Origin of the sequence: Bacillus sp. FSL M8-0071 (genome assembly GCF_037975455.1) — a bacterium.
Classification (GTDB): Bacteria; Bacillota; Bacilli; order Bacillales; family Bacillaceae; genus Bacillus; species Bacillus subtilis.
Genome location: NZ_CP150256.1, coordinates 3,116,762 through 3,578,134, shown reverse-complemented (window position 1 = coordinate 3,578,134; position 461,373 = coordinate 3,116,762). Strand labels below are relative to the sequence as shown.

442 protein-coding genes, 1 tRNA gene, 1 other RNA gene, 2 pseudogenes, 3 riboswitches and 1 other annotated feature (2 of these 450 only partly in view) are annotated in these 461,373 nt (G+C 44.3%); of the genes and pseudogenes, 325 read left to right on the top strand and 121 right to left on the bottom strand.

From position 1 onward, the window contains the following. Positions 1-669: the 3' portion of a gamma-DL-glutamyl hydrolase gene (pgdS, locus tag MKX71_RS18445; protein ID WP_326131690.1), read on the top strand. Its footprint begins 573 nt before the window's first position; the window shows 669 of its 1,242 coding nt (coding positions 574-1,242); its start codon lies off the left edge, out of view; the stop codon is at positions 667-669. A 33-nt stretch (positions 670-702) separates the two neighbouring features. Here pgdS and ywtE read toward each other — a convergent pair whose 3' ends face one another. Together ywtE and tagT are read right to left on the bottom strand one after the other, a co-directional pair. Further along, the gene (ywtE, locus tag MKX71_RS18440) at positions 703-1,563 is read right to left on the bottom strand and encodes a 5-amino-6-(5-phospho-D-ribitylamino)uracil phosphatase YwtE (protein ID WP_038429744.1); all 861 of its coding nucleotides are present in this window, start codon (positions 1,561-1,563) and stop codon (positions 703-705) included. A gap of 155 nt (positions 1,564-1,718) precedes the next feature. Further along, positions 1,719-2,687, bottom strand: coding sequence for a polyisoprenyl-teichoic acid--peptidoglycan teichoic acid transferase TagT (tagT, locus tag MKX71_RS18435; protein ID WP_014478157.1), 969 nt, complete (start codon positions 2,685-2,687; stop codon positions 1,719-1,721). Positions 2,688-3,019: 332 nt separating this feature from the next. Between tagT and MKX71_RS18430 the strand changes: the two genes are divergently transcribed. Next, a complete protein-coding gene (locus MKX71_RS18430) occupies positions 3,020-4,393 on the top strand; it encodes a sugar porter family MFS transporter (protein ID WP_003227903.1) in 1,374 nt (457 codons plus the stop codon). Between the two features lie 36 nt (positions 4,394-4,429). Here MKX71_RS18430 and gerBC read toward each other — a convergent pair whose 3' ends face one another. The 3 genes and pseudogenes from gerBC to gerBA form a co-directional block, all read right to left on the bottom strand. Next, the gene (gene gerBC / locus MKX71_RS18425) at positions 4,430-5,554 is read right to left on the bottom strand and encodes a spore germination protein GerBC (RefSeq protein WP_144482877.1); all 1,125 of its coding nucleotides are present in this window, start codon (positions 5,552-5,554) and stop codon (positions 4,430-4,432) included. Further along, complete coding sequence (gerBB, locus tag MKX71_RS18420; RefSeq protein ID WP_003244581.1) at positions 5,551-6,657, bottom strand: spore germination protein GerBB; 1,107 nt, start codon at positions 6,655-6,657, stop codon at positions 5,551-5,553. The genes gerBC and gerBB overlap by 4 nt, the downstream gene beginning before the upstream one ends. 5 nt (positions 6,658-6,662) lie before the next feature. Further along, positions 6,663-8,115 (bottom strand): annotated as a pseudogene (gene gerBA, locus MKX71_RS18415) (spore germination protein GerBA). 264 nt (positions 8,116-8,379) lie between these two features. Between gerBA and manA the strand changes: the two are divergent. Continuing rightward, complete coding sequence (gene manA, locus MKX71_RS18410; RefSeq protein ID WP_032722626.1) at positions 8,380-9,330, top strand: mannose-6-phosphate isomerase, class I; 951 nt, start codon at positions 8,380-8,382, stop codon at positions 9,328-9,330. A gap of 128 nt (positions 9,331-9,458) precedes the next feature. Then, positions 9,459-12,101, top strand: a complete 2,643-nt coding sequence (gene lytD, locus MKX71_RS18405) for a beta-N-acetylglucosaminidase LytD (RefSeq protein ID WP_339231468.1) — start codon at positions 9,459-9,461, stop codon at positions 12,099-12,101. A 37-nt stretch (positions 12,102-12,138) separates the two neighbouring features. Here lytD and MKX71_RS18400 read toward each other — a convergent pair whose 3' ends face one another. From MKX71_RS18400 to MKX71_RS18375, 6 genes are all read right to left on the bottom strand, one after another. Then, a complete protein-coding gene (locus tag MKX71_RS18400) occupies positions 12,139-13,998 on the bottom strand; it encodes a CDP-glycerol glycerophosphotransferase family protein (RefSeq protein WP_339232055.1) in 1,860 nt (619 codons plus the stop codon). Positions 13,999-14,016: 18 nt separating this feature from the next. Beyond that, positions 14,017-15,186: a CDP-glycerol glycerophosphotransferase family protein gene (locus MKX71_RS18395; protein WP_024571914.1), complete on the bottom strand. Its 1,170-nt coding sequence runs from the start codon at positions 15,184-15,186 to the stop codon at positions 14,017-14,019. A 3-nt stretch (positions 15,187-15,189) separates the two neighbouring features. After that, positions 15,190-16,215: a ribitol-5-phosphate dehydrogenase gene (locus MKX71_RS18390; protein WP_003235523.1), complete on the bottom strand. Its 1,026-nt coding sequence runs from the start codon at positions 16,213-16,215 to the stop codon at positions 15,190-15,192. After that, entirely contained in the window at positions 16,212-16,925 is a 714-nt protein-coding gene (locus MKX71_RS18385; protein ID WP_003235520.1) for a 2-C-methyl-D-erythritol 4-phosphate cytidylyltransferase, read from the bottom strand. Before MKX71_RS18385 ends, MKX71_RS18390 begins: the two co-directional genes overlap by 4 nt. Before the next feature lie 88 nt (positions 16,926-17,013). Beyond that, a complete protein-coding gene (locus MKX71_RS18380) occupies positions 17,014-18,165 on the bottom strand; it encodes a CDP-glycerol glycerophosphotransferase family protein (protein WP_339231467.1) in 1,152 nt (383 codons plus the stop codon). A 95-nt stretch (positions 18,166-18,260) separates the two neighbouring features. Next, a complete protein-coding gene (locus MKX71_RS18375) occupies positions 18,261-19,034 on the bottom strand; it encodes a WecB/TagA/CpsF family glycosyltransferase (RefSeq protein ID WP_015251089.1) in 774 nt (257 codons plus the stop codon). A gap of 507 nt (positions 19,035-19,541) precedes the next feature. Here MKX71_RS18375 and tagD point away from each other — a divergent pair. The 6 genes from tagD (at position 19,542) to tagH (ending at position 28,005) form a co-directional block, all read left to right on the top strand. Beyond that, positions 19,542-19,931, top strand: coding sequence for a glycerol-3-phosphate cytidylyltransferase (tagD, locus tag MKX71_RS18370; RefSeq protein ID WP_029318766.1), 390 nt, complete (start codon positions 19,542-19,544; stop codon positions 19,929-19,931). A 93-nt stretch (positions 19,932-20,024) separates the two neighbouring features. Beyond that, on the top strand, positions 20,025-21,209 hold the full coding sequence (locus MKX71_RS18365) for a CDP-glycerol glycerophosphotransferase family protein (RefSeq protein ID WP_015251091.1): 1,185 nt from the start codon (positions 20,025-20,027) through the stop codon (positions 21,207-21,209). A gap of 23 nt (positions 21,210-21,232) precedes the next feature. After that, complete coding sequence (locus MKX71_RS18360; RefSeq protein WP_192858051.1) at positions 21,233-22,573, top strand: glycosyltransferase family 2 protein; 1,341 nt, start codon at positions 21,233-21,235, stop codon at positions 22,571-22,573. Between the two features lie 125 nt (positions 22,574-22,698). Further along, complete coding sequence (gene ggaB / locus MKX71_RS18355; protein ID WP_339231466.1) at positions 22,699-25,401, top strand: poly(glucosyl N-acetylgalactosamine 1-phosphate) glucosyltransferase; 2,703 nt, start codon at positions 22,699-22,701, stop codon at positions 25,399-25,401. A gap of 173 nt (positions 25,402-25,574) precedes the next feature. Beyond that, the gene (gene tagG / locus MKX71_RS18350) at positions 25,575-26,402 is read left to right on the top strand and encodes a teichoic acids export ABC transporter permease subunit TagG (RefSeq protein WP_014665585.1); all 828 of its coding nucleotides are present in this window, start codon (positions 25,575-25,577) and stop codon (positions 26,400-26,402) included. A 19-nt stretch (positions 26,403-26,421) separates the two neighbouring features. After that, positions 26,422-28,005: a teichoic acids export ABC transporter ATP-binding subunit TagH gene (tagH, locus tag MKX71_RS18345; protein ID WP_029726003.1), complete on the top strand. Its 1,584-nt coding sequence runs from the start codon at positions 26,422-26,424 to the stop codon at positions 28,003-28,005. Positions 28,006-28,043: 38 nt separating this feature from the next. Here the strand turns inward: tagH and galU are convergent, their stop codons facing one another. Further along, a complete protein-coding gene (gene galU / locus MKX71_RS18340; RefSeq protein WP_017695322.1) occupies positions 28,044-28,922 on the bottom strand; it encodes a UTP--glucose-1-phosphate uridylyltransferase GalU in 879 nt (292 codons plus the stop codon). Between the two features lie 340 nt (positions 28,923-29,262). Here galU and MKX71_RS18335 point away from each other — a divergent pair, with 340 nt between their 5' ends. The 4 genes from MKX71_RS18335 (at position 29,263) to wecB (ending at position 35,336) form a co-directional block, all read left to right on the top strand. Further along, on the top strand, positions 29,263-30,630 hold the full coding sequence (locus tag MKX71_RS18335; RefSeq protein WP_029726002.1) for an alpha-glucosyltransferase N-terminal domain-containing protein: 1,368 nt from the start codon (positions 29,263-29,265) through the stop codon (positions 30,628-30,630). Between the two features lie 34 nt (positions 30,631-30,664). Beyond that, positions 30,665-32,185: a glycosyltransferase gene (locus MKX71_RS18330; RefSeq protein ID WP_339231465.1), complete on the top strand. Its 1,521-nt coding sequence runs from the start codon at positions 30,665-30,667 to the stop codon at positions 32,183-32,185. Positions 32,186-32,260: 75 nt separating this feature from the next. After that, positions 32,261-34,171 carry a glycosyltransferase gene (locus tag MKX71_RS18325; protein ID WP_038427954.1) on the top strand — a complete coding sequence of 637 codons (1,911 nt, stop codon included), beginning with the start codon at positions 32,261-32,263 and terminating at the stop codon, positions 34,169-34,171. Positions 34,172-34,193: 22 nt separating this feature from the next. Continuing rightward, on the top strand, positions 34,194-35,336 hold the full coding sequence (wecB, locus tag MKX71_RS18320) for a UDP-N-acetylglucosamine 2-epimerase (non-hydrolyzing) (RefSeq protein ID WP_101172235.1): 1,143 nt from the start codon (positions 34,194-34,196) through the stop codon (positions 35,334-35,336). Between the two features lie 40 nt (positions 35,337-35,376). On the opposite strand, the gene lytR is transcribed toward wecB, so the two are convergent. After that, positions 35,377-36,297 (bottom strand): transcription antiterminator LytR, encoded by a 921-nt coding sequence (lytR, locus tag MKX71_RS18315; RefSeq protein WP_015251104.1) that lies wholly within the window; start codon positions 36,295-36,297, stop codon positions 35,377-35,379. A gap of 212 nt (positions 36,298-36,509) precedes the next feature. Here lytR and MKX71_RS18310 point away from each other — a divergent pair, with 212 nt between their 5' ends. The 13 genes from MKX71_RS18310 (at position 36,510) to MKX71_RS18250 (ending at position 53,212) form a co-directional block, all read left to right on the top strand. After that, positions 36,510-36,833 (top strand): hypothetical protein, encoded by a 324-nt coding sequence (locus MKX71_RS18310; protein WP_038427952.1) that lies wholly within the window; start codon positions 36,510-36,512, stop codon positions 36,831-36,833. A gap of 27 nt (positions 36,834-36,860) precedes the next feature. Next, a complete protein-coding gene (locus MKX71_RS18305) occupies positions 36,861-39,014 on the top strand; it encodes a SpoIID/LytB domain-containing protein (RefSeq protein WP_144482871.1) in 2,154 nt (717 codons plus the stop codon). Between the two features lie 87 nt (positions 39,015-39,101). After that, a complete protein-coding gene (locus MKX71_RS18300) occupies positions 39,102-40,589 on the top strand; it encodes an N-acetylmuramoyl-L-alanine amidase (protein WP_029318779.1) in 1,488 nt (495 codons plus the stop codon). Positions 40,590-40,808: 219 nt separating this feature from the next. Further along, positions 40,809-42,713 carry a (poly)ribitol-phosphate teichoic acid beta-D-glucosyltransferase TarQ gene (tarQ, locus tag MKX71_RS18295; RefSeq protein WP_339231464.1) on the top strand — a complete coding sequence of 635 codons (1,905 nt, stop codon included), beginning with the start codon at positions 40,809-40,811 and terminating at the stop codon, positions 42,711-42,713. Between the two features lie 234 nt (positions 42,714-42,947). After that, entirely contained in the window at positions 42,948-43,607 is a 660-nt protein-coding gene (locus MKX71_RS18290) for a sugar transferase (RefSeq protein WP_046381365.1), read from the top strand. Positions 43,608-43,662: 55 nt separating this feature from the next. Then, entirely contained in the window at positions 43,663-45,114 is a 1,452-nt protein-coding gene (locus MKX71_RS18285) for an MOP flippase family protein (protein WP_151262540.1), read from the top strand. Then, positions 45,111-46,280: a glycosyltransferase family 4 protein gene (locus tag MKX71_RS18280; protein WP_038427949.1), complete on the top strand. Its 1,170-nt coding sequence runs from the start codon at positions 45,111-45,113 to the stop codon at positions 46,278-46,280. The genes MKX71_RS18285 and MKX71_RS18280 overlap by 4 nt, the downstream gene beginning before the upstream one ends. Positions 46,281-46,341: 61 nt before the next feature. Next, positions 46,342-47,727, top strand: coding sequence for a UDP-glucose 6-dehydrogenase TuaD (gene tuaD, locus MKX71_RS18275; protein WP_074794403.1), 1,386 nt, complete (start codon positions 46,342-46,344; stop codon positions 47,725-47,727). Positions 47,728-47,811: 84 nt separating this feature from the next. Continuing rightward, the gene (tuaE, locus tag MKX71_RS18270) at positions 47,812-49,278 is read left to right on the top strand and encodes a teichuronic acid biosynthesis protein TuaE (RefSeq protein WP_339231462.1); all 1,467 of its coding nucleotides are present in this window, start codon (positions 47,812-47,814) and stop codon (positions 49,276-49,278) included. Between the two features lie 28 nt (positions 49,279-49,306). Then, the gene (locus MKX71_RS18265; protein WP_029318784.1) at positions 49,307-49,987 is read left to right on the top strand and encodes a Wzz/FepE/Etk N-terminal domain-containing protein; all 681 of its coding nucleotides are present in this window, start codon (positions 49,307-49,309) and stop codon (positions 49,985-49,987) included. Between the two features lie 23 nt (positions 49,988-50,010). Beyond that, positions 50,011-50,769 carry a glycosyltransferase family 2 protein gene (locus MKX71_RS18260; protein WP_003242619.1) on the top strand — a complete coding sequence of 253 codons (759 nt, stop codon included), beginning with the start codon at positions 50,011-50,013 and terminating at the stop codon, positions 50,767-50,769. Between the two features lie 28 nt (positions 50,770-50,797). Continuing rightward, positions 50,798-51,991, top strand: a complete 1,194-nt coding sequence (locus tag MKX71_RS18255; RefSeq protein WP_144482990.1) for a glycosyltransferase family 1 protein — start codon at positions 50,798-50,800, stop codon at positions 51,989-51,991. 144 nt (positions 51,992-52,135) lie between these two features. Continuing rightward, on the top strand, positions 52,136-53,212 hold the full coding sequence (locus MKX71_RS18250) for an MraY family glycosyltransferase (RefSeq protein WP_003227975.1): 1,077 nt from the start codon (positions 52,136-52,138) through the stop codon (positions 53,210-53,212). A gap of 71 nt (positions 53,213-53,283) precedes the next feature. On the opposite strand, the gene tagV is transcribed toward MKX71_RS18250, so the two are convergent. Then, positions 53,284-54,459, bottom strand: coding sequence for a polyisoprenyl-teichoic acid--peptidoglycan teichoic acid transferase TagV (gene tagV, locus MKX71_RS18245; RefSeq protein ID WP_161476660.1), 1,176 nt, complete (start codon positions 54,457-54,459; stop codon positions 53,284-53,286). Further along, complete coding sequence (locus MKX71_RS18240; RefSeq protein ID WP_003227979.1) at positions 54,459-55,112, bottom strand: YigZ family protein; 654 nt, start codon at positions 55,110-55,112, stop codon at positions 54,459-54,461. Before MKX71_RS18240 ends, tagV begins: the two co-directional genes overlap by 1 nt. Positions 55,113-55,328: 216 nt before the next feature. On the opposite strand from MKX71_RS18240, the gene degS reads away from it, so the two are divergent. The 30 genes from degS (at position 55,329) to minJ (ending at position 81,427) form a co-directional block, all read left to right on the top strand. Next, positions 55,329-56,486 carry a two-component sensor histidine kinase DegS gene (degS, locus tag MKX71_RS18235; RefSeq protein WP_003227983.1) on the top strand — a complete coding sequence of 386 codons (1,158 nt, stop codon included), beginning with the start codon at positions 55,329-55,331 and terminating at the stop codon, positions 56,484-56,486. A gap of 82 nt (positions 56,487-56,568) precedes the next feature. Then, positions 56,569-57,258: a two-component system response regulator DegU gene (degU, locus tag MKX71_RS18230; RefSeq protein WP_003219701.1), complete on the top strand. Its 690-nt coding sequence runs from the start codon at positions 56,569-56,571 to the stop codon at positions 57,256-57,258. 97 nt (positions 57,259-57,355) lie between these two features. Continuing rightward, on the top strand, positions 57,356-58,201 hold the full coding sequence (locus MKX71_RS18225; RefSeq protein ID WP_128738295.1) for a DegV family protein: 846 nt from the start codon (positions 57,356-57,358) through the stop codon (positions 58,199-58,201). A gap of 106 nt (positions 58,202-58,307) precedes the next feature. After that, positions 58,308-59,699, top strand: a complete 1,392-nt coding sequence (gene comFA, locus MKX71_RS18220) for an ATP-dependent helicase ComFA (RefSeq protein ID WP_339231460.1) — start codon at positions 58,308-58,310, stop codon at positions 59,697-59,699. Between the two features lie 59 nt (positions 59,700-59,758). Then, positions 59,759-60,055: a late competence protein ComFB gene (gene comFB / locus MKX71_RS18215; protein WP_339231459.1), complete on the top strand. Its 297-nt coding sequence runs from the start codon at positions 59,759-59,761 to the stop codon at positions 60,053-60,055. After that, complete coding sequence (comFC, locus tag MKX71_RS18210; RefSeq protein WP_029725992.1) at positions 60,019-60,741, top strand: comF operon protein ComFC; 723 nt, start codon at positions 60,019-60,021, stop codon at positions 60,739-60,741. The genes comFB and comFC overlap by 37 nt, the downstream gene beginning before the upstream one ends. Positions 60,742-60,814: 73 nt before the next feature. Next, positions 60,815-61,234: a TIGR03826 family flagellar region protein gene (locus MKX71_RS18205; RefSeq protein WP_003227995.1), complete on the top strand. Its 420-nt coding sequence runs from the start codon at positions 60,815-60,817 to the stop codon at positions 61,232-61,234. A gap of 80 nt (positions 61,235-61,314) precedes the next feature. After that, positions 61,315-61,581, top strand: coding sequence for a flagellar biosynthesis anti-sigma factor FlgM (gene flgM / locus MKX71_RS18200; protein ID WP_014478128.1), 267 nt, complete (start codon positions 61,315-61,317; stop codon positions 61,579-61,581). A gap of 15 nt (positions 61,582-61,596) precedes the next feature. Continuing rightward, the gene (flgN, locus tag MKX71_RS18195; protein WP_339231458.1) at positions 61,597-62,079 is read left to right on the top strand and encodes a flagellar protein FlgN; all 483 of its coding nucleotides are present in this window, start codon (positions 61,597-61,599) and stop codon (positions 62,077-62,079) included. Positions 62,080-62,097: 18 nt separating this feature from the next. Next, complete coding sequence (gene flgK, locus MKX71_RS18190) at positions 62,098-63,621, top strand: flagellar hook-associated protein FlgK (protein ID WP_003228001.1); 1,524 nt, start codon at positions 62,098-62,100, stop codon at positions 63,619-63,621. A gap of 10 nt (positions 63,622-63,631) precedes the next feature. Further along, on the top strand, positions 63,632-64,528 hold the full coding sequence (flgL, locus tag MKX71_RS18185) for a flagellar hook-associated protein FlgL (protein ID WP_015714797.1): 897 nt from the start codon (positions 63,632-63,634) through the stop codon (positions 64,526-64,528). Positions 64,529-64,574: 46 nt separating this feature from the next. After that, positions 64,575-65,150 (top strand): DUF6470 family protein, encoded by a 576-nt coding sequence (locus MKX71_RS18180; protein ID WP_015384781.1) that lies wholly within the window; start codon positions 64,575-64,577, stop codon positions 65,148-65,150. Between the two features lie 20 nt (positions 65,151-65,170). Then, entirely contained in the window at positions 65,171-65,602 is a 432-nt protein-coding gene (gene fliW / locus MKX71_RS18175) for a flagellar assembly protein FliW (protein ID WP_003228007.1), read from the top strand. After that, on the top strand, positions 65,596-65,820 hold the full coding sequence (gene csrA, locus MKX71_RS18170; RefSeq protein ID WP_033884178.1) for a carbon storage regulator CsrA: 225 nt from the start codon (positions 65,596-65,598) through the stop codon (positions 65,818-65,820). Before fliW ends, csrA begins: the two co-directional genes overlap by 7 nt. A gap of 143 nt (positions 65,821-65,963) precedes the next feature. Beyond that, complete coding sequence (gene hag / locus MKX71_RS18165) at positions 65,964-66,785, top strand: flagellin Hag (protein WP_029725988.1); 822 nt, start codon at positions 65,964-65,966, stop codon at positions 66,783-66,785. 233 nt (positions 66,786-67,018) lie between these two features. Further along, positions 67,019-67,348 (top strand): flagellar protein FlaG, encoded by a 330-nt coding sequence (flaG, locus tag MKX71_RS18160; RefSeq protein WP_029318316.1) that lies wholly within the window; start codon positions 67,019-67,021, stop codon positions 67,346-67,348. Between the two features lie 17 nt (positions 67,349-67,365). Further along, on the top strand, positions 67,366-68,862 hold the full coding sequence (locus MKX71_RS18155; protein ID WP_029318317.1) for a flagellar hook-associated protein 2: 1,497 nt from the start codon (positions 67,366-67,368) through the stop codon (positions 68,860-68,862). 21 nt (positions 68,863-68,883) lie between these two features. Then, positions 68,884-69,285, top strand: a complete 402-nt coding sequence (fliS, locus tag MKX71_RS18150; protein ID WP_003243747.1) for a flagellar export chaperone FliS — start codon at positions 68,884-68,886, stop codon at positions 69,283-69,285. After that, on the top strand, positions 69,282-69,623 hold the full coding sequence (fliT, locus tag MKX71_RS18145) for a flagella biosynthesis regulatory protein FliT (protein WP_106073353.1): 342 nt from the start codon (positions 69,282-69,284) through the stop codon (positions 69,621-69,623). The genes fliS and fliT overlap by 4 nt, the downstream gene beginning before the upstream one ends. A 9-nt stretch (positions 69,624-69,632) precedes the next feature. Further along, a complete protein-coding gene (locus tag MKX71_RS18140; RefSeq protein ID WP_101172230.1) occupies positions 69,633-70,010 on the top strand; it encodes a hypothetical protein in 378 nt (125 codons plus the stop codon). A gap of 190 nt (positions 70,011-70,200) precedes the next feature. Next, positions 70,201-70,770, top strand: a complete 570-nt coding sequence (gene hpf / locus MKX71_RS18135) for a ribosome hibernation promotion factor (protein ID WP_003228031.1) — start codon at positions 70,201-70,203, stop codon at positions 70,768-70,770. A 167-nt stretch (positions 70,771-70,937) separates the two neighbouring features. Further along, the gene (gene secA / locus MKX71_RS18130) at positions 70,938-73,463 is read left to right on the top strand and encodes a preprotein translocase subunit SecA (RefSeq protein ID WP_003228033.1); all 2,526 of its coding nucleotides are present in this window, start codon (positions 70,938-70,940) and stop codon (positions 73,461-73,463) included. Between the two features lie 69 nt (positions 73,464-73,532). After that, positions 73,533-74,634 (top strand): peptide chain release factor 2 gene (prfB, locus tag MKX71_RS18125; RefSeq protein ID WP_010886623.1). Its coding sequence is split into 2 segments (ribosomal slippage): positions 73,533-73,604 and positions 73,606-74,634, totalling 1,101 coding nucleotides; the frame shifts between segments, so codons are not numbered across the junction. A gap of 165 nt (positions 74,635-74,799) precedes the next feature. Beyond that, on the top strand, positions 74,800-75,645 hold the full coding sequence (locus tag MKX71_RS18120; RefSeq protein ID WP_003242677.1) for a YitT family protein: 846 nt from the start codon (positions 74,800-74,802) through the stop codon (positions 75,643-75,645). Positions 75,646-75,693: 48 nt separating this feature from the next. Further along, positions 75,694-76,032, top strand: a complete 339-nt coding sequence (cccB, locus tag MKX71_RS18115; RefSeq protein ID WP_048655013.1) for a cytochrome c551 — start codon at positions 75,694-75,696, stop codon at positions 76,030-76,032. A gap of 234 nt (positions 76,033-76,266) precedes the next feature. After that, positions 76,267-76,953, top strand: coding sequence for a cell division ATP-binding protein FtsE (ftsE, locus tag MKX71_RS18110; protein WP_003228039.1), 687 nt, complete (start codon positions 76,267-76,269; stop codon positions 76,951-76,953). Beyond that, entirely contained in the window at positions 76,946-77,836 is an 891-nt protein-coding gene (ftsX, locus tag MKX71_RS18105; RefSeq protein ID WP_015251119.1) for a permease-like cell division protein FtsX, read from the top strand. Before ftsE ends, ftsX begins: the two co-directional genes overlap by 8 nt. Before the next feature lie 139 nt (positions 77,837-77,975). Beyond that, positions 77,976-79,418: a carboxy-terminal processing protease CtpB gene (gene ctpB, locus MKX71_RS18100; RefSeq protein ID WP_086344377.1), complete on the top strand. Its 1,443-nt coding sequence runs from the start codon at positions 77,976-77,978 to the stop codon at positions 79,416-79,418. Between the two features lie 383 nt (positions 79,419-79,801). Further along, the gene (swrA, locus tag MKX71_RS18095; RefSeq protein WP_015251121.1) at positions 79,802-80,155 is read left to right on the top strand and encodes a swarming motility protein SwrAA; all 354 of its coding nucleotides are present in this window, start codon (positions 79,802-79,804) and stop codon (positions 80,153-80,155) included. Positions 80,156-80,233: 78 nt separating this feature from the next. Beyond that, positions 80,234-81,427, top strand: a complete 1,194-nt coding sequence (gene minJ, locus MKX71_RS18090; protein WP_003242631.1) for a cell division topological determinant MinJ — start codon at positions 80,234-80,236, stop codon at positions 81,425-81,427. 47 nt (positions 81,428-81,474) lie between these two features. Here the strand turns inward: minJ and MKX71_RS18085 are convergent, their stop codons facing one another. The 3 genes from MKX71_RS18085 to MKX71_RS18075 all read right to left on the bottom strand — a co-directional run bounded on the left by MKX71_RS18085 (position 81,475) and on the right by MKX71_RS18075 (position 85,981). Next, a complete protein-coding gene (locus tag MKX71_RS18085; RefSeq protein WP_167408472.1) occupies positions 81,475-82,809 on the bottom strand; it encodes an MFS transporter in 1,335 nt (444 codons plus the stop codon). Between the two features lie 30 nt (positions 82,810-82,839). Next, complete coding sequence (locus MKX71_RS18080; protein ID WP_080529853.1) at positions 82,840-83,409, bottom strand: TetR/AcrR family transcriptional regulator; 570 nt, start codon at positions 83,407-83,409, stop codon at positions 82,840-82,842. 76 nt (positions 83,410-83,485) lie between these two features. After that, complete coding sequence (locus MKX71_RS18075; RefSeq protein WP_221776945.1) at positions 83,486-85,981, bottom strand: PEP/pyruvate-binding domain-containing protein; 2,496 nt, start codon at positions 85,979-85,981, stop codon at positions 83,486-83,488. A 444-nt stretch (positions 85,982-86,425) separates the two neighbouring features. Between MKX71_RS18075 and MKX71_RS18070 the strand changes: the two genes are divergently transcribed. The 4 genes from MKX71_RS18070 to hag (MKX71_RS18055) all read left to right on the top strand — a co-directional run bounded on the left by MKX71_RS18070 (position 86,426) and on the right by hag (MKX71_RS18055) (position 92,868). Beyond that, positions 86,426-86,656: a CsbA family protein gene (locus MKX71_RS18070; RefSeq protein WP_003228053.1), complete on the top strand. Its 231-nt coding sequence runs from the start codon at positions 86,426-86,428 to the stop codon at positions 86,654-86,656. Positions 86,657-86,841: 185 nt separating this feature from the next. Continuing rightward, a complete protein-coding gene (gene uvrB, locus MKX71_RS18065) occupies positions 86,842-88,827 on the top strand; it encodes an excinuclease ABC subunit UvrB (RefSeq protein ID WP_029318327.1) in 1,986 nt (661 codons plus the stop codon). Positions 88,828-88,834: 7 nt separating this feature from the next. Continuing rightward, on the top strand, positions 88,835-91,708 hold the full coding sequence (gene uvrA / locus MKX71_RS18060; RefSeq protein ID WP_003228057.1) for an excinuclease ABC subunit UvrA: 2,874 nt from the start codon (positions 88,835-88,837) through the stop codon (positions 91,706-91,708). Positions 91,709-92,046: 338 nt separating this feature from the next. Continuing rightward, positions 92,047-92,868 (top strand): flagellin Hag, encoded by an 822-nt coding sequence (gene hag, locus MKX71_RS18055; protein ID WP_029318328.1) that lies wholly within the window; start codon positions 92,047-92,049, stop codon positions 92,866-92,868. Positions 92,869-93,066: 198 nt separating this feature from the next. Here the strand turns inward: hag (MKX71_RS18055) and MKX71_RS18050 are convergent, their stop codons facing one another. Next, a complete protein-coding gene (locus MKX71_RS18050) occupies positions 93,067-93,297 on the bottom strand; it encodes a hypothetical protein (protein WP_003235419.1) in 231 nt (76 codons plus the stop codon). 217 nt (positions 93,298-93,514) lie between these two features. On the opposite strand from MKX71_RS18050, the gene yvlA reads away from it, so the two are divergent. The 4 genes from yvlA to MKX71_RS18030 are packed head-to-tail and all read left to right on the top strand — an operon-like array spanning position 93,515 to position 95,526. Beyond that, the gene (gene yvlA / locus MKX71_RS18045; protein WP_003244375.1) at positions 93,515-93,841 is read left to right on the top strand and encodes a protein YvlA; all 327 of its coding nucleotides are present in this window, start codon (positions 93,515-93,517) and stop codon (positions 93,839-93,841) included. A gap of 24 nt (positions 93,842-93,865) precedes the next feature. Continuing rightward, complete coding sequence (locus tag MKX71_RS18040; RefSeq protein WP_003228061.1) at positions 93,866-94,963, top strand: DUF4097 family beta strand repeat-containing protein; 1,098 nt, start codon at positions 93,866-93,868, stop codon at positions 94,961-94,963. Positions 94,964-94,967: 4 nt separating this feature from the next. Beyond that, on the top strand, positions 94,968-95,165 hold the full coding sequence (locus MKX71_RS18035) for a PspC domain-containing protein (RefSeq protein ID WP_003228065.1): 198 nt from the start codon (positions 94,968-94,970) through the stop codon (positions 95,163-95,165). A gap of 1 nt (position 95,166) precedes the next feature. Continuing rightward, positions 95,167-95,526, top strand: a complete 360-nt coding sequence (locus tag MKX71_RS18030; RefSeq protein WP_003228066.1) for a phage holin family protein — start codon at positions 95,167-95,169, stop codon at positions 95,524-95,526. 27 nt (positions 95,527-95,553) lie between these two features. Here the strand turns inward: MKX71_RS18030 and MKX71_RS18025 are convergent, their stop codons facing one another. After that, the gene (locus MKX71_RS18025) at positions 95,554-96,765 is read right to left on the bottom strand and encodes an MFS transporter (RefSeq protein WP_003228068.1); all 1,212 of its coding nucleotides are present in this window, start codon (positions 96,763-96,765) and stop codon (positions 95,554-95,556) included. Between the two features lie 20 nt (positions 96,766-96,785). Then, positions 96,786-97,295, bottom strand: coding sequence for a pulcherriminic acid biosynthesis transcriptional regulator PchR (gene pchR, locus MKX71_RS18020; protein WP_003228073.1), 510 nt, complete (start codon positions 97,293-97,295; stop codon positions 96,786-96,788). Between the two features lie 425 nt (positions 97,296-97,720). Between pchR and pchC the strand changes: the two genes are divergently transcribed. Together pchC and cypX are read left to right on the top strand one after the other, a co-directional pair. Next, positions 97,721-98,467, top strand: coding sequence for a cyclo(L-leucyl-L-leucyl) synthase (pchC, locus tag MKX71_RS18015; RefSeq protein WP_033884614.1), 747 nt, complete (start codon positions 97,721-97,723; stop codon positions 98,465-98,467). Positions 98,468-98,482: 15 nt separating this feature from the next. Further along, positions 98,483-99,700, top strand: a complete 1,218-nt coding sequence (gene cypX / locus MKX71_RS18010) for a pulcherriminic acid synthase (protein WP_017695292.1) — start codon at positions 98,483-98,485, stop codon at positions 99,698-99,700. Between the two features lie 40 nt (positions 99,701-99,740). On the opposite strand, the gene MKX71_RS18005 is transcribed toward cypX, so the two are convergent. Next, positions 99,741-100,214: a MarR family transcriptional regulator gene (locus MKX71_RS18005; protein ID WP_003228083.1), complete on the bottom strand. Its 474-nt coding sequence runs from the start codon at positions 100,212-100,214 to the stop codon at positions 99,741-99,743. 164 nt (positions 100,215-100,378) lie between these two features. On the opposite strand from MKX71_RS18005, the gene MKX71_RS18000 reads away from it, so the two are divergent. After that, entirely contained in the window at positions 100,379-104,248 is a 3,870-nt protein-coding gene (locus MKX71_RS18000) for a metallophosphoesterase (RefSeq protein ID WP_339231456.1), read from the top strand. Positions 104,249-104,267: 19 nt separating this feature from the next. Here MKX71_RS18000 and nagR read toward each other — a convergent pair whose 3' ends face one another. From nagR to nagA, 3 genes are read right to left on the bottom strand one after another with little or no spacing between them, the layout of a single operon-like run. Continuing rightward, positions 104,268-104,999, bottom strand: a complete 732-nt coding sequence (gene nagR, locus MKX71_RS17995; RefSeq protein WP_003228089.1) for an N-acetylglucosamine utilization transcriptional regulator NagR — start codon at positions 104,997-104,999, stop codon at positions 104,268-104,270. A 17-nt stretch (positions 105,000-105,016) separates the two neighbouring features. Continuing rightward, the gene (gene nagB, locus MKX71_RS17990) at positions 105,017-105,745 is read right to left on the bottom strand and encodes a glucosamine-6-phosphate deaminase (RefSeq protein WP_167408468.1); all 729 of its coding nucleotides are present in this window, start codon (positions 105,743-105,745) and stop codon (positions 105,017-105,019) included. Further along, on the bottom strand, positions 105,742-106,932 hold the full coding sequence (nagA, locus tag MKX71_RS17985; protein WP_339231454.1) for an N-acetylglucosamine-6-phosphate deacetylase: 1,191 nt from the start codon (positions 106,930-106,932) through the stop codon (positions 105,742-105,744). Before nagA ends, nagB begins: the two co-directional genes overlap by 4 nt. Positions 106,933-107,113: 181 nt before the next feature. On the opposite strand from nagA, the gene hprK reads away from it, so the two are divergent. From hprK to hprF, 5 genes are read left to right on the top strand one after another with little or no spacing between them, the layout of a single operon-like run. Then, on the top strand, positions 107,114-108,046 hold the full coding sequence (gene hprK, locus MKX71_RS17980; RefSeq protein WP_003228097.1) for an HPr(Ser) kinase/phosphatase: 933 nt from the start codon (positions 107,114-107,116) through the stop codon (positions 108,044-108,046). Between the two features lie 13 nt (positions 108,047-108,059). Further along, complete coding sequence (lgt, locus tag MKX71_RS17975) at positions 108,060-108,869, top strand: prolipoprotein diacylglyceryl transferase (protein ID WP_003242661.1); 810 nt, start codon at positions 108,060-108,062, stop codon at positions 108,867-108,869. Positions 108,870-108,892: 23 nt separating this feature from the next. After that, a complete protein-coding gene (locus tag MKX71_RS17970) occupies positions 108,893-109,831 on the top strand; it encodes a nucleoside recognition domain-containing protein (protein WP_015251132.1) in 939 nt (312 codons plus the stop codon). Then, the gene (gene ppaX / locus MKX71_RS17965) at positions 109,828-110,478 is read left to right on the top strand and encodes a pyrophosphatase PpaX (protein ID WP_015251133.1); all 651 of its coding nucleotides are present in this window, start codon (positions 109,828-109,830) and stop codon (positions 110,476-110,478) included. The genes MKX71_RS17970 and ppaX overlap by 4 nt, the downstream gene beginning before the upstream one ends. Before the next feature lie 3 nt (positions 110,479-110,481). Next, positions 110,482-111,000: a heptaprenylglyceryl phosphate O-acetyltransferase gene (gene hprF, locus MKX71_RS17960; protein WP_015251134.1), complete on the top strand. Its 519-nt coding sequence runs from the start codon at positions 110,482-110,484 to the stop codon at positions 110,998-111,000. Positions 111,001-111,019: 19 nt separating this feature from the next. Here the strand turns inward: hprF and pelC are convergent, their stop codons facing one another. Both pelC and MKX71_RS17950 read right to left on the bottom strand, forming a co-directional pair. Then, complete coding sequence (pelC, locus tag MKX71_RS17955; protein WP_339231452.1) at positions 111,020-111,685, bottom strand: pectate/pectin lyase PelC; 666 nt, start codon at positions 111,683-111,685, stop codon at positions 111,020-111,022. Positions 111,686-111,924: 239 nt separating this feature from the next. After that, positions 111,925-112,677: a C39 family peptidase gene (locus MKX71_RS17950; protein ID WP_120027534.1), complete on the bottom strand. Its 753-nt coding sequence runs from the start codon at positions 112,675-112,677 to the stop codon at positions 111,925-111,927. Positions 112,678-112,927: 250 nt separating this feature from the next. On the opposite strand from MKX71_RS17950, the gene MKX71_RS17945 reads away from it, so the two are divergent. From MKX71_RS17945 to MKX71_RS17840, 22 genes are all read left to right on the top strand, one after another. Next, a complete protein-coding gene (locus MKX71_RS17945; RefSeq protein ID WP_015251137.1) occupies positions 112,928-114,103 on the top strand; it encodes an ATP phosphoribosyltransferase regulatory subunit in 1,176 nt (391 codons plus the stop codon). After that, a complete protein-coding gene (hisG, locus tag MKX71_RS17940) occupies positions 114,096-114,737 on the top strand; it encodes an ATP phosphoribosyltransferase (RefSeq protein ID WP_015251138.1) in 642 nt (213 codons plus the stop codon). The genes MKX71_RS17945 and hisG overlap by 8 nt, the downstream gene beginning before the upstream one ends. Continuing rightward, the gene (gene hisD, locus MKX71_RS17935) at positions 114,734-116,017 is read left to right on the top strand and encodes a histidinol dehydrogenase (protein WP_339231451.1); all 1,284 of its coding nucleotides are present in this window, start codon (positions 114,734-114,736) and stop codon (positions 116,015-116,017) included. The genes hisG and hisD overlap by 4 nt, the downstream gene beginning before the upstream one ends. Continuing rightward, positions 116,014-116,598: an imidazoleglycerol-phosphate dehydratase HisB gene (gene hisB / locus MKX71_RS17930; protein ID WP_015714780.1), complete on the top strand. Its 585-nt coding sequence runs from the start codon at positions 116,014-116,016 to the stop codon at positions 116,596-116,598. Before hisD ends, hisB begins: the two co-directional genes overlap by 4 nt. Further along, positions 116,599-117,237, top strand: coding sequence for an imidazole glycerol phosphate synthase subunit HisH (gene hisH, locus MKX71_RS17925; RefSeq protein WP_015251140.1), 639 nt, complete (start codon positions 116,599-116,601; stop codon positions 117,235-117,237). Then, positions 117,234-117,971: a 1-(5-phosphoribosyl)-5-[(5-phosphoribosylamino)methylideneamino]imidazole-4-carboxamide isomerase gene (hisA, locus tag MKX71_RS17920; RefSeq protein ID WP_339231449.1), complete on the top strand. Its 738-nt coding sequence runs from the start codon at positions 117,234-117,236 to the stop codon at positions 117,969-117,971. The genes hisH and hisA overlap by 4 nt, the downstream gene beginning before the upstream one ends. After that, positions 117,968-118,726: an imidazole glycerol phosphate synthase subunit HisF gene (gene hisF, locus MKX71_RS17915; RefSeq protein ID WP_003244585.1), complete on the top strand. Its 759-nt coding sequence runs from the start codon at positions 117,968-117,970 to the stop codon at positions 118,724-118,726. The genes hisA and hisF overlap by 4 nt, the downstream gene beginning before the upstream one ends. Beyond that, complete coding sequence (hisIE, locus tag MKX71_RS17910; RefSeq protein WP_086344367.1) at positions 118,723-119,352, top strand: bifunctional phosphoribosyl-AMP cyclohydrolase/phosphoribosyl-ATP diphosphatase HisIE; 630 nt, start codon at positions 118,723-118,725, stop codon at positions 119,350-119,352. Before hisF ends, hisIE begins: the two co-directional genes overlap by 4 nt. Before the next feature lie 210 nt (positions 119,353-119,562). Continuing rightward, positions 119,563-120,258, top strand: coding sequence for a lipoprotein YvcA (locus MKX71_RS17905; RefSeq protein WP_339231447.1), 696 nt, complete (start codon positions 119,563-119,565; stop codon positions 120,256-120,258). A 384-nt stretch (positions 120,259-120,642) separates the two neighbouring features. Beyond that, entirely contained in the window at positions 120,643-121,365 is a 723-nt protein-coding gene (locus MKX71_RS17900; protein WP_015251145.1) for a hypothetical protein, read from the top strand. A 5-nt stretch (positions 121,366-121,370) separates the two neighbouring features. Continuing rightward, a complete protein-coding gene (locus tag MKX71_RS17895) occupies positions 121,371-123,278 on the top strand; it encodes a DUF6792 domain-containing protein (RefSeq protein WP_273796509.1) in 1,908 nt (635 codons plus the stop codon). A 14-nt stretch (positions 123,279-123,292) separates the two neighbouring features. After that, positions 123,293-123,652, top strand: coding sequence for a hypothetical protein (locus MKX71_RS17890; protein ID WP_017695277.1), 360 nt, complete (start codon positions 123,293-123,295; stop codon positions 123,650-123,652). Between the two features lie 164 nt (positions 123,653-123,816). After that, positions 123,817-125,586, top strand: coding sequence for a multidrug resistance ABC transporter ATP-binding protein/permease BmrA (gene bmrA, locus MKX71_RS17885; RefSeq protein ID WP_339231445.1), 1,770 nt, complete (start codon positions 123,817-123,819; stop codon positions 125,584-125,586). 125 nt (positions 125,587-125,711) lie between these two features. After that, positions 125,712-127,166 (top strand): tetratricopeptide repeat protein, encoded by a 1,455-nt coding sequence (locus MKX71_RS17880; protein ID WP_339231444.1) that lies wholly within the window; start codon positions 125,712-125,714, stop codon positions 127,164-127,166. A 380-nt stretch (positions 127,167-127,546) separates the two neighbouring features. Next, positions 127,547-128,956, top strand: coding sequence for a peptidoglycan DL-endopeptidase CwlO (gene cwlO / locus MKX71_RS17875; protein ID WP_339231443.1), 1,410 nt, complete (start codon positions 127,547-127,549; stop codon positions 128,954-128,956). 205 nt (positions 128,957-129,161) lie between these two features. Continuing rightward, positions 129,162-130,112 carry a thioredoxin-disulfide reductase gene (trxB, locus tag MKX71_RS17870; protein ID WP_003228139.1) on the top strand — a complete coding sequence of 317 codons (951 nt, stop codon included), beginning with the start codon at positions 129,162-129,164 and terminating at the stop codon, positions 130,110-130,112. Between the two features lie 318 nt (positions 130,113-130,430). Continuing rightward, complete coding sequence (locus MKX71_RS17865; RefSeq protein WP_010886622.1) at positions 130,431-130,907, top strand: 8-oxo-dGTP diphosphatase; 477 nt, start codon at positions 130,431-130,433, stop codon at positions 130,905-130,907. Positions 130,908-130,931: 24 nt separating this feature from the next. Then, a complete protein-coding gene (rapZ, locus tag MKX71_RS17860) occupies positions 130,932-131,819 on the top strand; it encodes an RNase adapter RapZ (RefSeq protein ID WP_003243903.1) in 888 nt (295 codons plus the stop codon). 1 nt (position 131,820) lies between these two features. Further along, positions 131,821-132,774, top strand: a complete 954-nt coding sequence (gene mgfK / locus MKX71_RS17855) for a gluconeogenesis morphogenetic factor (RefSeq protein WP_003244450.1) — start codon at positions 131,821-131,823, stop codon at positions 132,772-132,774. Between the two features lie 22 nt (positions 132,775-132,796). Then, positions 132,797-133,747, top strand: a complete 951-nt coding sequence (whiA, locus tag MKX71_RS17850) for a DNA-binding protein WhiA (protein ID WP_003243775.1) — start codon at positions 132,797-132,799, stop codon at positions 133,745-133,747. A 23-nt stretch (positions 133,748-133,770) separates the two neighbouring features. Next, positions 133,771-134,028, top strand: coding sequence for an HPr family phosphocarrier protein (locus MKX71_RS17845; protein ID WP_003219835.1), 258 nt, complete (start codon positions 133,771-133,773; stop codon positions 134,026-134,028). Further along, positions 134,029-134,793 carry an arylamine N-acetyltransferase gene (locus MKX71_RS17840; RefSeq protein ID WP_015251150.1) on the top strand — a complete coding sequence of 255 codons (765 nt, stop codon included), beginning with the start codon at positions 134,029-134,031 and terminating at the stop codon, positions 134,791-134,793. A gap of 35 nt (positions 134,794-134,828) precedes the next feature. On the opposite strand, the gene MKX71_RS17835 is transcribed toward MKX71_RS17840, so the two are convergent. Next, on the bottom strand, positions 134,829-135,038 hold the full coding sequence (locus MKX71_RS17835; protein ID WP_029318346.1) for a hypothetical protein: 210 nt from the start codon (positions 135,036-135,038) through the stop codon (positions 134,829-134,831). Between the two features lie 146 nt (positions 135,039-135,184). Here MKX71_RS17835 and psdR point away from each other — a divergent pair, with 146 nt between their 5' ends. From psdR to psdB, 4 genes are all read left to right on the top strand, one after another. Next, the gene (psdR, locus tag MKX71_RS17830) at positions 135,185-135,898 is read left to right on the top strand and encodes a two-component system response regulator PsdR (protein WP_003244535.1); all 714 of its coding nucleotides are present in this window, start codon (positions 135,185-135,187) and stop codon (positions 135,896-135,898) included. Then, positions 135,892-136,962, top strand: coding sequence for a two-component sensor histidine kinase PsdS (psdS, locus tag MKX71_RS17825; protein ID WP_339231441.1), 1,071 nt, complete (start codon positions 135,892-135,894; stop codon positions 136,960-136,962). The genes psdR and psdS overlap by 7 nt, the downstream gene beginning before the upstream one ends. An 82-nt stretch (positions 136,963-137,044) precedes the next feature. Further along, the gene (gene psdA, locus MKX71_RS17820) at positions 137,045-137,824 is read left to right on the top strand and encodes a lantibiotic ABC transporter ATP-binding protein PsdA (RefSeq protein WP_339231439.1); all 780 of its coding nucleotides are present in this window, start codon (positions 137,045-137,047) and stop codon (positions 137,822-137,824) included. Further along, complete coding sequence (gene psdB / locus MKX71_RS17815; RefSeq protein ID WP_339231438.1) at positions 137,799-139,739, top strand: lantibiotic ABC transporter permease PsdB; 1,941 nt, start codon at positions 137,799-137,801, stop codon at positions 139,737-139,739. Before psdA ends, psdB begins: the two co-directional genes overlap by 26 nt. 37 nt (positions 139,740-139,776) lie before the next feature. Here psdB and MKX71_RS17810 read toward each other — a convergent pair whose 3' ends face one another. After that, on the bottom strand, positions 139,777-140,754 hold the full coding sequence (locus tag MKX71_RS17810) for a D-glycerate dehydrogenase (RefSeq protein WP_015251153.1): 978 nt from the start codon (positions 140,752-140,754) through the stop codon (positions 139,777-139,779). Between the two features lie 382 nt (positions 140,755-141,136). On the opposite strand from MKX71_RS17810, the gene MKX71_RS17805 reads away from it, so the two are divergent. Together MKX71_RS17805 and MKX71_RS17800 are read left to right on the top strand one after the other, a co-directional pair. Continuing rightward, positions 141,137-141,730, top strand: coding sequence for a carbonic anhydrase (locus MKX71_RS17805; RefSeq protein WP_010886620.1), 594 nt, complete (start codon positions 141,137-141,139; stop codon positions 141,728-141,730). An 18-nt stretch (positions 141,731-141,748) separates the two neighbouring features. Next, positions 141,749-143,341: a SulP family inorganic anion transporter gene (locus tag MKX71_RS17800; protein WP_014480994.1), complete on the top strand. Its 1,593-nt coding sequence runs from the start codon at positions 141,749-141,751 to the stop codon at positions 143,339-143,341. 26 nt (positions 143,342-143,367) lie between these two features. Here MKX71_RS17800 and MKX71_RS17795 read toward each other — a convergent pair whose 3' ends face one another. After that, positions 143,368-143,688: a MazG-like family protein gene (locus tag MKX71_RS17795; RefSeq protein ID WP_015714766.1), complete on the bottom strand. Its 321-nt coding sequence runs from the start codon at positions 143,686-143,688 to the stop codon at positions 143,368-143,370. A 116-nt stretch (positions 143,689-143,804) separates the two neighbouring features. Here MKX71_RS17795 and MKX71_RS17790 point away from each other — a divergent pair, with 116 nt between their 5' ends. From MKX71_RS17790 to pgmB, 10 genes are all read left to right on the top strand, one after another. Beyond that, positions 143,805-144,380, top strand: a complete 576-nt coding sequence (locus tag MKX71_RS17790; RefSeq protein WP_003228180.1) for a TIGR00730 family Rossman fold protein — start codon at positions 143,805-143,807, stop codon at positions 144,378-144,380. A gap of 205 nt (positions 144,381-144,585) precedes the next feature. After that, entirely contained in the window at positions 144,586-145,536 is a 951-nt protein-coding gene (locus MKX71_RS17785) for a LacI family DNA-binding transcriptional regulator (RefSeq protein WP_029318349.1), read from the top strand. 112 nt (positions 145,537-145,648) lie between these two features. Further along, on the top strand, positions 145,649-147,418 hold the full coding sequence (gene mdxD / locus MKX71_RS17780) for a maltogenic alpha-amylase (protein ID WP_339203295.1): 1,770 nt from the start codon (positions 145,649-145,651) through the stop codon (positions 147,416-147,418). A 95-nt stretch (positions 147,419-147,513) separates the two neighbouring features. Continuing rightward, a complete protein-coding gene (mdxE, locus tag MKX71_RS17775; RefSeq protein WP_339231436.1) occupies positions 147,514-148,767 on the top strand; it encodes a maltodextrin ABC transporter substrate-binding protein MdxE in 1,254 nt (417 codons plus the stop codon). 40 nt (positions 148,768-148,807) lie between these two features. Further along, the gene (gene mdxF / locus MKX71_RS17770) at positions 148,808-150,115 is read left to right on the top strand and encodes a maltodextrin ABC transporter permease MdxF (protein WP_339231435.1); all 1,308 of its coding nucleotides are present in this window, start codon (positions 148,808-148,810) and stop codon (positions 150,113-150,115) included. Then, positions 150,116-150,952 carry a maltodextrin ABC transporter permease MdxG gene (mdxG, locus tag MKX71_RS17765; RefSeq protein WP_339231434.1) on the top strand — a complete coding sequence of 279 codons (837 nt, stop codon included), beginning with the start codon at positions 150,116-150,118 and terminating at the stop codon, positions 150,950-150,952. A gap of 4 nt (positions 150,953-150,956) precedes the next feature. Beyond that, positions 150,957-151,841: a DUF1189 domain-containing protein gene (locus MKX71_RS17760; protein WP_339231433.1), complete on the top strand. Its 885-nt coding sequence runs from the start codon at positions 150,957-150,959 to the stop codon at positions 151,839-151,841. Further along, positions 151,819-154,092 carry a maltose phosphorylase gene (gene mdxK / locus MKX71_RS17755; RefSeq protein ID WP_339232053.1) on the top strand — a complete coding sequence of 758 codons (2,274 nt, stop codon included), beginning with the start codon at positions 151,819-151,821 and terminating at the stop codon, positions 154,090-154,092. The genes MKX71_RS17760 and mdxK overlap by 23 nt, the downstream gene beginning before the upstream one ends. Continuing rightward, positions 154,085-155,770, top strand: coding sequence for an oligo-1,6-glucosidase (malL, locus tag MKX71_RS17750; protein ID WP_339231431.1), 1,686 nt, complete (start codon positions 154,085-154,087; stop codon positions 155,768-155,770). Before mdxK ends, malL begins: the two co-directional genes overlap by 8 nt. Beyond that, positions 155,767-156,441, top strand: coding sequence for a beta-phosphoglucomutase (pgmB, locus tag MKX71_RS17745; RefSeq protein ID WP_339231430.1), 675 nt, complete (start codon positions 155,767-155,769; stop codon positions 156,439-156,441). The genes malL and pgmB overlap by 4 nt, the downstream gene beginning before the upstream one ends. 62 nt (positions 156,442-156,503) lie before the next feature. On the opposite strand, the gene clpP is transcribed toward pgmB, so the two are convergent. Continuing rightward, on the bottom strand, positions 156,504-157,097 hold the full coding sequence (clpP, locus tag MKX71_RS17740) for an ATP-dependent Clp endopeptidase proteolytic subunit ClpP (protein ID WP_003228214.1): 594 nt from the start codon (positions 157,095-157,097) through the stop codon (positions 156,504-156,506). Positions 157,098-157,366: 269 nt separating this feature from the next. Here clpP and MKX71_RS17735 point away from each other — a divergent pair. Further along, positions 157,367-157,442, top strand: a tRNA-Arg gene (locus MKX71_RS17735). Positions 157,443-157,725: 283 nt separating this feature from the next. Here MKX71_RS17735 and cotR read toward each other — a convergent pair. Further along, entirely contained in the window at positions 157,726-158,688 is a 963-nt protein-coding gene (gene cotR / locus MKX71_RS17730; protein ID WP_015251166.1) for a sporulation hydrolase CotR, read from the bottom strand. 356 nt (positions 158,689-159,044) lie between these two features. Here cotR and MKX71_RS17725 point away from each other — a divergent pair, with 356 nt between their 5' ends. Together MKX71_RS17725 and MKX71_RS17720 are read left to right on the top strand one after the other, a co-directional pair. Beyond that, a complete protein-coding gene (locus tag MKX71_RS17725; protein ID WP_003228217.1) occupies positions 159,045-160,388 on the top strand; it encodes an FAD-binding oxidoreductase in 1,344 nt (447 codons plus the stop codon). 251 nt (positions 160,389-160,639) lie between these two features. Beyond that, positions 160,640-161,152 (top strand): DUF3231 family protein, encoded by a 513-nt coding sequence (locus MKX71_RS17720; RefSeq protein ID WP_003243249.1) that lies wholly within the window; start codon positions 160,640-160,642, stop codon positions 161,150-161,152. A gap of 35 nt (positions 161,153-161,187) precedes the next feature. Here MKX71_RS17720 and MKX71_RS17715 read toward each other — a convergent pair whose 3' ends face one another. The 6 genes from MKX71_RS17715 to sacB all read right to left on the bottom strand — a co-directional run bounded on the left by MKX71_RS17715 (position 161,188) and on the right by sacB (position 167,319). Next, entirely contained in the window at positions 161,188-161,508 is a 321-nt protein-coding gene (locus MKX71_RS17715; protein ID WP_003228222.1) for a QacE family quaternary ammonium compound efflux SMR transporter, read from the bottom strand. Continuing rightward, positions 161,508-161,843, bottom strand: a complete 336-nt coding sequence (locus MKX71_RS17710; protein ID WP_003242480.1) for an SMR family transporter — start codon at positions 161,841-161,843, stop codon at positions 161,508-161,510. Before MKX71_RS17710 ends, MKX71_RS17715 begins: the two co-directional genes overlap by 1 nt. 81 nt (positions 161,844-161,924) lie before the next feature. After that, positions 161,925-162,509 carry a TetR family transcriptional regulator gene (locus MKX71_RS17705; RefSeq protein ID WP_003244443.1) on the bottom strand — a complete coding sequence of 195 codons (585 nt, stop codon included), beginning with the start codon at positions 162,507-162,509 and terminating at the stop codon, positions 161,925-161,927. Positions 162,510-162,603: 94 nt separating this feature from the next. Next, positions 162,604-164,166, bottom strand: a complete 1,563-nt coding sequence (aspP, locus tag MKX71_RS17700) for an aspartate/proton symporter AspP (protein ID WP_015384716.1) — start codon at positions 164,164-164,166, stop codon at positions 162,604-162,606. A gap of 107 nt (positions 164,167-164,273) precedes the next feature. Continuing rightward, on the bottom strand, positions 164,274-165,824 hold the full coding sequence (gene levB, locus MKX71_RS17695) for a 2,6-beta-fructan 6-levanbiohydrolase (protein WP_339231429.1): 1,551 nt from the start codon (positions 165,822-165,824) through the stop codon (positions 164,274-164,276). Between the two features lie 73 nt (positions 165,825-165,897). Continuing rightward, a complete protein-coding gene (gene sacB, locus MKX71_RS17690) occupies positions 165,898-167,319 on the bottom strand; it encodes a levansucrase (RefSeq protein WP_001022105.1) in 1,422 nt (473 codons plus the stop codon). Between the two features lie 538 nt (positions 167,320-167,857). Here sacB and MKX71_RS17685 point away from each other — a divergent pair. From MKX71_RS17685 to padC, 4 genes are all read left to right on the top strand, one after another. Next, positions 167,858-169,213 (top strand): serine hydrolase, encoded by a 1,356-nt coding sequence (locus MKX71_RS17685; RefSeq protein WP_339231427.1) that lies wholly within the window; start codon positions 167,858-167,860, stop codon positions 169,211-169,213. A 15-nt stretch (positions 169,214-169,228) separates the two neighbouring features. Then, positions 169,229-169,912, top strand: a complete 684-nt coding sequence (gene racX, locus MKX71_RS17680; protein ID WP_339231426.1) for a broad specificity amino-acid racemase RacX — start codon at positions 169,229-169,231, stop codon at positions 169,910-169,912. Positions 169,913-170,039: 127 nt separating this feature from the next. Then, a complete protein-coding gene (locus tag MKX71_RS17675) occupies positions 170,040-170,495 on the top strand; it encodes a DUF3237 domain-containing protein (RefSeq protein WP_339231424.1) in 456 nt (151 codons plus the stop codon). 22 nt (positions 170,496-170,517) lie between these two features. After that, positions 170,518-171,003, top strand: coding sequence for a phenolic acid decarboxylase (padC, locus tag MKX71_RS17670; RefSeq protein ID WP_003219868.1), 486 nt, complete (start codon positions 170,518-170,520; stop codon positions 171,001-171,003). A gap of 26 nt (positions 171,004-171,029) precedes the next feature. Here padC and MKX71_RS17665 read toward each other — a convergent pair whose 3' ends face one another. From MKX71_RS17665 to slrR, 3 genes are all read right to left on the bottom strand, one after another. Continuing rightward, positions 171,030-171,221: a hypothetical protein gene (locus tag MKX71_RS17665; RefSeq protein ID WP_003228241.1), complete on the bottom strand. Its 192-nt coding sequence runs from the start codon at positions 171,219-171,221 to the stop codon at positions 171,030-171,032. A 2-nt stretch (positions 171,222-171,223) separates the two neighbouring features. Next, the gene (gene pnbA, locus MKX71_RS17660; protein WP_339231421.1) at positions 171,224-172,693 is read right to left on the bottom strand and encodes a para-nitrobenzyl esterase; all 1,470 of its coding nucleotides are present in this window, start codon (positions 172,691-172,693) and stop codon (positions 171,224-171,226) included. A gap of 74 nt (positions 172,694-172,767) precedes the next feature. Beyond that, positions 172,768-173,226, bottom strand: a complete 459-nt coding sequence (gene slrR, locus MKX71_RS17655) for a transcriptional regulator SlrR (RefSeq protein WP_003228245.1) — start codon at positions 173,224-173,226, stop codon at positions 172,768-172,770. A gap of 245 nt (positions 173,227-173,471) precedes the next feature. On the opposite strand from slrR, the gene MKX71_RS17650 reads away from it, so the two are divergent. From MKX71_RS17650 to MKX71_RS17580, 15 genes are all read left to right on the top strand, one after another. After that, entirely contained in the window at positions 173,472-174,176 is a 705-nt protein-coding gene (locus MKX71_RS17650) for a YveK family protein (RefSeq protein WP_003228247.1), read from the top strand. A gap of 5 nt (positions 174,177-174,181) precedes the next feature. Then, positions 174,182-174,865, top strand: a complete 684-nt coding sequence (epsB, locus tag MKX71_RS17645) for a protein tyrosine kinase EpsB (protein WP_003228249.1) — start codon at positions 174,182-174,184, stop codon at positions 174,863-174,865. Positions 174,866-175,099: 234 nt separating this feature from the next. After that, positions 175,100-176,920, top strand: a complete 1,821-nt coding sequence (locus MKX71_RS17640) for a nucleoside-diphosphate sugar epimerase/dehydratase (protein WP_171518537.1) — start codon at positions 175,100-175,102, stop codon at positions 176,918-176,920. An 11-nt stretch (positions 176,921-176,931) separates the two neighbouring features. Continuing rightward, entirely contained in the window at positions 176,932-178,077 is a 1,146-nt protein-coding gene (locus MKX71_RS17635) for a glycosyltransferase family 4 protein (protein WP_339231419.1), read from the top strand. After that, positions 178,074-178,910: a glycosyltransferase EpsE gene (gene epsE, locus MKX71_RS17630; RefSeq protein ID WP_003228255.1), complete on the top strand. Its 837-nt coding sequence runs from the start codon at positions 178,074-178,076 to the stop codon at positions 178,908-178,910. Before MKX71_RS17635 ends, epsE begins: the two co-directional genes overlap by 4 nt. Next, complete coding sequence (locus tag MKX71_RS17625) at positions 178,903-180,057, top strand: glycosyltransferase family 1 protein (RefSeq protein ID WP_339231417.1); 1,155 nt, start codon at positions 178,903-178,905, stop codon at positions 180,055-180,057. The genes epsE and MKX71_RS17625 overlap by 8 nt, the downstream gene beginning before the upstream one ends. Beyond that, on the top strand, positions 180,054-181,157 hold the full coding sequence (epsG, locus tag MKX71_RS17620; protein WP_339231415.1) for a biofilm exopolysaccharide biosynthesis protein EpsG: 1,104 nt from the start codon (positions 180,054-180,056) through the stop codon (positions 181,155-181,157). The genes MKX71_RS17625 and epsG overlap by 4 nt, the downstream gene beginning before the upstream one ends. A gap of 24 nt (positions 181,158-181,181) precedes the next feature. Beyond that, positions 181,182-182,216: a glycosyltransferase family 2 protein gene (locus MKX71_RS17615; protein ID WP_032726900.1), complete on the top strand. Its 1,035-nt coding sequence runs from the start codon at positions 181,182-181,184 to the stop codon at positions 182,214-182,216. A 4-nt stretch (positions 182,217-182,220) separates the two neighbouring features. Then, positions 182,221-183,297 (top strand): polysaccharide pyruvyl transferase family protein, encoded by a 1,077-nt coding sequence (locus MKX71_RS17610; protein WP_069322920.1) that lies wholly within the window; start codon positions 182,221-182,223, stop codon positions 183,295-183,297. Continuing rightward, positions 183,294-184,328, top strand: a complete 1,035-nt coding sequence (locus tag MKX71_RS17605; protein ID WP_339231412.1) for a glycosyltransferase — start codon at positions 183,294-183,296, stop codon at positions 184,326-184,328. The genes MKX71_RS17610 and MKX71_RS17605 overlap by 4 nt, the downstream gene beginning before the upstream one ends. Then, positions 184,325-185,842, top strand: coding sequence for an MATE family efflux transporter (locus tag MKX71_RS17600; protein ID WP_167560432.1), 1,518 nt, complete (start codon positions 184,325-184,327; stop codon positions 185,840-185,842). The genes MKX71_RS17605 and MKX71_RS17600 overlap by 4 nt, the downstream gene beginning before the upstream one ends. Further along, positions 185,839-186,447 (top strand): sugar transferase, encoded by a 609-nt coding sequence (locus MKX71_RS17595; protein WP_015251185.1) that lies wholly within the window; start codon positions 185,839-185,841, stop codon positions 186,445-186,447. The genes MKX71_RS17600 and MKX71_RS17595 overlap by 4 nt, the downstream gene beginning before the upstream one ends. Further along, positions 186,444-187,094, top strand: coding sequence for an acetyltransferase (locus MKX71_RS17590; RefSeq protein WP_339231410.1), 651 nt, complete (start codon positions 186,444-186,446; stop codon positions 187,092-187,094). The genes MKX71_RS17595 and MKX71_RS17590 overlap by 4 nt, the downstream gene beginning before the upstream one ends. 4 nt (positions 187,095-187,098) lie before the next feature. After that, positions 187,099-188,265 carry an aminotransferase class I/II-fold pyridoxal phosphate-dependent enzyme gene (locus MKX71_RS17585; protein ID WP_185183975.1) on the top strand — a complete coding sequence of 389 codons (1,167 nt, stop codon included), beginning with the start codon at positions 187,099-187,101 and terminating at the stop codon, positions 188,263-188,265. Next, positions 188,244-189,212: a polysaccharide pyruvyl transferase family protein gene (locus MKX71_RS17580; protein ID WP_192858019.1), complete on the top strand. Its 969-nt coding sequence runs from the start codon at positions 188,244-188,246 to the stop codon at positions 189,210-189,212. Before MKX71_RS17585 ends, MKX71_RS17580 begins: the two co-directional genes overlap by 22 nt. A 9-nt stretch (positions 189,213-189,221) precedes the next feature. Here the strand turns inward: MKX71_RS17580 and yvfG are convergent, their stop codons facing one another. Continuing rightward, positions 189,222-189,440, bottom strand: a complete 219-nt coding sequence (gene yvfG, locus MKX71_RS17575) for a protein YvfG (protein WP_003219905.1) — start codon at positions 189,438-189,440, stop codon at positions 189,222-189,224. Between the two features lie 78 nt (positions 189,441-189,518). Here yvfG and rpoN point away from each other — a divergent pair, with 78 nt between their 5' ends. Further along, complete coding sequence (rpoN, locus tag MKX71_RS17570) at positions 189,519-190,829, top strand: RNA polymerase factor sigma-54 (RefSeq protein WP_024573107.1); 1,311 nt, start codon at positions 189,519-189,521, stop codon at positions 190,827-190,829. A gap of 26 nt (positions 190,830-190,855) precedes the next feature. Here the strand turns inward: rpoN and lutP are convergent, their stop codons facing one another. Next, positions 190,856-192,547, bottom strand: a complete 1,692-nt coding sequence (gene lutP, locus MKX71_RS17565) for an L-lactate permease LutP (protein WP_069322915.1) — start codon at positions 192,545-192,547, stop codon at positions 190,856-190,858. A gap of 227 nt (positions 192,548-192,774) precedes the next feature. Between lutP and lutR the strand changes: the two genes are divergently transcribed. The 7 genes from lutR (at position 192,775) to ganB (ending at position 201,683) form a co-directional block, all read left to right on the top strand. Further along, positions 192,775-193,497 carry an L-lactate utilization/bacilysin biosynthesis transcriptional regulator LutR gene (lutR, locus tag MKX71_RS17560; RefSeq protein WP_029318374.1) on the top strand — a complete coding sequence of 241 codons (723 nt, stop codon included), beginning with the start codon at positions 192,775-192,777 and terminating at the stop codon, positions 193,495-193,497. Between the two features lie 179 nt (positions 193,498-193,676). Beyond that, the gene (gene ganR / locus MKX71_RS17555) at positions 193,677-194,669 is read left to right on the top strand and encodes a galactan degradation operon transcriptional regulator GanR (RefSeq protein ID WP_003244199.1); all 993 of its coding nucleotides are present in this window, start codon (positions 193,677-193,679) and stop codon (positions 194,667-194,669) included. Between the two features lie 140 nt (positions 194,670-194,809). After that, positions 194,810-196,075, top strand: coding sequence for an arabinogalactan oligomer ABC transporter substrate-binding protein GanS (gene ganS, locus MKX71_RS17550; protein ID WP_095843958.1), 1,266 nt, complete (start codon positions 194,810-194,812; stop codon positions 196,073-196,075). A gap of 39 nt (positions 196,076-196,114) precedes the next feature. After that, complete coding sequence (ganP, locus tag MKX71_RS17545; protein WP_015714738.1) at positions 196,115-197,371, top strand: arabinogalactan oligomer ABC transporter permease GanP; 1,257 nt, start codon at positions 196,115-196,117, stop codon at positions 197,369-197,371. A 3-nt stretch (positions 197,372-197,374) separates the two neighbouring features. After that, on the top strand, positions 197,375-198,226 hold the full coding sequence (ganQ, locus tag MKX71_RS17540) for an arabinogalactan oligomer ABC transporter permease GanQ (protein WP_015714737.1): 852 nt from the start codon (positions 197,375-197,377) through the stop codon (positions 198,224-198,226). Positions 198,227-198,244: 18 nt separating this feature from the next. Further along, on the top strand, positions 198,245-200,308 hold the full coding sequence (ganA, locus tag MKX71_RS17535; protein ID WP_339231406.1) for a beta-galactosidase GanA: 2,064 nt from the start codon (positions 198,245-198,247) through the stop codon (positions 200,306-200,308). 79 nt (positions 200,309-200,387) lie between these two features. Next, entirely contained in the window at positions 200,388-201,683 is a 1,296-nt protein-coding gene (gene ganB, locus MKX71_RS17530) for an arabinogalactan endo-beta-1,4-galactanase (RefSeq protein WP_339231404.1), read from the top strand. 53 nt (positions 201,684-201,736) lie between these two features. On the opposite strand, the gene rsbP is transcribed toward ganB, so the two are convergent. Beyond that, complete coding sequence (rsbP, locus tag MKX71_RS17525; protein WP_213385614.1) at positions 201,737-202,948, bottom strand: SpoIIE family protein phosphatase; 1,212 nt, start codon at positions 202,946-202,948, stop codon at positions 201,737-201,739. A gap of 35 nt (positions 202,949-202,983) precedes the next feature. Further along, positions 202,984-203,793 carry a sigma factor SigB/phosphatase RsbP regulator RsbQ gene (gene rsbQ, locus MKX71_RS17520; protein WP_339231401.1) on the bottom strand — a complete coding sequence of 270 codons (810 nt, stop codon included), beginning with the start codon at positions 203,791-203,793 and terminating at the stop codon, positions 202,984-202,986. Positions 203,794-204,076: 283 nt separating this feature from the next. On the opposite strand from rsbQ, the gene MKX71_RS17515 reads away from it, so the two are divergent. From MKX71_RS17515 to MKX71_RS17475, 9 genes are all read left to right on the top strand, one after another. After that, positions 204,077-204,982 carry an ABC transporter ATP-binding protein gene (locus MKX71_RS17515; protein ID WP_072692770.1) on the top strand — a complete coding sequence of 302 codons (906 nt, stop codon included), beginning with the start codon at positions 204,077-204,079 and terminating at the stop codon, positions 204,980-204,982. Then, positions 204,983-205,720, top strand: coding sequence for an ABC transporter permease (locus tag MKX71_RS17510; protein WP_003228297.1), 738 nt, complete (start codon positions 204,983-204,985; stop codon positions 205,718-205,720). It abuts the gene before it with no gap. 3 nt (positions 205,721-205,723) lie between these two features. Continuing rightward, on the top strand, positions 205,724-206,839 hold the full coding sequence (gene yvfT / locus MKX71_RS17505) for a two-component system sensor histidine kinase YvfT (protein WP_038429658.1): 1,116 nt from the start codon (positions 205,724-205,726) through the stop codon (positions 206,837-206,839). 16 nt (positions 206,840-206,855) lie between these two features. Further along, a complete protein-coding gene (gene yvfU, locus MKX71_RS17500; RefSeq protein WP_015251201.1) occupies positions 206,856-207,458 on the top strand; it encodes a two-component system response regulator YvfU in 603 nt (200 codons plus the stop codon). Between the two features lie 174 nt (positions 207,459-207,632). Then, on the top strand, positions 207,633-208,349 hold the full coding sequence (gene lutA, locus MKX71_RS17495) for a lactate utilization iron-sulfur protein LutA (RefSeq protein ID WP_014478017.1): 717 nt from the start codon (positions 207,633-207,635) through the stop codon (positions 208,347-208,349). Positions 208,350-208,375: 26 nt separating this feature from the next. Then, positions 208,376-209,815 (top strand): lactate utilization iron-sulfur protein LutB, encoded by a 1,440-nt coding sequence (gene lutB, locus MKX71_RS17490; RefSeq protein ID WP_014480926.1) that lies wholly within the window; start codon positions 208,376-208,378, stop codon positions 209,813-209,815. After that, positions 209,815-210,537 carry a lactate utilization protein LutC gene (lutC, locus tag MKX71_RS17485; RefSeq protein WP_003228309.1) on the top strand — a complete coding sequence of 241 codons (723 nt, stop codon included), beginning with the start codon at positions 209,815-209,817 and terminating at the stop codon, positions 210,535-210,537. The genes lutB and lutC overlap by 1 nt, the downstream gene beginning before the upstream one ends. Positions 210,538-210,644: 107 nt before the next feature. Next, entirely contained in the window at positions 210,645-211,679 is a 1,035-nt protein-coding gene (locus MKX71_RS17480) for a glycoside hydrolase family 18 protein (RefSeq protein ID WP_167408446.1), read from the top strand. 97 nt (positions 211,680-211,776) lie between these two features. After that, positions 211,777-212,012, top strand: a binding site (T-box leader). 68 nt (positions 212,013-212,080) lie between these two features. Next, on the top strand, positions 212,081-213,424 hold the full coding sequence (locus tag MKX71_RS17475) for an amino acid permease (RefSeq protein WP_339231399.1): 1,344 nt from the start codon (positions 212,081-212,083) through the stop codon (positions 213,422-213,424). A 40-nt stretch (positions 213,425-213,464) separates the two neighbouring features. Here the strand turns inward: MKX71_RS17475 and MKX71_RS17470 are convergent, their stop codons facing one another. Next, positions 213,465-214,382, bottom strand: coding sequence for a DMT family transporter (locus tag MKX71_RS17470; RefSeq protein ID WP_015251205.1), 918 nt, complete (start codon positions 214,380-214,382; stop codon positions 213,465-213,467). Between the two features lie 99 nt (positions 214,383-214,481). Between MKX71_RS17470 and MKX71_RS17465 the strand changes: the two genes are divergently transcribed. Both MKX71_RS17465 and MKX71_RS17460 read left to right on the top strand, forming a co-directional pair. After that, a complete protein-coding gene (locus MKX71_RS17465; protein ID WP_003228316.1) occupies positions 214,482-215,360 on the top strand; it encodes a LysR family transcriptional regulator in 879 nt (292 codons plus the stop codon). 156 nt (positions 215,361-215,516) lie between these two features. Then, positions 215,517-216,527: an MsnO8 family LLM class oxidoreductase gene (locus MKX71_RS17460; protein WP_003228318.1), complete on the top strand. Its 1,011-nt coding sequence runs from the start codon at positions 215,517-215,519 to the stop codon at positions 216,525-216,527. A 48-nt stretch (positions 216,528-216,575) separates the two neighbouring features. Here the strand turns inward: MKX71_RS17460 and araR are convergent, their stop codons facing one another. Beyond that, on the bottom strand, positions 216,576-217,664 hold the full coding sequence (araR, locus tag MKX71_RS17455) for an arabinose utilization transcriptional regulator AraR (protein WP_003243070.1): 1,089 nt from the start codon (positions 217,662-217,664) through the stop codon (positions 216,576-216,578). Positions 217,665-217,867: 203 nt separating this feature from the next. Between araR and araE the strand changes: the two genes are divergently transcribed. From araE to eno, 7 genes are all read left to right on the top strand, one after another. Then, the gene (gene araE, locus MKX71_RS17450) at positions 217,868-219,262 is read left to right on the top strand and encodes an arabinose-proton symporter AraE (protein ID WP_003243899.1); all 1,395 of its coding nucleotides are present in this window, start codon (positions 217,868-217,870) and stop codon (positions 219,260-219,262) included. 297 nt (positions 219,263-219,559) lie between these two features. After that, complete coding sequence (cggR, locus tag MKX71_RS17445) at positions 219,560-220,582, top strand: gapA transcriptional regulator CggR (RefSeq protein ID WP_009968188.1); 1,023 nt, start codon at positions 219,560-219,562, stop codon at positions 220,580-220,582. 46 nt (positions 220,583-220,628) lie between these two features. Further along, complete coding sequence (gene gap, locus MKX71_RS17440; protein ID WP_003219957.1) at positions 220,629-221,636, top strand: type I glyceraldehyde-3-phosphate dehydrogenase; 1,008 nt, start codon at positions 220,629-220,631, stop codon at positions 221,634-221,636. 316 nt (positions 221,637-221,952) lie between these two features. Next, complete coding sequence (locus tag MKX71_RS17435; protein WP_319620211.1) at positions 221,953-223,137, top strand: phosphoglycerate kinase; 1,185 nt, start codon at positions 221,953-221,955, stop codon at positions 223,135-223,137. A gap of 30 nt (positions 223,138-223,167) precedes the next feature. Further along, complete coding sequence (tpiA, locus tag MKX71_RS17430; RefSeq protein WP_003243394.1) at positions 223,168-223,929, top strand: triose-phosphate isomerase; 762 nt, start codon at positions 223,168-223,170, stop codon at positions 223,927-223,929. Further along, on the top strand, positions 223,922-225,457 hold the full coding sequence (gene gpmI, locus MKX71_RS17425; protein ID WP_339231397.1) for a 2,3-bisphosphoglycerate-independent phosphoglycerate mutase: 1,536 nt from the start codon (positions 223,922-223,924) through the stop codon (positions 225,455-225,457). Before tpiA ends, gpmI begins: the two co-directional genes overlap by 8 nt. Before the next feature lie 29 nt (positions 225,458-225,486). After that, positions 225,487-226,779, top strand: coding sequence for a phosphopyruvate hydratase (gene eno, locus MKX71_RS17420; protein ID WP_003228333.1), 1,293 nt, complete (start codon positions 225,487-225,489; stop codon positions 226,777-226,779). Positions 226,780-226,823: 44 nt separating this feature from the next. Here the strand turns inward: eno and MKX71_RS17415 are convergent, their stop codons facing one another. Then, positions 226,824-227,285, bottom strand: a complete 462-nt coding sequence (locus tag MKX71_RS17415; RefSeq protein ID WP_003244063.1) for a GNAT family N-acetyltransferase — start codon at positions 227,283-227,285, stop codon at positions 226,824-226,826. A 125-nt stretch (positions 227,286-227,410) separates the two neighbouring features. Between MKX71_RS17415 and MKX71_RS17410 the strand changes: the two genes are divergently transcribed. Next, positions 227,411-229,228 carry a zinc ribbon domain-containing protein gene (locus tag MKX71_RS17410; RefSeq protein ID WP_256682977.1) on the top strand — a complete coding sequence of 606 codons (1,818 nt, stop codon included), beginning with the start codon at positions 227,411-227,413 and terminating at the stop codon, positions 229,226-229,228. Positions 229,229-229,263: 35 nt separating this feature from the next. Here the strand turns inward: MKX71_RS17410 and MKX71_RS17405 are convergent, their stop codons facing one another. After that, complete coding sequence (locus MKX71_RS17405) at positions 229,264-229,962, bottom strand: zinc ribbon domain-containing protein (RefSeq protein ID WP_029318392.1); 699 nt, start codon at positions 229,960-229,962, stop codon at positions 229,264-229,266. A gap of 131 nt (positions 229,963-230,093) precedes the next feature. Then, positions 230,094-230,708 carry a PH domain-containing protein gene (locus tag MKX71_RS17400; protein WP_003243118.1) on the bottom strand — a complete coding sequence of 205 codons (615 nt, stop codon included), beginning with the start codon at positions 230,706-230,708 and terminating at the stop codon, positions 230,094-230,096. Between the two features lie 149 nt (positions 230,709-230,857). On the opposite strand from MKX71_RS17400, the gene MKX71_RS17395 reads away from it, so the two are divergent. After that, positions 230,858-231,493, top strand: coding sequence for an NAAT family transporter (locus tag MKX71_RS17395; protein WP_010886614.1), 636 nt, complete (start codon positions 230,858-230,860; stop codon positions 231,491-231,493). A 17-nt stretch (positions 231,494-231,510) separates the two neighbouring features. Here the strand turns inward: MKX71_RS17395 and opcR are convergent, their stop codons facing one another. After that, positions 231,511-232,068: an opuC operon transcriptional regulator OpcR gene (opcR, locus tag MKX71_RS17390; RefSeq protein ID WP_069322908.1), complete on the bottom strand. Its 558-nt coding sequence runs from the start codon at positions 232,066-232,068 to the stop codon at positions 231,511-231,513. 263 nt (positions 232,069-232,331) lie between these two features. Here opcR and opuCA point away from each other — a divergent pair, with 263 nt between their 5' ends. From opuCA to opuCD, 4 genes are read left to right on the top strand one after another with little or no spacing between them, the layout of a single operon-like run. Next, positions 232,332-233,474, top strand: coding sequence for an osmoprotectant ABC transporter ATP-binding protein OpuCA (gene opuCA, locus MKX71_RS17385; protein WP_003243370.1), 1,143 nt, complete (start codon positions 232,332-232,334; stop codon positions 233,472-233,474). A 22-nt stretch (positions 233,475-233,496) separates the two neighbouring features. Next, positions 233,497-234,150: a glycine betaine/carnitine/choline/choline sulfate ABC transporter permease OpuCB gene (opuCB, locus tag MKX71_RS17380; protein ID WP_003228349.1), complete on the top strand. Its 654-nt coding sequence runs from the start codon at positions 233,497-233,499 to the stop codon at positions 234,148-234,150. Between the two features lie 19 nt (positions 234,151-234,169). Beyond that, complete coding sequence (gene opuCC, locus MKX71_RS17375) at positions 234,170-235,081, top strand: osmoprotectant ABC transporter substrate-binding lipoprotein OpuCC (RefSeq protein WP_003228350.1); 912 nt, start codon at positions 234,170-234,172, stop codon at positions 235,079-235,081. A 17-nt stretch (positions 235,082-235,098) separates the two neighbouring features. After that, entirely contained in the window at positions 235,099-235,773 is a 675-nt protein-coding gene (gene opuCD, locus MKX71_RS17370; protein WP_014478003.1) for a glycine betaine/carnitine/choline/choline sulfate ABC transporter permease OpuCD, read from the top strand. A gap of 31 nt (positions 235,774-235,804) precedes the next feature. Here opuCD and MKX71_RS17365 read toward each other — a convergent pair whose 3' ends face one another. After that, a complete protein-coding gene (locus MKX71_RS17365) occupies positions 235,805-236,338 on the bottom strand; it encodes a GbsR/MarR family transcriptional regulator (RefSeq protein ID WP_014478002.1) in 534 nt (177 codons plus the stop codon). Positions 236,339-236,621: 283 nt separating this feature from the next. Here MKX71_RS17365 and opuBA point away from each other — a divergent pair, with 283 nt between their 5' ends. Genes opuBA through opuBD form a run of 4 tightly spaced genes read left to right on the top strand, consistent with a single transcriptional unit; the run spans position 236,622 to position 240,066 of the window. Next, positions 236,622-237,767 carry a choline ABC transporter ATP-binding protein OpuBA gene (gene opuBA / locus MKX71_RS17360; RefSeq protein ID WP_003228368.1) on the top strand — a complete coding sequence of 382 codons (1,146 nt, stop codon included), beginning with the start codon at positions 236,622-236,624 and terminating at the stop codon, positions 237,765-237,767. 16 nt (positions 237,768-237,783) lie between these two features. Further along, positions 237,784-238,437 (top strand): choline ABC transporter permease OpuBB, encoded by a 654-nt coding sequence (gene opuBB / locus MKX71_RS17355; protein WP_116315862.1) that lies wholly within the window; start codon positions 237,784-237,786, stop codon positions 238,435-238,437. An 11-nt stretch (positions 238,438-238,448) separates the two neighbouring features. After that, a complete protein-coding gene (gene opuBC, locus MKX71_RS17350; protein WP_339231394.1) occupies positions 238,449-239,369 on the top strand; it encodes a choline ABC transporter substrate-binding lipoprotein OpuBC in 921 nt (306 codons plus the stop codon). A gap of 16 nt (positions 239,370-239,385) precedes the next feature. Next, complete coding sequence (gene opuBD / locus MKX71_RS17345) at positions 239,386-240,066, top strand: choline ABC transporter permease OpuBD (RefSeq protein ID WP_003228374.1); 681 nt, start codon at positions 239,386-239,388, stop codon at positions 240,064-240,066. Positions 240,067-240,105: 39 nt separating this feature from the next. Here opuBD and MKX71_RS17340 read toward each other — a convergent pair whose 3' ends face one another. From MKX71_RS17340 to rghR, 4 genes are all read right to left on the bottom strand, one after another. Further along, positions 240,106-241,806: a methyl-accepting chemotaxis protein gene (locus MKX71_RS17340; RefSeq protein WP_339231392.1), complete on the bottom strand. Its 1,701-nt coding sequence runs from the start codon at positions 241,804-241,806 to the stop codon at positions 240,106-240,108. A 127-nt stretch (positions 241,807-241,933) separates the two neighbouring features. Next, a complete protein-coding gene (gene catR / locus MKX71_RS17335; RefSeq protein WP_003242888.1) occupies positions 241,934-242,260 on the bottom strand; it encodes a catDE operon transcriptional regulator CatR in 327 nt (108 codons plus the stop codon). A 91-nt stretch (positions 242,261-242,351) separates the two neighbouring features. Continuing rightward, on the bottom strand, positions 242,352-242,771 hold the full coding sequence (locus MKX71_RS17330; RefSeq protein ID WP_070547762.1) for a helix-turn-helix transcriptional regulator: 420 nt from the start codon (positions 242,769-242,771) through the stop codon (positions 242,352-242,354). A gap of 29 nt (positions 242,772-242,800) precedes the next feature. Next, complete coding sequence (gene rghR / locus MKX71_RS17325) at positions 242,801-243,208, bottom strand: transcriptional repressor RghR (RefSeq protein ID WP_003220034.1); 408 nt, start codon at positions 243,206-243,208, stop codon at positions 242,801-242,803. Positions 243,209-243,359: 151 nt separating this feature from the next. Between rghR and MKX71_RS17320 the strand changes: the two genes are divergently transcribed. Beyond that, positions 243,360-243,593, top strand: a complete 234-nt coding sequence (locus tag MKX71_RS17320) for a helix-turn-helix transcriptional regulator (protein ID WP_009968172.1) — start codon at positions 243,360-243,362, stop codon at positions 243,591-243,593. Between the two features lie 50 nt (positions 243,594-243,643). Here MKX71_RS17320 and MKX71_RS17315 read toward each other — a convergent pair whose 3' ends face one another. Further along, positions 243,644-244,405 (bottom strand): alpha/beta hydrolase, encoded by a 762-nt coding sequence (locus tag MKX71_RS17315; RefSeq protein WP_213385620.1) that lies wholly within the window; start codon positions 244,403-244,405, stop codon positions 243,644-243,646. A 148-nt stretch (positions 244,406-244,553) separates the two neighbouring features. Here MKX71_RS17315 and secG point away from each other — a divergent pair, with 148 nt between their 5' ends. The 11 genes from secG to azoRB all read left to right on the top strand — a co-directional run bounded on the left by secG (position 244,554) and on the right by azoRB (position 254,437). Next, positions 244,554-244,784, top strand: coding sequence for a preprotein translocase subunit SecG (gene secG / locus MKX71_RS17310; protein WP_003220028.1), 231 nt, complete (start codon positions 244,554-244,556; stop codon positions 244,782-244,784). Between the two features lie 131 nt (positions 244,785-244,915). Further along, positions 244,916-245,656: a carboxylesterase gene (locus MKX71_RS17305; protein ID WP_003242610.1), complete on the top strand. Its 741-nt coding sequence runs from the start codon at positions 244,916-244,918 to the stop codon at positions 245,654-245,656. 18 nt (positions 245,657-245,674) lie between these two features. Further along, complete coding sequence (rnr, locus tag MKX71_RS17300; RefSeq protein ID WP_003228386.1) at positions 245,675-248,014, top strand: ribonuclease R; 2,340 nt, start codon at positions 245,675-245,677, stop codon at positions 248,012-248,014. Between the two features lie 144 nt (positions 248,015-248,158). Next, complete coding sequence (smpB, locus tag MKX71_RS17295) at positions 248,159-248,629, top strand: SsrA-binding protein (protein WP_003220025.1); 471 nt, start codon at positions 248,159-248,161, stop codon at positions 248,627-248,629. Between the two features lie 176 nt (positions 248,630-248,805). Continuing rightward, positions 248,806-249,168, top strand: a transfer-messenger RNA (tmRNA) gene (gene ssrA, locus MKX71_RS17290). 182 nt (positions 249,169-249,350) lie between these two features. Further along, positions 249,351-250,145: an SDR family oxidoreductase gene (locus tag MKX71_RS17285; protein WP_339231390.1), complete on the top strand. Its 795-nt coding sequence runs from the start codon at positions 249,351-249,353 to the stop codon at positions 250,143-250,145. A gap of 109 nt (positions 250,146-250,254) precedes the next feature. Continuing rightward, positions 250,255-250,827, top strand: a complete 573-nt coding sequence (locus MKX71_RS17280) for a TetR/AcrR family transcriptional regulator (RefSeq protein ID WP_339231389.1) — start codon at positions 250,255-250,257, stop codon at positions 250,825-250,827. Next, the gene (locus MKX71_RS17275) at positions 250,824-251,183 is read left to right on the top strand and encodes a multidrug efflux SMR transporter (RefSeq protein ID WP_339231388.1); all 360 of its coding nucleotides are present in this window, start codon (positions 250,824-250,826) and stop codon (positions 251,181-251,183) included. The genes MKX71_RS17280 and MKX71_RS17275 overlap by 4 nt, the downstream gene beginning before the upstream one ends. Then, positions 251,180-251,581: a YvaD family protein gene (locus MKX71_RS17270; RefSeq protein WP_003242541.1), complete on the top strand. Its 402-nt coding sequence runs from the start codon at positions 251,180-251,182 to the stop codon at positions 251,579-251,581. The genes MKX71_RS17275 and MKX71_RS17270 overlap by 4 nt, the downstream gene beginning before the upstream one ends. 165 nt (positions 251,582-251,746) lie before the next feature. Continuing rightward, positions 251,747-253,642, top strand: a complete 1,896-nt coding sequence (locus MKX71_RS17265) for an FUSC family protein (protein WP_339231387.1) — start codon at positions 251,747-251,749, stop codon at positions 253,640-253,642. A 159-nt stretch (positions 253,643-253,801) separates the two neighbouring features. Further along, positions 253,802-254,437, top strand: coding sequence for an FMN-dependent NADH-azoreductase AzoRB (azoRB, locus tag MKX71_RS17260; protein WP_003243587.1), 636 nt, complete (start codon positions 253,802-253,804; stop codon positions 254,435-254,437). Positions 254,438-254,473: 36 nt separating this feature from the next. Here azoRB and iolW read toward each other — a convergent pair whose 3' ends face one another. Further along, on the bottom strand, positions 254,474-255,550 hold the full coding sequence (gene iolW / locus MKX71_RS17255) for a scyllo-inositol 2-dehydrogenase (protein ID WP_326253784.1): 1,077 nt from the start codon (positions 255,548-255,550) through the stop codon (positions 254,474-254,476). 127 nt (positions 255,551-255,677) lie between these two features. Between iolW and csoR the strand changes: the two genes are divergently transcribed. The 7 genes from csoR to MKX71_RS17220 all read left to right on the top strand — a co-directional run bounded on the left by csoR (position 255,678) and on the right by MKX71_RS17220 (position 263,039). Further along, positions 255,678-255,983: a copper-sensing transcriptional repressor CsoR gene (csoR, locus tag MKX71_RS17250; protein ID WP_003228404.1), complete on the top strand. Its 306-nt coding sequence runs from the start codon at positions 255,678-255,680 to the stop codon at positions 255,981-255,983. 75 nt (positions 255,984-256,058) lie between these two features. Further along, the gene (gene copZ, locus MKX71_RS17245) at positions 256,059-256,268 is read left to right on the top strand and encodes a copper chaperone CopZ (protein WP_003244260.1); all 210 of its coding nucleotides are present in this window, start codon (positions 256,059-256,061) and stop codon (positions 256,266-256,268) included. An 83-nt stretch (positions 256,269-256,351) separates the two neighbouring features. Beyond that, positions 256,352-258,763 (top strand): heavy metal translocating P-type ATPase, encoded by a 2,412-nt coding sequence (gene copA, locus MKX71_RS17240; RefSeq protein ID WP_212129213.1) that lies wholly within the window; start codon positions 256,352-256,354, stop codon positions 258,761-258,763. A 160-nt stretch (positions 258,764-258,923) separates the two neighbouring features. After that, positions 258,924-261,032 carry a heavy metal translocating P-type ATPase gene (locus MKX71_RS17235; protein ID WP_339231384.1) on the top strand — a complete coding sequence of 703 codons (2,109 nt, stop codon included), beginning with the start codon at positions 258,924-258,926 and terminating at the stop codon, positions 261,030-261,032. A gap of 119 nt (positions 261,033-261,151) precedes the next feature. After that, a complete protein-coding gene (gene bdbD, locus MKX71_RS17230) occupies positions 261,152-261,820 on the top strand; it encodes a disulfide bond formation protein BdbD (protein WP_339231383.1) in 669 nt (222 codons plus the stop codon). A gap of 4 nt (positions 261,821-261,824) precedes the next feature. Continuing rightward, a complete protein-coding gene (locus MKX71_RS17225; protein ID WP_326352651.1) occupies positions 261,825-262,241 on the top strand; it encodes a disulfide oxidoreductase in 417 nt (138 codons plus the stop codon). Positions 262,242-262,427: 186 nt separating this feature from the next. Next, positions 262,428-263,039 (top strand): trimeric intracellular cation channel family protein, encoded by a 612-nt coding sequence (locus MKX71_RS17220; RefSeq protein ID WP_077671086.1) that lies wholly within the window; start codon positions 262,428-262,430, stop codon positions 263,037-263,039. A gap of 109 nt (positions 263,040-263,148) precedes the next feature. Here MKX71_RS17220 and MKX71_RS17215 read toward each other — a convergent pair whose 3' ends face one another. Next, positions 263,149-263,583: a hypothetical protein gene (locus MKX71_RS17215; RefSeq protein WP_014477979.1), complete on the bottom strand. Its 435-nt coding sequence runs from the start codon at positions 263,581-263,583 to the stop codon at positions 263,149-263,151. 577 nt (positions 263,584-264,160) lie between these two features. Here MKX71_RS17215 and helD point away from each other — a divergent pair. The 4 genes from helD (at position 264,161) to MKX71_RS17195 (ending at position 272,482) form a co-directional block, all read left to right on the top strand. After that, on the top strand, positions 264,161-266,485 hold the full coding sequence (helD, locus tag MKX71_RS17210) for a DNA helicase IV (RefSeq protein WP_264099257.1): 2,325 nt from the start codon (positions 264,161-264,163) through the stop codon (positions 266,483-266,485). A gap of 170 nt (positions 266,486-266,655) precedes the next feature. Beyond that, positions 266,656-268,473, top strand: coding sequence for an assimilatory sulfite reductase (NADPH) flavoprotein subunit (locus tag MKX71_RS17205; protein WP_339231380.1), 1,818 nt, complete (start codon positions 266,656-266,658; stop codon positions 268,471-268,473). A 25-nt stretch (positions 268,474-268,498) separates the two neighbouring features. Next, positions 268,499-270,214, top strand: a complete 1,716-nt coding sequence (cysI, locus tag MKX71_RS17200) for an assimilatory sulfite reductase (NADPH) hemoprotein subunit (RefSeq protein WP_003243849.1) — start codon at positions 268,499-268,501, stop codon at positions 270,212-270,214. A 255-nt stretch (positions 270,215-270,469) separates the two neighbouring features. Beyond that, the gene (locus MKX71_RS17195; protein ID WP_015714699.1) at positions 270,470-272,482 is read left to right on the top strand and encodes a Na+/H+ antiporter; all 2,013 of its coding nucleotides are present in this window, start codon (positions 270,470-270,472) and stop codon (positions 272,480-272,482) included. Between the two features lie 43 nt (positions 272,483-272,525). On the opposite strand, the gene yvgO is transcribed toward MKX71_RS17195, so the two are convergent. After that, positions 272,526-273,011 (bottom strand): stress response protein YvgO, encoded by a 486-nt coding sequence (yvgO, locus tag MKX71_RS17190; RefSeq protein ID WP_014480858.1) that lies wholly within the window; start codon positions 273,009-273,011, stop codon positions 272,526-272,528. A gap of 222 nt (positions 273,012-273,233) precedes the next feature. Between yvgO and pgoN the strand changes: the two genes are divergently transcribed. After that, positions 273,234-274,064 carry a glyoxal/methylglyoxal reductase gene (gene pgoN / locus MKX71_RS17185; RefSeq protein ID WP_029318405.1) on the top strand — a complete coding sequence of 277 codons (831 nt, stop codon included), beginning with the start codon at positions 273,234-273,236 and terminating at the stop codon, positions 274,062-274,064. Between the two features lie 30 nt (positions 274,065-274,094). Here the strand turns inward: pgoN and modB are convergent, their stop codons facing one another. After that, a complete protein-coding gene (gene modB, locus MKX71_RS17180) occupies positions 274,095-274,787 on the bottom strand; it encodes a molybdate ABC transporter permease subunit (protein ID WP_014906541.1) in 693 nt (230 codons plus the stop codon). Then, entirely contained in the window at positions 274,759-275,541 is a 783-nt protein-coding gene (gene modA / locus MKX71_RS17175) for a molybdate ABC transporter substrate-binding protein (protein WP_015251237.1), read from the bottom strand. The genes modB and modA overlap by 29 nt, the downstream gene beginning before the upstream one ends. A gap of 110 nt (positions 275,542-275,651) precedes the next feature. Here modA and MKX71_RS17170 point away from each other — a divergent pair, with 110 nt between their 5' ends. Then, the gene (locus MKX71_RS17170; protein ID WP_043858963.1) at positions 275,652-276,578 is read left to right on the top strand and encodes a substrate-binding domain-containing protein; all 927 of its coding nucleotides are present in this window, start codon (positions 275,652-275,654) and stop codon (positions 276,576-276,578) included. Between the two features lie 28 nt (positions 276,579-276,606). On the opposite strand, the gene MKX71_RS17165 is transcribed toward MKX71_RS17170, so the two are convergent. Beyond that, the gene (locus tag MKX71_RS17165) at positions 276,607-278,460 is read right to left on the bottom strand and encodes an LTA synthase family protein (protein ID WP_038429615.1); all 1,854 of its coding nucleotides are present in this window, start codon (positions 278,458-278,460) and stop codon (positions 276,607-276,609) included. Between the two features lie 99 nt (positions 278,461-278,559). Then, a complete protein-coding gene (locus tag MKX71_RS17160; protein ID WP_003228444.1) occupies positions 278,560-279,042 on the bottom strand; it encodes a metal-dependent hydrolase in 483 nt (160 codons plus the stop codon). A gap of 166 nt (positions 279,043-279,208) precedes the next feature. Here MKX71_RS17160 and sspJ point away from each other — a divergent pair, with 166 nt between their 5' ends. Both sspJ and MKX71_RS17150 read left to right on the top strand, forming a co-directional pair. Then, positions 279,209-279,349: a small acid-soluble spore protein SspJ gene (gene sspJ / locus MKX71_RS17155; RefSeq protein ID WP_003221612.1), complete on the top strand. Its 141-nt coding sequence runs from the start codon at positions 279,209-279,211 to the stop codon at positions 279,347-279,349. Positions 279,350-279,465: 116 nt separating this feature from the next. Beyond that, positions 279,466-279,645: riboswitch (Lysine riboswitch) on the top strand. A 103-nt stretch (positions 279,646-279,748) separates the two neighbouring features. Further along, positions 279,749-281,158: an amino acid permease gene (locus MKX71_RS17150; RefSeq protein ID WP_003228445.1), complete on the top strand. Its 1,410-nt coding sequence runs from the start codon at positions 279,749-279,751 to the stop codon at positions 281,156-281,158. Between the two features lie 234 nt (positions 281,159-281,392). Here the strand turns inward: MKX71_RS17150 and MKX71_RS17145 are convergent, their stop codons facing one another. Beyond that, positions 281,393-282,340 carry an iron-hydroxamate ABC transporter substrate-binding protein gene (locus MKX71_RS17145; protein ID WP_339231378.1) on the bottom strand — a complete coding sequence of 316 codons (948 nt, stop codon included), beginning with the start codon at positions 282,338-282,340 and terminating at the stop codon, positions 281,393-281,395. Positions 282,341-282,544: 204 nt separating this feature from the next. On the opposite strand from MKX71_RS17145, the gene MKX71_RS17140 reads away from it, so the two are divergent. The 6 genes from MKX71_RS17140 (at position 282,545) to MKX71_RS17115 (ending at position 288,685) form a co-directional block, all read left to right on the top strand. Next, positions 282,545-283,591: an iron ABC transporter permease gene (locus MKX71_RS17140; RefSeq protein ID WP_169072850.1), complete on the top strand. Its 1,047-nt coding sequence runs from the start codon at positions 282,545-282,547 to the stop codon at positions 283,589-283,591. Beyond that, positions 283,591-284,601 (top strand): iron ABC transporter permease, encoded by a 1,011-nt coding sequence (locus MKX71_RS17135; protein WP_181217437.1) that lies wholly within the window; start codon positions 283,591-283,593, stop codon positions 284,599-284,601. The genes MKX71_RS17140 and MKX71_RS17135 overlap by 1 nt, the downstream gene beginning before the upstream one ends. Before the next feature lie 15 nt (positions 284,602-284,616). Next, positions 284,617-285,426 (top strand): ABC transporter ATP-binding protein, encoded by an 810-nt coding sequence (locus tag MKX71_RS17130; protein WP_038429611.1) that lies wholly within the window; start codon positions 284,617-284,619, stop codon positions 285,424-285,426. A 170-nt stretch (positions 285,427-285,596) separates the two neighbouring features. Then, positions 285,597-286,790: an efflux RND transporter periplasmic adaptor subunit gene (locus MKX71_RS17125; protein WP_015251242.1), complete on the top strand. Its 1,194-nt coding sequence runs from the start codon at positions 285,597-285,599 to the stop codon at positions 286,788-286,790. Then, positions 286,774-287,463 (top strand): ABC transporter ATP-binding protein, encoded by a 690-nt coding sequence (locus MKX71_RS17120; RefSeq protein WP_014480848.1) that lies wholly within the window; start codon positions 286,774-286,776, stop codon positions 287,461-287,463. Before MKX71_RS17125 ends, MKX71_RS17120 begins: the two co-directional genes overlap by 17 nt. Beyond that, positions 287,456-288,685 (top strand): ABC transporter permease, encoded by a 1,230-nt coding sequence (locus MKX71_RS17115; protein ID WP_213377084.1) that lies wholly within the window; start codon positions 287,456-287,458, stop codon positions 288,683-288,685. Before MKX71_RS17120 ends, MKX71_RS17115 begins: the two co-directional genes overlap by 8 nt. 33 nt (positions 288,686-288,718) lie before the next feature. Here MKX71_RS17115 and rsiO read toward each other — a convergent pair whose 3' ends face one another. The 3 genes from rsiO to MKX71_RS17100 form a co-directional block, all read right to left on the bottom strand. Next, the gene (gene rsiO, locus MKX71_RS17110) at positions 288,719-289,129 is read right to left on the bottom strand and encodes an acid stress-sensitive anti sigma factor RsiO (RefSeq protein ID WP_046381322.1); all 411 of its coding nucleotides are present in this window, start codon (positions 289,127-289,129) and stop codon (positions 288,719-288,721) included. Between the two features lie 60 nt (positions 289,130-289,189). Further along, a complete protein-coding gene (gene oxdC, locus MKX71_RS17105) occupies positions 289,190-290,347 on the bottom strand; it encodes an oxalate decarboxylase (protein WP_339231374.1) in 1,158 nt (385 codons plus the stop codon). A 119-nt stretch (positions 290,348-290,466) separates the two neighbouring features. After that, on the bottom strand, positions 290,467-290,619 hold the full coding sequence (locus MKX71_RS17100; protein ID WP_003244090.1) for a YvrJ family protein: 153 nt from the start codon (positions 290,617-290,619) through the stop codon (positions 290,467-290,469). Positions 290,620-290,820: 201 nt separating this feature from the next. On the opposite strand from MKX71_RS17100, the gene sigO reads away from it, so the two are divergent. The 5 genes from sigO (at position 290,821) to MKX71_RS17075 (ending at position 295,149) form a co-directional block, all read left to right on the top strand. Then, the gene (gene sigO / locus MKX71_RS17095; protein WP_339231372.1) at positions 290,821-291,351 is read left to right on the top strand and encodes an RNA polymerase sigma factor SigO; all 531 of its coding nucleotides are present in this window, start codon (positions 290,821-290,823) and stop codon (positions 291,349-291,351) included. Between the two features lie 3 nt (positions 291,352-291,354). Beyond that, positions 291,355-291,594: a sigma-O factor regulator RsoA gene (gene rsoA / locus MKX71_RS17090; RefSeq protein WP_003228484.1), complete on the top strand. Its 240-nt coding sequence runs from the start codon at positions 291,355-291,357 to the stop codon at positions 291,592-291,594. Positions 291,595-291,746: 152 nt separating this feature from the next. Beyond that, positions 291,747-292,460, top strand: coding sequence for a two-component system response regulator YvrH (yvrH, locus tag MKX71_RS17085; RefSeq protein WP_003243545.1), 714 nt, complete (start codon positions 291,747-291,749; stop codon positions 292,458-292,460). Beyond that, positions 292,457-294,199 carry a two-component system sensor histidine kinase YvrG gene (gene yvrG / locus MKX71_RS17080; protein ID WP_032726840.1) on the top strand — a complete coding sequence of 581 codons (1,743 nt, stop codon included), beginning with the start codon at positions 292,457-292,459 and terminating at the stop codon, positions 294,197-294,199. The genes yvrH and yvrG overlap by 4 nt, the downstream gene beginning before the upstream one ends. A 71-nt stretch (positions 294,200-294,270) precedes the next feature. Next, positions 294,271-295,149 (top strand): SMP-30/gluconolactonase/LRE family protein, encoded by an 879-nt coding sequence (locus MKX71_RS17075; RefSeq protein WP_003228493.1) that lies wholly within the window; start codon positions 294,271-294,273, stop codon positions 295,147-295,149. Positions 295,150-295,186: 37 nt separating this feature from the next. On the opposite strand, the gene MKX71_RS17070 is transcribed toward MKX71_RS17075, so the two are convergent. Then, positions 295,187-295,978 (bottom strand): SDR family oxidoreductase, encoded by a 792-nt coding sequence (locus MKX71_RS17070; protein ID WP_015384617.1) that lies wholly within the window; start codon positions 295,976-295,978, stop codon positions 295,187-295,189. Between the two features lie 152 nt (positions 295,979-296,130). Then, positions 296,131-296,270: riboswitch (cobalamin riboswitch) on the top strand. 104 nt (positions 296,271-296,374) lie between these two features. On the opposite strand from MKX71_RS17070, the gene MKX71_RS17065 reads away from it, so the two are divergent. From MKX71_RS17065 to liaR, 11 genes are all read left to right on the top strand, one after another. After that, positions 296,375-297,319, top strand: coding sequence for an ABC transporter substrate-binding protein (locus MKX71_RS17065; protein WP_192858010.1), 945 nt, complete (start codon positions 296,375-296,377; stop codon positions 297,317-297,319). Next, positions 297,282-298,343 (top strand): iron ABC transporter permease, encoded by a 1,062-nt coding sequence (locus MKX71_RS17060; RefSeq protein WP_042974729.1) that lies wholly within the window; start codon positions 297,282-297,284, stop codon positions 298,341-298,343. The genes MKX71_RS17065 and MKX71_RS17060 overlap by 38 nt, the downstream gene beginning before the upstream one ends. Beyond that, complete coding sequence (locus tag MKX71_RS17055; protein WP_339232051.1) at positions 298,343-299,671, top strand: ATP-binding cassette domain-containing protein; 1,329 nt, start codon at positions 298,343-298,345, stop codon at positions 299,669-299,671. The genes MKX71_RS17060 and MKX71_RS17055 overlap by 1 nt, the downstream gene beginning before the upstream one ends. A 22-nt stretch (positions 299,672-299,693) precedes the next feature. Continuing rightward, positions 299,694-300,275: a cob(I)yrinic acid a,c-diamide adenosyltransferase gene (locus MKX71_RS17050; protein ID WP_017696410.1), complete on the top strand. Its 582-nt coding sequence runs from the start codon at positions 299,694-299,696 to the stop codon at positions 300,273-300,275. A 176-nt stretch (positions 300,276-300,451) separates the two neighbouring features. Then, entirely contained in the window at positions 300,452-301,720 is a 1,269-nt protein-coding gene (locus MKX71_RS17045; protein WP_019712956.1) for an MFS transporter, read from the top strand. 161 nt (positions 301,721-301,881) lie between these two features. After that, positions 301,882-302,262: a cell envelope stress-induced membrane anchor protein LiaI gene (gene liaI, locus MKX71_RS17040; RefSeq protein WP_003243447.1), complete on the top strand. Its 381-nt coding sequence runs from the start codon at positions 301,882-301,884 to the stop codon at positions 302,260-302,262. Positions 302,263-302,288: 26 nt separating this feature from the next. Next, a complete protein-coding gene (locus tag MKX71_RS17035) occupies positions 302,289-302,966 on the top strand; it encodes a PspA/IM30 family protein (RefSeq protein WP_015714684.1) in 678 nt (225 codons plus the stop codon). Positions 302,967-303,066: 100 nt separating this feature from the next. Continuing rightward, on the top strand, positions 303,067-303,939 hold the full coding sequence (locus MKX71_RS17030; protein ID WP_192858007.1) for a DUF4097 domain-containing protein: 873 nt from the start codon (positions 303,067-303,069) through the stop codon (positions 303,937-303,939). Positions 303,940-303,972: 33 nt separating this feature from the next. Continuing rightward, positions 303,973-304,698: a LiaRS two-component regulatory system accessory protein LiaF gene (liaF, locus tag MKX71_RS17025; RefSeq protein ID WP_014480832.1), complete on the top strand. Its 726-nt coding sequence runs from the start codon at positions 303,973-303,975 to the stop codon at positions 304,696-304,698. After that, on the top strand, positions 304,695-305,777 hold the full coding sequence (liaS, locus tag MKX71_RS17020) for a two-component system sensor histidine kinase LiaS (RefSeq protein ID WP_014480831.1): 1,083 nt from the start codon (positions 304,695-304,697) through the stop codon (positions 305,775-305,777). Before liaF ends, liaS begins: the two co-directional genes overlap by 4 nt. Then, positions 305,755-306,390, top strand: a complete 636-nt coding sequence (liaR, locus tag MKX71_RS17015; RefSeq protein ID WP_327847200.1) for a two-component system response regulator LiaR — start codon at positions 305,755-305,757, stop codon at positions 306,388-306,390. The genes liaS and liaR overlap by 23 nt, the downstream gene beginning before the upstream one ends. 6 nt (positions 306,391-306,396) lie before the next feature. On the opposite strand, the gene gerAC is transcribed toward liaR, so the two are convergent. Genes gerAC through gerAA form a run of 3 tightly spaced genes read right to left on the bottom strand, consistent with a single transcriptional unit; the run spans position 306,397 to position 310,029 of the window. Then, positions 306,397-307,518, bottom strand: coding sequence for a spore germination receptor protein GerAC (gerAC, locus tag MKX71_RS17010; protein WP_327847201.1), 1,122 nt, complete (start codon positions 307,516-307,518; stop codon positions 306,397-306,399). Next, positions 307,515-308,612: a spore germination receptor protein GerAB gene (gene gerAB / locus MKX71_RS17005; protein WP_144482812.1), complete on the bottom strand. Its 1,098-nt coding sequence runs from the start codon at positions 308,610-308,612 to the stop codon at positions 307,515-307,517. Before gerAB ends, gerAC begins: the two co-directional genes overlap by 4 nt. After that, positions 308,581-310,029: a spore germination receptor protein GerAA gene (gerAA, locus tag MKX71_RS17000; RefSeq protein WP_033884692.1), complete on the bottom strand. Its 1,449-nt coding sequence runs from the start codon at positions 310,027-310,029 to the stop codon at positions 308,581-308,583. Before gerAA ends, gerAB begins: the two co-directional genes overlap by 32 nt. A 117-nt stretch (positions 310,030-310,146) precedes the next feature. Here gerAA and MKX71_RS16995 point away from each other — a divergent pair, with 117 nt between their 5' ends. Both MKX71_RS16995 and fumC read left to right on the top strand, forming a co-directional pair. Next, positions 310,147-310,332 (top strand): YvzF family protein, encoded by a 186-nt coding sequence (locus MKX71_RS16995; protein ID WP_003244599.1) that lies wholly within the window; start codon positions 310,147-310,149, stop codon positions 310,330-310,332. Between the two features lie 66 nt (positions 310,333-310,398). Continuing rightward, positions 310,399-311,787: a class II fumarate hydratase gene (gene fumC, locus MKX71_RS16990; RefSeq protein ID WP_003228523.1), complete on the top strand. Its 1,389-nt coding sequence runs from the start codon at positions 310,399-310,401 to the stop codon at positions 311,785-311,787. A gap of 35 nt (positions 311,788-311,822) precedes the next feature. On the opposite strand, the gene MKX71_RS16985 is transcribed toward fumC, so the two are convergent. After that, the gene (locus tag MKX71_RS16985) at positions 311,823-312,698 is read right to left on the bottom strand and encodes a TetR/AcrR family transcriptional regulator (protein ID WP_003243192.1); all 876 of its coding nucleotides are present in this window, start codon (positions 312,696-312,698) and stop codon (positions 311,823-311,825) included. 167 nt (positions 312,699-312,865) lie between these two features. On the opposite strand from MKX71_RS16985, the gene spxO reads away from it, so the two are divergent. After that, on the top strand, positions 312,866-313,030 hold the full coding sequence (gene spxO, locus MKX71_RS16980) for an anti-adapter protein SpxO (protein ID WP_003221681.1): 165 nt from the start codon (positions 312,866-312,868) through the stop codon (positions 313,028-313,030). 27 nt (positions 313,031-313,057) lie between these two features. Here the strand turns inward: spxO and cssS are convergent, their stop codons facing one another. Together cssS and cssR are read right to left on the bottom strand one after the other, a co-directional pair. Continuing rightward, the gene (gene cssS / locus MKX71_RS16975) at positions 313,058-314,413 is read right to left on the bottom strand and encodes a secretion stress-responsive two-component system sensor histidine kinase CssS (protein WP_339231368.1); all 1,356 of its coding nucleotides are present in this window, start codon (positions 314,411-314,413) and stop codon (positions 313,058-313,060) included. Next, positions 314,410-315,087, bottom strand: a complete 678-nt coding sequence (gene cssR / locus MKX71_RS16970) for a secretion stress-responsive two-component system response regulator CssR (RefSeq protein ID WP_339231366.1) — start codon at positions 315,085-315,087, stop codon at positions 314,410-314,412. The genes cssS and cssR overlap by 4 nt, the downstream gene beginning before the upstream one ends. A 277-nt stretch (positions 315,088-315,364) precedes the next feature. On the opposite strand from cssR, the gene htrB reads away from it, so the two are divergent. Next, entirely contained in the window at positions 315,365-316,741 is a 1,377-nt protein-coding gene (htrB, locus tag MKX71_RS16965) for a serine protease Do-like protein HtrB (RefSeq protein ID WP_015251256.1), read from the top strand. 42 nt (positions 316,742-316,783) lie between these two features. Here the strand turns inward: htrB and mrgA are convergent, their stop codons facing one another. Both mrgA and MKX71_RS16955 read right to left on the bottom strand, forming a co-directional pair. Further along, a complete protein-coding gene (gene mrgA, locus MKX71_RS16960; protein ID WP_003228537.1) occupies positions 316,784-317,245 on the bottom strand; it encodes a metalloregulation DNA-binding stress protein MgrA in 462 nt (153 codons plus the stop codon). Positions 317,246-317,334: 89 nt separating this feature from the next. Continuing rightward, on the bottom strand, positions 317,335-318,177 hold the full coding sequence (locus tag MKX71_RS16955) for an oxidoreductase (RefSeq protein WP_072173519.1): 843 nt from the start codon (positions 318,175-318,177) through the stop codon (positions 317,335-317,337). Positions 318,178-318,311: 134 nt separating this feature from the next. Here MKX71_RS16955 and MKX71_RS16950 point away from each other — a divergent pair, with 134 nt between their 5' ends. The 4 genes from MKX71_RS16950 to MKX71_RS16935 all read left to right on the top strand — a co-directional run bounded on the left by MKX71_RS16950 (position 318,312) and on the right by MKX71_RS16935 (position 322,012). Beyond that, positions 318,312-320,108 carry a M3 family oligoendopeptidase gene (locus MKX71_RS16950; RefSeq protein ID WP_144528830.1) on the top strand — a complete coding sequence of 599 codons (1,797 nt, stop codon included), beginning with the start codon at positions 318,312-318,314 and terminating at the stop codon, positions 320,106-320,108. Between the two features lie 109 nt (positions 320,109-320,217). Continuing rightward, positions 320,218-320,655, top strand: coding sequence for a YusW family protein (locus tag MKX71_RS16945; RefSeq protein ID WP_014477935.1), 438 nt, complete (start codon positions 320,218-320,220; stop codon positions 320,653-320,655). Between the two features lie 217 nt (positions 320,656-320,872). Next, complete coding sequence (locus MKX71_RS16940) at positions 320,873-321,700, top strand: ABC transporter ATP-binding protein (protein WP_080265401.1); 828 nt, start codon at positions 320,873-320,875, stop codon at positions 321,698-321,700. A gap of 24 nt (positions 321,701-321,724) precedes the next feature. Next, positions 321,725-322,012, top strand: a complete 288-nt coding sequence (locus MKX71_RS16935) for a YusU family protein (RefSeq protein ID WP_003228549.1) — start codon at positions 321,725-321,727, stop codon at positions 322,010-322,012. Positions 322,013-322,031: 19 nt separating this feature from the next. Here the strand turns inward: MKX71_RS16935 and MKX71_RS16930 are convergent, their stop codons facing one another. Beyond that, positions 322,032-322,919 (bottom strand): LysR family transcriptional regulator, encoded by an 888-nt coding sequence (locus MKX71_RS16930; RefSeq protein WP_015714676.1) that lies wholly within the window; start codon positions 322,917-322,919, stop codon positions 322,032-322,034. Between the two features lie 133 nt (positions 322,920-323,052). Between MKX71_RS16930 and MKX71_RS16925 the strand changes: the two genes are divergently transcribed. Both MKX71_RS16925 and MKX71_RS16920 read left to right on the top strand, forming a co-directional pair. Next, on the top strand, positions 323,053-323,793 hold the full coding sequence (locus tag MKX71_RS16925; RefSeq protein ID WP_339231363.1) for an SDR family NAD(P)-dependent oxidoreductase: 741 nt from the start codon (positions 323,053-323,055) through the stop codon (positions 323,791-323,793). A gap of 18 nt (positions 323,794-323,811) precedes the next feature. Next, complete coding sequence (locus MKX71_RS16920) at positions 323,812-324,195, top strand: tautomerase family protein (protein WP_139451201.1); 384 nt, start codon at positions 323,812-323,814, stop codon at positions 324,193-324,195. Positions 324,196-324,230: 35 nt separating this feature from the next. Here MKX71_RS16920 and mdtP read toward each other — a convergent pair whose 3' ends face one another. From mdtP to MKX71_RS16900, 4 genes are all read right to left on the bottom strand, one after another. Beyond that, complete coding sequence (gene mdtP, locus MKX71_RS16915; protein WP_220396428.1) at positions 324,231-325,856, bottom strand: multidrug efflux MFS transporter MdtP; 1,626 nt, start codon at positions 325,854-325,856, stop codon at positions 324,231-324,233. Next, positions 325,853-326,320 (bottom strand): MarR family transcriptional regulator MdtR, encoded by a 468-nt coding sequence (gene mdtR, locus MKX71_RS16910; RefSeq protein WP_014480800.1) that lies wholly within the window; start codon positions 326,318-326,320, stop codon positions 325,853-325,855. The genes mdtP and mdtR overlap by 4 nt, the downstream gene beginning before the upstream one ends. Positions 326,321-326,478: 158 nt before the next feature. Next, positions 326,479-326,811, bottom strand: coding sequence for a spore coat protein (locus tag MKX71_RS16905; protein WP_003222766.1), 333 nt, complete (start codon positions 326,809-326,811; stop codon positions 326,479-326,481). 12 nt (positions 326,812-326,823) lie between these two features. Continuing rightward, positions 326,824-327,069: a hypothetical protein gene (locus MKX71_RS16900; RefSeq protein WP_003228567.1), complete on the bottom strand. Its 246-nt coding sequence runs from the start codon at positions 327,067-327,069 to the stop codon at positions 326,824-326,826. A 93-nt stretch (positions 327,070-327,162) separates the two neighbouring features. On the opposite strand from MKX71_RS16900, the gene MKX71_RS16895 reads away from it, so the two are divergent. Continuing rightward, positions 327,163-328,071, top strand: a complete 909-nt coding sequence (locus MKX71_RS16895) for a proline dehydrogenase (protein ID WP_046381311.1) — start codon at positions 327,163-327,165, stop codon at positions 328,069-328,071. 24 nt (positions 328,072-328,095) lie between these two features. On the opposite strand, the gene MKX71_RS16890 is transcribed toward MKX71_RS16895, so the two are convergent. Then, positions 328,096-328,242 carry a YuzL family protein gene (locus MKX71_RS16890; protein WP_003240817.1) on the bottom strand — a complete coding sequence of 49 codons (147 nt, stop codon included), beginning with the start codon at positions 328,240-328,242 and terminating at the stop codon, positions 328,096-328,098. A gap of 174 nt (positions 328,243-328,416) precedes the next feature. On the opposite strand from MKX71_RS16890, the gene MKX71_RS16885 reads away from it, so the two are divergent. The 20 genes from MKX71_RS16885 (at position 328,417) to MKX71_RS16790 (ending at position 347,242) form a co-directional block, all read left to right on the top strand. After that, complete coding sequence (locus MKX71_RS16885) at positions 328,417-330,786, top strand: 3-hydroxyacyl-CoA dehydrogenase NAD-binding domain-containing protein (protein WP_339231359.1); 2,370 nt, start codon at positions 328,417-328,419, stop codon at positions 330,784-330,786. Positions 330,787-330,796: 10 nt separating this feature from the next. Beyond that, positions 330,797-331,972, top strand: coding sequence for an acetyl-CoA C-acetyltransferase (locus MKX71_RS16880; RefSeq protein ID WP_339231357.1), 1,176 nt, complete (start codon positions 330,797-330,799; stop codon positions 331,970-331,972). Positions 331,973-331,986: 14 nt separating this feature from the next. Next, positions 331,987-333,771: an acyl-CoA dehydrogenase FadE gene (fadE, locus tag MKX71_RS16875; protein WP_015714672.1), complete on the top strand. Its 1,785-nt coding sequence runs from the start codon at positions 331,987-331,989 to the stop codon at positions 333,769-333,771. Between the two features lie 110 nt (positions 333,772-333,881). Continuing rightward, a complete protein-coding gene (locus tag MKX71_RS16870; protein WP_003222779.1) occupies positions 333,882-334,238 on the top strand; it encodes an arsenate reductase family protein in 357 nt (118 codons plus the stop codon). A gap of 66 nt (positions 334,239-334,304) precedes the next feature. Next, positions 334,305-334,688: a glycine cleavage system protein GcvH gene (gcvH, locus tag MKX71_RS16865; RefSeq protein WP_003222781.1), complete on the top strand. Its 384-nt coding sequence runs from the start codon at positions 334,305-334,307 to the stop codon at positions 334,686-334,688. Between the two features lie 55 nt (positions 334,689-334,743). Beyond that, entirely contained in the window at positions 334,744-334,980 is a 237-nt protein-coding gene (locus MKX71_RS16860) for a YusG family protein (RefSeq protein ID WP_003228581.1), read from the top strand. A 77-nt stretch (positions 334,981-335,057) separates the two neighbouring features. After that, positions 335,058-335,420: a toprim domain-containing protein gene (locus MKX71_RS16855; protein ID WP_015483668.1), complete on the top strand. Its 363-nt coding sequence runs from the start codon at positions 335,058-335,060 to the stop codon at positions 335,418-335,420. A gap of 1 nt (position 335,421) precedes the next feature. Next, positions 335,422-335,742 (top strand): thioredoxin family protein, encoded by a 321-nt coding sequence (locus MKX71_RS16850; RefSeq protein ID WP_014480792.1) that lies wholly within the window; start codon positions 335,422-335,424, stop codon positions 335,740-335,742. Between the two features lie 106 nt (positions 335,743-335,848). After that, positions 335,849-336,193 carry an SCP2 sterol-binding domain-containing protein gene (locus tag MKX71_RS16845; RefSeq protein WP_003228587.1) on the top strand — a complete coding sequence of 115 codons (345 nt, stop codon included), beginning with the start codon at positions 335,849-335,851 and terminating at the stop codon, positions 336,191-336,193. Between the two features lie 114 nt (positions 336,194-336,307). Continuing rightward, positions 336,308-336,414, top strand: a riboswitch (SAM riboswitch). A 105-nt stretch (positions 336,415-336,519) separates the two neighbouring features. Further along, positions 336,520-337,545, top strand: coding sequence for a methionine ABC transporter ATP-binding protein MetN (metN, locus tag MKX71_RS16840; RefSeq protein WP_339231355.1), 1,026 nt, complete (start codon positions 336,520-336,522; stop codon positions 337,543-337,545). Further along, entirely contained in the window at positions 337,538-338,206 is a 669-nt protein-coding gene (metP, locus tag MKX71_RS16835) for a methionine ABC transporter permease MetP (protein WP_015251270.1), read from the top strand. The genes metN and metP overlap by 8 nt, the downstream gene beginning before the upstream one ends. Before the next feature lie 13 nt (positions 338,207-338,219). After that, positions 338,220-339,044 carry a methionine ABC transporter substrate-binding lipoprotein MetQ gene (gene metQ / locus MKX71_RS16830; RefSeq protein WP_339231353.1) on the top strand — a complete coding sequence of 275 codons (825 nt, stop codon included), beginning with the start codon at positions 338,220-338,222 and terminating at the stop codon, positions 339,042-339,044. Positions 339,045-339,128: 84 nt separating this feature from the next. After that, the gene (locus tag MKX71_RS16825; protein ID WP_339231352.1) at positions 339,129-339,506 is read left to right on the top strand and encodes a carboxymuconolactone decarboxylase family protein; all 378 of its coding nucleotides are present in this window, start codon (positions 339,129-339,131) and stop codon (positions 339,504-339,506) included. Positions 339,507-339,699: 193 nt separating this feature from the next. Then, positions 339,700-339,837 carry a hypothetical protein gene (locus tag MKX71_RS16820; RefSeq protein ID WP_003228600.1) on the top strand — a complete coding sequence of 46 codons (138 nt, stop codon included), beginning with the start codon at positions 339,700-339,702 and terminating at the stop codon, positions 339,835-339,837. Between the two features lie 193 nt (positions 339,838-340,030). Then, complete coding sequence (gene sufC, locus MKX71_RS16815; protein ID WP_003151872.1) at positions 340,031-340,816, top strand: Fe-S cluster assembly ATPase SufC; 786 nt, start codon at positions 340,031-340,033, stop codon at positions 340,814-340,816. 17 nt (positions 340,817-340,833) lie between these two features. Next, positions 340,834-342,147: a Fe-S cluster assembly protein SufD gene (gene sufD, locus MKX71_RS16810; RefSeq protein ID WP_192857999.1), complete on the top strand. Its 1,314-nt coding sequence runs from the start codon at positions 340,834-340,836 to the stop codon at positions 342,145-342,147. Then, positions 342,147-343,367 carry a cysteine desulfurase SufS gene (gene sufS, locus MKX71_RS16805; RefSeq protein WP_003228604.1) on the top strand — a complete coding sequence of 407 codons (1,221 nt, stop codon included), beginning with the start codon at positions 342,147-342,149 and terminating at the stop codon, positions 343,365-343,367. The genes sufD and sufS overlap by 1 nt, the downstream gene beginning before the upstream one ends. Then, positions 343,357-343,800, top strand: coding sequence for a Fe-S cluster assembly sulfur transfer protein SufU (gene sufU / locus MKX71_RS16800; protein ID WP_003222809.1), 444 nt, complete (start codon positions 343,357-343,359; stop codon positions 343,798-343,800). Before sufS ends, sufU begins: the two co-directional genes overlap by 11 nt. Positions 343,801-343,820: 20 nt before the next feature. After that, positions 343,821-345,218 (top strand): Fe-S cluster assembly protein SufB, encoded by a 1,398-nt coding sequence (gene sufB / locus MKX71_RS16795; protein ID WP_003228608.1) that lies wholly within the window; start codon positions 343,821-343,823, stop codon positions 345,216-345,218. A 581-nt stretch (positions 345,219-345,799) separates the two neighbouring features. Continuing rightward, positions 345,800-347,242: a hypothetical protein gene (locus MKX71_RS16790; RefSeq protein ID WP_206647960.1), complete on the top strand. Its 1,443-nt coding sequence runs from the start codon at positions 345,800-345,802 to the stop codon at positions 347,240-347,242. A 214-nt stretch (positions 347,243-347,456) separates the two neighbouring features. Here the strand turns inward: MKX71_RS16790 and MKX71_RS16785 are convergent, their stop codons facing one another. Beyond that, positions 347,457-347,732, bottom strand: a complete 276-nt coding sequence (locus MKX71_RS16785) for a hypothetical protein (protein ID WP_015251276.1) — start codon at positions 347,730-347,732, stop codon at positions 347,457-347,459. Beyond that, positions 347,732-347,878, bottom strand: a complete 147-nt coding sequence (gene sspG / locus MKX71_RS16780; RefSeq protein ID WP_040081894.1) for an acid-soluble spore protein SspG — start codon at positions 347,876-347,878, stop codon at positions 347,732-347,734. The genes MKX71_RS16785 and sspG overlap by 1 nt, the downstream gene beginning before the upstream one ends. Before the next feature lie 158 nt (positions 347,879-348,036). On the opposite strand from sspG, the gene MKX71_RS16775 reads away from it, so the two are divergent. From MKX71_RS16775 to frlD, 7 genes are all read left to right on the top strand, one after another. Beyond that, positions 348,037-349,155, top strand: coding sequence for an FAD-binding oxidoreductase (locus MKX71_RS16775; RefSeq protein ID WP_339231348.1), 1,119 nt, complete (start codon positions 348,037-348,039; stop codon positions 349,153-349,155). Positions 349,156-349,257: 102 nt separating this feature from the next. Then, a complete protein-coding gene (locus MKX71_RS16770; RefSeq protein ID WP_003228617.1) occupies positions 349,258-349,632 on the top strand; it encodes a nucleotide excision repair endonuclease in 375 nt (124 codons plus the stop codon). Positions 349,633-349,847: 215 nt separating this feature from the next. Further along, entirely contained in the window at positions 349,848-350,834 is a 987-nt protein-coding gene (gene frlB, locus MKX71_RS16765; RefSeq protein ID WP_326228179.1) for a fructosamine deglycase FrlB, read from the top strand. Positions 350,835-350,914: 80 nt separating this feature from the next. After that, positions 350,915-352,183, top strand: a complete 1,269-nt coding sequence (locus MKX71_RS16760) for an ABC transporter substrate-binding protein (protein WP_015251279.1) — start codon at positions 350,915-350,917, stop codon at positions 352,181-352,183. A 57-nt stretch (positions 352,184-352,240) separates the two neighbouring features. Beyond that, on the top strand, positions 352,241-353,119 hold the full coding sequence (locus tag MKX71_RS16755; RefSeq protein WP_014477910.1) for a sugar ABC transporter permease: 879 nt from the start codon (positions 352,241-352,243) through the stop codon (positions 353,117-353,119). A gap of 3 nt (positions 353,120-353,122) precedes the next feature. Next, entirely contained in the window at positions 353,123-354,025 is a 903-nt protein-coding gene (locus tag MKX71_RS16750) for a carbohydrate ABC transporter permease (RefSeq protein WP_014477909.1), read from the top strand. Between the two features lie 13 nt (positions 354,026-354,038). After that, positions 354,039-354,893 carry a fructosamine kinase FrlD gene (gene frlD / locus MKX71_RS16745; RefSeq protein WP_003228626.1) on the top strand — a complete coding sequence of 285 codons (855 nt, stop codon included), beginning with the start codon at positions 354,039-354,041 and terminating at the stop codon, positions 354,891-354,893. Between the two features lie 24 nt (positions 354,894-354,917). Here the strand turns inward: frlD and frlR are convergent, their stop codons facing one another. After that, complete coding sequence (frlR, locus tag MKX71_RS16740) at positions 354,918-355,646, bottom strand: transcriptional regulator FrlR (RefSeq protein WP_003228628.1); 729 nt, start codon at positions 355,644-355,646, stop codon at positions 354,918-354,920. Positions 355,647-355,827: 181 nt separating this feature from the next. On the opposite strand from frlR, the gene ugpC reads away from it, so the two are divergent. Then, the gene (ugpC, locus tag MKX71_RS16735) at positions 355,828-356,931 is read left to right on the top strand and encodes a sn-glycerol-3-phosphate ABC transporter ATP-binding protein UgpC (protein WP_339231345.1); all 1,104 of its coding nucleotides are present in this window, start codon (positions 355,828-355,830) and stop codon (positions 356,929-356,931) included. Between the two features lie 33 nt (positions 356,932-356,964). Here the strand turns inward: ugpC and MKX71_RS16730 are convergent, their stop codons facing one another. Together MKX71_RS16730 and MKX71_RS16725 are read right to left on the bottom strand one after the other, a co-directional pair. After that, the gene (locus tag MKX71_RS16730) at positions 356,965-357,831 is read right to left on the bottom strand and encodes an endonuclease I family protein (protein ID WP_009968119.1); all 867 of its coding nucleotides are present in this window, start codon (positions 357,829-357,831) and stop codon (positions 356,965-356,967) included. Positions 357,832-357,912: 81 nt separating this feature from the next. Further along, entirely contained in the window at positions 357,913-358,050 is a 138-nt protein-coding gene (locus MKX71_RS16725) for a hypothetical protein (protein WP_003228634.1), read from the bottom strand. Between the two features lie 222 nt (positions 358,051-358,272). On the opposite strand from MKX71_RS16725, the gene allC reads away from it, so the two are divergent. The 7 genes from allC (at position 358,273) to pucE (ending at position 366,193) form a co-directional block, all read left to right on the top strand. Next, the gene (gene allC, locus MKX71_RS16720; protein WP_032722471.1) at positions 358,273-359,511 is read left to right on the top strand and encodes an allantoate deiminase; all 1,239 of its coding nucleotides are present in this window, start codon (positions 358,273-358,275) and stop codon (positions 359,509-359,511) included. 16 nt (positions 359,512-359,527) lie between these two features. Further along, entirely contained in the window at positions 359,528-360,778 is a 1,251-nt protein-coding gene (gene pucG, locus MKX71_RS16715; protein WP_003244520.1) for a (S)-ureidoglycine--glyoxylate transaminase, read from the top strand. 228 nt (positions 360,779-361,006) lie between these two features. Next, positions 361,007-361,999, top strand: coding sequence for an XdhC family protein (locus MKX71_RS16710; protein ID WP_339231343.1), 993 nt, complete (start codon positions 361,007-361,009; stop codon positions 361,997-361,999). Next, positions 361,996-362,613, top strand: coding sequence for a xanthine dehydrogenase accessory protein PucB (gene pucB, locus MKX71_RS16705; protein WP_015251286.1), 618 nt, complete (start codon positions 361,996-361,998; stop codon positions 362,611-362,613). The genes MKX71_RS16710 and pucB overlap by 4 nt, the downstream gene beginning before the upstream one ends. Next, on the top strand, positions 362,610-363,443 hold the full coding sequence (gene pucC / locus MKX71_RS16700) for a xanthine dehydrogenase subunit C (RefSeq protein ID WP_021480547.1): 834 nt from the start codon (positions 362,610-362,612) through the stop codon (positions 363,441-363,443). Before pucB ends, pucC begins: the two co-directional genes overlap by 4 nt. Continuing rightward, positions 363,444-365,681, top strand: a complete 2,238-nt coding sequence (gene pucD, locus MKX71_RS16695; protein ID WP_339231341.1) for a xanthine dehydrogenase subunit D — start codon at positions 363,444-363,446, stop codon at positions 365,679-365,681. Then, positions 365,672-366,193, top strand: coding sequence for a xanthine dehydrogenase subunit E (gene pucE / locus MKX71_RS16690; RefSeq protein WP_339231339.1), 522 nt, complete (start codon positions 365,672-365,674; stop codon positions 366,191-366,193). The genes pucD and pucE overlap by 10 nt, the downstream gene beginning before the upstream one ends. 205 nt (positions 366,194-366,398) lie before the next feature. Here pucE and yuzJ read toward each other — a convergent pair whose 3' ends face one another. The 6 genes from yuzJ to pucR all read right to left on the bottom strand — a co-directional run bounded on the left by yuzJ (position 366,399) and on the right by pucR (position 373,180). Further along, entirely contained in the window at positions 366,399-366,530 is a 132-nt protein-coding gene (gene yuzJ / locus MKX71_RS16685; RefSeq protein ID WP_009968115.1) for a YhzE/YjcZ family sporulation protein YuzJ, read from the bottom strand. Positions 366,531-366,951: 421 nt separating this feature from the next. Continuing rightward, the gene (uraH, locus tag MKX71_RS16680) at positions 366,952-367,296 is read right to left on the bottom strand and encodes a hydroxyisourate hydrolase (protein ID WP_339231337.1); all 345 of its coding nucleotides are present in this window, start codon (positions 367,294-367,296) and stop codon (positions 366,952-366,954) included. Beyond that, positions 367,296-368,780, bottom strand: coding sequence for a factor-independent urate hydroxylase (gene pucL / locus MKX71_RS16675; RefSeq protein ID WP_144482798.1), 1,485 nt, complete (start codon positions 368,778-368,780; stop codon positions 367,296-367,298). Before pucL ends, uraH begins: the two co-directional genes overlap by 1 nt. A gap of 12 nt (positions 368,781-368,792) precedes the next feature. Continuing rightward, positions 368,793-370,085: a uric acid permease PucK gene (pucK, locus tag MKX71_RS16670; protein WP_046160815.1), complete on the bottom strand. Its 1,293-nt coding sequence runs from the start codon at positions 370,083-370,085 to the stop codon at positions 368,793-368,795. Between the two features lie 5 nt (positions 370,086-370,090). After that, positions 370,091-371,440: a uric acid permease PucJ gene (gene pucJ / locus MKX71_RS16665; RefSeq protein WP_339231334.1), complete on the bottom strand. Its 1,350-nt coding sequence runs from the start codon at positions 371,438-371,440 to the stop codon at positions 370,091-370,093. Between the two features lie 144 nt (positions 371,441-371,584). After that, positions 371,585-373,180 carry a purine catabolism transcriptional regulator PucR gene (gene pucR, locus MKX71_RS16660; protein ID WP_014477890.1) on the bottom strand — a complete coding sequence of 532 codons (1,596 nt, stop codon included), beginning with the start codon at positions 373,178-373,180 and terminating at the stop codon, positions 371,585-371,587. A gap of 174 nt (positions 373,181-373,354) precedes the next feature. Between pucR and MKX71_RS16655 the strand changes: the two genes are divergently transcribed. The 7 genes from MKX71_RS16655 to yunB all read left to right on the top strand — a co-directional run bounded on the left by MKX71_RS16655 (position 373,355) and on the right by yunB (position 379,479). Further along, positions 373,355-374,695 (top strand): allantoinase, encoded by a 1,341-nt coding sequence (locus MKX71_RS16655; RefSeq protein WP_339231332.1) that lies wholly within the window; start codon positions 373,355-373,357, stop codon positions 374,693-374,695. Positions 374,696-374,791: 96 nt separating this feature from the next. Next, the gene (locus MKX71_RS16650) at positions 374,792-375,139 is read left to right on the top strand and encodes a hypothetical protein (RefSeq protein WP_015714653.1); all 348 of its coding nucleotides are present in this window, start codon (positions 374,792-374,794) and stop codon (positions 375,137-375,139) included. A 37-nt stretch (positions 375,140-375,176) separates the two neighbouring features. Then, positions 375,177-376,025 carry a DUF72 domain-containing protein gene (locus tag MKX71_RS16645; protein WP_003243895.1) on the top strand — a complete coding sequence of 283 codons (849 nt, stop codon included), beginning with the start codon at positions 375,177-375,179 and terminating at the stop codon, positions 376,023-376,025. Positions 376,026-376,042: 17 nt separating this feature from the next. After that, the gene (locus MKX71_RS16640; protein ID WP_017696724.1) at positions 376,043-376,864 is read left to right on the top strand and encodes a sulfite exporter TauE/SafE family protein; all 822 of its coding nucleotides are present in this window, start codon (positions 376,043-376,045) and stop codon (positions 376,862-376,864) included. A gap of 19 nt (positions 376,865-376,883) precedes the next feature. Continuing rightward, positions 376,884-378,272 carry a bifunctional UDP-sugar hydrolase/5'-nucleotidase gene (locus MKX71_RS16635; protein ID WP_038829795.1) on the top strand — a complete coding sequence of 463 codons (1,389 nt, stop codon included), beginning with the start codon at positions 376,884-376,886 and terminating at the stop codon, positions 378,270-378,272. Between the two features lie 64 nt (positions 378,273-378,336). Then, a complete protein-coding gene (locus MKX71_RS16630) occupies positions 378,337-378,642 on the top strand; it encodes a YunC family protein (protein WP_019712942.1) in 306 nt (101 codons plus the stop codon). A 72-nt stretch (positions 378,643-378,714) separates the two neighbouring features. Then, positions 378,715-379,479 carry a sporulation protein YunB gene (gene yunB / locus MKX71_RS16625; protein WP_024573524.1) on the top strand — a complete coding sequence of 255 codons (765 nt, stop codon included), beginning with the start codon at positions 378,715-378,717 and terminating at the stop codon, positions 379,477-379,479. A gap of 27 nt (positions 379,480-379,506) precedes the next feature. On the opposite strand, the gene lytH is transcribed toward yunB, so the two are convergent. Then, on the bottom strand, positions 379,507-380,487 hold the full coding sequence (lytH, locus tag MKX71_RS16620; RefSeq protein ID WP_003243462.1) for an L-Ala--D-Glu endopeptidase: 981 nt from the start codon (positions 380,485-380,487) through the stop codon (positions 379,507-379,509). A 234-nt stretch (positions 380,488-380,721) separates the two neighbouring features. On the opposite strand from lytH, the gene lipA reads away from it, so the two are divergent. Then, the gene (gene lipA / locus MKX71_RS16615; protein ID WP_003222888.1) at positions 380,722-381,618 is read left to right on the top strand and encodes a lipoyl synthase; all 897 of its coding nucleotides are present in this window, start codon (positions 380,722-380,724) and stop codon (positions 381,616-381,618) included. 15 nt (positions 381,619-381,633) lie between these two features. On the opposite strand, the gene MKX71_RS16610 is transcribed toward lipA, so the two are convergent. Further along, on the bottom strand, positions 381,634-382,266 hold the full coding sequence (locus MKX71_RS16610) for a YhcN/YlaJ family sporulation lipoprotein (RefSeq protein WP_015251302.1): 633 nt from the start codon (positions 382,264-382,266) through the stop codon (positions 381,634-381,636). 113 nt (positions 382,267-382,379) lie between these two features. On the opposite strand from MKX71_RS16610, the gene MKX71_RS16605 reads away from it, so the two are divergent. Genes MKX71_RS16605 through nucF form a run of 3 tightly spaced genes read left to right on the top strand, consistent with a single transcriptional unit; the run spans position 382,380 to position 383,912 of the window. Further along, complete coding sequence (locus MKX71_RS16605; protein WP_003228682.1) at positions 382,380-382,655, top strand: YutD family protein; 276 nt, start codon at positions 382,380-382,382, stop codon at positions 382,653-382,655. A gap of 23 nt (positions 382,656-382,678) precedes the next feature. Continuing rightward, positions 382,679-383,113: a DUF86 domain-containing protein gene (locus MKX71_RS16600; RefSeq protein ID WP_003228684.1), complete on the top strand. Its 435-nt coding sequence runs from the start codon at positions 382,679-382,681 to the stop codon at positions 383,111-383,113. A gap of 28 nt (positions 383,114-383,141) precedes the next feature. Continuing rightward, positions 383,142-383,912: a 5' nucleotidase NucF gene (nucF, locus tag MKX71_RS16595; protein WP_003243196.1), complete on the top strand. Its 771-nt coding sequence runs from the start codon at positions 383,142-383,144 to the stop codon at positions 383,910-383,912. A 26-nt stretch (positions 383,913-383,938) separates the two neighbouring features. Here nucF and MKX71_RS16590 read toward each other — a convergent pair whose 3' ends face one another. Next, on the bottom strand, positions 383,939-384,439 hold the full coding sequence (locus MKX71_RS16590; RefSeq protein WP_003243814.1) for a phosphatidylglycerophosphatase A: 501 nt from the start codon (positions 384,437-384,439) through the stop codon (positions 383,939-383,941). Positions 384,440-384,591: 152 nt separating this feature from the next. Here MKX71_RS16590 and cotNH point away from each other — a divergent pair, with 152 nt between their 5' ends. The 5 genes from cotNH (at position 384,592) to MKX71_RS16565 (ending at position 391,178) form a co-directional block, all read left to right on the top strand. After that, on the top strand, positions 384,592-385,611 hold the full coding sequence (gene cotNH, locus MKX71_RS16585; protein WP_003242649.1) for a spore coat-associated protein CotNH: 1,020 nt from the start codon (positions 384,592-384,594) through the stop codon (positions 385,609-385,611). A gap of 200 nt (positions 385,612-385,811) precedes the next feature. Then, positions 385,812-387,113, top strand: a complete 1,302-nt coding sequence (locus MKX71_RS16580; protein ID WP_003228694.1) for a homoserine dehydrogenase — start codon at positions 385,812-385,814, stop codon at positions 387,111-387,113. Beyond that, a complete protein-coding gene (thrC, locus tag MKX71_RS16575) occupies positions 387,113-388,171 on the top strand; it encodes a threonine synthase (RefSeq protein WP_003228697.1) in 1,059 nt (352 codons plus the stop codon). Before MKX71_RS16580 ends, thrC begins: the two co-directional genes overlap by 1 nt. Continuing rightward, positions 388,168-389,097 (top strand): homoserine kinase, encoded by a 930-nt coding sequence (gene thrB / locus MKX71_RS16570; RefSeq protein WP_017696732.1) that lies wholly within the window; start codon positions 388,168-388,170, stop codon positions 389,095-389,097. The genes thrC and thrB overlap by 4 nt, the downstream gene beginning before the upstream one ends. 107 nt (positions 389,098-389,204) lie before the next feature. After that, a complete protein-coding gene (locus MKX71_RS16565; RefSeq protein ID WP_029318470.1) occupies positions 389,205-391,178 on the top strand; it encodes a S9 family peptidase in 1,974 nt (657 codons plus the stop codon). A gap of 43 nt (positions 391,179-391,221) precedes the next feature. On the opposite strand, the gene MKX71_RS16560 is transcribed toward MKX71_RS16565, so the two are convergent. Then, positions 391,222-391,557 carry a NifU family protein gene (locus tag MKX71_RS16560; RefSeq protein ID WP_010886606.1) on the bottom strand — a complete coding sequence of 112 codons (336 nt, stop codon included), beginning with the start codon at positions 391,555-391,557 and terminating at the stop codon, positions 391,222-391,224. Positions 391,558-391,656: 99 nt separating this feature from the next. On the opposite strand from MKX71_RS16560, the gene MKX71_RS16555 reads away from it, so the two are divergent. Then, positions 391,657-391,983 carry a YuzD family protein gene (locus tag MKX71_RS16555; protein WP_015714646.1) on the top strand — a complete coding sequence of 109 codons (327 nt, stop codon included), beginning with the start codon at positions 391,657-391,659 and terminating at the stop codon, positions 391,981-391,983. Between the two features lie 25 nt (positions 391,984-392,008). Here the strand turns inward: MKX71_RS16555 and MKX71_RS16550 are convergent, their stop codons facing one another. Continuing rightward, positions 392,009-393,076 carry an NAD(P)/FAD-dependent oxidoreductase gene (locus tag MKX71_RS16550; protein WP_003228707.1) on the bottom strand — a complete coding sequence of 356 codons (1,068 nt, stop codon included), beginning with the start codon at positions 393,074-393,076 and terminating at the stop codon, positions 392,009-392,011. Positions 393,077-393,338: 262 nt separating this feature from the next. Here MKX71_RS16550 and MKX71_RS16545 point away from each other — a divergent pair, with 262 nt between their 5' ends. The 6 genes from MKX71_RS16545 to paiB all read left to right on the top strand — a co-directional run bounded on the left by MKX71_RS16545 (position 393,339) and on the right by paiB (position 397,847). After that, positions 393,339-393,575: a YuzB family protein gene (locus tag MKX71_RS16545; RefSeq protein ID WP_003222913.1), complete on the top strand. Its 237-nt coding sequence runs from the start codon at positions 393,339-393,341 to the stop codon at positions 393,573-393,575. Between the two features lie 136 nt (positions 393,576-393,711). Continuing rightward, positions 393,712-394,926, top strand: coding sequence for a NupC/NupG family nucleoside CNT transporter (locus MKX71_RS16540; protein ID WP_003228710.1), 1,215 nt, complete (start codon positions 393,712-393,714; stop codon positions 394,924-394,926). A 122-nt stretch (positions 394,927-395,048) separates the two neighbouring features. Next, positions 395,049-395,903: a diaminopimelate epimerase gene (dapF, locus tag MKX71_RS16535; RefSeq protein ID WP_003243745.1), complete on the top strand. Its 855-nt coding sequence runs from the start codon at positions 395,049-395,051 to the stop codon at positions 395,901-395,903. A 78-nt stretch (positions 395,904-395,981) separates the two neighbouring features. Next, complete coding sequence (locus MKX71_RS16530) at positions 395,982-396,344, top strand: iron-sulfur cluster assembly accessory protein (RefSeq protein WP_003244166.1); 363 nt, start codon at positions 395,982-395,984, stop codon at positions 396,342-396,344. A 337-nt stretch (positions 396,345-396,681) separates the two neighbouring features. Next, entirely contained in the window at positions 396,682-397,200 is a 519-nt protein-coding gene (paiA, locus tag MKX71_RS16525; protein ID WP_003244000.1) for a spermidine/spermine N(1)-acetyltransferase, read from the top strand. A gap of 23 nt (positions 397,201-397,223) precedes the next feature. Continuing rightward, a complete protein-coding gene (gene paiB / locus MKX71_RS16520; protein ID WP_339175230.1) occupies positions 397,224-397,847 on the top strand; it encodes a protease synthase/sporulation negative transcriptional regulator PaiB in 624 nt (207 codons plus the stop codon). Positions 397,848-397,920: 73 nt separating this feature from the next. Here paiB and guaC read toward each other — a convergent pair whose 3' ends face one another. Further along, a complete protein-coding gene (gene guaC / locus MKX71_RS16515) occupies positions 397,921-398,901 on the bottom strand; it encodes a GMP reductase (RefSeq protein ID WP_015714642.1) in 981 nt (326 codons plus the stop codon). Between the two features lie 278 nt (positions 398,902-399,179). On the opposite strand from guaC, the gene MKX71_RS16510 reads away from it, so the two are divergent. Then, positions 399,180-399,320 (top strand): hypothetical protein, encoded by a 141-nt coding sequence (locus MKX71_RS16510; RefSeq protein WP_003228723.1) that lies wholly within the window; start codon positions 399,180-399,182, stop codon positions 399,318-399,320. A gap of 39 nt (positions 399,321-399,359) precedes the next feature. Here the strand turns inward: MKX71_RS16510 and yumC are convergent, their stop codons facing one another. Next, positions 399,360-400,358 (bottom strand): ferredoxin--NADP reductase 2, encoded by a 999-nt coding sequence (yumC, locus tag MKX71_RS16505; RefSeq protein WP_003220618.1) that lies wholly within the window; start codon positions 400,356-400,358, stop codon positions 399,360-399,362. A 331-nt stretch (positions 400,359-400,689) separates the two neighbouring features. On the opposite strand from yumC, the gene MKX71_RS16500 reads away from it, so the two are divergent. From MKX71_RS16500 to spsC, 4 genes are all read left to right on the top strand, one after another. Continuing rightward, positions 400,690-401,910, top strand: coding sequence for an NAD(P)/FAD-dependent oxidoreductase (locus MKX71_RS16500; protein ID WP_010886605.1), 1,221 nt, complete (start codon positions 400,690-400,692; stop codon positions 401,908-401,910). A gap of 172 nt (positions 401,911-402,082) precedes the next feature. Beyond that, positions 402,083-402,226, top strand: coding sequence for a YuiA family protein (locus MKX71_RS16495; RefSeq protein WP_003243733.1), 144 nt, complete (start codon positions 402,083-402,085; stop codon positions 402,224-402,226). A gap of 53 nt (positions 402,227-402,279) precedes the next feature. Beyond that, positions 402,280-402,600, top strand: a complete 321-nt coding sequence (locus MKX71_RS16490) for a YuiB family protein (RefSeq protein ID WP_003243877.1) — start codon at positions 402,280-402,282, stop codon at positions 402,598-402,600. A gap of 103 nt (positions 402,601-402,703) precedes the next feature. Next, entirely contained in the window at positions 402,704-403,360 is a 657-nt protein-coding gene (gene spsC, locus MKX71_RS16485; RefSeq protein WP_072175151.1) for a stationary phase survival protein SpsC, read from the top strand. A 29-nt stretch (positions 403,361-403,389) separates the two neighbouring features. Here the strand turns inward: spsC and MKX71_RS16480 are convergent, their stop codons facing one another. Then, positions 403,390-403,866, bottom strand: coding sequence for a divergent PAP2 family protein (locus tag MKX71_RS16480; RefSeq protein WP_003244337.1), 477 nt, complete (start codon positions 403,864-403,866; stop codon positions 403,390-403,392). 157 nt (positions 403,867-404,023) lie between these two features. Here MKX71_RS16480 and MKX71_RS16475 point away from each other — a divergent pair, with 157 nt between their 5' ends. Both MKX71_RS16475 and MKX71_RS16470 read left to right on the top strand, forming a co-directional pair. Next, positions 404,024-405,526, top strand: coding sequence for a leucyl aminopeptidase (locus MKX71_RS16475; RefSeq protein ID WP_339231329.1), 1,503 nt, complete (start codon positions 404,024-404,026; stop codon positions 405,524-405,526). A gap of 146 nt (positions 405,527-405,672) precedes the next feature. Beyond that, entirely contained in the window at positions 405,673-407,001 is a 1,329-nt protein-coding gene (locus tag MKX71_RS16470) for a Na+/H+ antiporter family protein (protein ID WP_003228736.1), read from the top strand. Positions 407,002-407,070: 69 nt separating this feature from the next. Here MKX71_RS16470 and MKX71_RS16465 read toward each other — a convergent pair whose 3' ends face one another. Beyond that, positions 407,071-407,673 carry a BioY family transporter gene (locus MKX71_RS16465; RefSeq protein ID WP_003228737.1) on the bottom strand — a complete coding sequence of 201 codons (603 nt, stop codon included), beginning with the start codon at positions 407,671-407,673 and terminating at the stop codon, positions 407,071-407,073. 100 nt (positions 407,674-407,773) lie between these two features. Here MKX71_RS16465 and MKX71_RS16460 point away from each other — a divergent pair, with 100 nt between their 5' ends. The 8 genes from MKX71_RS16460 (at position 407,774) to MKX71_RS16425 (ending at position 421,649) form a co-directional block, all read left to right on the top strand. After that, complete coding sequence (locus MKX71_RS16460; RefSeq protein ID WP_003228739.1) at positions 407,774-408,370, top strand: sulfite oxidase-like oxidoreductase; 597 nt, start codon at positions 407,774-407,776, stop codon at positions 408,368-408,370. 213 nt (positions 408,371-408,583) lie between these two features. After that, positions 408,584-409,453: a ferri-bacillibactin esterase BesA gene (gene besA / locus MKX71_RS16455; RefSeq protein WP_024572558.1), complete on the top strand. Its 870-nt coding sequence runs from the start codon at positions 408,584-408,586 to the stop codon at positions 409,451-409,453. Positions 409,454-409,646: 193 nt separating this feature from the next. Beyond that, a complete protein-coding gene (locus tag MKX71_RS16450) occupies positions 409,647-410,432 on the top strand; it encodes a 2,3-dihydro-2,3-dihydroxybenzoate dehydrogenase (RefSeq protein ID WP_339231326.1) in 786 nt (261 codons plus the stop codon). Positions 410,433-410,457: 25 nt separating this feature from the next. Further along, positions 410,458-411,654 carry an isochorismate synthase DhbC gene (gene dhbC, locus MKX71_RS16445; protein WP_339231324.1) on the top strand — a complete coding sequence of 399 codons (1,197 nt, stop codon included), beginning with the start codon at positions 410,458-410,460 and terminating at the stop codon, positions 411,652-411,654. Between the two features lie 28 nt (positions 411,655-411,682). After that, positions 411,683-413,302 (top strand): (2,3-dihydroxybenzoyl)adenylate synthase, encoded by a 1,620-nt coding sequence (locus MKX71_RS16440; protein WP_003243083.1) that lies wholly within the window; start codon positions 411,683-411,685, stop codon positions 413,300-413,302. Between the two features lie 27 nt (positions 413,303-413,329). Next, positions 413,330-414,268 carry an isochorismatase gene (locus MKX71_RS16435; RefSeq protein ID WP_003228749.1) on the top strand — a complete coding sequence of 313 codons (939 nt, stop codon included), beginning with the start codon at positions 413,330-413,332 and terminating at the stop codon, positions 414,266-414,268. A 19-nt stretch (positions 414,269-414,287) separates the two neighbouring features. Further along, positions 414,288-421,424: a non-ribosomal peptide synthetase DhbF gene (gene dhbF / locus MKX71_RS16430; RefSeq protein WP_339231322.1), complete on the top strand. Its 7,137-nt coding sequence runs from the start codon at positions 414,288-414,290 to the stop codon at positions 421,422-421,424. A 15-nt stretch (positions 421,425-421,439) separates the two neighbouring features. Next, complete coding sequence (locus MKX71_RS16425; protein WP_029725880.1) at positions 421,440-421,649, top strand: MbtH family protein; 210 nt, start codon at positions 421,440-421,442, stop codon at positions 421,647-421,649. A gap of 43 nt (positions 421,650-421,692) precedes the next feature. Here MKX71_RS16425 and MKX71_RS16420 read toward each other — a convergent pair whose 3' ends face one another. From MKX71_RS16420 to adeR, 3 genes are all read right to left on the bottom strand, one after another. Beyond that, the gene (locus MKX71_RS16420; protein ID WP_021480511.1) at positions 421,693-422,370 is read right to left on the bottom strand and encodes a YukJ family protein; all 678 of its coding nucleotides are present in this window, start codon (positions 422,368-422,370) and stop codon (positions 421,693-421,695) included. 111 nt (positions 422,371-422,481) lie between these two features. Then, positions 422,482-423,618 carry an alanine dehydrogenase gene (gene ald, locus MKX71_RS16415; RefSeq protein WP_014480718.1) on the bottom strand — a complete coding sequence of 379 codons (1,137 nt, stop codon included), beginning with the start codon at positions 423,616-423,618 and terminating at the stop codon, positions 422,482-422,484. A gap of 101 nt (positions 423,619-423,719) precedes the next feature. Further along, on the bottom strand, positions 423,720-424,988 hold the full coding sequence (gene adeR / locus MKX71_RS16410) for a sporulation transcriptional activator AdeR (protein ID WP_080263037.1): 1,269 nt from the start codon (positions 424,986-424,988) through the stop codon (positions 423,720-423,722). 518 nt (positions 424,989-425,506) lie between these two features. Between adeR and MKX71_RS16405 the strand changes: the two genes are divergently transcribed. The 9 genes from MKX71_RS16405 to MKX71_RS16365 all read left to right on the top strand — a co-directional run bounded on the left by MKX71_RS16405 (position 425,507) and on the right by MKX71_RS16365 (position 437,669). After that, positions 425,507-425,800 carry a WXG100 family type VII secretion target gene (locus MKX71_RS16405; protein WP_003220661.1) on the top strand — a complete coding sequence of 98 codons (294 nt, stop codon included), beginning with the start codon at positions 425,507-425,509 and terminating at the stop codon, positions 425,798-425,800. A gap of 69 nt (positions 425,801-425,869) precedes the next feature. Continuing rightward, positions 425,870-426,109: an ESX secretion system protein YukD gene (gene yukD / locus MKX71_RS16400; RefSeq protein ID WP_003228763.1), complete on the top strand. Its 240-nt coding sequence runs from the start codon at positions 425,870-425,872 to the stop codon at positions 426,107-426,109. 14 nt (positions 426,110-426,123) lie between these two features. Next, positions 426,124-427,479, top strand: a complete 1,356-nt coding sequence (gene essB / locus MKX71_RS16395; protein ID WP_128471909.1) for a type VII secretion protein EssB — start codon at positions 426,124-426,126, stop codon at positions 427,477-427,479. A gap of 60 nt (positions 427,480-427,539) precedes the next feature. Continuing rightward, positions 427,540-432,027: a type VII secretion protein EssC gene (gene essC, locus MKX71_RS16390; RefSeq protein ID WP_277736672.1), complete on the top strand. Its 4,488-nt coding sequence runs from the start codon at positions 427,540-427,542 to the stop codon at positions 432,025-432,027. Continuing rightward, entirely contained in the window at positions 432,024-435,248 is a 3,225-nt protein-coding gene (gene esaA, locus MKX71_RS16385; RefSeq protein ID WP_181217406.1) for a type VII secretion protein EsaA, read from the top strand. Before essC ends, esaA begins: the two co-directional genes overlap by 4 nt. Positions 435,249-435,279: 31 nt before the next feature. After that, positions 435,280-435,735: a type VII secretion protein EssA gene (gene essA / locus MKX71_RS16380; RefSeq protein ID WP_167408510.1), complete on the top strand. Its 456-nt coding sequence runs from the start codon at positions 435,280-435,282 to the stop codon at positions 435,733-435,735. 62 nt (positions 435,736-435,797) lie between these two features. Beyond that, positions 435,798-436,529, top strand: a complete 732-nt coding sequence (locus MKX71_RS16375) for a (S)-benzoin forming benzil reductase (protein WP_167408412.1) — start codon at positions 435,798-435,800, stop codon at positions 436,527-436,529. A 196-nt stretch (positions 436,530-436,725) separates the two neighbouring features. Beyond that, positions 436,726-437,256 carry an HD domain-containing protein gene (locus tag MKX71_RS16370; protein ID WP_003244444.1) on the top strand — a complete coding sequence of 177 codons (531 nt, stop codon included), beginning with the start codon at positions 436,726-436,728 and terminating at the stop codon, positions 437,254-437,256. Positions 437,257-437,432: 176 nt separating this feature from the next. Next, positions 437,433-437,669: a YuzF family protein gene (locus tag MKX71_RS16365; protein ID WP_003220677.1), complete on the top strand. Its 237-nt coding sequence runs from the start codon at positions 437,433-437,435 to the stop codon at positions 437,667-437,669. A gap of 40 nt (positions 437,670-437,709) precedes the next feature. Here the strand turns inward: MKX71_RS16365 and MKX71_RS16360 are convergent, their stop codons facing one another. Next, the gene (locus MKX71_RS16360) at positions 437,710-438,099 is read right to left on the bottom strand and encodes a DUF2283 domain-containing protein (protein WP_317680364.1); all 390 of its coding nucleotides are present in this window, start codon (positions 438,097-438,099) and stop codon (positions 437,710-437,712) included. Positions 438,100-438,213: 114 nt separating this feature from the next. Between MKX71_RS16360 and MKX71_RS16355 the strand changes: the two genes are divergently transcribed. The 7 genes from MKX71_RS16355 (at position 438,214) to pdeH (ending at position 443,897) form a co-directional block, all read left to right on the top strand. Continuing rightward, positions 438,214-439,323, top strand: coding sequence for an AI-2E family transporter (locus MKX71_RS16355; RefSeq protein ID WP_339231318.1), 1,110 nt, complete (start codon positions 438,214-438,216; stop codon positions 439,321-439,323). A gap of 59 nt (positions 439,324-439,382) precedes the next feature. Beyond that, positions 439,383-439,604 carry a spore germination protein gene (locus MKX71_RS16350; RefSeq protein ID WP_014477839.1) on the top strand — a complete coding sequence of 74 codons (222 nt, stop codon included), beginning with the start codon at positions 439,383-439,385 and terminating at the stop codon, positions 439,602-439,604. 72 nt (positions 439,605-439,676) lie between these two features. Continuing rightward, complete coding sequence (locus MKX71_RS16345) at positions 439,677-439,925, top strand: YueH family protein (RefSeq protein WP_003228783.1); 249 nt, start codon at positions 439,677-439,679, stop codon at positions 439,923-439,925. Between the two features lie 71 nt (positions 439,926-439,996). After that, positions 439,997-440,395 carry a YueI family protein gene (locus tag MKX71_RS16340; RefSeq protein WP_015251331.1) on the top strand — a complete coding sequence of 133 codons (399 nt, stop codon included), beginning with the start codon at positions 439,997-439,999 and terminating at the stop codon, positions 440,393-440,395. A gap of 96 nt (positions 440,396-440,491) precedes the next feature. After that, positions 440,492-441,043 (top strand): isochorismatase family cysteine hydrolase, encoded by a 552-nt coding sequence (locus tag MKX71_RS16335; protein ID WP_014477836.1) that lies wholly within the window; start codon positions 440,492-440,494, stop codon positions 441,041-441,043. A 15-nt stretch (positions 441,044-441,058) separates the two neighbouring features. Then, the gene (locus MKX71_RS16330) at positions 441,059-442,531 is read left to right on the top strand and encodes a nicotinate phosphoribosyltransferase (RefSeq protein WP_003228788.1); all 1,473 of its coding nucleotides are present in this window, start codon (positions 441,059-441,061) and stop codon (positions 442,529-442,531) included. Between the two features lie 136 nt (positions 442,532-442,667). Beyond that, a complete protein-coding gene (gene pdeH / locus MKX71_RS16325) occupies positions 442,668-443,897 on the top strand; it encodes an EAL and HDOD domain-containing protein (RefSeq protein ID WP_212129295.1) in 1,230 nt (409 codons plus the stop codon). On the opposite strand, the gene MKX71_RS16320 is transcribed toward pdeH, so the two are convergent. Continuing rightward, entirely contained in the window at positions 443,873-444,241 is a 369-nt protein-coding gene (locus MKX71_RS16320) for a hypothetical protein (protein ID WP_212129296.1), read from the bottom strand. The genes pdeH and MKX71_RS16320 overlap by 25 nt on opposite strands. A gap of 177 nt (positions 444,242-444,418) precedes the next feature. Further along, positions 444,419-444,481: pseudogene (locus tag MKX71_RS16315) on the bottom strand (hypothetical protein); the annotation flags it as partial. A gap of 221 nt (positions 444,482-444,702) precedes the next feature. Here MKX71_RS16315 and degQ point away from each other — a divergent pair. From degQ to MKX71_RS16285, 6 genes are all read left to right on the top strand, one after another. Then, positions 444,703-444,843, top strand: coding sequence for a degradation enzyme regulation protein DegQ (gene degQ, locus MKX71_RS16310; protein WP_003220708.1), 141 nt, complete (start codon positions 444,703-444,705; stop codon positions 444,841-444,843). Between the two features lie 184 nt (positions 444,844-445,027). Further along, positions 445,028-445,888, top strand: a complete 861-nt coding sequence (locus tag MKX71_RS16305; protein WP_174222604.1) for a polyprenyl synthetase family protein — start codon at positions 445,028-445,030, stop codon at positions 445,886-445,888. A gap of 14 nt (positions 445,889-445,902) precedes the next feature. Next, positions 445,903-446,064, top strand: a complete 162-nt coding sequence (gene comX / locus MKX71_RS16300; RefSeq protein WP_003241045.1) for a competence pheromone ComX — start codon at positions 445,903-445,905, stop codon at positions 446,062-446,064. Positions 446,065-446,071: 7 nt separating this feature from the next. Continuing rightward, the gene (locus MKX71_RS16295; RefSeq protein WP_130572792.1) at positions 446,072-448,369 is read left to right on the top strand and encodes a histidine kinase; all 2,298 of its coding nucleotides are present in this window, start codon (positions 446,072-446,074) and stop codon (positions 448,367-448,369) included. 80 nt (positions 448,370-448,449) lie between these two features. Beyond that, positions 448,450-449,094: a two-component system response regulator ComA gene (comA, locus tag MKX71_RS16290; protein ID WP_003220716.1), complete on the top strand. Its 645-nt coding sequence runs from the start codon at positions 448,450-448,452 to the stop codon at positions 449,092-449,094. Positions 449,095-449,112: 18 nt separating this feature from the next. Further along, complete coding sequence (locus MKX71_RS16285) at positions 449,113-449,493, top strand: hotdog fold thioesterase (protein ID WP_014477831.1); 381 nt, start codon at positions 449,113-449,115, stop codon at positions 449,491-449,493. A 38-nt stretch (positions 449,494-449,531) separates the two neighbouring features. Here MKX71_RS16285 and mnhG read toward each other — a convergent pair whose 3' ends face one another. The 7 genes from mnhG to MKX71_RS16250 are packed head-to-tail and all read right to left on the bottom strand — an operon-like array spanning position 449,532 to position 455,300. Further along, positions 449,532-449,906: a monovalent cation/H(+) antiporter subunit G gene (mnhG, locus tag MKX71_RS16280; protein WP_003244302.1), complete on the bottom strand. Its 375-nt coding sequence runs from the start codon at positions 449,904-449,906 to the stop codon at positions 449,532-449,534. Then, on the bottom strand, positions 449,890-450,174 hold the full coding sequence (locus MKX71_RS16275; protein WP_003228814.1) for a Na(+)/H(+) antiporter subunit F1: 285 nt from the start codon (positions 450,172-450,174) through the stop codon (positions 449,890-449,892). Before MKX71_RS16275 ends, mnhG begins: the two co-directional genes overlap by 17 nt. Then, positions 450,174-450,650 (bottom strand): Na+/H+ antiporter subunit E, encoded by a 477-nt coding sequence (locus MKX71_RS16270; protein ID WP_003228815.1) that lies wholly within the window; start codon positions 450,648-450,650, stop codon positions 450,174-450,176. Before MKX71_RS16270 ends, MKX71_RS16275 begins: the two co-directional genes overlap by 1 nt. 5 nt (positions 450,651-450,655) lie before the next feature. Continuing rightward, positions 450,656-452,137: a Na+/H+ antiporter subunit D gene (locus MKX71_RS16265; RefSeq protein WP_003228817.1), complete on the bottom strand. Its 1,482-nt coding sequence runs from the start codon at positions 452,135-452,137 to the stop codon at positions 450,656-450,658. Continuing rightward, positions 452,130-452,471 (bottom strand): Na(+)/H(+) antiporter subunit C, encoded by a 342-nt coding sequence (locus MKX71_RS16260; protein ID WP_003220730.1) that lies wholly within the window; start codon positions 452,469-452,471, stop codon positions 452,130-452,132. The genes MKX71_RS16265 and MKX71_RS16260 overlap by 8 nt, the downstream gene beginning before the upstream one ends. Then, positions 452,471-452,902, bottom strand: coding sequence for a Na(+)/H(+) antiporter subunit B (locus tag MKX71_RS16255; RefSeq protein WP_003228819.1), 432 nt, complete (start codon positions 452,900-452,902; stop codon positions 452,471-452,473). Before MKX71_RS16255 ends, MKX71_RS16260 begins: the two co-directional genes overlap by 1 nt. Next, on the bottom strand, positions 452,895-455,300 hold the full coding sequence (locus MKX71_RS16250; protein ID WP_212129305.1) for a Na+/H+ antiporter subunit A: 2,406 nt from the start codon (positions 455,298-455,300) through the stop codon (positions 452,895-452,897). The genes MKX71_RS16255 and MKX71_RS16250 overlap by 8 nt, the downstream gene beginning before the upstream one ends. A 230-nt stretch (positions 455,301-455,530) precedes the next feature. On the opposite strand from MKX71_RS16250, the gene MKX71_RS16245 reads away from it, so the two are divergent. Continuing rightward, the gene (locus tag MKX71_RS16245; protein ID WP_015483630.1) at positions 455,531-455,746 is read left to right on the top strand and encodes a hypothetical protein; all 216 of its coding nucleotides are present in this window, start codon (positions 455,531-455,533) and stop codon (positions 455,744-455,746) included. 35 nt (positions 455,747-455,781) lie between these two features. On the opposite strand, the gene maeN is transcribed toward MKX71_RS16245, so the two are convergent. The 5 genes from maeN to nupN form a co-directional block, all read right to left on the bottom strand. Beyond that, a complete protein-coding gene (gene maeN / locus MKX71_RS16240) occupies positions 455,782-457,128 on the bottom strand; it encodes a sodium/malate symporter MaeN (RefSeq protein WP_021480493.1) in 1,347 nt (448 codons plus the stop codon). Between the two features lie 153 nt (positions 457,129-457,281). Next, positions 457,282-458,241, bottom strand: a complete 960-nt coding sequence (gene nupQ, locus MKX71_RS16235) for a guanosine ABC transporter permease NupQ (RefSeq protein ID WP_339231317.1) — start codon at positions 458,239-458,241, stop codon at positions 457,282-457,284. Beyond that, positions 458,242-459,288 (bottom strand): guanosine ABC transporter permease NupP, encoded by a 1,047-nt coding sequence (nupP, locus tag MKX71_RS16230; RefSeq protein WP_029318495.1) that lies wholly within the window; start codon positions 459,286-459,288, stop codon positions 458,242-458,244. Next, entirely contained in the window at positions 459,281-460,813 is a 1,533-nt protein-coding gene (gene nupO / locus MKX71_RS16225) for a guanosine ABC transporter ATP-binding protein NupO (RefSeq protein ID WP_339231316.1), read from the bottom strand. The genes nupP and nupO overlap by 8 nt, the downstream gene beginning before the upstream one ends. A 75-nt stretch (positions 460,814-460,888) precedes the next feature. Beyond that, positions 460,889-461,373, bottom strand: the end of a protein-coding gene (gene nupN / locus MKX71_RS16220) for a guanosine ABC transporter substrate-binding protein NupN (protein ID WP_339231314.1). Its footprint extends 595 nt past the window's final position; the window shows 485 of its 1,080 coding nt (coding positions 596-1,080); its start codon lies beyond the right edge, outside the window — the gene reads right to left on this strand; its stop codon occupies positions 460,889-460,891.

Sequence of the window (461,373 nt, the reverse complement as noted above, 5' to 3'; positions counted from 1 at the left end):
TTTGATTGCTCGGGGCTTGTGCAATATGTGTTTCAACAGGCACTCGGCATTTATCTGCCGCGATCAGCAGAACAGCAGTGGGCAGTGGGCGAGAAGGTAGCCCCTCAGAACATAAAGCCTGGTGATGTCGTCTATTTCAGCAATACGTATAAAACGGGAATTTCACATGCAGGCATTTATGCGGGCGCAGGCAGGTTCATCCAGGCGAGCCGGTCAGAAAAAGTAACCATTTCCTATTTGTCAGAGGATTACTGGAAATCGAAGATGACGGGTATTCGCCGATTTGACAACCTGACAATCCCGAAAGAAAATCCGATTGTTTCCGAAGCGACGCTTTATGTCGGAGAAGTGCCTTACAAACAGGGCGGAGTAACACCTGAGACAGGATTTGATACAGCTGGATTTGTCCAATATGTCTACCAGAAAGCAGCCGGTATTTCCCTGCCTCGATACGCAACAAGCCAGTACAATGCCGGAACTAAGATTGAGAAGGCGGACCTGAAGCCGGGAGACATTGTGTTCTTTCAATCAACAAGCTTAAATCCCTCCATCTATATCGGAAACGGACAAGTTGTTCACGTTACATTATCAAACGGCGTGACCATCACCAATATGAACACGAGCACATATTGGAAGGATAAATACGCAGGAAGTATACGGGTGCAATAAAAGAAAAAGACTCCAATCTCTGGAGTCTTTTCTTTATGCATATTGGCCTGAAAGAAGCTGGTCTATAAAGAAGGCCACACCATTTTCGTCATTGCTTTTTGTGACAAAGGTGCTTTTTTCTTTTAATTCATCAATCGCATTTTCCATGGCGATACGGTGTCCGGCGACTTCAAACATGGACAAATCGTTTGGACTATCGCCGATCGCATAGATATCCTGTGTTTCAATTCCGTATATGTCCGCCAGCTTTGTTAACGCGCGTCCTTTTCCTGACGAGGCCGGCAGGATTTCGATAATATGTTTTCCTGAAGAGGTTTGCGCCAGTTTTTTATGATGCTTCAGTTCTTCCTTCGCTTGTTTCAGCTTGTCCATATCAAAGGAGAAGCAAAGAAGCTTATAAATGTTTTCACCGCCGTCAAAAACCGATTCGATATGAGGGATTGGTTTAATGCCAAACTGTTTGAATTGAGTCATGGCTCCTTGCCACAAGTCATCCGTCTGCTCGTTTGGGTTTGCGCTCTTTAGAATGTCAAGCTCCGCGTGCAGCTTAGCTTCGCCGTCAAAAGGAGAAAGCAGATGGTCATCTGTATATACCTCAAAGTAAATGTTTTTTGAAAGTAAGTAATCAGCAATCGCTTTACCGGCTTCCTGATCCATTAATGTCCGGCTGATCAAACGGTAACCCGTGTCGTGGATCGTGCCGCCATTAGCTGCAATGATAGGGATGTCCAAGTCATCCAGCAGCGCTTTTACATCAAATGTCGCTCTTCCCGTGCAAATGGTGACGAGGATGCCGGCATCAACGGCCCGCTTGATCGCCTCTCTGTTTTCCGCAGAAATGACGCTTTCTTTATTGAGTAATGTTCCGTCTAGATCAATCGCAATACATTTCATATGTAGGGGAACCTCCTTAAAAATGAAGCTGCTTCGTGTAGTATGTTCAGCTTGCCTGTGAAACATAATCCATATAAATTAAGGCTAAACGTTACTTTGATAATTTTCAACAAGGAAATATGTAAAACGGGATGGCGTAATCGCCATCCCGTTCATTATACACCTAAATCGTTTTGTAGCTCTTCTTTAACTTCCTGCAGCTTTTGCTGATTCAATTTGAAATAATAAACTCCGGCAGGTTCATAATCATAACCCGTCAGCTGAATAGACTCAACTGATTTCAATGAAGTGATGAACGGGAACAGGCCGATGGCATCTTTAAGGGATAAGTTCATTTTTAAATTTTGCCCCATCGTATCCACAATATCATCATAAGCCGGAATTGAGCTTAATGATTTTGATTTATCTATAATGGCGCTCAGCACTTCCATTTGTCTTTGCCCGCGTAAAAGGTCACTGTCGGCTTTACGTGTTCTTACGTAAGCGAGCGCTTCTTCCCCATCAAGCGTATGTGTTCCTTTTTGAAGAACGACTTTACCTTTTGTATCTTTTTTGATTTGCTGAATGACTTTATCGCTTTTTACAGTTACTTTGACGCCATTTAACTCGTTTACGACGTCTTCAAAAGCCGTGAAATTGCTTTCTACGACATAATCGACGGGAATATCCAGCATTTCTTCAACTGTTTTCACAGTCAAGTCAACGCCGCCGTAAGCGTGAGCATGTGTGAATTTATCATACCCGTGGCCTGGGATGTTTACATAGGCGTCACGCGGAATGCTCAGCATTTTAGCTGTTTTTTCTTTTCGATTAAATGTAACCAGCACATTCGCGTCACTTCTTGCCTGATCGACGGTCTCGCCGTTTTTCTCCCTGGCATCAATTCCTAAGAGCAATACAGAAAAAGAATCTTTTCCAGGATCAAATTCTTTGATCCGTTTTACAGATTGTTCTCCGCGTGCAAGGCTGACATGAGCTTCCTTAGAAGCATTGTTCAGCTTTACAAAAGCATAGGCGCCGACAGAGCCTGCCGCAATGACTAAAAAAGCCATTAATCCGGCAACAACTTTCACCCATTTTTTTAGTTTTCTCTTTTTCTTTCTGCGTTGTGATCGTTCTTCCATATATCAATACCTCACGTTTCTTTAATATTTGAAGCGTACCATTCTATTTGCCATGGGGCAACTCTTCGAAAGACATTTTTCGATAAATATTCCTATATTTATAAGTTCTTGTTTTTGAAAATTGATAACGATGATGTGCTGAATCACCTTATATTGGACGCCGCAGCAGGTAAAATGTTTCGGCGACATTGAAAAAAATACAAGTAAATGATTGGAAAACTTATGATCAGCAAAATAAAAAGGTTTAATGGCCGGAAAAAGAGGCTAAAAGATTTCTAAAAAAATCCCACAGACAATGTCATTGCAGCTGATGGAGAAAGGGAGTCATTTTTATGAAAAAGCAGTCAAATATATGGCTTTATTTTTTCGGAGCTCTTGGAGGCGCGTTATATGGCTATGATACCGGAGTGATTTCCGGAGCTATTTTATTTATGAAAAAGGAGTTAGGCTTAAACGCGTTTACAGAAGGTCTTGTTGTCAGCTCCTTGCTGGTTGGGGCGATATTGGGCTCAGGAGCGGCCGGCAAGCTGACTGACCGTTTCGGAAGAAAAAAAGCAATTATGGCAGCCGCGCTGCTGTTTTGTATAGGCGGTCTTGGTGTGGCACTGGCCCCAAATACAGGAGTCATGGTGCTGTTTCGCATCATTTTGGGACTTGCAGTCGGAACATCGACGACAATCGTGCCCCTTTATTTATCTGAACTGGCGCCAAAACATAAACGCGGGGCGCTGTCATCACTGAATCAGCTGATGATCACGGTCGGCATCCTTCTTTCTTACATTGTCAATTACATATTTGCCGATGCCGAAGCGTGGCGCTGGATGCTTGGATTGGCTGCTGTGCCGTCATTGCTCTTGCTTATTGGCATTTTGTTTATGCCGGAGAGCCCGCGCTGGCTGTTCACGAATGGCGAAGAAAGCAAAGCGAAGAAAATTCTTGAAAAATTGCGTGGTACAAAAGATATTGATCAGGAAATACATGATATAAAAGAAGCGGAAAAGCAGGATGAAGGCGGCCTGAAGGAGCTGTTCGATCCATGGGTGCGCCCAGCGCTTATTGCAGGTTTGGGACTCGCTTTTTTGCAGCAATTTATCGGAACGAATACGATCATCTACTATGCGCCAAAGACCTTTACAAACGTCGGATTCGGAAACTCCGCTTCGATTTTAGGCACGGTCGGAATCGGCACAGTCAATGTTGTCATGACATTAGTAGCGATTAAAATCATCGACAAGATTGGAAGAAAGCCGTTACTGCTATTCGGGAATGCGGGCATGGTGATCAGCTTGATCGTTCTCGCTTTAGTAAATCTCTTTTTTGATAACACTCCGGCTGCCTCATGGACGACCGTCATTTGTTTAGGCGTGTTTATCGTTGTCTTTGCGGTCAGCTGGGGACCGGTTGTGTGGGTGATGCTTCCTGAATTGTTCCCGCTTCACGTCAGAGGAATCGGGACCGGTGTTTCGACCTTAATGTTGCACGTTGGGACACTGATTGTTTCATTAACCTATCCAATATTAATGGAAGCGATCGGAATCAGTTATTTATTCCTGATTTATGCCGCGATCGGTATCATGGCGTTCTTATTTGTCCGATTTAAAGTGACAGAGACAAAGGGAAGAAGCCTTGAAGAAATTGAGCAGGATTTACGGGACAAAAACGGACAGGGAGGAGCGGCCGGAAAACAGCAGACTGTCGGAACATAAAAAAGGGTGCGCGATCATGCGCACCCTTTTGATTGCTTACTTTCCCACCGTGCCAAAGTTAATGATTTTAAAAGAAATATCGTACTTAAAATCAATCTCAGAAAATATTTCATCCCAATGCCCTTTTACTTTATTCCAGTAGTCAGGGTGTTGAATCCTTATGTGGTCTGATAAAAAGACCGGATCGGTTTTATACTCGTGCTGCAGTTTATCCATCACCTGCTTTACATCTCGTTCAAGCTTTTTTTCAAAAATGTTTTCCAGCCTGTGCAAATAACTTTTGCTAAAGGAGTTTTCATTCGGGTTTTGGTCTTCTGTCAGGATGCCCTTCGTTTTAACAGAAATATGAAAGACAGGCTTTCCGTTTTCAATGATAGGCTTAATTTTGGTTTTCGACTTTTTGATTTCAAACGTAATCGGATGTCCTTTATCTGTCGTCGGCATGACACCGCCTTGGATCGTCCCCATGACCCATGACAGTGTTTGGGTTTCATCAGCTGAAAGAAACCCAACGAGTTTATTGCTGCCCCTTTTGATAATGCCTGCTCCGTCATACTTGGCTTTTCCCTTTTCGTTTTTCACGGCTTGAATAAGATAACTGTACCCGTTCTGAGAGTAGACAGAAGCTCTTCCGATGCGCAGCGGTATCATAATCTTACCGTTATATCCGCTGTGAGTTGTCAAATCAATCAGTTTTTCGGAGGGCATCGGCTGCTGCTGATTGGGGTTTCCTTTTGTGAAAACATCAGCTGCATTCCCTCTGGCTGCCATCAAATAGCTGCTTCGCCGCAGCTCATCATCCCGGATAAAGTGGTTGAGGACTTGGTCTACATTTTGATTCCTCATCAGTTTTTCTCCCAGAAGGATCACTTTTAAATGATCGCTATAAACAGGAGGGTCCTTGATGGATACATCACTGACTGCTTCCAGAATCGTTTTCCCGTGGGACGTTACATTAACAAATTCGGGTTTTCCGGATGCTTGGCTGTCTTCGCTTTGGGGAAGAAGGTTTTGATACGTCAGTTTGTACTGGTGATCATTTGTCTCATCGATCGCCAGCCCTCTGGCGAAGGATAGTTGCTCGATATCTTTGACATCCCAGCAGCCGCAGAGGGCCAGCAGCATAAAAAACATGGCGGAGAATTTTGATGCTGTTTTCATTGCAGCTGCCCCCTCCCTATTTTTTTCTGTATCCAGCTTAAAAACCAGACGAAGAATGGAATTGTAATCACAATTAAGAAAGCATATCCAAGAAGCGTCCCGTAATAAAACACGTCATTCAAGTCCTTGGGATACATCGTTATGAAAAACGTCGCAGCCAGCATTGCAGTCAGCAGCCATGCATTGTTTTTATTTTTTAGATGAAAGATTTCCGTTAACCCGATATGGGCGCCTTTAAAGGATCCGAGCATACAGGCAAATTGCTGGGCTGTCCAGGTCAGCTGTAAGAACAAATCAAATCGTTCAATAAAAATACCCGGAACCTCTAATGCGTGAATAAGGGAAATGGTCGGCCATGTCACCGTTTTTGCCTCAGCCACAGTCATACAGCCAATCACAATGAGCAAAGTAATGCTGTAGAACAATGTGGAAGTCGCGATGCCCAGAGCAACAGCCTTTTTCACTTGCTTTGGATCTCTCATAAAGGGGACCAGGTAAAAAATGATTTCAAATCCGGAGAAATATAATAATGTTTTTGGGAATAAAGAGAAAAAGCTTTGATAGCCTCCTTCAAATACCGGCCGGATAAAATCAAGCTGGAACAAGCGAAAGCTGAACATCAGAAGCATCATAAAAATAATAAGGGTTATAGGAAAAATATAAGCGTATACTTTTGCAATTGAATAAACGCCTCCGCCTACATGATAGATGGCAACTGCAAGAAATATAAACACCACAACTGCCATTGGCGTATTTTTCAACAAAAAGAATCCGACAACCTCTCCCAAAATCCGAGCTTGAAAGCAAACAATCCCAATGAAATATAGACAGATATATAAATTCAATAGAAAGCCGATGAATTTTCCAGCTACAATGCTGTTGAGCTTAAAAAGAGTTTTTCCGCTGTTTTTTTGAAGAAAAGGCAAAAAAAGCAGAACGATGATAATAAAAATAACGCCCTGGAGCAGTATCATTAGCCATCCGCTCGGACTGCCGGTTTCGGCGGCTGAGCGGGGAAGGGTCAGCACCCCGGCACCAATCAATGTGCTGCTGATCATAATGAGCGTCTGCATAAATGTCAGTTTATGCTCTGATTTCCTCATAGCCATCACCTTTGTCTGATGTTATCTTCGGGATCGTTTCGTGTCGGTCTTCTTTTTAAAAACATCGTGGGAATACGGATGACTGTGTCTTTCAAATCCTGTCCAGGCTGCGCCATGATCGGGATAATGTAATCCTGGCCAAAGCTTTTCAGGCGCATGAGATGGCCGATCACAAACAGATAAACCATTATAACGCCATACATGCCAAGCGCTGTTGCACTTATCATAACCCCGATCCGAATGATCCGCAGCGGAAAGTTATAGGCGTATGAAGGAACGGTAAAGGATGCCAGTGCTGTGACAGAAACGACAATGACCATAAGCGCACTGACAATTTGCGCCTGAACAGCTGCCTGTCCGATGACAACGCCGCCGATAAGGCCAATTGTCTGTCCAATCGGCTTAGGCAGCCTTAATCCGGCTTCTCGAATCAATTCGATCGTAAAGATCATGATAAAGGCCTCTACAAAAGGCGGGAATGGTACGTTAAGCCTGCTGCCTGCAATGGAAATGGCCATTCTAGTCGGCAATAGCCCGGTGTGAAAAGAAACGAGAGAAATATACAGACCGGGCAAATAAATGGTGATCAGGATGCTGGAATAACGAAGAAGGCGTACAAGTGACATTGGGATCCAGCGCTGGCTGTAATCATCGGGCGAATGAATAAATTCGTCAACCGTAGCCGGTACAATCAAAGCAAACGGCGTACCATCCACTAATATGGACACTCGCCCTTCTAATAGAGAACTTTCGACCCGGTCCGGTCGTTCTGTGCTTAATATTGTGGGGAAAATTGAAAATGGTTCATCTTCAATCAGCTGTTCAAGCGTCCCCGATTCCGGCAAATTATCTATATTGACTGATTTCAGCCTTTTAAACACTTCTTTGACGACATAATCTGGGGCGATATCCTGAATATAAGCGACAGCGATTTTCTTTTTGGTCCTTTTTCCGAGTGTCATTTCTTTGATGACGAGATTAGGATCACTCGTCCGTTCACGCAAAAGCGCCGTGTTTGTCCGCAGTTTTTCAATAAATCCTATTTTAGGGCCGCGTTCCACGACTTCGGAGGAGGGTTCATCAAGACTGCGTGTTGCGACTGACTTTGTGTCGAAAGCTAATCCTCCGCGATAGCCATCAGCGAGCAAAATGGCTTGCCCTGAAAAAACGAGCTGCTCTATTTCTTTCATTGTAGAAACAACGCTGTGGTGAAAGCCGAAAAAAAAGGCGGATAAGTCTTCAATCGAGCATTCCTTATGGGCCAACGCCTCTTTTTGTAAAGGAGAAATGACGTATTGCGCCAGCATTTTATTCTCTGTCAGACCGTCAATATACAGTAAACACGCCTTTTGTCTGCTATCTCCGAAAGCAAATGTATAAAACATCATATCGTCGTTTTGTCCCAATGTTTTTTTTCAGTGTGTCTAAATTGTTCTGGAGATCAGAGTCGATTTGCATAGTTTCTCTCCTTCGTAAACAGATTGACGGTTTTTATTAATTTGTATCAAAAAAGGAGAATTATTCTTATCGAGGAAAAGGCTGAAACAAAGCTTCTTTTCGACGTGATATAATAGATAGGAAGCGTTTTCTTTGAAGGGGTAATGAAAAGATGATGCTTTGTACATATGTTGTCATCGGAAAAAGGCAGCTTATACGGGCGTTTGTAAGAGGGGCGCACCGGGAAAATGATGATCAGTTATTTACAGGGGAGGGGTACGGATCATGACGCAATCACCGATTTTTCTAACGCCTGTGTTTAAAGAAAAAATCTGGGGCGGAACCGCTTTACGAGATAGATTTGGATACAGTATTCCTTCAGAATCAACGGGGGAATGCTGGGCCATTTCCGCTCATCCAAAAGGACCGAGCACTGTTGCTAATGGCCCGTATAAAGGAAAGACATTGATCGAGCTTTGGGAAGAGCACCGTGAAGTATTCGGCGGCGTAGAGGGGGATCGGTTTCCGCTTCTGACAAAGCTGCTGGATGTGAAGGAAGATACGTCAATTAAAGTTCACCCTGATGATTACTATGCCGGAGAAAACGAAGAGGGAGAACTCGGCAAGACGGAATGCTGGTACATTATCGACTGTAAGGAAAACGCAGAAATCATTTACGGGCATACGGCCCGCTCAAAAACCGAACTTGTCACAATGATCAACAGCGGTGACTGGGAGGGCCTGCTGCGAAGAATCAAAATTAAACCGGGTGATTTCTATTATGTGCCGAGCGGAACGCTGCACGCATTGTGCAAGGGGGCCCTTGTTTTAGAGACTCAGCAAAATTCAGATGCCACATACCGGGTGTACGATTATGACCGTCTTGATAGCAACGGAAGTCCGAGAGAGCTTCATTTTGCCAAAGCGGTCAATGCCGCCACGGTTCCCCATGTGGACGGGTATATAGATGAATCGACCGAATCAAGAAAAGGCATAACCATTAAAACGTTTGTTCAAGGGGAATATTTTTCGGTGTATAAATGGGACATCAATGGCGAAGCTGAAATGACTCAGGATGAATCCTTTCTGATTTGCAGCGTGATAGAAGGAAGCGGTTTGCTCAAGTATGAGGACAAAACATGTCCGCTCAAAAAAGGTGATCACTTTATTTTGCCGGCTCAAATGCCCGATTTTACGATAAAAGGAACTTGTACCCTTATCGTGTCTCATATTTAAACTTAATCTCACTTCGAGGTTAAGTTTTTTTATTAGAAAATGGAAGTGATTCACCTATAAATGAAGCATGCGCGTGCCGATAAATAAACTAGTTTTATATACTCATAGAATAAGAAAGAGGAGAAGGAATGAAAAAGAGACTAATCGCACCTATGCTTCTATCCGCCGCGTCCCTTGCCTTTTTTGCCATGTCTGGTTCTGCCCAGGCAGCCGCGTATACCGACTACTCACTATATCAAGTAGAGCCGTCGAATACATTCAGTACAGAAAGCCAAGCCTCACAAGCTGTCGCCAAACTGGAAAAAGATACTGGCTGGGATGCATCCTATCAGGCTTCAGGCACAACAACGACCTACCAAATTTCCGCCTCAGGCATTCATAGCGAATCAGAAGCGAAAGCAATACTGAGCGGACTCGCCAAACAGACATCGATTACAGGAACGTCAAGTCCTGTTGGAAGCAAACAGCCATATGTCACCATCTCGTCAGGTGCCATCTCCGGAGAAAAACAGGCCAACACTATCCTAGCAAAGCTGAAACAGGAGACGGGAGTGGCTGGCGCTGTAAAAGCTTACGGAGCAGCTCAGCCCTATATGAACGTCATGACATCAGACATTGCTGATGAGACAAAAGTCAAGGCGCTTATCCAGAACCTGGCCAAGCAAACGGGGATTAAAAGCTCGTATCAGCCCATCACACACACGGTGTCTGTCACAACCATTCAGTCTGGCACAATCGTGGGAGACAGCAGAGCTGCGCAGATCAAAAATGCCTTCCAAAAGGAATCCGGGCTGCATGCATCATTAAAGGAAACGGTGAAAGGACAAGCCTATTATACGTTCACAACTGCCGCCATTTCAGGTGAAGCGAATGCCAAGACTCTATTGCAGCAGCTGAAACAGAGCACTGGCATCACAGGCAGCTACAAGTCCATCAATCAAAAAACAACCGTTGAGTCATACAATGTCCAATCAGCTTATTTCAAAGGGCTGAATACAGTAAAGGACGCCATCAGCCAGATCAAGAAAAACACCGGTGTATCCGGCAGTTATCAACAGGTTGGAAAAAGCACATCATATACCGTGAATATGAAGGGTATAACAAAACAGCAGCTCCAAAAAATAGACACTTTCTTTAAAAAGAAAAAATGGCATTACACGTCATCCAGCGTCAAAAAAACGACAACGTCTGCAGCTTATCAAATCACGACGGCAAAGATTTTAGGCGAGCAGCAAGCAAACAAAGCAGCAGCCTTCTTTGCTCAGAAAAAAGTAAAAGCTGCAAAAACAGCAGCTGGATCAACAGCAGAAAATCAATATCAGCTCATCTCAGAAGAAACATCAGATCAAGCAAAAGTCACAAAGGGCTTGAACATATTAAAGAAAAATCAGCTGAGTGCTTCTGCGAAATCCGTCAAAAAACAAATAGCTGACACGTTTAAAATCACAACCGAATCTCTGCTTGATCAAATGAAAGTCAATCAGGCACTCACGTTTTTCAAATCGAATCATATATCAGCAGCAAGCCAGAAAACCGGTCAGACAGCTGCGAGCAGCTATCAAATCACAACTGAAGCTATCATCAGCCAAGAAGAGATTGACCGCGTTTTAACATTTTTCAAACAAAATCATATCGCAGTCACAACATCAAAAACAGGCCAGACTGCATATACACAATACAAAATCGTGACAACACAGCTTAGCAGCAAAACAGCATTGAACAATGGGTTAACCTATCTTAAATCGAAAAGTGTAACCCCCAGCTACACAACGAAAAGCAATACGCTTTATAAAATCAGCGTAAATGAGCAGTTCACAGGCAATGATACAGCTGCTGCGGCATCAACGAAGCTAAAACAATTATACGGATGGACATCATCTATCGTGAAGATCAAAAACGGTCCGCAAATCATGAAAACAAATTACAATCTCTCACTTCGTGATATGGTCCAAAAACAAATGACAGTAAGTCCGCAAACAGACGGAGCGGCTTACGTATCGCTCACGTACATTAATACAGCAACATCAACCGTTACGGCTGATGTACTAAATATCCGGTCAACGCCGGAAGTCAGCCCGACAAACGTGATCGGCCAGTTTAAAAAAGGCGATAAAGTGAAAGTCATCGGACAGATAAACGGCTGGGCTAAGATCAATTTGGGCTGGCGAAACGCAAGCAGTGATGAAGTAGTTCAATACGTGGATCCGAATAACTTTTCCAGAGACAGCAAATACTACTTCCAATTTCTCAAGCTGTCACAGACAGCGGGTCTCAGCGTTACTGAGGTCAATCAGAAAGTGCTTGCGGGTAAAGGCATCCTGACAGGGAGAGCAAAGGCATTTATCGATGCCGCCAATCAATATAGCATCAACGAACTGTATTTAATCTCACACGCTCTTCTGGAAACAGGAAACGGGACATCCGCTTTAGCCAATGGATTAACCTATAACGGAAAAACCGTATACAACATGTATGGAATTGGAGCATACGACAGCAATCCGAATTACTACGGAGCCAAATATGCGTACGAGCAGGGCTGGTTCACACCAGAAGCGGCCATTATCGGCGGAGCTAAATTCATAGGCTCATCGTATATCCACAACACAGCTTACAATCAGGACACACTGTACAAAATGAGATGGTCAGCTACAGCGACACATCAATACGCAACAGACATCGGCTGGGCGTACAAACAAGTAAACCGCATGTACAGCCTGTATTCATTGCTGGACGGCTATACACTTTACTTTGATGTTCCGGAATATCGATAAAAAAACACCTTTTGCGGCTGCAAAAGGTGTTTTTGATTTATCTTTTAAGAACTTTATCCTCTGATGGCTCTTCTTCCTGAGGGAAAACAATTTGATCGACGACTCGCTCACTTGCTTTTCCATCAAGATCATCGAAGAAATAATGAACAAATGAATCAATTTGCTCAAAGTTATACTTCTCTTCTTTAATGATCGAAATCATTTGCTCAGACGTTTTCGCAAGAGGACCAGGAATAAAGTCAAAGTAATCGTAATAGAAATCACGTTTGCGAATATAATCATCTACATCATAGCTGAAGAAGATCATTGGTTTATTTAATAAAGCATACTCAAAGCAAACAGAAGAGTAATCCGTTATCAGAATATCTGTTACGAGCAATAGCTCATTAATTTCTCTGAACGAAGAGAAATCATAAAAGAAATCGCTGTACTGATAAGGTATATTGGCATCGTTTCGTACGAATGGATGAATTTTGAATAAGAAGATATATTCATCCTTTAACTCTCGATACAGACGGTCAAAATCAAGCACTTCAAAAGGATAATGAGCTGATTGCTGACCGTTTCCGCGGAAGGTTGGAGCAAAAAGAATGACCTTTTTGTCCTTTAGAAACGGATATTCCGTGTAAAGGCGTTCTTTTACAAATGCCTTCTTCGCTTCATCAAAGAAAAAGTCTGTTCGCGGTACGCCCGTAGCAATGACGTTCTCAATGTCTACCCCAAAGCCCTCTGCGTAGTGCTTCCGTATATTTTCAGAGCTGACAATAACCTTCGTGTAGTTTCTATGGTTTTTCGAATGCGGTGACGGTCCTCCTGGCAGACCGATTCGGCTGTAGCCGAATGTCTTAAAGGCGCCGACAGCATGCCACAGCTGGACAAGGTCCGCATTTTTACGGATTTTTAACGGATAAATAATCGGATAAAAATCATCTATAAAAATGATTTTGCTTGTCGCAAAATGATAAGCCATCGACATCAGTTCAGACAGGCTTTTTCTATCTCGAATGCTGCTCTTTAAGAAAAATTTGAAATCAAAATTTTCTTCACGTTTCAGCAGCTCTTCATAAACAAATTCGAAGTTTCCTGTCATATCAAGTCGGCTGTCAGAAGCAAAGACAATTTTATTAGACTTAATTGGAAGCAGGCGGAATACATCATAAGCAAAATGGAATAAGCTTGTATTCAGCTTGCGCAAAAAGCGGTTTGCCTCTTTTCCAGTATCCAGCTCCAAAAGGCTCGGATCAATTTCCTGCAGTTTGTTGCAAGACAAATTAATCGTCTTTTCGCCCTCATCATAATTAACGATCAAATTGAACTTCATCAGCTTTTTAGCAGAATGAAATTCCATTTTTGTGGCATACACATCATTAGAGAGGAAATTACTTACATTTCCGACTGTATGCACTTCCTGATGTTTTACATTTTGGTCATCTACAGCTTCAATCTCGAGAAACAGCTTATATTCGCCCTGCGGAAGAGGCTTGTCATTCATCAGCTTAGAAAAGTTAATCTGCTGTGAAAATCCTGCCCACTTATAGGCTCCAGGCACATTTGAAGTGTCAATTGACAGCTTATCTACCGGAACATCCCGCAGTGAAACAGCTGTAAATAAAACACCGTTGTTCACCAATAATAAACGTTTTCGAACCTGATCCTCTTTTTGAAGCGGCAGGCCCTTGATATACATATAACCCGCAATTTTTAGAATTGACCCATTCCAAGAAAACTCAGAAATCTTTCTGACAGGGACTTGCTGGTTTTCTTCAATTCGCTTCGTTTTATCAAATAGAGAAAAAACCCTGTTATCAGCTGGATGGACAATGACAGCTGCATTTTCTTTTTGCGTTTTCTTTTTTGATCTGAAAAGTATGTTCTTAATCTTTCTTGCCAGCTTCACTTTGTACCTCACTTTCTCCTAATCGGCACCAGATGTTAAAAATGATGAAATAAAATCGGCCACCCGCTCTGAAGATTTGCCGTCCTGATGGGTGATAAATGCCTGTGAAAAATCTTCAATACGTTTCGTATCAGCCTCGTGATCACTCTCGATATCGTGTACAAGCGATGGAACGTCTTTCGAAATCGGCCCGGGTACAAACGATTCAAACGGGTAGTAGAAATCACGTTCTTCCAAGTAGTCTTCTAAATCCGGGCAGTAAAAATACATCGGACGTTTCAGCAGGCTGTACTCGAAAATAACTGAAGAATAATCGGTTATCAGCCCATCAGAGATTGCCATCAAATCGTACAAAGAGTACGAATCAGTTAAATCCAGCACAAAATCATCCTCTTCCGTGTGCGCATGTTTGCGCATATACGGATGAAGATGGAGGATCACGACATAATCTTTATGGTTTAGCGCCGATTTTAATTGTAGCAGATCAAGCGGTATAGCGTCACCCTCTTGATGATGTCCGCTGCCTCGAAAAGTAGGAGCATACAAAAGCTTTTTTTTATGCTTCAGTTCAGGATAAACCCGATGAAACTCATCCAGTACAGTGCGAATATGTTCCTTATGATAAAAATAATCCGTTCTTGGAATGCCGAGCGGCAAAATCTGCTTTTGCTCCATTTGAAAGGCTTCGGCGAAATGCGGAACGGCAGCGGGTGCACTGACAATGGCATAATCATAGTTTGAATGCACGGGAACAATCTTCAAATAATCAGAAGAAGGGCCGAACGGCTTGTTCACAATGCTATAGCCAAATTTTTTAAACGCGCCGCAAGCATGCCAAAGCTGGATGGCAACAGTTTCCTTTCGTTTTGGCACAACATACAAAGGAAAATAATAATCATCCAACAAAAGCACGCGGCATGTTGCAAGGTGATATAACGAGCTGAAAAGATGAAGCAAATATGCAGCTCGTCCGATCAGCCCCTTATCCATCTTGCGGAACAGCAGGGTGATGCGAAGAGACGGGTCTTGCTTCAGCTTTTCATAGACACCTTTAAAATTATCACTTAAATGATCCTCACGATAGGAAGCTATGACAATTTTGTTGTGCTGTACTGGTAATAAAGCGCTCAATAGTTTATAAGCAGTGCCGAATACTCCTTTTACAATTCGCGTAAGGAATGTTTTCACTGTTTAAATTTCCCATTCAATAACAGTTTTTCCCCAAGATGAAGTCAAATCTGCTTCAAACGCGTTTGTAATTTCCTCAATACTGCGTACCGGGAAGCGTCCGCCAACTAATGTTTCTAAATAATCAACGACTTCAGGGTATTGAGCTAAAAAGTCTACAGTACGGGCAAAATCCTCGCGTCCGCTCCGGCTACTGCCGATCAGCGTAATCCCTTTTTCAAGCACCATTCTTGTTTCAATTTCAACAGGGTATTCAGACACGCCTAGGAGCGCTACACACGCTTCAGGATGGACATGGGCAATGATTTGCTCAATTGCGCTTTCACTGCCGCGTCCGCCCACGCATTCAAAGGCATGATCGATTCTGACATCTTCAGGAATGTCGTTAATTTGATAAGCTGCATCAACAAAAGAAAAATGATCAAGCTTGTAAGGTGTTTTTCCGAAAATAAACACCTTGCTGTCTGGATATTTTTTCTTCAGTAGAAGCGTCATGATAAATCCGAGATTTCCGTCCCCCCAGACACCGAATGTGTCACGCTTCTTATGCGCCATACGCTCAAAGCGGGAAAGCGCGTGAACTGCAATTGTAATAAGCTCAGTGAAGGCTGCGACATGCGGATTAATGCTGTCTGGAAGCTCAACAAGCCGATCAGGCGCCATGAACATATAATCCTGCATAAATCCATCATAACCGCTTGAACGGAATCTGCTGGACCGCAGGTAATTCTCCGCGATGACTTCATGCTCTTCAACCGGTGTATTTGGCACCATAACCACCCGGGTTCCGACTTTAAATGTGCCTGTCGGATCAAACATGACTTTTCCGATTCCTTCATGGATCAGAGCCATTGGCAGTTTTTTGTCCATCGCTTCTTTGCCGCGTGAGCCAGTATAATAACGCTGGTCTGCAGCACAGATGGATAAATGGGTAGGACGGACGACGACCTTATCTGAATGGACAACTTTATCTTTATATGTCACTTCAAATTGTCGGGCAGAAACTAAACGATATGTTTGATTAATCATTGTGAAATTCGCTCCTGTAAAATGGCATTAGCCACTTTTAAGTCATATGGTGTCGTTACTTTAATGTTAAAGACTTCACCGCGGACCAGCTTCACTTTTTCACCTGCTAACGAGCAGATCTTGCAAGCGTCAGTAAGGACAGCTTTTTGCTCATCGGACAGTTTATTATAAAGCTCGACCAATTTGCTGATCCGGAAGCTTTGCGGTGTTTGCCCCTGATACATGTTATCGCGGACAGGGATATCAGAAATAAATTCCTGGTCTTCTGAAGCAATAATTGTATCAATGGCTGAGATAACAGTATCAACTGCGCCGTATTGAAGAACAGCATCAATGTTTTCATCGATAATGCGATGAGTGAGAAACGGACGCACAGAATCGTGAGTGATGATCACGTCATCATCCTGAATACCGAATTCTTTTTCAATATAGCGGATGCCGCTCATAATAGATTCATTACGGTCGCTGCCGCCTTCAACGACAATCAGGCGATCATCCTGCCCGATAAATTTCTTTAAAATGTCTTTTGTATGGTTAATCCACTCTTTAGGGGAGACGATTAAAATCTTATCGAAACGGTCATTTAATAAAAACTTTTCAACCGTATGAATGATAATTGGGCGTTTATTTAACGGCAAAAACTGTTTTGGCATATTGACGTTCCCCATGCGGGAACCTTTTCCACCGGCTAGAATCTCAGCATAAATCATAAAATGACTCCTTCCTTACTACAACTCATAATGTTTTATAAAAGGTTTTCATATTATTTGCAATACCGATCTCTATTATATATAAAGATCAGCTTGATTTCTCATTTACATAGCTTAAAAGCAGCTTGCTGGCATTCCCTCTCGAGTACAGATTCCATTCACGTGAAAAGCGCTCCACTTCAGCTTGAAGCCTGTTCATATCTTTCAGCTGGTCCAAGAGCATTCCTGAATCACGGCAAGGAACTCCGGGGATTACCTCTGTATAATGACGGATTAAACCGCGGGTTCTGTTGTAAGCCTCCATATCATACGTATAAAACAAAATGGGTTTGTCCAGCAAAGCAAATTCAAAAGGGACAGAAGAATAATCTGATATTAACAGATCACTCATTTTTAAAAGGTCTGCAAGAGGGAGGTCTGATACGTCTTTTATCCACGCACTATCCCCATGCAATTGAGCATATTGCTTCATAACAGGATGAAGTTTTACTGCAAGTAAATATTCTCCTTTTAAATCATGCTGCAGCTGTTTTTCTGAAAATGGCAGCGAAAAGCTTTCAAACTGATGATCCCTAAAGGTTGGCGCATACAGGATGATTTTTTTCTCTGCCGGCAGGTGATATTTGCTTTTAAGGTCACTGCTGTTTTCCTTCACCTCATAGTAAGCATCGGTTAAAGGCACGCCAAACCGAAGAAATTTATCACCTTTTATATCGAAGAATTCCTTGAATATGTCAGCCATATGTTCAGAACCGACGACAATCCGGTCAAATGAAGCATACACTTTGCGAAAGCGTCTCACGTCAGCCCGCGAACGATTCTGTGTGTTGATATCCTTTAACCCAAATCGTTTAAACGCTCCATTCGCATGCCAAACTTGGATACACTCGATATCAGGTCTGCAGGTCAAAACGGTTGTCAAAACAAAATAGTTATCAACAATCACAGCTTTACTGCTCAGCATAGAAAAGACCGCTTTATATATATGAAGCGGGTGTTTTTCGTTAATAATTGAAACAGTAAGCTCAGGAAATTCTGTTTCCAGCGATTTGGCATGCTGGGTCAGAAGTACATGAATGGGAAATGAGTAGTGTCCCATCTGATATTCCTTTAATATTGCCCGGGCATTATCAGGAAAGGAAACAAGAAGGGTCACTTGACTTCCCGGTTTGACCCAAAACAGCAATGTGCCGATGACTTTGATGAACAAATAGTAAAAAAACGCAAACCAGGATTTCAATCTGTCATCAGCTCAAATCGGCTGCCGCGGATTGTCGGCAGGCACAGCGAAAGATTCATGCATTTCATTACATACCATAGCTCCTTTAAGGCCCATTACAGATGGCGTGATTGATCTTTGACTTGTCCCGTATATTGCGGCTTTGCTGAAGTTCGTTCATGTTTCAGCACGGCTGTAACATACTTAGGAATGCTAAGCATTCTTCTCCAGCGCGCAGGGTTTGTGATCAGCCTGTACATCCATTCAAGGTGAAAACGGATAAAAAATGAGGGCGCTCTTTTGACATTGCCGCTGAACACATCAAAGCTTCCGCCCAGCCCTACAGAAACAGCCTGAGGGAATAGATGTCGGTATTTATGGATAAAGAACTCCTGATTAGGATAACCTAAAGCAACAAATACCATGTCAGGATTTGAGGCTGCGATCTTGTCTGCTACCTCACGTTGATTCTTCACATAACCGTCAGAATATCCGGCAATTTCAATCCCAGGATAATCACGTTCGACTCGCTCGATTGTCTGAGCAATCACATGCTTAGCTGCACCGTAAAAGAAAACCCGTTTTTTCTTTTGATCAGCCTTCTCAAGCAAAGACGTAAACAAATCATAACCGGCGATTCTGGATTGAAGCGGCTTACCAATTAGCTTGGAAACCAACACAACACCAATGCCATCCGGCAAAATAAAATCAGCAGATGAAAGAACCGCTTCATAACGCGGATTTTGCATCGCTTCAAATCCGATTTCAGGATTCGCTGTTACGATGAACGCACCTTTATTCTGGTCCAAAAATGACGTTTCTAAATGTGATACAAATGAAGTCAGTTCACCGTCTACAAAATCTAATTGATTAATGGGTTTCGTTTGCATCGTATCAACCCTCCTTTTCATCTATATGTCTATAAAAAACACGTGTCATTCGTATAGTTTGATTAAAGACTCTTTGTCTGAAAACATTTTACTCTATCTTACCACAAAAATCTTTAGGAACTTTTAACATTCACATTACAATTCCTTCACGTTTTGACGATGAATTAATATGAGGAGGGCGTACAAAATAAATGACGCAGCAGAAAGAAAATCGTTTCACTTAAAAACGCGACAAAAGATTCGATTTTTTCGAAAAAGAAAACTTGTTATAATGGGTATGGATAAGACATTGGACCTGTAAAAATTATACATCAACACAACGATGATACCAAAAAATGCTGGTGATTGACATTTTTAAAGAGCCTTAACTTTTATAGGAACTTATGCTATTATTGTTCAATATTAATGGTACGTAAAAAATGTGTCGAAATTATAAACAATCTGTTAAGGTTTGTGGTTTTTTTCTGGTACTCTCAGTTGAAAACGGTTGGAAGGTGATGTTATCTGATGAAGAAAGTGATAACGTACGGAACATTTGATTTATTTCACTATGGACACATGAAGCTGCTGCAAAGAGCAAAAAATCTGGGTGATTACTTAATCGTGGGATTATCTACAGATGAATTTAATCTTCAAAAACAAAAAAAATCGCATCATTCCTATGAACATCGAAAATTCATTTTAGAAACAATTGATTTTGTGGATGAAGTGATTCCCGAAAAAAACTGGGAACAAAAAATCTCAGATATTCAAAAGTACGATATAGATACATTTGTGATCGGCGATGATTGGAAAGGGAAATTTGACTTCTTAAAGGAATATTGTGAGGTCATTTACCTTCCGAGAACAGAAGGCATTTCAACTACCCAAATCAAAAAAGACATGGCTAGTTTATAGAAGCACTAACTTAAAGAGGCTTGAAGTAATTCAGTTGCTTCTTTTTTTCTTGTTTGCGCAAATATAAATTTTTCACTCTTTAAGGAGTTCATTATGAAATCTTTTATTTTACAAAAATGCAGAAGTTTATTAGTCAGGGCCTATTCAGTTCTTTTTAAGATTTTTGCTCTTCTGCCAAGAAACAATAAATTAATTTTATTTGAAAGCTACTCAGGAAAACAGTTTAGCTGCAATCCCCGAGCAATCTATGAATATTTACAGGAAAATAAAGATCAATATGATTATAAAATGATATGGAGCATTGATAAACGATATTTGTCGGCATTAGACGGCGTAGATGCAGCATATATAAAAAGGTTTTCTTTTAAGTGGATTTGGTACATGGCTACAGCGAAATATTGGATTACAAACAGCCGGCTCCCTTTATGGATTCCAAAACCAAAAAACACATTGTATGTACAGACGTGGCACGGCACTCCGCTAAAAAAACTTGCTAATGATATGGATGAAGTGCATATGCCCGGAACCACAACTGAAAAATATAAACAGAATTTTCTGCAGGAAGCAAGCAAATGGGATTATTTGATTTCTCCTAATGCTTATTCGACTGAAATTTTTAAACGGGCATTTCAATTTAAAAAACAAATTTTAGAAACAGGTTATCCGCGAAATGACATTCTATATTCACCAAATAAAGAATCATTAATAAATAGGGTAAAACAAGAGTTAGAAATTAGCGAAGATAAAAAAATAATTTTATATGCACCAACTTGGAGAGACAATGAGTTTAAGAAAGTTGGTCAGTATAAATTTAAACTTCAATTTGATTTAGAGGAAATGAAGAGGAAGCTTGGGGACTCTGTGGTTATTCTTTTAAGAATGCATTATCTAGTTTCAGAACAATTTAATTTAGGGAAATATAAAGATTTTGTGAAAGATGTTTCCTTATATAAAGATATTCGAGATTTATATTTAATTAGTGATTTATTGATTACGGATTATTCTTCTGTCTTTTTTGATTATATGAATTTAAAAAAACCCATCGTATTTTTTGTGTATGATCTCCCGGCTTATCGAGACTCTATCAGAGGTTTTTACTTTAATTTTCAGCAAAAAACGCCAGGAAACTTGGTTCAAACAAGTGAAGAACTTATAGATACGGTAATAGAGTTGTTACATAATCCTTATATAGATCATAACTATGAGGATTTTTATAATGAATTTTGTAATTTAGAAGATGGCAAGGCTTCTAAAAGAGTAATTGAAACGATCCTTTAACTTCTAAATAAAGAGGTACAAACATGTTTTCTATAATTATGCCAATATATAATTCTGAGAATTATTTAAGGTACTCAATAGAGAGTGTCATTAACCAGTCAATAGGATTTAAGGAAAATATAGAACTGATATTAATAGATGATGGCAGTGTTGATAGCAGTCCTCAAATTTGTGAGTCCTTTAAAAATCTATATCCTAATAATATTAAAATCATGAAAATTGAAAACTCTGGACCCTCTGCTGCAAGAAATTGTGGATTATCAAATGTAAGCGAAAAATCTAAATTTATTGGTTTTCTTGATTCTGACGATGCATTGTCTCATAATGCACTGCAAAGTGTTTATGATTTTTTTTGTGATTCCGAAGATGTAAATATCGCGGTATTACCTGTTTATTACACAGGTGAAAAAGAAGGCGAACATAAATTAAATAATAGATTTGAAAAAGGAACAAGAGTTATAAATATTCTCAACGATTATAAAGCTATTCACTTTTATATTGGCGGCACTTTTTACAGAAGACATACACTAAATCGTACCGTCCAGTTTGATGAATCTATAAAGTTTTGGGAAGACGCTATCTTTTTTAATCAGTTATTACTGAAAGAAAAAAGATACGGAGCAGTTGCAGAAGGAAAGTATTTTTATAGAAAACGGAAAGAACAGAACTCGTTAGTTGATCGTTCGTGGTTTAACAAAAAAAGGTACACATATTTGTTGAATGAATGTTACATGACTTTGTTGATGGATTCAATAAAAAAATATGATATAGTTTTGCCTTATCTGCAATTTTTAATTGTATATCATATGAAACTGTTTTTATATCCGAACTATAGAGATGTTTATAAGTCTGTTTTAGATCAACAAGAACAAAAAGTTTTTGTTGATAATTTTATAAAAGTTTTAAAATTTATTGATCCGCAATTTATAAAAGAACAAGATATGCCGATGTACTATAAAGAATTTATGTTTCACTTATTAAAAGAAAATACAGAAGCTCTTGAAAATATAAAAAAAGAAAGAGTACTGCTTAGTTCATGTACTGTTACTTCGACAAAAATAAAAGGGTTTAGACTTGAATTAACAGGGCACTTTATTAACCAGTATTATGAGATGAAAGAAAATGACAGATTATATATAAAATATTTTAATAGGTTAAAAGAGTGTAAACGAAAAGAACTGAAAAAAACAATTGAAGTATGGGGATATAAATTAAGAGATTTTAGACATGCTGGTTTTGTTGTAGAAATACCGATTTGGGCCCTTGCATTTGACTTTGTCCTAAAAACACCAAATGATGCTTTAGAACTTAACCATGTAAACGTATTTAAAAGTTTTCTTACAAAGACTTTAAAAAACAGGTAAGGAATCCTTTTCATACATTTTACTAAATTAATTATGTGTTTTCAAAAATTTAGCACTCTAATTGTTTTTACTTTTATTTACCCGGATTCTTATTCATATAAACATTTTGTTAGGAGTAATCTTTTATGAACGAAAAGAGTTTTAACTATGATTTCAGTGTTATAATGCCGATTTATAATGTCGAGTTATATCTAACTGATGCAATAGAAAGCGTTATTAACCAGACTTTAGGATTCGAGAATATTCAGTTAATACTTGTGAATGATGAAAGCCCTGATAAAAGTGAAATGATTTGTAAAGAATATGCTCAAAAATATCCAAAAAATATTGTATATGTAAAGAAACAGAATGGCGGAGTGAGCAGTGCCCGAAATTATGGTTTAAAGTATGCTGAAGGCAGATATATTCAATTTTTGGATCCGGATGATTTAGTTTCAGAAGAAACATTCGAAAATGTTTTAAACTTCTTTAACCAACATAAAAATGAAATTGATATTGTAGCAATCCCAATATTTTTTGAGGAAGGAAGAACTGGAGAACATAATCTAAATAATAAGTTTTCTTCAACGAGAATATTGGATGTGGAAAAAGAACCACATCATATATTAACTCATTGCTGTTCTACATTTATAAAAAATGATGCCTTGAAAAATATCAGGTTTGATGAAAATTGTAAAATAGGTGAAGATGCTAAGCTAGTTAATTTAATTATATCGCAAAAGAAAAAGTATGGTCTTGTTAAGGAGGCAAAATATCATTATAGAGTTAGAGAAGATGGATCGTCTGCCATGCAGACTGCTAAAGCAAATAAGAATTGGTTTAACCATTCACTTATCACTTTCTCCAAGAATTTAATCGATATCACCAAAAATAATGAACAAAAAATACCTTTGTTTCTTCAATACATGGTTATGCATGATTTGAAGTGGAAATTATTGATTAAGGATATTAGTGAAACACCTTTAGACGAAAATGAATACCGCGAATTTTTAACATTGATACGAGAAGTATTATCGTATATTGACGACGATGTCATTATTAATACAAAAAGTGTCAGCCATTTCTATCTATATCATGCTTTAAAAATAAAACACGGTGAAAATTATAGTAAGTATGTATATGAAAAAGAAACTGAACAAGATTATTATTTATTCAGAGAAGATAAAATTGTTTCGAAGTTATCGAATCAAACTCTAACTATTGAGATTTTAGAAGAAAATGAGGATTCTATTCATATTGAAGGGTTTTGGAGCTCTCTTTTTAATTCTAAAGGCTTTAATTTTTATGCTAAAATTGGAGAAATTAAAATAAAAGCTAAGAAAATAAAAAGAAGTCATAATGATTATATAAGTTTAGGAGAGGTAATAAAAAAATATCCTGGTTTTTCTATAGATATTCCCAAAAGCTATCTTGCTGGCAATCACCATATTGAATTTTTTATAGCAAAAGGTAAAAAAAGAAAAATGGCAAAGCTTCGGTTCTTTAAGTATTCAGGTTTGTCAAATGACCTATTTAATGCTTATGCAGCTAAAAAGGATTATATCTTTTATTATAATTATAAAAAATTAATGTTCGAAAAAAACAATGTTAAAAATAGATTTATAAAAGAGTTTCGTTTCTTGAAATCCCTTCATAAATCAGGGGGGAAATCAAAAAAAAGAAAATCAGCGATTAAGAAGGCACTTGTGGCAAGAATAGCACACCATGTTTTCACTATTTTTAATAGAAAACCAGTATGGTTATTCATAGACAGACAAGACAAAGCTGATGATAATGCCGAGCACCTCTTTAAATATGCAATCAACCAGAATGATGGGGCAAAAAAATACTTTATAATAAAAAAAGATAGCAAGGATTACGACAGGATTAAAAAATATGGAAAGGTTATACCATACAGATCTTTTAGACATAAAATTTTAACCTTATCCTCTTCCAAAGTAATATCGACACATGCAGATATATGGGTTGTAAATCCATTTTTTAATATGGAGGTTTATTTTAGAGATTTATTTAATTTTGAGTTTGTCTTTTTGCAGCATGGAATAACAATGGCAGATCATTCTGAATGGTTAAATAAATACAGTAAGAATATCAAATTATTAGTCACTTCTGCCAAACCTGAATATCGGTCTATTTTGAAAGGGAATTACAACTATAAAAAAGAGAATATTTTGTTGGGTGGATTTCCGAGATACGATAATCTTAAGAAGAGTGAAGGAGAAAAGCAGCTTCTAATAATGCCGACTTGGAGAAAAGATATTGTATTACCGAAAGATCAGGCAAAAGGAGTAAGACCGTACAACCCGAAATTTAAAGATAGTGAATACTTTTCTAGGTATAATGCTTTGATTAATGATGAACGGCTAATCGAATTTGCTAAGAAAAATAATTATAAAATAACTTTTTTTCCGCACCCAGATATTCAGCAACAGATTGTAGACTTTGAAAAGCATGAGTATGTGGAGTTTGCCGACTATAACAGCAGCTATCAAATGCTATTTAATTCTTCTAATATAATGATTACTGATTTTTCATCTGTAGCGTTTGATTTTGCATATGAGAAAAAACCTGTTATCTATTATCAATACGAAAAATCATACCATTTTAAACTTGATTATTATGATTATAAAAAAATGGGGTTTGGTGATGTAATAGAAGATCATAATAGCTTAGTTGATAAAGTTATCTATTATATGAAAAACAATAGTCGTATGGAAGATAAGTATAGAAAAAGAGTAGATAACTTTTTTGCATATACTGATAAAAATAATAGGAATCGTATTTATAAAGCTATTTTGGAATTAGATAATAATAAAGTTGCTAAATGAGGTTGGTTTGTTTTATATTGACACTTCAAAATGTTAGGAGAAGTTCTGAGGGACTTCTCTTTACTTTTTAAAAGTGAAAAAAACCTCAACATCTGTTACAATATTCACCGGTGCTTTCAAATTTCTTTAACCGAAAGATCCAAAAAATCATTTAAGTCTAAGGAAGATAAACAATGAATGCATTAGTAAGAATCGTAAAAGAGCAAGTGACATCGTTTCCTTTAATTTTGCGCTTAGCTTCGTATGAGACAAAGTCTCAGTATCAGATGAATTATCTTGGCGTATTATGGCAGTTTCTCAATCCTCTCATTCAAATGCTGGCGTATTGGTTTGTATTTGGTATGGGGATTCGTAACAGCAAGCCAGTCATAACAGGTATTGGAGAAGTTCCTTTTATTGTTTGGATGTTGGCTGGTTTGATCCCGTGGTTTTTTATTAGCCCGACGATTTTGGATGGATCAAACAGTGTATTTAAACGGATCAATATGGTTGCGAAAATGAATTTTCCGATTAGTTCACTGCCTTCTGTAGTGATTGCTTCAAATTTATTTAGTTATTTTGTAATGATGGGTGTTTATGTCATTGTCCTTTTAGCAAGCGGTGTTTACCCTAGCTTGCATTGGATACAATATATTTACTATTTAATCTGCATGATTGTGTTTATGTTTTCATTTAGCTTGTTTAACTCTACAATCAGTGTGCTTGTCAGAGATTATCAATTTCTGCTGCAGGCCGTAACCAGATTATTGTTCTTTTTACTTCCGATTTTTTGGAATATCTCAGAGCAGCTCGGGAAAAATCACCCGAATCTTCTGCCTGTGCTTAAGCTGAATCCGATTTTTTATCTGATAGAAGGATTTAGGAACAGCTTCTTAGACGGAAAATGGTTTTTCCAAGACATGAAGTACACGCTGTATTTCTGGCTGTTCACATTCCTTTTATTGTTAGTGGGTTCTATTCTGCATATGAAATTCAGAGACAAGTTTGTTGACTTTCTTTAATACGTAAGGAGATTGTACGATGAAACTAAAAGTTTCGTTTCGAAATGTTTCAAAGCAATATCATTTGTATAAAAAACAATCGGACAAGATAAAAGGATTGTTTTTTCCGGCTAAGGATAATGGTTTTTTTGCTGTGCGGAATGTCTCCTTTGACGTGTATGAGGGAGAGACAATCGGCTTTGTAGGGATAAATGGATCAGGGAAATCAACCATGTCTAACCTGCTGGCTAAAATTATTCCACCGACCAGCGGTGAAATTGAAATGAACGGCCAGCCGTCGCTGATTGCGATTGCTGCCGGTTTAAATAACCAATTAACGGGCCGGGACAATGTCCGGCTCAAGTGTTTGATGATGGGGTTAACCAATAAAGAAATTGATGATATGTATGACAGCATCGTTGAATTTGCTGAGATTGGCGATTTTATTAATCAGCCGGTTAAAAACTATTCCAGCGGGATGAAATCGCGTCTCGGTTTTGCGATTTCCGTGCATATTGACCCTGACATTTTAATTATTGACGAAGCGCTTTCTGTAGGGGACCAAACGTTTTATCAGAAGTGTGTAGACAGAATAAATGATTTTAAAAAGCAAGGGAAAACGATTTTCTTTGTCAGCCACTCGATCGGCCAGATTGAAAAGATGTGTGACCGCGTCGCTTGGATGCACTATGGTGAGCTTCGTATGTTTGATGAAACAAAAACGGTTGTCAAAGAGTATAAAGCGTTTATTGACTGGTTTAATAAGCTGTCTAAAAAAGAAAAAGAGACATATAAAAAAGAGCAGACGGAAGAGAGGAAGAAAGAAGATCCTGAAGCGTTTGCCCGTTTCCGCCAAAAGAAGAAAAAGCCGAAATCATTGGCTAATGCGGTTCAAATTGCTATTTTGTCTATCCTGACTGTATTCATGGCAGGAACGATGTTCTTTAATGCTCCGCTTCGTACAATTGCTTCGTTTGGTGCTATCCCGCAAAATGAAGTGAAGAATCATCATGGCAATGCAAAGGGCAAGTCAGATGAACGCTTAACCGCAGTCAATAAGCAAGGGTTTATAGCAAATGAAAAAGCGGCTGCTTATAAAGATCAGGGTTTGAAACAGAAGGCTGACGTTACACTGCCATTCGGTACAGAGGTGTCGGTAGCTGCAAAAGGCAAACAGGCAGCGAAAATAAAGTTTAACGGACAGTCTTATTTTGTGAAAAAGAGCGCTGTTGCAGCTAACATGAAACATGCTGAATTGCATGCCGCTGCATTTACGTCTTATGTCTCGCAAAACGCAGCTTCTTCCTATGAATACTTTCTGAAATTCCTGGGAGACAGCAGAACCAGCATTCAATCCAAATTGAATGGATATACTGAAGGGGATACGGCTGACGGCAGAAAAACGTTAGATTTTGATTATGAAAAAATCAGCTATGTGCTGGAGAATGATAAAGCAACAGAGCTTATTTTTCATAACATTTCTCCTATCAACCCGGCGTCACTATCCTTAAGTGATAGCGATGTATTGTATGACAGCAGCAAGGATCGTTTTCTTGTGAATACAGCTGATCTTGTCTTCACAGTTGATAATGAAGAGCATACACTGACTTTGATGTTGAAATAAAAAAAGGCTATTGGATGAATGTCCAATAGCCTTTTTGTTTAGATTTCTTCTTTGTTTAGTAAACCTTCCATAAATGGAACGAGCTGATCGCGAAGCTCTTTATCCTGCATCGCAAATTCTAGAGTTGTTGTGATAAAGCCGAGCTTTTCACCAACATCATAACGCTTGCCTTCAAAATCGTAAGCAAACACTCTTTGAATTTCATTCAGCTTTTGAATGGCGTCTGTGAGCTGAATTTCTCCGCCGGCGCCAACCTGCTGCTCTTCTAAATACATGAAGATCTCAGGAGTGAATACGTAACGGCCTAAGATGGCAAGATTAGAAGGTGCTGTGCCTTTAGGCGGTTTTTCAACGAAGTTTTTCACCTGATAACGGCGGCCTTCACTTGTCAGCGGGTCAATAATGCCGTAGCGGTGTGTTTCTTCTTCAGGCACCTGCTGAACACCGATAATAGAAGAAAGTGTTTTTTCATATTCATCCATTAATTGGCGCAACCCTGGTGTGTCAGCCTGAACAATATCGTCTCCAAGCAGTACCGCAAACGGCTCATCGCCGATAAAGTTGCGCGCGCACCAGACAGCATGTCCGAGACCTTTAGGTTCTTTTTGGCGGATATAGTGAATGTCAGCCAGGTTAGAAGCCTTTTTCACTTTTTCAAGCAGCTCAGTTTTTCCTTTTTCTTCTAGGTTTCTTTCAAGCTCAGGAGAGTAATCAAAATGATCCTCAATCGCACGCTTGCTTTTTCCTGTTACGATAATAATATCTTCAATACCGGCTTCAACAGCTTCTTCAATTATGTATTGAATGGTAGGTTTATCAACGATAGGAAGCATTTCTTTCGGCATTGCTTTCGTAGCCGGCAAGAATCTCGTTCCGAGACCTGCGGCAGGGATTATGGCTTTACGTACTTTTTTCAATTTCAAAGCACCTTCCTTAAGAACAGATTTAGGGTCACTCTTTTGAATGCAGAGTATTTAAAATGTTTGAGTTTCTTTTCTCATCAATACCCTATTTTCATTCTGTTAAACACATTTAATCATATAAGAAAAACCAATATTAAACAAGAGTCAATTCAGTGACTTTGGGGTTGAAGAAATACAAAAAAATATCATTAATTGATAGATAAAACAGTTTCACCTGATCCGGTATTTCAAGAAATATAACAGCTTCTTCATCTCTAGAGCCTGCTCAGCAAAAGTGATATAATGTAGTTCTGAAAATGTGACTGTACGAATTTATTCGAAAGGTAATAAATAGATGATGACGATTAAGGTTTCTACTCCAAAATTAGCATTTGTTTGTCAAGAGCTGAATGCTGCAAAAAAGTTTAGTATCAATACGATCGATTGGAATTATCCAATGGAAATTGTCACTTTACATCATGAGCCCAATGGGCCTTCTTCTTTTAAAGATACTGCTGTTATTAATATGTACAGCTACTTTAAAGGTTCTGAACCTCAGAAAGATAAAATCAAGCATCCGATTGAACAAGAAGGTTTAACATATATTCAAGAACCAAATAAGCCAATTTATCGTTATTACAATAATGGACGTTATATCAAATATCAAAGGTTTACAGCATCAGGAGAACTTGCTGTTATTGATTACTTTAATGAAAGCAGGCAAAGATTTAAAAGGGAAGAATATGATTTGTCTGGATATGTACACAGCTTAATGTACATGGATCTGGACACTAACAAACCGAAGCAGCATCTTTATTTAAGGGCAGATGGCACTTGTTATATGACAAAATGGTATAAGAATGATGGAACAACTGAAAAAATTGTCATTTTTGACGAAAAAGAGAATATAGTCAGTGTATTGTATTCAGAAAATGAACTTGCCCGTTATTTTCTGAGCCGCTTGATAAAGGAAGCGGATTATTTATTTATGACTTCTGAAGTTGAGTTATATACTACATTAAAATCTCTTTCAGTTGAATATTCTTCCATGTATCTAGGTTTTATAGAGACGAATGAGATGTTGGAAAACCCTGAAAAGGAAATAGGCCACCTTGATGCTTTTGTGGTTCCTTCCTTGAAGAGATATCATGACATAATTAAAAATACGGGGCCTCGCACAAATATTTATTACGTTTCTGAAGAGCCGTTTACCCGCAAGCGTTTTGTGGACAAACTAATAGATCAGGTGCCATTTAATAATCAATTGAAGGATATGAATGTTGAGCTGTTAATGGCAGAATGGCAATCAAAATCCGATTTATATCTGTCAGCCAAGGTTGAATTTAAAGGCTGCATTCCTCCCCATTCTGTTGGCCGTCATAAAATGTATTGGAAATTAAAAAATAAAAAGAGCGGCACTGAAAGCACGTTTAACGCAAAAGTAAACAGCGAGGAAGAACTAATATTTACCGTAAGCGGTACACTTCGTGTTCACTCTGTATTAGATCAGTTGTCCACCATTGAATTGTATCTCTGTTCCGAGTGGGATAATAGCTTCTTTGCATCAGGTGTGCGAATAACCGATTCAAAGGAAATTCCATTATCAGAACAAAGTATTTCAGGCTGGCAAGTTACTTTAGAAAAAGAAAATAATTATTTGCGTGTTCAGACTGCCGAGGGATTTCGGAGAAAATTAATGAAACGGCTGTTTGTAAAAAAATAGCAGACAAGGTTTTACCAGAAGAAGGAGCTTGAAGATGAGAAGGATCTTTTCACTTATATATGAAATAGACATTGAAAAAGGCGGCATTACAAGCTCTATGATGTCAAGATCTTTTACATTTGCGGAGCGCGGCCATAAAATCGATTTGGTTACACTTGATTATAAGGACAATTATGATCAAATTGAGCAAGTGCTGAAGAGCGCTGGAAGGCTGCATGCTGATGTAAATATCCTCAATATTTATGATGACTATAAAAATCAGCATAAGCATATAAAAATTGGGGAAGTGCAACAAAGTTACTATGATCAAAATCGTAATCGCTTTGAAGAACCATATGCTGCGTATCATAATGAGGAAAAATTAGAAACGGAATACTTCAAGAATGGCTTATATATTAAAAAGAAAAAATGGGATGAGTCGGATAATCTTTTATATGTAGATCATTTCAATGAAAATATGCAAATGACAAAGCGAGAATTCTTTCATGGCGGTTATGTAAATAAAACTGTGATATTCGATACAAGAAGCGGAAAAATCAATCAAATTCACTACACAGCACCCGACGGTTTCTGTTATTTAACAGAATGGTACCATTTTAAAACAGGAGCCAGTCAAGGAGTTATGCTGTTTGGCCGTGATGAAAAGGAAGCTGTATTTTTCAAAAACAAGCACCAGTTTCATACACATTGGCTTGAAACGTTATGTGAGAAAGAAAAGGACCCTATTTTCATCTGTGATGGAGTCGGAAGTGCTTCAAAAGTAAATGAAATGCGTGCAGGATTGGCAAAACGATTTTACTGTGTTCACTCAAATCATTTAGATTATCCTTATACGTTAGGCAGCAAAGTTCGAACCAATCATCAATATGCGATGGAGCATATTAAGGATTATGACGGGCTGATCGTATTAACGAATGAACAAAAAGAAGATATCATGAAGGATTTTGAGTCGAACAATAATATTTTTGTTATTCCTCATGCACCAAGAAGGCTTGAAAAATTACAAACGTATGAAAAGAAGAAAAACGAATTTGTCATGGTGGCCAGATATCATGAGGAAAAAGGGATCGATAAGGTCATAAAAGCAATGGGAATCGTAAAAAAATCCCGGCCGGATATTGTCCTGAATATATATGGCAGCGGTCCCGGCCATGAGGAATACCAGCAATTGATCGATGATCTTAAGTTAGATAATGTACATTTAAAAGGATATGTCGCAAATCCCGCTCCATTTTATCAGCAGGCGCTTGCCACATTATTAACATCAAAATTTGAGGGGTTTAGTCTCGCGATTTGTGAATCGTTTTCGTGCGCAACCCCTGTTATCAGTTTTGATGTGAAATACAGCCCGAGGGAGCTCATAAAAGAACACGAAACGGGAATGCTTGTAGAACCTGATAATATTGACATGCTTGCTGAAAGTATCATTTATTTGTACGACAACCCTGAGAGAGCCATTCAATATGGAAAAAACGCAAAGAACTTAATGGATACTGAATATAGTGAAGCCCGATTATTTGAAAGATGGGTAGAAGTATTTGAAATAACGAAATAGTACGTTTTTGCACCATTTTTGTTCATTATATGAGCTTTTGCGAATGAAATAGAAGCGGATAAGGATAGAGGTGTCATGGTGAAAATCACTGCAGCAGTACCCACATACAACTCAGAACATTTTATCTCCCGCTGTCTGGATAGTCTGGTTCAACAAACCATGCCGAATAATGAGTACGAAATTATTTGTGTAGATGATTGTTCACAGGATGGCACGGTTTCAATATTAAAAAAGTACAGTGAACAGTATTCTAATATAACGGTTATAGAACGAGAAAAAAATTCGGGAGGGCCGGGGGAGCCGCGAAACCAAGCGATACGTGCTGCGAACGGTGAATACATTTTTTTTATTGATTCCGATGATTATGTAGGAATCGAAGCGTTCGAGAGAATGTATCAATTTGCAAAACAGCATGATTCAGATATTGTGCTTGGGAAAATGGTCGGTGTAAACGGCAGATCGGTCCCGCAAGCTATTTTTAAGGAAACGAAACCTGAGGCGGATCTTGTAAAATCTCCGCTTGTTTACTCAATAGGACCGACAAAACTTTTTAAAGTCTCACTGCTTAGAATGCATGACATATATTTCCCCTCTAATATACAGGCTACAGAGGATCAGGTATTTGTCATGCAGGCTTATTTAGAAGCGGACAAAATTTCTGTCTTGGCCGATTATGATTATTACTATGCTGTACAGCATGATGGCGAGCATATGACGTTTGCATACGTTGCGCCTCAAAGCTACTATGGCGCAATGAAGGTAATCATAGATATGATTCGTAATAGCCGTCTTTCACATAATCGCAAAATGAAGTTTATGGCGAAATTTTTGAATCGTCATTTTGATTTTTCCAGAACAACGGACTTTACCGTAACAATCGAGGACGAACGGGAGCAGCAAACATGGATGACAGAGCTGCATCATTTTGTTGAACAAAATATACCACGGGAAATTGATAAACTTGTTCATTCTCATACGCGGTTAAAATTACACTTTGTACGCCATAATGACCTAAAGGGCTTAAAGCAGTTTGAAGCTGATAAAGAAAATATGGCCCAATATACGTCAGTTAAAAATGGTCATATCATAGCAAACTATCCCAGCCTTATCTCATATCATTTGGCAGAGAATGAACGGATTGTTGATGACAGAAACAAAATCAGTCATTACGTGAGCGAATTTCAAATGAAGGACAACACTTTCACATTAAGAGGGTCGGTTACCCACACGGCTTTACAACCAGAGCATCAAGCTATGCAAACTTTATACGGCATTTGGGTGCACCGTGATAGAAAAACTGAAAAAATCATTTCTCCAGTGTATTCCAAGGACGGAGAATTTGAATTTCTCACTAAGTTTACTGATTTGGCTATTCATGAAGAAGATATTGGTGTGTGGGATTTCTTTATTGAATCGGGGATAGACGGCTATAAAAAACGCGTCCGAATTGGCAGCAGCAGAGAACCGTATCCTTATTCAAAACATGCTAAATATATTGGGAATAACGGGGAATATGCTTTCAGCGCACGGCCGTACTTTACTAAAACCTATGATAATTTGTCGGTGGATATCAGAAAGCAGGAAGTTCTGAAAGTCGAATTCAGAGATAATGATTCGGACCAGCATTTAACGTTCGTATTTCCTGGAAGCCAATTGTTTTTTCCGAAGCAATCTTTATTATTGCTCGAATGCAATAACCAAGAGTTTTTAATACCAATAAAAAATCAAATCAGTTCAGTTGATGGGACAGTGATACAGGTTGATCGGAATCTCGTTCAGCAAAAGTTTGCTCCGGCTTATTTACAAAACACCAATATTGTTTTATCCATTAATTCTTATAAAACCACATTGGTTCCGAAAAAGGATGTCAGTGTGTACTTTTGCAGTAAAAATATTGAAAAAAAGCTATGGTGCTTTAAAATAAAGAAGAAAGTAGATCTATTTATACAATCGGACCAATCGAAATTCTATCTAACAGCCCGTTAAACAAAGAAACCAGGTGACAAATATGAAAAAACTAAAAGTTATGACCGTTTTCGGGACGAGGCCTGAAGCGATCAAGATGGCACCGCTTGTGCTTGAATTGAAAAAATATCCTGAAATAGATTCCTATGTAACGGTAACTGCACAGCACAGACAGATGCTCGATCAGGTGTTAGATGCGTTTCATATCAAGCCTGACTTCGATTTGAACATTATGAAGGAGCGGCAGACACTGGCAGAGATTACGTCTAACGCACTTGTAAAATTGGATGAGTTGTTTAAAGATATCAAACCCGATATTGTGCTTGTCCATGGTGATACAACGACGACGTTTGCCGGAAGCCTAGCCGCTTTTTACCATCAAATTGCTGTCGGTCATGTGGAGGCGGGGCTCCGTACAAGGAATAAGTATTCCCCGTTTCCGGAAGAGCTCAATCGACAGATGACAGGGGCGATTGCTGATTTGCATTTTGCTCCGACAAGCCAGGCGAAAGACAATTTATTAAAAGAAAACAAAAAGGCCGACTCTATTTTTGTAACGGGCAATACAGCGATTGACGCACTCAACACAACGGTTAGGGATGGTTACTCACATCCTGTTCTCGAGCAGGTGGGTGAGGATAAAATGATTCTCTTGACCGCTCACCGCCGGGAAAATTTGGGCGAGCCAATGGAAAATATGTTCAAGGCCATCCGCAGAATTGTAGGGGAATTTGAAGATGTACAAGTCGTTTACCCTGTGCACCTGAATCCAGTTGTCCGGGAAGCGGCTCAGAAGCATTTTGGTGATTCTGACAGAGTGCATCTGATTGAACCTTTAGAGGTGATTGATTTCCATAACTTTGCAGCGAAATCGCATTTTATATTGACAGATTCGGGCGGCGTGCAGGAGGAAGCCCCATCTCTCGGGAAACCAGTGCTTGTTCTGCGTGATACGACGGAACGGCCTGAAGGAGTGGAAGCGGGAACGCTGAAACTTGCAGGTACGGATGAGGAAAACATTTATCAGTTGGCAAAACAGCTGTTAACTGATCATGATGAGTACAAGAAAATGTCCCAGGCTTCTAATCCGTATGGAGATGGAGAGGCTTCCCGCCGGATTGTGGAAGAATTGCTGTTTCATTACGGGTATCGGAAAGAACAACCGGATTCATTTACAGGCAAATAAAAAAGAAGCTTTGCACATTGTGCGAAGCTTCTTTTTTGTTTTACTTTTCGAGGCTTTCCTTCAGCTCTTTTGTAATATCGGAAAGGGCGCTTTCATCAGCTTGGTAGTAGTAAATTCCATTGATTTTCGTGCCTGTACCTTTTAGTTCGTGCTGTTTAATATGTTTCCGCGCACCTTTGTAATCGGACTGGATATCCCACATGTTATCGAAGGTCAAGTTCGTTTTCACATTATCTTCAACAACTTTAAACATATCTCCGAATTTCGTGATGGAAGAAATATTAGCGCCTTTATTAATAATACCTTGGATAACTTGGCGCTGGCGGTCCTGGCGTCCGAAGTCGCCTCTCGGATCTTCTTTTCTCATCCGGGTATAAGCGAGCGCTTCTTTTCCGTTCAGCGTGATTTCTCCTTTGCCGAACGAATAACCGTCATAACTAAACGCGAATGTGCTGTTAACTGTAATGCCGCCAAGTGTATCAACAACGTCTCTAAAGCTTTCCATGTTCACTTTCACAAAATAATCAACCGGAACATCAAGGAAGTTCTCAACAGTGTCTACCGTCATCTGCGTGCCGCCGAAAGCGTATGAATGGTTGATTTTATCCATTGTGCCTTTTCCGATAATTTTTGTATACGTGTCACGCGGAATACTGACCATGTCGGTTGTATTCGTTTTTGGGTTAACGGTCATATAAATGAGCGTATCGGCACGGCCCTTATCGCCGTCGCGTTCATCCACACCCATGATTAAGACGGAAAAAGGATCTTTTTTATTGATACTGACCTCTTTATCCCTCTTTTTCGATTTATCAATGCTTTCATGAATACTTGCCACGGTTGATGCTGCTTTATGCCATAAGTAGTATGCATAGCCGCCAGTTCCGAGTACAAATACGGCCACAATGGCTAAAATGACAAGTAATGCCTTTCTTTTTTTCTTTCTTTTTTCAGCTCTCATAATAAAGTCCTCGCTTTTTTGTAATCTAGTACGATTATAAGTTTCTTAATATTTGAAAACAACTAAAATTTGTCTGATTCTTTACAATAGACGGCTCCTTGTAACAAATGTTTCGGTATTTTAAGAAAATCCGCAAAAATTTTTCGTTGTTTTGAAAGAAATCTTAAAATAAGCTTAAAATTGTCGATAAAAAGTGGAGAGGTGATATAGGAATGAAAAAAATTGCTATTTTAATGTTCTCAATGCTGCTTCTTTTGTCTGCGTGCGGCACAGCTCAGAACACATCAGGAGCAGAAACAAATTCAGACAGCCAGGATGCAGCTGCAGAAGAGACAGTAACGAAGGAAGGCACTTTTGCCGGTTTGGCGGACAGCCATACAATTGCAGTCACTATTGATGATAAAGAGACGTCGATTCAGGTTGGTTCAGACCTTCAGGACAAAATGAACAGCATTTCAGAAGGGCAAAAAGTTGTTGTCAAATATACAAAAGATTCAAATGGCGCTTTAATGCTTAAGGATCTTGAGACAAAGTAATAAAAAACTCTTAGGGGGTTCCATGTTTTGAAAAAAATGAAGCTCTTGCTTCTATCGTCAGTCACTGCGGCGGCTGTAGCATGTCCGGCGTTTATGCAGACTGCGAAAGCCGCTGATAAAACCATTTCGGTTAAGCTGAGTAATTATGTAGGCAGCAAATCAAGTTTGGATGTCGATATCACAGGCGGATATGAAATTCCCGGCTCAAGAATTGCGGATACGGAGCGATATGGAGGAGCAACCCGTTTTGATGTTGCCAATAATGTCGCCTCTGCCGGATGGACAAATCCAACGACTGTGCTCATTGTAAATCGGGACGCTTTTGCTGATGCGCTCTCAGCAACCCCGCTTGCCAAAAAGTACGATGCACCGATTTTATTAACAGACGCAGATTCGCTAACACCAAAAACAGAAAGCGAAATTGCAAAATTAAATCCTGACAATATTCTCATCATTGGCGGGACAATCAGTGTTTCTAAAAATGTAGAAAATACATTAAAAAAATATGGTTCTATCGATCGGATTGGCGGAGCAACCCGTTACGAGGTTTCTAAAAACATAGCCGATCGGATGGGGAATTACAGCCAGGCAGTAGTGGCCACAGGCATGGTCTTTACGGATGCCCTGTCAATCGCGCCATATGCTGCAATGAACGGTTATCCGATTTTACTTGCGGGAGACAATAACATCCGCAGTGATTACAAAATTCCAAGCAAGGTTACAATTGTCGGCGGTCCGTTGAGTGTCAGCACTGGTGTGGAAGCTGCATTAAAAAAGAAGGCAACTGTGAAACGGATTGGCGGCGTTTCACGATATGAGGTATCTGCCAATATCGTTAAAGAATTAAATATGAAAGCAACAAAGGTATTTATGTCAAACGGCCAAACATTCGCGGATGCATTAACGGGATCTGTGCTTGCAGCAAAGCAGGGAAGCCCTTTACTGCTGGTTGAATCAGGCAGCCTGCCGTCACCAGTCGCTGATGTAGTAGCGTCAAAAGGAACTCAGTCATTTGCGCTGCTTGGAGGAAGCATTTCCATCAGTGATACGCTAAAGAACAAACTGGCAGATACTTTTGCAGGAACTGGATATACAGTCAAGTTAACCGGCGGAAACCTAGTGCTTTATAAAAACAGTACTGCAATCAAGACGCTTGGAACGTCTTTTACAGCACAGCCTAAAAAATATGCAACTACAAATTCTATCAGTCTGAACGGAACGCCATATCTCGGAAACATGAAATTTACAATAGAGTCAGGCAAATATGTTCGGCCAATCAATGTGAATATCCCCTTTGAAGATTATTTAAAGGGTGTTGTTCCTCATGAAATGCCGGCCAGCTGGCAGAAAGAAGCGCTTAAAGCCCAAGCTGTCGCAGCGAGAACTTATTCCATCAGTTCGGCCGGAAAAGAAGTACAAGACACCACCGCTTTTCAGGTATATGGCGGATATGACTGGAATTCAAAAACTTCAGAAGTGGTCGAAGCTACAAAAGGAAAAGTTTTGAAATACAATGGGAATTTGATTTCTGCTACGTATTCCTCAAGCAACGGCGGCTACACAGAAGCGAGCGGTGAGGTGTGGAGCAGCCAGCTTCCTTATTTAATCGCCAAAAAAGATACGTACGACCCGCAAATCAGCTGGTCTCTGTCTTTAAATAAAACCCAGCTTGATAAGAGCAGTCTGAATCTGAAAAGCCCGGGTTCATGGTGGAGCTCTAAAAATGAAACAAACTCATCATATTTGAGCGGTTTGAAAAGCTGGTTTATTAAAAATAAATACAGCAATGCCGAGTCTATCAAAATCACGAAAATATCCAGTGTGAAATTCAGCACGGAGAAAACTGCCGGTCAGCGGCCGGAAACAGCAAGCGTCACATTCTCATATTTCGTGAAAGAAAAATCAAATGGCTATATCCTGTCAAATGGAAGCCTCAGTGAAAAAACAGCAACAATTACTGTACCTGCAACAGAGCTGAGAACGATGCTTGGCGCTTCCAATATGAAGAGTACATATGCTTCTGTCTCAAGCAATACAAACGCCTTTCTCATTAGCGGTAAAGGATACGGACACGGCATAGGCATGAGTCAGTACGGAGCCAATGCCAGAGCAGCTGCCGGACAATCTTATACAACAATTTTAAGTTTTTACTATCCGGGAACAACTCTATCAAGCTATTAAAAGATTGTTAGAGTCAAAGGAGGCGAGATGCCTCCTTTGTTCGTTATTTGATTTATGAATCATTATGAATCTTTGGAGGGACTATCTTTGCGGATCTTTCTTAAAAGCATACCTATGCTGATACTAGGAGTCGTGTTATTTGTACCAAATGCGTTTGCGGCAAACTCTGTTACAAGGCTGGATGGAGCAAGCAGATATGAGGTTGCTGTGAATGTTTCAAAACAAGGGTGGAGCAGTGCGAGCACGGTTGTTGTGGCAAACGGAACAGCGTATGCAGATGTATTAACTGCTGCTCCTTTGGCTTATAAATACAATGCCCCGATTTTATTGACGGAATCATCTAAACTGACTGCACCGACTAAAGACAGAATCAGCCAGCTTAAACCGAGCAAGGTCATCGTCATTGGCGGAACGATCAGTGTTTCTAACAACGTTGTAAGTGACATTAAAAAATTGGGTATTTCCAATGTGGAACGGATCGGCGGAAGAAGCCGCTATGAAGTTGCTCAAAATATTTCTAAAAAATTGTCTTCAAATTCAAAAGCAGTAATCGCAAATGGAACGGCATATGCTGACAGTCTGGCAATCGGTTCTTATGCTGCCCGTAACGGTATTCCAATTCTTCTGACGACTGCAAGCTCTATTCCCGAACCAACGAAAAATGCGATGAACAGCAAAGGAACAACATCGACTATTGTGGTCGGGGGAGAAATCAGTGTCTCAAAAAGCGTTTACAGCCAGTTGCCATCACCAACAAGAATCGGCGGGAACAGCCGTTTTGAAGTGGCTGCCAACATAGCGAAAAAGTATTATTCTTCATCAAAAGCTGCATTTGTCAGCAATGGCTATCAATATGCAGATGCTTTAGCGGGTTCTGTGCTGGCGGCGAAGCAAAATCGCCCAATGCTATTTACTGACGCCGGTTCATTGCCGACTGCGACAAGAACAGTCATCGGATCAAATAGCAAGAATACCTTCACAGTTCTTGGGGGAACTATTTCAGTGACAACAAATGTCGTGAACCAGCTTAAAAATGTAATTGTAGGCAAAAAGGTATTTGTGGATGCAGGACACGGTGGTTATGACAGCGGCGCGGTAGGTAATGGTTTAAAAGAGAAAGATGTTAACCTTGCCGTTGCTAAGCTTGTAAACAGCAAACTTTCCAATGGTGGAGCCATTCCGATTATGGCCAGATCTACAGATGTTTTCTTAGAGCTTTCAGAGCGGGTTGCAAAAGCAAAAAGCAATAATGCAAACCTGTTTGTGAGTATTCACGCCAATTCAGCAACTCCTGCTGCAACAGGTACTGAAACCTACTATTATACAAAGTATGAGTCAGCGAATAGCAAACGGCTTGCGACAGAAATACAAAACAGACTCTATAAAGCACTCAATACTCAAAACCGCGGCGTGAAAATCGGGAATTTCCATGTCATCAGAGAATCAACGATGCCGAGCAGTTTAGCGGAGCTGGCGTTCATTTCGAATGCGAACGACGCAAGTAAGTTAAAGAGTGCTTTGTATCAAGAAAAAGCAGCTCAAGCAATATATGAAGGAATCATTGGATATTATTAGGGGATTAAATTAGTAGACATCAACAGCGGCTTGCCGGCAGAACCCATCAGGAATTGCCGGCAAGCTTTTTTATACGATAAAATGAGAAAAATTTTAAACCACATATGCTATGTAAAAGTTTAACAAAATTTAAGGTTAGGCCTATTCTTATTGACAGATGTTTTTGATATAATTATCAGGCAAAAATATAACCGATCCATTAGGGTAGTGAGGTAATCGATGAAAATAAGCATTGTTATCCCTGTATATAATTCAGAAGATCTTATTTCCGAATGTCTTGATAGCTTAGTTAACCAAACGATGCCAAAAGAGGATTATGAGATTATATGTGTCGATGATAAATCTACGGATTCATCTTTAGACATTTTGAATCGATATAAAAAGAAATATGACAATATTGTTGTTGTTGAAAGAACCGTAAATTCAGGCGGTCCAGGTGCACCGCGGAATGATGCAATAAAAATTGCCAAAGGTGAATACATCCTGTTTGTTGACTCCGATGACTATCTAGGCAATGAAGCATTGTTAAGATGGTACAATTTCTCAAAAGAGAATGATTCAGATATTACTTTAGGTAAGTTAAAAGGGATAAACGGCCGAGGTGTTCCCAAATCAATGTTTAAGGAAACAAACCCAGATGTTGATTTGGTTGATTCCAAAATTGTTTTCACATTGGGACCCCAAAAACTGTTTAAAGCCTCACTTTTAAAAGAAAATCAAATCATCTTCCCTACTCACATAAAAGCAGCGGAAGATCAAGTCTTCACAATGAACGCTTATTTAAAAGCAAAGAAGATTTCTGTTTCAGCTGACTATGATTATTACTATCTGGTCAAAAGAGACGGTGAGCATATGAGTGTCGCTTATGTTCCCCCAGAGAACTTTTATGGAGCAATGGAAGATATTATCTCTGCTATCAAGGCTAGTGATCTGGAAGAAGCAAGAAAAACGAAACTGATGGCAGTATTTTTAAACAGGCATTTCGATTTTTCGCGGACAAAAAATGTCACAATAAAAATGAAGACAGATGAAGAAAGAGCTGAATGGTTTAAATATTTGTCCTCATTTATTCATGCAGTACCTGAAGAGGCTGACCAATTTGTCCTTCCGCATATCAAATTGCGGCTGCTGTTTATTCGGAATAATGATTTGCAGGGGTTAACCCAGTATGAGCGTGAAGAACAAGACATTAAAAAGTTCTGTGTTGTAAATAACGGGGATTTAATTGCACGTTATCCGAGCTTAGAACGCTATCCAATTTCTGAAGAGTTATTAAAAGTAAATTATAAAAATAAGCTTGAACATTATCTGCAGAATATTGAATTTAGCGATCACAGCCTCAGCATTCAAGGAACCATTAAACACAAATTGTTGGATGATGAAACGAATCAAAATCAATCTCTGACAGGAATATTTGTTCATCGCGATACAAAGGCGGAAAAATACATCGCGCCGGCTAAGTATGAAAATTCAACATTTACATTTGAGTGCAAGTTTGATGAACTGGCATCTGCAGAAGAAGACTTAGGCGTTTGGGATTTCTTTATTGAATCGTCGATAGACGACTACAAATTAAGGGCGAGAATCGGAAACAAGCGTGCTGCGTATAAGTATTCAACAAACACGATGTATTTAGGGCATAATGCGTTGTTTGTCTTCAGTGCAAGACCATATTTCACAATGAACTACGATAATCTTTCGATTGATATAAAGAAACATGCCTATACAGAAGCAGAACTTTCATATGAAACTGAATCAAAAGATTTATCATTTATTTTTAAAGATAAGCAAATCTGTTTGCCAAATCATTCAAAAATGATTGTGAATACCGGACAGTCTGAAATCTCATTACCGGTAAAACGTATAGAGTTAGAGCCTAATTGTACAAAATTGACGGTAAACGTGCAGAGTTTGCTTGAACAGCTAGCTCATGTAAAGAAAGAGCGATTAATTGAATTTGCGATAAATACTTCCCAAAATAAAATCAGTGCAAAAGTGGATAACCAAACAATTGTCCTGGACACAAGGAATGTGGAACGAAAATCCATGTTATTCTTTAGTAAAATGGTTGAGGTTCAATACAAGCTGTTAACCTCTAAATCAAAGTTTTATTTTCAATATTAAATGCTTCACAACGAAAAGAGACAAATCAGTAAAATGATTTGTCTCTTTTTTTAAACAATATGCTTAATTTTTAAAAAAAGTGTCTAAAACAATAAAAAGTTTACGGATAAATGTCAGAAAAAATAACAAATTCACACTTCTTAACATACCATTTACATCCAATTAACATCCGTCTGCTAAACTGACTGGCATAGGTCATCATAACATCCCAAACAAATCGTGAGGTGTGTGTCAGTGAGTGCAGAGAAAAGCATGAATGTGAGTCGTGAATTCTCAGTTCAGCAAATACATTCTTTTACATTATCTGAAAAGACGGCTCGTTATTTGGCAATAAAGCGCGTAATGGATATTTGGTTTGCGCTCATTGGGTTGGCGATTGCGATGCCAATGATTGCGGTATTTTCAATTTTGATTTGTTTGGAGACGCCGGGACCTGCCATTTATACGCAGGAACGCGTAGGGAAAGGCGGGAAACCATTTAAGCTTTATAAGCTTCGTTCCATGAAAATAGATGCCGAGAAGTCTGGAGCGGTTTGGGCACAGAAGCAAGATCCGCGGGTGACAAGGATCGGAGCTTTTATCAGAAGAACGAGAATTGACGAGCTTCCTCAGCTGTTTAATGTGCTGAAAGGCGATATGAGTATGATTGGCCCTCGTCCGGAACGGCCCGTATTTACGGAAAAATTCCAGAATGAGATTCCAGGCTTTACACAGCGTCTGGCTGTTAAACCAGGATTGAGCGGCTGGGCTCAGGTGAACGGCGGTTACGATATGACGCCGAAGGAAAAGCTGATATTTGATTTATATTACATTCGCAATCTGACTTTCACTTTAGAATTAAAAATTATGTTAAAAACTTGTAAAGTAGTTTGGACGGGTGATGGTGCAAGATAAAACGGAATGCCATTATTCACCATCAATCTGAGCTTAAAAAGAAGTAGGGAATATGATGTCAAGTATTACAAAACAAATCATGAGCGGTGCAAAGTGGACAAGTATTTCAACCATGTGTATTACAATCATACAAATTGTTCAGTTTGCCCTGCTTGGAAATATGATGACCTTAACAGAATTTGGGCTTGTCGGCATGATCACAACGGTTACAGTTTTCGCCCAGATTGTGCTCGATATGGGTTTTGGCGCAGCATTAATTCAGAGAGACGACGCGACGGAGCGCCAGCTGTCAACATTGTATTGGCTTAACATTATGACGGGCGTTTTGCTGTTTGTTCTTTTATATGTGAGCAGTCCTGTCATTGCGGGATTTTATCAAAGAGAAGAGCTGGTGTTTCTGGTTCGGATTCTGGCGATTATGTTTTTGATCGCGCCAATTGGACAGCAATATCAGTATATGCTGCAAAAGCAGCTGCATTTTAATACGTTAAGCAAAATAGAGATTTTTTCAAATGTATTGTCATTCGGATATTTAGCGATAGCGGTTTTTATGATGGATGCGATTTTGGCGTACGTGATTTCTCAAGTCCTGCTGCAGTCCAGTAAAGGGATTTTATATTGGGCTGTATACCGAAAAAAGTGGCATCCTGCTTTTGTTTTTGATTTGAGAGGCATGAAGGATTTCTTTTCTTTTGGAGCCTTTCAGCTTTCATCCCGTCTTGTGAACAGGCTGGGAGCAAATATCGACATGATTTTGATCGGCCGGTTTATTGGTGCTGAAGCATTGGGGATTTATAACCTCGCTTATCAGATTGTCACTATTCCGGTTTTGAAGATCAATCCGATTGTCACACGGGTGGCATTCCCTGTTTTCGCAAAAAACAAATATGAAAACAGCGCGATCAGAGAAGGCTTTCTGAATATGACAAAAATGCTGGCGCTTGTTTCGTTTCCGCTGTTAATCGGGCTCGTGTCTGTGTCAGACGCCTTTATCACAGCGGTTTTCGGAGAAAAGTGGCTTGCTGCTGTTCCGATCCTAAATGTTCTGGCGATTGTCGGAATACTAAGAGTGCTTATGAATCCAAATGGATCTGTGTTGCTGGCTAAAGGAAGAGCTGACTTAGCGTTTTATTGGGATTCCGGCGTGCTGCTGCTGTACGGATTATCACTGTTTGCAGCTGTACAGACGGGAAACCTGCTGACAGTCGCATGGGTGTATGCCATTATCAGCGTTGTTAATTTCCTGATCGGGCGCTGGCTTTTGGCATATGTCATCAAGCTTAACCTTTCAGCTTATTTCCAGTCGATTATGAAGCCATTTCTGATTACTGCGGCGATGGGCATCATCGCGTTTGGTGTAAGCCTCAGTACCGAACACTTCAGTATGCAGGCAGAAATGCGGCTGGCCATTTCAGTTGCGGCTGGGGCGCTGTGCTATCTCTTTCTTTTGGTAAAAGCGTACCCTCAAACGAAAAGCAAACTACTAAGAAAAGGACGTTTGTCATGAAGATTTTGTGGATCACAAGCGTATATCCGAGCAGTATGAAACCCGGTGAGGGTGTGTTTCATGAGACACAGGTGCAAGAGCTGCAAAAACTCGGGCTTGATATCACTGTGATATGCCCACGGCCTTTTCATTCAGCGCCTGTCCGCATGCTGAAAAAGACATATCGAAAAAAGGATGCCAGACCGGAGTATGAGATTAGAAAGGGAATACCGGTTTACCGGCCTTTCTATCGGGCAGTTCCCGGACAGCTGAAGTGGGCGCAGCCTCATCGGAGAATCGCATCAGCCGTTTTAAAAACCATGAAACAATGTGACCTATATCCGGATCTGATCCATGCGCATTTTGCCATGCCATCGGGCGGGGCTGCGGCAGTCGTGTCAGAGTCCGCGCAAATTCCTTATGTCCTGACCTTGCATGGCAGTGATGTGAATGTCTATCCGCATTATAGCAAAGGAGCGTTTAAAGCCTTCAAGCGTGCCGTAGGTTCTGCATCAGTTGTTTTAGCAGTCAGCCACAAGCTTCAGGAAGAAGCCAAAAAGCTTTCGGGCTTTGACAGCTCGGTTTTGCCAATCGGCATACAGCTCAGCCGTTTTCAGGAGAATGAGGAGACGAAAGAGGAAATCAGAAAAAGACTCGGACTCCCGCTCGATCAGCGTCTGGCTGTCTATGTCGGCCGGCTGGTCAGAGAGAAAGGCATTTTTGAACTGTCTGAAGCGATCGAATCGCTGCAGGACTCTCCTAAGGCAGTCTTTGTCGGGGATGGTCCCGCAAAATCGATGCTGACACAGAAGGGGCATATTGTCACAGGCCAAGTCCCGAATCATCAGGTAAGAGACTATTTACTTGCGGCAGATCTATTCGTACTTCCTTCTTACAGTGAGGGGATGCCGACTGTTGTGATTGAGGCCCTGGCGCTAAGGGTTCCTGTTATTTGTACGGATGTTGGCGGAGTGTCGTCTTTATTCGGAAAGCACCAACATCTGCTGATTAAACCGAAATCCGCTCAAGCCTTGGCAGAAGCGATCACTCGGTACGAACATGAGCAAATATGGAAGCCGGAAGTAGCAGATGACTTGTATGAAACCGTGCAGGCTCAATTTGACGCAGGAAAAAACGCCAAGGCCTTGCATCATCAGTATCAGACGGTCACGAAAACGTCCGTTTAATCGTAAGAAACTGCGACCAATATAAATAGGAAGATCATTTTACAGGAGAGGGATGAGCGCTGTGAAAAAAATAGCTGTCATTGGAACAGGTTATGTAGGACTCGTATCAGGCACTTGCTTTGCGGAGATCGGCAATAAAGTTGTTTGCTGTGATATCGATGAATCAAAAATCAGAAGTCTGAAAAATGGGGTAATCCCAATCTATGAACCAGGGCTTGCAGACTTAGTTGAAAAAAATGTGCTGGATCAGCGCCTGACCTTTACGAACGATATCCCGTCCGCCATTCGGGCCTCAGATATTATTTATATTGCAGTCGGAACGCCTATGTCCAAAACAGGTGAAGCTGATTTAACGTACGTCAAAGCGGCGGCGAAAACAATCGGTGAGCATCTTAACGGCTACAAAGTGATCGTAAATAAAAGCACAGTCCCGGTTGGAACAGGGAAACTGGTGCAATCTATCGTTCAAAAAGCCTCAAAGGGGAGATACTCATTTGATGTTGTATCTAACCCTGAATTCCTTCGGGAAGGGTCAGCGATTCATGACACGATGAATATGGAGCGTGCCGTGATTGGTTCAACAAGTCATAAAGCGGCTGCCATCATTGAGGAACTTCATCAGCCATTCCATGCTCCTGTCATTAAAACAAACCTAGAAAGTGCAGAAATGATTAAATACGCCGCGAATGCATTTCTGGCGACAAAGATTTCCTTTATCAACGATATCGCAAACATTTGTGAGCGAGTCGGCGCAGACGTTTCAAAAGTTGCTGATGGTGTTGGTCTTGACAGCCGTATCGGCAGAAAGTTCCTTAAAGCGGGTATTGGATTCGGCGGTTCATGTTTTCCAAAGGATACAACCGCGTTGCTTCAAATCGCAAAATCGGCAGGCTATCCATTCAAGCTCATCGAAGCTGTCATTGAAACGAACGAAAAGCAGCGTGTTCATATTGTAGATAAACTTTTGACTGTTATGGGAAGCGTCAAAGGGAGAACCATTTCAGTCCTGGGATTAGCCTTCAAACCGAATACGAACGATGTGAGATCCGCTCCAGCGCTTGATATTATCCCAATGCTGCAGCAGCTGGGCGCCCATGTAAAAGCATACGATCCGATTGCTATTCCTGAAGCTTCAGCGATCCTTGGCGAACAGGTCGAGTATTACACAGATGTGTATGCTGCGATTGAAGACACTGATGCATGCCTGATTTTAACGGATTGGCCGGAAGTAAAAGAAATGGAGCTTGTAAAAGTAAAAAACCTCTTAAAACAGCCAGTCATCATCGACGGCAGAAATTTATTTTCACTTGAAGAGATGCAGGCAGCTGGATACATTTATCACTCTATCGGCCGTCCCGCTGTTCGGGGAACGGAACCCTCTGACAAGTATTTTCCGGGCTTGCCGCTTGAAGAATTGGCTAAAGACTTGGGAAGCGTCAATTTATAAAAAGAAAAAGTGTTACTTGGTTGAAGCTGCCGGCTGCTAGGCTCGGCCGCCGGCTCCTGAAACATCAGGAAAGGGGTTAAACATGTGAGTATCAAACGATCAGCGGTCCATACGCTAGCGTTACTGGCCGTTGCTATATTTGGAGTCGTCCTATTGCTGGGAGCCATCCATAAAGATATAGGTTTCATGCAGATGGCTGTTGTGCTTGCGGTGTTGGCAATTGGCATGTTTTTACTGACGCTTGCAACCGCATTTACAACAAAAGAACGGCTCTTTATGGCTGTAATCTATATTTTGATCGCCTGCACTTTTTTAAATAATGCATTTTTCGCTATTCATCTTGGATTTTTCAGTTTGTTCCTTTACCGGCTTCTGCTCATTGCAGCGGGTTGCCTTCATATTTTCGGCATGGTTCGGAATCGAACCCATATTGAAAGATGGCATGGGCTGCAAGTAAAAGGGATATTGCTCTTTTTCGCCTTTTGGTTTATATATGGCCTTGTTTCTCTGCTGTGGGCCAAGTCGGTAACAGTTGGCCTCAAGTATTTAGCCTTATTGGCAATGGGAATCTTCTTCATTTATCTTATTGTCATGTACGTGCAAAAAATGGAGCGGCTGATGATTGTTTATGCCATTTGGCTGGTGATGACGGTATTTCTGATGATCATTGGTTTTTACAATCATATCACCCACCATCATCTTGCGAGTTCCACATTGTACAGCGGACCGGAGTATAAGCAGCATTATCCGACATCGGTCTTTTTTAATCAAAATGACTTTGCGACCTTTTTATCCATCAGCTTCTTTTTTTACATCACGATGATGAAAAACATTAAGAATGGATACATCAAGGCAATTGGCCTTGTGCTCTCGCTCTGTGCGTTGTATTTAATTTTTGCCACTGGTTCAAGAGCCAGCCTTCTGGGGATTTTTGCAGGTATTGCTGTCTACATCTTCATTGTATTGCCGCCTGTTTTAAAGAAAATGGCTATATGGCTGTCGGCGGCGGGAATTGCTCTTTTCGCAGTTCTTTTCGCCAGCAAAATCTATTCAAAGTTTTGGGAGCTGTTTCTGGCCCCGCAGACGCTGCATTCATTTCATGACAGGCTTCCATCAAATGTGGCTCGGGCAAATCTGCTGAAAAACGCTTGGCATTTTTTCCTTGATTCATACGGATTCGGAGTCGGAGCAGGAAATGTATCCTATTATCTTGAGCATTATGCTGTATATGATACTGACAATGTGGCAGAGGTGCATAACTGGCTTGTTGAAATTCTTGCTAATTTTGGCTTGTTCATCATGCTGGGATATCTGTCCGTTTATGCCTACCTCATATGGGTGCTTTACAAGTTTTATGAAAGAAAATTAGAAAATCAGTCAAAACTGATCACAGAAGGACTTATTACCGCTATGGTCAGTTTCCTGGTATCAAGTATCAGCCCAAGCTCTGTTTCAAATTTATTTTTCCATTGGGTGTTTATGGCGCTCGTCATCGCCGCCGTGAATGTGTTAAGGCGATCCAGACAAATGCCTGAGCCGATGTACAGATAAACAGACTACAAAAAGCAGGGAGACTTATATGAACGATATATTGATAAGAATAGCCCGTCGCATAAAAAAAAATATCATTTGGATCATAGCGGTGCCAATTATATTAGGTGCGGCGGGGTATATCCTGCCGTCACAGATCGCTGATCAAAAGAGCTATACAGCTGAAGATACTTTGGCTGTGGGGAGCTATGATCATCCGGTTTATAACAGCACAGAAGAGATTCCGCTTCTATTAAAGAGCGACTCCTTTTTGAAGGAGGCGCTTCCTGATGAAAAGGATGAAGATGTAGCAGAGATCAAAGAGAAGCTTACAATCAAAACGGAATCCAAATCGTTACTGACTTTAAGCTATAGCGACGAGGATAAGGATAAAACGGAATCTGTCTTAAAAGCCATTTCCTCCACCTTCCTCAAAAACGATCAAAAGCTGTATGCAGAAAGAGAAGCCGTCATCCGCAGCAGCATAGACGCGCTTGAAGGCGAGTCGGTGAGCGAGGATTCCAAAGTGGATAAAGAGAGATTTTTGTATGAGCTCAAAAACACACAGCTTAACCTGAAAGCGGCCAGTATTACTGATTCCGAAACCGTAAGTGAGACAGCAGGCGGGGGAATGTCTCCGAAAAAGAAAGCAGTTCTCGGCGTTATGATTGGCCTTACGATTGCCTTTATGTTCGTTGTCATTCCTGAATTTTTCAGGGAATCCTTTTAAAATCATACGATGGAGATGTGATCATGACCAATTGGAAACCTCTCGTATCTGTCATTACACCTTCCTATAATGCGCGTGATTATATTGAAGACACGGTTCATTCGGTATTAGATCAGAGCCATCCTCATTGGGAAATGATTATCGTGGATGATTGCTCAACGGATGGGACCCGCGACATTTTACAGCAGTATGAAAAAATAGACGAAAGAATTCATGTGGTGTATCTGGAAGAGAACTCCGGAGCTGCGGTTGCTCGCAACAAAGCGTTGGAACGCGCTCAAGGGCGCTACGTAGCATTTTTGGACAGTGATGACAAATGGAAAAAAGACAAACTGGAAAAGCAGCTTGAGTTTATGATGGAGCGCTCCTGTGCGTTTTCTTTCACGGGCTACAGCTTAATGGCGCAGGACGGGACCCCACTCGATAAATTTATTCATGCGCCGGAAAGCCTGACGTACGATGACGCCCTGAAAAATACAATTATCGGCTGCTTGACGGTGATGATTGACAGGGAGCAAACGGGACAGATCCAAATGCCGAATATCAGAACGAGACAGGACTTAGCCACATGGCTGTCTCTTTTAAAAAAAGGATTTACTGCCTATGGAATGAATGAATGCCTGGCTGAATATCGGCTTGTCAATAACTCAATTTCCAGCAACAAATGGAAGGCTGCGAAAAAAACGTGGTTTGTCTACAGGGAGATCGAACGGCTTCATTTTATGAAAGCAACATGGTGTTTTGTTCAATATGCAAAAAACGCGGTGAAAAAAAGATTATAGCCGCAAACAGAGAGAAAAGGTGATGAAGGTGGAAACAAAAGAAGCAATCATTCATGTCATCGTTGCCACTGCTGAATGGGGAAAAGACCAATTGAGATACAGAAGGCACCGGCTGGCAGAGTTTTTAGCTGCTCAGGAGGAAACGAAGGAAGTTATTTGGGTATGTCCGGCTCCGCGTGCCCAAGGGAAAGAATTTCAAGAAGTCCATTCTGGCATCAGGCAATTCGCTGTCAAAGACCTGCTGCAGAAAAAAATGTTTCGTTTCGGACGATATACAGATGTCTTTTACAGACATAAGCTCTCCCCATTACTCGATGAGCTTACACCTGCTTCTGCAAACGGTGAACGCTGCTGTTTATGGTACACGTTTCCGGGATTCCCGCTGCTGTCTTCGCTGTATCCTTGGGATCAGGTTATTTATGACTGCAGTGACTTATGGGCGGCGCCGATCAGCGGCCGATCAAATCTGCTGTCTGAATTCCGGCGAAAACTGATTAAATCGGCAGAGCTGAGAATTATACAACGAGCAGATTCAATAACCTGTTCATCAGATTATCTTCACAAGGAAGTAGACAAAAAACTGACTGCAGGACGAGAAAAGGTTCATACTGTGGAAAACGGTGTGGAGTATGAGCTATTTTCTGCAAATAAACAAGCTCCCGATCGCAGTATACTGCAGGGGAGAGAAGGAACAGTGTTAGGTTTTATCGGCGGAATTAAACCGAAGCTCGATTTTAAAATGATTGAAGAAGCCGCCCTGCAAAAGCCTGATTGGACATTTTTATGGGTTGGCCCGGATGCCACCAATGGTGACGTTTCGTTTCAAGAGCTGCTGAGGCTTCCAAATGTCATATGGACCGGCCCGGCAGATCCGAAAGAAGTTCCGCATTTTATGGAGCTTATCGACATTGGCATCATGCCTTATAAAAAATCATCGTATAATCAAGCTGTGTTTCCGCTGAAACTATTTGAATTTTTAGCGGCAGGAAAACCTGTCGTCGGCTCTAATCTTCCGTCAACCTTAAAAATGCAAAAGCCGTATGTATACGAATATGTAGAAGGTGATCATCCAATTGATTTTATAGCAGCTTGTGAAAAAGTTCTCGGACAAAACGGAGACGAAACCTATAAAGAAATGCGCCGAAACATCGCTCGCACACAAGATTGGAATTGCTTATTTAGACAAATTATGAAATATACAGGGATTCAAAAACATGCGTAGTCCTATAAATTGGGATGCGCGTTTTTTGATTATACGTGTTTCTTTTTGATGAAGCTTGTTATAATAACTAAGGAGAAGGTATAATGGAAGGAACGGTTCTCTATATAAATAAAGACTTCATTTAATTCCAAAGGAGACTTCTTTATGCTTGACGAACGCATGATTCGCATTGTTGTTGCGTTTATTGTCTCGCTGCTGACAGTTTTAATCATAACCCCAATCGTAAAAAGGATTGCGATTAAAATAGGTGCAGTTGACCAGCCCAGCAATCGAAAAGTACATGACAAAATCATGCCCCGCATGGGCGGGCTGGCCATATTTATCGGGGTGGTTGCAGGCGTGCTTGCATCCGGTATTTACACAGAAACAAGGATGACGGCAATTACAGTCGGAGCATTCATCATTATTGTGTTAGGTATTCTTGACGATAAATATCAATTAAGTGCAAAAGTTAAGTTTTTGATTCAATTAGGTGTAGCCATTATGATTGTAAGCACTGGCTTAAAAATGGACTTTTTCTCAGTACCTTTTTTAACAGAACGGTTTGAGTTAGGATGGATGGCTTATCCGCTGACGGTATTATGGATTGTCGGCATCACGAACGCAATTAACCTGATTGATGGATTGGATGGCCTTGCTGCCGGTCTTTCTGTTATCGGCCTGTCAACGATCGCTGTCATGGCGCTATCCGGCGGAAAAGTGCTCATTCTGTCACTCTCATTAGTCGTTATTGCCAGCACGCTGGGGTTTTTGTTTTACAACTTCCATCCGGCAAAAATCTTTATGGGAGATACGGGATCACTGTTTTTAGGGTATAGTATTTCGATTCTTTCATTATTAGGCCTGTATAAAAGTGTCACATTGTTCAGTATCGTTATCCCGATTATTATATTAGGCGTACCGATTTTTGATACAACTTTTGCTATCATCAGGAGAATATTAAACAAACAGCCGATTTCAGCGCCTGATAAGTCGCATATTCACCATAGACTGATGGCCTTTGGCCTTTCACATCGGATGTCGGTCTTAGTTATTTATTTAATTGGATTTATTTTCAGTATCAGTGCGATTGTACTTAAAAGTGCCACAATTTGGCTTTCTTTGTTTATTATCTTCATTTTGATTATTTTTATGCAAATCATAGCAGAAGTGACAGGACTCGTGAATGAAAAATTTAAGCCGTTTACAAAGTTTTATAAACGGCTGGTGAAAAGGAATTAAAAACTCCGGCTTATGTGCCGGAGTTTTTTTCTGCGCAAAAATGCCCGATCTTTAAAAGGACCGGGCATTTTTTAATAGGATGAATCAGTTGTTGAATTCGTTGTACTGTTGTTTGAGCTTGTGCTGCTGTCATTCGAATAGCTGCTTCCGCTCGTCGTCCCGTCAGTTGTTGTGCCAGTGCTGCCAGAACTGCTTGAGCTGTCAGTCCCGTCTGTTGAACTTTCGGTACCGAAAGTGCCAGTGCTTGTATCAGGAGTATAATCTAAATGCTCTTGAAGCGTTTTTCTTACTTTCTCAAGATTTGTAGCATCAGGTTCAAAGTAATATGTGTTGTTAGGCCCTAAATACAAATCAGAACCTGTAATGCTCAATGTGTCGATTTTTTTGCTGGTAAAGCCGCTGTAAATCTGCTGAAGCGCTAAACCTTCAGTAATGCGAATATTGGTTTCAACGTTTTCGCTGGCTTTTTCTGCGATTTTATCAATTTTAGCAATGTTGCTTGCACTTGACATTCGGTCAATCAGCGCGTTTAAGATTTGTTTTTGTCTGTCATTACGGCCAAAGTCTCCACGTTTATCCTGTTTTCTCATCCGGGCATATGCTAAGGCTTCTTCGCCGTTCAAATGCATCTCGCCTTTTTTGAAGTAAATCCGTTTGCTTTCGTCTACATCACTTTTTTCATCGAAATCGAAAGGCACGTCAACATCAATACCGCCGACTTCATTAATCACATCTTTAAATCCGTCAAAATCAACTGTGACATATTTATCAATCGGGATTTGCAAGAAGTTTTCAACAGTTTCAACTGTCTCATCTTTACCGCCTTTGCTGTAAGCGGCATTAATCTTCGTCTTGCTTCCCGTTGTGTCACCAGCTAATTGCACACGTGTGTCACGCGGAATGCTCAGCATTTTCATGGTTTTATTTTTGGGATCCAGGGTAACAACAATAAGAGAGTCTGATCTCCCTTTTTGTCCTTTAGTCGCGTAATCCTCTATTCCCATAAATAAAATAGAAAACGGTTTTTTCTTCATGTCGACAACTTCGTTGCGAAGATTTGATTTATTCCCGCGGGATAGGGCATCGTACGATTCATCCGCAGCGTTAATGGTTTTATAAAGTTTATACCCGCCAAGCCCCACAACTACTAATAATGCGAGGACGAACAATAACATTATTCTTTTTATAATTTTCCTGCGTTTGCTCTTTTTCTTTTTTCGCACACGCACTCTAACGCGTTCAGCCATTATTCAGTCTCCTTTATGTGATTGACGGCTTTTTCAAGATACGTCAACTCTCCCTCTTTAATATCACTCTTTCCATTTGTCAGTTCTGTCATCCATTCAGAAAAAGCGTTGGTTTCTTTTTCTTCCACGTATGTTTCGAATTCAACATTTTCTGAATAATGGATTTCCTTTAACAGAAATTGTGACTCCCTTAATTCATTTTCAATCTTGCCAAGCCATGTGTAATCTGCAGAAGTATGCATGATTCGCATAAGCTTCCGTTCTACAACACCTATATGATTTAATCCTTCAGACACTGATTTCCCATAAGCGCGAATTAATCCGCCAGCACCAAGCTTAATGCCTCCGAAGTAGCGTGTAACGACGGCGCAAGTATCCTTCAGCCTGCGTTTTTTTAAAACCTCGAGCATCGGCACTCCCGCTGTACCGCTTGGTTCCCCGTCATCATTGGCTTTTTGGATATGATCATTCTCGCCAATAACATAAGCCGAGCAATTATGAGTCGCATTCCAGTGCTGTTTCTTTATTTTCTGTATAAATTCCTGTGCCTCTTGTTCGGTAGAAACACGGCTTAAATGACAGATAAAACGCGATTTTTCTATAACAATCTCGTGTTCTCCTGCTTCTTTCACAGTAAAATAGCTGTGCAGCATGCTAGCTGACCCTCCTGCTAAGCATAAAAGACTGCCTATACAAATTCGTACAGTCTTTAGAATTTTTGTGCGTATTTTGGTATCATAAAGAGTAGATAGTATATAAAAATGTTTTTTTCTAGAATATACGCATTCTTTCATTATAATTCGACATAATTTGCAGATCAATTACATTTATAATAAAAATATATGACAACGCCGTGACGGAGGGAAATTATGAATAAAACAAAGATGGATTCCAAAGTGCTGGATTCTATTTTGATGAAGATGCTGAAAACCGTTGACGGGAGCAAGGACGAGGTTTTTCAAATCGGGGAGCAGTCACGCCAGCAGTATGAACAGCTGGTTGAAGAACTGAAACAAATTAAACAGCAGGTGTATGAAGTGATCGAGCTTGGCGATAAACTTGAAGTGCAAACCCGCCATGCGAGAAACCGTTTATCCGAGGTCAGCCGTAATTTTCATAGATTCAGTGAAGAGGAAATCCGCAATGCTTATGAAAAAGCCCATAAGCTGCAGGTAGAATTGACGATGATCCAGCAGCGTGAGAAGCAATTGCGCGAACGGCGGGACGATTTGGAGCGCAGATTGCTAGGGCTTCAGGAAATCATTGAGCGGTCAGAATCATTAGTAAGCCAAATTACAGTTGTGCTCAACTACTTGAATCAGGATTTGCGCGAAGTTGGACTGCTTCTTGCTGATGCTCAGGCAAAACAGGATTTCGGCTTAAGAATTATTGAGGCGCAGGAAGAAGAGCGAAAAAGAGTCTCAAGAGAAATCCATGACGGACCCGCTCAAATGCTGGCGAATGTTATGATGAGATCGGAATTAATCGAGCGGATTTTCCGTGACCGGGGCGCAGAGGACGGATTCCAAGAAATTAAAAATCTACGCCAAAATGTTCGGAATGCCCTTTACGAAGTGAGAAGGATTATATATGATTTAAGACCGATGGCCCTTGATGACCTAGGCCTGATTCCAACTTTAAGAAAATATCTATATACAACCGAGGAATATAACGGGAAGGTCAAAATACATTTTCAGTGCATTGGAGAAACAGAGGATCAGAGGCTAGCGCCTCAGTTTGAGGTTGCGCTCTTCAGGCTCGCACAGGAAGCTGTGTCTAATGCGCTAAAGCATTCTGAATCTGAAGAAATTACAGTCAAAGTTGAGATCACAAAGGATTTTGTGATTTTAATGATAAAAGATAACGGTAAAGGGTTCGACCTGAAGGAAGCGAAAGAGAAGAAAAACAAATCATTCGGCTTGCTGGGCATGAAAGAAAGAGTAGATTTATTGGAAGGAACGATGACAATAGATTCGAAAATAGGTCTTGGGACATTTATTATGATTAAGGTTCCGTTATCTCTTTGACTATGATTTGTAAAATAGAGCCAAAAGGCATATTGACCGAATGCTAGAGTATATAGAACAATAATACAAGGAGGCGTGGCTTGTGACTAAAGTAAACATTGTTATTATCGACGACCATCAGTTATTTCGTGAAGGTGTTAAACGGATATTGGATTTTGAACCTACCTTTGAAGTGGTAGCCGAAGGTGATGACGGGGACGAAGCGGCTCGTATTGTTGAGCACTATCATCCTGATGTTGTGATCATGGATATCAATATGCCAAACGTAAATGGTGTGGAAGCTACAAAACAGCTTGTAGAGCTGTATCCTGAATCTAAAGTAATTATTCTATCAATTCACGATGACGAAAATTATGTAACACATGCCCTGAAAACAGGTGCAAGAGGTTATCTGCTGAAAGAGATGGATGCTGATACATTAATTGAAGCGGTTAAAGTAGTGGCTGAGGGCGGATCTTACCTCCATCCGAAGGTTACTCACAACCTCGTTAACGAATTCCGCCGCCTTGCAACAAGCGGAGTTTCTGCACACCCTCAACATGAGGTTTACCCTGAAATCCGCAGACCATTACATATTTTAACTAGGCGGGAATGTGAAGTGCTGCAGATGCTTGCAGACGGAAAAAGCAACCGCGGTATTGGTGAATCATTGTTTATCAGTGAGAAAACCGTTAAAAACCATGTCAGCAATATTTTACAAAAAATGAATGTAAACGACCGGACGCAAGCCGTTGTGGTCGCCATTAAAAATGGCTGGGTAGAAATGAGATAGTATAATAGGAGACTTGCCTTTTACTAGGCAGGTCTTTTTTTAGGCTGCCGTTTCCCTTACAATAGAGTTATAAAGCAATAAGGCAGGTATCGAAGCTATGAATATTGCAGTCGTAACAGACAGCACGGCATATATTCCGAAAGAAATGCGTGAACAACATCAGATACATATGATCCCTCTCCAGGTTGTTTTTGGGGAGGAGACTTACCGTGAAGAAATTGAGTTGGGCTGGAAAAGCTTTTACGAAGAAGTGAAAAAACATAATGAGCTCCCGACGACTTCTCAGCCGCCCATCGGCGAGCTGGTTGCGTTGTATGAAGAGCTTGGCAAGTCTTATGATGCGGTTATCAGTATCCATCTTTCCAGCGGGATCAGCGGAACATTCAGCAGTGCAGCAGCGGCTGATTCGATGGTCGACAATATTGATGTGTATCCATTTGACTCAGAGATCAGCTGCTTGGCTCAAGGCTTTTATGCCCTTAAAGCTGCTGAATTAATCAAAAACGGAGCATCATCGCCGGAAGATATTATAAAAGAACTGGAAGAAATGAAAAAAACAGTTCGAGCTTATTTTATGGTAGATGACTTAGCTCATCTTCAGCGCGGCGGGCGATTAAGCAGCGCCCAAGCCTTCATTGGTAGTCTTCTAAAGGTAAAGCCTATCCTTCATTTTGACAATAAGGTAATTGTGCCTTTTGAGAAGATTCGCACACGTAAAAAAGCAATTTCGCGAATTTATGAGCTTTTAGACGAAGATGCGAGTAAGGGGTTGCCTATGCGAGCTGCTGTTATCCACGCTAATCGAGAGGAAGAAGCAGCGAAAATCATTGAAGAGCTTTCTGCAAAATATCCTCATGTTGAATTTTATAACAGCTATTTTGGCGCGGTAATCGGCACTCATTTGGGTGAAGGTGCCTTAGGAATTTGCTGGTGTTTTAAATAATGTAAAATCTCCGTTTTTAGAGCGGAGATTTTTTTATATTCTTATTTTAATAGTTGGACAGAAAATATTCATTCAGGCATACTGTCTCGAAAGGAGGCGGTGCTATGTGAATGTGCCAGTTGAAAAAAACAGTTCCTTTTCAAAAGAATTGCAGCAGACGCTTCGAAGCCGTCATTTGCTCAGGACTGAGCTCTCATTTTCCGATGAGATGATTGAATGGCATATCAAGAATGGATATATCACTGCTGAAAATTCTATATCCATAAATAAACGGAGATATAGATGTAATAGGTGCGGACAAACTGATCAGCGGTATTTTTCTTTTTATCACTCATCTGGAAAGAATAAGCTGTATTGCCGTTCCTGTGTCATGATGGGCAGAGTGAGTGAGGAGGTTCCTTTATATTCATGGGAAGAGGAAAATGAACCAAACTGGCAGTCAATTAAACTGACATGGGACGGCAAGCTTTCAAGCGGACAACAAAAAGCCGCCAATGTTTTAATTGAAGCAATATCAAAAAAAGAAGAGCTCCTCATCTGGGCGGTTTGCGGCGCTGGCAAAACAGAAATGCTGTTTCCTGGTATAGAATCAGCGTTAAATCAAGGACTGCGTGTATGTATTGCAACACCTCGCACCGATGTTGTATTAGAGCTTGTTCCAAGGCTCAAGGCTGCCTTTCAGGGTGCTGACATTTCAGCGCTTTACGGAGGAAGCGATGACAAAGGGCGGCTATCGCCGCTTATGATTTCCACTACGCATCAGCTTTTGCGATATAAAGATGCAATCGATGTTATGATCATTGATGAAGTTGACGCTTTTCCATATCCTGCTGATCAAACCCTTCAATTCGCTGTTCAAAAAGCAAGAAAGAAAAACAGCACCCTCGTTTATTTAAGTGCAACACCTCCTAAAGAATTAAAAAGAAAAGCACTGAACGGACAGTTACATTCAGTTCGCATCCCCGCAAGACACCACCGGAAACCTTTACCCGAACCGCGCTTTGTATGGTGTGGAAACTGGAAGAAGAAATTAAACCGAAATAAAATTCCGCCAGCGGTGAAAAGATGGATAGAGTTTCATATAAAAGAAGGGAGGCCTGTTTTTTTATTCGTTCCTTCCGTTTCTATTCTGGAAAAGGCTGCTGCGTGCTTTAGAGGTGTTCATTGCCGAACCGCATCTGTGCACGCGGAAGACAAGCATAGAAAGGAGAAAGTGCAGCAATTCAGAGATGGTCAGCTCGATTTATTAATCACAACAACAATACTGGAAAGAGGCGTCACAGTCCCCAAGGTGCAAACGGGTGTACTAGGAGCGGAATCGTCTATCTTTACGGAAAGCGCACTTGTTCAAATTGCAGGAAGAACCGGCCGGCATAAAGAATATGCGGACGGCGATGTCATTTACTTTCACTTCGGCAAAACAAAGAGTATGCTCGATGCAAGAAAGCATATAAAAGAAATGAATGAATTGGCAGCAAAAGTTGAATGTACAGACTAGCCATTATTTGAAAACGTGGTACAGTATACTCATATAACCGATGATGAGGAGCTGTAAAAATGCTTGTCAATTCAAAAGAAATCGTAATGAAAGAACTGCTCGACCGATATATGGACCAGCTTCATATGGCCTGTACTTGCCAAGTATGCCAAAACGATGTATTGGCACTTTCTTTAAACAAAGTGAGTCCATCCTACGTTACTGATCTTAAAAAGATCGCATATACGAAAGCTGAGCTGGTAGATAAACAAAAAAACACAGCAATGCTTGTCATTTTGGCTGAATCTGTTGCAGTAGTTTCAGAGAGTCCAAGCGATTTATGTCAAACGAAGCAGGAGGAGGCATTCATAAACTGATCTGTTTATTATGTGATTCGCAATTTTCTCAAGATGTTACATGGAGAGCCCTTTTTTTACTAAAGCCTGATGAAAAGGTTTGTTATTCTTGCAGAAGCAAATTAAAGAAAATCACAGGACATATCTGCCCCCTGTGCGGCAGACCTCAATCTGTTCATGCCGTATGCAGGGATTGCGAGGTGTGGAGAACAAGGATCAGAGACAGTTTGCTATTGCGTCAAAACCGTTCAGTTTACACATATAATGATATGATGAAAGAAGCGCTCTCCCGTTTTAAATTTAGAGGAGATGCAGAAATCATAAATGCATTTAAAAGTGATTTTTCTTCAACCTTTTCTAAGGTTTACCCCGATAAGCATTTTGTTCTTGTACCTATTCCGCTGAGCAAGGAACGGGAAGAAGAGCGCGGTTTTAACCAGGCACAGCTCTTGGCAGAATGTTTAGACCGGCCTTCCCACCATCCCCTCATTCGCCTGAATAATGAGAAACAGTCAAAGAAAAAGAAAACAGAACGCCTGCTATCAGAGCGCATTTTTGATACAAAAAATAATTCAGCAGCAGGTATGAATATCATTTTAATAGACGATCTTTATACAACAGGCGCCACCTTGCACTTCGCAGCCCGCTGCTTATTAGAAAAAGGAAAAGCCGCTTCAGTGTCATCTTTTACCTTGATCAGAAGCTAAATGATTCTGTTTTTATGCCGATATAATCACTAGAAATTGACACAGGCATATTATCTAATAAGGAGAAAAAAAGATGGGAGAACTGGCTAATTGTCCGAAATGCAATGCTTTATTTTTAAAAACAAAGCTGCAAACTGTATGTCAGGCGTGTATTAAGGAAGAAGAAAAATCATTTGAGACTGTCTATAAATTTTTAAGAAAACAGGAAAACCGGCAATCAACTTTGAGCCGGATAACTGAGGAAACAGGTGTGGAAGAAGAGCTGATATTGAAATTCATCAGGCAGAAGCGAATTCAGATCACTCATCTTCCTAATTTGGCATACCCTTGTGAAAGGTGCGGGACATCGATTAGAGAAGGCAAGTTCTGCAAGGCTTGCCAGTCCGATATTAAGGATCAAATGGATCATTTGAACCACGAGGATGCTCTGAAAATCGAGAAAGAAAATAGTAAAAAAGACACATACTATGCCTATAATACCAAAAACAGCTGATTCCCTAAACTAACTGAAAACGCAGTCGATAAAAGGGTTAAGATTGTTTAAAGACTGCAACGGAAAGCGAGAGGAATCCTATGAAAATCAATCAATTTGGAACACAATCCGTTAATCCATATCAAAAAAATTATGATAAGCAAGCGGTGCAAAAAACTGCTGCACAGCCTCAAGATAAAATTGAAATTTCATCACAGGCTAAAGAAATGCAACATGCATCCGACGCAGTCACTGGTTCACGACAGGAAAAAATTGCGCAGCTTAAAGCGCAAATTGAAAATGGGTCATACAAAGTAGACGCAAATCATATCGCGAAAAATATGATTAATTTTTATAAAAAGCAATAAAAAAGGAGAAAGCCCATGTCAGCGAAGGCAATTATTGAACATTTGAAGCGACTTTGCGTTCTGCATGAGCACCTGCTCACGCTGTCTGAAGAAAAGACGGAAGCGCTCAAAGCCGGCAAAACAAAAGAGCTTTCTAACATTTTGACAAAAGAGCAAAAATATATTCAAGCAATCACGCAGACAGAAGATGACCGGATCAAAACAACTTCGGCCTTTCTCGGATATAGCGAAAATAATACTATTTCCGTATGTATCGCCAAAACCTCAGGCAGTGAAAAGGAAGAGCTGGAACAACTATACGAATCTCTTTCTCAAGTTCTCGGACGTCTGAAAAAGGTAAATGAGATGAATAGGCAGCTGACAAGAGACGCGCTGCAATTCATCTCTATTTCGTACGATATGCTGGTTCCTAAGGAAAATAACTTCAATTACAGCAAATCAATTAAAGCTGAGCTGCCGAAAAGCAGCCAAATGAAATTGTTTGATTCAAAAGCTTAGCAGAAAGGAATTCAGAAAATGACATCTACCTTTATGGGGCTTGAAACTGCAAGGCGGGCGTTAAGCGCTCAGCAGGCAGCTTTAAGCACTACTGCAAATAACGTGGCAAATGCCAATACTGATGGTTATACAAGGCAGCGGGTCTCATTGGAGGCAACGGACTATTTCCCTGCTGTATCTAAAAACGCAGAAAAAACAGCGGGACAAATGGGTACGGGCGTTCAAGGAAAATCAGTTGAGAGAATAAGAGATATCTTTCTTGACTACCAATACCGTCTTCAAAACAACAGTGCCGGATACTATGACACGAAGGCCAAAGCGCTGTCCCAAATGGAAGGCGTTTTAAATGAAACGGATGACAGCGGCTTGAACAGTGTGCTCAATTCGTTTTGGAATTCCCTGCAGGAATTATCGAATAATACAAATGAAGAAAGTGCACGTTCTGTTGTTGCTCGAAAAGGACAAGCTGTAGCTGAAACGTTTAATTATATTTCTGAATCACTTACAAATGTCCAATCGAATTTAAAAGCAGAGCTAAATACAACTGTGTTGGATGTCAATTCTCTGCTTTCTCAGTTAAACAGTTTAAATAAGCAAATTGCACAAGTAGAGCCGGTCGGGCTTCTTCCGAATGGCTTATATGACCAGCGAGATTTGCTGATCGATAAATTATCCTCAATGGTTGATATCAAAGTCAGCTACAACAAATCAGGCGGGAATGCACTTGCATCTGCTGAAGGAACTGTATCAATTGAAATCCTTGATAAAAATAAACAGTCGCTAGGAACTGTTTTGGACGGTAAAAATTACGAGGTTTCAGAACTTGCAGCCAACTATGATAATGAAACTGGGTTAGTATCAAGTATTTCAATCGGGGATACAGCTGTGCAGGCGGAGTCCTTTAGCAGCAAGGGATCCCTTTTAGGATTTATAGAGTCTTATGGGTATATAACAGCAGATGGCCAAGAAAAGGGAGTATACCCGGAAATGCTTTCTGATCTTGACAATATGGCGCTTGAATTCGCGAAAGCTTTCAATGAAGTGCACAGAAATGGTGTGACCAAGAGCGGTGAACAAGGCGGAGACTTTTTTGATTTTACTGGCGGTGAAACTGAACCTGCCAAGGGCGCGGCGGGCAAGATCAAAGTGGCTGACAGCATAATAGATTCAAAAGGCGCAAACATTGCTTTCTCACTGACTGGTGCAGCCAACGATAACGCAAATGCTACAAAATTAGCAAATGTTTTAACCGGTAAAATAACCATTAACGGTAAAGAAACTAGTGTTTTAGATTATTATGCGGGTCTGATTGGCGAGCTAGGGATCGAAGCTCAAGAGGCTAATCGACTGGCGTCTAATACAGAAACACAGCTAAATGATGCTGACATAAACCGTCAGCAAATGAGCGCAGTTTCTTTAGACGAAGAAATGACGAATATGATTCAATTTCAACACGCATACAATGCAGCTGCAAGAATGGTGACTTTACAAGATGAATTACTTGATAAAGTGATCAACGGCATGGGTGTTGGAGGAAGGTAGGTAGAGTCACATGAGAGTAACACAAGGCATGATACAGCAAAACTCACTGAGATATATCGGTTCGAGCTACTCGAAGCTGGATAAACTCCAGTCGCAGATTTCTTCAGGGAAAAAAATCTCAAAAGCTTCCGACGATCCTGTAGTAGCAATGAAAAGCTTAAAGTATAATACGCAACTGTCTCAAGTGCAGCAGTACAAAAGCAATGCTTCTCAAGCCTTTACCTGGCTCGAAAACACAGAAACAAACATTACAGAAGGAATTGACATCCTGTCAAAGGTCAGAGAATTAGCGGTTGAAGCTCAAAATGATACAAACGGCGAGTCGGAGCGGCAAGCGATTGGCGTAGAGGTAAAGCAGTTAAAGGAACAGCTTTTAAATATTGCGAATACACAAGTGAACGGCAGATATATCTTTAATGGCACAAATTCAGATAAGCCTCCGGTTACAGATAACGGAGACGGAACTTATACAATTTCTGATACAGCTGATGTCGTAGTCAATATATCAAATAATATGTCATTGAAAGTGAATTCAGATCCAAAGTCAGCTTTTGGAGGCACTTCTGAAAGCGGGCAGAATGTATTTGAAATGCTTGATTCTTTTGAGAAAGCACTAAATTCTGGTTCGCTAGATGGCATGGACAGTGTTTTAGATGATATTGATCATTTTTCTGACGGCATGAGCGCTGAACGATCTGATCTTGGAGCGAGATATAATCGTCTTGAACTGGTTAATACAAGACTGTCAGCGCAAGAAGAAACAGCTACCAAAGTGTTATCAGACAATGAAGATGTAGAACTGGAAGAAGTAATAACTGAATTTATTGCGCAGCAAAGTGTGCACAGGGCTACTCTGGCCGTTAATGCGCAAATTGTTCAGCCTACATTGATTGACTTTTTAAAGTAAGCGGCTCTTAGGAGTTCGCTTTTTTTATAGTTCAGGAGGTAGAGTGATGCAGATTCCCAGATTGATTATGCATAGTGTTCAAGGAAAAATTGGTTTAACAACGACGCCTGCCAGCTTAAAAATGGAGCAGCCTCAAGCTGATCTAGAGATCGAACAGCCGAGTGCGGAAATGGAAATATCGGTGACACCTGGAAAACTCACGATTGACCAGACACAAGCATGGGAAGAATTAGACAGAAAGCATGTTTTCAAGAGAATTGAAGAAGCCGCACAACAAGGGCATGAGGATGTAATGGAGGGAATAGCGCGTACTGCAGAAGAAGGCGACGAGCTTATGAGGATTGAAAATAAGGGGAACCCAATCGCTTCACAAGCAAGGAGGAACTCTGAAATGCACCAAATTCAATTAGGCGAAAATTATGCTCCTTCTCTATCTAGGGTGAAAATACAATATACTCCGTCACAGCTTGATGTTCAGATTACGCCGCGAAAGCCTGTTATTCAGGCTGAGCCGCATAAGCCAATTGTTGAATATACGCCAGGAAATGTTAAGGTTGACATGCTCCAATACCCTGATTTAAATATAGATGTAGAATACCCGAAAGAATCACCCGAAAAGTAAAAAGAAAAGGATCGTGAACAATGATCATTCATACGAAGTACCATGGCCAAATGAACATAAAAGAAGAACAAATCATTCTTTTTGAAAGCGGGATTCCAGGCTTTTTAGAAGAAAAACAATTTGTCATACTTCCGCTTTCAGAAGACTCTCCATTCGTGGCACTGCAGTCCGTCACTTCAGAAAATCTTGCGTTTATCGTCGTAAGTCCGTTTATCTTTTTTAAGAATTATGAATTTGATCTTGATGAATCAACTGCTGAACTTTTGGATATCGATAATATTCAAGACGTAGAAGTCATGACAATATTGACTATGGCAGAGCCATTTGAAAAGTCTACTGCGAATTTATTGGCTCCCATTATTGTGAATCGCAAGAACATGATGGCTAAGCAAGTCGTTTTACACGACTCCTCATATACGACAAAGCATCCGATTGGAGGAGAATCATGCTAGTTTTATCGCGGAAAATAAGCGAAGCGATTCAAATAGGTGCTGATATTGAAGTAAAAGTGATTGCGGTTGAGGGGGATCAAGTGAAGCTTGGAATTGACGCCCCAAAGCATATTGATATTCACAGGAAAGAAATTTATTTGACCATTCAGGAAGAAAATAACCGTGCAGCAGCGTTATCCAGCGATGTGATCTCCGCATTATCCTCACAAAAAAAGTGAGGATTTTTTTATTTTTGTATTAACAAAATCAGAGACAATCCGATATTAATGATGTAGCCGGGAGAGGGCAAAAATGGCTCCGCCGATTACAAAATTGAGGCACAAGGACGTGCCTAAACAACATATTCAGGGAGGAAATAAAAATGAGAATTAACCACAATATTGCAGCGCTTAACACACTGAACCGTTTGTCTTCAAACAACGGTGCAGCACAAAAGAATATGGAGAAACTTTCTTCAGGTCTTCGTATCAACCGTGCGGGAGATGACGCAGCAGGTCTTGCGATCTCTGAAAAAATGAGAGGACAAATCAGAGGTCTTGATATGGCTTCTAAAAACTCTCAAGACGGAATCTCTCTTATCCAAACAGCTGAGGGTGCATTGACTGAAACTCATGCCATCCTTCAACGTATGCGTGAACTTACTGTTCAAGCTGGTAACACAGGTACACAGCAACCTGAAGATTTAACTGCAATTAAAGATGAAATGGATGCTTTAACTGAAGAGATCGATGGTATCTCTCAACGTACTGAATTTAACGGAAAAAAACTTTTAGACGGTAGTGTAACAGCAGGATTTACATTCCAAATTGGTGCAAATGCTACCCAAAATATTAATGTTACAATTGGCAACATGGATGCAACAACTTTAGGAGTAAAAGGGATCGATGTTTCATCAGCTACTTTTAGTTTTGACACTGAGATCGCGAAAATCGATACTGCAATTACTAGCGTTTCAAGCCAACGTTCAAAACTTGGTGCGGTACAAAACCGCTTAGAGCACACAATTAACAACCTTAGTGCTTCTTCTGAAAATTTAACAGCTGCTGAGTCTCGTATCCGTGACGTTGACATGGCGAAAGAAATGAGCGAGTTCACAAAGAACAACATTCTTTCTCAAGCTTCTCAAGCAATGCTTGCTCAAGCGAACCAACAGCCGCAAAACGTGCTTCAATTGTTACGTTAATTTTAGAGAGGACCTTGGCGTTGCCAAGGTCTTTTATTTATATTTCTAACTCCGAATCATTCCACTTGCTGTTATTAAATCATGATATAATAACCGGATTCTCCACTTACTTTTTATAAACGTATTTCCAAACTAAGAAATCTAAAACGGATGAGATTTTTTCCAAAAATATGTGTAATCTTATCTCGATTTAGTCGATATAAACGATAGATTGGGGCATAGGGGATGATCAATTGAACATTGAAAGGCTCACTACGTTACAACCTGTTTGGGATCGTTATGATACTCAAATACATAATCAGAAGGATCATGAGAGTGAGGTTCCTGTTCATCAAGTTTCATATACCGACCTTGCTGAAATGGTAGAGGGAATGAACAAGTTTTTGGAACCTTCGCAAGTTCATCTGAAGTTTGAGCTCCATGAGAAGTTAAATGAATACTATGTAAAAGTAATAGAGGACTCTACAAATGAAGTGATCCGTGAAATTCCGCCAAGGCGGTGGCTAGATTTTTATGCAGCTATGACTGAATTTCTTGGGTTATTTGTAGATGAAAAAAAGTAGATTAGGAGTGGTTTGAAATGGTCACGAGAATAACAGGTCTGGCGTCAGGAATGGATATAGATGATATTGTATCAAAGCTGATGCAGACAGAAAGAGCACCGCTTAATAAGCTAACACAAAAAAAGCAGACTCTTGAATGGCAGCGTGATAGCTATCGTGAAGTAAACTCGAAAATAAAAGAATTCCAAGATTATATGTCTAATAATAAGCTGACATATCCGAGTACGTTTCAGAGTAAAACCGTATCAAGCTCAAACGAATCTGTGTTAACTGCTACAGGAACTGCAAGTGCAGCAAACTCTTCATCTACTATTGAAGTAGCAAGTTTGGCAACTGCTGCGACATATAAGGCAAACAATTATACAGGATACACACAGGGCGATTATAATTTGGCATTTAACGTTGTTGCGCCTGGTGAGACAGCCGCAAAAACAGTGAACATTAGTGTGACGAGCGCTGATACGATTGATAATGTGATTTCTAAACTTAACAGCTCAGATCTAGGAGTATCAGCTTTTAAAGATAAAATTTGGAATGGTACAGAGTATGTGGAAACCATTGCGTTTTCTTCTAAAGCAACAGGTGCAGGAGGCAGTATACAAGCAGCAGACTCTGCTACAGCAGATTTTATGTCTGGCCAGCTAGGTTTTTCTTTGGACACTGATAATAAGATTACTGCTTACAAAGAAGGAACGAATGCAAAAGTCACCATCAACGGCTTTGAAATGGAGAAGCTGTCAAACAACTTCACAGTGAATGGCGTTACTTATTCGATCAAAAATACAACTGCAGCCACAGGCCCTGTTACCACATCTGTATCTACTGATGTTGACGGGATTTACAACCAAATTAAAGAGTTTGTGAATAAATACAATGAACTGGTAGACAGCCTGAATGAAAAGTTGAAAGAAGAAAAATACAGAGACTATGCGCCGCTGACGAGTGAACAAAAAGAAGCCATGTCCGATAAAGAGATAGAACTCTGGGAAGAGAAGGCAAAAAGCGGTTTGCTGAAAAATGATACCAGCATAAGCACTGGTACGAATCAAATGCGGACTGATTTTTATTCTCAAGTTAGTGCGGATGGAAAAACCTATCAATTAACTGAATTTGGCATCACAACGTCTGGTGCTTACCAAATGCGAGGACATCTAGAAATTAATGAAGACAAACTGAAAGCTAAAATACAAGAAGATCCGCAAAGTGTTGCCGCCTTATTTACAAGCGGGTCGAACAGCAGTGCTTATAGTGATAAAGGGATTATGAAACGTATCGGTGACACACTGAAAAGTACGGTGAAAAGCATTGAAGCAAAAGCCGGTAACTCGACAATGGGAACCAATGACTACTCAATCGGTAAAAATTTAAACACGATCAGCACTGATATCACCAAAATGCAGGACCGGTTGACCACAATAGAAAACCGCTATTATACAAAATTCAGTGCAATGGATTCTGCGATTCAAAAAATGAACGAACAATCGTCCTATTTATCACAGCTTCTAGCACAATAAATGTAATTTGGAGGATGACACATGGCGATCCAAAATCCTTATACAGCCTATCAGCAAAATTCAGTGAATACGGCTACACCCGGTGAGCTGACGCTTATGCTGTATAATGGCTGTTTGAAATTTATAAGACTTGCCGCTCAGGCCATTGAGAATGATGATATGGAACGTAAAAATGAAAATCTGATTAAAGCGCAAAATATTATTCAGGAATTAAATTTTACACTTAACCGTAACATAGAGCTTTCCGCTTCTATGGGTGCGATGTACGATTATATGTATCGCAGATTGGTACAGGCAAATATCAAAAATGATACGGGCATGCTGGCTGAGGTTGAAGGTTATGTAACAGATTTTCGCGATGCTTGGAAACAAGCCATTCAAAGTGAGCGGAAGGACCGGCACGGATCAGGCGGGATCGCATGAATAATATAGATCAACTATACACTGAGACGAAGAGTATGCTGTCACACATACAAAATACGCCGGAAAGCGATGAACTTTTAAAGCAAATTGAAGACTTTGTGGCTACACGGTCTGAACGGATTCAGGAGATATCTCTGCCGCTTTCAGAAGAAGAGCGAAAGCAGATGAAACTTATTTTGACATGGGATCAGCTGATTGTGAAGGAAATGGAAAGACTGAAGCAGTCAATCGCAACAGAACTTCAGCAGATGAAAAGAAAACGTGTGATGCATACGACGTATTTAAACCCTTATAACAACATTACGATTGACGGCACATATTATGACAAGCGTAAATAGGTGAGTGCCTTGAAGAGCATTGAAGATTATACGCTTTTATCAGCTTATTATCATCTTCTTTTTACCATCGAAGAGGGGTTGTGTTATTTGATAGAGGCTGAAGAGAATTTATCAAAAACAGAAGGGGATCGGATCTACCAAGATCTGATCCAAGCCTTTTTTTATTTGGATTCAACACATTCAACACTTCTCTTCATTATGGATTCGCGGTGTGCTGAAATTTGTGTGAAAGCATTTGACCAAATTTTTGCGGAGTTTGATCAATTGGTCTCTTACTCTTTTCCCTCTCATGAGTTCTGTGAGTATTTAAAGGAACATTTTCTGATTCATTATAGAAAATGGATGCTGTCTATTCATCAATGTATGGAACCCTTTTTAATCAATTAGGCGTGTGTGAGGTATTTGTTTCGTTCAATCAGCATATACATATACCTCCGAACCGCCAATAACAGAGCAAATACAAACAAAATTCGACAAAGTTCACTGAATTTTCACAAAAGATTTATGTTTCAGCAGGAATTGTAAAGGGTAAAAGAGAAATAGATACATATCCTTAATAAAAGGGAGGCGTTCTTTGATGAACTATAACATCAGAGGAGAAAATATTGAAGTGACACCCGCGTTAAAGGATCATGTCGAGAGGAAGATCGGCAAGCTGGAGCGCTATTTTGACCATAGCGTGGATGCTGATGTGAACGTCAACTTGAAGTTTTACAATGACAAGGAGTCTAAGGTTGAGGTTACGATTCCGATGACAGATCTGGCGCTTCGGTCCGAGGTGCATAACGAGGATATGTACAACGCAATTGATCTCGCAACAAACAAACTGGAACGTCAAATCCGTAAGCATAAAACGAAAGTAAACCGTAAATTCCGTGAGCAGGGCTCTCCAAAATATTTATTGGCAAACGGTCTTGGCTCTGATACAGATATTGCGGTTCAGGATGACATAGAAGAGGAGGAGAGCTTGGACATCGTCCGTCAGAAACGCTTTAATTTAAAGCCGATGGATAGTGAAGAAGCGATCTTGCAAATGAATATGCTCGGCCATAATTTCTTTGTTTTCACAAATGCGGAAACAAACCTTACAAATGTCGTGTACCGCAGAAATGACGGGAAGTATGGCTTAATTGAACCGACTGAATAATGAAGAGAAGCCTTCCGTGATGTCCGCGGAAGGTTTTTGTTTTTCTTATTTGCAAATTCTTTGGAAATAACAAAAGGTATGATATGATAATGAGAGGTATACATGGACTAGTAAATTATTTATACATGCCTCTAAAATAGGCATGTGATGATAGAGGAGCGTTATAAATGCTTGGAATTTTAAATAAAATGTTTGATCCAACAAAACGTACGCTGAATAGATACGAAAAAATAGCTAACGATATTGATGCGATTCGCGGAGACTATGAAAATCTCTCTGACGACGCATTGAAACATAAAACAATTGAATTTAAAGAGCGTCTTGAAAAAGGGGCGACAACGGATGATCTTCTTGTTGAAGCTTTCGCTGTTGTTCGAGAAGCTTCACGCCGCGTAACAGGCATGTTTCCGTTTAAAGTCCAGCTCATGGGGGGCGTGGCGCTTCATGACGGAAATATAGCGGAAATGAAAACGGGGGAAGGGAAAACATTAACGTCTACCCTGCCTGTTTATTTAAATGCGTTAACCGGTAAAGGCGTACACGTCGTGACTGTCAACGAATACTTGGCAAGCCGTGACGCTGAGCAAATGGGGAAAATTTTCGAGTTTCTCGGTTTGACTGTCGGTTTGAATTTAAACTCAATGTCAAAAGACGAAAAACGGGAAGCTTATGCCGCTGATATTACTTACTCCACAAACAACGAGCTTGGCTTCGACTATTTGCGTGACAATATGGTTCTTTATAAAGAGCAGATGGTTCAGCGCCCGCTTCATTTTGCGGTAATAGATGAAGTTGACTCTATTTTAATTGATGAAGCAAGAACACCGCTTATCATTTCTGGACAAGCTGCAAAATCCACTAAGCTGTACGTACAGGCAAATGCTTTTGTCCGCACGTTAAAAGCGGAGAAGGATTACACGTACGATATCAAAACAAAAGCTGTACAGCTTACTGAAGAAGGAATGACGAAGGCGGAAAAAGCGTTCGGCATCGATAACCTCTTTGATGTGAAGCATGTCGCGCTCAACCACCATATCAACCAGGCCTTAAAAGCTCACGTTGCGATGCAAAAGGACGTTGACTATGTAGTGGAAGACGGACAGGTTGTTATTGTTGATTCCTTCACGGGACGTTTGATGAAAGGCCGCCGCTACAGTGAGGGGCTTCACCAAGCGATTGAAGCGAAGGAAGGGCTTGAGATTCAAAACGAAAGCATGACCTTGGCGACGATTACGTTCCAAAATTACTTCCGGATGTACGAAAAACTTGCCGGTATGACGGGTACAGCTAAGACAGAGGAAGAAGAATTCCGCAACATCTACAATATGCAGGTTGTCACGATCCCTACCAACAGGCCTGTTGTCCGTGATGACCGACCGGATTTAATTTACCGCACGATGGAAGGAAAGTTTAAGGCAGTTGCGGAGGATGTCGCACAGCGTTACATGACGGGACAGCCTGTTCTCGTCGGTACGGTTGCCGTTGAAACATCTGAATTGATTTCTAAGCTGCTTAAAAACAAAGGAATTCCGCATCAAGTGTTAAATGCCAAAAACCATGAACGTGAAGCGCAGATCATTGAAGAGGCCGGCCAAAAAGGCGCAGTTACGATTGCGACTAACATGGCGGGGCGCGGAACGGACATTAAGCTTGGCGAAGGTGTAAAAGAGCTTGGCGGGCTCGCTGTAGTCGGAACAGAACGACATGAATCACGCCGGATTGACAATCAGCTTCGAGGTCGTTCCGGACGTCAGGGAGACCCGGGGATTACTCAATTTTATCTTTCTATGGAAGATGAATTGATGCGCAGATTCGGAGCTGAGCGGACAATGGCGATGCTGGACCGCTTCGGCATGGACGACTCTACTCCAATCCAAAGCAAAATGGTATCTCGCGCGGTTGAATCGTCTCAAAAACGCGTCGAAGGCAATAACTTCGATTCACGTAAACAGCTTCTGCAATATGATGATGTTCTCCGCCAGCAGCGTGAGGTCATTTATAAGCAGCGCTTTGAAGTCATTGACTCTGAAAACCTGCGTGAAATCGTTGAAAATATGATCAAGTCTTCTCTCGAACGCGCAATTGCAGCCTATACGCCAAGAGAAGAGCTTCCTGAGGAGTGGAAGCTTGACGGTCTAGTTGATCTTATCAACACAACTTATCTTGATGAAGGTGCGCTTGAGAAGAGCGATATCTTCGGCAAAGAACCGGATGAAATGCTTGAGCTCATTATGGATCGCATCATCACAAAATATAATGAGAAGGAAGAGCAATTCGGCAAAGAGCAAATGCGCGAATTCGAAAAAGTTATCGTTCTTCGTGCCGTTGATTCTAAATGGATGGATCATATTGATGCGATGGATCAGCTCCGCCAAGGGATTCACCTTCGTGCTTACGCGCAGACGAACCCGCTTCGTGAGTATCAAATGGAAGGTTTTGCGATGTTTGAGCATATGATTGAATCAATTGAGGACGAAGTCGCAAAATTTGTGATGAAAGCTGAGATTGAAAACAATCTGGAGCGTGAAGAGGTTGTACAAGGCCAAACAACAGCTCATCAGCCGCAAGAAGGCGACGATAACAAAAAAGCAAAGAAAGCACCGGTTCGCAAAGTGGTTGATATCGGACGAAATGCCCCATGCCACTGCGGAAGCGGGAAAAAATATAAAAATTGCTGCGGCCGTACTGAATAGTTCGCCCCGGCAAGTTTACCGACCGCGGCGCCTGCAGGCGCCTGCGGATCTTTTAATGAGGTGAATGAAATGGAATTATCAGAAATTAGAGCAGAGCTCGAAAATATGGCTTCTCGTTTAGCGGACTTTAGGGGGTCTCTTTGACCTCGAATCAAAGGAGGCCCGCATTGCTGAGCTAGATGAACAAATGGCTGATCCGGAATTCTGGAATGATCAGCAAAAAGCTCAAACGGTTATAAATGAAGCAAACGGTTTAAAGGATTATGTCAATTCGTATAAAAAATTGAATGAATCCCACGAAGAATTACAAATGACTCATGATCTTTTGAAAGAAGAGCCGGACACTGATCTCCAGCTTGAGCTTGAAAAAGAACTAAAATCATTAACAAAAGAGTTCAATGAGTTTGAGCTTCAGCTTCTTCTCAGCGAGCCGTATGATAAAAATAACGCGATTTTAGAACTGCACCCTGGTGCTGGCGGTACAGAGTCACAGGACTGGGGCTCTATGCTTCTTAGAATGTATACAAGATGGGGAGAGCGCCGCGGCTTTAAAGTAGAAACTCTCGATTACCTTCCAGGTGACGAGGCGGGAATCAAATCAGTGACATTGCTCATCAAAGGACACAACGCTTACGGGTATCTCAAAGCAGAGAAAGGTGTTCATCGTCTTGTGCGGATCTCACCATTTGATTCATCAGGCCGCCGCCACACATCTTTCGTTTCATGTGAAGTCATGCCTGAATTTAACGATGAAATTGATATTGATATTCGTACGGAGGATATTAAAGTTGACACGTACCGTGCAAGCGGTGCGGGCGGACAGCACGTCAATACGACGGATTCAGCCGTTCGGATTACTCACTTGCCGACGAATGTAGTTGTGACATGCCAAACGGAGCGCTCACAAATTAAAAACCGTGAAAGAGCCATGAAAATGCTGAAGGCCAAGCTGTATCAGCGCAGAATTGAAGAGCAGCAGGCAGAGCTGGATGAAATTCGCGGTGAACAAAAAGAAATCGGCTGGGGCAGCCAAATCCGTTCTTATGTATTCCATCCGTATTCCATGGTAAAAGATCATCGGACCAATACAGAAATGGGGAACGTTCAAGCTGTAATGGATGGTGACATTGATACGTTTATTGATGCCTACCTGCGTTCTAAGCTTTCATAAGCTGAAAAACACACCTGATGCAACGGGTGTGTTTTTTTAATTCCTTATATCCTTGATTTCACTGCTGCTTTAGCATATTACCACTGTATTTGGGTGTTATTTACATCTAATCAGGGAAGGATTAAAATGCTATCGGAGAGCATTGGAAGAAACGGAGGATATATGATGGACGTACGGAATAAAACATTGTGGATTTTGCGGGATTATGTATACATATTGATAGGAGCAGCGATTACGGCCGTGTCCTTTAATGTATTTTTGCTTCCGAACAAGATTGCCGCCGGCGGTGTCAGCGGGATCAGTACGATTTTACAATCATATGGTTTTGAAGCAGCGTATGTACAGTGGATTATTAATATCCCTTTATTTATTGCTGGCGTCATTTTGCTCGGTGGGAAATTTGGGCTAAAGACGCTTGCAGGTTCTGTGTTTTTGCCGCTAGTAGTGTTTCTGACAAGGGATATTCAGCCTGCCACTCATCATGAACTCCTGGCGGCGATTTTTGGCGGTGTCGGGATAGGTATCGGAATTGGTATTGTGTACTTAGGGAAAGGGTCGACGGGAGGAACAGCCTTGGCTGCACAGATCATTCATAAGTACTCCGGTCTGTCATTGGGGAAGTGTCTCGCCATCATTGACGGAATGATCGTTGTTACGGCTATGATTGTATTTAATATTGAGCAAGGCTTATATGCCATGCTTGGCGTCTATGTGTCCAGCAAAACCATTGATGTTGTGCAAGTCGGCTTTAATCGTTCAAAAATGGCGCTCATCATTACAAAGCAGGAGCAGGCTGTCAAGGAGGCTGTCTTACAGAAGATTGACAGAGGGGTGACAAAAATTTCTGCAGTCGGCGGATATACTGACGATGACCGTCCGATTTTAATGTGCGTGGTTGGGCAAACTGAATTCACCAAATTGAAACAAATCGTCAAACAGATTGATGAGTCAGCTTTTGTAATTGTAGCAGACGCGAGCGAGGTGCTGGGCGAGGGTTTCAAGCGAGCTTAAACGAGGTTATAATATGGAAGAGATCGTAAAGGAGTTGTGCTTCTCAACATGAAATCAAAGTTATTGATACTAATGGTTGGATTTGCGCTTTCTGTTCTGTTGGCTGCCTGCGGATCAAACGATGCAAAAGAAGAGAAGGCAGACACCGGCAGCAAGACGGAAGCCACTGCATCTGAAGGGGAAGAATTATATCAGCAAAGCTGCGTAGGCTGCCACGGCAAGGATTTAGAAGGTGTGTCAGGGCCTAATCTCCAAGAGGTCGGAGGCAAATACGATGAACACAAAATTGAAAGCATTATTAAAAACGGCCGCGGCAATATGCCAAAGGGGCTTGTAGAGGATAACGAAGCCGCTGTTATTGCCAAATGGCTGTCAGAAAAAAAGTAAGATAAAAACATCCTTGCCGAGTGCCGGCAAGGATGTTTTTATGCCTTGACAATATGAATGAAAAGAAACTGTAATAGTATTATGTCTAAATTTGACGTATAATGAAGTGTATTGAAAAAGGGAACTTTCAGATTTTTCATCTTTTTACAAATGAATGGGTCATAAATTGTCGAATGCATTCGAAGAGTATGACCGTGTGATAGATAAAATGATATAAAAAGATTAGGTGATTTCATGATAGAGATGAAGGAAGTATATAAAGCCTATCCGAACGGCGTAAAAGCGCTCAATGGGATTTCTGTTACCATTCATCCCGGCGAGTTTGTGTATGTTGTTGGTCCGAGCGGAGCAGGTAAATCTACTTTTATTAAAATGATTTACAGAGAAGAAAAACCGACAAAAGGACAAATTTTAATCAATCATAAAGATCTCGCGACAATTAAAGAAAAAGAGATTCCTTTCGTGCGCCGAAAAATAGGCGTTGTCTTTCAGGATTTCAAGCTTCTTCCGAAACTTACTGTTTTTGAAAATGTGGCATTTGCCCTTGAAGTGATTGGAGAACAGCCGTCTGTCATTAAGAAACGGGTGCTTGAAGTGCTTGATCTCGTGCAGCTGAAGCATAAAGCGCGACAATTTCCTGACCAACTTTCAGGCGGGGAGCAGCAGCGTGTATCTATTGCAAGATCAATTGTGAACAACCCTGATGTTGTCATTGCTGATGAACCGACAGGAAACCTTGATCCGGATACGTCTTGGGAAGTCATGAAGACGCTGGAGGAAATTAACAACCGCGGGACAACAGTCGTGATGGCGACACATAATAAAGAAATCGTAAACACCATGAAGAAACGTGTCATTGCAATCGAAGATGGTATCATTGTGCGTGATGAGTCAAGAGGGGAGTATGGTTCATATGATTAAAATTCTCGGGCGCCACTTGCGTGAGAGTTTTAAATCTCTCGGGAGAAACACATGGATGACATTTGCATCCATTAGTGCTGTAACCGTTACGCTGATTTTAGTCGGCGTGTTTTTAGTGATTATGCTGAATTTGAATAACATGGCCACGAATGCAGAAAAACAAGTCGAAATCAAAGTACTGGTTGATCTGACTGCAGATCAGAAGGCACAGGACAAGCTTCAGAACGATATTAAGGAACTGAAGGGCATTCAGAGTGTCACTTTTTCATCTAAAGAAAAAGAGCTTGACCAGCTGGTTGACAGTTTTGGTGACAGCGGAAAATCCCTGACAATGAAGGATCAGGAAAACCCGCTTAATGATGCGTTTGTCGTCAAAACGACAGATCCGCATGATACGCCGAACGTGGCGAAAAAGATCGAAAAAATGGATCATGTTTATAAAGTCACTTATGGAAAAGAAGAGGTCAGCCGTTTGTTTAAAGTGGTCGGCGTTTCCCGCAACATCGGAATCGCGTTAATTATCGGCCTGGTATTTACGGCGATGTTCTTAATTTCCAACACCATTAAAATTACAATTTTCGCAAGAAGAAAAGAAATTGAAATCATGAAGCTTGTCGGTGCGACAAACTGGTTTATCCGCTGGCCGTTTTTCCTTGAAGGATTGCTGCTAGGCGTATTCGGTTCTGTGATTCCGATTGCACTGGTGCTGAGCACTTACCAATACGTCATCGGATGGGTCGTTCCAAAGGTTCAAGGATCATTTGTCTCTCTTCTTCCTTATAATCCATTTGTATTCCAAGTTTCGCTAGTGCTGATTGCAATCGGCGCAGTAATTGGAGTATGGGGAAGTCTGACTTCCATCCGCAAGTTTTTGCGAGTATAAAGTGAAAAAGCCGTTCCGTTTTCGGGACGGCTTTTCATTTGCCTTCTTTTTCTTCTATGATTACATGAAATCTCCATCCTTTACATATACTATCTCTAGGTTTTGGTAAAGACAGTCTGGCATACAGGAGGAGTAAAGGATGAATCAAAAAATAATGGCTGTGATAGCAGCAGGGAGCATGCTGTTCGGAGGCGCCGGTGTATATGCGGGAATCAACCTGCTTGAGATGGATAAGCCCCAGACTGCAGCAGTTCCCGCGACGGCACAAGCTGACTCTGAACGGGATAAAGCTATGGACAAAATCGAAAAAGCGTATGAGTTAATTTCGAATGAGTACGTAGAAAAAGTAGATAGAGAAAAGCTGCTCGAGGGAGCCATCCAGGGAATGCTGTCTACGCTAAATGATCCTTATTCTGTTTACATGGACAAGCAGACAGCTAAGCAATTTTCTGATTCTCTTGATTCCTCATTTGAAGGCATCGGGGCTGAGGTTGGCATGGAAAACGGCAAAATTATTATTGTTTCCCCATTCAAGAAATCGCCAGCGGAAAAAGCCGGGTTGAAGCCTAATGATGAAATTATCAGCATCAATGGAGAATCGATGGCCGGCAAGGATTTAAACCACGCTGTGTTAAAAATAAGAGGAAAAAAAGGGTCCAGCGTTTCAATGAAGATTCAGCGGCCTGGAACGAAGAAGCAGCTGTCATTCCGGATCAAGAGAGCTGAGATTCCGCTCGAAACGGTTTTTGCATCAGAGAAAAAAGTACAGGGGCATTCTGTCGGATATATCGCCATCTCTACTTTTTCTGAGCACACCGCAGAGGATTTTGCAAAAGCGCTGAGGGAGCTTGAGAAAAAAGAAATAGAAGGACTTGTCATTGATGTACGCGGCAACCCGGGCGGATATCTTCAAAGTGTGGAAGAAATTCTTAAGCATTTCGTTACAAAGGACCAGCCGTATATTCAGATTGCTGAACGCAATGGGGATAAAAAACGTTATTTTTCAACATTGACCCATAAAAAAGCGTACCCTGTCAATGTGATTACGGATAAAGGAAGTGCCTCTGCATCAGAAATTCTTGCCGGCGCATTAAAGGAAGCTGGCCATTATGATGTTGTAGGCGATACGTCTTTTGGAAAGGGAACGGTTCAACAGGCTGTGCCAATGGGGGATGGCAGCAACATCAAATTAACGCTTTACAAGTGGCTGACGCCAAATGGAAACTGGATTCATAAGAAAGGAATTGAACCGACCATTGCGATTAAGCAGCCCGATTATTTTTCCGCCGGGCCTTTACAGCTGAAAGAGCCGCTTAAAGTGGACATGAACAATGAAGACGTCAAGCATGCGCAGGTATTGTTAAAAGGTCTCAGCTTTGATCCGGGACGTGAGGATGGCTATTTCAGCAAAGACATGAAAAAAGCGGTTATGGCTTTTCAGGATCAAAACAAGCTGAATAAAACCGGTGTGATCGACACTCGCACTGCAGAGACATTAAATCAGCAGATAGAAAAGAAAAAATCAGATGAAAAAAATGATTTGCAGCTTCAAACAGCATTGAAATCATTATTTGTCAATTAAAGGAGATGGTATCCCATCTCCTGTTTCTTTGTGCTTAAAGAGATTATGGATCATAAGTCACATAAAAAATGAGTTTTTGACAAGAAATTAAAAAAATTTTCACAAATAAACATTTATAAAGGACTGTTATTACCCGATATCAATATATGAGAGAGACTTTCTAACGAGTTAATATGCATTTAAAATGAAACTTTTGCAAGTTGCCTAGTCTTTGTTTACTTCATACAATATAAGAAGGTTCTAAAAAGAACAGTAATCAGGTTAATGGCAGCTGAACGACAGGTATTTAAAGAGTAACGTTAGCGAGAATGCTTGTTAGCACTCCAGTACTGCTGCTTATACTGGCCCGTGCTTATCTGTATAAAGAAAATGGGGGTTCACAATTGAAGAGGGCAAGTATTGTGCGTGAAAAAAAATATTATGAATTAGTGGAACAATTAAAAGACAGAACACAAGACGTAACATTTTCAGCTACAAAAGCACTAAGTCTTCTTATGCTGTTCAGCAGATATTTGGTCAATTACACCAATGTCGAATCAGTAAATGACATTAATGAGGAATGCGCCAAACATTATTTTAACTACTTAATGAAAAACCATAAGCGATTAGGAATTAATCTGACAGATATAAAAAGGTCGATGCATCTAATCAGCGGGTTATTGGATGTGGATGTAAACCACTATTTAAAGGATTTTTCACTATCGAATGTCACGCTGTGGATGACGCAAGAGAGATAAACTCTCCTGAGGATATCCAAGCCATTTAATATTTGATAGAATATGAGTAACATGTTTGGCTTGAGGCGGTGAGAGATAGTGTCTGTTCAATGGGGAATTGAACTGTTAAAAAGCGCGGGCTTGTTCTTCTTACACCCGCTTTTCTGGTTTTTTATCATCATAACCTTGGCTTTCGGCTATGTAAGAATCAAACGGGAACGAAAAACCTTTCATACAAGAATAGCAGATATTTATGATGATCTGAAATTTACATATACAAAGGGACTGATTCCAGGTCTTCTTTTGTCAGTTATTTTAGGTGGACTCGGAATATCGATTCCTCTCGGTTTACTTGCGATTATTGCCGTTATCACTGCAGCGGCAGCGTTCACTCTTCGCGCAAACTGGATGTCTGCTGCATATATCGTCAGTGTGAGTATGCTGATAGGTTTTGGACTGCAAATATATCAGGCGGAGCCCTTTCTGGAGAGATTTCCGCAAGGATTTGCAGTTGTTTGGCCGGCTGTGGCTGTGTTTCTAGGTTTGCTGATTATCACTGAAGGAGCGGTTGCTTATCGTTCTGCGCATGTGAGAACATCACCGGCACTTGTCGTAAGCAGCCGCGGTTTGCCGATCGGACAGCAGCTGGCAAACCGGGTTTGGCTTTTGCCGCTGTTCCTTCTCGTGCCCGGTAATGGTTTAGAATCGCACCTTAGCTGGTGGCCCGTGTTTACGGTTCCCGGCGGCTCATTCCATTTTCTATGGATTCCTTACTTTGTCGGATTTGGACAAAGGGTACAGGGATCGCTGCCTGAAACGAGTATAAGGATCACAGCGAAACGCGTTTGTATTCTCGGTCTTGCCGTCGCAGTTCTCGGTGCAGCGAGCTTACTGTGGACGCCGCTTGCGGGTGCAGCGGTCTGTACCGCTTTGTTAGGGCGTATTTTTCTGTCCATAAAGCAAAGAGTGAATGATAACGCGGCTCCGTTTTATTTCTCGAAAAGAGATCAGGGCTTAATGGTGCTTGGGATTATCCCCAATACGCCGGCTGAGGATCTGGAATTGAAAATCGGGGAAATCATAACGAAAGTCAATGGCATACCGGTTAAGAACGTTTCTGATTTCTATGAAGCGCTTCAGCATAACCGTGCATATGTAAAGCTTGAAATTATCGGTTTGAATGGAGAAATTCGTTTTGACCAGCGAGCTTCTTATGAAGGAGAACATCATGAATTGGGCATCCTCTTCGTAAAGGATGACCGTGAAGACGAAGCAGTCGCTTCGGGATCATAAAAGGCAGCCCGGCACCGCAGGATGATGCGATGCCGGGCTGTTTTGTGTTACGCTGAGTTTTTTTCTATCCGTGCCGTTTCATCAGATTTGATGCCCAATGAAACAAAAACGCCGATGATGGATACAGCAAAGAGAATCATAAATAGGGTGTGATATCCCGAAATCAGGCCAATTAAGGCTGATGAAATGATGCTTCCGAAATAACGGAAGGTCGAGAAAATCCCGGATGCCACTCCTGACATTCCGGGGTCTACTGTGGCAAGGGATGAAACCTGCATGCTGGTCAGACCGACTCCGGAAGCGAGCCCGCCAAGGATAAGAGAGAGCATGAGGAACAAGACAGAATGCGAGCTGCTTAACAGCAAAAATAATAGATTCGCACCAGCCATCATGGCAAATGAAAGAAAAATGATTTTTTTGGCTCCCCATTTGTGATGGAGCTGCGCGCCCACCCAGTTGCTGGCTGACATGAAGATCGAAAATACAGAAAGCGCCATCCCGCTGTTAGACGTATTAAGCCCAAATTGGTTTGTCATAAATAACGGCATAATCAATAAGACGGCATACATCATCAAATTGCTTAACAAGACTGATAGATTCGCATTTGTAAAGGTTGAGCTTTTAAACAGTGCAAAGTCAATGATGGGGTGCTGGGTACGTTTTTCTCTTCTGAAAAAAAGCGGAACAAAAAGAAGTATCAATACACTGTATACCGCATATCCCCATGGAGCCTCATTTTTCGTCAGCAGGATAATTGAAACGATGCTGCCTGCAAGCAAGAGAGAGCCGATGATATCCAGCGGCGCGTCAGATTTATTTTCTTTATATTGAGGAAACATCGTTAATGCCGTAAATAAAGCAATGGCGAGGAACGGGATGTTGACCCAAAAAATCGAATGCCAGCTGAAGCTGTCAATCAGTATAGAGCCGATAAAAGGCCCGAGTGCTGCACCCAGTCCCGCACCCAGTCCGAAAAATCCAAACACTTTCGGTAGGCGTTTTTCAGAAACAACATGCCGGATAATGGCAATGCTGTTTGGCGTAAGCAATGCCCCGCCGACAGCCTGCAATGCCCGAAAGACAATTAACAGGAGCAGACTCGGTGAAAGGGCGCAGCCTAGAGATGCGATTAGAAAAAGGCCGACTCCCCATAAGTACATTGTTTTATTGCCGTACATGTCACCGAGCTTTCCTGCAATCGGCTGTGTGACTGCCATCACGATTAAATAAACGGTAACCACCCAAGTGATGCTTGCGATGGACTCGTTATACGTATGGGAAATAGATGAGAGCGCGACCGCGATCATCGTTGAGTTAATGGGAACCAGAATGGCCCCCAATAATAGCGAGACGATCAGCGCCCATTCTTTTCTTGAGCTCATTGGGATCCTCCTTTTTATTATGCCAAGGAGTTAATCAGCAGAAATTCCTTTGACAAATAGAGCTGTGCTGTGCTCCAGCATTTTTTCCTGGGGCATTGATATGACCCGGTCTCCTAAGTGGAGACAGTGAATGAAATAACCGAAGATAATCGACATGAACACGTCGGCATGCTCCGCTTCATTTCCTGTCTGAATAACCCCTTTCTCACCCATTGTTTTGAGATAATCAACCAATAGCTGTTTCATAGATTGGGGATATTCAGTGACGTGGTTAATGACATCCTGAAACATGGCCGGTTCACGAAAGCTGATTTTAATGATATCTTTTCTATGTTCGAGCTCCTCCAAGAGACAGGTTCCGATATGAAGCAGGTCTTTGTACAAATCCCCTTCTGTTTGTTCCAAAATGCTGCCTCTGTTTGAAGAATGCTGAGAAAGCAAAGCCTCAACTAGTCCTTGTTTGTTTTTAAAGTTCCTGAAAATCGTCGCTTCACTTACATTTGCTTTTTCTGCAATTTCTTTTGTAGTTGTTGCGCGATATCCTTTTTTGACGAGCAGCTGCATGGCAGCGTCAAGGATTCTCTTGTTTGTCGGTCTCAATACGTTTCACCTCACGAATATACTGGCAGGACAAGTATACACCCGCCCCGCTTGTATAAGAAAGAGGGGGGACGCATCAGGACCGGCTGACAACTGTGATTTTGCCGCTGCTTCCGTCAACAGTGATGATGTCACCGTCTCGCAGTCTTTCGGTTGCCGTGCGTGTGCCGAGAACGGCTGGAATGCCGTATTCACGGGCAATAATCGCAGCGTGAGACAAAATGCCGCCTGTGTCTGTAATAATCGCTTTGGCGTCTTGAAACAGGCTGGTCCATAGCGGTGTGGTCATCTTGCAAACGAGTACGTCCCCAGGCGCGAATTGAGAAAATTCATTGGCGTCCCGAATGATTTTCACCGGACCTGTCGCAATGCCGCTTGATGCCGCAATGCCAAAAATATGATTCTCTGTGTTTTTTTCATCCTCTATCACAGCGCCGACAATTTCTTCAGCTGCTTTGAGCTGTTCTTTTGTCGGGGTGCCGAGGTAGGCCGGGGCTTGGGCCAGCTCATACTCATGAAAAATCTGTCTGCGTTTTTCAGCCTTTTCTTGCAGGGATACAGGGTGAAGAAGCGCTTGTTCCACTTCGTCGTCATATAAGAACCAAAGGTCCTCACGATCTTGAATGACACCGTTTTCCGCCAGCAATTCACCTATCTTCAGCAGAAAGATTCTCGCCTTGGCATCCAGCATGGCGTCAATATAAAAGTGGTGATCATCTTTTATATTTGCAGAGTTCAGTGTCCATTGATAATACCGGTCAAATTCGGTGCGCAAACCGGGATCTTCTATGTTTTCCAAGAATTCATTGTATAATTTCTCTCGTTTTTCTTTCGTTTTCTGAAATTCATTGTCAAAATGATAGCCATTACGGACATAATTTTGAATATTGGCCAGAGCGAAATACGGATTTTCCACCCAGATTTGTTCAATCAGATCATGACTTTTAACAGATCTCCATCCGTATTCTTGCAAGAATTCATGGACGTTCTTCAGGAAGTGTCTTCCCTCATCTGTTTGTTCCAATTTCTCCTGGAGTTGTTCAGGCTTGTTGTTTTCAAAAATGGCCAGAAGGTTCGGGTTCTCCTGAACTTCCACAGAAAATAGCCATAAGCAACGTTCCGTTTCCAGTGATTTGTTCATTTTTCCTGTCAGCATCTCGTAAAAATGAGCGTTTTCGGACTCTCCTTGAATGTCCTGATACATCGCTTGCAGTTTGTTTGTTAAAAGGATTTGCGGGAAAACGATATTGAAGTGCTCTTCATAAGCCGTGAGATAAAAGGCCTTTAGTTTTTGAAAAGCATCCAGTGCGCTTTCTGCGGTATGCTCAGTTTGTGCGAGCTGGTCCAGTGTCCGGTAAAATGGGAGGTATGTGTGATTGATGATGTCATACATATGCTCCGATAAAATCGGGAAAAGCTCTTTGCCACAGTCTTCAGAAGGAGGCTGTTGTCCGCCTTGGTTTTTGGAATAAATATGTCCGCGATAAAGTTTTACTTCATCAACAACTACACCAATCGGAAACTTTTGCATGCTCTTCTTCAAGCCATATTCCAATGCCGGCACGATGAAGGATGAAAATAACGGACTCACCGGACCTTCAATATTAGACTCCATGTTAAGCCAGAAATCATTCATATCAGTGTCGGTAATCATGAAGCTGCGTTTTTCTTCTGCCGCCTTTTTGTCCTGATCAATGGTTGTAATCGGACGAGCTTGCAGAAGATATATTTGATGATCAGCAATTCCAAATTCTATATCGACAGGATATCCGTACAGGTCTTCGGTTTTTTTTGTGATTTCAGCCAATTCAATCACTTGTTCATCTGTAAGGCAAAAACGGCTGCGCATGTCTTCACTCGTTTCTTTTTCAGCAATTCCTTCTGCCGCAGACTCCATGTAGATTTCCTTTGCACCTATTTCTTTCTGAATCTCAAACGAAGATTTATTAACAATGAACGTGTCTGGGGTAACACTTCCTGAAACAACAGCTTCACCCAACCCGTAGCTGGCGCTGATTAAAAGCTCTCTATCATCATGGGTAACAGGGTTGCGGCTGAAGATAACACCTGACATTTCTGAATCGATCAGCCCCTGAACGACTATTCCCATTAACGGCTCTGCGATTTGATTGTTCATTTTTTTCTTATAGCTGCTGACCCGCCCAGAAAAAAATGAGGCCCAGCATTCTTTCACTTTAGCCAGAAATTCTTCCTCTGTTTTGATATTTAAGTAGGTTTCATATTGACCCGCGAATGAGGCGCCTTCTAAATCTTCCGAGGCAGACGAAGAACGCACGGCTACGGATCGATATGATTCTCTAAGCTTATAAAAGGAACTAGTCAGCTCATCTTTCAGCTCATCCGAAAATGTTCCGGAAATGATCCTGCTTTCGACGTTTTCACTAGTCTCTTGAAGCTGGTTGTCCTCCATAAAACGTGCGAGCGCATTCGTTTGAATAATAAACCCGTCCGGAACAGGAAGACCGTGTTTGGTCAATTTAATCAAATTCATTCCTTTTGCTCCAGCCAGCTGGCTGGACTCTTCTGCCTGGCGAAATAAAACAGAATACATATTTGAAACCCCTCTTTTCTTCATTCATTTTGTTTTTCTCTCTAGTCTTTTTATTGCGGAGCCTGTGTTTAAAAAAATGATAGTAAACACTATCATTCAATTGTAGGTTTTCAGGAAAATGCTGTCAAACGCAAAAAGTCCTAAATAAAATGAATAGTTAAGTTGGTTATATTATCCTGAAAAATTCGGCCGTACTGTTACTCTATGCCTATTTTCTTTTATTCTCGGAATCTGGCGGCGGACTTGATGGTAATAAAAAAAGTGCCGCTGATTAGAACAGCGGCACCATGGAATAAGTTTTGACCGGCACCAAAATGCAAATATAGTGATTGATTTTGGCTGAAAAGGGGTATGGTGTAGTAGAGGGAGCGAATGCACGATTGTCCGATTCTTCATTTTTTACTATAATCAGATCAGATGAAGAATCCCTGAGGAGGGTTTTTGTTGATTACAAAAGCCGTTTTTGCATTGTTTTTCCCTTTTATGCTTGTTGTTCTATTTACTAGAGTCACCTTTAATCATTATGTGGCGATCGCTTTAACAGCTGCATTGCTGTTTGCCTCTTATTTAAAAGGCTATACAGAAACGTATTTTATTGTAGGATTGGATGTTGTGTCTCTTGTGGCTGGCGGACTGTATATGGCCAAAAAAGCTGCAGAGAAAAAAGAAGAATAAATCGGACATAATGAATATAAAGACTGAATACCTGCTTTTACGTTTTAAAAGCAGGTTTTTTATACACAAAAACAGCTGGAAATAAAAAACCACCGAACTTTAGTTCGTATTTTTAGTGATTTTGCTTTCCATTGTGTTACTATATCTATAGGAAGATTTCGTTAAAGAAACGGAGGCTTATTTTTGTGAAAGATCGCTTTGAGTTAGTCTCGAAATATCAGCCCCAAGGAGATCAGCCGAAAGCCATTGAAAAGCTTGTAAAAGGAATTCAGGAGGGCAAGAAGCATCAGACTCTGCTGGGTGCGACAGGAACTGGGAAAACATTTACGGTGTCTAATTTGATTAAAGAAGTCAATAAGCCGACTCTCGTGATTGCCCATAACAAAACCCTTGCTGGACAGCTTTACAGTGAGTTCAAGGAATTTTTTCCGAACAATGCTGTCGAGTATTTTGTCAGCTACTATGATTATTATCAGCCGGAGGCGTATGTGCCTCAAACGGATACATTTATAGAGAAAGACGCTAGTATTAATGATGAAATTGATAAACTGAGACACTCCGCCACATCAGCTTTGTTTGAGCGTAGAGATGTCATTATTATTGCGAGTGTGTCTTGTATATACGGCCTCGGTTCGCCTGAGGAATACCGGGAAATGGTCGTGTCACTGCGGACTGAAATGGAAATTGAGCGCAACGAGCTGCTCAGAAAACTTGTAGACATCCAATATGCCCGCAACGATATCGACTTTCAGCGCGGTACATTTCGTGTGCGCGGGGATGTAGTGGAAATCTTTCCGGCATCCCGTGATGAGCATTGTATCAGAGTTGAATTTTTCGGTGACGAAATCGAACGGATTCGGGAAGTGGATGCGCTGACAGGAGAAATTCTCGGCGACCGAGATCATGTTGCGATTTTCCCGGCATCCCACTTCGTAACGCGAGCCGAGAAAATGGAGAAGGCGATTCAAAATATCGAGAAGGAGCTTGAGGAGCAGCTGAAGGTCATGCATGAAAACGGAAAGCTCCTTGAAGCGCAGCGTTTAGAGCAGCGGACAAGATATGATCTTGAAATGATGCGTGAAATGGGTTTCTGCTCCGGCATCGAGAACTATTCAAGACATTTGACGCTGCGGCCTCCAGGTTCAACGCCGTATACGCTTCTTGATTATTTCCCAGACGATTTTATGATCGTGGTGGATGAGTCGCATGTGACAATTCCTCAGGTGCGCGGCATGTTTAACGGAGACCAGGCGCGGAAACAGGTGCTCGTGGATCACGGCTTCCGGCTTCCATCAGCGCTTGATAACCGTCCGCTTCGTTTTGAGGAATTTGAAAAGCATATGCACAATATCGTGTATGTATCAGCAACACCAGGGCCGTACGAGATTGAACATACAGATGAAATGGTCGAACAGATCATTCGTCCGACGGGGCTTCTTGACCCGCTTATTGACGTCCGTCCAATCGAAGGTCAGATTGACGACTTGATCGGCGAAATTCAAGCTAGAATAGAGCGGAATGAACGGGTGCTTGTGACAACTTTGACGAAGAAGATGTCAGAGGATCTGACCGATTATTTAAAAGAAATCGGCATTAAAGTAAACTATCTGCATTCTGAGATCAAGACGCTTGAACGGATTGAAATTATCCGCGACCTGCGCCTTGGCAAGTACGATGTGCTTGTCGGCATCAACCTGCTGAGGGAAGGTTTGGACATTCCCGAAGTATCCCTTGTTGCGATTTTGGATGCGGATAAGGAAGGTTTCCTTCGTTCGGAGCGGTCGCTGATCCAGACCATCGGACGGGCAGCGAGAAATGCGGAAGGCCGCGTCATTATGTACGCCGATAAAATAACGAAGTCTATGGAAATTGCGATTAATGAAACAAAACGCCGCCGCGAGCAGCAGGAGCGGTTTAATGAAGAGCACGGCATTACGCCGAAAACGATAAATAAAGAAATTCGCGATGTCATTCGTGCCACAGTAGCAGCTGAGGATAAAGCGGAATACAAAACAAAAGCCGCGCCGAAGCTGTCGAAACTGACGAAGAAAGAACGCCAGAAAGTCGTTGAACAGATGGAGCATGAAATGAAGGAAGCCGCCAAGGCGCTTGACTTTGAAAGAGCCGCGGAGCTTCGCGATTTACTTTTAGAGCTAAAAGCGGAAGGATGATGAACAAATGGCTATGGATCGGATAGAGGTGAAGGGAGCCAGGGCGCATAACCTGAAAAATATTGATGTAACGATTCCGAGAGATCAGCTTGTCGTTGTCACGGGTTTGTCCGGATCAGGTAAATCCTCCCTTGCCTTTGACACGATATATGCTGAAGGACAGAGACGGTATGTCGAGTCGCTGTCTGCTTATGCCCGCCAGTTTTTAGGGCAAATGGATAAGCCTGATGTGGATGCAATTGAGGGGCTCTCTCCCGCCATCAGCATTGATCAGAAAACAACAAGCCGCAATCCGAGGTCTACTGTCGGTACGGTAACTGAGATTTATGATTATCTGCGTCTTTTATATGCGAGAGTAGGGAAGCCTCATTGTCCGGAGCACGGAATTGAGATTACATCCCAGACTATCGAGCAAATGGTGGACAGAATTCTGGAATACCCGGAACGGACGAAGCTTCAGGTGCTGGCGCCGATTGTCTCGGGCCGAAAAGGCGCTCATGTCAAAGTGCTTGAACAGATTAGAAAACAAGGCTATGTCAGAGTCAGAATTGACGGCGAGATGGCTGAGCTTTCTGACGATATCGAATTAGAAAAGAACAAGAAGCATTCCATTGAGGTAGTCATTGACCGGATTGTCGTGAAAGAAGGCGTGGCAGCCCGGCTGTCAGATTCATTGGAAACGGCGCTCCGTTTAGGTGAAGGACGGGTTATGATCGATGTCATCGGTGAGGAAGAGCTGATGTTCAGCGAGCATCATGCCTGTCCGCACTGCGGATTTTCAATTGGTGAGCTTGAGCCGCGTCTGTTTTCGTTTAACAGTCCGTTCGGGGCGTGTCCGACGTGTGACGGTCTCGGAATGAAGCTTGAAGTGGATGCCGATCTTGTCATCCCCAATCAAGATTTGTCATTGAAGGAGAATGCGGTCGCCCCTTGGACACCGATCAGCTCACAATATTATCCTCAGCTGCTTGAGGCAGTCTGCACCCACTACGGGATTGATATGGATGTGCCGGTCAAAGATTTGCCGAAGCATCAACTGGATAAAGTGCTGTACGGCAGCGGAGATGACCTGATTTATTTCCGATATGAAAATGATTTTGGACAAATCCGCGAAGGTGAAATTCAATTTGAAGGCGTATTGCGCAACATTGAAAGACGCTATAAGGAGACAGGCTCCGATTTCATACGTGAGCAAATGGAGCAGTATATGTCTCAGAAGTCTTGTCCGACGTGCAAAGGCTATCGGTTAAAGAAAGAGGCGCTTGCCGTACTGATTGACGGTCGCCACATTGGAAAAATTACCGAGCTGTCTGTCGCCGACGCACTTGCCTTCTTTAAAGATCTCACCCTTTCTGAGAAGGATATGCAGATCGCCAATTTGATTTTGCGCGAAATTGTGGAGCGCTTAAGCTTTCTGGACAAAGTCGGCCTCGATTACCTGACATTGAGCAGGGCAGCGGGTACATTGTCCGGAGGAGAGGCGCAGCGCATCAGGCTGGCGACTCAAATTGGCTCGCGTTTATCCGGTGTGCTTTATATTTTAGATGAGCCGTCTATCGGTCTGCATCAGCGTGATAACGACCGCTTGATCAGCGCTCTGAAAAATATGAGAGACCTCGGGAACACGCTGATTGTTGTCGAACATGATGAGGACACGATGATGGCAGCAGATTATTTAATAGATATTGGACCGGGAGCCGGCATTCACGGCGGACAGGTGATATCTGCGGGTACGCCGGAAGAAGTGATGGAAGATCCAAACTCATTAACGGGCAGCTATTTATCAGGGAAAAAGTTTATCCCATTGCCTCCTGAAAGAAGAAAGCCGGACGGACGTTACATTGAAATTAAAGGTGCATCAGAAAACAACCTGAAAAAAGTGAATGCCAAGTTCCCGCTTGGGACGTTTACAGCAGTTACAGGTGTTTCCGGTTCAGGAAAGAGTACACTCGTTAATGAAATTTTGCATAAGGCGCTGGCGCAAAAGCTTCATAAAGCGAAAGCGAAGCCCGGCAGCCATAAAGAGATTAAAGGTTTGGATCATTTAGATAAAGTCATTGACATTGACCAGGCGCCAATCGGAAGAACGCCGAGATCCAACCCTGCGACATACACCGGTGTATTTGATGACATTCGTGATGTATTCGCGCAGACAAATGAAGCGAAGGTCCGCGGCTATAAAAAAGGCCGTTTCAGCTTCAACGTGAAGGGCGGACGATGTGAAGCCTGCCGCGGCGACGGGATTATTAAAATTGAAATGCACTTCCTTCCTGACGTATACGTTCCATGCGAGGTGTGTCACGGCAAACGCTATAACCGTGAAACGCTTGAAGTGACGTACAAAGGAAAAAGCATCTCTGATGTGCTTGATATGACGGTTGAAGATGCTCTTTCTTTCTTTGAAAATATCCCGAAAATCAAACGCAAGCTCCAAACCCTTTATGATGTTGGTTTAGGTTATATTACGCTCGGCCAGCCGGCGACGACCTTGTCAGGCGGAGAAGCGCAGCGCGTGAAGCTCGCATCAGAGCTGCACAAACGCTCGACCGGACGCACGCTCTACATTTTAGATGAGCCGACGACAGGTTTGCATGTCGACGATATCGCCAGGCTTCTTGTCGTGCTGCAACGGTTGGTAGACAACGGAGACACTGTACTGGTTATTGAGCATAATCTTGATATCATTAAGACGGCCGATTACATTGTGGATTTGGGCCCGGAAGGCGGAGCCGGGGGCGGAACCATTGTCGCGTCAGGAACGCCTGAGGAAATCACTGAAGTGGAAGAATCGTATACAGGCCGTTATTTGAAGCCTGTTATCGAACGTGACAAAACACGCATGAAATCGCTCTTAAAAGCGAAAGAAACAGCTACATCTTAAAACCCTCTGTTAAGAGGGGACAGCTTGTCAGCAAGTCCATCCTTGGGCTTAGCAGGCAAGCTTTTTCTTTACGGCATAATAGGTTTAGAATCGTCTTTGGGTAAAATTTCTTTGGGAAAACGCCTAAACATTTACAAATTGCTGTCGATATATGAATTGAAAGGCGGATGATGATTTCCAAATTAAGCAGACAAACCCTATTAAGGAGCTTAAAGGCATCCTTAAGCAATAACTGAATCTACATAGGTTAGAAGCTTTATTGGAATCTGATACGCCAGAAATCAAAGAAAAGGAAGTCTTTGATTTCAAAAACATATACACATGGAGGTATTTTTCACATGAGAATCAACCACAATATTGCAGCGCTTAACACACTAAACCGTTTGTCTTCAAACAACAGTGCGAGCTCAAAAAACATGGAGAAACTTTCTTCTGGTCTTCGCATCAACCGTGCGGGAGATGACGCAGCGGGTCTTGCGATTTCTGAAAAAATGAGAGGACAAATCAGAGGTCTTGAAATGGCTTCTAAAAACTCTCAAGATGGAATTTCTCTTATCCAAACAGCTGAGGGTGCATTGACTGAAACCCATGCAATCCTTCAACGTATGCGTGAACTTACTGTTCAAGCAGGAAACACAGGTACACAGCAAACTGAAGATTTAACTGCAATTAAAGATGAAATGGATGCTTTAACTGAAGAGATCGATGGAATTTCTCAACGTACTGAATTTAACGGAAAAAAACTTTTAGACGGTAGTGAAACAGCAGGATTTACATTCCAAATTGGTGCAAATGCTGGCCAAAATATTAATGTTACAATTGGTAACATGGATGCAACAACTTTAGGAGTAAAAGGTATCGATGTTTCAGCAGATGATTTTAGTTTTGACACTGAGATTGTTAAAATCGATAGTGCAATTACAAGTGTTTCAAACCAACGTGCTAAACTTGGTGCGGTACAAAACCGTCTAGAGCACACAATCAACAACCTTGGTGCTTCTTCTGAAAACTTAACAGCTGCTGAGTCTCGCATCCGTGACGTTGACATGGCGAAAGAAATGAGCGATTTCACAAAGAACAACATTCTTTCTCAAGCTTCTCAAGCGATGCTTGCTCAAGCAAACCAACAGCCGCAAAACGTGCTTCAATTGTTACGTTAATTTTGAACGGCTATCTCTTTCTGATAGTTACAGCTTGCCGACAGAGTCCATTAACTGGATGTGCCGGCAGGCTTTTTTTGTTACAATCATTTTGTGACAGCCAGGGAATCACTTGTTTTTTCAAAACAAAAAAGGCAAGATATTGTCATCTAACCTTTAGCTTTGTTTCAGTTATAATGAATGATATGTTTTCCGCAATTACAAAGTCTTCTTATACAGCTGCTTACTTACACTCATTAAATCTTGAACAATATGCGTGTTGCTGCTGTCGAGCAGCACTTTTATATATTGGATATCGTGAGAGATCGGGAAGGGTCCGTGAATCTGCTCAAGCTCGGCGATCATTTCACGATTCATTCTTTTTTGTTCATGAATCAGCTTTAACACTGATTCTTGTGTTACTGTATAGTCACTGGGATCTTTCTCCATTGCTTGTCCAGCCTCCTTGGTTGCCGTAAGCTTTTTACATATTGTAATCGGTATAGCCGGAAGATTCTACTTCTAAAACTTTTTAAAATCCAATTTCCGTAAATCGGAGCATGTCTAAAGAATGAATTTGAAACCTGAAGAGATTTTAAACGTATAAATAAGTAAAACGTCCCTGATCTTTTGTCATGGACAATTCACAATAGGAGTGTGGAATGAATTGAACCGTAATCAAGCTATTATTGCATCACTTTGTTATTTCAGTGTGTTCATTGCGCCAATCATTGTGCCGATTGTCGCATATTTTGTTGTAAATGAGAAAGAAACAAAACGCCATGCGATACGCTCTCTTATTTCTCACATTGTTCCGTTTGTCGGCTGGCTGTTCCTTTTTATTGCTTTACTTGGCGGAGCCGTTGCGATTGATGGAGACAGCTTGCTTCCTGTATTTGTAATCATCGGGGGAGCGGTTATTTATTTCTTAGTTGTCATTGGCATTATCATTTGGAATGTGATTCAGGGCATTAAGGTCCTGCGTGCAGCATAAGTAGACAATGGGGAGGAGATCGTAATGAAGCAAGAAAAGGAACGAATCCTTAAGCTTGTTGAGGAAGGAAAGCTTACAGCACAAGAAGCTTTGACACTGATTGAAAAGCTTGACAGCGACTACAAGGAAAAAGAAGAGAAAATCACAGCGCTCTCAGTTCACGTTCATGACGAGGAAGAGCCATTTACAACGGCAAAAAAAGAAAGCGGCAAACCGTCTTTAGGAGCCAAGCTGTTTGACTGGATTGATTCTGCTGTGAAAAAGGTCAAGGAAGTTGACCTTGATTTAAACTTTGGCCATGCGTATGATGTTCAGCACATTTTTCAATTTAAAGATACTGACTTTTCCAGTGTTGAGCTGCAAATTGCCAATGGCAGCGTAAATATCGTCCCTTGGGAAGATGACGATATCAGAGCGGAATGCCAGGCGAAGGTATATCGCGCTGACAGCCAGGATGCGGCGAGACACGCATTTCTTCAGCATATTGAATGTGAAATCAAAGGTAATAAGTTTTTTATCCGTACTGAGAAAAAGACGATGAAAACGAATGTCACTTTGTATATTCCTCAGAAGGAGTATGATAAGATTCGGGTGAAGCTGTTTAACGGTCCAGTCAGAGGGGAACATTTACATGTAAAAGAGTTCTCAGCGAAAACGACAAACGGCGTGCTGTCGTTCTCGTATTTAACAGCCGAAAAAGCCATAGCTGAAACGGCCAACGGGCAAATTAAGCTCGCAAGCCACAGCTGCGGTACGATAGAAGCGGAAACCATTAACGGATTGATCGATCTCCGAGGGAAAAGCGAATCCATTGACGTTCAAAGCTTTAACGGAAATATTGCGATTAACGTAACAGAATCAGACTGCCGCTCCATTTATGCAAAAACAACGACTGGAAATGTAGAGCTTGCAATTCCGGACGATCTCGCAGTGAAGGCAGAGCTGAAAAGCAATCTTGGTACGCTGTCCCATGAATTAATGGATGTAGAGATGCTGAAGGAAAAAAATGATACGATTCAAAAAGAAATGATGTTCACTTCAAATCAGGCACATGATCAAAACATCACCGTCTTCTCAGAATCACTAACAGGCGCCATCAAACTAAAGTACTCACAGAGGTGATCGAATGAATAAGCTTTATCGCTCAGAAAAAAATAAGAAAATCGCCGGTGTTATCGGAGGTCTCGCGGAATATTTCAATTGGGACGCATCACTCCTCAGAGTCATAACTGTCATCTTAGCCATTATGACAAGTGTCTTGCCGGTTTTGCTCATTTATATCATTTGGATTTTTATCGTCCCGTCAGAAAGGGATATGAAATGACATGGTAAAATGGGCAGTCAGCATTTTAGTCAATGCATTGTTATTAATCGTCATTGATGGATATATTGACTCCATCCATATCAGCAGCATTGGGGCAGCGATTATCGCCAGCCTCATTTTATCGATCTTAAACGTGCTGATTAAACCGCTTTTAATTATATTTACACTGCCGGTCACCATGGTGACGCTTGGACTCTTCTTGTTTGTGATTAACGCCATCACGCTTATGATGACCGCGTCCATTATGGGTGACAGCTTTCAAATCGACGGCTTCGGCACAGCGATATGGGCATCCGTTATCCTGTCGGTCTTCCATTTGCTGATTCAAAAAGGCATTTTAGAGCCGCTTAGAAAAAAATAAAAAAAGCTGCCCGCAAAGGCAGCTTTTTTACATGTGGTGCTTTTTTTGTTTCGTGCGCTTCTGCGGCGAAAACATTGGCGGAAGAAGGCAAAAGCTCAATGCGGCAAATCCAAGGCCTAGGAGGCTAAAGGACATGGCAGACGGCATCATTGTGAGCAAGTAGGCAGATACCATCGGACCTGCTGCCATGCCTGTATATCGGATAAAGTTAAACATTCCGATTGCACTCCCTCTGTTGTGCTCAAATTCATTAGTAATCATTGTAGAGTACAAGGGAGGAATAACCCCCATCGAGATGCCAAACAGTGCCAGCGTCAGAGCCATGAGAACGAGAGAAACGGAATGTGTAACAGCAAATAAAATGATGCTGCAGGCGGCAATCACATTGCTTCCGATAAACAAGGTGTGCAGCCCGATTTTTGCCTGTATTCTTTTAAACAGAAACGTACCTGCAATCGTGCTCAGCGCCAGCGGCAAATATAACAGTCCTGCTATACCCACATCTATATGGTAATGCTCTGTCAGCAATATTGGGAGGTAGACAATTACTGCAAAATAAATGAAAAAGAGAACAAAACTTAAAGTCAAAATGACGTTCCCTGTTCGATTTGTAAATATTGATTTATAATGAGCGAACACATTGCCTTTGGCTTGCTGCATAGATTCAGTTGGAGAATCTTTAGGAAAGGTGATGCTGTTTGTCACCAGCAAAACGATAGAGATGGCCGCAAGTATCCAAAAAATCCCTTCGTATCCGGCTGCTCCGCCTATGAATCCTCCTAGAACTGGAGCAATAGCCGGTGCGACAGACAGGAGCATTTGATACGTTCCCATTGCACTCCCGCGTTCATTTCCTGTAAACAGCTGTCCGATCGTTGTGGCAGCAATAAGAGGCAGTGCTGCGGAACCGGCTGCCTGTATCATTCTGAATATCAGAAACAAGGTAAAGTCAGTAGTCACCGCACAGCCGATGCTGGCTGCTGCCGTTGCCAGAATACCGGTAATCAAGACGATCCGAGCGCCTTTAAAATCAATGATCGCTCCTAATATAATTTGCATTATTGCTGTCACAATCATAAAAACAGAGACTGACAGGTTCACCATAGCTGTGGAAACATGGAATGATTCTTTAATGATCGGAAGAATAGGTGAATAAATGTTCTGGCTTAAAGATGCAAAAAATGCACTGAAGCAAACAGTGTATAAGATCAATACTGCCTTTGATTTTGTATGAGCCAAAGTGTACACCGCCTTTTTGTTTACTTTACAGGTTTGTCTGGAGTCCCATCGGTTTGTTCTGCTTCAAGTGTTGACGTCAACTGCTCTAGAAACTTCAATACAGCCTTTTGTTCTTCTTGTGAAAATGAATCGAGGAATTGGTAAAAAGCCAGCTCCTTTTTTTTATGCAGTTTCTCATGTAAGTCGAAAATCCGTCTGCCTTTACGGGTTAATTTAAAATAAACTTCTTTTTTGTTATCTGTCAGCTGATAGCTGTTAATGAATTCTTCCTTGATCAGTTTTGTGCTGATTTTCGTTACATTCGCTTTCGATAAGTTCATTTTTCTGGCAATCCCCGCATTGTTAATGGGTTCATGCTGGCCGATGCAGTCAATGACGTGAATGCTTGTCATATTTTTGGGAATTTCAGCTACATCCTCTTCTGCGGCCTCCTTAAAAAATTGCTGAAGTGAAGTGTTCGCTTTTTGTTCATTAAGGTGCAGCAGTCTCACGTATATGTCGTATATCATCTGTTTTGTCAAATCAGACATAGGCTACCTTCTTTCTTAGGAATAATAGTTTACGATGAAACAATAAAACAAATAGTTTACTGGTGAACAATTTTATTTTATCTTTTCTTGTTTTCATTGTCAATTGTTGGTGTTTAGACTATTTGTTGATATGTCATGCTGAATATGCGTGTAAAAAGTGTGTGGAAAATGTGATGTTTACATTTATTTTCAAATATTTGGGCACAGATCATATTGACGTTTGGAAGGAAAAGGGATAAAATGACTAATGTTTACTAGTAAACATTTATCATGATATGGGTATTGAAAATGATTATTAAAATCTTAAAAAACATTTGGAAACTTTAAGTGATGCCTGCCATTCGTCTTGTTCAGTTGATCTAGCTATTCCATCTTGTATTTGAGGGTGATGACTTAAAGCGGGATAAGTTTTAGGGGTGAATGAGATGACCGGAATGGTAACGGAAAGAAGGTCTGTGCATTTTATTGCTGAGGCATTAACAGAAAACTGCAGAGAAATATTTGAACGGCGCAGGCATGTTTTGGTGGGGATCAGCCCATTTAACAGCAGGTTTTCAGAGGATTATATTTACAGATTAATTGGATGGGCGAAAGCTCAATTTAAAAGCGTTTCAGTTTTACTTGCAGGGCATGAGGCGGCTAATCTTCTAGAAGCGCTTGGAACTCCGAGAGGAAAGGCTGAACGAAAAGTAAGGAAAGAGGTATCACGAAACAGGAGATTTGCAGAAAGAGCCCTTGTGGCTCATGGCGGGGATCCGAAGGCGATTCATACATTTTCTGATTTTATGGATAACAAAGCCTACCAGCTGTTGAGACAAGAAGTTGAACATGCTTTTTTTGAGCAGCCTCATTTTCGACATGCTTGTTTGGACATGTCTCGTGAAGCGATAATCGGGCGTGCACGGGGCGTCAGTTTGATGATGGAAGAAGTCAGTGAGGATATGCTGAATTTGGCTGTGGAATATGTCATAGCTGAGCTGCCGTTTTTTATCGGAGCTCCGGATATTTTAGAGGTGGAAGAGACGCTCCTTGCTTATCATCGTCCGTGGAAGCTCGGTGAGAAGATCAGTAACCATGAATTTTCTATTTGTATGCGGCCGAATCAAGGGTATCTCATTGTACAGGAAATGGCGCAGATGCTTTCTGAGAAACGGATCACATCTGAAGGATGATAGGGGGAGTAAAACATGAGCCAATCGATTAAATTGTTTAGTGTGCTTTCTGATCAATTTCAAAACAATCCATATGCTTATTTTTCACAACTGCGGGAGGAAGATCCGGTTCATTATGAAGAGTCGATAGACAGTTATTTTATCAGCCGCTATCATGATGTCCGCTATATCCTTCAGCATCCGGATATTTTCACGACGAAATCACTTGTTGAGCGTGCCGAACCAGTAATGCGAGGCCCTGTGCTGGCCCAAATGCATGGAAAAGAACACTCTGCCAAAAGAAGAATTGTAGTGAGAAGCTTTATCGGTGACGCACTGGATCATCTGTCTCCATTGATTAAACAAAATGCAGAAAACTTGTTAGCGCCTTATCTTGAAAGAGGGAAAATTGATCTCGTCAATGATTTTGGAAAGACGTTTGCGGTGTGCGTCACGATGGACATGCTCGGGCTGGATAAAAGAGACCATGAAAAAATCTCTGAGTGGCACAGCGGAGTTGCCGATTTTATCACGAGTATCTCTCAATCTCCTGAAGCGCGGGCACATTCGTTATGGTGCAGCGAACAGCTTTCCCAATACTTGATGCCGGTCATTAAAGAACGTCGCGTCAATCCGGGATCAGATTTAATTTCGATCCTATGTACTTCTGAATATGAAGGCATGGCGCTGTCGGACAAGGATATACTCGCACTGATTCTTAATGTGCTGTTAGCCGCAACGGAACCGGCTGATAAGACGCTGGCACTGATGATCTACCATTTGCTCAACAATCCTGAGCAGATGAATGATGTTTTGGCTGACCGTTCGTTAGTTCCGAGAGCCATTGCGGAGACATTGCGTTATAAACCGCCGGTTCAGCTGATTCCGCGGCAGCTGTCCCAAGATACAGTGGTCGGCGGTATGGAAATCAAAAAAGATACGATTGTTTTTTGTATGATCGGTGCGGCTAACCGGGACCCTGAAGCATTTGAACAGCCTGACGTGTTTAATATTCATCGGGAAGATCTTGGTATCAAGAGCGCTTTTAGCGGCGCCGCCCGGCATCTCGCTTTCGGATCCGGCATTCATAACTGTGTAGGAGCAGCTTTTGCCAAAAACGAAATCGAAATTGTAGCTAATATTGTGCTGGATAAGATGCGGAATATCAGATTAGAGGAAGATTTTTGTTATGCTGAGTCCGGTCTGTATACACGCGGACCTGTTTCACTTCTCGTTGCGTTTGACGGGGCATAATAGAATTCCAAAGGTCTCTCCCATGCGGGTGAGACTCTTTTTACATATATTTGATCCACAAGTTGAAAAACGCAGTCACTGTTTTTAAATCATCAATTGAAAATTCATTGAAAAGCTGTTTATATTGCTCCTTTGCTTTCTCATGAAGCTGTTCATGTAATGCCGCCAATTTTCTGCCGCTATCAGTTAGCGTATAAAAAATTTCTTTTTTGTTGCCAGGCTTTTTTGTCACTGTAATGATATTGTGTTTCAACAAAGCATGAACCGCTTTTGAAACAGCGGCTTTTGAGATGTGTAAACGGGATGCTAAGAAGCTGTTGTTCACATTTTGGCTGGTATGTATGCAGGAAACAATGTGAAGCTGGGTCAAAGTCCAGTCTTTTTTGAGGTGATCGTGATGTTGTGAGGATATGCCAATGGATGGTATCTGCACCTTTTGCCAGACGCGTTTATCCCTTTTTAATGCGAATTGTTGTATAGCTTGAAATAATTCATCATGAATGCTGTTGTCCATCAATTTGCCTCTCTGATTTAATTGTTAACTGGTTAACTATTCTTAGTTTACTGGGTAATAGTGGAATTTTCAAGAGACAGACGTTTTTTTGTTCTTTATGCACAAAAATGAACTCATAAGCTTCCCTGTTCAGACGCAAAATACATGAAAAGGGAGGTGCTTTGATGAGGAAATACACGGTTATTGCTTCTATATTACTGTCTTTTCTTTCCGTTTTGTCTGGCGGCCATCATGAATCGAAAGCTTTTCCTGTTGTACAGCAGGAACTATTTCAAACGCCTCATTACATACCCTTGCTTGAAAATCCTCCTCAAATTGATGTGAAAGCTGAAATGAGAAGCAATCTAATGATTGAGGCTCAAGTTCGCGATAATTCGTATCAAGCATTTTCCGCCTTTCTTTTTTATAAACAAAGTAATGAGCTGGGCTACAAAATGGTGCCGATGGACCCGACCCCCGGAGCGGTCCGCAAGTTTTTGGCACAAATTCCGAAACGTTTGATTTGGAACAGCGAGCTTGAGTATTACATTGTGATGTCGAATGGGAAGCAGCGGGTTGAGTCGGAGACGAAGAAACTGAAGCTTGAAGGATACCAGGCTGACCTTGCCCATATTCCGGAGCTTCTGATCACAGAGCTGGCGGTTGATACGAAGAATATAGGACGCGCAGACGGTTATGAATTTATTGAGATTTTTAATACGACTGACAGAACGATTGATTTTAAAGACTACCATATCCGTTACCGCTACCCAAAAGAAGGGCCTGACTCCGATCTGATTTGGAGACCTGATGAAAGGATCTTGATACCATCCGGCGAAACGTTTGTCGTCTGGCTGAAGCCTGCCGGGCATCCAGAATTGACGTCAGCGGATTTCAATCGTTATTATCAGACACAACTAAAAGAAGGAAAAAATCTTGCGGTGATAGACGAGACAGAGGGTATGGCCAATACGAGGCCGCGGGCCGTTGTGATATCAACGAATACAGGAAAGGACATTTCGGTTGCGCATTATCGGAAACATGCGCTGCGCCGGCTGTCATCAGTGCTTTATAAGTATCCACTGAACGGAACAGCAGAACTTCTGAACATTTCAATCGGGGAAAAGAATCCGTCTCCCGGAACCGTATTACAGGCACAGGTGCCCGACCAGAAACGGAAAATCAAGCTCGATAAAGAAAAGCCGGTTATTGAGGATTTGACTGACCGCAAGCCTGTCCGCCCTGCTGAAAGCATTGAGCTGCGGGCTGACATACGGGACCGAAGTCTAGTGAAAACAGCTGCCTTTTACTACCGGACGGATGAGAACAAACCGTTTAAGCGAATTCTTGCTGAAAAAGACCGTAACGATAATCTCTACCATTATATTGTGTATTCGCCTGAATTGATCGGGAAGGATCAACTAGAGTATTATGTGGCGGCCGGGGACGGGATCAATGAAGCGAGAACGCCGGTCAAAATGATTGATATTAAACAAACAAGCAAGGCGCACGGTCTGCGGTTGAATATTGAAAACAGAGACACGCTGTCGGGAACTCAATTTCTCAAAGCCACGACAGAAGGGCGAGCTGACCGCATTAAGCTATGGATTGACGGGAGAAAACAAGTGACAGAGCCCGCGATGGAAAAAGAAGTATATTTTGCATTCGATACGAGGAAAACGAACCTTTATTTTAAAAACGCGGTAACGATGGAAGGCAAAGTGCTGAAGGTGTTCGATGATACAACAAATAAATACCGCACCTATTCTGTTCCATTGCCAGAGACACTGCTTCGGAAAGGGAAGCAGCTGCAGCGTATTACGATACGTTCAGGTTCGAAGGTGTCTCCGTTTGATACTGCTGAAAACCGTGATGACTTCTTAGTCAAAAACGCCCGATTGGTGTTATCAGATGGAACGGTGATCAGGGATCAGAGGGTGTCCCCTGAGAAGGAACTCTTTATTGGCGATAATCAGCGCTCAAATAAAAGCTGGCAATTTCAGTTCAATCTGCCTGACGGACTATTTACATCACAGCTGCTGGAGTGGGATACATCAAAGCTTTCTGAAGGCGCTCACCATATTCAAGCAAGCGACGGGAAGGAAAATGTCAGCCTGGTTGTACGGGTAGATAATTCAGGACCTCACATTGAGCCGAATATCACCGAGGGGCAAACGTATAAAGGAAACCTTATCCTGCAGGCGGATATGTATGATAAATGGAGCAGAATTGAGGAAGCGGAGGCGTCGTTAGATGGAGAAAGCATTACACTCCCATATCATACGTCATCTTCTGACCTTTTGCCGGGAAAACATTCTCTAAAAGTGACAGCAACGGATCTCGCGGGCAATAAAACAGTGATTGAGAGGACGTTTAAAACCGAACGAGAGCATCCGGACCAGCCGGAGGTTATAGACAGCGAAGCCGACACGCATAAGGCTAAGCTTTCTGTACGGGTGAAAGATCCGACGAATGACGCCATGGATGTTGGTTTTTATAGGGGATTTCAATATACAGCGCGAAATCATGTAAAAATATTTAAGCACGCGTCACTGACTGAACCGCCGAAAAGCTTTGTGCCGGAAAGGGAGACCCCATTTACGAATAAAGAATTGGAGCGGGTATCAGCTGCTGATGGAAAAACAGTATCGACAGAAAACAAAGAGCTTTTCCCTTATCATCGCTTTGAAGTGACGGTTGATCCATCAATTGATGAGAATGATCTGGCAGAAGCGGTCTGGAAGGGCAGTTCTTTGCCGGGGAGAAAGGTGACGATGTATGCTTGGAATTATCGGACAAACGAATGGCAGCCTGTTGACAGCTTCGTCGCGAAGGATGACAAACCGTTTACGCTGAAAGCGTCTGTGATTGCCGCCGATTTTGTACGGGAGTCGAAAATGAATGTGATTGTACAGGATGAAATTCCTCCTGCGAAGGATATGTACACATTTGTCTGGATGTCTGATACACAGTATTACGCCGAAAGCTATCCGCATATTTTTGATAAACAGACCGAATGGATAAAAGATAACCAAAAGCAGCTCAATATCAAATATGTGTTCCACACGGGTGATATTGTAGATGATTCCGCCGATATCAGACAGTGGAAAAACGCTGATCGGTCAATGTCCGTTCTGGATAAGAGCGGAATTCCTTACGGCGTGCTGGCCGGCAACCACGATGTCGGGCATAAGGACGGCTCCTACAGGGCGTTTGGCAAATATTTTGGCAGCGATCGTTTTGATAAAAAATTGCATTATGGCGGTTCCTATAAAAACAACCGCGGACATTATGACCTGATTTCTAGCAACGGCAATGATTATATCATGCTGTACATGGGATGGGGCATTACGGATGAAGACATCGCGTGGATGAATCAGGTGCTGAAGAAGCATCCTGACCGGATGGCCATTTTAGCTTTTCATGAGTATTTGCTGGTCAGCGGAAACAGAAGCCCGATCGGAGAGAAAATATTCAAAGAAATCGTAAAGCCGAACCCGAATGTCGTGATGGTGTTGAGCGGGCATTATCATAGTGCGATGAGAAAAACAGATGAGCTGGATGATGATGGTGATGGGAAACCGGATCGTCTTGTGCATCAAATGCTGGCCGATTATCAGGGCGGGCCAGAAGGCGGCCAAGGGTATTTGCGTTTGCTTCAATTTGACCAGGCCAATGACATGGTGCACGTATTGACGTACTCTCCGTATGTAAAGGATAAGAACTACTATGATACGGATACCTATGGCAACAAGGATGAATTTTCCCTTTCGCTTGATTTGAAGCCAAGAATCAAAAAGGTGGAAACCGATTATTTTGAATGTAACGTATATACCAATGAAGAGCTCGGAAAACGGGAGCAAGTGAAGAGCGGGGACACAGCTGAATTCCGCTGGGATCATCTTGAACCGCAGTCTGTTTATTATTGGTACATTATAGTGGAAGACAGTTTTAACGGCAAAACGAAATCACCGATCTGGAAGTTCAAGACGAAAAAAGAGACATATCGTCCAGCACCAGACCAGTTTGATTTTCGCCATGTCTCCAATCCTTAAAAAGGGTTGGAGGCTTTTTTTATGAAAGACGATCCATATAGTGGACAAATGTATAACGGTCGCCTCTGTATACGGATTTTGCATGCTCAAAAGCAGTTCCGTTCTGCAGATATGTTGTTCGTTTGATTAATAGGACCGGCGCTCCCTTTTGAATACCAAGAATGTTCGCTTCTTCCGTGGTGGCAGCGCTTGGCTCAAGCTCCTGTTTTGCACGGGAAATCGGTATGCTGTTGTACCTTTCAATATGATCATAGATCGACGACTGAAAATGCGATTCGTTTAATTCACCCGCAAGCTCAAACGGAATATGTGAGGACTCAATCGCCATCGGAATATCATTTGCCAGCCGCACCCGAGTGATTTTATGGATAGAGGAGGGGTGCCCGCAGCCTAATATAGCCGCGAGTTCCTCAGTCGAATCAATAAGCTGATAATCAATGAGCCTGCTGCCCGGTGTCATCCCGCGGCTTTTCATATCCTCGGTAAAGCTTGTCAGCCCTTGAAGTGCTTGTTCCATTTTTGGCTTGCTGACAAAGGTGCCCCGCCCCTTCAGGCGATAGAGCAAGCCTTCATTAACTAAATTAGAAAGCGCCTGGCGAACTGTCATCCGGCTGATCCCGAATTGTTCGGCATATTCGCGCTCAGAAGGAAGAGGCATATCCGGTTGCAGCTCTCCGTTCTTAATTTGGGTTTTTAATTGCTCCATAATCTGATAGTAAATCGGAATAGGCGATTGTTTATTGATATTCATAAGTCAGCATGTTCCTTTCAAGGTCTTAATGACGCGGCTTCACGATCAATCAAAACCGTAACATCGGAATGCAGGTGCAAAGCAGATGCGGGAAAATCTTCGCTTATGTTTCCTTCTAACAGCTTACGAACAGCTTCCGCTTTGCTTTTTCCAGAAATAAGCAGCAGAATGCGCTTGCTTGAGAGTATCGTTTGAATTCCCATTGTCAGTGCTTTTTTCGGCACGCTGTCTATGGAGGGAAAATATCTGGCATTCGCTTGGCGGGTTTGCTCATTTAATGTCACAACATGAGTTCGCGACTTGAAAGACGTTCCCGGTTCGTTAAAGCCGATGTGTCCGTTTCGGCCGATGCCGAGAAGCTGAATGTCAGTGCCGCCGAGGGAATCGACTAGCTGTTCATACCGTCTGCATTCGGCCTCCAAATCGTCTGCATTTCCATTCGGAATAAAATGCCGGCTAGGCTTGCTGTCGATATGCTGAAAAAAACGGTCGTTCATATAGAAGTGATAGCTGTTCGGGTCATCGCTTGAAAGTCCGGCGTACTCATCCAAATTAACTGTAGTGATGTTTTGAAATGAGAGATTCTCAGTTTGGTGCAGGCGGATCAGCTGGCGATACGTGCCTTCCGGTGTGCCGCCCGTCGCTAAACCGAGAATGGCATCAGGTTTTTCTTTGATTGTATCTGCCGTTATTCTGGCTGCTATTTGGCTTAGCTCTTCATACGTTTGACATTCCATTACTTTCATATCTGGTCAGCCTCCTTGGATATAAATGCAATGTTTCCGCGGCAAATGGTGAGAATCACCTCGCAATCACTGCCGACAATCACCAAATCTGCATCTTTTCCCACAGTCACACTGCCTTTTCGGTCAAAGATGCCCAGCTGTTTGGCCGCGTTTGCAGAAGTTATATTAGCTATATCCGTCCAAGAGCAATTTGTAAACTCACGCATATGCCGTGCGCCCTCGTTCATTTTGAGGATCGAACCGGCAAGGGTTCCGTCTGAAAGAAGAGCTGTTCGTCCTCTTACCGTCACACTTTGGCCGCCGAACTCATAAACGCCGTCTTTCAGGCCTTTTGCCCTCATGGAATCGGTAATTAAAATGAGCTTGCTGCTGCCTTTCGCCAAAAAAGCAAGCTTTGCAGCTAAAGGGTGGGAGTGAATGCCATCGGCGATAAGCTCTGTCACAAACCCATCATGGGCCAGCGCCGTTCCGATCACTCCGGGCTCTCGGTGATGAAACGGGCTCATCGCGTTGTACAGATGGGTCATATGGCTCGCCCCTGCTTTTGCGGCATCCGACAGCAATGCGGAATCGGCATCCGTGTGCCCCATGGACGCGATAATCGATTCGTCTTTCAAATGGCGGATCAGTTCAAAATGCTGATCCTCCTCCGGCGCAAGTGTAACAATTTTGATCAGTCCGCCCGCCTCCTGCTGCCACTTTTTGAAAAGCGCAACATCCGAAGGCCTAATCCACTCCTTTGGCTGCGCTCCGGCTCTTTTAGGCGAAACAAAGGGGCCCTCTAAATGAATGCCGAGCAGTTCTGCACCTAATAAAGAGGACTCTTCAGCCGCTTTCCACTCTCTTGCGTTCACCAAAGATTGAGAAATGTTCCCATGCTCTTGGGTAATCGTTGTGGCTAAAAAGCTCGTCGTGCCTTCTTCGGGAAGTCTGGACGACATGATGTCGAGCGCAGAAAAGCTTGCATCCATCGTATCTGCGCCATAGCCGCCGTGGATATGAATGTCAATCATGCCGGGAAGCAAAACGGAATTCGCAGGTGCTTGAATCTCTTTTGAATATGACTCCTTGGGCCGTTCTGTTGAGACTGTGCTGATTTTTCCGTCATTGATTCCGACATAGCCGTTTTTGATTACTTCATTTTCTGTCACGATCGCAATGTCTTTGATAAGAAGACTCTCTGCCATAGATGATCCGCCTTTCTGGAATTTGAATACCTTTATTTTACTCTTTTTCAGACTAGTGATCTAGACCAGCTGAGGTGTTTTCCCGCCTTTTATAAAATCTGTTTTAGGTTCAAGCCTGAAAGTGATAAAATGAAAGTATTGTGAGCAAGCTCGGGGCAGCCCGGAACAGGAGGAACATATCGTGGCAAAGGTTCGCACAAAAGACGTAATGGAACAGTTCAATTTGGAATTAATCAGCGGAGAAGAAGGAATTAACCGCCCGATTACAATGAGTGACCTATCAAGACCAGGCATTGAAATTGCCGGATATTTTACATATTACCCGAGAGAGCGCGTGCAGCTTCTCGGAAAAACAGAGCTTTCTTTCTTTGAACAGCTTCCTGAAGAGGAGAAAAAACAGCGAATGGATTCTCTGTGCACTGATGTAACACCAGCTATTATTCTTTCTAGAGATATGCCCATCCCGCAGGAGCTGATTGACGCCTCCGAGAAAAATGGGGTGCCTGTCCTCAGATCGCCGCTGAAAACGACAAGACTGTCAAGCCGTTTAACCAACTTCCTTGAGAGCAGGCTGGCGCCTACCACAGCAATTCATGGCGTTCTTGTCGATATATATGGTGTCGGCGTGCTGATCACAGGAAAGAGCGGCGTCGGAAAAAGCGAAACAGCGCTGGAGCTTGTGAAAAGAGGGCATCGCCTTGTTGCCGATGATTGCGTTGAAATACGGCAGGAGGATCAGGATACTCTTGTGGGAAACGCTCCGGAATTAATTGAGCACCTTCTTGAGATCAGGGGCCTTGGCATTATCAATGTGATGACGCTATTTGGCGCTGGCGCGGTCAGAAGCAATAAACGAATCACGATTGTCATGAATCTTGAACTCTGGGAGCAGGGCAAGCAATACGACCGGCTCGGACTTGAGGAAGAGACCATGAAAATCATTGATACAGAAATTACAAAACTGACGATTCCCGTCCGCCCAGGCCGAAATCTTGCAGTCATCATCGAAGTCGCAGCAATGAACTTCAGATTGAAGCGGATGGGGCTGAATGCCGCTGAACAATTTACCAACAAGCTGGCGGACGTCATTGAAGACGGTGAACAAGAAGAATAGGAGTTGGCGTTAAATGAATGAAGCGATAGAACCACTCAATCCGATAGCATTTCAGCTGGGGCCGTTAGCTGTCCATTGGTACGGAATCATTATCGGTCTCGGCGCTTTGCTCGGGCTGTGGATTGCGATGAGGGAAAGTGAAAAACGGGGGCTGCAGAAAGATACGTTTATTGATCTTGTCCTGTTTGCCATTCCGATTGCGATTATTTGCGCGCGAATTTATTACGTTGCCTTTGAATGGGATTATTATGCGGCACATCCGGGAGAAATCATTAAGATTTGGAAGGGCGGCATTGCCATTCATGGCGGATTAATCGGCGCCATTTTAACGGGATATGTGTTTTCGAGAGTGAAAAACCTTTCGTTCTGGAAGCTTGCAGATATTGCCGCGCCCAGCATTTTGCTCGGCCAGGCGATCGGCCGCTGGGGGAACTTCATGAATCAGGAAGCGCACGGCGAGGCTGTCAGCAGAGCCTTTTTAGAAAACCTGCACCTGCCTGAATTTATCATCAATCAAATGTATATCAATGGGCAATATTATCATCCTACTTTTTTATATGAATCACTATGGAGCTTTGTCGGCGTCATTGTTTTACTGCTGCTGCGCAGAGCGAATTTGCGTAGAGGCGAGATGTTCTTGATCTATATCATTTGGTATTCAATCGGAAGATACTTTATTGAAGGAATGCGGACTGACAGCTTAATGCTGACTGATTCACTTCGCATCGCTCAGGTGATTTCAATCGTATTGATTGTTTTGGCTGTGGCAGCCATCATCTTCAGACGCGTCAAGGGATACTCGAAGGAGCGGTACGCGGAGTAGACGTCAACAAAGGGGGATGAGGGATGAAGAAGATCTTTCTGGCCGGTCTTGCAGCAGGTTTTCAAACAACATGGACGCTGGGTAAAGTGATTTTCCCGGTAACGCTATTGGTCACTTTGCTTCAGCATACCCCTGTCATGGATTGGCTTGTACGGCTGATCACACCGGTAATGAGTCTCTTCGGGCTTTCTGGTGAAGCGGCCATTCCGCTTGTACTGGGAAATATGCTGAATCTGTATGCGGGAATTGCCGGGATTTTAACATTGGATTTATCTGTGAAAGAAGTCTTTATTTTAGCTGTTATGCTTTCATTCTGTCATAACTTAATTATCGAATCGACAGTTGCCGCAAAGGTTGGTATCAGAATTGGCGTCATATTGGCGGTGCGCATCGGTTTGGCCGCTGTGTCAGCCATCGTCATCAACCTCATTTGGCATGGCGGACAGGAAACGGCGCAGTACGGTTTTATCGCTGCGAAGAGCGCCGCGCCAGACAGCTGGCTAGGAATGTTGGCAGAAGCATTAACGAAAGCCGGACTTGGTGTTTTGCAGCTGGCGGCAATAGTCATACCGCTGATGATTATCATCCAGTTTTTAAGAGATTTAGGCTGGCTTTATCGGTTTTCCAGGTGGCTGTCGCCGTTTACGCAGCTGCTTGGCATGAATAAAAATACGTCTATGACGATGGTGGCGGGACTGACGATTGGTCTGGCCTACGGAGCGGGTGTCATGATCAAAGCTGTCGAGGATGACGGCGTGAGCAAGCGGGACATGACATTGGCATTTATATTTCTCGTTGCCTGCCACGCGGTCGTGGAAGATACACTTGTCTTTATTCCGCTTGGCATACCGGTCTGGCCGCTTCTTTTGATTCGTGTCACCACAGCAGTTCTGCTGACAATGGCTATTGCGCACACGTGGAAAAAATGGAAACCCTCAGCGGTTGGAAAGGAAGCAATATGAGTGACAAACAAGTAACGACGATTCTGTTTGATTTAGACGGAACGCTTATTAATACGAATGAATTAATTATCGCGTCCTTTTTGCATACACTGGAGCATTATTATCCGAGCAAGTATAAACGAGAAGATGTCCTTGCATTTATCGGGCCGTCTCTTTTTGATACGTTCTCTTCGATGGACCCTGATAAATGCGAGGATATGATCGCTATGTACAGAGCGTACAATCATGACATGCATGATTCACTCGTGACTGAATATGAAACGGTATATGAGACCCTGGATGCATTAAAAAAAGCCGGCTTTACATTAGGAATTGTGACAACAAAATTAAGAGATACTGTCAATATGGGCCTCAAGCTCACGGGAATCGGCGAATTCTTTGAAACAGTTGTCACCCTTGATGATGTGACGAATGCAAAGCCTGATCCCGAGCCTGTGCTGTTAGCGCTGAAACAGTTAGGAAGCAAGTCCGAGGAAGCCATTATGGTCGGAGATAATTACCACGATGTGCTGGCAGGCAAAAACGCCGGTACAAAAACGGCAGGAGTCGCATGGACGATTAAAGGGCCGGAAATGCTGGCGAAGCATGAGCCGGATTTTATGCTTGAGAAAATGAGTGATCTATTACAAATCGTTGGAGTGAAGTAATCTGTGAGAAAAACAGATCGTCATCCGGTCTCGGGGGCCAACTCACTGTGGCATGTCTATCAAACGGTACCTTTTTTAAAGGTCGTCAAAAATTTCATTGTCATTCAAATTGCGAGATATACGCCGTTTATAGGGATGAAAAACTGGCTGTACCGTACATTTCTGCGGATGAAGGTTGGAAAACAGACATCCTTTGCCCTCATGGTGATGCCAGATATCATGTTTCCGGAAAAGATCTTAGTCGGAACAAATACAATCATCGGGTACAATACGACCATTCTGGCCCATGAGTATTTGATTCACGAATACCGGATCGGCAAAGTTCTGATCGGGGACGAAGTGATGATTGGTGCCAACACGACCATTCTGCCCGGGGTGAAAATAGGAGATGGCGCAGTTGTGTCCGCCGGAACGCTTGTCCATAAGGATGTGCCTGACGGGGCATTTGTCGGCGGAAATCCGATGAGGATCATCTATACGAAGGAAGAAATGCAAGAAAGATTGAAAAAGTCCGCTGAATAACATCAGCGGACTTTTTTTGTTAAAATTGAGTGTTGTTGTTTTCGTAAATATGCTGAACACCAATCCATTTTTGACCGACATTAGAGTAGCGTGTATTTGTCATTCTGACCGTGCTTGTTTTGCTGTCCGTCCGGAATATCGCTTCCTTCATGTTTGTGATGGTGCACTTATCGATGATTACATCAACGTGGAAGGTTGAACCGCCAAGCTGTCTTATGAACTTTCCGCCATTGTCTGCCGTGAAGTTTTTCACTGTGAATGTACTGGCTTTATTGATTTGGAATATCTTATCTGACGCTTTTTGAGCAGAACCGCCGTCGATCGGCACTTTTCCTTCCTTCTTCACCGTTAACGCATCCTCACCAACATCTTCCCATTTCACATTCTGAATGTTAACGTTTCCATAAGTGTGCACGCCATCAGCAGCAGGGGCGCCAAGCACCACATTTTTCAGGGTTGCTCCATCTTCCACACGAAAAACAGGGTCTTGGTTTTCTGACTGGCTTCCGTCGCCTAATTCTTTCCCTGCCACAAACCGCTGTCCTTTCCCGTCATATGTTGTATTTTTTGGTACGATAATTGTTTCGTGCACCACTTTGTCTGCTGCAAAAGCGGTTGATGACTGAAACTGGCTGAACACCATAACCAAACCGAACATAAATAGGATAGACACGAATTTTTTCAATGATAAATCCTCCCCGGATATCTTTCATTTTTTGCAAGAGAAGCGTCAGCGACTTGCACCGGCTTCTCTCACATAGATCGGGGCAAGGCTGAATCTGCTTTAATCATAAAAACAGATAGCCTGAAAGTAAAGACAATTCTGGATGATAAATGGAAAATGAATCGATCTTACCGATTGAAACAAAAAGCATGAATATTGTCGTATTTGCTCAGGATAGAGCATAGTGAGGCTTCAGGTGTTTACTTTTGAATAACTACGGCCTGGCTGCCCATTTGTTTCCACGCTTTTTCAAAGCTTGTTCTATCGGTTTTTCTGTTTTTATAGCCATACGGATCATTGAGATACACATATTTATCATCATATCCCGTAACGGCGACGCTGTGTTCGCTGTACGTAATCTCTATCGTTCCGTTTGGCGTTTTCCATGTCTGCATGTTGTCAACTGGCGTAAAGTTGGCTGTCGTGATAACCCAAACTGGATTGCCTTTTTCAAGCTGTTCATAAACAGCAGAAATGCTTTTTCCAGTCAGATCGGACACTTTGTCTCCCGCATAGGTTTTCGCCAGCTGATAGATCGGTCGATGGTAGACACCGAGACCAGGGCCATTCGCCATATCCCCGACAAATCCGTCATTCGGATCACCCTTTAATCCGCTGCTGTATGTCAAAGGCACTGTGGCAACCTGATTTGCCAGGGTGTTTTTTGTCACGTCGTATCCTGCGTAATTCAGCACCATCGCAAGGCTTGTTACTTCACAGCCGTTATAGAGCCGGGGTGCGTCCATTTGATTGTAAAGGATGACATCCAGCGGTTTTGCGCTTCCCTTCAGCTCCTTTTTGCTATTCGCAGCTGAGTTTGTATCGCTATCAGAAACCACTTTTTTAAGGCTGTTCAAAAAAGGAATATCTATATCTTTTGCATCTATTTTAAGTCCGAAAAAAATAACGCCTGAAAGAATCATCAGGACACATAGAGTTCGCAGTGTTTTCATCTTTATCTCCTTGTTCTCTATTTGATTTGTATTATAGCATGCCAAACATAAAGAATTTGAGATATTACGTACCTTTAATACATTATTCATGATTTTTTCATAATGAGGAGAAGGATATTTGAACTAAAAATATCCTTACTGAAGTTAAGCGTTGATTTTCATTCTTTCATCTGCTAACATATTATCATATTAGCGAACTAAAGGATTCGGAATTTTCCTTCATAAGATAACAGCGGAGGTGCTCGGGTTGATGTTTATGTTTGAAAAACCGCACGGCATGAGAGATACACTGCCCGGTTTATACGAAACGAAAAAAAAGGTGAGACGATCGTTAACCGATTTGATTGATAAATGGGGATATCAATTTATGGAAACGCCGACACTGGAGTTTTACGATACCGTTGGCGTCCAGTCAGCAATTGAAGAGCAGCAGCTGTTTAAGCTACTTGATCAGGACGGCAAGACATTGGTGCTTCGCCCGGATATGACGGGGCCGATTGCAAGGGTAGCGGCATCGAAGCTTCTGAAACACGGTCATCCGCTAAGAGTCGGCTATGCGGCAAATGTATTCAGGGCTCAGGAGCGTGAAGGCGGACGTCCGGCTGAGTTCGAGCAGGTCGGAGTGGAGTTAATCGGTGACGGCACGACGAGCGCGGATGCGGAGGTCATTGCTTTAGTCGTCGGGGCATTAAAAAACGCTGGGCTGGCATCCTTTAAAATTGCCATCGGCCATGCCGGCATTGCGGATGCTTTGTTTGTTGAGGTGCTCGGAAACGTTGAACGAGCTGATGTGCTGCGGAGGTTCTTATATGAAAAGAACTACGTCGGCTACAGAGAGCATGTCAAGTCTCTCCCGCTTTCCTCCATTGATAAAAGCAGACTGCTTGAGCTCCTCGAATTGCGGGGCGGCATAGAAGTATGCGGACGTGCCGAGGAAATCGTCGATTCTGCGCAAGGAAAAAGCGTGGTTGATGAGCTGAAGGCGCTGTGGGGCATTCTTGAGGATTACGGATGTACGGAAAATGTCCGCCTGGATCTGAATATGGTCAGCCACATGAGCTATTACACAGGGATTTTATTTGAAGTGTACGCCGAGAATGTCGGTTTTGTCATTGGAAGCGGTGGCCGTTACAACAAGCTGCTGGGCCATTTTGATTCACCTGCACCGGCAACAGGCTTCGGGCTTCGGATCGACCGGCTGATTGAAGCCCTTCATATGAAAGAAGAACCTTGTGATATAGACGCTGTTATTTTCAGCAAAGAGCAGCGGGCGCAAGCCATCGCTTATGCGAATGAAGAACGCATGAAAGGGAACAAAGTGGTTCTTCAAGATTTATCGGGAATAGAAAATATCGACCAGATGACAAAATCTTTTGCAAACGTCACTTATTTTATCGGTGCCAGAAAGGAAGAGCAAAATGGGTAAGTTACTCACAATGGCGATGCCAAAGGGCCGGATATTTGAAGAAGCGGCAGGGCTGCTGAGGCAGGCAGGCTACAGGCTCCCTGAGGAGTTTGAAGATTCGAGAAAACTGATCATCGATGTGCCGGAGGAAAATCTTCGTTTCATATTAGCGAAGCCGATGGACGTAACTACGTATGTGGAGCATGGCGTGGCAGACGTCGGAATTGCGGGCAAGGATGTCATGCTGGAGGAGGAACGCGACGTGTATGAGGTACTGGATTTAAAAATCAGCAAGTGCCACTTAGCTGTCGCCGGACTTCCGAATACAGACTGGAGCGGAGTAGCGCCAAGAATCGCGACAAAGTATCCGAATGTGGCTTCCAGTTATTTCAGAGAGCAGGGAGAACAAGTCGAGATTATTAAGCTCAACGGTTCAATTGAACTGGCTCCGCTCATTGGGCTTGCAGATCGGATAGTGGACATTGTTTCCACAGGACAGACGCTGAAAGAAAATGGGCTTGTTGAAACGGAGCACATTTGTGACATTACCTCTCGCTTTATTGTCAACCCGGTAAGCTATCGCATGAAAGACGATGTGATTGACGAAATGGCATCCCGCCTATCTCTCGTTGTGGAAGGAGAGACGGCAAAATGAAGATCAAAACCATCAGCGGAGCGGAACGGCTTTCTCTCAAGCGTTCCATCGATGCCGGAACGGAAGAGCAAAGAAAGACGGTCCGGTCCATTATAGAAGATGTTAAAGCAAACGGTGATCAGGCGGTTCGCAGCTACACGGCGAAATTTGACGGCATCGAAATAGACAGTCCGCTGGTCACAAAAGAAGAATTTGAGGAGGCATACACCTCACTGGATTCACGTCTTCTTCAGGTGATTAGGCAGGCAATCGAAAATATTAGGGAATATCACGAAAGACAGCTGCAATCCTCCTGGTTTTATCACAGAAAGGACGGCACAATGCTGGGGCAGAAAGTGACGGCGCTGGATTCCGCCGGTGTATATGTGCCGGGGGGAACGGCCGCATATCCTTCATCTGTTTTGATGAATGTGATTCCGGCGCTCGTAGCGGGCGTTGAAAGAATCGTTCTCGTCACGCCTCCGGGAAAAGACGGTCTGCTGTCTCCTGGAGTTTTGGTTGCAGCAGCCGAGCTGGGCATAAAAGATATTTACAAAATGGGCGGCGCTCAGGCGATTGCGTCGTTAGCATACGGAACAGAAACCATTGAGCCGGTGGATAAAATCACGGGTCCGGGCAACATTTATGTCGCGCTTGCCAAACGAGAAGTGTTCGGCGATGTTGATATCGATATGATTGCCGGACCGAGTGAAATCGTCGTGCTGGCTGATGAAACAGCGATTCCGAGCGAAATTGCAGCCGATCTGCTGTCACAGGCGGAACACGATAAGCTCAGCTCATGTGTGTTTGTCACAGATTCCATGGCGCTGGCCGAGGCGGTTTCAGCCGAGGTGAGTAAGCAGCTGAAAACCTTGCCGCGAAGAGAAATAGCGGAAGCTTCAGTGAGAGATTACGGTTGTATATATGTGGCGGAAACAATGGTGGAAGCGATTAATACTGTCAATACACTCGCGCCAGAGCATTTAGAAATCATAACACAGTCTCCGGAAGCTTTGCTTGGCAGTATCAAACATGCGGGTGCAATTTTCTTAGGCAGATACAGCCCTGAGCCTGTCGGTGATTATTTTGCCGGACCGAACCATGTGCTTCCGACAAACGGAACAGCCAGATTTTCAAGTCCATTAAACGTAACTGATTTTCAAAAGAAATCGAGCATTATTTCTTACAGTCAATCAGCCTTTGAAGAACATGCCGAAAGCATCGCGGCTTTTGCCAGACTGGAAGGGTTAGAAGCCCATGCCAGATCAATTGAAGCGAGAGAACGGAGGATTTCTAAATGAGAAAAGCGGAACGCGTCAGGAAAACAAACGAAACAGATATTGAACTGGCATTTACAATAGACGGCGGGGGACAAGCGGATATCAAAACAGATGTGCCGTTTATGACACATATGTTGGATTTATTCACGAAACACGGCCAATTCGATCTTTCCATTAACGCAAAAGGCGATGTTGATATAGATGATCACCACACGACTGAAGATATCGGCATCTGCTTAGGGCAGGCGCTGCTCAAAGCGTTGGGCGATAAAAAAGGAATCAAACGCTACGGATCGGCGTTTGTGCCGATGGATGAGGCACTTGCTCAAGTTGTGATTGATTTAAGCAACCGGCCGCACTTAGAAATGCGCGCTGATTTCCCGGCTGCTAAAGTCGGAACTTTCGATACGGAGCTTGTACATGAATTTTTGTGGAAGCTGGCGCTCGAAGCTCGAATGAACCTGCACGTCATCGTTCATTATGGCACAAACACCCACCACATGATTGAAGCCGTTTTTAAAGCACTGGGACGTGCGCTTGATGAAGCGACAACGATCGATCCGCGAGTTAAAGGAATACCGTCAACGAAAGGGATGCTGTAAATGATCGGCGTGATAGATTACGGAATGGGGAATTTATACAGTGTCTCAAAGGCGCTTGAACGTGTCGGCGTGCCGTATTTTGTTTCTGAAAAGCCGGAGGAGCTGAAAGAAGCTGATGCCTTCATTTTGCCGGGAGTTGGTTCATTTGGAGACGCGATGGACAATTTGCGCTACACGAAGCTTGATCAATTGATTCACGATATGGTCTCAGAGGGAAGACTGCTTCTAGGGATCTGCCTCGGCATGCAGCTTTTATTTGAAGAAAGCGAAGAAAACGGCACCGCTTCAGGACTCGGGCTGTTAAAAGGAAAAGCAGTCAGGCTGAAAGCAGAAGATGAAAAAGGAAACAAGCTGAAGGTTCCGCATATGGGCTGGAATCGTCTTTCTTTTCATAATGAATCTCCGCTGCTGACTAAAACAGAACAAGGCTACGCTTACTTCGTTCATTCCTATTACATTGACGGGATGGAGGAGAACGCGCTTCTGGCAAGCGCCGATTATGGTGTACGAGTGCCTGCTGTAGTCGGAAAAAGAAACGTCTTCGGCGCCCAATTTCATCCGGAAAAAAGCAGCACGGTCGGAATGTCTATTTTAACTCAATTTACGAAAATGGCAGCAGAACAGAAGGTGAAAAAATGAGTGTTTTTACATTATATCCGGCAATTGATATGAGAAACGGCAAATGTGTCCGCCTTGTTCAAGGGGATTACAATAAGGAAACGATATATGGCGATTCACCGTACGACATGGCTGAGTTATTTGCGAAAGAGGGTGCCGAATGGATCCATCTCGTTGATCTCGACGGGGCCAAAGAAGGGAAAAGAGTGAATGACCGCCATGTGATTGAGATTACGCAAAAGCTGAACCTGAAAGTCGAAATCGGCGGCGGGATCCGTTCCGAAAATGACGTCTATGAATATTTATCAGCAGGAGTCGATCGGGTGATCCTGGGAAGCTCAGCAGTTTCTAACCCTCCGTTTGTCAAAAAAATGCTGAAACAATATGGCGAGAAAATTGCAATCGGACTGGATGCGAGAAACGGTTTTGTTTCAACAGAGGGATGGCTTGAAACATCAACCCTTAAGGCAACTGAACTGGGCAAAGAGCTAGCCAATGAAGGTGCGGAAGTCTTTATTTTTACTGACATCGCGACAGACGGAATGCTGTCAGGCCCCAATGTTAAAAGCACGGTCGAGCTTGCTAAGGAAACGGGGAAATCGGTGATCGCTTCCGGCGGAGTCAGCTCCGTCGCGGATCTCGAAGCTCTCGCCCGCTATGAGGCGGACGGCGTCTCTGGAGCGATCATCGGAAAAGCGCTGTATACCAATCAGTTTACGCTGAGTGAGGCGCTTGAAAGGGTGAAGCGCAAATGATCACAAAACGGATTATTCCATGCCTTGATGTCAAAGAAGGACGCGTTGTCAAAGGAATTCAATTTCTCGAATTGAAGGATGCAGGTGACCCAGTTGAACTCGCTGAAGTGTACGACCGGGAAGGTGCGGATGAACTTGTTTTTCTTGATATCTCCGCCTCGCACGAAGGACGAAAGACGATGGTTGACGTTGTGGAGCAGGTTGCCGCGAAGCTCGCGATTCCGTTTACAGTCGGCGGCGGCATCAATCAGCTCAGCGATATGAAAACGATTCTGCGTGCCGGAGCGGACAAAGTGTCGGTGAACACGGCAGCTGTTCTCCGCCCTGAGCTGATTACAGAAGGAGCCGAGTTTTTCGGTTCTCAATGCATCGTACTTGCCATTGATGCCAAGTACGACAAAGAATCTGACACATATAAGGTCTATACGCACGGCGGCAGAAAGAAAACAGATTGGGAGGTCACCGCGTGGGCAAAAGAAGGCGTCAAACGCGGGGCAGGAGAAATATTGCTGACAAGCATGGACTCCGACGGTGAGAAAAAAGGCTTCGACCACACGCTGACAAAGCTTGTTTCCGAAGCTGTCCCCGTCCCTGTTATCGCTTCGGGAGGCGCGGGAAACGCACAGCATATGCTTGAGGCTTTTACAAAAGGAGAAGCCGACGCCGCGCTGGCCGCCTCAATTTTTCATTATAAAGAAACATCGATTAAAGAAGTGAAATCATACTTGAAAGAGTACGGGGTGAATGTGAGATGAAACAGGCAGATGAGCTGCGTTTTAACGAGGACGGATTAATTCCTGCTATCGTGCAGGATGCGGCAAGCAAAGAAGTGCTGACACTTGCGTATATGAACAAGGAATCGTACGAAAAAACGCTGGAAACGAAGGAAACATGGTTTTACAGCCGCTCACGCCAAGCGTTATGGCATAAAGGAGAAACCTCAGGGAACACGCAAGCCGTCAAAGGTATCCGGTATGACTGCGACCAGGACGCATTGATCGTACTTGTAGAGCCGTCCGGCCCGGCATGCCACACTGGCAGCTACAGCTGTTTTACGAAGGAACAAACAGAAGAACAGGCCGCAGGCCGATTCGGCATCATGAACGAACTGGAGCGCGTGATCGCGGAACGCCAAGCGGAGATGCCTGAAGGAGCTTACACCACTTACCTTTTCCGTGAAGGCGTCGATAAGATTTTGAAAAAAGTCGGAGAAGAAGCATCCGAAGTCATCATAGCCGCGAAAAACCGGGACCACGAGGAACTCAAATGGGAAGCGGCAGACCTGCTGTATCACCTGCTTGTCCTGCTCAGAGAACAAGCCTTGCCGCTGGATGATGTGCTTGACGTATTGAAAAAACGCCATTCTGAGAAAGAAGAGTAAAGAGCCGTATGATACGGCTCTTTTTGTTTTATGAAATTTTGAGATGATTAAAGCAAATTAAAATAAAGTTCGTTTTCCTACTTAATCAAATTCCTCCATAATGTAACATGGAAAAGAATAATATAATCACCCTTTGAACAGGGACTGATCGCATTATTTATAGAGAAAAAATAGAATATAATTCTCGAAAAAAATCCGTGGAGGTTCGTCATGAAAAAGATCATCTTTATTTGCTTCAACTTATTACTCGCCCTGATAGAAGGATGCAGTATGAATGACAATGATAAGAACAACTCAAACGAACATAAAACAGAAGCCGTAAAACCAAAAGACATGGATCCAAAAGACCTGCCGCAGGTTCCGGCGTTTCAGGACGAGAAAACGAGAGAGTACATGGTGTCAACGAAAGAAGAGCAGCCGGGGTATTATTTGCTTGAATCTAAGCTGCAAGGGTTTAGGATGTTGTTTCCGGAGGATGCGGAGTATTCCGACTCAGAAACTTCAAAGACAAACGAGTCACTATTTTTTGATAGTTTTAATAAAAAAACGAATATAGTAATGAATGCTTCAGTTAAGTTTTATCAAAATGAATCGTTTATAAACGAACCGGAGAATATGTTGGATATTATTAGCGGTAAAAATGAATACAAAGGTGATTTTGAGAAATTAGAAACGAAGGATAAAGATATTTACTTTGCCTCAAGACAAGAAAACTTTGACAAAGAAGAGACACCATCTTATATCTTCCTTGGTTATATAAAATCGAAAAAACAAGATTATTTAGGGATGGAATATTCTTTTATGTTTAGCTGCTCCGCCAATGCAAATACATGTAAACAAAACCCGAAAGACAATGAAGAAAAAGTTAAAAAAATAATAAACTCTACTACCTTTGGCGAAATGTAAAGGAAAATACGAAGAAAGAGAGATATCTGCTCAAAGAAAAAGGCTTTTGATGATATAGAGGGAAAGAATAGTTTTTCTTATAGAGAATTAAGGGAAATAGAGTATTCGTTTCGATTCACCTACTATAAAGATGAAGAGGTTAAGTAAGAGCCGTATGATAAACGATTTTATAAAAAAAGAAATAGGTATTATGATGTGTTTGTGGTGTTTTGCTTGATTTGTTAGTGAAAGGAGATCAAAACCAAGTCGGATTTCCTATTTATCCAAATTCCACCATGATGTAACATAGAAAAGGATAAAATAATCACGTATTAACCAGGTCAATAGGATTATTTTCGGTATGAAAATAGAATTCTATTCTCACAAAACCCGTGGAGGTTCGTAATGAAAAAGATCATATGTATTTGCTTTAGCTTATTACTTGCCCTGACAGGAGGATGCAGTATGCAAGACAATGATAAAAACACCACAAATGACAATAAAACAGAAGCCGTAAAACCAAAAGAAATGGATCCAAAAGACCTGCCGCAAGTTCCGGCGTTTCAAGATGAAAAAACGAGAGAGTACATGGTGTCAACGAAAGAAGAGGAGCCAGGGTATTATTTGCTTGAATCTAAGCTGAAAGGGTTTAGGATGTTGTTTCCGGAGGATGGGGAGTATGTACCTGATCTTTCAAGTAAAGGTGAAAATGAGGAAACAATAGTATTTGATAGTTTCAATAAAAAAACTAACATTCAATATGACGGGCAATTAGATTATCATCAAGAAAAAAGTTTTGCGAATGACAAGGATACAATGCTTGACATTGTAAGCGGCAGAAATAGCTATAAAGGAAAATACGAAGAAAGAGAGCTATCTGATAAAATTGTATATTCTGCTCAAAAGAAAAGCAGTTTTGATGATGTGGATGAAAAGAATAATTTTTCTTATAGATTTTTTGGTTATGTTAAATCTAAAAAAGAGGAATATTTAGGAATAGAGTATTCTTTTCGTTTTTCTTGCTATAAGGGTAAAGAGGTTTGTTCATTAAAGAAAGAAGAAGCAGAAAAAAAAGTTCGAAAAATAATTGATTCTATTACCTTTTTAAAAGTTAAAAAGGAGAAATAGAGAAAATGGAAAATAAGAATATATTTGAAAATGAAAATGTAAAGCTGCGTTTAATTGACTTGGAGTACGATTATAAAGAAAAATTTGCTTCTAATATTGAAAGTGAAATAAAGAGAGCTAAAACAGATTTTGAAGTCGAGGTGCGTCGAATATACAAAGAAGAAACACATCGAGATCTTCCAAAAAATCTGGAAATATACACATCTAATGAACTTATTAAAAAAAATTCGAAAATAGATACATCAATAAGAGAGTCCGGATATGATGGTACAGCTATTTATATTAAGGATGATAAACAACACGTTAATCAACTTCATATTATTTCAGAGGGGAGTGCTGATAACGAAGACTGGTCATACAATTTCTTTGGTCTCTTTTTAGGGATAGATGACAGCCAGTACCAAGCGACAAAAGAGTTTGTAAGAAATGCCAAAAGAGAAACAGAGAATTCTCATGATTTAAAGACCTTTGCTATGGGCCACTCACTGGCAAATAATAATCAGGTGATGGTTCAATTAATTGACGGAGAATTTGATGAGGTTTATGGGGTTAACGGAGCTCAAATAAGCGTTGACCACCTGCTAGCAACTGATTTGAATTTGAGAGATAGGCTAATGCATAAATTTCATATTAGACGCTTAAAAGATATAAATGATATCCCACCAGATAAGCTAAAAAAAGAAATCCAAAAATATTATGAAGACAAAGGCGTAACAGCAAACATCACCCAACGCATCTCAAAAGATGACCCGCTGTATGGAGTCAGCGGCAAGGCCGATTTCATTACATTCGGTGATGTGAAGATGGCAGATACAAATACAAGTGTAAAAGGCATCCGAAATATTATGGATGGGGTTCCTGACGAAGATGTGAGGTCAATTCAAAAATTCCTTCAAAAATATAAGGATGACTATGAAAAAGACGGCTTGAACGGTTTTATAAAGGCAGCCAGCGGGATAGACATAGACCTGATTGAAAAAGTGAAAAACACAGACGGCGCTTTAAAGAAAGTAAGTGTCCTATATGAGCATTTTGATGATGTTAAGCAAATGTATGGCCGAATAAAAGAGGAACTGCCGTCGTTTTTAGGTTTTCTTCATACCTTGTTGAGAAACAGCGGACCGGTCGTAGATCAGTTAGCTGAAAACGGTTATATTGATGAAACGCAAAAGAAAGTCATCAAAAAAGAATTAACGAATATTAATGCGAGTATGCGAGGCATAGAATTACGGTACGAACAATTCATTGACCATTTAAAGCATGGCCAATTTATGCAAGCTTTAAAAGACGTTGGTGAAATAGTGGACTATGTAAAATCAATTCTATCCTCATTGAAAACACTCGACACAGAAACAAAAGACGCACTAAAACTTATCGTCGACGGCCACAGCATCGTTCAAATGCTCAACGCCTTGTCAAAGGAAAAAGGCTTCAGCTATAAAGGCTCCGATATTTATTTTACAGGGAAGAGCGGCTCGGGAGAAACGATTCAAGTCAATCTCTCATCCGCTGTCAGAATCTATCAAAACGGTATGAAAATCGTTGAAGATATGGAAGATGCGATTTCTAAGTACCAGAAGGTTTACAGTCAGGAAATCGATGAAGATTTCATAGACAAAAAGCAGGCGATCATCACGGCTATTCATCATATGGAAGAAAACCCTTCGCATTATGCCTTCGATCTTCAATTCCGGCTTGCAGCTGGTTTCAGCCACACATTCGATAAATTGGAGAAAATCTCTGTTCATGAATCATTCCACACAGGTGCGCTTCCTGCAAATGATGGAATTGTTGCTGAATTAAAAAAACAGACAACAGAAAAAAGAGATTTTATCAAAAATATCCGCGAGAGTATTGAAAAGCTGTTTGAAAAAGAAGAAATGATTTCTCAGTTATTTGATTTTCAGCCTTAGGAGGAATATGAAGAGTGACTTCCTTATTTTCAGAAAGTGAAACAGAAATTGTATCAACGACCTATATGTTTCTTACCCAAGATGAAATGAAGGGGAAAGCGGGCACCCTCAATCAACCGATCAACGACTTTCTCAGCCTGACAAAGAAATTTGAGTCTTCATTAAAAGAGGAAATCAAAGGGCAAAAAGGGTTGATTGTAAAAAAAATAAAAAAAGAGCTTGAGTCTAATAGCGAAAAACGAAAAGCTGCCCTTGAGATGATAAAAGAAGAACATACCGCAAAAGTTGATCGGTACAAAATGATAATAGAAGACCTGCGACAGCAGGATGTAACATTGACTTACAGAAAAAAGAAGCCTGTGAAAGATGTCTAACATAAAAATCTCCTATTCAAACAATGAGTGGGAGATTTTTATTTTGATCACGGCAAAAATATACTGAAAAAGTCTTTCTCCATTGATATGATTGAGAAAGAGTAAAAATCATCCTTTTGCTATGACTTTTCACCTTTCTGAACGCTGAAACAGGAGGAAAATATATGCCAACCAAGAAACAAAAATCTAAAAGTAAATTGAAACCCTTTTTTGCCTTAGTAAGACGGACCAATCCTTCTTATGGAAAGCTCGCCTTTGCGCTTGCCCTCAGTGTAGTAACCACGCTGGTCAGCCTGCTCATTCCATTATTAACGAAGCAGCTTGTCGATGGTTTTTCTATGTCAAATCTGTCAGGCACGCAAATCGGTTTGATCGCGCTTGTGTTTTTCGTTCAGGCGGGTTTAAGCGCTTATGCCACCTATGCGCTTAACTATAATGGACAAAAAATCATTTCCGGGCTGCGGGAGTTATTATGGAAGAAATTAATTAAGCTTCCTGTCTCTTATTTCGATACAAATGCTTCCGGAGAAACAGTCAGCCGTGTAACGAACGATACGATGGTGGTCAAAGAATTGATTACAACCCATATCAGCGGATTTATTACAGGCATCATTTCTGTCATTGGATCATTGACAATCTTGTTTATTATGAACTGGAAGCTGACACTGCTTGTGTTAGTGGTCGTTCCGCTGGCCGCTCTTATTTTGGTGCCGATTGGACGGAAAATGTTCTCCATTTCACGGGAAACGCAAGATGAAACGGCTCGTTTTACAGGACTGCTGAATCAAATTCTCCCGGAAATCAGACTTGTTAAGGCTTCAAATGCGGAGGATGTCGAATATGGGCGCGGGAAGATGGGGATTTCCTCATTATTTAAGCTTGGCGTTCGTGAAGCCAAGGTTCAATCGCTTGTCGGCCCGCTTATTTCACTCGTGTTAATGGCAGCGCTTGTCGCAGTGATCGGATATGGCGGCATGCAGGTCTCATCAGGCGAGCTCACAGCCGGAGCGCTAGTGGCTTTTATTTTATATTTGTTTCAAATTATTATGCCGATGGGCCAGATTACAACGTTTTTCACACAGCTGCAAAAATCAATCGGTGCAACAGAACGAATGATTGAGATTTTAGCAGAGGAAGAGGAAGATACAGTGACAGGAAAACAAATTGAAAATGCGCATCTCCCTATCCAGCTGGATTGCGTGTCTTTTGGATATAAGCCTGATCAGCTGATCTTAAAAGAGGTCAGCGCTGTCATTGAAGCAGGTAAAGTCACAGCGATTGTCGGTCCGAGCGGCGGGGGGAAAACGACGCTGTTTAAGCTGCTTGAACGTTTTTATTCTCCGACTGCAGGGTCCATTCGGCTGGGGGACGAGCCGATTGATACTTATTCGCTTGAATCGTGGCGGGAGCACATCGGGTATGTATCGCAGGAAAGCCCGTTAATGTCCGGGACAATCAGAGAAAATATTTGCTACGGGTTAGAACGAGATGTGACGGATGCTGAGATCGAAAAAGCCGCGGAGATGGCATATGCGCTCAATTTTATAAAGGAGCTGCCGAATCAGTTTGATACAGAAGTGGGCGAACGCGGCATTATGCTGTCAGGCGGACAAAGGCAAAGAATTGCGATTGCGAGAGCGCTTCTCCGTAACCCAAGCATTCTTATGCTCGATGAAGCTACCTCAAGTCTCGACAGCCAATCTGAAAAATCAGTTCAGCAGGCGCTGGAGGTGCTGATGGAGGGCCGCACAACGATTGTGATCGCTCACCGCCTATCTACCGTTGTAGATGCGGACCAGCTTTTGTTTGTTGAAAAAGGGGAAATTACCGGTCGTGGAACACACCATGAGTTAATGGCTTCCCATGGCCTTTATCGGGATTTTGCTGAACAGCAGCTGAAAATGAATGCAGACTTAGAAAACAAAGCCGGGTAAATTTTGGTCGAATCAGCCAATAAAAAAGAGGAGGGATTTTCCCAATCCTTCCTTTTGAACTATTGAGGGGCTTACGATTTATGGTATACTACTGACGGTAATATTGTATAAAACGGAGGGTAGTTGTGGGAAAACACACTTCTGAACATAAAAATCACGCACAAATTGTCCAGCTGCTTCAAGATGGACAATATTTTTTTCATAAAGGCTTGAAAGCGTATAAAGAGCGCAATCTAAAACGGGCAAGCAAACTGATTCAGCGCGCGGTTCATTTGGAGCCGGAGGATTCAGAGATGCTTTCACAGCTTGCGGTCATTTATTCGGAAATGGGCCAGTATCAAGAGTCGAACGATCTTCTTGACTATATCATGGCAAATCTGGAGGCCGAAATGCCGGAGTGCCATTACTTTAAAGCGAATAACTTTGCCCATCTGGGGCTCTTCCAGGAAGCTTATAAAGAAGCGGCCGCTTATTCTGATGCGGACCCGGATGGTGAATTCGCCGAAGAAAACGATAGTCTGCTTGATTTGCTCGATTTAGGAGACGACGGCATTGAGGATTCGTTGTATGATCAGGATGAACTGCTGGTGAAACAGGATCGGGCAAAGTCATTGCTGGAAAGCGGCCAGCTTGCTGAAGCGGTTGCGGCGCTTGAGGAAATCACAGCTGAATATCCGGAGCTTTGGTCAGCATACAACAATCTCGCGCTTGCCTATTTCTATTCAGGAAACGTTGTAAAAGCGAAGCAAACCGCTTATGAAGTGCTTTCTCATAATGAAGGAAATCTTCACGCCTTATGCAATCTTCTCGTTTTCTACTATTATGAAAGAGAAGACGAAAAAGTGGCGGAATTGAGTGATCAGCTCTCCAATGTCTATCCGATGCTAATGGAGCAGCGTTATAAATTGGGTGCTACTTTGGCGCTTGTCGGCCGCTACGAGATCGGATATAAATGGCTCAAATTATTATATAAAACCGGCTTTGAAGGGGACGACACCTTCTTTTACTGGCTTTCATGCTCTGCTTATTTTACGGGACATACCGAATTTGCCGAGACAATCTGGAGAAAAGTCGAGTCGCAATATCCCGGCGAAGACCGCCCGGCGCCTTGGATAGAGCGGAGGGAAGCTCTTCCTTCATCTGTGGAGCAGCGTCTCGCAGCCTATTATATCAGCAGCACAAAGGGAGAAACAGAGCATCTTGAAGCGGTGATACGCTCAAAGAGAATTACCGCTCCTTTTGAAAATCATTTTGTAAAGCTGCTTCTGAATGGAGATTCTGCTGCTGCTGACGTTTCAGAGGATGCACTTTTCGCTTATCAAACGGTCAAATTATTAGAGCAAGCTGAAAAAGAAGAGATGAAAACAGAAGTCATGAGCTGCTGGGTTTTCCATGTCATCCAGCAAATTCGTGCAGCTGCTCCGCTGAAGAATGAGAAAGGCTGGGCAGCAGCCATCTGTTATATTTGGAAAGAAGCCCATGGCAAGCAAGACACGAAAAAAGACACAGCGGCCCGATTCGGCATCTCTCCGGCAACGTTGACGAAATATATGAAATATATTGATGATATTCTAGAATAGTAAATTTTAAAGAGTCGATTTATTTAATCGACTCTTTTTTTGTTAGATAGATTATATTGAGAAAATAATATCGACAGTTTTTTTGCACGCTTAAGAAAAATGACAAATGATGTGTGACTTGACATCTGTTTGAAACATAAATGTAATAAAATTTATCGCTAATTTGTCGAAACTTGATGGTATAATGATTCTCGTACATAAGGAATTAGTGTTTTTTACATATGATGTGAAATAAACGCTATACAACCAGAATAAGAGATGCACAGAATAATTAACCATAAACAACCATCATTCCTCGTAGAGTATGAGGAACGAAACTTGATGTTCAAAATACGATTCCAAATGAGGACAGGTTCACAGTAAAAGGGAGGATATAAAAAGTGAGAAAGAGTTTAATTACACTTGGTTTGGCTTCCGTCATCGGGACAAGCAGTTTTTTGATCCCATTTACAAGTAAAACTGCATCGGCGGAAACATTAGATGAAAAGAAACAAAAAATCGAAAGCAAGCAATCTGAGGTTGCTTCCAGCATTGAAGCGAAGGAAAAAGAATTAACTGAGCTTCAGGAAAATCAATCAAAGATTGAAAAAGAACTGAAAGACATTAACGCTAAGGCGCTTGATACAAGCAACAAGATCGAAGATAAAAAAGAAGAAAATGATAAAACAAAAGAAGAAATCAAAAAACTGAAAAAAGAGATTAAAGAAACTGAAGCACGCATCGAAAAACGCAATGAAATCCTGAAAAAACGCGTTCGTTCTTTACAGGAAAGCGGCGGATCTCAAGGATACATAGATGTTCTTTTAGGATCAACAAGCTTTGGTGACTTTATCTCTCGTGCGACTGCGGTTTCATCTATTGTGGACGCAGACAAAGATTTAATCAAACAGCAAGAGCAGGATAAAGCGAAGCTCGAAGCTTCTGAAGCGGATTTGAATGACAAGCTGAAAGAAGTTCAAGCTGCATTGGCTAAATTAGAAACAATGCAAAAAGACCTTGATAAACAGCTTAATGAAAAAGACAAGCTTTTCGACGAAGCAAAAGCAAGCCAAAAGAAAACGGCTAAAGCGATTTCTGAATTAAAATCAGAGGCGTCTGAACTTGCAAATCAAAAAGCAAATACTGAAGCTGAACAAGCACGCATCAAAAAAGAACAAGAAGCAGCGGCTGCTTTGATCAAAAAGCAGGAAGAAGCACAAAAAGCATCTGATGAAACACAAACAGATGACAGTCAAACGGCGACAACTGAATCAGCAAAAGCAAGCTCATCTGATGATTCTTCAGACAATTCTTCTAACAGTTCATCAAACAGTTCGTCAAACGGCTCATCTTCTAAGAAGAGCAGCGGCTCAAACAGCAATTCAGGCGGAACTGTTATCAGCAACTCTGGCGGAATTGAAGGCGCGATCAGCGTTGGTTCAAGCATTGTAGGACAATCTCCGTACAAGTTTGGCGGCGGACGCAGCCAATCTGATATCAACAACCGTATTTTTGACTGCTCATCATTCGTACGCTGGGCATACGCTTCTGCAGGTGTTAACCTTGGGCCTGTAGGCGGAACAACTACTGATACGTTAGTTGGCAGAGGACAAGCTGTCAGCGCGTCTGAAATGAAACGCGGAGACCTTGTGTTCTTTGACACTTACAAAACAAATGGACACGTAGGAATCTACTTAGGAAACGGTACTTTCCTAAACGACAATACATCTCATGGCGTATCTGTTGACTCTATGAGCAATCCTTACTGGAAAAAAGCATTTAAAGGCGTTGTAAGACGTGTTGTTCAATAATAAATATGACAAGGGCCTTCTATAAACAGAAGGCTCTTTCTTTATTAACATATACCCTTTTCGAATACATTTAATCGTGTTGAGCAAAAAAATAGCGTATCACCATGAGATTTTATAGGATATGGGTAAGGAATACGTTTGATGGGGATTCTTATCTTATAAGAAAGAGCCCAAACTTGAAAAGATGGTTTAAGGAGTGAATAGTGTGTCAGAAGAAAAAATTTATGACGTGATTATAATCGGCGCGGGCCCTGCTGGGATGACGGCCGCTGTATACACATCAAGAGCGAATTTATCGACATTAATGATTGAAAGAGGAATTCCTGGCGGACAAATGGCCAATACGGAAGATGTAGAAAACTATCCTGGATTCGAAAGTATCCTTGGGCCTGAGCTTTCTAACAAAATGTTTGAACATGCGAAAAAGTTCGGCGCTGAATACGCTTATGGCGATATTAAAGAAGTCGTTGACGGCAAAGAGTATAAAGTAGTCAAAGCCGGTTCAAAGGAATATAAAGCCCGTGCTGTCATCATTGCTGCTGGTGCGGAATATAAAAAAATCGGCGTGCCTGGCGAAAAAGAATTGGGCGGCCGCGGTGTATCTTATTGTGCAGTATGTGACGGCGCTTTCTTTAAAGGCAAAGAACTAGTCGTTGTTGGCGGCGGAGATTCCGCGGTTGAAGAAGGCGTATATCTGACTCGTTTCGCTTCAAAAGTAACGATTGTTCACAGACGTGATAAACTCCGTGCTCAAAGTATTCTTCAAGCGAGAGCATTTGATAATGAAAAAGTTGACTTCCTATGGAACAAAACCGTGAAGGAAATTCATGAGGAAAACGGCAAAGTCGGTAACGTAACGCTTGTCGATACGGTAACCGGTGAAGAAAGTGAATTCAAAACAGACGGCGTATTCATTTACATCGGCATGCTTCCTCTGTCTAAACCGTTTGAGAATCTGGGCATTACGAATGAAGAAGGCTACATCGAAACAAATGACCGCATGGAGACAAAGGTTGAAGGAATTTTCGCTGCCGGAGACATTCGCGAAAAATCACTGCGCCAAATCGTAACGGCTACAGGAGACGGAAGTATTGCGGCGCAAAGCGTACAGCATTATGTTGAAGAGCTTCAAGAAACGCTGAAAACCTTAAAATAAAAAGGGCTGTCATACGAGTTTCACATTACGTTACTGGGTTTTAATTCCGCTGTAACACATGTGTAATGCTTTTCGGTTATGATTAATAAAGTAATTGACCCCCTTTTTATAATGAATACACTTTTTTGGCACGGATTCTCCAGTTATCCGTGTCCTTTTTTTGTCCATAAATAAAAGATGAATGCCAGTTACAGCAAAATCATCTGAATTAAGGAATGAATATGCTGTAAAATAGAAGAAAAGATTGTCAATGTCTCTTCATTGTGGGAGGCATCTTGAAGCGGTATAATAAAGAGACGATGACAGGACGAAGGTTAGGTGACGTACTTGCAAAGAGTGACAAATTGTGTGCTTCAGACGGATGACAAAGTTCTTCTGCTTCAAAAGCCGAGACGCGGATGGTGGGTCGCGCCGGGAGGCAAGATGGAAAGCGGAGAATCAGTCAGAGACTCCGTCATCAGAGAGTACAGAGAAGAGACTGGTATCTATATCATAAATCCTCAATTAAAAGGCGTTTTTACCTTTATTATTAAAGACGGTGACCACATTGTCTCCGAGTGGATGATGTTTACGTTTGTCGCGGATTCTTATACAGGACAAAATGTATCAGAATCAGAGGAAGGCAAACTGCAGTGGCACGATGTCAATGACATTCAGAACCTGCCTATGGCCCCTGGAGACGGCCATATCCTTGATTTTATGATGAAGGGACAAGGGCTGCTGCACGGCACATTTACGTATACACCGGAATTTGAGCTGCTCAGTTATCGTTTAGACCCGCAGCACATCAAATAGAAAGACAAGTCAGGGGGGAGAAAGATGAGTGTTAGTGAATCACATGATATTCAGCTTGTCATTATAACCGGAATGTCGGGAGCGGGGAAAACTGTCGCGATCCAAAGCTTTGAAGATCTCGGCTATTTCTGCGTCGATAATCTTCCGCCTTCATTGCTTCCGAAGTTTTTAGAGCTGATGAAGGAATCAAATTCTAAAATGAGCAAAGTTGCGCTTGTGATGGATTTGCGCGGCCGCGAATTTTTTGACCGGCTGATTGAAGCGCTGGATGAAATGGCCGAAAATCCGTGGATCACACCGCGAATTTTATTCCTGGACGCGAAGGATTCCATTCTCGTCACAAGATATAAAGAAACGAGACGCTCGCATCCGCTGGCAGCGACTGGCCTGCCGCTTGAAGGCATCGCGCTGGAACGAGAGCTGCTTGAGGAATTAAAAGGCCGCTCTCAAATCATTTACGATACGTCTGACATGAAGCCGCGTGATTTGCGTGAAAAAATCGTGAAGCACTTTGCGACAAACCAAGGAGAGACATTTACCGTAAATGTCATGTCATTTGGTTTTAAATACGGTATTCCAATTGATGCAGATCTCGTCTTTGATGTCAGATTTTTGCCGAATCCGTACTATATCGAAAGCATGCGGCCGCTGACTGGCAAGGATAAAGAGGTTTCCTCTTACGTCATGAAGTGGAATGAAACACAAAAGTTCAATGAGAAATTAATTGATCTGCTGAGCTTTATGCTTCCATCTTATAAAAGAGAAGGAAAAAGCCAGGTTGTCATTGCGATCGGCTGCACAGGGGGCCAGCACCGCTCTGTGACATTAGCCGAGAATTTAGCTGATTATTTCAAAAAGGATTACTATACTCATGTTACTCACCGGGACATTGAAAAGAGAAGCCGGAAATAAGATGGGACAAAAGCCGAAAATTGCAATCTTTGGCGGCGGTACAGGTCTTTCTGTATTGCTTCGGGGCCTAAAGCATAAACCTGTTGACATCACGGCCATTGTAACAGTTGCCGATGATGGGGGAAGCTCTGGCCGTCTGCGGAATGAACTGAAAATTCCGCCTCCCGGAGACATCAGAAATGTGCTTGCCGCTTTATCCGATGTGGAGCCGCTTGTTGAAGATCTTTTTCAGCACCGCTTCAATAAAGGGAATGACTTAACAGGCCATTCTCTCGGGAATTTGATTTTGGCAGCGATGACAAATATAACCGGTGATTTTTTTCACGCTGTCACTGAAATGAGCAAGGTGCTGAATGTAAGAGGAAAGGTTTTGCCGGCTGCCAATGCCAGTGTCGTTTTGCATGCTGAGATGGAAGACGGCCGCGTGGTCTCAGGCGAGTCAACGATTCCAGAATACGGACAGCGCATTAAGCGTGTTTTTCTCACGCCTGAACAGATTGATCCGCTGCCGGAAACAATAGACGTGATCAGGGAAGCGGATTTGATTATTATCGGCCCGGGAAGTCTCTATACAAGCATTCTGCCCAATTTGCTCGTCCCAAAAATCGGGGAAGAAGTGATAAAGGCGCCGGCGAAAAAAGTATACATTTGCAACGTGATGACTCAGCCCGGCGAAACGCTCCATTACACCGCTGCTGATCATGTGAAAGCGCTCAATCAGCATATGGGCTGTGGTTTTATTGATACGATATTAGTAAACAGTGAAGACATTCCCGACGAAATAAAGCGTAAGTACGAAATGGAATCGGCGCGTCCTGTTGATTTTGATATTGAAGAGCTGAAAGCGATGGGGCTTGAAGTCATCAGAGATCAAATTGTAACGTATAAAAATGACGTAATACGTCACGATACACATAAAGTGGCCTCTCTTCTTGTTGATTTACTGAAAGAATGAAGCCTTGAAATGAGGTGGCTATATGTCATTTGCATCAGAAACAAAAAAAGAATTAACGAATCTGGAAGTGAAGGACTGCTGCATTAATGCCGAGTTGTCTGCACTCATTCGGATGAATGGAGCTTTATCATTTACAAACCGCCATCTCGTACTCGATGTTCAAACTGAAAACGCGGCGATTGCCCGCCGCATCTATACATTGCTGAAAAAACAATATGATGTGTCGGTCGAGCTGCTGGTCAGAAAGAAAATGCGGCTGAAAAAGAATAACGTCTATATTGTGCGTTTTTCAGAAAATGCAAAAGCGATCTTAGAGGATTTAAAAATACTCGGGGAGAATTTTGTGTTTGAACGAAGTATTTCGAAAGAGCTGGTCAAAAAGAGATGCTGCAAGCGTTCTTATATGAGAGGAGCATTTTTGGCAGGAGGTTCGGTCAATAACCCGGAAACCTCCTCGTATCATTTAGAAATCTTCTCTCTTTATAAGGAGCATAACGATTCATTATGTGACCTGTTAAATGAGTTTCAGTTAAACAGCAAAACGCTCGAACGGAAAAAAGGCTATATTACCTATTTAAAAGAGGCTGAAAAGATTACAGAGTTTCTTAACGTAATTGGCGCTCACAATTCGCTTCTGCGATTTGAGGATGTCAGAATCGTTCGGGACATGAGAAATTCGGTCAACCGCCTCGTCAATTGTGAAACAGCCAACTTAAACAAAACGATCGGCGCATCGCTGAGACAGGTGGAAAATATTAAATACATCGATGAAAGAATCGGCCTGGAGGCGCTGCCTGAAAAACTTCGGGAAATTGCGCAGCTGCGGATTGATTATCAGGAAGTGACGCTGAAAGAGCTAGGGGAAATGGTAGCAAGCGGGAAAATCAGCAAATCAGGGATCAATCACAGGCTGAGAAAACTTGACGAAATCGCAGAACAGCTGCGGACAGGGCAAACCGTCACTTTAAAATAACCGTAAAGAAAAGGGGAGATCTTATGGTTCAACAGAAAGTGGAAGTTCGATTAAAGACAGGACTGCAAGCACGTCCTGCTGCTTTGTTTGTACAAGAAGCAAACCGGTTTACGTCAGATGTGTTTCTTGAGAAGGATGGGAAAAAAGTAAACGCCAAAAGCATCATGGGGCTGATGAGCCTTGCGGTAAGCACAGGCACTGAGGTTACCTTGATTGCCCAGGGAGAAGATGAACAAGAGGCGCTGGAGAAGCTGGCTGCTTACGTTCAAGAAGAAGTTTAGGTGATAAAAATGAGTGACTTTCTAAAAGACTGCTTTCAGAAAATCGGCTGGGAGAAAGACCATGTCAGCTTCGGCGATCTTCCCCTTTTTCTTAAAGCAATGGCATACCGTTTTCCATTCGAAAACCGTGCCGTACTTGCAAAAGAGAATTATAAGATCACAAAAGAAGAGCTATGGCGACGTCTGCTCAAAGATCAGCACGGCGGCCTATGCTACGATTTAAATGGTTTTCTTTATTTTGTCTTGCGTGAGGCTGGGTTTCATGTGAAGCTCATTCGAGGAACGGTTTATGCAGGCGATCAAGAGGGATGGGCACTAGAAGGGACGCATGCTGCTGTATGGCTGTCTGCGGAAAACGGCGATTACCTCGTTGATATCGGCTTCGGCATCAACCTGGCGCTCCAGCCGATACCGCTTTCCGGAGAAACGGTACAGTCACCAGTCGGGTCATTCCGAATCAAAAGAGAAGAGACAGAAAAGGGCAGCCATGTTCTGCTGATGGACAAGGGAGAAGGCTGGCAAATCGGGTACGCCTTTACTCTTGAAGAGAGTGATCTCGGTGATTTAGATAACATGAAGGACATCATTCACTCTCATGAAAAATCTCCTTTTAACAAATCCCCGCTTGCCTCAAAGCTGACGCCGAGCGGAAGGATGGTCATGTCAGAGCGCCATTTTACGATTCATGAAAACGGCAGTGACATTCAAAAAAGTGACATTGGCCCTTCAGAATTTGAAGAGAAATTAAATACTCATTTTTTGTAACGTGAAAAGCTTGCAGGTTATCTGCAAGCTTTTTCTTATGAACAAGTGTAGATTGCTGTATCAAATGCATCTTCTGGGATATACAGTTTTCCCTTTTCGTATTTATAAGGAATTTCATTCTCTTTAAAACACTCTTTTTCATATTCAGTTAGTGTATCCCCAATTTCTATGTATTTCCCGGTATAGTTGGGCTGACATGCTGAAAGAATTGACGTCATTGCCAGAAACAGCATGATTTTCTTCATCACGACACCTGCCTATTATGAAAATTTTACCTTTGTCATTCTATTATAACAAAAAGAAAAAGTCCGATTTACTATTCCGCACATGCTATAATAATTTTGGAATCTTCTAGAAAAATCATCGTGATGTACATATAAGGGGGATCAACGTGTATCGGATTTTGCTTGTGGAAGATGATGAGCGGATTGCTTCTTTGCTGGGCGGTCATCTTCAAAAATACGGATATGAAGTGAAAATTGCTGAACAGCTGAATGATATAAAATTGGAATTTGCAGAAATGAAGCCTGATCTTGTGCTGCTTGATATCAACCTGCCTTTTTTTGACGGGTTTTATTGGTGCAGGCAAATCCGTACCATTTCCAATGCGCCGATTATCTTTATATCGGCACGGACCGATGAGCTGAATCAGGTAATGGCGATTGAAAATGGCGGCGATGATTATATCACAAAGCCGTTCCATCTAGAGGTAGTGATGGCCAAAATCAAAAGCGTCCTGCGCCGCACATATGGTGAATATTCGCCCTCTTTGCCGCAGGAATCTAGAATAGTGGAGCTTGGCGGGCTGACGATTTATCCTGATCAGAATGAGGCCGAATGGAACAGCGTCCGGATTTTGTTTTCCCAAAAAGAATTCCAGCTTCTCTCGATTTTTGTGAGGGAGCATAAAAAAATTGTCTCTCGTGATGAACTATTGGAGGCGTTATGGGATGACGTTGATTTTGTCGATGACAATACGTTAACGGTCAATGTCAATCGGCTGCGGAGAAAACTGGAGAATGCAGGACTGACAGATTGCATTTCCACAATCAGAGGACAAGGTTATCAATTTCAAGTCAATCGGAAGGATGAAGCGGAATGTTAAAGACTTATCTCATCGACCGCTTAGCCATTATTCTATTTTCATTATTAGGGATAGGGTCCGCCATGCTGATTGCGTATTTAAGCATTGTAGAGAGCGGCGCAGAACCTTCCAAAGAAAATATGATGTACATATGGATTTTGCCCGGTACTCTTTTAGCCGCAGGTTTTGCTGCTGATTATGTTCGGCAATTTTCCTTTCTCACATATGTTAAAAAGCTTGCAGAACAAGCCTCTTCTTCGAATGACATCGGACAGTCTTTGAAAGCCAGAAAGCCAAGAACAGGAGAGCAAGCGCTTTGGACGAAGATGATCAACGCACTCGGGCAGCAATACGAAAGCAGGCTCTCACAATATATCAATCAGCAAAAACAGCATTACACCTTCACCAACCAATGGGTCCACCATATGAAAACACCGGTATCTGTCATATCCTTAATGATTCAGGAAGGAAAAAACGGAACCTCATCCTCTTTTCCGACGTTTTTAGAGGAGCTGGAGGATGAGAATGAGAGATTTCGCCACGGTCTTGATATGATGCTGCAAACGGCCCGGCTGGAGGAATTTGCATTTGATGTAAAGCCGCAAACCTTTGATTTGGCAGAAATGGTTCGTTCACTGATCAATCAGGAAAAACGTCAGTTTATTAAACGGCGCCTTTTTCCAACATTACATGTGCCGCCAAATGCCATTCAGATTTCCAGTGATCAAAAGTGGCTTTCCTTTGTTGTTGAGCAAATCTTTTTCAACGCCTTAAAATATTCCAAGCAAGGTGTGGGAGACCCTATTACAATCCGTATTGAAACGCAGGGACATGAGACGCGATTGTCGGTTGCCGACGAAGGAATCGGCATACCGCCGCAGGATCTGCCGCGGATTTTTGACGCGTTTTTTACCGGAGAAAACGGACGAACCATGAAAGAGGCAACTGGAATGGGCCTTTATTTAGCAAAACAGGTGTGCAGTCGTCTCGGCCATAAGCTATATGCGGAATCAAAAGAAGGGGCTGGCACTGTGATGACCATCGTGTTTTCAAGTGACACCCTCGTGAATGTGACAGCATTGTAAGGTTGGGGAGCGGAATTGCAAGAAAGTTCGATGGGAGGATGCTGACTTCCTTTTTATAATAAAGAAAAAGGAGGAGCAGAACATGAACGTGTTGCAAACAACGAACCTATCGAAAACGTACTATTCAAATAAAGGAACAATATCATACCAAGCGCTCAGCGCCTTTGATCTTAGTGTGTCAAAAGGGGAATTTGTCGGGATTATGGGGCCGTCGGGAAGCGGAAAAACCACGCTTTTGAATTTGCTGGCTACCATTGATAAGCCGACCCAGGGCGAGATGATGATCAACGGCATTCAGCCGAAAACGTTAAAGGACCAAGAGCTGGCTTTGTTTCGCAGAAGAGAACTCGGCTTCGTCTTTCAGGATTTTAATCTGCTTGATACGCTGACGATTCGTGAAAATATTCTCTTGCCGCTCGCATTGGATAAGGTAAAGCTGAGAGAAATGGAAGCCCGATTGGATGAACTGGCGGATACGCTGCAAATCAAGCAAATTCTCGATCATCGCACATATGAGGTTTCGGGCGGACAGCAGCAGCGGGCAGCCTGTGCCAGAGCGATTATTCACAATCCGGCGCTCATCCTTGCCGATGAACCGACAGGAAACCTCGACTCAAAATCGGCAAAGCAAGTGATGAACACACTGGCTCAGTTGAATGAGGAAAAGGAAGCGACGATTCTGTTGGTTACGCATGATGCCACAGCAGCAAGTTTCTGTAAACGAATTGTTTTTATTAAAGACGGACGTTTCTTTTCAGAGATTCACAGAGGAACAAACAGGCAGGTGTTTTATCAAAGTATATTGGATACCTTGAGTGTGTTGGGAGGCGATTTTCATGAATTTGAGAACTATCGCCCGTAAAAACATTCTTGGGAATCTGCAACGGTATGTGGCCTACTTTTTAAGCTGTGTGTTTGCCGTTTCGGTGTTTTTTGTCTTCACATCATTTATTTTTCATCCTGATGTCAATGAAGACAATATATATGGAGGAAGCCTTGTCAAAACATGCTTGAGCGCAGCTCTTGTCGTCATCATTGTGTTTTGTATATTTTTCATCACATATTCCAATTCAGCGTTTTTGCAGGCAAGAAAGAAAGAGTTTGGGCTGCTGACACTGTTTGGCACATCAAAGCAGCAGCTTCGCAAGATGATTTATTATGAGCAGTCACTTATTTCTCTTGCGGCGATTGCGGCCGGCATTGGAGCAGGCCTGTTATTTTCAAAACTGTTTTTTATGATCATGACATGGATGCTCAGCGTGAAGGTGCCGATTTCGTTTGCCATTGTGCCGAAAGCGTTTGTGATGACAATTGCCGGCTTTCTCATCCTGTTTCAGACGCTGCTCATTTTATCACTGGGACGGATTCGGAAGCTGGAAATCATTGAACTGATTAAATCAGCCAAAAAGCCGAAAAGTTTGCCAGTTTATTCGAAATGGCTCACTGTATTGTCTTTGCTATGTCTTGGCAGCGGTTATTATCTATCTGCAACAGCCAATGCAATTGACATGATGTTTCGGGTTTTTCCAATTTTGATTTTAGTGTTAATTGGCACGTATTTCTTTTTTACCCAAAGCAGTGTGGCATTTTTCCGCATGCTGTACCGAAAGAAACACAGCTTCTACAAAGGCACAAATATCATTGTGCGTTCCAACATGATATTCAGGCTGAAGGATCATGCACGCATGCTGTTTTTAACCTCTGTCATTACAGCGGTCATACTAACAGCTACAGGTGTCATCTATATGTTTTATTCCGGTTTACAAAGGCAGGAGGAGCAAAGCATTCCTCAGTCTGTTTCCTGGGTGGAAAAGGATGCTTCCCGCTTTCAGGTCATGAAGCCTGAGACGGCTGAGAATACATTGAAAAAAGCTCATGCTGTTATCAAGTATAAGGTGGATGCCACAGGGATTCCTGTCACTTTTCAATCAGACTTGCCGTATGGAAATAAGAAGATGGAAGCGGAAGCTCTGCTGATTTCAGAAAAAGTCTATAATCAAGTCGCAAAGGAAAAAGGGTTCCCAGTTATTCATTTACAAGAAAATGAAGCATTTATTAATGTTTCTTTTCAAATGATGGTGAAAGACACATTTGGAGAAGGGGAAACAGCAGCATTTCATATGAAGTCAGGAAAAACCCTTTCCTACGTCATGAAAAAGCAGCAAAACAAAGGGATATTGATGTCTGTCGATGGAGTCAGCCGTTTATTGGTTGTCAGCGAAAAGAGCTTTGACAGTCTGTTACAGGATGTGCCGCTGAAGGAACAGATGAGAATGGTAGGTTATGAGCTTGAGCATTGGCAGGAGACGGTGGATGTCTCTGAAAAGCTTGAAAACATGGTGCCGAAAGAACATACATCTGATTTTCAAACACGTGCTCCCAGTTATCAAATTGTAAAGCAGGGAGTTGCATTAATGCTGTTTATTGGTCTGTTTGTCAGCGTGCTGTTTTTTATCGTGCAAGGAAGCATGCTGTATTTGCGGATGTTTACGGAAATAGAAGATACGAGAGTGCAGGTGTTAGCGTTAAAGAGGATAGGGGTTACGGACAAAGAGATTCACTCGATCCTTGGAAAGCAAATAGGATTTTTATTCTTCATCCCATTTATCGCAGGTACGATTCACGCGGGCTTTGCGTATGCAGCGTTAAGTAATATGCTGAATTCCAATTTATTTCTTGAGGCCGTAATTGTCATCTTCATTTATTTTGTATTCCAGGCTCTTTATTATATCGTTACCCGTCATATTTATAAGCGTGCTGTTCTTCAGCGTATGTAATATGAAATCCGGTCTGTTATCAGACCGGATTTTTGATTTATTGAAATTCTCTTGTGAGATTTTTCGGTGTTTGCCCTTGGATCGCTGCGAGCATATTTTCGGCGGCCTGTTTGCACATGTTGAAGCGCACTTTAGCTGTTGCTGAACCGATATGAGGAAGCAGCGTGACATTATCCAGCTGCAGGAGCGGATTATCTTGGGTGACAGGCTCTTTTTCGTATACATCTAAGCCGGCTCCCCTGATCCAGCCTTCCTGAAGAGCGCGAATCAGTGCTTTTTCATCAACTGTCTTTCCCCGGGAAATATTGACGAAAATTGCTGAATCCTTCATCAACTTAAATTCGCGTTCTCCTATCATGTGATAGGTTTCATCAGTCAGCGGCGTAATGAGAAGAATAAAATCAGATTGCTCCAGCAATGTATCAAGCTCTGCATACTTAACGCCGATGCTGTCTTCTGTTTCTTGTTTGCGATGTCGGTTATGATAAAGCACTTCCATATCAAAACCAAATTTGGCGCGTCTCGCTGCTTGTTCTCCAATTCTGCCCATGCCGATAATGCCTAACGTTTGATGATGAACATCAATTCCGAAAAGCGCTTCCTCTTCCACGGTTCCCCATTTTCCTGCTCTGACAAAACGGTCCAGTTCGGCAACACGTCTGGCGGAAGACAGAATCAGTGAAAAAGCCAGATCTGCAACTGTGTCATCCAGTGTATAAGGTGTATGAGTCCCGACGACTCCTCTTTCTTTCATTGCTTCTATATCGAAGTTATCGTAGCCTACTGATTGGTTGCTGACCACTTTGAGCTTAGGCGCGTGTTCCAGCAACTCACGATTGATTGACGGTCCGGACGTCCCTGATGTTAAAAGCCCCTCCGCTTCTTTTAATTTTTCAAATAGCACGTCACTCGGAAGCGTATCCTCCTGCCATACTTCATAACGGCAATGTTCACCGATGAATGCTTCAATCTCTTCAGGAATCGGTTTTGTGATAAATACAAATGGTTTCAACAAGGCTCCCCCTTTATGGCTGTTGTCTAATTCATTATATCGAAAATAAATAGATGTTAAAAATATAGCTGCGTTTTTTTAATTTCTGGTTCTTTTGAACTTAAAATGAAGATCGAACAGCTAAATCTGCTTAAAAAAGTTTTTTAATTATCAGAATTCACCCATATTTTTTGTCAGACAAATCATCGATATACGAACTGCAGCCGGATTATAGGATGCATTAAATATAAATTTTATTATCTTTGAAAGATATAAATGTTTATGTTTTGATTCTACAGTCCAATTATAGTGTCTTTTTTTGAAAACCTTTTCTTGGCTTATTCCTATGCTATAATTCCTTACTGTAAGCTGGGTAAGAAGGCTTGCAAAATCATATGGATGGGAGATGAATCAAATGGTTTCTTTAACATCAATTTTGGAACACAATCAGCGGTTTGTCAGTGAGAAGAAGTATGAACCGTACAAAACGACAAAGTTTCCTTCGAAAAAGCTCGTCATTGTCACCTGTATGGATACAAGGCTTACAGAACTTCTTCCGCAAGCAATGGGGCTTAAAAACGGTGATGCTAAAATTGTAAAAAACGCGGGAGCCATCGTTTCTCACCCATTTGGAAGCGTGATGCGAAGCATACTGGTCGCGATTTATGAATTGCAGGCTGAAGAGGTATGCATTGTCGGCCATCATGAATGCGGAATGTCTGGGCTGAATGCGTCCTCGATTCTTGAGAAAGCAAAGGAACGCGGGGTGGAGGATAGCTGCCTGAATTTGCTGACGAGTGCCGGACTCGATTTGAAAACGTGGCTGACTGGTTTTCACAGCGTGGAAGAAAGCGTTTCCCACAGTGTGAACATGATTAAGAATCATCCGCTGCTTCCGAAAAAAGTGCCGGTTCACGGACTTGTCATTCATCCTGAAACAGGAAAACTTGATGTGGTCATTAACGGTTATGAAACTGAGCTTATAAACAATCACTCATAAGGGAGGTTATAATAAAATATGCGATTCTCAGGGAGATTCAAGGGATACAATTTGCAGAAATTTCAGAAAGACTTGATTGCAGGTATCGTAGTAGGTGTCGTGGCAATTCCTTTAGGAATGGCGTTTGCCATTGCCTCGGGAGTCGAGCCTGAATATGGGCTGTACACTGTTGTTATAGCAGGGATTTGTATTTCTTTGTTTGGAGGATCAAAATATCAGATTGGCGGTCCGACGGGCGCCTTTGTCCCGATTTTATTCGGCATTGTCATGCAGTACGGCTTGGAAAATCTGCTGATTGCGGGGTTTATGGCAGGAGTGATGCTGGTGCTGTTTGGGCTGTTTAAGCTCGGAAAAATAATGAAATTCGTGCCCAAACCCGTTATCGTCGGTTTTACAGCCGGAATTGCCGTGCTGATCTTTACGGAACAAATCGCTAATTTTCTCGGATTGAGAAATGTTGAAAAACATGAGAACTTTCATCACAACATGTTTGAAATTGTGCAGCAGCTCGGCACCTTTAACGTTTATGCCATTTTGACAGCTGTGATCGGGCTCGTCATTTTGCTTGTATCCGCCAAGGTGATGCCTAAAGTGCCGGGCGCTTTGTTGGCGCTTCTTATTTCCACAGTGGTCGCGGTTGTCTTTTTCCCTGACCGCATGGCAACGATTGGGTCAACTTATGGAGAAATCCCCCGCCATTTGCCGGAATTTCAGTTTCCTGAGCTTACTTTGGATAAAATGGTTATGCTGTTTCCGGCTGCGCTTGTCATCGCGCTTCTTGGAGGACTTGAGTCGATTTTGTCCGCAATGGTCGCTGATAACATGAAGGGCTCAAAGCATGACAGCAACAAGGAGCTTGTCGGCCAGGGGATTGCGAATATGGCAGCGCCCCTGTTTGGCGGAATCCCGGCTACAGGAGCGATTGCGAGAACGGCGACCAATATAAAAAACGGAGCGGTTTCCCCAGTTTCCGGCGTCGTTCACGGCGTAGTCGTTCTCCTTGTCCTGCTTGTATTTGCGCCTTATGCGTCCCATGTGCCGCTCGCCAGTATGGCACCGATTCTCATGGTGGTCGCATGGAATATGAGTGAGCGCAAGGAAGTCGCAAACATGCTGAGACTGAAAAATGCTGATTCCTTTATTTTGGCGGCGACCTTCGCCCTTACGGTTCTGTTTGACTTAATCATCGGTGTGGCAACCGGATTGCTGCTTGCATTCGTGTTCTTTATCAGAAGAATGAGCGAAGCGACCCGCATCCACAATCAGGAAACGCATCCTGTTCTGGCGAAGAGAGAAGATCCATCTGTCAGCATGTATGCCATAGAAGGGCCGCTGTTTTTCGGATCAATTGATTCCCTTGAATCGTCATTGCTGGAGCATGTACAGAAAAAACCGAAAACCCTTATTCTGCTCATGAATAAGGTGCACTATATGGATACGTCAGCTGAAGCGGTGCTTGGGAACATTATGAATCGAATTAAGCGCCACAATGGAAAGCTGATGATTGTAGGATTGCAATCGCAGCCAAAGGAGCTGCTGCATAAAACAGGCCTTTTTCACAAAATAGGAAAGCAGCATTTCTTTGATCATCATGATGAAATCACAGGTTAAAAAAAGCGGCCATCGCGGCCGCTTTTTTATGCATGTTCAAATCGTTTTGTCAGTTTTTCTTGGTGTGCCTTCATGATGTCTTCTAAAGAGACACCATACATATCAGCAAGAATGGCGATATTTCCGATGACATCTCCCATTTCTTCAATCAATTCTTGTTTTTGCTCAGCGCGTGACGATTCTTTCTCATCCGGCCGGTCTCTGCCGATTTCATACGCCCTGACAGCCCGGGCCAGTTCTCCGGCTTCCTCCATTAAAAAGCCGACGCGAATAAAAGGTCCGTATTCTGTCCAGCCTCTTTTTTCGTAAAACTCTTTCATCCATTTTTCTGCATCAGCCAGCTCCAACCTCATCACTCCTGCATTCTTTATGTATTTCATATTGATATTATCACATGAAGATGGGACAATATATAGTGTGTTTTTGAATGTTTAACACGATATATAGATGCGGAGATGACAAGATGAAAACCATTTGTGTATTTGCGGGATCAAACCCTGGGGGAAATGAAGCGTATAAAAGAAAAGCGGCAGAGCTTGGCGTGTATATGGCTGAGCAGGGAATCGGCCTTGTCTATGGGGGCTCCCGCGTAGGCTTGATGGGCACGATTGCCGACGCGATTATGGAAAACGGCGGAACTGCAATCGGGGTCATGCCGAGCGGTTTGTTCAGCGGGGAGGTTGTCCATCAGAATCTGACTGAGCTGATTGAAGTAAACGGGATGCATGAACGAAAGGCTAAAATGAGCGAGCTGGCGGACGGCTTTATCTCGATGCCGGGCGGCTTCGGTACATATGAAGAATTATTTGAAGTGCTGTGCTGGGCACAGATCGGCATCCACCAAAAGCCAATCGGACTGTACAATGTAAACGGATATTTTGAACCAATGATGAAAATGGTGAAATACAGCATTCAAGAAGGGTTTTCTAACGAATCGCACTTAAAACTGATTCACAGCTCGTCACGGCCGGATGAGTTAATTGAGCAAATGCAAAATTATTCTTATCCGATTTTAGAAAAAAAGTGGACAGAAATTTAAAAAAGAGATTTTCTCATGGAAGCGGAGAGAATGAGTCAGCAACCTAGCGTATGAATCCATGAAAAATCGAGTGTTTTTAACAAAGTGAGGTTTCCTTAAGGGAAATCTCTTTTTTATTTCTCTTTTGCCTGCATCGTATATTTAACAGTAATAGAGGACTTTATCACTAGTTTGGATAATAAGCACAGATAAGGAGGGGATGAAAATGGCAACATTGTCAGATGTGGCAAAAAAAGCAAATGTTTCGAAGATGACGGTATCACGAGTGATCAATCACCCTGAGACGGTGACAGATGAATTGAAAAAGCTTGTTCATTCTGCGATGAAAGAGCTGAATTACATCCCTAATTATGCGGCGAGAGCGCTCGTGCAAAACAGAACACAGGTTGTGAAACTATTGATACTTGAGGAAATGGATACGACAGAACCATATTACATGAACCTGCTGACAGGAATCAGCAGGGAGCTGGATCGCAATCACTATGCTCTCCAGCTTGTAACAAGAAATTCTCTTAATATTGGCCAATGTGACGGCATTATTGCCACCGGCTTGAGAAAGAACGATTTTGAAGGTGTAATAAAAGCGTTTGAGAAGCCGCTCGTCGTATTTGGGCAAAATGAAATGGGCTATGACTTTATCGATGTGAATAACGAGAAAGGCACTTTTATGGCAACCCGCCATGTTATGGGGCTTGGGGAGCGGGAAGTTGTCTTTTTTGGCATTGATTTAGATGAGCCTTTCGAACGTGCAAGAGAACAGGGGTATATACGGGCGATGAATAAAAGCTTTAAAAAATCGAATATGTTTCGGATCGACAACAGTTCTAAGAAAAGTGAAGGCCTTGCAAGAGAACTGCTGAAATCCATGGACAATCAAGCCGCATTTGTCTGCGCATCTGATCGAATCGCGCTCGGCGTCATTCGTGCGGCGCAATCCCTTGGAAAGAGAATTCCAGAAGACGTTGCGGTTACCGGGAATGACGGTGTGTTTCTTGATCGCATCTCCTCGCCGCGCTTGACTACGGTCAGACAGCCTGTTGTTGAAATGGGGGAAGCCTGTGCGAAAATGTTGCTGAAAAAAATGAATGAAGACGGTGCTGCACAAGGAAGTCTATTTTTTGAACCAGAGTTAATTGTACGAGAATCAACGCTGTAAGCGCCTTATTCTGTTATCGGTAACAGGGTGAAAAGGATTGTTCCCACAATTTCATCATGATACTTTCAAACTATGAGCCGGCTTCAATAAAACGGAAATCAAAGGGGGAAACATGATGGAATATGCAGCGATTCACCACCAGCCATTCAGCACAGATGCTTATTCTTATGATGGGCGGACTGTGCATATCAAGATTCGGACGAAAAAAGGTAATGCAGATCACATTCGATTCATTTGGGGTGATCCCTATGAGTACAACGACGGCAAATGGTCGGCAAACGAGCAGCCGATGAGGAAAATTGCTGCTACAGAAATGCATGACTATTGGTTTGCTGAAGTGGTGCCGCCATTTAGGCGTTTACAATATGCGTTTGTTGTAACAGACGATCATGAAGACATCTTTTTCGGAAGTTCGGGTGTATGCCCTTATAACAAAAAAACACTGGAAACGATTCATTATTACTTTAAATTTCCGTTTGTTCACGAGGCTGATACATTTCAAGCGCCTGAATGGGTCAAGTCAACGGTTTGGTATCAAATTTTTCCGGAGCGTTTTGCAAATGGAAGAGAAGACTTGTCACCGAAGAATGCATTGCCGTGGGGGAGCAAGGACCCGGACGTCAATGATTTTTTTGGAGGAGATTTACAAGGAATTGTTGACAAGCTTGATTATTTAGAGGATTTGGGGGTGAACGGCATTTATCTGACGCCGATCTTTTCCGCGCCTTCTAATCATAAATATGACACGCTGGATTACTTTTCTATTGATCCGCATTTCGGGGATCCTGAGCTTTTTCGTACATTGGTCAGCCAGCTGCATCAGCGGGGGATGAGAATTATGCTTGATGCGGTTTTTAACCATATAGGAAGCGCGTCTCCGCAATGGCAGGATGTCGTCAAAAACGGAGATCAATCCCGCTATAAGGACTGGTTCCATATTCACTCTTTTCCCGTCACAGACGACAATTATGACAGATTTGCTTTTACAGCTGATATGCCGAAGCTAAACACGGCTAATCCCGAGGTGCAGAAATATTTGCTTGATATTGCTTTGTACTGGATTCGGGAATTTGACATTGACGGCTGGCGTTTGGATGTCGCAAATGAAGTGGATCACGTGTTTTGGAAGACATTCAGGCAGGCTGTATCAGCAGAAAAGCCTGATGTTTATATTTTAGGTGAGATCTGGCATTCTGCCGAACCCTGGCTTAGAGGGGATGAATTTCATGCGGCGATGAATTACCCTTTTACAGAGCCTATGATTGAATACTTTGCTGACCAGACGATCTCAGCTTCACGTATGGCTCACCGTGTCAATGCACATTTGATGAATGGGATGAAGCAGGCCAATGAGGTGATGTTTAATTTACTGGATAGCCATGATACAAAGCGCCTTTTGACCAGATGCCGCAATGATGAGAAGAAAGCACGCGCATTGCTGGCCTTTATGTTTGCTCAGGCAGGTTCTCCCTGCATTTATTACGGAACAGAAATCGGGCTGGACGGCGAAAATGATCCATTATGCCGGAAATGTATGGTTTGGGAAAAGGAGAAGCAAAACCAAGACATGCTGCAATTTATGAAACGGTTAATTGCTTTACGCAAGCAGGAAAACACTTTATTGACTGAAGGACATCTTGAGTGGAATCGGCTGGACGACAAAAATGATTTCATTAGCTTTTCGCGGACTCTTGATGAAAAAATACTGATTTATTTCTTTAATCAAGGGAATGTGGTTCAACACGTCAGTTTACGAGAGTTGAATATTGATAGGAATAAGAAAATCTGTGATGCATGGACAGAGCAGCCGCTTCATCATCACGATGTCATTACCGTTCAGTCGGGAGAATTTTTGATTTTGAGTGCTGCCGCCCCTGTATAACATTCTGTTATCGGTAACAAATCGAAAGTTGTTGTAACCGCTTTCTACAGGACAATACAATTGTTATAGTTTCGTAAATAGAAGGGGGAAAAGAGATGGTTCTTTTTAAAAAGGGGTTCGCCATATTGGCGGCATCATTTCTGGCAATCGGCCTTGCCGCCTGCTCAAGTTCAAAAAATCCAGCAAGCGCTGATGGCAAAAAGGTGCTGACTGTGTCTGTCGAAGAAACGTATAAAGAATACATTGAAAGCATAAAAACAAAGTTCGAAAAAGAGAATGATGTCACAGTAAAAATTGTTGAAAAGCAAATGTTCGAACAGTTGGAGGCGCTTCCTCTTGATGGCCCGGCGGGTAATGCGCCTGATGTTATGCTTGCTGCATATGACCGGATCGGCGGTTTGGGACAGCAAGGACATTTGCTTGACATTAAGCCATCTCATACAAAAAGCTTTGGTGATAAAGAAATGCAGCAGGTGACAGTTGACGGCAAAGTGTACGGAATGCCGCTAGTCATTGAGACACTTATTTTGTATTACAACAAAGATCTTTTAAAAACAGCGCCAAAAACATTTAAAGACCTTGAAAAGTTAACGGAAGATCCTCGATTCGCGTTTGTTTCGGAAAAAGGAAAATCAACCGGATTTTTAGCAAAATGGACTGACTTTTATATGTCGTACGGCTTATTGGCTGGATACGGCGGATATGTGTTTGGAAAAAACGGCACAGATTCCGGGGACATCGGCCTGAACAATAAAGGAGCTGTAGAAGCGGTGAAATATGCGGAGAAATGGTTTGAAACATATTGGCCGAAAGGAATGCAAGACAATTCAAGCGCAGACGACTTTATTCAGCAGATGTTTTTAGAAGGCAAAGCGGCTGCGATCATTGGCGGTCCTTGGTCAGCTGCCAATTATAAAGAGGCTAAATTGAACTACGGAGCGGCTCCCATTCCGACATTGCCCAATGGAGAAGAATATGCCCCTTTTGCGGGCGGGAAGGGCTGGGTAGCTTCAAAATATACAAAAGAGCCCGGGCTGGCTGAAAAATGGCTTGAGTATGCTGCAAATGATGCCAATGCTTACGCTTTTTATGAGGATACAAACGAAGTTCCGGCCAACACGGCTGCAAGGAAGAAAGCCGATGAGCAAAAGAATGAACTGACGTCAGCTGTGATTAAACAATATGAAACAGCAACGCCAACTCCAAATATTCCGGAAATGGCTGAAGTATGGACAGGAGCGGAAAGTTTAATTTTTGATGCAGCTTCAGGAAAAAAATCGACACAAACATCAGCGAATGATGCTGTAAACGTCATAAAGGAAAATATTAAAGAAAAGTATGTGAAATAAAACGGCGGGATAGCGTCCGGAAGAATAGAGGGCGGAAAAAATGAATAAACATCACACACTTGCAAAGCAAAAACGAAAGGCAGGGCTTTTATCGATCATTCCAGGACTTGGGCAGATTGCGAATCAGCAATTGTCAAAGGGGCTCTTATTTCTTGCCATCACAGGCTTGTTTGCTTTTGAATTATGCGTTTTCGGTATACAGGCGCTAACCGGATTAATGACATTGGGAAGTGTTCCCGGTGAAGATCACTCGCTGTTTATGCTGATTGAAGGCACGCTGCAATTAATCGTGACAATGATTTTCCTCATGTTCTATATCTTTAATATTCATGATTCACGTAAGACCGCCGCTATGAAAGCGGCGGGTTTGGAAGTCAATACAACAGCCAAGGATATGATCTGTCATGCGGGCGATAAAGGGTTTCCATATCTATTTACACTGCCGGCATATATCATGATGGTGTTTGTGATTATCTTTCCGGTTTTGGTGACTCTGTTTGTTGCATTAACAAACTATGATTTTTATCATATTCCGCCTAATCGTCTGATTGACTGGGTCGGGTTTAAAAATTTCTTGAATATTTTTTTCCTTGGCTCCTATCGTGAAACATTTGTGAATGTACTGGGCTGGACGGTTATCTGGACAATCTGCGCAACAACGCTGCAAATCATTTTAGGTATTGTGACGGCCCTTTTCGTCAATCAGGATTTTATAAGAGGCAAGCGGATATTTCGAATGATTTTCTTATTTCCATGGGCTGTTCCGGCGTTTATTACAATCATGAGTTTTTCCAACATGTTTAACGACAGCATAGGAGCGGTGAATGCACAGGTGATTCCACTATTCAATCACCTGCCGTTTGTAGAGCTGCCTGCGATCGCGTGGAAGACCGATCCTTTCTGGACAAAGACAGCCCTCATTATAATTCAGACGTGGCTTGGCTTTCCATATATTTATGTCATGGTAACGGGAGTGCTTCAGGCGATTCCAGGTGAATTGTATGAAGCGGCAAAGATTGACGGGGCCACTTTTATTCAGCGTTTTCGGCATATTACATTTCCGATGATTTTATTTGCGACAGCACCCGTGATGATTACTCAGTATACGTTTAATTTCAATAATTTCTCGATCATCTACTTATTTAATGAGGGAGGGCCAGGCAGTGCGGGAGCCGGGGCCGGGTCGACCGATATCTTAATTTCGTGGATTTATAAACTGACAACAGGCACATCACCCCAATATTCCGTTGCGGCGGCTGTGACACTGTTAATTTCTTTCATTGTCATTGGAATTTCACTAATTGCTTTCAAAAAATCGAATGCTTTTGGCAATGAGGAGGTTATGTAGGTGAACGCGAGAACTGCCAGATTACTTAATAGAATCTTTACGTATTTCTTTTTGACGCTTTTAAGTATTGTCATTATATATCCGTTGCTGATTACGGCATCATCAGCATTCCGGGTGGGGAATTCGGCGGCTTTTCAGCTCGATTTTTCGGGTGCTTGGACATTGGATCATTTTAAGCGGCTATTTGACGAAACGCTTTATCTCAATTGGTACAGCAATACACTTGTCATCGCGCTATCGGTCATGGTTTTGCAGGTTACGATTGTGACGCTTGCCGGGTACTCGTACAGCCGCTATCGGTTTGCAGGCAGAAAAAAGAGCCTGATATTCTTTTTAATCATTCAAATGGTGCCGACAATGGCGGCGCTGACTGCTTTTTATGTCTTGGCGATGCTAATAGGCGCACTCGATCAATACTGGTTTTTAACAGCGATCTATATCGGCGGCGGAATTCCGATGAACACGTGGCTGATGAAAGGTTATTTTGATACTGTGCCGAGAGAAATTGATGAAGCCGCGCGAATTGACGGAGCGGGACATCTGAGGATTTTCGCTTCAATTGTTCTGCCGCTTGTTAAGCCAATGCTCGCGGTGCAAGCGCTTTGGGCATTTATGGCACCGTTTGGCGATTATTTGCTGGCAAAGTTTTTGCTTCGCTCACCGGAAAGGCTGACCATCGCTGTAGGATTACAATCCTTTATTTCTAATCCGCAGCAGCAAAAAGTAGCTCTATTTGCGGCTGGTGCCATCCTTGCCGCACTGCCGATATGCGTTCTATTCTTTTTTCTCCAAAAGAACTTTGTGTCCGGTTTGACAGCCGGCGGAACAAAGGGGTAATTCAATGAAGAATCTGGAGAATAAAAGCTTTATCATCCGCTGCCTGAAAGCGGCTGCATCTCCATCAGGTGTTTGCAGCTATGGGAATACCTTCAGCTGGCTGCAGCTCTCTTTTCTCTTTATGTTTTTAACGGCCTGCTTAATGGCGCCGTTAGCGGTTTCGTTTGTGAAAATGGATCGCTTCAGCGTTGCATCTTTTATGCCGTCAGCGATTCAAGGGGTTAATGATCAATTTGCTGATCAATTACAGGGTTTTCAAATCAGGAACGGAAAACTAACAGGCGGGAAGAGCTCTGAGAGGATTGAAGATGGGCAGAATGTGATGGCAGTCGATATGAAGCATGAATATGAGACAAGCGGTGAAAATGGGCGATTGAAAGTAACTGGATTTGAAAACGCCGTCATATTTCAACCTGATCAACTGGTGATCACCGATCAAAACGAAACGGGGTTTTCTGTTGGCTATGCGAAAATGGACGTTAAGCTCGAGAAACCAAACGCCCATGATGTAGAGGTTTTGATCGATACATTATGGTTGGCACAGTATAAGCCGATGATCATGATGCTGGCATATGCGGTAATCTTTATGATCCAGCTTTTGTTAACGTTTGTTCTTGCAGGTGGCCTCTGGATCACAAAAATATCAAACATGATCTCTATTGCGTCATTCAAGGAAGCAGTATCTACGGCGATTTGCGCCTCGGCACTGCCGGCATTTGCGGCAGCTGCTATCGGCATGGTTCATTTTGATTTGATTACTGTATTGATGATCCATTCGTGTGGCGTTACTTTGATGATTTCTTTTGCATTTAGATATTTGACCAAAACCCGCCATGATAATGGAAACTTACATTCGGGAGGAAATGATGATAAATCAGCGGTTATTTGAGATTGATGAATGGAAAATCAAAACAAATACATTTAATAAGGAGCATACACGGCTGCTGGAAAGCCTGACGTCTCTTGCCAATGGCTATATGGGGGTCAGAGGGAATTTTGAAGAAGGCTATTCAGGCGACAGTCACCAAGGCACATATATTGCAGGCGTGTGGTTCCCCGACAAAACGCGAGTAGGCTGGTGGAAAAACGGGTATCCAGAATATTTCGGAAAAGTGATCAATGCGATGAACTTTATGGGCATAGGCCTATATGTTGACGGTGAAAAAATCGATCTCCATCAAAAACCAATCGAATCATTTGAGGTAGAACTCAATATGAAAGAGGGGATTCTGCGGCGAAGCGCTGTTGTCAGCATTCAGGATAAATCCGTCAGAATCAGGTCAGAGCGGTTTCTTAGCCTTGCTGTAAAAGAACTCTGTGCGATTCATTATGAAGCGGAATGCCTGACGGGAGATGCTGTCATTACGCTTGTTCCTTACCTGGATGGAAATGTGGCAAATGAAGATTCTAACTACCAAGAACAGTTTTGGCAGGAGGAAGCGAAAGGTGCTGATTCTTACAGCGGCCATTTAGCGGCAAAAACGATCGAAAATCCATTTGGAACACCGCGCTTCACGGTTTTAGCCGCGATGGCAAACGAAACGGAGGGTTTTGTCAATGAAAGCTTTAAAACGAATGAAATGTATGTCGAGAATCGCTACAGTTATCAAACGAAAGCATCATTGAAAAAGTTTGTGATTGTCACGACTTCACGTGATTTTCGTGAGGAAGAGCTTTTATCAAAAGCCAAGGAGCTTTTGGCGGATGTGGTTGAGTACGGCTATGAAAAAGCAAAACGGAGGCACACTGATCGATGGAAGGAAAGATGGGCAAAAGCGGACATTGAGATTAAAGGAGATGAGGAGCTTCAACAAGGAATACGCTACAACATCTTTCAGTTATTCTCGACATATTACGGGGGCGATGCCCGTTTGAATATCGGGCCGAAAGGATTTACTGGCGAGAAATATGGAGGTGCCGCATATTGGGATACTGAGGCGTACGCCGTTCCGATGTATTTGGCGACAGCCGAGCCGGAGGTGACGAAAAACCTGCTTTTGTATCGCTTTCATCAGTTGGAGGCTGCCAAACGAAACGCTGCAAAATTGGGGATGAAGGGGGCACTTTATCCGATGGTGACGTTCACCGGTGATGAATGCCACAACGAATGGGAAATCACCTTTGAAGAAATTCACCGCAATGGCGCGATCTGTTATGCGATCTACAATTATATCAATTATACAGGCGACTGTGACTATATGGAAGAATACGGGATAGACGTACTTGTGGCAGTCAGCAGATTTTGGGCCGACCGTGTTCACTTCTCGAAACGAAAAAATAAGTATATGATCCATGGCGTCACAGGGCCGAATGAATACGAAAACAACGTTAACAACAATTGGTATACGAATGTTATTGCGGCTTGGACGTTGGAGTATACTCTACAAAGTCTCGAAAGTATCTCAGCGGAGAAACGCCGCCTTCTGGATGTGCAGGATGAAGAATTGAAAGTCTGGAGAGAAATCATCCAGCACATGTACTATCCGTATAGTGAAGAACTGCAAATTTTCGTTCAGCATGACACGTTCTTGGACAAAGATCTGCAAGCAGTTGCCGAATTAGATCCAGCGGAGCGGCCTCTTTATCAGAAATGGTCATGGGACAAGATTCTCCGCTCCAATTTTATAAAGCAGGCAGATGTTCTCCAAGGCATTTATCTTTTTAATGACCGTTTTACAATGGAAGAAAAACGGAGAAACTTTGAATTTTATGAGCCAATGACTGTTCATGAATCAAGCCTATCGCCCTCTGTCCATGCGATTCTCGCAGCCGAACTCAAGCTGGAAAAGAAAGCGCTCGAATTATATAAGCGCACAGCAAGGCTTGATCTTGATAATTACAATCATGATACGGAAGAAGGCTTGCATATTACTTCAATGACGGGTAGCTGGCTGGCAATCGTTCATGGCTTTGCAGGCATGCGCACCGCGAATGAGACGCTGTCATTTGCTCCGTTTTTGCCAAAAGAATGGGACGAATATTCATTCAACATCAATTATCGAAACCGATTAATCAATGTGACGGTTGACGAAAAGCGCGTTATTTTTGAGCTTGTAAAAGGCGAGCCGCTGCACATGAACGTTTATGAGGAACCGGTTGTCCTACAGGGACGATGTGAAAGGAGAACGCCTAATGAGTGAATGGTGGAAAGAAGCTGTCGTTTATCAAATTTACCCGCGCAGTTTTTATGATGCCAATGGAGATGGATTCGGAGATTTGCAAGGTGTGATTCAAAAGCTGGATTACATCAAAAATCTCGGGGCGGATGTCATCTGGCTCTCCCCGGTATTTGATTCCCCGCAGGATGACAACGGATATGATATCAGCGATTACAAAAACATGTACGAAAAGTTTGGGACAAATGAAGATATGTTTCAGCTGATTGATGAAGTCCATAAACGCGGAATGAAAATCGTCATGGATTTGGTCGTGAACCACACATCAGATGAGCATGCTTGGTTTGTTGAAAGCCGCAAGTCGAAGGACAATCCTTACCGGGATTATTATTTTTGGAAAGATCCTAAACCGGACGGCTCAGAGCCGAATAATTGGGGATCGATCTTTTCAGGCTCAGCGTGGACATACGATGAAGGAACAGGGCAGTATTATTTGCACTACTTTTCAAAAAAACAGCCTGATTTAAATTGGGAAAACGAAGCCGTTCGCCGGGAAGTTTATGATGTAATGAGATTCTGGATGGATAGAGGCGTTGACGGCTGGCGGATGGATGTGATCGGCTCTATTTCTAAATACACCGATTTTCCGGACTACGAAACGGATCACAGCCGCAGCTATATTGTCGGCCGTTATCACTCTAACGGCCCCCGTCTTCATGAGTTTATTCAAGAGATGAACAGGGAAGTGCTTTCTCATTACGACTGCATGACAGTCGGAGAGGCAAACGGCTCTGATATTGAAGAGGCGAAAAAGTACACAGATGCAAGCAGGCAAGAGCTGAATATGATCTTTACATTTGAACATATGGATATTGATACAGAACAAAACTCGCCAAATGGGAAATGGCAGATCAAGCCATTTGATTTGATTGCTTTAAAAAAGACGATGACAAGGTGGCAGACCGGGTTAATGAATGTCGGCTGGAATACCCTGTATTTTGAGAACCATGACCAGCCGAGGGTTATTTCCCGCTGGGGCAATGATGGGAAGCTGCGTAAGGAATGTGCGAAGGCATTTGCAACGGTTCTGCACGGCATGAAAGGAACGCCGTTTATTTACCAGGGAGAAGAAATCGGCATGGTCAACAGCGATATGCGGCTGGAGATGTATGATGATCTTGAAATAAAGAATGCATATCGTGAACTAGTCGTCGAAAACAAAACGATGTCAGAAAAAGAGTTTGTCAAAGCCGTGATGATAAAAGGAAGGGATCATGCGAGAACACCGATGCAGTGGGATGCCGGAAAACATGCGGGATTCACAACCGGAGACCCGTGGATACCGGTAAATTCCCGCTATCAAGATATCAATGTGAAAGAGTCCTTGGAAGATCAAGATTCGATTTTCTTTTACTATCAGAAGCTCATTCAATTACGAAAGCAATATAAGATTATGATATATGGCGATTATCAGCTGCTGCAGGAGAATGATCCGCAGGTCTTTTCTTACCTTCGAGAATATCAAGGGGAAAAGCTTCTTGTCGTTGTGAATTTATCGGAAGAAAAGGCTCTGTTCGTAGCGCCTCCAGAACTGATTCATGAGCGTTGGAAAGTGCTGATTTCAAACTATCCGCAGGAGCGGGCTGACTTAAAGAGTATTAGCCTCAAACCTTATGAAGCTGTGATGGGCATTAGTATATGAAAGCGGTCATTTTTGATTTAGACGGAGTGATAACAGATACTGCTGAATATCATTTTCTCGCTTGGAAGCACATCGCAGAACAAATCAATATTCCCTTTGACAGAGACATGAATGAAAGGCTAAAAGGAATCAGCAGAGAAGAGTCACTTGAAAGCATATTGATCTTTGGCGGTGCGGAAACAAAGTATACAAATGCGGAGAAACAAGAGCTTATGCATCGGAAAAATCACAATTATCAAACGCTGATCAGCAAATTGACGCCGGAAGATCTTTTACCGGGGATTGGCAGGCTCCTATGTCAATTGAAAAACGAAAATATAAAAATCGGGTTAGCATCTTCAAGTCGCAATGCTCCTAAGATTTTAAGACGTTTGGCAATTATCGATGATTTTCATGCCATTGTTGATCCGACGACTCTTGCGAAGGGGAAGCCTGATCCTGACATCTTTTTAACAGCTGCAGCGATGCTCGATGTTTCCCCTGCTGATTGCGCGGCAATAGAAGACGCAGAAGCAGGTATTTCTGCAATCAAATCTGCCGGGATGTTTGCGGTTGGTGTCGGTCAAGGACAGCCGATGCTTGGTGCTGATCTGGTTGTGAGGCAGACGAATGATTTGACACTTGAGCTGTTACATGAGGAATGGGAGCAGTATAGAATAAAAAGTGTTTAAGGGAGTCAATTCCTTGAAATGAAAAAACCTGCAAGAGACGCAGCTCTTGCAGGTTTTGTTGATTATTTTTTGTCTTCTGTGTGAGTCAAAATTTTGTCAATCAGGCCGTATTCAAGCGCTTCTTCAGCAGACTTGAAGTTATCACGGTCTGTGTCGCGTTCGATCACTTCAAGCGGCTGGCCAGTACGTTCAGCAAGGACTTTGTTTAATTTGTCGCGAAGCAAGAGAATGCGTTTCGCGGCAATTTCAATTTCTGTCGCCTGACCTTGCGCACCGCCAAGAGGCTGGTGAATCATGACTTCACTGTTTGGAAGCGCATAGCGTTTGCCTTTTTCGCCGGCTGCAAGCAGGAACGCGCCCATTGACGCAGCCATACCGATACAAATTGTAGATACCTTCGGCTTAATAAACTGCATGGTATCATAGATCGCCATACCGGCTGTAATAGAGCCGCCCGGGCTGTTGATGTAAAGAGAAATTTCTTTTTCAGGGTCTTCTGCTGCTAAGAATAAAAGCTGTGACACGATGGAGTTCGCAACGTTGTCATCAATCGCAGATCCAAGCATGATGATTCGATCCTTTAATAGACGAGAATAAATGTCATACGCTCTTTCCCCGCGGTTCGTTTGTTCAATGACTGTAGGTATTAAATTCATAATGCTCCTCCTTCACCTTTTAGGTAAGTATGTAGTTACATGATACATTTTTGGTCAATAAAGGTCAAACAAAAAGCTGGCCTGATATGCAAAGTCGTCTCTTTTTCCCATTTTCCCCAAAAATACAGGGGTTCAAACCATCGTATGTCAGATTGCCAATTAAGATGCTTTGTCTATTTAAAAAACGGCCTCTCGAAATAGAGGGTTGTTATTTGAATGGAATTATCGTATAATTAGTTGTGCTGACGTTCTCATAACGCAGTCATTCTGCGCTCGTAGCTCAGTTGGATAGAGCGGTGGTTTCCGGTACCACGTCTGTCGGGGGTTCGAATCCCTCCGAGCGCGTCCAATAGAACAACAGGAAAGACAAGGGTTTGGCGATTTGCCGCTCTTGTCTTTTTTGTGTGAAAAAGGGAATTGCATACCTTAGAGTAACATTTCAATTATATTCTTTAGTTTGAACCCTCACTTTCAAAAGAAGAAGTATGAATTGAGTTTTTCATTCATCTTATTAGCTTGTGATTAACAAACCTTTAAAAAAATCCGGTTCTACCCATTGCCTGTATTTATTTTGAGAATCTTCTCTCGGACAAAATTGGATAAGCGAGAATAGTTTTAAAATAAAAATTTATTTGCTTCCCCAGTTCTTCTCTATAAATTGAATTGCAGGCTGTAAGTTGGTTTTGTTCGCAATTTCAATGACAGCGGGAACGACGGCAGGGTCCGTTTTGGAGAAGTTCGGAATCCGCGGATCTAACCGGAAAAAACGATCTCCCAGAAGATTCGCACTGACCATGGATTCATAGTACCCATTACCGCCAGCAATCATCTGAAGAAATGGCAGTAAAGGTTCATTAGGCGACCTGTCCAAAAGGACTCCCCAATTTGGAGGAAGGTTCTTCAGATTTTCGGGACGTATGTTATCTGCACTTACCATTCCCCATCCCCTCGTATCTCTTCTTAACCGAGTCGGGGCTTCACCTGTTCCGATGGACAATACCGCAATTTGATCCAATGGCACGTTGGCTTTACCAACTGCAAACGCGATACTGGCTGTACTGGGATTCGTTGCTACTACATATCCGTCCACATAGTTTTGATAGGCGCGTTGCGTCGCGGGAGCACCGCTGCTCCGCAGTATGACATCACTCACTTTTTCATTTAAATAGGGAGAGCCGGGAAAATTGTGAAATAAGACAGGAGTCCAACGGTCCAGTTTTTGAGAGTATAATTTGAATGATGGGACAACAATTCGTTTTCTTAAATCTATAAGTTGAAGATCTGCTGGGAAAAAATTTCTTACCGCTTTAATAAAACCGGAATAGGGTAATTGTTGGTTGAAAACAGGTCCGCCTGGCCGGGAAATGCTGAATGCGGGCAGGATTTCATCCTCAAAATACTGAAGTGTTTCCCTCGGAGATCTTCCGCTTGCTAATGCAAGGGCAGTAAATGAACCGATTGAATTTCCCGAAAATACATGGGTTCGACTAATTAACTTCGGGTTTTGCCTAGCCAATCTGTTTAACAGTTGCAAACTTAAAGCACCTAAGGTACCGCCGCCGTCAAAGGTCATAATCCGATATTTTGCCAAAGCTGATGTCTCCTTTCTACATACATTCAGTATATGATGATCTAGAGTCTGTTGTATGGATGTATACCTCTGGTACTAAACACTTCTTCATCTCTCTTTTCTTTTGGCCTAAACGAATATTCACTCCGAAAAAAAACTGGACACTGCTCCTAAAAACGATAAGAAAAAACGCTTGTTGGAGGATTGGACAGGAAGTTTGCTCAAAATTGTTTGAAAAATGTTTCTCAGCAGACCTTACCGACGAAAAAGGCCTTAGCGTATTATATTTATAGTTCGTAGATCATTTGTCTATGCGATTATCCAGCTCCTGCATATTTTAGTATCTGAATCGAATTTCTTTGGGAGTGAAATAATATATGGGATCAACACAGTTGACAGGGCGTGTAATCTTCAAAGGAGACCCCGGCTATACAGAGGCTATTAAGAATTGGAACCCTTATGTGGATGTCTATCCTCTTGTCTTTGTTTTTGCGCAAAATTCATACGATGTAAGTAATGCCATTAAATGGGCTCGTGAGAATAAAGTGCCCTTACGTGTCAGAAGCGGTCGCCATGCTTTAGATAAAAACCTTTCAGTAGTAAGTGGAGGAATTGTTATTGATGTGAGTGACATGAATAAAGTTTTCTTAGATGAAGAAAACGCGATTGCAACCGTTCAAACTGGTATTCCCGTTGGCCCGCTTGTAAAGGGATTAGCTCGAGACGGTTTTATGGCTCCGTTTGGAGATAGCCCAACAGTTGGAATCGGGGGAATTACGATGGGCGGCGGATTTGGTGTACTCTCACGATCGATTGGCCTTATAAGTGATAACCTTCTCGCGCTGAAAACGGTAGATGCAAAAGGAAGGATTATTCATGCAGATCAATCTCACAATGAGGATTTGCTATGGGCTTCTAGAGGCGGAGGAGGAGGTAACTTTGGATATAATACCCAATATACATTCAAAGTTCATCGTGCCCCTAAAACTGCAACCGTCTTCAATATTATCTGGCCGTGGGAACAATTAGAAACGGTATTTAAAGCTTGGCAGAAATGGGCTCCGTTTGTAGATGAACGATTAGGATGCTACCTTGAAATTTACAGCAAAATAAATGGTTTGTGTCATGCAGAAGGAATTTTCCTCGGTTCGAAAACTGAATTGATTCGATTATTAAAACCTTTATTACATGCGGGAACTCCAACAGAAGCAGATATCAAAACATTATACTATCCAGATGCTATAGATTTCTTAGACCCTGACGAACCCATCCCTGGCAGAAATGATCAGAGTGTTAAATTCTCCTCGGCTTGGGGTCATGATTTTTGGTCTGACGAACCCATTTCAATCATGAGAAAATTTTTGGAAGATGCTACTGGAACAGAAGCCAATTTCTTTTTTATCAATTGGGGTGGTGCTATAAGCAGAGTCCCTAAAGACGAAACTGCCTTTTTTTGGCGCCATCCATTATTTTATACGGAATGGACGGCTAGTTGGAAAAATAAATCACAAGAAGATTCAAATCTTGCATCAGTTGAAAGAGTGCGTCAGCTGATGCAACCATATGTAGCAGGTTCATATGTTAATGTTCCAGATCAAAACATTGAAAACTTCGGAAAAGAATATTATGGCGCAAACTTTGCGCGGCTTCGAGAAATAAAGGCGAAATATGACCCCGAAAATGTATTTCGTTTTCCGCAAAGCATCCCGCCATCTCGTTAAAGTTTATTAAAGACAGAATCAATGACTCATATTAAAAAGCACTTGAATGGTTTCCGGTATCTTGTCTGTCGGGGTGCGAATCCCTTCAGTGCGTCCAATCAAACAACAGGAAAGACAATGGTTTGGCAACTTGCCACTCTTGTCTTTTTTGTTTTGTTTCATTTCATAAATCTTTTCCGCTGAAACATAAATGTTCCTCCGCTTGGGCACGTTATGAAATGTGCAATATTGAATATGGGAGGAGGATGAACATGGGTATTTTAAGCGGAAATCCGCAGGATGAACCGATGCATTACGGTGAGGTATTCGGCTTGTGGAGTTATGTGATGGCGGGCAATAAAATGGTCGGCAATTACCAAATGCTATTGAATCATGTCGGTGATGACGACCTGAAGAAGCTGCTTCGTGAGTCTATTGAGAAATGCCAAGATGAAATCAAACAGGTCAGCACGATCCTGAAAGAAAACGGGGTGGCGCTGCCGCCGGCTTCTCCTGAACCGCCGACAGCAGATCTTAACGATATTCCGCCTGGCGCACGGTTTCTCGATCCGGATGTGGCGGCTTCCGCGGCAGCAGAAAATGCTGCAGGTCTTGTGACATGCAGCAAAATGATGGGGCAATCGATTCGTGAGGATATTGCCATGATGTTTGGGCAATTTCATATGTCGAAAGCGGCAACCGGCGCAAAATACTTAAGGCTGCTAAAAAACAAAGGCTGGCTCATCCCGCCGCCGCTTCATCTTCAAAAACATCACGAAGCTTAATGGCAAAGGCATATACAGCTGTATATGCCTTGATTTTATGAAGATGACGTAAGACGCAGGCCGATGACGCCGGCTAGGATAAGGCAAAGTGAAATCACCTGTGAAAGCTGAAACCGCTCCTTAAACCAAATGAGCCCGACCGCCGAAACACCAATGCTTCCAATGCCAGTCCAAACGGCATATGCGACTCCGGCAGGCAGGACGATCATCGCTTGGGACAGGCAGTAAAAGGATAAGCCGAATCCAACAGTCATCACAATGATCGGCCATTTTTTTCTTGTTCCGTCTATATATTTCATGGCAATGGCAGCTATAATTTCTTCTATGCCGGCAATCACTAATAAAAACCATGCCATTATTTTTCACCTCCCGGCTGAGATTTGCTTTCTTTCGTAAATAATTTCATTCCTAAAATGCCAGCCAGCAATAAAGCTAAAAAGAACATTTGGGCTGCTGAGAAGGATTCGCCCAGAACAATTCCAGTCAGATATGTTCCGACGGTTCCGATTCCCACAAACACAGTGTACGCCGCGGCCATCGGGATTTTTTGATAAGAGCGGATCAACAGGATAAAGCTGACCGCGATTAAGATAAAAATGATGATCCAATCCAAAAGCGAATCGGCATGTTTGAGGGAAGAGGCCCAAACAACCTCTAAAAGCCCTGCAATAAAAACAAGAACCCAATTCAAATGAAACACCTCTCTATTTTATGAATGAACGTCAGTCATTTTTAGGGCATTAAAAAATGAGCGGTGTTACCCAGTCATTTTTTAAGCAGTACCTAAGCTCCGTTTTAAGAAAGTGAAAATTTCCTTTTTATACACTTCAACATTTTCATCTTGTTCAAATCCGATATAGAATCGTTCCGCAGTATTCTCGACCAAGTTGATAATCGTTCTGGCCGTCCATTTTGAATTGATTCCTTCCGTTACCTCGTGGTTTGCAATGGCCTTGTTGATGATTTTTTCAAGCCAGGAATAATAAGGCTGATAGATCGTCTCCCATTTTTCCATGGAGTGGTCGATCGCAAGCCCGGAATAACAGAGGACAATAATATCCTTATGGCGTTCTGTAATGAGAAATGTCTCATCAATTAATATATCTAAAACGGTCCAAAAATCCTCGTCCCCATGCAGCCTACCTTTGATTTGATCAAGTGTATGGGTGAGGAGATTTTCTGCAATGGCCGGTATGAGGGCATTTTTAGATGAAAAATACAAATAGAATGTTCCTTGGGCAGTGCCGGCCTTTTTGACAATATCAGAAATAGAAGCTTTGTCGAGGCCTTTTTCAGAAATGACTTCTATGGCCGCCTGCAAAATTTTTTCGTATTTACCCGATGTTTGTTTTGGCATGAGGAACACCTCCAGTAATGACTGACTCTCATTCATTTTATCGCGTGTATGTATGTTTGTAAAGAATAAAGAAGCAAGAAAACCTCTTGCTTCTTTATTTATCGTAATCAATGGCGGCTTTTGGGAGCCCGGTATACTTTGCCCAGTAATAAATCGCAAGTGAGCCGATCGCGACTAAAATGAGGTCGACGGGATTGCTGATAATCCCTAAACCATGTCCGAAAGAACCGATGTAGGAAAAGATCAGCATCATAATATAAAACCCGATAAGCCACCAGGCTGATTTCAGCTGCTGAGCGAGGCTGACATCTTCTTTAGGCGTATATTTGCTGAAACAGAGATAGATCAAAAACATCACGAGCTGTGAACCAAGCAGCCAGGAGACTGTTTTCCATCCTGACCAGTACACGATAAACGCTGTAAATATAAAGGAAAGCGGCCCGATAATGCTCATTCCCTTTAAATAAAACGGCCTGTTTAAGTCCTTCGCGTTGACCCTCAGCGCAGCTGAAGAAATGGGTGCAATCGCATATGAAAGAATGAGCGCGACTGAACAGACATTGACGAGCGCGTTCCACGAAGGAAAGGGAAGTGTCCAGAAAATGGACAGGGCAAACGAAAGCCAAAGCGAAGCGCGGGGTGTCCCCGTATCTTTATTGACCTTTGAGAATATGCCAAATAATGTGCCGTTACGCGCCCAGGCGTAAACAAGGCGGGATGTCGTATTCATAAAGATATTCCCGTTTCCTCCGGGAGACAGAATGGCGTCTAAAATGACAAGCGTTGCAAGCCAGCCTAACCCGAGCATGACCGCAATATCCTTAAACGGCAATGAGAACTCCCGGCCAATTGCCGGCCAGCCATGTTTCAGTGTTTCTGTCGGGATTGCACCAATAAAGGTGACCTGCAAAACAGTATAAATGATGGTTGAAACGATGATGCAAATGATTAAAGCGATCGGGATATTGCGTTTTGGATTTTGGACTTCACCTGCTACAGATACAATCGGATGCAGGCCGAGATACGCAAACATCACGCCGCCTGTCGAGATGGCAGCCTGAATACCTGTAAATCCAAACGGTGCAAATCCTTCAACAGATAAATTCTCCGGCTGAAAATGAAAGATCAGCACAATAATGATGGTAATCGGCACAATATATTTAAAAATCGATATGATGAAATTCGCCTTAGCGAAGGTTTTGACGCTCCAATAATTCAGCAGGAAAAACAAGCATAATAGGGCAAACTGCAAGATCCAGCCGGAAATGGTCGGCGAATCAGACCCTTTAATGGTCAGGCCGGGAAACCAATAGGCCACATACTGGCGCACAGCTGTCACTTCAATTGAAATCAAGCTTGTATAAGCGACAATCGTGACAAACGAAATTAAGTAGCCGACAAGGTGGCCATGTGAATAAACGGGGTATCGAATGATGCCTCCGGTACGGGGCAGAGCGGCTCCGAGCTCCGCATATACAAGCCCTATTAACAAAATAATGGCTCCTCCGAGGATCCAGGAAAAAGCGCCGGAGGGCCCTGCTTTTGAAGCGACATTACTGACAGCGAACAGCCACGCTGATCCAAAGATGGCTCCCATCCCAATCAAAATCAGATCAAACAGCGACATTGATTTTTGAAAATTTCCTTGTTTAGACATTCGCTTCCTCCTTTGAAACCAGCCTTATATTCCTTACAATGCCCAATATGTAACAGAGAATACCGCTCCTAATAAAAAAACAGGGGCAGCCTGCGCCGCCCCTGTTTTTATTCATGAATCGAATCAAAGTGTTTCACTGTTATATTTTTGAAGGAGGCTGTGCCGCCGTCAGAATAAAGGGTAATTCCTTTATCTTCAGGCTTTGGGAAGACTTCATTTGAAAAAACGGTTTTCCCGTCGCCAACAAATACTTCTATCGTTGTTTTATCGACAAGTATTTTCAAATGCACCTTACGTTTGTTTACATCATAAGGAGCTTTGCTTTCGACATAGGTATTGCTTTTGTCAGGCTGATTTGTGGCTGCTCTATTGACATAAGCATAGCCGCCTTCAGCGAAAATGCCGACATCAATATGGCTTTTTTGGTCTTCTGATTCTCTGAGCCTGACGCCTGCATTCTTTAGCTCTGACCAAGAAAGATCCGTATCAAGCTGGTACGTATCACCTGTTATCGACAATGTTTTTGATCCGTTCACATCCTGATCCTCTATTTCGTCAGTTGAAACAGTCAGCTGCTCCAAAGCTTCAATCGGCTGTGAGACGAGGCTGTATGTTCCATCCTGCTCCTTCAGCCGGAGTTCGCGTATGACAGAATCTGTGCCGTTAAAGCCGTTCTTCATTGTCGGGGTGTTGTTGGCATAATCCCAATTGTTCATCCAGGCAAGCGCATACCGCTTTTCTAATGGATCTGTGCTTTTGCTGTCTTCGAATGTCACACCGCCATACCAGTCGAAGCCATAGTCAAGCCATTGGGCTTCAGTCTGATCCGCTTTGAATTCTTTTCCGTCGAAGCTTCCGGTCCAGTAGGCGTACGTATTTGGTTTGCCCCACGGTTTGCCATTCGCGCTGGCACCGAGAACCCACTTATTCGTTCCGTCGCTTGCCCGCATCATGTAGAGGTCGGGACATTCCACCATTCCCGTCTGTTCTGGGAAGAATCCGCTTGTGTAATGCCAGTCCTTAAGATTATCGGATTCATAAAAGCCGATTTTTGATCCTTCAGCCATGACCATGACCCATTTGTTATCCTGGTCATCCCATATGACTTTCGGATCTCTGAAATCGTCTGTACCCGGATTAGGCATAACGGGGTTGCCACTGTAGAATTTGAATGATTTTCCCTTATCTGTGCTGTACCACAAATATTGTTCCTGTTTTTTGTCTTTGGCTGAGGGCTGTGTCACAATCGCGACAAGGGCATTTTTCCCAAAGCCGGCTGTGTTCTCTTTATCAACCACGACGGAACCGGTCCAAATGTCACCGTCCGGGTTTGTATATTTCGGAATCGCCACGCCTTCATCGGTCCAGTGCACCAAATCCTCTGAGACGGCATGGCGCCATTCTGTGCCGTTGCCTTTTGGGTAATCCCGGTTATATAGATAGAAATAATGATACTTGCCATCAAAATAGATCGGTTTTTGAGGGTCATTTTTCCATTTATCCGGCGTCGTAAAATGATATGCCGCCCGGTAGTCCGGCTTCTGTTTTGATTTTGTTTTTTGGTCATGTTCTTCTTTTGGAAATAAGTCGATAAACAGCAATATTCCTAAAAAGGTTAGGAATACGGTTAGCCATTTGCCTGCTTTTATATAGTTCATATGGGATTCACCTTTATGTTGATAAGAAATAAAAGAAAATGCCAATAGGATATCGGCATTTTCTTTTGCGTTTTTATTTGTTAACTGTTAATTGTCCTTGTTCAAGGATGCTGTCTTTGACAACAGATGTTTTCTTGCCTTTGATGTTCAGCAGGAAGCTTGGTGCAAACGTTGATTGTTTGTCTGCGTAGAATCCTCTGTTTGTCATATAGCTTGTAATCACGACATTGTTTCCTTTCGCTTGAGGTACAGCGAAGTGTGAGTAAGTAAAGGTTACATCGTTAGGATCAAGATCCATTTTTAACACAAGGCCAGTTTTGTTCAGCGGCTTGTATGGGCCAGTTAAAGAATTAGAAACATAGCCAAGCATGTAAATATCGTTAGACGTGATGCCGTCAATCGTCATTTTTGACCCGCGAGAGTCAGTGAACAGGTACCATTTGCCGTTCATTTTAAAGACGTTCGCGCGTTCAATTTCATCTGTTACTGTGTTAGATGCAATCAGCGGTTTCATCACTTTTTTCAGTGTGTAATCATCGTTTAGCTCAATCATGCCGAGAGCGCCGTTAGCTAATTCAGCAGTGCGTTTTTTATCACTTTGCAGAAGCTTTTGACTTTCTTGACGGAAGAATGATGTGCTTTTGCCATAGTATGCTTTGTTAAATAAAGATTCTTCGCCTTGGTAGCCATCTTCAGTTCCAGTGTTTGCTTCAAATACTAAGTATTTGTGGCCTTTATCTTCTACGTAGTGAGGATCTCTCAGCGTATGGTTGTCGCCTGAGCTGTAGTTGCCTTCATCGATGAACTGCTGTACATTTTGATACGTTTTTCCGTCACCGTCAAAGATTGATTTATAATCCTCTACACCGTTGATGTTCAAAGAGCTGTCTGATGCTGATACGTTAACTTGTGCAGTTGTCAGTGTTTGTTTGCCGTAATGTTTACCGGAGAAATCAGTGTAGAATAAACGGATTTTTCCGTCAGATGTAAATGTGGCTGAACCTGACCATTCTTGTGTTTGGTCTTTTAGGATAGAATCATTTGCATCGAATTTGTCGCTGTCTTTAAAGACGCGGCCAGCGTTTTTCCAGCTGTCAATAGAAGTTTCGCCGACTTTTTGATAGAACATGTAAATCGATGTGTCATCCGCATTTTTAGGATCTCCGGCTAATGCAAAGACGATGTGGTAGCCGTGATAGTTTGCGACAGTGCCGTCAGCGTTTTGTAATGGCCAGCTGTCCCAAACGTCCAGGCCTTTTGCAGAAGAGATATTTTTAATTGTGGACGAATCGAATTCAGGAACTTGATATTTTTCATTTTTTTGCTGTTCAGGGATTTGCAGCATATCATGGCGTGTAATATGGGAAATGCCGTATGTTTCCTTATATGGCTTTTGGTTCGTTTCTTTCGCAAACGCTTGAGTTGCGCCTCCTGCCAGCAGTGCGGTAGTAAAGGTTAATACTGTTGCTTGTTTTGCAAACTTTTTGATGTTCATCGTTCATGTCTCCTTTTTTATGTACTGTGTTAGCGGTCTGCTTCTTCCAGCCCTCCTGTTTGAAGATGGCAAGTTAGTTACGCACAATAAAAAAAGACCTAAAATATGTAAGGGGTGACGCCAAAGTATACACTTTGCCCTTTACACATTTTAGGTCTTGCCTGCTTTATCAGTAACAAACCCGCTCGATTTACTTTTCGACCTCATTCTATTAGACTCTCGTTTGGATTGCAACTGGTCTATTTTCCTCTTTTGTTTGATAGAAAATCATAAAAGTATTTACGGTCTACGGGCCTAAAGAACTAAAAAATCTATCTGTTTCTTTTCATTCTCTGTATTTTTTATAGCTTCTGTTGCATGGGCATAAAGTTGCCTTTTTAATCATAATTCAGAAAATATCATAATATCTCATTTCACTAAATAGTAGTGAACGACAGGTATACGTGATGGGTTAAAAAGGATCTCTAACTGAAGGGTTTTTCAAAATATTTGAAACGTTAGTAGGTTAGTAACGTACAGAGATATGGGAGGTGGAGGAATGAAGCAGAATAAAAGAAAGCATCTTCAGACGTTATTTGAGACATTAGGCGAAAAACATCAGTTTAACGGGACGGTTCTGGCTGCGGAGGGTGGCGATATTTTATATCACCACTCTTTTGGCTATGCGGAAATGACGGAAAAACGCCCGTTGAAAACCAACTCTTTGTTTGAGTTAGCGTCTTTGTCAAAGCCTTTTACAGCATTGGGAATCATCTTGCTGGAGGAGAAGGGGATTCTTGGCTATGAGGATAAAGTGGATCGCTGGCTGCCCGGTTTTCCGTATCAGGGCGTAACGATTCGGCATTTATTGAACCATACGTCAGGGCTTCCTGATTATATGGGATGGTTTTTTGCCAATTGGGATTCACACAAGATTGCAGTGAATCAGGATATTGTCGATATGCTGATGAATGAGGGGCTATCTGGTTATTTTGAACCGAATGAAGGCTGGATGTACAGCAATACGGGGTATGTGCTGCTGGCGGTTATCATTGAAAAAGCATCTGGCATGAGCTATGCGGATTTTATGAAAACAAGTATTTTTTCACCGATCGGCATGAATGAAACAAGAGTGTATAACAGGAGGCTTTCGCCTGAGCGAATTGATCATTATGCATATGGATATGTGTATGATGTACATTCCGAAACATACGTCCTCCCTGATGAGCTGGAGGAAACGAACTATGTTGTGTATCTCGATGGCATACAGGGAGATGGGACGGTGAACTCTGTCACAAGCGATTTGTTTCGATTTGATCAGGCTTTATATCAGGACGATTTCATCAGCAAGGCTTCTAAGGAATCTGCGTTTTCTCCAGTGCGCCTCAACAATGGAGAAACAATTGATTATGGCTTTGGCTGGGTGCTGCAAAATAGTCCTGAAAAAGGGCGGATTGTCAGCCACAGCGGAGGATGGCCCGGCTATTCGACGTTGATGATCCGATATATCGATCATCGTAAAACGCTGATCTATTTGAGTAATAAGGAAGAGGATACTGAATATGAACAAGCGATTCTGAAGGCGGCGGAACATATTCTATTTGGCCAGCCATATGAGGTCCCGGAACGTCCTGCTGATAAAAAGAAAAAAGCAATTGATACGGCGATATACAGCCGCTATGTTGGCAGCTACCTGTTGCAGGATGGGACGGCTGTACAGGTGACAGCCGAGAATGAACGGCTTTATTTGGAGATCGCCGGACAGCTGAGACTGGAGTTATTTCCTTCCTCGGAAACCCGTTTCTTTCTGCGAGCATTGTCTGTTGAAGTCGAGTTTACATTAGGTGAGGATGCTGCGAAAAGCTTTTTCCTCTATGAGGATGGCTCAGAGGAAGAAGCGGTCCGTACGAATTAGAAAGGAATGAATTTGATGATCGGAATATTAGCTGGAATGGGGCCGAAATCGACCTCGCCGTTTATTGATAAGGTGATTGATTACTGTCAGAAGCTGTATGGGGCTTCAAACGATATTGACTACCCGCACATGATGATCTATTCATGCCCGACGCCCTTCTATGCAGATCGTCCAATTGACCATGACGAGATGAAAAAAGCGATTATCGACGGAGCGGTAAAGCTCGAGAAAACAGGCGTGGATTTCATTGCGCTACCTTGTAATACGGCGCATATCTACTATGAAGAGATTCAGCAGGCATTGTCGGTTCCTATGTTGCATATCGTTGAGGAAACGATAAAAGAGATTCCGCATCCTGCAAAAAAAGCGGTGGTTTTAGGAACAGAGCCAACCATCCAATCCGCCATCTACCAAAAAGTTCTGAAGGCAAATGGACAAGAAGTTGTTCACAAGGACCATTGGCAGCAGGTTGTGAACCAGCTTATCGCCGCAATCAAACAGCCTAATCATATGGAGCATACACAAGCATTGTGGCAGACGCTATATGAAGAAATCAGTCAGCATGCAGACATCATCATTTCAGCCTGCACGGATTTAAATGCGGTGTTAGATCATACTCAAAGTGAGATTCCGATTATAGATTCCTCTGCCTGTCTTGCCAAAAGCACTGTCAGCACATATCTTGCTTATCAAAGCTAGCTTCAGACAAGGACTGTCTTCAAACCCTTGTTTTTTTATGTTCCTATTGTTTGACAGTTAACTGCAATAGTGTTAAATTAAACATGTAAATAGTTACATGATTTTTTCTGAAGGTGAGGTGGTTCTCGTGAAGAAGCCGGTTTTAAAACCATTCGCCTCGTTAGAAATCAAGGTTGATCCGCCTATCACGATTGGTGAGACAGGCCTGGGACTGAGACGATTCATTCCGATTTGTTCGGGAACAATAACCGGGGAAGTAAAGGGACGTATTTTGCCGAGCGGTGCCGATTCGCAAATGATTCGCGCTGACGGCAGAACCGATTTATCTGCCAGGTATGTGATCGTAACAGCAGATCATGAACTGATTTACATTGAAAACAATGGAATACGGCAAGTCAGCGAGCCGTTTCGAAAACAAGCGGCAGCCGGGGAAATCATTGATCCGGAGCATGTTTATTTTCGTACGGTACCGACGTTTGAAACAGGCAGTAAAGTCTATCAATGGCTCCATGACCGCTTGTTTATCGGTTCCGCAGAAAGAACCCCTGATTACGTTCGACTAGACATTTATGAAGTGCAGTAAAAGACTAAGGAGAGTGTGAAAAATGGAAAACTTTATCGGAAGCCACATGATTTATACGTATGAAAACGGCTGGGAATACGAGATTTATATTAAAAACGACCATACAATTGATTATAGAATTCATAGCGGAATGGTTGCCGGACGCTGGGTTCGGGATCAGGAAGTGAATATTGTCAAACTGACAGAAGGCGTATATAAAGTGTCTTGGACAGAGCCGACTGGCACGGATGTTTCATTAAACTTTATGCCAAATGAAAAACGCATGCACGGCATTATTTTCTTCCCGAAATGGGTGCATGAACATCCTGAAATTACGGTTTGCTACCAAAATGACCACATTGATTTGATGAAAGAATCCCGCGAAAAATATGAAACGTATCCAAAATACGTTGTACCTGAATTTGCGGAAATTACATTTCTGAAAAATGAAGGAGTCGACAACGAAGAAGTGATTTCGAAGGCTCCTTATGAGGGAATGACAGACGATATTCGCGCGGGAAAATTATAATAAACATAAAAACCCGGAAAAGAGAATTACTTCTCTTTTCCGGGTTTTCTTTTTGCTGAGTATGCGGGAACCATCACAATTCCCGCGAAAAACAGTATGATGCCAGTCCAGCGCATAGGCTGGTAATAGACTGTGTCCCGTAAACATACCACGGCCGACAAAATAATGATACAAGCTGCCACAACAATGGCAGCACCAATGTATCCTGTTTTCCCCATATTTATTCTCCTTTTGAAGGGAATAGCTTCTGCCTTTTTTCAGATTCGGGATCGTTTTCGATCGTAATCTCTGAGTCTAAAATCAGCGTCTCTCTCGTTTCTTCATGATACGCAGGCCAATTCACAGCTTCGGTGCTTGGGTTTCCTGTTTTAGCGAACGTGATCCACGCTGATTGTATCGTGTGAGAAAGCTGTTTCACCTCATCCGTAATCTCCGCTTTTGCCATTCGTTCTAATCCGTCCAGATTTCCAAAGACAAAAGGAAGCTCTAATGCGTGAAACGCTTTATTGTACGGCGGCTTCTTCGGGTGCCAATCGAACCTGTACATCCAGACAGGGGCGTAATGAGACTGTGCGGATGCATAGGCGACGGCAGGGCGCCAAAATAATAAATCAGTCATCATATGAATTTGGCTTTCCAGAGAACGCGGATACAAATCGGCGGCTTTCTTGGCCAGCGGCTTCCCTAGTAAATACTCGAGCGCTGCATCAAGCGTTTCCTGAGAATGAACGTCTGAATCCGGGGTGAAAAATAAATATCCTTCATCACGGGTTGTTCCAATCAATAGCGGAATACCGGAAGCAGCCCCTTCTGCGATCGCTTTTTCTGGTTCAGCAGGCAGCGTTTTTGGATCAAGGGCGGGCTGGAAGAACAGCTGAAAGATATTTTCTTTTTCTGCAATCCGAAGCTGATCAGCCGCTTTTAGCAAATCTTCCGCAGAAACCGTATGCAATTTATCCAATTGGCCCTCGTTAATCCCAAGGACCTGTAAAAAGGCTGCCGAGGTGCTCGCCGCTTGTTCTTTCGTCATCGTTCGAGAAGCGCCGCTTTCCATGATTGCTTTCTGGAACAGGCCTTTTGCCGCAGGCATAGCGAGCAGCGCGGCAATGCTCATGCCGCCGGCGGATTCTCCAAATACTGTTACGTTATCGGGATCACCGCCAAACGCTGAGATATTCTCTCGCACCCATTTCAGTGCGGCGGCTTGGTCTAAAAGCCCAAGGTTATCGGAATACGCCTCATCAAACGAAGACAAGTGCAAAAAGCCAAACGGCCCCAGCCGATAGTTCAATGTAACGACAATGACTTCTCCCTGCGCCGCAAGTTTTGATCCGTCATACAATGGCTCACTGCCCGCTCCAAGATAAAAAGCGCCTCCGTGAATCCACACCATGACAGGAAGATTTTGACTTGGAGTGTCAGGCGCAAATACATTGACATACAAGCAATCCTCGGACTGGCGGGGCAGCTCTGTATACGACAGTGAGAGCAAATCAGACGGCTGCGGGCAAATAGGGCCGTACGCTGTGGCATCAAGGACATCTTCCCACACTTCAGGCGGCTCAGGTGCTTTAAAACGCCATTGTCCGACAGGCGGCTTGGCATAGGGGATGCCTTTCCACTTATGTACGCCGTTTTCCGTTGTGCCTTTTACTTTGCCGTATTGAGTCGTTACTATTTGATGAGTCATTGTGTTCTCTCCCTTTTTCCCCCATTATAAACAGATTTACCCTATAGATGCGAACGTTAGCCCTTAACCGATCATCATCTTCCCATTGTTTTTAAAAAGGATTTGACTTCATGGACAGTCAGACCGATTTCTCTTGCTTCCGCCATCAGCGCTTTCCATTCTTCTATATTGGATTCCGTCAGTTTGCGGTTGCGGTAAGAGGCAGTTTCAGGCTGTTCTTTCTTTAGCCTGTTCGTAAAAGTGAACAATTCTTCCTTTTCCATCCCGGCTTGTACGGCTTGCACTAAATGTACGCGCCATTCTTCTTCACCGCCGCTGATTTTTTCATACATCATTGTTTCTGCGTCAAATAATTCTGTTAATTCAACTTCCAGTGTGGCAGAAACTTTTTTTAAAAATTGAACGGACGGATTCGTGTGAACGCCTCTTTCAATCTTGCTTAAATAGGATTTGGATACGCCTGACTCAACAGCCAGCTGATTAATAGAATAGCCTTTTCTTTTACGGTACAAACGGATAATTCTTCCAATCATAATATGAAATTCTCCTCTATTCCTGTCGTTATTTTGTTCATTATAAGGAATTTTTCGTTCTTTATAAAATTTAAAATAATAAGGGAAGTGCAGTAAATTAGAGGAAAATCATGATTTTGTTCTCTAAAGAGAACTTGTTGGCTTATTTTGCAATTTTTAAATAATAACGTTTTCTTTTATAATCCAATCATTAACAGAAAGGGGCGCGGGAAGCCAGACGCGGGAAGGCTGAAGGCTATGAATACATGAATGAGAATATGAGTTTCAAAGAATTATATGCGATTGTCAGACACAGATTCGTGCTGATTCTGCTCATCACAATCGGCGTCACCCTTATTATGGGTTTTGTGCAATTTAAGGTCATTTCACCGACCTACCAGGCGTCGACACAGGTGCTGGTTCATGAATCAGACGGTGAAGAAAACTCGAATCTCAGTGACATCCAGCGAAATCTTCAGTATAGCAGCACGTTCCAATCGATTATGAAAAGCACTGCCTTGATGGAAGAAGTTAAGGCGGAATTGCACCTATCTGAATCGGCTTCCTCGCTGAAAGGAAAAGTGGTTACCAGCAGTGAAAATGAATCAGAAATTATCAACGTTGCCGTCCAGGATCACGACCCGGCGAAAGCAGCTGAGATTGCGAACACGTTAGTGAACAAGTTTGAAAAAGAAGTAGATGAAAGAATGAATGTACAAGGCGTACATATATTATCAGAGGCGAAGGCTTCTGAAAGCCCGATGATCAAGCCAGCCAGGCTGCGAAATATGGTCATGGCTTTTGGCGCTGCTGTCATGGGCGGCATTACACTGGCATTTTTTCTGCATTTTCTCGATGATACTTGCAAAAGCGCACGGCAGCTCAGCGAGAGAACCGGATTGCCATGCTTAGGCTCCGTTCCTGATGTCCACAAAGGGCGGAATCGCGGGATAAAACATTTCGGGGAGTGAAGCGAGTGATCTTTAGAAAAAAGAAAGCAAGGCGAGGTTTGGCTCAAATATCTGTTTTACACAATAAATCAGTTGTTGCGGAACAATATCGCACCATTCGGACAAACATTGAGTTCTCATCTGTCCAGACCAACTTGCGATCTATCCTCGTCACCTCCTCTGTGCCTGGTGAAGGTAAATCGTTCAGTGCAGCGAATCTTGCGGCTGTCTTTGCGCAGCAGCAGGAAAAGAAAGTACTGCTGGTGGATGCCGATTTAAGAAAGCCGACCATCAATCAGACGTTTCAGGTTGATAATGTAACCGGGCTGACAAATGTGCTGGTCGGCAATGCTTCACTCAGTGAGACGGTGCAAAAGACGCCGATCGATAACTTATATGTACTGACAAGCGGGCCGACCCCGCCAAACCCGGCAGAACTGCTGTCTTCAAAAGCAATGGGAGATTTAATATCTGAGATCTATGAACAATTCAGCCTCGTCATCTTTGATTCCCCTCCTCTTTTGGCTGTTGCAGATGCTCAGATTCTAGCAAATCAGACAGACGGCAGCGTGCTCGTCGTTTTAAGCGGAAAAACAAAAACCGATACCGTTCTGAAAGCAAAAGATGCACTGGAACAATCCAATGCGAAGCTGTTAGGCGCTCTTTTAAACAAAAAGAAAATGAAAAAATCGGAACACTATTCCTACTAGTTTTTGTAAAGGTGATGTCTCCTGACCTGTATCAATGGAGGCACTCGGCTCTGCTGTGGGCAGCTGAAGTTGCTGCCTTAGATGCTGGTCGTCGCTGGCGGGGCGTGAGGATGGGTTAAATGCCCACTTATCTGATATATACATAGGACGTGTTGTCGGTTTAGCTGCTGCCGATTTTTTGGAGAGACGAAAACCGCCGCAGCTAAACCGATAAAAGAATTAGGGGGGAAAAGGTTGAGTTACCGGAGAAGACTGTCAATGATTATTGCGCTGGATACTTACCTCGTTTTAAATTCAGTTATTGCAGGATATCAATTTTTAAAAGATTCCTATCAATTTTATGACTCCGGAGCATTACTGCTTACCGCTGTCAGCTTGCTCCTCAGCTATCATGTGTGTGCTTTCCTGTTCAATCAGTATAAACAGGTGTGGACATACACCGGACTTGGCGAGCTGATTGTCCTGCTTAAGGGCATTACGCTTTCCGCCGCTGTGACCGGTATCATTCAGTATGCTGTGTATCACACGATGTTCTTCCGTCTGTTAACCGCGTGCTGGGTGCTTCAGCTTTTGTCTATTGGAGGGACCCGTATTTTATCCAGAGTATTAAACGAAAGCATCAGGAAAAAACGCTGCGCCTCGTCCCGCGCGCTGATTATCGGGGCGGGCTCAGGTGGGACTCTGATGGTCAGGCAGCTGCTTTCGAAAGATGAACCTGATATCATACCTGTCGCTTTTATTGATGACGACCAAACGAAGCATAAATTAGAAATTATGGGACTGCCCGTAATCGGCGGTAAAGAAAGTATCATGCCTGCGGTGCAAAAGCTCAAAATTAATTATATTATTATTGCCATTCCTTCACTCCGCACCCATGAGCTTCAGGTGTTATATAAAGAATGTGTGCGAACCGGAGTAAGCATTAAAATTATGCCTCATTTTGATGAAATGCTGCTTGGCACACGAACTGCAGGACAAATCAGAGATGTAAAAGCTGAGGACTTGCTCGGCAGAAAGCCGGTAACCCTCGACACTAGCGAAATTTCGAACCGCATCAAAGGAAAAACAGTTCTCGTCACGGGAGCGGGCGGATCAATCGGCTCGGAAATCTGCCGTCAGATCAGCGCGTTTCAGCCTAAGGAAATTATTCTGCTCGGCCATGGGGAAAACAGCATTCATTCGATTTATACAGAGCTGAATGGACGATTCGGCAAACACATTGTGTTCCATACGGAAATCGCTGATGTGCAGGACCGCGATAAAATGTTTACCTTGATGAAAAAATACGAGCCGCATGTTGTCTATCATGCAGCTGCCCATAAGCATGTGCCTTTAATGGAACACAATCCAGAAGAGGCGGTCAAAAACAATATTATCGGAACAAAAAATGTCGCGGAAGCAGCCGATATGTCGGGAACTGAGACATTCGTGCTGATTTCATCGGACAAAGCGGTGAACCCAGCCAACGTAATGGGGGCGACAAAACGATTCGCAGAGATGATTATTATGAATCTTGGGAAAGTCAGCAGAACCAAATTTGTTGCTGTTCGCTTCGGCAATGTACTCGGGAGCCGCGGCAGCGTCATTCCAATTTTCAAAAAACAGATTGAAAAAGGCGGCCCGGTGACAGTAACACATCCGGCAATGACCCGCTATTTCATGACGATTCCCGAGGCATCAAGGCTTGTGATTCAGGCTGGGGCACTGGCGAAAGGGCGTCAAATTTTCGTTCTCGATATGGGAGAGCCCGTAAAGATTGTGGATCTTGCCAAAAACCTCATTCATTTGTCCGGCTACACGACTGAGCAGGTTCCAATCGAATTCACTGGCATTCGTCCGGGCGAAAAAATGTATGAAGAATTGCTGAACAAAAATGAAGTCCATGCTGAACAAATCTTTCCAAAAATTCACATCGGTAAAGCGGTGGACGGCGATTGGCCGGTGCTGATGCGCTTTATCGAGGATTTTCATGAGCTGCCGGAAGCCGACCTGAGAGCGAGGCTGTTTGCTGCAATCAATACATCAGAAGAAATGACGGCTGCCAGCGTTCATTAGGGGGAGTGAAAATGACGAAAAAGATATTGTTTTGCGCGACTGTTGATTATCATTTTAAGGCCTTTCACCTCCCTTATTTTAAATGGTTCAAGCAAATGGGCTGGGAGGTTCATGTCGCCGCGAACGGACAAACCAAGCTGCCGTATGTGGATGAGAAATTCTCCATCCCGATTCGCAGGTCACCTTTTGACCCTCAGAACCTGGCCGTTTATAGGCAGCTGAAGAAAGTGATTGACACCTATGAATACGACATTGTCCATTGCCATACACCGGTCGGCGGCGTTCTCGCCAGACTGGCGGCGAGGCAGGCACGGCGGCACGGAACAAAGGTGCTGTACACAGCGCACGGATTTCACTTCTGCAAAGGGGCACCGATGAAAAATTGGCTTCTTTACTATCCGGTTGAGAAATGGCTTTCAGCATATACAGACTGCCTGATTACGATTAATGAAGAGGATTACATACGGGCGAAAGGACTTCAAAGGCCGGGCGGAAGGACGCAGAAAATTCACGGCATTGGCGTCAACACCGAGCGTTTCCGGCCTGTCAGTCCGATAGAGCAGCAAAGACTCAGAGAAAAGCACGGGTTCCGTGAAGATGATTTTATATTGGTTTATCCGGCTGAGCTCAATCTGAACAAAAACCAGAAGCAGTTAATTGAAGCCGCAGCCTTGCTAAAAGAAAAAATTCCCTCACTCCGCCTTGTGTTTGCCGGGGAAGGGGCAATGGAACATACGTATCAAACGTTAGCTGAAAAGCTTGGTGCCTCCGCCAATGTCTGTTTTTACGGCTTTTGCAGCGACATACATGAGTTGATTCAGCTTGCGGATGTATCTGTCGCATCCAGCATTAGAGAAGGCCTCGGTATGAATGTGCTTGAGGGAATGGCGGCAGAAAAACCGGCGATCGCCACAGATAATCGCGGGCATCGGGAAATCATTCGCGACGGAGAAAACGGTTTTCTGATCAAAATCGGTGACAGTGCTGCTTTTGCCCGCCGGATTGAACAGCTTTACCATAAGCCGGGGCTCTGCCGAAAGCTGGGACAGGAAGGCCGAAAAACAGCCTTGCGCTTCTCGGAGGCGCGAACGGTGGAAGAAATGGCAGATATTTATTCCGCGTACATGGATATGGATACAAAGGAGAAAAGCGTATGAACTCAGGACCGAAAGTTTCTGTCATTATGGGCATTTATAATTGCGAACGCACTTTGGCAGAAAGCATAGAATCTATTCTCAGCCAATCCTATAAAAATTGGGAGCTGATTTTGTGCGATGATGCGTCAACAGACGGCACGCTCCGTATCGCGAAGCAGTATGCCGCTCATTACAGCGACCGCATCAAACTGATTCAAAACAAAACAAATAAGCGGCTTGCCGCATCATTAAATCATTGTCTTTCGCATGCGACAGGCGATTATATCGCACGTCAGGACGGAGATGACCTTTCGTTTCCGCGCCGTCTGGAAAAGCAGGTCGCGTTTTTAGAAAAGCACCGACACTATCAGGTGGTTGGCACCGGCATGCTTGTGTTTGATGAATTTGGCGTAAGAGGCACCCGCATTCTGCCTTCTGTTCCGGAGCCGGGCATCATGGCAAAAGGGACTCCATTTTGCCACGGCACGATTATGATGAGAGCGAGTGCCTACCGCACGCTGAAAGGCTACCGGTCGGTGCGGCGGACGAGACGAATGGAAGATATTGATTTGTGGCTTCGCTTTTTTGAAGAGGGCTTCAGGGGCTATAATCTTCAGGAAGCCTTGTATAAAGTGAGGGAAGACAGCGATGCATTCAAACGGCGGTCATTTACGTATTCAATCGACAATGCCATTCTTGTCTATCAGGCGTGCAGACGCTTGAAGCTTCCTTTATCTGATTACATATATATCGCAAAACCGTTAATTCGCGCCTTTATGCCTGCAGCTGTGATGAATCGCTACCATAAAAAAAGAGTGATGAACCAAAAGGAAGGGCTTGTCAAGCATGAATAGCAGCCAAAAGCGCGTGCTCCATGTTCTCAGCGGCATGAACAGGGGCGGCGCGGAAACCATGGTAATGAATTTATATCGGAAGATGGACAAAAGCAAAGTGCAATTTGATTTTTTAACGTATCGAAATGATCCGTGCGCTTATGATGAAGAGATTTTATCTTTAGGCGGGCGGCTTTTTTATGTCCCGAGCATTGGGCAAAGCAATCCCCTTACATTTGTGAGGAATGTGAGAAACGCGATAAAAGAAAACGGGCCGTTCAGCGCCGTTCATGCACACACGGATTTCCAAACGGGCTTTATCGCCCTTGCGGCAAGGCTCGCCGGAGTGCCGGTCAGGGTATGCCACTCCCACAATACGTCTTGGAAGACCTGCTTCAATTGGAAGGATCGCTTGCAGCTGCTGGTGTTCAGGCGGCTCATCTTGGCGAATGCGACAGCGCTATGTGCCTGCGGAGAGGATGCGGGCAGGTTTTTATTTGGACAGTCTAACATGGAGCGGGAGCGTGTTCACCTTCTTCCTAACGGGATTGACCTTGAGTTGTTCGCCCCAAATGGGCAGGCGGCTGATGAAGAAAAAGCAGCACGCGGCATTGCAGCCGACCGGCTCATCATTGGCCATGTGGCCCGGTTTCATGAAGTGAAAAACCACGCGTTCCTGCTGAAACTTGCCGCACATCTCAAAGAAAGGGGCGTTCGCTTTCAGCTCGTTCTGGCGGGAGACGGGCCGTTGCGCGGGGAGATAGAGGAGGAGGCGCGGCAGCAGAATTTGCTAACAGACGTCCTCTTTTTAGGCACGGAGGAACGGATCCATGAACTGATGCGCACATTCGATGTATTTGTCATGCCGTCTCTGTACGAAGGCTTGCCGGTTGTGCTTGTGGAAGCACAGGCGTCGGGGCTTCCATGCATCATTTCAGACAGCATTACAGAAAAAGTCGACGCCGGTCTCGGGCTTGTCACAAGATTAAGTCTTTCTGAGCCGATCAGCGTCTGGGCTGAAACCATTGCAAGGGCGGCCGCCGCAGGCAGGCCGAAGCGTGAGTTCATCAAAGAAACACTCGCTCAACTTGGCTACGATGCACAGCAAAATGTAGGAGCGCTGCTGAATGTATACAACATCAGCACGGAAAAGGACCATGACCGATGATTGTATATGCCGTCAATATGGGGATTGTATTTATTTGGTCTTGGTTCGCTAAAATGTGCGGCGGCCGTGACGATTCGCTTGCCACGGGGTATCGGCCGAATAAGCTTTTGATCTGGATTCCGCTCGCTTCACTTGTGCTCGTGTCAGGTCTCCGCTATCGAGTCGGCACGGATTTTCAGACGTACACGCTCCTGTACGAATTGGCGGGCGATTATCAAAATGTGTGGCAGATATTCGGTTTCGGCACAGCGAAAACAGCGACAGATCCGGGGTTTACCGCACTCCTTTGGCTTATGAATTTCATCACGGAAGATCCTCAAATCATGTATTTTACGGTGGCGGTCGTGACCTACAGCTTTATTATGAAGACACTCGCCGACTATGGCAGGCCGTTTGAGCTGAGTGTCTTTTTGTTTTTGGGAACCTTTCATTACTACGCGTCTTTTAACGGCATCAGGCAATACATGGTCGCAGCTGCTTTGTTTTGGGCGATCCGTTATATCATCAGCGGGAACTGGAAGCGGTATTTTCTGATTGTGCTGGTCAGCTCGCTCTTTCATTCGTCGGCGCTGATTATGATTCCAGTGTACTTTATTGTCAGAAGAAAAGCCTGGTCTCCGGCGATAATCGGCCTATCCGCTTTATTTCTCGGCATGACATTTTTATATCAAAAATTTATTTCTGTGTTTGTCGTTGTACTTGAAAACAGCTCATACAGCCATTATGAAAAATGGCTCATGACGAACACAAATGGAATGAATGTGATCAAAATCGCTGTGTTGGTTCTGCCGCTGTTCCTTGCATTTTGCTATAAAGAACGATTGCGGAGTCTGTGGCCGCAAATCGATATTGTCGTTAATTTGTGCCTGCTTGGTTTTTTGTTCGGCCTTTTGGCCACAAAGGACGTGATTTTTGCCAGATTCAATATTTATTTCGGTCTGTATCAAATGATCTTAGTCCCTTATTTCGTCAGGATATTTGATGAAAAATCGAACGCCCTTATCTATATCGCTATCGTTGTTTGTTATTTTCTTTACAGTTATTTGCTTATGCCGGTTGATTCATCCGTTCTGCCTTACAGAACGATTTTTTCCCGGTAATTTATGCAAGAGGAGCCGGTCATTATGGAAACACCTGCGGTTAGTCTGTTAGTCGCTGTTTATAACACAGAAACATATATCAGAACGTGTCTCGAATCACTGCGGAACCAGACAGTGGACAATATTGAAATCATCATTGTCAATGACGGTTCAGCTGACGCCAGCCCGGATATCGCAGAAGAATACGCCAAAATGGACAACAGGTTCAAGGTGATTCATCAGGAAAACCAGGGACTCGGTGCGGTTCGGAATAAAGGCATTGAAGCTGCACGCGGCGAATTTATCGCGTTTATCGATTCAGACGATTGGATTGAGCCTGATTATTGCGAGCAGATGCTCCGGGCAGCAGGCGATGAAACTGATCTGGTCATTTGCAATTACGCCGCAGAGTTTGAGGACACTGGCAAAACCATGGACTCAGACATTGCCCAAACCTATCAGGATCAGCCGAAGGAGCACTATATCAAGGCGTTATTCGAAGGGAAGGTCAGAGGGTTTTCATGGAACAAACTGTACAGAAGAAGCATGATTGAAGCCCATCGGCTGTCGTTTCCGCTCCGAGGCGAGCTGGAGCATGTCGAGGATCAGTTTTTCAGCTTCAGGGCTCACTTTTTCGCCCGCTCAGTATCCTACGTAAAAACGCCGCTCTATCATTATCGAATTCACCTTTCCTCCATTGTGCAGCGCTATCAGAAAAAATTGTTTGAATCAGGACTTGCGCTGTATGAGGCGAATGCGGCGTTTTTACAGGAGAACAACAAACTGGAGGAGTATCGCAAGGAGCTTGATACCTTTATCGTTCTTCACAGCAGCATCTGTATGCTGAATGAATGGAAAACGAGCGGCAGCCGCCGGCTGTTTGAAAAGCTTAGAAATGTTGGCGTGATATGCGCGGACCCGGTGTTTCAAGAAAGTCTTTCAAAAACGGGTACCGCTCCTTTTGACGCAAAACGGTCATGCCTGCTTCTGATGGCGAAATACAGAATGATTCCGTTCGTCGCTATGGCATCGGCTGTGTATCAGCGGGTGATCGAGTACAAAATGAGAAACAGAGGGTGAGGACATGTCGTTACAATCGTTGAAAATCAATTTTGCAGAATGGCTGCTGCTAAAGGTCAAATACCCGTCCCAATATTGGCTGGGAGCGGCAGATCAACCGGTAAAGGCCGCAGCACATCAGAAAAAAATCATACTGACCCTGCTGCCGTCCCATGACAATTTGGGAGATCACGCAATTGCTTATGCCAGCAAGGCATTTCTTGAGCAAGAATACCCGGACTTTGACATCGTCGAGGTTGATATGAAGGACATTTACAAATCAGCAAAAAGCCTGATCCGCTCGCGCCATCCGGAGGATATGGTTTTTATCATCGGCGGCGGAAATATGGGGGATTTATACCGTTATGAGGAGTGGACGCGCCGCTTCATCATTAAAACATTCCGTGACTATCGGGTTATCCAGCTTCCGGCAACGGCTCATTTTTCTGACACGAAAAAGGGGCGCAAAGAGCTGAAACGGGCACAGAAAATTTATAATGCGCACCCCGGCCTGTTGCTGATGGCACGGGATGAAACAACGTATCAATTTATGAAACAGCACTTTCAAGAAAAAATAATTTTGAAACAGCCGGACATGGTGCTGTATTTAGACAGAAGCAAGACCCCCGCAGAACGCGAAGGGGTTTATATGTGTTTGCGCGAGGATCAGGAAAGCGTGCTTCAGGAGGAGCAGAGGAACCGGGTCAAGGCTGCGCTATGTGAGGAATTCGGCGAGATCAAATCCTTTACGACAACGATCGGCCGCCGGGTCAGCCGCGATACACGCGAACATGAACTTGAAGCACTGTGGTCTAAGCTGCAAAGCGCAGAAGCCGTCGTCACTGACAGGCTTCATGGCATGATTTTTTGCGCGCTGACAGGAACGCCGTGTGTTGTCATTCGCTCCTTTGACCATAAGGTAATGGAGGGCTATCAATGGCTTAAAGACATCCCGTTCATGAAGCTGATAGAACATCCGGAGCCAGAGCGCGTAACAGCCGCAGTCAATGAGCTTTTAACAAAAGAAACACCCCGTGCAGGCTTTCCGAGAGATGTGTATTTTAAAGGTCTGCGTGACAAAATCAGCGGTGAAGCGCAATGATCCCGCTCGTCAGCATTATTGTCCCGATGTATAATGTTGAACCATTTATAGAAGAGTGCATTGATTCTTTGCTTCGTCAAACGCTTTCTGATATTGAAATCATCCTCGTGAATGACGGAACACCGGATCGTTCAGGCGAAATTGCAGAGGACTATGCAAAACGGGATGCGAGAATCCGGGTCATTCATCAGGCAAACGGCGGGCTTAGTTCAGCGCGAAATACGGGAATACAGGCCGCGTGGGGCACTTACATCGGCTTTGTAGACGGAGACGATTATGTATCATCCGCCATGTTCCAGAGGCTGGCTGAAGAAGCGGAGGAAAATCGGCTCGACATCGTCGGATGCGGTTTTTACAAGCAGTCATCGGACAGGCGGACATATGTGCCACCGCAGCTTGAGGCAAACCGCGTGCTGACGAAACCAGAAATTACTGAACAGCTTAAACATGCTCACGAAACGAGATTTATCTGGTATGTATGGCGTTATCTTTACCGTCGTGAGCTTTTTGAAAGGGCGAATCTGTTGTTTGATGAAGACATCCGTTTTGCTGAAGACTCTCCCTTCAATTTGTCCGCTTTTTGCGAAGCGGAGCGGGTGAAAATGCTTGATGAGGGATTGTACATTTATCGTGAAAACCCGAACAGCCTGACAGAAATCCCTTATAAGCCGGCAATGGATGAACATCTTCAAAAACAATATCAAGCTAAAATCGCATTCTACAATCACTATGGCTTAGCAGGCGCATGCCAAGAAGATTTGAATGTGTACATTTGCAGGCACCAGCTTCCGATGCTTTTGGCAAATGCCTGTGCTTCTCCGAATTCGCCGAAAGACATCAAAAAGAAGATCAGACAGATTTTATCCTATGACATGGTGCGGCAGGCTGTCAGACATACACCGTTTCAGCATGAGAAATTATTAAGAGGAGAGCGTTTGGTATTAGCACTGTGTAAATGGCGGCTCACTTTTCTCATCAAGCTGTTTTTCGAGCAGCGGGGGAAAATGAAAGGCAGTGCGAAGCAGGCATGAAATTCACGATAAATTTCAGCGCTAATCTCACGGCTTTTCTGTTGTCTGTTTTCCTATCGGTTTGGATGACGCCTTTTATTGTCAGTACGCTTGGTGTGGAAGCGTTTGGCTTTGTTCACTTGACACAAAATGTGATTAATTACTTTTCGGTTATCACCGTGGCGCTCAGCTCGGTTGTCGTTCGATTCTTTTCTGTTGCTGCCCACAGGGGAGAGCGGGAGAAAGCAAATGCGTATATCAGCAATTATTTAGCGGCCTCTGTTTTGATTTCATTGCTGCTCTTGCTGCCGCTTGCGGGTTCGGCTTTTTTTATTGACCGCGTCATGAATGTGCCGCAAGCGCTTTTGGCAGATGTGCGCTTGTCGATTTTGATCGGCAGTGTGCTGTTTATTTTAACGTTTCTGATGGCGGGTTTCGGCGCTGCACCATTTTATGCCAACCGCCTTTATATCACCAGTTCCATTCAGGCGGTGCAAATGCTTATACGGGTGCTGTCTGTGCTGCTCCTGTTTGCATGCTTTGCGCCGAAAATCTGGCAGATCCAGCTTGCAGCTTTAGCTGGTGCTGTCATTGCGTCTGTGCTGTCTTTCTATTTCTTCAAAAAGCTGATTCCGTGGTTTTCGTTTCGTATGAAGGATCTTTCATTCCGCACTAGCAAGGAGCTGTTTCAAGCGGGCGCATGGAGCTCCGTCAATCAAATCGGCGTCCTGCTTTTTTTGCAGATTGATCTGTTAACCGCCAATTTGATGCTGGGGGCGTCCGCATCCGGGAAATACGCGGCGATTATCCAGTTTCCGCTGCTTTTGCGCAGCTTGGCCGGAACGGTCGCATCCCTGTTTGCGCCTATCATGACTTCATATTATTCAAAAGGCGATATGGAAGGATTGATGAATTACGCCAATAAGGCAGTAAGGCTCAATGGTCTTTTGCTTGCACTTCCTGCTGCCTTATTGGGCGGATTGGCGGGACCTTTTTTGACAATCTGGCTCGGACCCTCCTTTTCAACGATAGCACCGCTTTTATTTATTCATGCCGGATACTTGGTTGTCAGCCTCGCCTTTATGCCGCTGTTTTATATATGGACCGCTTTTAATCAACAAAAAACACCGGCGATTGTTACCCTGCTGTTAGGTGCGGTGAATGTGGTGCTGGCGGTCACGCTGAGCGGGCCGGCTCATCTCGGTCTGTACGGCATAACGTTGGCAGGGGCCATTTCTCTTATTTTAAAAAATGCCATCTTTACGCCGCTTTATGTATCCCGCATTACAGGCTACAAAAAGCACGTGTTCTTTAAAGGCATAATCGGGCCTCTTTCAGCCGCTGTATTTGCCTGGACGGTCTGTAAGGCAATTCAGTTCATTGTGAAGATTGACAGCTGGCCGTCATTGATAGCGACGGGAGTGACAGTCAGCTTTTTCTACGCTGTTTTCGCTTTTATGCTCGTTTGTACAAAAGAGGAAAGACAGCTGGTATTAAAACGGTTTCGAAAAACGAAAGGAGCTGTGAATCTTTGATCCTGAAACGACTTTTTGATCTGACGGCCGCCATTTTTTTGTTGTGCTGTACAAGTGTGATCATTCTGTTCACCATCGCCGTTGTCAGGCTGAAAATAGGATCACCTGTCTTCTTTAAGCAAGTAAGGCCGGGCCTGCACGGCAAACCGTTCACCCTATATAAGTTCCGAACAATGACGGATGAACGGGACGGTGAGGGAAATCTGCTGCCCGATGAAGTCCGGCTGACGAAAACGGGCAGGCTGATCAGAAAGCTGAGCATTGATGAGCTTCCGCAGCTCCTGAATGTCCTGAAGGGCGATCTGAGCCTTGTCGGGCCGCGGCCGCTTTTGATGGACTATCTGCCTCTTTATACAGAAAAACAGGCACGGCGCCATGAGGTGAAGCCGGGTATCACAGGCTGGGCGCAAATCAATGGCAGAAACGCGATTTCCTGGGAAAAGAAATTTGAATTAGATGTTTGGTACGTTGACAACCGGTCATTTTTTCTCGATTTGAAAATTTTATGTTTGACGGTGCGAAAGGTCCTTGTTTCAGAAGGGATTCAGCAAACCAATCATGTGACCGCAGAACGGTTTACCGGAAGCGGAGATGTGTCCTCATGAAAAACGTGGCCATTGTGGGTGACGGCGGACACGGAAAGGTGATCAGGGAGCTGATAAACGCCCGCTCAGATACGCGCTTAGCCGCGGTGCTGGATGATAAATTCAAAACGTTCGAAGGCGGAAAGGAATGGTACACAGGACCGCCGGAAGCCGTTACTGAACTGCGCAGGCTCATTCCTGATGTGCTGTTTCTGATTGCTGTTGGGAATAACAGTGTCAGAAAACAGCTGGCGGAGCGACTGGGACTGAGGAAAGATGATTTTATTACATTGATTCACCCGTCAGCCATCGTCAGCAGGTCGGCTGTCATTGGGGAAGGGACAGTGATTATGGCGGGCGCGATCATTCAGGCGGATGCGCGCATCGGCACCCACTGCATCATCAATACGGGTGCAGTGGCAGAGCACGATAATCAAATCAGCGATTACGTTCATCTGTCCCCGCGTGTCACGCTGTCAGGAGCGGTTTCCGTTCAGGAAGGCGCTCACGTCGGAACCGGTGCATCCGTCATACCGCAGATCACAATCGGGGCTTGGAGCATTGTCGGCGCCGGCTCCGCGGTGATCCGTCCCATACCGGACAGGGTAACGGCGGCTGGTGCTCCGGCACGCATCATTTCTTCCATTCAAACATCAAACAAAGGATGATTCTATGCATAAAAAAATCTACTTATCTCCCCCTCATATGAGCGGCAGGGAGCAGCACTATATTTCAGAAGCCTTTCGCTCAAACTGGATCGCGCCGCTTGGGCCGCTCGTGAATTCATTTGAAGAACAGCTGGCAGAACGAGTCGGTGTAAAAGCAGCAGCTGCGGTCAGCTCAGGAACGGCGGCGATTCATCTGGCCCTGCGTTTGCTTGAGGTAAAAGAAGGTGACAGCGTGTTTTGCCAGTCCTTCACATTTGTAGCAACCGCCAATCCGATTTTATATGAAAAAGCGGTGCCCGTTTTTATTGATTCTGAGCCTGATACGTGGAATATGTCGCCGACAGCCCTTGAAAGAGCATTGGAGGAAGCGAAAAGAAATGGAACACTGCCAAAAGCGGTTATTGCCGTCAATCTATATGGGCAGAGCGCGAAAATGGATGAAATCGTAAGCCTGTGTGATGCATACGGAGTTCCTGTCATTGAGGACGCAGCCGAATCTCTCGGCACAGTCTATAAAGGGAAGCAAAGCGGAACATTCGGGCGCTTCGGCATTTTTTCATTTAACGGGAACAAAATCATTACCACATCAGGCGGAGGGATGCTCGTTTCAAATGATGAAGCCGCAATTGAAAAAGCAAGATTTCTCGCTTCGCAGGCACGAGAGCCGGCTGTTCATTATCAGCACAGTGAAATTGGACACAATTACAGGCTGAGCAATATCTTAGCCGGCGTCGGCATTGCCCAGCTTGAGGTGCTGGATGAGCGAGTGGAAAAAAGAAGGACCATTTTCACGAGATACAAAAATGCGCTCGGTCACATAGCCGGCGTCCGCTTTATGCCGGAGTACGCAGCCGGCGTATCCAATCGCTGGCTCACCACGCTCACACTTGATAACGGGCTCAGCCCATATGACGTAGTTCAACGTCTTGCTGAAGAAAACATTGAAGCCCGTCCGCTGTGGAAGCCGCTCCATACCCAGCCGCTGTTTGATCCGGCTTTATTTTATTCTCATGAAGATACAGGAAGCGTATGCGAAGATTTGTTCAAGCGAGGAATCTGTCTCCCATCGGGGTCCAATATGACAGAAGATGAGCAAGGCCGGGTCATTGAAGTGCTACTGCACTTATTCCAAACTGCCGAGGTGAAGAAATGGACAGCAAGCATTCGATGATCAGCCTGAAACAGAAACTGTCCGGGCTGCTCGACGTCATTCCGAAACAATCAGAGATTATATATGCTGACTATCCTCTATATGGGAATGTAGGGGATTTATTTATTATGAAAGGAACAGAAGCCTTCTTTAAAGAACACGGGATTCGGGTCAGAAAACGCTGGAATCCAGACAATTTCCCAATCGGGCGAAAGCTTGATCCGAATCTCATCATCGTCTGCCAGGGAGGCGGAAACTTCGGGGATCTGTATCCGTATTATCAAGGCTTTAGAGAGAAAATCGTCCAAACCTATCCGAACCACAAAATTGTGATCCTGCCGCAATCGATTTATTTTCAAAACAAAGACAACCTCAAGCGGACGGCAGAGATATTTTCTAAGCATGCGAACCTTCACATCATGACAAGGGAAAAAGCCTCCTATGCTACGGCACAGGCCTATTTTACAACAAATCACATTCAGCTTCTGCCTGATATGGCTCATCAGCTGTTTCCCGTCATTCCCACGCAGCAGCCGTCCAATCAAAAGCTGAGATTTATCCGAACAGATCATGAAGCAAACCAGGCGCTTCAGGAACACGCAGAAGCGGAAAGCTACGACTGGCGCACGGTGCTGTCAGCTTCAGACCGCCGGACGATTGCTTTTCTCCAAACGCTGAACGTCTTGAATAAAAAAGCAGGCAACCCTTTGCCCATTGCGTATATATGGGAAAAATACTCGGATTATATCGTCCGAAAAGCCATTCGGTTTTTCAGCCGTTACGAATCGGTGGAAACATCAAGGCTGCACGGCCACATCCTGTCTTCTCTTCTTCAAAAAGAAAACACGGTCATTGATAATTCCTACGGGAAAAACGCCAATTACTTTCATACCTGGATGGAAGGCGTGCCAAGCACCCGTCTCATCCAGCACGCCTCAAAGAAGGAAAACCTTCCTGCTCACATGTGAGCGGAAGGTTTATTTTGATTCTCCACGTTTGACTTTGTTGTATGCTTCATCTAAATGCTGAATCCGTTTCAGGACAACTGCGTTTTTCGTCAGCTGGTCCTGCACTAGTGTTGAGACGACGGAACGGTAGTAGCTGTTCATCGCGTGGATTTTATCCTCAGACTGATTCATTTCAATATGCTGTTTTAAATTCTCAATAAAATAAGGGACGGAAAAAAGTTCAGACATTTCTTTGGCAGCTCCTTTTTCATAAATGTATACGGTGTGATCTCAATCATGTACAATGAAGAAAGGGGAGTGAGCAAGATGGATATGAAACTTCAGCAAGTACAAGTATTAAAGCCTCAACTGACACAGGAGCTCAGGCAGGCCATCACGCTGCTTGGCTATCATTCGGCAGAACTCGCCGAGTACATTGATGAGCTCTCACTGGAAAACCCTCTTATTGAACGAAAGGAAACAGACACACCGCCACTATCTTACCATAAAACAAACAAAAACAGGATGAATGCACAGGAAGCGGGCCTTCAATTAAGTAATCCGCAAAAAACATTGCAGGATGCGTTAAAACAGCAGTCACTCGATATGAATCTGACCAACACTGAAAAAAAGATTTTTAATTATCTGATTCATTCGCTTGATTCAAACGGGTACTTGGAAGAAGATATAGAGGAGGCAGCACGGCGATTATCTGTATCGGCCAAGGAAGCGGAGGCTGTTTTGGCAAAACTCCAGTCGTTAGAACCGGCTGGAATCGGCGCGAGATCTTTGCAGGAATGCATCCTTCTTCAATTACAGCGGCTGCCGAACAGAAATGAACAAGCGGAAATGCTGGTTTCAGCTCATTTTGATGCTTTTGCACAAAAAAAATGGAAAGCGCTTTCAGTGGAGACAGGAATTCCGCTTCATACTATTCAAGATATCTCAGATGATATCGCGGCTCTTCATCCTAGACCTGGCCTTCTGTTTGCCCGGCCAGAGCAAGATGTGTATATTGAGCCTGACATTTTTATCACCGTAAAAAATGGGCACATCGCAGCGGAACTGAATACCCGCTCGTTTCCCGAGATCGATCTGCATCCGCAGTACAGAACGCTTTTATCATCCGGCTCCTGTCAGGATACTGTCTCCTATTTATCTGCGAAATATCAGGAGTGGCGCTGGCTGAGCCGCGCGCTGAGGCAGCGAAAACAGACAATCACGAGAATTATCAATGAACTGATCACACGCCAAAAGGATTTCTTTCTGAAAGGGCGAAGCGCAATGAAGCCGCTGACTCTGAGAGAGGTGGCGGACTGTCTAAGCCTTCATGAATCAACTGTGAGCCGGGCCATTAAAGGGAAAACAATACAAACGCCTTACGGGCTGTTTGAGATGAAACTCTTTTTCTCAGCAAAAGCCGAGGCTTCAGGAGAGGGAGATGCGTCGAATTATGCAGTCAAAATGCATCTGGAAGACCTGATCAATCAAGAGGACAAAACAAAACCGCTTTCAGATCAAAAGCTTGTCGATTTGCTGTATGAACAACACGGCATCCAAATCTCGAGACGCACCGTGGCAAAATATCGCGATCAAATGAATATTCCGTCATCGGCAGCGAGAAAGCGATATAAATAAAATCCTCCCTAGACGGGAGGATTTTTTTAAGGAATCATCCAGCTGAATACGTGATGCTGCAAAAAGGTGATGATACAGACGAGCAGCAGCAAAAACAGACTGTGTTTAATGGTAAAGCGGAAAAGATCTGACTCCTTTCCGGCGAGTCCTACCGCGGCGCACGCTACCGCTATCGACTGCGGTGAAATCATTTTTCCTGTGACACCGCCTGAAGAGTTGGCGGCCACAGACAGAACGGGGTCCATGCCGACTGATAATGCGGTGACTTTCTGCAGGTTGCCGAACAGCAGGTTGGCGGAAGTATCCGAGCCGGTAATGAAGACGCCGAGCCAGCCGAGAACGGGCGCAAAGAAGGTAAACATCGAACCTGTCAGCGCGAGTGTCATCCCGAGTGTCGTGCTCATTCCCGAGGAGTTGGTGACATAGGCAAAACCAACGACAGAAGCAATGGTCAAAATCGGAAGCTTCAATTCTTGGACTGTTTCTTTAAAAACGGTTCCCCAGTCTTTCCATGAAATCGCCGTGATGAACTTTGACAGCACTGCGGCAATCAAAATCGCGGTGCCGGCCGAACCAAGCACCTCCAGCTTGTAAACCGCTTCAATCGGTGTACCGTCAGCATTGACAATCTGATTGTTCAAAAAAGGCACACCTGGGGAAAAAGTCAGTTTTTCTCCAACAGCATTCAGCCACTTCAAGAACACCGCAGAGCCTTCATAATGCCCGGTCAGCGCGGATTTGACAGATGGAATGCCCCATACGGAAATCATCGCCGTCAGCAGCAGAAATGGCGACCAAGCCTTAAAAATCTGTCCGCCGCTGTACGCAGGCGCCGCCGGATTTGTGCGCGCCGTTTCAATTGAGGCGGCCGACTCTTGTTCACCGGCAAACCGGAATGTTGTTTTCGGCGTCCACCATCTCAAAAACACAGCAAGCGCAGCCATTGAAACAAGAGCTGACAAAACATCGGGCAGCTCAGGCCCTAAAAAATTGGAACTGAGATATTGAACAACGGCAAAGGAAACACCAGATACGAGAATCGCCGGCCAGATCTCCAAGGCTTTCCTGAACCCGCTCATGATGATGATTAAATAAAGAGGAATAAATACGGATAAAAACGGCAGCTGCCGCCCGACCATTTGCGAAATCTCCATCGCCGGAATCCCTGTCGGCCCTTCTACGGCTGTAATTGGAATCCCAATTGCCCCAAAGGCAACCGGCGCCGTATTGGCGATCAAACAGATCCCCGCAGCATAAAGAGGATTAAAGCCGAGACCGACCAGCAGCGCGGCAGAAATGGCGACCGGCGCTCCGAAGCCTGCTGCCCCTTCTAAAAAAGCCCCGAATGAAAAAGCGATCAAGAGAGCTTGAAGCCGTCGGTCATCAGTAATCGAGAGAACAGAGCTGCGAATGATATCAAACTGTCCCGTTTTCACAGTGATTTTATACAAAAAAACAGACGTCACAATGATCCAGCCGATCGGCAACAATCCGTATACGGCTCCTTGTGTCGCGGACATCAGCGCTTTTTCCGCCGGCATACGATAAACCAATACAGCAATAATAAGGGCGATCCCCAATGTGGCCAAGCCTGCTGTATACCCCTTCATCCGTTTAATCGCGAGTGCCCAAAAAAAGAAAATAATCGGTACAAGTGCGGCAAGCGCTGATAATAGCAAATTTCCCCCTATAGGCGTATATGCCTGTGTCCATTGCATCCCAAACCCCTCCTTGAAACATAAACTGGCGCCATATGTAAGCGGTTTCTATAGATGATATGATCATCTGATGACTGGGTAATAAGACCAGTTACCTAGCATTATATTTTGAAAAAAATCAAAGTACAAGACTTTTTGACAAAATAGTCAAAATCTTTTGGCGGCCCACAAAACAGAGTATAATAGATCGTAAACAGCCAGACCTACAAGTTACGGGGTGAATTGCATTGAAATACAAACAGATTAAAACAAAAAAAATATATGAAGAAGTAGCGGATGCCCTATTAGATATGATCAAAAACGGCGAATTGAAGCCGGGGGATAAACTGGACTCTGTTCAGGCGCTTGCTGAGAGCTTTCAAGTCAGCCGTTCAGCGGTTCGCGAAGCACTTTCTGCGCTAAAGGCGATGGGGCTTGTCGAAATGAAACAGGGAGAAGGCACGTATCTGAAGGAATTTGAGCTCAATCAAATCTCTCAGCCGCTCTCAGCGGCCCTTCTGATGAAAAAAGAGGACGTCAAGCAGCTGCTCGAGGTCAGAAAACTGCTTGAAATCGGCGTGGCTTCACTAGCGGCTGAAAAAAGGACAGAAGCAGATCTTGAAAGAATTCAGGATGCACTAAAGGAAATGGGCAGCATTGAAGCGGACGGGGAGCTGGGAGAGAAAGCAGACTTTGCATTTCATCTTGCGCTTGCGGACGCTTCTCAAAATGAACTTCTTAAACACTTGATGAATCACGTGTCATCATTGCTGCTGGAAACAATGAGGGAAACGAGGAAAATCTGGCTGTTTTCCAAGAAGACCTCCGTTCAGCGGCTGTATGAGGAGCACGAACGGATTTACAATGCTGTGGCTGCCGGGAACGGTGCAGAGGCGGAAGCCGCCATGCTGGCGCATTTGACGAATGTGGAAGATGTGCTTTCGGGATATTTCGAGGAAAATGTGCAATAACCAACTCATTTCCCGGGCAATTCCGCCGGTTCCGAATGATACGAACAACTGAGACTGAGCCGCAAATGGTTCAGTCTTTTTACATGGCAGCCAGAGGGCTTTGTGCACTTGACATTTGTGAAAAAGAAAGTAAAATATTTTACTAAAACAATGCGAGCTGAATAATGGAGGCAGATACAATGGCGACAATTAAAGATATCGCGCAGGAAGCGGGATTTTCAATCTCAACCGTTTCCCGCGTTTTAAATAACGATGAAAGCCTTTCTGTTCCTGATGAGACACGGGAGAAAATCTATGAAGCGGCGGAAAAGCTCAATTACCGCAAAAAAACAGTAAGGCCGCTGGTGAAACATATTGCGTTTTTATATTGGCTGACAGATAAAGAAGAATTAGAAGATGTCTATTTTAAAACGATGAGATTAGAAGTAGAGAAACTGGCGAAAGCATTCAATGTCGATATGACCACTTATAAAATAGCGGATGGAATCGAGAGCATTCCTGAACATACGGAAGGGTTTATTGCCGTCGGCACATTTTCAGATGAAGAGCTGGCTTTCCTCAGAAATCTCACTGAAAACGGCGTGTTCATCGATTCAACTCCTGATCCCGATCATTTTGACTCGGTAAGGCCCGATTTGGCACAAATGACAAGGAAGACGGTAAACATCCTGACTGAGAAGGGGCATAAGAGCATCGGTTTTATCGGCGGCACATACAAAAATCCGAATACCAATCAGGATGAAATGGACATCCGTGAACAAACCTTCAGATCCTATATGAGGGAAAAAGCCATGCTGGACGAGCGCTATATTTTCTGTCATCGCGGATTCTCTGTAGAAAACGGCTACCGCCTGATGTCAGCAGCGATCGACACATTAGGCGATCAGCTTCCGACTGCTTTTATGATTGCAGCGGACCCGATTGCAGTGGGCTGTCTGCAAGCCCTGAACGAAAAAGGAATTGCCATACCAAACAGGGTAAGCATTGTGAGTATCAACAACATCAGCTTCGCGAAGTATGTCTCGCCTCCTCTGACGACGTTTCATATTGATATACATGAATTATGTAAAAATGCTGTTCAATTACTGCTTGAACAAGTGCAGGACAAGAGAAGAACGGTAAAAACATTATATGTGGGCGCAGAATTAATCGTCAGGAAGAGTATGAATTAAGGATGACTTAGGACACTAAGTCATTTTTTATTTAGGTAAAAAAATTTACTCTATGAAGTAAATAGTTTGTTTACACATTTTCTCAGGCATGCTATATTATCTTTAAAGCGCTTTCATTCCTACCGAAAGGGTGACAATCAATGAAAATGGCAAAAAAGTGTTCCGTATTCATGCTCTGCGCAGCTGTCAGTTTATCCTTGGCGGCTTGCGGCCCAAAGGAAAGCAGCAGCGCCAAATCGAGTTCAAAAGGGTCAGAGCTTGTTGTATGGGAGGATAAAGAAAAGAGCATCGGCATTAAAGACGCCGTTGCTGCGTTTGAAAAAGAGCATGATGTGAAGGTCAAAGTCGTTGAAAAACCGTATGCCAAGCAGATTGAAGATTTGCGAATGGACGGACCGGCCGGCACAGGCCCTGACGTGTTAACAATGCCAGGTGACCAAATCGGAACCGCTGTCACGGAAGGATTACTCAAGGAATTACATGTCAAAAAAGACGTTCAATCACTTTATACTGACGCTTCCATTCAGTCTCAAATGGTAGATCAAAAGCTTTATGGACTGCCAAAAGCGGTCGAAACGACTGTGCTTTTTTACAACAAAGATCTCATCACAGAAAAGGAATTGCCCAAAACGCTGGAAGAGTGGTACGACTATTCCAAAAAGACTGCTGACGGCAGCAAATTTGGCTTTTTAGCCCTATTCGATCAAATTTATTATGCAGAAAGTGTGATGAGCGGATATGGCGGATACATTTTTGGAAAGGCCAAAGATGGGAGCTATAACCCGTCAGACATTGGAATCAATAATGAAGGAGCTGTCAAAGGTGCGGCGCTGATTCAGAAGTTTTACAAAGATGGCCTGTTCCCAGCTGGCATTATTGGAGAACAAGGGATTAACGTATTGGAATCGCTGTTCACAGAAGGAAAAGCCGCCGCAATTATTTCTGGTCCATGGAATGTAGAAGCTTTTTCGAAAGCAGGAATCAATTATGGCATTACGAAACTGCCGAAGCTGGAAAATGGGAAAAACATGAGCTCCTTTATCGGCGTCAAAAGCTACAATGTCAGTGCATTTTCAAAGAATGCAGAGCTGGCGCAAGAATTAGCCGTTTTCCTGGCAAATGAAAAAAATTCTAAAACACGATATGAAGAAACGAAAGAAGTTCCTGCCGTGAAATCCCTAGCCAATGACCCGGCTATTATGAAAAGCGAGGCGGCACGGGCTGTTACTGAACAATCCCGTTTCTCAGAGCCAACACCAAATATTCCGGAAATGAATGAAATATGGACGCCGGCTGATTCAGCATTACAGACGGTTGCAACAGGGAAGGCAGATCCGAAACAAGCATTGGATCAAGCAGCTGAAACGGCCAAAGGACAAATTAAGGCAAAGCACAGCGGAAAATAAAGAGAAAGCTAGATTTGTATTGTAAGAGAGGTGAAAACGGTGCAGCATCGTCAAGTCGCTTTGTTGCTTTCTATCATTCCGGGACTCGGGCAATTTTATAACAAGCAATGGATAAAAGGTATTGTCTTTCTTTTCTTAGGCGCATCGTTTTTTGCGGTCTTTGGAGATCTGCTCAATATGGGGTTTTGGGGAATCTTTACACTGGGAACAGAAGTGCCGCGGGATAATTCCGTTTTTCTGCTGGCGGAAGGAATTATCGCTGTCATCGTGACCTGCTTTGGCCTTGCGGTGTATTATGTGAATCTTCGCGATGCGTTCCAAAGCGGAAAACAGCGTGATGAAAATAAGCCATTAAGTTCCTTAAAGGAACAATACCAACATATCATTTCTGAGGGCTATCCTTATGTCGTCAGCGGCCCATCTTTGTTTATTTTAATTTTCGCCGTGATCTTTCCTATCTTATTCAGCTTTGCATTAGCGTTTACAAACTATGATTTGTATCATTCTCCTCCTGCAAAATTAATTGATTGGGTCGGTTTTCAAACGTTCGCAAATATTTTCACAGTTGATATTTGGAGGTCGACTTTTTTTGATGTACTGGCTTGGACGGTGGTTTGGACACTTGCTGCATCCACACTGCAAGTCAGCTTGGGGATTTTTCTCGCGATCATTGTTAACCAGAAAGACCTTCGGTTTAAACGTTTTTTTCGGACGATTCTGATTTTGCCATGGGCCGTTCCCGGTTTTGTGACGATTTTAATTTTTGCGGGACTGTTTAATGATAGCTTCGGTGCGATGAATCACGACATCTTGGCTTTCTTCGGGATAGATCCGCTTCCGTGGATGACAGATGCCAATTGGTCGAGGCTTGCGTTGATTCTCATGCAGGGCTGGCTCGGATTTCCGTACATCTTTCTCGTCTCAACAGGCGTATTGCAATCCATCCCGGACGATCTGTATGAAGCAGCTACGATTGATGGCGCTTCTGTCTTTTCAAAGCTGAGATACATCACGCTTCCGATGGTGTTCATTGCAATGGCTCCGATTATCATTACTCAGTTTACGTTTAACTTTAATAACTTTAATATTATCTATCTATTCAATGGCGGAGGTCCGGCTGTAACCGGATCAACAGCCGGCGGGACAGATATCCTCGTTTCATGGATTTATAAATTGACAATGCAGTCCAGCCAATATTCTCTTGCTGCGGCTTTAACCATTTTATTATCTGTATTTGTTATCTCCATCGCATTGTGGCAATTCAGACAGACAAAGTCTTTTAAAGAGGGGGCATAAGGTATGCTGGCAGATATGAAAGTCAGAAAATATATCCGTCTCCTTTTCTCTTACTTGTTGCTAGCCTTTATGGCGGTCATCATTGTGTATCCTCTCCTTTGGACGGCAGGCGCAAGCTTTAACCCTGGCAACAGCTTAATCAGTACATCCATCATTCCGAAGCATCCGACATTCGACCATTACAAGGAATTATTTGCGGGCAAAGAAAGCCTTCAATATGTGCAGTGGTATGTCAACTCAATGAAGATCAGCCTGTTTACAATGGCAGGGTCTTTGCTCTGTGTGACATTTACAGCCTATGCGTTTTCGCGCTTTCGCTTCAAAGGCAGGAAATACGCTTTAACGCTCTTTTTATTGCTGCAGATGATTCCTCAGTTTTCAGCTTTAATTGCCTTGTTTGTGCTGGCGCAAATCTTGGGAATGATCAATAGCCATTGGCTGCTAATCTTGCTTTATATCGGCGGCCTGATCCCGATGAATACGTATTTGATGAAAGGGTACATGGATTCCATTCCGATGGATTTAGACGAAAGCGCCAAGATTGACGGAGCCAGCAGCACCAGAATTTTCTTCCAGATCATTCTGCCATTATCAAAACCGATGGCGGCAGTCGTGGCCATGAACGGCTTTACCGGTCCGCTCGGAGATTTTGTGCTGTCCTCAACCATATTGAGAACGCCTGAATCATATACATTGCCCGTCGGTCTATTCAATTTAGTGAATGATGTCATGGGGGCCAGCTATACGACATTTGCGGCCGGAGCCCTGCTTATCAGCATACCGGTGGCCATCATCTTTATCATGCTGCAAAAGAATTTTGTGTCCGGACTAACCGCAGGCGGAACGAAGGGCTAAGAGAAAAAGGAGGAGAATGTGATGTCAAAGCTTGAAAAAACGCACGTAACAAAAGCGAAATTTATGCTCCATGGGGGAGACTACAACCCCGATCAGTGGCTGGATCGGCCCGATATTTTAGCTGACGATATCAAACTGATGAAGCTTTCTCATACGAATACGTTTTCTGTCGGTATTTTTGCATGGAGCGCACTTGAGCCGGAGGAGGGCGTATATCAATTTGAATGGCTGGATGATATTTTTGAGCGGATTCACAGTATAGGCGGCCGGGTCATATTAGCAACGCCGAGCGGAGCCCGTCCGGCCTGGCTGTCGCAAACCTATCCGGAAGTTTTGCGCGTCAATGCCTCCCGCGTCAAACAGCTGCACGGCGGAAGGCACAACCACTGCCTCACATCTAAAGTCTACCGAGAAAAGACACGGCACATCAACCGCTTATTAGCAGAACGATACGGGCATCACCCGGCGCTGTTAATGTGGCACATTTCAAACGAATACGGGGGAGATTGCCACTGTGATTTATGCCAGCATGCTTTCCGGGAGTGGCTGAAATCGAAATATGACAACAGCCTCAAGACATTGAACCATGCGTGGTGGACCCCTTTTTGGAGCCATACGTTCAATGACTGGTCACAAATTGAAAGCCCTTCGCCGATCGGTGAAAATGGCTTGCATGGCCTGAATTTAGATTGGCGCCGGTTCGTCACCGATCAAACGATTTCGTTTTATAAAAATGAAATCATTCCGCTGAAAGAATTGACGCCTGATATCCCTATCACAACGAATTTTATGGCTGACACACCGGATTTGATCCCGTATCAGGGCCTCAACTACAGCAAATTTGCAAAGCATGTCGATGTCATCAGCTGGGACGCTTATCCTGTCTGGCACAATGACTGGGAAAGCACAGCTGATTTGGCGATGAAGGTCGGCTTTATCAATGATCTGTACCGAAGCTTGAAGCAGCAGCCCTTCTTATTAATGGAGTGTACGCCAAGCGCGGTCAATTGGCATAACGTCAACAAGGCAAAGCGCCCGGGCATGAATCTGCTGTCATCCATGCAAATGATTGCCCACGGCTCGGACAGCGTACTCTATTTCCAATACCGCAAATCACGGGGGTCATCAGAAAAATTACACGGAGCGGTTGTGGATCATGACAATAGCCCAAAGAACCGCGTCTTTCAAGAAGTGGCCAAGGTAGGCGAGACATTGGAACGGCTGTCCGAAGTTGTCGGAACGAAGAGGCCGGCACAAACCGCTATTTTATATGACTGGGAAAATCATTGGGCGCTCGAGGATGCTCAGGGGTTTGCGAAGGCGACAAAACGTTATCCGCAAACGCTTCAGCAGCATTACCGCACATTCTGGGAACACGATATCCCTGTCGACGTCATCACGAAAGAACAAGACTTTTCACCATATAAACTGCTGATCGTCCCGATGCTGTATTTAATCAGCGAGGACACCATTTCCCGTTTAAAAGCGTTTACGGCTGACGGCGGCACCTTAGTCATGACGTATATCAGCGGGGTTGTGAATGAGCATGACTTAACATACACAGGCGGATGGCATCCGGACCTTCAAGCTATATTTGGAGTTGAGCCTCTTGAAACGGACACCCTGTATCCGAAGGATCGAAACGCTGTCAGCTATCGCAGCCAAATATATGAAATGAAGGATTATGCAACCGTGATTGATGTAAAGACAGCTTCAGTGGAAGCAGTGTATCAAGAAGATTTTTATGCGCGCACGCCAGCGGTCACAAGCCATGAGTATCAGCAGGGCAAGGCGTATTTTATCGGCGCGCGTTTGGAGGATCAATTTCAGCGTGATTTCTATGAGGGTCTGATCACAGACCTGTCTCTTTCTCCAGTTTTTCCGGTTCGGCACGGAAAAGGCGTCTCCGTACAAGCGAGGCAGGATCAGGACAATGATTATATTTTTGTGATGAACTTTACGGAAGAAAAACAACTGGTCACGTTTGATCAGAGTGTGAAGGACATAATGACAGGAGACATATTGTCAGGCGACCTGACGATGGAAAAGTATGAAGTGAGAATTATCGTAAACACACATTAGGCTGATGCTCCGCTCGATATGGGCGGATTCTTTTTTCTATAGAATGAAACCGCTTACTAAGTCTTGGGGGGATGAAATCATGAAAAGCAAAGTGAAAATGTTCTTTGCGGCTGCCATCGTGTGGAGTGCATGTAGTTCAACAGGATATGCCGCTGCCATTGAGAAGGAGAAGCACGTGTCAGAGCTTCGGACAGAGGATGAGGATCTTTTTGTTAAAAAAGTAGAGGGGATGAACAAGGGTTTTATCAAAGGGGCAGATGTGTCCAGCGTTATTGCTTTGGAAAACAGCGGTGTCACCTTTTATAATACAAGCGGAAAACGTCAGGACATCTTTACAACCTTAAAACAGGCTGGGGTCAACTATGTTCGCGTCCGCATCTGGAATCACCCGTATGATTCAAATGGCAACGGGTATGGCGGGGGAAACAATGATGTTCAAAAAGCAATCGAAATCGGAAAAAGAGCGACAGCGAACGGAATGAAGGTGCTGGCCGACTTTCACTACTCTGATTTCTGGGCCGATCCAGCGAAACAAAAGGTGCCCAAAGCCTGGGCGAATCTCAGCTTTGAAGCAAAAAAAGCAAAGCTCTATGAGTATACGAAACAAAGCCTGCAAAAGATGATCAAGGAAGGCGTTGACATCGGCATGGTTCAGGTCGGAAATGAAACAACAGGAGGATTTGCCGGTGAGACTGATTGGACGAAGATGTGCCAATTATTTAATGAAGGAAGCCGAGCGGTCAGGGAGACAAATTCAAATATTTTGGTCGCCCTGCATTTTACCAATCCTGAAACGGCTGGAAGGTATTCATTTATTGCGGAAACACTCAGCAAAAACAAAGTGGATTATGATGTGTTTGCGAGCTCCTATTATCCTTTCTGGCATGGGACATTACAAAATTTGACCTCCGTGCTGAAGGCTGTTGCCAATACGTACGGCAAAAAAGTCATGGTGGCGGAAACATCGTACACCTATACCGCTGAGGATGGCGATGGGCATGGAAATACAGCGCCAAAAAGCGGGCAGACGCTGCCATATCCAATTTCTGTTCAAGGCCAGGCAACTGCAGTAAGAGATGTAATGGAGGCAGTGGCGAATACGGGCAAAGCAGGACTCGGTGTTTTCTACTGGGAGCCGGCGTGGATTCCAGTCGGGCCGAAGACACAGATAGAGAAAAACAAAGTGTTATGGGAAACATACGGGTCAGGGTGGGCGTCCAGCTATGCTGCTGAATACGACCCTGAAGACGCCGGGAAGTGGTATGGGGGAAGTGCTGTAGATAATCAAGCTTTATTTGATTTTAATGGACACCCGCTGCCTTCCTTGCAGGTGTTTCAATATGCGGAGTCAGGACATATTCCAAAGAAACGCTGAAACAAAAAAATCCATGAGATGTAACAAATCATTGTTATGTCTCATGGATCATGTTATTTTACATCAACTAATATAAAACATTCGTCATCACTCTTATGATGAGCTTCCTTTTGATGCTGCAGTGATGTAAGGATTTTCTCCTTCTGGTCAGCGATCGGCGAATCAGGATGATCCTTTAGTAAATCATATAAATAACATGAAGCCGTAGGATCCATCACGCCATCCGTATACAGAAGCAATCTTCCGCCCTCCGTGTATGAAAGGCTGCTTGACTGAAACACTAAGTCTTCAAACATCCCGATCGGAGGCGAAGTCGCGTGAAGCAGATGTTGAGTTCCGCTATCATCCTGCCAAAGTGCCGGCGGATGCCCTGCGTTGACATAATCAATTCTTTGCCGTGCTATGTCAATCTCGAGATAAATAGCAGTGCAATAATGTCTTGCTTCCTCATCATTTTGAAACAAGCTGTGAAGGTGCCGGTCCAATTCCTTCATAACTTTAACAGGGCTGAGACCTTGCGTGATCTGGCGCTGGAACAAAGGATGAAGAGACATCGTAATCAATGCAGATGAAATTCCGTGCCCCATCACATCAAGGATAATAATGCCGTAACGGTGTTCATCGATTTGATAATATCCGTAAAGATCACCTGACAATTCACTCGATGCGTTGTAATAAGAGTCAATCTGAACCTGATCGTTTACAATCGGTTCAGTCAACGAGTTTTTCTGGATCTTTCTGGCGAGTTCAAGCTCTCTTTTGGTGTTTAATTTAAATTGTTGATTTTGTTTGTTGATCTCAAGAAGTTCTTCTTGTTTTGCTTTCAGCGTTTCCAAGGCAATTTCTAACTCCGCATTGGCTTTCTGTTTGGCAAGCAAAGCTTCCTGAGCCTCATTTCTGGCTAGCAGCAGCTCATTTTCATATTCATTTCGCTTTCGCATTGGAATAAGAACACAATCAAAGACAGAAGCCCCGCTACCGTGTCTCGCAACCGCATTGATAAGGACGGGAATTTCTTCTCCATCTCTTGCTTTCAGGGAAATGTATATTTCTTCGATGTGATGCTCCAATTTCAAAAGCGGAAAAAAATAAAGCTGGCAGAAAAGCTGTGCGGGAATGGTCAACATCATATTCATGTGCTGGCCGATAACCTGCTCCGGTTCATAATCCAGAATCTTGATAAGGGTGCGGTTGGCAGCTATGATCGACCCCTCTTCTGACAAAGCGAGGAAACCGCATGGTGCATCATTCAATTGTTTGTCCATCTAAGAGGGTCACCTCTATCCCTTTCGTTCCTATATCACACGTGTGCTTTTAAATAATCGCCGATCAGCTGTATCGTCTCATCTGGATGGCTCATATGAGGGCAATGTCCGCGAGCCTCCATTTGTTTCAGACTGCTATAAGGCAGATGCTGATGCATATACTTACCTACTGTTGCAGGTGCGATGATATCATCTGCACATTGGAGAATAAGAGAGGGAACCGTTACCTTCGAAAGATCCTCTCGGTGATCAGAAAAAAACGCCGCTTTCGCGAATTGGCGGGCAATGACAGGATCAGTAGAACAAAAACGGCTTTCAAGCTCTTCCTTAATTTCAGGCCGATCTGGCTGATTCAGAACGGTTGCCGCAAATACAGTCGCCCAGCCGATATAATTTTTCTCCATCATCTCCAGCAAGCCAAGGAGCTGCTCCTCTTCAAATCCTCCGTAATACTCAGGCGGATCATTCAAATAGCAAGGAGAAGGCCCCACCATCACCAGATGGGAAAAAAGCTCCGGGCGGCGGATGGATGCAAGCATCCCAATCAAGGCCCCGACGGAGTGACCCACAAACACGGTTTCCTTCAGATCTAAAGCTTCACAAACATCAAGAATATCCTGGGCATAGCCGTCAAGTGTCTGGTAACGATTCAGGTCATATGCGCGCAAATCTGAATGTCCCGAACCGACGTAATCAAATAAAATCACCCGATGATCTTCTTCAAAGGCAGGTGCCACGGCATTCCACACGCTTTGATCGCATCCAAAACCAGGTGCGAACATGATAGATGCTTTGCCGCTGCCTTTCACCTTCACATGATTTCTAGACAAAATCGCTTCGTTCATGATTGGCTCCTTTCAGCCGGAAAGTAATATAAAGTTCAATATTTCTATCATAACACTCGGATGGTTTGAAGAGTGTATCTTTCTATGAATGTCACAGCAGTTTAAAAGAAAGAGGACATGGGAGATAGAAAAGATGGATGAATTGGAAGATGCAGGAGGAGGATTGCCTAGACACCGGGGTGAGAAAAAAATGACATTTGTCACTCCATCATCATGACACCCCATACTAACATCGTCTTCTCCGTCATTTTACAATCAATGTAAACGATCAGGAGGTGCTCATGTGATGAAAGAAGCAGTAACAGTAAGCAACGTGACAAAACATTTCCAGCGAAAAACCGCTGTAAACCACATCAGCTTCAGTATTGAAAAAGGAGAAATTGCAGCCATTCTCGGGCCAAATGGGGCAGGGAAGACGACCGTCGTCTCGATGATATTAGGATTGCTGAAACCGAGTGAGGGAGAAATCAAACTATTTAACCGGGTTCCCGATGATCAACAGGTTCGTGAAAAAATAGGTGTAATGCTTCAGGAAGTAAGTGTCATGCCGGGCCTTAAGGTGGATGAAATCCTTGAACTCTTCCGGAGCTATTATCCGAATCCATTGTCCATGAAAGAACTCGTTTCGTTAACAGCACTCACCAAAGAAGATTTGAAAACAAGAGCAGAAAAATTATCCGGCGGACAAAAACGCCGTTTGAGCTTTGCTTTGGCTCTTGCCGGGAACCCGGAGCTGCTTATACTTGATGAACCGACAGTCGGCATGGACACTTCATCAAGACACCGATTCTGGCAGACCATTCACGGACTGTCGGACCAAGGAAAAACGATTATTTTTTCAACTCATTATTTACAGGAAGCAGATGATGCCGCACAGCGAATCCTATTTTTTACTGAAGGACAGCTTGTTGCAGACGGCTCACCAATGCAAATCCGCTCAAGAATTCAAAAACAGTCTGTTTCCTTTACGCTTCATTCAAGTGAATCATTGGAAAGGCTGTCTTGTCACCCGGAAGTCGAGAGAGTGATCCACGAGCATGAGAGAACCATCATCCAGACATCAAATACAGACAAAGTGTTGGCGCTGATCTTTCAAGAAAACATACATGCACGGGATATTCGAATTGAGCAAGCAACGCTCGATGAGGCATTTCGCCAGCTGGCTGACGGCAACAGGGAGGCGATGTGAGTGAACGTGCTGCAAAAGCAAAGCATCGCTGAAATGAAAAGGGTGCTTAGGAACAAGTACTTTGTGCTTTGGTCTCTGATCATGCCGATTGCCTTTTATTATTTCTTTACAAATGTAGTGAATACCAACGTCCCTGATCAACGTGCATGGGAAGCCCATTACCTGATGTCGATGACAGTCTTCAGCGTGATGGGTTCCTCTATCATGACGCTTGGCATCCGAATGGTACAAGAACGGTCACAAGGCTGGGCCGCCTTTATCCGCCTTACGCCTCTTCCGGATCATATCTATTTATCAGCTCAGATGATCGGCCAAAGTGTCATTCACGTTTTATCAATTACCGTCATATTTCTGTTCGGCGCAATCATCAATGATATTGCCTTGTCACCGTTTGAATGGATGATGAGCGGACTGTGGATTTTGTTTGGCGCATTGCCTTTTTTAGCATTAGGCACACTAATCGGCCTCATGAGAAAAGTAGAAACAGCGGCCGGAATCAGTAATGTGCTTTATATGCTGCTGGCTTTAGGCGGAGGGATGTGGATGCCGTTTGAGGTCATGCCTGACATGATGCAGAGCATTGGCCAGTGGCTTCCGTCTTATCATTTCGGGAGCGGAGCGTGGGAACTTGTCCGGGGTGGGAGTCCGACTTGGAAAAATATTCTGATATTAATCGCTTATATGATGCTCTTCATGCTACTATCTAAATATATAAGAAGAAAACAAGAAGCGGTGTAATACATGAAAAAGGCAATATCTATTTTCCCGAAGGAATTCGGGTTTTTCCCTTATATCTTTCTGGTGTATACGATTATGCCGTTCCTCTCTTTATTAAAAGAATCAGGGGTCAAACAGGGGATCGGATATGGTATGCTGCTCCTTTTTGTAGCGGCATATCGCCAGTTATTCTGCAGCGTGGGCAAAGCTTCGTTTACATATTGGCTTATCGTGCAAATGGCGGTTATTTTGATGTATAGTGTGTTTTACAATATCACCTATATATACTTAGGTTTTTTTCCGGCAAACTTTGTTGGTTATTACAAAGAGAAAACGAATTTTAACCGTGCGTTCTGCGCTTTAATCTTTATACTGCTTTTTCCATGCCTATACCAATTTATCGCGAATTCGGTCTCGCTTCGGGAGCTTTTTTCTGTTCTCCCGTTTCTCGTCATTATGCTCATTTCTCCATTCGGAATTCGTTCTATGTTTCGGAGGATTGAGCTTGAAAATAAGCTTGCACAAGCCAACGAACAGATAAAAGAACTCTCTAAAAGAGAGGAGCGTGTTCGAATCGCCCGTGATCTTCACGATACTCTTGGCCACACCCTGTCGCTGCTTACATTAAAAAGCCAGCTCATTCAGCGGCTGGCTGCATCTGATCCAGAACGGACCAAGCTTGAGGCAAAAGAAATGGAAACCAGCTCACGATCCGCACTCAAGCAAGTTCGAGAGCTGGTTTCTGATATGAGGACGGTCACGATAACAGAGGAGCTCGTAAACATTCAGCACATATTAAGAGCGGGGAACATTACCTTTCAATACGAAGGAGCCGACGACTTTTCAGCGATATCTCCCGTCACTCAAAATATTATCAGTATGTGTATGCGGGAAGCCGTGACTAACATTATCAAGCACAGCAAAGCAACCCACTGTGCCATCACCATTTCTCAATTTGCTGACAAAATGAGGATCGTAATACGGGATGACGGAAAGGGAGCGCCGAAGGAGAAAATGTTTGGGAATGGCCTGTGGGGAATGGAAGAACGGCTCATGCTCATTGAAGGGGGATTAACGGTTTCAGATCATAACGGAACGGTTGTGGCACTGACGATTCCGCTTATTAAAAAAGCAGAATGATTGGAGGACGAAAAGAATGATTCGTCTGTTTATTGCTGAGGACCAGCGCATGCTTTTAGGCGCTTTGGGATCCTTGCTTGATTTAGAAGAGGATATGACAGTCATCGGACAAGCATTGAACGGGGAAGAGGCGCTACATGCTATTTTGAAGCTGGAGCCGGATGTATGCATTATGGACATTGAAATGCCGGTTCGAAGCGGGCTGGATGTGGCAGAGGAATTAATGAAAAAAGGCTGCGTCAGCAAGGTCATTATTTTAACCACCTTTGCCCGCCCCGGATATTTTGAACGCGCCGTAAAGGCCGGTGCACATGGCTATCTGCTGAAAGACGGCGAAATTGACGATCTGGCCGATGCCATTCGAAAATGTGTAAAGGGAAAACGTGTCTTCAGCCCTGAGCTGACGTTTAATATGATGCGAGACGAAAATCCGCTAACCGTTAGAGAGCAAGAAATTCTGAGGCTTGCGGCTTTAGGCAAGACAACAAAAGACATTACGCTGGAGCTCTATTTATCTCAAGGCACAGTTCGAAACTATATCTCAGAAATCATCCAAAAGCTTAATGCGAAAAATCGGACAGAAGCCGCCAGCATTGCTGAGGAAAAGGGCTGGATTTAACCATATACTGCACTCCTGGGAGATCGGGAGTGTTTTTGATATGCCACAAATGAAAATATCCCTAGAAAACCCTTCCCTTCCATTGTCAGAATAGTGTACGATATTCATATAGTTATTTTAACTCAGGTCATCAGATGACCTGATCATATATTGGGGATGAGAGAGGGGTTCATCATGAAAGTCTCACTTTTTGTCACTTGTCTTGTTGATATGTTTCAAACAAATGTCGGAAAAGCAACGGTTGAGCTGCTGGAGCGGCTTGGGTGCGAGGTTGATTTTCCAGAAGGGCAGATTTGCTGCGGACAGCCGGCTTACAACAGCGGCTATGTACATGACGCCAAAAAAGCAATGAAACGGATGATCGAAACGTTTCAGGATTCCGAATATGTTGTCAGTCCTTCGGGTTCCTGCACAACGATGTTCCGGGAGTATCCGCACCTGTTTCAGGATGATCCGAAATGGGCCGATAAAGCGCAAAAGCTGGCGGATAAAACGTATGAACTGACAGATTTTATTGTGAACGTCCTTGGGGTAGAGGATGTCGGCGCGACCCTTCATACAAAAGCGACCTTACATACGTCGTGCCATATGACTAGGCTGCTGGGTGTTCGGGAGGAGCCGATGAAGCTGTTGAGCCATGTGAAGGGCCTGCAGTTTACAGAGCTTCCGGGCAAACATAACTGCTGCGGATTCGGAGGAACGTTCTCCGTCAAGATGGCGCAGATTTCTGAGCAGATGGTTGATGAAAAAGTCGAATGTGTGGAGGAAACGGGAGCAGAGGTGCTGATCGGTGCTGACTGCGGCTGTTTGATGAATATCGGGGGACGGCTTGGCCGAAAAGATAAGAATGTCAAAGTGATGCACATCGCCGAAGTGCTCAACAGCAGATAAAACTGGATTCAGAGGGGGAAAGGATCATGGCGATGAAAATCGGTACTGACGCTTTTAAAGAGCGGGTATCACAGGGGATTGATAATGAATTTATGAGAGGCGCTGTTTCGGGTGCACAGGAGCGTCTGCGGACGCGGCGCCTAGAGGCAGCAGAAGAACTGGGAAACTGGGAGGAGTGGCGCTCATTATCAGAGGAAATCAGGCAGCATGTCCTTGAAAACCTTGATTTCTATCTCGGACAGCTTGCCGAAAATGTGGCGAAAAGAGGCGGACATGTCTATTTCGCGGAAACAGCGGAAGAGGCGTCTTCCTATATTCGGGATGTCATTCAAAAGAAGAACGGGAAGAAAATTGTGAAATCTAAATCAATGGTCACAGAGGAAATCAATCTGAATGAGGTGCTGGAGAAGGAAGGCTGTGAAGTCGTAGAAACCGATCTCGGCGAGTATATTTTGCAGATTGATGATCACGATCCGCCGTCACATATCGTAGCGCCCGCCCTTCATAAAAATAAAGAGCAGATACGCGATGTGTTTAAAGAAAGGCTAGACTATCAACATACAGAAAAACCGGAAGAGCTGGTGATGCATGCGCGCGCCATTCTCCGTAAAAAGTTTCTGGAAGCGGATATCGGCATTACCGGCTGTAACTTCGCCATCGCTGACACGGGTTCCGTCAGCCTTGTGACCAATGAAGGAAATGGACGGCTTGTGAGCACCTTGCCGAAAACACAAATTACCGTCATGGGAATGGAGCGGATTGTCCCGTCATTTTCTGAATTTGAAGTGCTAGTCAGCATGCTGACAAGAAGTGCTGTCGGACAGCGGCTGACAAGTTATATTACAGCTTTGACGGGTCCGAAGCTGGAAGGTGAAGTGGACGGTCCGGAAGAATTCCATCTTGTCATCGTTGATAATGGACGATCCAATATCCTTGGAACGGAATTCCAGTCTGTGCTGCAATGTATCCGCTGTGCCGCCTGTATCAATGTCTGTCCTGTGTACCGCCATGTCGGCGGACATTCATACGGCTCAATCTACTCGGGGCCGATCGGAGCTGTTTTATCACCGTTGCTCGGCGGTTATGACGATTATAAGGAGCTGCCGTACGCATCTTCACTGTGCGCTGCTTGTTCAGAAGCCTGCCCGGTCAAAATCCCGCTTCATGAGCTGCTGCTCAAGCATCGTCAGAATATCGTCGAAAAAGAAGGCAGGGCGCCGATCAGTGAAAAGCTTGCAATGAAAGCATTCGGACTTGGCGCATCCTCCTTATCGCTTTACAAAATGGGCTCAAAATGGGCGCCGGCCGCCATGACGCCTTTTACAGAGGACGAAAAAATTTCGAAAGGGCCCGGCCCGCTTAAAAATTGGACCCAGATTCGCGACTTCCCGGCACCGCATAAATCGAGATTCAGAGACTGGTTTGCGGACAGAGAAACAAGTGAACGCACGAAGGAGGAGCAGTGATGACGAAGGGAACCATTCAGAATCAAGAGAGCTTTTTAAACCGAATCGCATCCAGCCTGGGCCGTGAACGAAGAACAGGAGGCGTGGCAGTCCCTGAATGGGCGCATCAGCCGCAATATAAAACACTTGAAGGTTATTCAGCGGATGACTTAGTCACAGTGCTCAAAAACCATTGTGTCAAAATCCATACAGAGCTGATTGAAACGGATTCAACCGGCCTTTACGATGCCCTGCGCGAGCAAGTCAGCCGCTTTTCTGGAGGCCCTGTCATCATTCCGAAGGACCCCCGCTTTGAAGAATACGGACTGAAAAGCCTGCTCACCAAGGACTGGCCGAGTGAAGGAACGCCGGTCTGGGAGTGGGATGCTGACAAAGGCGAGGAAAATATTAAAAAAGCGGAGCAAGCCAATGTAGGGATTACATTCAGCGAAATTACATTGGCTGAGTCGGGGACGGTTGTCCTCTTCTCCTCAAAAGACATCGGCCGCTCTGTCAGCCTTTTGCCAACGACTTATATTGCGATCGTGCCGAAATCAAGCATTGTACCGAGAATGACACAAGCCAGTGATATCATCCGCCAAAACATTGCGAACGGTGTCACTGTTCCTTCATGTATCAACTACATTACCGGACCGAGTAACTCAGCCGACATTGAAATGGATTTAGTTGTGGGGGTGCATGGACCAGTAAAGGCAGCATATATTCTCGTCTCTGACCGCTGAACTCAGGAAGCCCGGCAGGCATATGCCGGGCTTTTTGCTTGAAAAAACTTCAACTTCCAATTTTTTGGCCGATGAGAAGAGTATGACTTGATACAGGAGGAAATGCGATGAAAAAATGGCTGATCATAGCGGTTTCACTGGCGATTGCGATTGTTCTGTTTATGTATACAAAAGGAGAAGCGAAGGCAGCCGGTATGACAGTAGGCTACACGACTGGGGATACGGCTTCATACAATGCTCTTACGAAATATCATACATACATGAATGCCATCGCAACCGATACATTTGCGTTTGAAAAAAACGGACAAATCATTGGCGATGCCCCAACTAAGCAGCTGACATATGCGAAAAAGAAAAAAATCAAGACATGGGCTGTCATTTCAAACTATAATGATGCCATTTATGATTTTGACGGAGATTTAGCGAGTCGGGTCATGAGCAATAAAACAGCGAAAAAACGATTCACAGATCAGTTAATTACACTGGCCAAAAAGCACTCATATTACGGAATCAATATCGATTTTGAAGCAGTAAATCCAGAAGACCGCGCTGCATACTCGAACTTCATTCAATATGTCTCACAGGCTTTGAATAAGAAACATATTAAAACAATGGTATCCGTTCCGGCCAAAAGCGCCGATGATAAAAATGATGACTGGAGCTGGCCGTATGATTATGCGAAAATCGGCAAATATGCCGACTTCGTACAAGTCATGACCTACGATGAACACGGCATTTGGGGTGAGCCGGGGTCAGTGGCAAGCACAAACTGGATCAAAAGCTCTCTGCAGTTTTCAGTCAAAAAGATCAAAGCCAATAAAGTCATCATGGGAATCCCTGCGTACGGCTATGACTGGGATGTAAAAGACGGAAGTACCAGCACAATAAGGGAATGGAATGAGCTCAAATCCCTCATCAAAAAACAAAAAGCAAAGCCGGCATTCAACAAAAAATCAGGCTCGATGACGTTTTCTTATGTTGACAAAAAGAAGCATAAACATGTCGTGTGGTATGAAAACGAAAAAACCGTTCAAACGAAAAGCCATCTGGCAAAGCAATATAAAATAGCAGGTGTTTCAGTTTACGCATTAGGAAACGAGTCAGAATCCTTTTGGAAAGCCATTCGAAAAGGGACAAAATAACAGTTTCTTTTTTCTCTGAAGTTATTGACAGTTAAAAGAGAAGCACGTATATTATGTTAATATATTCAGATCATAAAATTTGAGTTTTTCAGAAAACTAAAACACATAGATTGGGAGCAGTAAAAGAAAGTGATCAGAACAGAGAGCTGCGGGGTGGTGCGACGCAGCCTGATTCTTCTTTGAACTCGCCCGGGAGTGGTAAGACGGAACGGAATAGATTGAATATTCCCTATGTTTTAACGGCTAACCTTCGTTACAGGTCAAAAGCAGGATTCTTCATGAAGGATCAACAAGAGTGGTACCGCGGTCAGCCGAAGGCTCGTCGTCTCTTTATCTATTAGATTAGGTAGGAGACGGCGGGCTTTTTTGTTTTTGAAAACGAGAAGGAGAGGTAGAAGAGGATGAAAAACGACAATCGAACGTTAAAACGCACGATGACGTCCCGCCATATTATGATGATGGCGCTGGGCGGAGCAATCGGCGCAGGTTTATTTAAGGGGAGCAGCTCAGCGATCGATGTGGCAGGGCCATCTGTCATTATCGCATACCTGCTCGGCGGGATTATTTTGCTGTTTATTATGCAGGGGCTGGCGGAAATGGCTGTTCGAAACCGTAACGCCAGAACCTTCCGTGATCTTGTCCAGCAGGTATTGGGAAATTACGCTGCTTACTTTTTGGACTGGATCTACTGGAAAATGTGGGTGCTTAACATTGCGGCTGAAGCTGTTGTAGCTGCGATTTTCATTCAATATTGGCTGCCGGGCTGCCCGATCTGGGTGTTGGCATTAGGAATTTCTCTTATCGTCACGATTGTAAACTTGCTTTCTGTTAAAATCTTCGCCGAAACTGAATATTGGCTGGCAATGATCAAGATTACCGTTATTATTATCTTTATTATTCTGGGATTGCTGCTCTTATTTGTATCATTCGGTGATCATACAGCATCCGGATTTTCCAACCTGACAGACCACGGCGGATTTTTCCCGCACGGCGGCACAGGGCTGATCACGGCGATGCTTGTCGTCATCTACTCTTACGGCGGTACAGAAATTATCGGTGTAACGCTTGCAGAGACAAAAAATCCGGAAAAGGTTGTCCCGAAAGCTGTCCGCAGCACACTGACACGGATTGTCGCGTTTTACCTGCTGCCGTTTTTCATCATCGTCAGCCTGATTCCATGGAACCAAGTCAATTCGGTTCCGGAAAGTCCTTTCGTGATGGTCTTTAAAATGGTAGGCATTCCGGGCGCGGATCATATCATGAATGCAGTCATCCTGCTGGCGATCATTTCTTCTATGAATTCAGGTTTATACGGATCATCACGCATTTTGTATACACAGGCAAGTGACGGAAGGCTTCCAAAGGTCTTCTCGAAGCTTTCATCGAAAAACGTACCGATGTTTGCGATTCTGATGTGCACTTCTTCTCTCTATATTGGCGTATTGATTTCTCTGTTCGCAGGAAGCCAAACATTTAATTATTTAATGGGATCATTGGGATATACCGTTTTATTCATTTGGCTGATCATCGGATTCGCTCATTTAAAATCGAGAAAACAGCAAACGGAAACACCGGCCTATTATGTAAAATGGTTCCCGTACACGACATGGTTTGCGATTGTGGCATTACTCGCCATTCTGATCGGGGTCATCATGACAACATCAATTGTCATTACCGGCATTACTACGGCGATCTACCTTTTGATTACAGTTGCATATTTGGTCAAAGGACGCAAGCATCAGTAAATAAGAAACCCTCTTGCCGCATCCGGCAAGAGGGTTTTTATTATTGTGCAGCTTTCTCGTTTATACCAATCGCCGCAGCTTTCTGCGCTTTTGATTTTGTATTCACGAGACAGATGCTCGTGACAATCAGCAGCAGCCCTGCGAAGAGGCTAAGGGTGAGCGGTTCATGCAGGAAAATGGAGCTGGCCACGATTGATATGAGCGGAATCAAAAAAGTATAAGATGCGACCTTGCTTGCTTCGCCTGAACCGACAAGCGTAAAAAAGACAAGCCAGCCGAGCGCGATAACGAATACGGAGATGAACAGCAGGCTCGTGATAAACGGAGCTGTCCATTGGATCGCCGAAAAGCTTTCTGTCCAAAAGCCGGATATAAGCAGAAACACGCTTCCGATCGTCAGCTGCAGAGCGACCATCCAGATGGAATCGACGCGGCTGCCTGTTTTTTTCATATATACCGTCCCGAGCGCCCAGCTGACTGCGGAGCCGAGAGCCAGCAGAACCCCAATGACAGAAATATGCCCGCCAAAGCCCGCAGCACTAATGACGGCTACTCCCGCAAAACCGAGGATGAGGCCAATCACTTTCATTACAAACATGGATTCGCCGAGCCACAGCCAAGAAAATACACCCATCAGAACAGGCTGAAAGAAGACGATTGCAGAAAACAGGCCGGCCGGAAGATAATTCAGCCCGATCGTTTGCAGGCCGTAGAATAATGTAATATTTAAAAGAGCAGAAACAAGATAAATCGGCCACGTTTCTTTTAAGCGTAATTTATGAATACGCGGCAGTGCGACAATGACTAATAAAAGCCCGCCGATCAGCGTTCGGATGCCCGCGAACAATAATGGCGGAGAATAGGCGAGCGCGGCTTTGGACAGCGGCCAATTGACGCCCCACATGATGACGAGAAATGCGAGCAGGAGAGCTGTCCGCGTTTTTGAGAGCTGCTTCATTGTTCATTCACTCCTTGTAGAACTTTTCCATCATATGATACGGTAGAACATAAGATAAATAAAATGAATCTTTTTTATAAGGAGCATAAGTAAATTGTTATGACTATTACACAATTAAAGGTTTTTGTGAAAATAGCTGAAACGGGAAGCTTTACAAAAGCGGGTCAGGCGCTGAACATGACACAGCCGGCTGTCAGCCATGCGATTTCTGCGATCGAAGCTGAGCTTGATGTAAAGCTGATCATTCGTGACCGCCGCAATGGCCTGATGCTGACGGATACGGGAAAACAGATCTTAGTACACATTAGAGAAGTCTTAAAAGGCATTGAAAAAGTTGAGCAGGTAGCAGCAGCGGAAAAAGGGCTTGAACTGGGAACGATCCATATCGGCACATTCTCAACTGCCTCGGCTTATTTTATGCCGAAGCTGATCAGTGAATTTAAACAAAAATATCCAAAACTTGAGCTCGTGCTGCACGAGGGAACTGTAAATGAAGTCAAGGAGTGGCTTCATACGCGGATGATAGATGTCGGCATTCTTCTGTATCCAACAGAGGAGATGGAGTACATCCATTTGAAAAAAGACAAAATGGCTGTCGTGCTCAGGGACGATCACCCGCTTGCCAGTCATTCGGCCATTACGCTGAAAGATCTTGACCATGAACCGATGATCGTCTGTGACGGAGGCTATGAATCACCATTTGTCGATATGTTCAGGCAGGCGGGCGCTACGCTGCACCCAGCTTTCACGGTCTATAACATCAACACCTCGATCAGTATGATCAGAGAAGGCCTGGGTCTCGCGATTTTATCAGAAATGTCCATGTCGGGGATGCCGCTTCCGGAGCATGTGGTGACCCGGGAATTGGACCCGCAGGTATACCGTGATGTGCAGCTTGCTGTTCCGTCGCTAAAGGAGGCTTCTCTGGCGGCTAAGCTCTTTATTGAGATGGCTAAGGAGCTGTTTGGAGCAGAATAGCGGGCCAAACCGTTCGTTTTACATTGTTCGAATTTCATCGAATCAAATTCTTTTATTCCTGAATGCAGTTGTGTTATGGTGTGATAGAAGTTCTTTCAATCATGACCTGACAGCTTTGGGCTGTTTACTGATAACACATTTGCAAAGGAGAACAATATGTCTAACAACCAACGCAAAGATACCTTGCTTTCTGTCTTGAATTTATCTCCGGTTGTTCAGGGAGGAACGATTGCAGAATCATTCCGAAACAGCATGGACTTGGCGCGCCGGGCAGAGGAATGGGGCTATCACCGTTACTGGCTTGCTGAACATCATAATATAGAAGGTGTTGCAAGCTCCGCCACTGCAGTTTTGATTGGCCATATTGCCGGAGGCACGAAGAAAATCCGCGTCGGTTCCGGCGGCATTATGCTCCCGAACCACTCTTCATTAGTCATTGCTGAACAATTCGGCACACTGGAAACACTGTATCCCGGGCGGATAGATCTGGGGCTTGGACGTGCGCCGGGAACAGACCAATTGACAGCCAGAGCGCTCCGCAGAAACATCAACAGCGGGGAGGATTTTCCAGAACAATTAGAGGAACTGCGCAATTATTTTAAACCGTCAGGAAATGTGCGCAATCAAGTTCGCGCCATTCCCGGAGAGGGCATAGATGTGCCGATTTGGCTGCTGGGCTCAAGCGGCTTCAGCGCCCGTCTGGCTGGTGAACTAGGTCTTCCGTTTGCCTTTGCCGCTCATTTCTCACCGGCGAATACGGTTCCTGCATTGGAGCTTTACCGCAATTCCTTCACGCCGTCAGACGTGCTCGACGAACCGTATGCGATGGTCGGTGTCACCATTATCGCGGCAGATACAAACGAGAAAGCGCAGCACCTTGCGACTTCGCATTATCAAAGGTTTCTTGATCTTGTCCGCGGTACGCCGAACCAGCTTAAACCGCCTGTTGAGGATATGGATCAAATCTGGAGCCCGTATGAAAAAGCGATGGTCAATGAGCAGCTGAGCTCCACGATTGTCGGAGGTCCGGAAGAAGTGAAGGCGAAGCTTGAAGATTTCGTCAAAACGACACAGGCTGACGAAATTATGGTTAACTCAGAAACCTTTGAACACGCAGACAGAATGCGTTCGTTTGAAATCATCGCTGACGTTTGGAAAAACAGATAACAGCTATAAAAAAAGCAATGTAGCGGGGAGACCCATACATTGCTTTTTTTATTCATTCAGTTTTCGTGCGGACTGGCGAATGATCAACTCAGGCTCAAATATGACATCCTCTTGCTTCGGCTTTTTATGCTCTAAGCAGTCAATGACATATTTGGCGGCTGCTTTTCCAAGCACTGATTTCGGATGTTTGACAGAGGTTAGTTTCACTTCTGAGATTTGGGCGAAATGTGAATCATCGTACCCGACAATAGACATATCCTCCGGCACTTTAAGATCCATCTCCCTCAGCATATCAATCACCTTCAGCGCAATTTCATCGTTATAACAAAGAATGGCTGTCGGCATGTGCTTGCTGTTTTTCTCCAGTGTGGCTTTTACTTTCTCCAGAAGTTTTGATTCTTTTTCTTCCGTTGTAAATGTCACGATCATATCCGGAGAAGGAAACAACTCACGCTCCCGGTGCGCCTGTATAAATCCGTTCATCCGTTTCACGCCTTGTGTGTCATCAGCTTTAAAAATACCCATCATATGCGTGTGGCCGAGAGAAAGCAAATGCTCCGCCGCCATCATCCCGCCTTTCACATCATCCAAGGTAAAACTTGGCGCGGCAAGCTCGGCATATGACGCGTTAATCATCGCAAAAGGAATGCCGTTTTTCTCCAAGTTCAGATAATAGCCGATGTTTGGGGTTTGAAGGGCGCTTTTTGTCGGTTCTACGATGAGTCCGTCAATATGCTGGGACAGCAGGTTTTCTAAGCCTCTTCTTTCGTTGTCCGGGTTGTTGTTTGTGCTTGTCAAAAGCATAGAATACCCCTGCTCGCTTAAATAGGACTCGATTCCTCTGATGATGCTCGGGAAAATATAGTCTGATATGTAGGTTGTCAAAACACCGATCGTTTTATTGGAATGCAGCGCTGACTTAGCAGAGCGTGAAGCGACAAAGGTGCCTCCGCCTTGCACGCTGTACAGCAGACCTTGTGATACGAGGTCTCCGATCGCTTTACGGATGGTATGCCGGCTGACGCCGAATTGCTGCATTAATTCGTTTTCGGTAGGGATTTTTTGATCGGGCAGTATTTTGCCTTGATTAATCCAAGAACTGATTTCTTCTTTTACTTGCGCGTATTTTGGTAACATATCCATTCCTCCAAAATGTATACGGACAAATTTCAGTATATCACAGCGTTCTTTGTAAGAAAACATTGACAGAAAATGCAAACAAGATTATTCTATATTTGTACGTACTAATTAAATGTAATTTTCGTTAAATTTTAATATAAGTACGTACAATTGAAAAGTGGAATGTAAACGCTTTATTCAACATTCGGGAGGGCAGGGAAATGAAGAATACTCCAACTCAATTAGAACCAAATGTTCCTGTAACAAGAAGCCATTCAATGGGATTTGTCATTTTGATCTCATGTGCGGCGGGGCTTGGCGGCTTATTGTATGGCTATGACACGGCAGTGATTTCTGGCGCCATCGGTTTTCTGAAAGATTTATACAGCCTGAGTCCGTTTATGGAGGGACTTGTCATTTCAAGCATTATGATTGGAGGAGTTGTGGGCGTCGGGATATCCGGATTTTTAAGTGACAGATTCGGCCGGAGAAAAATTTTAATGACAGCCGCTTTGTTATTTGCGATATCAGCAATCGTTTCAGCACTTTCTCAAGACGTGTCCACCTTAATCATTGCAAGGATTATCGGGGGGCTGGGAATCGGGATGGGCTCATCGCTCTCTGTTACGTATATTACAGAAGCGGCACCGCCCGCCATACGCGGAAGTTTATCTTCGTTATATCAGCTCTTTACGATACTGGGTATTTCCGCAACATACTTTATTAATCTAGCTGTGCAGCGGTCCGGAACATACGAATGGGGCGTGCACACCGGCTGGAGATGGATGCTTGCTTACGGAATGGTGCCGTCCGTCATCTTTTTCCTTGTCCTGCTCGTCGTCCCGGAAAGTCCGAGATGGCTGGCGAAAGCGGGCAAAACAAATGAAGCTTTAAAGATCCTGACACGTATTAATGGAGAAACTGTTGCAAAAGAAGAATTAAAGAACATTGAGAACTCTTTAAAAATAGAACAAATGGGGTCGCTCTCCCAGCTGTTTAAGCCGGGTCTCAGAAAGGCGCTTGTCATTGGAATCCTGCTGGCGCTGTTTAACCAAGTCATCGGCATGAACGCCATTACTTACTACGGGCCGGAAATCTTTAAAATGATGGGATTCGGGCAAAACGCCGGATTTGTGACAACTTGTATCGTCGGTGTTGTAGAAGTCATCTTTACCGTTATTGCGGTGTTGCTGATTGATAAAGTCGGACGAAAAAAACTGATGTCCATCGGTTCTGCTTTTATGGCTATTTTTATGATTTTAATCGGGACGTCGTTTTATTTTGAGTTAACAAGCGGGATCATGATGATCGTCCTTATATTAGGTTTTGTCGCTGCTTTCTGTGTCTCGGTCGGACCGATCACATGGATTATGATTTCTGAAATCTTCCCGAACCATCTGCGTGCGCGGGCCGCGGGCATTGCGACCATCTTTTTATGGGGAGCAAACTGGGCGATCGGACAGTTTGTGCCAATGATGATCGATTCTTTCGGGCTCGCCTATACATTTTGGATCTTTGCGGTGATTAACATCCTTTGTTTCCTGTTTGTCGTTACGATCTGTCCGGAAACGAAGAACAAATCGCTCGAGGAAATTGAAAAGCTTTGGATAAAATGAAAACGCTTTAATGAAACAGCCCTTTCTACGGGAAGGGCTGTTTATATTGGGATGCACCATTTGGCGCTTTCTGTATAAGATAAAGATATATAGGATAAAATATTGCTGGATAAAACGACGCGGCATGAAAACTCTGCGAATATTGTCGATGAATTGGCTCTTAACAGTTGAATAAACAATTCCACCCTGTTAAAATAATTAAAGAAAGCAGAAATGATTTTTTTTGGCTATGACGGGACGTTTTTTGTCATAGCGGGACATATAATGTCCAGCGAAAAAGGAAGGAACGTTTGAGTCATGAACCAGTTAATACAAGCTCAAAAAAAATTATTGCCTGATCTTCTGCTCGTTATGCAAAAGAGGTTTGAAATCTTGCAGTATATCAGGCTGACAGAACCCATCGGGCGAAGAAGCCTGTCTGCCAGTCTCGGAATCAGCGAGCGTGTGCTGAGGGGCGAGGTTCAGTTTTTAAAGGAACAGAACCTGGTCGATATTAAGACAAACGGCATGACATTGACAGAAGAGGGCTATGAACTGCTTTCTGTTTTGGAAGATACGATGAAAGATGTTTTAGGTTTGACTCTTTTGGAAAAGACATTAAAAGAACGTTTAAATCTAAAGGATGCCATTATCGTATCCGGAGACAGCGATCAATCCCCATGGGTCAAAAAAGAAATGGGAAGAGCGGCTGTCGCATGTATGAAAAAAAGATTTTCAGGCAAAAATATCGTCGCTGTAACTGGCGGTACGACAATTGAAGCTGTCGCCGAAATGATGACGCCGGATTCTAAAAACCGCGAGCTTTTGTTTGTGCCTGCAAGAGGCGGTTTAGGCGAAGATGTGAAAAACCAGGCGAACACCATATGCGCGCATATGGCGGAGAAGGCTTCAGGCACTTACCGGCTTTTGTTTGTTCCGGGACAGCTGTCACAAGGCGCCTATTCATCTATTATTGAAGAGCCTTCTGTCAAAGAGGTGCTGAACACCATTAAATCAGCGAGTATGCTGGTTCATGGAATCGGCGAAGCTAAAACTATGGCTCAGCGCAGAAACACGCCTTTAGAAGACTTAAAGAAAATAGATGATAACGACGCAGTGACAGAAGCGTTCGGCTACTATTTTAACGCGGACGGCGAAGTGGTTCACAAAGTGCATTCTGTCGGAATGCAGCTGGATGACATAGACGCCATCCCCGATATTATTGCGGTAGCGGGCGGATCATCAAAAGCCGAGGCGATCGAGGCTTACTTTAAAAAGCCACGCAACACGGTTCTCGTCACAGACGAAGGAGCCGCAAAGAAGTTATTAAGGGATGAATAATCCCTCAATATAAATATCTCTCACTTATTTAAAGGAGGAAACAATCATGGCAGTAAAAGTCGGTATTAACGGTTTTGGTCGTATTGGACGTAACGTATTCCGCGCAGCATTAAACAATCCTGAAGTTGAGGTAGTAGCGGTTAACGATTTAACAGATGCTAACATGCTAGCTCACCTTTTACAATATGATTCTGTACACGGAAAATTAGACGCTGAAGTTTCAGTTGACGGTAACAACCTTGTTGTTAACGGCAAAACAATTGAAGTTTCTGCAGAACGCGATCCTGCTAAACTTAGCTGGGGCAAACAAGGCGTTGAAATCGTAGTTGAATCTACTGGTTTCTTCACAAAACGCGCAGACGCTGCGAAACACTTAGAAGCTGGCGCGAAAAAAGTAATCATCTCTGCTCCTGCTAACGAAGAAGATATCACAATCGTTATGGGTGTTAACGAAGATAAATACGATGCGGCTAACCACGATGTTATCTCTAACGCATCTTGCACAACAAACTGCCTTGCGCCGTTTGCAAAAGTACTTAACGATAAATTCGGCATCAAACGCGGTATGATGACAACTGTTCACTCTTACACAAACGATCAGCAAATCCTTGATCTTCCGCACAAAGACTACCGTCGTGCGCGTGCAGCAGCTGAAAACATCATCCCAACATCAACTGGTGCTGCTAAAGCAGTTTCTCTAGTTCTTCCTGAACTAAAAGGCAAACTGAACGGTGGAGCAATGCGTGTTCCAACTCCAAACGTTTCTCTAGTTGACTTGGTTGCTGAACTGAACCAAGAAGTAACAGCTGAAGAAGTAAACGCAGCTCTTAAAGAAGCGGCTGAAGGCGACCTTAAAGGAATCCTTGGCTACAGCGAAGAGCCATTAGTTTCTGGCGACTACAACGGAAACAAAAACTCTTCTACAATCGATGCTCTTTCTACAATGGTTATGGAAGGCAGCATGGTAAAAGTAATCTCTTGGTACGATAACGAAAGCGGCTACTCTAACCGCGTTGTTGACCTTGCAGCTTACATCGCAAAAAAAGGTCTTTAATTTATAGCTGAAAAAGGACCTGACTTGGTTCTTTCGAATAGAAGCGCTATAATGAAAGCGGACAAGGGAAGGGGACGGACTCCCTTTCCCTTTTTCCATGAAGACCGGCTTTCAGAAAACGCTCTGTGATAGAGAAACGAACGCGTTTTAAGCAGCCTTGCCGGCGCTTTCGCCTAAGGCCGCTGCCCTGGCTTTTAGACGAACTGCCCTGTGCCGAAAAAGACTGCGATCTGCCCTAGCGGAGTTATCGCTTGAACAGACGGTTTCACGTTTTTCGTGCTGTATGCAAACCATTTTGAAGGAGGATCTCCTAGGCATGAATAAAAAAACTCTCAAAGACATCGACGTAAAAGGCAAAGTTGTATTCTGCCGCGTCGACTTTAACGTTCCAATGAAAGACGGGGAAGTAACAGACGATACACGTATCCGTGCCGCGCTTCCAACAATCAAACACCTTGCAGACCAAGGCGCAAAAGTCCTTCTTGCGAGCCACTTAGGCCGCCCGAAAGGCGAAGTGGTTGAGGAGCTTCGTTTAACTCCTGTCGCTGCACGTCTCGGCGAACTGTTTGGCAAAGAAGTAAAAAAAGCGGATGAAGCATACGGCGATGCTGTAAAAGCACAAATTTCCGAGATGAAGGACGGAGACGTTCTTGTATTGGAAAACGTACGTTTCTATCCTGGTGAAGAGAAAAATGACCCTGAGCTTGCAAAAGCATTTGCTGAGCTTGCAGATGTATATGTAAATGACGCATTCGGTGCTGCCCACCGTGCTCACGCATCTACAGCTGGAATTGCCGAGCATCTGCCAGCAGTTGCAGGTTTCTTAATGGAAAAAGAGCTTGATGTACTTGGAAAAGCGGTTTCCAACCCTGACCGCCCGTTCACAGCGATCATCGGCGGAGCGAAAGTAAAAGACAAAATCGGTGTAATCGAAAGTCTTCTTGATAAAGTAGACAACCTGATCATCGGCGGAGGTCTTGCTTATACTTTCGTAAAAGCGCTTGGCTATGAAGTCGGTAAATCTCTTCTTGAAGAGGATAAAATCGAGCTTGCGAAATCATTTATGGACCGCGCTAAAGAAAAAGGCGTTAACTTCTACATGCCTGAAGATGTACTCGTTGCAGATGATTTCTCTAACGATGCAAACGTGAAAATTGTGCCGATCTCTGAAATCCCTAGTGATTTAGAAGCAATCGACATTGGTACGAAAACACGCGAAACGTATGCTGACGTCATCAAAAACAGCAAACTTGTCGTGTGGAACGGACCAATGGGCGTATTCGAAATCGACTTGTTCGCTCAAGGAACAAAAGCGGTTGCGGAAGCATTGGCAGAGGCGAAAGATACATACTCTGTCATCGGCGGAGGAGACTCTGCGGCAGCGGTTGAAAAATTCGGCCTTGCTGACAAAATGAGCCACATCTCAACAGGCGGCGGCGCATCCCTTGAGTTTATGGAAGGCAAAGAGCTTCCAGGGGTAGCTGCACTGAACGATAAATAATCTCAAAACTGCTATAAGGAAGTGGAACAGATGAGAAAACCAATTATCGCCGGTAACTGGAAAATGAACAAAACACTCGGCGAAGCTGTCAGCTTCGTTGAAGAAGTGAAATCTTCCATTCCAGCAGCAGACAAAGCTGAAGCTGTTGTTTGCGCGCCAGCGCTTTTCTTAGAAAAGCTTGCTTCTGCTGTGAAAGGCACTGACCTAAAAGTCGGCGCTCAAAACATGCACTTCGAAGAAAGCGGCGCGTTCACAGGCGAAATCAGCCCGGTTGCTCTGAAAGACCTTGGCGTTGACTACTGCGTCATCGGCCACTCTGAGCGCCGTGAAATGTTCGCTGAAACTGATGAAACAGTTAACAAAAAAGCACACGCAGCTTTCAAACACGGCATTGTGCCGATCATCTGTGTAGGTGAAACGCTTGAAGAGCGTGAAGCTGGCAAAACAAATGATCTTGTTGCTGACCAAGTGAAAAAAGGCCTTGCTGGTCTTTCTGAAGAACAAGTTGCTGCTTCTGTTATTGCGTATGAGCCAATCTGGGCAATCGGAACAGGCAAATCTTCTACAGCGAAAGATGCGAATGACGTGTGTGCGCATATCCGTAAAACCGTCGCTGAAAGCTTCAGCCAAGAAGCTGCAGACAAGCTTCGCATCCAATACGGCGGAAGCGTAAAGCCTGCAAACATTAAAGAATATATGGCAGAGTCCGATATTGACGGTGCTTTGGTCGGCGGCGCGAGCCTTGAGCCACAGTCATTCGTTCAATTATTGGAGGAAGGTCAATATGAGTAAAAAACCAGCTGCACTCATCATTCTTGATGGGTTCGGATTACGTAACGAAACAGTAGGGAACGCAGTCGCTTTAGCGAAAAAACCGAATTTTGACCGCTACTGGAACCAGTATCCTCATCAAACATTGACTGCTTCAGGCGAGGCTGTAGGTCTTCCTGAAGGGCAAATGGGGAACTCCGAAGTAGGTCACTTAAATATCGGTGCGGGACGTATTGTGTACCAAAGCTTAACACGCGTAAATGTTGCCATTCGTGAAGGAGAGTTCGAACGCAATCAAACATTCCTTGACGCGATCAGCAACGCGAAAGAAAACAACAAAGCCTTGCACCTGTTCGGTCTTTTATCTGACGGAGGCGTGCACAGCCATATCAATCATTTATTCGCACTGTTAAAGCTTGCGAAAAAAGAAGGGCTGACAAAGGTTTATATCCATGGCTTCCTTGACGGCCGTGATGTAGGTCCGCAGACAGCGAAAACGTACATCAACCAGTTGAACGATCAAATCAAGGAAATCGGTGTAGGTGAAATCGCCAGCATTTCCGGACGTTACTACTCTATGGACCGCGACAAACGCTGGGACCGTGTAGAAAAAGCGTACCGCGCAATGGCGTACGGCGAAGGCCCATCTTACCGCAGCGCCCTGGATGTTGTTGATGATTCATATGCAAATGGTATCTACGATGAATTCGTGATTCCATCTGTCATCACAAAAGAAAACGGTGAGCCTGTTGCGAAAATCCAAGACGGCGATTCTGTGATTTTCTATAATTTCAGACCGGACCGCGCCATCCAGATTTCCAACACGTTCACAAACAAAGACTTCCGTGACTTCGACCGCGGCGAGAATTATCCAAAGAACCTGTATTTCGTCTGCCTGACTCACTTCAGTGAAACAGTTGACGGCTATGTAGCGTTTAAACCGATAAATCTTGATAACACAGTCGGAGAAGTATTATCTCAGCACGGGTTAAAACAGCTTCGAATTGCAGAAACTGAAAAGTATCCGCACGTCACGTTCTTTATGAGCGGCGGCCGTGAAGCTGAATTCCCGGGTGAAGAGCGTATTCTCATCAACTCGCCTAAAGTTGCAACGTATGACTTGAAGCCTGAGATGAGTGCGTATGAAGTGAAAGACGCGCTTGTCAAAGAAATTGAAGCTGACAAGCATGACGCGATCATTCTTAACTTCGCAAACCCTGATATGGTCGGCCACTCCGGAATGGTTGAACCAACAATTAAAGCAATTGAAGCAGTGGACGAATGCTTGGGCGAAGTCGTTGACGTGATCCTTGCTAAAGGCGGACACGCTATCATTACCGCTGATCACGGTAATGCTGACATTCTGATTACAGAATCAGGCGAACCGCACACTGCGCATACAACAAACCCAGTCCCTGTGATTGTAACGAAAGAAGGCATTACGCTGCGTGAAGGCGGAATCCTAGGCGACCTTGCACCAACGTTATTAGACCTTCTTGGTGTTGAAAAACCGAAAGAAATGACAGGAACATCTTTAATTCAAAAATAATTTGAAAATCAAAAGGAGAGACAAAACTCATGCCATACATTGTTGATGTTTATGCACGCGAAGTATTAGACTCCCGCGGCAACCCAACAGTTGAAGTTGAAGTATATACAGAAACAGGAGCTTTCGGCCGCGCATTAGTGCCAAGCGGAGCTTCTACAGGTGAATACGAAGCGGTTGAGCTTCGTGACGGCGACAAAGACCGTTACCTTGGAAAAGGCGTGTTAACAGCTGTTAACAACGTAAACGAAATCATTGCTCCAGAGCTTCTTGGCTTTGATGTAACTGAACAAAACGCAATCGATCAGCTTTTAATCGAGCTTGACGGTACTGAAAACAAAGGTAAACTTGGTGCGAACGCAATCCTTGGCGTATCTATGGCTTGTGCGCGTGCTGCTGCTGATTTCTTACAGATTCCTCTTTACCAATACCTTGGAGGATTCAACTCAAAAACGCTTCCTGTACCGATGATGAACATCGTAAACGGCGGAGAGCATGCTGATAACAACGTGGATATTCAAGAATTCATGATCATGCCTGTAGGTGCTCCTAACTTCCGTGAAGCACTTCGCATGGGCGCTCAAATCTTCCACAGCCTGAAATCAGTATTAAGCGCAAAAGGCTTAAACACTGCTGTAGGTGACGAAGGCGGATTCGCTCCAAACCTTGGTTCTAACGAAGAAGCGCTTCAAACAATCGTTGAAGCAATCGAAAAAGCCGGCTTCAAACCTGGCGAAGAAGTTAAACTTGCTATGGATGCTGCATCTTCTGAGTTCTACAACAAAGAAGACGGCAAATACCATCTGTCTGGCGAAGGCGTTGTGAAAACATCTGCTGAAATGGTTGACTGGTATGAAGAGCTTGTTTCTAAATACCCAATCATCTCTATCGAAGACGGACTTGACGAAAACGACTGGGAAGGCCACAAGCTTCTTACTGAGCGTCTTGGCAAAAAAGTTCAGCTTGTTGGTGACGACCTCTTCGTTACAAACACGAAAAAACTTTCTGAAGGTATTAAAAACGGCGTAGGCAACTCTATCCTGATCAAAGTAAACCAAATCGGTACATTGACTGAAACATTCGATGCGATCGAAATGGCGAAACGCGCAGGCTACACAGCTGTTATCTCTCACCGTTCTGGTGAAACTGAAGACAGCACAATCGCTGACATCGCTGTGGCAACAAACGCAGGACAAATCAAAACAGGTGCTCCGTCTCGTACGGACCGTGTTGCGAAATACAACCAGCTTCTTCGCATCGAAGATCAGTTGGCTGAAACTGCTCAATACCACGGTATCAACTCTTTCTACAACTTAAACAAGTAATAAAAAGACCGCCGGGATTTTCTCTCGGCGGCTTTTTTATGCTTTCAGAGATCCAAATAAAGCCTTACCATATCGCGGCATTGAATCCCGTTTTCAAAAATGTCCTCATCATAATGTCTGAGAAAGAAATCGTGGTCGATCGCCTGAATGCGGAATCCGCATTTTTGATAGAGGGAAAGCTGATGAATGCTCGAATTCCCCGTTCCGATTTCAATCGTGTCCGCCCCCAGCTTCTTCGCTTTTTCGATGGCGTCAAGTACAAGCTGTTTGCCAAAGCCTTTCTTCTGAAGAGATTCTTTTACCGCAATATTTACAATTTCAACTGTTTGCGGCCTTGTTTTTAGCAATACATAAACCCCTGCAAGCTCATCACCGGCCCAAGCTGTGTAACATTCTCCCCTCTCAAGATATTCATCTACAATGTCTTTCGATGGATCGGCGAGCAGCAATAGATCATATAGTTCGTCATTTGTTTCTTCTCCTAATTCAATCCTGAGCTTTTGCATATTCGTACCACCTTTTTAGTCTGATAGACATTTAATTTTTTCATTCGTTCCCAATTTCATTCTGTTTTATTATAAAATATGAAAAGCAGTAAATGTTATCAAATTAGTAGAATAGGAGGAAAGTCATGTTTTTTTGTAAGAATTGCGGCTCCCAGAATAATGAAGGAGCCAAGTTTTGTAAACAATGCGGCACCCCGATCGGAGGGGGCAGCAAACAGGCAAATCAAGAAACAGCTAGCACTGCAGAAACAAGGCAGGCTCCGCGAAAACCGATCCCTAAGAAAACCATCATTTTATGGAGCAGCATTGCCGCGGCGTGCGTTATATTATTCGCCGCATATAAAACCGGAGCGTATTTTACTTCAAAGGATAGGTTAGTAGACAAGTTTGAACAGGCCGTAAATGATGGGGATCAGGACCAAATCGCGACTCTGCTTACACCGGTAAATGACAATCTTAAACTCACTAAAAATAATGTAAAACCGTTTCTTACATATTTGAAGGATCATCCAGACAAAAAAGATGAACTTTTTGCATCGCTGCGGGATGAAACAGCCCAGAAGGATATCGTATATGCAGAAAAAGACGGGAAAAGCCTGCTGGTATTTGACCATTATGACTTAAAGGTAGCACCTGTTTATTTTGAAGTGAGCAGCAATTATAAAAATACCGATCTATATGTCAATAAAGAGGAAGCCGGATCTGTAAAGAAAGCAGATCAAGCACAAACCCTTGGTCCGTACATTCCCGGCGAATATACAGTCTCAGCCAAACTGAAAAACGATGTCGTTGACCTTGTGAAAAAGGAAGACATTCAGGCGATTGGCGATAGCAGCTTTCGTGTTGATCTCTCATTGGAAGCAGACGATGTGACATTCAGCTTAGCGGATGACATCAAGAGCGGGAAGGGAGATTTGCTGATTAACGGCAAGTCAATTCATAAAGATCCGTTCAAATCCGTAACATATGGTCCGCTGCTGACAGATGGATCAATGACAGCTTCAGTCGAGGCAGAATTTCCGTGGGGAAAAACAAAAACTGCCGGCGTTCCGATCGATGATAAAGAAATGGAGTTAACGTTAATTCCTGATCAAGATACACAGGAACAGATTATGAACACAATTGTCAAAACAACAAAACAATACTCCAAAGCTCTATCTGATGGGAATACAGCCCAGATGACAGAGGCAAGTGCCAATTGGAAGACAGAGACGAAGGACACCGTTGATTCTATGAAAAGCGCGGATTCATACTTAAAAGATAGATACTTGGAAACTGATTTTGACCTGGACACATTTGCCCTCTCTCAGAAAAACGACGGAACGTGGCAGGTATCGGTAACAGGAAAAGAACTTCACCAGTCTTCTTCGTATAACGACTATACAAAATCTGAAATGACTGACGACAGTCCGAGTTATGAATATCTTCTTTCATATGATAAAAAACAGAAAAAGTGGATTTTCGAAGATGCAGAATCAACATTCCAATCTGCAGGCACAAATATAAAGAAAATCAAAAATGATAAACCAGAGACATACACTTCCGCCTGGGCTGGCTCGAAAAACAAAGGCAGTGAAAGCTCTGCAAGCGGCGATGTTACAGATGAACAAGTGACATTATTTATGGGCAGTTATCTGCAAAGTCAGGCAGATGCCGTGAATCAAAATAATTTCTCACTGATGGAAGACAGCCTTGAAAAAGGCAGTTCCCTTTATTCCGACCAGCAGCATCTCGTGTCGAAATTAAATAAAGAGGGGACAACAGAAGACTTTAATAACTATGAAGTGAAAAGCTGGAGCCAAAATGGGTCGGCTATCACGATTAAGACGTATGAAGAATTCTACATCACAAAATCAGGCGGCAGTCCAAAGCTCAGAACATATAACTGGACCTATACCGGCGTAGTGAAGAACGGAAGAATTTACTTAACGTCTATTCAATAAAACAACCCCATCACCAGCAGGTGATGGGGTTGTTTTTAAAAGAGCATATAACGGAAAATTTCTTTGACATAGTGTTCGATAATAAGCTGAAATGTAACGCAGATGATCAGATAAATCACAATCGTTGAGTAAATGACATCAACCTTCCCTTTATATGAATGCTGGTAACTGCTCAGCATCGCAGGAGGAATGGCGAAGAATGCACCGATTAAACCAACGGCTAATATGGTAAAGCAAATGTCTGTATGTAATAAAAAGAAGAAAAGGGCAAGAATCAAAATAGCCGTAAAAGGAATAAGAAATGCTCCGAATCTTGAGAATGAATCCTTGAAAGACACTTGGTTTCCCGCGATTTTCAGGGCGAAAAAGATGCATGCATGCAGGCCAAATAGAAATAAAATAAAATAAATGGTTGGCTCTAAGAAGATTGCTGTAAAGCTTACGCTTCCGGGACCGTCTGAAAAAAGAATATAAAACATCAAAGGGGTCAGCAAACTGAAAAGAACCATCGTAATGATTGCGCTGATCAGCTGTTCTCCGCCTGTTGCTTTACATTCCTGATAAGGGCGTTTCAGGACGGATAAGACAAATGAACCGAACTGTTTTGCTGCTTGCTTTGCAGCGGCTCCAGTTTGAGCTGCATGCTGGTGGCCTGATTGACCGGGGAGCGGTGATCCGCATTTCTCACAAAAATTTCCGCCATCTGTTTGATGGCCGCATTGAGGACAATACATAAAATAACTCCTTTATCTGTAATATAGGGAAAATAGACTAATAGTTTTATTATAAAAGAAAAAAGTTGTAAAGTAATCAATATTCATACAAAAAAAGACACGAGCCCGATAGCAGCTGTGTCTTTTTTTATCTAGTTATTAATATATTTCTCAAATACATCCCCAAAATCCTTAATATGATACTGCGAGCGAACGGATGTCAGCCAAGTAAATCCGAATTCGGTCAGCTCTTTGTATTGCGTTTCAATATTGACGTGCTCAGGGCGGGTATGGTGAAGAATCGTCACTGCTTTATCTAAGCTTTGCTCCGCTTGATTGATTAAAATGTCATTTTCATAGGTTGTTTCAGCGATGCGAAGCAGTGCTTTATAAAGGTCTTTTAACTTTTCAATCTGGTCTTTGTGGACATCAATGTCGAATTGTTCACCGCCCAGCTTGAACTTAATTTCAACATCCAAATCCACTTTTCCGGCAGTTTCAAGAAAAACGTCAGAGATTTTATATTGCGAATAAGGATAGCGTTTCAACGTTCGTTTCGAGGAAGTGGCGCGTTCGCCGTCTACATGGATCAGGGCCAGGTTCGTAAAGCAATACTCGTCTGCTTTTGTTTTAATCAAGAAATAAATTTTCTCATTATCTTCATGCATGACATAGTCATCTGCGTCTGTTTTGTCATAGTCCTGAGGTTCGATAATTTTTCCGATATCAGATAAGCCCAAGGCATCTGCCGCAATTTTTTTGAACATCTGTTTACGTCCTTCCTATTCAATTTGTCACTTCATTGTAGCATGGCGCGTTTCTGACAGGCTATAAAGGTTTACCGGGAAATCGCCTCCGGGTAAAAGGGTGGAGAATAATTCTATTTCCTGTGCAGAGACTATCAACAAGGAGGTATATGATGTTCTCATTTATCGTTCACGTCTTCATTTCTTTATTCGCAGTATCGAATCCGATCGGAAACGTACCGATATTTCTGACGCTGACAGAAGGCTATACTGCAGCGGAAAGAAAAGCGATTGCCCGGAAGGCAGCTATTTTATCCTTTTTTATTCTCGCAGCTTTTTTGGTTTTCGGTCATCTTATCTTTAAACTGTTTGATATCAACATTCACGCGCTCCGAGTGGCGGGCGGCATATTCATTTTCGGCATTGCCTATAATCTATTGAATGCGAAAGAATCGCACGTGCAATCTCTTCACCATGATGAACATAAGGAAAGCAAGGAAAAAGCGGATATATCAGTCACACCTTTATCCATTCCGATCATTGCTGGGCCCGGAACGATTGCAACAGTGATGAGCCTTTCCGCCGGACATAGCGGCATTGGTCATTATGCGGCTGTCATGATCGGTATAGCCGCCGTTATTGCCCTGACCTTTCTCTTTTTCCACTATTCTGCTTTTATCAGCAGCAAACTCGGAAAAACCGAGATGAATGTGATTACCAGACTGATGGGATTAATCTTAGCCGTGGTTGCGGTCGGGATGATTGGTGCCGGGCTGAAAGGCATGTTTCCGGTCTTAACCTCATGATGAAAAAAGCAGCTCTCTTATTTTAGAGAGCTGCTTTCTTTTGTTTTCGGCACATACCGAAAGACTTCCTCACTCTCAAAAAATTCAATCAACCTGCTCAGCCAATCATAGTAATGAAGCCATTCTTTTAATTCACTCAGCAGCTGATTGACTTTCTCTTCCGCTTCCGGGGTAAGCCCGTCCCTTTGTAAAAGATCACTCAGCTCCCGGTTTAATTTTTTATACAGCACTTTGTTTTTGCTCACGACCTTTGTCCAATTCGCCGCAAATAAAGAAATGAAGGTTTGATAATAATCCTGCTCGACGTCATAAAGGTCTTTTCGTACGCCTTTTTCAAACACCTTTTCGGCGATATTGGCATCGATCATTTCCCGGACAACCTGGCTCATCCGTGTTTTGCTCATGCCCGTTGCCTCAGAGAGCTCGCTTAAGGTCATTGGTTTTCGATTCATATAAATAATTCCGAGCACACGTCCGACAGTTGAAGGCATTCCAAACGTATGCATATTTTCGGCAATCTTCTCAATGAGATGCTCTTCAGCATGTTCAATGATGTCGAGAGCGGTTTTTTTCACAGCTGATCATCCCTTCAAATGGCAATTGATGGTGTCAATATATCATATTTCTTCCTGGTGTTGAAAATAGCTGAATGCAGAGGAAGTGGGAGGTATCCGGCGTAATTGTAAGAACACCCTTTCCGTCTCGGTCATAACAATAAATAATCTATAAATAACATATAATTTCAACACATTGTAAACTTTTTATTTTATAAAGTTCAAACTATAATAAGGATTATACTTTTCAGAAAATTTAAAGGAAACCTGCGGAGGTGCACGGATTGCTGAAATTGGAACAAGTGTCAAAAGTATATAAAGGCGGCAAAAAAGCTGTGAACAGCATTGATTTAGATATTGCCAAAGGTGAATTTATCTGTTTTATCGGCCCGAGCGGCTGCGGAAAAACGACAACGATGAAGATGATCAACAGACTGATAGAACCATCGTCTGGAAGGATCTTTATCGACGGAGAAAATATTATGGAACAGGACCCGGTTGAGCTGAGGAGAAAAATCGGCTATGTGATACAGCAGATTGGTTTGTTCCCCCATATGACCATCCAGCAGAACATCTCACTCGTACCAAAGCTGCTGAAATGGCCTGAGGAAAAACGGAAAGAACGGGCGCGCGAGCTGTTAAAGCTTGTGGATATGGGCCCGGAGTATTTAGACCGTTATCCGCATGAGCTCAGCGGCGGACAGCAGCAGAGAATCGGCGTGCTGCGCGCCCTGGCAGCGGAACCCCCTCTCATTTTAATGGATGAACCGTTCGGAGCGCTTGATCCGATTACGCGTGATTCCCTTCAGGAAGAATTCAAAAAACTGCAGAGAACCTTAAACAAAACGATTGTGTTTGTAACCCACGATATGGATGAAGCGATTAAGCTTGCTGACAGGATTGTGATATTAAAAGCGGGAGAAATCGTTCAAGTCGGCACACCTGATGAGATTCTTCGAAACCCGGCAAATGAGTTTGTTGAAGAATTTATCGGGAAAGAGCGCCTGATTCAGTCAAGACCGGATATCGAGCGGGTAGAGCAAATGATGAACAGAACGCCGGTGACGGTATCTGCGGACAAAACGCTTTCTCAGGCGATTCAGCTGATGAGAGAAAAACGTGTTGACTCGCTGCTCGTTGTGGACCGGCAAAATGTGCTGAAGGGCTATGTTGATGTGGAAATGATTGATCAAAACCGCAAAAAAGCGAGCATCGTTGGCGATGTATACCGCTCAGATATATATACCGTTCAAAAAGGGGCGCTTCTTCGCGATACAGTCCGAAAAATTTTGAAGCAGGGGATCAAGTATGTTCCGGTGGTCGATGAACAGAACCATTTAGCAGGGATTGTGACAAGAGCGAGCCTCGTTGATATCGTATACGATTCCATTTGGGGCGACGAGGAAAACCAGCTCATGACGATCTGACCAGGGGAGGAGCTCTTTTAAGATGAATCAAATGATGACTTTTTTGCAAACGAACGGCGGAGAGCTGTTGTATAAAACAGGAGAGCATTTATATATTTCACTCATAGCCGTTGTATTGGGCATTATCGTTGCAGTGCCGCTCGGCGTTGCTCTTACCAGAATGAAAAAAGGCGCAGGTGCGGTAATCGGTTTCGTAAACATTGTGCAAACCCTGCCGAGTCTGGCGATTTTAGCCTTTTTTATTCCGCTTCTCGGCGTAGGAAAAGTGCCTGCGATTGTCGCTTTATTTTTCTATTCGGTGCTGCCGATCCTGCGCAATACGTATACCGGCATTAAAGGTGTAAATAAAAACCTCCTGGAATCGGGGAAAGGGATTGGCATGACCGGCTGGGAGCAGATTCGGCTCGTTGAAATCCCGCTGGCGATTCCCATCATCATGGCGGGGATCCGCACATCAACGATCTATCTAATTGGCTGGGCGACACTTGCGTCGTTTATCGGGGGAGGCGGCCTCGGGGACTATATTTTTATCGGACTGAACCTATACCAGCCTGAATATATCATTGGCGGTGCCGTGCCTGTCACAATTCTGGCAATTATTATTGATTATGTGCTGGCTGTGACAGAACGAAAGGTGACGCCGAAAGGCTTGCAAGGGATGAAGGAAGTATCGTAAGGAGTTGGCACTGTTGAAAATGACAAAAATCAAATGGCTTGGCGCGTTTGCTCTCGTCTTTGTCATGCTGCTAGGCGGCTGCTCTCTGCCGGGTCTAGGCGGCGCTTCTGACGATACGATCAAAATCGGGGCGCAGAGCATGACAGAATCAGAAATTGTAGCGAATATGATCGCGCAGCTTATTGAACATGATACAGATTTGAATACTGCTTTAGTGAAAAACCTCGGCTCAAACTATGTTCAGCACCAAGCGATGCTGGGCGGTGACATTGATATTTCAGCCACGCGCTATTCCGGAACAGATTTAACAAGCACCCTCGGCAAGGAAGCGGAGAAAGATCCGAAAAAAGCGCTGAACATTGTGCAGAACGAGTTTCAAAAGCGCTTTTCTTATAAATGGTTTGATTCCTACGGCTTTGATAACACATATGCCTTCACCGTAACAAAAAAGTTTGCGGAAAAGGAGCATATTAACACCGTGTCTGACCTGAAGAAAAATGCCTCCCAATATAAATTAGGCGTCGACAATGCTTGGCTGAAACGAAAAGGCGACGGGTATAAAGGCTTTGTCAGCACATATGGCTTTGAATTCGGCACAACTTATCCAATGCAGATCGGGCTAGTCTATGACGCAGTCAAAAACGGGAAAATGGATGCGGTTTTGGCTTATTCAACGGATGGACGGATTAAAGCATATGATCTGAAAATCTTAAAAGACGATAAGCGTTTCTTTCCGCCGTATGACTGTTCACCGGTGATTCCGGAAAAGGTGCTTAAGGAGCATCCGGAACTTGAAGGTGTGATCAATAAGCTGATTGGGCAAATCGACACGGAAACGATGCAGGAACTTAATTATGAAGTGGATGGCAAGCTGAAGGAGCCGTCTGTCGTAGCAAAGGAATTTTTAGAGAAACATCATTATTTTGACTAAGAAAAGAGGTGGATCATATGGAAGTACTACAGCAGCTTGGCACATACTATTCGCAAAACGGCGGTTATGTGCTGCAGGAGTTTTACCGCCATTTTCTGATGTCGGTATACGGCGTTTTATTTGCCGCCATTGTTGGAATTCCGCTCGGCATCCTGATAGCCAGATACAGAAGATTAAGCGGATGGGTTTTTGCGGTCACGAACGTCATTCAGACGATCCCGGCTCTCGCCATGCTTGCCGTGCTGATGCTTGTCATGGGGCTGGGCGCTAATACGGTGATATTGTCATTATTTCTGTATTCTCTTCTGCCGATTATCAGAAATACGTATACAGGGATTATCAGTATTGAGCACGCCTATCTTGAATCCGGAAAAGCAATGGGGATGACAAAATTTCAAGTGCTGAGGATGGTCGAGCTTCCGCTTGCGCTTTCGGTCATAATGGCCGGCCTGCGCACCGCGCTTGTCATTGCCATCGGCATTACGGCCATCGGGACATTTGTCGGTGCAGGCGGTCTCGGGGACATCATCGTCAGGGGATCAAACGCCACAAACGGAACCGCGATTATATTAGCGGGAGCGATCCCCACAGCTCTGATGGCGGTGATTGCCGATTTGGTCATGGGCTGGCTTGAACGAGCATTAAGCCCGATTAAAAAGAGAAAGAAGAAAAACTTGGCAGGTGCCGCATAAGAAAAAACGCCTTGTAATGACAGGGCGTTTTTTACGGCTTCGGCACATATTTAAAAATTTCTTCGCTCTCAAAAAACTCAATCAAACGGCTGAGCCAATTATAATAATCAAGCCATTCCTTTAATTCTTTCAGCAGTTCATTCACTTTTTCTTCCGCTTCAGGAGTAAGCTCTTCATCCAACACGCTAAGCAGCTCCCGATTGAGTTTTTTATGCATCATTTTGTTTTTGCTGACGACTTTGCTCCAGGTGGCTGAAAACAGCGTGATAAATGTTTGATAGTAGTCCTGCTCAACCTCATATAAATCTTTTCGGACGCCTTTTTCGAACACCTTCTCGGCAATGTTGGCATCAAGCATTTCCCGCACTACCTGGCTCATGCGTGTTTTGCTCATGCCGGTGGCCTCAGATAATTCCGTAAGCGTCATCGGTTTTCGATTCATATAAATAATGCCCAGCACTCGTCCGACGGTAGAGGGCATTCCAAATGCATGCATGTTTTCCGCGATTCTTTCTATAAAATGGTCCTCGGCTTGTTCAATGATCGTTAACGGATCTTTCTCCAACGGTTTCATCCTTTCAGCTAACAATTCCGATGTCAATATACCACATTTTTGATACGGCGAAAATGCTGTCAAAAGAGAATTTGGCAGGAAATTGGAGCAATAAGGAGATCAACACACGTCAATGCGGGTAAATCAGCGTTTACACATACTTTATAAATAATATGAACAAATTGTAAACTTTTTATTTTATAAACTTTATTCTATAATGGGAAGCATTCAATTGTCTGAAAAATTAAATTTAAACTGAACAAATTGAATAAACTTAATTTTGGAGGTGCGATGTTTGCTGACATTAGAAAATGTCTCGAAAACATACAAGGGCGGCAAAAAAGCCGTGAACAACGTAAATCTTAAGATTGCAAAAGGCGAATTTATCTGCTTTATCGGGCCGAGCGGCTGCGGAAAAACGACAACAATGAAAATGATTAACCGATTAATTGAGCCTTCCGCCGGGAAGATTTTCATTGACGGCGAAAACATCATGGACCAGGATCCTGTAGAGCTCAGGCGCAAAATTGGCTATGTGATTCAGCAGATCGGCCTGTTTCCCCATATGACCATTCAGCAGAATATCTCACTCGTCCCAAAACTGCTGAAATGGCCGGAGCAGCAGCGGAAAGAGCGGGCGCGTGAGCTTTTAAAATTGGTCGATATGGGGCCAGAATATGTAGACCGTTACCCTCATGAATTAAGCGGGGGGCAGCAGCAGCGAATTGGTGTATTACGGGCACTTGCCGCGGAGCCGCCGCTTATCTTAATGGATGAACCGTTTGGGGCACTCGACCCGATTACGAGGGATTCCCTCCAGGAAGAATTTAAAAAACTGCAAAAAACCTTACATAAAACCATCGTATTTGTTACCCACGATATGGATGAAGCGATTAAGCTGGCAGACCGGATTGTGATTTTAAAAGCGGGAGAAATCGTTCAAGTTGGAACGCCCGATGACATTTTAAGAAATCCGGCAGACGAATTTGTTGAGGAATTTATCGGCAAGGAGCGGCTGATTCAGTCATCCAGCCCGGATGTTGAACGGGTTGACCAGATTATGAACACACAGCCTGTAACGATCACCGCGGATAAAACACTTTCTGAGGCCATTCAGCTGATGAGGCAGGAACGGGTCGATTCATTGCTGGTCGTCGATGACGAGCGTGTTCTGCAAGGCTATGTCGATGTTGAAATCATTGATCAATGCCGGAAAAAGGCCAATCTCGTCAGTGAAGTTTTACATGAAGATATATACACAGTACTGGGCGGCACACTGCTGCGCGACACGGTCCGCAAAATTTTAAAACGGGGTGTCAAATATGTTCCCGTTGTGGATGAAGACCGACGCCTGATCGGAATTGTGACGAGGGCAAGTCTGGTCGACATCGTGTATGACTCCCTCTGGGGAGAAGAAAAGCAGCTCGCAGCATTGTCATAGGGAGGGGCGATAAGTCATGCATCATATTGTTCAATTTTTGCAAACCAATGGGGGCGAGCTTCTTTATAAAACATACGAGCATATTACGATATCGCTCATTGCTGTGATCCTGGGCGTGCTGGTTGCCGTCCCCCTCGGGGTTGTGCTTACCAGAATGAAAAAAGGAGCCGGCACCATTATCGGCATTGTCAATATCATTCAGACGCTGCCGAGTCTGGCCATCCTCGCTTTTTTTATCCCGCTCCTTGGTGTAGGGAAGGTTCCGGCCATTGTGGCTTTGTTTTTCTATTCCGTATTGCCGATTCTTCGCAACACGTATACCGGCATTCGCGGCGTCAACAAAAATCTGCTCGAGTCTGGTAAAGGAATCGGAATGACGCCGTCTGAACAAGTCCGCTTGGTGGAGCTGCCGCTTGCCGCACCAGTGATCATGGCGGGAATCAGAACATCGACGATTTACTTAATCGGCTGGGCCACGCTTGCTTCCTTTATCGGAGGCGGCGGATTGGGTGATTACATTTTTATCGGACTGAATTTATATCAGCCGGAATATATCATCGGGGGCGCGGTACCTGTCACGATATTGGCAATTGTGATTGATTATGTGCTGGCAGTTGCTGAACGAAAACTGACACCTGCCGGCATGCAGAGATTGAATGAATTGTCATAAGGAGGCGGCTCATGAAAAGAAAATATCTCAAATTAATGATAGGTTTAGCACTTGCGGCAACGCTGACGCTGAGCGGCTGTTCGCTTCCTGGTCTCAGCGCTGCTGCAGACCAGACCATTAAAATCGGCGCGCAAAGCATGAGCGAATCAGAAATCATCGCCAGCATGCTTGGCCAGTTGATCGAACACCATACTGATCTCAAAACAACAACGATTAAAAATCTTGGCTCCAACGCGGTGCAGCAGCAGGCTTTAATGAACGGGGAAATCGACATTGCGGCCACAAGATATACGGGAGACGCGCTGACAGGCACGCTGAGAATGCAACCGGAAAAAGACCCGGACAAAGCGCTGGCGCTTACTCAGCGGGAGTTTAAAAAAAGATATGATTTAAAGTGGTATGACTCCTACGGGTTTGATAATACATATGCCTTTACAGTCAGCAGGGAGCTGGCCGACCAATACCATTTAGAGACCGTATCAGACGTTAAAAAATGGGCGCCGCAATTAAAGCTGGGCGTTGATAACTATTGGATGAAGCTCAAAGGAAACGGCTATCAGGATTTTACGAAAACCTACGGCATGACATTCGGCGGCACGTATCCGATGCAGATCGGCCTTGTGTACGACGCGGTGAAAAGCGGAAAAATGGACATTGTGCTTGCGTATTCAACCGATGGAAGAATCAAGTCCTATGGTCTCAAAATGCTAAAGGATGATAAACAATTTTTCCCGCCGTACGACTGCTCTCCGGTTGTTCCGGAAAAGGTGCTCAAAGAACATCCTGAGCTTGAAGGCATCATCAAGAAAATGCTCGGAAAAATCGACACAACCACGATGCAGGAGCTTAACTATGAAGTCGACGGCAATCTCAAAGAACCGTCTGTCGTTGCCAAGGAATATTTAGAAAAACATCACTACTTCGAATCGTGAAAGGGGGAAGAGGTCAATGAACGTGCTTGAACAGTTAATGACGTATTACGCGCAGAATGGCAGTTACGTCATGGATGAATTCGGCCGCCACTTTCTCATGTCGGCTTACGGCGTTTTATTTGCCGCTGTCGTCGGGGTTCCGGCCGGAATCCTCATCGCGCATTTTCGCCGTTTGTCAGCCTGGGTGTTTGCCGTAACAAACGTTATTCAAACAATCCCGGCGCTCGCTATGCTGGCCGTCTTAATGCTTGTTATGGGGCTCGGCGCAAATACCGTGATTCTATCATTATTTCTGTATTCCCTGCTGCCGATTATTCGAAACACGTACACAGGCATTATCAGTATTGAACATGCCTACTTAGAATCGGGAAAAGCAATGGGCATGACGAAATTCCAAGTACTCAGAATGGTTGAGCTCCCGCTCGCACTTTCTGTCATTATGGCGGGCCTTCGCACGGCTCTCGTCATTGCCATCGGAATTACAGCGATCGGCACATTTGTCGGTGCCGGAGGCCTTGGGGACATGATTGTCCGCGGCTCAAACGCAACAAACGGAACTGCGATTATTCTAGCCGGAGCGATACCAACTGCGGTGATGGCGGTAGGGGCGGATTTGCTCATGGCTTGGCTGGAGCGGGCATTAAGTCCGGTGAAGAAAAAAAGAACCGGGGCGAAACATGTTCAATCAGCTGCATAGAATAGAAAAAGAGGCTGGAGTCCAGCCTCTTTTTTCTATTTAAATCGTAAACTGACCCATCTTCTCATTAAGCTCATTGGCCAGCTGCTCAAGCTCTTCAGCATTTAGAAGCACTTGATCCATCGAATGGGCGGATTGCTCGGTAATTGAAAATGTTTCTTCAATGCCGGCGGCAGACTCTTCGGATACAGAAGCGATATTTTCAATCGATTGATTGATGGTAATCGATTGGTTTGTTAACTGCTTCAGGCCATCCGTTACTTCCTTAATGCTGTCTGCAACATGGGTGACGGATTGTTTGATATGCTGCATAGCCTGTCCGGTGTCTGTCAGGTTTTCCGTTCCTTTTTCGACTTCTGTAAAGCTGCTTTCCAAGTACGTAATGACAGTGTGGATCTCCTGCTGTGTCCCGTTTACAATCCGGGTAATGTCCTGCACGGAATCAGAAACGCCGTCAGCCAGCTTTCTGACTTCATCAGCCACAACGGCGAAGCCTTTGCCGCTTTCTCCAGCGCGGGCAGCTTCAATCGCGGCGTTAAGGGACAGCAAATTCGTCTGCTCGGCAATCCCGTTGATGACCTGAACGAGCTTGTTGATATCCTGAGAATGCTGTTCAAGTGATCTCACTTTATGAACGGCTTCTTGAACGATATGGTGGATGGTTTTCATTTGCTGTAATGACGTAGCCATATTTTCGTTTCCGCTTACCGCGAGTTCGAGAACGTTTTGAGACGTATCGCTGATGGTAATGCCGTGATTATAGACTTTATCAATGTTTTCAGTGAACTCATTCATCGATTCGGCAATCGTCACCGCGTCTTGGGCCTGCTGTTCAGAGCCCTCAGACATTTCGTTCATCGTTTCAGTAATATGTTTGCTGCCGGATCTTGTTTCATTCGTTGCGGTTGCAAGCACCTGTGAAGAAGAAAGAACCCGGCTTGATATGTCTTTAGAATATCCGACAATATCTCTCAGATTCCCTACCATTTTTTGCAGCGCTTCATTCAGATCACCCAGCTCGTCTTTTGAGTTGAGCGGCTCCATATCGTTCGACAGATCGCCTTCGGCAATATGATTGGCAGATTCCTTCATGCGAATGATAGGCTTTACAATGTTTCGCGTGATATAAAGCCAGATGAAAATGCTGATGAGGATCGAAGCTGCCACAAGCAAAGCAGTGTAAATGAGCCCTTTATGATAGACGGCCTTCGTTTCTTTTACCGCTGTGTTGCTGCCTTCTTGATTTAAGTCAACAAGCTGAGTGATTGTTTTTTTCATATCCTCAAAGCTGGCCTCAGTCTGAACCAATAAACCTCTTGCTTTGTCCATGTCATTCGTGCGGCCGCTTTCGATAATTTGCGCATGAATATCCATATAGGTATTCACTTCAGTTTGAAGCTGCTCGAACAGTTTCTGCTCTTTATCAGTGGAGATCGTTTTTTCGTAGTTATCGAGCTTTTGGTTAATGTCTTCCATGATTTGATTCATTTCTTGATCAAGTGTATCCATTTTGCTTTTGTCTGTATAAATCAGAAAGTCCTTTTCTTTAGAAGACAGGTGCTCGGTTACATAATTAATTGAAGTGATTCCTTTGATGCCGTCAATCCATTTTGTGTTGATTTCATCTGTTTTTTGAATGATATGCTGCATATTAAGAACGCCTATTCCGCCTACAAGTAAATTGATCAGGATCAGTGTCAAAAATACCAGGCTGAATTTGCGGGAAATCGTCAGTCGCATATAGTGGTCTCCTTTAAAAACGTAATGTGTGGATGTACTATATATCGGCTGAGAAATCGTTTTTTCACCTGGGAAAAAATAAAAAACGGCTCTTTTCTCATCTTTGAGATCAGAGCCGTTTTAGCAATTAGTCAAGAAAGGAAGGGTCAATCCATTCAGTCGCCCATTTAGAAATCTCACCTAATATGGGTGCTAGTGCCTTTCCTTTATCAGTCAATGAATATTCGATGCGAACCGGAGTTTCAGGGATGACATCCCGCTTCACTACTCCTTCAAGCTCAAGTTCTTTCAGCCGTTCTGACAGAACTCTGCCGCTTAGATTTGGAAGTGCTGCTTCAATTTCGCTAAATCGCTGAGACCCGTTCAAGAGCTGAAATACGATTAAAGCGACCCAGCGTTTACTTAAGATGTCGACTGCTTTTTCAAATCTAGGACACATTTCTGATTGGTTCATACTTTTCACCTCGTCTGTCACTATTATAACGCAAATAACGAGGGAGGGTATGCAAGCGTGATTGATAAAATATAGAAAGAGAAACAGGGGATTATGAGGAAGAGGCCCGTTTTTTTGCTTCTGAAGACAAAAAATCGAAGTATTTACTGAGATTTTCAATATCCTGCTTTGAGAGATGTTCCCATTTTTGACTATTGAAAATCGGGAGGTGCTCCGCTCCGCGAGTGACAGCCGTCTGGTAAATTTCATAAACGGATTGATAGCTTTCAGATGCTTCGCGGATTTCTTCTGGAAAAGCTTGAATATGACCAGCGGCAGCCATCAGGTTTTCGTAGGGCACTTTCAGTACAGTCGCCAGTTTTTTAATCGTGGCGGGTTTTGGCGTCCCGCGTTTGCCGTTTTCAATTTTTGAAATGGTGGCCGAGCTGATGCCTGAGTACACCGCAAGCTGATTCACTGTCAGTTTGCGGGCGCGGCGCAGCTCCCGTAATTGCTGTCCGAACGGTGACATGGTCTATCGCCTCACATTTCTATCAAGAGTCAGTCATCAGCAGACCGTTTTTTGGCTTCGTCTGAAATAAACGAAAAATAATGATCCAGCATGAGCAAATCTTCTTTATTGAGATATTGCCACTTTTCGTTCTCAAGAAGCGCAAGGTTTTTCAGGTCATAGGCCTCCGCTTTTTCAAGCAGCTTGCACTTCGTTTCGTAAGGGGCCCTGGCTTCATGCACTTCTTCGATGTAACCAGCCTTGTACATAAGCCCCTCATAAGGAATTTTTAAGGCCTCTGCCAGTTTTTTGATGGTGGCAGGTTTGGGAACGCCCCGTTTTCCGTTTTCGATTCTGGAGATGCCGGCCGCGCTTACGCCTGAATAAGTCGCCAGCTGGTTGACTGTTAACTTTCTCTCTTCACGCAATGCCCGTAATTGTTCGCCAAAGCTTTCCATATATCTCACCCCGTCCCTCACTGTTACTCATATTTTAGTATGTTTATTGACTAAAGGGAATAGGTAGACTGGAAATGTATTGACAAAAGTTAACATAAGCCGTAATGTAAAAGTATAGAAAAAAGTTTTTCAGGAATGGAAGGTGAGGAAAGTGCCAGTAGAAAAGATACAGATTAGACGTGATTATGTCTTGCAGTATATGGTTAATAACGATTATTCCCTTAATCAGCTTGCGCTGGAAATCGGAGTCTCACCCGCCACACTGAGCCGCGTGCTGAATGGAGAAAGACGGCCGGGGCAGCTTGTGATCGGTAAAATGCTTCACTATTTTAATTTGAAATTTGAGGATCTTTTTTACTATGATTTTGTTGACAAAAGTCAATAAAATATAGAAAACGCAAGGAGATCCAAGCGTTTTCTATATTGAATGATGTGTCAGCACAAAACAAACCCTGTCACCAGCTCATTGCACGTTTTCCATTGTTTTGTCGGCAATTGATGTCCCTGATATTCCAATCTGAAAAATTCGGCATGTCTGCACGATCTTCGGTAATAGCCTGCGTTTGTAAAGGTCCAGTCCCGCAGGCCGCCATACATAAACAGCATTGGCATTTCTAGGCGGGGCAGCTGTTCAATGCAGTTGTAGCCAAGCGAATCCAGATAATACTGATGCCAATGGGCCAGGTCTGCTTTTTTCATATGGTCTGTTAATATGCTGCGAAGCTGTCTGTCTTTTGTGTGGCTGCCAGCGAGGATTTTCATGAGCAAACCGGGGTTTTTTTCAAGCAGATACATTCCCAGTTTGTGCAGCTTCTGGCCGATTACGTTATGAACAGCGGGGTAGGCGCCGGACAGAATAAGGTGTGACACTTTGTCCGGGCGGGTGAAGCCGATATGCTGCGCGATTAAGCCTCCGGCAGAATACCCGAATAACACAGCTTTATCAATGTGCAAAGCGTCCATGAATTGCGCGATCTCGTTTGCGTAATAGGAAATAGACGCTGGCTGATCGATATGATCACTATCACCGTGGCCGCTTAAATCGGGAAAAATCACCCTGAAATGCTTGGATAGAAGGCGCTGATAATAAAAAACCTTGCGTCCCATGCCCGGCGGGTGGATAAAAATGATAGGGATTCCCTGTCCATATTCTTCATAAAAAAGATGTTTCCTGCTGTCTATGCTGATAAGCGGCATCGCTTTTCTCCTTTGGCCTTTTCATATGAATAGGGTAACCAAGATAAAACGTCTTATCCGGCCTTTTGGCGTCTGATACAGCGTGACATGCCAACCCTTTTCATGTAAAATAGAAGTAATGTAGCCAGTGAGTCTGGAGGTGTATGGGATGCACGCAGTTTTGATTACCTTATTGGTTATCGTCAGCATTGCACTTATTATTGTCGTTTTGCTTCAATCCAGTAAAAGCGCCGGATTATCTGGTGCGATTTCAGGCGGAGCGGAGCAGCTCTTCGGGAAACAAAAAGCAAGAGGTCTTGATTTAATTTTGCACCGCATTACGGTAGTGCTGGCAGTCTTGTTTTTCGTGTTAACGATTGCGCTTGCTTATATCCTATAGGGCAATGTTTGTATAAGGTCTGATGTGAAGTCAGGCCTTTTTCACGTTTCTGGATGATATTCAAAACGTTTTTTTCTGATTAAACTGTGGAAAACTAAAATGATCGTGCAGATAGAAAGGGAGACATGAGCATGAAAGTTGTGACACCAAAACCATTTACATTTAAAGGCGGAGACAAAGCGGTGCTTTTGCTGCACGGCTTTACAGGCAATACAGCGGATGTAAGGATGCTGGGACGATATTTGAATGAACGCGGCTATACGTGCCACGCGCCTCAATATGAAGGACATGGCGTCCCGCCTGAAGAACTTGTACATACGGGGCCCGAAGACTGGTGGAAAAACGTAATGGATGGCTATGAATACTTAAAATCTGAAGGCTATGAGAGCATTGCTGCCTGCGGACTGTCGCTTGGCGGGGTTTTTTCGCTGAAATTGGGTTACACTGTACCCATAAAGGGAATTGTCCCAATGTGCGCACCGATGCATATTAAGAGTGAAGAGGTCATGTATCAAGGCGTTCTTTCATACGCTCGCAATTACAAAAAGTTTGAGGGGAAAAGCCCGGAGCAAATTGAAGAGGAAATGAAAGAATTCGAAAAAACGCCGATGAATACCCTCAAGGCGCTGCAAGACTTAATTGCTGATGTGCGGAATAATGTCGATATGATTTATTCACCGACATTTGTGGTGCAGGCCCGTCATGACCACATGATTAATACCGAAAGCGCCAATATTATTTACAACGAAGTGGAAACTGATGATAAACAGCTGAAATGGTACGAGGAATCAGGGCATGTCATTACACTCGACAAAGAACGTGACCTCGTCCATCAGGATGTGTATGAATTTTTAGAGAAGCTCGATTGGTAATCAACAGGAGGTCGGATAATGGAAAAAGAAGCATTTATGGAAAAGCTTCTCTCGTTTATGAAGGAAGAGGCGTACAAACCTCTGACCGTTCAGGAACTTGAGGAGATGTTAAATATTACGGAAGCCGAGGAGTTTAAAGAGCTCGTCAAAGCGTTAGTCGCCTTGGAAGAAAAAGGCCTTATCGTACGGACGAGAAGCGACCGTTACGGCATTCCGGAGAAGATGAATTTAATAAAAGGAAAGATTTCAGCGCATGCGAAAGGATTCGCCTTTTTGCTGCCTGAGGATACGTCGTTAAGTGATGTGTTTATTCCGCCTAATGAGCTAAATACGGCAATGAACGGCGATATCGTCATGGTGCGTCTAAATTCACAGTCAAGCGGCTCCAGGCAGGAAGGAACCGTCATACGGATTTTAGAAAGAGCGATTCAGCGGGTTGTCGGCACGTATACAGAAACGAGAAACTTCGGCTTTGTCATTCCGGACGACAAAAAAATCACGAGTGACATCTTCATTCCGAAAAATGGGAAAAATGGAGCTGCGGAAGGGCATAAGGTTGTTGTCAAGCTGACGAGCTATCCTGAAGGCCGCATGAACGCAGAGGGTGAGGTTGAAACCATTCTCGGCCACAAAAACGACCCGGGCATTGATATTTTATCGGTCATTCATAAGCACGGCCTGCCGGGAGAATTTCCAGCTGACGCAATGGAACAGGCATCAAGTACGCCTGACACGATTGATGAAAAAGATCTGAAAGACCGCCGTGATCTCCGTGACCAGGTGATTGTCACCATTGATGGTGCGGATGCGAAGGATTTGGATGATGCAGTTACCGTGACGAAGCTTGATGATGGAAGCTACAAGCTTGGCGTTCACATAGCTGATGTCAGCCATTACGTAACCGAAAACTCGCCGATTGACAAAGAAGCGCTTGAAAGAGGGACAAGTGTGTATCTGGTTGACCGTGTCATCCCGATGATTCCGCACAGATTGTCAAACGGCATCTGCTCCTTAAATCCAAAGGTTGACCGCCTGACGCTTTCTTGTGAAATGACAATTAACAGTCAGGGACAGGTGACAGAGCACGAGATCTTCCAAAGTGTCATCAAAACAACGGAAAGAATGACATATTCAGATGTAAATAAAATTCTTGTTGACGATGATGAAGAGCTGAAACAAAAATACGAGCCTCTTGTTCCGATGTTCAAAGACATGGAGCGCCTGGCTCAAATTCTGCGCGATAAGCGGATGGACCGCGGCGCCGTTGACTTTGATTTCAAAGAAGCAAAGGTGCTTGTTGATGACGAAGGAGCGGTTAAAGACGTTGTGATCAGAGAACGCTCTGTTGCCGAGAAGCTGATTGAAGAATTTATGCTTGTGGCAAACGAAACAGTGGCAGAGCATTTCCATTGGATGAACGTCCCGTTTATATACCGGATTCACGAAGAGCCGAATGCTGAAAAGCTGCAAAAGTTTTTAGAGTTTGTGACGACATTTGGCTATGTGGTGAAAGGAACGGCGGGAAATATTCATCCGCGCGCGCTGCAAAGCATTCTGGACGCTGTGCGTGACAGACCAGAGGAAACGGTTATATCTACTGTTATGCTCCGTTCGATGAAACAGGCGAAATACGACCCGCAAAGCTTGGGGCACTTCGGTCTGTCAACGGAATTCTATACGCATTTCACATCGCCGATCCGCCGTTATCCGGACTTAATCGTTCACCGCCTGATCCGAACGTATTTGATCAACGGCAAAGTCGATGAAGCGACTCAGGAAAAGTGGGCTGAACGCCTGCCGGATATCGCCGAACATACATCATCAATGGAGCGCCGTGCAGTTGACGCCGAGCGTGAGACGGATGATCTGAAAAAAGCGGAATACATGCTTGATAAAATCGGTGAAGAGTTTGACGGCATGATCAGCTCTGTGACAAACTTCGGAATGTTCGTCGAGTTGCCGAATACAATTGAAGGACTCGTCCATGTCAGCTTTATGACAGATGACTACTACCGCTTTGACGAACAGCATTTCGCAATGATTGGCGAGCGGACAGGCAACGTCTTCCGCATCGGGGATGAAATCACAGTCAAGGTTGTCGATGTCAATAAAGATGAGCGCAATATCGACTTTGAAATTGTCGGCATGAAGGGCACTCCGCGGCGTCCGAGAGAATTGGACAGCAGCCGGAGCAGAAAACGCGGAAAGCCTGCCAGAAAACGTGTTCAAAGCACCAATACACCTGTTTCTCCAGCTCCGTCTGAGGAAAAAGGGGAGTGGTTCACTAAGCCGAAGAAGAAAAAGAAAAAACGCGGCTTCCAGAATGCGCCGAAACAGAAACGGAAAAAGAAGAAATAGCAGCTCAACCAGCAAATAGGGCCGCAGCGCTCTATTTGCTTTCTTTCGGAAACAGCTTTTCATTGTAGCGGTACGTGACATTTGGTAAAATAGAGCGTATCGCAAAAGGTGGACAGTTTTTCCTTAGAGAGAGGAGGTTCTGGCATGCCAAAAGGGTCAGGAAAAGTATTATCTCAAAATAAGAAAGCCAACCACGATTATTTTATAGAAGAAACCTATGAAACAGGCATCGTTCTGCAAGGAACCGAAATCAAATCGATTCGCGCCGGCCGCGTAAACCTTAAGGATTCCTTCGCCAAAATCGAACGGGGAGAAGTGTTTCTCCACAATATGCACGTCAGCCCATATGAGCAGGGAAACCGCTATAACCACGATCCGCTCCGGACAAGAAAGCTGTTAATGCACCGCAAGGAGATTAATAAGCTGATCGGGTTAACAAAGGAAAAAGGCTATTCTCTCGTTCCGCTGAAGCTGTATTTAAAAAACGGCTTTGCCAAAGTGCTTCTCGGCCTTGGAAAAGGGAAGAAGAACTATGACAAACGGGAAGATCTGAAGCGCAAGGACGCGAAGCGGGAAATCGAAAGAGCATTTAGAGACAGTCAAAAAGGCTTCTAAAGGCATAGTGCTTGATTCGAAATTCAGGCCTGTGCTATACTGTGTTCACGATTAGATCACGACGCCATTCATTTGAAGGATTTGACAATTGAAAAGAGCCGTGATCATGTTATAATAAGACTATAGCCAGTTTGAGTGAGAGCTTGATATTTTCTCCCGTATTTCCCTTATACCAAGGGGACGTTACGGATTCGACAGGGATGGATCGAGCTTGAGCTGCGAGCCGAGAGGCGATCTCGTAAACACGCACTTAAATATAACTGGCAAAACTAACAGTTTTAACCAAAACGTAGCATTAGCTGCCTAATAAGCGCAGCGAGCTCTTCCTGACATTGCCTATGTGTCTGTGAAGAGCACATCCAAGTAGGCTACGCTTGCGTTCCCGTCTGAGAACGTAAGAAGAGATGAACAGACTAGCTCTCGGAAGGCCCGCCCGCAGGCAAGAAGATGAGTGAAACCATAAATATGCAGGCTACGCTCGTAGACGCTTAAGTAATCGATGTTTCTGGACGTGGGTTCGACTCCCACCGTCTCCATACATACTGACAATAAAGCAGAACCTCTTAAGAGGTTCTGCTTTATTTTTTCTCCAAACCACAGGCACCAAAAAGTGCGTACTTCCATTTCAATCCCAGCTGTTTCATACTGATTGCAGAGCAGATGTTTCACCAATCAGATTTCTGTCAATAAATAAGAGGAATCAAAAACGGAGGGATGAATAATGAAGCTGAATTTACAAGGAAAAACCGCACTGGTGACCGGTTCGACATCTGGGATCGGAAAAGCTATTGCCTCTTCGTTAGCTGAAGAAGGTGCGGCAGTGATCATTAACGGACGCCGGGAAGAGAAAGTGAATCAGACGATAGATGAACTGAAAACACAACATGCTGAAGCGCTTCTTTATCCGGCCGCATTTGATTTGGGAACTGAAGAAGGCTGCAATGAGCTGTTTCAGGCATATCCAGAGGTTGATATTTTGGTCAACAATTTAGGGATTTTTGAACCGGCGGAGTACTTTGATATTCCCGACGATGAATGGTTTCGTTTTTTTGAAGTGAATATTATGAGCGGTGTAAGGCTGACACGCAGGTATTTGCATAACATGATAGAGAAAAAAGAAGGGCGTGTGATTTTCATTGCCAGTGAAGCGGCGATTATGCCGTCACAGGAAATGGCCCATTACAGTGCGACAAAAACGATGCAGCTGTCCATTTCCCGCAGTTTGGCGGAGCTGGCAACCGGCACGAATGTCACAGTCAACACCGTCATGCCGGGCTCTACCTTAACAGAGGGTGTGGAAACCATGCTGAACTCGCTGTATCCTGGTGAAAACCTGACTGTTCAAGAAGCTGAGGCACGTTTTATGAAAGAAAACCGGCCGACATCTATTATTCAAAGACTGATCCGTCCGGAAGAAATCGCCCACTTCGTTACATTTTTAAGCAGCCCGCTTTCCTCTGCGATCAATGGCGCGGCACTTCGGGCGGACGGCGGTTTGGTCCGCAGTGTCTTTTAAACCTCTCCCAACAGGAGAGGTTTTTTATATATTGTTGATTTCCATAAATTTCTGCCGTATAATATTGGTACCGAAATAGTTTTCTTGGTACCGAAAGCGGGGGATTAATATGGATAAAAGAATTCTGGCGGAAACTTTCCGGCTGATCAAGCAAAAAGGATTTTCATTTACGATGAATGATTTGGCTGCAGCGCTGGGAACGAGCAAACGGACGCTCTATGCATATTATTCATCTAAAGATCAGCTTGTTGAGGCGGTTGTCGAACAATTTTTAGCCGAAATGAAGCAAATGGAAAGAGACATCTATGAAAATGAAAGTTTAAATGTGCTTGAAAAGGTGAAAAAAATGCTGATCAGCCTTCCGCAGGGGATGGAACTGCTGAACATGGGATTATTAAATGAACTAAAGAAATACCATTACGATGCGTGGCTTACATTAGACGCGTTTATTAAGGAAGAATGGGCGATTGTCCTAGCATTATTAAACGAGTGCAAACAGCAAAAGAGAATCAGAAACATCAATCCGGACCTGTTTGTTCACATGTATATAGGGAGCATCAATCAAGTGTATGAGCCTGAATATCCGCTGAAACATCAGTTCACGACAGGAGAGGTGCTTGAATCAATTGTAGATGTTTTGTTTAACGGTATAACAGCTGATGAGGAGGCTGATGCGACATGAATTGGGTGTTTCTATGCTCGGCGATTTTGTTTGAGGTTGCGGGAACGGTCAGCATGAAGCTATCGTCCGGTTTTACAAAGCTTATTCCCAGTTTGCTGTTGATTTTCTTTTATGGAGGGAGTCTTTTCTTTCTGACGCTTACGCTTAAATCCATTGATGTATCAGTTGCTTATGCTGTATGGTCAGGGATGGGAATTGTCCTGATTACAGTCGTTGGTTTTTTGTTTTTTCAAGAACATTTTAGTGTCATGAAAGTCATTTCAATTGGATTGATTATTGCCGGTGTTGTGTCTTTAAACCTGATCGAGCATGCTGCGGTGTCTGAGCCGGTACATAAAAGCGGGCAGTACAAATGAGATATATGAAGCTGTTTTTTCTCGTGACTGATATCGGTTTTATCTTGTACTGGCTGTCAGCCGGGTTTTCGCTCATACCGGAAAGCTGGGCTTTTAAACATCATGACCATCCGTTTATGATCGCTTGGAACTGGTCTTTTTTTCCGCTGGATATCCTGATTTCTGTCACAGGGTTGTACAGCTTGTACCTACAGCGGGTGAATCGTGCTGACTGGAAGCTGATGGCGCTGATTTCTCTTGTGCTGACCTGTTGTTCAGGTCTGCAGGCGCTATCATTCTGGACATTCAGCAGTGACTTTGATCTTGTGTGGTGGCTGTTTAATGGGTATCTATTGATTTATCCTTTATTTTTTATTCACCTGCTCTTAAAGGAAGGCAGAAGGACAAAACAGTCCTGACAGGTGCCGCTTTTATGATAATAAACTGATGTAATAAAGCAGAGACGGTATAAGTCTCTGTTTTTTTATCGGGCGCACCAATTGAGAAGCTAACCGCGTTTTTGGGCATACTAAAGCGAAGAAACGGGAAAAGTTCTACACATTCATTGAAAAGGATTTTGTCAAATGAACAAAACTGCTGCGAACAATCAAAGAATCATGCCTATCGTGAAGGATGCCTTTCGCATTCATGCAAATCCATTTCCTTGGAAAAAGGCTATCGGATCAGGTTTCGCTTCAGGGTTTCCTGTGCTGGTCGGAGCATTGGCAGGTCACACGGATTACGGATTAACTGCAAGTATCGGAGGCTTTGTTTATTTATATGCGGGCGGTGAATCATACAAAAAGCGCGCCTTGAAGCTGCTCTTGGTTTCCATTGGGATCGCCCTCTCATTTGGCTTAGGGACGCTTTTGTCCGGGATGCTTTGGATGATGGCGGCTGTTTTGGGGCTGATCGGTGCAGCGGCGATGTTTATTTTTAGCGCGCTCGGCATTCAAGGCCCTGCGCCGATGTTTTTTGTCCTTGCCTTTTTAGTCAGTTCCGGGCTGCCGGCCGATCCTTCACAAGCGCTGTTCAGAGCGGGACTGACGTTTCTCGGCGGCATCTTCGCCATGGGTATCGCTTTAATCGGCTGGTTATCGAACAAACATGGACCGGAGGGAGCGGTGCTGCAAAAAACATATCATCAGCTGGCTGCATGTCTTTCAGCCGTCGGAACGCCAGGTTTTCATAACGCACAGCATCAGACCGTGCTCATGCTTAGAACAGCCCGCCAAACGGTTCTTGGGAAAGGGAACAGACGGAAAAAATCGCGGCATGATGAACGATTTTTCCGCCTCCTTGAAAAAGCTGACGACATATTCATTGCCATTATTCATTTTTCAGCTGAAACGCCGGACAGAGAGACCGCGCAGATTGAAAAGGCACTTCGCCAAACCGGAGATATGCTTGCGCATGCACGGGTTTCCGGTACGTTTCAGATTAATGAGAACGAATCTGAGCCTAGGCGGAAGCTGTTTGAAGAAATCAATGAGGTTTTGTATATCGCTTCAGGACGTTTTGATAAGCAGCTTGACGGGGAACCAAGCCGCCTGCCATCCTCTTTTTACTTTTTGAGAAATGCCTTTGACTGGAAGTCTCCAGTTTTGATTAGAGCGTTAAAGTACGGAATTGTTCTGTTTGCCGCCGATATGTTTGCCCTCGCATTCGGCTTTGCACGCTCCTATTGGATTCCGCTTTCGGCAGCAGCGGTCATGCTTGGCACTACTGTTGTTTTTACGCTTCACAGGGCTATTCAGCGTTCGGCCGGAACGGTGATCGGTGTTATACTGGCAGGCGCAATCCTGTTTTTTAAGCCGGGCGGTGTTTATATTGCGTTTTGTATTGCAGCGCTGCAATGTCTTCTTGAGATGCTGATCGTCCGCAATTATGCGCTGGCTGTTCCCTTTTTAACCGCAAATGCGCTTGTTATCACAGAAAGTATGCATGGCGGGGCGGGCGCCGGTTATTTTACGATAGCGAGGCTGACTGATGTAGCTGTCGGCAGCGTGATCGGGCTGTTGGGAACAATGCTTTTGTGGCGGCGGTTTTCAACCAAGCGGCTGCCAGAACTTGTGCGGAATGTCATCCGGCTGGAAGGGCAGTTTATGGAGAAACTGTTAACCGGGCAAATTGCCGACGAACACAAGTTAAGGGTGAGTCTTGTCAGGCTTCGGGATGCGTATGACAAGGCGCTTGGCGAGTTTCCTCACGCGAATGCGGAGGCGCTCTGGCCTGCCATTTCCGGTGCTCAGCACTTAGGGTACTATTTGCTCTCGGCGCAAGCTCACCGCCGTCCGCCTGCTCCGTTTTCTGATGAAGAGATCAACCAGCTGCGGGCGTTTTTTGAACGGGCTGAGCAATCCTTTATCATGAAAAGGATGCCTGCGGATATTCAAGTGCCGCATGTCCCTCATTATCCTCGAATCAGTAAAGAATTGTCTGCGCTGTATTCCGGCTTGAGAACAGCTTTTGAAAAGTAAGCTGTTTGGGAAAGTTAAATAATCTTTAATTCGAGATGTTTTACTTGAAAGTAAATTTCTTTGTCTCTATAATAAAGTCTAAGAGAGACAGAATAATCATTATGCATCTGTATGATAATAATTGATGTGTGATTTTTAAAAACGAAAGGGCTGGTAAAAATGGCAAAAGTATTATATATCACTGCTCATCCGCATGACGAAGCAACTTCGTACAGTATGGCAACAGGTAAAGCATTTATCGAATCTTACAAAGAAGCGAATCCAAATGATGAAGTTGTACATATCGATTTGTACAAAGAAAACATCCCGCATATTGACGCAGATGTATTCAGCGGATGGGGAAAGCTTCAGTCAGGTACAGGCTTTGAAGAGCTTTCTGAAAGCGAAAAAGCGAAAGTAGGCCGTTTGGGAGAGCTTAGCGATCAATTTGCATCAGCTGATAAGTATGTATTTGTTACTCCTTTATGGAACTTCTCATTCCCGCCAGTGATGAAAGCGTATCTCGATTCTGTTGCTGTTGCAGGAAAATCATTCAAATACACAGAACAAGGTCCTGTCGGCTTGTTAACTGATAAAAAAGCAATTCATATCCAAGCGCGCGGCGGCTACTATTCAGAAGGCCCTGCGGCTGAGATGGAAATGGGGCACCGCTACATCGGCATCATGATGAACTTCTTCGGCGTACCATCATTCGATGGCATTTTCGTAGAGGGACATAATGCGGAGCCTGATAAAGCACAGCAAATCAAAGAAGACGCGATTGCGCGTGCGAAAGAAGCAGGAAAAACATTCTAATGAAAAAGCCTCCCCTTATTTGGGGAGGCTTTTGTTTTAGTGCTCCAGCATAATGGTTCGTTTCTCTTTACTGCTTTCCATCGCGGCTTCAATGATGCGGATGACATTAATACCTTCCTCAGCAGTGACTGGCAGCGCAGCACCTTCTCGTATGCTTTCCGCTATTTTACGGTAATAAGTAAGGTAGGAGCCATTTACTGATGGGATCGTTTCTGTTTTTTTGTCGGAGCCACGAATGGTTGTAAGCTGTCCGTAAAACTCCGGATCATCTGCACCCCAGCTGTCATCCTCTGGTTTTCTTCCCGCTCTGAGTGCGTCTTCCTGTCCGTCAATTCCGTATTTGATAAAGCTGGAATCTTTTCCATGGATTTGATAACGAGGTCCGTTTGCCGGAACGATTGATCCTCCGTATAGAATGGCTTGAAGCTTGCCATAATCCAGGGTTAAATGAAAATAGTCAACCGTTTCGGCATTTTCCCGCTGGGCCATCACGTTTGCAGTCACGGCTTTAGGCATCCCAAACAAATGCAGGGTTTGGTCTATGATGTGGGAGCCGAGATCATACAGCGTACCAGTGGCAATGCCTTCTTTTTCCCGCCACCGCGCTTGAACTTCAGGTCTGTAGCGGTCATAGGAAACTTGATATGTATTGATATCTTCAAGGGATCCTTCAGAGATCAGTTTTTTAATCGTTAAAAAATCGTTATCCCAGCGTCGGTTATGATATACGCTTAATAATACGCCTTTTTCATCGGCAGCCCTTTTTAATGTTTCCCCCTCTTCGGCCGTTGCTGTCATTGGTTTTTCCATCACAACATGTTTTCCGGCCTGTATGCATGCCATAGCATGCTCGTAATGAAGGCCGCTCGGGGTGGTGACAATGACAAGCTCAATGGCAGGGTCATTTGTGATTTCCTCAAGCTCATGTACAACCTCAGCATCTGGAAAATCCCGTTTCACTTCTTCTGTCCGAGATGTCATGATTTTGCTGATTTGATATTCATCCAGAACATCCAGCAGCGGCCCGTGAAAAACAGAACCGGACAATCCGTATCCTAATATTCCAACCTTGATCGTATCCACTTTCCTTCTCCCCTTTAAAAGCGTTATCAACAGAAGTATATACCCTCCTGGTCAAATGGTAAAACCTAACTGATTCATTTTTTGCGTCGGCATGCTTAGACAACCGTTTGGACAATCAGTATAATGGGAATTAATATCATTAAACAGAGGTGTACGCATGGAAAAGCATAACGAACATAAAACATTAAACCATAAAAGCTCGAAAGAAAAAGATCAGATTACAAACCGGCTTAAGCGGATTGAGGGTCAAGTCCGAGGCATTCAAAACATGGTGGAAAACGACAGATATTGTGTAGATATTCTTGTGCAAATTTCAGCTGTTCAGGCGGCAATGAAAAATGTGGCGCTTCATTTGCTTGAGGATCATGCCCATCATTGTGTAGCAGATGCCATCAAAAGCGGAGACGGGGAACAGGCCATTTCTGAGCTTTTGGACGTATTTAAAAAGTTCACAAAATCATAAAGCGTTTTTTTATTGTAATACCCTACGGGGGTATGGTAGGATGAAAATAGAAAGAATAAACAGGAGGAATTGATTATGGAACAAAAAACATTGCAAGTTGAAGGAATGTCTTGTCAGCACTGCGTCAAAGCAGTAGAAACAAGCGTAGGAGAACTGGACGGCGTCAGTGCCGTTCATGTCAATCTGGAAGCGGGTAAAGTCGATGTTTCGTTTGATGCTGACAAAGTATCAGTCAAAGATATTGCGGATGCGATAGAAGATCAGGGCTATGATGTAGCCAAGTGATTCAAGGTATCGCGCCTTTAGGGAGGCGCGATATTTCTTTCATTTTTATATACCCCCCAGGTGTATATAAAGGAGTGAGTATGTTGAGTGAACAAAAGGAAATCGCGATGCAGGTCTCTGGTATGACCTGTGCGGCATGTGCTGCCAGAATTGAAAAAGGCCTGAAGCGGATGCCCGGTGTCACGGATGCAAATGTTAATCTGGCAACGGAAACATCAAATGTAATCTACGATCCTGCTGAAACAGGGACTGCAGCGATTCAGGAAAAAATAGAGAAGCTGGGCTATCACGTCGTTACAGAAAAAGCTGAATTCGATATTGAGGGCATGACCTGTGCGGCTTGCGCCAATCGGATTGAAAAACGGCTTAACAAAATAGAAGGCGTCGCAAATGCACCAGTAAACTTCGCTTTAGAAACGGTTACGGTCGAGTACAATCCGAAAGAAGCGTCTGTCGGCGATTTGAAAGAAGCGGTAGATAAGCTTGGATATAAGCTAAAGTTGAAGGGTGAACAGGACAGTGAGGCTGCTGCTGCTAAAAAGAAAGAAGAACGGAAGCAAACGGCGAGACTGATTTTTTCAGCTGTCCTGTCATTTCCATTGCTTTGGGCGATGGTGAGCCATTTTACATTTACATCATTCATTTGGGTACCGGATATATTTCTCAATCCGTGGATGCAATTTGCGCTGGCGACACCAGTCCAGTTTCTGATCGGCTGGCCGTTTTATGTGGGTGCGTATAAGGCGCTTAGAAATAAAAGCGCCAATATGGATGTATTGGTCGCCCTCGGTACGACGGCTGCTTACGCTTATAGTCTTTATCTTACTTTTCAAAGCCTTGGCTCTCACGGGCATACAGACGGCCTTTACTATGAAACAAGCGCGATTTTGCTGACGCTGATTTTATTAGGCAAGTTGTTTGAAACAAAAGCAAAAGGCCGTTCCTCGGATGCGATTAAAAAGCTGATGAAGCTTCAAGCGAAGACAGCGACTGTTGTAAGAGACGGACAGGAGCAAATTATCCCGATCGACGAAGTGCTTGTTAATGACATTGTTTACGTCAAACCTGGCGAACGAATTCCTGTAGACGGAGAAGTGGTTGAAGGCCGCTCAGCGGTTGACGAATCGATGATTACAGGAGAAAGTCTTCCTGTTGACAAAAATCCTGGTGACAGCGTGACAGGTTCAACCGTTAACGCAAACGGTTTCCTGAAAATTAAAGCTGTCAACGTCGGAAAGGATACTGCGCTTTCTCATATCATCAAAATTGTTGAGGAAGCACAAGGGTCAAAAGCGCCGATCCAGCGTCTCGCTGACCAGATTTCAGGCATTTTTGTGCCCATTGTATTGGGGGTTGCCGTTCTCACTTTTCTCATTTGGTATCTTTGGACGGCTCCTGGCGATTTTGCTGAAGCGATCAGCAAGTTCATTGCGGTTCTTGTCATTGCCTGTCCTTGCGCCCTCGGTCTTGCTACTCCGACGAGCATAATGGCTGGATCTGGACGCGCTGCTGAATTCGGGATTTTATTTAAAGGCGGCGAGCATTTAGAAAAAACACATCGTCTCGATACAATTGTTCTTGATAAAACCGGAACCGTGACAAACGGGAAGCCGCGTCTGACGGATGCCATTCCATTCGGCCGTTTTGAAGAAAAAGATTTGCTTCAATTTGCAGCGGCAGCCGAAACGGGATCAGAGCATCCGCTTGGCGAAGCGATTATTGCTGGCGTGAAAGATAAAGGGCTTGAGATACCGAAGCTAACCCGTTTTGAAGCAAAAGTCGGCGCAGGCATTTTGGCTGAAGCCGGAGGAAAAAGCATTCTCGTCGGCACAAGAAAATTAATGGAGAGCGAACAGGTTGAGCATGGGGCTCTTCTCGCCAAAATGGAAGAGCTAGAGGCAGAAGGAAAAACAGTTATGCTTGTATCCATTGATGGAGAAGCAGCTGGGCTAGTAGCGGTTGCAGATACGATTAAGGACACGTCACGGAAGGCTGTTGCCCGTCTGAAAGAGTTGGGCCTTGATGTCATCATGATGACAGGAGACAATCGCAGAACCGCAGAAGCCATCGCGAAGGAAGCGGGAATTACGAATATCATTGCGGAAGTCCTTCCAGAACAAAAGGCAGCAGAAATTGCCCGCCTGCAAAAAGAAGGCCGCCAGACAGCAATGGTAGGCGACGGAATTAACGATGCGCCGGCGCTTGCCACAGCTGACATCGGCATGGCGATTGGAACTGGAACGGACATTGCCATGGAAACAGCAGACATTACACTGATTCGCGGCGATCTGAACAGCATTGCCGACGCAATCCGCATGAGCAGATTGACAATGAAAAACATTAAACAAAATTTATTCTGGGCGCTTGGCTATAACAGCCTCGGCATCCCAATCGCAGCACTTGGATTTTTAGCACCGTGGATAGCAGGAGCAGCAATGGCATTCAGCTCCGTTTCCGTTGTTCTGAATGCTCTTCGTCTGCAAAAAGTAAAATGAAAAACCGGCTATATGCCGGTTTTTGTTTTTCATTGACACTTTCTTGGAAAACAACATATAATAGGTGTAACTATTATATGAGTATATGCTCATATATATTATAAAGAATGCAATACTCATTGATACGCTTTGAAGTGGGAACCCTAAATCGGAAGGTAAGGTGAGACTAGTGAAACAGGAATACGTTCTGGACGGTTTGGATTGCAGCAATTGTGCCCAAAAAATCGAAAATGGAGTCAAAGGCATAAAAGGCATTGACGGATGCGCGGTAAATTTTGCGGCAAGCACCTTAACTGTCTCAGCCGATGGGAAAGAAGAGCAATGGGTCACGAATAAAGTAGAGAAAAAAGTGAAATCAATTGATCCGCATGTAACGGTTCGCCTAAAGCATAAAAAGAAATCAGCTGATGATGGCTATCGTAATAGAATGGTCAATATGCTGATCAGAATGGCGGCGGCTGTCATTCTCGGCGCAGCGGCATATTTGGTTCATTCGGGAACCATTGAATTTTTCCTTTTCCTCGGTGCTTATTTGATTATCGGCGGTGACATTGTCATCCGCGCAGTCAAAAACATCATTCGCGGTCAGGTGTTTGATGAGCATTTCTTAATGGCTCTTGCCACAATCGGCGCTTTTCTGATTCAGCAATACCCTGAGGGGGTCGCCGTTATGCTGTTTTATCAAATCGGTGAGCTTTTTCAAGGAGCCGCGGTCAGCCGTTCCAGAAAATCAATTAGTGCGTTAATGGACATACGGCCTGATTACGCCAATCTCAAAACAAAGAACGGCATCGAACAGGTTTCCCCGGAGGACGTTCAGACAGGAGACATCATTGTGGTTAATCCGGGAGAAAGCATACCCTTGGACGGTAAGGTCGTGCAAGGGTCAGCGATGGTTGATACATCTGCTTTAACAGGTGAGTCCGTTCCGAGAAAAGCTGCGGAAGGACAAGATGTAATGTCAGGCTTTATCAATCAAAACGGCGTTCTGCATATTGAAGTCACAAAGGGCTATCAGGAATCAGCAGTATCAAAAATATTAGACTTGGTTCAGAATGCGAGCAGCCGTAAAGCCCGGACAGAAAACTTTATCACGAAGTTTGCCAAGTATTATACACCTGCTGTTGTGATCATTGCGGTATTGCTGGCCTTTGTTCCGCCGCTTGTTCTTTCTGGCGCCGCGCTTTCCGATTGGGTGTACCGCGCGCTTATCTTTTTAGTGATTTCTTGTCCTTGTGCGCTTGTTGTCTCTATTCCGCTCGGTTTCTTCGGCGGAATCGGAGCGGCCTCAAAGGCCGGAGTGCTTGTAAAGGGAAGCAATTATTTAGAAGCCTTGAATCAAGTCAAATACGCGGTGTTTGATAAAACGGGAACACTAACAAAAGGCAGCTTTGAAGTGACAGAAATCAAACCTGCGGAAGGTTTTACAAAGGATAGATTACTTGAAGCGGCGGCATACGCTGAGCTTCATTCACAGCATCCGATTGCTGAATCTGTGCGTAAAGCTTACGGGAAAATGCTTTCCTCCGATGAGATTGAGTCATACGAAGAAATCTCCGGTCACGGCATTTTTGCAAAGGTAAATGGAACTGAGATCCTTGCTGGGAATAAAAAGCTCATGGAAAGAGAACAAATTGAGGATGTCCCGGATGAAAATGCTGGAACAATCGTACACGTTGCTGTTGATCAACGCTATGCCGGAGCAATCATCATAGCGGATGAGATAAAGGAAGACGCAGCACAAGCGGTTGCTGATCTGAAGTCGCTTGGGATCAAACAGACAGCTATGCTGACGGGTGATTCGAAACAAACGGGAGAAGCCGTCGGAAAACAGCTTGGGATTGGTGAGGTATATGCAGAGCTGCTGCCGCAAGATAAAGTCGCGCAGGTCGAAGCATTGGAAGCTAAGCTTTCACCTAATGAAAAACTCATTTTTGTCGGTGACGGCATCAATGATACGCCGGTGCTTGCCCGCGCAGATATAGGGATCGCGATGGGAGGCCTTGGCTCAGACGCCGCAGTAGAAGCCGCAGACATCGTGCTGATGACAGATCAGCCGTCAAAAATAGCGGAAGCGATTCGGATTGCGAAACGGACACGGCGAATCGTGTGGCAAAACATCGGCTTTGCTTTAGGTGTGAAAGCGATCTTTCTCATTCTTGGTGCATTTGGAATTGCGACCATGTGGGAAGCGGTTTTCTCAGATGTCGGCGTTACACTGCTTGCTGTGGCGAACGCCATGCGCGTCATGCGTCTCAAAAACAAATAAATTGTCGGAGAGAATTCATTTTTTCGGGGTTTTCTTATCAGCGCTTGTCTTGTTAAAATAAAGAAGTGGGTCAATTGCGATCCGCTTCTTTTTTAATTTTAAAACGATGAGGTGTCGGAGTGAAAAAGAAACAGCAGTCTTCTGCGAAATTCGCGGTCATCCTTACGGTTGTGGTTGTTGTATTGCTAGCAGCCATTGTCATCATTAATAACAAAACGGAACAAGGCAATGATGCGGTTTCCGGACAGCCGTCTATCAAAGGGCAGCCTGTGCTTGGCAAGGACGATGCACCGGTAACTGTAGTAGAATTCGGAGATTACAAATGTCCGTCTTGCAAGGTGTTTAACAGTGACATCTTTCCAAAAATACAAAAAGACTTTATTGATAAGGGCGATGTGAAATTTTCTTTCGTGAACGTCATGTTCCATGGAAAAGGTTCAAGGTTAGCGGCTCTTGCATCTGAAGAAGTATGGAAGGAAGACCCTGACTCTTTCTGGGATTTCCATGAAAAGCTGTTCGAAAAACAGCCGGATACGGAACAGGAATGGGTAACCCCAGGCCTCCTTGGTGATCTTGCAAAAAGCACCACAAAGATAAAACCTGAGACGCTCAAGGAAAATCTTGATAAGGAAACATTCGCTTTTCAAGTGGAAAAGGATTCTGACCTTAATCAAAAAATGAACATACAGGCAACACCGACGATTTACGTCAATGATAAAGTGATCAAAAATTTTGCGAATTATGATGAAATCAAAGAGACAATAGAAAAAGAGCTGAAAGGGAAGTAACGATATGAAAAATAGAATCGTATTTTTATATGCTTCCTGGGTTGTGGCTCTTATCGCTATGCTGGGCAGCCTGTATTTCAGTGAAATCAGAAAGTTTATTCCATGTGAACTGTGCTGGTACCAGCGTATCCTCATGTATCCACTCGTCCTGATTTTAGGCATCGCCACCTTTCAAGGGGACACACGAGTGAAAAAATATGTGCTCCCGATGGCGATGATAGGGGCATTCATTTCGACTATGCATTACTTAGAGCAAAAAGTGCCCGGTTTTAGCGGCATTAAGCCATGTGTCAGCGGCGTGCCGTGCTCGGGCCAATATATTAACTGGTTTGGTTTTATTACGATTCCATTCCTGGCCCTGATTGCTTTTATCCTGATTATCATTTTTATGTGCCTGCTGAAAGGCGAAAAATCTGAATAACAAAAAAAGCGCCCGCGTATGCCGGACGCTTTTTTAATTTCGCAAACTCATGTCCATCAGCAATAGCCGTATTCCCTCTAAATTTATCTTTTTTTCTCATAAAAATGTTATTGATTTTACGCTGGAGCGATTATAAAATCTAGAGGTCGTCAGAAAATTTAACAAACATAAAAGGGAGTCATCAGAATGGCTTGGGAGCTGCTCAGTGTGATTGGCATCATTGCGTTTGCAGTCAGCGGCGCAATTGTTGCGATGGAAGAGGAATATGATATTTTAGGAGTTTATATATTAGGGATTGTCACCGCTTTTGGAGGAGGAGCGATCCGCAATTTGCTGATCGGTGTTCCGGTGTCAGCGCTATGGGAGCAGGGAGCGTTCTTTCAAATCGCGCTTTTATCTATTACAATTGTGTTTCTGTTTCCGAAGCTGCTGCTGAAGCATTGGAATAAGTGGGGCAATTTATCAGATGCGATCGGCCTCGCTGCCTTTGCTATCCAAGGCGCACTGTATGCTGTCAAAATGGGCCATCCGCTTAGTGCCGTGATCGTGGCTGCGGTGCTGACGGGAAGCGGGGGCGGAATCATCCGCGACCTTCTTGCCGGGCGCAAACCGCTTGTGCTGAAGGCAGAAATTTATGCAGTCTGGGCGGCTCTCGGCGGTTTAATCGTCGGATTGGGCTGGCTGGGAAACTCGTTCGGCTTGTACGTTCTGTTTTTCGTGCTCGTTGTTTGCCGGGTTTGTTCCTATATGTTTAATTGGAAGCTGCCAAACCGTTCTTTTCGCTTAGATAGTCAGTAAAATAAAAGAAACCTCTCCGTCATGGAGAGGTTTCTTTTATGGTAGCCTGCCGGGATCAAATAAAAAGTCCTTTTCGAATGCTGACCGCGCAGAGCAAAGCTATTGAAAATTAATAGGTAGCCCAAAAGGTATAGCTGATGGTTTTTTTAGTTCCTGTGTTAGTGAATTTGAATCTGTATTTTGTTTTGTAGCTTTTAGAAGCTTGTTTGTAACTTAAATTTGTAGAGCCTTTTTTCGTTGCATAAAAAGTTTTAACATTTTTCCAGCCTTTATTTGTCTTTTGTTGCAGAGTTGCTGTAATTTTCCCGCTGCCTGATCCGTTTGCTGTCATGTTGGCCCAAGTTCCTCGTCCTGGATAATAAATCTGAAATGTTGGCGAGTAAGTATAGTTTTTAAATGAGCCCGAATGGTAATGAGTACTCCATATTTGACCTTTTTTAACCCAATCTTTAGCTTCCGCTTTGTTGTTTACTAGGTCAATTGCCGTAAAACTTGTTACGGCTACGACGAATGCCAGCAACATCATAGATAGCTTTTTCTTCACTGAGTATTTCCTCCTAACTAATTCTGGTTCTTTCTTCATGTTCTTATCATAAACCGAGAGAAATAATGTAACATCGTCCTATTCTCCCAAATGAAAAACTTCAATTTGTTGAAATATGTCGAAATTGGATGAAAAATGACTATTTTACTGCGACTATAGATACGATAGCGAGGATGTAGTTGCTTTATGGAAGATGACAATAACAGCCAGTTTAGTCATTCTTCACGTTAGATGAACAGACAAACACGGTAAAGCTCTGCGGTGTTTTTAAAATGAAAAAGAAATATTATATCGAAGATTGAATGGAATAAGGAATCGATACTGATGAAAGAGAAGATTTGCAACCTAAGAAAAGCACCTCCAACAGTGATCAATGTGAAATCATAAGAGAAAAAACCGATTTCGAGTTGAAATCGGTTTTTTCTGCATATAAATAACCCAAACCTTGATTGGTATTGGGTGAATGTGCTAAGATAAATTGTATTTGCTAGTTTCATCATACATTCGATATATGTATCCAATTATATTTTACAGTATTTCATCTATGTTTGTCAACTATTTTCTGGAGGTGCCGTTCATGAATCAGCAGGATAAGGAATGGAAGGAAGAGCAGTCGAGAATAGATGAGGTGCTGCAGGAGCTCGAAAAAAAAGAGCGGTTTCTGGAAACGTCTGCGGGCGGGTTGAAGCATGATATCATCGGATTAAGAAAAAGCTTTTGGGAGGATGTTAAGGTTAATTTTGATGATGCCCATGAAGCGATTGAAACGATGGCAAGCATTAAGCAGCAGGCAGAGCTGCTGTCTGATCGGGAACACAATCATCGGCGCATGGATCAGCAGCTCAAACGAATTCATCAATTAAAAAAATCGCCTTATTTCGGCCGGATTGATTTTATTGAAAACGGCGAGGAGAAGGCAGAGCGAATTTATATCGGTTTAGCTTCCTGTTTGGATGAGAAGGAGGAACACTTTCTGATTTATGACTGGAGGGCGCCGATATCAAGTTTGTACTACAATTATTCCCCAGGAAAAGCGGAGTACGAGGTGCCCGGTGAAACGATAGAAGGGGAAATGGTGCTGAAACGCCAGTTTATGATCAAAAACGGCACTCTCAAGGCGATGTTTAATACCGATATGACGATTGGTGATGAAATGCTGCAAGAGGTATTAAGCCATCACTCCGATACCCAAATGAAAAACATCGTGTCTACGATTCAGAAAGAACAAAATCAGATTATCCGTAATGAAAAAAGCAAGATCCTGATCGTGCAGGGAGCGGCTGGCAGCGGGAAAACATCGGCTGCGCTTCAGCGTGTCGCTTATTTGTTATACAGGCACCGTGGCGTCATTGATGCCGGACAAATCGTTTTGTTTTCTCCCAACTTCTTATTTAACAGCTATGTCTCCTCTGTTTTGCCGGAGTTAGGAGAAGAGAATATGGAGCAGGCGACGTTTCAGGAATATATCGAGCATCGTCTTGGCCGCAGGTTCAAATGTGAAAGCCCCTTTGATCAGCTCGAATATTGCCTGACCGAAACAAAGGGAGGCGATTTTCCAACAAGGCTTGCGGGAATCACATGGAAGGCGGGTTTATCCTTTCAGCAATTCATTAATGAATACGTCACACGGCTTTCCTCTGACGGGATGATTTTTAAAAATATTATATTCCGCGGACAAAAGCTGATCACAAAGGAGCAAATTCAATCCTATTTTTACTCATTGGATCAAAATCACTCCATTCCGAATCGGATGGAGCAAACCGCGAAGTGGCTGCTGAGTGAGCTTAACAAGCTTGAGAAAAAGGAACGGCGAAAGGATTGGGTTGTTCATGAAGCTGAGCTGCTTGACAAAGAGGACTACCTGGACGTGTACAAAAAACTGCAGGAAAGGAAACGGTTCAGCGAGAGTACGTTTAACGATTATCAAAGAGAGCAGCAGCTGCTTGCCGCCATCATTGTGAAAAAAGCTTTCAAACCGCTCAAACAGGCAGTCAGGCTCCTTGCATTTCTTGATGTTACACAACTTTATTTGCAATTGTTTTCTGGCTGGGGAGGAAAATTTCAGCATGAGAAGATGGCCGCGATAGCTGAGCTGACCCGTTCGGCATTTTCGGATAATAAATTGCTCTATGAGGACGCGGCACCGTTTCTTTATATGCAGGATCTGATTGAGGGCAGAAAGAAAAATACGAAGATCAAACATCTATTTATTGACGAAGCCCAGGACTATTCACCGTTTCAGATGGCTTACATGAGAAGTATTTTTCCGGCTGCCAGCATGACAGTGCTCGGTGATATCAATCAGTCCATCTACGCGCATACCATACATGGGGATCAGCGTATGGATGCGTGCTTTGAGGATGAGCCTGCTGAGTATGTTCGTTTAAAGAGAACATACAGATCAACAAGGCAGATTGTCGAATTTACCAAAGCGATGCTTCAAGATGGAGCGGATATTGAGCCGTTTAATAGAAGCGGGGAAATGCCGCTCGTTGTCAAAACTGAAGGACATGAGAGCCTTTGCCAAAAGCTCGCGCAAGAAATTGGCCGGCTCAAGAAAAAAGGGCACGAAACAATAGCCGTCATCTGCAAGACAGCGCAGCAATGCATACAGGCACACGCCCACATGAGTGAATATACAGATGTTCGCCTGATTCATAAAGAAAATCAACCATTTCAAAAGGGTGTTTGCGTGATTCCGGTGTATTTAGCGAAGGGAATTGAATTTGACGCAGTGCTTGTCTATGATGCATCTGAAGAACACTATCATACAGAGCACGACCGCAGGCTTTTATATACTGCGTGCACCCGTGCGATGCACATGCTGGCGGTATTTTATACAGGTGAAGCCAGTCCGTTTGCAACCGCTGTGCCGCCTCACTTATATCAGATGGCTGAATGAAGAGAAGGGAGTCCTTCTCTTTTTTCTATTTACATGAAGCATAGCCGTTTTATCATTAGGATTCTTAATAGTTATCATCATGTAAATATATTTTACTTAAGCCTAGTATTCCGGTAAAGTTCAATTAGATGCAATTTTCGATCAGTTTATAACTTTGTGAGGTGGATACGTTGCAACTTCAGGTAATGAACAGTCCGTTTAATCAGGAGCAGGCAGAGCTCCTTAACCGCCTTCTGCCGACCTTTACCGAATCCCAGAAAATCTGGCTGAGCGGATATTTATCCGCTCAATCTGTTTCCGCCCAAGAAGCTGCGGGTGCGCCGGCGGCAGCTGTGTCTGCGGAAGCACCGGCACCGGCCGTTTCAAAAGAAGTGACCGTTCTTTATGGTTCACAGACGGGAAACGCACAGGGGCTTGCAGAAAATGCCGGCAAGCAGCTTGAACAGAGCGGTTTTCAAGTGACCGTCTCATCCATGAGCGATTTTAAGCCGAATCAGCTGAAGAAGGTAACCAATCTTTTAATCGTCGTCAGTACGCATGGAGAAGGAGAGCCGCCTGATAACGCGCTGTCGTTTCATGAATTTCTGCACGGAAGACGGGCGCCTAAGCTTGAAGATCTGCGTTTTTCCGTTTTGGCGCTTGGTGACAGTTCGTACGAATTTTTCTGCCAGACAGGGAAAGAATTTGATCAGCGCTTAGAAGAACTCGGCGGAAAACGGATTTCTCCGCGCGTTGATTGCGATCTTGACTATGATGAACCGGCAGCCGAATGGCTTGAGGGTGTATTGAAGGGATTAAATGAAGCTGGGGGCGGAAGCGCCGCGCCTGCGCCGGCGGCTGCGTCTCAAACCGGTGAGTCTTCGTATTCCAGAACAAACCCGTTTCGGGCTGAAGTGTTAGAAAATTTAAATTTAAACGGCAGAGGATCAAATAAAGAAACACGCCATGTGGAGCTGTCTCTTGAAGGATCAGGCCTGACTTACGAGCCTGGTGACAGCCTCGGCGTCTATCCAGAAAACGATCCGGAACTTGTCGAGCTGCTCCTTAAGGAAATGAATTGGGACCCGGAAGAAATTGTGACGCTTAATAAGCAAGGTGATGTCCGTCCGCTGAAAGAAGCGCTGATTTCTCACTATGAGATTACCGTTCTCACAAAACCGCTTCTTGAACAGGCAGCCCAGCTGACAGGGAACGATGAGCTTAGAGAGCTTTTAGCCCCGGGAAATGAGGAGAATGTAAAAGCCTATATTGAAGGGCGCGATTTGCTTGATCTCGTCCGTGACTATGGCCCATTTAGTGTATCTGCGCAGGAGTTTGTCTCGATTTTGCGAAAAATGCCTGCCCGCCTTTATTCGATTGCAAGCAGTTTATCCGCAAATCCGGATGAAGTGCATTTAACAATCGGCGCAGTCCGCTACGATGCGCACGGCCGTGAACGAAAAGGCGTCTGCTCGATTTTGTGCGCGGAACGTCTGCAGCCAGGAGACACACTGCCGGTTTATGTACAGCACAATCAAAACTTTAAGCTTCCGAAAGACCCTGAAACACCGATTATCATGGTGGGCCCTGGGACAGGCGTCGCACCTTTCCGTTCCTTTATGCAGGAGCGTGAGGAGACGGGAGCGGAAGGAAAGGCATGGATGTTCTTTGGCGATCAGCACTTTGTCACGGATTTCCTTTACCAGACAGAGTGGCAGAATTGGCTCAAAGACGGTGTGCTGACAAAAATGGATGTGGCGTTCTCACGTGATACGGAAGAAAAAGTATATGTGCAGCACCGCATGCTTGAACATAGCGCAGAATTGTTTGAATGGCTTCAAGAAGGAGCGGCTGTTTACATTTGCGGAGATGAAAAGCACATGGCGCATGACGTCCATAACACATTGCTTGAAATTATCGAAAAAGAAGGCAATATGAGCCGCGAAGAAGCGGAGGCTTATCTTGCCGATATGCAGCAGCAAAAACGCTATCAGCGTGATGTATATTGATTTGACTTGAAAGGAGTTTTTCAACATGGTGACCAAAATTCTAAAAGCACCGGACGGCTCTCCAAGTGATGTTGAACGCATTAAAAAAGAAAGTGATTATTTGCGCGGCACGCTGAAAGAAGTGATGCTCGATCGAATCAGTGCGGGAATTCCGGATGATGATAACCGCCTGATGAAACACCACGGCAGTTATTTGCAGGATGACCGCGACCTCCGAAATGAACGCCAAAAGCAGAAGCTTGAGCCCGCATATCAGTTCATGCTGCGCGTGCGTATGCCCGGGGGCGTCTCGACGCCTGAACAATGGCTTGTCATGGATGACCTGTCCCAGAAATACGGGAACGGCACATTAAAATTGACGACACGTGAAACGTTCCAAATGCACGGGATTCTGAAATGGAACATGAAGAAAACCATTCAGACGATCCACTCAGCACTTTTGGATACGATCGCAGCCTGCGGAGACGTAAACCGTAACGTCATGTGTGCATCAAACCCTTATCAATCTGAAATCCACTCAGAGGTATACGAGTGGTCTAAAAAATTAAGTGATGATCTGCTGCCGCGGACGAGAGCATATCATGAAATTTGGCTTGATGAGGAAAGAGTTGCCGGCACGCCGGAGGAAGAAGTCGAGCCAATGTACGGACCGCTCTATCTGCCGCGGAAGTTTAAAATCGGTATTGCCGTTCCGCCGTCTAATGATATTGACGTCTTTTCACAAGATCTCGGATTCATTGCGATTGTCGAGGATGGCAAGCTGATCGGTTTTAACGTGGCAATCGGCGGCGGTATGGGAATGACGCATGGCGATACTGCGACATATCCGCAATTAGCCAAGGTGATCGGATTCTGCCGGCCTGAGCAAATGTATGACGTTGCTGAAAAAACGATTACGATTCAGCGTGATTACGGCAACCGTTCTGTCCGTAAAAATGCGCGGTTCAAATACACAGTTGACCGCCTCGGTTTAGAAAACGTAAAAGAAGAATTGGAAAACCGTCTCGGCTGGAGCCTGGAAGAAGCGAAGCCGTATCATTTCGATCATAACGGCGACCGCTACGGCTGGGTGGAAGGCATCGAGGATAAATGGCATTTTACGCTGTTTGTCGAAGGCGGCCGTATAACGGATTACGATGATTATAAGCTGATGACAGGCTTGCGGGAAATCGCCAAAGTTCATACAGGCGAGTTCCGGCTGACAGCCAATCAGAACTTAATGATTGCGAACGTTTCAAGCGATAAAAAAGAAGAAATCAGTGCTTTAATTGAACAATACGGACTAACTGACGGCAAGCACTATTCAGCACTTCGCCGCAGCTCGATGGCATGCGTCGCGCTTCCGACCTGCGGATTGGCAATGGCCGAAGCAGAACGTTATTTGCCGACCCTGTTAGATAAGATTGAAGAGATTATTGACGAAAACGGCCTTCGTGATCAGGAAATCACCATTCGCATGACAGGGTGTCCGAACGGCTGTGCACGTCATGCACTCGGTGAGATCGGATTTATCGGAAAGGCGCCGGGCAAATATAATATGTATCTTGGCGCTGCGTTTGACGGAAGCCGTTTAAGCAAAATGTACCGTGAAAACATCGGTGAAGCAGACATTTTAAGCGAGCTGCGCATCCTTCTTTCCCGCTATGCGAAAGAACGCGAGGAAGGCGAGCATTTCGGTGACTTTGTCATCCGCGCGGGCATTATTAAAGCAACAACTGACGGTACGAATTTTCATGATTGAGAAAACTAAGAAGAGAGACAGGGAATAGCTTCCTGTCTCTTTTTTCTGTAATTTGCTCTGCTGCAAAAAAGTTCACTGTGAGCATATCATGAGAAAAAATACCCTAAAAAGGGTACTATAAAAGAAGACAAGTGTGGAGAGAACTCCTGCGAAACCACATAGCGGATGCAAGGCCACCCTAGCTCAAGGGCTTTTAGACAAACAGATTTTTTGGCTCATCATGCCGACACACAACAGACGAAGGAGGTCATGCATTTGGACATATTTTTAGTTGTGCTCGTATTATTAACGATTATTGCGATTTCTAATATCGTGAACCGGTTTATTCCGTTTATTCCGGTGCCGCTGATTCAAGTGGCTCTTGGGATTCTTGCCGCCTCATTTCCACAGGGACTTCATTTTGAATTAAACACCGAATTGTTTTTTGTTCTGTTTATCGCGCCTCTGCTATTTAATGATGGAAAGAGGACACCGCGGGCAGAGCTTTGGAATTTAAGGGCTCCGATTTTATTGCTTGCACTCGGCCTTGTATTTGCGACTGTGATTGTAGGCGGCTACACGATTCACTGGATGATTCCTGCTATTCCGCTGGCAGCGGCCTTTGGACTTGCGGCCATTCTTTCACCGACTGATGTCGTCGCTGTCAGCGCATTATCAGGAAGAGTGAAAATGCCAAAAGGGATTCTTCGCCTGCTGGAAGGTGAGGGGCTGATGAATGACGCATCAGGTCTGGTGGCCTTTAAGTTTGCGATTGCAGCGGCAGTGACTGGTGCATTTTCATTAGCACAAGCGGCTGTCAGCTTTGTCTTTATTTCTCTCGGAGGCTTGCTGTGCGGGGTTGTCATTTCATTTTTGATTATTCGTTTTCGCCTATTTCTGCGCCGCCTTGGCATGCAGGATGTCACGATGCATATGCTGATTCAAATTCTGACGCCGTTTGTGATTTATTTGGCAGCTGAAGAAATCGGCGTTTCCGGCATTTTAGCTGTTGTGGCTGGCGGTATTACCCATGCGGTTGAACAGGATCGTCTGGAATCTACGATGATCAAGCTGCAAATCGTCTCCTCAAGTACGTGGAACATTATTTTATTTATTTTGAACGGCCTGGTCTTCGTTATTCTCGGCACGCAAATCCCTGATGTTATTTCTGTTATCTTTAACGACACTGCCATCAGCAACATGAAGGTGATCGGCTATATCCTAGTCATCACATTTACGTTAATGCTCCTGAGATTCCTGTGGGTGCTGTTCTTCTGGAACGGCAAATGGTTCTTTAATAAAGATCAGAACATCTATAAACCGGGTCTTCGTTCGACGCTGTTAATTTCGATTTCCGGTGTGCGTGGAGCAGTAACGCTTGCAGGTTCTTTTTCCATTCCGTATTTCCTGGAGGACGGCACGCCGTTTCCGGAAAGAAATCTGATTCTCTTTTTAGCAGCCGGCGTCATTTTATGCACGCTTGTCATTGCTACCGTTGTGCTGCCGATTCTGACTGAAAAAGAAGAAGAGGACGAGGAACGAAACAAGAAGCTGCTGACGGCGAGACGCAAATTGATCAAAACAGCCCTTCAAACGATTAAAGAGGACATGAATGAGACAAACAAAACGGCCTCTCTTGCGGTGATAGCTGAATACAATGAGAAAATGAAAAATCTTCGTTTTCAGCAATATACATCGTCTAATCGCATCAAAAAGCACGAGCGTAAAGTCCGTGCCCAAGGGGTTAAGGCAGAGCAAGAGGCGCTGATGAAAATGCTGGAGCGGGGAGACATCCCGGAAGAAACAGCAAATGTGCTGCAAGAACGATTTAACGAGTTGGAAATTTTGTATGCGAACCCGTTTAAAGTCGGATTATCAAAAACAAGGCTCAAGAGGCTGATGTATTGGATTTTCTTCGGTGAACATAAAAAGCCGGAGATGTCGATTTTAAATGAAGCGGGATTGATACGGGCAACAAGAGTGAAAACGGCAAAAGCAGCGATAGAATATCTGGAAAAACACAAGACGGAAGAGCATAAAGAAGTGTTTTTATCTGTCATTACATTCTATAAACAGTTAATTTTCAGGCTGGAGCACAGCCATCATGAGCTGAAATCAAGCGCCCATTTTGAAAATCAGAAGCTGGAAGTGAAGCTGAAGGCTGTACAGGCGATCAGAAATGAAATTCAAACACTTTTCGAGGAAAGAGAAATTTCCCGGGACATCTCCCATGAGCTTCGCCAATACATTAATGATGTCGAAGCCGCCATGCTTGAAGGCGGCGAATAAATGCAGAAAAAAAGCTGGCGTTAGAGCGCCAGCTTTTTTTATATTAAGGGCGATGAAATGCGACAGTGCTGCCATCCCGGTCGAACCAGCCTCTGAAGGCCCAGTTGATCCAGCCGCCATCGCCTTTGTTTGTAAAGGTTCCGTCTTCAAATACCCAAATGCCATACGTAATGCCGTCGTAAACGGCTGAGCCGTAAAATTGCACACCGTTCAAATGATCTTCATATTCCTGGCTTAAATTAAAGACCATGACGTTATATTTTTGGCCGGACGCGTAGAAGGAAGACTCCATGAGGTTTTTCACAAAGCCATCCCTATTCTGTGCGGATTTGATGGCATCAGCAATCTGGTTGGCAATTCCAAGTACATCCAGGTTGACGTTTAAACCTACATCAGCGGCAGTTGTTCCAGCAGCAGTTGTCTGCGACATCTTCGGAGCAGGATTTTCTTCAGCGGAAGCAAAGGACAAAGGGGCAATTGTCAAAGCGGCACCAAGAGCAAGTGTCATTGGGATACGAATACGTTTCAAGTTGTTTCCTCCTTTGTTTTCATTTGGTTACACTACACGCATACCCTGCTCAATGTATTTGTAATCTCAATATTGTTAAAATAGGAAAAAAATAGTGTTTGAATTTGCCTGTGCTGTGAAAAAAGAAGCAAAAAGAGGGTCTTAAGCGTATTATTGGTATCGGCTGAGAGGAATGTGAGATAATATAGACGCTTACATTTCAGTGAAAGGGTGGATGTTCAAGTGCCAACAAGTTTAAAAGATACTGTAAAGTTACATAACGGAGTTGAAATGCCTTGGTTCGGTCTGGGTGTTTTTAAAGTAGAAAATGGTAATGAAGCGACTGAATCAGTGAAAGCGGCAATTAAAAATGGCTATCGCAGCATTGATACAGCAGCGATCTACAAAAATGAAGAAGGCGTTGGCATCGGGATTAAAGAATCAGGTGTGGCAAGAGAAGAGCTCTTCATCACATCAAAAGTGTGGAATGAAGATCAAGGCTATGAAACAACGCTTGCTGCCTTTGAAAAGAGTCTGGAAAGACTGCAGCTTGATTACTTAGATTTATATTTAATCCATTGGCCTGGCAAAGATAAATATAAAGATACATGGCGCGCGCTTGAAAAGCTGTACAAAGACGGCAAAATTCGCGCGATCGGCGTCAGCAACTTCCAAGTTCATCATTTAGAAGAGCTGTTGAAAGATGCTGAAATCAAACCGATGGTGAACCAAGTTGAGTTTCACCCTCGCTTGACGCAAAAAGAATTAAGAGATTACTGCAAAGCGCAAGGCATTCAGCTGGAAGCGTGGTCTCCGCTCATGCAGGGACAGCTTTTGGATAACGAAGTACTGACACAGATTGCTGAAAAACACAATAAATCTGTGGCTCAAGTGATTTTGCGCTGGGATCTGCAGCATGGAGTTGTAACCATTCCAAAATCCATTAAAGAACACCGTATCATCGAAAACGCTGATATTTTTGATTTCGAATTGTCTCAAGAAGACATGGACAAAATTGACGCATTAAATAAAGATGAGCGTGTCGGCCCAAATCCTGATGAGCTTCTGTTTTAATCAAAAAACTCCCCGTTATGGGGAGTTTTTTTAGTGCGTTTTTTTCTGTTGAATGAAAAACAGCATCAAAAAGGAAATGACAACAATACAGACGACCCACGCCCAAGCAAGGGTATTGTTGCCGGAATCCAATGCGACATATATCGCCGTCGGCAGTGTTTGCGTAACACCGGGGATGTTTCCTGCAAACATGAGTGTTGCGCCAAATTCTCCGAGCGCCCGCGCAAGGCTGAGGATGCTTCCGGTCAGTAACGAAGGATAGGCAAGCGGGACGGAGATATGGATAAACACTTTCCATCTGCTAGCGCCGTCTACCATTGCCGCACCTTGTATATCGGGATCAATGTCAGCAAATCCGGTTTTGGCTGATTGGTACATAAGCGGAAAGGCTACAACAGCCGAGGCGATCACAGCGGCCCACCAGGTGAAAATGACAGGCTGCTGGAAAATCCACTCGATGGCTTGTCCGATGAAGCTGTGCTTTCCGAAAATGACGATCAGAATAAAACCGACAACAGTAGGCGGAAGAACGAGCGGAAGCATAAAACATGTTTCGAGTGCCGTTTTTCCGAAAAATGATGCCCGTGACATCCATGCTCCAGCAAGTGTTCCGAGAATAATGACAACAATTCCGGCAACTGCCGCCACCTGAAAGGAAAGCACAACGGGTGTGAAAAATTCTGAAGCGCTTATGCTACTCGGCAGTAAAGCCATATTTCTCAAATACTTTCATTGCTTCATCAGATTGCAGGTATTCGTAAAATTCCTTCGCTTCCTTACGGTGTTTTGTATCTTTTACGATTCCTAACGGATAGACAATTGGGCTGTGTGTATCTGCTTTTGCCTCGTCAACAATGTTGACCTTTTTCGAGACTAGGGCATCTGTTTTATAAACAACACCTGCGTCTACATTGCCGGTTTCAACATAAGAAAGAACTTGGCGAACGTCTTTTCCATACACAATTTTATCCTTCACTTTGTCCCATAAAGACAGCTTTGTCAGTGATTCTTTCCCATAAGCTCCTGCCGGTACGGATTCCGGAGTGCCAAGAGCGATTTTTTCTGATTCAGCCAGATTGCTGAAGCTTGTCACAGGTGAATCTCCGTTTTTCGGTACGACCAGCACAATTTCATTACCGACTAATTCAGTGCTGTCTTTTTTTGCGATATCTCCATCATCCACCAGCTTTTTAAATTTATCCTCAGCAGCTGAGAAGAACAGATCTGCTCCTGCTCCTTGAGAAATCTGTTTTTGCAAGGCGCCGGATGAGCCATAGTTATCTTGGATGGTTATATTTTGATGATCTTTTTCATAATTTTTTTGGATTTCCTCAAGTGCATCCTGCGCGCTGGCGGCAGCTGAGATGGTTAACGTTACTTTTTTCTCGCTGTCCGTTGAAGACTGGTTTGAAGAACAGCCTGCTACAAGCAGAAAAGCAGTTAAGGCTGCGATGAAAATAGAATACTTCTTAAACATGATTGCACCCCTTATCATTAGATATAACTAATTATAACTGAATATGTTTGGTTTATGTGGGTTTTTTTACATTCGGCGAAAAGGTATAATAAAATAGGAGAGTGATGATGATGAATGAAACCTCTTCCTATACGATAGAAGAAGTTGCAGGTCTGCTGAAGGTATCAAAGCTGACCGTTTATGACTTGATTAAAAAAGGCGTGCTGCCTGCTTACCGTGTCGGAAGGCAGATGCGTGTGGATGAAGAAGATTTAAAGCAATATAAAACGAATATGAGAATGTCTCAGCCCATCGCTGCAAAAGAAGCGCCGAAACAGGTGCAGGAGGCTGAGCCGGACGGCAGACCAAATGTCATGATCAGCGGACAGGACATTTCGATGGATATCCTCAGCAAGCATTTGGAGAATGCCATTCAGGAGACGCCGCTCCGTAAATACAAAGGAAGCTTAAACAGCCTGATTGATATGTATCAAGGCAAGTGTGACATTGTCAGCCTCCATTTGTACGATGCAGAAACGGGCCAGTATAACGCGCCTTATGTAAAACGGATTTTGACAGGTGAACCGTTTTGTCTCATCAATGTCGTTCTCCGCAAAGCAGGACTGTATGTGCAAAAAGGGAATCCGAAAAACATTCAAGGCTGGAAAGACTTGAAAAGAGCCGATATCCGGATCATCAACAGGGAAAAGGGTTCTGGCGCAAGGGTGCTCCTTGATGAACAGCTTGGCTTGCTTGGTGTGAATCCGGCTGATGTAGTGGGATATGGCGATATCGTGACTGATCATTACGCTGTCGCTTCACAAGTTTCAAGCGGACAGGCTGACGCGGGAATCGGGGCGCAGCACGCGGCACATATGGGCAGTGTTGATTTTATCCCGCTCATCGACGAACAATATGATATTGTCGTTTTGAAAAAACATGAGCAGCTGCTTAAGGCCGTGAAGGAGATTTTGAATTCTGAGGAATACAAGGCTAATTTGTCTCAATTAAACGGCTATGAAACGAAGCTGACTGGCAAGGTGATATTGGAAACGTAAAAAATCCCTCTTGATAGAGGGATTTTTTTCATTCGGAAAACCTGAGCAGGTCACCATTTAAAATTTTATCAGAGAAAGACAGTTCTTCGTTTGCTTTCTCCTTATAAGGGAGGCACGCATCCTGATCTTCCAGCACTTCACCTGTTTTTTGGCTATAGCACGTGTTCTTTGTGTATATATAATCGTTCGTAATAAAGCTGCCGTTTCGCAGAACGGCGAATGGGGTGCGGTCGCCCGACAGCAAATCATTGCCGAATTGGATATCGCCTTTTGTCTCAACGCCGAGCAAATGCATCAGCGTCGGCCTGACGTCGACCTGTCCCCCGGCATCAGGGATGGTTTCCGGCTTTTGATCGGTGATTCCCGGGATATGTATGATAAACGGCACCCGCTGGAGCTGAACGTTGTCATACGGTGTGATTTCGTCTTTCCCTAAAAACTCAGCCATTGCCTCGTTATGGGCTTCAGAAATGCCGTAATGATCTCCCATAAATACGATCATCGAATTTTCGTATAAGCCTTCGTCTTTCAGTTTTTTGATAAAATGCTTCAATGCTTCATCCTCATAGCGAACCGTGGTCACATAGCGGTTTAACAGATCACTGCTTGAATCGAATTCATCTATCAGCTGATCCTTTTCATCAATCTCAAACGGAAAATGATTCGTTAACGTGATAAAACTGCTGTAGAACGGCTGTGGCAGGCTTTTCAGCTTTTCGGCGGACTGCTCTAAAAATTCTTTGTCTTTTAAGCCCCAGCTTGTCGATGTCCCGGGAGTGACATGAAAATCATCAACATCAAAAAAGCGGTCAATGCCAAACGTATCGTACATGACATCTCTGTTCCAAAATGTTTTATGGTTAGCATGAAAGACGGCTGAATAATAATCGTGCTGTTTCAGCGATTTATACATCGTATGAAATTGATGGTCGCTTTTCGTGAAAAAGACGGCGCCGCTAAGGGAAGGATACAGTGAGTTAGCGACGATAAATTCTGAATCTGATGTTTTTCCTTGTTCTGTTTGCTGATAGAAATGATCAAAGGAATAGCTTTTTTTTATGAGATCATTCATAAATGGGGTAATTTCTTTTCCATTTACTTTTTCATTCAGAACAAAGCTTTGGGTCGATTCAAGTGTTACAAAGATGACATTGCGCCCCTTTGCAAGACCGAATTTGCTTTGATCAGGCTTGCTGTAATCAGCCTCTGTGTAGTTTTTAATGGCAGTTATACTGTCTTCATCGGCAAAAGCTTTCGCGCTGATATTAACAGTCTGAGAAATTGTATCGTAAATATGGAACTGAAACAGACCGATGCTTTTGACTAGCATTTCCCGGTCAAAAGAATGTGCCAAAAGCTTCGGCTGCTGTACTTCTGCAAGTGCCAGTGTGCATAAAAGCATGCCGCAGGAAGCTGCATAGTACCGTTTGATCGTGCGGGGAGCGGCTTTTGTCTGTGGGTGTTTGGTTTTTCTGGCGAACAGCAGCAGAAAAACCAAATCCACAAACAGGGCGATAAACAGAGGATGGAACAGTTCTTTTACACTGCTGCCCATATCGCTCATGTTGCTGGCCTGAAATAAAACCGGGATGGTAATAAAATCGATATAAAAGCCGTAAAAAATCGTATTAGAGATCAAGATAACAGTCAGAACCAAATTGGCGATCAGCAAAAAGGCCCGCTGCTTGTTTTCTTTTAGAAACAGGCCGATCCCGAATAAAGGAAGAATAAAGCTGAGCGGGTTGACCAGCAGCATTAGCTCCTCCAACAGAGTATCGATTTGCAAATCAAAGCCGAGTTTATATATCACATACGTTTTGATCCACATAAATAAGATCGAAAAACATAAAAACCGCTGATTGTGAAAAAAGGTTCCTTTCATCAATATGACTCCTCGCGTTTTCTTGATCATCTGCATGAAATGCTTCTTAAGTAAAACCTACTAAAAACAGCCGGTTCAGACAAGTCTCAGCACTCATGTTTAAAACATGCGCCCATGAAACAGCATATAAAAGTAGTAACATGAAGCAAGGGTCAGGCCAGCTAGCACGAGCTGCTCAGAAAAACTGCCTGTCTTCATATATAATGGAAGCCGAACGCGGATCGTTGAAGGGAATAATAATTTGATTCCGTTCACCGTCCAAGCGTCAAGAATCAAGTGGCTTGCCATTCCGATCATCAGGCCGGCTGATATGTTTTTATCTGGAATGTATGTAGAAGTGATAAAAAACATGATGAGCATAAACAGCAAGCTGTGTGTAAATGTACGATGGCCAAAAACGGAGCTGACCACTTTCGATAAAATAGGAAATTTTCTCCCGATTTTGCTTTGTGTGTGGCAGATATCGGGTATTAATGCTCCAACCGCGCCTGACGCAGCCATAAGCACTGGATCAAATCCATAATAATAAGCCGCTGCCGTACAAGAAGCGATGCCTCCCATGATGTGTGTTTTTCCTGTCATTTGCCGCTTCTCCTTTTATCTTTTGCAAAAAATCTCTGAATTACAAATATATCAAGAGAATGTATGTTTGATCAACAGGACTTTGGACGATAAAAAATATCCCGCATAATTTTTCATAAAAGAGGCATCTTAAACATGTACCTATTTTTTAAAAGAGGTGATACGAATGGGTTTCTTTAATAAAGATAAAGGAAAACGTTCCGAAAAAGAAAAAAACGTAATCCAAGGAGCTCTTGAAGATGCTGGTTCAGCTCTAAAAGATGATCCGCTTCAAGAAGCTGTGCAAAAAAAGAAAAATAATCGATAATCACATGCGGATAGGGCTTGGCTCTATCCGTATTTTCCATCTGTTCCCTTTGACAGATCATCCTTTCTTTGATAACCTTCTGGGAGTAACTGAATAATTAAATCCTCACTCTTTCTCAGTGAGGTAGAGGTTGCGCGGATGATAAGTCACACATGCCAGGCTGACAGGGGCTGTTAAACATGTGTAAAAGGCATCAGCGCCGAAGTGTGGAGAAAGCCGATCCTTCTCTATGCTGGGACTGTATCTGAATAAGTGCAGGACTGCCGCGTGCTTTTTCGCGGAGGGCTATCCGGAGATCAAGGGTGTGTGTTTCTTTAAGCATGGACTTTTGTTCAGGCTTTTTTTGCGTTTATATGATCTCGGGGTCTGGTCCGTACAAAGAATCATGGAGGTACTGGAATGGAACAGACAAAAAAATGGGGTTTTTGGTTATTAACGGCGTTTGTCGTTGGAAATATGGTTGGATCAGGAATTTTCTCCTTGCCGAGCTCGCTTGCTTCAATTGCGAGTCCGTTTGGAGCTACGTCCGCCTGGCTTTTGACAGGTGCCGGCGTGCTGATGATTGCACTTGTGTTCGGACACTTGTCCATTCGCAAGCCTGAACTGACAGCGGGACCGCAAAGTTATGCAAGAGCGCTGTTTTCTGACCCGAAAAAAGGCAACGCTGCCGGTTTCACAATGGTGTGGGGCTACTGGGTGGCGAGCTGGATCAGTAACGTGGCGATCATCACAAGTCTCGCCGGTTACTTGACTTCGTTCTTCCCGATCTTGGTTGATAAACGTGAGATGTTTTCGATCGGCGGGCAAGAGGTGACACTCGGCCAATTACTGACGTTTGCCGTATGTACGATCTTGTTATGGGGAACGCACGCGATTCTTGTTGCCAGCATTAACGGCGCAAGTAAACTAAACTTTGTCACAACGCTTTCTAAAGTATTAGGTTTTGTCTTCTTTATCGTTGCCGGTTTGTTTGTGTTTCAAACGGCATTATTCGGTCATTTTTATTTCCCGGTTCAAGGAGAAAACGGCACAAGCATTGGAATTGGCGGCCAGGTTCATAACGCCGCGATTTCTACACTGTGGGCGTTTGTCGGAATTGAATCCGCGGTGATCCTGTCCGGCCGTGCGCGCTCTCAGCGTGATGTGAAACGTGCGACAATTACCGGCTTGCTGATTGCCTTGAGCATATATATTATTGTGACTTTAATTACGATGGGTGTTCTGCCGCATGATAAGCTTGTCGGCTCTGAAAAACCATTTGTTGATGTACTCTATGCGATTGTTGGAAACGCGGGAAGCGTGATTATGGCGCTTTTGGCTATCCTTTGTTTATTCGGAACGATGCTCGGCTGGATTTTGCTCGGCTCTGAGGTGCCATACCAAGCCGCTAAAGCAGGAGATTTTCCGGCATTTTTTGCAAAAACAAATAAAAAGGGAAGTCCGGTCATTGCACTCATTATTACAAACGTCATGTCACAGGTCTTCATTTTCTCGGTTATTTCCCGGACAATAAGTGACGCATTTACATTTTTAACGACAGCAGCTACACTCGCATATTTAATTCCGTATCTAGTATCTGCAATCTACAGCTTGAAGGTAGTCATCAAAGGTGAAACGTATGACCAGCTGAAAGGCTCCCGTGTAAGAGACGGATTGATCGCGATACTGGCGTGTGCATACTCCGTGTTTGTTATCGTAACAGGCACAGCAGATTTAACGACATTTATCCTCGGCATCGGTTTATTCTTTGTCGGCTTAATCGTTTATCCATTTGTGAGTAAAAAGTTCCAGAAAGAAAAACAAGCATAATGAAAAGACACCTGATTTGCTCAGGTGTCTTTTTTATAAAATCACAATTTCTCCTGTTAGGAATCCGTTCGTTAAATATGCAAAAAACGTTTTTCAGTCTCTCCAGCATAAAAAAACTGATCGTGATGAGGATGCAGCTTAATATGAATGGCTCAAAGAAAATATCCGATATGATTCAAATTGAGCCGTTCCTTATAAATAAGCAAAAGAGCCGCGGGCAGGCGGCTCTTTTGTTTATTTAGTCAAGCTTTCCGTAATAAACTCCAGTTGTCCTTCTAATGAAATCGGGTCAGAGAAATAGAAACCGATCGGATCCATCTTGTAGACATGGCCATTTTTAACGGCATTCAGGTTCTTCCAAATGGAGCTTTCAAAAACGCCGCCATCATCACCGCCTGATTGCCATGGGCCCGCGAAAATGTAATCTCCGGCGAAGTCAGGGAGCTTCTCTAATGAAATACTTGTATAACCTGGCCCCTGGTCAATGGCTTTTTCTTTTGTCAGCTTTGTAGCCTGCAGGCCGAGGTCTTTGTAAATGATGCTTCCGCCTCTTCCAAAGTCTTTACCAAATACGTAAATGTCTTTTCCGTTCGTTTGCATAATGGAAATGGTTTTGTCACCGACCGCTTTTTTGATTTTTGTTTTAGCGGCCGCAACTTTTTTATCCCACTTGGCCAGCCATTTTTCAGCTTTATCTTCAGTTCCCGTCATTTTTGCAAATTCTTTCAGTTGTTCGATGTTGTCGAGCTTATCGTATTTTACTGCGACAGTCGGCGCAATTTTTTCAAGCTTTTTAATATCAGCGCCCTGTGTTGTCCAGACGATAATCAGGTCAGGGTTCAAATCAATGACCTTTTCAACCGAAGTGCCGTCTCCGATGTTTTCAACGCCATCGGTTTTTCCTTTGTAGTAAGGGTTTTTAAATACATTCTCAGGCGCACCGACAACGTTGATGCCGAGTGTTTTGAAGTAGCCGTAATAGCTGTCTGCCATGACAACCACCCGTTTAGGATGCTTCGGGATTTTTACACTTCCGTTTTCAGCCTTGTATGTAAAGGTTTCTGCGCCTTTTGAATCAGAGGCAGAACCTTTGCTTTCTGAGTTATTCCCGCAGGCTGCCAGCGCTGCAATCAATAACAGGGCAAAAAACGCGGCTCCGAGTTTCTTGTATATATGGGTCATATCTCATACCTTCTTTCTAAAAAAATAGATGAAAAAGAGAATCATTATCATCTGTGATTATACCACTGCAAGTGCCGGTTGACACGATATTTTTGCAAATGCATTTTCATTTTTGTTCAAAACACTCTATTAAATCAGCTGAAAAAAGTGATATACTGAAACAGCAATTGATAATCATTATCAGTAAGAAAGGAAGTACGGCAGTTGAGTCAACATAAAAATATACAGACTGCATCAGAAGAAATCCAATGGACGTCAAGGACATATGGCGCGGTCATCGTCCTTATTGCAGGTCTATGCCTGCTTTGCCTTGGCGCATTTTTATCCATATCTCTCGGTGCAGCGGATATTCATTTGCGCACTGTATGGGACGCCATTTTTCATTATCAGCCGACAAAGACATCTCACCAAATTATACATGATCTTCGGCTGCCGAGAACGGCGGCTGCCGCGCTTGTAGGCGCATTGTTGGCAGTGTCGGGAGCAATCATGCAGGGGATGACGAGAAACCCTTTGGCAGAGCCTTCGATTATGGGTGTGACTTCAGGCTCTGCGTTTGCGGTTTCGATTGCGTTTGCCTTTTTTCCCGGGCTTTCTGCAATGGGGCTTGTGCTATGGTCCTTTGCGGGAGCGGGGCTGGGGGCATCGACGGTAATGGGCATAGGCATGTTTTCAAGGGGCGGACTTACGCCTGTAAAGCTTGCTCTGGCGGGTACGGCAGTTACTTATTTCTTTACCGGCATTTCAACTGCCATTGCAATCCGCTTTGATGTCGCTCAGGATATCAGCTTTTGGTACGCAGGCGGGGTAGCGGGTGTGAAATGGTCGGGGGTCCAGCTTTTGCTTATTGCAGGGGCTGTCGGTTTAACGCTCGCGTTTTTCATCGCCCGGTCTGTTACAGTGTTAAGTCTCGGTGACGATCTGGCAAAAGGGCTTGGACAATATACATCAGCGGTGAAACTGGTTGGCATGCTTATTGTAGTAATTCTGACCGGAGCTGCGGTTTCCATTGCCGGCACCATTGCATTTATCGGGCTGATCATTCCGCATATTACCCGTTTTTTGGTCGGTGTGGATTATCGGTGGATCATTCCTTGCTCGGCGGTGCTCGGTGCTGTTTTGCTTGTTTTTGCTGACATAGCGGCCAGACTCGTAAATGCGCCCTTTGAAACGCCTGTCGGCGCGCTGACTTCTCTTATCGGCGTTCCCTTTTTCTTTTATTTGGCACGTCGTGAAAGGAGAGGGCTGTAATGAAAACAAAAACAAACAAACCGCTCATTGTAATGGCTGTGACCTTTTTGCTTATCGTGGTGGTCTTTTTTATCAGTCTCAATTTGGGCGTTATCAAAATTGCACCGCTTAAAACGCTTCAGGTCTTTTTCGGCCAAGGAACGGCGCGTGATGAACTTGTCTTATTTGAGTTCAGGCTGCCCCGGATCATCCTTTCTTTGCTTGTTGGAGCAGGGATCTCCGTAGCTGGAGCCATTTTGCAAAGCGTGTCTCAAAATGAACTTGCCGAGCCTGGTATTCTCGGAATTAACGCCGGCGGTTCACTTGCTGTAGTGCTTTTTATATACTTTTTTCAAGGGTCAGCTTCAGATCTCAGCTTTTTCGGAACATTTATGCTGCCGTTCAGTGCTTTGGCAGGAGCAATCCTCGCTGCGTTTCTCATTTATATTCTGGCATGGAAAAAAGGCGTGACACCGATTCGGCTGATTTTAGTCGGCATAGGGGTGAATGCCGGGTTCAACGCCCTGTTGCTGATTTTTCAGCTTAAGATGGACCCTCATGATTTTATGCAAGCCGCGGTTTGGATATCCGGCTCAATATGGGGGGCGAACTGGAATATGATCTGGGCGATTCTCCCTTGGATTGTGATCTTGCTTCTGTTTACTTTATATAAGGCACGCTATTTGAACATTATGCAGCTCGGAGACCAATTGGCGACCGGGCTGGGCACCGCTGTTGAAAAGGAAAGACGGATTCTTCTTCTGGCAGCGGTCACTCTTGCCGCTTCATGCGTGGCAGCTGCGGGGGGCATTGCGTTTCTCGGATTGATCGCGCCGCATGTGGCTAGAAGGCTGACCGGTCCACGTCACCAGACGCTGATACCGGTCTCCGCCTTCATCGGCTCATTCCTGTTTTTGCTTGCTGATACGCTGTCGAGAAATGTATTGGCACCATCAGAAATTCCGGTCGGACTTGTCATTTCCGTGCTAGGTGCGCCTTACTTTATTTATTTATTGATGAAAGCGAATTAGAGGAGGGGGCCGAATATGAATTCATTATCAACGGAACAGCTTGGAATCGGTTATGGCGACAGGGCGATTGTAGAGGATTTAAATATATCGATTCCTAAAGGGAAAATTACCACCTTAATTGGCCCGAACGGCTGCGGGAAATCAACGATTTTAAAAACAATGTCCAGAATTATGCGTTCACATGCAGGTGCCGTCTATTTAAACGGCAAAGCGATTCATAAAATGTCTACAAAGGACATTGCAAAAGATATGGCGATTCTTCCACAGACACCTGAAGCGCCGAGCGGCCTAACAGTGCACGAATTGGTGTCGTACGGCAGGTTTCCGCATCAATCAGGATTCGGCAGATTAAATGACGAAGACCGACGGATTATCAAATGGGCGCTTGAAGAAACAGGCATGGCTGAATATGCTGAACGGCCGATTGAGGCATTGTCAGGCGGACAGCGTCAACGCGTGTGGATTGCCATGGCGCTTGCGCAAGGGACGGAACTGCTTCTGCTGGATGAACCTACAACGTATCTTGATCTTGCACATCAGCTTGAAATTCTGCAGCTGCTTGACAGACTCAACAAAGAGCAAGGGCGGACGATTTTAATGGTCATTCATGATCTTAACCATGCAGCTCGTTTTTCTCATTATATGATCGCGCTCAAAAAAGGCACGGTCATCAAGGAAGGAACTGCTCTGGAGGTCATGACACCAGACATTTTGAAGCAGGTATTTCAGATTGATGCCGAAATCGTGACTGATCCCCGTACAAATAAACCTGTATGCTTGACATATGACTTGATTAAAAATGAAAAAGAGCTAGTTACTGTATGAAAAAATCCCGGTTTGAAGCCGGGATTTTTTTTATTCGGCTTTGAAAATACAATTTTTCTATTTGATTCCGTCATTTCAATAAAAGGATTGCAAGTCTTTTTGAATTAATAGATAATATTGGTTAGAATGTTTCGAAAATATTACATAGTTTACAGAAAGAGGAGATCGTTGTGTCCAAGAAGAAAAAATGGCTTATTGGCGGTGCGATATGTGCCGGTGTGCTTGTATTGGCTGGGATCGGCGCTGGCGGTTTTTACTTTTTTACTCACATGAACCAAGTTGCCGTATCATCGGAGCCCTATGCTGAATCGGTCGCGGTATACATGGGAGGAGATTCAGAATCAGGCCAAACGTTTTCTGGAAAGGTTGAACCTGAGAAACAGCAGAAAGTATACATAGATTCAGAAAAAGGCAGCATTAAAAAAACATACGTCAAAGAAGGCGATCAGGTTAAAAAGGGCGATAAGCTTTTTGAGTATGAGGGCGAGGATCATTCTGATGAAGTGGAGCAAGCCAATTTGCAAATTGAAATGACAAATCTGCAAATCAACCGTTTGCAAAAATCAATAACGGAAACGGAAAAGAAGCTGAAAGTTGCAGGGAAAGAAGAGAAAACCCAGCTTCAAGATGAACTTGACCAAGCCAATTTCGATTTGAAAACAAGCCAGCTTGAACTGAAGCAGCATCAAAAAGAACTGGCTGGCCTGACGAAAAACAAAGGTTCCAATGTCATTACAAGCAAGCATGACGGAATCGTTCAAAGCGTCAATCAGGATATCGCTGACGGTGCAACAGGCGACCAGGCAGCAGGCCCGTATATCCAGATTGTTTCGACAGGCAAATATCTGGTCAAAAGCCAAATCAATGAGCTGTTAATGGACACGATCAAAAAAGGCAGCAAAGTCAGGGTCACGCTGAAAACAGGCGGTGAGGGCGAGTGGAAAGGAAAGGTCACCTCGATCGGCAAGCTTCCAGCGGGAGCAGGCGAGGGTGAAGAATCAGAAAGCTTTGCTGATGAAGAAATGAATCCCCAGTCCTCTAACTATCCTTTCACCATTTTATTAGACAGCCATAAAGGTCTTGAAGTCGGCTATCATGTCAACATCGAAGTGATGAGTGATAATGCTGATGCGGACACGATCAAGCTGCCGTCCGACATGGTCATTCAGGATGACGGCGAACCGTACGTATGGAAAGCTGATGAGAATCAGAAAGCGGTTAAGCAGCCTGTTGAAATCGGAGAGACTGATGAAAATGACATGGTGGAAATTAAGAGCGGCCTGACGCCGGAAGATTATGTGATCTATCCTGATCCCGCGGTCAAGGAAGGAAAGCAGGTTACAGTCAATGCTGACACTGAATAATATTTCGAAGTCGTACAAGCTGGGAAAAGAAGAAGTTCCAATCTTGAAACATATCAATCTGACTGTTCAGGCGGGGGAGTTTTTAGCTATTATGGGGCCTTCCGGTTCTGGAAAGTCAACGTTAATGAATATTATCGGCTGTTTGGACAGGCCAACCTCAGGAACCTATACGCTTGACCAGATCGATATATTGAAAGGGAAAGACGGGGCTTTAGCTGAAATTCGCAATGAATCAATCGGGTTTGTATTTCAAACTTTTCATTTGCTGCCGCGTCTCACCGCGCTGCAAAATGTCGAGCTGCCGATGATCTACAATAAAGTGAAGAAAAAAGAGAGAAGGCAACGGGCATATGAAGCGCTGGAAAAAGTCGGATTAAAAGACAGGGTCTCCTACAAACCGCCTAAGCTGTCCGGCGGCCAAAAGCAGCGGGTGGCGATAGCGAGGGCCCTTGTCAATCAGCCGAGGTTTATTTTAGCTGATGAACCGACCGGGGCGCTTGATACCAAATCAAGTGAACAAATTTTGTCACTGTTTTCTGAACTGCATCGGGAAGGCAAGACCATTATTATGATAACCCACGACCCGGACGTCGCCAAAAAAGCTGACAGAACCGTTTTTATCAGAGACGGAGAGCTGGTATTAGATGAGAGAGGGGATATCAGCCATGCTTGAACATATTCGAATCTCCTTTCAATCCATTTTCTCTCATAAATTAAGATCCATTCTGACAATGCTCGGCGTGATTATCGGCATAGCGGCAATCATCGCGATTGTTTCAATGCTGAAGGGCCAAAGTGAGCAATTAAAGCAAAGTATGATCGGCATGGGAAACAACGCGATCAACGTTGTCTACCAGCCGTCTGGCGGAGAAGAGGAGAGCGGCGGCCCTCAGGTGTCGTATGCGTCCGCGCCGCCTGTAGCGGAAGAAACAGTAAAGGCGATCAAATCAGATCCGATGGTCAAAGGATTATCCTTATATTACTTGTCAGAAGGCGCGAGCGTTTTTCATTTAACAAACGTTTCGTATCCCCAAGTGTATGGAGTGGACGATGATTACTTCGACATGTTTCCAATCCGAATAACCGAAGGGAGAAAGCTAACGGAAAACGATTTAAACAGCACACACCAAGTAGTGATGATCAATGAAGCTGTCAGAGATGAACTGTTTCCAGACGGAGAAGCTCTGCATAAAAACATTGAGATGAATGGTGTGCCGTTTAAGGTCATCGGTGTTTTTAAAGAAAAAAATCAACAGGAAAGCATGTTTGAAGGCGACTATGCGAACCCGGTTTTGTACGTGCCGAAAAAAGTGTGGCCGCTTATTGAAGGATTTGACGCGCCGACGCAGATTGCCGTGCAGGCTGATTCTTCTGAGCATATCCAAGAAGCGGGTGTAATGGCTGCAGATCTTTTAAATCAGGGACTGTCAGAAGCTGAGCTGGAAAAAGCAGAGTACAGTGTAATGGATCTTCAGGAGATCGCGCAGGAAGTGGAGTCCTTTAATCAGTCATTTGCATTGCTGCTTGGCGGAATCGCCAGTATTTCACTTTTGGTGGGCGGTATCGGCGTCATGAACATTATGCTCGTTTCCGTAACGGAGCGCACGAGGGAAATCGGAATTAAGAAAGCGCTCGGTGCTAAGCGGCGTGTGATTTTATTTCAATTTTTAACCGAGGCTGTCGTGCTGACAAGCATTGGCGGAATACTCGGTGTGCTGGCGGGCTTCGGCATCGCCAAGCTGCTGACGGTCATTTTTCCGATGCCTTTTATCGTCTCCATTCCAGCTGTTGTCGGAGCACTCATCTTTTCAATGGCAGTCGGCATTATCTTCGGCTTGCTTCCGTCTATCAAGGCTTCGAAGCTTCAGCCTGTAGACGCGCTTCGCTATGAATAAAAAGAACGCATCCAATTGGAATGCGTTCTTTTTTTAGCTGGGAAGAGCCGAGTTGCATTTGTCTAAAATCAAAAAAACGGCTGCGACAATCATTTCTTCTGTGGTGGACAGCCAGATGTCGCTGATCAATTGGTCTGTTGTGTGAGCAGTCATCCACAAAAACAGCAGCTGTACGATGCCGGCAAGGAGAATGAATAGACGTTTTCCTGTCTTGAAAAATGTAAAGCTATGTATCATCAGCCGTTCAAATGGTTCAAAGCATAATCCGAGAACAAGGAATACCATGGCAAAAAGCAGGACATGAGCTGCTGAGCGGTAGCTCGTTCCCGCTAAAGAAAACAATATATAGATGACAGCAAAATAGGTCAACACCACTGCTGCTGCGGCCAGCAAGTACTTTATGGAGAGCCGCAATAAGCGTTTTGAAGGGTTTTGATGTTTCACTGGTTCAGCTCCTTATGAAGGCTTGCAGAGAACGAGTGCTCTCTGCAAGCCGCAAGTCTTTTATTTACTGCATTTCTTTTTCACTACTGGGTGCTTTTCTTTTGAAAGCACATCAGTAAAGTCTTTGCCCAAGTCAAGGTGCGCTTGAACAAATGTTTCAGGAAGCATGGCAAGCCATTGGTTTAAAGATACATCAGCATAATGGTCGTCTTTGAAGATTTCTAAAAAGACAAGCGGTTCATCCCCGATGTTTTCAACGTAATGACCCATTGCAAATGGTACATACCCGACATCACCGGCTTGGTAATTAAACGTTCTGGCATGGCCGTCAGATGCAAAAACGGTCATTCTAGCTTTACCGGAGATGTAGTATTGCCATTCGTGGGTATTCGGATGCCAGTGCAGTTCTCTTATGGCGCCGGGTTCTACTGTTACGAGCGCTGATGCGATGGTTTTAGACACTTTGAAGTTTGTCGAATCTGCAATGTATACTTTTCCTCCCTCAGATTCGATCGGCTCTTGTTCAAGAAGGCGGTAAGTAAATGGATAAGGCACTTCGCCATTCGGCCCTTCCACAATATCATCTTTTAAACTGCCAGGAAGTTGGTTTTCAAATATATATTTTTCTTTGCCAGGTAAATTGGCAATCTCTTCTTTTGTCACGCCGAAGTTCGCAGCAATAACTTCTTTTGGAGTGTGGGCAAGCCAATCTGTCAGCTGGAACGTGCTGTTTTCAGAGAATGATCCATCGTCAAACACGAGCAGGAACTCAGCTCCCTCATCCAGCGCTTGGATGGAGTGCGGCAGGCCTGACGGGAAGTACCAAAGGTCTCCTTCACCTACATCGTCAATAAAGCTGCGCCCTTTTTCATCTACAATTGTGACTCTTGCACTTCCGTAAATCATATAAGCCCATTCAGCTTCTTTATGCCAGTGAAGCTCGCGAATCGCACCTGGCTTCAGCCGCATATTTACGGATGCAAGGTTTTCTGAAATCGGCAATTCACGTACTGTCACTTCACGGGCATATCCGCCTTTTTCTAATCGGTTATGAGTATCAGAGAACGAAAACTTCATATTGCTGACGGTGCCATGATCGGTTTCAGGCGGAACGAGCATATCAGGGTTTTGCCGGTCTCTTTCAATATTGCGCGAGATTTTTACCGTTGCTCCTTTGTCTCCTCTAATTGGCTGCGGAATGTCATTTTGTTTTTTCATGAAATATTTCCTCCTTAAATTTAATGTGATAGCAGAAAGAGAAGGTGAAAGGCCTTTCGTTTTCCCTTCTGTTTTGTTAAGTGAAAAAAACCAGTGAAAAGTCAACTTCGATTGAAAAATTATTTTTTTGCATGATCTTTCAGTTCTGTCATTAGTTCTATTAGTTGATCAAACTTCTTTTCGAATCGGGTCAGCAGATACATTGCAATCAGCGCGGGAAACCCCAAATTGCCGATCTGTTTTACGACTTCCTCTATAAAAACCTGATCCATAGGAAAATACCTCCCTTCTTTTTCTGCAGTCATGTATGTAAGTGAAGGAAAACCGATAAAACGTAAACTGCTGCAAAGTATTTTGGAAGACACTAGTCGGAAAGTAGTAGTTTACTTTTTTTTGCTTTCCTTCATTTAATTTAGTAGGGAGGCGGTTTGATGGACTATCAAAGTCTTTTACGGTCAAAATGTAAGGAGATAATGAAGCATCCCATCGTGAAGCATTTTTTGAGCAATCCTCAGCATTACCGTTTGTTCAAAAAAGTAATGGAAAGCCCTAACGAAAAAGATGCAAAATCATTGGACGAGCTATTTAAGCAGTTTTATAAAGAAATCCGCATCGTCAAGTATATGAATTCAATGATTCGCATCTTTTCTATTGATTTTGATAAGCGGGTTCGCAAAAATCAAAAACGGTATCCGCTGACGGTTGATCATCCGGAGGCAGGAGATCGGCTTCCTTCCGAAACAGGAAGCGATGCATTTGAAGAATTTTTAGACAGGCAGGATGATTTGAGCCAGCATGTTCAGGATTATCAGCTCTACCAAGCGATTCAGAATCTGACTGACAAACAAAAAAGTGTGCTGACGAAAGTGTATCTTCACGGTGCCACGATGCAGGAGATTGCAGATTCATTAGGGGAGTCCCGACAAAACATCTCCAACATTCATAAAAAGGGGCTGGAGAATATCAGAAAGCAGCTAGCGGCGCAAAAAAAGGGGGAAAAGTAAGCTGTGGACGGCCAGTTTGAACAAAAAAAGAAACAAAAAGACGAGACTTATGACATTGAGCACCTGATTGCATGCTTTTCACCGATGATCAGAAAAAAACTCAGCAATACGTCCTATCAAGAAAGAGAAGATTTAGAGCAAGAGCTGAAGATCAAAATGTTTGAAAAGGCTGATATGCTTTTATGTCAGGATGTACCGGGGTTTTGGGAGTTTATTTTGTACATGGTGGATGAGAACTCATAATATTTTCATATGAAAAAACATCAAAAGGGAGCGCTTGTTTGCTCCTTTTTTGCTGTTTTGATTTGCCAAGCTCCAATGTATTCAAAAATGTACCATAAATAAACGATATAATGATAAGATGAAAAAAAACAGTGACAGAAAGGAACATAAAAGTGGAAAATGCGTCAATTTTAATCGTAGACGATGAGAAAGCGATTGTGGACATGATCAAACGCGTTCTCGAAAAAGAAGGTTATCGAAATATACTGGATGCGGCAAGCGCAGAAGAAGCGATTCCCGTTGTGAAGGCCAATAAGGTTGACTTGATTGTGCTGGATGTCATGATGGGCGGAATGTCCGGTTTTGAAGCCTGCACATTGATCAGAGAGTATTCAGACGCTCCGATTTTTTTCCTGACGGCAAGATCATCCGACGCGGACAAATTATCGGGCTTTGCGGTTGGAGCTGATGACTATATCACAAAACCATTTAATCCGCTGGAATTAGCGGCGCGGATCAGAGCGCATCTCAAGCGTACATATCAATCGAAAGAAACGAGTTCAAATCAAACCTACACATATGATTACTTTACTTTTTCTCCGCAAAATGCCGAGTTGATCGTAGGCGGGGAAGCCGTTGCCTGTTCAGCCCAGCTTCTGCAGCTTTTGCAGTATTTTTGTGAACACCCTAACGTGGTGCTTTCCAAAGATCAAATATATGAAAAAGTATGGGGCTATCCTTCCTACGGTGACAACAACACCGTCATGGTTCATATTCGCAAGCTTAGGGAGAAGATTGAGCGCGATCCGAGCAATCCGGAGTATATTGTAACCGTTCGAGGTCTCGGCTATCGTTTTATCCCAAATCCTGAAGGCAAGCGGTCATGAGGTTAAGATGGAAGTTTTTGTTTCACTTTTTCGGCCAGATGCTGATTGTGATCCTGCTGCTTACGGTTATGCTTGTTGCATCGTTTTTCTATTTAGACGCCCGTTTTAGCGATGCGGAATCCAATTCAGGGCTGACGAAAGCAACGACCGACACACTTGAGGCATATCTCGATGTAAACGAAGACGGGACATGGGAAGTGGATAATTTCCTGAAGAAATCTGTTGATAAACAGCACGGCTGGATGCAAATCATTGATTCGGAAGGAAACACTGATTATTCCTACGGCGTGCCAAAAGACGTGCCGGGCACCTATACCAAGAAAGAGCTTTTGTCTATTTATAAAACCAAAAAGCTTCATAACTATAAACTGAATTATTGGGCCATCAATATTGAAGATAAGTCGTATCTTCTATTGTCCGGCTGGAAATCAAAAAGTGAACAGCTCCTGACTTCCGTTGAAAAGCGTGAACAAAAGATAGACTCACTAGCGCACTATAAGTCTAGTACCATCGACTATATTAAACGGAAAAAAGGCGCCATTTACCTGTTAGACAGCAATGGAAAGATTCTCGACAGCATCAACAGCACAAAAAGCGAAAGAAAAACGATGAACCAGCTGGAGCTGCTTAAATACAGCTCTAAGCCTTGGAACTATAAGCGGGAAATTTCCGTTAAGATCCTCAATAAAGACAGATGGATGGTCGCTACGGTGCCAAACCCAGTCTATGTAACCGATCAGGAGTTTAACAAATCATTCCTGAAGGTTGTATTAAAAGCGATGTTTCTCGTGATGGCCGTTTTGTTCATGTATATCATTTGGATGACCGTTTGGTATATGTTCCGATTCGGGCTGCCGATTTTTCACACGATTAGATGGCTGGTCAATCTGTCAAAAGGGAAGCTTGAGGAACCTAGAAACCGGGAAGGCCGTCCTGTCAGCAAAAATAAAAAGGGAAAAATCAAACAGCCGTACCGCTTCTTCGGTGAGATATTTGAATCAATGGATCAGCTGACTGAAACGCTGAGAAGGGATAAAAGAAACAGAGAAAAAATCCAGGCGACAAGGGAAGAATGGATTGCCGGTTTGTCACATGACTTAAAAACACCGCTCAGCAGCATTTACGGCTACAGCATGATGCTCGAGTCGAAGCAGTATGACTGGTCGCCGGAAGAAGTGAAAGAAATGGGGCAGGTTGTCAGAGAAAAATCTGAATACATGTCTAAGCTGATTGAAGACTTAAATTTAACGTATCGGCTGAAAAATGATGCTCTTCCTATTGAGAGAAATCTCACTAGCCTTATCCCGTTTTTTAAAAATGTCATTGAGGATTTTAAGAAAAATCCGTTTTCTGAAGGCTATGATATCTCGTTTGTATCCAAAGAAGAGCATATTGAATTTGCCCTTGATGAAGCGTGGTTCAGGCGCATATTAGAAAACCTCCTTGGGAATGCCGTGAAGCACAACGACAAAGGAACAGAGATTCAAGTCATTCTGGAGCAAACAAAAAATCATATATCTTTAAAGGTGAAGGACAATGGGAAAGGAATGGATGAAGAAACGATTACCCATTTGTTTAACCGTTACTACAGAGGGACGAACACAAAAGATTCAACTGCCGGAACGGGTCTCGGGCTCGCGATTGCCAAGGAGCTTGTCCATCTGCATAACGGAACGATACATGTGAACAGCAGAATGAACATTGGAACGGTCATTACCATCCTTTTTAAAAAACAATAAACATCAAGTGGTTTGGACACCTCTTTGCCGGGAATAACAATATATAGACTGAAGCTAAAGAGGTGTAACACATGGATGCAGTATTGGAAGCAGACACTCGGGCAGTGATTGGAGAAGGCCCGTTATGGGATGAAGAAAACGGCCGCTTATATTGGGTTGATATCCTGGGGAGCGAGCTCCATATCTTTGACCCTGAAGAAAAAATCAACCGATCAATCAAATTCAAATCCTTTGTGACGGCGCTTGCGAAATATTCAAAGGATGAACTGATTATGACGATGAAGGACGGGTTTTACCTGTATCATCTTCGGGATGACAGCTTGGAAAAAATTAAACAGCCGAAGGACATGCATGAGAGCCTGAGATTTAATGATGCTAAATGTGACCCGTACGGAAGGCTTTGGGCGGGGACGACGAGCATGGAAGGCGAGCAAAAACAGGCGTCGCTGTACCGTTTGAATCTAGACGGCAGTCTTGTCAAAATCAAGGATCAAGTCTCCACCTCAAACGGTTTGGATTGGGACCGCGAGCGGAATTTGATGTATTACATCGACACGCCGACGCAGGAGATTGTGCGTTACAGCTATGATCCTCAAAGCGGAGATGTTTCGAATCCAGAACCTGTCTATCGTTTTGATCAGTCAGACGGATTACCGGACGGCATGACAATTGACCAAAATGGCATGCTGTGGGTGGCGCTGTTTGGCGGCAGCCGCGTTGTTCACATTGACCCGTTTCAGAAAAAAGAAATCAATTCAATCAGCGTGCCGGCTAAATATGTCACGTGCTGCGCGTTCGGCGGCAGAGACTTAAAAACCCTTTACATTACAACGGCAACAGAACAAATGACAGAAAAAGAGAGATACGAGCAGCCTCACGCTGGAGGGTTGTTTTCAGCACAACTGGAAACAGGCGGATATCAGCCGGTACCATTTGCTGGAGACGTATAAAAAAAACGCATCCGAAACACGGATGCGTTTTTTTATACTACAGAGAACGGATAATGCCGCCTTCCACACGCTGTGCCGTGCCGTTAATGGCGGATGCGGCGTCAGACGCGAGGAATACGATTGTGTTAGCGACTTCTTCTGCTGTCGCGTATCGCTGAATAAGCGAGGTTGGCTCATTGACCTTGAAATAGTCTTTGATAAATGTGTCTGTATCCTGGCCGGCTGCTTGTGCGGCGCCTTCCATATAGGATGCCACGCCCTCTGTCCAAGTAGGTCCCGGGAGCACTGAGTTAACCGTCACATTTGTGCCTTTTGTCATTTCAGCCATTCCTCTTGAAAGGCTGATCAGCGCCGTTTTTGTCATTGAGTATGGAATCATCGTTGGCAGCGGTTTGACGCCTGCTTCACTTGCAATATTTAAAATGCGGCCGCTGTTTTTGGCAAGCATTTTTGGAAGGAAGTGACGGCTTGTCCGAACGGCGCTCATCACGTTCACTTCGAAATATTGATTCCACTCTTCATCTGTCACATCAGCAAAGTCTTTTACCTCGAAGAAACCAAGGTTGTTGACAAGGATATCGATATCACCGATTTCATTTACTTTTTCAATAAAAGCCGCTGCTTCATCTGTTTTTGACAAATCGGCAGCAGCACCGTGCACTGTTCCATAGCCAGAAAGCTCTTCAATGGTGCGATCGACAGTCTCCTGTTTGCGTCCGTTGACAATGACTGCCGCACCCTCTTGCAGAAAGCTTTTTGCGGCGGCTTTCCCGATGCCGGACGTCGAGCCGGTGATTAAGACGAGTTTGTCTTTTAGCTGTAAATCCATAAGAATCATTCCTTTTGTAGATGATGGTATTAAGTATACAAGATCAAATTTAGTGTTTACGAGGATTTTGCTCCCATGCATAATACGGGGAAAAGTCATTCAGGACGCATATACAAGCCTGTCAGTCATATAGTATAATTACTCCGAAAAAAGGATACGAATGTCAAATAGGTGCCGGTCCGTGAACAACAGCCGGCTTAAAAGGGAAACCGGTAAAAGCCGGTGCGGTCCCGCCACTGTAATTGGCCAAGCGCCAAGAGCCAGGATACCTGCCTGTTTGATCAGCACGAATTCTGCGAGGACAGATGATGTGTAAACAATAGGCTTTTTTGTGTTGTTTACAGCATCTTTACCGTCGTAGAGATGCTTTTTTAGTTCGTTTAGGAGGAAAAGATTATGAAAAAACGAGCCGGGATATGGACTGCGCTCCTGCTGGCTGCTGTTATGCTGGCAGGCTGCGGCAATCCTGCGGATCAGAAGGATTCAAAGGCAAAACAAAAAACAGAAGCGTTTCCTGTCACCATTGATGATGCGTCAAACCAAGATGTAACCATCAAAAAAGAGCCAAAAAAGATTGTTTCATTAATGCCGAGCAACACAGAAATTACATACGCACTTGGCCTTGGTGACAAAGTGGTCGGTGTCACCACAAACGATACCTATCCAAAGGAAGTCAAAAAGGTTGAGAAAGTCGGAGATATGAATGTAAACGTTGAAAAAGTCATTTCTCTAAAACCAGATCTCGTTCTGGCCCATGAGTCTTCCATGTCAGCATCAGCGGATGCCATCAAACAGCTGAAGGACGCGGGCATTACAGTGCTGACTGTCAATGATGCACAATCATTCTCCGAGGTGTACAAATCAATTGAAATGATCGGAGAAGCTGCCGGGGCGGAGAAAAAAGCCGATCAGCTCGTGAAAAGCATGAAATCAGATCTAAAGGATATTAAAGAAAAAGCGAAAAACATTTCAAAGGACGAGGAGAAAAGCGTATTTATCGAGGTTTCTCCTAATCCTGACATTTATACAACCGGAAAAGATACGTTTATGAATGAAATGCTGAATGTCATCCATGCTAAAAACGCAGCTGCGGATCAGACAGGATGGGTGCAAATGACAGACGAGGCGATCGTAAAACTCAATCCTGATGCAATTGTTACAACGGACGGTGTGAAAGCGAAAGCTGTGGAAAAACGCGATGGCTGGAGCGAAATCAATGCTGTGAAACATCATCGTGTATATGATGTGGACCCTGATCTTGTGACACGTTCCGGTCCCCGTCTGATCGAAGGGGTCGAAGAACTTGCGGAAAGCATTTACCCGGATACGTTTAAGGAATAATCGTTATGCCGCATATATCATTGGTTTCTCATTTTTAGCCGTGAGCATCATCTTAGGAATTTCTTGCGGCAGCCTGCATATTCCTATTCCCGCTGTTTTTCGTGTCTTTTGGCATCAAGGTTTCGGCGGCTCTATCGGTTCTGATGATCCGATGTACACTAATATTATGATGAATATCAGACTGCCGAGAGTTGTGCTGGCCGCCCTTGTGGGGGCGGCTCTTTCTATTGCAGGGGCCGCTTTTCAAGGATTGTTGAAAAATCCGCTTGCTGATCCCTATACGCTAGGTGTGTCATCCGGTGCTTCAGTTGGAGCTGTTGTGACTCTGTTCTTAGGTCTGCACCTTCCTGTCATCGGAGAGTTTACACTCCCGGTTGTGAGTGTAGCCGCGGCACTTGCCACGATGGCGGCGGTCCTTTTCTTCAGCCGCCTCGTTCATGCTTCGATGTCTGTTTCCACCCTCATTTTGACCGGTGTCATCACTAACTCTTTTTTGGGCGCATTTATTTCTCTTATCATCGCCTTGACAGGAGACAACCTGCTTCCGATTGTGCATTGGCTGCTTGGCAGCGTCTCAATGAGGGGCTGGAGCTATGTTATTTTGTTTCTCCCGTTTTTTCTTTTGGGAACCATTTTATTGATTATAAACGGAAGGGAACTAAACGTGATGACATATGGAGAAGATAAAGCAAAGCTTCTTGGAGTCAGCGTTCAGCAGAGGAAGATGATGATTCTAATAGCCGGATCTCTTTTGACGGGAAGCGCTGTGGCAGTATCGGGTACGATTGGCTTTGTCGGCCTTGTGATTCCGCATATCACAAGGTTTTTGTGGGGAACGGACCATCGGCATTTACTGCCGCTGTCCGCCTTGCTCGGGGCAGGATTTCTCGTTTTAGCCGATCTGCTTTCCAGAACCATCATTGAGCCGATTGAACTGCCGATCGGGATCATTACGTCCTTGGCGGGAGCGCCTGTGTTCGCTCTTATTTTAATTCGGCAGCACCGCGGGAGGAGAAGCTTATGATGAAGGCAGAAGGGCTGTCGGGAGGATACGGTGACAGCCGCCTAATCAACAATGTCAGCTTAACAGTGGAGAAGGGAGAATTTCTCGGAATTCTTGGCCCTAATGGAAGCGGAAAAACCACGCTTTTGCACTTGCTGGCAGGCACGCTGCCGGCCAAGGAAGGCAGCGTTTATCTGGCCGGAAAACTGCTGGCGGACTATAAACCGAAGGAACTGGCGCAAATCATGGCCGTCCTGCCGCAAAAAACGGATCAAGCCTTCACCTTTACCGTCGAAGAAACTGTAGCCTTTGGCAGATATCCATTCCAAACGGGGCTGTTCAGACAGCAGACTGAAAAGGATGAAGCCATTGTACAGGAAGCAATGGAGCAAACAGGAGTGGCCGATTTTGCGCAAAAGCCGATTCGCGAACTAAGCGGAGGGGAACAGCAGCGGGTGTATTTGGCACAAGCTTTGGCGCAGCAGCCGCGTATTTTATTTTTGGACGAGCCGACTAATTTTCTCGATCTGGCTTATCAAAAAGACCTGCTTGATCTGATCAAACGCCTGACGAGAGAAAGCGGATTGGCAGCTGTCAGTGTTTTTCATGATCTGAACACCGCAAGCCTGTACTGTGATGAGCTCATGTTTATGAAAAACGGTACCGCTGGGCCTAAGCAAAAACCGGAATATGTTGTTACAGAACAAAGCATAAAGGCGGTGTACGATACAGATGTCACCGCCTTGGTTCATCAAAGCTCACCTAAACCGATGATTGTGATTCAGCCTGAAAAAGATAGCGTGAAGCGGCAGTCTATCCCATTTGAAGCATTGCTCCAAGCGGGGCGTGATAACATTCTTCTGCAAACGGAAATCCCGCTTCGAACATTGTCCTCGACGCCTATCGGTGCAGGGTTTTCGTGGAGCAGGACGCTGATCCATAAACGGCTGCCAGATCAGCCAGATCCGATAGAAGGACTTATGGCCTATCTTTCAGAAAGCGGTTTTCAACTGCAGGAGACGTGTGCGATGGCTTCTTCAGAAAGACTTGACCGTTTCGTGTATCGAACGTATGAAGACGGAGAGTTATCCGTTTTCATATGCGTTCAGACCGGCTTTTCGATTTGGATTTTGATTAACGGCTATGCGGCAGATCAATACTTCATCAAAGCTCTTATGGCTGCCGAAGCAGAACGGACGAAAGTGCTGGGAGACGGAAGAGGCACAGGTGATATTCTCATCGCCGGGACTCAAACTCAGCAATCCGAAAACATAGAACAGCGGCTGAACCAATTGATAAAGAAAGGGACGGCTGAATGTGTAGAAGAGGCTGCTGAGTTGTTTGAATAAGTCTGTAAAGGAGATTCAGGGTATGAAACTATATACAAAAACAGGCGATAAGGGACAAACGGGCTTAGTCGGGGGCAGAACGGACAAGGACAGCCTACGCGTCGAAAGCTACGGCACGATTGACGAGCTTAACAGCTTTATCGGGCTTGCTTTGGCAGAGCTTTCCGGGCAGCCCGGCTTTGAAGATCTGACAGCCGAGCTGCTGACCATCCAGCATGAGCTGTTTGACTGCGGAGGCGATCTGGCAATCGTCACAGAAAGAAAAGACTATAAACTAACGGAAGAATCTGTTTCCTTTTTAGAAACGCGCATTGATGCCTATACAGCAGAAGCGCCGGAACTGAAGAAATTTATTCTTCCAGGCGGATCAAAGGGTGCTTCGCTTCTCCATATCGCCCGCACCATTACAAGGCGGGCAGAACGAAGAGTGGTGGCGCTGATGAAATCGGAGGAGATTCATGAAACAGTGCTGCGTTATCTCAATCGTCTGTCCGATTATTTCTTTGCCGCCGCACGGGTTGTGAATGCAAGAAGCGGTATTGGCGATGTAGAATATGAAAGAAGTGCCATTGTGTTTCGGGACCGAAACAGCAGCGAATCATAAAAAGTGAAAAGGAAAGCCGGCGTGTTCAAATACATGCCGGCTTTTTTTGTTTTTCACTCTGTCAATTTCCCATTTTACGACAAAAAATGAACCTTATGAATTATTGACTGAAAAATGGAAAAATGAGATATTGTAATAAATAGATGTAAAAAATAGGCAACGGGGGGCTCTGATGGATGGTGAAATTGATTGAAAGTGATAGCATCTGGAAGAGAAATTTCAATTATCTGTTTTTCTCAAGAATAGTCAAGATATCCGGCGATATGTTCGCATTTAATTCAATATTATGGTTTTTAATTTATGACGGCAAAGGTGCGATCGGCACTGCTTTATTGATTGCTGTCACTTTTTTGCCGGAAGCCGTTCTGGCGCCTGTGACGGGGCCTTTTATGAAACAGACCACGCTGAAATTTTGGATGTACTTTTCAGATCTGACAAGGGCGGCGATTGTTTTGATTATCCCTCTATGTCATTTTGCGGGCTTCTCTCCGCTGTGGTTTGTCATGACGCTTATGATTGTGCATTCAGCTACTGGAGCTGCCTACAATCCCGCCTCTATCGCTTTGATTCCTCAAATCGTAAATGAACAGGGCATTCAAAAAGCAAATGCTGTGCTGCAGTCCTCCGCTCAAATTGTCAGGCTCGGGGCTGTCACATTATGCGGCGCTTTTCTTACATTTATCAGTCCTTCTTATACCATGCTTATCGCACTTGTGCTCTATTTGGTGTCAGGTTTTCTCGTTCTTTTTATTAAGTACACTGCGGTTGAATCTCAATCAGAGTCTGCGGTTGTTACACAGAGAGGCACATATATCGGAAGACTGAAACGCGGCTTTAGGCTCGTCAGAAAACACCAGATTTTATACCCGCTCGCCATTTACTGTATCTTTATGAATTTCGCGGCTGCCCCATGGGAAGCGCTCTCTGCCGTATACGTTGCGGAAGATTTAAACGGCCAGCCGATCGTATACTCGCTTTTAAAGGCCACCACCGCCGCGGGCGCGTTTTTATTAGGGTTTGTGCTGGCGAAAGTCAAGGTAAACAGGTACGGCTTGTTATTCGTCACTGCCGGCATTATTGAAGGATTTGCTTTCTTTATTACCGGGATGAATACCTTTTTGCCGCTCGTCTTTTTCGCTGCTTTTACCTTTGGCGCCGCAGTCAGTGCTGTTAATGTTCCTGAGTATACGATTATCCAGACGTCTGTGGACAGTGAGGATCAGCCGCAGGTTTACGCCGTTATACATATGATCTCAAATATTTCGATCCCTGCCGGAGCTGTCATTTGCGGGTATGCCGCTAATGCTTTCGGCTCAGGTAAAGTGATCGCTGTCGGCGGGATTGTCGAAATTATTGCGGGTATCGGAATTTTGCTGTTTACAAAACTGGCCAAAGCAGAAAGGTCCGACCTGATTAAAGAAAGGGAAGCAAGTGTTCATCTGTAAAGGGTTTTAAAACGCCATGCCTCGTGCATGGCGTTTTTTTGTGCCAATGGGTCCGGTGCGAGATACGACTCCGGTCTTATATAAAAATCAATCTCTGATTCGTTTTGCATATCTTCCAACTTGTATAAGATGAAGACAAGGAAAACGAAAGGAGGATCTGCATGAAGATAAACAAGAAAACAATAGGCGGATTCTTATTAATTGTATTTGGGATCTCTGTCTTTTTTGGAGGAGGAAGCTTCGGCTTTATCATCCCGCTCGCCATCGGGAGCTTGATGACATACGCAGGAATCAAAAGGTTTGCCGCGGGAAAAACCATCACGGGAATCATCGTGGGCGGTATCGGAGCCATTATGCTCATCTGCTCACTTCCGTTTGTCGTCGGAATCGCGTTGGCGGCCGCTATGGTGTATTACGGCTGGAAGCTGATGAAAAACGGATCAGCTGATAACGGTGTATCATCTTTTGATCCTGAACCGGCTTCGGCTGCTTACCAATCTCACTTTGATGACGAATGGGAAGAATTTTTGAAGAAAAAATAATATCAATATATTAGGAGGAATTAGGTATGGTATTAAAAAGAATCAGAGACATGTTTGTTGCGTCAGTTCATGAAGGACTTGATAAAATGGAGAATCCAAAGGTGATGCTGAATCAATATGTACGCGATATGGAAAGCGACATCGCAAAAGCAAAGCAAACAATTGTGAAACAGCACACGATTGCCTATCAATTTAAGAAAAAATATGAAGAAGCCGCTGAAGTTGCTGGCAAACGGAAAAATCAGGCACAGCTCGCATTTGACGCAGGTGAAGAAGAACTGGCGAAAAAGGCGCTGACTGAAATGAAGTATTTAGAAGGGAAGGCGGCTGAGCATAAAGCTTCCTATGAACAGGCAAACAGTCAGCTGGCTGATCTGAAAGAGCAGCTGGCTGCACTTGAAACAAAGCTTCAGGACGTAAAGGATAAAAAACAGGCGCTGATTGCGCGGGCAAATGCGGCGAAAGCTAAAGAGCATATGAATACGACATTTGACAAAATTGACAGTGAAAGCGCGTATCGTGAATTTTTGCGTATTGAAAATCGTATTGAAGAAATGGAAATCCGCGCGAATTATTCAAAGTCAGCGGAAGCCGGCGCAGAACTTACACGTAAAGAATTCGCAGACGATGTGGAAGCGGAGATTGAAAAAATGCGGACACTTTCACTGCAAAAATCAGACCAGACACAAGCGGCAAATGAATAAGCGGAACGGGGAAGGATTTGCGGTCAAGTCCTTCCCTTCCGCACGTATCAATTCGCAAGCTTTTCCTTTATAATAGAATGAATGAGAAGGATGAAACCGAATGAAAAAAATGCTTGGCAAACTGTTGATCACTGCCGGTATTCTGGTTTTTTTCGCCGTTGTCGTAAAAGATGTGTTTGCTGCAGGCCTGGGTTTGATAAATGGCACAGAAGCCGATTCAGCCAGCGCATCGCCGCGGGACATTGACAGCATGGTCATTGAGTCGGATAGCAAGGATGTCCGGATTATAGCGGAAGAACGAAGTGACATATCGGCAGGCATTTCAGGAGACTCAGGAAAGTTATTTGTTACTGAAAACAAAAGAAAACTGGAGCTGACCGTAAAGGAAAAAGAATTTCAATTTTTGAATGGATTTAACCGTTCAACTCTTATCGTCAGGCTTCCGTATGATTATAAAGGTGATCTGGCAGTACGAACCTCAAGCGGTGACGTGTCTGTGGCCGGGAATGACCATCTTGCGCTTTCCGGGCTGAACGCAGTATCTGCGAGCGGAAATACGAGCGTGACGGACGTCCGCATTCAAGATCTGAAAGTGAAGGCATCATCGGGGGATGTTTCCATTTCAAATACCGTCTCCAAAACAGCCGGCATTGATTTAGCTTCAGGGGACGCAAATCTGGTTCATGTATCAGGCTCTCTTGATGTGAAAATGACTTCAGGAGATTTTAATGCTGTATTGAAAAAGGTAACCGGTCCCGTATCTGTCACGCTGACAAGCGGTGATGCTAATGTAAGCCTTCCCCAAAACGGCAGCTTTGCAGTCAATGCTTTATCAGCAAGCGGTGACGTCAGTTCGCCGTATTCATTTGCTGATAAAGCACATAAAGAACAGCATCACATCACAGGCACGCAAGGAAGCGGCCAGCATCCAATCGACATCAAAACGGACAGCGGGGATCTAGCGATACGGTAGCACTAGGCAGAAGAAAGGAGGCGGACACCAGGAATGACAAAAAAACAGCTTCTCGGATTGATCATTGCTTTATTCGGCATCAGTATGTTTTTGCAAATTATCGGAATAGGCGATCTGCTGTTTTGGCCGCTCTTTTTTCTGATTGCCGGCTATTTCCTTAAAAAATATTCCCGTGATTGGCTTGGCTCCGTCATGTATATCTTTGCCGCGTTTCTATTTTTGAAAAACCTCTTCAGCATCACCTTTAATTTATTCGGCTATGCGTTTGCTGCATTTCTGATTTACGCCGGTTACAGGCTTATCAAAGGGAAGCCGATATTTGAACCGAATGAGAAACAGGTCAATCTCAATAAAAAAGAACATCATGATCCGCCAAAAGATGTAAAACATCCCGACATGCGCAGCTTTTTTATCGGTGAGCTGCAAATGATGAAGCAGCCGTTTGACCTGAATGATTTAAATGTCTCTGGTTTTATCGGTGATATCAAAATCGATTTATCTAAAGCGATGATTCCCGAGGGAGAAAGTACAATCGTCATTAGCGGAGTCATTGGTAACGTTGATATTTATGTACCATCGGACCTTGAAGTGGCTGTCAGCTCAGCTGTTTTTATAGGTGACATCAATCTGATCGGCTCGAAGAAAAGCGGATTAAGCACGAAGGTATATGCCGCGTCAACCGATTTCAGCGAGTCAAAGCGCCGTGTCAAAGTGTCCGTTTCCTTATTTATCGGTGATGTGGATGTGAAGTACGTATGAGAAAAAAAATGCTTGCCAGCCTCCAATGGCGCGCCATCCGCATGACAACGGGAATCAGCCTGCTCCTTTTTGCCTGCCTGATTTCCTTTATGATGTTTTACTATCGGCTCGATCCGCTTGTTTTGCTGTCATCTAGCTGGTTCGGAATTCCGTTTATCCTGATTTTGCTTCTGATCAGCGTGACCGTCGGTTTCGCCTCAGGGTATATGTACGGCAACCGGTTGAAGACAAGGATTGATACATTAATTGAATCCATTTTAACCTTTGAAAACGGCAATTTCGCTTATCGGATACCGCCGCTCGGTGATGATGAAATCGGCCTGGCTGCTGATCAGCTGAACGAAATGGCGAAGCGCGTGGAGCTTCAAGTCGCATCCCTCCAGAAACTTTCCAATGAACGTGCGGAATGGCAGGCTCAAATGAAGAAGTCGGTTATCTCAGAAGAACGCCAGCGATTGGCCAGAGATCTTCATGATGCGGTCAGCCAGCAGCTCTTTGCCATATCGATGATGACATCAGCCGTGCTGGAACATGTCAAGGATGCTGATGACAAAACAGTCAAGCGGATCAGGATGGTAGAGCATATGGCAGGCGAAGCCCAAAATGAGATGAGGGCGCTGCTGCTCCATTTACGGCCTGTTACCCTTGAAGGAAAAGGGCTGAAGGAGGGCCTTACGGAGCTTTTGGACGAGTTCCGAAAAAAGCAGCCGATTGATATTGAGTGGGATATACAGGACACAGCGATATCCAAGGGTGTTGAAGACCACTTGTTCAGAATCGTGCAGGAGGCCCTTTCAAACGTATTTAGACATTCAAAAGCGTCAAAAGTAACCGTGATTCTGGGCATAAAGAACAGCCAGCTCCGTCTGAAGGTGATTGATAATGGAAAAGGCTTCAAAATGGACCAGGTGAAAGCCTCCTCATACGGATTGAATTCTATGAAAGAACGTGCAAGTGAAATCGGCGGGGTCGCCGAAGTGATTTCAGTAGAAGGAAAAGGCACCCAAATCGAAGTGAAGGTCCCGATTTTCCCGGAAGAAAAAGGAGAGAACGAACGTGATTCGAGTATTATTGATTGATGATCATGAAATGGTCAGAATGGGGCTCGCGGCTTTTTTGGAGGCGCAGCCCGATATTGAAGTCATCGGCGAGGCATCGGACGGCAGCGAAGGTGTTCGGCTTGCTGCGGAACTGTCGCCTGATGTCATTTTAATGGACCTTGTCATGGAGGGCATGGATGGCATTGAAGCTACAAAGCAAATTTGCCGGGAGCTTTCCGACCCGAAAATTATTGTGCTCACTAGCTTCATTGATGATGACAAAGTGTACCCGGTTATTGAAGCTGGCGCGCTCAGCTATCTGTTGAAAACCTCAAAAGCGGCAGAAATCGCCGAAGCCATCCGCGCCGCAAGCAAGGGAGAGCCGAAGCTGGAGTCAAAAGTGGCGGGAAAAGTATTATCCAGGCTGCGCCACTCAGGTGAAAACGCGCTCCCTCATGAATCGCTTACGAAACGGGAGCTCGAAATACTCTGCCTGATCGCAGAAGGAAAAACAAACAAAGAAATAGGCGAGGAACTATTTATTACGGTTAAAACAGTCAAAACACATATTACCAATATTTTATCAAAGCTTGATGTCAGTGACCGGACGCAGGCGGCGGTGTACGCACACCGAAATCACCTCGTAAAATAGGGGCCGCTATTTGTTCGCGCCTTTCGTTCCGAAGTCTCTGACAACCACGTTGACCCGGTAGTCTATTTCCGCATTGCTGAAATAATCCTCATCCCATTTTCTTGAAATCTTTTTCCACTTTTGAGGATAATGAATTCTGACCTCGTTTCCCAGCCCGGTGACGTCCGCTTTGATCTCTTTCTGCAGTTTCCCTGTAATAAATGCTGTTACTGTATCGTGTACCCGTTTTTCAACTGTCTTTTCAATACTTTTGATATATGAATCCTTAAACGAATCTTCATTGGGATTCCAATCCTCAGATAGACGACCTTCAATATTTCGGGTGACGGTGAATTTGAACTTTCCGTCCTTATAGGCCGTCTTGATCTTCCGATTGCTTGAATATACTTCATAAGAAAAGAGATGGCCATCGCGCTTCAAGTCAATGATGCCTCCCTCGACAGTGCCTGAAAATAAGTTGATATTTTGAACCTCAATCGGGGTGAGGTCCCGGTGCCATAATTTATTTTTTATGATAGAGGCTCCGTTTATCGCGAGCTTGCCGTTTTCCTTACCGACATGAGGGATGAGGAATGAATCGTCAGAGGTTAAGTGTTCTGAGATCTCCCCCAATGTAACTGGCTCCATCATTCTGATCGTCACCTTATTATTCTCTGTCAGATCATATATCACGTTGGATGCAGGCTCGCCTTCATCATTCATTTTAAATATATCCTTAGTTCGGCCGTTGGTGATAAAGACGTAGGAACTCCTCCTTGTTCCGTTGTCTCTGACAAACTGGTTAATGATCGCGTCCATTCCAATTTGATCAGCGATCACGCTTTTGGAAAGCAGAATGAGACGCAAATGCTGTGAAAACGTAGGATTATGCTTTAATGCAGAGGTTCTCATCATTTGATGGACAGTTTCACCCTTTGTGATAGAAAGCTGTGTCGGATCAGATGAAGAGCCCTCCTTGGCGCTGATTTTTTTCGGCACGAGAATTTGCTGTGTCAGCTCTAAATTGTCATCGTCAGGCTTGTCTAGCCCTACTCCGATCACTAAGCTTAATTCCTCGATATTTTCACTGTCCCAGCATCCGGACAGCAATAGGGTGCATATAAACATACATAAAATCCGGATTTTCATTTTGCTGTAATCCTCCTCTTGAGAGCTACAATGAAAAAGAGAATGAACGGAAGCAGAAACAGGGAGACAAAAATATAGCCAAGATAATCGCTATACATCATGACTTGATTGGCGTCATCCGGCCAGAGAGAAAAATAAAAGACCGTTATGCCGATAATCACCATGCTTGTTTTAGTCGATAATCCAAATGTCTTCTTTAGCCCGTTAGCGGCAAAGTATCCGTAAATGACAAATGTGGTGAAAAACTGGATGATCCAGACCACCAGTAAAAACGATTCAAACCGTTCAATAAATATGCCTTTAAGCTCAAAGGACTGAAAGAGAGAAATAGTCGGCCAAATCAGCGTTTTTACCTCGGGAGCGGTCAAAGCTCCGATAACAATAATATACGTAAGGATATATAAGATAATCGGAATCAGAAATCCTAGAGACGCATATCTGAACGTGTATTTCTTTTTCTTCATATGTTCAGGAAGAAACAGCATCACTTCCATTCCTAAAAAAGAGATGGAAACGACGGTAAGGGAGTTTGCAATGGGTCCAAGGCCTTCGCCTAAAACAGGACGCAAATTATTGATATCAAAAATTTTAAAACTGATCCCGAACACAACCAGCAAAATAATAATGGTTACCGTTAAATAAAAGGGAAACAGCCGCGACACATCACTTAAGCCCCCAACGATTAAATAAATACCGCAGCAAATAAACGTTAAAATAATGACTTGAATTGGGGTTCTCTCCAACAGGAAAAACTTCACCATTTCAGCCATTGCCCGGGTCTCGAAGCTGGCTACGCCGAGGAAATAGCCGCAGATCAAAAGGCCGATGATGCTGCCGATCCATTTTCCAAGCCCTTCCTTCAAATATTCAAAGAGTGAAGGGTATTGATGTTTTTTCTGAATGAGCGTGTTTAAATAAATGAAGAAAATAAAAATGAAACCTTCTAATATCAGCGTGATCCAGCCGTCAGGCGTATTAGCCTTAGTGGTCAGCGCTCGCGGCAATGTTAAAAGTCCGGCCCCAAGCATTGTATTTGCAACAATAGAAATACCTTGAAAGGTATTAAGTTTCAGTGGAGTCTGTTTTTGGCTCATTTGGATTATTCGCCTCTTTTGGTTTGTTTTTAATTGGGAGACGGATAATGGAGTCATCCGTATTTTTCAGGCTAAAGAATCCGTTTGGCGAAAAATACGGAGACCCAAAGCTCGTTTGTCTCGTTAAGTGCGTATAAACGACAAGCATAAATAAAATAATGCCGTATAGTCCTAAAATAGCGGCGGAAAACATCGAAATAAAACGCAGCACCCGGAAAGACAGACCCATTCCGTATTGAGGAACAGTAAAGGATGCCAGGGCAATGACACTGACGACAATGACCATAATCGAACTGACGAGATTCGCTTCTACAGCAGCCTGTCCGATGACTACGCCCCCAACGAGGCCGATCGTCTGTCCGAGCGGATTGGGGAGTCGCAGTCCGGCTTCCCTTAGCAGCTCGATGGTTACTTCCATCAGCAGGGCTTCAAATATCGGAGGGAACGGCACGTTTTCCCTGTTCGCCGAAATCGTGACGGCGAGTGCGGTCGGCAGCAGCCCCTGATGGAAGGAAACAAGTGCTATATAAATCGATGACAAAAACAAGGTGATAAAGATAGAAGCAAAGCGCAGCGACCGGATAAGAGATGCTGAAATCCAGCGTTCATAGTAGTCATCCGGGGATTGCATCAGGATGCCGAGAGAAACCGGCACCAGCAGCACAAATGGTGAACTGTCGACCAAAATTGCCACACGGCCGTTAAACAGGGCTGAAGATACTTTGTCAGGTCTTTCCGTATTTTGTATCTGCGGAAATGGTGAATATTTATTATCTTCAATGAGCTCCTCGAGCGTTCCGCTGTCCTGGATATCTTCCAGCTGGATATTTTTAAGCCGCGCCTTCACTTCTTTTATGACGGACTTTTTTGCTTTGCCTTCAATGTACATAATGGCTGCAGGCTTCAGCTTGTTTTCGCCGATCATGATTTTTTTGGTGATCAATTTCGGATGAGAGGTTCTTTGTCTGATCAGAGCGAGATTTGTATCAATATCCTCTACAAACGCTACTTTTGGGCCGCGAACCACTTTTTCAGTTGTCGGCTCTGTCAGGCTTCTTGTTTTTTTCTTTCCTGTGGTCAGAATATAGGCTTTATCCAATCCGTTGATAAACACAGCACAATTGCCGTTGAGAATCGATTCAATCGTTTTTTTTGCAGTTTCAACAGGTCTTGCGTCAAGCTGGTCAAGGCGTTTTTTGACCTGGTCAAGCGTTAAGGTCTCCTCATCTTTAATCAAAGTTTTAATGGCTTCTGACACCTTATTCTCATCAGTCATTTCACTGAAATAGAGATAGTAAAAAACCAGTCCGTTCGCAAGCATTTTTTTGTTTTTCACCAGATCATCGTTTTCTTTTAATTTTGGCAGCACCAATGCTAAATTATCGTGTATATATTCCTTAAACTCTGTTTGTTCCAATGAGGTCACCTCTTATCCAAAACCTTAGTAGAGGTTATCTTTTCCTGTTAAAAAAATGATATACTGTGTTAGAGTATTTCATGGAGTAAGTTTTTTTATGAAAGCGGAGGATACGAAGTGGCACAGGTAAGGCTAGCTGGAAAACAAGAAGAAATTGAACAGCTCATTAGATCATTTGAACAGCATTATGATGTCTCTTATACATCAAAGGAGTACGGCAGGACAAATCCAAAATACAAATATTCAAAGGATTCCCGCGTATATCTTGAATTAAAATTAAAATCTGCCAAGATCGAAAAATAAAAAGGATTTTTTGTGTCATTGGCGAATTATGATCTATTGAAGCAACCGTTATGGAGGGATACATAAATGGAATACAGAATTGAACGAGACACCATGGGAGAAGTAAAAGTTCCTGCTGATAAATTTTGGGGCGCCCAAACACAGCGAAGCAAGGAGAACTTTAAGATCGGTTCTGAAAAAATGCCGATGCGTGTTGTGAAGGCGTTTGCAATTTTAAAACGAAGCACTGCTCTAGCTAATAAACGCCTCGGCAATCTGGACGCTGAAAAAGCAGAAGCGATTGCAGCGGTTTGTGATGATGTGCTCAAAGGCAAGTACGATGACAACTTCCCGCTTGTCGTATGGCAGACCGGAAGCGGCACACAAAGCAATATGAACATGAACGAAGTGGTAGCCAACCGTGCGACTGCTTTATTAAAAGAGAAGAACTCTGATCAAACGATTCATCCAAATGATGACGTGAACCGAAGCCAAAGCTCAAACGACACATTCCCGACTGCGATGCATGTTGCCGCTGTTTTGGCTGTTTACGAGCAGCTTGTGCCGGCGCTTGATCAGCTTCGCAATACACTGGATGAAAAAGCAAAAGCATACAATGATATTGTCAAAATCGGACGCACGCATCTTCAGGATGCTACGCCACTGACCCTCGGACAGGAAATCAGCGGATGGGTTCACATGCTGGACCGTTCGAAGGAAATGATTTTGGAAGCGACAGATAAAATGCGTGCGCTTGCAATTGGTGGAACGGCTGTCGGAACGGGTATCAACGCCCACCCAGAGTTTGGAGAGCTTGTCTCAGAAGAGATCACTAAGCTGACCGGCCAAACGTTCAGCAGCTCGCCGAATAAATTCCACGCGCTGACAAGCCATGACGAAATCACTTATGCGCATGGCGCATTAAAAGCGCTTGCGGCTGACTTAATGAAAATCGCGAACGATGTCAGATGGCTCGCAAGCGGACCCCGCTGCGGCATCGGGGAGATCGTCATTCCTGAAAATGAGCCGGGAAGCTCTATTATGCCTGGTAAAGTCAACCCGACACAAAGCGAAGCGTTAACAATGATCGCAGCGCAAATCATGGGGAACGATGCGACAATCGGCTTTGCGGCGAGTCAGGGGAACTTTGAACTGAACGTGTTTAAGCCTGTTATTATTTACAACTTCCTGCAATCTGTGCAGCTGCTCAGTGACGGCATGAATTCATTCCATGATAAATGTGCTGTCGGTATTGAGCCTAATAAAGAAACCATTCAGGAAAACCTGTCAAATTCATTAATGCTTGTTACGGCGCTGAACCCGCATATCGGTTATGAAAACGCGGCGAAAATCGCCAAGCTTGCCCATAAAGAGGGATTGACGCTCAAAGAAGCAGCTTTGAAGCTTGAATTGCTGACAGAGGAGCAATTTAACGAAATGGTTAAGCCGGAAGACATGGTAAAACCAAAGGCGTAATAGGAAGAACGGCTGCTTTTTAAGCAGCCGTTCTTCTAAATATGTTGCTGTTTTAATAAATATTTAAGCTGTTCCGCATCTTTGGCGAGAGCTTCAGACTCCGTCAGATTATGAATCATTCCTTTTATGATCGCCAGCTTCGGTGTTTTTTTCTTCATTTCTGCTTCAAGTATGTCCAAGCTCTCCGATAATTCAAGAGAGGAGTTTGTGTTTAAGCTGTTAATTTTGTCACGTAGGCTTTTCACAATTGATTCAGTCAGCGGGTCAGGCCGTCCGTGCGTAAGAGGTCCGAATAAAGAGCTCGCCTCTTCCAATGTGATGAAAGGCTTATCGTTTCGTTCAGACATGCCTTTTACCATATCATCAATTCGATTCATAATGATATCAGCTAATTGAGACGGCTTCACAGTGTACCCGAGCAAAATCATGCATTCCAGGTAAATCTGGCTGATGCCCTCTATTAAAAAACAAAGCTCAGCAGTGTAGGGTTCCGCTTTTTTTCCATAGATGTTCAGCAGGCTGTCGATATGAAATTGAAGTGAGGACTGGCGGATTTTTTTTGCGCATTGCTCCACTTCTTCTGTGTAAGGCAGAGAACCCTCCTTCAACTGCATGCTGATAAAATCTTTGTGTTCAAGAATGTTTTCATAGAGGACGGTCAGCTGTTTACGGTAAGCCGTTCTGGGGCTGTCGCCCTTCGTTTTAATATTTAAAATTCGGGTAAACGTTTTATCATAATAGTAGTTCAGCATAGAGAGAAGAAGCGCTTCTTTCGAAGGAAAATAAATATAAAAAGCGCCTTTAGATATTTTGCATTCTTTTGCGATTTCCTGGACTGATGTTGAGTTGTATCCTTTTTGGGCAAATAGTTTTAAGGCTGTTTCAATAATCAGTTTTTCTTTTTCCTTCAATGGTTCCACCCTTTCGGAGCCCGGAGGCCTGCTAGGATATGACCATATAGTCACACCGTCTGTTATAAAATTAACCTTATTGTAACTTGTTTTTTTATCATGTATTATTTATATTATAAATTGAGATGACCGAATGGTCAAAGCTCAAGCGAAAGGGTGAATCTAGAATGAGAGAATTGGACGAAATGATCAGCCGCTTGCGAAACAGAGGAATCAAAGTGGAGAAAGTCAAATATCCGAAGCAGACCTTGTCAGAGAAAAAATGGGTTCATCAATGCAAACAGCCGCTCAAAACAAATTACAGAGATTTTAACGGCTATTCTTTCACATAAAAAAATAGACTGCAAAACATCTACAGTCTATTTTGGCACTGCTATGCGGTATGTTACACCCGTTTTGTCATTTTCAATTGAGATAGATGCCTTATGAAGAGTTAAAATTCGTTTTACGATGCTTAGACCAATGCCGAATTCGCCTTTCTTCCCTTTATTAAAAGGCTCATAGAGGCTGGAGAGCATCTCATCTTCAATATGCGGACCGTCATTTTTAATGGTGATCACGATATTTCGATCATCTTGTTTCATGCTGATTTCTATTTTTGTCTCAGCATAGCGGATTTGATTTTCCAAAATGTTTTCGAGGAGTTTGTTCCATTGCTCCGGATCGCCCGGCATCAAAATATCCTCTTCTACATCAATTTCCCACGATAGTTCTTTCCGCGCCCACTTCAATCGTTCGATGACTTCTTCTGTCACTTCCACAATACTGAACATGTCGTGCTGCACTTTTTGCTTCGCTAAATAATCCAGCTTCGTTAAATATAATAAATCCTTTATTTTTTTCTCCAGCTTAAGAGCTTCGCATTCAATAACATCTACAGTGTTTTCAAGGTCTCCTTTAGGAAAAATCCCGTCTTTAATTGATTGTGTATAGCCTCTGATGACCATGACCGGCGTTTTTAAATCATGAGAGATATTTTGCAATAGAGTTCTTTCTGTTTCATCCTTTTGCACAAGCTTTTGGCGCATCTCTTCGATGGTATGGCCCAATTTGCCGATTTCATCTTTCCGGTCCACTTTTACTGGGTCATCCCAATCCTGTTCAGAAATCCGTTTGACGTGTTTTTCAAATGATACAAGAGGCCTTGATAAATACTTTGCAAGCCAAATAGCCGGAATCCAGCTTAATAAAATGACGACAGCTATAATAAACAGAAGCTGTTTGAACAAGGTATAGGCCAAATCGTCCCGATAAGAATCAAGCGCGTAAGAGAGCATCATCGCTGATTGTCCATTGACTGAAAGTCCCTTTTTAATGACAAAAAACACTTTCTCTCCATTGACGTCGGCGCTGTAACGTTTCTTTTTAGCTTCCTGCTTATCAGCCAGCTTGTACACCTTGTGGATAAATGAAGATGACAGAATGCTTAAATCCTTGTCTGAAGAAGCCTCTTCATTTTCAGGAAGGAGCACGTGCTGTACGGAGCGGACAGTTGTCGGCGCCGTCGCCTCCTCGCTGTAATAGCGCCTTTCAATCGAACCTGGCAGGCGGTACTCTGTCAGAACATGCTGCTCATTTTCAATCATCGTATACGTTTCATTAGTGAAAAAATCACGCAGCGTGTTTGAAAATAACACAAGCAGTAAAATCGATATCGCTAACAGGATGCCGGATATGACAACCCATATCTGAAACGCGAGCGGCTTGTTTTTCATGATGACATCATCCTGTAGCCGAAACCGTAAATCGTCTCCACCCTCAATTCAGGCATCTTTCTGCGCAGTCTCCGGACGAGATCATCAACTACCCGGTCTGTTCCGAAGTAGTCATGTCCCCACACTTTTAGGAGGATATCCTCACGAGAGTATGGATGCCCTTTATGATGGATAAATAATAGCAGCAGATCAAATTCCTTTGACGTCAAATTGATGATATTCCCGTTTTCGTCATAGACCTCGCGGGCGTCTTCAGCGACCCAGTACGAGGAGACGGCAATTTCATTTTTTTGGACAGGAGGAGCTTCCTTATATACGAGCTGCAGCAGCTTTTGCACACGGATAATCAGCTCCCGCGGCAGAAACGGCTTTGAAATGTAGTCATTGCTGCCAAGCTCTAAGCCAAGCACTCTGTCAATATCCGCATCTCGGGCGGAAATAAAAATGACCGGCACGTCAGGATCTTTCGCCTTGATTTCTTTTATTAATGTATAGCCGTCGGTATCCGGCAGCATGATATCGAGAATCCATAGGTGGGGAGACGGTGTCATTTTCTTTCTGGCGTCTTCACCTTTCGTAAAAGATGTAATGTTCCAGCCCTCATTCTCTAAATACTTCGTCAGCAGTTCATTCAGGTTATCCTCATCTTCAACTAGATAAATGGTGTATGACAAGGCTCTTCACATCCTTTCAACGTCATTATAAACTAGTTTTAACATACGGCAGGCAATTTTCATAATTTCACATATTCTTTTCATTTTTATCCCACAATGTTTGTTTATGATATGGTTAAGGGAAGAAAGGAAGAGAAAAAGAGCGAGGAAGATGTAGGATGATCAAACATATTCTATTTTGGTGCTTTGCTTTTCTCCTCATTATTGGGACAATTGAACTTGTACATGCGATGAATATGTAACGATAAATGAATAACCGTTAAAGGAGTGTAAGAACATGGATTATCGACGTGATGGCCAAAACGATCAACATCAAACTGAACCTTCACATACAGAACAGCAGAATACAGAAAACCAGAAGCTGATTGGACATTCTGAACAAGAATTGCTTGACGCGCCTGTGTCGTATGAAGCGGGACGGCAGGAAACGGCTTCTGCTTTAGAAATGGAAAAGCAAGAAACGGCTGTGAAAAAAGAAAAGAAACGGAGAGCCGCATGGCTGAGCCCGATTTTAGGCGGTATTATCGGCGGGGGCCTCATGCTTGGCATCGCGCCTTATCTGCCGTCAGACCAAAATCAGGCGACCGAGACCGCTTCCGCAAATAAACAGGTGCAGTCTGATAATTTTACAACGGCGCCGATAACGAACGCATCAAACATCGCTGATATGGTAGAGGATTTAGAGCCTACGATTGTCGGAATCTCAAATATCCAAACCTCTCAAAATAACACATTCGGCACAGGAGGAGGCTCCAGCTCAGAAAGTGAAAGCGGAACCGGGTCAGGTGTTATTTTCAAAAAAGACAGCAATAAAGCGTATATCATTACAAACAACCATGTCGTTGAAGGCGCGAACAAGCTGACTGTTACGCTATACAACGGAGAAACGGAAACTGCCAAGCTTGTCGGCAGCGATACCATTACTGATTTGGCAGTTTTGGAAATCAGCAGCAAGAACGTCAAAAAAGTGGCGAGCTTTGGTGATTCTTCACAGCTGCGCACTGGCGAAAAGGTAATCGCTATCGGTAACCCGCTCGGACAGCAGTTTTCCGGTACGGTGACACAAGGCATCATTAGCGGATTGAACCGGACAATTGATGTGGATACAACACAAGGGACGGTGGAAATGAACGTGCTGCAAACTGATGCAGCGATCAATCCGGGGAACAGCGGAGGCCCATTAATCAATGCAAGCGGCCAGGTCATCGGCATCAACAGTTTGAAGGTGAGCGAAAGCGGCGTGGAATCACTTGGATTTGCGATCCCAAGCAATGATGTCGAGCCGATTGTTGACCAGCTGCTGCAAAACGGGAAGGTGGACCGTCCGTTTTTAGGCGTGCAGATGATTGACATGTCACAAGTTCCTGAAACCTATCAGGAAAATACGCTCGGTCTGTTTGGAGATCAATTGGGCAAAGGTGTTTATGTAAAAGAAGTTCAAGCAAATTCGCCGGCAGAAAAAGCAGGTATTAAATCTGAGGATGTCATTGTCAAACTAAACGGTAAAGACGTGGAAAGCAGTGCGGATATCCGTCAGATCCTTTACAAAGACTTAAAAGTCGGAGATAAAACAACAATCCAAGTGCTGCGAAAGGGAAAAACGAAAACGTTGAACGCAACACTGACCAAGCAGACAGAAAGCAGTTCAAGCTAAGAAAAAAACAAAAAGCTGAACCCAAATAGGGTTCAGCTTTTTTTATCCTAAATAAGAGGAAAGCATCCACACTTGTTTTTCAACTTCTTCAATTAATCCGACAAACAAGTCCGCTGTCGCATTGTCTTGATTTTCTTCAGCCAGGCCGATCACGAATTTAGATTCGCTGCTGATTTGTTTGTAGTCGTTTACCAATGCTTGTACCATTTCTGATGCTGATGTTTCGTTTCCGCCGTCTGTGATAGATGCATGCTCAGTGTATTCTTTCACTGTGGCAACAGGCTGTCCGCCAATCGCCAGCAGGCGCTCAGCGATGGTATCCACTGTTTCAGCCGCATGGTCATAAAGTTCTTCAAATTTCTCGTGCAATGTAAAGAAATGAGGCCCTTTCACATACCAATGGAAACGGTGGAGCTTAGAGTATAAAAGAAACCAGTTTGATAATTGTGTGTTCAGTGAATTCTCAACTAATGTTTGATTTGTTTTTGCGTTTTCAGTTTTCATAAGATAACGTCCTCCTTGTGATCTGTTGACTTAATTATATCATATACTAAATAAAAATCAATACTAAATTATAATAATTATAATTTAGATCAGCTGAATAGCTTTTTCTTCAGGATAGACTCCCACGCAGACCAAGGAAAAAGCGATCGGAACAGCAGGGTGAGCTTGATGCCCTTTCCGATCGGGTATCGCAATTTCTTGATATGCTGTTTTGTTGCCAATTGATAAATGAGGTCGGCAACCTCTTGGGGATCTCCGCTTTCTTCTCCGTTTTTTTCAACGTAGGAAAGGATCTTTTTATAGTATTGATGATAGGCTGAATCGTCAGCAGGCACCGACATAAAATTTGATAATGACGTTGACCAGATCGATGTCTTGTATGAGCCCGGCTCGATCAAAGCGGTTTCGATACCGAACGGAAGCAGCTCGATACGCAGGCTTTCAGAAAAACCTTCCAATGCATGCTTGGAAGAAACATATGGCGACAGCGCTGGGAATCCGGTCAGTCCGCTGATGCTGCTCACGTTTATAATCTTTGCGCCGCCATGCTTTCTTATGTAAGGGAGAACGGTTTTTGTCACATGGATCACACCGAAGACATTCGTTTCAAATTGTTCTCTGAAATGTTCCATCGGCACATCCTCGATAAATCCTCCATAAGCCGTTCCGGCGTTGTTAACGAGTAAGTCGATCGGGGCGTAAGCACTAATGGCTTTTCCGAATGAGACTATAGATTGTTCATCGGTGACATCGAGAGCTGTAATGTGAATAGAATCAGACACATTGTGTGCTGCAGCCAATTCCCGAAGCTGTTCCGCTTTTTCAGGCTGTCTTGATGTGGCTATCACGAAAAATGATCGGGCAAGCTTTACAGCTGCCAGCAGACCGAAGCCGCTGGACGCTCCCGTTACGATGGCTATTTTTTTATTCATCCTATACCTCCTATTAAACGGCTACAGCTATTGTACTATCCTGAACAGGAGATGACGCCTGTAAAAAGAAATTTTTATACAACAATTCAGAATTGTTCTATAATAGAACGAAAGAAGGAAAGGGGTTTTGTGATATGGCGCTGCAAGGGGTAGGCCAAAGATGGGATCTTGATTCATTTTTTAAGGGCGGGAGCCAATCGGAAGAATTCAAAGGTTATATTGAGAAGCTGTCACAAAGTCTGCGTGCATTTCAAGACAGGACTGATGCGTTTCAGGTGCCTGAATCGCCTGAAGAGGCTGAAGGGCTGACCGCGTTGCTTGATTTATTCGAACAGACATCCGTCAAGCTTCAGCAGGCCGGCGCGTTTGTTGCCTGTCTTCAGGCCCAGAATATCAATGATCAAAAGGCTATAGAGCATCAGGCACTCATGAACCGGCTTTCCGCAGATTTTCAATCGTCGCTCGTTACATTAGATCATAAACTTGTGGACATTGATCAAGAAGTGTGGAATAGGTTGTTAACAAAACCGGGATTGCGCGATGTTTCTTACATATTAAATGAAAGAAGACAGAGGGTTGCCGAAAAGCTTAGCCCCGGTAAAGAAAAACTGATCGGGAACCTTGCGGTGGACGGATATCACGCTTGGAGTGACTTATACAATATGATTGTCGGGAAAATGACGATCCCGTATGAGGAAAACGGTGAAAACAAGCAATTGTCTGTCGGTCAGGCGGAGAATATGATGGACCATCAAGACCGTACTGTCAGAAAAACAGTATATGAACGTTTCCGCCAAGCTTGGGAGAGTAAGCAGGATATTTTCAGCAGCACGCTGAATCATTTGGCGGGATTCCGGCTTGAAACCTATAAAGCGCGCGGTTGGGAGAATGTCCTGAAGGAACCGCTGCAAATTAACAGGATGAAAAAAGAAACACTTGATACGATGTGGCAGGTCATCACTGAAAACAAGAAGCCGTTCGTTCAGTTTTTGAACCGGAAAGCATCCATGCTCGGCCTTGAAAAACTCAGCTGGTACGATGTTGAGGCACCGATCGGTTCTGACGGAAAGGTCTATTCGTATGATGAAGCCGCAAATATCATTACCAGCCAGTTTTCAACGTTTGGCAAAAAACTGTCCTCATTCACTGAAAAAGCGTTTCGGGACGGCTGGATTGAGGCGGAAGACAGGAGTGGAAAAAGAGTCGGCGGCTTTTGCACCAGTTTTCCTGACAGCGGGGAATCCCGGATTTTCATGACATTTTCGGGAAGCGCCTCAAATGTCTCTACTCTTGCGCATGAACTCGGGCACGCGTTCCATCAGGAAGCAATGCTCAACGTCAGGCCGTTAAACCGTTCCTACGCCATGAACGTTGCAGAAACAGCTTCAACGTTTGCAGAGATGATAGTGGCGGACGCGACTGTCCAGCAGGCCGAGACGAGGGAAGAAAAGCTTGTTCTTCTGGAGGATAAAGTGCAAAGAAGCGTTGCGTTCTTCATGAACATTCACGCAAGATTTCTATTTGAAACGAGATTCTACGAGGAACGAAAGCGGGGAGTGGTACCGGCCAGCCGCTTGAATGAGCTGATGGAAGAGGCGCAAAGAGAGGCATACTGCAATGCGTTAGAAGAATATCATCCGCTTTTTTGGGCATCAAAGCTTCATTTTCACATCACGAGGGTGCCGTTTTACAATTTCCCTTATACATTCGGCTACCTGTTTTCTCTTGGCATTTACGCGCTGGCGCTTGAAGAAAAAAATGCATTCGAAGAGAAGTATATTGCGCTATTGCGCGATACGGCTTCTATGACAGTGGAGGATTTGGCGATGAAGCATTTGGGCGCTGACATCACAAAGCGCGATTTCTGGGAGAATGCCATCAAGCTGGCTGTGCGTGACGCCGAAACCTTTTTACAAATGACCGAATCTTAAAGAAAAAGCCGTGGCGTTAAATGCCCCGGCTTTTTCAATTCTTCTCTGAATGAGGATTTCATTCTCTGGATATACCTAAAATAAATGGAATCCTACAGGGGGGAAACATATGCATTTGATCAGAGCAGCCGGGGCTGTATGTCTCGCAGTGGTTCTGATTGCGGGCTGCCGTTTCAATGAAGACCAGCAGCAGGCAGAAGGAGAAAATACAGCCGTCACCCAGCTGAAGTCCGTTCCCTACAGTAATTTTTCGCTTCGTGTGAGCTACGGGGATGGTGAGCATAACCGTTATGAAGGAATCTATACAAAGAACGGAACTCAGGAAAAAGCGGAAATACAGGATAAGCTCTCCGGTGTCAATCAGGAGGGAGAAGAAGCATTGGATGAGATGAAAATGATTTTGAGCGAGCTTTCCGTAACAGACCAAATGGCTGAAACAGAAGTGATACACAGTGTGCTGGCAGCATTTAATCTGGACAGTCATTATGATCATATCGATTTAAAATTGAAGCTGAAGGACGGCTCCATCAGAGAAATCAAGAAGTAATCTTGTGATAAAAAACCCATAAACGTCAATTATGTCCATAAAACTAATTGAAAATGATTTTCAAAGTCAGTGTTTTCTGCTACAATGAGGGATATATGACCATATCAAATGGCTGAATATCGGAATCACTTGCATTGATGATAATTGACTTAAAAGCATGTATATAGAAAACGTGCAATACATAGTGCTGCTAAAAAGCCAGCAAAAAGGAGCGGTTATGGGTATGAGTGCAATTTCTACAGAAACGCTGAGCTTAGGATACGGGGATGCCGTTATTATTGATGAGTTGAATTTAACAATTCCCAAAGGTGAAATTACCGTATTTATTGGCAGCAATGGCTGCGGAAAATCGACACTTTTACGTTCATTAGCGCGCCTGATGAAGCCGAGAGGCGGTTCAGTGCTGCTGGAAGGAAGAGCGATTGCCAAGCTTCCGACGAAGGAAGTCGCAAAAGAGCTCGCAATCCTGCCCCAAGGTCCTTCGGCTCCTGAGGGGCTGACGGTGCATCAGCTGGTGAAGCAAGGAAGATATCCTTACCAAAACTGGCTGAAGCAGTGGTCAAAAGAGGATGAGGAAGCAGTTGAAAGAGCGCTTAAAGCAACAAAGCTTGAGGACATGGCTGACCGCGCCGTTGATTCTTTGTCAGGCGGACAGCGCCAGCGGGCTTGGATTGCGATGACGCTTGCCCAGGAAACGGATATCATCCTTCTTGACGAGCCGACGACGTATTTAGACATGACGCATCAAATTGAAATTCTTGATTTGCTGTTTGAGCTGAATGAAAAGGAAGGCCGGACGATTGTTATGGTTCTCCATGACTTAAACTTGGCGTGCCGCTATGCGCATCATCTTGTGGCCATAAAAGATAAACGGATTTATGCAGAAGGCCGTCCGGAAGAGGTCATCACTTGTGATCTTGTGCAAAATGTGTTTTCTATGAACTGTCAGGTTACACAGGACCCGCTCTTCGGAACGCCTCTTTGCATTCCTCATGGCAGGGGCAGATGCATTGTCCAGGAAGCGGCTTTCACATCACATGGATAAATAACGCAGCGAAGGAGCTTTCAATTGAGAAAGCTCCTTGCTGTTTTTTCGAAAGGAAGATGGAAAATGGAACAAAAACTTCAGGAGCAGCTGGATGGATTGCTGGAGAAGTATACTGAGCTTCTGCTTGGTGAAACAAACGATGAGCTAAAAGAAGAAGTGAAGCAATGGATTTTGTACACCCATATAGCCAAAAGCATGCCTCCGCTCGCTAAGCATTGGAATGCGACATACCCTGATGCAAAGCAGGGCATTAAAGAGATCATTCAGCATATTAAGGAATTAAATGAAGCGCATCGAAACAAACAATAGCCAAAAAGCAGTCTGTTCATTATAGCAGACTGCTTTTTTGTGATTCAGCCGTTTTATCTGGCGTAAAGGAATCCATAAAGGTTCTCAGCGCGCTGCTGATAAATGAATCTTTTCGAACAATAAATTCTGTTTTCATCTGGCTGAGAGCTTCAGGCAGCGGGTACAATCGAATTGATCCTTCTGCTTCATGTTTCTGCACAACCGTTCTTGGCAGCAACGAGATGCCAAGACCTGCTGTAACCCCGCCGATAATTGCTTCAAGTGTCCCAAATTCCATAATGACCGGCTGTGTGACACCGACGGAACGCAGCCATTTTTCAAGTGTTTCTCGATACGAACAGCCTGTGCTGTAAACGAGAATCGGCTTTGTGATGGCTTCCTCAACATCGGGCACGGAGGCAGCCGAAACAACTACTGGTTCTTCCTCAAACGCAGGATAGGATTCGAGCTCAGGATGATGGCATTCGCATCCGATAAACGCGCCATCCAATTCATAACGAAGAACTTTATCAAGGAGAAATTGCGTATGTCCTGTTGTTAAAGACAGCTGGACGTTTGGATGTTCTTCATAATAAGATGCCAGGAGCTTTGGAAGCCTTACCGCGGCGGTTGTCTGAGTGGAGCCGATCATAAGCGGCCCGCTTGGTTCTGCGGAGGATGAGAGCGCTTTAGACGCTTCATCAAGCAGGCCGATAATTTTATTTGCGTAGTCCAGCAGCAATTTTCCGCTTGCAGAAAGTGTCATGCCCCGATTATGGCGCAAAAACAGTGTGGTACCCAGCTCAGCTTCCAATTGCTGAATTCTGGCCGTGACATTCGATTGTACATAGCCAAGCTGCAAGGCTGCTTTCGTAATGGTCCCTTCACGGGCTACCATTTGAAACACACGTAAATCTCCGCTTTCCATTTTAAACTCCTCCGTTCGTTTGCTATCAATATGAGTGATATCTAGTATCTTTAACAATCATTATACGCAACATCAAAGCTGGATTACAATGGAATCAGAAATATACTTTAGTCAACAGCAAGGAGTGGCGGCAATGAATGTCTTGAACAAAATAGCTCTCGTAACGGGGGGCGGCACAGGAATCGGAAAAGCAGCCAGTATGGAATTGGCAAAGCGCGGGGCGATTGTGGCGGTGAATTATTCGCGCTCGCAATCAGAAGCGGAGGAAACAGTGGAAAAGATTCAAAAAGCTGGCGGGCAAGCCTTCGCCATCCAAGCAGATGTATCCAAAAACAGCGACGTGCAGGATATGATTCAAGCAATCGTGAACACACACGGAACGGTTGATATTTTAGTCAACAATGCCAGCATTACACGGCATATTCCAATGGATAATCTTGAGGCTGCGACAGAAGACATATGGGATGAGCTGTATGCCGTCAATGTGAAAGGGATGTTTTTCTGCGCGCGGGCAGTGGTTACGTTCATGAAGAAAAGCAAGGCCGGGGCGATCGTAAACGTCGGCAGCATCGCAGGGATAACTGGTGCCGGCTCATCTATGCCTTATGCAGTATCAAAATCGGCGGTGCACGGTTTAACGAAATCATTGGCCCACGCCTTAGCACCTGAAATCAGAGTGAGCGGTGTAGCACCAGGAGCTGTGGCAACGAGATGGTGGGCCGGCCGGGAAGAAAAAATGAAAAGCATGATCGGCTCTTTGCCGCTGCAGTGTATTGCTGAACCAGATGATGTTGCCAAATTGATTTGTTCACTAATTGAACAGGAATCACTCACAGGCCAAATTATCACAATTGACAGCGGACAGACGCTGTAAAGAAAGGGGTGCAGGGAGATGCCATTTGTACAGATTCATTTACGGTCGGGAAGAAGCGAAGCGTGGCTTCAAAAACTGAGCAGGACTGTCCACCAATCGATGATTGAAGAAATCAATGTGCCGGAAGATGACTATTTTCAAGTCATTAGACAATATGAAAAAAGCGAATTTTTTTATGATCCATTTTATCTCCAAGTCGAGCGAACTGATGGACTGATATACATTCATTTTACACTGAAACAGTCAAGAACAACCGAACAGAAAAAAGCACTATACCGCTCAATCGCGAGCCGGATTCATTCCGAGCTTGGTGTAAGAAAAGAAGATGTGTTTATCATGCTGGCCGGAAATCAGGATGAGGATTGGTCTTTCGGAAATGGAAGAGCCCAGATGATTGAATAAAAAACCCCGCGGATTGATACCCGCGGGGCGCTCTATTAATGGGAAGGTGATTCAACGGCTTTTGCCGCTTTCTCTTTTTCTTGTTGGTCTTCCGTTTTCTTATTTGATAGCTTGATAGGTTTTAAGAACAAGGTGAATACGGCTCCAACTGCGATAAAGATCAGGCCCGTATAAAACACGCTGTGGAGCGAATCCATCAACGATGTTTTTAAAATCGGCACAATATGGGATGAGAAAGCCGCAGGGATTTGTTTGACCGCGTCCGGACTGAACAGTGATTGCAGCAGCCCTTGCGGATTTGTATCAATCATACCCTTTAGCTGGGCGGCAAACGAGCTTGCCTGTGCCGGAAGAGAGTCTAAATATGGAACCAATTTATCTGTTAATAGATTTCCTGATCTCGCATTCATTACGGCTCCCAGCATGGTAATGCCGAATGTTCCGCCGATAGAACGGAAGAATTGGCTGGATGAAGTGACAACTCCCAGCTCCTCCTTCGAAAAGCTTTCCTGTAAAGCCAATGTCAGAATCGGCATAACAAGACCCATTCCCAGACCAATAATCGCCATAAAAGATGTAGCGACAAGCTTACTCGTGTCGAGATCCAAGGTCGTTAACAGCAGGAATCCGCTGGCCATAACCAGCATGCCTGCAATGATTTGCGGTTTAATCCCGATTTTATAAACAAGCTGTCCGCCGATGATACTTGTAATAATCATAGAAATCATCATCGGTGTCATAATTGTACCCGATTCAGACGCACTTACACCGACAATTCCCTGCATAAAGAAAGGAACAAACGTAATGGCGCCAAACATACCGATACTCATAAAGAAGCCGATCAAGTTTAGAAATGTAAATGTTCTGTTTTTAAATAAATACATTGGCAGGATTGGCTCTTTTGCTTTTGATTCTACGATGATAAAGCTGACAATGCCGATCAGTGCGAGAGCGAACAACCCAAGAATCTGCCATGAATCCCATGCATAATCTTTTCCGCCAAAGCTTAAGGCGAGCAGGAGGCTGACCACACCCACAATCATTGTGAAAATACCAGCGATATCGAAGTTGATCGGACCAGTCTGCTGGCGTCCCTGTAATCCTCTGGCAATAAAAATAACCGCAATAATTCCGACTGGCAGGTTAATATAGAAAACCCATTTCCAGTTTAACGAGTCTACAATCCAGCCGCCGATTTGCGGCCCAATCACTGAAGCCAGCCCGTAAATTGCGCCAAAGACACCTTGGAATTTAGCACGCTGTTTTCCTGTGAACAAGTCACCGATGACAATCATCGCCATCGGCATCATGATGCCTCCGCCGATTCCCTGCAGTCCACGGAAGATAATCAATTCCGTCATGTTGTTGGCCATTCCGCACAAAGCAGAAGCGGCCATAAAAATAATCAAACCTGATACATAGACAATGCGGCGTCCCAATAAATCAGCCAGTTTACCGGCAATTGGAACAATGGTTGTTGATGTTAACAAATATGCAGTTGTCAGCCAGGTCATCATGCTCAAACCGCCCAGATCACCGACAATTTTCGGCATGGCCGTTCCGACAATGGTACCGTCAAGGGCTGAAAAAAACATGGCAATAATTAAGCCTGTTATTAATAACGTTCGTTTTGATTGTTTGCCTTCTTTACTCATTTTCATCCGTTTCCTCTTTTCATGTTTTGCTTTTCATCCGTTTCTGCTGCTTGTGCGAGCTTTGCTGTAATATGCGCCGCCTGCAGCATTTCCTCCTCCGTCAAAAAGGAAAGGTAGCGCGCCATAATGGCTTTTCTGCCCGCCAGAACCTCCTCGAACTTTCTGTCTCCTTCGTCAGTAAGACTGAGATCAATCACTCGCCTGTCTTTTGTGTTGTGTGTTCTGGCGATAAGATTTTTTTGTTCAAGGCGATCTGCCATCAGCGTCACCGCGCTTGGCTTAACCTCCATACGCTCGGCAATTTCAGAAATTTTGAGGCTGCCGTGTTTCTTTAGGCTGGCCAGCACAAACAGCTGAGCTGGGGTGACACCTTGTTTCTCCATGCTTTCCAGCATTTCAGGCTGTATCTTTTGAAAGAGCGCCTGAAGCGATAATTGAATATCGGACATTAACTGATCCGCACTCTTCATATTCATTTCCCCTCTGTTACATACACTGTATATATATTTTAATGACAAAATAGTTAATGCTTATTAAATATAAATAAGCGTAAATGAAAAGTCAACTGATTTTACACAAAAAAAGGATAGATGCCCGAAAGAACATCGTATCCTTTTTACTAATGTTGTTATTGCTGATAAGGAGACTGCTGCTGAATGGTCTGCTGGAATTTCTGATAGGACTGCTGCAGCTTTTGTGCATCCTCCGCTTCAACAGAATACCATCCATATTGGAACATGAGATCATATAGTTTTCTTTGCGCTTTTTGTGACTCATCAAAAATGGATTGAATATCCTGATAAAGAGACTCGTGGCTGAATTCGTGCAAAGCAGTGCAATAAGCTGTTGTCATGTATTTTTCGGTTGTCAGCAATTCGTTGACGAAATCTCTGTCATTCATTTCCGATGTTGTCGGTACAGGTGTCTGCGGGTTGCTGATTTTTTGATTTTGCTGATTCATTCTGGCGCCTCCTTATTGGATGTAGCCGGACTGCTGCTGGCCTGGCTGCAGGTGCTTTAATATTCTTTGATAGTGATCATGATGCATGTGTCCGACGCGGTCGAGTTCTTGCTTTAACGTTTGATCCTGGCACTGCTGCGCCATGAAATGCGCTTTTTTCATCGCGAGCAAATTCCAGTTCAGCATGTCATTGAGATACAAATGATCCTTTGTCGAAATAACGGAAGGCGGCATTTGAGATTGCTGCTGATTATCCATTGTGATCCTCCTTTGGTTTCTGTTCATTTTATAGTTTCCTTCAGACTGGGAGTTATATACAGGGTTTTGAAGATGACGGCGGGAGGGAGTCGGATGTTGAGACATGTGTTTTTATTCTTATCTCAAAATAAAACACTTACCAAGTTCGCAAAAGCATACGGAACGCGGCTTGGAGCACGAAGGTTTGTCGCAGGGGATACGATTGAATCGGCGGTTAAGACCGTCAAAAGGCTAAACAGATCCGGTTTGTGTGCAACAATTGATTATTTAGGCGAGTATGCAGCTTCGGAAAAAGAAGCAAACCAAGTCGCAGAGGAATGCAAGAAAGCCATTCAAGCCATTGCCGAACATCAATTGGACTCAGAGCTTTCACTTAAGCTGACCTCAATCGGGCTCGATCTTTCAGAAGAACTTGCTCTTACTCATTTGCGCGCCATTCTTTCCGTTGCGAAGCAATATGATGTTGCTGTGACCATTGATATGGAAGACTATTCCCATTATGAACAGACACTTTCTATTTACAGGCAATGCAAACAGGAATTTGAGAAGCTCGGCACGGTCATTCAGGCGTATCTGTACCGGGCGGCAGAAGATATCAGAAAGATGCGGGACTTAAAGCCGAATCTCAGACTTGTAAAAGGCGCTTATAAAGAATCTGCGGCTGTAGCGTTTCCCGACAAAAGAGGAACGGACCTTCATTTTCAGAGCTTAATAAAGCTGCAGTTGTTAAGCGGGAACTACACGGCTGTCGCCACACATGACGATGACATCATAGCATTTACGAAACAGCTTGTCACCGAACATCAAATCCCCGCGTCGCAATTTGAGTTTCAAATGCTATACGGCATCAGGCCGGAGCGTCAGAAGGAACTCGCCAAGGAAGGCTACAGAATGCGTGTGTATGTCCCATATGGAACGGACTGGTTCAGCTACTTTATGAGAAGAATTGCCGAGCGGCCTGCCAATGCAGCGTTTGTGTTAAAAGGAATTTTGAAAAAGTGAAAGCAGCCGCGGGAAGCAGCTGCATTATGATTGTTCCATGTTATGTTTTTTATACTGCTGATTTTGACTTGTCCGTTTTCCGCCGCCGTAATGCTGAGTCGGACCGGCATCTCCCTTTACGCTCGCCGCGCTGACTGCCGCTGAAGACGGATTTTTTTTCTCTCGTACCATTCCCTTCACCTCCGGGCTTAAGTTGCCCGACTTTTATAGGCTTCATACAAAAAAATAACAAATTAGCTATTGAAGTCGAACCGGAAATCTTTTAAGATGAAAGAAGAAACGGGTTTCATTTTTTTTGGTCAAAAAATGAATGACTATTCATTCAATGTTCAAGGGGGATATCTCATGCACAAACACATTCGGAAGGCAGCCGTTTTAGGATCGGGGGTAATGGGCTCCGGGATTGCGGCGCATTTGGCTAACATCGGAATACATGTCCTGCTGCTAGATATTGTGCCGAACGATTTGACAAAGGAAGAGGAAAAAAGGGGGCTGACGAAGGACAGTCCGGAGGTGCGCAGCAGGCTGAGCCGGCAGGCGGTGAAAAAACTGCTGAAACAAAAGCCCGCTCCCCTCACATCAGCGAAAAATACCTCCTATATTACACCGGGCAATCTGGAGGATGATGCAGAAAAACTGAAAGAAGCAGATTGGATTATTGAGGTCGTTGTCGAAAACCTTGAAGTCAAAAAGAAAATTTTCGCTCTTGTGGATGAACATCGAAAGACTGGAAGCATCGTCTCAAGCAACACATCCGGCATATCAGTGCAGGAAATGGCTGAAGGCCGGTCGGATGATTTTAAAGCCCATTTTCTCGGAACGCATTTTTTTAATCCCGCACGCTATTTAAAGCTGCTGGAGATCATTCCGATTAAGGAAACGGATCCTGATATTTTAAAGTTTATGACAGCTTTCGGAGAAAATGTCCTCGGGAAAGGTGTTGTTACAGCAAAGGACACACCGAACTTTATCGCAAACCGCATCGGGACGTACGGGCTTCTCGTGACAGTCCAAGAAATGCTGAAAGGCGGCTATCAGGTCGGGGAGGTTGATTCGATCACAGGACCGCTGATCGGCAGGCCGAAAAGCGCTACCTTTAGAACGCTTGATGTGGTCGGTCTCGATACATTCGCCCACGTTGCCCGAAATGTGTATGACAAAGCTGATGGCGATGAAAAAGAAGTGTTTCGCCTTCCAAGCTTCATGAACGATATGCTGGAAAAAGGGTGGATCGGAAGTAAGGCCGGCCAAGGCTTTTATAAAAAAGAAGGAAAAACGATTTATGAGCTTGACCCAGTGACGCTTACTTACGGCGAGCGGACAAAAATGAAAACACCGGCACTTGAAGCGGCAAAACAGGCAAAAGGGACAAAAGCCAAAATGAAAGCGCTTATTTATTCGGATGACAGAGCCGGCCGATTGCTGTGGAATATCACATCTCAAACCCTGCTTTACTCAGCCGAGCTGCTTGGCGAGATTGCCGATGATATTCATGCGATTGACCAAGCCATGAAGTGGGGATTCGGCTGGGAACTGGGACCTTTTGAGATGTGGGACGCCATCGGCCTCAAGCAGTCAGCGGAAAAGCTTGAGCAGCTTGGAGCAGATATGCCTGGCTGGATAAAAGAGATGCTGGACAAAGGAAATGAAACCTTCTACATCAAAGAGAACGGAACGGTATTTTATTATGACCGCGGCGAATACAGAGCTGTGAAAGAAAACAAAAAACGAATTCATTTACAAGCACTTAAAGAAACAAAAGGCGTGATTGCGAAAAACAGCGGAGCAAGCTTAATTGACCTTGGAGATGATGTGGCCCTTCTTGAATTTCATTCGAAAAGCAATGCGATCGGCCTTGATATCATTCAAATGATCCACAAAGGATTAGAGGAAACAGAACGGAATTACAAGGGGCTTGTCATCGGCAATCAAGGGAAAAATTTCTGCGTCGGCGCGAATCTCGCCATGATCTTAATGGAAGTCCAAGATGACAACTTTTTGGAAGTTGATTTTGTGATCCGCCGTTTTCAGGAGACGATGATGAAGATCAAATACAGTGCGAAACCGGTCGTCGCCGCGCCATTTGGCATGACGCTCGGCGGAGGAACGGAAGTATGCCTGCCTGCGGCGCGTACTCAAGCGGCAAGCGAAGCCTATATGGGCCTTGTTGAATCAGGTGTCGGCCTCATCCCTGGCGGAGGGGGAAACAAAGAGCTGTACATCAATCATCTACGCCGTGGCCTTGATCCGATGAATGCGGCAATGAAAACATTTGAAACGATTGCGATGGCGAAAGTGTCCGCTTCCGCTCAAGAGGCTCGTGAGATGAACATCTTAAAAGAAACGGATCAGATCAGCGTGAATCAAGACCACCTGTTATACGATGCGAAGCAGCTGGCCGCATCTTTATACGATACCGGCTGGCGGCCGCCTGTAAAAGAAAAGGTCAAGGTGCCGGGAGAAACCGGTTATGCGGCACTCTTGCTTGGCGCTGAGCAGATGAAGCTGTCCGGCTATATATCTGAGCATGATTTCAAGATCGCGAAAAAACTCGCTTATGTCATTGCGGGCGGAAAAGTGCCGTTTGGTACAGAGGTTGATGAAGAGTATTTATTGGAGATCGAAAGAGAAGCGTTTTTGAGTTTGGCAGGAGAAGCAAAATCTCAAGCGAGAATGCAGCATATGCTTGTGAAAGGTAAACCTTTACGGAATTAGGAGGGAGCTTATGAAAGAGGCAGTCATTGTGTCAGGTGCAAGAACACCGGTTGGAAAAGCAAAAAAAGGATCGTTGGCCACCGTTCGTCCGGATGATTTGGGAGCGATTTGTGTAAAAGAGACACTGAAACGGGCAGGCGGTTACGAAGGCAATATTGACGATTTGATTATTGGCTGTGCAACGCCTGAAGCGGAGCAGGGGCTTAATATGGCGAGAAATATCGGTGCGCTCGCGGGCCTGCCGTACACGGTTCCGGCGATTACAGTTAACCGTTATTGCTCTTCAGGCCTTCAGTCTATTGCATATGCAGCAGAAAAAATTATGCTGGGCGCCTACGATACAGCGATCGCCGGCGGAGCAGAATCCATGTCGCAAGTTCCGATGATGGGGCATGTTACCCGTCCGAACCTTGCTTTGGCAGAAAAGGCACCGGAATATTATATGAGCATGGGCCACACAGCCGAGCAAGTCGCGAAAAAATACGGCGTCTCCCGTGAGGATCAAGACGCGTTTGCCGTTCGCAGCCACCAAAACGCTGCTAAAGCCCTTACAGAAGGAAAATTTAAAGATGAAATTGTACCCGTAGAAGTGACGGTGACAGAAATCGGAGAAGACCATAAGCCTATGGAAAAACAATTTGTATTTTCTCAGGATGAAGGTGTTCGCCCGCAAACGACTGCAGACATCTTAGCGACATTGCGACCGGCCTTTTCCGTTGATGGGACGGTGACTGCGGGCAATTCCTCGCAGACAAGTGACGGAGCGGCGGCTGTCATGCTGATGGACCGGGAAAAAGCCGATGCTCTTGGCCTGGCGCCGCTTGTGAAATTCCGCTCCTTTGCAGTAGGCGGCGTGCCGCCGGAAGTCATGGGAATCGGACCGGTGGAAGCGATTCCGCGCGCTTTGAAGCTTGCCGGACTTCAGCTGCAGGACATCGGCTTGTTTGAACTGAATGAAGCTTTTGCCTCACAGGCCATTCAAGTAATCAGGGAATTGGGAATTGATGAAGAAAAAGTGAATGTCAACGGGGGCGCAATCGCGCTTGGACACCCGCTTGGCTGTACGGGCACAAAGCTTACACTCTCACTCATCCATGAAATGAAACGGAGAAACGAGCAATTTGGAGTCGTGACCATGTGTATCGGCGGCGGAATGGGAGCGGCCGGTGTATTTGAATTATGCTAAAGGGGGAAAAACAAATGGCAAAAAAAGCGGCTGACGTACAAAAAGGCGGCGGATTTTTAATCGAGGATGTCACATACGATCAAATGTATACACCGGAGGATTTCACTGACGAGCATAAAATGATTGCGAAAACAACAGAGGATTACATCGAGCAAGATGTTCTCCCTCATATAGATGATATCGAAAACCATCAATTCGAGCATTCTGTCAGACTGTTGAAGAAAGCGGGCGAACTAGGGCTGCTTGGCGCCGATGTGCCGGAAGAATACGGCGGGCTCGGCCTAGATAAAATCAGCTCGGCACTCATCACTGAGAAATTTTCGCGTGCGGGAAGCTTTTCTCTTTCTTATGGCGCGCATGTCGGTATCGGTTCCTTGCCGATCGTCTTTTTCGGATCAGAAGAACAAAAGAAAAAATATTTGCCTGGACTCGCTTCAGGCGAAAAGATCGCCGCTTATGCTCTGACTGAGCCTGGCTCTGGGTCTGATGCACTTGGAGCAAAAACAACAGCTGTGCTGAATGAAGCAGGAACCCATTATGTATTAACAGGGGAAAAACAGTGGATTACCAACTCTGCTTTTGCCGATGTATTTGTGGTTTACGCCAAGGTAGACGGCGACAAGTTTTCAGCCTTTATTGTAGAAAAAGAGTTCCCGGGTGTCTCCACGGGACCGGAAGAAAAGAAAATGGGAATCAAGGGATCATCGACAAGAACTCTCATTCTGGATCAAGCTGAAGTGCCAAAGGAAAACCTGCTCGGAGAAATCGGCAAAGGGCATGTCATCGCCTTTAATATTTTAAACATCGGCCGTTACAAACTGGCGGTTGGCACAATCGGCGCATCTAAACGCGTCATCGAGCTGTCTGCGGCATACGCAAATCAGCGCCGCCAATTTAAAACGCCGATTGCTGGTTTTTCATTAACACAGGAAAAAATCGGGACAATGGCCTCAAGGCTGTATGCGATGGAAAGCTCTGTATACAGAACCGTCGGGCTGTTTGAAGACAATATGAGCCAGTTCACGGCCGAAGATCTCAAGGACGGCCGGCAAATCGCCAAATCGATTGCGGAATACGCCATCGAATGCTCTCTGAATAAGGTATTCGGCTCTGAAACGCTTGATTATATAGTTGATGAAGGCGTGCAGATTCATGGAGGCTACGGCTTTATGCAGGAGTACGAAGTAGAAAGGGCCTATAGGGATTCAAGGATCAATCGGATTTTTGAAGGCACAAACGAAATCAACCGGTTAATCGTGCCAAGCACCTTCCTGAAAAAAGCGCTTAAAGGCGAGCTGCCTTTATTCGAAAAAGCGCAGTCGCTGCAGGAAGAACTCATGATGCTTATGCCTGAAGAGCCTGGAAGCGGCGTCTTAGAGCAGGAAAAATATATCGTCAAGCAAGCCAAAAAAATTGCGTTGTTTGCTGCCGGCCTAGCCGCGCAAAAATACGGAAAAGCGATCGATCGTGAGCAAGAAATTCTCGTGAACGTAGCGGATATCGTCAGCAATGTATACGCAATGGAATCAGCCGTGCTCAGAACGGAAAAGGCCATTGCCGCACAAGGCGCTGAAAAAGCAGCGCAAAAGGTGCTGTACACAGAAATTTTCGTTCAAGAGGCCTTTAACGAAATTGAAGCGCATGCGAAGGAATCCCTTATCGCAATGGAAGAAGGAGATTCACTCCGCATGATGCTTTCCGCTCTGCGCAAGCTGACACGCGTAACGCCTAAAAACGTGATTCAGAAAAAACGCGAGGCGGCGGCAGGCATTTTTGAGGCTGAGAAATATATTGTCTGATTGGCCATGAGCTCCGCATGCGCGGAGCTCTTTTTTAAGAAGCACTGTTTTAGGTTTTTAAAACAAACTGTGTTAAAATAACCTCGATTATTTTATTGAGGGGGAAGAAGATGTCGTTAACTTTTTACTGGTACCCTAAATGCGGAACGTGCCGCAAAGCAAAGAAGTGGCTTGAAGAGCATGGGAAAGAAATAAACGAAATACATATTGCTGAGCAGCCGCCAAGCAAAGAAGAATTAAAAGCGCTTTATGAAAAAAGCGGGCTGGATCTCAAGAAATTTTTCAACACGAGCGGCATGAAATACCGCGAGCTCAATCTCAAGGAAAAGCTGTATCACATGTCAGAGGACGAACAGCTCGAGCTGCTGGCTTCAGATGGTATGCTGATCAAACGCCCGCTTACAACAGACGGCGAAAAAGTGACTGTCGGATTTAAAGAAGACCAATTTGAAGAAAACTGGGCTTAATGTAAATTTTTTTTGAAAAGTGTGGTATCTTCTTATTGTAGTGCTGTAAAAAATGGAGGGATTCAATTGAGCATACCAAAAGATTTGCGTTACTCAGGAGAACACGAGTGGGTAAAAGTTGAAGGAGAAAAAGCCAGAATCGGAATTACGCATTTTGCCCAGTCCGAACTAGGCGACATCGTGTTTGTCGAACTTCCTGAAGTGGGCGCTGAAATCAAAGCGGACGAGCCATTCGGCAGTGTTGAATCCGTTAAAACGGTATCTGAGCTTTATGCACCGATTAACGGAACGGTTGTGGAAGTAAACGAAGATCTTGATGACAGTCCGGAATTCGTCAACGAATCTCCGTACGAAAAAGCATGGATGATCGTCGTTGAGCCATCTGACGCTTCTGAAATTGAAAAACTGATGACAGCAGAGCAATACGAAGAGATGACACAAGAAGACTAAAACAGGATAGCCGTAAAAGCAATTGGACACGCTAACGTTATGGGAGGTGTCCAATATGGCTTTCGACAAACAAAAGCTCGATGTCACCAATGACGTGACAGGCCGCTTTCAAAATGGCCGGCTCTCGTTATATCATGATAATGAGATGATCGGCCAAATGACAAGCATGAATGAATATGAGCTTAAGTCCGGTTATTCCTTTGAAAATGAGAAATTTTATAAGACAGCCGATGTGGTCTCTGGAGACGACGCAAAATATGTAGATTGTGACTACGAAAACGGCTGGTGTTAATGTTGGCGGTGAATTTCACTGCCTTCTTTTACAATCTGAACGTTTCAAATTTGACGCGGCAGGTGAACAAGATGAAGATGGATGAGCTGGAAAAGGTTATGATTGTCGAGGGGAAATCAGATAAAGAGAAAATCGAAAGCGTCCTGAATGAACCGGTGCGCATTATCTGCACAAACGGAACAATCAGCCAGCTGAGGCTCGAGGAATTGGCTGACGAGCTTTATGATAAAGACGTCTATATATTAGTTGATGCTGATGAATCAGGTGAGAAATTGAGAAAACAGCTGAAGCGTGAATTTAATGAAGCCTGCCATCTCCATATCGACAGAGCCTATAAGGAAGTAGCGGCTGCGCCCAGGCACCATGTCGCTTCTGTATTACTGCGTGCGAATCTGAATGTCCATACTATTTTTCTTGAAAGAAAGTCCCGAGGTGTATAGCATGAAAGAACTCCAAGAACACGAACTTGATCACATTGAAGATGATGTGTACCTTCTATATTTATATACTCCGTTTTGCGGCACCTGCCAGCTTGCAAGCAAAATGCTGACAGTGGTGAAAGAAATGCTGCCGGATGTCGCCTTCTATCAAAACAATGTCAATTACTCTCCGACATTCGCAAAAGCGTATCAAATTGAAAGCGTCCCTTGTTTTCTGCTGTTTAAAGGCGGAAAGGTGGTCGAAAGAGGATATGCATTTCATTCCGTTTCTTATTTATATGAGCTGATCAAACAAAAATCATCTTCCGCATCTCATTTATGACATATTTCTCAGCATATCCAATGAAATTGTCGTTCGTTTTATAAAGGGGTTCTTGCGACAAAGAGAGAAATGTGTATGTATGACCAACAAATAGGAGGTTGTACATATGGAGAAAGCGGAAGTTTTAGAAGATGAGTATCAGCATCTGTTTTTAAAACCCCTTTTGAATGCCTCAACATTGCTCATTACCTTCCAAGGAGAAGCAGAAGCCTTAACCGTCTCAATAAACGAACAGGGAGAAATGAAAAAAGTTTCTCCGCCCCAAACGTCCAACCTGACCTTTTACGGAAACCAAACGGAAATTATTGATTTATTGCACGGAGACATTTCCCTTCAGCACCTGATTCAGAGCGGAAGCCTCAAAGTAAAGGGGTCATTCAGGGCCCTGTTAAAACTGGAAGCCATTCTCTGGCTGACAAATGGATTTTTTCAGAGGATTTTAAAAAATTAAAAAATAATAAATTATTATAATAGTAAAAGTTGACATCATTTATTTTATTGACATTTAATCATTCGCCGTGCTATTCTACATTAAGAATTTCCGGACGAAAAAGACTATATATTTCTCTTATCAAGAGAGGTGGAGGGAAGTGCCCTATGAAGCCCGGCAACCATCAACGCTGTTGAAATGGTGCCAATTCACACGAAGCGTTCAGCTTTGAAAGATGAGAGAAAGGCATTTTATATAAGCCTTTCTGCTCAAGTGTGCAGAAAGGCTTTTCTTTTGCAGAAAAAACCGGAAGATTTCTTAGAATAGTGTTAAGGCAGGTGATTGCTTTGATCAATCTTCAGGATGTTTCAAAAGTTTACAAGTCGAAACATGGAGATGTCAATGCTGTCCAAAACGTCTCGCTTTCCATTAAAAAAGGTGAGATTTTTGGAATTATAGGATATAGCGGAGCTGGTAAGAGTTCCTTAATCCGTCTGCTGAACGGCCTTGAGAAACCAACCTCAGGAACCGTGGAAGTGGCGGGAACCAAGATTAATGAAGTAAATGGACGCGGTTTAAGAAAAGCACGCCATGAGATCAGTATGATTTTCCAGCATTTCAATTTGCTTTGGTCGCGGACTGTCAGAGATAATATCATGTTTCCTTTGGAAATTGCCGGAGTGAAAAAGAGCGAGCGGATCAAGCGCACCAATGAACTGATTAAACTGGTAGGTTTAGAAGGAAAAGAAAAATCTTATCCGTCTCAGCTGAGCGGCGGTCAGAAGCAGCGTGTCGGAATTGCCAGAGCGCTTGCAAACAATCCGAAGGTTCTCCTTTGTGACGAAGCGACATCAGCATTAGATCCGCAAACGACAGATTCAATTCTGGATCTATTGTCCGATATTAATGAAAGACTCGGTTTGACGATTGTGCTGATTACGCACGAAATGCATGTCATCCGCAAAATCTGCAACAGAGTCGCCGTCATGGAAAACGGCAAGGTGGTCGAAGAAGGCGAGGTTCTCGATGTCTTCAAAAATCCAAAGGAACAAATGACAAAACGATTTGTTCAGCAGGTGACAGAGCCGGAAGAAACGAAAGAGACGCTTCAGCACCTTCTTGATGATACAGCATCAGGAAAAATGGTTCAGCTCACATTTGTCGGTGAGTCAGCTGAACAGCCTCTGATTACAGAGATGATCAGAAACTTCAATGTCAGCGTCAATATTCTGCAAGGGAAAATTTCGCAGACGAAGGATGGGGCTTACGGTTCACTGTTCATCCACATTGACGGGGACGAGGAAGAAGTGCAAAACGTGATCCGATTCATTAATGACAAACAGGTGAAAGCAGAGGTGATCACGAATGTTTGAAAAATACTTCCCGAACGTTGATTTAACTGAATTATGGAACGCGACATATGAAACACTTTATATGACGCTGATTTCTTTACTGTTTGCTTTTGTCATCGGGGTCATCCTCGGCTTGCTGCTCTTTCTGACGAGCAAAGGAAGCCTCTGGCAGAATAAAGCGGTCAACTCTGCGATTGCGGCCGTTGTTAACATATTCAGATCGATTCCGTTCCTTATTTTAATTATTTTACTATTAGGTTTTACGAAATTTTTAGTCGGCACGATCTTAGGGCCAAACGCCGCATTGCCGGCGCTGGTAATCGGCTCGGCACCATTTTACGCGCGCCTTGTTGAAATCGCGCTGCGTGAGGTGGATAAAGGTGTGATTGAAGCCGCTAAATCAATGGGCGCGAAAACGTCTACGATTATTTTCAAAGTGCTGATTCCGGAATCAATGCCTGCTCTTATTTCTGGCATTACGGTTACAGCCATCGCTTTAATCGGTTCAACGGCAATTGCCGGAGCCATTGGTTCAGGAGGCCTTGGAAACCTTGCGTACGTAGAAGGATATCAGTCTAATAACGCTGATGTTACCTTCGTTGCTACTGTGTTTATTTTAATCATCGTGTTTATTATTCAAATCATCGGTGATCTAATAACAAATATTATAGACAAACGATAAGGGAGGATTTACATTGAAAAAGCTATTTTTGGGTGCATTACTGCTTGTATTTGCAGGAGTTATGGCTGCCTGCGGTTCGAATAACGGCGCTGAATCCGGCAAGAAAGAAATTGTCGTTGCGGCAACAAAAACACCGCATGCGGAAATTTTAAAAGAAGCTGAACCATTGCTGAAAGAAAAAGGCTATACGCTGAAAGTGAAAGTGCTTAGTGATTACAAAATGTACAATAAAGCTTTAGCTGATAAAGAAGTGGACGCGAACTACTTCCAGCACATTCCTTACCTTGAGCAAGAAATGAAAGAAAACACAGATTACAAACTTGTGAATGCCGGCGCTGTTCACTTAGAGCCATTCGGTATTTACTCTAAAACATACAAATCACTGAAAGACCTTCCAGACGGTGCGACAATCATTCTGACAAACAACGTTGCTGAACAAGGCCGTATGCTTGCAATGCTTGAAAACGCTGGATTAATCACTCTTGATTCTAAAGTGGAAACAGTTGACGCAACATTGAAAGACATTAAGAAAAACCCGAAAAACCTTGAATTCAAAAAAGTAGCGCCTGAATTAACGGCAAAAGCATATGAAAACAAAGAAGGAGACGCGGTCTTCATCAATGTAAACTATGCGATCCAAAATAAATTAAATCCTAAAAAAGACGCAATTGAAGTAGAATCAACGAATAACAACCCATACGCTAACATCATCGCAGTAAGAAAAGGCGAAGAAGATTCTGCAAAAATCAAAGCGCTGATGGAAGTTCTTCACTCTAAAAAGATCAAAGACTTCATCGAGAAAAAATACGACGGAGCTGTGCTTCCTGTATCTGAATAAGACTGAAACCCCGGATGAGAAATCCGGGGTTTTTTTCGCGTATTTTCCTAAAAGCTGTTCATAATAAAAAGGAATGTTAAACAGATGGAGGGATTTTCTTTGAATCAAGACAGAGGAAGCATGCAGAACGCGTTAAAACAATATAAACATGGTTTAGGCACATTTGAACAAAAGATGCCGCTGATGGGAAGAAAATTTAACGAATTTACTGAACAGTGCTTTGCCGGGAATTCTCTGACTGAAAGAGAAAAACAGCTGATCGCCCTCGGAATTGCCATCAATGCTCAGGACGAATATTGCATGATCTATCATACAAAAGGCTGTCTCGATCAGGGAGCGACAGAAGAAAACATTCTCGAAGCCGTCAGTGTGGCAGCGGCATTTGGAGGCGGCGCAGCTTTCAGCCAAGGCGTGACAGTCGTTCAACAGTGCATTGAGGAATTCGGAAACACCACGCATTAAGAGAAGGAATATTCCGAAAAACCATTCTCATTTGTTCTGAAAGGATGCTTTCGTCTCATCTGCCGCTATTTCACGCCAAATCGTTTTTGCGGCATCCAACGCAGCACTGGTACAATAAAAAGCAAATATATGAAGGGATTGATTCATTATTTGCAGCAGCCAGGACAGACTGAACCTCGATTATACGTCAGAAATGGAAAAAGCGATGCAGCTGTCACACGGAATTGGATACGAGGAATATGGACGCCGGCTGGAAACAAGAATGAAAGTAGAGCGGCAGAGAGAGCTTGATTATGAAAAAAGCAAGCGGATTTCTGCGGGAGCTTATTGAGAAAATCAAACTTTTAAAAAAGGGTGGGAATCCACTCTTTTTCTTTTTCAATCGCTTTAATAAAGTGCTGATCTTTGTTAAACTTGAGGAATGTGCAAGGCACGATAAAAAGTTGTATTTACTTTTCATTTGTTATAAAATTAGAATGAGAATAAAATGAGAATAATGATTATATATTTTTGGAGGTATAGATATGGCTGCTTCAACATTAACGATCAAAGATCTTCACGTTGAAATCGAAGGGAAAGAGATCTTAAAGGGTGTAAACCTTGAAATAAAAGGTGGAGAATTCCACGCAGTAATGGGCCCGAACGGAACTGGTAAATCCACTTTATCAGCTGCTATTATGGGGCATCCTAAATATGAAGTAACAAAAGGCAGCATCACGCTTGACGGCAAAGATGTACTGGAGATGGAAGTGGACGAGCGTGCGCAGGCAGGCTTATTCCTTGCAATGCAGTACCCAAGTGAAATCAGCGGTGTGACAAATGCCGACTTCCTTCGCTCAGCAATCAACGCGCGCAGAGAAGAAGGCGATGAAATTTCTCTCATGAAATTCATCCGCAAAATGGACGAAAACATGGAGTTCCTTGAAATGGACCCTGAAATGGCTCAGCGCTATCTTAACGAAGGCTTCTCAGGCGGGGAGAAAAAACGCAACGAAATCCTTCAATTAATGATGATTGAACCGAAAATCGCCATCCTTGATGAAATTGACTCAGGCCTTGATATTGACGCTTTGAAAGTTGTATCAAAAGGGATCAACAAAATGCGCAGCGAAAACTTCGGCTGCCTGATGATCACTCACTATCAGCGCCTGTTAAACTACATCACTCCGGATGTTGTTCACGTTATGATGCAAGGCCGCGTTGTAAAATCCGGCGGTGCAGAGCTTGCTCAGCGTCTTGAAGCAGAAGGTTATGACTGGATCAAACAAGAACTTGGCATTGAAGACGAAACTGTTGGCCAAGAAGCGTAAGCGTTAGGGGGATTAATATGACACTAGGTACAAAACTATCCATAGATCAGGAGTATCTCAAAAGCTTTTCCGAAAAGCACCAAGAACCTGCCTGGCTGAAGAACCTGCGCTTACAGGCTCTTGAACAAGCTGAGGATCTGCCGATGCCGAAACCTGACAAAACAAAAATCACAAACTGGAACTTCACGAATTTCGCGAAGCATACAGTGGATAACGAACCGCTTTCTTCATTAGAAGATTTGACTGATGAAGTAAAAGCGCTGATCGACATTGAAAACGAAGATAAAACATTATACGTACAGCGTGACCAGACGCCGGCACATCTTTCTCTTTCTCAAGAATTGAAAGACAAAGGCGTCATCTTCACTGATATTCTGACTGCTGCACGCGAGCACAGCGACTTGGTGGAGAAATACTTTATGAAGGACGGCGTGAAGGTTGACGAACATAAGTTAACTGCACTTCACGCGGCTCTTGTTAACGGAGGAGCATTCCTTTATGTTCCGAAAAATGTTCAGGTGGAGACGCCGGTTCAGGCTGTTTATGTCCACGAAAGCAATGATACAGCTCTATTCAACCACGTGCTGATTGTGGCTGAAGACCACAGCTCTGTAACATATGTAGAAAACTACATCAGCACTGTAAACCCGAAAGACGCTGTCTTCAATATTATCAGTGAGGTCATCACAGGTGATAATGCCAGCGTGACATACGGTGCGGTGGATAATCTGTCAAGCGGTGTGACAACTTATGTGAACCGCCGCGGTGCTGCGCGCGGACGCGACAGCAAAATCGAGTGGGCTCTTGGCCTGATGAACGACGGCGACACGATTTCCGAAAATACAACAAACCTTTACGGTGACGGCACATACGGCGATACGAAAACGGTTGTTGTCGGAAGAGGAGAGCAAACAGAAAACTTCACAACACAAATCATCCATTTTGGTAAAGCTTCTGAAGGCTATATCTTGAAGCACGGTGTGATGAAGGATTCCGCTTCTTCTATCTTTAACGGAATCGGCAAAATCGAACATGGCGCTTCTAAAGCGAATGCGGAGCAAGAATCACGCGTGCTGATGCTTAGCGAAAAAGCACGCGGAGACGCAAACCCTATTCTTTTAATTGACGAAGACGATGTAACTGCAGGACATGCGGCATCTGTCGGCCGTGTGGACCCTATTCAGCTTTACTACCTGATGAGCCGCGGAATTCCGAAAGAAGAAGCAGAACGCTTAGTTATTTACGGATTCCTTGCACCGGTAGTAAATGAACTTCCGATTGAAGGCGTTAAGAAACAATTAGTTTCTGTTATCGAAAGGAAAGTGAAGTAATGAATATCACAGATATTCGTGAACAGTTCCCGATCCTTCATCAGCAAGTGAACGGACATGATCTCGTTTATCTCGACAGCGCGGCGACTTCCCAGAAGCCGCGTGCTGTCATTGAAACACTGGATAAGTATTATAACCAATACAATTCCAATGTTCACCGGGGCGTCCATACACTTGGAACCAGAGCGACAGATGGTTATGAAGGAGCGCGTGAAAAAGTCCGCAAGTTTATTAACGCGAAGTCAATGGCTGAGATTATTTTCACAAAAGGCACGACCACATCACTGAATATGGTGGCGTTAAGCTATGCGCGCGCCAACCTGAAACCTGGTGATGAAGTGGTCATCACCTACATGGAGCATCATGCGAATATCATTCCGTGGCAGCAGGCTGTAAAAGCAACTGGCGCCACATTAAAATATATTCCGCTGCAGGAAGACGGAACGATTTCTTTAGAAGACGTCAGAGAAACGGTCACAAGCAACACAAAAATTGTTGCGGTGTCTCATGTATCTAATGTTCTCGGCACGGTCAACCCGATTAAAGAAATGGCGAAAATCGCTCATGACAATGGGGCTGTCATTGTGGTGGACGGTGCACAAAGCACGCCTCACATGAAAATTGACGTGCAGGATCTCGATTGCGACTTCTTTGCGCTTTCTTCCCATAAAATGTGCGGACCTACTGGTGTTGGTGTGCTGTACGGAAAGAAAGCCCTGCTGGAAAACATGGAGCCTGCCGAATTCGGCGGTGAAATGATCGACTTTGTCGGGCTTTATGAATCAACTTGGAAAGAGCTTCCGTGGAAATTCGAAGCGGGTACGCCGATTATTGCAGGAGCAATCGGCCTCGGTGCCGCCATTGATTTTCTCGAAGAAATCGGTCTTGATGAGATTTCCCGCCATGAGCACAAGCTTGCAGCTTATGCGCTTGAACGCTTCCGCCAGCTTGACGGCGTAACGGTTTACGGGCCGGAAGAGCGTGCCGGGCTTGTCACATTTAACCTTGATGATGTTCATCCGCACGATGTGGCGACTGTGCTTGATGCGGAGGGAATCGCAGTCAGAGCCGGCCACCATTGTGCGCAGCCGCTGATGAAATGGCTGGATGTAACTGCTACTGCAAGAGCAAGCTTTTATCTGTATAATACAGAGGAAGAGATTGATAAGCTTGTGGAAGCTCTTCAAAAGACAAAGGAGTATTTTACAAATGTCTTTTAATGCAAACTTAGATACATTGTACAGACAGGTGATTATGGATCATTACAAAAACCCACGAAATAAAGGGGTTTTGAATGACAGCATCGTCGTGGATATGAACAATCCGACATGCGGCGACCGCATCAGACTGACAATGAAGCTTGACGGAGACATCGTGGAAGATGCGAAGTTTGAAGGGGAAGGCTGTTCCATTTCAATGGCATCCGCTTCGATGATGACTCAGGCGATTAAAGGGAAAGATATTGAAACTGCCCTTTCCATGTCTAAGATTTTCTCGGATATGATGCAAGGGAAAGAGTATGATGATTCTATAGATCTCGGGGATATTGAAGCCCTTCAAGGCGTTTCAAAATTCCCGGCCCGTATCAAATGTGCAACCCTCTCATGGAAAGCACTTGAAAAAGGAGTCGCGAAAGAAGAAGGCGGCAATTAAAAGGATTGGAGTGAAAATGGATGGCTAAAAAAATGCCTGATATTGGTGAATACAAGTATGGTTTTCACGACAAGGACGTTTCCATTTTCCGTTCAGAGCGCGGATTGACAAAAGAAATCGTAGAAGAAATTTCTCGCATGAAAGAAGAGCCTCAATGGATGCTTGACTTCCGCTTGAAATCACTTGAGCATTTCTACAACATGCCGATGCCTCAATGGGGCGGAGATTTAAACTCACTGAACTTTGACGAAATTACGTACTACGTAAAACCGTCTGAGCGTTCAGAGCGTTCTTGGGATGAAGTTCCTGAAGAAATTAAGCAAACATTCGACAAGCTCGGTATTCCTGAAGCTGAACAAAAATACCTTGCGGGTGTTTCTGCTCAGTACGAATCTGAGGTTGTATACCACAACATGAAAGAAGATCTTGAAGCGCAAGGCATCGTCTTTAAAGACACTGACAGCGCGCTGAAAGAGAATGAAGATATTTTCCGTGAGCACTGGGCAAAAGTAATCCCGCCGACTGATAACAAGTTTGCGGCGCTTAACTCAGCTGTTTGGTCCGGCGGATCTTTCATCTACGTGCCTAAAGGCGTGAAGGTTGAAACACCGCTTCAAGCTTACTTCCGTATCAACTCTGAGAACATGGGTCAGTTCGAACGTACACTGATCATTGTTGACGAAGAAGCAAGCGTTCATTATGTTGAAGGCTGTACTGCGCCTGTTTACACAACAAACTCACTTCACAGTGCGGTCGTTGAGATCATCGTGAAAAAAGGCGGCTACTGCCGTTATACAACGATCCAAAACTGGGCGAACAACGTTTACAACCTTGTAACAAAGCGTACAGTCTGTGAAGAAAACGCAACAATGGAATGGATCGACGGCAACATCGGTTCTAAGCTGACAATGAAATATCCGGCTTGTATCCTAAAAGGCGAAGGCGCGCGCGGTATGACGCTTTCTATCGCTCTTGCAGGTAAAGGCCAGCATCAGGATGCAGGTGCGAAAATGATTCACCTTGCACCAAACACATCATCTACAATCGTATCAAAATCGATTTCAAAACAGGGCGGAAAAGTAACGTACCGCGGAATCGTCCACTTCGGACGCAAAGCGGAAGGCGCTCGCTCTAACATCGAGTGCGATACGCTCATTATGGATAACAAATCAACTTCAGACACAATTCCTTACAATGAAATCTTAAATGATAACATTTCATTGGAGCACGAAGCGAAAGTGTCTAAAGTATCTGAAGAGCAGCTCTTCTACTTGATGAGCCGCGGTATTTCTGAAGAAGAAGCAACTGAAATGATCGTAATGGGCTTTATCGAGCCATTCACAAAAGAGCTTCCAATGGAATACGCAGTTGAAATGAACCGTTTGATTAAGTTCGAAATGGAAGGTTCTATCGGTTAATACAGAAAACCCTTGTCACATTAATGCTTGTGGCAGGGGTTATTTTTTTATTTTTACTTTGAGTTTTTGTTCTTACTCTTACTGCTCTATGGGATTGTGAATAAACGAGTCGTCCGTTTTGAAGATTTTTTTCGGTTATGATGACTTAAAATTTGAAAAATATATTTTTTATCAGTAGAGATACCTACTTGATGCAAATAGACTATATACTCGGGGATAAAGAATAAGTTGGAGGATACTACCATCTTTTTTGAATTAAGTGTATACTTAAAAAGTAATATGTTTTGTTAAATAAAATAGATGTCATCATGAGTGGTTTAAGATGTAAATGTTAAAACTAACGATTATATTACGAACCTAATCGGAATTTATTATGTAATAGGTCATAAGGTTCGTATTTATGTGGATAAATCGTAAATAGCCAAGTTAAAAATAGTTGTAATCTTAAATAGAATGAACTATGAAATTAAAGCATTAGAGGTTTATACATGATACGAGTTTATTATTAACTCGCTAATATAAGATCAAATTTAATTTTGTTTATTTTAGAATTACATAATAAAAAACTAGGAGATGAAGGAATGAAACATGATATGATTCCAGCAACCTCTTCAATAAACCCACATCAGAAAGAAAATCTAAATTTGAAGGAAATTGAGTCAGGCCTAATGACATATTTACAAGAAATGGGGCTGCCAACTCAATCTGTACTTGTACCCGTTGAGCATAGGATAAATGTATTTAGAAACTTACCAGCTTCTTTAGAGAGACTAAGTAACGAGGGGAAAAGTAATTCTTTATATATATCAAAATTTGTTGCTGCTGTTACAGCCGGTTTGTTTGATTCCGCCTTAAATTATTTATGGGATGAAACTATAAACGAATTGAGAAATAGAGTAATTCATTATGATATAAATTACTTTTTTGATAATGCAGTGAAAAGTCAAGAAAAAAGAAAACGTTTAAAAGATGAGAGCGATTTAGACAAAATAGATGATAGTGAGCTAATATATGGTTCTCGAGAGATTGGTTTAATTTCTGAATTAGGATTTAAGCATTTAGACTATATAAGATATATGAGAAATTGGGCAAGTGCAGCTCATCCAAATCAAAATGAGTTAACAGGATTACAGTTGATAAGTTGGCTGGAAACTTGTATAAATGAAGTTATATCACTACCTCTATCAAATATTACAATTGAGATAAAAAAGTTACTTACAAATATTAAAGTAAATACAATTAGTGAGGAAGAAGCCAAACAAATTGCTACGTTCTTTCAAGATTTTTCAAAAGAGCAAGCTAATAATTTAGCCCAAGGTTTATTTGGTATCTACACTAGACATGATACTACTGTTCAAGTTAGAGAAAACATCCATAGATTATTACCATTTTTATGGGGATTTGTAGATGAAGAAACAAGAAATCTTTTAGGTGTGAAATATGGAAAATTCGTTGCAAACAATGACCAAGATGAGCAAAATAATGCCCGCTCTTTTTTAGAAGTTGTAAATGCTGAATCTTATATTCCAGATGGATTAAGAGCTACAGAAATTGAAACGGCTTTAGAGAATTTATTATCCGCTCATAGAGGTATTAATAATTTTTATAGTGAACCTCCATTAGCAAGAGAGCTTAAACGTTTAGTAGGTGATTCAAGTCAAGTACCACAACAAATTAATACTCATTATGTTAATACATTAGTGGAAGTTTTCTTAACTAATGGTAATGGAGTAGCTTGGGATGCTGAAACTATTTACTTAGAGCTAATAAGACAATTTAATGCTAATCAGGCTTTAATAGCAATACTGTCTTTTGACAATGAAATTATTTCTTCTAGGTTGCAACATACGTTATGTCAAAAGAAATTCAAGGAATTACTCGAGATTGTAAGAGTGAAAGTCACTTCACAAGCAGTCTTAGAGTTAATTAATGCAATAGAAGCATTTAATGGTCCCTTAGATAAGATTAAGAAAGACTCGTCTTTTGAGAGAAAGGTCAATGCTTTAAAGCAAATAATTCAGTGATTTTTGTTATTAAGTCCCAAACTCAGTTTGATTAGAAATTACAAAAGTATAGTGTAACAAGCTTTGCTCAATTTATCTTGTATAGTTCATTGAGATTTAAGTTCGAAATGAAGGTTCATTCGGTTAATTCTTTCATAAAAAGGACGTGACTGGTTTTCAGCCGCGTCCTTTTTGTATTGAGAAGAAAAACCGCTGGCCGAGGGGCCGCGGTTTTTTACTCTTCTTCTGTCTCTTGATTGATAATTTGCTTTACAGATGATCTGCTGTTATTTTCTCTGTTCATCTCTCGCAATTGAGTATAAGCCATATCGAATTCCTCTTTTGTCATCTGCTTTGCGGCTAATGCGGAGCATAATATAGCAAAAGCAATTGGCATTGTATCAATGTGAATGTCGATATGGACCTCTGAGTTGCCGCTGTTTTTGATAGCAGATTCAGTAGTGGGTATCTCTTGTGCATGTCTGTTGATAGGAATGATATTTTCGTTCATTAGTCTTCTCCGTCTTGTGTCTGAGCCTGTGCCTGATCCTGGTCTGTGTTTACGCTGACCACGACTTTTGCATTACCGCTGTTTTGGACTTTTGCGACTGCCGCATCGCGTCTGTTTTCTTCATTTTCATGACGATTTTCGCTCATGGTATCATCCTTTCTCTATTGATAGTGACAGGATATTCGATAGGAGAGTAAAGAGATTGGACGAACTTCGCGGTTTTTCCACATTAGGGCAAAAGATCGAAGGAAAGCATTCTATTTGGTAAAATGAATAGACATTATAATAGAAAAGGTGTTTGCATATGAAATCGTACATCATCGTCGGCGCAGGGATTCTGGGCGCGTCGACGGCTTATTATCTCGCAAAATCAGGCGCTTGCGTTACTGTCATTGATCGGAAAGAGCCGGGACAAGCGACTGATGCGGCGGCGGGGATCGTCTGTCCATGGCTCTCGCAACGCCGTAATCAGGATTGGTACCAGCTTGCTAAGGGGGGAGCCCGGTACTATAAGGATTTAATCCATCAATTGGAAAAAGACGGTGAAACGGATACAGGATACAAACGTGTCGGTGCCATCAGCATTCATACTGACGCGTCTAAACTCGATAAAATGGAGGAAAGAGCGTATAAGAGACGGGAGGATGCGCCGGAAATTGGCGACATTACCCGCTTGTCTGCAAGTGAAACGAAAAAGCTGTTTCCGATTTTAGCTGACGGCTATGAATCGGTTCATATCAGCGGTGCCGCCCGTGTGAACGGAAGAGCGCTGTGCCGGTCGCTTTTAAGCGCTGCAGAGAAACGCGGCGCAACGGTCATCAAAGGAAATGCGTCCTTGCTTTTTGAAAACGGAACAGTCACCGGCGTGCAAACAGATACAAAGCAGTTTGCGGCTGACGCGGTCATTGTGACGGCGGGAGCATGGGCCAATGAGATATTGAAGCCTCTTGGCATTCATTTTCAAGTGTCATTTCAAAAAGCGCAGATTATGCATTTTGAAATGACAGATGCAGATACAGGATCGTGGCCGGTTGTAATGCCGCCGAGTGATCAGTACATTCTGTCGTTTGATAACGGCAGAATTGTAGCCGGCGCCACACACGAGAACGATGCCGGTCTTGATGATCTGCGTGTGACAGCCGGAGGCCAGCACGAAGTATTGAGCAAAGCGTTAGCCGTTGCACCGGGTCTTGCTGATGCGGCTGCTGTTGAAACAAGAGTGGGCTTCAGGCCGTTTACACCGGGATTTCTGCCGGTCGTAGGGGCCGTGCCGAATGTTCAAGGCTTATATGCTGCAAACGGTTTGGGTGCTTCTGGACTGACGATGGGGCCGTTCTTGGGTGCAGAGCTCGCAAAGCTAGTTCTTGGAAAGCAGACAGAATTAGACCTTAGTCCTTATCATCCAGCCGGAGCACTTGCATAATAAGCAAGAGCATAACAAACAAATATAGTAAAGCTGTTCTAGCTTTTCTTTTCTGTATGTGTTAGCATTTATCTTTAATGAAAAAGAGGACGTGAACTGATTTTGATAAAAATTGATATACCCGCACCGAATGTCACCATCACTGAACGACAGCAGTCAGCTAATGATAACGAGCCGAAGATAAAACCGATTCACGGATTCATCGACTTTCACCAGATCCCAAGGGACAAAGGCGGCATTTTTATGTTTTACAACATTCATGACGAGCTGCTGTTTGTCGGTAAAGCCAGAAAGTTAAGACAGAGAATTAAGAAGCATTTCGAAGACACTGTTTCACCGATCAAACATCACAGAGATGAAGTATATAAAATCGAGGTATGTGTAGTTGATGATCCAATGGAAAGAGAGATTTACGAAACATATATCATCAATACACAGCACTCGAAGTACAATATAGACAAGGTATTTTTTAAATAAGACGTCAGTCTGCGGATTGAACAGCGAAGCCAGAGCTTAAGTCAAGTTCTGGCTTTTGATTTGGGCATTTTTTCGCATATAGACCCTTTGTCTGTCATTCGAATAAATTAATGAGAAATTTCAGAAAATAATATTGACAATCCTACCCGCGGACTTTAATATAACAATATATAATGTTATATAACGTTATATAATAAAAACGGGGAGTGAAGGATTTGAGTCAGGCCACAGCAAAAGTAAATCGTGAGGTTCAAGCTTTCTTGCAGGATTTGAAAGGGAAAACCATTGATCATGTATTCTTTGTCGCATGCGGAGGGTCTTCTGCCATTATGTATCCGAGTAAGTATGTGTTTGACAGAGAGTCAAAATCAATAAACTCCGACCTCTACAGCGCCAACGAATTTATTCAGCGCAACCCTGTTCAGCTTGGTGAAAAGTCTCTTGTTATTTTGTGCTCGCATTCGGGAAATACCCCGGAGACAGTCAAAGCTGCTGCGTTTGCAAGGGGCAAGGGCGCACTTACGATTGCGATGACGTTTAAACCGGAGTCTCCTTTAGCGCAGGAAGCGCAATATGTTGCCCAGTACGATTGGGGTGATGAGGCGCTTGCGATCAATACAAACTATGGCGTTTTGTATCAAATCGTTTTTGGAACCCTGCAAGTATTAGAAAACAATACGAAATTCCAACAAGCAATTGAAGGCTTAGATCAATTGCAGGCTGTATATGAAAAAGCCCTTAAGCAGGAAGCTGACAACGCCAAGCAATTTGCAAAAGCCCATGAAAAAGAAAGCATTATTTATACCATGGCAAGCGGTGCAAACTACGGTGTCGCTTACTCCTACAGCATCTGCATTCTCATGGAAATGCAATGGATTCATTCCCACGCCATTCATGCCGGAGAATATTTTCACGGACCGTTTGAAATTATTGATGAATCCGTGCCGTTTATCATCCTGCTCGGTTTAGATGAAACAAGACCTCTTGAAGAGCGGGCGCTTACCTTCTCGAAAAAGTATGGCAAAAAGCTCACTGTGCTTGATGCTGCATCTTACGACTTCACTGCAATTGACGATTCAGTTAAAGGCTACCTTGCTCCGCTCGTTCTCAATCGTGTGCTGAGAAGCTATGCAGACGAGCTGGCAGAGGCGAGAAATCATCCTTTATCTCTTAGAAGATACATGTGGAAAGTTGAGTATTGATCTGAAAATGAGGAACCATTATGCATTAGACTATAATGTTATATAACATTATAGTCTAATGTCCAGAGGAGGCCAACCCTTTGAAGAAAATGTTGTTGTTCTTGATCATTGCAGCTGTCAGTATGTTCACCATTGCAGGCTGTTCGAGCCAAAGCAGTTCAGCGGACGGAAAGGTGACATTGAAATTTTTCCACAGATGGCCGAAGGAGCCGGAAAAAAGTTATTTTGAAGAGGTTGTTAAGGAATTTGAAAAAGAACACCCAGATATCGATATTCAAATTGAAGCCGTTTTAAATGACTCCTATAAAGATAAAATTAAGGTCATGCTGGGAACCACCAGCCCTCCTGACATTTACTTCTCTTGGAGCGATGAGTTTGCTTTTAAATTTATCAGAGGCAATAAAGCACTTGATCTCTCGTCCTACTACAAAAATGACACCGATTGGTCATCACAGCTCGTTCAATCGCAAATTACACCATTTACTTATGAAAACAAGCAATATGGCGTGCCGTGGCAAATGGACGCTAAATCATTCTTCTATAATAAAGACATTTTCCAAAAGCTGAATCTTGATCCCCCGAAGACGTGGGATGAATTAATCGATGTGTCAAAAAAGCTGAAAGAACATGGCTACACACCGATCAGCTTCGGAACAAAGGCGACTTGGACAATCTCGCACTATATCGGCACGCTTAATCAGCGGATGGTCGATGAAAAAACGCGAGACAAGGACTATAACGCCAAAACGGGTGAATTTACTGATGAAGGCTACGTAAAAGCCCTTGAAAAGCTTCAAGAGCTGATGCCTTACTTTAATAAACATGTAAACTCCGTCGACCACGAATATGTGAGACAGCAATTTAAGAGCGGAAAGTCGGCGATGATATATGCGGAAACAGCGGAAATCAAGCTGGTTGAACCGGTTAATCTCGGGATGTTCCCATTTCCTGAAATCAGCGGACAAAAAGGATCTTCAGAAGCGTTAACGGGAGCGCCGGAAGGATTCATGATTTCCTCAAGAACAAAACATCCGAAGGAAGCAATGGAATTTTTGCAGTTCTTGACGTCGAAAAAAATGGGCGAAAAGCTCGTGAAAGATGTCGGGAAATACAGTGCAGTGCAAGGTACGGCTACTGAAGAAAATGCAACAGCTATTCAGCGTGAAGCCGTTCAGCATATTGTTGATGCCAAATCAATGGTTCCATGGTTTGATATGGATGTCGATGTTGAAGTCGCAGATGCGTACCTAACAGGCGTCCAGCAAATGCTTGGCGGCGACATGACACCGCAGCAGGTGATGAAAGCCGTTCAAAAGGCAGCAAAGCAGGTGAGGGCGTCAGCTGAATAAATCAAAGAAAAGGTGAAGCTTCGCACCTTTTCTTTTTATAAAGGAGATGAGATACCCTTGGTCAATCAGAATAAAATAATCCCCTATTTGTTTTTGGTGCCCGCTCTCGTTTTTTTACTTTTCGTTTATATCCCGATTTTTGAGAATGTATTCCTCAGCCTGTTTCAGTGGAGCTCATTTTCTCCGGAAAAAACGTTTATCGGCTTAAAAAACTATGTTGAATTATTTCATGATCCTGTCTTCTATCAGGCACTTACCAATAATGTGCTTTATGCAGTGATCTCAATTGTATGCCAGGTATTTGGCGGTTTGATTTTGGCGGCGGTGCTTGAGGATAAGCTGGTCAGAAAATGGTCGCCGTTTTTTCGTACCGTTTTCTTTTTGCCGGTTGTCATCTCAATGACGGTGATCGCGCTTTTGTTTGATTTTATTTACAATCCGGAGACAGGGCTTTTGAATCAGCTGCTTCAGGCCATCGGTCTTGATCAGCTGACGAGGGCCTGGCTCGGGGATGACAGCACAGCTATGCTTTCTGTCATTTTTGTGTCCCAGTGGCAATCTGTCGGTTATATTGCGATGCTGTACATCGTGTCGATTCAAAAAATACCGGATGAACTGTATGAAGCGGCCCGGCTTGACGGCGCGGGTAAAATTCAGCAGTTTTTTCATATTACTGTTCCCCAGACGAAAGAGATGTCTTTTGTTGCGGTGGTCATGACGCTGACCGGGGCCTTTACGGTCTTTAATGAGCCGTACATTTTGACAGGCGGCGGGCCGGGAAACGCGTCAGAAGTCTTGAGCACGTTTTTATATAAAAGCGCCTTTACAAAGGATATGATGGGCTACGCCTCAGCGATTGCCACTGTCGTGTTAATCATTACGCTTGCATTATCGCTCATGCAAATGAAGTTCTTTAAAACCGGAAAGGAGGAGTAACTGATGCTGCCTCAGAAGAAGACAGATTCGTTCAGATTGGAGCCGGTGCCTGACCAGCACATTGAGGTGAAAAGAAAGCCTAGACGAAAATGGTATATCGGAGAAACGTCTGTGTGGGTTTTTCTGTTTCTTTATCTGATTGCGATTGCCTATCCGCTTCTCTGGATGGTGATGAGCGCCTTTAAAAACTCTGACGATATTTTTGAGCACAGCTGGTCGCTGCCGTCTTCGTGGCATCCGGAAAATTTTGTTTCCGCCTGGAATCAGGGGATTTCTTCTTATTTTATGAACAGTGTCATCGTTACGGCGCTGACGTGTGTGATCACTGTCTTTATCAGTGCATGGGCAGCGTATGGCCTTTCCCGGTTTGAGTTTAAAGGAAAAGGATTCTTTTTGGTGCTATGTCTTGGCGGATTGATGCTGACGCCGCAGGTCAGTCTTGTGCCGCTTTATTCTATTATTCAGTCGCTGGGCCTGTACAATACGTATTGGGCGTTAATCTTGCCGTATGCGGCTTATCGGATCCCATTCACCATCATTTTGATCCGCTCTTATTTTCTTTCTATTTCAAAAGAATTGGAGGAGGCGGCCTATTTGGATGGGTGTACAAGTTTTGGAGTATTTTTCAGAATTTTCTTACCAATGAGCGTGCCGATTTTGGTGACATCCGGCATTTTGACGGCTTACCATACATGGAATGAGTTTATGTTTGCGATTATTTTCATAGATGATGAGAATTTACGGACCATTCCAGCCGGGCTGATGCAGTTCAGAGACGCGCTGCAGACAGACTGGGGCGTCCTGCTGGCGGGGTTAACGATTTCAGCCGCGCCGATTATTATTCTATTTTTATTGATGCAGAAATATTTTGTCCGCGGGATTGCAAGCGGCAGTGTAAAAGGATAAAGGAGGAAGCGCTATGAAATTGATTGCGGTTGGAGATAATGTTGTAGATTACTACCAGGATCAAGAAACATTTTACCCGGGAGGAAATGCCTTAAACGTTGCTGTGCTTGCCAAGCGGCTCGGGCATGAGTCTTCCTATATCGGAATCGTCGGCAATGACGAAGCCGCGGCGCATCTGTTGAACGTTCTCAAGCTGGAGCAGGTCAATGCAGATTATATCCGCCAGGCGCACGGAGAAAACGGGATGGCGATTGTCACCCTTGATGAACAGGGGGACCGCATTTTTGTCAGATCAAATAAAGGCGGCATTCAGTCCCGGCTTCGCCTCGCGTTTCAGGAGAAAGATGTATCTTTTATCAGCGGGCATGATCTGCTGCATACGAGCGTGTACAGCAGGCTTGAGAACGATCTTCCGCAGCTGTGCGGGCTGGTCCCTGTCTCATTTGATTTTTCAACCAATCGGGAGGATGATTATTTGAGGAGGGTCTGTCCTTATGTGACGTATGCGTTTTTTTCAGGAAGCGATTTGAGTGAGTCGGAATGCGGTGAGCTTGCCAAAACAGCTCATGGGTACGGAGCCAAAATGGTTTGTATGACCCGAGGGGGCCAAGGAGCAATCCTGTCTGCGGGTGATCGAGTCTATCATCAGCCGATTGTGGAAGCTGATATAATAGATACACTTGGAGCGGGAGATTCTTTTATAGCAGGCTTTTTGACTGCCTTTTGCGTGAAGCAGGATATAACGTACGCTTTGCGCCAGGCCGCCGAAACGGCTGCGAAAACATGCGGTGTGTACGGAGCTTTCGGCTATGGCTATCCTTATCGCTTGGAGGACGGGGGAAGCAGTGAAAAAACGAGAATACTATAAGCAGTGTCTCGTTTTTTATGCCTGTTATGTGTAGGGGCTGTTGATGGTAAAAGTGACACGGTTTGTGTGCATCAAAAACAATGAGCAATAGATTGGCTGGTCGTTTGATGTAAAAGCCGTTTTATCAATTTCAAACAGCGCATCCCCGATATCACAATCCAGGTATTTGCTTTCCTCCTGTTGGGCATATACAACGTTTAATAGCTTCGTATTGTGCGTGGGTACAACTTTGTATTGCTGTTTCAAAATATCATGCATGGATACGCCGTCAGCAATAAAGGTATCAATGCCGGGAAACAAATCAAGCGGATAATGCGTCACTTCAAAGGTGAGAGGCTGATCATCATTATATAAAATCCGTTTTAATTCAACCACAGGGCTCTCGGGTTGGATTTGAAGCTTTTCGGCGATGGGTTTTGACGCTGGAATGATGTCATGGGACAGCACATGATGCTTCGGTTTTTTGCCGGTTGATTCCATAAATTCCGAGTAGCCGTTTACAGCGATCAGCTCTCGTTTTAATTTAGGGCTTTTAACGAACGTTCCCTTTCCCTGCTGCCTGATCAGATAGCCTTCTTCGACTAAATCGAGAATGGCTTTCCTGACGGTGATGCGGCTGACGTTATACTTGGTGCAAAGCTCGTTTTCGGTAGGCAGCTTGGCAGTTGGGGAATACACGCCCTTTTTGATGTCATCAGTGATGATTTGTTTTAGCTGAATGTATAAAGGTGTAGAACTTCCGTTGTTTAACAAAGGGTAGCCTCCTTTTAACCTATTATTTATATTATAATGTATTATGACGTTATAATACAAATTTACATTTTTTATTTTAGAAATATAGCAAAAATGGGAATCGATTACTCTAAAAATAACAGAAAGACCAAGTTGTTTCCAGTGACGAAATAACGGGTCAAAAGATAGGGGGACTTTTCTGATGGCTTCATTAACATTTGAACACGTCAAAAAATCATATCACTCACAATTAACCGTGAAGGACTTTGATTTAGATGTAAAGGATAAGGAGCTTTTGGTGCTGGTGGGGCCGTCAGGATGCGGAAAATCAACAACGCTGCGGATGGTGGCTGGATTAGAAAGCATTTCTGAAGGAAATCTTCTTATTGATGGGGAGCGGGTCAATGATTTTCCGCCGAAAGAACGTGATATTGCGATGGTATTCCAAAACTATGCGCTTTATCCGCATATGACGGTTTTTGATAATATGGCGTTTGGATTAAAGCTCAGAAAGATGGCGAAACAGGAAATTGCCGAGCGGGTTCATGCGGCAGCCAGAATTTTAGAAATTGAACATTTGCTGAAGAGAAAACCGAAGGCGCTCTCCGGCGGGCAGCGGCAAAGGGTGGCGCTTGGCAGGTCGATTGTGAGGGAGCCGAAGGTCTTTTTAATGGACGAGCCGCTTTCTAATCTGGATGCAAAACTAAGAGTGACGATGCGGACAGAAATCAGCAAGCTGCACCAGCGATTAGAGGCAACGATCATTTATGTCACGCATGACCAGACCGAAGCAATGACAATGGGAGATCGGATTGTCGTCATGAATGAAGGGGAAATTCAGCAAGTGGCGAAACCTCATGACATTTATCATTACCCGGCCAATTTGTTTGTCGCAGGCTTCATTGGCTCTCCCGGAATGAACTTTTTGAAAGGCATCATAGAACAGCAGCATGGCGAGCTGTTTTTCACAAATTCTTCGATCCGGCTTCATATTCCTGAAGAAAAAGCAAAGCGGCTGAAGGAAAAGGGATATGCCGGAGAACAGATGATTGCCGGTGTACGGCCGGAGCACATCACACAAATGACAGGAAATGACCAGTTGTTTGATTCAGTGTTTCAAGCGAACGTGGAAGTGAATGAAAATCTGGGCTCGGAGCTCATAGTGCATGTCATGGCTGGGGACGAGCGGCTCAAGGTCCGCCTGGACGGAAACACGCGAATCGATGCAGGCGATTCAATCCAGCTCTCAGTGAAAATGGACCACGTCGTCTTTTTCGATGCGGAAACGGAAGAGGCTGTGTATTAGAAAAAGGTGCTCCTCAAAAGGAGCACCTTTTTCTTACGGCCAAATCTCATCCGCCCATTCAGGGTGGTCGATAAATGGATTGCGGTTGTGCTGATATTTTTCATAAATGATTTCATTTCTTTTCCGCTCGCGGTCGTCAACCGGATCCTGCTTATTCCATTCGAGCAGGACAGATTGTTTGCCATGATAAGGAGCTGAGCCGTTGCCTGTCTTATCATTAAGCTCAAGATCAGGATAGCCGTCATCACCCTCGTAACGGACAGCCATGTAAAACAGCATGCGGGCAACATCGCCTTTCACATCATCGCGGGGCTCCCATGAATCGCCGTCATAATAATTTCCGGGTGCCTTCGCATATTCAGTGCCGCCATTGTCAAAATCCATATTTCCTCTGGCGCTGTTAACTTGAACATCAGCCGGGCGCAAATGATGAATATCAGTACCAGGTCCCTTGCTCGTACCAAAATCGCCATGGGATTTCGCCCAGACATGCTCGCGGTTCCAATCGCCGACATTGCCGCCGTTCAGGTTTTTGGAACGCGATTCATTCGTATAGAGCAGGATGACGTTATTCGGATTTCTTGGGTCTTCATCCGTTTCTTTCAGCGCGTTCCACACTTCGCTGTAGGACAGCATCGTGTGTCCGCTGATAATACGGTGCAGGGTGCTTTTTAGCGAGTCTCCTGTTTTACCTTCAGCCCCTTCATAATAGGTATCTGTGTCAGCATAGGGTGCAGCGGGGGCGGCTAATGAGAGAAGGCTTCCCGTTCCTGAAGGGGAAGACGCCAATCGGTCATTAAGGCTTAATGTGGTTTGCGCGCTTGCTGAAGCTGCTGGCGCAAGCCATCCGGAAATCAGTAATACACAGACGAGCGGCAGAAACCATGCTTTTTTTGTCATCACTTGCCCTCCTTTTATCAGATCATGTCTATTATCTAAAATTGAAATAAAGGATAGAAGTGTCATTTTGTATATTTTTCATTAAAATTGTAAATTAGTCCCTTTGGAGGAGGCGGAAATCTCCTGTTTCCATATCTTTAGGTCCTGTTTTTGCGGGCTGCCGGCATTTCTGTTTTCATCCGTTCCGCGAACATCGCCTCTCCAGCTTAGCTTGTTCATATGAAAGGCATTTTGACCCTCTCTTTCGCTCTTGCTGGCTCTCTTCCTTACCGTGTTTTCTTTTGACCTTTACATCAAAATAGTTGTGACATGTAGGGTGTATCTGGTTGCTGGATGGATACTGTGGCTAAAAAATAAACGTTTTTTTGGTTAATCTGTCAATGAACTATCATGTTGCTCCTTCTATAATGAAGTCACCATAGCGGCCAGAGGGGGGAGTACATGGAAAAGCAGAAGCTTTCAGTAAAAAACAGCATCACAGATTATATTGAATGGCTCGCCCAATACGGTGCGTCTGCGGATGGCGGCGTAACGAGGCTTTTATACACAAAAGAGTGGATGGACGCACAGCTTGCTGTGAAAACGGAAATGTCTTCTTTCGGGCTTGAAACAAGATTCGACGATGTCGGCAATGTGTTTGGAAGGCTTTCGGGCACCCAGTCTCCGGATGAAGTCATTGTAACCGGTTCACATATCGATACTGTCATCAATGGAGGAAAATACGACGGCGCCTATGGCGTTCTGGCGGCAATGCTCGCGTTAAAGCAGCTCAAGGAAACATACGGAGCGCCAAAAAAAACGCTCGAGGCGGTCTCCTTATGTGAGGAGGAAGGCAGCCGTTTTCCAATGACCTATTGGGGGTCGGGGAATATGACGGGTGTTTTTTCAGAACAAGATGCAAAAGAGCCAAGAGACGAGTCGGGAGTCTCCCTCCAAACAGCGATGCATGAGAGCGGTTTTGGCAAAGGTGTGTTTCAGTCAGCATATAGGACAGATATCAGCGCGTTTGTTGAGCTGCATATTGAACAGGGGAAGACGTTGGAAATGTCAGGCCGGGATCTCGGCATCGTGACAAGTATTGCGGGGCAGAGACGATATCTCGTCACGCTCGAAGGAGAATGCAATCACGCAGGAACCACCTCCATGAAATGGCGCAAGGACCCGCTCGCAGCCAGCAGCCGTATCATTCATGAGCTGTTGCTGCGGTCGGAGGAGCTGCCGGATGAGCTCCGTCTGACATGCGGAAAAATAACGGCAGAGCCCAATGTAGCCAATGTCATACCGGGCCGCGTCCAGTTTTCAATCGATATTCGCCATCAGCATCAGCATGTGCTGGAACAGTTTCATCAAGACATGGTTGCTTTGATCAACGGCATTTGCCTACAAAAAGGAATTCGCGCTGTGATTGATGAATATATGCGGATAGAGCCTGTGCCGATGGACGAAAGGCTGAAGGCTGCGGCTTTTGAAACAGCATTAGAAAACGGCTTCAGCTGTGAGGAAATGGTGAGCGGAGCAGGGCATGACGCGCAAATGATCGGAAGGCGCTATCCTGCTTGTATGCTGTTTGTGCCGAGCCGAGGCGGCGTCAGCCACTCACCGAAGGAATATACGTCAGCCAGACAGCTTGAGATCGGCGTCCGCGCACTGACTGATTTATTATACAAACTGGCTTACTGATAAAGGAGGAATGGCTGTGTCAGGCAGAAGAGAATTATGCACCCCGTTAAGAACGATTATGACGCCGGGGCCTGTTGAGGTTGATCCGCGTGTATTAAGAGTAATGAGCACCCCGGTTGTCGGCCAATTTGATCCGGCGTTTACAGGTATTATGAATGAAACGATGGAGATGCTTCGGGAGCTGTTCCAAACAAAAAACCGCTGGGCATACCCGATTGACGGCACTTCACGGGCGGGAATTGAAGCAGTGCTGGCTAGTGTGATAGAGCCGGAAGATGATGTGCTCATTCCCATTTACGGCCGTTTCGGTTATTTGCTGACTGAAATCGCCGAGCGATATGGGGCAAATGTTCATATGCTGGAGTGCGAATGGGGAACGGTTTTTGACCCGGAGGACATCATACGGGAGATAAAAAAAGTGAAGCCGAAAATTGTGGCCATGGTGCATGGAGAAACATCGACAGGACGGATTCACCCGCTGAAAGCCATCGGCGAAGCCTGCCGCACCGAGGATGCATTGTTTATCGTCGATGCAGTCGCAACGATTGGGGGCTGCGAGGTTAAAGTCGATGAATGGAAGATTGATGCTGCCATCGGCGGAACGCAAAAGTGTTTGTCTGTGCCTTCAGGAATGGCGCCGATTACATATAATGAGCGGGTGGCGGACGTGATTGCAGCTCGCAAAAAGGTGGAACGCGGGATTGCGACACAAGCTGACAGGGCAGCACTTTCGGGAAATCGGCCAATTACAAGCAACTACTTTGATTTGAGCCAGCTTGAGGATTATTGGAGCGAAAGACGGCTCAATCATCATACAGAAGCGACGACGATGCTGTACGCCTTACGTGAGGGAGTCAGACTGGTGCTTGAAGAAGGTCTTGAGACGCGTTTCGAGCGGCATCGGCACCATGAAGCCGCATTAGCAGCAGGGATAAAGGCAATGGGGCTAAGATTGTTTGGAGATGACAGCTGCAAAATGCCTGTTGTCACCTGTGTCGAAATTCCCGGCGGCATTGACGGCGAGTCTGTCCGTGACATGCTGCTGGCACAATTCGGTATTGAAATCGCCAGCTCATTCGGCCCGCTCGCAGGGAAGATCTGGAGAATCGGCACGATGGGGTACAGCTGCAGAAAAGAAAACGTGCTATTCGTGCTTGCCGGGTTAGAGGCTGTGCTTCTTAGACATAACGCAGGAATCGAAGCAGGAAAAGCGCTCCAAGCAGCGCTGGATGTGTATGAAAACGCTGGCCGCCAGGCGGCGGTGTAAAGAAAAGCTTGCGGAACTCCGCAAGCTTTTTAACGATATGATTTCGTGTTTTCTCCAATCTGATTTTCTTCGTTTGACTCTTTTTACAAATCCTCTTTCTATGTGTTTTATTTTCTGACAAATCATGAGTCATTTTTTCTTCCATCGTCTATTCTTTATACAAGTTACCTATAAAATCATGCTGAACTAGTTGTTTCTCACGGCAATTTTCGAGAGGAGGATGCGGCATTGGGGAATTTTCACACGATGTTAGATGCGCTCCTGGAAGACCAGGAGGAGGCTGTACTGGCGACAATTGTTCAAGTGGAAGGCTCCGCGTATCGAAAAGCAGGCGCCTCTATGCTCTTTAAGAAAAATGGCAGACGGATTGGCTTGCTGAGCGGCGGGTGTGTGGAAGAAGATGTATTCCAAAGAATCAGTGCGCTGGGCGATCAGCTCACACCAACGCTGATTCCCTACGACATGCGGTCGGAGGACGATCTTTCTTGGGGCATGGGAGCCGGGTGCAATGGCATTATTCATGTTCATGCAGAGCGAATCACTCAGGAAAAAAGGCGGCACTATGAGAAAGTGAGGGATTGCCTTCATTCAGGCAAAGCTGTCACTTCCGTTACAAAGATTGGATCCTCCCATTATTTATTTCTGACGGAGAACGGGCATTTTGGCAACTGGCCGGACGCGCCTCTGCAAGCTATTCAACGTACTGTTTCAACGCTTCATTTACCGCATTTCGATCCACCCACTAACATGTTTATTCAGCGAATTGAACCGAAGCCGCGCCTCATTCTGTTTGGGGCGGGACCGGATACTGTACCGCTGGCCAATTTGGCGGCTGACACAGGGTTTTCTGTTATCGTGACGGATTGGCGGCCCGCTTATTGTACATCCTCTCTTTTTCCAAAAGCGGATCAGCTGATCACCGCTTTTCCGGAACAAATGCTTAGCGAATTTCAATTTTTTCCACATGATGCAGCTGTTGTGGCAACCCATCATTATCAGCACGATCAAACGATCATCAACTTCTTATTTTCTCAAAACCTCCATTATATTGGACTGTTGGGTTCGGCAAACCGCACGAAACGGCTGCTGAACGGAAAACATCCCCCATCTCACTTTTACAGTCCGGTCGGGCTGAAAATCGGTGCGGAAGGTCCCGAGGAAATTGCGGTAAGTGTAGTTGCAGAAATTATTCAAACAAGAAAACGGCTGGCGATTGTATGAGAAACCCCTATCTGATCGGCGTGTTTCTCGCTGCCGGCAAAAGCAGAAGAATGGGTCAAAACAAGCTGGCTTTGCCGCTAAAAGGAGAAAACATAGGCTCACTTTCCTTGAAAACTGCTCTGTCGTCCCGCCTTGATCACGTGCTGGTCGTCGAGCGGACAGAACATGCCTCCCTTGAGTGGATAGGAGCGCCGTATCACGCTCCGCCTTTTCAAAAACGCTGGAGCCTGCACGTTTGCCAAGACGCAGAAAAGGGTCAGGGGCATTCAGTCAGCAGCGGGGTGAGAAAAGCAGAAAGCATGGGGGCGGACGGCGTTGTCATTTTGTTAGCCGACCAGCCTCAGCTTTCCGTCGATCATCTCAATGCCCTTGTGGCTCTGGCTCCTGAGTCATTTGCCGTGTCATCGTTTTTAGGGGCGTTCACCCCGCCAATCTACTTCTCGTCGACATGTTTTCCTTATGTAAAGGGATTAACAGGAGATGAAGGGGCTCGCAGGCTCCTGAAAAGCGGACAGCTTGGAGCAGGAGCGGTTTTGGAGGCAAAGGATAGCGGTGAGTTGGACGATATTGATACACCCGAGGAATATGACATGGTAAGGAGGGCGATGGCTTGAACGGCCAAGTGACAAAAGCAAGGATGAATATTCAATTATGGAGGCCGACAGCGCTTGATGAGGCCTATTCGCTTTTAGAGAAGCTTGCTCCGGATGTGTGTGCCGCATCGGGAAGCACGCTGCTTCAGCTTCAGTGGGACAAAGGAACTCTGCCGAAACAGCACCTTGTCAGCCTTGAAGGGATTGACGAGATGCGAGGGATCAGCGCCAGTGACACCCACGTGTCGATCGGGGCGCTCACATCACTGAATGAATGCAGAAAGAACCCTTTGATCAAGAGAGCGCTTGGCTGTTTCAGTGACGCTGCTTCCGCTGTCGCTGCACCGGGGATTCGCAGCCGTGCCACGATTGGCGGCAACATAGCGAGTAAAATCGGTGATTTCATTCCGCTTCTACTTGTGCTTGGTGCTGAGCTTATCGTATATCAAAAGGAGCTAATCAGGCTGCCGCTTGGCGCTTGGCTCAGTGAGGAAGACTTTAGAACGGCTATCGTCACGCGTGTCATCATCCCGCGGGCGGAGGGAGAGCGTGTATTTTATCACAAGCTTGGAAGGCGCCAGGCTTTTACAGGAGCGGCTGCTGTTGCAGCTGGACGTTTTTTGAAAGACGGCAGCATTCGTCTCGCCGCTGGCCATGCCGATATCACTCCTAGGAGATTATTGGACAGCGAAGCGAAATGGATGGCACCAGGGTGGGACTCGCATGAGCTGTACAAAACACTTATCCATGAGCTGCCGTTTTCCTCAGATGCTTTTATGTCAGCGGCATACAGAAAAAAAGCCGCTGCCAACGTCATCATGGCAGAGCTGATGGCTGAGGGAGGGGAATAAATGATCATCAACAAACCGTCAAGAGTCAGGCCGGATGGAAGGGATAAGGTCACAGGGGAATTGAAATATATGACCGATCTCAGCTTTCCGAGAATGCTGTATGGCAAGGTGCTGAGAAGTGCTTATCCTCATGCAGAGATTGTGTCGGTTTGCACCATAAAAGCTGAGAAAATGGAAGGCGTGCAAGCCATCGTCACGCATAAAGGCGTTCCCGGCTTAAACCGATTTGGCATTGTCATCCCTGATCAGCCGGTTTTATGTGAGGACAGGGTGCGGTATGTCGGGGATGCGATCGCCGCAGTTGCTGCGGAAACGGAGGAAATCGCGGAAGCGGCGCTGGAGCTGATTCGAGTTGAGTATAAAGAGCTGGAAGTCATAGATTCACCAGAAAAAGCGCTTCGGTCGAATGCGCAAAGACTGCATGAGGACGGGAATATCCTGCACCGCGCATTTTTTTCAAACGGCGATGTGGAAGAAGGGTTTCAAGCATCTGACACAGTCCTTGAAGAAACCTATGAGCTGCCGCGGCAGATGCATACGTATATGGAAACGGAGGGAGGCGTAGCCGTTCCGGAAGACGACGGGGGTTTTACGATGTATGCAGGAACCCAGCACGGCTATAAAGACCGTTTCCAGCTTGCCCGTATTTTTGATATTCCTGAAGAGAAGATCAGAATTGTGTCAAGTCCGATGGGCGGCTCGTTCGGAGGGAAGGATGAGCTGAATATTCAGCCGTATGCTGCGCTTTTGGCCCTGAAAAGCGGACGCCCTGTCAAAATCCATCAGACACGAAAGGAATCTATACGTTCTGGCATTAAGCGCCATCCGATGAAGATTACGATAAAAACGGGTGCAGATCATTCGGGAAATCTATTGGCGCACGACGTGAAAATTGTGGCGGACACAGGCGCTTACGCCACGCTTGGACCTGCCGTTCTAGATTTTTCTGTCGAGCATGCCGCGGGGCCGTACCGTATTCCGAATATCCGGACTGAAGGAATATCAGTATTTACGAACAACGGGGTGGCGGGGGAATTTCGAGGCTTTGGCGGCAACCAAATCACATTTGCACTCGAAACCCATCTCGATCGTCTCAGCGGCATGCTCGGCATCGACCCGCTGGAGCTGAGAAGAAAAAATATCAGAAAACCGCATGACTTGGGGCCTCTTGAGCATCGGATTGCACCGACTGACGGAGCGGCACAGGTGTTGAATGCCATATCTAAATCTCCCATTCTTACAAGAACCAGCCGGAACTGCGGGTATCTGCAAAGAGGCACGGGAGCGGCAATTACAATGCACGGCGGCGGGCTGGGGTTTGGCCGAATGGATGCGGCAGGAGGCCGTTTGTCTCTTTCGAGTGAAGGCAAAATCACTGCTTCGTTTGGATTTGAAGAATGCGGACAGGGGATTCTAGCAGCGATTGAACAGATTGTCATGGAGGAGTTAGGTTGTGCCGCAGAGGATATTTCCATTGTTATTGGGGATACCGCAAAAGTGCCGAAGTCAGGCTCCTCCACAGCATCCCGCGGCACAAGCATGGTGTGGCACGCGATCCAGCGTTTGAAGAAGCCGTTTCTATCTCAGTTGAAAAAACGGGCGGCAGAATGGAGCGGCTGTTCAGCGGAAAATCTTATTCCCGGCGCTGCAGGCTTGCGTGACAAAAACACAAAGGCGCTCGTGGTGACGTATAAGGAGCTGGCTGAAAAAGGCCCTTTGGCAGAGGAAACGGCCTTTGACTTTCCAACAACGCCTGATCCTGTGGTGGGCGGCCATTTCCTCTACTCATTTGGAGCGGCTGCCGTTGAGGTGGAGGTAGATCTGTTAACAGGCGATGTCAAATTGATAGATTGTGAGCACGCTATTGCGGCAGGTCCGGTTGTCAGTCCGCAGGGATATCGAGGTCAAATTGAAGGCGGCGCTGCCATGGCACTCGGCTACACACTGATGGAGGAAGCGAAAATGACGGATGGCCGTTATGCTGCGGAAAATCTCGATCACTATTTGATTCCCGGAATCAAAGATGTTCCTGACATGAAGCTGATTGCAATAGAAGACTTAATGAAGGGAGACGTATATGGACCGCGCGGTGTTGGCGAAATCGGAACAATCGCCATCACTCCGGCGATTGTAAAGGCAGTACATGATGCGGTCGGATGCTGGATAAACAAGCTGCCAATTTCAAGAGAAGAGCTGCTTGAAGCGATCGACAGAAAGGGGCTGAAGCAATGGACATAAAAGAGGCCGGGCCATTTCCTGTAAAAAAGGAACAGTTCCGGATGACCGTGAATGGTCAGGCGTGGGAGGTTGCTGCCGTTCCTACGACACATCTGAGTGACCTGCTTAGAAAGGAATTTCAGCTGACCGGGACAAAGGTGTCCTGCGGAATCGGCCGCTGCGGAGCCTGCTCTATTTTAATCGACGGAAAACTGGCCAATGCGTGCATGACGATGGCCTATCAAGCAGACGGCCATTCCATCACAACCATCGAGGGGCTTCAAAAAGAAGAGCTGGATATGTGTCAAACCGCTTTCCTGGAAGAAGGCGGCTTCCAATGCGGCTACTGTACGCCGGGAATGATCATTGCGCTTAAAGCATTGTTTCGGGAAACCCCTCAACCTTCTGACAAAGATATAGAAGAAGGGCTGGCGGGGAATTTGTGCCGGTGTACCGGGTATGGCGGGATTATGCGGTCAGCTTGCAGGATTAGAAGAGAGTTGAACGGGGGTAGTCTGGAGTCCGGCTTTTAAAAGCCGGACTTTTTTAGCCTCAGTCAGACAGCGCGATCAAGACGCAGAAGCGTTGTGGGAAAACACACGATAAATCTCGTAGAACTTGACAGCTTCTGAATTACAAAAAGATTAGTGAGCACATAGCAAAGACGCCATAAAAACTTCTTATGGCGTCTGTCGGACAGGGAGGTGTTGGATACGGCGGAGGCAAGGAAAGTTAAACTTAATAATTAAAGATAGCTGCTCCAACAATGATCAACAAAATGAATAGCACCACGATCAAAGCGAAGGAGCTCCCGAAACCGTTTGAGTAACCAGAGTTTCCACTGTATCCACCAGAATTGTAGAATCCCATAATGTCACCTCCTTAGTGGAGATAGTATAAGATATGCCAACGATCATTTTCGACATAGATTTAAGTCTAAAAAAGAAAAAATGATATTTTGTCTAAAGGTGTAAGAGAGAACGCGTTATCAAAACTATTAAAAACGCAGCAATTGTCTTCAGAGTATTTTTTCGAGAAAAAACGCGGTCTGTTTATAGGATTGGAGAAGGGAGCTCGGCTGCTAAGAGCTGACTTATTAGTTTGAAACCTCGATTTATAAATGAAAGGACTACAGGATATTTTTCTCGTAGGCAATTATCCTGAAAAATATAGGTGAATGTTTATTCTAGCTGTTGTTTCACTAAGTGTGGGGATCACTTCAAGTACTGTCCTAGGATCAAAAGTTTATTGAAGTGCAAATAGAAGCCCGCCGGTGAGGCGGGCTTCCTTCTTAACTCCCCCTATACACCTGATAACCAAACGGCGACAGCAAGAGCGGGATATGATAATGTGCATCTGGATCTGCAAGCTGAAAACGGACGGTGACTATGGTTAAAAACGGCTGGTCGACTGTATTCACGTTTTTATTCGCAAAATAGTCTCCTGCATGAAATTCCATCACATACTCTCCGGAAACCAGCTCTTCACCAGCCAGCAGAGGGACATTGGCTCTGCCGTCATTGTTAGTGTAAACCTCTTTCAAAATACTTTCGCCCAGCCGCTTCAATTCAATTTTTACGTTCGCCGCTGGTTTGCCGCTGGTTAAATCTAAAATATGGGTTGTCAGTTTTCCCATCAGGCTTTCAGGCTCCGACATTTTTCAGCGGCTTTCTGTTTTTCTTTCTCGGCGTCTTCTCTTGTCACGGTAAAATGTTGGAAACCGTATGGCGGGCGCGGTTCGGTGTAGACTTTTCCTTTTGAGCCCGGGATTTCTTCGACAACCGCATCCCACGTGTGATTTTGAGATTGGAAGCTGACATCAGTGAGCTGCGGGAACCTCGCTAATATTCTGCAGCCGATATGATAGATTAAGTTTTGGATTGAAGGGGTTTCGAGCTCGTGAAAAACGGTGCTCGCTAAGTCGCGGACTTGTTCAGCCGCGACGTAGCGGGCTGGATCAAAAGCGTATGCGTCATTGGTATTTTCATATTGCCAGCTGATGTTTAAATAGACAAACAACGGGCGGTTACCGTCTTCCGGGAGAGTCGTATATTCGTCCCGGATGAAGCCGACGAAGGAGTTGCCGCTCACCTTGACGAGCTGAAGATCCATGATTTCGCTGTATTGCTCGGTAATCGTTATGGTATTCCCGCTTCGTTCTGCTTTCAGCACAGAGCGGCTTCGTTCATTACGCGATCTTCTGAAGACGAGGCGGCTTGTGCTGAGATCTTTCTCCTCGTATGCAGGCATTGCTTCAAACGGAATGTCTTCGCCAGTCAGAGTGATCGTGTCCATATGAGAATAGGTATCTAAAAATCGGTGAGCTACATAGTGTAGGAACCCCTCGGTTGTCGTTCCTTCATAGGATGCGAGATGGCGCTGGATAAAGTTTTTCATTGAATCCGTTGCCACGACGAGAGTGTTGTCTCCGTCTGTAAATGATGGCAGGAAGGCTTCTCCGCCAATTTCGCATGTCACATCAACGCCGACAACGGTATTATCTCTTCCGGCAAAAGATGATTCCGGGATTTGCTTCACTCCAGTGAGCGGTTTTAAATACGTTCGGTATGCAAATACATTTCCTTTGCCATAAGACATGGTTCTTTTCATTTGCGTCTCTCCTTTTTCAGTGATGATGTCAGCCAGACGAAAGCGGGCGATTCGGTAAATTTCTATAAGGGCCTGCTGGAACTCCGTTTCTCGTTCGCTCTCAAGCCTTGCCAGCAGGGCTTGGTGAATGTCCTGTTTCGTCTTTCCCTTCACCGCTAAAATAAAAGGAAAGCCGAAGCGATCATAATAGTGTTCATTCAGCATGAGAAACTCCTCGTATTCCTGCTGTTCTAATTTGCCGAGCCCTGCGTTCTGCTGCTCTCGTACCGAGTCATCGCTCATTGTTTTCTTTGTTCCGAGCCGGGGATGCTTTTTGATTAAATCAAGCTGTGTCTCGCGATCCGCAGCTTTTACAATGCCAGTCATTTTGCGGTGAAGATCAGAAAGGGACGAAAACGGCCGTAGTGCTGCGGATCTCTCCGCAATCCATGAAGAGTGTTCAAAAATAGAGCCAAGTGTGTCTGTCAGTGTTTGTGTGTCCATTTGGTTCAGGTCATCCATTGTGAACATTGGCATCTTCCTTTACGTTTTTATGTCTGCGCCATTCGGCTGTTTGGTTTGAAAAAAAGCGTGCAGTGCAATGGCCGTCAAACTGCCGATCACAATTCCGCTTCCTGCCAAGACAGAGGCCGCGCCCGGAAGAGATGAAAACAACGCGGGAACTGTTGTAGCGCCAAGCCCCAAGCTGACGGAAGAGGCGATAATCAGCAAGTTGCCTTGCGAATCAAGGTCAACGCTGGATAGCATTTTGATCCCGTAAGAAATGACCATGCCGAACATGACGATCATTGCGCCGCCGAGAACTGGGGTGGGGATCACTGTTGTCAGGGCCGCTGCTTTTGGAACCAGCCCGATCGCGACCAGTATGATTCCTGTGATGGCGATGACGTTGACACTTTTCATCTTTGAGAGCTGAACGATGCCGACATTCTGCGAGAAAGCTGTATAGGGAAACGCGTTAAATAAGCCGCCCAGCAAAATCGCAAGGCCTTCTGCCCGGTAGCCTTTTTCCAGATCCTTCTCCGACAGCCTGCGGTTTGTGATATCAGCGAGGGCAAAATAAACGCCTGTCGATTCAACGAGGCTGACAATCGCAACGAGAAGCATCGTGACAACAGCCGGCAGCTCAAAGGTTGGCGGTCCGAAATAAAACAGAGACGGAACATGAAGCCAAGACGCCTCCAAAACCTCAGAAAAATCGACCTTTCCCATGAAATATGCAGCCGCTGTTCCTGCGATAAGACCGAGTAAAATCGCTATGGAGCGGATAAAGCCTTTAAAGAAATAAAACAGCAATAAGATAAAAGCTGTGACGCCAAACCCGAGGAGCACGTTGTCGAGTGAGCCGAATTCTTTGCTTCCTTCACCTCCGGCCAGGTTATTCATTGCCGTTGGAATCAGGCTGATGCCGATGATCATGACGACTGATCCGGTTACGACAGGCGGAAAAAAACGGACAAGCTTCCCGAAGAAGCCCGCGGCTAAGACGACAATCAGTCCTGCGGCGATAATGGCACCATATATCGCTGGGACACCGTAAGTGCTTCCGATGGAAATCATCGGGCCGACTGCGGTAAACGTGCATCCGAGCACAACGGGAAGGCCGATGCCGAAATATCGGTTTCTCCAGAGCTGCAAAAGAGTTGCCGCCCCGCACATAAACAAATCAATCGCGATTAAATACGTCAGCTGCCCCGCATTCAGCCCGATCGCTGCTCCGACGATCAACGGAACGAGAATGGCTCCCGCATACATGGCAAGCATGTGCTGAAGCCCCAGCATCATTAGCTGTAAGGCATTGTGCTGTTCCTTCATCTTTTTTACACCTCTTTTTCTAATGCGAGTGTATGTTCTAATACCGGAAGTTCTGTTTGCTGTGCTGTTAATTCTTTTTTGTCGCGCAAGCTGAAAAATAGATTCAAAAAGATGGCGGTCAGGCTGCCAGTGATGGTGCCGTCACTGACCAGAATTCTAATCGGAGCGGGGAATTCAGCAAAAATCCCGGGGGCCGTGCTGGCGCCGATGCCGAGTGCGATTGAGCATGCGATGGTCAGGAGGTGGTATTGATTTTTGAGATCCGCTGTGCTGAGCATTTTGACGCCGGAGGCAATCACCATGCCGAACATGACGACGGTCGCGCCGCCAAGTACAGCAGCAGGAACGGCAGATGCAAGGGCGGCAATCTTCGGAATCAGTCCGAGACAGACAAGGATACAGCCTGCGGAAACGACGATGTTTCTTGTTTTCACTTTGGTCAGCTGCAATAAGCCGGCGTTTTGCGCAAAGGTATTATAAGGAAAGGCATTGAACAGCCCGCCGATGAGAATGGCGATTCCTTCCGCTCGATAGCCTTTGACGAGATCTTTTTCAGTTAAAGGTCTGCCGCATATCTTTCCGATTGCGTAAAAAACGCCGGTTGATTCCACAATAATGACGATTCCGACGATCAGCATCGTTAAGATCGGACCGATTTCAAACGTGGGGGCTCCGAAGTAAAAAGGCTTCGGGATTTGGAAGAACGGTGCTTCTGTAACAGAAGAAAAGCTGACTTTGCCCATGATCGCTGCTGCCGCTGTTCCGGCGGCGATGCCGATCAGAACGGACAGTGTTCGGGCAAATCCTTTGAGAAAGCGGTTGAGGACTAAGATCAGAACAAGGACACCGACAGAGAGAAGAAGGTTTTCGAGCGAACCGTATTCGGGGTTGGCGCTGCCGTTTATTTTTTCGCCGCCAGCCATATTTTTCACACCTGTCGGAACAAGTGAAAGGCCGATCAAGGTCACAACGGTACCTGTTACGACAGGAGGAAATAACACAGTCAGCTTGCCGAAAAAACGCGCAAACAAAAAGATGAACACACCGGCCGCGATGATGGAACCATAAATCGCGTGAATGCCGTAATTGCTGCCGATTGCAATCATCGGGGTGACGGCCACAAATGAACTGCCAAGCATGACGGGAAGCCCGATGCCGATGTATGCTCCGCGCAAGGTTTGCAAAAGCGTCGCCACGCCGCATGTTAACAGGTCAATCGCCAATAGGTAGGACAGCTGTTCAGTTGTTACATTCAGCGCCCTGCCGACAAGCAGGGGCACCAAAATCGCACCTGCATACATGGCGAGCACATGCTGCAGGCTAAGCGTAAACACCTTAAACGATCTTTTTTTCACTATAGTCCCTCCCTGTATGTGAACTTTAGTAACATGATATCGTTCCGGTCGAGGGGTGTCATTGGATACAGTAGCTGAAAAAGACAGGTGTGATTGCTGAAAGTGACGAAAAACGATTCGTTTTGTAAGAAAATGTAACAAACTTTAGCTGATCAGCCGCTGCATGCGTAAGGCAAGCCGCAAACGCATCGTTGTTTCAGGATCTTTTAAGCTTTTACCCAGAAGCTCTTCGCATTTTTCAAGGCGGTATATGACCGTATTGCGATGAACGTACAGACGCTTTGCCGTCTCTGAAATTTGGCAGTGTGTCTCTAAATAGACGGAAAGCGTATGAAGCAGGCTTTGATCCTCCTGCTGTTTTTCAGCGAGGCTCTGAAGCGTGGAGTTGTAAAATTTCTTCAAATCCTCAACCGGGAGCAAGCGCAGAAGCTCAGGCACATCTTTGGCGTGATACACCTGGATAAATGCGGTGCTTCTTGACAAATGCCCCGATTGCAGAGCATCAGAAGCTTCTGTGAAAGCGTCGGGAACATCAATGAGCTTTTGGCAGATATTGCTGATGCCAAAGGACACGGTTCGTTTAAATTGAGCGCTGACCTGTGTTTGAAACTGTTCTAAAAAGCTGATCACCGAGGCGTGCATTTCACTCCAGCTGTCTGTCGCCTCGATTAGAATAATGCCGACATTTCCTTTCATAAAGAAGTGAGGCGGAAACGGGAAGGCTGATAATTCACCTTCAAGAAATTCGAATACGCTGTCGGAAGCGAGCTGATTTTCTGTAAAGCTGATTGATTCGTCATTGCGATCGAGTTTGCCGGCAATGCACATGTATTTTTGATCCCAGCGCAGCTTGAATTCTTTCGCCCGGTTTTTGATTTCGTCATCTGAAGAAAAGGACCGCTCAATAAAATTGTTGAAAAACTCATTGCGAGCCCGCCGGCTGAACTGCTTCAGCGCATTTTCCTTCAGCAGTTCAAAGGAAATGACGTTGGCCGCTTGTTCAATCGTGAGGATCAATCCTTTATCGCCGGCCTGCACCATGTCCGGTATCAGCAGGTAGCCGCAGTTTTTTTCGTGATTATAAATAGGCAGGACAGAATATGTTTTCTGATCTGAGATTGTAGAGAAACAAGTGAAAAATGGCCCGGATACGGTATTCAGGGTGCCTTTCAGCTTTTCGGTCTCAACTGAAATCTGATGAGACGCAGACAGCATTTTGGCATGCTGGTCAAGCAGCAGCACGGGAAGCTGAAGGAGGTCTGACACCTTTTTGAGGAGGGATTGCAGCCCCTTGCCGCTCATAATGTGGTTTGTGAATTTTTTGTGCGCGTAAATGGCTTGCTGCAGCTCGTTAGAACGCATATCGAGAATATGGCTGAGTGTGGCATTCACAATATCGCCGAGTCGGATGTGTTCCGGAAGCTCAATGATCGGAAACGCATATGAATCGGCCAGTTCGATGATTTCCTTCGGGATATCTTCCAGATAGCGCTTTGTTTTAATGCCGAGGCCCGCGCAGCCGCGTTTTGCCATTTGCCGAATCAGTTCAGATAATTGATGCGGGTGATCCTTCAGGTGATAGGCGGTGGTGACGAGCAATTCATTCTTATGCAAAAAGTCTGCGATATCCGGAGCGTCCATCATATTGACATGCTGAACCTCTCTTTCCCCTCCTGCTTTTCCAGCGATTAAATTGGCGTTTTCAAAAGCCGGTATTTTCATCACATCAAAAATATTCATAGCGCATTCTCCTTTTCTATAAAAACATTGGTTAAGGTGAATAATTTTCAATAGGAATTCTAGCGGTTTTGCTGATGTAATACGATCATAGTAGCAGTAAACTGTTGAAAATAGAACTGGTTGTGTTACATAAACTGACATGAAAAATCGTCATCCTGACATGGGGGGATCAATATGGCTTACGATATGGTGATAAAAGGTGCGAAGGCAGTTACGCCAGATGGCGTTATAGAAGCTGAGATTGCAGTTCAAAACGGTGTCATTGCCGAGATAGGTTCTGACATTGAAGCAAGCGGGACGGAAATCATACAGGCAGACGGGAAATACGTGTTTCCTGGTGTGATAGACTGCCATGTTCATTTTAATGAACCGGGCAGGGAGGATTGGGAGGGGTTTGAAACAGGTTCTCAAATGATGGCCGCAGGCGGCTGCACCACCTATTTTGATATGCCGCTCAACTGTATTCCATCAACCGTGACGGCAGAGCATCTTCTCGCAAAAGCTGAGCTAGGCAGGCAAAAATCTGCCGTGGATTTTGCGCTATGGGGCGGCCTTGTGCCAGGCCATATTGAGGACATCCGTCCGATGGCTGAAGCGGGAGCGATCGGGTTTAAAGCGTTTTTATCAAAGTCAGGTACTGATGAGTTCCGCTCTGTTGATGAACGGACATTGCTCAAAGGCATGGCAGAAATCGCGGCTGCAGGAAAAATCCTCGCTCTCCACGCGGAAAGCGACGCGATCACAAGCTACTTGCAAATGGTTTTGGCCAATAAAGGAAAGGTGGATGCGGATGCGTACGCCGTCTCCCGCCCGGAGGAAGCAGAAGTTGAAGCGGTGTATCGCACGATTCAGTATGCGAAGGTGACAGGCTGTCCGGTTCATTTTGTCCATATCAGCACGGCGAAAGCGGTCCGGCTGATCAGAGAGGCGAAACAGGAAGGTCTTGATGTTTCGGTCGAGACATGCCCGCATTATGTCTTGTTCAGCCATGACGATTTACGGCAAAGGGGCTCTGTCGCAAAATGCGCGCCTCCGCTCCGGTCGCTGCAATCAAAAGAGACGCTGATCGAAACGCTCATTGCCGGGGACATTGACATGGTTTCCTCAGACCATTCCCCCTGCCGTCCATCCTTGAAGCGGGAGGATAACATGTTTTTATCATGGGGCGGAATCAGCGGCGGGCAGTTCACTTTATTAGGAATGCTGGAACTGGCGCTTGAGCATCAGATTCCGTTTGAAACCATCGCAGAATGGACAGCGGCGGCCCCTGCAAAACGATTCGGCCTTCAGAAAAAAGGGTGGCTTGAGGCGGGGTGTGATGCAGATTTCGTGCTCGTCAGCATGGAGCCGTACACTGTTACAAGAGAATCGATGTTTGCAAAGCATAAAAAAAGCATTTACGAAGGACATACATTTCCCTGCAGCATTTGGGCCACTTACAGCAAAGGCCGATGCGTGTACAATGATGGGGAAAAGGTCACTGAAATTGACGGAGCTCTGGTCGTTCCTTCGTAAGCCCGGCGGATTTTACCGCCGGGTTTTTTGATTTCCTCCGTTCTAGTTTTTAAAATCTCATCAACGTGGTATCTTTTTTTAAAGGAGGCGGAGGCAATGGAGCATGTCAAATACATACTTAAGCAATCCTGGTCGCGCCATTCGAGCTCTAAATGGACGGAAGAATGCCCGTCATGCGGCCAATGCGGCGTGACGGCATTGGTGATTCAAGACCATTTCGGCGGCACGATTTTCAAAACAAAAGTCGGTGAGAGCTGGCATTTTTACAACAGCATCAATGGTGTGATGTACGATTTTACGAGTGAGCAGTTTCAGGCGCCTATTGAATATCAGCATATTCCTTCCTCAAGAGAAGAGGCGTTTTTAGATACGAATGAGGAACAATATCAGCATCTTCGTTCTGCATTTTCCCGCCATATGAACAGCATTTCCGAGGAAACCTGAAAACACGTGTGATAAACTGGAAGAGAGGTGAATGAGTGTGATTTATATCGGACTGACGGGGTGGGGGGATCATGACAGCATCTATCCGCCGAAAACGGCCAGCCAGAAAAAATTGCAGGCCTATTCCTCCCATTTTCCGATCGTGGAATTAGACGCGAGCTTTTACGCGATTCAGCCGGCGCGCAATAATGAAAAGTGGGTGAAGGAAACGCCCGAAACCTTCCAATTTATCGTGAAAGCATATCAGGGCATGACAGGGCATCAGCGCGGCGAAATTCCCTTTGACTCAAAAGAGGAGATGTTTGATGCGTTTAAGGTGTCTCTAACGCCATATTTACATAGCAATAAGCTCGCCATGGTGCTGTTTCAATTTCCGCCGTGGTTTGACTGCAAGAAGGAGAATGTCGCCTATTTGAGATGGTGCAAGCACCAAATGGGAGATATTCCTTGCGCGCTTGAATTCAGAAACCGTTCCTGGTTCTCGCCGCCATTTTATGAGCAGACGCTTTCATTTATGAAAGCGGAAGGCTGGATTCACAGTGTCTGTGATGAACCGCAAATCGGAGAAGGCAGCGTTCCTACTGTGCTGCGCGCGACCGATGAAAACAAAACGCTCGTCAGGTTTCACGGACGCAACAAGCAGGGCTGGATGAAGCCTGATGGCGGGAAAAACTGGCGGGAGGTCAGGTACTTATACCGCTACAACCAACAGGAGCTGGAGGATTGGAAAAAGCACCTGAATGAATTGCAGCAGCAATGTAAGGATGTTTTTGTCCTGTTCAACAATAATTCCGGCGGTGACGCTGCGGATAATGGCAAGCAGATGCTTGAACTGCTTGATATCGAGTACAGCGGACTTGCTCCGAGACAGCTCGATTTATTTTAGAAAAGAGGTTTTTATTGATGTCGTTTGTGATTTTGGTCGTACTGGGATTAATCGCAGGTACGGTAGGAAGTCTGATCGGGCTTGGCGGCGGAATTGTCATTGTGCCGTCTCTGATGTTTTTAAGCACAGTGACGCAGCTGTTTCAGGATGTGACGCCGCAGGTTGCGATTGGAACTTCGCTTTTGGTCATTATTTTTACGGGCCTTTCTTCAACTTTGGCTTATATTAAATATAAAACAGTTGATTATAAGAGCGGGCTCATTTTCTTTATCGGTTCAGGTCCCGGCAGCATGATCGGGGCTTACGTGTCAAAGCTGTTCAATTCAAACTCGTTTTCCGTTTGGTTTGGCATTTTTATGATTCTGATTTCATTATCCTTAATGCTGAAAGCGAAAGCCCGGCCAATCAACAAAGCGCACAAAGGAATTATCCGGACATTTCAGGATGATGCCGGTGAGCCTTATACGTACTCATATCAGGCCCCTGTCGGTATTGCCATTGCCTTTGTTGTCGGTTTTTTAGGCGGACTTTTCGGTATAGGCGGCGGATCACTGATGGTTCCGGCGATGATGCTGTTATTTCTGTTTCCGCCGAAGGTTGCGGTGGCAACGTCCATGTTTATTATTTTCCTGTCTTCTATGACAGGGTCTGTTTCACATATGATTTCCGGGCACGTCAATTGGCTGTACGCCCTCGCGCTTGTGCCCGGCGCTTGGTTCGGCGGAAAGCTTGGCGCCGCCATCAACAGAAAAATGCAGACGAAAACGATCGTTATGATCATGCGGATCGTATTGATTTTGATCGGCTGCCAGCTCATTTATGAAGGCATTTTCAGCTGAACGATTAGGGAGAGATATTATGAAGGAGAAGCTCCGCTTATATCATACAAATGATTTGCACAGCCATTTTGAAAATTGGCCGAAAATTGTAGATTATATCGAGCAGAAAAGAAAAGAGCATCAGTCAGACGGCGAAGAGACGCTCGTTTTTGATATTGGCGATCATCTTGATCGTTTTCAATTCGTGACAGAGGCGACATTCGGAAAAGCGAATGTCGATCTCTTAAACCGCCTTCACATTGATGGAGCGGCGATCGGCAATAACGAAGGGATTACGCTTCCGCATGAAGAGCTTGCTGCCTTATATGATCATGCTGAATTTCCTGTCATCGTCTCTAACCTGTTTGATAAAAATGGAAACCGTCCGTCCTGGGCGGTGCCTTACCATATCAAATCATTGAAAAACGGTATGTCCATTGCTTTCTTAGGCGTAACTGTGCCGTATTATCCTGTATATGACAAGCTGGGATGGACAGTAACGGATGCTCTTGAAAGCATAAAGGAAACCATTCGGGAAGTGAAAGGGCAGGCTGATATTATCGTTCTGCTGTCACATTTAGGCATTCTTGATGATCAGGCAGTGGCTGAAGCGGTGCCTGAGATTGATGTAATCCTCGAATCACATACCCATCATTTGCTTGAAGATGGACAAGTGGTGAATGGGGTACTGCTGGCCAGCGCCGAGAAATACGGGCATTATGTCGGCTGTGTAGAAATCACGGTGGACAGCGTACAGCGAAGCATCATCAGCAAAACGGCTTCTGTGCAGAACATGGCGGAATGGACAGGAGAATCCGCAGAAACAAAAGCGTTTCTCAATGAAAAAGAACGTGAAGCCGAGGAGAAACTGTCCGATGCCGTTGCAGAGCTTGCACAAGATGCTGAGGTGAAGTGGTTTGAAGAATCAGAGCTGCCTTTGCTTTTGGCATACGCCTTAAAGGAATGGTGCGAGACGGACATCAGTATGGTCAATTCAGGTGTCATTCTCGGTCCGCTAAAAGCAGGTCCTGTGACAAAGCTGGATCTGCACCGCATCTGTCCGCATCCGATCAACCCGGTGGCTGTCCGCCTGACGGGAGAAGAATTGAAGGAAACCATTGTCCATGCCGCTTCCGAACAAATGGAGCAGCTCCGGATCAAAGGACTTGGCTTCCGCGGAGAAGTGATGGGGAAAATGGTGTATGCCGGCGTTGAGGTAGAAACGAAACGGCTCGATGACGGGATCACCCACGTCACCCGGATCACACTGAACGGGGAAGATATTAAAAAACATAAACAATACTCCGTTGCGGTGCTTGATATGTTTACGCTCGGCAAACTGTTTCCGTTGATTCGCGACGCTGCAGAAAAAGAATATTTTATGCCGGAATTTTTGCGGGATCTGCTTGCTTGGAAGCTTGCGCAATAAGGCAGTCAGCCCACAACAAGCTGTGCCCTTCATCATAAAGTGATGAATGAAGGGAGTGGTTGACGTGGTAAACCTGACACCGATCATGATAGAAGGACAGCCTTTTACAGCTGTGACAGTGAAACTTCCAAAAACGAATTTTATGGCCGTCGCCAATGATCACGGATATATTATGTGCGGTGCGCTGGATGTGGCGCTGCTGAATGAAAAATTAAAGGAGCGCGGCATTGTGGCGGGACGCGCAGTTGGTGTCCGCACCATTGACCAGCTGTTAGACGCACCTTTAGAATCCGTCACGTACGCTGCGGAAGATCTTGGCATCAAAGTCGGCATGAGCGGCAGAGAAGCGCTTTTAAAAATGGTGAAATAAAATAAATTGGCCCCGGCTATTACTATGTCCCCTCTTACAAGCATACATTGTGATATGTAAGGGGGGATTTTCTTGCCAAGATATCGCGGCCCTTTTCGCAAGAGAGGACCTTTGCCTTTCCGTTACGTGATGCTCCTGTCCGTTGTCTTTTTTATCCTGTCAACAACGGTCAGCCTTTGGATGATCAATGGCTCGATCAAACCTGTTTTAATGGACATCGGCGAGATGGAAACGAAGCGTATAGCGACAGAGGTGATCCAGGATTCGATTGAGGACTATATGTCTGACAGTGAAAATATGAAAGATATGTTTCAAATGAATTCTGATGAAAACGGAAACTTAACGACAATCGATTTTAATACACAGGTTGTAAACAGTGTGAAAACAAAAGTGACAAAGCAGCTTCAGGCTCATTTGAAAGAGATGGAAACCCATACCGGACACAGCGGCGCCAGTGAAAACATTATGATCAACATTCCGCTGGGACAGGTAACCGGCAACAGCCTTCTTGGAAACCTCGGGCCGAAAATCCCGGTCCGGTTCAATTTAATCGGTGACGCTTTTACAGATGTCAAAACCAAAATCAAGCCGTATGGCATAAATAACGCACTTATTGATATCAGCATCTTTGTCGAAATTAAAGTGAAGGTCATCATTCCATTTGCCAGCAAAACCGCTGTCGTCACAAATAATGTTCCTGTATCGATTAAAGCAGTGCAGGGCGAAGTGCCGCAGTTTTATAATGGAAGCGGCGGCTCGGGTGTCACGCCTTCTGTCCAGCTTCCGAGCAGCAAAGAAGACGGTGCCGATTCAAAAAAAGAAAAAAGCAGCAAATAAGCCGCCTGTTGAAGAGGCGGCTTTTTGTTACTTCTTTTTTTGGTATTCATATCGCTCCCACGCCCTCAAATGTGGGTATGGATCAAATGACCATTCGGTTCTTCCGTTATCTTTGTACATGCCATAGTGCAAATGCGGCGGGAACTTCCCGGCGGTTCCCGGCGGGCCGTATCCGGAGCTGCCGACTGATCCGATCACTTGGCCAGGCTCAACGATTTGTCCTGTTTTAATCCCTTTGGCAAACCCATTGAGATGGGCAAAATAATGATACGTATTGTTAATGTCCCTGATGCCGATTCTCCATCCTCCGAAGCGGTTCCAGCCCTTCATTTCAACTACGCCGTAACATGTGGATTTGACAGGAAGGCCGTAATGGGCAAAGATATCCGTACCTTCATGAATCCGCCTTCCACCGAAGCCGCGGGCATCTCCCCACGTGCTTCGGTAGCTGTAATCGGTTCTGATCGGAAGCGGGAATGCATGCTCGCCCAGATCAATATGGCCGTAGGCTTTAAACAGCTTCATGAATTCAGATATAATCCCCACTGTCTGATCACGCCGGTAATAATTCCAAAGCCCGATCCGGATGTTGTCTTCATCTGTGCCATACGACAGTAAGTATTGGCTGAACGTATACAAGATATCTTCATCGTTGCTGACCTCGGCTTTCCCGTCTCCATCGCCATCCATTCCGATTCCGTCAAACACTTTAATGCTTAACGGCGCATCGTCTTTCGGATTCGGGTTTTCAGGCCCGCTCCAGATATCATCGGGTATATAGATGCTGATGATTCCCGCCTTTTCAGGCAGATCTTTCCGGTTGCTCCGCACGTTTTCTTCGTATTGATCAACAGCGGCGAGCGCATACCAAGGGATCTGCGTCACAGCTTCGATTTTATGATATAATTCCATCCGTTTCGACAGCACTGGATCTGAAAGCTTTTTTCCAGACGCAGAAGGCTCAAATGCAAACAAAAGGAGAAGAAGAGCGGATAACAAAACTTTCACAAAATAATCTCCTTTCATATTGAATACACATAGTTTGCGGCAACCCGGCTTAAAAATGTCAGTAATCATCTTCCCTTGTCGAGAAATTTTTCCTATGTTAAAGTGTCTAAAGAAAAGACTTTCTTTAGTTAGAAAAACATTATTTTTGTTGCAGAACTAAAATCTGCACCTTTCTCGTTTTCAGAATGTTTCGTGTCAGAAATTGAGTATATTGGATATTGGAGATGATGGGAATTGGCAAAGAAAGACGAACACCTCAGAAAGCCCGAATGGCTTAAAATTAAATTAAATACAAATGAAAACTATACAGGGCTCAAAAAACTCATGCGGGAAAACAACCTGCATACCGTATGCGAAGAAGCAAAGTGTCCGAATATTCATGAATGCTGGGCGGTCAGACGTACAGCGACATTTATGATTTTAGGTTCTGTTTGTACAAGAGCATGCCGTTTCTGTGCTGTCAAAACAGGCCTTCCAACTGAGCTTGATCTGCAAGAGCCGGAACGCGTAGCGGATTCAGTCGCGCTTATGAATCTGAAGCACGCGGTTATTACGGCTGTTGCGCGTGACGATCAGAAAGATGGAGGGGCAGGCATTTTCGCGGAAACTGTCCGTGCGATCCGCAGAAAAAGCCCGTTCACAACAATTGAGGTGCTGCCGTCTGATATGGGCGGAAACTACGATAACCTAAAAACCTTAATGGATACACGCCCAGACATCCTGAATCACAATATCGAAACGGTTCGCCGCCTGACGCCAAGAGTCCGTGCGCGTGCGACGTACGACCGTTCATTGGAATTTTTGCGCCGTGCGAAGGAAATGCAGCCTGACATTCCGACAAAATCAAGTATCATGATCGGGCTCGGCGAAACAAAAGAAGAGATTATTGAAGTAATGGACGACCTCTTGGCGAACAACGTGGATATTATGGCAATCGGCCAATATCTGCAGCCGACGAAGAAACACTTGAAAGTCCAAAAATACTACCATCCTGATGAATTTGCAGAATTAAAAGAAATCGCGATGCAAAAAGGCTTCAGCCATTGTGAAGCCGGTCCGCTTGTCCGTTCCTCTTACCATGCGGATGAACAAGTAAACGAAGCATCTAAAAAGCGTCAAGCCCAAGCATAATGCCAAAACGCCAGATCATCTGGCGTTTTTGTCATTCCTATCGATTTTCATGTCCTGACGCGTTTCTCCATTGGCATTTTCATTCTCTGAGACAGGGCTTCCTTGCGGGGAGGTTTTCATTTCTTGAATCGTCCCCGACATGATCTCTCTAATATCCCTTGAACCAGAGCCGAGATTGCTGTAATTTTCGACGGACTGCATATGGTTTGGATTATCGGAAATATACACGTGATAGTATCGCGGTATCACGGAAGCCGCTGTTTTTTTCACCTGATCGGCGGTCAGCTCCCGGTTTTTAGAATCGGTTTTGTATACGACAAGCGCTTCTCGGTCAGTCACCAATGTCGCAGCATCTTGAATATGGGGAAGCTGAACCGTTAAACTTGATATCATGTGAGCGGTTTCTTCCCGGTTCATCACCGGCGTTTTCTGCTGGTCTCCGTCAAATTGTTCTCTTTGATAGCGGACATAGCCAAATTGTTCGTTCTCATTATGCCTGTTAAAAGCCTCGTTGCGGTCCGACACATGAATGGGTTTGGTTTGATTCTGCGTCTGATTCCGGACATTTTGGGCATTATCCAATCCTGCGCCTCCGCACCCGGATAATAGTCCGGTTAGCAGGAAGAGGCTGACAGCGGTTCGTTTCATTTATCAATCCCTCCTCATGTGTAGGGTAGCCAAATCGCATGATTTATTCTTTAGCAATTGATGGGGACGGGGCAATGAATTATGATAGGAATGAGTGAAAAAGAGGTGAGATCATGATTCTTATTCAAAATGCCGAATTTGAATTGGTGCACAATTTCAAAGACGGCTTCAACGAAGAGGCTTTTAAAGCCCGCTACTCCGATATATTAAATAAATACGATTATATTGTGGGAGACTGGGGATACGGTCAGTTAAGGCTCAAGGGCTTCTTTGACGACCAGAATCAAAAGGCAACCTTCGAAACGAAAATCAGCACATTAGATGAATATATTTACGAATACTGCAATTTCGGCTGTGCGTATTTTGTCTTGAAACGGATCAGAAAATAAATATACACAAAGGGGATGCTGTCATGTATTTTGTTGACAGAAGCAAAATCGAGAAAACACTAGGGTTCTTCGAGCACCAGCTGGCGCTATTTGACTCACAAACAGACTGGCAGTCTGAAATCGGGGAATTGGCACTTCAGCGTATAGGCCATCTGTTAATCGAATGCATTTTGGATACAGGCAATGACATGATTGACGGCTTTATTATGCGGGACCCGGGCAGCTATGACGACATTATGGATATACTTGTTGATGAGAAAGTTGTCACGGAAAAAGAGGGTGATGAGCTCAAAAAATTGATCGCCTACCGCAAAACGTTGGTTCAACAGTATCTGCTCGCTGACAGCGGCGAGCTTTACAGGCTGATCAAGGCGCATCAAACAGCTCTTCAGGACTTCCCGAAACGGATCAGAAGCTATTTGGAAACAGAGCTAGGACCTGTTTCCGCGTTTAAATAACAACTGGAAAGCCACAGGAGTGTTGGATATGAAAACATATAAAGGGTATTTAATTGATTTAGACGGAACAATGTACAATGGCACGGAAAAAATCGAGGAGGCGTGTGAATTTGTCAGAACGCTGAAAGATCGCGGCGTTCCTTATCTTTTCGTGACAAACAACTCTTCGCGCACACCGAAGCAGGTAGCGGACAAGCTCGTGTCTTTTGATATTCCGGCAACAGAAGAGCAGGTCTTCACGACCAGCATGGCAACTGCCCAGCACATTGCACAGCAGAAAAAAGACGCGTCTGTGTATGTGATTGGGGAGGAAGGAATCCGCCAGGCGATTGAAGAAAACGGCCTGACATTTGGCGGAGAAAACGCGGACTTTGTCGTTGTTGGCATCGACCGTTCCATTACATACGAAAAATTTGCTGTCGGCTGCCTGGCAATCAGAAATGGCGCCCGCTTTATTTCCACTAACGGAGATATTGCGATTCCGACTGAAAGAGGGCTTCTGCCGGGAAACGGCTCACTGACATCGGTGTTAACCGTATCTACAGGTGTACAGCCTGTATTTATCGGCAAGCCGGAATCAATTATTATGGAGCAGGCGATGCGCGTTCTCGGCACAGATGTGTCTGAAACACTCATGGTCGGCGACAACTACGCCACTGATATTATGGCCGGCATTAACGCGGGTATGGATACGCTGCTCGTTCACACAGGCGTAACGAAAAGAGAACATATGACAGACGATATGGAAAAACCGACTCACGCCATTGACTCTCTGACTGAATGGATTCCATACATTTGAAAAAAGGGCGCCCTAAAAGGGTGCCCTTATTCTGTATGCCGCGCGCGGTGAGCAAGTCTGCTTGAAGCCGCGGCGGAAATCGCTCCGACGATGTCATCTAAAAAGGTATGGCATTCACCGGTTGATTTATCATTCAATCGTTTAAGGATTCCGGGTTTTTCTTTGTCGATGTAACCGTAGTTCGTAAACCCGATCGATCCGTAAATGTTCACAATGGAAAATGCCAGAACTTCATCTACTCCATATAGGCTTTCATCTATTTCCAGCATCGTTTGCAGCGGTTCAGACAGTTTTTTCTGCTCAGCAAGAACATCCAATTCAATGCCCGTTAAAATCGCGTTTTGCACCTCGCGTTTTGCGAGAACACGATTGACGTTCAGCGTGCATTCATCAATGGTTAAATCCGGATGATATTTTTTCTGCAGAAAAAAGACAAGCTCGGCAATGTCTGATACCTCAACGCCGCGCTCCTTCATCCGTGCTCTTGCTTTAGCTTCCATCTGACTGAATTGTTCGTTTTCTGACATCAGCTTCACCCAATCTTTTTTACTAGTTTATACAAAATGCTTGAGAAGTTTACGACTTTTTCTTGCGCCTTCTTCGGATTAAAATATGTATTCATAATTCCGGCTGTGTATGACTACGATGTGATGAGCCCTAATTCAACAGGCAGGTGATCATGGTGAAAGGTACAATAAAAGAAAAATACGGCATTCACATCAGGCAGCTTTCCATGTACCAGCACACATATCAATGCTTTCAGACGCCTAATTCATACTTTCTGATTGTCCCCGTTTCCCAATTCTCAGAAACAGAGCTGGCGGAGCTTTATTACATGAGTCAGTATTTACAAGAACAAAGTGACCCATACGTTTCGGTTTTTATCTTTACAAAAGAAGGTGAACTGACATTTGAACATGAGGGAAAAACGTACGCTCTGCTGAAGGCGGCCCCCCCTTATTCAAACAGGGCGTTCTCCATTGGAGCGGAGCTTGCGGAATTTCACCGAAAAGGCCGAGGATATCCATATGAGGTGAAGGCGGCCGGAAGAATCGGCCAGTGGAAGGATCTGTGGGGAAAACGAATTGATCAGCTGGAAGCATTTTGGCAGAGAAAGGTTCAGACCCCTCCGCATGAGCCATTCGATAAAAAAATGATCGAATCATTTCCATATTATTTAGGACTGTCAGAAAACGCGATACAATATTTAGTGGACACTGAGCTGGATGACAAGCCCCAAGCCGCTGATTCAGGAACGATATGCCATCAGCGGATGGAAAGGCATACATGGTCACCGGAATCATTGATCAGGATTCCGGCGGATTGGGTGTTTGACCACGCTTCCCGTGATTTGGCTGAATATATGAGGCATACGTTTTTGCATCACAGACAAGATTTTAATCAGCAGGGCTTTCTCTTTTTACAGGAATACGAGCAAGTCACACCGCTGTCTTCATTTTCGAAACGCCTTTTATACAGCCGTCTGCTTTTCCCGCTTCATTATTTTGAAATCGTAGAAAGCTATTACATGTCATCAGAATCAGAAAAGCATTATTTTGAAGAACAGCTTGACTTCATTCTTAATGACTGTGGGCGTTATGAACAATTTCTCAATACAGCGCAGGAATTCATGAATATGCGGGCGCAGAAGCTGTTTGTTCCACGCGTCAGCTGGCTCGGCAAAGGCAGCTCAAGGTGAGGAGAAAATCTGACAAAAATAATTAGAAAATAAAGAATCTTGTCATATCAATGCGTTAAGCGTTTACATTCGCAAAATTCAGCCTAATGCTGTCTTGTCAAAACAGGAGCGGGCTTATATAATGTTTGTAACTTATATGTCTGTGTTGAGTTAACAATTGTCTTTTCCAAGAGGACAATCAAAAGAAAGGTGGAGTTTTTTTGAAAGCGATTCGTGTAGGGCTTTTAGGTTTAGGTACCGTCGGAAGCGGTGTCGTTAAAATTATTCAAGACCATCAGGATAAGCTTATGCATCAGGTCGGCTGTCCGGTTACGATAAAAAAAGTGCTTGTAAAAGATTTAGAGAAAAAGAGAGAAGTAGATTTGCCGAAGGAAGTGCTCACGACAGAAGTGTATGATGTCATTGATGATCCAGATGTTGATGTCGTCATCGAGGTGATCGGCGGCGTTGAACAGACAAAACAATATTTGGTCGACGCGCTGAGATCGAAAAAGCATGTTGTCACAGCAAACAAGGACTTAATGGCTGTGTACGGCTCCGAGCTGCTTGCTGAAGCGAAGGAAAATGGATGCGATATCTACTTTGAAGCCAGTGTTGCCGGCGGGATTCCGATTCTGCGCACGTTAGAGGAAGGCCTCTCATCAGATCGAATTACAAAAATGATGGGAATTGTGAACGGCACAACAAACTTTATCTTAACCAAAATGATCAAAGAGAAAAGCCCATACGAGGAAGTGCTCAAGGAAGCGCAGGATCTCGGTTTTGCCGAAGCTGATCCGACTTCTGATGTGGAAGGGCTTGACGCCGCACGGAAAATGGCGATATTGGCGCGCCTCGGCTTCTCGATGAACGTGGATCTGGAAGACGTCAAAGTAAAGGGGATCTCCCAAATTACAGACGAGGACATCAGCTTCAGCAAACGCCTCGGCTATACAATGAAGCTGATCGGGATTGCTCAGCGTGACGGCAGCAAAATCGAGGTCAGCGTACAGCCGACACTGCTTCCTGACCACCATCCGCTTTCTGCTGTTCATAATGAGTTTAACGCTGTTTATGTATACGGCGAGGCTGTCGGTGAGACGATGTTCTACGGGCCGGGAGCCGGAAGCATGCCGACAGCGACATCCGTTGTTTCTGACCTCGTCGCTGTCATGAAAAATATGCGCCTCGGTGTAACCGGCAACAGCTTTGTCGGACCGCAATATGAGAAAAACATGAAATCGCCGTCTGACATTTATGCACAGCAGTTTTTAAGAATTCATGTAAAAGATGAGGTTGGTTCATTCTCGAAAATTACATCTGTGTTCTCAGAGCGGGGCGTGAGCTTTGAAAAAATCCTTCAGCTGCCAATTAAAGGCCATGATGAGTTAGCTGAAATCGTAATTGTCACACATCATACATCAGAAGCTGATTTCAGTGATATCCTGCAAAACCTAAATGATTTGGAAGTCGTTCAAGAAGTCAAAAGCACATATCGTGTAGAAGGGAACGGTTGGAGCTAATGTGGAAAGGACTTATCCATCAATATAAAGAATTTTTACCTGTAACAGATCAAACACCAGCGCTAACTTTACATGAAGGAAACACACCTCTTATTCACCTGCCGAAGCTGTCTGAGCAGCTCGGAATTGAGCTTCATGTCAAAACGGAAGGCGTCAATCCTACGGGATCATTTAAAGATCGCGGAATGGTTATGGCTGTGGCAAAGGCAAAAGAAGAAGGCAATGACACGATTATGTGCGCGTCAACAGGTAACACTTCCGCTGCTGCGGCAGCATATGCAGCCCGTGCTAACATGAAATGCATTGTCATCATCCCGAACGGAAAAATTGCATTTGGAAAACTCGCTCAAGCTGTCATGTACGGAGCCGAGATTATCGCAATTGACGGAAACTTTGACGATGCGCTTAAAATTGTCCGTTCCATCTGTGAGAAATCACCGATTGCCCTTGTCAACTCAGTCAACCCTTACCGCATTGAAGGCCAAAAAACTGCTGCCTTCGAAGTGTGCGAACAGCTGGGGGAAGCGCCTGATGTTTTAGCGATCCCGGTCGGAAACGCGGGAAACATCACTGCGTACTGGAAGGGCTTCAAGGAATATCATGAGAAAAACGGCACAGGCCTTCCGAAAATGCGTGGCTTTGAAGCTGAGGGTGCGGCGGCAATCGTGCGCAATGAAGTGATTGAAAATCCTGAAACAATAGCGACAGCCATTCGTATCGGAAACCCGGCAAGCTGGGACAAAGCTGTAAAGGCAGCCGAGGAATCCAATGGGAAAATTGACGAAGTCACTGATGATGAAATCCTTCACGCATATCAGCTGATCGCCCGTGTAGAAGGCGTGTTTGCAGAACCGGGTTCTTGCGCGTCTATCGCAGGAGTGCTGAAACAGGTGAAATCCGGAGAAATTCCGAAAGGCAGCAAGGTCGTAGCTGTGTTAACAGGAAACGGACTGAAAGATCCGAACACAGCGGTCGACATTTCAGAAATCAAGCCTGTCACATTGCCGACTGATGAAGACAGCATCCTTGAATATGTAAAAGGAGCGGCCCGTGTATGAACGAAGCCGACATGCTGTTCTCTGTCACTGTTCCCGGAAGCACAGCTAACCTAGGCCCCGGCTTTGATTCAGTCGGAATGGCGCTCAGCAGATATTTGAAGCTGACCGTCTTTGAAAGCGACAAATGGTCTTTTGAGGCTGAAACAGAAACAGTCGCCGGAATTCCGGCGGGTACAGATAACCTGATCTATCAAGTGGCTAAACGGACCGCAGATTTGTACGGAAAAGAAATGCCTCCTGTCCATGTGAAGGTGTGGAGCGACATCCCGCTTGCACGCGGCCTTGGCAGCAGCGCCGCAGCGATTGTAGCGGCCATTGAACTGGCTGATGAATTATGCGGCTTAAAGCTGTCTGAAGCGGACAAGCTGCATTTAGCGAGTCTAGAAGAAGGACACCCGGACAATGCTGGCGCTTCTCTCGTCGGCGGACTTGTGATCGGCCTGCATGAGGATGACGCGACCCAAATGATCCGCGTCCCGAATGCTGACATTGACGTAGTCGTTGTCATTCCTTTTTATGAAGTGCTGACAAGAGACGCGAGAGACGTGCTTCCGAAGGAGTTTCCATATGCCGATGCCGTAAAAGCAAGTGCTGTCAGCAATATCCTCATTGCTGCGATCATGTCCAAGGATTGGCCGCTTGTCGGGAAAATCATGAAGAAGGATATGTTCCATCAGCCGTACCGGGCGATGCTTGTGCCTGAGCTGTCAAAAGTAGAGCACGTCGCCGAGATGAAGGGCGCATATGGAACGGCTCTCAGCGGAGCAGGCCCAACGATTCTCGTCATGACCGAAAAAGGAAAGGGAGAAGAGCTAAAAGAACAGCTCGCGCTTCATTTCCCTCATTGTGAAGTAGACGCTTTGACCGTTCCGAAAGAGGGAAGTATAATAGAGCGAAATCCTTTATATCAAGTAAAAAGTGTATAGATCATGCCAAGCGTTCCTCAGCGTCAGCGGAGGGCGCTTTTTTTTGCTGGAGATAAAGGAGTTTTTATTTAGAAAAACGAAATACATGTAAAAAGGAGGAGATGAATATGAAAAAGCTGATAACCGCAGACGACATCACAGCGATTGTCTCTGTGACCGATCCTCAATACGCCCCAGACGGTACCCGTGCCGCATATGTAAAATCACAAGTAAATCAAGAGAAAGATTCGTATACATCAAATATATGGATCTATGAAACGAAAACGGGAGGATCTGTTCCTTGGACACATGGAGAAAAGCGAAGCACCGACCCAAGATGGTCTCCGGACGGGCGCACGCTTGCCTTTATTTCTGATCGAGAAGGCGATGCGGCACAGCTTTATATCATGAGCACTGAAGGCGGAGAAGCAAGAAAACTGACTGATATCCCATATGGCGTGTCAAAGCCGCTATGGTCCCCGGACGGTGAATCGATTCTGGTCACTGTCAGTTTGGGAGAGGGGGAAAGCATTGATGACCGAGAAAAAACGGAGCAGGACAGCTATGAACCTGTTGAAGTGCAAAGCCTCTCCTACAAACGGGACGGCAAAGGGCTGACGAGAGGCGCGTATGCCCAGCTTGTGCTTGTCAGCGTAAAGTCGGGTGAGATGAAGGAGCTGACAAGTCACAAAGCTGATCATGGTGATCCTGCTTTTTCTCCTGACGGCAAATGGCTTGTTTTCTCAGCTAATTTAACTGAAACAGATGATGCCAGCAAGCCTCATGATGTTTACATAATGTCATTGGAGTCTGGAGATCTTAAGCAGGTTACACCTCATCGCGGCTCATTCGGATCTAGTTCATTTTCACCAGACGGAAGGTATCTTGCTTTGCTTGGAAATGAAAAGGAATATAAGAATGCAACGCTCTCAAAGGCGTGGCTCTATGATATCGAACAAGGCCGCCTCACATGTCTGACTGAGATGCTGGACGTTCATTTAGCGGATGCGCTGATTGGAGATTCATTGATCGGTGGTGCTGAACAGCGCCCGATTTGGACAAAGGACAGCCAAGGGTTTTATGTCATCGGCACAGATCAAGGCAGTACGGGCATCTATTATATTTCGATTGAAGGCCTTGTGTATCCAGTTCGCCTGGAAAAAGAGTACATCAATAGCTTTTCTCTTTCACCTGATGAACAGCACTTTATTGCCAGTGTGACAAAGCCGGACAGACCGAGTGAGCTTTACAGTATCCCGCTTGGACAGGAAGAGAAACAGCTGACTGGCGCGAATGACAAGTTTGTCAGGGAGCATACGATATCAATACCTGAAGAGATTCAATATGCTACAGAAGACGGCGTGATGGTGAACGGCTGGCTGATGAGGCCTGCACAAATGGAAGGTGAGACAACATATCCACTTATTCTTAACATACACGGCGGTCCGCATATGATGTACGGACATACATATTTTCATGAGTTTCAGGTGCTGGCGGCGAAAGGATACGCGGTCGTTTATATCAATCCGAGAGGAAGCCACGGCTACGGGCAGGAATTTGTGAATGCGGTCAGAGGAGATTATGGGGGAAAGGATTATGACGATGTGATGCAGGCTGTGGATGAGGCTATCAAACGAGATCCGCATATTGATCCTAAGCGGCTCGGTGTCACGGGCGGAAGCTACGGAGGTTTTATGACCAACTGGATCGTCGGGCAGACGAACCGCTTTAAAGCTGCCGTTACCCAGCGCTCGATATCAAATTGGATCAGCTTTCACGGCGTCAGTGATATCGGCTATTTCTTTACAGACTGGCAGCTTGAGCATGACATGTTTGAGGACACAGAAAAGCTCTGGGACCGGTCTCCTTTAAAATACGCAGCAAACGTGGAGACACCGCTTTTGATACTGCATGGCGAGCGGGATGACCGATGTCCGATCGAGCAGGCGGAGCAGCTGTTTATCGCTCTGAAAAAAATGGGCAAGGAAACCAAGCTTGTCCGTTTTCCGAATGCATCGCACAATTTGTCACGCACCGGACACCCAAGACAGCGGATCAAGCGCCTGAATTATATCAGCTCATGGTTTGACCAATATCTCTAATAAAAAAAAGCCAGGCTGATCAAATATCAGCCTGGCTGCTTTATTAAAAGACTTGTTCTACTTCAACGACACCCGGCACTTCTTCTAGAAGAGCGCGCTCAATTCCGGCTTTCAGCGTAATTGTTGAACTTGGGCAGCTGCCGCATGCGCCTAGAAGACGAAGCTTAACGATACCTTCATCTACGTCTACAAGCTCACAGTCACCGCCGTCACGAAGTAAAAACGGACGAAGTTTGTCCAGTACTTCCTGCACCTGTTCTTTCATTTCAACTTCAGTCATGACATTCGCTCCTTTCGTCGTCATAAAACCATTATATTCAGTGTAACAATAAAAATCTATTGTTTGGTTTGCAAAGTTGCTTTCCCTATTATAGCACATTCAGACTTCAACACAAAAACGGTTTTTTTCTATAAAAACGCCCTTTGGCTCTGTATACTTAAAAGAAAGGACTTACATAGGAGAAGGGGGCGTCTACAAGTGATGAAACCAGTCATTCTAAGCGTGTACGGGGCAGAAACCGTTTGTGCGAGCTGTGTCAATATGCCGACAGCCAAGGATACATACGAGTGGCTTGAGGCTGCGCTGAAAAGAAAATATCCAAATCAGCCTTTTGAGATGCAGTACATCGATATTCATGAGCCGCCTGACAATGAACATGCGAAAGAGCTTGCGGAAAAAATCAGAAATGACGAGTATTTTTATCCGCTTGTGCTCGTAGAAGACAAAATTGTCGGTGAAGGCAATCCAAAATTAAAAGACGTTTATGAGGAAATGGAGAAGCATGGGTATACAGAAAACCGCTGACTTGATCAGCGGTTCTTCTCTATCATTAACCGTTATGGTGTTTATACATCCACAGCAAGCCGGATTTCAGCATACGCGGAACACGGCCGATCAGCGGACGGTCAGCAACAAGCCCGAAGCCGGCTTTTTTTCCGAGTGAACCGAGGACGCCTTTCAGCTTAAACTGCGGCATTGATTCAGGCAGGGCTTCTCCATTCCAGCGTTTTTGCAAGATTTGGACAATCTGCTCTGCTTGAGCCTCTGCCAGCTGGGCGCTCGGTGCATGAGGAAGGCTGGCGCAATCGCCGACAACGTACAGATGTTCATCACCTGGAAGATTGTGATGAGGCGTTAATACAATACGCCCTTGTGCGTCCTTCTCCACATCTAAGTCTCTGACGACTTTGTTTGGCTGGATGCCGGCTGTCCACACGATGGCGTCTGCAGAAATCGGATCATCGTGGTTATACACAACGCCTTCTTCTACTTTTGTGATATTTGCCCTGTTAATAATGCGGACACCGTGCTCTTCGAACCATTTTTGCACATATTTGCTTAAACGCTCGGGAAAGCTTGATAAAATGAGATTACCGCGGTCGAACAAAATAATGTTCAGGTCATCACGGCTTTCTCTCAATTCACTTGCAAGCTCAACGCCGCTTAAGCCCGCTCCGACAATGGCGACGGTGGCATTAGCGCTCAGATTATTCAGCTTTTGGTAGGTTTCGCGGGACTGATCGATGGTTTGAATACTGTAGGTGAATTCAGGCGCTCCCGGCACGTTGTGATATTTATCCTCACAGCCGAGCCCGATTACGGCGTCATCGTAAGAAATCGGTTCACGATCTTGGAACAGCACTTGTTTTTGTACAATATCAATTGATGTGATATCACCGTATTGGACATCCAGGCGAGGGTGCTCTGGGAATGACACTCTGATATGATGGTCAGAAATTGTGCCTGCGGCAAGGGCATAATATTCTGTTTTCAAGCAGTGATAAGGATTTCTGTCAATTAACGTGATTGAAACATCATCAGGCAGCTGGTTTGGCAATAAGCGATGAAGAACACGCATGTTCCCGTAACCTCCGCCGATCAAGACCAATTTTTTCATTTGAATTCCCCTTTAATCCGAAGAGTATGATAGATACATTGAAGAAAATACGAACTATGTAAAATAACATCTAGAATTATATCGAATTTGATCTAAAATCACAATAATAGTTTCAAAATAACCTACAATTTAGCCTGAAAACACAAATTAGTAAAACGTTATTTGAGAAATAATATGTTACGATAATAAATTTTGAATCATCCGTTGTCTTTGACGAATAGTGAAAAATTCGCGATAATGGACATATGTGAGGTGAAACCGCATGAATCCAATGATTGAATTTTGTGTCAGCAATCTGGCTCACGGCTCTCAGGAAGCCCGGGCGATTTTGGAGAAGGATCCCAACCTTGATGTCCTTGAATATGGCTGCTTAAGCTACTGCGGGACATGCATGGAATCGCTTTTCGCTCTGGTAAACGGAGAAGTCGTCATGGGTGAAACGCCTGCTGAGCTTGTTGAGAATATATATACCTTTATTGAAGAAAATCCAATGTTTTAAAGAAAAGGGCCTGGACAGGCCCTTTTTTATTTTGCCGTACAAAAGAACTAAAAAAATGTGTAGACATCAAAAAATATTATTGTTATCGTATAAAAGATATTTTTTTAAATAAAATTTAAGAGGTGTACGAGTATTCATGAATGTTCTGTGGGGGCTGCTGGGCGCAGTTGCGATCATTGCTATCGCGTTTTTATTTTCAGAAAAGAAAAGCAATATTAAGATAAGAACCGTCATCGTTGGTTTATGCACACAGGTGGCGTTTGGATACATCGTGTTGAAATGGGAAGCGGGACGCGCTGTTTTTTTATGGTTTTCAAGCCGTGTACAGCTTCTGATTGACTATGCGAATGAAGGCATCAGTTTTATTTTTGGACCGCTTCTAAAGGTCGGAGACAGTCCGGCATTTGCATTAAGTGTACTGCCCGTTATCATTTTCTTCTCAGCACTGATTGCAGTTTTATATCATTTGAAAATCATGCAGCTCGTTTTCCGTGTCATTGGCGGCGGATTGTCGAAGCTCCTTGGAACAAGCAAAACGGAATCTCTGGCGGCTGCTGCCAATATTTTTGTAGGACAATCAGAATCTCCGTTAGTGATCAAACCCCTGATTGCCGGGCTGACGCGCTCTGAGTTGTTTACGATTATGACGAGCGGTCTATCGGCAGTTGCGGGATCTACCTTGTTTGGGTACGCGCTTCTCGGTATTCCGATTGAGTACTTGCTGGCGGCCAGCTTTATGGCTGCTCCAGCTGGACTAGTCTTTGGTAAATTGATTATACCCGAAACGGAAAAAACGCAAACCGTAAAAAGCGATTTCAAAATGGATGAAGGCGAAGGCGCAGCCAATGTCATTGACGCAGCTGCAAAGGGAGCGTCAACAGGACTGCAAATTGCGTTAAATGTTGGGGCGATGCTGCTTGCGTTTGTTGCGTTAATCGCTGTAGTAAACGGTATTCTCGGCGGGGCTTTCGGCTTGTTCGGTTTAAAAGGCGTAACATTAGAATCCATTCTCGGCTATGTGTTTTCTCCTATCGCCTTTTTGATTGGCGTGCCTTGGCATGAAGCATTGCAGGCGGGAAGCTATATCGGCCAGAAATTGGTGCTGAATGAGTTTGTCGCTTATTCTAACTTCGGTCCGCACATCGGCGAGTTTTCTAAGAAAACTGCTACCATTATCAGTTTCGCGTTATGCGGATTCGCCAATTTTTCATCAATTGCGATTATGCTTGGTACGCTTGGCGGTTTAGCGCCCAGCCGCCGTTCAGATATCGCACGTCTCGGCCTGAAGGCTGTTCTTGCAGGAACATTAGCCAATCTGCTCAGCGCAGCCATTGCCGGCATGTTTATATAAACGATAAAAGCTCCTTGCGTCAGTGCAAGGAGCTTTTATGTATGAAAAACGGGGGATAATTGTATTGTGTCCGCTTATAATAGCTTTTATACTAAGAAAAAGAAAAAAAGTTGGAGGCACCTATGAACTCATTTCGATTTACCAAAATGCACGGCCTGGGAAACAGTTATATTTATGTGAATCAATTTGAAGAACAGCTTCCAGAAGAAAAACTGTCAGAGATTGCAATTCAGGTTTCTTCTGTTTATACAGGGATCGGATCCGACGGAATGATCCTGATATGCCCATCAGACCAAGCGCCTGTTAAAATGCGGATTTTTAATAATGACGGGTCTGAAGGGAAAAACTGCGGCAACGGCCTGCGCTGCGTCGCAAAATACGCATATGAGCATAAGCTGGTTGAGGAAACATCTTTTCTGATTGAAACTCTCTCCGGGCTTGTGAAAGCGGAGGTTCAAGTCGAAAACGGAAAAGTGAATGTGGTCACTGTCGATATGGGCGAACCGCGCTTGACAAAATCCGAGCTTCCGATGCTTGACGGCGGGGAAGAGCACACAATCAATGAAACGATGGCATTTGGTGAAGTAGAACTAACAGGCACTGCCGTTTCAATGGGAAATCCGCATATCGTTTTTCCGATCGCAGACATTGAACAGGCACCCTTAACGACACTGGGGCCGGTGATTGAGAAAGATCCGAGATTTCCGGAAGGCATCAATGTGGAATTCGTTGAAACCGTGAATGAACAAGAATTGCATTTCCGCGTCTGGGAACGGGGATCAGGGATTACTCAGGCATGCGGGACAGGAGCATGTGCAGCGGCAGTCGCATCTGTATTAAACGGCGTATCAAAGCGAAATCAAGACATCACGGTGCATTTAGCAGGCGGGGATTTGGTGATAAACTGGAAAGATAACGGCCATGTAATGATGACAGGGCCGGCTGAAACCGTTTGTGAGGGTGTCTATTTCTTGTAAAACACCTTGTTTGAGAATTGGGACGATCATGTTTATAATAAAAGACAGCAACCGGTTTTTAAAAGGAGGTTCATAATGATGAGCAACCCGGTAACAATTACAGAAGCAGCAGCTTTGCATATAAAAGATATGATGAAAGAGCATGAAGAAGAAAACGCGTTTCTGCGTGTAGGCGTCAAAGGCGGCGGCTGCAGCGGACTTTCTTACGGCATGGGCTTTGAGCATGAAAAGAGTGAATCAGACAGTGTGTTTGATCAGCACGGCATCACTGTTCTAGTTGACAAAGAAAGCCTTGACATCATGAACGGCACCGTGATTGATTATAAACAATCCATGCTCGGCGGCGGCTTCACCATCGACAATCCAAACGCCATCGCTTCATGCGGCTGCGGTTCTTCGTTCAGAACAGCAACGAATGCAGGCAAGCCTGAAGAGTGCTAAGCACTAAAAACGGATAGCAACTATTACTGACGCTTTTCTTAGCGATAAATCATCGTTAAGGGAGGCGTTTTTATTATGGGGAAATGATGCAGAGAGTTCCGGGAACTTCGGCAAGAGAAACGCTGCTTTGTTGTTTGATTTTTGTTGTAAATACAGCAAAGTTACGCTATATTTAATGCGGAGTATATTTTATTGCATTTACAACAAAATCACGATAGGGAGTTGGTGATGAAGAAGATTTTTGGAATGGTAACAAGGTCAGTATGTGTTCCGTGTTTAAATATATAAAAGGGACACAAGACAATTGAATTTTAAATAAAGGGGCTGAATCCGAACAATGAGTGTAAAAATGAAAAAATGCAGCCGGGAAGATTTACAAACACTTCAACAATTGAGTATTGAAACATTCAATGACACTTTTAAAGAACAGAACTCACCTGAAAATATGAAAGCCTATTTAGAAAGCGCATTTAACACTGAGCAGCTGGAAAAAGAGTTATCCAATATGTCTTCGCAATTCTTTTTTATTTACTTTGATCATGAAATCGCTGGATATGTAAAGGTCAATATCGATGATGCTCAGTCTGAAGAAATGGGTGCTGAATCACTTGAAATCGAGAGAATTTATATAAAGAACAGCTTTCAAAAACATGGGCTTGGCAAACATCTGCTGAATAAAGCGATAGAAATTGCGCTGGAACGTAATAAAAAGAACATTTGGCTAGGTGTGTGGGAAAAAAATGAAAATGCCATTGCCTTTTATAAGAAAATGGGGTTTGTTCAGACCGGCGCCCACTCATTTTATATGGGTGATGAAGAACAAACGGATTTAATCATGGCTAAAACACTCATATAATATTTTTCGAAGGGTGGATGATGATGTATATTCCAAAATATTTTAAAGTCACAAATGCTGAAGAAATTTGGAATTTTGTACAAGAAAACTCCTTTGGTACGGTTGTCACAACAGAACAAGGAAAACCAATTGCCACACATTTGCCGTTAGGATTCAATAAAAAAGACGATCATTACTATATTACGGGGCATTTCGCTTATGGAAATCCTCAGTGGAGAACGTTTGAAGCCTGTGAAGATGTGCTTGTGATGTTTCAGGGACCGCACGCTTATATTTCTTCTTCCTGGTATGCGCGCGAAAATGTTCCGACGTGGAATTATCAGGCTGTCCACATGTATGGAAAAGCAAGTATGTTAGAGAAAGATGAATTAGCAGAAGAATTAACAATCATGCTGGAGAAATACGAAAAACATCGTGACAATCCTGTTTTATGGGATAAGCTTTCTCCAAAACTCTTAGAACGTGAATTGAAAGGTATCGTTGGATTTAAGATTAAGGTGGAAGACATTCAAGCGGCATATAAATTAAGCCAGAACCGAAATGAAACGGATTATATGAACATCATTGAACAGTTGCAAAATGAAGAAAATCCAAATGCAAAACAAATGGCAGAACTGATGGAAAATAAATTCAAAAAGCAAATATAAGCTTACTTTGCTGAAGAAGTAGCAGAAAACGCCAAGTCAAGCGGAGAACCGCTGACTTGGCGTTTTTTTATGATTAATATTTATCCCCATTAAAAATGGAATTTTTCACAATCACATAATCCACATTGCGGATGGCTTCAAGCTTTGTTCCGCCTGCATAAGAAATAGAAGATTGAAGATCCTGCTCCATTTCAATCAGTGTATCCTTGATTGAGCCTTTATGCGCCACGTGCATTTTTTTGCCTTCGACATTTTTCTTTTCGCCTTTTTGGAATTCAGAGGCTGAGCCGAAGTACTCCTTGTAAAGCTTTCCGTCTTTTTCGATCGTTTGGCCTGGCGACTCTTCGTGTCCGGCAAATAGTGAACCGATCATGACCATCGTTGCGCCGAATCGGATTGATTTTGCGATGTCGCCATGGGTACGGATGCCGCCATCCGCGATAATCGGTTTGCTGGCAGCCTTGGCACACCAGCGCAGCGCCGCTAATTGCCAGCCGCCTGTGCCGAAGCCGGTTTTGATTTTCGTAATACATACTTTTCCCGGTCCGATGCCGACTTTAGTGGCATCCGCTCCCGCATTTTCAAGCTCTCTGACCGCTTCTGGCGTTCCGACATTGCCAGCAATAACAAAGCTGTCCGGCAAATGTTTTTTAAGGTGCTGGATCATTTCAATGACAGCATTTGAGTGCCCGTGAGCAATGTCAATTGTCACGTATTCAGGCGTCAGATTTTCTTCTGCCAGCTGGCGGACAAATTCATACTCCTCATCTTTGACGCCCACGCTGATAGAAGAGAATAACCCGCGTGCGTTCATATCTTTAATAAAATCAATTCGTGTCTCAGGCTCAAATCGGTGCATGACATAAAAGTAGCCATTTTCGGCTAATTGAATCGCTAGCTTTTCATCTATAATCGTCTGCATATTGGCAGGGACGACGGGTAATTTAAATGTACGTCCGCCTAAACGTACGGATGTATCACATTCTGAACGGCTATTTACAATGCATTTTGCAGGAATTAGCTGAATATCTTCGTAATCAAATACGTTTTCCATGGTTTTCACTCCTAAAAACGAATATTTAAAAGTATAATATATGAAATGTTCGCCTTCTATAATGTACTCTGTTTTATTTAGGATGTCAAACATTATGATTTGCTGGCAGGTGTGGTGCAAGTGCCGAAGCTTGTCATGCAGGGTGAGTTTAGGTATCATAGTTTTAACGAATGGTCTTAGAGAGCGGATCAAAACGCGAATGATATACGTTCAGCAAAGCTTGGTCGTTCAGCACCAGGCTTTCTTTATGGCATGGACATGGGAAAGGAGCGAATAAGATGGCCCAAAACGAAGAAAAAACACCGAAGTCCCAAAAGATTCAGGACCGCATTATTATGGCAATGATCTGGGTAGTCGCAGCCCTTGTGATTGCGCTGGTTGTAGGAACTGCATTGAATTATATAAATATCTTCAAATAAAAAAGGAGCTGTGTCGCAGACACAAGCTCTCTTTTTTTATTATTTATTTTCAAAAAGACTTGTTGAGTGAAGAGGCTGTACGCGGGCTTTCGGGTCCATGTAAGCCTTGGCGTTGTTCACTGCTGTCGGTGCCTCGCCGAAGCCGCTGGCAATCAGGTTGACTTTTCCTTCGTATGTACAAATGTCACCTGCTGCAAAGAAGCCTTCGATATTTGTTTCCATTGTTGATTTCACGACAATGGAATTTTTCTCGATGTCCAGGCCCCAGTTTTTGATCGGTCCAAGAGATGAAACGAAACCGTAGTTGACGATTAAGTCATCAATTTCTAAAATCTCTTTGCGGTCGCCTTTCACTTCTTCAAGCACTAGCTGTTCGATTTTGTCTTCGCCGATCAGCTCCGCAGGGACGAATGGTGTCAGGACATTAACCTTCGACGCATGAAGGTTTTCCACACTGTGCTCGTGCGCACGGAACTTGTCGCGGCGGTGAATGATCGATACTTCTTTTGCGATTGGCTCAAGCATAAGCGCCCAGTCAACCGCGGAATCTCCACCGCCAAGGATCGCAACGCGTCTGCCGGCGAATTTTTGCAGATCATCAACGAAGTAATGGAGGTTTTTGCCTTCATACTGCTCGGCATTTTCAAGTTCCAGCTTTCTCGGTTTGAATGCGCCGTTTCCTGCAGTTATGATGACCGTTTTAGAGTAGTGGGTTTCTTCATTTGTTACAAGCTTAAACACGCCGTCCGCTTGTTTCTCAACAGATTCAACCGCTTGCTCCAGACAAATGGTTTGGTCGAATTTCGCCATTTGCTCTTTTAGGTTATTGATAAGCTCTTGCGCGCGGATTTTCGGGAATCCCGCTACATCATATATATACTTCTCAGGGTATAGGGCGCTAAGCTGTCCGCCGAGCTGAGGCAGGCTTTCGATAATTTTGACGCTTGCCTGTCTCATCCCGCCGTAAAAAGCGGTGAATAAGCCGACCGGTCCCCCGCCTATAATTGTAATATCATAAACCTTTGTATCCTCTCGCATACGAAAATTGCCTCCTAAATGAAAATTGTTATTAATTATACCATATTGCCGTTCAAATTGACGAGTCAGCAGAAAAAATCGTAAGGATCTAACGTGCCCATCCGTTCTTGAAAATATTTCCGCAGGCCGCTACGATAATAACCAAATGAAATGATCTTTTTCTGAATGTTTCTTGGGCCAGCCGGATAAACATGATAATAGTGCTACGGGTAAGGACTTCACAAAAAACTTTTCAATATATTTCATAAAATCCCGCCAATAAGCTGAAGCTAACACAAATGATGATTTTATTATGGGTCTAACAAAAGCAAAAAAAGAGAAGGTGGATGTGATGGCATTGAATAAGCCCAAAATCGTGATTTTAGGTGCAGGATATGGCGGATTGATGACGGTGACAAGGCTGACGAAGTATGTCGGGCCGAATGATGCTGACATTACGCTTGTAAATAAACACAATTATCATTATGAAACGACATGGATGCATGAAGCGAGCGCGGGTACGCTCCATCATGACCGCTGCCGTTATCAGATAAAAGATGTAATCAACCAGTCACGGGTGAATTTTGTACAGGATACCGTAAAGGCAATCAAAATTGATGAGAAAAAAGTTGTGCTTGCGAATGGAGAATTGCAGTACGATTATTTAGTCATCGGGCTCGGCGCCGTGCCTGAAACGTTCGGCATTAAAGGCTTAAAAGAATATGCGTTTCCGATTGCCAACATCAACACGTCGCGCCTGCTGCGGGAACATATTGAGCTGCAGTTTGCGACTTACAATACGGAAGCGGAAAAACGGCCGGACAGGTTAACGATCGTTGTTGGCGGTGCCGGATTTACGGGAATTGAATTTCTTGGCGAACTGGCTGCTCGCGTGCCGGAGCTCTGTAAGGAATATGACGTTGACAGAAGCCTTGTCCGCATCATTTGTGTGGAAGCAGCGCCGACCGTTTTGCCGGGCTTTGATCCGGAACTTGTTGATTACGCCGTACATTATCTTGAGGAAAACGGAGTTGAGTTCAAGATCGGAACGGCTGTACAAGAATGTACACCAGAAGGAGTCAGAGTCGGCAAAAAAGATGAAGAACCAGAGCAGATCAAATCGCAAACCGTTGTATGGGCGGCAGGTGTCCGCGGCCATCCGATTGTGGAGGAAGCCGGTTTTGAGAATATGCGCGGCCGAGTCAAAGTCAACCCTGATCTCCGCGCCCCGGGACATGACAATGTCTTTATTCTCGGCGACAGCTCGCTGTTTATGAATGAAGATACAGAGCGCCCGTATCCGCCGACTGCGCAAATTGCAATGCAGCAGGGCATAACGGTCGCTAAAAACCTTGGCAGGCTTATTAAAGGCGGAGAGCTTGAGGAATTCAAGCCGGACATTAAGGGAACAGTGGCTTCTCTTGGCGAGCATAACGCGGTTGGGGTTGTTTATGGCAGAAAGCTGAAAGGCACGCCGGCTTCGTTTATGAAAAAAGTCATTGATAACCGCTCACTGTTTATGATTGGCGGACTCGGACTGACACTGAAAAAAGGCAAGTTCAAGTTTTTCTAAAAACCCGCGGAAGCGGGTTTTCTTTATTAAAAAACGCCAAAATAAAAAGAGAACGAGAGGAAAACAAGTATGTTTCCGCTTACATCAAAAGATTTGTCACATGATCTGACTTTATTGTTGACAGCTTGATATGGTATATTATCAGAAAATTTAGAAAAAGGGTGATGATTAGATGAAAACTGCAACGACAACCGCTTCACATGCATGCCCATTTTGTTCAGGGAAAGGATATTTTCAATTGATTCTCGGCGGTTCAGAGACTTGTCCGTCTTGCCAGGGGACAGGAAAAGACAGTCATTCTTTTTCCAGCCGTTGACTTTATTTCAGCCCCCGCGTTACACTAAAAACAACGCAGGGGGGTGGAATAGGTTGATTAGTCTGCCAGTCGTAATCATCTCAATTGTTTTGTTTTTTGTCTTGTTTTTTGGAATCGGTTTCTTATTAAACATGCTGCTGAGAATGTCTTGGATTATGGCTGTGATTTATCCGATTGTATGCCTTTTCATTATCAGCAAAGAAAAGCTGATCAGCTATGTCCAGTCGCCGGGAGAATCCTTTGCCAGCCTGTTTCATCGTGTCTTATCATTAGCGGCTGCTGACGTGCTGATTTTAGTCAGCGGTTTGGCCGGCGCCATCGTGTCCGGTATAGCGATCAACATGCTCAGAAAAAGAGGATATCAAATGTTTTAAATGCCGCTTTCTTCTAAAGAAAGCTTTTTTTATGCGTTCAGCTCATTCACCATTTTGAATAATGCTCTCTCCACTTGGGAACAATGATTCGGAGGAGAGGTGAATGATGTTGAATATGATCAGACGTTTGCTGATGACCTGTTTATTTCTGCTTGCATTTGGCACGACATTTTTATCAGTGTCAGGAATTGAAGCGAAGGACTTGTCAAAATGGGTGCAGGAACATCAGGAAAAGCACTTGAAGCATGCAGGACTGACATTAAAAGCATTGCAGCAGAAACAAACACAAACCACGTCCGCGGCTGAGGATAAAACAAAACCGTTAGAAGAGGCATTTGATTGGGATGAATATCCAGTCCAAAGAGTAACAGCAACAGGCTACACAGCAGGAGCTGAGTCGACGGGCAAAAATCCCGGTGATCCATTATACGGGCTTACATATTCAGGTGTGAAAGTGAAACGGGATTTATATTCCACGGTTGCTGCTGACCCGTCCGTTTTTCCGATCGGAACAATTTTATTCATTCCGAACTACGGTCTCGGAGTTGTGGCCGACACAGGATCAGCTATTAAGGGAAACCGCCTTGATCTGTACTTTGAGACAGTCAAAGATGTATACAATGAATGGGGCAAAAAAACCCTTGATGTATATGTGATTAAAAAGGGAACGGGAAAGATTACCGAGGATGAGCTTGAGAAGCTCAATGAAACAAAATCTTTGCAAGTGTTCAGAAATCAATATAAAACTGTGAAAGAATAAAACGCTCCAGCGAAAGCAGGAGCGTTTTTTTACATGAAAAAGTAAGCGAGTACCAATGTCAGTAAAATACCTGTTAGGCCTCCGAAAAAGACTTCGATCGGCTGATGTCCGAGAAGCTCTTTCAGCTTTTTTTGCTTTTCTTTCTCTGCAGCCTTAGGGAAGTCCTTCGCTTCATTTACGAAACGGTTAAAATCAATAACAAGCTTATTAATGACTGTTGCCTGCTCACCGGCGTGGCGTCTGACGCCAGTTGCGTCAAACATGGTTATGACGGCGAAAATGGCGGAAACCGCAAAGAGTGAGGAGTCTAATCCATGCTCCAAGGCTACGCCTGTTGAAAGTGCAGTGACCGCTGCGGAGTGAGAGCTGGGCATGCCGCCTGTGCTTGTGACCAGCGACCAGTCCAGTTTTCTGGACACGATAAACTGTATGGGCACTTTGATGACCTGAGCAAAAATAATTGCGGCCAGGCTTGATAATAAAGGAAAATTCGTTAAAAGTTCCATCGGCGACATCCTTTCTATTTGAAAAATCCTTCGTGTTTCAAAAGAAAAAAGCAAGTCTTAGACTGTTGTTTGTTAAAATAAGTATAGTGGAAAGAATGTTTTTCCTATTATACCATTGTTCATTACAAATACCCATTACGTTAGGAGTGTAAGCCTCATGTTTTATGCGGTTCAACAATCAGAGCATACAGAAACCCTTGTGGTCGGGCTTTTTCAAAAAAGCCAGCTGACAGGAAAAGCGTTGGAAATTGATGAAATGCTCGAAGGCCATCTGACACAGCTTTTAAAAGAGGGTGATGTCTCTGTGAAACCGAATCAAGTATCAAAAGTATTCCCTCCATCTTCTGCGGGTATGAAACGGATTTATTTCGTTGGCCTGGGGAGAGAAGCAAATTATTCGTTTGAACAGGCGAAGGAACGTTTTGCTCATGTTTTTCAAGCCATTCATAAAGATCGAAAACAAGAAACTGCTGTTCTGCTTGATACGTTTATTTCGGAAGACGTGCCTCCAGCCGATGCCGCTCATGCTTTAGCTGAGAGCTGCCTGCTTGCTTCCTATGAGGTGCAGGATTATAAGCACAAATCAAATGAGCCTGACAAACAAATTGAAGCCGTGTATGTTGTAACAGATGAAGATACACAGGAAGTGCAGGCCGGGCTTCGCGTCGGCCAGGCATACGGACAAGGGACAAATTCGGCTAGAACGCTTGTGAATATGCCGGGAAACATGCTGACAGCGACTGACCTCGCTTCGTATGCTGAAGAGCTTGCGGCGAAATATGATTTTGAGTGTGAGATATTGGAGAAATCAGAGATGGAGGAGCTCGGTATGGGCGGAATACTTGCGGTAAACCAAGGCTCCACCGAACCGCCGAAAATGATTGTGTTGAAATATCAGGGCAAAAAGGAATGGGAGGACGTCGTCGGACTAGTCGGGAAAGGAATTACCTTTGACACAGGCGGCTACTCCATTAAAACGAAATCTGGAATTGTTGGCATGAAATCAGATATGGGAGGAGCAGCTGCGGTTCTCGGGGCTATGGAAACGATCGGAGAGCTTCGTCCTGAACAAAACGTGCTGTGCGTTATTCCATCAACCGATAATATGATCTCCGGCGGGGCCATGAAGCCGGATGACGTGATCGTATCTTTAAGCGGAAAAACAATAGAAATCCTTAATACGGATGCTGAAGGAAGGCTAGTGCTTGCAGATGGCATTACATACGCGAAACAGCATGGCGCATCAGTTCTTGTCGATGTAGCTACGCTTACCGGCGGCGTCGTTGTGGCATTAGGAACAGAAACAACCGGTGCAATGACAAATGATCAAATCTTTTACCAGCAGGTAGCTGATGCTGCACAAGAGTGCGGCGAGGCAATCTGGCAGCTGCCGATAACAGAGAAGGATAAAAAACGCGTGAAAAGCAGCCAAATGGCGGATCTCAACAATTCACCGGGACGCGAGGGACATGCGATTATGGCAGGAACGTTTCTTGGTGAATTCGCTGAGTCAACACCTTGGGTTCACCTTGATATTGCAGGAACAGCGACTGCCAATAAAGCAACCTGCTTCGGGCCGGCCGGGGCTACTGGCGTTATGGCAAGAACACTGGCTACACTTGCGGAGCGATTTACATTGGAAGAAGATAAAAACGAGTAATGAAAAATCCCTGCTGTATGATGCGGCAGGGATTTTTACTTCCGAAATCTTTAGTTGACTAAAGTGGATCGGTTATGATACGATACGTTCGTACTTTATTTATCTACTACATTAGCAAACTAAAGGATTTTTGGAGGGGTATCATCATGAATGCAGTCGTCATCGCAGTCCTGCTTATGCTTGTATTAAGCCTGCTGCGTGTCAATATTGTTATCGCATTAATTATAGGCGCCTTGGCCGGCGGGTTAACAGGCGGGCTCGGTCTTGGTGAAACGGTTAAAGCTTTCACAGACGGTCTCGGCGGAAATGCCACCGTTGCAGTTAGCTATGCCATGCTTGGCGCGTTTGCCGCCGCTTTGACGAAAACAGGTCTTCCGGACGCAATGGTGGAAGCCTCCGTTAAATTAATCGGAAATAAAGAAGATTCTCGAAAAAAAGCACTGTCTAAGGTGCTGATTGTGCTGATTATTTTAATTGTATCTTGTTTTTCGCAAAACGTCGTTCCGGTTCACATCGCGTTTATTCCGGTGCTGATTCCGCCGCTTTTGAAAATCTTTAATGAACTTGAAATGGACCGCCGTCTGATCGCGTGTGTAATTACATTTGGTTTAACGGCTCCTTATATTTTGCTTCCGGTCGGTTTCGGCCAAATCTTCCAAGGCATGCTGAAGGACAATATGGCGGATGCCGGGTTAAACGTTCCGCTTGCTGATATTCCGTACGCACTGATTATTCCAGTTGCAGGTATGGTTGTCGGCCTTATTTTATCAGTGATCGTATACCGTAAACCGAAACAATATGAAACAAAAGACATTTCAGGTGCAGAAGCATCGCCATATACGAGAAAAAGTATTGGTATCGCGGTTCTAGCCATTGTTGTGTCACTCGGCGTCCAGCTTTACTTATCTCAGACTTTGGGAGTAGAAGGAATGATTATGGGGGCGCTCGCTGGTCTGATTGTTCTGTTTGTCAGCGGTGTGATGAAGCGTGATGAAGCGGACTCACTGATTACTGATGGAATGGTTTTAATGGCCTTTATCGGCTTTGTCATGCTTGTTGCAGCCGGGTTTTCAAACGTATTGACGAAAACCGGGGATGTCGAGTCACTGGTCAAAACGTCAGCTGGTTTTATCGGACACAGTCAGTCCTTGGGCGCATTGCTGATGCTCATTGTCGGCTTATTAATTACAATGGGGATCGGATCTTCTTTTGCGACCATTCCTGTTATCACAACCATTTTCGTGCCTCTATGCATGCAGCTTGGATTCAGCCCGATGGCAACGATTGCGATTATCGGGGCTGCTGCTGCGCTTGGCGATGCCGGTTCACCTGCCAGTGACAGTACGCTTGGGCCGACTTCAGGTTTGAGTGCGGACGGCCAGCATCACCACATTTGGGATACTTGTGTGCCGACATTTATATTTTATAATATTCCGCTTGTCATCTTTGGCTGGATTGCAGCGCTTGTTTTATAGGAAAAAGGCTCCCCTTTACTGGGGAGCCTTTTCTCGTTATGATAAAAAAACCGTCCAATAGAACGGTTTTTACGTAGATGATATGTGATTTCTGTTAAAGCCGGTTGCTTTATGAATAGAGCGGTAGATTGCTGGTGCGATAAACGACAGTATCACAGCCAGCGCTGTATCTTTTACCATAAACCAAATCATAAAGCCCCAAGCCGTGCCGTAGCTCACTGGCGTATGAATCCACAGCTTCAGTGCAAGATACATATAGGTAGTGCCGATGAGATACATGATCGCCGTTCCGATAAGTGAAGCAATGAGAAATCGAATTTTACTTGGCTGAATGTTTCGTTCTAAAAACCATCCCGCTGCAAATGCTGCCGGAATGTATGAGATAATAAACCCGCCGCTTTTCCCTGCAAACGGTGCGAAGCCTGCTGAAAATTGAGCAAACACAGGCGCTCCGGCCAATCCCACAAGTGCATATACAATCATGGCAATCGCTGCCCGTTTGCTGCCAAGAAGCAAAGCTGCCAAGAGACAGAAAAACGGCTGCATCGAAAGCGGAATGCCGGCTACTTGTAAAAAGGGTGCTACTGATGTAATGTTGGCCCCGACAGCCATAAGTGCGGCGAACATGCCAATCAGCGCCATATCTCCCGCACGAAGTTTACGTTGTTTCATCGTTGTTCCCCCTTAGGTTGACATACACAATCATAGAGTAATAAAGAACAAAAAGATTGTCAACATGATTTTAATTTAGGTTAACAAAAAGGAGGCCCATATGTATTTCGGAAAAACAAGACAGTCCGATCAATCTGGAAGAGTGCCGCCAAATCAAAACGTCACCACTTCATTTCCTGTGCTTCATACCGGAGATGTCCCATATTACGAAGATATGACGAAATGGAATCTTCAAGTATACGGTTTGGTTGACCATCCGATGCTGCTAAGCTTTGAAGATGTCAAAGCCTTTCCACGGTATGAATCGAAAAACGACATTCATTGTGTCACGGGATGGTCAAGGCTTGATAATGTGTGGCAAGGCGTGCGGGCTTGTGATATAGCGGAAAAAGCGGGTGTAAAAGAAGAAGCGGGCTACGTCATTTTACATGCTGAAGAGGGCTGGACGACCAATCTGCCGCTTGATGATTTCTTAGCGGAAACTTCCCTTCTGGCTTATGCGCATAATGGCGAACCTTTAACCCCTGAACACGGCTTTCCGCTGCGGGGTGTATTTCCGCATCTGTATTTTTGGAAAAGCGCCAAGTGGCTGCGCGGCATCCAATTTACGAAAGAAAATCACCCTGGCTTTTGGGAGCGGAATGGCTATCACATGAGAGGCGATCCTTGGCAAAATCAAAGGTTTACATGGGATTAAGGTTCTATTTCAAATAGGGCAATCCGCATCTTTATTAGGTTTTTACTTCCATATTGATAGTCTGCAGGTACCTTATTTGATCAAGGTGCCTTTTTTATTCGGGAAAAAGTTGACTTTCTTTGGAAGAAAACCTATTATTTGAGGTGTCTAGTTGATAGTGAAAATCATTATCATACATTGCGGTTTAGTTTAAGGAGAGGAATGTCGTACTGCATGAAAGAGCAAACAACAGACCGGACAAATGGCGGGACATCAAACGCATTTACGATTCCTGGTACGGAAGTGCGTATGATGTCTTCACGCAATGAAAACCGTACCTATCACATTTTTATCTCGAAACCTAGTACGCCGCCGCCACCCGCTGGTTATCCTGTGATTTATCTGCTGGATGCCAATTCTGTCTTCGGAACGATGACGGAAGCCGTTCGAATACAGGGACGCCGACCCGAAAAAACCGGGGTGATCCCTGCAGTGATCGTCGGCATTGGCTATGAGACAGCGGAGCCGTTCTCCTCAGCACGCCACCGGGATTTTACAATGCCAACAGCCCAATCGAAGCTGCCGGAAAGGCCCGACGGCAGAGAATGGCCGGAGCATGGCGGAGCGGAGGGCTTTTTCAGATTTATTGAAGAGGATTTAAAACCGGAGATAGAACGAGATTACCAGATTGATAAAAATAGACAAACAATCTTTGGCCATTCGCTCGGAGGGCTTTTCGTGCTGCAGGTGCTGCTAACTAAGCCCGATGCGTTTCAAACGTATATCGCAGGAAGTCCGTCCATTCATTGGAATAAACCGTTTATTCTCGAGAAAACGGACCATTTCGTCTCTCTCACCAAGAAAAACAATCAGCCTATCAATATCCTGCTTGCCGCAGGAGAATTAGAGCAGCATCATAAAAGCCGGATGAATGATAATGCAAGGGAGCTTTATGAGCGGCTGGCCGTTTTATCTGAACAAGGCATACGGGCAGAATTTTGCGAGTTTTCAGGAGAAGGACATATTTCAGTTCTTCCTGTTTTGGTCAGCAGGGCGCTGCGTTTTGCGCTTCACCCTGACGGACCGCATCTATCAATGGGCTGAGACATACTCAGCCTTGCCTTTAAAAAAATATTTGTCACTGAAATTATATTTGACTGTCACATGACATTTGGATATGATTATTTTTATAATTGATAATGATAATCATTATCAATAGATTGCGTTTTTCAAGGCGCAGCAGTCTTTTTCGCTGGATGTCTGTTTGGCATTTAGAGCGAAGAAAGGAATTGATGATATGAATGCAAAGGGTATAGAGGGAAAAATTGCTTTTATAACAGGGGCTGCCCAAGGAATAGGCGAAGCTGTTGCGCGGACGCTTGCCAGTCAAGGCGCACATATTGCGGCAGTTGATTATAATCCTGAAAAGCTGGAAAAGGTTGTGAGCAGCCTCAAAGCAGAAGGCCGCCATGCAGAAGCTTTTCCTGCGGATGTGAGAGACAGCGCGGCGATTGATGAGATCACGGCGCGCATCGAACGTGAAATGGGGCCGATTGATATTTTAGTGAATGTAGCGGGTGTCCTTCGCCCGGGACTGATCCATTCGCTTAGCGATGAGGAATGGGAGGCGACGTTCGCAGTGAATTCGACTGGCGTATTTAACGCCTCGCGTTCAGTCAGCAAATATATGATGGACCGAAGATCGGGTTCGATTGTAACAGTCGGATCGAATGCTGCCGGTGTACCAAGAACATCTATGGCGGCATATGCGTCCTCAAAGGCTGCGGCTGTGATGTTTACGAAATGCCTTGGCCTTGAGCTTGCAGAATACAATATTCGCTGCAACATTGTATCTCCCGGATCAACGGAAACAGACATGCAGTGGTCATTATGGGCCGACGAGAATGGAGCGGAGCAAGTCATAAAAGGATCACTTGAGACATTTAAAACAGGGATCCCGCTCAAAAAACTAGCCAAGCCTTCGGATATTGCTGATGCGGTGCTCTTTTTGGTTTCTGGCCAGGCAGGGCATATTACGATGCATAATTTATGCGTAGATGGCGGCGCGACCCTAGGCGTGTAACTGAATTTAAAGGAGGTTCATGAGAATGTTGGATCAAAACGTTATAACAGAAACAAAAGCGGAGCATTTGCTTCATGAATATCAGCCGGGCGCCTTTTTCTTAGCGTCTCCTCATCGTGTACTGTTAGCGAAAGGCATATGTGAAATCGTACCGGAGGCAGACGGGCAAAACCAAATGGAAACCCTTTCTGGCCGAATTGCAGAGGCGTTACGTCAGGCAAAACAATCAGGGCAAAACCGGCCGCTTGTTGTCGGGGCCGTTCCTTTTGATCAAGTAAAAGCAGCGCGGCTCGTTGTACCTGAAGAAGTGCGCTGGTCAGGACCGCTTCAATTTGATCATGAGGAAAAGGAACAGCAGGCTGGGCATACATACCACATAAAGCCTGTTCCTGAACCTGAGGATTATAAAAATGGTGTTGAACAAGGGCTGACACGCATTGCCGATGGAACACTCAGCAAAATCGTCCTGTCCAGATCGCTGCATTTGACATCGCCTGAACCGATTCAGACGGATGAATTGCTTCGCCATCTGGCTCAGCATAACTCGCATGGCTACACGTTTGCCGCAGACGTGTCCAGTCAGGAGGAAACGTCTCCCCGCAGAACATTGCTCGGAGCAAGTCCGGAGCTTCTCGTTTCAAGGATGGGAACACAGGTCGTTTCCAACCCATTAGCCGGCTCAAGACCGCGCAGTAATGATCCTGTTGAAGACCAGCGCCGGGCAGCTGAATTGCTTTCTTCCGCAAAGGATCTTCATGAGCACGCGGTTGTCGCTGACGCGGTTGCGGCAGCGCTGAGACCTTTCTGCCGGACGCTGGAGGTTCCGGAGAAGCCTTCACTGATCAAAACGGAAACGATGTGGCACCTGTCCAGCGTGATTAAGGGAGAGCTTTCCGACCCGTCTGTAACCGCACTTGAATTGGCGGCGGCGCTCCACCCGACGCCAGCCGTCTGCGGAACACCGACTGATCTTGCAAGAGAAGCGATTCTCAGCATTGAACCATTTGACCGCGGTTTCTTTACCGGCATGGTCGGATGGTGTGACGATGCCGGTGACGGAGAATGGATCGTGACCATCCGTTGTGCAGAAGCAGAAGAACGCTCACTCCGCCTGTATGCTGGAGCTGGTGTTGTGGCCGGTTCAAAGCCTGAGGACGAGCTTCAGGAGACGTCCGCAAAGTTTCGGACAATGCTGCGGGCAATGGGCGTGGATCACATATGAACAGAATGAATTGCTGGAGGGATACAACATGCTGAAAGGATTTACGCCTTGGCCTGATGAGTTAGCTGAGACCTATCGAAAGAACGGCTGCTGGGCCGGTGAGACGTTTGGAGATTTGTTAAGGGACCGGGCAGCCAAATATGGTGATCGCATTGCCATTACATGCGGAAACACCCATTGGAGCTATCGAGAGCTTGACACAAGGGCTGATCGCCTGGCTGCCGGATTTCAAAAGCTCGGCATTCAACAGATGGATCGTGTTGTGGTGCAGTTGCCAAATATCAAAGAGTTTTTTGAAGTCATTTTCGCGCTTTTCCGTCTGGGGGCGCTTCCAGTCTTCGCACTGCCTTCTCATCGAAGCAGTGAAATTACATATTTTTGCGAGTTTGCTGAAGCGGCTGCATATATCATTCCCGACGCTTATTCCGGTTTTGACTACCGTTCGCTTGCCAGACAGGTTCAAAGCAAGCTGCCGACTTTGAAAAACATCATTGTCGCAGGTGAGGCAGAGGAATTTTTACCGCTGGAGGATTTGCATGCAGAACCTGTAAAACTGCCTGAAGTCAAATCATCGGATGTGGCGTTCCTCCAGCTTTCTGGCGGGAGCACCGGGCTATCGAAACTGATTCCGAGGACCCACGATGACTACATATACAGCCTGAAGCGGAGTGTGGAGGTCTGCTGGCTCGACCACAGCACGGTGTACTTGGCCGCGCTGCCGATGGCACACAATTATCCGCTGAGCTCACCCGGCGTTCTCGGCGTATTATACGCTGGAGGAAGAGTGGTATTATCTCCTTCTCCAAGTCCAGATGACGCATTTCCTTTAATTGAACGGGAAAAGGTCACGATAACCGCTCTTGTTCCGCCTCTTGCGATGGTATGGATGGATGCGGCATCCTCACGCCGTGATGATTTATCCAGCCTTCAAGTGCTGCAGGTCGGCGGTGCCAAGTTTAGTGCTGAAGCCGCGCGCAGGGTAAAAGCTGTTTTCGGCTGCACGCTGCAGCAGGTGTTCGGAATGGCAGAGGGTCTCGTCAATTATACGAGATTGGATGATCCTGAGGAGATCATTGTCAACACCCAAGGAAAACCGATGTCTCCATATGATGAAATGCGTGTTTGGGATGATCATGATCGCGACGTAAAACCTGGTGAAACAGGCCATCTGCTGACGCGGGGGCCGTATACAATTCGAGGTTACTATAAGGCAGAAGAGCATAACGCCGCTTCATTTACTGAGGACGGTTTTTACCGTACGGGTGATATCGTCAGGCTGACACGAGACGGCTATATTGTCGTTGAAGGCCGGGCGAAGGATCAAATTAACCGTGGAGGAGAAAAGGTTGCGGCTGAAGAGGTAGAAAATCATCTGCTGGCGCATCCGGCTGTCCATGATGCGGCAATGGTCTCCATGCCTGATCAATTTCTTGGCGAAAGATCTTGTGTGTTCATTATTCCCCGGGATGAAGCCCCAAAAGCCGCAGAGCTTAAAGCATTTTTGAGAGAGCGCGGACTGGCGGCATATAAAATCCCTGATCGAGTTGAATTTGTCGAATCCTTCCCGCAGACAGGAGTAGGAAAAGTCAGCAAAAAAGCGCTCCGTGAAGCCATTTCCGAGAAGCTTCTTGCAGGATTTAAAAAATAAAACAACAATTTGAGAGGAAGTGTTCATATGGCTATACCTGCCATTCAGCCGTATCAAATGCCGACAGCATCTGATATGCCGCAAAACAAAGTATCATGGGTGCCTGATCCGAATCGGGCTGTCTTGTTAATACACGATATGCAAAACTATTTTGTTGATGCTTTCACAGCGGGAGCGTCTCCGGTAACAGAGCTTTCAGCGAATATACGAAAGCTGAAGAATCAATGTGTTCAGCTTGGGATTCCTGTTGTCTATACCGCACAGCCGGGAAGCCAAAATCCGGATGACCGTGCGCTGCTGACAGACTTTTGGGGCCCGGGATTAAACAGCGGTCCTTATGAGGAGAAAATTATAACCGAGCTGGCACCAGAGGATGATGATCTTGTGCTGACAAAATGGAGATACAGCGCGTTTAAGAGAACGAATCTGCTTGAAATGATGCGCAAAGAGGGACGCGATCAGCTGATCATTACAGGAATTTACGCCCATATCGGCTGTCTTGTTACAGCATGTGAAGCATTTATGGAGGATATTAAAGCCTTTTTTGTGGGAGATGCAGTTGCTGATTTTTCATTAGAAAAACATCAAATGGCGCTGGAATATGCGGCTGGACGCTGTGCGTTTACCGTGATGACTGACAGTCTTCTTGATCAGCTGCAGAATGCGCCGGCAGACGTTCAAAAAACGTCAGCAAACACTGGCAAAAAGAACGTGTTTACATGTGAGAATATCCGTAAACAAATTGCTGAGCTTCTACAAGAAACACCGGAAGACATCACAGATCAAGAGGATTTGCTCGATCGTGGTCTTGATTCGGTAAGGATCATGACATTGGTGGAACAATGGCGCCGTGAAGGGGCAGAGGTGACTTTCGTGGAATTGGCTGAACGCCCAACGATCGAAGAATGGCAGAAATTGCTCACAACTCGCAGCCAGCAAGTGCTGCCAAACGCGGATTATTTATAAAAGGAGGGTAAACAAACGGATGCCTGATACAAAAGATCTTCAATATTCTTTGACCGGGGCGCAAACTGGCATATGGTTTGCTCAGCAGCTTGATCCGGACAATCCAATCTACAATACAGCGGAATATATAGAAATCAATGGACCAGTCAATATTGCTCTTTTTGAAGAAGCTTTGCGGCACGTGATCAAGGAAGCGGAATCGCTGCATGTCCGCTTCGGTGAAAATATGGACGGGCCTTGGCAGATGATAAACCCGTCTCCGGATGTACAGCTGCACGTCATTGACGTCAGCTCTGAGCCTGATCCGGAAAAAACAGCATTAAACTGGATGAAAGCTGATTTAGCAAAGCCGGTTGATTTAGGGTATGACCCTTTGTTCAATGAAGCTCTGTTTATTGCCGGGCCTGATCGTTTCTTTTGGTATCAGCGCATTCACCATATAGCGATCGACGGCTTCGGTTTTTCCCTGATAGCCCAGCGTGTGGCAAGTACATATACTGCGCTTATAAAAGGACAAACAGCTAAAAGCCGTTCCTTTGGGTCTCTCCAGGCCATTTTGGAGGAGGATACAGATTATCGCGGATCAGAGCAGTATGAGAAGGATCGTCAATTCTGGCTGGACCGTTTTGCAGATGCACCTGAAGTTGTGAGCTTGGCTGATCGGGCGCCAAGAACATCTAACAGTTTTCTTCGTCATACGGCATATCTGCCTCCGTCTGATGTAAACGCGTTAAAAGAAGCGGCGCGCTATTTCTCAGGAAGCTGGCATGAAGTCATGATTGCGGTGTCAGCTGTTTATGTGCACCGTATGACCGGCTCTGAGGATGTTGTGCTCGGCCTGCCCATGATGGGTCGGATAGGGTCCGCGTCACTGAATGTACCGGCTATGGTGATGAACCTTCTCCCGCTCCGGCTGACGGTAAGCTCTTCGATGAGCTTTTCTGAACTGATTCAGCAAATTTCCCGGGAAATCCGTAGCATTCGGCGACATCATAAGTATCGCCATGAAGAGCTTAGGCGCGATCTGAAATTGATAGGAGAAAATCATAGATTATTTGGCCCTCAAATCAATCTTATGCCGTTTGATTACGGTCTCGACTTTGCCGGCGTCCGGGGCACAACGCATAATCTTTCAGCCGGTCCTGTTGATGATCTATCAATCAATGTATATGACAGAACAGACGGCAGCGGGCTGCGAATTGATGTTGATGCGAATCCCGAGGTATACAGTGAGTCTGATATTAAGCTTCATCAGCAGCGTATTTTGCAGCTGCTGCAAACGGCTTCTGCCGGAGAGGACATGCTGATTGGGCAAATGGAGCTTCTGTTGCCAGAGGAGAAAGAAAAAGTCATTTCTAAATGGAATGAGACGGCAAAATCCGAGAAGCTGGTCAGCCTTCAGGACATGTTCGAAAAGCAGGCAGTTCTTACGCCAGAACGTATCGCTCTCATGTGTGATGACATTCAAGTCAACTATCGAAAGCTCAATGAAGAGGCAAACCGCCTCGCGCGTCTGTTGATCGAAAAAGGGATTGGTCCGGAGCAATTTGTCGCTTTGGCGCTGCCGCGTTCCCCTGAGATGGTGGCTTCAATGCTTGGTGTGCTCAAGACTGGTGCGGCGTATCTCCCCCTTGATCCGGAGTTTCCAGCCGACCGCATTTCTTACATGCTGGAGGATGCGAAACCTTCATGCATCATAACGACTGAGGAAATAGCAGCCAGTCTGCCTGATGACCTGGCTGTACCTGAGCTTGTGCTTGATCAGGCTGTTACACAGGAGATTATAAAACGCTATTCGCCGGAAAATCAGGATGTATCGGTTTCGCTTGACCATCCTGCGTATATCATCTATACCTCAGGATCAACAGGAAGACCGAAGGGAGTCGTTGTGACACAGAAAAGCTTAAGCAATTTTCTGCTGTCTATGCAGGAGGCATTTTCTCTAGGAGAAGAAGACAGGCTGTTGGCTGTGACGACTGTCGCTTTTGATATTTCAGCATTGGAGTTATATCTTCCGCTGATTAGCGGAGCGCAAATCGTGATCGCAAAGAAAGAAACGATCCGTGAGCCGCAGGCATTAGCTCAAATGATTGAAAATTTCGATATTAACATTATGCAGGCGACACCGACACTGTGGCACGCTTTGGTAACGAGTGAACCTGAGAAACTTCGGGGGCTTAGAGTGCTTGTAGGAGGCGAGGCGCTGCCGAGCGGTCTTTTGCAGGCGCTTCAAGACCTTCATTGTTCAGTCACGAACTTATACGGTCCCACTGAAACAACGATTTGGTCTGCCGCAGCTTTTCTTGAAGAAGGGCTGAAGGGCGTTCCTCCGATTGGGAAACCGATTTGGAACACGCAGGTGTATGTGCTTGATAATGGATTGCAGCCGGTGCCGCCGGGCGTTGTCGGAGAGCTTTATATTGCAGGAACCGGCTTGGCCAGAGGTTATTTCCATCGTCCTGATTTAACGGCGGAGCGCTTCGTTGCAGATCCATACGGACCGCCGGGAACTCGGATGTATCGGACCGGAGACCAGGCCCGCTGGCGCGCCGATGGGTCTTTGGATTATATCGGGCGGGCGGATCATCAAATCAAAATTCGCGGATTCCGAATTGAACTTGGAGAAATTGATGCCGTGCTTGCCAATCACCCGCACATTGAACAGGCCGCGGTTGTCGTACGGGAAGATCTGCCGGGAGACAAACGATTGGCGGCTTATGTAGTCGCTGATGCTGCTATTGATACTGCAGAGCTTCGTCGTTATATGGGGGCTAGTCTTCCTGATTATATGGTACCGTCGGCGTTTGTGGAGATGGACGAGCTGCCGTTAACACCTAATGGCAAGCTTGACCGGAAAGCACTGCCGGCACCAGACTTCAGCACATCTGTCAGTGATCGGGCCCCGCGGACTCCTCAGGAAGAGATATTGTGTGACTTGTTTGCAGAGGTTCTCGGTTTGGCACGCGTCGGTATCGATGACAGTTTCTTCGAGCTTGGGGGCCATTCTCTTCTTGCAGCCCGTCTGATGGGCCGCATTCGCGAGGTAATGGGAGCCGAACTTGGTATCGCCAAGCTCTTTGACGAACCGACAGTAGCCGGACTCGCAGCCCATCTTGATTTGGTGCAGAGTGCACGTCCCGCTTTGCAGAGAGCTGAGCGGCCTGAAAAGATCCCGCTCTCATTTGCCCAGCGCCGGCTATGGTTCCTGCATTGTCTGGAAGGACCGAGTCCTACTTATAATATTCCGGTTGCTGTCCGTTTGTCAGGTGAGTTGGATCAAGGATTGCTGAAAGCGGCACTTTATGACCTCGTCCGCCGTCATGAAAGTCTTCGGACGATCTTCCCTGAATCACAGGGGACATCCTATCAGCATATTTTAGATGCCGATCGAGCCTGTCCCGAGTTACATGTTACTGAAATTGCTGAGAAGGAGCTTTCTGATCGGCTTGCCGAAGCTGTACGCTACAGCTTTGATCTTGCAGCTGAACCTGCTTTTCGTGCCGAGCTTTTTGTGATCGGTCCTGACGAGTACGTGCTGCTTCTTCTCGTCCATCATATTGTCGGGGACGGCTGGTCCTTAACACCGCTGACCAGAGACCTTGGGACAGCTTATGCGGCTCGCTGCCACGGACGATCTCCCGAATGGGCGCCTCTTGCTGTGCAGTATGCAGACTATGCGCTTTGGCAGCAAGAACTGCTTGGAAACGAGGATGATCCAAATAGCTTGATTGCCGGACAGCTTGCTTTCTGGAAAGAAACCTTGAAAAACCTGCCTGATCAGCTTGAACTGCCAACCGATTATTCACGTCCGGCTGAGCCGAGTCATGATGGAGATACGATTCATTTTCGTATTGAGCCCGAGTTTCACAAGCGATTGCAGGAGCTGGCTCGCGCAAATAGGGTGAGCCTGTTTATGGTGCTTCAATCCGGTCTCGCCGCTTTATTGACAAGGCTCGGGGCGGGCACCGATATTCCGATCGGCAGTCCGATCGCGGGACGGAATGATGATGCGCTGGGCGATCTTGTAGGGCTGTTCATTAATACATTGGTGCTCAGAACTGATACGTCCGGTGACCCAAGCTTTCGTGAGCTTCTAGACAGAGTACGGGAAGTGAATCTGGCCGCCTATGACAATCAGGATCTGCCGTTTGAGAGACTTGTAGAGGTGCTCAATCCGGCTCGTTCGCGTGCGACGCATCCTTTATTCCAAATCATGCTTGCGTTCCAAAACACACCGGACGCTGAACTGCATCTTCCTGATATGGAGAGCAGCCTGCGAATCAACAGTGTCGGTTCTGCCAAGTTTGATTTGACGCTGGAAATTAGTGAAGATCGCCTTGCTGACGGGACACCAAACGGAATGGAAGGACTGCTTGAATACAGCACTGATCTTTTCAAGCGGGAAACTGCTCAGGCTCTTGCTGACCGATTGATGCGCCTGTTGGAGGCTGCCGAGTCTGATCCTGACGAGCAAATCGGAAATCTGGATATTCTTGCGCCAGAGGAACGCAGCAGCATGGTGACTGATTGGCAAAGTGTATCTGAAAAGATTCCGCACGCATGTTTGCCAGAGCAATTTGAGAAGCAGGCTGCTTTACGTCCTGATGCCATTGCCGTTGTATATGAAAATCAGGCACTGAACTATGCAGAGCTGAATGAAAGAGCAAACCGGCTTGCCCGAATGCTGATTAGTGAAGGTGTCGGGCCGGAGCAATTTGTGGCATTGGCACTGCCCCGATCGTTGGAAATGGCTGTCGGCCTATTGGCGGTGCTAAAAGCCGGGGCAGCTTATCTCCCTCTTGATCCGGATTATCCGGCTGATCGAATTGCTTTTATGCTAAAAGATGCCCAGCCTGCGTTTATCATGACGAACACTAAAGCTGCAAATCACATTCCGCCAGTTGAAAACGTGCCGAAAATCGTGCTGGATGATCCCGAGCTGGCAGAGAAACTAAACACGTACCCTGCAGAGAATCCAAAAAATAAGGATAGGACTCAGCCGCTTTCGCCTTTGAATACGGCGTATGTCATTTATACATCCGGCTCAACAGGTGTTCCAAAAGGTGTGATGATTCCTCACCAAAATGTAACACGTTTATTTGCAGCGACCGAGCACTGGTTCCGTTTCAGCTCAGACGATATCTGGACCATGTTCCATTCCTATGCGTTTGATTTTTCGGTGTGGGAGATCTGGGGTCCTCTGCTGCATGGCGGACGTCTTGTAATCGTGCCTCACCACGTCAGCAGATCGCCAGAAGCGTTTCTGCGCCTGCTTGTCAAAGAGGGGGTGACTGTTCTGAACCAGACACCGTCTGCTTTCTATCAGTTTATGCAGGCGGAACGGGAACAGCCGGATCTCGGACAGGCACTCAGTCTGCGCTATGTCATTTTTGGCGGAGAAGCGCTTGAACTCAGCCGTTTAGAGGATTGGTACAACCGCCACCCTGAAAATAGACCGCAGCTTATCAATATGTATGGTATTACAGAAACGACGGTGCATGTGAGCTATATCGAATTAGACCGAAGCATGGCAGCTTTACGGGCAAACAGCTTGATCGGCTGCGGCATTCCCGATCTTGGTGTATACGTGCTGGATGAACGCCTGCAGCCGGTCCCGCCGGGTGTTGCCGGAGAGCTGTATGTATCAGGAGCGGGGTTAGCACGAGGTTATCTAGGCCGGCCTGGTTTAACATCTGAACGCTTCATAGCTGATCCGTTCGGTCCTCCAGGCACCCGGATGTACCGCACTGGGGATGTGGCCCGCCTCCGCGCTGACGGTTCTCTCGACTATGTCGGCCGTGCAGACCATCAAGTGAAAATTCGGGGATTCCGGATTGAATTGGGAGAAATTGAAGCCGCGCTTGTTCAGCATCCGCAGCTTGAAGATGCGGCAGTGATCGTTCGTGAGGATCAGCCGGGAGATAAACGGTTGGCAGCTTATGTCATCCCTTCGGAAGAAACATTTGATACGGCGGAACTGCGCAAATATGCTGCGGAGAGACTGCCGGATTACATGGTGCCTGCTGCCTTTGTGACGATGAAAGAATTGCCGCTGACACCGAATGGAAAGCTTGATCGTAAAGCACTGCCCGCTCCGGATTTCGCAGCGGCAGTGACAGGACGAGGACCGAGAACGCCGCAGGAAGAAATTCTCTGTGACCTCTTTATGGAGGTGCTTCACTTGCCGCGTGTCGGCATTGATGACCGTTTCTTTGATTTAGGCGGACATTCCTTGCTTGCTGTACAGCTCATGAGCCGCATTCGTGAAGCGCTCGGCGTTGAACTCAGCATCGGCAACTTGTTCGAAGCACCTACTGTAGCCGGACTCGCTGAAAGACTTGAAATGGGATCAAGCCAAAGCGCTCTTGACGTTCTGCTGCCGCTCCGAACAAGTGGAGACAAGCCTCCTTTATTCTGTGTTCATCCGGCAGGGGGGCTCAGCTGGTGTTATGCCGGTTTGATGACCAATATAGGAACAGATTATCCAATCTACGGCTTGCAGGCACGGGGAATCGGGCAGCGCGAGGAGCTTCCGAAAACACTTGATGACATGGCTGCCGATTACATTAAACAAATCCGAACGGTCCAGCCAAAAGGCCCGTACCATCTGCTGGGCTGGTCCCTGGGCGGGAATGTCGTTCAAGCGATGGCTACCCAGCTGCAAAATCAAGGAGAAGAAGTATCCCTGTTGGTGATGCTGGACGCCTATCCGAACCACTTCCTTCCTATAAAAGAGGCACCGGATGATGAGGAAGCGCTTATTGCCCTTCTGGCGTTAGGCGGGTACGATCCAGACAGCTTAGGGGACAAACCGCTAGATTTTGAAGCGGCGATTGAGATTCTTCGCCGTGACGGCAGTGCGCTTGCGAGCCTGGATGAAACGGTCATTTTAAATTTGAAGAATACGTATGTCAATTCTGTCGGCATTTTAGGTTCCTATAAGCCGAAAACCTTCCGTGGAAATGTTTTGTTTTTCAGATCAACAATCATTCCTGAATGGTTTGACCCGATTGAACCTGACTCGTGGAAGCCTTATATTAACGGACAGATTGAACAAATCGACATCGACTGCCGTCATAAAGATCTATGTCAGCCGGAACCTCTGGCTCAAATCGGCGAGATTCTCGCTGTCAAATTGGAAGAGTTGAATAAATAAGGGAGGAGAAATAGAATGGCAAATCCTTTTGAAAATGCGGATGGCACATATTTGGTGCTGGTCAATGAAGAAGGCCAATATTCCCTATGGCCGGGTTTTATAGATGTGCCGAGCGGCTGGACAGTTGTTCATGAGGAAAAAGGGCGTGAAGCTTGTTTGGACTATATCCAATCGCATTGGAGCGATATGAGGCCAAACAGCCTAAAGACTGTTGAAAATGTGTAATCGTATCAAAAAGAGACTGCTCGCCGCAGTCTCTTTTTCTATCTTACGCAGACGTTTGAGTATGATCACAATCTCTGACCGGGTTTCCGTTTTCATCGGTACACCAAGATTGGGACAAAAACGCTAAAAACACAGCGGCCCACTGATCTGCAAACTGAATCAGAATACCCCCGTCATGCCAAGAGCCGTTGTCTTTTTTCCAGCGCGTATCCATTGCATTCCCTTGATTCATATGGATATTGTGCATTCCGTTAGTCGGGGTAAAGCCGAATATTTTATCTGCAGCCCGTTCAGGTCCGAATTTTGAACCAAATATATAAACCGGCGCTTTCTCATCTTGTGCTTTCTTCATATAGGTTTCAATAAAATCATTTAAATCATTATCAGGTCCCGTGATTTCATGAGGCAAAGGCTTCATTTCCCGCGGGTCAAACAAATTGCCCCGCACATAATCCAGTGCCACTTCACGGTTTGCTTCATTGATCCTTGTATATCCATACGGCATGTTCGGAAGGATGGTAATTGAGCCCGAATCAAACTGATCGTCAGCCAAATACAATACTTCAGATTCCTCAGAACTGGACATCACATTGATGGCGCACCTGTAATACGTATTCTCTTCACCGAGCATTTTGACTTGGAAATGAGGACTGTCATCATCTGTTTCCCGCTTCATGTCTAAGACTATGCCTTTTAACACGCCATATTGCTGAACAGCCATATGAATCCTCCTTTATGATCAACTTCATAGTCATAATTCGTGAAATGGTCTCTTTTTTCCTTTTAAAAAATAAAAAAGCCTGCAGAAATCTTTCTGCAAGCTCATTGTGAATTAAGCACCCGCCACAGATGATTCATCCTGTAAAGCTTTCTCGGCAGGAACATACTCATAGCCTAGATCTCTTGCTACAGCTTCATAGGTCACGTGTCCGTTTGCGGTGTTTAAACCCGCTCTCAGTGCCGCATTGTCTGCGAGCGCTTTTACTGCCCCTTTGTTCGCGATTTGCAGCGCGTATGGAACAGTAACGTTAGTCAGGGCGATTGTTGATGTACGAGGGACTGCGCCCGGCATGTTCGCTACAGCATAATGCACAACCCCGTGTTTTTCATATGTTGGCTGATCATGTGTTGTGATATGGTCGACAGTTTCGACGATGCCGCCTTGGTCGATCGCTACATCAACAATGACTGAACCGGGTTTCATTTGTTTTACCATTTCCTCAGTGACAAGAGTCGGAGCTTTAGCACCCGGAATTAATACCGCGCAAATGAGGAGATCCGCTTCCGCTACAGCATCAGCAATATTGACCGGATTAGAAATTAACGTTTTAATCTGATGACCGAAGATGTCATCAAGCTGGCGCAAGCGGTCTGCGTTTAAGTCAATGATCGTCACATCTGCACCGAGGCCGACAGCCATTTTCGCCGCGTTTGTTCCGACAACGCCTCCTCCGATAATCGTTACTTTTCCGCGAGAAACGCCCGGCACCCCGGCAAGCAGAATGCCTTTTCCGCCTTTAGGCTTTTCTAAGAATTGAGCGCCGATTTGCGCTGCCATTCTGCCCGCAACCTCTGACATTGGCGTGAGAAGAGGCAATGTCCGGCCTTCACTGACCGTTTCATATGCGATGGCAGTTACTCCTTTATCCTTCAAGGCCTGTGCAAGCTCAGGCTCAGCTGCTAAATGAAGGTACGTAAACAGCACAAGTCCTTTGCGGAAATAAACATATTCTTCCGGCAGCGGTTCTTTTACCTTCATGACCATTTCGGCGTCCCAGACCTGTTTCGGATCAGCGATGATTTCCGCTCCTGCTGACTCATAGGCTTCATTTTCAAATCCGCTTCCAAGGCCCGCGCCTGTTTCAACCAGCACCCGGTGGCCGTTTGAAATGAGCTGAGAAACGCCCCCGGGTGTTAATGCGACACGGTTTTCATTGTTTTTTATCTCTTTAGGAACCCCTATGATCATATCTGTCTCCTCCTGTATCTGTGATATTTTTAGTGTAGCTTGATATTTTGGAAAATTCTTTGTTTGATTAAGAAAATAAAAAAACATGGATTTGTGAAATTTCACAAATCCATGTGCCGAAGTTTGATATCTAAATAGATGGTGAATTTTTGATTCACATTTTTCAAATCAATTTCAGCGATCTGGCTGATCCGCTTGAGTCGGTAATTCAACGTATTAACGTGTATATTTAACAGCTTGGAAGCGGTATTCACGTTGCTGTCCGCTTCAATAAAGCGCTCTAGCGTCTCTACCATATTTGACTGGTGATCCCGGTCATATTGTTCAAGTTTGGAAAGCGAGTAATTATAATGGCCCGCCTGTTTCCGTTTTTCATATAAGACATCTAAGTATTGATAAATGCCTAACTCAGAAAAGCTGAAAAGATGTTTGGTCTCTTCAGCGAACCGTTCCTTCGTTTTTAAGACGGACAATGCTTCCTGATAGGAGCGGGAGACAAAAGAAATAGAGTTGTATATTCCGCCAAAAGCGATAGAAACGTCTTCTATTTTATACCGCTCCTTCAGCTGTTTTTGCGTACTTAAAGCAAACTGTTTTAAATCTTGAAAAGGATGATCTGTTTTGGGTGAGGTTAATATAATAAGTTCATTGGAATCTACGGTCGCCAGCAGCACGTAAACCTGCTGGGTCGTTTCCTGTAAATATTGCAGCTGCTGTTCGATTTTTTCAGTCAGCTCGCCATTTATGCGGATGATCATAACGGAAAACTCTGAAGGAGCGGCCATTCCAAGCTTATGGAACCCATCCGCCATATCATCCTCCTGATGGATGTGTCCGGTCAGCATTTTCCAGAAAAATTCTTGGCTGCGTTCTTCATTTTTCGTTTTTCTGATTTGAAGTTTGAGAAGCTTGTTTTTCACTGCTTTTGCTGCCATTTGCAATGTCAGCAGATCTTCATCGGACAATGTTTTTTGGATCTCAAGCGCCCATATGAAGCCAAGTACTTGCTTGTTTTTCCAAATCGAAATAGCGACGCGATTGCTCAGCCCGACTTCATCAATTTGCTTGACTCTGATCGGCTGGTCCGTTTTTAAGAGAGCTGGAATTGTCCCATCTTTCCACAACTTGTTAATCACCTTTTCCGGTACCCTTCTGCCAATAATGGTAGACGTCCGGGCAGGGTCTGTGCAGTCGCTGTGTGTACTGTAGGCAAGCAGCTTGTGGTTAACATCCTCTATGGTGATCGGGCACCGCAGAACGTCGCTGATATGATCAGCCACATCTTCAAGTCTGTCAAAACTATATTTAAACGGATCATTCGGCATGGTCATAAATCTCCCTACTTTTCGTGCTTGATTTCTCTTTGACATCTCATCCCCTTCCTTTTATTATGATTGTTGTTGTTTGTGAAAATCAACAACAAAGAACAGAAGCAAAAAAACAATTTCATGAGAGAAACGTTCTATATACATTTGGCGGTGTAATCGCCTTTTTGCAGGACAGTATGCCTCATATAATACGACAGCTTATCCTATTAATCTTCTAAGAAAGTCATCGGAGGCAAGACTAATTAAGGAAAGAAAAAACTGAACCTTTCAGAAATGGTGCTGTAGCATCAAATTTTCTGAAAGGTTTTTTTTGGGAGTTGGAGCGTTATTTGGGTCTTTTGGATTATTCGGAGAATGAAGAGAAGATTAAGAAAATAAACCTATTTACTTTACATTATATGTCATTTTTAAGTGATTCGGGGTAAACCATTGGACTCATTTTGTAAAATTAAAACATATTTGTTTGACTATGCCGAAAAACTGTTTTTATAATAATGACGTTCTAAAAATAAGTGAATTAGCCCATATTTAGGCTGATGGCACAGGAGGTAATGAGGAATATGGCAGGATTAATTCGTGTCACACCCGAAGAGCTAAGAGCGATGGCGAAGCAATACGGCGTTGAAAGCCAAGAAGTATTAAATCAGGTTGATCGTTTAAACCGAATGATCTCTGATTTGAAAAGCATGTGGGAAGGTGCTTCAAGCGAAGCGTTCGCAGATCAATACGAGCAGCTCAAACCTTCATTTATCAAAATGTCAGATTTGCTTCAAGATGTGAATCAGCAGCTTGATCAAACAGCAAATACACTTGAGTCTACTGACCAAGACATCGCAAATCAAATCCGCGGATAACAGTATGAAAGGGAAGGAGCGCCTGATTCAAAAGAAGACGGCGCTCTTTCTATGTAAGGGTGATCCTAAATGTATATTGATATTACAATAGATTTGAAACATTATAACGGCAGTGTCTTTGATCTCAGATTGTCAGATTACCACCCGGTGAAAAAAGTAATTGATATTGCTTGGCAGGCCCAAAGCGTATCTATGCCTCCGCGCGAAGGGCACTGGATCAGAGTGGTGAACAAGGATAAGGTGTTTTCCGGAGAATGCAAGCTGTCTGATTGCGGCATTACAAACGGAGACCGGCTTGAAATATTATGAAAGGATCTGGTTGAATGTCAGGTAAACAAAAATCATATTTAGAAAACCAATTAGAAGCTGTTGCCGAGAAAACAGATGCCGGCTATACATTTACCTTTCAACGGGAAAAAATAAAGCTTCTCGACGGTCTTGAAGCTAACGTGATCAAAGATATAAATCCATTTTTTCATAAAGAAATCGATGTGACGGATGATGAAGTAATCATCACAATCCAACCTCCCTCCTCCTATAAAGCATTCCGCTTCATGAAAGCTAAGGATAAAAAAAGTAAATGGCAGTTTGCCTATCAGCTTGTTCAAGCCGTACAGCAGCACAATCTGTCGAGGCTGAATTTGATTGTCGCTCCTGAAAACATTGTATTCGATAAAGGGCTTACGCCTTATTTTCTCCATTATGGAGTAAAAGAAAGCATTCCTCCTTACGAGCGTGATGAGGAAAGAGTATGGCAGGAGCTGAAAGCGGCAGCGGCTTTGGCAGTTGACGGCGCTTTTGCGTTTGAAGACTACCTGAAATTCAATGAAACGCTGACGTTCTCCGCAGAGGCAAAGGCGATATTAGATGCTGAATCCTATGATGATTTGCTCGAGCTGATTCAAACCCATATTGATGAGCTCGAAGCCAAAGCAAAAACATACATACATATCCCGAGAAAGAAGTGGAACATCCAGCGATATATCGGCCTGGGGCTCATTGTTTTGCTTGTACCGGCACTTATTTATTCGATGTACGCCTTATTTTTCGCGCAGCCAAAGCACCAGGCGATAGTGGACAGCAACCGTGCGTTCTTAAACAAGCAGTACAGTGAAGTCATCAGCACACTGTCCAAGTACGATGCGGAAAGCCTGCCTGAATCGGTGCAGTATCAGCTGGCGACGTCCTATGTTGAGGTCGAAAACCTGGGGAGTGCAAAAACCAAAAATATAGAAAATAATTTAGTCACCCTTCAATCAGACCCTCAGCATTTCTTATATTGGATTGATTATGGTCGAGGAGAATACAAAGAAGCGATCAGTATCGGCCGTAAGCTTGAATACAATGATTATATTTACTTTGCCCTAGCTAAATATAAACAGCAGCTTTTATCTGAGGATACAAATGATGAAGACATACAAAAAGAACTTGACTCAGTAAATAGTGAGCTTGAAAAAGCGCAAAAAGAACGTCAAGAAAATAAACAGTCTAATTCTGAAACATCGTTAGTCGATACAAGCGAAGAACAGACACAAACAGACGAAGAAAAACAAGCAGAAGAGAAAGCGGCAGAAGAAAAAGCCGCAGCCGAGGAAAAAGCGAAAAAAGAAGAACAGAAGGAAAAAGAAGACGAGAAAAAAGAAACAGAAAAGAAAGATGAGAAAAAAGATGACAAATAACGTGAGACATGAAGCGCAGGTCATCGCATGCTGCCATTCGGCCGTAAGGGGGTTCGCCATTTGAGTCTATTATGGGTTTTTTACCAAAATAACGTTCAAAAATTAAATCTGTCTAACCTCCCGTCGTCTCATCCGGTGACCATAGGGCCTGATGTGAAGGATTCTGTTACGATCAGCTCCATTCCATTTAATAGCGGAGTGATTTCTCTTAAAAGAAAGGAATCCGGCGGCCAATACGAAGTTTTCCTGGGAAATGATTGTCTCGGCACGATTGAGGCGGATATATCATTTACTCTCCAAACGGATCAGCAGGATATACGCTTGATATTGACGGGCAGTGAACCTGAGAAATCCGTTTATTTTACGGGAAACCGGGATGAAATTGTATGTTCCTCAGAAAAAACGAATGCAGATATTTATCTGAATCCGCAAGACTTTGCATTTGCAGAACAAAGCACGTTTTCTTTGCTTCGTTCAGGCGGCAGCTGGTCGGTCCGCCCTGAAAACGGGTCTATCTTCTTGAACGGAGAGAAAATCAACGTCAATACGCCGCTTAAGCCGGGGGACGAAATATTCTGGAACTTCACGCAAATGAGGGTGACGGAACAAGACCTGTTAGAAATTGTTCATTATGCCCAGTTTGAAACAGCGTTAACAGAAACGGTCAAACCGAGTACAGAGATGCAGAAAAAATATCCGCAGTACAGAAGAACGCCGCGGATGGTATACGATCTGCCGGATGACCGCGTTTCTTTCAGTTTTCCCTCTCAGGAGAGCGATCAAACCAACAGAGGGCTGTGGCTCGTCATCCTGCCTCCGCTTGTGATGCTGATCGTGATGGGCGTAGTTGCCATCATCCAGCCGCGCGGCATATTTATACTCGTTTCTTTGGCGATGTTTATGATGACTCTCATTACCTCGACAGTGCAATATTTCCGGGATAAAAACCAGCGGAAAAAACGCGAGGAAAAACGGGAGCGTGTATATAAGCTTTACTTAGACAATAAGCGGAAAGAGCTTCAGGCACTTGCTGAAAAACAAAAGCAGGTTCTTGAATTTCACTTTCCTTCATTTGAACAAATGAAATACTTAACAAGTGAAATCAGTGACCGGATCTGGGAAAAATCCCTTGAAAGCAAGGATTATCTCCAGCTGCGGCTTGGGACGGGAACAGTTCCGTCAAGCTATGAAATCAATATGAGCGGCGGAGACTTGGCTAATCGTGATATCGATGATCTCATGGAGAAATCGCAGCACATGCAGCGCGTCTATAAAGATATCCGCAATGCGCCGGTGACGGTCGATTTGGCAGAAGGTCCGATGGGGCTTGTCGGTAAATCGCAAATTGTGAAAAATGAGATTCACCAGCTGATCGGACAGCTGTCGTTCTTTAACAGCTATCACGATTTGCGTTTTGTATTTATTTTTCATGAAGATGAGTATAAAGACTGGGAGTGGATGAAGTGGCTTCCGCAATTTCAAATGCCCCATATTTATGCAAAGGGATTTATTTATAATGAGCAAACGCGAGATCAGCTCCTGTCTTCACTTTACGAATTGATCAGAGAGCGTGATCTCGAAGATGACAAAGAAAAACTGCAGTTCAAACCGCATTTTGTATTTGTCATCACGAATCAGCAGCTGATCTCCGAGCATGTCATTCTCGAATATTTAGAAGGACAGCATGAGCATCTGGGCATCTCGACAATTGTCGCTGCGGAAACAAAGGAAAGCTTGTCGGAAAACATTACAACTCTTGTCCGCTACATCAATGAGCATGAAGGCGACATTTTAATACAAAAGAAAAAAGCGGTAAGAATTCCGTTCCGTCTCGATCATCATCAGCGTGAGGACAACGAACGGTTCTCACGCACACTGCGGACGCTGAACCACCAGGTCGGCATTACGAATTCCATTCCGGAAACGGTATCGTTCCTGGAGCTTTTTCATGCGAAGGAAGTAAAAGAAATCGGCATTCAGCAAAGATGGCTGACAAGTGAATCGTCGAAGTCGCTGTCAGTGCCGATCGGCTATAAAGGGAAAGATGACATTGTGTATCTGAACCTTCACGAAAAAGCACACGGTCCGCACGGCTTGCTTGCGGGGACAACGGGATCAGGGAAAAGTGAATTTCTCCAGACCTACATCTTGTCACTTGCAGTGCATTTTCATCCGCATGAAGCGGCTTTCTTACTAATTGACTATAAAGGCGGAGGAATGGCGCAGCCGTTCCGCAACATTCCCCACCTCCTCGGCACGATCACAAATATTGAAGGAAGCAAAAACTTCAGTATGCGTGCGCTTGCTTCCATTAAAAGCGAGCTGAAAAAAAGGCAGCGCCTGTTTGACCAGTATCAAGTCAATCACATCAATGACTATACAAAGCTGTACAAGCAAGGGAAAGCAGAAGTGGCGATGCCTCACTTGTTCTTAATCTCTGATGAGTTTGCCGAGCTGAAAAGCGAGGAGCCTGATTTTATCAGGGAGCTTGTCAGTGCCGCGCGTATCGGACGAAGCCTCGGAGTTCATTTGATTTTGGCGACACAGAAGCCAGGCGGCATCATCGACGACCAGATCTGGAGTAACTCGCGCTTTAAAGTAGCGCTCAAGGTCCAGGATGCCACCGACAGTAAAGAAATTTTGAAAAACAGCGATGCCGCAAACATTACCGTAACAGGCCGCGGCTATTTGCAGGTCGGAAACAATGAAGTGTATGAGCTGTTCCAATCTGCATGGAGCGGGGCGCCTTACTTAGAGGAAGTCTACGGTACCGAGGATGAAATCGCGATCGTTACAGATACGGGTCTGATCCCGCTTTCTGAGGTTGATACCGAAGATAACGCGAAAAAAGACGTTCAAACCGAAATCGAAGCTGTAGTTGACGAAATTGAACGCATCCAAGATGAAATGGGAATCGAGAAGCTGCCAAGCCCTTGGCTTCCGCCGCTTGCGGAACGTATTCCGCGCACTCTTTTCCCTTCAAACGAAAAAGACCATTTCCACTTTGCGTATGTCGATGAACCTGATCTGCAAAGACAAGCGCCAATTGCTTATAAGATGATGGAAGATGGAAATATCGGCATCTTCGGCTCTTCGGGCTACGGAAAATCGATTGCAGCCACAACGTTCCTGATGAGTTTTGCGGACGTATACACACCTGAAGAGCTTCATGTCTATATCTTTGATTTCGGTAACGGAACGCTGCTGCCATTAGCGAAGCTCCCGCATACCGCGGATTACTTCCTGATGGACCAGTCAAGAAAAATTGAAAAGTTCATGATTCGCATCAAAGAAGAAATTGACCGCCGTAAACGTTTGTTCCGGGAAAAAGAAATCAGCCACATCAAAATGTACAATGCGCTGAGCGAAGAAGAGCTTCCGTTCATTTTTATCACCATTGACAACTTTGACATTGTCAAGGATGAGATGCATGAGCTTGAATCGGAATTTGTCCAGCTTTCCAGAGACGGACAAAGCTTGGGTATCTACTTTATGCTGACAGCAACGAGGGTGAATGCTGTCCGCCAGTCATTGTTAAATAACTTGAAAACAAAGGTTGTCCATTATCTCATGGATCAATCAGAAGGATATTCCATTTACGGCCGTCCGAAATTCAATCTTGAGCCGATTCCGGGACGCGTCATCATTCAAAAGGAAGAGCTTTATTTCGCGCAAATGTTCCTGCCTGTTGACGCCGATGATGATATCGGCATGTTCAACGAGCTGAAATCAGACGTACAGAAACTTCAAGGGCGATTTGCTTCAAATAAGCAGCCGGCACCGATTCCGATGCTGCCTGAGAGCCTGACAACGAGAGAATTTTCTCTCCGCTTCAAGCTGGAACGCAAGCCTTTATCTGTACCGATCGGGCTTCATGAAGAAACAGTCAGCCCAGTCTATTTTGATTTAGGCAAGCATAAGCACTGCCTGATTTTAGGCCAGACTCAGCGCGGGAAAACAAACGTCTTAAAAGTCATGCTCGAACATCTGATTGATGATGAAACTGAAATGATCGGCCTGTTTGACTCGATTGACCGCGGCTTATCTCATTATGCGAAGGAATCAGATGTTTCATATTTGGAAACGAAAGAAGATATTGAGCAGTGGATTGAAACAGCAGAAGACATTTTCAAAACTAGAGAGGCCATGTATGTGGAAGCCGTCCGCCAAGGAGACGCGCAAAATCTGCGATTCTCACAAGTGGTGCTGATGATTGACGGGATAACGAGATTCCAGCAGACGATTGATACGAGAATACAAGATCGTCTCGCTAACTTCATGAAATCATACGCTCATCTTGGCTTCAGTTTTATCCCGGGTGGTAACCACAGCGAATTCTCAAAAGGCTATGACTCCTTGACGACTGAGATGAAGCAAATCCGCCACGCGATTCTGCTGATGAAAAAGTCTGAGCAAAATGTCATTCCTCTCCCGTACCAAAGACAGGAGCCGGAGATTCAGCCGGGCTTCGGATATGTTGTGGAAAACGGGAAGGAGCAAAAAGTTCAAATTCCTTTATGTTCTGCTGAAAGGGAGAGTGCTAGATGACAGAACAACGAAAAAGCTTGATCAAGTTAATATCCGCCGTCATCATCATTTTGCTGCTGCCGGTGTTGTTTTTCCGATTTATCGGAGACGATCCGACGAAAAAAGCAGTCAATTCCACCCGGCAAATCGCGGTGGTGAATGAAGACACAGGCGTATTGAGTGATGAGGTAAAGTCTGATGAAGAGGACAAATCCGCCCAGTTCGGCAAGGAAGTAGCGGCTGTTCTGGGTGAACGTCCTGATTATTCGTGGACGGTCGTAAACCGAAGCGCGGCCGAGACCGGTCTCGCTTCAAAGAAATATGATGCGATCGTCTACATTCCCTCAGACTTCTCAAAAAACATTTTGAGCTATGACAAAGACCATCCTCAAAAAGCAACGCTCGAATTCAGCATTCAAGATAACCTGAATGCGGTTAACAAAGAAAAAGTTCAGCGGGAGCTTGAGGATGCCCAAAAGACAATGAACAAAAAAATGTCGGCCTTATACTGGAACTTTGTTTCGCAAAAAGTGGACAACATCAGAGGAGAATTTGACAAGATCGTCAATAAAGAATCTGAATTCCAGAATGTCATGTACAACTTTTACAAACCAAGCTCTAATGATTTAGCAGGTGAAATCAAACAGCAAAAAGACTTAATCGATGAGCTGAAGAAATCAATGAATGAAGCGCAAGGCACGACAAAAGAAAAAGCTTCTACGGCGGAGGAAGCCAAAAACACGCTGAAAGAATTCATTGATACAGTTGAAAGGTACAAAGAATATCAAGAGAATCAGAAAAAGCTGCTTTTGGCAGCCCAGGATTCAACACAGCAGCAAATCCGGACAGGTCTGGATGCCATCCAGGCACAGCAAAAGGCGAATCAGTTCAGCGAACGCATGAGCGGGTTGGCAACCGGGATCGGCCAAGCGAAGACACAGCTCGGACAAACCAGTAATGTGCTGGCAAACGCCCAGGAAATTAGGGAAGGGCAAGTGTCCCAGCAGGAACTTGGCATGGCAAAAATCCAAAGTAATTTAATCGAACAATATCAGGCCGCATCAAGACAGGCTGCACTAAATCAGGTGTACCAATTGCTTGTCCCGGCACGTCAGGCATTGACAGTTGCGAAAGGGGACGACCCAGTCATAGACGATGGTTCTGACAACAATGATAAAGATAAAGACCCTAAAGAAGAAGATCCTGAAGAACTCAAAATTGATCTTGAAAAACAGCGTGAAGAACTGAAAAATATCGCTGCTGATATTCAGGATATTTCAGACAATCTGAAGGAGCCTGAAAAAGAGGACCCAACACCGGAGGACCCGGGTACTGAACCAGACGATCCGTCCACTGATAATCCAGAAAAACCTGATGACGGGGGCAGTACAAAGCCCGATGATACACAGGGCGACACAGGGAACGACAATAACAGCAGTGATACCGGTAATGACGGACAAACGGACGGCAGTACTCAGGATCAAGACCAGCAGAAGGGAACAGACGGTCAGGAGCAGAACGGCGATGCGTCAGACAGCGGAAAAACTGAAACGGGCACATCTGCCGAACAGACTGCTTCATCTGACTCAGCCCTTCAATTTATCAAGCTGGCAAATGAAGACGGTACCGGAGATTCAGGAGATACCGGCAGCGGCGGAGATACGACGGAGCCTGGGGACCAAGATCAACCAGGAAACGGCGGCATTTCTGATATCGCCAAAGCAAAGGAACAGCTCAGCAAAGCGTCTGAGCGAATCAAGCAAATTGAAGAAGAGCTCAAAGAAAAAGAAACTGCCCATAATGAAGAGCTGAAAAAGAAGTTAGAGGAAATAAAAGTACAAATGGAAGGTCTTAATGATGAAATTGAAGACCTGAAAGACAAAGTGAAAAAGCTCGAAGGTAAGCTTGAAAATCTCGAAGCGAAACGGAAGCGGGAGTTTGAAGGGATTTACAGTGCGATTCGCGAGCTTGAAAATAAAGATCAGCTTCAATTTTCAGGAGAAATCAATACAGAAAGCATCTCCGCTTTAATGAGATACTATAAATATTTGTCTGTTTATGACTCTGTATTATCCGGTACGATTGACAGTGCTGCAAAAGCCGGCGCTATTGACGGCCAGCAGGGCAACGTCAAATCAGTCCTGGCTCTCACACCTGAAGAATCAGCCAGCTGGGAAGCTCTCAAAAACAACACGATGCAAACAGATGAGGATATTAACAGCTTCATCGACGGCATGACCAAATTTGCGGACGACTACAGCGGCTATATCCGTGACTCTCAAGCAGGTGTTCTCGACGAACTGACGAAAATCTCTGAAAGTGCCGCAAAAGCGTCAGAACAGCTTGTAACGGGCGCAACACAGGAATCTGCGACGTTCAGCAACGATGGGCTGTCTGGCACCATGGCACTGAGTGTCCAAGATACGGTCGGCCAGGAAGTGCTGCAAATGTCAGACATGATGGGTTCATTGTCTGATCGCCAGTCAGGCATCATTGATTACACAACCAACATGCAGCAAAGCGTCAATGATGTTCAAGCGAAAGCCGACACCTTAAACAACAACTGGGGGAAAAATGTCGCCTCCACGAAACTCGTGCGAAATGACGTATACGGCATACTCGGAAATACATTAGTAGACGGGCAAAACAATGGCTATGTATATGATTACTTAGCGAATCCGCTTAAAATCAGCGGAGAGGTTCCGGAAGAAAAAATTCAGACGGTACCTCCGGTTGTCATCCTTGTCATTGTGTTGATCAGCAGTCTGTTAATCGGCTATTTCAGCTCGTATTACCAAAACGCACCGCTTCTCGTCAAAGGAGCGTTATTCGGAATTCTGAATATCCTTGTCGGACTTATGATCAGCTTGTTCGGTTTGAATATTTATTCACTGCCGGACGATCAGACGATTAAGTGGTCGGTGTTTACGATTCTATTGCTGGTCGCAAGCTCTGCCTTCATCCGGACGGCATTCAGATTCGGATCAATCCCTGGCTGGGTTGCTTCAGCGGCAATGATCCTATTCTATGTCGCACCGCTTATTGATTTGATCATGCCGAACTTTACATTTGAAGATCCGGTTTCGAAAGTATATATCGACATCCAGTACGGTACTGGGCACTTGTTTACAATGGGAATAACAGTTCTGCTGATCATTACGGTGATTGCCGCGGCTCTGCCGCTGATTATCCGGCTGATGGCTGAACACACAGCAGAAAGCGATGAAACGTATGAAGCGTGATCGCAGCATGGAAAAGGGGATCATGATTTGTATGCTCTCCTTTTCCCTTTTCATACCCTCTGCAGCTGCTGCCCAAACTGAAGAAAATACAGATGTCGCGCCAAACCAGTATGAGAAAAAAGACATTGAAATCGATACGAATTATTTGCATGAAGATACCTACTATGAAGAAAAAACAGAACTGCCTGAGGAACAGAAGGATATCACTTTTGATAAACCGAAGGACAAGGATGCCGAGCTGATAAAAGATTTGTTTACATCAACAAATGCCGAGGATTCCAACACGATTGCGGCCCAGTCGAAACAGCTTGGAATTACATTTGCAGAAAAACCAATAACAAAGACATCATCAACGGAAACAGAAGATGAACAAGAAACATCATCATTGCTGCTGCCGATGATCTATGTCGTACTGATCCTGTTCGGAATTGCAGGCATCGTGTTCCTCATCCCAAAAGTCACAGCGCAGGAAAACAAGAAGGTATAGGCCGCGTGCTTGTGTTGTGTAAAAGAGGTGCCGTACAATAATAACGGAAAAGGAGGTTTCCAATGGAACTTTATATCATCACCGGAGCGTCAAAAGGGCTGGGTCAAGCCATTGCATTACAGGCTTTAGAAAAGGGGCATGAAGTCCATGCCTTATCCAGAACGAAAACGGATGTCTCTCATGAAAAACTAACGCAGCATCAAATAGACCTCATCAATCTCGAAGAAGCTGAACAGCAATTTGAAACATTGCTCTCATCCATCGATCCAGATCGTTATTCTGGTATTACCCTTATTAATAACGCCGGAATGGTAACGCCGATCAAACGTGCCGGCGAAGCGTCTCTTGACGAGCTTCAGCGCCATTATCAGCTGAACCTGACTGCGCCCGTGCTTTTGAGTCAGCTGTTTACAAAACGGTTTGCTTCATACAGCGGCAAAAAGACGGTTGTCAACATTACTTCAGGAGCCGCCAAAAATCCATATAAGGGATGGAGCGCGTATTGCAGTTCAAAAGCCGGGCTCGACATGTTTACGAGGACATTCGGATTTGAACAGGAGGATGAAGAGCTTCCGGTGAACATGATTTCGTTCTCACCTGGAGTGATGGACACTGAGATGCAGGCCGTCATCCGTTCTTCATCGAAAAAGGATTTCCACCACATTGAACGATTCCGGAAATTAAATGAAACAGGAAGCCTTCGCAGTCCGGACTTTATTGCCGGCACGCTGCTTTCTTTACTAGAAAAAGGGACGGAAAACGGCCGCATTTATGATATTAAAGAGTTTTTGTAGAGCAGATATTTTCTGCTCTTTTTTTATACAAAAGGCTACAGCCAGCGCATTTTATTGAACAGCCGCATATACTGACTGAAACGTTGCTTTTAGGGTATAACAATGATGATAAGAAGATCAAAATGATATGACATAAGAATTGAGTTTCTCTGCAAATTATGTTAGGATTCTAAAAATATCTAAAGGAGGGGTTTCCATGAGAAAGGTTACATTAATGGATGTTTTCACCCATCCAATTGCACAAAAATATCTTCAGCGTTCCGGCGTGGCACATGCGATTGCCTGCGCTTATCATGCATACAGGCTGTCTGTGAAGGCTGACATTAATCCTGATTTAGCAGCAAAAGCGGCACTGCTTCATGACATCGGCCATTATGAATGGTATACAGACGGAAAGTGGGATTATGAGAAATACAAAAGAAATGACATTCATGCCATTAAAGGGGCGGAACGGGCGCATAAACTTCTGATTCGGCTTGGCGAGGAACCGAAAGCAGCAAAAGAGATTGCACTAGCCATTTTGCTTCATACAGATTCCTATTTGCCTGAAGGCGAATTAGATAAAAACACACTGCAGCAGATTGTCAAAAAAGCGGACGAACTGGATGAAGAGCCGGGCGGCCACCATCATTACCGCCAAATTGATCCTTCAACCGCACGAAAAAAAATAGAAAAGCTGGACCAATTAATCGACCAAGCCCAGGCATCCGTGATAAAGCCTGTATAAGTACGGAACAGCGCCAGCTTTCTTCGCTGTCTCCGCTTCATCGATACTTCCTTTACACCAGCTTCCAAACGTATTCTCCTAAAATCTCCGCACCCCTTTGTTTTATCAGGTAAGCCTGTGTCATTATCCATAAGCGCGGCATAAGCTGAGATAAAACACACAAAGGGGATAAAAGTATGGTCAACCAAGGTAGTCCGCAACTGGTCTCTTTAGTCGATCCTTATGTCTATCAGACCATTAAAAAGCTCATCGGCTCAAGGTTCGTTATACAGACAGTACGAGATACGGTCAGAGGCAGACTGATCGATGTAAAACCTGACCATATCACAATTGAAGGAGCCCGAAATTCTGTTTGTTTGATCAGAATCCAGCACATGATTTCCGTCACCCCAGATTACAGTGAGCGGGTCTAACAGTGCTTGCGCATGAAAAATAGGCGTACAACAGGACGTCCTATTTTTCAGTTAAGCGCTGTAAAAATGCACTATGATTCATTGTTCCGTCAAGGTCAAAACCGGCAAATTCCTGATCGTCACCATCTGAAAAACAGAAAGTGACGCCGTACACCGTATAGCAGGAACGGATTGAAGCATGCTGACGGACACGAAAATGATAACCGTCTGAATCTTTTACATACAGCCGGGATTTCCCGGTAAATGGGGCACAGAGGTGTGCTGGCTCACCAAAACCTTCGAATCCGGCAATTTTGCCGTCTTGGTCGATATCCAGCAGGAGACAATCATTGACCTTAAGCTCCTCAGACCGCTTATTCCTGTTCTTTTCCGGAGGATGAACATAGATATAAGCCAGTTCTGGATCTGTATCGTATGTCACGGCCTTCATCACCAACACTCCTTTCATTATATTAAGAGTTCTGATATGGGTTCATTTTTGTTACAATGATGGGGTATAAGTTCTTTTATCTGACAGACAAAGAAAAACTAGGAGGAACAAAGCTTGTTGAAATCAAAAGTCCATTTTTGGACATTGCAGATTTTATTTGTTTTGCTGATTATTTATGTAGCAACAAAAGTTTCATTTGTATTTCAGCCGTTTATTGTTTTTATCTCGACATTGTTTTTCCCGATGCTGATTGCGGGAATTTTGTATTTCATATTTAATCCGGTGGTCCGCCTGCTTGAGAAAAAAATTCCGCGGACATTATCCATTCTATTGATCTATTTACTGTTTATCGGTTTGCTTGCCTTTATTTCAGCGTCAGTCGGACCTATCATCACCTCACAGGTGACAGGGCTGTTTAACAACCTTCCTGATTATATAAAACAGATTCAGGCGCTGACAAATGATTTGTCCCATTCTCAATGGTTTACCTGGATGATGAACCAGGATTATGTATCGATATCAAAAATTGAACAGTCATTGACAAGTTTTCTCCAAAACCTGCCGCAAAATATCACGTCCAGTTTATCTGCGGTGTTTGGTGTCGTGACAAACATCACGCTTGTTATTATTACTGTTCCATTTATCCTTTTTTACATGCTGAAAGACGGACACCGCTTTCCACATTTGGCAGTAAAAATTCTACCGGCTTCTTATCGGACAGAAGGCTTAAAGATTTTTAAAGATTTATCCGATACGCTTGCGGCATATTTCCAGGGGCAGCTGTTAATCTGTCTTTTTGTCGGAACAGCGTGTTTTATCGGCTATTTAATTGCCGGACTGCCGTATGCCCTGATTCTTGGGATTGTCATGGCGATTACCAATATCATTCCCTATGTCGGGCCTTTTCTCGGTGCCGCGCCGGCTGTCATTGTCGGTTTTATGGACTCGCCGGCCAAAGCGCTGTTTGCGATTATTGTGGTCGTCATCGTTCAGCAGCTGGACGGAAACCTGCTGTCTCCTCTTGTGATCGGAAAGCGGCTGAATACCCATCCGCTTACGATTATTTTGCTATTAATCGGAGCGGGAAGCTTCGGCGGAATTCTCGGCATGATTTTAGCGGTGCCGGTTTATGCGGTAGTGAAGGCGTTCTTCCTGAATATTGTCCGCTTGATCAAGCTGCGCCAGCGGTCACGACTCGAGGAAAACGCAAAGCCAGCTGAATAGGCGGGCACCATTATCGGCTCCTTGCATATGATGCTGTAAATCAATGCGGAGGTGGGGAAATGCCTGCAATTGTGGGGCCGATTTATATCATGTCAGTTACGGGTAATGCCGCGGCAAGCTTTGGAGACGTATTTGCGATTTCGCCCAAAAGCGTCGCTCATTCAGGGGCGGGGTCAGGCACATTTCAGCTTGGTGATTTTGTGAAGATTAACAACCAAACGAGTAAAACTCTCTTCAAAGATGCCGATATCACTGATGAAACAGTTTCGTTTAACGGGTAACAGCCTTTTCACAAGAGGCTGTTGCTTTTTTATTGTATAATATGGGTAGTCTTTAAATAGAGAGGTCATGTTATGAAAATCAGAAAAGCAAATATCAATACGCAAACCGGAATGATCACGGACGTGTATCTGCATGAAAACAGAAAAGAACTGCGCACGCTTGTAGCGGTACCGCAGCTGGAGTGGAGCACGATCATTTCCTATGAAGAAGATAAAGCAACTCTGCCTGAACGGCTGGAAGCGTCGTTGCGCCGGCATACAGAGGAAACCCCTGCTGGTGAGCTGGCCAAAAAAATCATTCATTGGGTAACAGAAATGTAAACGGCGCTTGAAAGTTTAGCTCCTGCCTGATCAGGTGATAATGAAGACAAACAAGACGGGAGGACAGGCTTTTGAGTGAAGATAAAATGGATCTCTATTTGCAGCAAGGAATGTATGGGCCTTTGGAGACAAAGCCTGACGAGCGCCATTTGTTTTTAGGCTCTTTAAGAGAAAGAGTCGTTTTGGCACTGACGAAAGGACAGGTGCTTAGAAGCAAACCGTATAAAGAGGCGGAGCACGAGCTGAAAAACAGCCATAACGTCACCCTTTTGATTAATGGAGAGCTTCAATACCAGTCTTACTCTCCTTATATCCAAATGGCGAACCGGTACGGAGTGCCCTTCAAGATTGTATCTGATCTTCAGTTTCATACGCCTTTAGGCATCGTCATTGCGGCTGACATCGCTGTGAATCGTGAATTGATATATATTCAGGACGACATTTATAATCGGTCAGTGCTGAAATCGTAAGAGACAAACGGACCGTTTGTCTTTTTGTTCATGGCAATTCACTTACAACTGGAGATAAGATATAATGTTCTCATACTGATGGCGGGGAGGCCGGCTATGAAAAAAGCACTTATTTGTATTGATTATACGAATGATTTTGTGGCGAGTGACGGAAAATTGACCTGCGGGGAGCCCGGCAGAATGATTGAAGAGGCGATCGTCAATTTAACTGAAGAATTCATCACAAACGGTGATTACGTCGTATTAGCAGTAGATTCTCATGATGAAGGGGATCAATATCACCCTGAAACCCGTCTTTTTCCTCCGCATAATATAAAAGGCACGGAAGGAAAAGATCTGTACGGAAAGCTTTTGCCTCTATATCAGAAACATGAACATGAGCCTAATGTTTACTACATGGAAAAAACGAGATATTCTGCTTTTGCGGGAACTGATTTAGAGCTCAAACTCAGAGAGCGGCAGATTGGCGAACTGCACCTTGCCGGTGTCTGCACAGATATTTGTGTGTTGCATACAGCTGTTGACGCATATAACAAAGGTTTTCGGATTGTTGTGCATAAACAAGCTGTTGCCAGCTTTAATCAGGAGGGGCACGCATGGGCTCTTTCCCATTTTGCAAACAGCATCGGAGCGCAAGTGGCAGAGTAAGGAAGGGGAAAAACAGTGTTAGAGTACGGATTTAAAGATGACAGCCTGTCATTACATACAGACCTTTATCAGATCAATATGGCGGAAACGTACTGGAGAGACGGCATTCATGAAAAGAAAGCGATTTTTGAGCTGTTTTTCAGAAGGCTTCCGTTTGAAAATGGCTATGCCGTATTTGCGGGCTTGGAAAAAGCCATTGAATACTTGGAAAATTTCAAGTTTACGGATAGCGATTTGAGTTATTTACAGGATGAACTCGGGTATCATGAAGATTTTATTGAATATTTGCGCGGCTTATCTTTTACAGGTTCACTTTACTCCATGAAAGAAGGAGAGCTCGTTTTTAACAATGAGCCGATTATGAGGGTGGAGGCACCCCTGGTAGAAGCGCAGCTGATTGAAACAGCTTTGCTCAACATTGTGAACTATCAAACATTAATCGCAACAAAGGCTGCCCGGATTAAAGGCGTCATTGGTGATGAAGTTGCGCTTGAATTCGGAACAAGACGGGCGCACGAAATGGATGCGGCCATGTGGGGAGCGAGAGCAGCCTTAATCGGCGGCTTTAGCGCGACAAGCAATGTAAGAGCCGGAAAGCGCTTTAATATCCCGGTTTCCGGCACACATGCGCATGCGCTTGTGCAGGCTTACCGCGATGAATATACAGCTTTCAAAAAATACGCGGAAACACATAAGGATTGCGTCTTCTTAGTTGACACGTATGACACGCTTCGTTCAGGCATGCCGAACGCGATTAGGGTTGCCAAGGAATTCGGCGACCGCATTAATTTCATTGGCATCCGTCTGGACAGCGGCGATTTGGCGTACCTGTCAAAAAAAGCCCGGAAAATGCTTGATGAAGCAGGATTTACAGATGCGAAGGTGATTGCTTCAAGCGATTTGGATGAGCACACCATTATGAATTTAAAGGCTCAGGGAGCGCGCATTGATGTCTGGGGTGTCGGTACGAAGCTGATCACTGCCTATGACCAGCCGGCTCTCGGCGCAGTTTATAAACTCGTTGCCATTGAAGAAGACGGGAAAATGGTCGACACGATCAAAATTTCGTCCAATCCTGAAAAAGTGACGACACCGGGCAGAAAGAAAGTCTACCGCATTATTAATCAGTCCAACCATCATTCTGAAGGCGACTATATTGCGCTTTATGATGAGCAGGTGAATGATCAGAAGCGGCTCAGAATGTTCCACCCGGTTCATACATTCATCAGCAAATTTGTCACGAATTTTTATGCGAAGGATCTTCATGAGCTGATTTTTGAGAAGGGTATTCTTTGCTACCAAAATCCTGAGATTTCAGACATACAGCAGTATGTGCAGGATAACCTCAGCCTGCTTTGGGAGGAATATAAGAGAATCAGCAAGCCGGAGGAATACCCGGTTGATTTAAGCGAGGACTGCTGGAGCAATAAAATGCAGCGGATCCACGAAGTGAAAAGCAGAATTGAAGAAGAGCTTGAGGAAGAATAAAGAAAAACTGGCCTTTCATTTGCGAAGGGCCAGTTTTCTTTATGTATATATTATTTTTCATGTTTAGACAATTTTCGTCAAATTATTTGATATACTTAGGGGTGAAAGCCGCGCGTATTGTAAGGGGGATAAATCAATGAGGGTGTTTGTTGCAAGACAGCCTATTTTTAATAGAAAAGAACAGGTTGTTGCTTATGAACTTCTGTATAGAGAAAGCGAAGAGAACGTGTATAGCGCTAAAGACGGCGATCAGGCAACAACAGATTTGGTGATCAACAGCTTTTTAAACATCGGAATTGAGAAGCTGACGGAAGGGAAACGCTGTTTTGTTAATTTTACGGAAAGCCTGATGTTTTCGAATCTTCCCACCTCCTTCAATCCGAAACAGCTTGTCATTGAAATCCTTGAAGATATACCGATCACGCCGGCCCTCATTTCTAGATGCAAAGAATTGAAAAAAATGGGGTATATGCTGGCGCTTGATGATTTTTATGCAATAAACCTGCAAGATGAGGACTTACTGGAAAAACTCATGAGCTATATTGATATATTGAAAATTGATTTTCTCAAAACAACACGAATGGAACGCAGAAAAATTTTGCAAACCTACGGCTGCCGCGGCCTGATTTTTTTAGCGGAAAAAGTAGAGACCCGAAAAGAATATAAACAGGCGGTCCAAGACGGCTTTCAATTATTCCAAGGCTACTTTTTCAGCGAGCCGCGCATCATCAGCGGGCATGACCTATCGACTCATTTCTATTCTTACTATGAACTGCTTAACGAACTGAGCAAAGAGCAGCCTAACATAAAGCGTGTGACAGAGTACATAGAGCGGGATTTATCACTGTCCTATCAGATTTTAAAATTTTTAAACTCATCCCACAGCCGTTTGAGCCAGAAAATTGAAAGCATTCAACAGGCCATTATGCTGCTGGGATTTAATGAAATCAAACGGTGGATATATATTCTTTCCTTTAAGGATTTAAGCAGGAAAGGGCATTCCAGCAAGCACGAAATCATTAAGATTTCTTTGATAAGAGCAAAGCTTTGCGAACTGCTGGCGAGAAAGACATCCCGTCCGCAGCCTGCTTCTTATATGTTGATCGGAATGTTTTCTCTCATAGACACCCTCCTGCATAGAGAAATAGAGGAAATTGTTCAAGAATTGCCTTTAAAAGATGAAGTCGGGCAAGCATTATTAGGCCATCAAAACGACTACTACCAAATGCTTGAGCTTGTGAAATTAATTGAAAGCAACAACTGGGACACTTGCTCAGAATTAGGCAATCAACTGGACAAAGAAGAAGCGTATGAATGTTATTTAGAGGCTCTGGAATGGTGTCATAATCTTATGGACGCAAAATGATTGCGGTCCTCTGACCACCGCAAAGCAAGAATCATTCGGCTTTGCGTTCCGATAAGGCTGATATAGATGCCGTCGGGATTAAAGACCGTATCCACTTCATGCCGGACGCCCATTTGTTTGATCAGGCGCCTTATAGTTTGTTTATCAGACTGTTCGGCTGCGGTCAGAATGCGGCGCGAGAGCTCCCGCGAGCCCGCAATGCGGCCGAGAACGAGCTGGGCATCCGCAAATATCCCTGCGGCCTGCCTCGCTGAACGGATAAAGGTATCAATATTGTTGGCAGGAGCGGGCGGGCGGCGTATATCATACGGATACACGTAAAACCAGGGATAACGATATCTCATGGGAGCACCTCACAAAAAAGGGATGTTTCTATATGTATAGATCCCTAATTGCCGAATATGACAAAGCGAAAAGGCCACAACTTTAGCGTTGCGGTCTTTTTCGGTGTTTGTCGGTCAGGAAACGCCAAGAATCGCATATTCAATTTTGAAAATACGATATGAAGGACTATAGTCTTACTTAGTAAAAATGCGAAACACGTTAAAATCAAGGGAATTAAGAATCTTTCTCAATTTGAGCATATATAAACGCTCTTTCGCATAGAAAGATAGTCCCGTTCTTGTTGTGATTCCTTTGAGTATAAGGACCTATTGAGATTTGCGGTGTCACGCAGGACTTTTTTGTATACTTTTCGGTGAAAAATAAGCCGAAAGCAGATACACTATTAGTAACAGATCAAATACCTAGGACTCGTTCACCATACACAATTCATTGATCTTTCAAAAAAAGGAGTGTGGAAACGATGGAAAAGAAACTTGAAGAAGTAAAACAATTGTTATTCCGACTCGAACTTGATATTAAAGAAACGACAGATTCATTACGAAACATTAACAAAAGCATTGATCAACTCGATAAATACAATTATGCAATGAAAATTTCGTGAAAAAGACTTGGAAACAAGTCTTTTTTTTCGTTCTACCGATACAATAAATGGATAAAGTATTATATGATTGTTAAAAAACGAAAAACCTGCTGTCCTTTAAATGTCCCATTTAGTAAAATGGAATGGGAGGGGGGAAGTCGTTATTGAGCAGATATGTTTAGATTCTGGCCGGATCAAGGAGAAAATGAAGGAGATTGTAAGCCAAAAAATAATGAATCAGGACTTGGAACGATATCTTCAGAATTTTATTGAGTCTAAGGATACGTTTGAGTTTGCCGATTTGGCTCTTCATCATTATTTAGCTTTTAACGGTCAGGACCAAAAAGCAATCGAATTGCTAGCTGCCGGAATTGAATTGCTTATACTCTCATTCGATATTTATGATGACTTAGAGGATCAAGATAATGGAAGTGCTGTCTGGATGAAGATTGACTCGTCAATCGCTTTAAATGCAGTTACAGCTCTTTACACCCTAAGTATACAAGTGATGTGTCAAGCTAGTCATGAACCAGAATTTTCACAAGAGATATTGAATTTTGCGTTACAATCAATTCAAGGCCAGCATGATGATATTGTGAATGCGCCGCAAACTGAAGAAGCCTGTCTTGAAATGATCAAAAATAAATCAGGAGCACTAACGGCATTGCCCTGTGTAATGGGAGTAATGTTGGCAACAGGCAAATACCATCCCATCGTGGCTTCTTATTCTTATGAACTTGGGATTATTTCACAGATCGATAATGATTATAAAGGTTTGTTTTACTTAAATAACGATTTTGTTCAGAAAAAAAATACATTGGCATACTTATACTTAAAGAAACAATTTAACGATGCTTCAGCGGAGCTACTAAGTTTATATCAAAAACCAGAGGAATTTGTTTCTATTAATACTAAGGCTTTGAAGCGAAAATTGACAGAAGCAGGCGTCATACAATATTTACTGGTGATGAAACATTTATCTCTCCAAAAAATAAAAAATGAAATGTCACAATTAAAACTAGGAGAAGATAAAACTGAAAAATTATTGTCTGTTATGATTAAATAAGGAGGGGATTTATTATGCAAGAAATGGTAGGATACTTAATTAAATACCCAAATGTTTTAAGGGAAGTAATGGAAGGGAATGCTTGTTTATTGGGTGTTGATAAAGATCAATCTGAATGTATCATAAATGGTTTTAAAGGGTTAGAAATTTATTCAATGATGGATTGGCACTATTGAGGGTTAAATGAAGTCTAGAACCAATAAAATTTCTGTATTGTTAGTTGTAATAAGTCTGTTATATGTTATTTATTTGACCTATATAAGCAATAATAATTTGTTAGTTGGAGCAACTGTTTCGAAAGGGAAGAACGGAGACGTTGTAATTACCAATGTAGATGAATATTCAATGGCATCATACAGCGGAATAGAAAAAGGGGATATCGTAAAGCGTATTAATAATCAAAAGATAAACACTAAAGAAATAAAAATGAATAAGCTTAAAAATGTGAGCTCAATGGTTGTTGAGAGAAATGGCAAGGATGTTGAGCTAAAGCTGACTTTATTTAATGATAAAAATTTTTCTACTTACTTAATACCGTTAATGTTTTATATTGTTTGTTTATTTTGTTGCCTATTTATAATAAAAATAAATGAATCAAAGGATTTACCATCTGCTTTAGTTTTAATTATATTTCTGTTATCAGCTTCTATTGCTTATATAAGCGCAGGAGTTTCTGTTAAAGGCGATATACTATGCAGATGTATTATGGTGGTAACATTAATATCTGTACCGCTAAACTACCTTCTCTTTCTTTATCATTATTTTAGAGAGTTAGGCACTACCTTATTTGATAAAAAAGTTTTCATTTTATATTTGGTACCGATCATAAATGTAGTGTGTGAAATGTTCCGTTCACACCTTTTCTTTCGTGATTATGTGCCTAAATTAAGTTTACTATCCTTTTTCTTTTTATTTATCATAGTAGGGATATACTTCTGTATCATTTTAATTAAAAATAAAGATACTGAACAAGCGCATATTATTAAGGTTCTCACTATTATTAATATCTTTTCTTTCTCACCTTTTTTGTGTTTATATTTGATACCTTATGTCTTTTTAAATGCGCACTATGTTTCATCCTTTTTAGCAGCTTCATTTATGATGCTAATACCTTTCTCCTTAGTATTTCAATTCATGACAAATAAAATCTATAATGTAGATTTTATTTTAAGCAGATTAAGGTACTATGGCTTTTTAGCTCTAACGCCAACAATTATTCTAATCTCTACAATTGAATTAATTAGTAGTCCTGATAGTGATTTTTATAGTGTTAAACTAACCTTTTTAATTTATATTATCATGTTGGCGGTCTTTTATTATAAAGAAGTACTTGATTTCAGATTTAGATTAAAAAGGGTCTCGGAAAAATTCAATTATCAAGACAGTATATATAAATTCACGCAGATGATAAGAGACTCTACTTCCCTGTCTCAAGTATTTGAAGAACTGAAAAATACTATACTTGAGGTTTCTCTTGTTAGCCGAGCACATGTATATGAAGTTTCAGCTGACGGAAATATTAAACTATATGATGATGAGAACGTAAATTCATTTGAAAAAGTCTATGAAAAAGAATTTAGAAAAGTAACATCCGAAATAGGTAAAATCGTTGAATTTAATAAAGGCTTTGTCATGAAAATAGGTGAACGCGGTGGTAAATCATTTGTGATCCTTTGTTTATCTAAAATGAATACGCCTCGTCTCACACTCGAAGAACTTTCTTGGCTGAAAACTTTGGCTTTTTATACAAACGTATCGATCGAAAACGTCATGAAAATCGAAGAACTGATGAGTCATTTAGAAGAAATAAAACAACAAGAATCCAACCCCGTATGGCTCAAAAAACTCATGTACACGATCGAAGAAAAACAACGCTCGGATCTCGCCCGCGATCTCCACGATTCGGTTCTTCAGGATTTGATTTCCTTAAAACGCCAGTGTGAGCTGTTTTTGGGTGATTTTAAGAAGGGTGATAATCCGTGCCGTGAAGAGGTGCAGGACAAGCTTGTACAGATGAATGAGCAGATGTCTGATGTGATTTCGATGACGAGGGAGACGTGTCATGAGCTGCGGCCGCAGCTTCTGTATGATCTTGGGCTGGTCAAGGCGCTGTCGAAGCTGGTGGCGCAGCAGCAGGAGCGGGTTCCGTTTCATATCCGTTTAAATACCGGAAGATTTACGGCTTCCCTTGATCTGGATTCGCAGCTGAATTTGTACCGGATCATTCAAGAGTTTCTGTCTAATGCGGTCAAGCACTCTCAGGCGACGGATGTGCTGATTATGCTCATCAGTATTCAAAACAAAATCGTTCTTCATTATGAGGACGATGGCGTTGGGTTTGATCAGGAAAAGAATACTGAGCATTCCATGAGCATGGGGCTTTCTGGCATTAAGGAGAGAGTCAGGGCTTTAGATGGGCGCCTTCGGATTGAAACAAGTGAAGGAAAGGGCTTTAAGGCTGATATTGAAATCGAATTGTAATGGATTTATAACGGAAACGACTTGGCACAGGCCAAGTCTTTTTTATAAAATGGAAAAGAGTGAGTAAAAGGGAGGAAAACATGAAAAAGATACTAGTGATTGATGACCATCCGGCTGTCATGGAAGGCACCAAGACAATTTTGGAAACGGATTCGAATTTGTCTGTTGATTGTCTCAGTCCTGAACCGAGCGAACAGTTTATCAAGCAGCATGATTTCTCGTCATATGATCTCATTTTAATGGATCTGAATCTAGGCGGCGAGGTCAATGGGATGGAGCTTTCTAAACAGATTTTACAAGAGAATCCTCATTGTAAAATTATCGTGTATACCGGTTATGAGGTCGAGGATTATTTCGAGGAAGCGATTCGTGCGGGTCTGCACGGTGCCATCAGCAAAACGGAATCTAAAGAAAAGATCACCCAATACATATACCACGTACTCAACGGAGAAATTTTAGTCGATTTTGCTTACTTTAAACAGCTGATGACTCAGCAAAAAACAAAGCCGGCTCCTTCCTCTCAAAAAGAACAAGATGTGCTCACACCTAGAGAATGCCTGATTCTTCAAGAAGTTGAAAAGGGATTTACAAACCAAGAAATCGCAGATGCCCTTCATTTAAGCAAGCGGTCCATTGAATACAGCTTGACATCGATTTTCAATAAGCTGAATGTCGGTTCACGGACGGAAGCGGTTTTGATTGCGAAATCAGACGGTGTACTTTAAATGTTGGGGGTGTAGATGATGGATACGAAACACACATTGCTTGAAGCGCTTGGTATAGAGATTGTTGAAAACACAGCGGAACGATGCGTTGCGGTCATGCCGGTGGATCATCGGACGGTTCAGCCGTTCGGATATTTGCATGGGGGCGCTTCAGTGGCCCTGGCGGAAACAGCGGCGAGCGCAGGTGCACAGAACCTGATTGATCATTCAACACAGGCTTGTGTCGGTTTGGAGATTAACGCCAACCATTTAAAATCTGTAAAGGAAGGAACGGTAAAGGCGGTAGCCGAGCCCGTTCATATCGGCAGAACGACGATTGTCTATCATATTCACATATATGACGAGCAAGAGAGGCTGATCTGTATATCCAGATGCACGCTGGCTGTCATCAAGAAATAAAAAAACAGCCGGAACTCTGCCTGTCCGGCTGCTTATTTTTATAAATAAGAATCCTCTTTTCGTTTAATCACAAAGTTTCTGATTCCGTTATAGTCATCCTGTACGCTTCTCTCATCAAGCTTGACGCCGGAGTTATACGCAGCACGGCAGATCAAGTGCCCGCCGATAGGCGACGTAATAAAGATAAAGAGAATCCCAAGCAGGATTTTAGCGGAGAGCTCCCCCGTCACAAACCACAAATAGAAGAAGACACCGAGCAGAATCATATTGACACCTAATGTTGAGCCTTTAGAAGCAGCATGAGCGCGTGTAAACACATCGGGAAGGCGAAGTACGCCAAATGACGCAATGAGGCATATTAGAGCACCCAGCAAAATGAATACAGCCACAACGACCTTAGCGGTTTCGATCATTTTCGATAATCTCTCCTTTCTCCAGGAACTTGGAAAATGCGATCGTTCCAATAAACGATAAAATCCCCAGCAGCAAAATAATATCCAAAAACGCACTTGTTTTCAGCAAAATGGAGACAAGCGCCGTGATTGCGATCAGATTGATGCCGATTGCATCCAGAGCCACCACCCGGTCAGGCACAGTCGGCCCTTTAATGACACGAATGACATACAAAAAGGTAGACACTGCCATAATGCCGAGCGCGATTTGCAGGATCAGCGTAAACATCACCGGCTCACCTCCTGTATGGCTTTTTCAAATGACTCCCGAATGTCAAAAATCGCTTTTTCCGCATCCTCGATATCCATTGCATGAATATAAAGTATTGTTCTGTCATCTGAAATATCCATCACCAAGGTTCCCGGCGTTAATGTAATGAGCAGAGAAAGCAGGGTGATTTCCCAGTCCTTCGTCAGTTCAGTTTTAAAAGCAAAAATACCCGGTCTGATATTCAGTTTTGGAGATAAGACTGATTTCATCACACTGACATTGGCAAGGTACAGTTCCTTTATAAAAATGAAACAGAGCTTGATGATAGAAATCAATTTCCATAGATAAAACTGGCGAGTGAAAAAGCGCCGGAAGAAAAAGAGAGAGAGCATTCCCAGAATATAGCCTGTAATGAATCCTGCGGCGCTTGGACTGTTGCTTAAGAACATCCAGCAAAAAGCGAGAAACACATTTAATAAAATTTGAAATGCCATGCGATCTACTCCTTCAGAACAGCTTCGATATATTTTTCCGGATTCAGCAGCGTCTCGGCCGCTTGATCAACGTAAGGCGACACCCATTCTGTACCCAACCCGAAGAGAAGAGACAGCAAGAGAAAAATAGCTGCCGGATAAAGAAGTCCTTTAGCTGTTCGATGATTTGGTTTTGGCGTTTCTTTTTCTTCGCCCCAAAACGCATGTATAAAGATCCTCAGCACAGAGTACAGTACGAGCAGACTCGAAAGCAGAATCAGCATGGATATCGTAAATTCACCTTCTGCGAAGCCGCCCTCTGCAATTTTAAATTTGCCGACAAATCCGCTCAGTGGCGGAATGCCTGCAAGAGAAATAGCGGAAATGAAAAACATCCATCCAAGAACAGGATAGCGTTTGATCAGCCCGCCCATTTTATGCAGGCTCGCGGTTCCAGTCAATGCGATCAGCGTACCTGCCAGCATAAACAAAGCGCCCTTAATCAGCATATCGTGAATCAGATAGTAGATCGCGCCCTGAATGGATGCGGGGGTGTGTACTGCCACACCGAACAAAATCACGCCGACAGCGGTAATAATGTTATAGATCACAATTTTCATGACATTCGAATAAGCGAGTGAACCGATGACACCAAAAATCACAGTCAGCGCCGCCAGCCAAATCATCAGCTGATGGGTAAAGGCTGTATCGTGAATAAAAATCAATGTGAAAACCCTCGCAATCGCATATAACCCGACTTTTGTCAGCAAAGCGCCGAACAACGCGGAGATTGCTGCCGGTGGCGCGTAATAAGAGCCTGGAAGCCAAAAGTAGAGGGGGAAGATTCCGCCCTTCATGCCAAATACCAAAAGCAGCAGGACACCAATCACAGTGATCAGCCCGGTTTGTCCTGATTCGCTGATTTTCACGCTAAGATCCGCCATGTTTAACGTACCGGTTACAGCGTATAAAAAGCCGACCCCTATGACAAACAGGGCAGACGATACGATATTAAACACAATATATTTAAGGGATTCCCGCAGCTGAATTTTTGTGCCGCCTAATACAATCAGCATATAGGAAGCAATAAGCAGAAGCTCAAAAAATACGTACATATTAAATAAATCGCCTGTTAAAAACGCTCCGCTGACGCCGGCAAGCAAGAACTGAACGCCGGAGTAGTAAAAGGAGCGCTCCCGTTTTTCACCGACAGAACGGAAGGAATAAAGCCCAACCAATAAACCGATGATCGCTGTTGTGAGAACGAGAAGGCTGGCGAATTGGTCTGCGGCAAGCACAATGCCGTACGGCGCTTTCCATCCGCCTAGGCTGAGTGTCTGGATACCTTTTGTGAAGACAGTCTGTACAAGTATGCCGCTAATCACAATCCCGATGGCCGATGCCGCCGTGCTGAAGATTCTCATGAGCATAAGATTCTTCGTCATGAAAATCAGAAGAATAGCCGACAAAAGCGGGATCAGGATTGGCAAAATAACAAAATTATTCATGTTGATCATTTCCCCTCATTTGATCCATATCATCCGATTTCAATTCCTGATAAGCGCGAAAGGCCATGACGAGGATGAATGACGTAACGCCAAAAGAAATGACAATTGCGGTCAAAATCAGGGCTTGCGGAAGCGGATCGACAAATGATTTGGCATGCTCGCTCAAAATCGGAGCGGCGCCTTTCTTTAATCCTCCCATAGTCAAAAGCATTAAATGAACGCCATGGCTTAACAGTGCTGTTCCGATAATGACGCGAAGCAGGCTTTTAGACAGCAGCAAATACGTAGCAGCCATAAAAATAATACCGGCTAATACAGCCATTAAGATTTCCATTATTCTTCCTCTCCAATCGTTTGAATAATGGTCATCGTTATGCCTACGACAACAAGATAAACGCCTAAATCAAATATCGTCGCTGTGGCGAGCTCCGTTTTCCCAAGGATCGGCAGCTGAAAGTATCCGAATGTGTGGGTTAAAAAAGGAGCCCCGAAGACAAAGGAGCCAACGCCTGTTAATACAGCGAGCAGAAGGCCGGCTCCCGCGACATAAATGAAATTGACCGGCAAAAGGGAACGCACGGTTTTTAAATCATACGCCAAGAGCAAGAGAACGATGGAAGAGGACGTGATCAGTCCGCCGACAAATCCTCCTCCGGGCGCGTTATGCCCTGATAAAAATAAATAGAAAGAGAAAAGCAAAATGATAAAGGATACAAGCTTTGTCGCGGTTTGAAGAATCAAGTCATTTGTTTTTTGTTCATTCACCGCTTTTCCCCTCCTCTTTTACTTTTGTTTTAATCATGCTGTAAATGCCGAGAGCGGCTATCGTTAATACCGTAATTTCAAACATTGTATCAAATCCCCTGAAATCAACGAGAATGACATTGACGACATTATCCCCTCCCCCGAGATCGTGGCTGTGTTTGACAAAGAAGGACGCAATGCTGTCTTTTGTCCGCTGGCTTGAGGATGCGATGCCGAGCAGAGTAACGATAACACCGACGCCTAAAGAAATGATAAAATTCGTCATCCGGAACGTTCTCGTTTTTGTTTTCAGCCTCAGTTTCGGCAAATGGTAGAAGCAAAGCAGAAACAGTGCCACAGAAATCGTTTCAATGACGAGCTGAGTCAATGCCAAGTCCGGCGCTCTGAAAATGACAAAAAACAATGCAAGCGTATAACCGACAACACCGAGTGCAATGATCGCCGTCAGTCTTGACCTAGCAAAAACAGTCGCCACTGTGGCGCTGATCATGACAAGCGTCAAAATGATTTCGTATACACCGATTTTAGCCATGCCTTCCGTTTTAAATGAAAATCCGCCTTTAATGGCAAAAGCTCCGCCTATCAGAATGATGAAACCAGCGAAGATATACAGCAAATAATCTCTTAAAAACCCGGTCATATATTGTTTTGTGACCCGGTAAGAGCCTTTCTCCATCAGAGTCAAAAGCTTATCATATAACCAGTTGAGTGTGAGTTTCGAAGGAAACAGTTTATAGATTCCCTTCCACTTATTCAGCGACAAATAACCAATTGTTCCGATCACAACAATACCCGCAGTCATGAGCAATTCCGTTGTAACCCCATGCCACTGTGAAATGTGAACGTGGAATTTCTCATGGCCGGCAAGCAATGTCGGATAGATTGAGTTCATCGCAGGCTCTATCAAGCTGTACGACAATATATTCGGGAAAAAGAAGAGACTGACAGCCAAAGCGACAAGAATGACCGGTGGTACGAGCATGCCGACAGGCGCTTCGTGAGCCTGTTTTTCAAGCTGTTCAGGCTGGTAATTTCCTCTGAATGTTTTAAACAGCAATTTCATGCTGTAGATAAACGTAAATACACTTCCGATCCAGGCGAAAAGAGGGAACAGAACGCCCCATGTCTGCACGTTGAACAGGTCGAAATGTGTCACGCGAAGCATGCTTGTGAAAAACATTTCTTTACTCAAAAATCCGTTAAACGGCGGTAGGCCGGCCATTGAAAATGTCCCGATTAAGGAAATGGTAAAAGTAATCGGCATAATCGCCATCAGGCCGCCTAGCTTCCGGATATCCCGTGTGCCTGTTTCGTGATCGATAATCCCGACTGCCATAAACAAGCTTCCTTTAAAGGTTGCGTGGTTGATCAAATGGAAAATGGCAGCCATAGCGGCAACTGTATAATATTCTGTATGTCCGTAATGAAGGGCCGCAGCACTGACTCCGAGCATGGAGATGATCATGCCGAGCTGGCTGACGGTTGAAAACGCCAAAATCGATTTTAAATCAGTTTGTTTCACGGCATGGAATGAACCCCAAACCATCGTAAAGAGGCCGACGAGGGACACGATCCAAAACCACTGAGCTGAAAAGGCGAAAATAGGACTGAATCTCGCAATCACATAAATGCCGGCTTTTACCATAGTAGCTGAATGGAGATAAGCGCTGACAGGCGTCGGAGCTTCCATCGCGTCAGGGAGCCAGATGTAAAAAGGAAATTGCGCTGATTTCGTAAAAGCCCCTAATAAAATGAGAATCATAGCCGGGATAAACAATTCGTGGCCGGCAATTAATTGAACTTGATGAACCATCTCTCGAATACTGAAGGAATCCGTTATCAAATAAAGGAGAATAAATCCGCCGAGCATGCACAGCCCGCCGCTGACCGTAATCAAAAGTGATTTGGCTGCGCCATAGCGCGACTTTTCCCGCTTATACCAATAGCCGATCAGCAAAAAGGATGAAAGGCTTGTAAGCTCCCAGAACATGTAGAGAACCATGACATTGTCTACTAGAACGACGCCGAGCATGGCGCCCATGAACATCAATAAGTAGACATAAAAGGGCCCAAGCTGTTCTTTTTCTTTCGATAAATAAAAAATGCTGTAAAGAGTGACCAAAGAGCCAATGCCTGTGATCAGTAAAGCGAATAATAACCCGAGGCCGTCTATATAAACGGTAAAGTTAATGCCGAGTGACGGAATCCACTCTAATACCGATCGAAGTGTTTCTCCAGATTGTGTCATCCTGATCATTGGGAGAAAGTATATAAACAGCAAGACGGGCAGGATCAACACAAACCAGCCCGTATGCACTCTTTTTGCGTATTTTGCCAAGAAGGGAATGATAAAAGCAAATAAAAAAGGCGATAAAATAGCAAGATGTAAGAGCTGCAAAGATAAGACCTCCTTTTCTCGTTCTCAATTGAAAAATGCGCTATGTATGAAATATACGGTCAAACGACCTAGTCCAAATTATATCGCACTTTTCTGCAAGCTGCCACGCTTCGAACTGCTGTAATGGGTTTTTATGAGTTCTTTTGACCTCAAAATAAGTCTAACAAAAAAGAGGTTATTTGTATATTTAAAATCAATCCTGATCAAGCTGAAGGTAAGGAGCTGGTCATGTGAAAAGAAAAGTCGTGATGTGCTCAGGTTTATTCTGCTCAGTATTTGCAGGGGCATTCATGTTGAATCAATATGACGGGCGCAGCGGTGTTGCGGCTAGTGATGAGTGGGAGCTGTATTTACTGGAGCACCACCTGTCAGCCAGAATGAGTGAGACGGAATCAAAGGATCTGCCGTTTGGTCCCCGAGAGTATATTCGGATTGTGAATAAATAAAAAAAGAGTTCCGCATAAAACGGAACTCTTTCTGTTTATGAAGTGAAAAAACGAAGCAAAACTGTCGCGCAAATAACTGTGCCTGCACCGCCGAGACGGGTTGAAATTTGGGCAAACGGCATAAGGCCCATTCTTCCTGATGCTGATAAAATGGCAACATCACCCGTTCCGCCGAGGCCGCTGTGGCAGCAGGTAACGATTGCGGATTCAACCGGATACATGTTCATCAGCTTGCCTACAAAATATCCAGAACCAATCATCGCGATAACAACTGAAATACAAATGATGACAAACGGAATAGAAATCACAGACGCTACGTCATCCAACGGAATAAAGAGGATGCCGAGACCGACCATCAGCGGCCATGTAAAGCTTGAAGAAATAAACTTATAAAGCTGGTAAGCGCCTTCTTCCATTTTTTTCGGAAGAATATTTGCATACTTGACAGCCGCAGCTGAAATAATCATTAAGATCGCGCCCGGGATGAAGATGAATTTCTCCAATAACCCGCCAAAAATAAAGAATGTACACGCGAGCAGAACTCCTGCTCCCATTAATTTGAAATCAATTTTTGCTTCGGCTTCTTTTTGATTGAAAATCTCATTTGCTTTTTTAGATTTTACGAGACGTCCGTTCCCATTTAGATCTGGACGCTTATCGCCAAGCTTTTTCATTAAGGCTGCACATATGATAGCAAAAACGTTTCCTATAATTGCGGCTGGAACCAGCTGAGACACAAATACATCAGCAGATGAGCCCAGTATTTGTGAGTAGGCGATTGAAAGCGGCAAAATTCCTTCGCCTATTCCCCCGGCAATAATCGGGACAACAACAAAGAAAAAGGAATCATAGGCACTATAGCCAAAAATAAATCCGACAAGGATGCCGGCTGCAACGGCCGCGATCGTTCCTGCAACCAGTGGAACGAACATTCTGATAAACCCCTGTATTAAAACAATTCTGTTCATACCGAGGATACTTCCCACAACAAGGCAAGCGATATAGAAATAAAGGAAGTTAGACGTTTTCATCAAGTTGGTTACAGCGTCTAAAGATGTTGAATTCAGTACATTGTAAAAGACTAAAAATGAAGGAACAAACAAAGATAAAATAGCAGGGCCGCCAATATCCTTCAATATCGGTATGCGTTGGCCTATGTCTCCGAGAAACACACCAAGAATCATAATGATGGCAAACCCGCCAAGCATATTTGCCGGCAGCTCATTGTAATAGGCTGCTAGAATAATAATAACAGCTAATACTGTGTATAAAGGCAGAGGAATCACACCGATTTCCCAAGACCAGATTTTTTGAAACAGGTTTTTCCCCTGTGAGTCTTTTTGCTCAGGTGAAATTGTCCCCGTTTTTGGAATTGCTCCCATGTCATACACCCCCATGTATTGTTTGTTACAGTCTACAAGAAAGCGTTAACACTTCATATTTTTTTAAGTTAAAAAACTAATAAACAATTAAATTAAGGGGGTCTTTTGGATTAGAAAAAAATCCCTGAGAATCGTCTTCCCAGGGGAGAATGTTTATCTTTTTCCTTTAATATAAGGCACGCCATTGGCTTTTGGCGCATCTGCCCGCCCGATAAAGCCGGTTAAAGCGAGAATCGTTAAGATATAAGGAGCCATCAGCATATACACATTTGGTATGTCTTTAAAAAGAGGGAGCAGCGATCCAATGATGCTTAAGCTTTGGGCGAATCCGAAAAACAGGGCGGCCCCCAGTGCTCCGATCGGATGCCATTTTCCGAATACAAGCGCTGCCAGGGCGATAAAACCTTGCCCGGAGATGGTAGAGTGCGTGAAATCAAGCGCAATTGTGGAGGCATATACGCCGCCGCCGAGACCGCCGAACAATCCGCTGATCATCACGCCGATGTAGCGCATTTTATATACGTTGATTCCCATCGTATCGGCCGCCATCGGATGCTCGCCGACAGAACGGATACGAAGGCCGAACGGCGTTTTGAACAAGATAAACCAGGAAATAAAGGCAAGTGCTATTGCAAGAATAGACGTATAATAGACATCCGAAAAGAAGATCTTTCCCAAGGCGGGAATATCGCCCAAACCGGGGATTTTCGTCTTATAAAAAGGCTCTGGAATTTTGTCTGTCTGCGCTTTGCCGTAGATCAGTTTGACGATAAATAAAGTTGCCCCAAGCGCCAGCATGTTAATGGCGACACCGCTGACTGTCTGGTCGGCGCGAAACGAAATCGCCGCTGCCGCGTGAATCAGTGAAAACAGGGCGCCTGCTGCCATGGCGGCAAGGAGCGAAAGCCAAGGTGCGGCGGCACCTAATTCCTGACCAAAAAATAAATTAAATAACACGCTGGTGAACGCCCCGATAATCATGAGGCCTTCTAGGCCGATATTCACCACACCTGATCTCTCGGAAAACACGCCGCCGAGAGCAGTTAAAATAAGCGGGGCCGCATAGACGAGTGTGGCAGGGACAATGATAGATAAAATCTGCACAATGTCCACTTAGTTCGCCCCCTTTTTCTTCAATTTGCCCATGACGAAACGAATCGCATAGCTTGAAGCCACAAACAGAATAATAATAGCAATCACAATATCAACGACCTCTGATGGAACGCCTGATTCAATCGGCATATTTAATGCGCCGATTTTCAGCCCGCCAAGCAGGCATGCTGCCAGTACAACGCCGATGGCTGTGTTTCCCCCGAGAAGAGCGACAGCGATACCGTCAAAGCCTACGCCGGTAAATGCGCCTTTCACTGCTGCGTATTCGAATGTTCCTAGCCCCTCCATGGCTCCGGCAAGGCCTGCAAAAGCGCCGGAGATAAGCATGGAGGTCATGATATTCTTCCGCACGCTCATGCCGGCATACTGGGAAGCGTGCTGGTTAAACCCGACCGCCCGGAGCTCAAATCCTTTTGTAGTTTTGTTGATGATAAACCACATGATAACTGCTGCGAGAAGGGCAACGATGATTCCCAAATGCAGCCGTGAGTAATCGGTGATCTGTTCAAGAAAAGGAGAGCGGAGGGAGGCGGATTCGTGAATTTTCCCCGTCTTGTCCTGATGATCTGTCAAGACGTTTGAAATGATGTAATTGGTCATGTGCAGCGCGATATAATTCATCATAATGGTGACAATGACTTCATGAACGTAAAATCGCGCTTTCAAAATGCCGGGAATAAACCCCCATAATCCTCCTGCAGCTGCCGCTGTAATCAATGCGAGCGGCAAGTGAATATATGCCGGTCCGTCAAACGCCGTACCGACCCAAACCGCTGCTGTCCAGCCGACGAGCAGCTGTCCCTCGACGCCGATATTAAAGAGTCCGGTTCGGAATGCAAAGGCGACAGCCAATCCGGATAAAATATAAGGCGTAATTTGCCGGATTGTTTCTCCGACATAATAGATCTCTCCGAATATCCCATTCCACAAAGCCGAATATCCGCTGGCCACACTGTAGCCGCTCACAAGCATAATCAACGCGCCGGCCGCAAGACCAAGTATGATTGCGATGAGCGGCACGAGTAAATGAGAGAGTCGTTTAACCATTTGCTTTCCCCGCTTCCTTTTGCGTGCTTCCTGCCATCAAGAGACCAAGCTCCTGTTCAGTGGTTTCCTGCGGATTAACACTGGCGATAATGCGTCCTTCAAAAATAACGGCGATTCTGTCACTGAGATTCATAATTTCTTCAAGCTCAAACGAGAGGAGAAGAACGGCTTTCCCGGCATCACGCTGCTCAATGAGCTTTTTATGGACAAATTCAATCGCTCCGACATCAAGGCCGCGAGTCGGCTGGGCGGCAATTAATAAATCAGGATTTCGGTCTATTTCCCGCCCGATAATCGCTTTTTGCTGGTTTCCGCCTGACAATGCCCGAGCGTGTGTATATTCATCCGGCGTTCTGACATCGTACTCAGTGATCAGGCTGCGTGCTTTTTTGTACATTTCGCCTTTATGTAAAACGCCCAATGCTGAATACGGCTTTTTGTAATAGCTTTGCAGCAGGATATTCTCTCCGATTGGAAAATCAAGGACGAGACCGTGTTTATGGCGATCCTGAGGAATATGCCCGATCCCGGATTCAGTGATTTTTCTTGGCGTCAGGTTTTGGATCTGTTTTCCGTTTAAGGTGATTGTTCCTGAATCTGTTTTGCGGAGTCCTGTCACCGCTTCGATCAGCTCTGATTGCCCGTTTCCGTCGACGCCGGCTATGCCGACTATTTCTCCCGCTTTGACAGAAAGAGACAAATCTCTGACTGTCTCTATTCCGCGGGTATCCTTTACAGTGATGCCGTCAATCGCAAGCACTTCCGCTCCCGGCTGAGCAGCTCTCTTTTCGGTTTTGAACGATACCTCGCGGCCGACCATTAGACTGGCGAGTTCGTCTTGGTTTGTATCACGGACATCAAGGGTTTTGATGCCTTTTCCTTTACGGATAACCGTAACGCGGTCACAAATCTCCATAATCTCTTTCAGCTTATGGGTGATTAAGATGATGGACTTCCCTTCTTTGACCAGGTTCTTCATAATTTGCATCAGTTCCTTAATTTCATGAGGCGTCAAAACAGCCGTCGGTTCATCAAAAATCAGAATGTCGGCACCGCGGTAGAGGGTTTTTAATATTTCTGCGCGCTGCTGCATACCGACTGATATGTCAGCTGCTTTTGCTTCAGGATGGATCTGCAGGCCGTATCGATCGGAAATGTCCTGCACCTCTTGGACAGCATGCTTCCGGTCAATTCTGCCAAACTTCTTTGGCTCCTTCCCGAGAATAATATTTTCAGCAACTGTAAAGGTGTCAACAAGCATAAAGTGCTGGTGCACCATTCCAATTCCAAGGTCATTCGCTTTGTTCGGGCTGTTGATGTGCACCTTCTCGCCGCGCACCCGAATTTCACCCCGCTCCGGCTGATACAGCCCGAAAAGGACATTCATCAATGTTGATTTCCCCGCTCCGTTTTCACCGAGCAACGCGTGTATTTCGCCTTTTTTGACTTGAAGATTGATATTGTCATTGGCGACGATACCTGGAAACGCCTTGCGGATATTGAGCATTTCAATGACATATTCCATTGATTGACCGCTCCTTTATTTCAAAATAAAAGAAAAACAAGGGATAAGGGCTCGACCTCCTTATCCCTGCGATTCTTATTTAGCTTTGAAGGTTTTCAGCTCTTTCTCAGTTGCCGGGACTTCCAATCCGTCGATGATTTTTTTCTTCCATTTATCGACCGCTTTGATCACATCATCCGATAGATTTTGTTTAGATGGAGAAATGCCGACTCCGTCTTGATCAAGCCCGTAGGTAAGTGTTTCGCCGCCCGGGAACTTTCCGTCACTCGCTTTTTTCGTTACATCTTCAACGACTGTATCTACTTTTTTCACCATGGAAGTGAGGGTGACGTTATCATCTGTTCCTTCTACCTGGCCTTCTGCGTATTGGTCTTTATCGACACCGATGACCCAGACATCGCGTTTTGGATCTTCTTTCTTCAGGTTTTTCGCTTCAGTAAAGACGCCTGTGCCAGTGGCGCCCGCAGAGTGATAAATAACATCTACGCCTGATTTATACATGCTTTCGGCGGTTGCTTTGCCGACATCGGCTTTATCGAAACCTCCTGCGTATTTCACTT

What these genes read in the sequence shown, in the direction of transcription:
- ywtE (WP_038429744.1), bottom strand. Translation starts at nt 1,563, where the DNA reads ATGAAATGTATTGCGATTGATCTAGACGGAACATTACTCAATAAAGAA.
- tagT (WP_014478157.1), bottom strand. Translation starts at nt 2,687, where the DNA reads ATGGAAGAACGATCACAACGCAGAAAGAAAAAGAGAAAACTAAAAAAA.
- MKX71_RS18430 (WP_003227903.1), top strand. Translation starts at nt 3,020, where the DNA reads ATGAAAAAGCAGTCAAATATATGGCTTTATTTTTTCGGAGCTCTTGGA.
- gerBC (WP_144482877.1), bottom strand. Translation starts at nt 5,554, where the DNA reads ATGAAAACAGCATCAAAATTCTCCGCCATGTTTTTTATGCTGCTGGCC.
- gerBB (WP_003244581.1), bottom strand. Translation starts at nt 6,657, where the DNA reads ATGAGGAAATCAGAGCATAAACTGACATTTATGCAGACGCTCATTATG.
- manA (WP_032722626.1), top strand. Translation starts at nt 8,380, where the DNA reads ATGACGCAATCACCGATTTTTCTAACGCCTGTGTTTAAAGAAAAAATC.
- lytD (WP_339231468.1), top strand. Translation starts at nt 9,459, where the DNA reads ATGAAAAAGAGACTAATCGCACCTATGCTTCTATCCGCCGCGTCCCTT.
- MKX71_RS18390 (WP_003235523.1), bottom strand. Translation starts at nt 16,215, where the DNA reads ATGATTAATCAAACATATCGTTTAGTTTCTGCCCGACAATTTGAAGTG.
- MKX71_RS18385 (WP_003235520.1), bottom strand. Translation starts at nt 16,925, where the DNA reads ATGATTTATGCTGAGATTCTAGCCGGTGGAAAAGGTTCCCGCATGGGG.
- MKX71_RS18375 (WP_015251089.1), bottom strand. Translation starts at nt 19,034, where the DNA reads ATGCAAACGAAACCCATTAATCAATTAGATTTTGTAGACGGTGAACTG.
- tagD (WP_029318766.1), top strand. Translation starts at nt 19,542, where the DNA reads ATGAAGAAAGTGATAACGTACGGAACATTTGATTTATTTCACTATGGA.
- MKX71_RS18365 (WP_015251091.1), top strand. Translation starts at nt 20,025, where the DNA reads ATGAAATCTTTTATTTTACAAAAATGCAGAAGTTTATTAGTCAGGGCC.
- MKX71_RS18360 (WP_192858051.1), top strand. Translation starts at nt 21,233, where the DNA reads ATGTTTTCTATAATTATGCCAATATATAATTCTGAGAATTATTTAAGG.
- ggaB (WP_339231466.1), top strand. Translation starts at nt 22,699, where the DNA reads ATGAACGAAAAGAGTTTTAACTATGATTTCAGTGTTATAATGCCGATT.
- tagG (WP_014665585.1), top strand. Translation starts at nt 25,575, where the DNA reads ATGAATGCATTAGTAAGAATCGTAAAAGAGCAAGTGACATCGTTTCCT.
- tagH (WP_029726003.1), top strand. Translation starts at nt 26,422, where the DNA reads ATGAAACTAAAAGTTTCGTTTCGAAATGTTTCAAAGCAATATCATTTG.
- MKX71_RS18335 (WP_029726002.1), top strand. Translation starts at nt 29,263, where the DNA reads ATGATGACGATTAAGGTTTCTACTCCAAAATTAGCATTTGTTTGTCAA.
- MKX71_RS18330 (WP_339231465.1), top strand. Translation starts at nt 30,665, where the DNA reads ATGAGAAGGATCTTTTCACTTATATATGAAATAGACATTGAAAAAGGC.
- MKX71_RS18325 (WP_038427954.1), top strand. Translation starts at nt 32,261, where the DNA reads ATGGTGAAAATCACTGCAGCAGTACCCACATACAACTCAGAACATTTT.
- wecB (WP_101172235.1), top strand. Translation starts at nt 34,194, where the DNA reads ATGAAAAAACTAAAAGTTATGACCGTTTTCGGGACGAGGCCTGAAGCG.
- lytR (WP_015251104.1), bottom strand. Translation starts at nt 36,297, where the DNA reads ATGAGAGCTGAAAAAAGAAAGAAAAAAAGAAAGGCATTACTTGTCATT.
- MKX71_RS18310 (WP_038427952.1), top strand. Translation starts at nt 36,510, where the DNA reads ATGAAAAAAATTGCTATTTTAATGTTCTCAATGCTGCTTCTTTTGTCT.
- tarQ (WP_339231464.1), top strand. Translation starts at nt 40,809, where the DNA reads ATGAAAATAAGCATTGTTATCCCTGTATATAATTCAGAAGATCTTATT.
- MKX71_RS18285 (WP_151262540.1), top strand. Translation starts at nt 43,663, where the DNA reads ATGTCAAGTATTACAAAACAAATCATGAGCGGTGCAAAGTGGACAAGT.
- MKX71_RS18280 (WP_038427949.1), top strand. Translation starts at nt 45,111, where the DNA reads ATGAAGATTTTGTGGATCACAAGCGTATATCCGAGCAGTATGAAACCC.
- MKX71_RS18265 (WP_029318784.1), top strand. Translation starts at nt 49,307, where the DNA reads ATGAACGATATATTGATAAGAATAGCCCGTCGCATAAAAAAAAATATC.
- MKX71_RS18260 (WP_003242619.1), top strand. Translation starts at nt 50,011, where the DNA reads ATGACCAATTGGAAACCTCTCGTATCTGTCATTACACCTTCCTATAAT.
- MKX71_RS18250 (WP_003227975.1), top strand. Translation starts at nt 52,136, where the DNA reads ATGCTTGACGAACGCATGATTCGCATTGTTGTTGCGTTTATTGTCTCG.
- tagV (WP_161476660.1), bottom strand. Translation starts at nt 54,459, where the DNA reads ATGGCTGAACGCGTTAGAGTGCGTGTGCGAAAAAAGAAAAAGAGCAAA.
- MKX71_RS18240 (WP_003227979.1), bottom strand. Translation starts at nt 55,112, where the DNA reads ATGCTGCACAGCTATTTTACTGTGAAAGAAGCAGGAGAACACGAGATT.
- degS (WP_003227983.1), top strand. Translation starts at nt 55,329, where the DNA reads ATGAATAAAACAAAGATGGATTCCAAAGTGCTGGATTCTATTTTGATG.
- MKX71_RS18225 (WP_128738295.1), top strand. Translation starts at nt 57,356, where the DNA reads ATGAATATTGCAGTCGTAACAGACAGCACGGCATATATTCCGAAAGAA.
- comFB (WP_339231459.1), top strand. Translation starts at nt 59,759, where the DNA reads ATGCTTGTCAATTCAAAAGAAATCGTAATGAAAGAACTGCTCGACCGA.
- comFC (WP_029725992.1), top strand. Translation starts at nt 60,019, where the DNA reads ATGTCAAACGAAGCAGGAGGAGGCATTCATAAACTGATCTGTTTATTA.
- MKX71_RS18205 (WP_003227995.1), top strand. Translation starts at nt 60,815, where the DNA reads ATGGGAGAACTGGCTAATTGTCCGAAATGCAATGCTTTATTTTTAAAA.
- flgM (WP_014478128.1), top strand. Translation starts at nt 61,315, where the DNA reads ATGAAAATCAATCAATTTGGAACACAATCCGTTAATCCATATCAAAAA.
- flgN (WP_339231458.1), top strand. Translation starts at nt 61,597, where the DNA reads ATGTCAGCGAAGGCAATTATTGAACATTTGAAGCGACTTTGCGTTCTG.
- flgK (WP_003228001.1), top strand. Translation starts at nt 62,098, where the DNA reads ATGACATCTACCTTTATGGGGCTTGAAACTGCAAGGCGGGCGTTAAGC.
- flgL (WP_015714797.1), top strand. Translation starts at nt 63,632, where the DNA reads ATGAGAGTAACACAAGGCATGATACAGCAAAACTCACTGAGATATATC.
- MKX71_RS18180 (WP_015384781.1), top strand. Translation starts at nt 64,575, where the DNA reads ATGCAGATTCCCAGATTGATTATGCATAGTGTTCAAGGAAAAATTGGT.
- fliW (WP_003228007.1), top strand. Translation starts at nt 65,171, where the DNA reads ATGATCATTCATACGAAGTACCATGGCCAAATGAACATAAAAGAAGAA.
- csrA (WP_033884178.1), top strand. Translation starts at nt 65,596, where the DNA reads ATGCTAGTTTTATCGCGGAAAATAAGCGAAGCGATTCAAATAGGTGCT.
- hag (WP_029725988.1), top strand. Translation starts at nt 65,964, where the DNA reads ATGAGAATTAACCACAATATTGCAGCGCTTAACACACTGAACCGTTTG.
- MKX71_RS18155 (WP_029318317.1), top strand. Translation starts at nt 67,366, where the DNA reads ATGGTCACGAGAATAACAGGTCTGGCGTCAGGAATGGATATAGATGAT.
- fliS (WP_003243747.1), top strand. Translation starts at nt 68,884, where the DNA reads ATGGCGATCCAAAATCCTTATACAGCCTATCAGCAAAATTCAGTGAAT.
- fliT (WP_106073353.1), top strand. Translation starts at nt 69,282, where the DNA reads ATGAATAATATAGATCAACTATACACTGAGACGAAGAGTATGCTGTCA.
- hpf (WP_003228031.1), top strand. Translation starts at nt 70,201, where the DNA reads ATGAACTATAACATCAGAGGAGAAAATATTGAAGTGACACCCGCGTTA.
- secA (WP_003228033.1), top strand. Translation starts at nt 70,938, where the DNA reads ATGCTTGGAATTTTAAATAAAATGTTTGATCCAACAAAACGTACGCTG.
- MKX71_RS18120 (WP_003242677.1), top strand. Translation starts at nt 74,800, where the DNA reads ATGGACGTACGGAATAAAACATTGTGGATTTTGCGGGATTATGTATAC.
- cccB (WP_048655013.1), top strand. Translation starts at nt 75,694, where the DNA reads ATGAAATCAAAGTTATTGATACTAATGGTTGGATTTGCGCTTTCTGTT.
- ftsE (WP_003228039.1), top strand. Translation starts at nt 76,267, where the DNA reads ATGATAGAGATGAAGGAAGTATATAAAGCCTATCCGAACGGCGTAAAA.
- ftsX (WP_015251119.1), top strand. Translation starts at nt 76,946, where the DNA reads ATGATTAAAATTCTCGGGCGCCACTTGCGTGAGAGTTTTAAATCTCTC.
- ctpB (WP_086344377.1), top strand. Translation starts at nt 77,976, where the DNA reads ATGAATCAAAAAATAATGGCTGTGATAGCAGCAGGGAGCATGCTGTTC.
- MKX71_RS18085 (WP_167408472.1), bottom strand. Translation starts at nt 82,809, where the DNA reads ATGAGCTCAAGAAAAGAATGGGCGCTGATCGTCTCGCTATTATTGGGG.
- MKX71_RS18075 (WP_221776945.1), bottom strand. Translation starts at nt 85,981, where the DNA reads ATGTATTCTGTTTTATTTCGCCAGGCAGAAGAGTCCAGCCAGCTGGCT.
- uvrA (WP_003228057.1), top strand. Translation starts at nt 88,835, where the DNA reads ATGGCTATGGATCGGATAGAGGTGAAGGGAGCCAGGGCGCATAACCTG.
- hag (WP_029318328.1), top strand. Translation starts at nt 92,047, where the DNA reads ATGAGAATCAACCACAATATTGCAGCGCTTAACACACTAAACCGTTTG.
- MKX71_RS18050 (WP_003235419.1), bottom strand. Translation starts at nt 93,297, where the DNA reads ATGGAGAAAGATCCCAGTGACTATACAGTAACACAAGAATCAGTGTTA.
- MKX71_RS18040 (WP_003228061.1), top strand. Translation starts at nt 93,866, where the DNA reads ATGAAGCAAGAAAAGGAACGAATCCTTAAGCTTGTTGAGGAAGGAAAG.
- MKX71_RS18035 (WP_003228065.1), top strand. Translation starts at nt 94,968, where the DNA reads ATGAATAAGCTTTATCGCTCAGAAAAAAATAAGAAAATCGCCGGTGTT.
- MKX71_RS18030 (WP_003228066.1), top strand. Translation starts at nt 95,167, where the DNA reads ATGGTAAAATGGGCAGTCAGCATTTTAGTCAATGCATTGTTATTAATC.
- pchR (WP_003228073.1), bottom strand. Translation starts at nt 97,295, where the DNA reads ATGTCTGATTTGACAAAACAGATGATATACGACATATACGTGAGACTG.
- pchC (WP_033884614.1), top strand. Translation starts at nt 97,721, where the DNA reads ATGACCGGAATGGTAACGGAAAGAAGGTCTGTGCATTTTATTGCTGAG.
- cypX (WP_017695292.1), top strand. Translation starts at nt 98,483, where the DNA reads ATGAGCCAATCGATTAAATTGTTTAGTGTGCTTTCTGATCAATTTCAA.
- MKX71_RS18005 (WP_003228083.1), bottom strand. Translation starts at nt 100,214, where the DNA reads ATGGACAACAGCATTCATGATGAATTATTTCAAGCTATACAACAATTC.
- MKX71_RS18000 (WP_339231456.1), top strand. Translation starts at nt 100,379, where the DNA reads ATGAGGAAATACACGGTTATTGCTTCTATATTACTGTCTTTTCTTTCC.
- nagR (WP_003228089.1), bottom strand. Translation starts at nt 104,999, where the DNA reads ATGAATATCAATAAACAATCGCCTATTCCGATTTACTATCAGATTATG.
- nagB (WP_167408468.1), bottom strand. Translation starts at nt 105,745, where the DNA reads ATGAAAGTAATGGAATGTCAAACGTATGAAGAGCTAAGCCAAATAGCA.
- nagA (WP_339231454.1), bottom strand. Translation starts at nt 106,932, where the DNA reads ATGGCAGAGAGTCTTCTTATCAAAGACATTGCGATCGTGACAGAAAAT.
- lgt (WP_003242661.1), top strand. Translation starts at nt 108,060, where the DNA reads ATGAATGAAGCGATAGAACCACTCAATCCGATAGCATTTCAGCTGGGG.
- MKX71_RS17970 (WP_015251132.1), top strand. Translation starts at nt 108,893, where the DNA reads ATGAAGAAGATCTTTCTGGCCGGTCTTGCAGCAGGTTTTCAAACAACA.
- ppaX (WP_015251133.1), top strand. Translation starts at nt 109,828, where the DNA reads ATGAGTGACAAACAAGTAACGACGATTCTGTTTGATTTAGACGGAACG.
- MKX71_RS17950 (WP_120027534.1), bottom strand. Translation starts at nt 112,677, where the DNA reads ATGAAAACACTGCGAACTCTATGTGTCCTGATGATTCTTTCAGGCGTT.
- MKX71_RS17945 (WP_015251137.1), top strand. Translation starts at nt 112,928, where the DNA reads ATGTTTATGTTTGAAAAACCGCACGGCATGAGAGATACACTGCCCGGT.
- hisG (WP_015251138.1), top strand. Translation starts at nt 114,096, where the DNA reads ATGGGTAAGTTACTCACAATGGCGATGCCAAAGGGCCGGATATTTGAA.
- hisD (WP_339231451.1), top strand. Translation starts at nt 114,734, where the DNA reads ATGAAGATCAAAACCATCAGCGGAGCGGAACGGCTTTCTCTCAAGCGT.
- hisB (WP_015714780.1), top strand. Translation starts at nt 116,014, where the DNA reads ATGAGAAAAGCGGAACGCGTCAGGAAAACAAACGAAACAGATATTGAA.
- hisH (WP_015251140.1), top strand. Translation starts at nt 116,599, where the DNA reads ATGATCGGCGTGATAGATTACGGAATGGGGAATTTATACAGTGTCTCA.
- hisA (WP_339231449.1), top strand. Translation starts at nt 117,234, where the DNA reads ATGAGTGTTTTTACATTATATCCGGCAATTGATATGAGAAACGGCAAA.
- hisF (WP_003244585.1), top strand. Translation starts at nt 117,968, where the DNA reads ATGATCACAAAACGGATTATTCCATGCCTTGATGTCAAAGAAGGACGC.
- hisIE (WP_086344367.1), top strand. Translation starts at nt 118,723, where the DNA reads ATGAAACAGGCAGATGAGCTGCGTTTTAACGAGGACGGATTAATTCCT.
- MKX71_RS17905 (WP_339231447.1), top strand. Translation starts at nt 119,563, where the DNA reads ATGAAAAAGATCATCTTTATTTGCTTCAACTTATTACTCGCCCTGATA.
- MKX71_RS17900 (WP_015251145.1), top strand. Translation starts at nt 120,643, where the DNA reads ATGAAAAAGATCATATGTATTTGCTTTAGCTTATTACTTGCCCTGACA.
- MKX71_RS17895 (WP_273796509.1), top strand. Translation starts at nt 121,371, where the DNA reads ATGGAAAATAAGAATATATTTGAAAATGAAAATGTAAAGCTGCGTTTA.
- bmrA (WP_339231445.1), top strand. Translation starts at nt 123,817, where the DNA reads ATGCCAACCAAGAAACAAAAATCTAAAAGTAAATTGAAACCCTTTTTT.
- rapZ (WP_003243903.1), top strand. Translation starts at nt 130,932, where the DNA reads ATGAGTGTTAGTGAATCACATGATATTCAGCTTGTCATTATAACCGGA.
- mgfK (WP_003244450.1), top strand. Translation starts at nt 131,821, where the DNA reads ATGGGACAAAAGCCGAAAATTGCAATCTTTGGCGGCGGTACAGGTCTT.
- whiA (WP_003243775.1), top strand. Translation starts at nt 132,797, where the DNA reads ATGTCATTTGCATCAGAAACAAAAAAAGAATTAACGAATCTGGAAGTG.
- MKX71_RS17845 (WP_003219835.1), top strand. Translation starts at nt 133,771, where the DNA reads ATGGTTCAACAGAAAGTGGAAGTTCGATTAAAGACAGGACTGCAAGCA.
- MKX71_RS17835 (WP_029318346.1), bottom strand. Translation starts at nt 135,038, where the DNA reads ATGAAGAAAATCATGCTGTTTCTGGCAATGACGTCAATTCTTTCAGCA.
- psdS (WP_339231441.1), top strand. Translation starts at nt 135,892, where the DNA reads ATGTTAAAGACTTATCTCATCGACCGCTTAGCCATTATTCTATTTTCA.
- psdA (WP_339231439.1), top strand. Translation starts at nt 137,045, where the DNA reads ATGAACGTGTTGCAAACAACGAACCTATCGAAAACGTACTATTCAAAT.
- psdB (WP_339231438.1), top strand. Translation starts at nt 137,799, where the DNA reads ATGAATTTGAGAACTATCGCCCGTAAAAACATTCTTGGGAATCTGCAA.
- MKX71_RS17805 (WP_010886620.1), top strand. Translation starts at nt 141,137, where the DNA reads ATGAATCAAATGGTTTCTTTAACATCAATTTTGGAACACAATCAGCGG.
- MKX71_RS17800 (WP_014480994.1), top strand. Translation starts at nt 141,749, where the DNA reads ATGCGATTCTCAGGGAGATTCAAGGGATACAATTTGCAGAAATTTCAG.
- MKX71_RS17790 (WP_003228180.1), top strand. Translation starts at nt 143,805, where the DNA reads ATGAAAACCATTTGTGTATTTGCGGGATCAAACCCTGGGGGAAATGAA.
- MKX71_RS17785 (WP_029318349.1), top strand. Translation starts at nt 144,586, where the DNA reads ATGGCAACATTGTCAGATGTGGCAAAAAAAGCAAATGTTTCGAAGATG.
- mdxD (WP_339203295.1), top strand. Translation starts at nt 145,649, where the DNA reads ATGATGGAATATGCAGCGATTCACCACCAGCCATTCAGCACAGATGCT.
- mdxE (WP_339231436.1), top strand. Translation starts at nt 147,514, where the DNA reads ATGGTTCTTTTTAAAAAGGGGTTCGCCATATTGGCGGCATCATTTCTG.
- mdxF (WP_339231435.1), top strand. Translation starts at nt 148,808, where the DNA reads ATGAATAAACATCACACACTTGCAAAGCAAAAACGAAAGGCAGGGCTT.
- MKX71_RS17760 (WP_339231433.1), top strand. Translation starts at nt 150,957, where the DNA reads ATGAAGAATCTGGAGAATAAAAGCTTTATCATCCGCTGCCTGAAAGCG.
- mdxK (WP_339232053.1), top strand. Translation starts at nt 151,819, where the DNA reads ATGATAAATCAGCGGTTATTTGAGATTGATGAATGGAAAATCAAAACA.
- malL (WP_339231431.1), top strand. Translation starts at nt 154,085, where the DNA reads ATGAGTGAATGGTGGAAAGAAGCTGTCGTTTATCAAATTTACCCGCGC.
- pgmB (WP_339231430.1), top strand. Translation starts at nt 155,767, where the DNA reads ATGAAAGCGGTCATTTTTGATTTAGACGGAGTGATAACAGATACTGCT.
- clpP (WP_003228214.1), bottom strand. Translation starts at nt 157,097, where the DNA reads ATGAATTTAATACCTACAGTCATTGAACAAACGAACCGCGGGGAAAGA.
- MKX71_RS17725 (WP_003228217.1), top strand. Translation starts at nt 159,045, where the DNA reads ATGGGATCAACACAGTTGACAGGGCGTGTAATCTTCAAAGGAGACCCC.
- MKX71_RS17720 (WP_003243249.1), top strand. Translation starts at nt 160,640, where the DNA reads ATGGGTATTTTAAGCGGAAATCCGCAGGATGAACCGATGCATTACGGT.
- MKX71_RS17715 (WP_003228222.1), bottom strand. Translation starts at nt 161,508, where the DNA reads ATGGCATGGTTTTTATTAGTGATTGCCGGCATAGAAGAAATTATAGCT.
- MKX71_RS17705 (WP_003244443.1), bottom strand. Translation starts at nt 162,509, where the DNA reads ATGCCAAAACAAACATCGGGTAAATACGAAAAAATTTTGCAGGCGGCC.
- aspP (WP_015384716.1), bottom strand. Translation starts at nt 164,166, where the DNA reads ATGTCTAAACAAGGAAATTTTCAAAAATCAATGTCGCTGTTTGATCTG.
- levB (WP_339231429.1), bottom strand. Translation starts at nt 165,824, where the DNA reads ATGAACTATATAAAAGCAGGCAAATGGCTAACCGTATTCCTAACCTTT.
- sacB (WP_001022105.1), bottom strand. Translation starts at nt 167,319, where the DNA reads ATGAACATCAAAAAGTTTGCAAAACAAGCAACAGTATTAACCTTTACT.
- MKX71_RS17685 (WP_339231427.1), top strand. Translation starts at nt 167,858, where the DNA reads ATGAAGCAGAATAAAAGAAAGCATCTTCAGACGTTATTTGAGACATTA.
- racX (WP_339231426.1), top strand. Translation starts at nt 169,229, where the DNA reads ATGATCGGAATATTAGCTGGAATGGGGCCGAAATCGACCTCGCCGTTT.
- padC (WP_003219868.1), top strand. Translation starts at nt 170,518, where the DNA reads ATGGAAAACTTTATCGGAAGCCACATGATTTATACGTATGAAAACGGC.
- MKX71_RS17665 (WP_003228241.1), bottom strand. Translation starts at nt 171,221, where the DNA reads ATGGGGAAAACAGGATACATTGGTGCTGCCATTGTTGTGGCAGCTTGT.
- pnbA (WP_339231421.1), bottom strand. Translation starts at nt 172,693, where the DNA reads ATGACTCATCAAATAGTAACGACTCAATACGGCAAAGTAAAAGGCACA.
- slrR (WP_003228245.1), bottom strand. Translation starts at nt 173,226, where the DNA reads ATGATTGGAAGAATTATCCGTTTGTACCGTAAAAGAAAAGGCTATTCT.
- MKX71_RS17650 (WP_003228247.1), top strand. Translation starts at nt 173,472, where the DNA reads ATGAATGAGAATATGAGTTTCAAAGAATTATATGCGATTGTCAGACAC.
- MKX71_RS17635 (WP_339231419.1), top strand. Translation starts at nt 176,932, where the DNA reads ATGACGAAAAAGATATTGTTTTGCGCGACTGTTGATTATCATTTTAAG.
- epsE (WP_003228255.1), top strand. Translation starts at nt 178,074, where the DNA reads ATGAACTCAGGACCGAAAGTTTCTGTCATTATGGGCATTTATAATTGC.
- MKX71_RS17625 (WP_339231417.1), top strand. Translation starts at nt 178,903, where the DNA reads ATGAATAGCAGCCAAAAGCGCGTGCTCCATGTTCTCAGCGGCATGAAC.
- epsG (WP_339231415.1), top strand. Translation starts at nt 180,054, where the DNA reads ATGATTGTATATGCCGTCAATATGGGGATTGTATTTATTTGGTCTTGG.
- MKX71_RS17615 (WP_032726900.1), top strand. Translation starts at nt 181,182, where the DNA reads ATGGAAACACCTGCGGTTAGTCTGTTAGTCGCTGTTTATAACACAGAA.
- MKX71_RS17610 (WP_069322920.1), top strand. Translation starts at nt 182,221, where the DNA reads ATGTCGTTACAATCGTTGAAAATCAATTTTGCAGAATGGCTGCTGCTA.
- MKX71_RS17605 (WP_339231412.1), top strand. Translation starts at nt 183,294, where the DNA reads ATGATCCCGCTCGTCAGCATTATTGTCCCGATGTATAATGTTGAACCA.
- MKX71_RS17600 (WP_167560432.1), top strand. Translation starts at nt 184,325, where the DNA reads ATGAAATTCACGATAAATTTCAGCGCTAATCTCACGGCTTTTCTGTTG.
- MKX71_RS17590 (WP_339231410.1), top strand. Translation starts at nt 186,444, where the DNA reads ATGAAAAACGTGGCCATTGTGGGTGACGGCGGACACGGAAAGGTGATC.
- MKX71_RS17585 (WP_185183975.1), top strand. Translation starts at nt 187,099, where the DNA reads ATGCATAAAAAAATCTACTTATCTCCCCCTCATATGAGCGGCAGGGAG.
- MKX71_RS17580 (WP_192858019.1), top strand. Translation starts at nt 188,244, where the DNA reads ATGGACAGCAAGCATTCGATGATCAGCCTGAAACAGAAACTGTCCGGG.
- yvfG (WP_003219905.1), bottom strand. Translation starts at nt 189,440, where the DNA reads ATGTCTGAACTTTTTTCCGTCCCTTATTTTATTGAGAATTTAAAACAG.
- rpoN (WP_024573107.1), top strand. Translation starts at nt 189,519, where the DNA reads ATGGATATGAAACTTCAGCAAGTACAAGTATTAAAGCCTCAACTGACA.
- lutP (WP_069322915.1), bottom strand. Translation starts at nt 192,547, where the DNA reads ATGCAATGGACACAGGCATATACGCCTATAGGGGGAAATTTGCTATTA.
- ganR (WP_003244199.1), top strand. Translation starts at nt 193,677, where the DNA reads ATGGCGACAATTAAAGATATCGCGCAGGAAGCGGGATTTTCAATCTCA.
- ganS (WP_095843958.1), top strand. Translation starts at nt 194,810, where the DNA reads ATGAAAATGGCAAAAAAGTGTTCCGTATTCATGCTCTGCGCAGCTGTC.
- ganQ (WP_015714737.1), top strand. Translation starts at nt 197,375, where the DNA reads ATGCTGGCAGATATGAAAGTCAGAAAATATATCCGTCTCCTTTTCTCT.
- ganB (WP_339231404.1), top strand. Translation starts at nt 200,388, where the DNA reads ATGAAAAGCAAAGTGAAAATGTTCTTTGCGGCTGCCATCGTGTGGAGT.
- rsbP (WP_213385614.1), bottom strand. Translation starts at nt 202,948, where the DNA reads ATGGACAAACAATTGAATGATGCACCATGCGGTTTCCTCGCTTTGTCA.
- rsbQ (WP_339231401.1), bottom strand. Translation starts at nt 203,793, where the DNA reads ATGAACGAAGCGATTTTGTCTAGAAATCATGTGAAGGTGAAAGGCAGC.
- yvfT (WP_038429658.1), top strand. Translation starts at nt 205,724, where the DNA reads ATGAAAAAGGCAATATCTATTTTCCCGAAGGAATTCGGGTTTTTCCCT.
- yvfU (WP_015251201.1), top strand. Translation starts at nt 206,856, where the DNA reads ATGATTCGTCTGTTTATTGCTGAGGACCAGCGCATGCTTTTAGGCGCT.
- lutA (WP_014478017.1), top strand. Translation starts at nt 207,633, where the DNA reads ATGAAAGTCTCACTTTTTGTCACTTGTCTTGTTGATATGTTTCAAACA.
- lutB (WP_014480926.1), top strand. Translation starts at nt 208,376, where the DNA reads ATGGCGATGAAAATCGGTACTGACGCTTTTAAAGAGCGGGTATCACAG.
- lutC (WP_003228309.1), top strand. Translation starts at nt 209,815, where the DNA reads ATGACGAAGGGAACCATTCAGAATCAAGAGAGCTTTTTAAACCGAATC.
- MKX71_RS17480 (WP_167408446.1), top strand. Translation starts at nt 210,645, where the DNA reads ATGAAAAAATGGCTGATCATAGCGGTTTCACTGGCGATTGCGATTGTT.
- MKX71_RS17475 (WP_339231399.1), top strand. Translation starts at nt 212,081, where the DNA reads ATGAAAAACGACAATCGAACGTTAAAACGCACGATGACGTCCCGCCAT.
- MKX71_RS17470 (WP_015251205.1), bottom strand. Translation starts at nt 214,382, where the DNA reads ATGAAGCAGCTCTCAAAAACGCGGACAGCTCTCCTGCTCGCATTTCTC.
- MKX71_RS17465 (WP_003228316.1), top strand. Translation starts at nt 214,482, where the DNA reads ATGACTATTACACAATTAAAGGTTTTTGTGAAAATAGCTGAAACGGGA.
- MKX71_RS17460 (WP_003228318.1), top strand. Translation starts at nt 215,517, where the DNA reads ATGTCTAACAACCAACGCAAAGATACCTTGCTTTCTGTCTTGAATTTA.
- araR (WP_003243070.1), bottom strand. Translation starts at nt 217,664, where the DNA reads ATGTTACCAAAATACGCGCAAGTAAAAGAAGAAATCAGTTCTTGGATT.
- araE (WP_003243899.1), top strand. Translation starts at nt 217,868, where the DNA reads ATGAAGAATACTCCAACTCAATTAGAACCAAATGTTCCTGTAACAAGA.
- cggR (WP_009968188.1), top strand. Translation starts at nt 219,560, where the DNA reads ATGAACCAGTTAATACAAGCTCAAAAAAAATTATTGCCTGATCTTCTG.
- gap (WP_003219957.1), top strand. Translation starts at nt 220,629, where the DNA reads ATGGCAGTAAAAGTCGGTATTAACGGTTTTGGTCGTATTGGACGTAAC.
- MKX71_RS17435 (WP_319620211.1), top strand. Translation starts at nt 221,953, where the DNA reads ATGAATAAAAAAACTCTCAAAGACATCGACGTAAAAGGCAAAGTTGTA.
- tpiA (WP_003243394.1), top strand. Translation starts at nt 223,168, where the DNA reads ATGAGAAAACCAATTATCGCCGGTAACTGGAAAATGAACAAAACACTC.
- gpmI (WP_339231397.1), top strand. Translation starts at nt 223,922, where the DNA reads ATGAGTAAAAAACCAGCTGCACTCATCATTCTTGATGGGTTCGGATTA.
- eno (WP_003228333.1), top strand. Translation starts at nt 225,487, where the DNA reads ATGCCATACATTGTTGATGTTTATGCACGCGAAGTATTAGACTCCCGC.
- MKX71_RS17415 (WP_003244063.1), bottom strand. Translation starts at nt 227,285, where the DNA reads ATGCAAAAGCTCAGGATTGAATTAGGAGAAGAAACAAATGACGAACTA.
- MKX71_RS17410 (WP_256682977.1), top strand. Translation starts at nt 227,411, where the DNA reads ATGTTTTTTTGTAAGAATTGCGGCTCCCAGAATAATGAAGGAGCCAAG.
- MKX71_RS17405 (WP_029318392.1), bottom strand. Translation starts at nt 229,962, where the DNA reads ATGTATTGTCCTCAATGCGGCCATCAAACAGATGGCGGAAATTTTTGT.
- MKX71_RS17400 (WP_003243118.1), bottom strand. Translation starts at nt 230,708, where the DNA reads ATGTTCAAAAAAATTGCGGCAGATGCCTTGGGCTTATCTGATATCGGA.
- MKX71_RS17395 (WP_010886614.1), top strand. Translation starts at nt 230,858, where the DNA reads ATGATGTTCTCATTTATCGTTCACGTCTTCATTTCTTTATTCGCAGTA.
- opuCB (WP_003228349.1), top strand. Translation starts at nt 233,497, where the DNA reads ATGAATCAAATGATGACTTTTTTGCAAACGAACGGCGGAGAGCTGTTG.
- opuCC (WP_003228350.1), top strand. Translation starts at nt 234,170, where the DNA reads ATGACAAAAATCAAATGGCTTGGCGCGTTTGCTCTCGTCTTTGTCATG.
- opuCD (WP_014478003.1), top strand. Translation starts at nt 235,099, where the DNA reads ATGGAAGTACTACAGCAGCTTGGCACATACTATTCGCAAAACGGCGGT.
- opuBB (WP_116315862.1), top strand. Translation starts at nt 237,784, where the DNA reads ATGCATCATATTGTTCAATTTTTGCAAACCAATGGGGGCGAGCTTCTT.
- opuBC (WP_339231394.1), top strand. Translation starts at nt 238,449, where the DNA reads ATGAAAAGAAAATATCTCAAATTAATGATAGGTTTAGCACTTGCGGCA.
- opuBD (WP_003228374.1), top strand. Translation starts at nt 239,386, where the DNA reads ATGAACGTGCTTGAACAGTTAATGACGTATTACGCGCAGAATGGCAGT.
- MKX71_RS17340 (WP_339231392.1), bottom strand. Translation starts at nt 241,806, where the DNA reads ATGCGACTGACGATTTCCCGCAAATTCAGCCTGGTATTTTTGACACTG.
- catR (WP_003242888.1), bottom strand. Translation starts at nt 242,260, where the DNA reads ATGAACCAATCAGAAATGTGTCCTAGATTTGAAAAAGCAGTCGACATC.
- MKX71_RS17330 (WP_070547762.1), bottom strand. Translation starts at nt 242,771, where the DNA reads ATGTCACCGTTCGGACAGCAATTACGGGAGCTGCGCCGCGCCCGCAAA.
- rghR (WP_003220034.1), bottom strand. Translation starts at nt 243,208, where the DNA reads ATGGAAAGCTTTGGCGAACAATTACGGGCATTGCGTGAAGAGAGAAAG.
- MKX71_RS17315 (WP_213385620.1), bottom strand. Translation starts at nt 244,405, where the DNA reads ATGCCGCTTATCAGCATAGACAGCAGGAAACATCTTTTTTATGAAGAA.
- secG (WP_003220028.1), top strand. Translation starts at nt 244,554, where the DNA reads ATGCACGCAGTTTTGATTACCTTATTGGTTATCGTCAGCATTGCACTT.
- MKX71_RS17305 (WP_003242610.1), top strand. Translation starts at nt 244,916, where the DNA reads ATGAAAGTTGTGACACCAAAACCATTTACATTTAAAGGCGGAGACAAA.
- rnr (WP_003228386.1), top strand. Translation starts at nt 245,675, where the DNA reads ATGGAAAAAGAAGCATTTATGGAAAAGCTTCTCTCGTTTATGAAGGAA.
- smpB (WP_003220025.1), top strand. Translation starts at nt 248,159, where the DNA reads ATGCCAAAAGGGTCAGGAAAAGTATTATCTCAAAATAAGAAAGCCAAC.
- MKX71_RS17285 (WP_339231390.1), top strand. Translation starts at nt 249,351, where the DNA reads ATGAAGCTGAATTTACAAGGAAAAACCGCACTGGTGACCGGTTCGACA.
- MKX71_RS17280 (WP_339231389.1), top strand. Translation starts at nt 250,255, where the DNA reads ATGGATAAAAGAATTCTGGCGGAAACTTTCCGGCTGATCAAGCAAAAA.
- MKX71_RS17275 (WP_339231388.1), top strand. Translation starts at nt 250,824, where the DNA reads ATGAATTGGGTGTTTCTATGCTCGGCGATTTTGTTTGAGGTTGCGGGA.
- MKX71_RS17270 (WP_003242541.1), top strand. Translation starts at nt 251,180, where the DNA reads ATGAGATATATGAAGCTGTTTTTTCTCGTGACTGATATCGGTTTTATC.
- MKX71_RS17265 (WP_339231387.1), top strand. Translation starts at nt 251,747, where the DNA reads ATGAACAAAACTGCTGCGAACAATCAAAGAATCATGCCTATCGTGAAG.
- azoRB (WP_003243587.1), top strand. Translation starts at nt 253,802, where the DNA reads ATGGCAAAAGTATTATATATCACTGCTCATCCGCATGACGAAGCAACT.
- csoR (WP_003228404.1), top strand. Translation starts at nt 255,678, where the DNA reads ATGGAAAAGCATAACGAACATAAAACATTAAACCATAAAAGCTCGAAA.
- copZ (WP_003244260.1), top strand. Translation starts at nt 256,059, where the DNA reads ATGGAACAAAAAACATTGCAAGTTGAAGGAATGTCTTGTCAGCACTGC.
- MKX71_RS17225 (WP_326352651.1), top strand. Translation starts at nt 261,825, where the DNA reads ATGAAAAATAGAATCGTATTTTTATATGCTTCCTGGGTTGTGGCTCTT.
- MKX71_RS17220 (WP_077671086.1), top strand. Translation starts at nt 262,428, where the DNA reads ATGGCTTGGGAGCTGCTCAGTGTGATTGGCATCATTGCGTTTGCAGTC.
- helD (WP_264099257.1), top strand. Translation starts at nt 264,161, where the DNA reads ATGAATCAGCAGGATAAGGAATGGAAGGAAGAGCAGTCGAGAATAGAT.
- cysI (WP_003243849.1), top strand. Translation starts at nt 268,499, where the DNA reads ATGGTGACCAAAATTCTAAAAGCACCGGACGGCTCTCCAAGTGATGTT.
- modA (WP_015251237.1), bottom strand. Translation starts at nt 275,541, where the DNA reads ATGTTTAAGAAGTATTCTATTTTCATCGCAGCCTTAACTGCTTTTCTG.
- MKX71_RS17170 (WP_043858963.1), top strand. Translation starts at nt 275,652, where the DNA reads ATGAATGAAACCTCTTCCTATACGATAGAAGAAGTTGCAGGTCTGCTG.
- MKX71_RS17165 (WP_038429615.1), bottom strand. Translation starts at nt 278,460, where the DNA reads ATGAAAGGAACCTTTTTTCACAATCAGCGGTTTTTATGTTTTTCGATC.
- MKX71_RS17160 (WP_003228444.1), bottom strand. Translation starts at nt 279,042, where the DNA reads ATGACAGGAAAAACACACATCATGGGAGGCATCGCTTCTTGTACGGCA.
- sspJ (WP_003221612.1), top strand. Translation starts at nt 279,209, where the DNA reads ATGGGTTTCTTTAATAAAGATAAAGGAAAACGTTCCGAAAAAGAAAAA.
- MKX71_RS17150 (WP_003228445.1), top strand. Translation starts at nt 279,749, where the DNA reads ATGGAACAGACAAAAAAATGGGGTTTTTGGTTATTAACGGCGTTTGTC.
- MKX71_RS17145 (WP_339231378.1), bottom strand. Translation starts at nt 282,340, where the DNA reads ATGACCCATATATACAAGAAACTCGGAGCCGCGTTTTTTGCCCTGTTA.
- MKX71_RS17135 (WP_181217437.1), top strand. Translation starts at nt 283,591, where the DNA reads ATGAAAACAAAAACAAACAAACCGCTCATTGTAATGGCTGTGACCTTT.
- MKX71_RS17130 (WP_038429611.1), top strand. Translation starts at nt 284,617, where the DNA reads ATGAATTCATTATCAACGGAACAGCTTGGAATCGGTTATGGCGACAGG.
- MKX71_RS17120 (WP_014480848.1), top strand. Translation starts at nt 286,774, where the DNA reads ATGCTGACACTGAATAATATTTCGAAGTCGTACAAGCTGGGAAAAGAA.
- MKX71_RS17115 (WP_213377084.1), top strand. Translation starts at nt 287,456, where the DNA reads ATGCTTGAACATATTCGAATCTCCTTTCAATCCATTTTCTCTCATAAA.
- oxdC (WP_339231374.1), bottom strand. Translation starts at nt 290,347, where the DNA reads ATGAAAAAACAAAATGACATTCCGCAGCCAATTAGAGGAGACAAAGGA.
- MKX71_RS17100 (WP_003244090.1), bottom strand. Translation starts at nt 290,619, where the DNA reads ATGGATCAGGTTTTTATAGAGGAAGTCGTAAAACAGATCGGCAATTTG.
- sigO (WP_339231372.1), top strand. Translation starts at nt 290,821, where the DNA reads ATGAAGCATCCCATCGTGAAGCATTTTTTGAGCAATCCTCAGCATTAC.
- yvrG (WP_032726840.1), top strand. Translation starts at nt 292,457, where the DNA reads ATGAGGTTAAGATGGAAGTTTTTGTTTCACTTTTTCGGCCAGATGCTG.
- MKX71_RS17075 (WP_003228493.1), top strand. Translation starts at nt 294,271, where the DNA reads ATGGATGCAGTATTGGAAGCAGACACTCGGGCAGTGATTGGAGAAGGC.
- MKX71_RS17070 (WP_015384617.1), bottom strand. Translation starts at nt 295,978, where the DNA reads ATGGATTTACAGCTAAAAGACAAACTCGTCTTAATCACCGGCTCGACG.
- MKX71_RS17065 (WP_192858010.1), top strand. Translation starts at nt 296,375, where the DNA reads ATGAAAAAACGAGCCGGGATATGGACTGCGCTCCTGCTGGCTGCTGTT.
- MKX71_RS17055 (WP_339232051.1), top strand. Translation starts at nt 298,343, where the DNA reads ATGAAGGCAGAAGGGCTGTCGGGAGGATACGGTGACAGCCGCCTAATC.
- MKX71_RS17050 (WP_017696410.1), top strand. Translation starts at nt 299,694, where the DNA reads ATGAAACTATATACAAAAACAGGCGATAAGGGACAAACGGGCTTAGTC.
- MKX71_RS17045 (WP_019712956.1), top strand. Translation starts at nt 300,452, where the DNA reads ATGGTGAAATTGATTGAAAGTGATAGCATCTGGAAGAGAAATTTCAAT.
- liaI (WP_003243447.1), top strand. Translation starts at nt 301,882, where the DNA reads ATGAAGATAAACAAGAAAACAATAGGCGGATTCTTATTAATTGTATTT.
- MKX71_RS17035 (WP_015714684.1), top strand. Translation starts at nt 302,289, where the DNA reads ATGGTATTAAAAAGAATCAGAGACATGTTTGTTGCGTCAGTTCATGAA.
- MKX71_RS17030 (WP_192858007.1), top strand. Translation starts at nt 303,067, where the DNA reads ATGAAAAAAATGCTTGGCAAACTGTTGATCACTGCCGGTATTCTGGTT.
- liaF (WP_014480832.1), top strand. Translation starts at nt 303,973, where the DNA reads ATGACAAAAAAACAGCTTCTCGGATTGATCATTGCTTTATTCGGCATC.
- liaS (WP_014480831.1), top strand. Translation starts at nt 304,695, where the DNA reads ATGAGAAAAAAAATGCTTGCCAGCCTCCAATGGCGCGCCATCCGCATG.
- gerAC (WP_327847201.1), bottom strand. Translation starts at nt 307,518, where the DNA reads ATGAAAATCCGGATTTTATGTATGTTTATATGCACCCTATTGCTGTCC.
- gerAB (WP_144482812.1), bottom strand. Translation starts at nt 308,612, where the DNA reads ATGAGCCAAAAACAGACTCCACTGAAACTTAATACCTTTCAAGGTATT.
- fumC (WP_003228523.1), top strand. Translation starts at nt 310,399, where the DNA reads ATGGAATACAGAATTGAACGAGACACCATGGGAGAAGTAAAAGTTCCT.
- spxO (WP_003221681.1), top strand. Translation starts at nt 312,866, where the DNA reads ATGAGAGAATTGGACGAAATGATCAGCCGCTTGCGAAACAGAGGAATC.
- cssS (WP_339231368.1), bottom strand. Translation starts at nt 314,413, where the DNA reads ATGAAAAACAAGCCGCTCGCGTTTCAGATATGGGTTGTCATATCCGGC.
- htrB (WP_015251256.1), top strand. Translation starts at nt 315,365, where the DNA reads ATGGATTATCGACGTGATGGCCAAAACGATCAACATCAAACTGAACCT.
- mrgA (WP_003228537.1), bottom strand. Translation starts at nt 317,245, where the DNA reads ATGAAAACTGAAAACGCAAAAACAAATCAAACATTAGTTGAGAATTCA.
- MKX71_RS16955 (WP_072173519.1), bottom strand. Translation starts at nt 318,177, where the DNA reads ATGAATAAAAAAATAGCCATCGTAACGGGAGCGTCCAGCGGCTTCGGT.
- MKX71_RS16950 (WP_144528830.1), top strand. Translation starts at nt 318,312, where the DNA reads ATGGCGCTGCAAGGGGTAGGCCAAAGATGGGATCTTGATTCATTTTTT.
- MKX71_RS16945 (WP_014477935.1), top strand. Translation starts at nt 320,218, where the DNA reads ATGCATTTGATCAGAGCAGCCGGGGCTGTATGTCTCGCAGTGGTTCTG.
- MKX71_RS16940 (WP_080265401.1), top strand. Translation starts at nt 320,873, where the DNA reads ATGGGTATGAGTGCAATTTCTACAGAAACGCTGAGCTTAGGATACGGG.
- MKX71_RS16930 (WP_015714676.1), bottom strand. Translation starts at nt 322,919, where the DNA reads ATGGAAAGCGGAGATTTACGTGTGTTTCAAATGGTAGCCCGTGAAGGG.
- MKX71_RS16925 (WP_339231363.1), top strand. Translation starts at nt 323,053, where the DNA reads ATGAATGTCTTGAACAAAATAGCTCTCGTAACGGGGGGCGGCACAGGA.
- MKX71_RS16920 (WP_139451201.1), top strand. Translation starts at nt 323,812, where the DNA reads ATGCCATTTGTACAGATTCATTTACGGTCGGGAAGAAGCGAAGCGTGG.
- mdtP (WP_220396428.1), bottom strand. Translation starts at nt 325,856, where the DNA reads ATGAAAATGAGTAAAGAAGGCAAACAATCAAAACGAACGTTATTAATA.
- mdtR (WP_014480800.1), bottom strand. Translation starts at nt 326,320, where the DNA reads ATGAAGAGTGCGGATCAGTTAATGTCCGATATTCAATTATCGCTTCAG.
- MKX71_RS16905 (WP_003222766.1), bottom strand. Translation starts at nt 326,811, where the DNA reads ATGAATCAGCAAAATCAAAAAATCAGCAACCCGCAGACACCTGTACCG.
- MKX71_RS16900 (WP_003228567.1), bottom strand. Translation starts at nt 327,069, where the DNA reads ATGGATAATCAGCAGCAATCTCAAATGCCGCCTTCCGTTATTTCGACA.
- MKX71_RS16895 (WP_046381311.1), top strand. Translation starts at nt 327,163, where the DNA reads ATGTTGAGACATGTGTTTTTATTCTTATCTCAAAATAAAACACTTACC.
- MKX71_RS16890 (WP_003240817.1), bottom strand. Translation starts at nt 328,242, where the DNA reads ATGGTACGAGAGAAAAAAAATCCGTCTTCAGCGGCAGTCAGCGCGGCG.
- MKX71_RS16885 (WP_339231359.1), top strand. Translation starts at nt 328,417, where the DNA reads ATGCACAAACACATTCGGAAGGCAGCCGTTTTAGGATCGGGGGTAATG.
- MKX71_RS16880 (WP_339231357.1), top strand. Translation starts at nt 330,797, where the DNA reads ATGAAAGAGGCAGTCATTGTGTCAGGTGCAAGAACACCGGTTGGAAAA.
- fadE (WP_015714672.1), top strand. Translation starts at nt 331,987, where the DNA reads ATGGCAAAAAAAGCGGCTGACGTACAAAAAGGCGGCGGATTTTTAATC.
- MKX71_RS16870 (WP_003222779.1), top strand. Translation starts at nt 333,882, where the DNA reads ATGTCGTTAACTTTTTACTGGTACCCTAAATGCGGAACGTGCCGCAAA.
- MKX71_RS16860 (WP_003228581.1), top strand. Translation starts at nt 334,744, where the DNA reads ATGGCTTTCGACAAACAAAAGCTCGATGTCACCAATGACGTGACAGGC.
- MKX71_RS16855 (WP_015483668.1), top strand. Translation starts at nt 335,058, where the DNA reads ATGGATGAGCTGGAAAAGGTTATGATTGTCGAGGGGAAATCAGATAAA.
- MKX71_RS16850 (WP_014480792.1), top strand. Translation starts at nt 335,422, where the DNA reads ATGAAAGAACTCCAAGAACACGAACTTGATCACATTGAAGATGATGTG.
- MKX71_RS16845 (WP_003228587.1), top strand. Translation starts at nt 335,849, where the DNA reads ATGGAGAAAGCGGAAGTTTTAGAAGATGAGTATCAGCATCTGTTTTTA.
- metP (WP_015251270.1), top strand. Translation starts at nt 337,538, where the DNA reads ATGTTTGAAAAATACTTCCCGAACGTTGATTTAACTGAATTATGGAAC.
- MKX71_RS16825 (WP_339231352.1), top strand. Translation starts at nt 339,129, where the DNA reads ATGGAGGGATTTTCTTTGAATCAAGACAGAGGAAGCATGCAGAACGCG.
- MKX71_RS16820 (WP_003228600.1), top strand. Translation starts at nt 339,700, where the DNA reads ATGGAAAAAGCGATGCAGCTGTCACACGGAATTGGATACGAGGAATAT.
- sufC (WP_003151872.1), top strand. Translation starts at nt 340,031, where the DNA reads ATGGCTGCTTCAACATTAACGATCAAAGATCTTCACGTTGAAATCGAA.
- sufD (WP_192857999.1), top strand. Translation starts at nt 340,834, where the DNA reads ATGACACTAGGTACAAAACTATCCATAGATCAGGAGTATCTCAAAAGC.
- sufS (WP_003228604.1), top strand. Translation starts at nt 342,147, where the DNA reads ATGAATATCACAGATATTCGTGAACAGTTCCCGATCCTTCATCAGCAA.
- sufU (WP_003222809.1), top strand. Translation starts at nt 343,357, where the DNA reads ATGTCTTTTAATGCAAACTTAGATACATTGTACAGACAGGTGATTATG.
- sufB (WP_003228608.1), top strand. Translation starts at nt 343,821, where the DNA reads ATGGCTAAAAAAATGCCTGATATTGGTGAATACAAGTATGGTTTTCAC.
- MKX71_RS16790 (WP_206647960.1), top strand. Translation starts at nt 345,800, where the DNA reads ATGAAACATGATATGATTCCAGCAACCTCTTCAATAAACCCACATCAG.
- MKX71_RS16785 (WP_015251276.1), bottom strand. Translation starts at nt 347,732, where the DNA reads ATGAACGAAAATATCATTCCTATCAACAGACATGCACAAGAGATACCC.
- sspG (WP_040081894.1), bottom strand. Translation starts at nt 347,878, where the DNA reads ATGAGCGAAAATCGTCATGAAAATGAAGAAAACAGACGCGATGCGGCA.
- MKX71_RS16775 (WP_339231348.1), top strand. Translation starts at nt 348,037, where the DNA reads ATGAAATCGTACATCATCGTCGGCGCAGGGATTCTGGGCGCGTCGACG.
- MKX71_RS16750 (WP_014477909.1), top strand. Translation starts at nt 353,123, where the DNA reads ATGCTGCCTCAGAAGAAGACAGATTCGTTCAGATTGGAGCCGGTGCCT.
- frlD (WP_003228626.1), top strand. Translation starts at nt 354,039, where the DNA reads ATGAAATTGATTGCGGTTGGAGATAATGTTGTAGATTACTACCAGGAT.
- ugpC (WP_339231345.1), top strand. Translation starts at nt 355,828, where the DNA reads ATGGCTTCATTAACATTTGAACACGTCAAAAAATCATATCACTCACAA.
- MKX71_RS16730 (WP_009968119.1), bottom strand. Translation starts at nt 357,831, where the DNA reads ATGACAAAAAAAGCATGGTTTCTGCCGCTCGTCTGTGTATTACTGATT.
- MKX71_RS16725 (WP_003228634.1), bottom strand. Translation starts at nt 358,050, where the DNA reads ATGAACAAGCTAAGCTGGAGAGGCGATGTTCGCGGAACGGATGAAAAC.
- allC (WP_032722471.1), top strand. Translation starts at nt 358,273, where the DNA reads ATGGAAAAGCAGAAGCTTTCAGTAAAAAACAGCATCACAGATTATATT.
- pucB (WP_015251286.1), top strand. Translation starts at nt 361,996, where the DNA reads ATGAGAAACCCCTATCTGATCGGCGTGTTTCTCGCTGCCGGCAAAAGC.
- pucD (WP_339231341.1), top strand. Translation starts at nt 363,444, where the DNA reads ATGATCATCAACAAACCGTCAAGAGTCAGGCCGGATGGAAGGGATAAG.
- pucE (WP_339231339.1), top strand. Translation starts at nt 365,672, where the DNA reads ATGGACATAAAAGAGGCCGGGCCATTTCCTGTAAAAAAGGAACAGTTC.
- yuzJ (WP_009968115.1), bottom strand. Translation starts at nt 366,530, where the DNA reads ATGGGATTCTACAATTCTGGTGGATACAGTGGAAACTCTGGTTACTCA.
- uraH (WP_339231337.1), bottom strand. Translation starts at nt 367,296, where the DNA reads ATGGGAAAACTGACAACCCATATTTTAGATTTAACCAGCGGCAAACCA.
- pucL (WP_144482798.1), bottom strand. Translation starts at nt 368,780, where the DNA reads ATGTTCACAATGGATGACCTGAACCAAATGGACACACAAACACTGACA.
- pucK (WP_046160815.1), bottom strand. Translation starts at nt 370,085, where the DNA reads ATGAAGGAACAGCACAATGCCTTACAGCTAATGATGCTGGGGCTTCAG.
- pucR (WP_014477890.1), bottom strand. Translation starts at nt 373,180, where the DNA reads ATGAATATTTTTGATGTGATGAAAATACCGGCTTTTGAAAACGCCAAT.
- MKX71_RS16655 (WP_339231332.1), top strand. Translation starts at nt 373,355, where the DNA reads ATGGCTTACGATATGGTGATAAAAGGTGCGAAGGCAGTTACGCCAGAT.
- MKX71_RS16650 (WP_015714653.1), top strand. Translation starts at nt 374,792, where the DNA reads ATGGAGCATGTCAAATACATACTTAAGCAATCCTGGTCGCGCCATTCG.
- MKX71_RS16640 (WP_017696724.1), top strand. Translation starts at nt 376,043, where the DNA reads ATGTCGTTTGTGATTTTGGTCGTACTGGGATTAATCGCAGGTACGGTA.
- MKX71_RS16635 (WP_038829795.1), top strand. Translation starts at nt 376,884, where the DNA reads ATGAAGGAGAAGCTCCGCTTATATCATACAAATGATTTGCACAGCCAT.
- MKX71_RS16610 (WP_015251302.1), bottom strand. Translation starts at nt 382,266, where the DNA reads ATGAAACGAACCGCTGTCAGCCTCTTCCTGCTAACCGGACTATTATCC.
- MKX71_RS16605 (WP_003228682.1), top strand. Translation starts at nt 382,380, where the DNA reads ATGATTCTTATTCAAAATGCCGAATTTGAATTGGTGCACAATTTCAAA.
- MKX71_RS16600 (WP_003228684.1), top strand. Translation starts at nt 382,679, where the DNA reads ATGTATTTTGTTGACAGAAGCAAAATCGAGAAAACACTAGGGTTCTTC.
- nucF (WP_003243196.1), top strand. Translation starts at nt 383,142, where the DNA reads ATGAAAACATATAAAGGGTATTTAATTGATTTAGACGGAACAATGTAC.
- MKX71_RS16590 (WP_003243814.1), bottom strand. Translation starts at nt 384,439, where the DNA reads ATGTCAGAAAACGAACAATTCAGTCAGATGGAAGCTAAAGCAAGAGCA.
- cotNH (WP_003242649.1), top strand. Translation starts at nt 384,592, where the DNA reads ATGGTGAAAGGTACAATAAAAGAAAAATACGGCATTCACATCAGGCAG.
- thrC (WP_003228697.1), top strand. Translation starts at nt 387,113, where the DNA reads ATGTGGAAAGGACTTATCCATCAATATAAAGAATTTTTACCTGTAACA.
- thrB (WP_017696732.1), top strand. Translation starts at nt 388,168, where the DNA reads ATGAACGAAGCCGACATGCTGTTCTCTGTCACTGTTCCCGGAAGCACA.
- MKX71_RS16565 (WP_029318470.1), top strand. Translation starts at nt 389,205, where the DNA reads ATGAAAAAGCTGATAACCGCAGACGACATCACAGCGATTGTCTCTGTG.
- MKX71_RS16560 (WP_010886606.1), bottom strand. Translation starts at nt 391,557, where the DNA reads ATGTGCTATAATAGGGAAAGCAACTTTGCAAACCAAACAATAGATTTT.
- MKX71_RS16550 (WP_003228707.1), bottom strand. Translation starts at nt 393,076, where the DNA reads ATGAAAAAATTGGTCTTGATCGGCGGAGGTTACGGGAACATGCGTGTT.
- MKX71_RS16545 (WP_003222913.1), top strand. Translation starts at nt 393,339, where the DNA reads ATGAATCCAATGATTGAATTTTGTGTCAGCAATCTGGCTCACGGCTCT.
- MKX71_RS16540 (WP_003228710.1), top strand. Translation starts at nt 393,712, where the DNA reads ATGAATGTTCTGTGGGGGCTGCTGGGCGCAGTTGCGATCATTGCTATC.
- dapF (WP_003243745.1), top strand. Translation starts at nt 395,049, where the DNA reads ATGAACTCATTTCGATTTACCAAAATGCACGGCCTGGGAAACAGTTAT.
- MKX71_RS16530 (WP_003244166.1), top strand. Translation starts at nt 395,982, where the DNA reads ATGAGCAACCCGGTAACAATTACAGAAGCAGCAGCTTTGCATATAAAA.
- paiA (WP_003244000.1), top strand. Translation starts at nt 396,682, where the DNA reads ATGAGTGTAAAAATGAAAAAATGCAGCCGGGAAGATTTACAAACACTT.
- paiB (WP_339175230.1), top strand. Translation starts at nt 397,224, where the DNA reads ATGTATATTCCAAAATATTTTAAAGTCACAAATGCTGAAGAAATTTGG.
- guaC (WP_015714642.1), bottom strand. Translation starts at nt 398,901, where the DNA reads ATGGAAAACGTATTTGATTACGAAGATATTCAGCTAATTCCTGCAAAA.
- MKX71_RS16510 (WP_003228723.1), top strand. Translation starts at nt 399,180, where the DNA reads ATGGCCCAAAACGAAGAAAAAACACCGAAGTCCCAAAAGATTCAGGAC.
- yumC (WP_003220618.1), bottom strand. Translation starts at nt 400,358, where the DNA reads ATGCGAGAGGATACAAAGGTTTATGATATTACAATTATAGGCGGGGGA.
- MKX71_RS16500 (WP_010886605.1), top strand. Translation starts at nt 400,690, where the DNA reads ATGGCATTGAATAAGCCCAAAATCGTGATTTTAGGTGCAGGATATGGC.
- MKX71_RS16495 (WP_003243733.1), top strand. Translation starts at nt 402,083, where the DNA reads ATGAAAACTGCAACGACAACCGCTTCACATGCATGCCCATTTTGTTCA.
- spsC (WP_072175151.1), top strand. Translation starts at nt 402,704, where the DNA reads ATGATGTTGAATATGATCAGACGTTTGCTGATGACCTGTTTATTTCTG.
- MKX71_RS16480 (WP_003244337.1), bottom strand. Translation starts at nt 403,866, where the DNA reads ATGGAACTTTTAACGAATTTTCCTTTATTATCAAGCCTGGCCGCAATT.
- MKX71_RS16475 (WP_339231329.1), top strand. Translation starts at nt 404,024, where the DNA reads ATGTTTTATGCGGTTCAACAATCAGAGCATACAGAAACCCTTGTGGTC.
- MKX71_RS16470 (WP_003228736.1), top strand. Translation starts at nt 405,673, where the DNA reads ATGAATGCAGTCGTCATCGCAGTCCTGCTTATGCTTGTATTAAGCCTG.
- MKX71_RS16465 (WP_003228737.1), bottom strand. Translation starts at nt 407,673, where the DNA reads ATGAAACAACGTAAACTTCGTGCGGGAGATATGGCGCTGATTGGCATG.
- MKX71_RS16460 (WP_003228739.1), top strand. Translation starts at nt 407,774, where the DNA reads ATGTATTTCGGAAAAACAAGACAGTCCGATCAATCTGGAAGAGTGCCG.
- besA (WP_024572558.1), top strand. Translation starts at nt 408,584, where the DNA reads ATGAAAGAGCAAACAACAGACCGGACAAATGGCGGGACATCAAACGCA.
- MKX71_RS16450 (WP_339231326.1), top strand. Translation starts at nt 409,647, where the DNA reads ATGAATGCAAAGGGTATAGAGGGAAAAATTGCTTTTATAACAGGGGCT.
- dhbC (WP_339231324.1), top strand. Translation starts at nt 410,458, where the DNA reads ATGTTGGATCAAAACGTTATAACAGAAACAAAAGCGGAGCATTTGCTT.
- MKX71_RS16440 (WP_003243083.1), top strand. Translation starts at nt 411,683, where the DNA reads ATGCTGAAAGGATTTACGCCTTGGCCTGATGAGTTAGCTGAGACCTAT.
- MKX71_RS16435 (WP_003228749.1), top strand. Translation starts at nt 413,330, where the DNA reads ATGGCTATACCTGCCATTCAGCCGTATCAAATGCCGACAGCATCTGAT.
- dhbF (WP_339231322.1), top strand. Translation starts at nt 414,288, where the DNA reads ATGCCTGATACAAAAGATCTTCAATATTCTTTGACCGGGGCGCAAACT.
- MKX71_RS16425 (WP_029725880.1), top strand. Translation starts at nt 421,440, where the DNA reads ATGGCAAATCCTTTTGAAAATGCGGATGGCACATATTTGGTGCTGGTC.
- MKX71_RS16420 (WP_021480511.1), bottom strand. Translation starts at nt 422,370, where the DNA reads ATGGCTGTTCAGCAATATGGCGTGTTAAAAGGCATAGTCTTAGACATG.
- ald (WP_014480718.1), bottom strand. Translation starts at nt 423,618, where the DNA reads ATGATCATAGGGGTTCCTAAAGAGATAAAAAACAATGAAAACCGTGTC.
- adeR (WP_080263037.1), bottom strand. Translation starts at nt 424,988, where the DNA reads ATGTCAAAGAGAAATCAAGCACGAAAAGTAGGGAGATTTATGACCATG.
- MKX71_RS16405 (WP_003220661.1), top strand. Translation starts at nt 425,507, where the DNA reads ATGGCAGGATTAATTCGTGTCACACCCGAAGAGCTAAGAGCGATGGCG.
- yukD (WP_003228763.1), top strand. Translation starts at nt 425,870, where the DNA reads ATGTATATTGATATTACAATAGATTTGAAACATTATAACGGCAGTGTC.
- essB (WP_128471909.1), top strand. Translation starts at nt 426,124, where the DNA reads ATGTCAGGTAAACAAAAATCATATTTAGAAAACCAATTAGAAGCTGTT.
- esaA (WP_181217406.1), top strand. Translation starts at nt 432,024, where the DNA reads ATGACAGAACAACGAAAAAGCTTGATCAAGTTAATATCCGCCGTCATC.
- essA (WP_167408510.1), top strand. Translation starts at nt 435,280, where the DNA reads ATGCTCTCCTTTTCCCTTTTCATACCCTCTGCAGCTGCTGCCCAAACT.
- MKX71_RS16375 (WP_167408412.1), top strand. Translation starts at nt 435,798, where the DNA reads ATGGAACTTTATATCATCACCGGAGCGTCAAAAGGGCTGGGTCAAGCC.
- MKX71_RS16370 (WP_003244444.1), top strand. Translation starts at nt 436,726, where the DNA reads ATGAGAAAGGTTACATTAATGGATGTTTTCACCCATCCAATTGCACAA.
- MKX71_RS16365 (WP_003220677.1), top strand. Translation starts at nt 437,433, where the DNA reads ATGGTCAACCAAGGTAGTCCGCAACTGGTCTCTTTAGTCGATCCTTAT.
- MKX71_RS16360 (WP_317680364.1), bottom strand. Translation starts at nt 438,099, where the DNA reads ATGAAGGCCGTGACATACGATACAGATCCAGAACTGGCTTATATCTAT.
- MKX71_RS16350 (WP_014477839.1), top strand. Translation starts at nt 439,383, where the DNA reads ATGCCTGCAATTGTGGGGCCGATTTATATCATGTCAGTTACGGGTAAT.
- MKX71_RS16345 (WP_003228783.1), top strand. Translation starts at nt 439,677, where the DNA reads ATGAAAATCAGAAAAGCAAATATCAATACGCAAACCGGAATGATCACG.
- MKX71_RS16335 (WP_014477836.1), top strand. Translation starts at nt 440,492, where the DNA reads ATGAAAAAAGCACTTATTTGTATTGATTATACGAATGATTTTGTGGCG.
- pdeH (WP_212129295.1), top strand. Translation starts at nt 442,668, where the DNA reads ATGAGGGTGTTTGTTGCAAGACAGCCTATTTTTAATAGAAAAGAACAG.
- MKX71_RS16320 (WP_212129296.1), bottom strand. Translation starts at nt 444,241, where the DNA reads ATGAGATATCGTTATCCCTGGTTTTACGTGTATCCGTATGATATACGC.
- degQ (WP_003220708.1), top strand. Translation starts at nt 444,703, where the DNA reads ATGGAAAAGAAACTTGAAGAAGTAAAACAATTGTTATTCCGACTCGAA.
- MKX71_RS16305 (WP_174222604.1), top strand. Translation starts at nt 445,028, where the DNA reads ATGAAGGAGATTGTAAGCCAAAAAATAATGAATCAGGACTTGGAACGA.
- comX (WP_003241045.1), top strand. Translation starts at nt 445,903, where the DNA reads ATGCAAGAAATGGTAGGATACTTAATTAAATACCCAAATGTTTTAAGG.
- MKX71_RS16295 (WP_130572792.1), top strand. Translation starts at nt 446,072, where the DNA reads ATGAAGTCTAGAACCAATAAAATTTCTGTATTGTTAGTTGTAATAAGT.
- comA (WP_003220716.1), top strand. Translation starts at nt 448,450, where the DNA reads ATGAAAAAGATACTAGTGATTGATGACCATCCGGCTGTCATGGAAGGC.
- MKX71_RS16285 (WP_014477831.1), top strand. Translation starts at nt 449,113, where the DNA reads ATGGATACGAAACACACATTGCTTGAAGCGCTTGGTATAGAGATTGTT.
- mnhG (WP_003244302.1), bottom strand. Translation starts at nt 449,906, where the DNA reads ATGATCGAAACCGCTAAGGTCGTTGTGGCTGTATTCATTTTGCTGGGT.
- MKX71_RS16275 (WP_003228814.1), bottom strand. Translation starts at nt 450,174, where the DNA reads ATGTTTACGCTGATCCTGCAAATCGCGCTCGGCATTATGGCAGTGTCT.
- MKX71_RS16270 (WP_003228815.1), bottom strand. Translation starts at nt 450,650, where the DNA reads ATGGCATTTCAAATTTTATTAAATGTGTTTCTCGCTTTTTGCTGGATG.
- MKX71_RS16265 (WP_003228817.1), bottom strand. Translation starts at nt 452,137, where the DNA reads ATGAATAATTTTGTTATTTTGCCAATCCTGATCCCGCTTTTGTCGGCT.
- MKX71_RS16260 (WP_003220730.1), bottom strand. Translation starts at nt 452,471, where the DNA reads ATGGAAATCTTAATGGCTGTATTAGCCGGTATTATTTTTATGGCTGCT.
- maeN (WP_021480493.1), bottom strand. Translation starts at nt 457,128, where the DNA reads ATGGGAGCAATTCCAAAAACGGGGACAATTTCACCTGAGCAAAAAGAC.
- nupP (WP_029318495.1), bottom strand. Translation starts at nt 459,288, where the DNA reads ATGGTTAAACGACTCTCTCATTTACTCGTGCCGCTCATCGCAATCATA.
- nupO (WP_339231316.1), bottom strand. Translation starts at nt 460,813, where the DNA reads ATGGAATATGTCATTGAAATGCTCAATATCCGCAAGGCGTTTCCAGGT.